Raw genomic sequence first — 461,373 nt, 5'->3', positions numbered from 1 at the left:
GATGCTTCTGTCTTTAGACGCTTGAAGAAACTCACGATCTATTTCGCCTAGCTTGCTTTCCGATGAACCTTTTTTGCTCGCTACCGATAGCGCGCGGACCGGGACGCTGACCTGGACAGGCCGCGGCGATCAGCCGGCATGATGGCATAAAGAATTCGCCTACCATCAGTCGCCTGGATCAATTGCCCTCCCACGTTATCCTAACAGAACGCAACGCCCTAAGTCCAAGCTCCGATTGGACGAACTGCATCAGTTTCGCACCAGAAACGAACTCGGCAAACCACAACGAATGAGACCGAAATCAACCGGAAAGGCAGTAAAATCAACGAAGCTAATCGTTATTTCTGCCGCTCATAACGGTCTGGTTGCAGGTTCGAGTCCTGCCGGGCCCACCAATGTGATCAATAGCTTGCGCCTTTCTAGTTGCCTGCAGCGCGACCGCCGCACCCGAAACCGCACCAGATACGTGCATTTTTCGTTCGAGCGACGGTTCGCGCTTGGCAATCATCGTTTGGCCGCTCTGTCGACCGGCGATTGAGATGAAGTGATCCGCGATCGGTCTGAGCCAAATCTTCAATAACCGGCGCATTGCAGGCCTCGCGCCAGCCAAAACAACGCCCGGCTGTTCCCGTTGAACTACCTGCACGACAGTTGGCTGGACCATCGATACCGGCATACGGAGCTGGATCTCCGGCGCGAGTGGCTTCTTTGTGCTGCGACCCATAAGAGCGTCAAAACACACATAAGAGTGTCACGTTTTCTGGCGTAAAGGCCGGTCAAGATTGCAGCTCCAGCATCCCTTGCCCCTCCTCACGGCCAAAAAGTCGCGCCAGTCCGCCGCTTCAAGGGGCCCCTGAGCAAGAAGCGAGGCTCGCAAGGGCGTTAAGACACAGCCGTACTGGAAGCCGCCTAGTGGGGAAGCGCAGCAGTCACCGCGGCATTTGCCCGATGCTTCCCGGTTCGCCGAGCCGGATCGTCTGCATGAATACGTTCATTTGATGCGCGATAAACTCGCCATCGCTGTCGATGGGGCCCCACGCTCCATCCGAGAGCATCATACCCATCGGAGTCGGCAGTATCCCAACTGGAGTAGGTAATCTCACGATTGTCTGAGCCATAAAGATAATCGGCCGCACTGTTTTACCGGTGAACAGCTGATCCCATTCCCCCTGAGATCGGTCCTTGGACGCGGCCGCGATTATCTTGATCAGTTCAGCAGCAAGACCGCTTTGCGCCTCACGCAAATCCTTGAAGTCCCTACTCCAAAGAGCTTGGTGGTCGATCGCGCTCTTTGCGTTGATAACTACAAGACCGCGGTCGGCTTGACATTTCGGATCCTCAATCTGCCTAACCCCGTCCGCGATCCGCTCGAATATTGTCTGCCCGCTTAGTGTCGAAATCGATTTGATCGCGAGTGCCCATCTCTGCGTCTCTCCGTTCGCGTCCGTAAGAGTAAACATCACGTCTGGGTTGTCACCCTTGGAGTTCTCGGGGTGATCAAGGGAAACCTGCGTGCCAAGGTGAGCCACCAAACAACCGACGTAGAGTTCCGCGATCTTGCGGGCCGTATCATCATCATACTCGCTAGACGCATTCTGACCGAGTGAGGCAACGCGCACCTTGGCTTTTGTGATTAGCTTTAAATGCGGAACGAATTGCTCGAATTCTTGCAACGGTTCGACAGTAAGTACTTTGGCGGCCAAGTCATAAATTCCGGCCGCATTCCGGAGAACCTTCTCTTCGTTTACTCCCGCAGCCAAGGCTGGCTTTTTGAAGATCTCCAACAGGTGAGTAGGAGAAAGAAGCTCATCCTCCACGGCGGATCCGGTGGGCGGTTCGATTCCGTGTTTATGCAGGAGCTCGAGGAACCGATCGCCCACGGCATTGGCATGTGGAAATGGGACAAACATGGATGTGATCTCCGGCAGTCTTATCCTATCGGCCCGGAGAGCCGCAGCAATTCGATACAGCGGACGGCCGATGGCTCTAGTCTCTTGGGATACTCTTTAAGAACGCAAGGGCGGCCTTTCGAGTAGCGGCATCTTTGATGCCAAGCGAATAAAGACATCCGACTCACCGTCGCTGTCGATGGCGCCCCATGCCCGATCTGAGAACATCATGCCCATTGTAATCCTCGGAGTGTACCATGGTGCAAGCGCTTGCTCGATTCGATGGTGTGGAAGGTGACGACTGAGAAAACTTACATAGCCCCGACCGGCGGCCGCCTAATTGTTGGATGGACCTCATTTGTCGGCGGCATTATCTGCACCATCATTCTGGTGTACGGAAGCCTGACCAGTAAACTGGACTTCGTCCCAACGCTCATCGCGGCGTTCATATTCGCGCTCTGCCTCACCCACGGCCGATACGCATTTGCTCAAAACCTAACTCAAAAGCAAGTGCGCAAGATTGACTACTGGTACCTCGGCTCGGCGGCTATCGGCATGTTTATGTTTGCTGTCGGATATTCGGAGCAGCGAGAGACAGCGATCACACGCAGCAGAGATTTCGTTTATCGGCAGGGCGAAGATATTTTCATGACCAATGTCATGAAGGCCGTCTCTCCATACATGAACGCGACGTGCAAAGACGACATCAGGAAGCTCTCCGAAAAGCCATGCGATACCAGCCTGGCTATCGCAGAAGGAATGAAGCCGGGAGCGACCCCCGAGCTGGTCGAACACTATATGAGGCGACTTGCAAATGCGAAGATCGACCTGGCCAAAAACGGAGACAATCCAGCACTCGACAAGTTGAGCACTGAGGTAGGCGTCAATCTCGTTATGCTCAAAGACTACATCGTCGCGAATACGCCCAAGCATCAATTCATACCTCATGACGAAGGGATGCTGGTCATGTTCAGCATGGGGCAAATGGTATTTTGGCCGTTTCTTCTCGCGTTCGCCTTGGCGCTAAGGATCGCCAAGGTGACCATCGATGTGTTCGGGTGGGCGGACAATTAGGCCACTTTTTTCGCGCAAATCACCAAGTCATTGTCTTCGTCTTCGCGCAATGGCGTCCGGCCGCGGCCCACGTCCTGTCAATGTAAGAGCATCTTCGCGATTACATACCGGAAATAGAGCCACCTCCCGAATTATGTCATGGTTTGCGCAACCAGGAGGGAGCTGATGGCGAACGAGGGGAATTGGATACGTACTGATGAGCCGGAGCCAACCGAGCGAGAGAAGCTTTTTGAGGAAACTCGCAAGCGAGCAATGGAGCTCGTCAGGCGCACCGAGCACATGATGCTGTCTGTCGTAAAGACACAGGTCATCGTTGAGGGCTTCATGATCGCGCTGCTCGAAGCTTATGGAAGAGACCCCAATCGATTCTTCTACACCGGAAAGAAGATCGAAGAATTGAGGGATAGGATCGATCCGCCCGAAGTCGGTCGACCTATCTGGGAGCTTTTATCGCTGTGCTCACATGTGCGGAACGAGCTCGTCCATTCCCTTCACGTGGATAAGATCAAAGAGAAAAGCCAAAAAGTCCGCGAAGCATATCTAGCGATGACTCCGGAAGGCGCGTGCAAAGAAAGCATCAAAGAAATGAATGACACGGAAGTGGTGATCGACGCCATTCGCGATTGCGGCGGATATATCGTGGTCGCGACCGACGCCAAAGGAGCCATCGATAAAAAGGCTAAAACGATGCCGGGATAGGTGTCCGATGGACCGTTGGCCGCGCAGTCACGTTCCTTTCCTCCGGGAAGTTCTCGAGCGCCAACAGCGCCAGCTCGACCAAGCGCGGCAGCGGATCGGTCTGCTTCTCCCAGGTGATGATGGTCTGCCGGGATTTGACGCCAAGCGCGATCCGCAGTGTGTCCTGGGTGAAGCCGTTACGCTTGCGCCACTCCGGGAGTTCAGTGCCGCGCATCGGTCGGCTCCACTGTGGTGACGCTCTCTTCGACGGCGACATTGCCGCTCCACCAATTCAGCCTGACTTTCCGGGTGCGGACGACCAGCCGGTGCAGACCGGTCGCGAGCGCGTCGCGGATGTCCAATTTATGGACGTCGGATTTTTGGACATTCCGGGTTGATTCGCTCATGGACGCCTCTGAAACTGCTAGTGAAATGGGTTTTCGGGATCATCAGCATAGAGGCAGATGGTTAAAAACAACTTAAATGCAGCTTCATGGACAATCTCTTTCATCCGCTACTTCCACCTGCGGGCTAGGCGCGCAAGAACGATCTCGCCGGCAACGAGCAGGACGAGTGCGCCGAAGGTGTAGGCGTCGTGGACGTTGTAGAGAATTGCGGCCCAGCCGATGGTCTTCATAGGACAATCCCCACGTGCCTGGCCTACGCCAAGCGAGTTACGTGATGAATCGTCCCTGCTCAGTCAAAACCCACTGGGCGCGGTACTCCGCGCGAGCACCGGGAAGATCTTAGTGACCGGCGGCGTGCCGGGGCGTCATTTGCGGGCCGCTGGTGACCCTTATTCAACATTCTTCGCCATCGCGACACGGGTTGATGTCGGTCTGATGGGTTTAGATTTTACTAGTGGGGTCTGAGTCCATGGCGATTTCAAGGCAGTGCGACCAGCTGCTCACGTGACCCCGGGCGGCATATTGGACGACTCGGCCTCTTCAATAGCTACAAAGGCAAGGCGTACATCGCTCTCGTCACATCGCGCCACCGAGTTTATGGATACACAACCTAGTAGAACGAGACATCGGTCGTCGGGTCATAGTTCGTTTGAGACAGTTGGATGGTGCCCATCGTTTCGCGATCAGTGTAATAATGTCCAGAGAGAGCCAATAGACCCTGCGCGTCGCTCGCAATGTTGCGTAGATTAAATTTCGTTGTGCCATTGTAAGGCGCCCAAGCAGGGTTTCGGGGTTCAGCCCGAAAGACATAGTACAGCTTGTACTGTCCGGCTTCTAAGATCACGGATGCCGTAAGTGTTATGGATTTGACACTTTCTCCGTGCAGGTCGATCTCCGTTCCGAGGAGCGATTGTCGAATAACGGCACGAACCGCCAACGCACCTCCCGTGCTCGGGTTTATCGTACCAGCCCATGCTCCATTGAGATCTTGAAATCTGCTGTTACCCAAGAGGCGCAAAAGTCTCCAGCCGCGTCGATAGCAAATCGGAGAAAGAATGATCACAACCAACAATGCGGTGACAACAGAGGCGATCGGAACAACCTTGTAGAATGGATAGTCTGGGAGAAAGAAATATTGAATGAGATAGTAAATTAGAGTGCTGATCACTATCGTCGTGATAACGAGCGCCTTTACCAGGAGATCGAATTTGATCAGTTGGAGCACGGCGTTGCCACTCAATCTAAGAGAAAAGGCTTCATCGCACTATGTTCTCGAAATGCTCGAGCCTATCTTTTCCTAGGCTCTTGGCATTCAAAAGCGCGACGTATGCCTCATGAAGGGTTTTCCCGACGCCTGCGGAAAACGTGAACCCGTGTGGCGCAACCTCCTGGACTCGTCCAAACAGCACTTGCCAATTCATATCGCTCTCTGACGTCACCGCGGCCACACCGTCAGCCGCGCAAAAAACGATCTGGAAGCCAAATTTTGAAAGTAATTCGGAAATGTTGAGCGCGGCGCGCTGTAGATCCCCACTAATCTGGCGAAGAAGCGCCTCATTGTTGTTGATATAGCAGGCGGCAATCTTCCTACCTGAGTCATCTCCATCGATAACGATGTACATCGGTCTCTATCCCGCATCGGCTGATTGCTCAGCTCTCCCAAAACTTCTTCAATGCCGACGTGAAGGCTTTGAAGTTTGCAGATGGCCAGCATACCGCGTCGTCATCTCGCACTAGCCAGTGCAGGCCGCTTCCGGTGGTGAGGTTTGCCTGGTCCGCTGTGACAACCCAGTTGAAGCACGCTACCCACATGTCGCCGTACTCACCAACACCAATGCTAACGACGCGTACATCGGCTCGGGAAAAGCCAAGTGACTCAGTCGCGTCCACGATCGCATAAAGTGTAGGATTATTAGCAACAAACCCTCCGTCCCGAACCTCAATCCTTTCCCCGCGGCTCGTGGTGACGAACTTCTTCTTGAAGAAGGGATAGGCTGAGCAAGATCCAACGACCGCGTCACTGATCGTGCACCCGAATCCTGGCTCAAAAGTCGACTTACCAAGGAAGGCCTGGTTTGCGTTAGTCTTGAAGATGATTGGGCGCTCTTCCTTCCATCGCGTCCCAACGATGCCCATGCCGGTCCTGAACGCGTCAAACTTTAGTGTTCCAAATACTTCTGCGGCGAGCGCCTCGAGAGCGGCAGTCTTCCGGCACGGTAGCCAGCGCGCCATAATTGTTACGACATGTGCTCTGTACAGACTTTCGACCTCGTCCACCGACCTGCCGATCCCGAGCAACGCGGCGATAATGGCGCCAGTCGAGGTACCATAAATGAGATCGAACTTTTCGCTGAGCGGACAACCTACAAGCGCCTCAATCTCCTTAAGGGCGCCGAGTGTGTAGAACCCCTTTGCTCCCCCGCCGTCTAGGCTGAGGACGCGGAAAATTCTCGGCTCGGGAGTATCCTGGCCCATCAGCGACGCCCCTTTAGGTCGAGTCCCACTTACTGCTCAACTTTCGGATACGCAAGGAAAAATAGCGATTTTGATCTAAAGGATCGAGGCCCTCAAATGGGGGCTTTCTGCTTCCGCGCTTCGATTATGCTCGCCTGTCTCGCTGCTGCGCGACGATGCCATCATAGATGCTCACCGAGCACGCGATATCATCCCATTGGTAGCTGGATGCGAGTGGACCTACGCCGGCCGTCATCTCGATAGCCGTGCACGCAGCCTTGAGCTGCATCTTCTCCTGCGGAGCGTAGATAAGGTTCTAAGACTTGATAAAAGGGGACAAGATACGGAAGACCCACGGCCGCGCCGCTTCCGGCCGGAGGGGAATACGGGTAGGTTGGCACCCATTGGGGTATCAGCCAGCGATCCAGATAACATTTCAAATCAGCTACTCGCGAGATGCCTTATCCTTTGCTACTGGTGGCTGATCGCTTGGGGCCTTGGCTGGATATTCGGATCGACCATCGTCTTATATGCCGTTGGTGTGATCGGCACCGTATTCAGCATTCAAGGAATGGTTCGAGAGTATCGACTTCCAGCGTAACAACAAGTCTTGAGAACGGGAGGGAAACAAAATGCCTGCGGCTGAGGTTGCTGCGATAGTTACCGGAGTTCGCAACGCGTACGACATGACCAAGGCGATGATCGGATTGCGCGATGCCGAGGCTTTCCGCTCGAAGTCGATTGAGCTTCAAGGTGTCGTTCTGGATGTCCTCGAAAAGGCCATCGCGGCACGAGAGGCACAGACTGAGCAGAGTGACCGCATACGTGCCCTCGAGGCCGAGGTTGCTAGCCTAAAGGACTGGAACATCGAGAAGGAAAACTATGAACTAGCCAAGTGCGGCGATTCTTCGGTGGCATACATGCTGAAGCCTGACAAGCGTGGTTCGACGCCGCCGCACTGGCTATGTCCGAATTGCTTCGTGAATGGCCACAAGTCGTTTCTCAATCCAGTTGGGCAACAGGTTGGCAGAGGTTGGATTTTCAGATGCTCAGAATGCAAATCGACGCCAGCTTGCTGGCATTCGCCTAAGTGGGTGGATGCTATCGAAGCAAGCTCGTAGTGCACAAATTCATTGATCGATTGCGCGAGCACGTTGTGCAAAATCCGATCACATTCTGGCGGACTTTATCGAAAGCAGACTGCGGCGCCAGAGCCGGTGCGCGCCTCCTGCTTTTTTGTCTCTGACGAGCCCTCAACGACGAGTGAGACATGGCAAAGAGACCTCGAATAGGACGCTGTGTTCATTGCCTAAAGCACGGGGTGGAGCTCAATTCGGATCACGTTTTCCCACAGTCTTGGTACCCAGATTCTACGCCTGCCGACCTGGAAAAGTGGCAGATTCCATCCTGCATCGCGTGTAATGACCGTTACGGAAGGCTGGAGCGAGACTTAATTGGCCGTTTAGGACTGACGCTTGACGCAAGCAACCCCGCGTCAGCCGGACTTGCAGAGAAGGCACTGCGCGCCATCAACCCTGACGCTGCCAAGAGCGAGGGTGACGCAGCGGCCCGCGACGCTCGGGCAAAGAAGATCCTACGCGAGATGTACAAAGGAGAGGAGCTCAAGGGAAAAAATGTGATACCCGGGTTGGGAGAGCGATGGGATCGCCCTCTTGAAGAACAGCTTGGGATTAGTATCCCGGAAAAAAGCCTTCCGGCGATGACCGAGAAAATCGTCCGCGGCATTACTTTTCGCGAAGATCACGCCTTTATCGAATCCTGCCAGAAGATCGAGTCCTTCATGGTGAAGGACGAAGACGTGAAAGAAATAAGAGCAATACTCGATAGAGCCGGCCAGGAATTCAAAAGAGAGCCGGGTCTTGTTGTTCGAAGGGCGCGATCTACAGGTGGCGATCTGTACGAAATCACCTTCTGGAACCAGTTCAAGCTGTACGCAACTGTATCCGATCCGAGGATATTCTCGCCCCGATCTCGTCATGGCAGTGGTTCGGCCAGGCGAGCGCGGCTCAACACGTTGCTGCAGCGGCGCGCAACAAGACAGGGGCGCCCCAAAGCCCGAGCACGACGACGCGCGCGAAAATTTTCTCGTCGGAGAGAAGCACGCTGATACGTGCTTTCTTCAACAGGTATGCCTTCTGCCGCCTACACGACCACACTGCATCCGTCTTTGGACGATCTTTCCTGAGCATGAAGAGCTCACACATATCGACGAGCTACGATCCATTACTTGTTGGGATCACGGAATAATATTGCTTCACTTTCTGGTGGCTGCTCAAGTTCGGCGGTCGATAGGCCGCGCGCTGATAGAAGTGTTGGACACCCTCGGGTGCAGCGAAGCGAGCGAGCACGCTTGAATGCAGGATCGCCTCGTCCTGGACTTCGCGCAGGCCTTCACCCCATTTGAACCGCCCGCGCAGATATCCCGGCTCGCGTTCATCGTGCTGGGGGCCGCACGGGTCCGGATTCAGCGTCAAGTACCGATCGTTCACCTTGATGCCGAACCCGTCCGGCGTCGTGCCGTCGGGAAGGTTCTTGGCTGCGTGCACCATCCACCCCAACGAGATGTCCGACAGGCGCGCTTCGTTTTCAGGATAGCTGCCACCGATGTCCGAGTGGTTTCCGGCGAACCAGACCTGTTGCAGCCAGTCCGGATATTCGTCGGGACGCTGCGGTCCCTTGTTGTGCGATCCACCCCACGGAACGCGCGCGAAGTCGGCGCGGTTCTCGTCAATCGACATGGCGTGGCGCGCGTACCAGACCGCGTTGTTCAGGTGCAGGTCGTAGAACTTCATCTTCGGCGAAGCCAGATGCAGCGTCTGCCGGAACGAATAGCCCGGCAAACCGACGGCGTATTTCACGTGGGTCGCGACGTATGCGACGCCCGCCGCGGCTGCCGCGACCACGGCGGTCCACAGCAAGGTTGGAACGAAAGGAAACAGGAAGAACGACTGCAGGTAGCTCAATACAGCGATCAGCACGGCAGACGCGCCGACCAGCGCCGCGGAGAGCGCGTAACTGCCGAGGGATGCGACCGTGTCGAAGACCCCGATAAAGAACGGTACAGCGTTGGACGCCCCGCCAACGTCACTTCCGTACTGCTGGCGAAAGCGCCTCGCCAGCGCCTCGCGCTGCGGCAGGTAGTCCGTATCTCTGGGCGAACTAACGTGCTGATAGACCTTCTTTACGGCTTCCCTAGCGATGCGGGTCGTCGTGCCGACGTCGCGTCGGAGCGGCGTGCCATCTGCCATCGTTGTCGGCACCCCGCACTGCCCCAGGACAGCCGCGAGGCACCGGGCGGTGTAGGCGCCGCGGCTGAAGCCGAACAAGAAGATCCGGTCGCCGGGCTCCCACATCCGGATGATGGCGGCGTAGCAGTCGATGATGTTGGTTGTGATGCCGAGCCCCGTCGCCTGGCTGGCCACGTTATGCAGCCAGCGGTAGGCGCGAGTGACGAACAACGCGCCGCCCGGCGGCCGTGAACCGAGACCTGCGTCGTAAAAGGCAAGCTGCTCCCTGGGATCGATCGTTGTGTCGGGGCCGCAGCGGGTCGCCCGGTAGAGCTTGTAGATGTTGGAGCGGTTCTCGTCCGGACGCAGACCCCCGGCCTGACCGGTGCCGTCCGAGAAGATCACAATATTCTTGGGCATGTCGGCCTCGCCGAGTCACAGGGAGTGAAAGGGAACGAAAGGTTCGGCTGCGCGGTCGAAAAAATGGCGGCGCAGTTCGGGTAGCTGCTCGCGGGCTTCGGTGAAGCCACGGTTCTTCATCTCGGAGATGCGGTCGGCGTCGTCCATCGTGTAGCGGCCCGCCGGTGCCGTCTGGTCGATGCGCCAGATCGCGCGATGGCCGTGGCCGTCGCCGGTCACGATCTTCGCCGTGCCCAGCGCACTGTGCGACTGGCCGGCCATGAACAGACGAGCGATCGACGACGCCATCGGCAGCTTGCCTTTCCATCGAGGGGCGGCCTTTACGTCGTTGATGGTGCCAAGACTGAGGATCTTTAGTCTGTCGGCGGCCCAGTTCAGCATACCCACCGCCTCGATCGTGGCGACGCCGATCGGGTTATTCGCCCAGACCCCTCCATCGACGAGCTCGACAGCATCGTCGGTCATATGGGGTTTGAGAAATGTCGGGGCGGCTGCGGTTGCCATCGCCGCATCGAGCGCCCGGACACGGAAATCGGTCTCGAGCCTCGGGTGATGGGCCGTCTTGTAGATGTACACGCGCTCGAGCATCGGATGCCATGCGGGTATGACGAGGCGGGTACGACTCTCACCTAGCCGCCGCTCGCCGAGGATACCGGCAAGCGCATCTTTGAGCGATTGCGAAGAATATTTGGAATCGAAAAGGTGTAAAGCCCCGCGCAGCCGCTGGCGCACAAAATTGCCGATAGCGCCGTGCTGCTGGTCGAAGATCGTGTGTCCCTTCTCCTCGTAGAGCTTCAGGATGTCGCGGGCGGAAAGGCCGAGACCGAGACCCAACGCGATGATGCCGCCGGTCGAGGTTCCGGCGATCATGTCGAAATACGATCCGACCGGCTCGTCCAGGTGATCTTCGAGCTTGGCTAGGAAGGCTGCGGGAAAGACTCCTCGGATTCCGCCGCCGTCGATCGACAGGATCTTGTAGGTGCGTAGCTCATCACTCATGCGCGGATCCAATCTCGTACTCGGACGGCTCGCGGAATCCGAGACGACGCCGGTTTCGCCTTGTCCGCGAAGCGCGTGCGGGATGCATGCCCCCGCCCTTCCATTCATCCGAATCCAGCCAGTCCTCGAAATAGAAGAGCCAGAGCGAGGTCCACGGCACGACAGTCTGATCAAGCCTCATCCATGGCTGCCATTCCCGCGTACCAGGAAGGTAGAGGCAGAGCCGCGTTGGATTGCAATAAACGTGCGGGACATCTCGGCCGCCGGCGAGAACCTGGACGTCTGGATCGTCGACGAAGATTTTCGGCGCACTCTCGGGGGCCATCTCGATCCGGATCTGGTAATCGCGGCTGAGCGACGTTGGCGACGTGGTGTAGGTCCACGTCAACCTGTCGGACCTCAGGCAGCCGCTGCCTGCACTGACGGGATTGCCCCGCAGGTTGATAAACTGCTGCGCCATAGTCAGCGCTTTCGGCCGCCCAAGGCGCATCAATCACTTCCCGTCACCGAAGAAGGTGTTGGCGCGGACGGGCGTCGCGCTCGCGGCGGTGCCGACGACCAAGCCCGCCGACCTGGTGACGGACAAGCGGTTCGACGCGCGTGCGGCATCCACCCGCTCGGTCAGCGAATCCATCGCCTTGTTCGCCGGTGCCGTGCCGAAGATGTCGCCCAGGATTCGCCGGACTTGATCGAGCCCGCGCGCCGCGGCGAGGCGTTCGACATCACCGACAATCTTGTCGTGCCATTCGAAGAAAGCGACCGTCCGCTCGGGGTACTTGTTCCACTTCTCGCAGAAGTTCTCGCCCGCGGTGGTCTGATTCCAGAGATACCAGACAACGCTTCCGGCCACAGTTTCGGTCTGCAGCATCAGCGGCATCCGGCGCAGCACGTCGACGATCAAGTCGAGCTCGTGATCGTACTCGTAGTTGCCGACACAGGTCTCGTAGGCCCGCGACGCCAAGGTCGTGATGATGATCGAGAGTGGTGCCCGGCCTTGGTCGTCGTCGATGAATTGGACATCGCGGTGGCGCTTGGCGATCTGCACGATGCGGCGCAGGATGCCCTTCAGCCGCTTCTCCTCCGGATAGGGCTCTACCTGGCCGTCCGCCCTCGCGCTGTCGTACGCCTTGCCGAACACCGACCGGATGCGCGGCACGAGCGCCGCCCGGCGATCGAACTTGCGGCGGTAGCCCAGCGGATTCGATGCCTTCCACGCTTTCAGCGTCTTGTCGGGCACGAGCTCGCCGCCGAACCGACACTCCGGATTCGGAATCGATGGGGTGATGTCGAGATGGAATTCGTTGGCGTAGTCGAGCCGCCAGCAGCGCGGCATCTCCTTCAAGAGCGGCGCGTAGTTGCCGTTGCTGCGCAGCCGGTCGCCGATCCGCTGCTTGAGCAGCGCCGGTGAGAGCGCGATGTCGGTCTCTGGCACATGCGCGACGAGGTCGACATCGAATTCGTTGACCCCTATCGGCTTGACGGCGGTTCCTATGGCGATGGACCCTTGCAAGCGGATCTCGACGGCAGCAAGAAGCCAGTCGTCGGATCTGGCAAGCCAGTCGCCGACGCCTTCGTATCGCTGCTTGGCAAGATCGCGCTGATAGGCCGAGGGTTCCAGGTGCTGACAGGCCTGCTCGATTAGCTCGAGCAGCTCCGAACGACGCAACTGTGAACGCTCTGCAACGTAGTTCATGGCCGATCTGCTCCTGATCCGGGAAGATCCTTGTTCCCGACAACTTAGCCGAGTCCGGCCAGAAAAACATCGATACAATATTAATGTTTAGTAATGTTTGCATTAAGCACAAAAATGTTTGCAAGGTTGACGGCTCGCCGGAACTGCGATTCTCTGGAGCGGCATGGCTGATTTGGAGATCTATCGGATTATTGGCGCGAGCCTTGCGGCGCGACGTAAGAAGCTGCGCCTGAAGCAGGCGGAGGTGGCCGACATGATCGGACTGACCAGGGCGTCGCTGGCCAACATCGAAAGCGGGCGACAGAAGCTGATGCTTCATCAGGTCTACAGGTTGGCGAAGGCGCTACAGGTCGAGTCGATCACAGAGCTCGTTCCGAGCAGTTTCTCGTTCGAGCAGGCGAGTGGACCGCTGATGATCGAAGGCAGCGACGTGAATGACACGCAACGGGCGCAGATCGAGAACTACGTGAGACGGACGAGCGGGGGCCGGAAATGAACGAACTGGACGAGGCGAGAGCGCAAGCGAGTGCCCTGGTAAAGCGACTTGGATTGAAGGCACCGCCTGTTCCGGTGGACAAGCTTGCGAAGATCTTGGGCGTCCGCATCGACTACTCGCCTTTCGACGACGAATTGTCCGGCATGGCGTTTATCCGGGACGGCAAGCCGGTGATAGGCGTCAACTCGAACCACCATCCGAACCGCCAACGCTTCACCATCGCGCACGAATTGGCGCACGTAGTCCTGCATCGCGCGAAGCTGGAAGCGACGGTGCTGATCGACAAGGGTAAGAATTTCATTCCGCGCGATTCCATTTCGGCGGAAGGCATCGATCCCCTGGAAAAGCAAGCCAATGCGTTCGCTTCCGAACTCCTGATGCCCGAGCGGCTGGTGCGGCAGGTACTGGCAGAATCGTCCCGAGACATCCAGGACGACGACTACCTGATCGGCATTGCCAATCGCTTCCGCGTCAGTCTCGCCGCCCTCCAGTTCACGCTCCGAAGGCTGTAGGCGATCGCGGTCGTGGCATTTATCCTGTACGATCTCGAAACGTCGGGGTTGAACAAGCGCTTCGACCAGATACTTCAGTTCGCCGCCGTCAGGACCGACGCCGACCTCAACGAGACTCACCGGTTCGAAACGAAGTCGCGTCTCCTGCCTCACGTCGTTCCGTCGCCGCAAGCATTACTCGTCACCGGACATACGCTCGCCGAAGCCAACAGCCCGTTCAGGCAGTCGCACTATTCGATGGTGTGCAGGATCGCCAGTATGCTGGCTTCGTGGTGCCCGGCGACCTTTCTCGGCTACAATTCGATCCGGTTCGACGAGGAGTTTCTGCGGCAAGCGTTCTATCAATGCCTGCATCCGATCTTTCTGACCAACACGAACGGCAACGCTCGCGCCGACGTGCTCAACCTAATGCGGGCAGCGACGACACTGCATCCGTCGGTGATGCGCGCGGGCCTGGAGCCGGACGGTCGCCCCACTCATAGGCTCGGCGCGATGGCGGCGGCGAACGGCGTCCCGTCGCGCGCGCTCCACGACGCCGCAGCCGACGTCGACGCCATGCTTGGTCTGTGCCGGCTGGTGCGCGCCGGCGCACCCGACCTCTGGTCGACATTTCTCCGCTTCTCGGCCAAGGCTGCAGTGGTCGACTTCGTCCGGGACGAGGAAGCTTTCGCTTACTTCGACTACTTCGGGCGTCCTCAGGTGATGCATTTCCTGACGAGGGTCGGAATCAACCCGAGCGACGGAAATTCTCACTATTGTCTCGACCTAGCGTCCGACATCGACGCCCTACGGAAGCTCGATGACACCGAACTATCGCAGCGCCTGACGCAGGAGCCACGTCCGATCCGCCGCCTGAAGGTCAACGCGTCTCCGTTGCTTTATCCGATGTGGGACATCGAACCCGATCGGTTCGTCGATTTGACCGAAGACGAACTCGCGCGGCGCGCGTCTTCGGTTCGCGGCGACCATGAATTCATGGCGACTCTGACCCGCGCGGCTACGTCGATCGAGCCGGTCTATCCGTCGTCCGAACACGTCGAGCAACAGATCTATGGTGGGAATTTCATCTCGGATGCCGATTCCGCGTTATGCCGGCAGTTTCATGCCTTGCCGTGGCAAGCGAGGGCGGACGTCGCCCAGCGGTTACAAGATGGTAGATTGAGACGCCTGGCACGTCGTCTCATCTTCTTCGAAAGCCCTCATGTCCTGGACGAACCTGAGCGCCGCCTGATAATCGACGACATAGCTGCCCGCCGTCGTGGCGAGGGCCGATACGCTGCACCGCCTTGGATGACTATCGCTCAAGCTCTGTCCGAGCTCGAGGCCATGAACGGAACGCCGTCGGAGGCCCTCAAAGCCGAATTCCGCTCAATCCAAGCTTACGATTGGCGGTAGAGGGGAAACTCACGCCGTTCTTAGACCGAACGCGAAATACTTACGTGGCGCAACGGGCTGCCCCTCGACTCGACGAGAGTAAGCAGCCTCAAAGTTAATCTTCCGGAGCGGCGCGGCTTGCCTGAGGCCGCTAGCTGCCTCACACATTTCCTAAACCTGCGCAACGACACTCAGCTGTGCGGGCCTGCCAGATCCGATCCAACCATCAATGGTTGCGATGGCTTCCGGTCGCTAACCGGCCTCGTGCTAGTCATCGTCGACGAACCAACTCCTCCGGGTCGACCCTTAGCGCCTTGGCTATCCGCTCAATCACCAAAAGCGACGGATTTCGCTTACCGCTCTCGACCCCGCTCAAATACGTCTGATGGACCTCCGACAAGCCCGCGAGCTCTTCTTGGCTGAGCTTCCTGGCCCGACGCAATTCTTGAATGTTGAGGCCGACTCGATCCTGCAAGCGCATGCAGGACAGCAAGAGAAACTGTGCCGCCTAGCCCATAGACTATGAGTCATAAAATGGATATCCTTCCCTCCCTTCAGGAAATTGGGCGACCTATGCCAGCAAGTCCAGTTGAGTTGCGCCTCCGTCCCTTTGTCAAATGTGGGCGAGAAATTTCGAACGTCGGCTATCTCGACATTTCGACCGGGAGAGTTGTGGCTTCATTGGAGGTCCCTCTCGAGGTCATCGAACGTGCAGTTCTCGCTAACGTGTCCGTGGACATGGTTCTGGCTAGCGACGGCAAAATTGCATCCTCCGTCGCTGGGGAGGCATCCGCTTGCTCGTCGGCGGTCAAGACAGTCTCCATTGACCACCTAATCCAGGAGTTCCTGGCTTGCGACAACCTGCGTCTGGAGGAAGCGACACAAGAGGAGCTGAAAATGCTCCTGAATAGGCTTCAAGATTCAGCTCGTGCGGTGCAACGCGCCATCGCGTCGTTCGAACGTTCGGCAAATGAGGCTTGAGAGCGACCCAGCAAGACTCCGCTATTGTGTCCAAGCCTGAAGATCTTTGGTGATCACCAGACAATGCCGATTTTCACTAGTGAGACCATCAGCCAGAGCGCTGGCCTTTCGCGAGACGAATCGGCGCGCATGCGTCGAATCTATGCCGGGATCGCTGAGCGCCTGGTGCTGACTTGGCGAGCTCCCGGCGACACCGTCGCGGCGGGCCCCCTTCTTCTCCCTCCAATCTAGCACGAAGTTGCTGAGTATGCCGATGAGATGATGCATCATGACAACGCTGATGCGGAACCATCGGCGCGCCGCCGTGTCCGACGACCTTGCCAGGCAAGCTCAAGGTCCGACGGCAATGTGAAGGAGTTCGCGAACACTAACATAGTTGACTTTGGTGCCGCGGGCCAAAGAGCGAAACATGGTCTTGGTCCGATGCTCCAATCTCGTGCCAAGGGTAAACCGTAATGCGAAGCTCAAAGTAAAGATCCTATTGCTGCTGGCTGCACTCATGGTCGTTGGTCTAACAGCCCAAGCTTCTCACCAAATTCACCATTCGCAGACGCAATCAAGACGACGCGCCTTGGACTTGGCTTGGCTTTGGCGACATCGTAGACCGCAATAGCGCTAAATCTTGGATGTGCAGACAACCACTTAGCCACCCTTAGGCGCCAGTACTTTTATCTTGCAGGTTTAATCGGTCGTCTTGTGCGCTTCACCTCACCCGTTCTTGTTTCCTCTCTCTGCCGCGACAATATCCTCCGAGTGCCACGGAATAACACCCTTTCACTCAACAAACGGACGGCAATTCGAGCTCTGAGAGCATACGCGGAGACGTCATTCCTGCCTGTGAAACTGCCTCAATTCTAAGCTCGCGACGACGCAAATTTCCACGAGACTCACGACAAAACGCATCTCAAATCCCGTCCAATCGATCGCATTCTCACCGACCGCGAGGCCCCTCGTCCGAGCACAAAATGCCCCTCCGGACCCTTCCAAAGCGGCGCAAGAAACGCAAAAAGGCCCCGCCTCCGAGGAGGCGGGGCTGATGATCCGACCGGATCAGTCGCCGCTGCGGCGCGACCAGATCAGGGAGAAACCCTCCTCGCCTTCGACCTTGACCAGCGAGGCGTAGATCGGGGCCGGGAAGCTCGGATCGTCGAGCTTGACCGAGAGATATTCGCGATCGCTGTCGCGGACGGTCTTCTTCCAGGCGGCGCCGAACTCGGTGCTACCTGCGAAGATGCGGTAGTCGGGAGCTTTGTCGTTGTTGTCCTTCTCGGATGCGGTGAACTTGGCCTTGATGTTCAGCGTCAGCGTCTTGATCGCGCCCGTGTAGCCGTTGTCCGAAGCGGTGAAGGTGCCGATGGTCGCCATGGTAATCTCCGTCTGTTGCTCGGGCCGCGTCCATCGCAGCCTCGATGGCGATCCCTGGCCCGGGGAGCGATCGGCCCGCAGCCACAAGGCCCGCAGCGCCAGCGGAGGACGGCGAAAGCCCGCTTTTTTGTCTTGCGCGAGGAATGCCGCCGCTTGGCGGCAGGGGAAAAAAGCAGGCGCAGCCGTTGCGGGAAGGCGATCGAGGCTTTGGCCGCCCCCCGGGCTTGATCAGCCCAATCGAGGGTGCGTTGGACGCGAGCCCGTGCCCGAACTGACGGAGATTACCATGCCTGCCAACGGCCAGCGCAGCATCGGAAAGCGGCGGGATCGATCAAAAGACGTCGACGTCTGCGCACCAATGGCGGGGACGATGCACCGGACAAACGAACGCGAACCCGATCGCATTTTCGGGGTGAGGCAACGACGCCGCCTCCAGGATAATCCGCCGGATTGCGCTCTCAACGCGCGAGGTCCGGACACGATCAAAGCCCCGGCCTAATCGCCTTGTCGCGGCAAAAAGAGGCGCGACACGGCCATCCCGGGTGCCGCAAACAGCATGGATCGGACGGATCGTGGCCTCGTTTGAGGAAGCGCCAGCGTGGGCAATCGCCGCTTCACTTCGACTGAACCAGCCGCGCGCCGTCAGGTGCGCGGCTGCAAATTTGGAGCTTGCCGGGGCCGTCCTTGCGACCCCGGCTCACCACTTACTCCGCTGCTTGCGAACGGAGATCATTGCCGTGCGCCTCGTCTGGCGCATCGACCTGATCCTCCGGCTTGGCCGTCCGCAGCAACGACGGCAGCCAGCCGGTCGCCGCCAACAGCTGCTCTGCGGCCTGCGCCATGTCGGCTTTCTTCATCGCCGACAGGCGCTCAGCTGCCTCCCCGCCGACGCCTTCGCGGACCGCCTCCAGAATGCCCGCCTTGGTGACGCGACCGAGATAACTCCGCACCGTCGGGCGCCAGTGGGAGGCCATGTCGAGGGCCACAACCTCGGCCAAACGGCGAGCCGCCGCGAGCGCGCGCGGCCTGCGGTCGAACGGCAATTTGACTGCATTGACCGTCAGGGAGACGCAATGCGCGAACAACGCCATGCGGCTGTCGTGGTCGAGCTCGACCACGAATTCCCACAGTCCGGCGACGTCCTTGGGCATCTGCCTTGCCCAATTGGCATGGCGATCCGACCACGCTTTTCCGAGCGCCGTGTCCTCGATCCCGTCCGCGTGCGTAGCCAGATCGGTCTTCACCGGCTGGATGCCGACCACGTGAGCGGCCGCGCCGAGATAGAAGATTTGCGCGGCGAGCGCATGGGTAACCGCCACGATGGCGACGTCAGGCTGCTCACTCAGATTGAGACGCAGACCCAAGGTTCGGTGCGCAGTAAGGTCGCGAACAAGAGCGTCGGACAGCGGCTGGTCCTCGTCCTCCTCGTCGCTCGCGCCCTCGTCGTCTTCACCATCCCGCGCGGCTTCTTCGCCTTCCCGGTCTCCTTCATCCCGCGCCTCGCCACCGCTGTCCGGCCCGGTTTTAGCCTCGGGTTTCTCGTCTCCGGGCCGGATGAAGCCGCGCTCGACCCGCACCGTGCCATCGTGATTGAGGACCACAAAGGCTCCGCCGCGCGCGACGTCGTCGGGATCGTAGGCCTGCCGTCTTGCCTCCAGCCGGTCGATCTCGGCCTCCAGTCCGCCGAACCGCGCGTCCACGTCGTCAGGCAGTTCTTCGGCCGTCTGATGCTGCTCGGTCAGCCGATCGAACTCGGTCTGAACGGACTGAAGCGCGGCCTGATCTTCCGCCGAGAGCTCGACCGGATGCGGGTAGACGCGGCGCATGCCGTGGGCATGCGGAAAGTCGAGATGAGCTTCGGTCCACCGCCATCCCTCGGCCGCCCGCAGGGTATCCGCCTCGCGATTGAGCCTTGCCGTCACCAGCAAATCGAGCAGCGCCACATCTTCCAGATAGCCGCCACGATCCTCGGTAAAGAGGTCGCGCAGCACCGTGCCTCCCGCCTCCGTATAGGCCTCGAGGCCGACAAAACGCGCGCGGCGATCCGTGGCGGCGACGTGGGTTTCGGTGAGCAGACGGCGGATGGTGCTGGCATCCGGGTCGAAGGGCAGGCGCTCATAGAGGGCTTCCTGCCGGGCATGATCATCCGTGATGGCAAAGGCCATCAGTTGCTCAAGCGTCAGATCGCCATCACGATAGAGCTGCACCACTTTGGGCGAAACCGCCCCCAACCGCAGGCGCTGCCGCACCACATGCGCCGTGACGCCGAAGCGGGCCGCAATCTCCTCAGCGCCGAAGCCGCGCTCGTCCGCCAGCTTCCTGAACGCCTCGAACTGGTCGGCCGGATGCATGTTCTCGCGGGTGACGTTCTCGTCCAGGCTGATTTCGTGGGGATCGTTCGCGGTATCGACGATGCAGCGGATCGGCTCACTCTTCTTGATCTCCTTGCGCTGTACCCGCAGCAGCTGGGCCAGCCGCCTGCCCTCGCCGATGGTCACGCAGAAGAACCCCGTCGCCGCCCCTTCGCCATCGACCTCCGGTTCAACGACCAGATTCTGCAGGATGCCCTTGGCCGCGATGCTCGCCGCCAAGGCCTCGATCGCCGCCTCGCTGTGCGGCGTCTTGCGGGCATTCTTAGGGGATTTCTTGAGCTTGCTGAGCGGAACGCGAACCTCGGTTCCGCTCGGTATTCCAACTGCTTTAGCCGACATGATCGATTTCCTTTTGACTACATGGGTGCAAGGCGCACTCCGCGCCTGCGCCCCTGCCCGTCGGCGAGGCCGGGGGTAGCAAGTGCCAGGGCGATCCGAGCGGAGGGGTATCTCCCGCCCGAACAGGGCCGCTCGAAGAGCGGGTCTGCACAAGCGTGTGTGCCATGTCGTCCGAAGTCAGCAGAGCGAGAAAAGCGCGGAAGACCGGGGAGACCGCTCGGGTCGGCGCCGGCGCCAGCCGGCGCTTTACCCTGGCGCGCGCGAGGGGCGGCGCCCATTAGCGCCTTGCGAAAAGAGAGATCTGTGAGCCCATATAAGAAGGCAGCCGACGAAAGGGCAGTGATAGCGACGCGGGCATGCAATGACCGCGGGCACCGAGGCGACTGCAGTCGCAAGACCGGTTAACAAGGTACCCGAACGCGGGACAGCGATAGCGACGCCGGCATGTAATGACGGCTGGGCCCGCGGGCGAGTGCCTCCGGCGAGCGACACATTATTATCTTCTCTTTGCGCGAGGGATCGAAGCCGGATGGCCGAGACGCTACGCGGCTCGGTTCACGAGAGCCCGGTGCGGCCAATGCCGCACGCGCAGACAAGAACGGCACATGACCAAGTTTGCCGAATATAGACCTCATTGCGCGCTTTTGCTTTCGCCTCATCATTTCAACGAAGCGCTTCTTCAGTTTTCCTACACCTCTCCCGGCGAGATCACAGGCTTCAGGCAATCAACCCGCAGTCGATTGCCGACTGCAAGCGGATAGCGCGGAGCGGACAGTCCGTGGCTGGTACTCCCACGCTCTCCTCGTCATTCAAGCTGTCGGAAATCGCGCCAAACAAAAGCCAACGAGCCAGATGCAATGACGGGAAGATGATCAGCTTGACCAAGTAGTCATCAATCATACCGAGATGACGCAAACACCCCGACCTGGGAGCGGGATGCAGCAACTTTGCTCGGCTTGCAGTTGATCGAACCTATCTTGCGGTGTTTGATGGCAATCGAAGACTCTGCAATCGAACTGGCACGCCCCCTGTCCGTCGCGATGCGCACTTCACCAAGCAACTAACTGTCGTTACTCGCGGCTTTGCTATTTGCCTGAGATCACATCAGCATTTTGAGTCCTGGCGATGCGACGTTCTGCCATCATTCCGACCGGTTCATGGCCGCGCCGCATGACGGCGGCGATTGCAGCAGGATACTGCGGGGAGACAACCGTCGAAGCATTTCTCAAACGAGTCGGCATCGAGTATCCTCAACCACGGGTCAAGCAGGGAAGGCGCCAGCTGTGGTTGAGAGACGATCTGGACGCGGCAATTCTCCCACCGGAGTCGGTTCGAGCCACCGACATCGCCGCGGATTTGTAAGCGTGAAGTTGCCTCGTCACGTCATTCCCAAGGTCTTGGCGTCGGGCGCGACAGCGTTCTATTACAATGTGCCGACCAAGTACCGGAAACTTGGTTGCCCCGTCCCGAATGAGCCGTTGGGCACTGAGTACGGCAGGGCCTGTGGCGAAGGCGGACGCGCTGCGACCTTGAACGGCCTGTTCGACGAATGGATGGATGCCCGCAGAGGACTTCCCATAGCGAGCGAAGCTGCGCCCAGGATCGGGACCATCGACTGGCTTTTTCAGGAGTACAAGCAGAGCCGCGCATACCTCGAGAAGGTAAAGCCGCGCTCACGCCGAAACTATGAATGGAATATGCGCGAGATCAGCGACACGCTGACCAAACGCGGCGATCGCATCGGCGGCCGGCCGATCAAGTCAGTCACCCCTCTGGGAGCGGACAAACTCTACGACGCCTTCGTCAGGGGAGGAAAAGGCAACCGGCTGCGGACCGCTGAAAAGCTAGTCGTGTTGTGCCGAAAGGCCTGGCGAGTTGTTCATCGGTTGCACCCCGCCGAGTTCCCAGCGGACATACCGAACCCTTGGCTGGGCGTCACGATGGCAACCCGGGTCAAGCAGGTCAAACACGCTGTTACGCGAGAGCAGACCTACAAGTTCGCACACGGTTGCGTGGAGCACGGTGAGCCGGAGTGTGGCGCTGCAGCGGTCATCTGTTTCGAGTGGTTGCAGCGCCCGGAGAACGTGATTGCCGGCCACATCAAATGGACCGGTTACCGGACCGGGCAAAAGCCAACGATTCGAATCGAACACCACAAGACCGGAGCCGTCATCGACCATCCCCTGGAAGAGCGACTGCCAACCGGCGAGATTGTCAGATTCTACGAGGAAGCCGAGGGGGTGCTCGCCAAGCTCGTACGTCGCGGCGTACCCATGATTCTGCGGGAAATCGAGGAAGGCGTTTCCAAGCCCTACTCCTTCTCTGGCATGCAAAAGATCGTCCAGCGCATGAGGAAGGAAATCGGCCTGCCGAAGGAGTTCACGCTGGACGCCTGCCGGCACGGGGGTATGACCGAGCTCGAGGAGGCGGAACTGACCGAGGGCCAGGGTCGGGCCCTATCTGCGCACCGCACCCGGGAAAGCTATGCGGGATACGCCAAGCGCACCGAGGTCCGGATGCTATCGGCGACGCGGAAGCGACACGCCCACATGCTAGCGAACCAAGCGGCAACGGACGTTCAGAATGCGAGTGCCAAAGCCGTTCAGAATGACAGATCGGCATCAACAAAAATCGCATGAAAAATCAATGCGTTAAGTTGGCTGGGGCGGGAGGGATCGAACCTCCGAATGGCGGAATCAAAACCTGCTTGATCATTCAACGAAGTCAAGCCGCGTTTGGAAAAATTGGCCGAATTCGCCTCCAATCATATCAATTGCTTAGCGGGCATTTCCAAATAAGGGAGCACCTTTCCTAGCGAGGATCGTACCCGACTGCACAGGACTGCTCGCGTGAGAGCGCGTCACCGTTACTCGCCCAGCTCCCGCATGTGTTGGAACACCGTTCGCTTGCGAATGGCCCGCCTGTGGGCCAGATTGTTTTATTACGTCCATCATATAATGTCTGCTGCCATCCAGTCCGGGAGGAAGGTGCGATGTCGAGCGCAGAATGGAAGAAAACCGCGTGCAACATCTGCTACGTCAATTGTGGGGTTGAGGTCCTCGTCGAGGAGGGGCGCCTTACCAAGGTGCGGGGCGACCGCGACAATCCCAAGTCAAAGGGCTATCTTTGCAACAAAGCGGCACGCATTCCCTACTATGCTCACCATCGCGACCGTTTGACCACACCATTGCGGCGACGCCCTGATGGCGGCTTTGACGCCATCGACTGGGATACTGCGATTGCCGAGATCGCCGCGCGGCTACGGGATGTCGTCGACCGCCACGGCGGCAAGAGCATTGCCCTCTATGGCGGCGGCGGCCAGGGCAATCATGCTGGCGGCGCCTACGCGACCGGGTTCCTGCGCGCACTCGGCTCGCGCCACGTGTTCAACGCGCTGTCGCAGGAGAAGACCGGGGATTTCTGGGTCAACGGTCATCTGTTCGGCAGCCAGACCTGCCACACGGCGGAGGACGTGCATCACTGCGATCTCCTTTTCGTGATCGGCGCCAACCCCTGGATCGCCCACGGCTTCCCCAATGCCCGCGACCACCTAAACCAGATCAGGAAGGATCCGGCCCGCAAGCTGATCGTGATCGACCCGCGGCGTACCGAGACCGCCGAGATGGCCGACCTCCACCTCGCCGTTCGTCCCGGCGCGGATGCATTCCTGTTAGGGGCGATCCTCGCCACTCTGCTGCGCCGCGATGCGCTAGACCTCGAATTCATCGCCTCGCATACGACGGGCTTCGGCGAGGTGAAGGACGCCCTGCTCCGCATTCCTGTCGCAGACTGGGCCGCAGCAGCGGACATCCCGCTTGACCAGATCGAACGCTGTACCGACATGATCGGCGAGGCCAAGGCGATGACGGTCCGCGTCGAACTCGGCATACAGCAGGGCGTCAACTCGACCCTCAATTCCTATCTGGAAAAGCTCCTGATCATGCTTACAGGGAGCTTTGGCAGGCCAGGTACTAACCAGCTTCATAGCTGGTTGATGCCGCTCTGGGGCAACTCACCAAATCAGAAATTCGCCGCAACCGATACCGAAGTGATCGGTGGGCTCTTGCCGCCAAACATATTCCCGCAAGCGGTGCTCAGCGATCATCCCGACCGCCTGCGTGCGGTATGGATCGACAGCTCCAACCCGGCGAACACCGCGGCAAATACCGCAGAAGTGGAAAAAGCGCTTGCCGCGGTCGACCTCTGTGTCGTCGTCGATGTGGCCATGACCGAAACGGCCCAGCTTGCCCATTACGTGCTGCCCGCCTCTTCGCAGTATGAGAAGACCGAGTTCACGCTATTCAATTTCGAATTCCCGAAGAACTTCTTCCATGTCCGTTCTGGCGCAGTACCGCCGCTGCAAGGTACCCTGCCCGAACCGGAAATCTATACGCGGCTCGCTCGCGCGTTAGGGCTACTGCCCGGCGACAACGCGTTGGCGCCACTCCGCGAAGCCGCCTTCCAATCACGGCCCGCGTTTGCGCAAGCACTTCGCGCCTTCATGAGCGCCAATCCGCAAAGCTCCGCGGTCGGCGCTCTTGTGCTTTATCATACCCTAGGGACAACCCTGGCGGACGGCACGGCGGCAGCGGCGCCACTCTGGCAGGCGGCGCAAGCCTGTGCCAAGCGCGCACCCGAAGCGGTGCGGCGCGCGCTCGGACCTCATGGCAACGTGCCAGACGCCGGTCTGGGCGATGCATTATTTGACGCCATCGTCGGAACGCGGAGCGGTGTTGCCATCACCGAGCATGGTTATGAGGACGTGTGGTCGTTGGTCAGCCATCCCGACCGCAAGGTGCATCTCGCCATTGCACCGCTGCTCGAATGGCTCGGCAGGCTCGATCCGGCGGCGGCGCAGATGCCCAAGGATTACCCCTTCGTACTCGCCGCTGGCCAGCGGCGCATGTTCAACGGCAATCAGATCTTCCGCGATCCGGCTTGGCGGCGTGACGATCCCGATGGCGCGCTGCTAATCAATACACGTGACCTCAACGAGCTCGGAGCGAGCGACGGCGAATGGATAGCCGTTCAGTCACCAGCCGGCCGGGTCGTGGTCCGTTGCAAGGTGGATGACAGCCTACGACAGGGCCAGCTCGCACTACCGCACGGCTACGGTCAAAGCTACCCGACCCGCGACGGTGAACGGCTCAGCAACGGTCCCCGCGTCAATGCCCTGACCGACAGCGGCAATTGCGATCCGATCGCGGCGACGCCGTACCACAAGCATGTGGCGGTTCGATTGCAGCGGCTCCCGGAGAGCGAAGCCGCCGTCTTCGAGGAACGCTCGCGGCGTATTCACACCACTTGAGCTTTTGGGCCGAGCGGGAGTTTGTTTTTATCCGGCGCTCCGCATCGGGAACGCGCTTCACTTTCCGGAATCTACGCCCGCAACGAGCGCAATGCGGGCGCCGGCGCGGCGGTCGTATTCACCAAAAACCACCTCACGACCTGGAAACTTCCGACAGAGCTGCTGCGCATGATTTGAAAGAAAGATCAGTAACTATTCCTACAAATGGGAGATGGGACTGCATTGATGGCACGAGAGCTTGTTGATCCTTCGGAATGCCGGGTTTCGACTCGCGAGGACGACGCGCCGGCTCCTGTTCGGAAGAGCGGTTTGGGAGACGTCGGGGGTCGAGTCACTGGAGCGTATTGGTCTGAAAAGCCGACAGAATTCCCCGGAAATTATCGATCTGGATGCTGGCGGCAGTCGTTGATTGACGCGATGAGACGGGCTTTGAGCGTCTCAAACAAAAAGCGCCCCGGTCGCGAACACCCGGCGCTCCTGTTTAGCTGCCAGAACCTTGCGTAGAGCGAGCGCTCCCTGCACGATGGTTTCGATGGATGAGAGTTACTGAGCAACGCTATCTCTGATGGCCCAAGCCGATTCCGAGATGCAACGCCTTCTGCCGCAGCGCGCCGACCGTGCGCTTAGTTTGCTTTGATATCTTGGTAACCGGCGTACGCGCCGTCGAGTGCGCCTTCAATTCCTTGATGTCATCCTTCGTCCACTCACGCCGCTTGGCGCGCTTCTTCGTTGCTTTCTTTGCCATGATAGCTCCTTTGATTTAGGAGCAGCTTCTAACACGGCAATTTCGCAAAGCAATGTCATGTCAGTTGATTTTGCGCAGATGACAATTAGCTTCGAAGCAAATAGCCAAACCGGACGCGGCTCCTATGCGATGACGCCGACATACGCGGACGGTAAGACCGAGACCATAAAAGGTGGGCACGACCTTGGCGGATAAAGGTAGCTATTCGAAGACGTCGAACGCAAATATAGGCCGCGGCCGAGTGAGGACTCTGCTTATCTGCAGATACAGTCAACGATTACAAAAATCTCCACCGAACCGGATCTTGGACAGCCTTTGGTTGTTGTCAGAAGGAAACTGGAGACAATTGAGATGGCCGTCATGAGGCTAAGACTATACAGCAACGATGCAAATGCCGGTCCTTACCGCAACTTACTTCACGTATTTCGCAATTGGATTCTAGACCCGTCCTTCGACGAATGTTATGGAACGTGCCAACGATTTGACCTTCAGGTTATGAGCACGAGAAATTGCAGCAAATAACTGAACTAATTCAACAATTCGCCTGCTGCTTTGTGCCCAATTTGTGTCTAGGAATGTCTGCGAAAACTTGCGGAAACTTCGTAGACCCTGGAAGTGACGCGCCGATCAGATGTACTTCCGGTAGTCCGAGGTTACGACGTCGTCCGTGACGTATTTGAGGACCTCGCCGACTGCGCGTGCCGCCCGGATCGGGATCGGAAGCTTCTGGTTCATCTGCGTCGAGTTCCAATTAATCTTCGTCAGCGAAAAAATCTCGTCCGCCAACTGGGCGACGGTGCTGTCGCTCCGGGGATGGGGACAGACAAGGAGTGGCCGCGGATCGTACATGCCCGGATACGTGCCGTAGTATGGGATGCTGCCGTTCGTATACAGAAGCCCCTTGCCATCAAGCTCAACGAACGTGCCACGCATCACCGGATAGTTGCCGTCGCGCAGCACTTTGATCGAAACCAATTCTTGAACCCAAACTAGGTCACGAAGCTCTGCTCCTACGGCATCGAGCGCTTCGATGATCCCGTCAGCTTCTTCGTCACGGAATTTCGAGGTTTTCAGGACGATGATGCGTGCCGGGTAGTTCATGTGATGCTGCTTGTAGGCAGCAAGCGCTTGGTCGATCAAATCGTGCGCGTCCTCGCGCGTCATGTATGGATGCCTGCCGCGACTCTCGGTCTGGGCACGGCGGCCCTTCAAAATGAAGCCACGTCCGCGCTCGTCGAACATTTGCGCTGCGCTCGTGAACAGCTGCTGCCCGCCGACCTCACGGTAAAAGCTAATACCGATATAGCACGCGGCGTATTCGCCTTCCTTGGGGTAGCGTCGCCAGGGGATGCGGCCCGTTCCCTTGTAGTACAGAGTGGTGAGCAGATTCCATGTGCGATCCGCGCGGTCCTGTATTTTTCGAGCGCTGCTTTCCTTGACCTTACGCGGAATGACGACGCTGTCGTCAAATACATCCTCCCACACAATTTGGATCGGGAAGCTAAAGCGCATGGTTTTAGCTTTCAGCAAGCCGCGGAAGTTCGGCGCATCGGATCCTCCGCTATCGTCCTTCTCGGTTGTCCCTCCAGAGTCGACCTTCGCGTTCCACACGCGCTCGATCAACCCGACTGGGAGCGCAATAATTGCGACATCCGGACGACTGCTGCTTTCCGCAATAACTTCGAGCTGAGCGACAAACTCGTCTACAGCCATCTCGACGGCTTTGTCGTTCAGAGGTTCCTTCCGGATTTTGTCGATGCGCGCCTGGGGTAGCGCCGCCGACACCACGATTTCCAGCTTGCACCGAAAAGGATTTTGGTTGCCGAGGCCGGGAAAGTCAGGATGAAGATTCGGATGCTTTTCCGTCTTACCGGCGAGGCCAGCCGCTGCTGCTTCCATGAATTTCTGTGCGTCTTCGATCGTCTTCGTATTCCCGACGACCGCAATCTTCATGACGTCGCCCAGCGGGTACTGAAGCGGGCCAGCCTCCAGAAGGCCTAGACGCGGATCAGGATGGTGATGCTGATCACCAAACTCCAATTCCGGTTCAGGAAATATCCTTGTGTCAAACCTGGTCACGCAAACCTCATGAGGGACTGAGCGTCGTCATCATCCTCTTCCGCGGCGGTTTTCTTGGGGGTAGCCCACGCATCCTCCGGTACGCGCGTCGGCAGAGCCACGCTGGGCGGTTCCCCAAACTTGAGGCGAGGCTCCGTGCTAACGGAACCGAACAGATCGGCGCCAGCTCTGTCGCTTTCGGTAAGATACCGGTGCCACATGATGACCTGTCCTCGCAGAGACGCGCTCTTATCCATCCGCTTTTTCCCGGCAAGCAACGCTTGCGGATAAGAGTGGGGAATGAAACCGTCGGTCGTGAAAAAATAAGTTGGGCTAATGGTCAAGAACCATTGATCGTACAGATTTTCAAACCGCGGAATGAAAGCGTGGTGGCGGACAAATTCGACGCGCGCCTCTTCGTTCTTGGCGCGAACCACATTCACAACATCTGCGTCCGTCTTCTTTTTTGTCGCGTCATAGAAAAAGGTGCGCGGCGTGTTTGGAGCCTCTGCTTTGAAATAAAGCAACTTCCGCTCCTTGTCCCAGCGAAGGTCGGCGTATGTCTGATGCCTTAGAGTTTGACGCAAGAGATGGGCAAACTTGTTGCGTTCGACTTCATCTTCATGAAACGCAAGCAAGTCGGTTTCGATCCCCTCAACCTGATCGAGGTCGACTAATGAACGACAGCATGACTGCCGGGGATCCGTAAATGACCAGAACGTCCCGCCATTGATTACCCAGTCGAAGCGCGGCGCCTCATCGCCGTCCAGAAGGATCGCAGCCGCTTTAGCTCCGCTATATTGCGTCGTTGCCACAAAAACTTCCGTCGGCAGAATAATCGGCAGTAAATTGACGAGAGCCTCTTCGCCTCCACCGAGCGGCGGCACGTAATAGCCGAAACCAGCTTTGGGGACCGTCAATGCCGCAAGGCGATCAACCGAGTCTTTGGTGAGCGCGTCCCGCTGCTTGTTAAAAGTGAGACGCCGTTCCTCCGGGCCAACACCGACCTCGATCTCCTGCCAGAAAAACGAATCGTCAGATCGCCGGTAGAGAACGATAATCAGGGGAAGATTCGAGCCTCTCCAATATTCAAGGTCTTCGCTGCGAAGTAGGTAAGTAAAGCCCTCGTCGTTTTCAGACGTGTATTTACCGACATCCGTAGCCTTCACCTGCACGGCAATCATTCGCGCCAGCGGCTTCCCGTCGTCCATGACTTCGGCAATGCCGTCGATGCCGGCCTCAAGGCGCGACCGGCCGTCAAACTGGAAGCCGATATTGAGAAATTGGAGGCGCGCCGCGGCTTCGCCGATCTCTCCAATGACCTGGCTGTGCGTGAGCTTTTTCATGCCCCCAATTATAGAACAATCGGGGAACATTTTCTAAGAGAATTCCAGCGAAATCCCCTAGGGATACCGGAAAAGCGCCACACGCAACCTACTAACATATTGATTACCCTCCAATTTGTGAGACAGAGCTTTGGTGGAGCGCGCTAATCCGTCGTAACGGATAGATTGAAGGCCAAAGCCTCCGCTGCCGCCGTTGGCAAGGCGATTCGGTCAACGGACTTTTCGGTGTGCGCTTCATCGGTCCGATAGTCCTCCCCCATAAGAACCTGAAACCAACGCTCCCGGTCCATCACGACGCGGTACTGCTTCTCGTCTTGCGTGCCGCCGATATAGGGAAGAAAAACGCCAATCGACTTTGACATGGTCTCTGCCTTTGAACCGATGCGATCCACGCGACCCGTCCGCTGCTCAAGCGTGCTGGGATTCCAACTCAGGTCGTGATGAATGACGTGCCGGCAGCTGAGGTGTAGATCGACGCCTTCGGCAAGAACGCTCGAAGCCACGAGCACTTCCGGAAAAAACGGCGTATTGAACGCGAGCATCAACCTCTGCCGCGTTTCTTGTCTAACCAGACCGTTGGCGAGCCGTATGTTCGGCATCAGGTTAGCGCCTGATGCATGACCAGATTCTTCATTTTGGTCGCGTTGCAGTTCTCCGCGCATACCCGGCTGCATCCTGATTAATGCTTCCAGATAGTCTTCGCGCTCGCGTTCCGAACATCGGACGGCGATAAATTTCAAAAATCCATCAATCTTTTCGCCAAGTGAGGCGCCTGACATATCGCAGGTGTCGAGCGCTTCTTGGAGAGCCTGTTCTCCCGAACGCGCTTCGATGTCAAAATACCTCGCCACGAATAATGGTGTTCGGACGAAGCGCCGAACGACCTCGTGGATCATCTCCTGTTCGACAGCGCTCAATCCGGCATAAGGAGCAAGCCGTCTTTCCAATTCCTTGTTGAGCGGTTCGCGCATGCCGCCTTCTGTGTCAAACCGTCCCCCGAAATCAGTGACGGCCTTGAAAACAGTCTCATGATCCATCTTGAACCGAACCGCGGCATCGCTCCATAGCCGCTGGTACATCGCATCGGATAGATGCCTGACGAGCGCGCGCCCGGTTTCGCGGTAGTGACAGAAAACAACCACCTTCTCTCGATGCTGCCACAGGTCCAATACGCGCGCGACGACGGGAGCGATCTTGGGATGCTGTGCGTAAGCGGCCTCGTCCGGCAGCGCCTCTTCTAGCTTTCTGATGTACCGGTTCACACGTTCATCGGGGTCTGATCGCCTGACGAACTCTTCCTCGTCCTTTTCAACGGATTTCCGCGTCTCCAGGAACGCTTGGTAACTGGAAGCCAATCCCTCCGCAAAAGTTGCGCGGCCTGCATTTTCTCCCTTGCCGGCGACGACGGCCTGCGCGCGCGCGGCGAGCAAAAAGGGAAGCAGCGCGTCGTTTTCGACCGGAAGTCCGCCGTTCCCGCCTCCTTCAAGCGAGATAGTCCTGCCGGTCTGCCGCGATCGCCGAAGAACTTTGCTATTTGAGAATTTCGAGTCTCGGATATGCCTGACGACCCATTTGCGCAGAGGGATTTCCGCTCCCTTCATCGCTTTGCGCGTCTGCTCGTAAGCTCGCATGAGGACCTGGACACGCTCCGACAAGCTTTCCGGATTCGCTATGGCATACTGCCACCATTCTTCAATCTGAAGAGGGGCTCCCTCTCGATCGACAAGATCGTCCGGTCGCAATGATAACCACCTTTTATCCAGCTCCGCAGCGCGATGCTGGGCGAGATCTAATGCCGAACTTAGTCTCTTCAGCTCGGACTCGAAATCGACCTTGGTCAACTGAGGCAACGTTTTCCAGGCAATGCCCTTAAACCGCCCGATCACGTTCAGAAGTTCGCCGTGCCCTAATTGAAAGGGGGTAGCCGTCAGGAACATCATCCGCTCAAACGCCCCGTCGAGCGCGCCTGTGATCGTACCACCATCCTCTCGCGCATCGTCGGCTACGAATAAAGAGGCCAACCGCGTCGCCGGATTTTTTAGATGATGGGCTTCATCAAGGATGAGCAGCGGCGACCGAAATCTTGCCTTGGCCAAGATTGATGGCCACATACTCTGTAGAGATTGATTTATGACGCGACGAATGCTTTCAAGCCGATCTTCAATCGACGCTGACTCTCTCGCCGGAAGGTCCCAAAGGCATTGCCGCAATTCTTGAACGTCAATATCGCTGGAGTCGATCACCTTCTGGATCGCGTCCGGTATCGGATCGTCCTTCAGCTGATAATCGGGCCGATCGTTATAGTGAGCATTGATAATGCCTCGCCATTCACGATTTGGCGCACCTAGGAGGTTCGCGAATAACTCAGGAGCGTTATAGGAGCTTCTCGTCCTCAGCAACGCAGCGGCGAACCGGGGCAAAGCGCTACGTTTTTCTCCCAAGCGCATGCCGTGCATGGCGCGTTTTATCAATGCAAGACGAATCCACTGATCGATGTTTTGCACATGGAAAGCGCCATGCTTTAAAAAGATTATGTGCGGGCGGCTTCTGGCGTTATTGTCTATCAATCTAAAAAAGTCGAGTGCCGAGGCCGCTGATTCCGCGCGAACCGCCTTGTCCTGCGTACCTTTGATGACCAGTTCTTTGAAAACGGCAAAGTCCCGCGGCCATTTCTCATGTACCGAAGATGGGACCATGATGACCACCGGTCGTTTGCCTTTATCGGCCAGGGCGGTCACCATCGCGACGCCGAGCGCCACGAACGTCTTTCCCATGCCGACTTCGTCCGCGAGCACGATTCCAGGCTGCTCAGGCAACCGACGCAAAATCTCTCTTATGGTTCGCAACTGCCGAAGGGCGTCTTGCTCGCTGATGCGTTCATTGTTCAGATCGAGACGCGATTCAAGGTTCGCAATGTCAATCGGCCACGTCACGACAGCAACTCCTCAAACGAAGTCGCAACATAAGTTGCGAGGCTCGTTGGGGCCTGACCTTGGCTGGCTAAATCGCGCAGAGCGGCGATCAGTGTCTTCACTTCCGCATTGATCTCGCGCGCACGTAACGAACCTGTCGCCTGCCAAGCTATGTTGCGGAGCGTTGACGCGACTTCGGCTATCATGAAGGCGGCGCCTTCCGGATCCTCGGCAGCCAAACGCTTCGCCAAAGCAACAGGCCCTATGGGACCATGCAAGCGCCACCGGAGAGCTTCGATCGAACCAACCGGCTGTTGAAGCCTGTGGCGCATGCCTTCAAGGGCCTGGGCGACGCGTCGCATCCGACGCAACAAAAACTGACTCGTATCGACCTTCCGGTGCGGATCGATCTCCGGACTTTTCGCCGGGTCCGCCTTTTCCTCACGATGCTTGAATATACGGTCCATGATTTCATGCAGAGGGCGGACAGACGTCAAAATCTCAATCAGTTCCGCAAGGGATAGGCTTCCCAGCTCTTCAGGCGGAGGCAACGACGACGCATCCGCCACATTGACGATCCACGGCGCGTAATATTCGGTGCCTTGCGCATCTTGCCATCGCACTTCTAGAGAAGCGGGCGGCCGCTTCGACTCCCATGGGACAGTGATTGTCTGTTGTTTATTGCCGGCTAAGTCTGCGCTGCTCAGGACAGGCGCGCCATCTTTGAGTTTGACAGCGAATACCGAGGGCGCGTTCTTTCCGATTTCCAGCTCTAGCCGAGCGCCTTTTTCATCAAAGCAGAACAGAGCAAGTCCGAACGCAACAGGCAGAACAGGCGTATCGGAGTTATCAGCAGAGTCATCTGGACTGGCAATGAATTGAACACCGTCGAGCTTTTTCAGCTCGATTTCCTTTGGCCAGGACTGCGCGCAGAGTTTACCGAAGCGCGAATTTGCGTCAGGGATCAGGTAAGCGACATTCAACTCTATATTATGCCTCGGATGCAGACCGAGCCCGGCCGCCGTAAAATTGCTGGACCCCAGCATATAAAGCACGCGGCCATCGCGCTCCAGCCACAGGGATTTGGCGTGTAGAGCGCGATCCTCCGGTTTGCCTTCGATCTCCACGCGCTGTTCGACAATCGAGAATGTGTGCTGAAGCAAAGTATGCGAGCTCGTTTTGAGCGCAGCCGGCGCATCGATCTGCAATGTTCCGTCAGCCAGCGTCCTTCCGGGCGCGACGATCGTTAGGTGGCGGTCACCGCGCGACGTCAGAAGGCCAGCGAACGTTTGAGCTGTGGCGGGTGACTGTTGGTTAGTGTCGAAGAAGGGGCTTAACGCCCATGCTCTGTGGGGTTTGGGACCAACCCAATGACTTTCAATCTGCTGCACGACGTTACTGCCGCCGGGGATCAGAGGAACAAGCACGCATTTCGCATCATCAGCCTTGCCGGCAGGTAACGAACCGGCGCGCTGTTCGATGGATGAAAGAAAAGCGCTGAGAGCGGTCTGTGGACCGGTCTTCGTGAGATTCGATCCCGGAGCGAACCCTCGTACGCTTCGCAGAAATGTAACGCACCCCACGAGCAACTCAGGAGCCGCATTCTCTTCCGCTCCGAAATCGAAGACGGCTACGACCTCCTGATTACGGCGATAAGCAGGCTCGGTAAGATTCGCAGATCCTATCAGCACACGAATACGATTTTCCCAAGCAAGGATAGTAAGCTTGGCGTGCAATACGCCGCCCAGCGGGAGGGTCACAGGCAGCATGTGCCAGCGTAGGCTGCGATCCGGCGCTGTATGCCCGCGATCGACCAGTACGCAAGCGAAGCATTGCGAGAGCTTCTCCTCCCGTTCGATCAGATAGGACCTTGGCGTCTCGTTGGAATTGCTCTGAATAGACAAGAACCGAGCAAGGCATTGCTCTTCAAAGAGCTCGGCGTCAAACGTATAGCTTGTGGTGACGCAGCCAAGCGGACGGCCGAAGGACTCCTCGCCACGCCACAGGTCCAGCAATCGCGCCCGCGTCTGTTCGGCGGCCTTCATCAGAAGGCCTCCAGTTCGCCAAGGAAGTTCGAGAAAGTTGGTATTCTGTACTCATGCACGTAATCCGCTTCAAGGTCAGGCTCTTCGCTGAGCGTGTAGCCGGAGCGTAACAATACCTTGCCGCGCGTCGTGCGCTCGAACCATGGACGCTTTCCGTTTGGGAGCTTCTCGCGCTGGACCTGTTCATGATGATCGACCGTGGCCGCGAAAAGATCGCCTAGTGTCCGAACATCCTCAAATCGTTCAATCCTTTGCGCAAGGCCATGCTGGTCCCATTCCAGCAATGTCGGATGCGAACGAATACGGGAAAGGCTAGGGCCCAAGGTCGCTAACGCTGATAGCGCAGACTTCGAGTTGGAGAACTCGGCTACATCTACGGGGGCGCCGTTATTCCCCGTCGCACAGTAACGCAGACCCTCAAAGGCATTGGTAATCGATCGTCCGAAAGCCTCATAGGCGTCGATCGCCGTGAGTAGATGGTTCAATTCGATGGGCGCTCCCTTGCTCAGCTTGCGAATAAAGGGAGCTTCGTCCTTGCGTTCACTCACACCGCCGCGCGCTATTACGGCGTCTTTGAGAAGTGCGATCATTTCAGCCGGACCTGAAAGCGAAGCGATGCGGTCCAGCATCACCTTTCCTTCACGGCGTCCGGGCTTGAGAGGATCGAGCCTTACCGCCAGCTCGCGCCAGAATTCGCCTGATTGATAGGTTGTATGGCCTCTCTCCATACCCTGAGACACCGCGCGGCGAAGCCGGTCCCGAAAAGCACGTCCCTCGCCGCTCGAAGACTCGATAACCCCGTCGAGGCCCTGATCCTTGGCCCATGCCTTGATCAGTTCGTAGCCACCATCGTCGAGGAGACCTTCATTCGTCAAAATGCCGATGCTGCGGGCAAGCCGACGAAAAACACCCGTGAACCCGAATGCGGAAGGCGTTTTAAGATATGCCGATGCGCATATCGGCCGCGTTTTCCGTAACGCTTGCCTGACCTTCAAACCGCCCGGAACGCTCGGTCGGCCTGATAGCGCGTCTCCCGCGCGAACAAGCGCTTCGACGACGAACCACTCCCATACGAGCCAGGGCGGCGTAACCTCGTCCGCGGCAGTCGCATCAAGTTCCCAGCCTTCGCAAACGCAAGCTCCGAGCGCCATGGCTGTCAGAAAACGCGGATGGCCCATTCGGACCGTGACCGCTGGCAACAATCGATCGGCGAGGCGATCATATCCGGGCTGCAAACCCAGCGGATCGATACTGCCTTCCGCCTCTTCTGAAGGGTCGAATTCGGAGCTAAACGGCGCCTTCAGCATGCAGGGTTCACCAAGTCCTTTATTTCTTTGGCGTCCCAGCCGACACGTCTGGTCGCGTGCAGACGGTTTCTAACGCCTTATACCGCTTGCACCCTAACGCGATTCAGTTGCAACGTCTTCAACTATCAACAATACATTGAATTTCGGGCGGCAGTCGTGATCGAACCAGTCTCCGCCGATAGTCTCCACAAAACGGGAATTTTTCCGGAATAGGCCGGAGACTTTCCGCCATTTCGCCCAAGAGATTGGGAGAGCGGGAGCCTGGAGACCAAGTCGAATGAGCGTAAAGCCCGGATTTCCGGGCCTGTGTGGCGCAGGTTGTAAACTGCCGCGAACGGCGGGACTGCCTGGCTGGCGACGCAGTGCTAATCGCACCGGTCTCCAGTCAGATTTCCCTGCAAACAGGGAATTTATCAGGGAATTTCGCGATTTTGCCCCTTCGCGAGTGCATTTAGACGACAAGAACTCCCTGTGCCGCAGGAAGCGCACATTCTGAATTTCCGGCCCTTTTCGCCGTCAATTAGATCAATAGGTTGTAGGGCAATTCAGAATGCAGAACGAGTCGAACGGGAGCCGCCGAGCTGTTCGGCGAGACGCGCCGCACGCGACAATGAAGGACGTGTTCGCGGCGATGCTGCCCTATATCGCAGCTGGCCGAAGGCAAGCTCTGCATTCGATCACCGCGCCATTTCGTCGGCGCCTTCCACGGCGTTCTCGGCGCGCGGGCGTTCCGCAGGCACCTCGCCGAGAATGGCGTAAGATTGGGGGCTAATGTGAAGGTCTTAAGCGACGCTGTCGCCATGGTCGGCGAAATGCAGGCTGCCCAGCCGCGAGCACTCGCCGACGACACGAGGTCAAAAAGCTACGCCGCCGGGCTCGAAATGAGCTGTCCCGACGGCGCCTGTGACTGGGCCCCTGAAATCCCCAGCGCGGTCTGACCTAGCAGCCTTCAGGCTGGCTATCTGTGAACCAGTTCACAGTTCGGCTACGTAGAATCCCGGTCCTTCCACTCACCTAAGGGTTGAGAAAAGCTGGAGTTTTCATCTCGTCTGATGAGCACCACCCCTCCCCCATTGCCAAGGAAGACTCAGCTCAACGCCGTCGCCGGGAAGTCGTAGCGCTCGCCTAGAAGCTGGGTGAGCGTCGTCCGCGGCTCTCCCTACAGATATCAGCCGAAATGGCAGCAGCAGGCCATACGCCCCCCAAAGGCCGGCCTTACTCGGGGTCGGCGATTTCGACGATAATCGCGGTCCACGGACAGCCGTGCACCTACGGGGTTTGCCCTCCACCGACGGTTGAGTTTGGATAGGGCTTTTCCGGGGGAGCGCACGATGCCATCAGGTGCCGGCGACGAATTTTATAACCGAGTAGGCGGTGACAGAATTGGCACCAGGCAGATCGACGAGCTAATCGGCATCGCGCGCGGGCTCGTGGCGGACAACCAAATCAATCAAGCAGAGGTCGAATTCCTGCAGAAGTGGCTCGCCGCCAATCTCCACATAAGCGGTCAGCCGGTCGTGCGCGTGCTTTACAAGCGGATCGATGAAATGCTGAGTGACAACGTCCTTGATGACAACGAAAAGGTTGAGCTGCTCGATACGCTAAACCAATTTTCAAACCGCGAAATCGATGGCTTAGGTGAGATTCTGAAATCGACATCCCTGCCCTTGAACGACCCGGCGCCGCCACTAACCTTCGCCGGTCAACGATATTGCTTTACAGGAACCTTCAATTTTGGCTGCCGGAAGGAATGTGAGCGCGCGGTCGAAGACCTGGGTGCCGAGGTCGGTAGCTTGACGCAAAAGACGAATGTTCTTGTAGTCGGCCTCTATGCCACGGAATCGTGGAAACACTCTTCATTCGGAAACAAGATCATGAAGGCGAGCGAATGGCGTGACAACGGCTTGCCCATCTGCATCGTCTCCGAAGTCCATTGGAAGAGCCAACTTTCAGCCTAGTCGCTCGAGATCGCCTTCTGGTTGCAAAACTAAGCGTCAATCAAAGGCGGCGCTACCATTGCCTACGAAATCGTCGGTAATCGTAGCTTGGCGCAGAAAATCGTGCGCATGGTAGCGGGGCAGCGACTCGCCCCCCGACAGGTCAGTTCTTCACCATCACGGCTAGACTGTAGTGGACGGCATCGATCGCTTCGCCACTGCTAGACTGCTAAGCTTTGTGCAATTTCCTTATCAGCCGGCGAACTGACCCCGTTTTGTACGAAAGCTTATCAGTCCGCTTACAGTTGGCGACCTTTATGCCGGAGCCACGGCCATAATCAATGACAGCAAGCGTGTCCATGCGACCGTTCGCGGTTCCGACAAAATCAACAACCTTCACCTCGCTTCGCCTCCGAGCGTAGGAGCCGGATTGTCGATTCATCCGCCACGCCGGTCTCTGGAAGTCCCATCGCCTTCTGAAACAGGCGCAACGCAGTTTCGGTTTGTGCCGTGAAGTACCAGTCGGGAACTTCAGCAAAATATCCTAGTTCAGACAGCATGCGTTCAAGACCTAGAACACGAGGTGTAAATTCTCCCGCTCGAAGTGGCGGCCCTCTCGTCCGAGTGGTCATGTCGAATGCAACCGTGCAGGTTTGCTCGGAGGCCGTTTCCAGATCATACGTTCCCGTATTCCAGATTACATCAGCTACGCTTGAGACGGGAACAGCGGTTTCAAGAAGCGAGATCATGGCGACCCGTTTAGTGCTAATATGTGCACGTCCGGCTTTATCGAACGCAAGATAGAAATGGCCACCATTGCACTCGACTTGGCAATCCATGCGAGTTCCGCCTTTCTCGCAAGGAAGCATCGGTGCTACAAAGAGCCGCAAGCGAGGCGCTCCCCATAGCTCCATAACTATCGCACGATCGCGTCCCCTCAAAAAAATGTTCCTCACAGATCCATGACTTTTCTCGTAGCTTGCTGCAAAACAAGTCTCGTCGACAGCCGGAGTGTTTCTAAGCTCTCGCTTCTCGGCGGCACCCACGCTGGTCGTCCCCGACGCAATCGCGATAGCAATCGCAAGGCGCATTACAAGCTGCATCTCAGTGCCCTCTGACGCCTTCCAGAAGCACAAAGGGGGCCCAATAGTACGGATGACTATACCCCAGAAAACTCGGCGTTGTGCTTCCACGCCCTTTTGTCTCAACAAGCGGCGCAGCTCCTCGTTGAGAAGTGCCGGCGGCATCTAATCTGTCTTTGATGAACAGAAGCTGAGTCGCCTTGAGGGCCGCCTCGCGAGAAGACGACGGGTTGACCACATTCCCGTAGAAGTTATGAATGAATGCCGCCGCGCCACGGTCGTTCACTGGCCAAAGAGTTCCGAGAGCGGAACGAACACCGTTATCTTCTGCGAGCGCCGCAAAGCTCTCAAGCTGCCGCCCATCTTCCATAACCTCGCCGTACGCGGTGTTGCAAGCGGAGAGGGTCAAGAGCTCGACATCGCCGAAATCGAATTCTCGATTCGGACCGATATGATCTTTTATCTCTCGAATACTCAAGCGATCGCCGCTACCCAGCAGGAGAAACGACTCACTCTCCGTGCGCCCGAAATTGAAGTGCGATGCCACATGCACGATTCCCGTGCTGGGCTGACCAGGCATCCCAAATACTAAGCCGTTGCTGAGCGATTTCCGTGTGAAGCTCTTGTCCACCCAGGTATGTCCCTTGAACAATCCCTTACCCGACGCATCCTTGGTCAAGCCGTCCAGCTCGAATTTGACGGCCGATAAGGCGGGCAGCCCCTGAGATGCAGAGGTCATACCGAATGCCGACATGTCCAGCGACGTTGACGAGATTGCGCGTCCGGCCGGAGCCTGTCCGACAGTCATCGAGATGATTTCGAGACGCTCGGCCAGATATGACTTGCCATCGTAAAGGGCTGCAAACGGAATATAGCGGAGCTTGCGATCCAGCGAGACGAGAAGTGTTTTTACACCACTTTCGGCGATCTCTCTCGCGAACGGTGCAAACAATAGCTCAAAAAACTCTTGCCCGACCGATGTTGGGTCGCTTCTGGGGTTTTGAAGAAGAGTCCGGAACTTTTCGACTTTGCTGTCAAGCGCCGCTTCGGAAAATGGCTTCCCATCTAGCTTGTCCCAAACGTAAGTAAGTTGAGGACCATACGGCAGCGTCAATATGGCATCCATCCGGTCTGGCAAGACGACGTAGTGGATTGCTGCGGCTGCTCCCCTCAACTCATTGCGTAGGCGTCCCTGGATAGATCCAAGAATTTGAAGGCGCTTGCCGGCGTCTTCGTTCCGCACGGCGCTTGCTCTCTGGATCAAATCAGAGATCAGCTTGCCAGACTGCTCTTCATATCCCGCCAGCTGAACCCGAATTTCATTGAATTGCGACGTCTCTTGGTCCGTGAGAGGTCTGCTGTTCTGCGCAATCTGGAGCTCGCGTTGCCGACCGGCTAGCGCGGTGAGAGAGACGGTTGCCTCGCCGAGCCGACGCTGAGTCTCCTGAAGAGGCTCTGATATAGCGAATCCGTCGAACGCTCGCTTCTCGAACGTCGCTTCGCGGCCAAGGAACTCAAACTTTTCGAAATCCTTGAGCATCCCGATTACATATTCCGCTTCGGCGGGACTATTCAGTCGAATGAGAAGATCAATCAGCCAGCGATACTGATCTGAAACAACATCGCTGAAGCAAAGCTGCAATCGCTCAGGAAGTGAGCGAACATGCCGCCGAACCACCTGCAATTCATTTACCGCAGTCTTCGCTAAGTAAAGTGCGACGTCGTCGAAGCCCAGATCGAAGATCCGTCGGCTCGATCTAGAGAGATGACAGGTCCTGGCTAGTGCTGCTGGTAGTGGGCCCTCGAAGATCGCGGAGGCTTTATCGATCTCCAACTCCCAATAGAGGGCCTGGCGCTCCATACCAAGCGCGGCGTTCCTATCACCGCGATATCGCTCGGCGTCGGCTAACCGATGCGCCGATGCGGCAAGACCCTTGCTCGGACCGCCGCGGGCAAGTTGCAGCTCGTAGAGTGCTCGATCTCGGCTGTAAGTATTTGGATCGGGTTGCGGTCGGGGCCGCTCTGGGGCGGCCATCAACAACTCTTTGAATTGGCCGGCAGATGCGCTGCCCCGTGCTGCAAACGCCTCGAGAAATCCCAATAAACTAGTCATTCGAGGACTGTCACGACGGCCGCCAACCGATATCAAGCGGCGAACGACCGCTTCGTAGGCGCTAACCGTATCTGGCTGGACCCAGCCACTACGTCCTGAATGCCTTAGCAATGCACCTGCACTCTCGAAGTCGCCGTAGAATGCAAGCACATCGATATAGGCGGGAACTGCAGGAACGATTCTGCCGGATTCGTCGCGAATTCCTCCTGACTTGAATGCCGCGTCTACCGCAGATTTAAGGTAGTCATAACCTATAGCGACAAAACGAGCGTCGAGCGCTCCAATCGCCAGGAGATGAGCAAAACTCACGCAATCCAGCCGGTAGCTCTGCTTGTTGTCCGAATTGGCATCCTCATCGCACTGCGATCTGTCCAGACGCTTTCTCAATTCAATAGCAACGTCGTTCGCTTCGCGCGAGCGAGCCAACGCATCAATTAGGACAAGGTAACTCGTGGCGGTCCAGGTCGGGTCGGTGGAGTCGGTGCTTAGAGTCGCGACCTTCTCCATGAGCTTTCGAGCCTCATCGCCACTTTCTGCTAGCTGCGGTTGCTGCATGAGAATACGCGCAAGCTGAAAGCTCGACTCAAGCGCTCCTGTCGGAACGTCCTCTTTCGTAGGATTTCCTTGATCTAGCGCGCTGGCCGCCAGGCGATACCATCGAACCGCGCTTTTCAAATCTACCGCGGCGCCGCAATCCACGCAGGCGTGAATCTCCCCGAGCCCATAGGCAAGGTCGGGATGAGCCTTTGCAGAAGCGAGAAGCAAAGCTAGGCCATCCCTAGTCGCGAGAAACGGCGACCCGACCATGATCCGGCTCTGAATGAAGGTGGAAATTCCTTTGACATAATTGAGGGCCGGGATGGTCGACGACGGGTCTGAGGTCTCGGACCCACTTCGTTCCGAAGGCAAACTGGCGAGTAGAGCTGAATACAGCCTTGCGACGCTCGACAGGTCGCCCGGTTTTGCATCTTCATTGATTCGCGCGAGCGACGAGAGACCCGCAGGCTCTCCGCGCCTAGCAAGCTCGGCATAGTAAGCCGTCGCCTTTTGCACGTCCCGCGGAACGCCAAGGCCGTTCTCATGGAGTTGAGCCAATCGAAGAGTGGCAAATTCGTCGCCGGAAGTAGCCGCGTCGCTCAGCAGCGTCAGCCCTGCGTCAACAACTTGACCACCGTCGCTGAGCCCCTCAATCAAGGCTGTCCCAAGTGCGGATTTTCCGTTCCGATTAGCCTCTGCCCTAACGGCTTCAAAAACGGCGTCTGACGAAGTAATCAGTTCCGCGAGGTGTGCGAGATCGACCATTTGCGGAGCTCCCATCACAAAATGGGTCCGCACTAGGCTGTTCGCGCTCCATTCGGGTGTAGGGGCTATTGTTTGGTCGGACGTTGGGGCCGTGAATCCGAGGCTTGTCAAAAGGATGCGCGCAGCCAGAACACGACCGAGCTTACCGGTCAAGCCATCCACATAGATGCGGTAAAGTATTGGCTGTGAAGCCTCGCATTGAAGCTCATCCAGGACTTGCCCCAGGGGCGGATTCGCCACCAGCTCATCGTATATTGCAGCTTGGCCGCGGCCAAACGAGTCGGATTCGCAAACCTTCTCAGTATCGATCCGGAATAGATGCGCCAAAGTGGCCAGCGTGCCTGGCGACTGCCTCGCCTTGATCTTCGCCGAGCATTGCCCAGCGCTATAGGGCTGGGAAACCAATCTGGCAACGTCGGAAGGGGTCGGGGCTTCCCCCGGAGAACCAGCCGGCAGTTGCAGAAACGCGGCCGCCTTGGCCCAGGCGTCCGCGAACTCCTCATTATAGAGGCCGTTGGTCTTGCCTGAATAGCAGCCTTGAGCCTTCAAAAGAAACTGCGCCAGCTCCAAATAGGGCTCGTAGCGCAGCCCGGCCTGCGCTTTTCCAAGCACGGTATCAAGGTTGAGTGCCTGACCGTCTGCGTCCCTGACTTGGGCAACGACCACTGCGCATGCACCGTTACGATTTTTCGCGACGTCTAGCACGAACTGCTTAAGAGCCGACTGCGTCAGGGCAAATAGCTTGCCGGCAATGCGGCCCTGATCAGCTGGATTTAACTTTTCAAAGACCCCCCCATCATGATCGTTGGCCTTGGTCCGATCTATGCCAACGGCCGCTAGCAAGTCGGCGAGTCCGCGACCTCGCCAGCCGGCGGCGACAAGAAGCAAGCCCTCACGGTCAAGCGGCGCCGACAAACATCGAGATTTCTGGACCGCCTCCCGCCAATCCTGCTCCTCCGCCCCGACCGCGCGCGTAGCTTGAGCAAGCCACAAACAGACGATCGCGAGAGCAATACGCGCGACAACTGATAGATCCCGACCACGGCTACGATCGCCGACTGAAATATACAATCTTGAAAAATTGCGCAGCATCAGCACTCCCCTCTGGCTGCACTTGAGTCATGAGCCTAGGATGTAACCAATAAGACGTCAAGTTGCATGACATCTTCTGTACTACTGACGGCTTGACTATTGGATGGCGGCGACAGGTTTACTGGAGCAAGTCGCATGCGTATCTCAGCAATCGCATTTGGTCTCTTACTGCTCTTCACCACCGAAGCCTCGGCTCGTAACTGGGCCCTATTAATTGGCGTGTCTGGCTATCCTGAAATTTCCCAGCTTCAGGGGCCGCGCAATGATGTCACGATCATGTGGCGTTTGCTCAAGACCAAGGGCTTCCAAACAGCCGACATGACTGTCCTCGCTGACGGGCTTCCGCAGTCGGACAATTTTCCCAAGGTGACCGCGCAACCAACGCGCGCGGCGATCGTGGACGCCGTGAAGAACCTGTCCAAACGCGTGCGGGCGAAGGACTTCGTGTATGTTCATGTCTCATCGCATGGCAGCGAACAACCAAAGAGCGCGACCGACCCTACCCCGCAGCCATTCGACCGAAACCAGGTTATGTTGCCGTTCGATGTCCGCCCCAACACGACAGACGCCATGACAGTTCCTAACGGCTTGATCGACGAAGACCTCGGCGGGCTGCTTGATATGGTGCGAGCCAAGGGAGCGAATGTTTTTGTTGTCATCGACATGTGCCATGCCGGCACGGCTACACGTGCCGGCATGGCTACACGGCACGTTGATCCAGCGGATCTAGGTATCCGGTTTCCTTCCGAGCGTCGAGGTCGGATGACTGATTTGCATCAATCCCGACCTAGCATTGTCCACGCCGTGCACGGAGGCGGGCGCCTAACTGCGTTCTTTGCAGTTAACGCCACGCAACTGTCGTATGAGAAGAGCTTTCTCGGCTACGCACCTCCACTCGTGGGTCCGGAGCAAACTCTCGGCGTCTTCACTTTTCTACTTCATCGAGCTCTCAGTCAATTTCGCGGACGGACCTATCGTGACCTCGCAAATGACATCATACGAGAACTCGATTCAGGTGTGGCCGGACACGGATTGCCGCTTCCAGTATTCGACGGCAATGTCGATGATGACCTGTTTTCCGGCGGCAATGCGGCCACGAAGGAGGGATGGCCGGCCCGGTACGAGGGCGGCTCTGTTCATATCAGTGCGGGCCGGTTACACGGATTGGTCGAAGGCAGCACGGTCGCCCTGTTGAAGAACTCAAGGGACAATGGACCGGCCCTCGCAAAAGCAACAGTCACAGCTGCCGGCGCGGCTGATAGCAGAGCTTCTCTCCAGCCTGGCGAAAAGGCCCCGCGAGAGCCAACTTTTTGGGCACGACTGTTGGAGGCTGCCGCATCACTGACCTACCGCGTTTCGGAGCCGCCGCCCGACGACATCCGCAAGCCAGGCGGGGATATCGCGGCGGAAGCGATCCACGCACTCAAGCAACAGCGCCCAGAACTCCAGCGGATTGCTCTGGAATGGTCGCCGGCCGGAACGCCGGAGGCGGACTTCCGACTATGGGTCACAGATCAGCGGATGTGGATCACCGGAACAACCGGAAACCTCAACACCGATTCTTCGCAGCCGGACGTCTCCCCCAGTATCGCACTTTTGGACGAGAACGACGCCCCAAAGCAACTGCTGCGCCAAATCTGGCAGCTTGCTCGCGCGCAGGACCTTGTCCGCGCAGCACAGATCGCGACGGCGCACAGCGAACTCATCGATACATCGCTCGAGCGTTTTAGTATCGCCGAACTCGGTCCGGCGAATGGCCAGGACTGCCCTGACACTGCCTTCTACAACACGATTCTAGATAAGCCGGCTGGTCGTTTGAAGCCGGTTACTGATGAGATCGTATCGGTCAGTCATTGTGATCTGGTTGCCATCAAGTTGCGCTCAAAGAGCACAAAGTTCGTCGATGCTGTCGTACTCTATATCGACGCGCGCGGTGGAATCCTGATGATCAAGCCAGATGGCCAATCCTCCGACTGCGGCATCGTATTGCCGCCTGGGTCGTCCGATTCGACGGTCGCAGCAACCCGAATCGTGGTCTGGAACGGCGGACAGCCCATCACAGTCGGGATCGAACATATCGTCGTCGTGGCGATCGAGCGCCCGACAGGCACCGTACCGACCTGCTACGCCGCGCTAACCCAACCGACCCTCATGGCCGCTCGCGCTAAGCTCCAGGAGGTTGCCGGTCGAGGTCCGCAAACAAGCTTGCGTAGGTTGCTTGACGCCATCTCCGTCGCAGACGACGGCACACGCGCTGCCCTACCTCCACCGACCAAGGAACGAGATGAAGGCTTTACTCGGGCTTTCACACTCGACGTTCGCAGATCAGGCGCGCCGTAGAAACGGGACGTCGAACAGTCGATCACGACGAGTACTTGGTTCAGTCTGTGCTACTGTAGATATGCCGCCAGGAAATCGGCCCATTTTTGTCTCTGAACGAACTCCACCGGGTGATCGGTATTTTTCTTATCGTAACCATTGTGATCTGGGTCCTGACCGTAGTCAGTCTGCGTCGCGGGAAAATAGACAGCGAGACCGCGAGAACCATACAAAGGCAGATCTCGTTTAGACGCATAGTTCACGATCGTCATTTTCCGGAGGCTGGCTCGAAGCTTATCGATCAGTGACTTGATCGCGCTGTCGTTCGTTCGCGCCCGATAACGTTCCAGGAAGAAATCCAAATCGATCGACGTAACGAGCCGCGCTGCCTGACCATACGGTGTGATGCCTGACCGCGCCTTGCCGATGGCGCTTCGCTCGGCTGAGAGGCGTCGTTGCATCTCATCTCCGAGTGCTGATGTGGCGCCCGCGACTTCCTCGGTCTTGGTGAGATCCAGCGCGCTCAGGGTCGTCAGATTGACGTCTCCATACCTCTTCTGGTAGCTCGCAACGACCGCTTTAGCTAGCCCCGCACCATCCAGACTCGGATTCTTCAGCAACGGTGCCAACCAGGCGGCGTACTGCCATCCTTCTCCCGGCTCGAGCTCTTCGCTTCCAACCATGGTATTGACTGAATTGCGAAACGCGTAGGCCGTCTCAACCATCGACATCAGGCATGCGTCAAACCCGAGCAAGTCGAGCTTTTTTTCGCCAAACCTCTGCTCGAGCACTCGTTGGATGTCGCTGTTGAACAGAACACTTCCGGTATCCTCATCCAGCGAAACTGAACGATATCCGTTGAACGGCGGAACGGAACTGACGATGGACTTAAGCTGCGATTTGGCCGCCGTCGTGAGGCTGCGGGACGCAGCCATTGCTCTCAAGTTAAACTCGCGAGCAAGCTGAAATCGCCAGCCCTGACCATGATTCCAGATGATCAGCATATAGTGCGTGGCGGGGTATCGCTTCATAGACCAATCAAGAAAATCGGCAAGCGTCTCAGGCGCCCCCATATCGACGACCTTCCCGCTTTGACGCAAATCGCCCACGGCCTCTCCTGGCCTCGGCTTGGTGTCACGCTTGACCAAGAACCGAAGTACCCCAGACCAGGCCTCATCGGAATCGGTGTAATGCTTCTCTGGCCGACCCATTTCGACCACGAGATTGACGCGATCACTGCCGCCGACTGTCGCCATGCTATAAAAATTGTCGATCGCGTCGACCTCTAGATTGTTCTTTCCGTTCATGTACACCATCACCGTCCAGTCGGCACAAGAAGCAGGAGAGGATACAAACAGGATCGCAACAATAGCTATCCACGCTGACCGGCTAGCTGCGAAATTGAGTCTCAACGATGAGAGCGATGCGCGAAACGACATGACAATTTTGACCCTTATGAATGAATTCCAACGAGACCGCGAACGCAGACACTTCGCGCGGCACCCTCTACCTCATTGAAAAACACGGCTAGGTGGGGCGGACATAGGCAGACAGATAATGGATCCCCACGGAACGCTTTCGCCGAGGATTGATCGGAATTTCCGCTACGTCGATCTTGCTCTTCAGATATCCAGGTCCGCAATTGGTCGCGGAGTCGCCGGTCTGATTTCCTCCCAGGACTTTGAGCGTATCCCCCGCCCGCGAAACGAAGAGCGACACATGTCCGTGGGCTCTATCGCCGATATCGGTGAAAACACAAATATCGCCAGGAGCCGGATTGCTCACACGCGCTCCGTAGGCCAAGTAGCTTTGCGAAGACGCCGGCTCCTTTGGAATTCTCAAGCCTGCACGCCTAAGGCACCAGGACAGCGTCGCCGCGCACCAAGATGTACAATCGCCCGGATATGGCGTCCTGGCATACCCGATGTCATGGAAGAAACGGACGATGAGAGGATTGGCGACCTGCTTCCAACGCATGTTGAACAATTCACCGGTCGAGCCGACTTCGGTGATCTCCGACAGTTGCTGCATGATTGCGTAATAGTGATCCGTTGGCAGGGTTTGGACGATCTGGTTTGCGGCATCAATATCCTTTTGCAAACTCGGGAAAGTCCCCTTCGCGGAGTAGTAATCGACAAAGTTGTAGTTTTTATACTCGAGCCTATCGTCTGCGAGCGCTTTGCCCGTCGCAACGACAGAGGCTCCAAACGCAATGAGAGCTTCGCGCCTTGTGAACATCTCTTCTGCTCCAAAATTCAATGGTCAATGTGGATTTCAAGTATTGCCGCCCACTCGGCTTCTCGATGTTGCCGGGGCCGGCCGACCGATCTGTTGACAAGCGCTCAAAATACGACCTAAGATTGCTCAACTAGATCGAATAGGCAAGGCTGATCGCACCCAATAGTCGTATTTTGCATTGCGGCAAGTATTGCGGTCCGCGCGAACCCGTTGAGCGCACGACGACGCAGTGAAGAACCTGCCCTGTTTGAACTGCCTCTGAATACTCTAAGAGTTTGAAAGCCATCGTAATGCGAGGTTTGCCGCTTGGGGAGCAAGTAGGCGAATGCGGCTTTAGCATGTAAAGAATGCACAGACGTGAAACTCCGTCGAGTACATACGTTGATCGTCGCTTTGCTCTCCTGCGCGTCTGCCTGGACGCAAGAAGCTTCGCAGGATGAAGTGGATCCGCGGGAGTTGCGCAGGTTCTGGATCGGAACGCAGGCCGGCACGAAGGCTCTTCCTGCCGCGCGTTACACGCTTACGCCGCAGGAGCGGCTCAGGTTTGCTGGCGTATTCGGCGCCGACTTGTCGCACTATAGTTTCGACCTTTCTACTTCCGGCAGCTGCGCCACGCCGTCCGGGTACACCGATCCGAAATGTTCTTGTCGCGCGGATTGGGATAAGTTTCTCAGCAATGGCATTGTTTACATCTACAGCAAGGCTAGCGATGGAGACACTGCTGACCTCTCCTTCCCGCGTTTCTGGTCCGAGATGGCTTCGAGGCATGCGGCCAAAAGCATGTTTCGAGGTGCCTACCATTTTCTTCGTCCTGACATAGATGCCAAAACCCAAGCGAAAGCTTTCTTGACGGCCATCGAAGCGACAAACGGCAAGAGGCCCGATCAACTGCCTCCTGCCCTCGATATCGAGTGGTCCAACAAGCGGATCATTCGCGGCACGCCGGCTTACGAAAGCTGTCCCGCGAACCGCCGGACACGTAACGATCGAGGAAATTACTACTGTGACATGTGGTACACAAAGTCTGCCGACCAAATCGTAGCACTCGCCAGAGAGTGGATCGAACTCGTCTCGTCAGCAACCGGGCGTCCAGTAATCCTTTACACTAATCCAATCGCCTGGTGGAATCCCGTCCTAGGCAACACGGGAGACCTCCTGACGAGAACACAGGCCATCTGGACATCGAGGTACACCGGCAGCGGACCAACATATGACCCGCGTTGGACAAAACAAGGCGGGAGTCCCGAATGGAAAATGGCGCCCTTGCCACATGGGGCATCGTATCCATCCGGGAAGTACACGACCGCTCATTTCTGGCAGTTCTCAGAGAACGGAGCTCTCACCACTGACGCGTTTGCCTGTGGCGGGAAGCTAGAGAACCGTTCGATGGACATGAACTGGCTCCCTATTAACAAGGCAGATTACGAGCTACTTTTCGGCGTGGGCAAATGAAGCGGCACCCATGCGTCGAGTCCGCGAGCCGGGAGACCCGTGTGGCTTGTTTCAAGCGCTTGAGAAATTAGTAATCCCACCAAGCTTGAACCTACGACAACTGATTCAGAAGCACGCACAAACCAAGGCCCTCATTCGCTGGACTTCTGAGTACCCAATACATTTCACGTTCACATCGAGCCCTGCGGTCCGCTCTGCCGGACCCTTATATTGGTCGTAGTCCATTTAGCCGCACCGCGAGCTCGCACGCCCCAAAGTCGAATCAATGCAATGCAACCGCGGCAGCTACCCCCGCTGCTATTGCTGTCGGCAGCGCAATGAAGCCGAGCACCTCACTTGGATTTGTTGCTGCAAATCCCGACACGACGCCAGCAGAGTCGAAGCTTATGCTCGCTTTGTTCGCCACAAAGGCGCGTCGATCAAAGTGGACATAGCCAAGTCTTCCCGCCACCGGGGCTGCAACAGTAAAAGGAGGGAGACTGACCTCGGGGCTAACCTTCGCGCCGCCCTTCTCCACATGCGCGCTGACGGTGACTTTGTACAAACCAGAAAGTCTAAAGCAGAACGCGTATGTCCGCTCGCATGTTTCGAGCGAAGTCAATTGTATGTCTTCAGGGTGCGGAAAGCCAACGACGCCGAACAACGCGTTTGAAACGAGCGTTTGTTGAACTGCAAAGATGACTCTGCAATCGGCATCGCCGGGCTTCGTGATGTAGGCCGTACCAGTCTTGTGTGTCAGATTCCTCACATAAGTCGATTGCATATCGGCGCATTTTGGTGCGATCGGAGGCGGCGCAGCGGCTACGCGACCGGCTTTCTCAACAGCAGATTGTGTCGCCGCAACCTGCGAAAGCAGACTTGTAACACCTTGAATGATCGGAATGGTTTTGTCTGTGGTTGTTGTTGAGATGGACTTGATGAGGCCTGTATCCATCTGGATGTTGATGTCGTCTTCCGAGATAGACGAGTGATTATAGACCAGAGAGTAGATGTTATTTGGGTCCGCCTTTGCAGTAACCTTCTGATCTGTTGAAATGGTCAAATCGCTACTCTTCAATTCTGCTTGAATGTTTAGCGTCCCCTGTGCGAGGGCATAAGTGATAAACGCTCCATCTACCTCGGGGCGTGGCGGCCCATTTGGCATCTCCGTCCAAACAGCCGCTCCACAGTTTGACAGGCTAGTGACCAGGAATGCGCTGATGGCCACTCGAATAATGAATCGCATGACGGATCCCCCCAACGCCTTGCTCAAAATTTACTCGTCGTCCCTCTAAAAAACACCGTTAGCCTTGCTTCTGTCGGCAAGTTGCATAAATTGTTTCAGTCGCACCAATGGCGAACAACTATCGATTGCAAGAACGATATATTGCCAACATGATGCCGTCTACAGGCAATCGCGGCTGCAGGCGTTCCGAAGTCGATTTGGCCTGGTTCGATTACTTCAGCGAATTGAGGGCCTGCTTCATCGGACAGCGAGCCTAGAGCTCCACAGTTCGCGAGCAGAGCGGCGCAAGCAGATTGATGTCACCAACTGTACAATCCCGTGGTCTTGGCTTCGCCATGCGCTCCGGCGCTCAGCGGCTCCGCTTCCACTCCACCGTCGCCTCCTAGGCTTGTATTCTTTCAGAGCCCGCCCCCCGGCGGCGCCCCATTCTCGCTCGGGCTCGACGTCCTAGCTGATCGAGATGACCTAGGAATCCTGCACTGCCATGCCCCTCCATGCATGACGGCTAAGCTTTTGCTGTTTTCCTTATCAGTCCGGCAACTGACTGTGACCAAGCTTATCGATCAGCAAACCCGGCTCCGTTGCAGTCAGACTCCGTGACCGACGTTTTTAGGCGGTAGCGCTCTGCAGTGCGCGCACGAGCGTGCACCGCATTGCAGGGACATCTCCGCCGTCATCCGTTCGATGGAGCGGGTGAAGTGTCCACGCAGACGATGCAAAACGCCGTTTGAATCGATTGAGACGCGGCCGAAGTAAGCTTGAGATGTTGGAAGCAAGCTTGAGATGCTGAAGGCGTCCGATAGCTTCGTCCGACCTGCAGGCACGACGCCGCCATACGGTGCATGCTGGCGAAGGAAGTCACGCCAGAATCGCAATACTACCTCAAAGAGGCGGGAAGCCGGCATGAAGTGCGGCCTGCCATCAGCCACACCCATATCCACGAGTAGAGTTACACGCACTTCGTTGAAGGCAAGCTCACCAAAAGAAGCCGTATTAAAAGGCCCTTGCACCCTTCTGTGAATCGGCAGACCCTTTCGCTGAAAATATATAGCCCCTTGGCGTCAATATCCAAGCCTGTGGAGAGCGAAAGTCGCCCATACGAGCGAGCCCCTCGATCAGCGGCCTTTTCCCTTTGAAGGAGCCCTTCTGGGTCGCTTCCTCGGAGGGGAGCTCAGTTTCTGAATTTGCGCATCTTGATCGTTCAGACGCGCGTTCAGCTTCTCGTTTGCGTCTTTCAATTCGACCATTTTTTCCGTCAAATTCTTGTTGTCCGTCGACAATGTCGTGATCTTTTCGGCCATTCCCTTCGCGTCCGTCGAAACCGTCCCTACCAGCGATTGGGTGTTCTGCACCATCGACACGAACTGCTGGCCGATTTGATATAGCGCGAACGCGATGGGCACCCCGGCAACAACAGCAGCTACAAGGCCTATATTGCGAAGATCTTTCGCACTTTTCTCGGCCTTGCGGGCGGAATCGGCAGACTTTGCGATCGCGTCGGGGATTGAGCTGCGAATCGGATTTCCGGCGTTAGCTTTGCGCAAGTATTTGTCGGGATCCAGATATCGCTTGTCGGGCGGGAATCCCTTGAACTTTCGTACATCTCGTTGGGCGGCCAGATCGTCTCCGATCTCAGGTTGATAACCAAACGTTGTCTTGGTGAACTCAATCCATATTAGAGCTTCATTCGTATCGATGGCGTAGGGATCTGACGTAAGATTATGGAGGGGTATCAAAAGCTTTCCGTGAAATCCGGGATCCACCAGGGGACCGGTACCGAGTAGCAGGCCACGATGGACATGCGTGATCCTCAGATTGAACCGGATCGCGATGTAGTTCGGCAACCTGAAGATCGGCTCGACTTGAGCGAACACGATGGAGTTTGCCTCCAGCACTAAAGGCGTACCCCTCTTGACGATCTTTGTTCGTCTCCGTCCGTTTCCGTCCCACCAGATGACTTCTCCACCTATGAAAACTTCATAGGAAGCAGACTTGAGCTGCTTCTCGGCAAACGGCCACATCATTCCCGTAACGCGGGCGTAGTCTGCTATCTCGAAAGAGGAAAGCAACGCGCGAGGTACGTTCGGAAACGGATCCATATTCTCGAACCTGGCAGCACGAGCTTTGGCGTCGTCGTCATCCTTTGGTAGATTCGCTAAATCCATTACTGACTGTTTTCTCGAGAAGAGGCTCCGAAACCAGATGCAAAATCGATACGTCGGCGACGTCGGAGATTTCGCAAAGTACGCCCTACTGAGAGCGATCGCCCGGGAAACCAAGCTTCGAATCGCGGTCATATGGTACTTGTATTCGGATGAAGACCACAATGCAGACGGGAGGCACCTAGGCTATCTCCGCGATGGGGCTCTTGCACAGCTAGATCCAAGCCTCCATGCGGCTCTGGCGCGCCTTATTCACAAGGGAAAAAGGAGCGTGCGCTCCGTTGCCGCCGCAGGCATTTTGCCCCCTGACACCTCTTTCTTCGCAAACTCGGTTTCCGATCGCCGCGGCGACAAGCGCTTGAGCCGAACGCAGCGTGGTTTGTTCAGGGCTGCCTGGCTCAAAAAGGCCCTCGCATTCGCGGAAGGCCATCAGCTGGTCTTTCTAGATCCCGACAACGGACTTGAAACGGCATCGGTCCAACGGCATTCGCCGAAAAGCGGAAAGTACGTCTTTTGGAATGAGGTCGCGGAATTCTGGAGTGCGGGGCATTCGCTGGTGATCTACCACCACCTCAACCGGACGGCGACGGTTGCGCGTCAAGCAGACGTCTTGAATGCAAAATTCCGCGAGCGCTTTCCCGACGCCCCTCTCCTACGATACTTCCTTGCGCGTCGCGGATCGTGCCGGCATTTTTGGATCGTGGCCCAGGAAGAACATGCCTCCGCGCTGGCTCAATCGATCGAACGAATATCTCAAACGAGCCTGAGAGAGTGCTTGGAATTAGGGCGAGTATCCCGATCCAAGTCCGATCTTGGTTCCAAAGAGTCCGGACCGAATCCAACCATCGTCACCGTTGCTCCAATCTGCGACTCGACGCGTGCTAAAAACTCTAGAGCAAGCCGACTTCGCTCGCCCCGCGCAAACGCTGGGTCGACATAATCGAGGTGATTGAGCACGATCGAAGTCGGTTGGTTGGCCGCGATCGCCCTTCGCACGACGTCGACCTCGAAGCGGCCAATACGTCGGATTTTCTTGGTCGCAGTCGTAAGCTCCCTGTAATCCTCTGAAAGTCCCGCCTCGGCCGCGAGATTCTTCCAGCTCATCTCGTCTTCAAGGGGACCGGAATTACCCGCCACCCTGATCGGGTGCGCCCGGAGAACGAGAACGATTTCATCGACGTCGAACGGGCTCAAACCAGCTTCCGAGACGAAGGCGGCGGCCGTCGTATCCCGGCTCGTCGCATTGGGGTAAAATCCCCCGTGAAGAAGCGATAGCCCGAACCCCTGCGATCCTTCGATGACGATGCGCTGTCCCCTCGCCAGAAAGTCACGCATCAGCTGAGCCGTATCAGCGATATAAGGCCCTAATCTCGGTTCATTCTTCGCCAGACGAACGGTGGACGCCCGACCAATGCGGCGCACGAGAGCCGCTCCCGTTCCCGATCCCGTCGAACCGATTCGATCGATGAGCCCGTTCGATCTCTCCGTTTCGCGATCCTCCGCGGAGATCAAGCTCGCGAACGAGCTGACCTTCACGCGGTCCGGTCCTAAGCCGAGTTCGGCGACTTCCCTCTCGAATATGTCGACGTCTACAAGCGCGCCAGGCGGAAGCACCGCGATACTGTCTTTCGAGAAGACCGATGCCGGCAATTGACGGAAAGAACGCGGCTCGCCACGTTCGTCGATGATCGTATGTCCCGAGTTGGTCCCGCCTACGCGGACGACGCAGCGAGCATCTCTCTCGCGAGCGATCGCGAGTGCGACCTTACCTTTTCCTTCCGACCCGTACTGGCCGCCTACTACTACTGAGACAGGCATCTGTCGCTCTTCGATATCTCCAAGAGGACCTGGTTCAGCGACTGCTTCAACTCCGACAAGCTTCCCTCATTCGTCAGATGTATCTGGGCCAGCTTCGCGAGTGGCCCGATGCCGGCTTCGACCGGCTGGCTGTCCGCCGATTCGAACGAAACGGCGGCATCCTCCGCATATCTAGCGCGGCGGACCGCATCCGAGGCCGAGATATGGAGATGGACAAAACGAGAGCCGAAGGTCTCCACGAAATAGGCCCGATCCTCAGGGAAGCGCAGCCCATCGATCACGGTCAGGCTCTGATTCCCTACGCGCTGAAGTACACGCTCGCAGAGCCACCTCTGACCCTTCTCGCGATGGATCCGCTCACCAAACTCCTGACGCGTCGCACGGTCAGGCGTTTCTCCCGCGATTACAATCTCGTCGTCGATGACCAGACTAAATCGCGTGTAAGCGAAGCCCTGTTCCTCCAACATGTGCGCGGCGGTGGTCTTCCCGGAGCAGATCTTTCCGCTTATACCAACCACGAGAGGAGCATCTGCACTGTCTGTCAGCTTTGGCACGATCAAGGCACCTTCAGTCGGGCCGCTGAGCGCTTCGTATTTGCCGGCGAGGAAAAACGAGCCTACCAACGCTGCCGTGATGGCATCGAGCTCGTCATGTGTCACCTCTTCCGAAACATACGGTCCGGAGATGCCGAAGTCGGACAGCCCCCGCTTCAGATATTCGATCCCGGCCCCCTTGCGCGGAATGGCCATGATGTCTTGAGCCGCGCCCGGATAGCTTTCGATAACCGCGATACCTTCACTCCGGATCCTGGCCGCCAGCAGCATTCCACGGCGGGTGAGCCCCTGCATACTCGGCAGCAGCGCAGGGTAGACGTTGACACCGCGCCTCTTCAGCTCGCGCTCGCACTTGCGCATGATGCCGTACTGTTGTCGACCTGGGTCGTCGTCAGTCACCACGGTCCGTCCGAACGGGAGCGAAAGCGGGGAGTCGATAGAAACCAGATCCGGCTTGAGGGCAATGATCCGACTGACCATTTCCTCGTCGGTGTGAACGGTCAGGGTTTCGGCGACAGCACCTTCCAGAACGCACCAGCCAGAGCCGCGCTTCTCCGAACCCGTCAGATCGATACCGACGATCCGGGCGTGCTCAGCTGGAGTGGCAGAGAAGATCGACGCGAAGCTTCGGAAAGCCACGCAGGGCTGGAGCGCTCGGTCGGAAATCGTCGGAGCCGGTTGACCGAAAATATGTTGGGCTATCTCCTCGAAAGCCTGAGGCTGAAGCCAGAAATCGCTCTGCAGATTGAGCCGAGCCATCACTATGTCCAGGATAGCCGCCATCCCGAGGACGTCGCTTCGATTGTACAGGACGAGCTTTTGCAGCGCCGGCAAGCTTCCGCGCAGATAGTCGTGCCAGAGAAGCACGGCCGCAGCGCCGTCGACGTCTTCGAGATCGCTACGGAAGTCGATCTGGAGCTCTCTCTCGATACTCTTCTGCCCACCAGCCAATCCCACCCGACGCGAGAGGTAGCGCAGGTCGACATGAATCCCCGGAAGCACAAGCTCGCCGAAGGTCTTCTGAAGGAATCGAAGGTCGAAAAGCGTGCCGTTGAACGTCACCAGGACAGTAGCTGATGCAAGATCCTGCAGCAGTGGCGTCGGATCTTCACCCTTCACCAAGACCTTGTATGCGCCGTCTATTGCCCAACCGATGATGGTAATCTCATCGTAGAACCAGCTCAGCCCCGTAGTCTCGACGTCCAGAAACAGAACTCGAGCATCCCGGGAGAGGATCGGCGACAAATTGACGTCCGGCAGGGCACTTTTACGGGCAGATTGAACCGCTCGCGTCCGCGAGGTCGGCGGGCTGCCCCCCTCCGCATCGAATAGTGAAAACAAGATGTCGCTCCGCCCTCACGCGCGCCGCAACGCGACTTGGTCGAAGTTATCCCCAAACCTTCTTTGCCGAAAGCCGCTTTCCGGATTCCGCTCTTGGAACCAGTTAAAGCTCCACAGAAGATTGGAATTCCTTCGAAAGTTTTGGATACGATTCTCCCAAATGTCGTCGCGTTCGCGCTTCCTATCCGGGATTTGCGTGCGCCGCGAGCCCGGATCTGCGCAATCCGCAAAAAATTTCGAACCAAGAATCACACCCGAACCGGGATACTTTATAACACATTGAAATAGCATAACTTTCAGTCGATGATCAATTCATTGCCATTCGGAAGCCGGGCCTGCCGAATGGCGATCTCTCTTCGGGCTATGCCTACGAGGGACGAGCGGCCTTGGAAGAAGGAGCCGATTTCAGCCTGTTCTGAAACGTTCGCGCGCCGTCGAACGAGAATTCGACGCCTCCGAGTCCGCGAAGGCAAACAGCGCCTCAGCCGCCATTCGCAATCGCCGCAACGGTCAATAGCCGAAAAACGGGTCGTGTTTCTGGTGGGCTCTGCACGTTTCGAACTTCGTCGACCGGCTCCATGGTGGCTCGGGAAGTTTGTTCTCGTTCGACCTGATCGCCCAAGAACCAATGCTGCAGACAAATCGCTTCTCGAGAACAATCTTGCGGTTTACGGCGCGCTCCGCTGCCGAACTAGCCCTATCGAATGCCGCGACCGCCGCGTCGCTGTCCGCAAACACCCCCCAGAGCGTGGTGTTGGTCAGGCGGAATAGCTTTGACGTGCCGAGGAACACGTACAAGAGGCCTTTAGCCTCCGCACTCGCGACGAATTCCTTCCATTGATCGGCCGCGCTGACCTCAAAATCATAAGTCAGCAGAAAGTCCGTCAAGCGACATCTCCCAGGTAGAGCCCGGATATAAGGTGAGAGGCTCGGGCTTACCAGGACCGAGGGCATCGCCGTACGTCTCGATCCGCTCCGCCACAAGGTGCTCCTGCCATCCTCCGGAACCATGACGACACATTGGCGTGGTCTTGACATGCGCCCGCTTCGCCGATTCTCGGAGTTCGAGTACAGCCACCGATCCCGAGCGAAATGAACGATTTACTCGCTCAAAGATTGAGTCCATACTTCCGATGTTCTTTTTGCTTTTTTTGGAAAATCATTGTGGCCAAGCCGATTTTTATGGCGGCCGCGACGCTCGCGGTCACAGCTCTTCATCTGACGGCGCTTCCCCGCCTGGCAGCCGCGGCCACCGTCAAGTGGTCCGAAATGGACGTCATTTCTCCTCTGACCGACGATGACGGGGAAAGCGCTACGAACATCAGCGGCGTGAACTGCATCGCGTCCGCGGGCAAGCTCGTCTGCCTCGTCATCGACGATGAGGGACGGCTCGCGCAGGCGGCAACGATCGACGGATCGAAGCTGAAGGGTGGCGGGAAGATCAGATTGTTGGAAAAGGACGCGCCGACGAACATCGTCGGCAAGGAGCCGACGGTCGTCGCCTGCTCCAAGAAGAAAGACAAGTTCAAGGATCTCGACGGCGAAGCGGTCGCGCATGGCGGCAAATTTTTCTACGTGGCCGGTTCACATGGCTGCTCGCGCAACAGCAATAAATTCAGAGCATCGTCCTTCATCCTCGCGCGAATTCCGGACGACGCGGTTGCGAAGGCGTCCGATGCCGATCCGAACGCCCCCGAAGACAAAGTTTCGGCGACGACGAGCTACCGCCTGTCCGAGGCGCTGCTGGCTGCCTCAACCGTCAAGGCCTCCTTCGCCAAGGATTTGATGACAGACAATGGCATGAACATCGAGGGTCTGGTCGTACTCGATGGCACTCTCTACGCCGGGCTCCGCGCTCCGATCTTGGCCACCAAATCCTACATGATCGCCATCGACGTCGCTGCATTGTTCGACGCCGCCCGGACCATCGAGGCCAAGGACGTACGTGAAGTGGATTTGGATCTGGGCGGCCGCGGTATACGTGATCTCGCAGTTCTCGCTGACGGCCGATTGCTCGTCTTGAGCGGTCCCGCCCAAGCCCAGACCCTCTCGTTCGCGCTTCATGTTGTCGACCCGAAGAGCGGCTCGGCCAGCCAGCTCGCGGAGCTCGACGGGATTCCTGCCGATTGGAAAGCGGAAGCACTGCAGATCCTGCGGCAAGGGCCGGACGAACTGGATCTTCTGATCATGTTCGACGGCGCCAAGAGCGGCGGTCCCCGGAAATATTCGATCGATCTGAAGTAACCGCCCTTTGTCTCGTGAAACTACGACTTCTTCCTGAATCGAGGGAATCGCGTGCGCACCCTGCCTTGGCCTCTTTCCTTTTTCGCTTTCGCTCTTTTCGTTCTTGGCGCCACGGCATCTGCCTTCGCTCAGGCGCCGGTGAAGCCGCTCGACGGACGACCGAATGCGGTCTCCACCGTCAACAGTATCGGCCGCGCGCCGAGGACCCGGCTCGATTTCGGGCAATCCGGCCGCCCCATCAGCCGGAACACGGCGATTACGATCCTGCTTCCGAGGGATGCCTTGGCAGGAGACGAATTCCTGGCCGGCGAGACCAGGAGCATCGTCATCGATCCCGACGGAGGCTCCTGGTATCGCTTCGTCGAATCGAAACCGGCCTACACTCTGACGATCGAAGGAGACGACCGTCTCCTGGTGAGCGCGCAAGGCTGCGCGAGCAAGGGCGATCGGTACGAATACCTCGGGTCAGCCTACAAATCGGGAGCATCGGTCGCGGATCAGGAAGAAGGCCCAAACAAGGAGGTTCTGTTCGTCGACGACTGCGTCCCCTACCGTCTGGTCGTCGAATGCTCCTCCAGCGCCTCCTATCGCGACTGCATCGATGCCAAGGAGATCATCGGGAGACGCGTTTCGGACTTCCTTGGTCCGCGCGAAGTCCCTGAAGCTGCCGGACGCGGATCTTCAGCGAAGCCTGGCGGCAACGGACGGGCGGCAGGTATTGCAGCCATATCCTCGCCCGCCCGGAAGCGAGCCCGAATTCAGATACATGCCACCGGGTCTCCATCGCGTGCGTCAATATCTGGCGCCGACGGACTGCAATCAGATCGCGAACGCCGCCGACTTCACGGTCGAGAGACGCACGCCGTACTCTCGACTCGTCTTCGGGGGCCCGGATCTGATGCTGCGGTTTCCTTTGATCCTCGCGGCAGATCGACAAGCGTTTCCCAATTCCCAGATCTTCGGGCCGGGCGGGACATTCTTCGCGACCGAGGACGGGGACGGACGTAGCGACACCTACTTCGAGAAGAAATGCAAGAAGGTGCCGAAGACGGACGGCACGCTGGGAGAGATGGGACCGTCCAACTACGGCGACGCTCGGAATTTCGCGATGCCCTGGTCAGACACTTTCTGCGAATGGCGGGGCAACGATTTCACCCAGCCGTTCTGCGCGCCGGAGGGTAAGCCAGCGATGAAGGGGCCTCACTACGGAACGGATATCCGCGCCTGGTCCCAATCGGCGCACGACCGTGTCGACGTGGTTTCCGTATCCGACGGAGTGGTCGTCGAGGTCGACTCGCAGCAGCGCGGCGGCGGGCTGCCTTGCTACCAGGGCTTTGTCGTCAAGATCAGAAGCAAGCACCTCATCTTCGTCTACCGCCACATGAATCCCGACCTTTCGCCGTTCCGGGCCGGCGCACCGGATCGATTGAAGTTGGGAGACAACGTCAAGGCAGGTCAGCCCATAGGCGTGATGGGCGACTTCATGGACGGGCCGGCCGGAACGACCAAGCATCTGCATTTCGAGATCGAAGCGCCGGTACCGAAGGCCGTTCTCTTCGGCCCTCCTTGCACCCGCAAGGACGCGAAGACCGGCGTCTCGATCCGCTTCTGCATGGCCAGAGAGAAGGCCCCGCCTTTCCCTTCTCTGATAGTTGCGTATCTGCGCGAGCGGTACGGCCGACAGACGGATCTCGGCAAGCTCGACAAGGAGACCGGGCTTCCCCTGCTTCCGGTACTCGCCGATCACGAGGTTCTGCCCGCAAAGCGGCTACGACCGGCCGTCGTTTCTTCCATGACCGAGTGAGGGCGACATGATCGAGCAGATCGGCAACGTATGCGACGAGTGGGACTACCAAGCCGGACGATGCGCGTCCCAGGCGCCGGTGTTCCACAAGCAGGGAACGTCGTCGTGCCACTTCACCACGAAAATGGCGATCGATGCTGACGGAGCGCCGAAGGGTTATTTCCCCGGCGAATACAAGCCGTCGAATCTCCACGATTGCTTCGACTGGTTGAACAACCTGAACCCAGCCGACGCTCACGGCACCCAGGAACAGGGCGGAGCGGTGGGGCCCGCACCCGGTTTCGTCATATCCGGGACGGCGCTGATGGACAGGCGATTTCCGGAGAACGATGCGCGCCGCTACGTCGATGCCAGCACGATACCGTACGTCGTTCTGACGGGATCCAACTTTCCGGTACCGGCGGAGCTCGCCCTCTCGAAAGGATGCCTCGCGTTCGTCGCGGACGTGCGCACCGGAATCTACTCCGGCGCCATCTACGCGGACGTCGGCCGTGCGGTCGGCGAAGCGTCCCTGGCGCTGGCGCTCATGGTCGGCATCAACCCGTTCAGCACGAAGTATTTCCCCAAGGTCGGCGGCGGCACGGCGGAAAAGCGGATATTCCATCTCGTGTTTCCGACGGACGTCGTTCCGGCGCCCTGGGACGTCGGAGCGATCCAGACGCGAGCGGCAGCCGCGTTCGTCTCATGGGGCGGCGAGCAAGCCCTACGTCAACTCTTTCCTGCCCTGCCACCCATGACGGGTCCGCGCCCCGTCGTGATCCGGCCGCCCGACCATCGTCTGGCTCTTCCGCCCGATGAGGATGAAGCGCCGCGCCCCTTCAAAGGCGGCGACGTCCCGAAAAGTGAGCTGCCCGGATACGGGGACTAGCATGTCCAGGAGTTTTCCCCTGATCGCGCCAAGACCGTCACACGACCATGAACGTCGCGCACTCGTTTCGTCCGGCTCGGGACGACGGCGCCCGAAGAGGCATCCACGATTGAGCCGCGAACACCGAGCCTTGGGATTGCCTTTCCAAGAGAGCGAAACGCTCGGCCAAACCGGCCGCCGTCGACAGCGTCATATTAAAGGGAGAATCGCCATGACCAGTGATATCCGCGCGAGCCGCATGGAAGAAGCGACGTTCGCCGAAATGGTGTCCGAAGAGCCCACCAGAACGACAAGCACGCCACAGCCGACGTTCGCCGGGCTCGATGCGGGTTCGTATCCGGGCGACAAAGCGATGGACGCGTACCGGGAGATCAGGTCTGTATCTCACGCACGCACCTGCACGATCTGTACCGCACAAGGTTGACGAAGGTTGGATCGCAGCGGCCGGCCATCTCGCCAAAAGCGGTTGGGGCATCGCTCCCATCTACGTGGGTGCCGAACCCGAAGGGAGTTCGAAGGTCCCTCCCCCGAGCAATCCGCTGGCCGACGCGCAGACCGACGCTGCGGAAGCCGTGGCCCTTGCCCAGCGTGCCGGGTTTCAACCTGGCCGAACGATCTTCCTCGACGTCGAGCAGGCCTTTCTCGCTCACAGCCCGTACGAGTCTTACGTTCTGAAGTGGCTGGAGCAGGTACAGGCGAGCGGATACCGGACCGCTCTCTACTGCTTCCCGAAGCAACTGAGCTGGTGCGCCGCCCATGGAATTCCGATCTGGACGGTGCATCTCAACAAAAACACCGGGACGAAAGATCGGCACACGGGCGTCATCACGTGGAGCTATTTGACGTCTCCGCTACCGACCGATCCAATCAACGCCGGCGCGATCAGTACGCAAGGCCGCTTCTATTGCCGGGCGGCTGAACTGAAACTGGAACTGGATTACGATCGCTGGACGGTCGCGGACCCATCGCATCTTTAGGATACGAACTCACCCGAGCATACGTCGAGACAGTTCATCAGAGGAGTCTACCGATGGATAAGGATCATATTCAGCAGCTTGTTTAGCTTGGCAGCACCGCCCAGTCAACGGGCTCTGCAGGCGGACCCCAGCAATTCGGAGACATAGATACGGTTTGAGCGCCGCCTTGATCGCGTCCGGATAGCGCAAGCCGTGCGCGACGCGGTGGCGCACGATGCGCTGGTCGCCGAGCTGATCGACGCCATGCTGAATGCGCGCGCGGCGCTGTGGAAAGAGTACTGCCGGCTGCACAACCTGGTGGTGAAGCTGGTCGCCGGCCACGCGCTGTGCCGGCGGTTCATGCAGATTCCCGGCGTCGGTCCGATCGCGGCGTTGAGCTTCATGACCGCGGTTGACGATCCTTCCCGGTTCAGGCGCTCGCGCGCTGTTCGTAGGGGGAGATGACGGAAGGCTATCTCGATGGCCTTAAGGAGGAGGACGCCGCGCGCGACGCAAGATCTTCTCGAGGAAGACCGCGGACATGCGTTTGGCATCCGCCTGAACCGGGTCGGGCGGGGCGGTTTCTCCTTCGTTGCCGCAGGGGCAGATGCCCAGCGATGGCGAGACCGTCATGGCGGCCGGCCCGCGTCCGAACCCTGGGCGAAGCGCAGCGGCGCACCTGAGCTCGCTCTTTTTTGCAGCGAAGCGGCCGCGAGGAGCCGGCTTGCCGGCGGGGAAAAAAGGAAGCGTGCGAGGGTTTCGGATGGGGGACGGCTGCCATAGGTCGTAGCGCCATAAGCAGGGAATCGTCCCTTTCAGACGAGCGAGACAGGCCTTGCCGCAGAGCGCCATTCACCCGTGCAAACGGCGCATGGGCAACGGCTCGACGTGCGCTTCACATGTCGATTTCCTCGCGATCCGGCTTGGCAAGCGGCTTGGATTCACATTTGAGGCGCGATCATGGAGCCAGCTATCAAGTCGGGTCCGGCGCCATCAGTCGACCGCGCGGAAGGCTGTTGAGCTCGCAAACCGGCCATGAAGACGCACTCAAAAGCGTGATGAATGCGCAACTCGGCGCATCGAATCGTGCTCGGGGTGCCGGCAATTCCGCGGGTACGCGGCTGCCTCTTTGACGGAGAAAATGCTCTTCCGTCTCCCTTCAAAGAGCGCGGAAAACACAAAAATGCCCCGCCTCCGAGGAGGCGGGGCTGATGTTCCGATGCGATCAATCGCCGCTGCGGCGCGACCAGATCAGGGTGAAACCCTCCTCGCCTTCGACCTTGACCAGCGAGGCATAGATCGGGGCGGGGAAGCTCGGATCGTCGAGCTTGACCGAGAGATATTCGCGGTCGCTGTCGCGGACGGTCTTCTTCCAGGCGGCGCCGAATTCGGTCGAGCCTGCGAAGATGCGGTAGTCGGGAGCCTTGTCGTTGTCCTTCTCGGAGGCCGTGAGCTTGGCCTTGATGTTGAGCGTCAGCGTCTTAATCGAGCCGGTGTAGCCGTTGTCCGAGGCGGTGAAGGTGCCGATGGTCGCCATGGGTATCTCCGTCTGTTGCTCGGGCTGCGTCCATCGCAACCTCGATGGCGATCCCTTGCCCGGGGAGCGATCAGCCCCGCAGCCTTCAGGCCCGCAGCGCCAGCGGAGGACGGCGAAAGCCTGCTTTTTTGTCTTGCGCGAGGAATGCCGCCGCCAGGCCGGCAGGGGAAAAAAGCAGGCGTGAGCCGTTGCGGGAAGGCGATCGAGGCTCTTGCCGCCCCTCGGGCCTGATCAGCCCAATCGAGGGTGCGTTGGACGCGAGCCCGTGCCCCAACTGACGGAGATTATCATGGCCCCCAGCGCTCTCCGCAGCATCTGAAAACGTCCGGCTCGATCGGAAAAAAGCCCGCGTCAGCTCATCAATGGCGCGGACGACGAACGGACAAATCACAGCGACCGGGCTGCAATTTCGGAAGGGGAACGACGTTGCCGCCAGCGTTGTCCGCGAGATTTGCACCCTCGATACCGAGGTCCGCTACGACCAAGGCGCCCCGCTTTGATCGCTCTGCCCGGCAAATGGAGGCGCGACACAGCCACACTGGTTGCCCCGACGGCGCGGATCGGACGGATCGATGCCCAGCGTTGAGGAGGCGCCAGCGTGGTATCTGCCGCTCACTTCCCTTGAACCGGCCGCGCACCGTCAGGTGCGCGGCCGCAAATTTGGAGCTTGCCGGGGCCATCGTTCCGGCCCCGGCTCACCCCCTACTCGGCTGCTTGCGAGCAGAACTCATGGCCCTGCATCGCCTCCGATACGTCGCTCTCCCCCTCCTTTTCGGCTGTCCTCAGCAACGGCGGCAGCCAGCCGGTTGCCGCGAGCAGCTGCTCGGCGGCAGCCGCCATCTTGGCCTTCTTCATGCCCGCCAAACGCTCGGCAGCCTCCCCGCTGACGCCTTCACGGACGGCATCAAGGATGGACGCCTTGGTGACCCGGCCGAGATAGCTGCGTCGGCCGCCAATATCCGGTCATGTCGAGAGCCACGGCCTCCGCCAGATGCCCGGCCGCCGCGAGGGCGCGCGGCCTGCGGTCGAACGGCAGTTTGACCGCATTGACGGTCAACGCCGCGCAATGCGCGAACAGGGACATGAGGCTGTCGTGGTCGATTCCGGCCACGAACTCCCACAGCCCGGCGACGCCTTTCGGCATCTGCCTCGCCCAATTGGCATGCTGATCCGACCACGCCTTGCCCGCCGCCGTATCCTCGATTCCAGCGGCATGCACGGCCAAATCCGTCTTCACGGGCTGGATGCCGACCACATTTGCATTGGCCCCCAAATAGAAAATCTGAGCCGCCAACGCATGGGTCACGGCCACGATGGCGACGTCCGGCTGCTCACTCAAATTGAGGCGCAGCCCCAAGGTCCGATGCGCCGTGAGGTCACGAACCAGCGTGTCAGACAGCCGCTGGTCCTCGTCCTCCCCGTCACCGGCGCCCTCGTCGTCCTCACCATCGCGCGGGCCTTCGTCGTCCCCTCCGCCTTCCTCGCCTAAAGCCAGAGCGTCATCGTCCTGGCCAGTTTCGCGGTGGGGTTTCTCGTCCTCGGGTCGGACGAAACCCCGTTCGATCCTGATGGTACCGTCATGATTGAGGATCACGAAAGCGCCGCCCCGCGTGATGTCATCGGGATCGTAGGCCTGCCGCTTGGCTTCCAGCCGATCGATTTCGGCCTCCAGTTCACCGAACCGGGCGTCCACCTCGTCAGACAGTTCCTCGGCCGATTGATGCTGCTCGGTCAACCGGTCGAACTCGGTCTGCGCTGTTGCCAGCGCAGCCTCATCCTCCGCCGAAAGCTCGACCGGATGCGAGTAGACCCGCCGCATGCCGTGAGCGTGCGGGAAGTCGAGATGGGGCGGTCCACTTCCATCCTTCAGCCGCCCGCACGTTATCCGCTTCCCGGCCAAGCCTTGCGGTCACCAAAAGATCGAGCAGTGCGACATCTTCCAGATAGCCGCCGCGATCCTCGGTGAAGAGGTCACGCAGGATCGTGCCGCCCGCCTCCGTGTAGGCCTCGAGCCCAACAAAACGCGCCCGGCGATCGGTTGCCGGGACATGGGTTTCGGTGAGGAGACGGCGGATGGTGCCGGCATCCCGGTCGTAGGACAGACGCTCGTAGACGCTTTCCTGCCGCGCCTGATCGTCGGTGATGGCAAAGGCCATCACCTGCTCAAGCGCCAGATCGCCATCGCGATACAGCTGAATCAGCCTCGGGGAAACCGCGGCCAGCCGGAGCCGTTGCTTCACCACATGCGGCGTCGCGCCGAACCGCGCCGCGATCTCCTCCGCACCGAAGCCGCGCTCCTCCGCGAGCCTCCTGAACGCCTCGAACTGGTCGGCGGGATGCATGTTTTCCCGGGTGACGTTCTCGTCCAGGCTGATTTCGTGGGGATCGTTCGCGGTATCGACGATGCAGCGGATCGGCTCCGTCTTCTTGATTTCCTTCCGCTTGACCCGGAGGAGCTGAGCCAGCCGCCTGCCCTCGCCGATGGTCACGCAAAAGAACCCGGTGGCAGCTCCTTCGCCATCGACCTCCGGCTCGACGACCAGATTCTGCAGGATGCCCTTGGCCGCGATGCTCGCCGCCAAGGCCTCGATCGCCGTCTCGCTGTGCGGCATTTTGCGCGCATTGTTCGGCGACTTCTTGAGCTTGTTGAGCGGAATGAAAATCTCCGTTCCGCTCGCGGAGATGATTTCAACTGATTTGGCCGACATGATCATTCTTCCTTTTGCTTCCATGGGTGCAGGGCGCACTCCGCGCCTGCGCCCCTGCCCGTCGGCGAGATTGGGGTAGCAAGCGGAAAGCCCCTTCGCGGGGAACCAGAACGCAAGAAAATTGACGCCCTTCGCTTGGCGGCAGTTTTCTTGCGTTCTGGGCGGAAGGGGCTTGCAGCGCGCGAGGGCGAAGCCCTTAGGACCTTTGCGGCGGCAGCCGCATAATAAAGCGTCCTGCAGATGAGGCGGACAAACATACGCGCCGGGCTGCTGGAGAAGTGGCCACACATGCAGGCGCAAAACAGGGTTTGGCCGCCAAGACGGTCAAGCGTCTTCCAAACAATTTGCGCCGGTCGCGGCCGGCGCTATTTAGAGAATCTCTACGAGGGAGCCTGGGTCTCTTCGCGGTCTAATCAGCGCAACGTCGTCAAGCTAGCCGCATGATAGGGTTCGTTCAGAAGAGGGTGCCGCCATGGGTAGCTCGGCGTGCCGATCGACGCATGGTCAATTGTCGCCATCCCGGTCTGCGCGGTCACCATCCCTTCCGTCCCCTCGCGGAGATACCTTTCGGCGCGAGCCGAAAGGATTCCTCAGGCCGCCGCGGAGCTGGCCAATTCGCTACCTTCTGTCTTGTTGCTCCAGCGGAAATCCTGCTCGTTGATCCACATACGATGCAGGACGATGGCCAACTTGCGCGCGACGGCAATCCGCGCTCTGTTGAAGCCGCGCCGTTTGGCAACCTTCATTCCCCAGGCCCTGAGGGTCGACCATTTCCTGCTGGAGGACAGCAAGATGGTGGCGGCCTGCACCAGGTGCACGCGCGTCATGGAGTTGCCGAGCCTGGAAATGCCCTTGGCTGCAGCGGCGTCCTCTCAGTGGAAAGTTGTTCAACACCCCGGAGCTTCGACTTAATATTCCAAGTACTGAGAACCCAATTCGCCTCACCAGAGTGAACCGATCTCGGAGAGATCAACCTGGGCCATCGGTTAACTCGCAAAATTCACTAACGGAACGGTCAGCTCGGACTTACCGCACAGACTCTTGTCCGTATTCTGACAGAGACGCAATGTTGTGTCCGGTCCAGTGCAGCGCGCATAGTAAGCGTTGAGACCTTCCAAAGCCCTTCCGGCCTTATTGCATGCCAACGCTGGCTGGCATGGCCATTGCTTCAACCAAATCGATCCAGAAATAGAGCTACAGAAGCAGCAATGCTCACGCTCTCCACCCGCCCTCTCGCCCTGGAAGAACGGTCCACCCGTTCAGCTCACTGGCGCGCGTTGCACCCGTGACGACTCTGTTCGAACCGCTACGATCGCCCCAGACATGTAGACCAGTAATATCTAAGCCTCGAACACATTCTATCGCACGATCACATTTGCCTTAGGTTCACGCATGAAATCCGCGATTATTTTCGACTGGAATGGCACGCTGCTCGATGATGCCAACGCGGTGCTGCAAACCATCAATGCAATTTTGAGCCGCTTCGGTCGCGCAGCTGTGGATATGCACAAGCTTCGAGAGAAGTTCGAACTCCCTCCTTCGGTTCTTTTCCGCAACCTGGACATGTCGAAAGATGAAATCGAAGTCGTACAGAGCAACGACAACGCCATTTTTCATGACACTTATGAGTTCCTGGCGCGCAACGCGGCCTTACGTAAAGGGGCTCGAAATGTTTTGCTCGCCGCTGAGCAGCGAGCCATCCAAACCGTCATTGTCAGCAACCACATTGTTGGACCAATTCGCACACAAGTGCGAAGACTTGGGATTAAGACTCACGTCACCGACATTTTGGCATTTGAGAGCCGCGCAACTCAGTTTAGGAGCATGAGCAAGCAAGAACGGCTGCGCTTGTATATGCAGGCCAATGATCTGTCCCCAGAAAGAACTGTCATCGTGGGCGATATGCCAGTTGAGACGGAGATTGCCCGCAATCTTGGCCTTATCAACGTATCAATCGTGGGAGGATATGTTTCCGAAGCGCGCTTGCGCGCGGCAGGGCCCGACTACATGATTTATGATCATCATGAATTATTACCAATCTTACAGAAGCATTGCCTTTTTGAGGGCAGTTGAGTGATTGCAATAACATAACTGAATATCTTCCGTCGGCTGCCGCTCTCTTTGCACCATATTCGGTGGGTGAGGTCGACGATCGAGCTTCTTTGTCGCTCGGTCGAATCATCGGTTGGTCCGAGAACTCGCGCCAAATAGCGCAATTCGTTGCCATGGGGGCTACATGTTCTTCTTTCGCCTGGCACGTTGCTTGCTGAAGATCATCCGCCTCGAAAAGCAGAAACTTCAAGGGCTTGGAAAAACAACATGAGCACAACGGCTTTGATCGGTGATGTCATTCCGGGCGCCGATGTTCTGAAACGTGCAGCGCGCATCGGTGCCGAAGTCAAAAATATCGAGCTATCGGGCGATCTACCGGACCGCACGATCGCTGCGATCAACAGCTTGCTACTCGAGCACAAGGTGATCTTCTTCCGCAACCAACGACATCTCAATGACGTTGAACAGGAGCGCTTTGCCGCTCGTCTTGGAAAGCTAACGCCGCATCCGATGCTCGGCGCCGCCAGGGGGACGGCCTCGCTCCTCGAACTGGACTCCACTCGCGGCGGCGGTCGCGCCGATGTTTGGCATGCGGATGGGACCTTCGCCGATGCCTATCCCAAGATTTTAGTCCTGCGGGCCGTAGTAATGCCAGCTTTCGGAGGCGACACCGTATGGTCGAACACAGCTTCCGCGTATCTCGATCTGCCGCCGCCGCTACAACGGCTTGCCGAGGAGCTATGGGCCGTTCACAGCAACGTTTTCGATTACGCCGGGATCGCGCGTGTCCGCGAGGTGGACAAGAAACACTTCGACGAGGTATTCACCAGAACGGTTTTTGAGACCGAGCATCCCGTCGTGCGCGTCCACCCCGAAACAGGCGAGCGGACGCTAGTGCTCGGCGCTTTGGTGAAGCACTTTGTTGGGATCTCCAAATACGACGGACAAAAGCTCTTCGATCTGTTCCAGTCTCATATCACCGCGCCCGAAAACACTGTGCGCTGGAACTGGTTAGTGGGCGATATCGCGATATGGGATAACCGCGCAACGCAGCATTACGCCGTCAACGATTACGGGGACGGGCATCGCGTCGTACGTCGGGCGACAATCGAGGGCGACGTGCCTATCAGCGTCGATGGCCGGAGCAGTGTACCGCGCTTGAAGGTGACCGAATAAATGCCCATCGACGCCAGGCGCTCTTGCGTCTGAAGACAGAGAAAGCCGGGGCAATCAGAGTTATTTCGGGGCAGACGCAGGAACACGCTTTCCGACACGATATCTTAGCTCACGGGCCAAACCCGGCAGCGTCTCGGTTGATGCATCGTACTGTTAGCTTTGACTGGCAACTTCGAGAAGCCTTGAGCATCACTGTCATTCGCCGGCGACCGGTACGCGGCCGCCACGTTTCAATTTAGAAAATCCTCGATCCGTGGCCATAAAGCGCGCCAACATGGGAGCGATGAGCTTAGTCGGTTCGACCACTTGACCACCTTGACGCGTAAGGGCTTCTGCATATGCAATGAGATCGCGATGCACGGCCGCCGGCAGCTCCGCGCTCACTTTGACCGGCTTGTCATCTGGAAGCTCTCCTATTTTGAGCTTTGGCATGTTGCCACCCTCTATACGGCGTAAGTATGAGGTCACGATTGACAAGAACACGAACCGGGAAACCAGGTCGTACGGTCAAAGTAGGCTGGATGTTGAGACTGCGTCGAACCACCTGCTGTCCGGTTTCGTTTAGTGAGTCGGAGGCACCGTGTCGTAATGCCTGGATGATGGCGCTGTCGTTGCTGTTGGTGTCCGAGCCGGCCCCCAGTTCAGTCCCGACCGCCAGAAACGTCGATAGTGCCGCAGCCTTGAACAGCTCGCCCCAGTGATTATCGACCTGATCTTCGAGGCCTGCATATCCGGCAGCCTCAGCGCCAGGTTGTCGCTCGAGAACGATGGAACGTCCATTCGGCATGATCAGCCGGGTCCAGACGAGTAGGACGCGTGACTGGCCGAAAGTGACCTGGCTGTCGTAGACCCCGATCAGACGCGCGCCCTGCGGCACTAACAAGAATCGACCGGTGGGTGTGTCGTACACGTTTTCTGTCACCTGCGCGGTGATTTGGCCTGGAAGATCCGATCTAATCCCCGTAATCAGAGCTCCCGGAATCACAGTTCCAGCCTGTACGATGTAGGGTGAAGCCGGCCGGGTAATGCGGTCAGGGCTTACCGTGCGACGATCCACAGAGGCGTTCACGAAGGCAAGCTTGCGGTCCTGGCCGTTCTGCGCAGATCCATCGTCGCCAGTGCTCGTTGCGTTCGGTAGCACGGCGCGGTCGCTTCCAACCGTCGCAGCGGTGGGCGCACGCACTCCTCCTCCATTGGTCGAAGCGAATAGATGACTCATGCGGGCTGCCTCGGACTCTTGATCTCGGCGCTGCTGGTCCGGATCAGCGCCGATCGCCGGCGGCTGGCCTTGGGCGGCAAGGATCGGTCGACCGAGATCCCCGGGGAGCGGCGGACCAAGCTGTGGGACGGGTTGGCGCGGAACGCCAGCATAGTCCTTCGGCAGCGTCGTAATGCCGTCCGCAACATTGTGGTGGTCGGTACTGTAAAGCTCATCGGCCGTTTGATTACGGGAGCGATTGCTCTGTAGCGACCACAACACAGTTCCGCCGATGACGAGCAATGCAACGGCGCTTCCGCCGGCCAAGACCTTCCGCGACAACCGCGTGACGCGCGGATGGTCAGCTCTCAAGCGGAAGCTTTCGGACGGCTCGCCTTGTGTCGCCGGCGGAACTGCTTGCTCGTGATCGTTTCCATTGTTCATGACGACGGCCTCCCGTCGGTCCTGACAATACGGACCTTCTGCTGGTGCTCGCCGCCGAGCCGCAGTTCGGCGGCTGCAAAGAGTCGATCGACAATCAATACGTTGCCGTAAGCGCGATAGTTGACGAGTTCGGTCTTGCCATCTGGACCGATGACAAAGAGCGGAGGCATCTCGCCTTGCACGATGCCTTGCGGGAATTCGACATAGACCTTGCGGCCATCGTCATATGCGGCGAGCGGCCGCCAGGGAGGACTGTCCCCCTCGATGGCATAGCGGGAGATGCGCTGCGCCGGACCCGGAAGAACGGGCTTCAGCGCAGCTGAACGCGACCGTTCGCGTACCGCCTCTGGATAGTACCAGGCAACAGACGGCATGTATGGTCGCTCGCGGGAGCGGAGTTCGATCAGGTAAGTGCGCCGGTCAGTATTGACCACCAGGTTGGTCTCAATCGAAGCTCGGGTCGGCTTGACCAGGATATGGACGCGCCGTGTGTCGCCGCTCCCGCTCTCGGTATCGCCCACGACCCAGCGTACGGTATCTCCGGCCGCGATCGGCCCTGCTCCCGTCAACTGTTCTCCTTCCTCGAGCGCGATATCCGTGATCTGCCCGGGCGCGGCGTAAACCTGATAGAGTGCGCCAGGACTGTAAGCGTAGATTTGCGCCGCGTTGAAATACCCACGTTTGCGCGGTTCGACCCTCGCTGCGCTGTTTGCCGTCTCAACCCGGCTCACGGGTTCGGGCTTTTCCTTCTCGGCCGATTTGCCGCCGAGAGTTGGCTTCCAGAGCGGTGGAACGTGAAGCGGCCGCGAGCTGTCGTCCAGTGCCACTGGAGCTGCCGGCAGCGGCGGGACCTCCGCGTCATAGCTGATCTCCGGCGGTACGTAGGTCGCGCACCCGCCGAGCGCCGACAAACAAAGCAAGAGCGCCGACAGGAGCGCTTGCTTTGAGGTCACAAACTCGGGCCGAGGCACATTGAGCTTGCTGTGCAGGAGGAAACGCTTCGAATGAACGTCAAACGGCGTCTTGGTCACTGACTCAACTCCTTTGACCAGTTGATGGCGCGGACGTAGACGCCAAGGGGATTCTTGCGCAGGCGTTCGGCATCGCGCGGCGTTTCGATCACGATCGTAAGAATCGCGGTCCAACGCTCCGTCGAGCTCAACGATCCGTTGTCGTAGGTGCGCTGAGTCCATGCGACCCGGAAGCTTTCCGACGACGCACGAATGACGCTCGAGACGTCGACAGAAATTTGCGCCTTACCCAGCTTGGCAAAGGGGTCATTGTTGCGCGCATAGTCGTTCAGCGCAGCGGCGCCACGATCCGTCGTAAAATCATAGGCCCGGAGCCAGTTTTGGCGCAGAACGATGCCGTCGGCGGGCAGGCCTCTAACATCCTCGATAAAGCGCGCCAGATGGTAGGCGATCTGAGCGTCGTTGGGTTGATAGTCGATGTTGGCCGGCGCAACCCTTTGTGTCTGGCCGAGTTGATCGACTTCGACCACCCAGGGCGTGATCGAGCCTTGGCTCGATTGCCAAACAAGGCTACCTGCGAGACCGGCTGATAACGTCAAGCAGCCGAACGCCATCAAGCGCCAGTTCTTGGCCTGCACGCGGGCAGATCCAATGCGTTCGTCCCAAACTTGGGCTGCCTTTTGATAAGGCGTGATCGGTTCGGGCATGCGCCCGTAGTGAACTGATGGTCGTTTGAACATCGATGTTTGCCCCTGCGATCAAGTGATCGGTTTCAAGTCGTGCGAGGGAAGGGTTTGAGGTGCTGCTCTGCGTTGGGGTGCAGTGGTGCGTCTCAGCGCTCTCCTTCAGACAAATCGACGGAGGAGCCGCTGCCGCCGTGATCGCCTGAGCGAACCGCGTGGCCGGCGGCCGATGCGCCGTGCCGAATAGTCTCGGCACGCTTCATGCGCCGCGCCCAATCGGGCTGACCTTCGGCCGAGGTGCTCGCGGCCTGTGCGCCGGCTTCCCCACTTCCGCCGAGCGCAGCCGCCGCACGACGCAACGGGCTCATTGCAGCCGAAGTGCCAGCCTCCGCGACGCCGGCAAGGCCGCCGCTGCGGTAGGCGGCTGATACTCGGCTTATGACAGCGCCGCCACCGCGCGCGGCGCCTGCAATCGCCCCACCAGCGAGGCCAGCGCCACCGGCAACAACACCTGCGCCTGCCGCAACAATGCCGCCGGCAGCAAGGCCTGTTCCAATCGCGGCACCCGCGCCGAGCTGAGGTCCGCCCGACACCAGGCCGTTTGCGATACCCGGACCGAAGATACCGAGCCCCAGCAAGGAGAGCGCCGCGAGCACCAGTGTCATCGCGTCTTCAATGGTCGGCTGTGCGCCGCCGAAGCCAGAGGTGAACTGAGAGAACAGGGTCGAGCCGATGCCTACGATGACGGCCAGGACCAGAACCTTGATCCCTGAAGATATGACATTGCCCAAAACCCGCTCCGCCGCAAAGGCGGTCTTGCCAAACAGACCAAATGGAATGAGCACGAAGCCGGCCAGTGTCGTAAGCTTGAACTCAATCAGGGTGACAAAGAGCTGAATCGCCAAAATGAAGAAGGCGAGCAACACTACGACCCAGGCGAACAGGAGGATGATGATCTGGACGAAATTCTCGAAGAAACTGATGTAGCCCATCAGGTTGGAGATCGAATCGAGCAACGGTCGGCCGGCATCGAGTCCGACTTGAGCGATCTTTCCCGGTCTCAGAAAGTCGGATGCGGACAGGCTTGCGCCCGATGCTTTCAGCCCAAGACCCGCAAAACTCTCGAAAACAATGCGCGCCAAGCCATTCCAGTTGCCGATGAGGTAAGCAAAGACGCCGACGAAAAGCGTCTTCTTGACGAGACGTGCGATGATGTCCTCGTCCGTTCCCCAACTCCAGAACAAGGCGGCGAGTGTGATGTCGATCGCGGCAAGAGTCGTCGCGAGATAACCGACGTCACTTCCCAGCAACCCGAATCCGGTATCGATATAACGCGTGAATGTTTCCAGAAACTGGTCAATGATCCCGGTACCAGTCATGGCTTGCTCACCTCAGGTGTCGCAAGGTTGGGATATCCCTGAGGGATCCGGCTTTGATCCTTTAAGACAGCTATCGAACTGGTTGGCTCATCGTGGCCGGAAGCTGCGGCGCTGTCCTTTTTGCCAAAGAAACGGCGCCGATTTTCGTCCCAAACGCGCCTACAATGCCGATAGCCCGCTGCTTCCTCCAGAGTGACGCCGCGGCAGCGTGCGAGATCGGAGGCGGTTGCATCGGTCGTCTGCTCCGCCTTCGATGCCGGCGGAGAATCGTCTCCGCCACGCAGTTGAATCGTGCAGGCAGCGACGGCCACCAGGCCGATTGTCGTAAGCAGCGATAGCGCCTTGAATGCCTTTACGTCGGTCATCAGTGAAACATCTGCACGTTGGAGGATTGATAGCCCTGCCCCGGTGTCAGGAACCGCCGAAGCTGTTCTCGTCCTTGATCTTGAGCCGAGGCGCGCTGAGCAGCTTCTAGGCTCTGCGCCCTGCCCTGCGCCGTCACGACAGCTGTAAGATCGGCGAGCTGCTGTACATTCAGCGCAAGGATCTGATTGCCAGCCTGCGTTGCCTGCAGCGCGCCGCTGGCACCCTGGCTTGATGTTACGAGTGTGGATGTCTGGATACGATTGGTGTCGAGGTTGCCGACGATGCCGGCCTGGACGCGAAGGGCGTCCTGAGTTGCCGAGTAAGTATTTTGCCAGCGCGATAGAGCGTTGGAGATCAGTAGCTGGTTCGACTGGCTGCCGGTCGCTGGCGCGTAGCTCGTCGAGAAGGCGCGGTCGATCTGCTGGACGTCGTAGGTGATGCGCTGGGCCTGTGCCAGCAATTGCTGAGTCCGCTGGATCGAGGCTTGCAGTTGCTGCAGCGACGAATACGGCAAATTTGCAAGGTTCTTTGCCTGATTGATCAGCATCTGCGCCTCGTTCTGCAACGAGGTGATCTGATTATTGATCTGCTGGAGTTCTCGCGCGGCCGTCAGGACATTCTGGACGTAGTTGTTGGGATCAAAGACGATCAGCGCCTTCGCGGGCACCGCAACACCAAATACCAGAGCGAAGGCGGCCGTGGTCGCCAATAGGCCAAGAGCTCTCATAGCGATTTCTCCAGATTGACGAGATTGGGGATCAGATCGTTCGCCCAGGCGACGCCACGTTGCTCGAGCCAGGCAGGCACGAAGCCGTCGGGTCCACGCTCGGCGATGAGCTGCGTAATCGCGACCTGGTCTGTCCTGGAAGAGGCTGCGGTGAATGCGAGCGCAATCTCACCAAGGCCAAGTTCGAACATCCGGTTGCCGCGACGAGACTGGCAATAGTAGTCGCGCTTCGACGTTGCCCGGCTCAGAAGTTCGATCTGGCGGTCATTGAGGCCGAAACGGCGATAGATGGCAGTGATCTGCGGTTCGATCGCCCGTTCGTTCGGCAGCAACAGGCGCGTTGGGCAGCTTTCGATGATGGCCGGCGCGATCGCAGAGCCATCAATGTCCGAAAGCGACTGGGTGGCGAAGATGACGGACGCATTCTTCTTGCGAAGCGTCTTGAGCCACTCCCGGAGCTGGCCGGCGAAATCCTCGTCATCGAGGGCAAGCCACCCCTCGTCGACAATCAGGAGTGTCGGCCGGCCATCGAGACGATCACCAATACGATGGAAGAGGTACGCCAGCACGGCCGGCGCCGCACTCGTTCCGATCAAGCCTTCGGTCTCAAACGCCTGGACCGACGCCTCGCCGAGACGCTCGAATTCGGCATCAAGCAAGCGCCCGGAAGGTCCGCCCAGGCAATATGGTTGCAGGGCGCGCTTCAGGGAGTTCAATTGAAGAAGGACTGACAGGCCCGTCAAGGTCCGTTCCTGCCTCGGCGCCGAAGCGAGAGATGTCAGCGCCGACCACAGATGATCCTTGACCTCCGGGGTGATCTCGATCTTTTCCCGTGCCAGGATTCCACCAATCCATTCCGTGGCCCATCCTCGCTCAGAGGGATCGTCGATCCAGGCCAATGGTTGCAGGGCGACGGAGCTTTCGTCACCGTCGGACAAGGCGCCGCCCAAATCATGCCAGTCGCCCCCCATGGCGAGCGCGGCCGCGCGGATCGAACCGCCGAAATCGAACGCAAAGACCTGAGCACCCGGGTAGCGCCGGAATTGCAGCGCCATCAGGGCGAGCAGGACCGACTTGCCAGCACCCGTCGGTCCCACCACGAGGGTATGGCCGACGTCGCCAACGTGGAGGGAGAACCGGAACGGTGTCGATCCCTCGGTCTTGCCGAACAGGAGCGGCGGACCCTTGAAGTGCAGATCTCTCGCCTCACCCGCCCACACAGCCGACATCGGGATCATGTGGGCGAGGTTGAGGGTCGAAACCGGTGGCTGCCGCACGTTGGCGTAGACGTGGCCAGGCAAACTGCCCAGCCAGGCCTCGACGGCATTCACAGTCTCGATCATGCAGGTGAAATCGCGGCCCTCGACGACCTTCTCGACGAGACGGAGCTTTTCGTCGGCAGCATTGGGATCGCGGTCCCACACCGTGATGGTCGCCGTGACGAAGGCTTGTCCGATCTGGTCCGACCCCAGTTCCTGCAACGCCGCGTCGGCATCAAGAGCCTTGTTGTGGGCGTCGGTATCGAGCAGCGTTGATGCCTCGTTGGTCATGACCTCCTTGAGAATTGCGCCAATCGACTTTCTCTTCGCGAACCACTGGCGGCGAATCTTGGTCAGCAGTTTGGTGGCATCGGTCTTGTCGAGCATGATCGCTCGGGTCGACCAACGATACGAGAATGGCAGGCGATTCAGGTCGTCCAGGATTCCAGGCGTCGTCACGCCCGGGAAGCCGACAATCGTCAGAACCCGCAAATTGGCAGCACCCAGCATCGGCTCGAGGCCGCCGGTCAGCGGCTGGTCGGCCAACAGCGCATCGATGTACATGGGAATTTCGGGCACGCGAACCCGGTGGCGTTTGGTCGAGATCGTCGAGTGCAGGTAAGTCAGCGTGTCCTGGTCATCGAGCCAGGCGCATTCGGGCATGAATCCTTCAACAAGCTGCAACACGCGGTTTGTTTGATCGATGAACCCGCGGAGCACCTCGCGCGCGTCAGCTCCAACGGTGCGGTCGCGGCCCTCATAGAGCAATCGCTCTGCCCTCGCGGCACCCTCCTCCGGCGGCAGATAGAGGAGGGTCAGGAAATAGCTGGACTCATAGTGAGCGCCAGCCTCCTCGAACTGGGCTCTGCGTTCGGCATCGACCAGAGCGGATGCGACATCGGGAAAGGTGCTCGGCGGGTAGCTACCGGCAAAATGGCGCTGCGCCTCGACAAACACAGCCCAGCCAGATCCAAGGCGGCGCAAAGCGTTATTTAGGCGACCGGCGACAGCGACGAGTTCGGCCGGCACCGCGCTATCAAGGTCAGGTCCCCGGAACTTGGCCGTCCGTTGAAACGAACCATCCTTGTTCAGGATGATTCCCTCGTCGACCAGAGCTGCCCAAGGCAGGAAGTCGGCAAGACGGGCATTGGAATGACGATATTCGGCGAGATTCATCATGACCGAAAACTCAGACGTTGAGATGACCGGGAATGCGCAGATGTCGGCGCACCACATCGACGAAGGTGGGATCGCGCTTGGCGGCCCAGACGGCGGCCATGTGGCCGATGAACCAAAGGACGAGACCAGCAATCCAGAGCCGCAGTCCAAGTCCAAGGGCTGCCGCAAGCGTTCCGTTGACGATCGCGACCGATCGCGGCGCACCGCCCATCAGGATGGGCTCGGTGAGTGCGCGATGAACGGGCACGACAAAACCTGCGACGGGCTCATCCATCAGATCACCACGCCGCCGCCGAAGGAGAAGAACGACAGAAAGAAGCTCGAGGCCGCGAATGCGATCGACAGACCGAACACGATCTGGATGAGCCTGCGGAAACCGCCCGATGAATCGCCGAACGCGAGCGTGAGCCCGGTCACGACGATGATGATGACGGCGATGATCTTGGCGACCGGCCCCTCGACCGACTGCAGAATCTGATTGAGTGGCTGCTCCCACGGCATGTTCGAGCCCGCCGCCCATGCCGGCGCCGTCGTCAGAACAACCGTACCGGAAGCAATGAGTGATGCGACTTGCCGAAGAAAACCAGAGTTCGAACACATGTCAGTCTCCTGCTGGTGAAAGGCTGTAGTCGCCGGCGGCGCCAAGCCCTGTGACGAGGGCGAGCTCAGCGAGGCGCCGGTCAGCGCCGCGGCCCGCAAGGACGGCAATGACGTTGATGGTTTCGGCGATTAGGGCGCGCGGAACCGTGATGACGGCTTCCTGGATGAGTTGCTCGAGCCGCCGCAGCGCACCGAGTGCGGTGCCCGCATGAATGGTCCCGATGCCACCTGGATGCCCAGTGCCCCAAGCCTTGAGCAGATCCAGTGCTTCGGCGCCACGGACCTCGCCGACCGGGATACGATCCGGGCGCAGCCGCAGCGAGGAGCGAACGAGATCCGATAGCGTCGCCACGCCATCTTTGGTCCGCAACGCCACAAGATTGGGCGCCGTGCACTGCAGTTCACGGGTATCTTCGATCAATACGACACGGTCGGAGGTCTTTGCCACCTCGGACAACAGCGCATTCGTCAGCGTTGTTTTGCCGGTCGATGTCCCACCGGCGACGAGGATGTTCTTCCGTGCGGCGACAGAGTTCTTCAGGATCTTTGCCTGCTCCGACGTCATGATCTCCCTTGCGACGTAGTCGTCGAGCGTAAATACGGCGACCGCGGGTTTGCGAATCGCGAACGCCGGCGCTGCAACGACGGGAGGCAAGAGCCCCTCGAAGCGCTCGCCGGTCCCAGGCAGTTCTGCCGAAACCCGTGGTGCACCGGCGTGAACCTCGGCGCCCACGTGATGCGCTACTAAGCGGACAATGCGCTCGCCATCGGCCGCAGACAGAGTTTCGCCAGTGTCGACCAAACCATTTGACAGGCGATCGATCCACAGCCGCCCGTCCGGATTGAGCATGACCTCGATGACCGCCTCATCTTCGAGGTAGCCGGCAATCGCGGCGCCAAGCGCGCTTCGCAGCATTCGCGCGCCGCGCGAATTCACCTCCGATTGAAAGGATTGGATTGCCACCGCCGCTCCCCGAATGAGGACGGGTAAAGAGACGTCCTCAGATGGGGATGATTAGAAAAGCCACCGATCGATTTTGAGCAACAAGCGCTTACGGTGATCGTAGGACGGCGTAGAAAAAGAAAGACTTAGAAAAGAAATTTGAGGCCTGCTCGATGGTGTCAGTTCGCTAGTGCTCACCACTCCGCTTCCTCATCCGCGAGCACGATCGACGCCTCATACAAACCGACTGACTCGACTGATTCGGAAACGTCAGCCAGCATGAAGAAAGCCGTTAAACTCATCAAGTAAGCGATAGATCGAAGCCAAGGGAACGCGAACCACGCCAGCGCCGCGATCTGGAGGGCCACGTTGAGGCCGAACGCGACTTGATAGGCCACAACGGACCTGTGGCCGTCTTCCGAGGGCCACTGCTCCAATACCAGTCCCGTCGTATACTGGGCCAGAAATGCCCAACCGAAGTGCAGAACGTTCAAGGCACCATTAGCACGGCCGGCAAGCTCCGGCGGAAAGTAATCCGCGATCGCCGCGAAGCTAACCACAGTTGCCGTTCCGACAATCGCGACAACTGACCAGGGCAAGATCGACGGCAGAGGCGCTCGCAGAATCAATGCTAACTCGGCTGCGATAAACAGCACTGCAATCATCGCAAATATCGTCTCCGCTCCGATTCCCCTTCGCTTGATGTAGTGGACTGTCATACCGAACAACCAGGCACCGCCACTCAACAAGATGGATATTATGAAAAGCCGTCCGACCACAGTTTTGCGATCGAAACCCTCTACGTCCATCAGCCATGGCGATACCCACAATCCCTGCAGAGACCAGGCCGATCCAACGCAAGTCGCCGACAACGGGGCAATACGCCAGAAACGCCTGTCGCGGAAAACGGACCTGAGGGCCACAGGAATTGATGCTGTTGATGGGATGATGACGCGTTCAGGCACCACGATGTAAATGAGCATGGCCGTGACACCGGTCGCGGCCGCCAGGATCTCAAAGAGCCGTCGCCAGCCGATCCAGGCTAGTAGATATTCAGCGGGAGCCGTAGCGGTCACCGCTCCCAGCGATCCCAGCATGATCATGTAGCCGTTCATCAAGGCAACTCGTTCCCTGGGGAACCAAATGATGATCGACTTCAGTCCTGCCGTCAGCGCCGCCGCTACACCAAGCCCGATCATTGCGCGCGCGATCAAAAGTGGCAGGAAGCCAGTCGAATTCGCGAACAGTCCGGCGCCAACTGCTGCAAGCAAGAGCAGAACACTCTGGACACGGCGCGGGCCGAACCGGTCCAACAAGATGCCGACGGGGATCTGAGCCGCCGCGAAAACCAGAAAATAGACTGACGTAAGCAGTCCGAGGTCGGCGGTTCCAAGCCCGGTATCCAAGCTGAGATGACTGGCGATCAAAGCGTTAATCGATCGAAACAGATACGAAAGATAGTATGCAGCAGCAAAAGGGAGAAAAACGCGCGCGACTCGACGACATGCTACTGAGATTTGCATGCTGGCCCTTGTTGCTCCTCAGCTCATTCGAGCCGATAGCGCGTCCAGCTTTTTGTGAGTTTGGCTAAATCGCAGCGGTCGTACGCTGGCGTAGAAAAAGGAAAGGCCGGCGCGGTCGCCTATCCAAGACGCTCAGTCAGGTTTCGTCGGCAGGTTCCTGACGGCGGATATCTTCCGGAATCTCGCGGAGAAAGCTTTGCCCTTTTTGCAAGCGGCGCCCGAGCGCCTCGACAAATCCTTCAAAGCGCTCCCTGCCCTTGATCTGCGCGGCAGCCTGCGCATCGTTGGGCAACGGTGGCGTGATCGTTAGCCAGAAACGAATGAAGAGGGCCAAAGTCTCGGCCGTCAAACCGACGTCGCGCTCTAGCCTCTGCATCTGACGCGACAGCCGATCGAGGCGACGGGTGAATGCCGCCTCCCGCCTGTCCGCACCATCGGGTGACAGAAACGAAGCGACCGCCGCTTCCACGATCGCAGAACGGGAAAGCTTCTTGCGATCGGCAAGCTCTGAGATCTGCTTCAGGAGCTCCGGCGGGAAGTACACGTTCATCCGGTCGCGCATATCCCCTCAGAGCTCCATACCGTCATTCGGGTCCATGGCGAGCTGTCGCGCGACGCCCCGCATCTGCTGGCGCATGAGGCGGGACTGACGGACCGCGTCCTCGTCATCATCAAGAACGACGGTAAATTCCTCGGCTGGCGTCAGCTCGGTTGTTTCCTTGACGATCGCGACGTGATCGGGGAGTTCGGGTTCGCGACGGAGACCGCTGTTCGCCGTGTCTTCCTCTCCTTGCCCCCCGTCGGTTGGAAGCGGCGCCGGCTTCAGCGGTCCAAGGGTTGACCATCCGTCCGTCCGCAATGATCGATCGGACGCCGCCGGATCGGGGGGCGGCAGGACCCGCTCGGTAAACCGCTGATCCTCGTAATAGCGGACCTTTTTCGCCCGGATCGGCGGCGTCCCCGCCGCCATGACGATCTCGTCCATCGGCGGAAGCTGCATGACTTCGCCAGGGGTCAAGAGCGGCCTTGCCGTCTCTTGCCGCGAGACCATCAGGTGTCCTAGCCATGGGTTCAACCGGTGCCCCGCGTAGTTCTTCATCGCCCGCATCTCGGTCGCCGTCCCCAGCGCGTCGGACACCCGTTTGGCCGTCCGCTCGTCATTGGTCGCGAAGCTGACCCGGACGTGACAGTTGTCCAGAATGGCGTTGTTGGGCCCGTAGGCCTTCTCGATCTGATTGAGCGATTGCGCGATCAGGAAACTTTTGATGCCGTAACCCGCCATGAAGGCGAGCGCGGACTCGAAAAAGTCAAGCCGCCCGAGTGCCGGGAACTCATCGAGCATCATCAGCACTCGATGCCGGCGATCACGGGCGTGCAGATCCTCGGTCAGACGGCGGCCGATCTGATTCAGCACCAGGCGGATCAAGGGCTTGGTCCGCGAGATATCGGAAGGCGGCACTACCAGGTAAAGCGTCGTCGGGCGGCTATCGGCGATCAGATCGTCAATCCGCCAGTCGCAGCGGCAAGTCACCCGCGCTACGACGGGATCGCGGTAGAGCCCGAGGAAGGACATGGCAGTGGACAGGACGCCCGAACGCTCATTCTCGGATTTGTTGAGGAGTTCGCGCGCAGTTGAAGCGACCACCGGATGAGCACCCTGCTCGCCGAGGTGCGGCGTGGTCATCATCGCCTTCAGCGTTGCCTCGATCGGCCGCTTCGGGTCTGACAGAAAGGCGGCCACGCCAGCCAAGGTCTTGTCGACCTCGGCATAAAGAACATGAAGGATTGCGCCGACCAAGAGCGAATGACTGGTCTTCTCCCAATGGTTCCGCTTGTCGAGGGAGCCTTCGGGGTCGACCAGGACATCGGCGACGTTCTGCACGTCGCGAACCTCCCATTCCCCGCGCCGGACCTCGAGCAGCGGATTGTAGGCTGCGGACTTTGGATTGGTGGGGTCGAACAACAGGACGCGGCCATGCCGCGAGCGGAAGCCCGCGGTCAGTTGCCAGTTCTCGCCCTTGATGTCGTGAACGATGGCCGAGCCGGGCCAAGCCATCAAGGAGGGGACGACAAGACCGACACCCTTGCCGGATCGGGTTGGTGCAAAACACAACACGTGCTCCGGTCCATCGTGGCGGAGATAGTCGCGCTCGAGCTTGCCTAACACCACGCCATCCGGACCAAGAAGTCCGGCCGCTCGAACCTCCTCCAGATCAGCCCAGCGCGCCGAACCATAGGTCTCGACATTCTTGGCTTCACGTGCCCGCCAAACCGACATGCTGATCGCCACCGCGATCGAAATGAAGGTCCCCGACGCCGCGATAAAGGCTCCCTCGGCAAAGACCTGAGGCGCATAGGCATCGTAGACGAACCACCACCAGAAAAAGACTGGCGGGTAATAGATCTTGAAGCCCAACAGTTCGAACCATGGCCGCCCAAGCTCCGGTTGCCAGGCGAGCCGCCAAGCCGTCCACTCGGTTGCTCCCCAGATGGCCAGCAAAACGATCAAGCCGACGACGATCACCTGTCCCCAGAGGATTTTGGTTCCGGACATTCCGAACGTCCCTTCCGCAACTTGATTGGAGAGATTGCTAGAGACCGAGGTCACGCTTCCGACCAAAGCCCCATTCGATGCCCCCACCGTCCTTCACGACGCCGGTGACGTGTTGGCCAAGCTTCTTTTCGAGTTCGCGCGACCAGGGCACCAGCTGAAAGCCCAACCCATTATCGATCATGGCGAAGCGTCCCGAGGCGAGCGTCAGCCGCTGGCGATACGTGCCCGCCACATGCTCCCCGGAGTCAGCCTTTACTTGTGGTAGGCGGATGTCGGCCGACACTTTTGCGGCAGCCTCGTCCAGTTCGCGCCGGCGCAACGTGTTCAGGAGGTCGCGCTGCAAGATAATGCGTTGACCCTGCCGCCACGCCAGGCCCTCCTGGATCAGATGCTCGGTACGGGCTTCCATGGCGTCGCGGGTCTCACGCCCAAATCCTCCCATGGCGAGCGGCATGGGGTCGCGCTCGACCAGCCGGTAGTCGAGCCAGGTTGCCCCCTTCGCGGTGACCTGCTCACCAAGATCGAGATCTGAACGGGTCGCGAGCACCAGGGTGGGACGCGGGTCGTCGGCTTGACCGAAGCGTCGGACTTCGACGATTCCGCCGATCGGGGGTGCGTGGTCGAAAGCTTCGAGTCCTCGGAAGCGTACGTGATGCGCGCGTCCGTCTATTCCATCGATCAGGGCATAGGCCTCGCCGGTCAGTTCGTCATGCAGTCCACGGTCGACCAGGCGTCCGACAAGCTGGGACGTCGGCTGTTCGCCTTCGATGACGTAGTCGGCAACGCCGCGCGCTTCCCCGCGGTTGGTAAAGGCGCGGTGCATGGTCTTGATGATATCACCACGCATGCCGAGGTGGCGAAGATTGCGCTCGGCCTCGAGCCCGACCATCCACTCCCCCGGCGAGGCGGGTGCAGCAAGACCCATCTTCTCCAGGTGTTGAAGGCGACCGACCATCAGGCGCCGGATCTCGGGATCGGACTTGCCGGAATTCTCCGGGCGAAGATCGATAGTGCCGGTCTCATCGGCCGCCAGCCGGATCTCCCGATCGAGCCGCGTCCATCGTTCCGCTGTGACTTCCCTCTCTAGCGAATTGCGGATCTCGTGCTCCGGTTTTGGACCCAATTCGCAGGCGACCAGTTCCTCGGCGCGAGAGCGCAGGCCTTGGCTGATGTAGTCGCGGGAGATCACGAGATCCGCCCCCTCCACATCTACTCCCCGAACGAGAAGGTGGACGTGAGGGTTGTCGGTGTTCCAATGATCGATAGCAACCCAATCGAGCCGCGTGCCGAGATCGGTCTCCATCTGCCTGACGAGATCGCGAACAAAGGCCTTCAGGTCGGTCATGTCGCCGGCATCCTCTGGCGAGATGATGAAGCGGAAATGATGCCGGTCGTCCGTGCACCGTTCTGCGAAAGCCAGGCCATCAGCACGGTCGCTGCCAGCATCAAACATCTCGGCCCGCTCACCACTCCGGGTCACGCCGTCGCGTTTCAGATACGAGAGGTGGGCGGTCATTGGTGCTGAACGGAAGGCTCGCCCTTTGTGCCGGACCACGCGCGCTTTCAGCACAACGCGCCTCGTCGAGCTGAACAATCTGGCGCGGCTAAAGGCGAACCGACCACGGCCAAACGTCGAGCGTCCATGGGCCGGCGAACGCCTGCCGGCTACGGTGTGACCCGAGGTGTGTCCGGCTTTCTTCGCCGCCCGCAGCACCTGGTTGATGAAGCTCTTGGGCTTCGGCGCGCGTGTACTGCGGATGCGCCCAGGCCGAATTCGCAGGTCGCTATCGCCTGCCGTCATGACCAGGCCTCGAAGAACGCAGCGACACCTACGGTGCCGAAAACTTGTTTGAATGTCCTGGGAAAAGTCTTTGGCGCGGCACGCGCCCCGACCGATCGGCACGCCGGAACCCAAGCCATGTCAATGGCTTGTGGTTCGACCGGCGAGCCCCTTTTATCTCGCCTTCCTAATCGGGCGTTCAAAGTCAACTCATTCCTACGCTTTTCTTCGACTCTTCGCACTTCAGCCATTGCAGACTCCCTGCATCGACAACGCACACACGTCACCACATCGCGCTTGCGATCAGCATTCTCCAGGCGGGGTCCATCCGTTCCTTCGCGTTCAGCACTTTGGCCGTCGCATGCTCTTCATCAGGTTCGTAAACAGGGCTGTCCAAGCAGTCTGGCGCCCTCATCACGTAGATGGCAGCAGGCAAGAGATAGCGGACATTCCCGTTTCGCGGCCCCGCCAGGGGACGCTCACCGCGCGCGCGGATCTCTAGTCGTTACTCCTTCTCTCCATGCTGGCTGCAACACCAGCGCCACTCTTTTGCGTCCCGCTGCAACTACTGCGCAGATCTCAAACGAAGTCGTTGCGTGACCTTGGCGCCAAAGCCGACGTGGAAATCGGTCTCATTGACCCACATTCTGTGCAGGATGCCCGCGAGCTTGCGCGCGACCGCGACGATCGCGCACAGCATGCTGGACCGCTTGGCGATCCGCAGGCCCCAGGCCCGCAACGCGGACCATTTCCTGACCCGCAGCAGAAGGCTTGCGGCCGCCTCGCAGAGCGCCTCGCGAACCGCGACGTCGCCCTGCTTGGTAATTCGGCCTTCATAATCGATCGAGGTTCCAGACTGGTGTCGCCTTGGTGTCAGGCCAAAATGCGCGCCAACCGTTCGAGATCGCGCAAAACGGAGAGGGTCATCAACACCAACCTTGAACGAAAGAGCCGCAACGGGACCGACGCCGGGTACGGTCATTAGCCGGCGACAAATCGCATCATGTTGGACCACCTGCAGGAGCACCTTGTGCAATCGTTCGTAGCCCTCGAAGATTGCTCGGCGTACGTCCAACATAGCCTCAATCATCATGGAAAATACCGGATCGCTGTGCTCGATCAGCTCGTGGACCCGCGCTTCGTATTCCCCGCGGCCGACTGCGCCAACCATCAGACCGTACGCCCTCAGCGTGCCACGAATGTGGTTCTCAAGGTCGATCAGCTTGCGCTTGAGCAGCTTCCTGTTCGCCAGCAGCGAGCGCATTTTCTGCATCTCGATGTTCTTGACATGGACCGCTCGGTACCAGCCCAGCCGCATCATCTGCGCGATGCCGCGCGCATCGTTGCGGTCGGTCTTGTTGCGCATTGTCGATAGCGAAACGCGCATATAGCGCGCTTCCACGACAATCATCGGAAGCCCGGCTGGCTGCAATTCGCGATACAGCCAGATGCCTAGCGATGACGCCTCGACGCCCACTCTATCGAGGCGATCCGCGTAGCCGTCTACAGCGGAGCGGATCGCCTCTGGCTCCGTGCTGACCTTGACTTCGCGAACCGTGAGACCCTGGCCATCGACGATGCAAAGGCTGGTTTCTTCAAGACCGACATCCAATCGAACATACAGTTTCATTGGGGCTCTCCGTAGTGTGAACGACGTTCTAAGTCGTCGCACCAGGCTCCGGATTCGGCCACGATCGCGTTATCCCCGTGCACCGGTATCTCGAAGCCCGATTTGAAGAGCCTTCCTAATCGGTCGGGTGGTCGTGCTGTCGCTCTGATCTCAGCCATTCTCGCTTCCTTTCCTTTCTTCGACAAGGTCCTCTGCGCCACGCTGCAACGCGATGCGCCACCACAACAGCGAGTCCCGGTGCGCCGTGCACTCTTCCGCGCTCATCGACGGCAAAATGTCGCTGCAGCAAGGCAGCGCGGACGCCGTCGCGGCGCATCTTTCCATCGGCATGACGGAGCCACATCACAGGCACTCCGGCGTGGTCCACATTGCACCTCAGGTGCGTGGCCACAGGCAAGATAGCGTGCGTTCCGTCGTCGTTGATCTGCACCAGGTCTCTTCCGCTGTCGCGGAGCTCCGTGTTCAAGATGTTGCGCTCATCGGTTCATCGATCTGCCACCGGTTCGGGCTGGTCAGGCATGGGCACCGAGCAGTCTGCGGTCCTTGGCCGCATTGCGCGCGTCGATATCCGCCTCCGATGCCGACGGATCGCCGCAGTAGAATGTGCCGCCCGTCCACATCGCGTGCATGATCACGGCAAGCTTGCGGGCCACCGCAACGGTCGCCTTGCGGTGGCTCGAGCGTTTGGCGATCGCCATGCCCCAGGTCTTGATCCTGTCCTCGCGCTTGAAGCGGGTCAGCAGCGCGCTGGCCGCCTCATAGAGCGCCCGCCGCACGTCGGCATCGCCCGCCTCGCTGATCCGCCCCTGCACGTCGATCAAGCTGCCGGACTGCCAGCGCCGCGAGGTCAGGCCAAAATACGCCGCAACGTCGCGCGACCTCTTGAAGCGCGAGGGATCATCGACTGCGGTCATAAAACTCAGCGCCGCGACCGGGCCGACGCCAGAAACCGTCATCAGGCGCCGCCACACATCATCACACTGGACGACCTGGAGCAGCACACGGTGCAGCCAGTCGTACCCCTCCAGGATGGCGCGACGCACATCCAACATGGTCCCGATGGTCATTACGAAGATCGGATCGCTGCGCTCGAAAAGCTCGCGGACGCGGGCCTCAAAGGCGCCACGGGCGATCGTTCGAACGAGCAAAGCATAGGCCCGCAGCGCACCACGAATGTGGTTCTCGAGGTCGATTAGTTTGCGCTTGAGCAGCCTTCGGCTGGTGAGCAGCGTACACATCTTCTGCATGTCGATGTTCTTGACATGAACGGCGCGATACCAGCCCAACCGCATCATCCGCCCGATGCCACGCGTCATTCTGGTCGGTCTTGTTACGCATTGTCGACAGCGAAACGCACATGTGACGCGCTTCGACGACAATGATCGGGCGCCCGCTGTCTGCAGTTCGCGATGCAGCCAGGTGCCAAGCGATGACGCCTAGCCCCGCTCTCTCTAGGCGATCCGCGCAACCCTCTACTGCGGAAGGGATCGCAGCTGCCTCGATCATAATGTTGACCTCGCGAACGGCGAGACCCTCGCCATCGACGATGCAAAGAGTGGTCTCCACAAGACCAATGCCCGACCCAACGAAAAGCCGCATCGGAGCTGTCCTATGTGGCAACGACCAGCTAAGTCGTTGCACCGGGCTGTCGGATTCGCCCACACGGCGGCTATCCCTGTGCACCGGTTTCTCGAAGCCCGATTTGAAGGGCCGCTCTGCCATCAAGTTCCGTAGGCAATCGCAATAGTCATTTATTGCGATGACGTTGCCTGACGGTTCACAATTGCGATGCGGTGAGTCTAAAGAGGTGACGCGGTCTTCCCGCGATGAGTTGAATGCCAACCTGCTCTCCGAAGCCATTGCGGTGCTTCGCGAGATGGTCTCACGCGCGCGAGACGCCGCAGACGAGTCGTACGATGACGGCAATTCGGTTGATACTTGGAAGAGCGGGGAATTCCGCGCCGCGATCGAGCGCGCCGAAGCAGTGATCGCGAAGGCGGCAGCTGCCATGGCAGGGCCCCGCACAGAGTAGGAGCTGGCCGAGTCGACGCATTGCCGGCCGAGGCCGCTAGTCTCGTCAAGACGTGAAGTCCTGTGCAGCCCCCGGACGCACATGTCCTGCCTGCCCACTGCTCTCGCTCCTCCGCTGATTGCTTGCTGAAGCAAGCCATTGCTGGTCATCGTAATGCCCTCGAGTCCGATCGAGCTACAAAAACGCCAGTACGCCTGGGGGCCATCTGCGTAACATCGCGCGGCGAAATTGCGATCGTTGCGTAGTGCGAGAGCGCTGTCGGCCTTCGGCGGGCTTCCATCTGGTCAGCTTGCTCAACGAACAGCGTCGCAGCTGCTGATGACCTCCAGCTCGCGGCACACGACGGCGGCGGTTGCACGCTAAGCAAATTTGCAAGCTTTGCCACATATGCTCGCGTCTCGTCTGGCAAAGGGGCTCCCGCGAGATGTTCTTCATAGCGAGTTGGTCCCGCGTTGTACGCAGCAAAAACGCCGCGCGAACCGTAGCGGTCGAGCAGTTCACGGAGATACGCCGCGCCGGCCAGAATGTTGTCACGCGGATCGTACGGATCGCTTCCCAGATCATAGCGTTGGCGTAGTTCCGCCCAAGTCGCCGGCATGATCTGCATCAGTCCCATTGCGCCCTTGGGCGACCTAGCATGCATGTCTCCAGCAGTTTCGATGCTCAATACCGAGCATATCCACCGCGCCGGGATCGCAAAGCGTCGTGAGGCTTCTTCGATGAAGGCCGGAAGCGTGTAGTTGGTTCGACAGATCGCTGGGAGCGCGGCGGACCCGTTTTGGGCTAGAGCGGTAGTGTCCGATGCGGTCAGAGCAAGCAGCAGCGACACGACCACCCAAACAGGCACACCTGACCGAGCCAAGTCTGCTATCGTGCTCGCGCCCGTGAGGCGTAAAGCCGCTTCGCGCGGATCATTTGGACCACCGCTGCGCCCGCCAGGCTTGCGAACGTCGGCTGGGACTGAGGAATGGTCCCGCAACCGATCCAACCGAGGAATGGCGGGATAAACACGTAGAACACGCACGGTCACTCCTCCCAGGTCCAGACCGGGAGCGCACAGCCAATCACCGCCGACGCCGGAAGAAAGCCAAAATATCGGCCGTCCATGGAGTCGTCCGACTGCCAATTCATGAGAAAGAGCTCGCCCTCGCCGACGACGCGGCAGCCCTGCCATTTGGGCAGCGGCCGGCCGCGTCCGTCGCGGTCCTTCGCCTCGCCCACCGCAACATCATCCACCGAAATCGTGAGCCCGCTTCTGCAGACCGTCTGCCCGGGCAGTGCCAAGACCCGCTTTAGCATGGGGATCCCGACCGGCAGATAGCCGTTCAAATCGAGGAGGGTCGCAAGCGGCTCCGGCGGCTGAACGGCGACCAGCTCGGTGACATGGAAGCGCTTCGTCGGTCGTATGCTGTAGAGACCGATTGGCACGCTTGCCGATGCATTCCAAATGTAGAGTGGAAGTGGCGGCAGGACGATCGTCGCGATGAGCGCGGCAGCCACCGCAAACGTCGTGGTCAGCGTCATCAGGCGGCTCGTCATCGCATCACTCTGCGACGATGGAGCCAGGCCTGGTGGCGTGTTTTGGTGTATGGACGCGGGTTTTCGTTGACGGACAGACGGTTATGAACGTGATGCCAATGATCGGGTGCGACGTCAGCCGGATCGATTCCAAGCGCCTCGACGGCATCGATCATCTGCAACACGCGCTCGACCTTCGGCCAGCCAGAGAGCCGCAGCACGATCTCTCCGCCGGGCCTCACATAGGGGACGGTCGAGCAGCGCTGTCCCGGTGCGACCGCGCGCAAGATGTCGATCCGCGAGATGATCGTGCCAAAGTCGTTGGATGTCCAACGGACGAAGGCAAAGATGCTGCCCGGTGCAAATGATAGGACACGCCGGTGACGATCAAGCTTTCGTTCCTTGACAACACGACCGAACCGAATGCGGTTTTCGATACGCTTCTCGAGCCACAAGACTTCCACTTCCGTGAGATCGTTCATGCCGCCGCGCCCTGACGCTCGAATCGGGAACGGTTTGATTTGGGCTGAGCGAGGCGCGTGGGCCTCTTCTGAAGGTGAGCAGGCCTGGCGGCCTGACGTTGCCAGTCAGTTCCCATGAATATTGAGGCCTGGTCCGCCAGGAAGAAGCCCAAGTATTTATGGCTAGCAGCAGTACTGGGTTGTGCCCCCTTGCATGCCACGCTACGGCGACGTTGCCGCGCAACGATTCGCGGCTGGAGCGCGCCGCGCATTCCAGCCGTCGGCGACGAAGTCGAAGGATGGACTTGCACGCAGGGTTCGACGGGTCGCTGGATCCGAGACGATCTAGGAAATCGACCAACATCCGGGCCGATTTCGGATTGGCGCCACGGCGCCATCAATCCGGACAAACCGGTCGCATCGGGAGCATCCCCAATTGCGGCGACGAACTGACGCGGGCTATGCAGCACAAGGCGGCCACCACGATCCTGACGAGCATTCCCGACAATTTCAAGCCGGGTCTCGGGAGCCCGTAGCTCGCCGGGAACAAGGATCTGAAGTGCGCCGCGACACCGGCGGCGGTGCGCTGAGGATTTGCTAACGGACATGGCCTAGCGCCGCTCTTTGCCCGCATAGGGAATTGGAGCACGCCGTTTTGCGGGCAGTACGGTGCCGACACCAGGATCCGAGGTTGACTTCTTCTTGCCGAGTTTGGCCCATGCAGTCAGGTCAGCTACTGAATAGACCACGCGTCCGCCAATCTTGTGATACTCGGGACCGGTTCCGTAGGTTCGGTGTTTCTCCAAGGTGCGGCCGGACAAACTCAAGAAGCGCGCGGCTTCGGACGTGCGTAAGTAACGCGGCGGTTTATCCGTGTTCGGATCGGACATTTGAAAAGCTCCGTGCTCCTTGGGAGCGCGTACGAGGTTCGCCGCGCGTCGACTGCCACGATCGCGGAGTAGAGGTGCTTAGGGGGATGCCGAAGATGATGCGGTGATTTTCGATACCCCATCGAAGGCACTCGCCGCAGAAGCCTTTCAATGGCCGCCGATCTGTCAGAGCGAGGCTCCGCCCCCTCGGATCATGCGATTGCGAGGAACCGTGTCTTCTGAGCGCGGTCGGAATGCGTTTTGTCGAGCAGTGCTCCGGCGATGATTCGATGGACGCCATCGGGCAGCAATGCGCGGCGGGCGCTCGGACATCCGCGACCCGTTGCGGAGGGCGAGCTGCCGCTATGGGAGCGTCTACCGTCTGACCGTTATTCGGCGAAGTGGGCCTCGACGTGCGCTTTCAAAATCGATGGATATCCGATCTGAAGGGTGCTTCGATCATCGCCTTCAGCTGCGATCGCCACATCGTCCCTTGCAAGAACATGGCTTGCTCTCCCGCCGACAACTCCGCCCAAAACCCGTCGATTGCGGCAACAAATGATTTGCCTGACTCTGCTGTGATTTTGTTTACCTCAGCCGGAATGAATTCCCTCGCTCGGAAGCTTCGTGGCAGTCGGTTCCGGGCAGGACTCCTGACGATTTCGTCAAACGGAACGTCACCCATCGGATTGGCCAGCGTATGGGGCTTGGTGAACCAATGGACCGCGCCGTTTTGCTCGCGGCTTCCTAACAAGCAATCGTCAGCGTGCAGAACGAGCGCCGTCCCTGTGTTCGGTATATGGGCGAGCACGTAGCACGCGCTGTCCCGCGGAAATCGCCGAGATAAACTGAGATGAGTGCGGCGCAATTGCGCGCTGAGGCATTCTGCCGTTGCGGCTTGGTTTGTCGCGACGTACCAGTCTACATCGCGGATAATCTGGCGAGCAAGGTCACCGCTTGTCGGGCCAGAGGTTGAACTGTCGAGAAGGAGACATGACACGGCATCGGCGCGCACTCCGACTCCTCGCGGCTATCGCGCGTCCTCTTTCCTTGCTCACTGCGCCAGTTGATCTCCATTCCCCTCTCGCTCGCCAGCATCGCTCTGGCTTATGGCGACAAACCGCTCTCGCACAATATCGACCCGGCCTTCAGGTCCCTTGATATTGCCATCGAGAAAATAATCAAAATCCTCATGACCTAAGAGCGCTTTGAACTTCTCTGCAATGTAGCAACGAATATCATCGTCTGCGTTTTGGATTTCAGCCACGAGTTCCTCTCGACCGTCAACGACGAGAAGGATGTCCTCGATGTCACGGCTGCCTAAGAGATCATCGTTGCCGCGGCCGAGATATGCTTCCAACTTTGTCGCCACGAACAGTTCGGGCGTTTCGATGCCTTTGGCGTACCAGCGATTGCTAAAGCCGAGAATGCTTTGATCATCCGGCATGAAATCGACTTGGAGGTCGCCGAGCCTCATGCGCAAATGACCTCGTCTTCGGGAGATTCCACGACCCCTTTCTGACGCAACTGGTCTTGCAGTTGAGCCCATTGCGCATGTCCAACGAGATCAACGATGAGATCCACGTCATCGGTTGCCCGAACCCCTTCGAGCACGATCTCATCAGTAATGAAAAGGGCTGTTGTGCAACCGCCGACAAACACGAGCCGCTGGCGCAGTTCGTCTCCCAGAGACTGCGCGACCGTTTCCAACATGTGAAGCAATTGGCCTTTGATGGTGGTCATTTCTTGAGAAGCCTTTCCGATAGACGCTCGGCCGCGAGCCCAGCCTCCCTTTGATTTCCAAGCCTGACACCATCAATAAGGGCGAGATACTCATACAGGCGATCGTCTTTTTGGATGGCTTGTGGCACGCTTCTGAACAGCGGGTCTACCGCCTGCCCCATGTCTTTGCCTTTGGCGTACGGCCAAACGTAGATGTACTCGCCAGCGCTGATCAGAAGGTTCTTGAGTGGGGCGGCCGCAAAGGCGGTGGGGATGCCCCGGGTCATCGCACCCGGTTTTGCCGGGAAAACGAACTTTAGTCCGTGCACGACGAAATTATAGAGATTGCGGCGGTTGGGCTTGGCCTGACCGGATTCCCGATCTTTGACTGCAAGTCCCGACGAAACGCTCCGCTTGATCGAGGCATTAACCTCTGTCTTGCTGATACCCAGGGCCGATTCCAACCCGCGTACTGAGTACGGGTCATCGTGATGGGCAACCTCTCCGGGATGCGCATCGTCCTCATTTTTGGCCTGCTCGAGGCTCACGAGCTTCAACAATATAACAAGGTCTTGACTTTTCATGTAAATTCGCCGTCGTCCGCTGTCCTAGGACTGCGGACAGTCAACCACAGAGCGGTCGTTTCGATCAAGAATAGAATGTACCGCCCTGTGGCGCTATGAACGACGGGAGGCCTATTTCAACTAATAGTGGCACCTTTGATCATTAGCGACTTCAAATTGTTGATACTTCAAGCCTGCTCTTGCTGACCAGCCGAGTTCGTATAAGCGCCACGTGCCAGATATTCTATCGATCGCGGCCGAAGACATGCTGGCCACCAAGTGGAAAACTGCGAGTTGAGCAGCGGGACCAAAGGTCGGTTGAAAGCCCGATTCGCTGCTGTCCGTGTGCGCACCGCCGACGAACCTCCTCAGCGAATATGGGAAAAGGGTCAACAGCATCTGCCAGGCGACGAAGCTTGGCTCATCGACCAGCAACGCGCGTCCGGTGACAAAAATACTATCGCGCCAACCTGCCCGCCGCGACAGATCTGCGGACACTAGCCGCCACCATCAAGGCACGATGGATTTGCGAACAGGCCCATCAGCAGCTGAAAGAAGAACTCAAACTTGATCACTTCGAGGGACGATCCTGGCAAGGTCTTCATCGCCACGCGCTGATGACCATGATCGCCTATCTGCACGGAATCCCTCGTTGACGTTCAACGAAGTTGACTTGAAACGGCTGGCGAGTTCATCAAGTCCGAATGGCTTGCGAATGATCAGGTTGTCTGCAACGACCTCTGCACCGGAAGGGTCGACCGCGTGATGTTCGTGGCATCGCTCTAATCAGACAATACTAATCCACAGTCAAAATGGGGGAGCCTTGATCAGCGCTGCTTGCACAGCAATTCGTGGGGTGATGCGGCCGGCGCTGCAGTGCTTCGCAAATCTTCGAGAATACTACAGCAGGCCAAGCGTCTACTCCACCTCGGGATGCGGATGTTCACCACTATCGGCATAACGCAGCGACCACGTCATTCAAGCGGCGGGCGTCGACCATTGCTTGTCTTGATGGAGCAGAGCGAAAATGTGATCCTCCGCGACCGGTCGACCGATGAGATATCCTTGCACTTCATCACAATTGGTTTGACGCAGATAGTCGAGTTGCTCGGTTGTTTCGACGCCTTCGGCGACCACGCCGATCCGCAGGTCCCGCGTCAGTGCGATGATCGATTTTACGATCGCCGCACTATCCGGTCGCCTCAGCATGTCCCGTATGAAAGACTGATCGATCTTGATGCGAGTGTAAGGCAGTTTCAGCAAATAAGTCAGCGACGAATATCCCGTTCCGAAATCGTCAAGTGCCACCGTCACTCCCAATTGCAGGAGTGACGTCAGGATCGATGACGCCGGCGCGTACTTCGAGATCAGCATCGACTCGGTTATTTCGATTTCGAGACGATGAGGAGCAACTTTGGCTTGGGAGAGAGCCTGCACGATTGTCTGCAGGATGCTGGTGTTATGGAATTGGGCCGCCGAGAAATTCACGGCGACCCTGAGGTCCGACGGCCAGTTCGATAGCGTCGCGCAGGCGCGTCGGACCACCCACTCACCGATTCCGTGGATCAGTCCGGTTTCTTCGGCGATTGGGATGAACTCGGTCGGGGAAATTATTCCACGGACGGGATGCCGCCAGCGGAGCAACGCCTCAAAGCCGGTGACCCGGTTCGCGTGAATATCAAAGAACGGTTGGTAGAGGAGGAACAGTTCGTCTCTGTCGATTGCGAGCTCCAGATCCCGCTGCAGCGCCCTGCGCTCGTGCGCTGATTTGTCGTCGTTGATCTCAAAGAAGCAGATCGTTCCCGGCCCCGCTTGCTTGGCACGATAGAGCGCAATGTCGGCATTCCTCAGGAGCACATGAGGTACGTCGCCGTCGCGCGGGGCCACTGCGATGCCGACGCTGGTCGCCCCCGCGATCTCGCATTTTTCGATCGCGAATGGTTCGGCGAAGGCGCCGACAAACCGCTCGGCGACTTCCAAGGCGTCCTCCACCTTGGTCAGATTGGTCATAACAAGCGCAAATTCATCGCCGCCGATGCGCGCAACGGTATCGGTCTGCCGTACGCATCGCTGTAGTCTCACCGCCGCCTGCACGAGAAATTCATCGCCAGCGAGGTGGCCGAATTTGTCGTTCACGTCCTTGAAGCGATCGAGGTCGAGAAGAAGAACCGCGAATTCCTCGCCCGTGCGGGCGAGCCTGTTGAGGGCACCTTCTAGGCTCTCATTGAAGGCAAAACGGTTCGGAAGTTGGGTCAGGGTATCCCGTCGGCCCCTCCTTTCGGCCTCCAGTTGAGCAATGGCGCGTCTGGTAAATTCGAAGGAATGGGCGAAAACGCCGCGCAGGAGCACGAAGCCATAGGCCACGACCAGGATAGCGACGAGCAGATAGGCGAAATCGTCGTTTCTGCCGAGGCAAATTGCCGTACCCACAAAGATCGGAGCCGTGAACGCAACTGCCGCCACCGGAATCGTGGCGAAGGCGAATGCGCCACCTGCAAGCATTCCTGAGCAGAGACATGTAATGACGAGCTGCCCGCCATTGGAGGCGTTCGCGAAGAAAGCCACCGGCACAATTGCCCAGGCGGTTCCGAGAACCAGCGCATTCCGTACCAGCCGGTGCATGGCCTGGCGCGACACGAACTGAGGCTTCGTCATCAGTCGTGATGAACGCGCTTTCAGGCCTATCGATAGCGCGCCGCAGACGACAGTCGCCGCCCAGATCAGGGCAAAGTTTCTGTCGGCCGAATGCCAAAGCGCAATTGCGAGCACGGTCGCATTGCAGGCGTTGGCCAGCATGATGCCCAGCGAATAGCCAAGCACGAGGGAGATCTGCTCGGCACGAATGTATCCTGCAACCGCTTCATCGGTGACCGGCCCGCCAAATGCCGCCAAATCTCCGGCTAGGAGCTTCGAAAGCCAGGAGTTCAGATATGCCCTCATTCCGGGACCCTGCAGGACTGGTTGTAGCGTTGGCGCCAGCTCTGGAAGGTCGCGGCAAATCTTTGACAAAAGATAAACTCTTGATTGTACCAACCGCCTCGCGACACCTCACGGCGCGCCGGATTCATTGTTGAGGCTTGGACCGGTTAAAATTGAAGACGAACTCCGTTCGTTTCGTACAGAACCATTGTTTTATCGGATCGCAAATCAGAGCTTACTCGCATGCGGAAAGCCTCAGCACCGCCGAATAGAACGGCTGGGTGCGAGATCGATCGGGCCCGACGAAGGGATGGCGGCCGCGCGCATTCCGCGGTTGGGGCGCGTGCTCCGACGACTTTCTCTTTGCGTGCCTGGCGGTTCGCTGTCCTGCTGCACGGCACGCCAGCCACTAAAAGGGGCGATCTTTCGGCAAAGGAGCCAACGATTTTCAGCGTGTCAAAATCGCACTGCAGCTCTCTTACCCTGGGGCGCAACCTGCCGGCAGACCGCAATCTGCGCTGATTGCCGCGCTGGTGTTTGGCGGGCCTCACGACTGGCATGCCAATCAATAAAAACAAGTTGCCGCCAGCACGCGAGATCTCAGCCCTGAGTTTCGATGGCCATGCGGCGATCAATCCTCCGGGCTACAGGTCGGATCACGTCGCAGCCACAGGAAGCGGCGCAAGGTATCGTTGATGATATCCTCTCCGCGCTCGGCACAATGCGCGCTGCAATCGAGCAGCCGACGACCGACGCGCCCTTGGCGCGGCTGAGTTGACGCAGATTGGAAAAGGACCGCCATCAGCGCGGGCGCCACCCATGCTCGAAAGCATAGGTGGGATTGATAGCGCAATGTGCGTACGTGCCCGATGCAGTGGCCTGGCACTGTCTATAGGTTGAGAACTGGCAATTGCCTGGATAGCCCCAGCTGCGCCCTTGCAGACAGTAAAGGTCTGGCGGGGGCGGCGCTATGTGCTTCGCGCGGTTTCGTGCGGCTGCGGTCGCTCCCGATGCGAGGCCGACCAGGACGGAAAAGGTGACAACAACTATGAACGGAAGGAACCGCATACGGTCTTTTGACCCCCGCCATGGATTCTTTCCGATAGCACGATCAACCTCAGAACAACCTGTTTGCGTCAACAGACCGCGCAGCGACCAGTGTAGTCTAGCCCGACGGGCAATGAGTCAAAGCGCGATGTCTGCACGAAACGTACGAACCGCACCTGTGATCGCTTACCCGCCGAGCGGACGCCTTCATGGAACTCTGCGCAGGTCTCCCCAGCCGATTGCGTCCTAACGCCACATCGTAGGTGCACTGGCCAATGCCGCCGGCCAATTTTCCTGAGAGCATCGACCGACGTCTCTCCGCGGCTGGCGGCTTCCAGGAGTTTGCAGGCGACATGAGTTCGAGCGCCATTCTCGTGACGCGATACATCTTCGCACACTTCGTCCAGAACCGCTCGCAACAGGGCAGCCAATTCGGAATCGACCATACGAAATGCCCTCAATCCCTCGACAATGATCATGTGTCAGCGTGTATCGGGATAGATATCAGGTTGAGTGAACCTCAGGGCCGGTCTACGCTTTCGTTCACTCCTGTAGGGCTTAGCGCAATAGTATAACGAGTATAGGACGAGCACCGACGCAAGTCACCGGGCTTCCACTTGCACCGCTGATGCCGCCGACGGTTTGCGCGAAAGCGCGGACCAGTCGCCCGGCACCCGCGCGTCAGCTTTTTGACAGCTTGGCCGTCTAACATTCTTCAGCCTGAACTCCATGCGACAAAAATGTCGCCGACAAGAGTACGACTTGCGATGCATAACCGGACTATCAGCACGTCGGGTATCGAATCCCTCTCGCATGCACAGGATGTTGATGAAATCAGGCACTCAGCAAACAGTGACATGCAACCTGATACAGATACCCAGAGGTTTGCGGACGTGCTTGCAGGCATTCAGTCGACACCGAATTCGAACGCTAGTTCGTCTTCGGCGGTAGCACCGTCGTACTCCCTAGTTCGCCGAACTCCTGTGATTGAGATCACAAGGTTTCAATACAAGCAAAAAATGGAGGATTTTCATGGCGCTGAAATCAAGCATATCGCGGCGAACCCACAAGAGTACTCGCCTTTCGTGTCCTCAAAAGCTGCGCGCACAGCAAGTCTGGCTGAGGGCACCGGTACGGCCAGAAGACATACCGACGACGCCCGATATTTTAGCTATGAGTTGGGCAACGAAAGCGTCGGGCTTCTAAGAACAGAATCCGGATTTCGCATGAGTGAGGTGTTCGAAGGCGAAAAGTGGCGGGAACTGTTTCCCGGGCGAACTGACATCACGTCCACCACAGTTCTTCGGGTTACTCATCCGCTCGTCGACAACGCAGGTGATATTCTGCTGGAACATCAGCTTCGGCTCGATGGCGAACGACCATTGATCAATTCCACTCCAGTCAGCCTAGAAGCGCAATCCCGTCTCGCGGCGATGGGTTTTGTTGAGGTGGATCAAGCGAACATGGTTCTTGACCCTGCCCAGCATCCCGAAAAGTGGACTAAGAATGGTGACGGTGAATGGCAGCGCGCAGATAAACCTGCACTGTATCTTTCTAAAGCTCGGGACACCAAGGACAGCGATGCCGAGAGTGTAACAAGCATCTCGACCGATTCGTGCGACAATAACGTTGATGTAGACAAACTCACTGAAGCGCTCGACGAGCTCCTCGCCGAACAATAGGCGGTTTGTCCAATGCTCCCGGCAGCAGCCATTCTGCTTCCAGAGCTGGCTGCCATAGACCCATTGCTGAAGGTAATTGGCTTCTTGCGAACTTTGACGAACGCCGACCCAAATTGTGGGCGCGGCTGCAGAGAAGCCAACGTGTATCACACTTCGTCGGGACTCTTCCTCCGGAGTCGACTTTTTTGCCGAACGCATAGTCCGGCAAGGTGCTGTCTCTTACGAACGTTTCAACTCGTGTGTCTGAGTTCCCGCCGCCGGGCCAGCCAGTCGTTCTTGATTACGAAACGTTCTCGGTCGGGCGCTTAGCCGGCTAACCTCCAGCACCGGTTGTAGGCCGATGACTTCGCATTGGTCGGTCGAGGTACAGCCGTCCTTCGGGCAGATCCATCGATCGAAGAGGTCGTTTCGTGCGCTCGATCCAAACAGAGCTGACATCAAGGACAACGCGGCGATGCCGAGTCCCGCTGAGAAGCCGGCCCAACGAATTCAGTGGTGATTGGCTCCTTGTGCTGCCAGGCGCATATTTCCGATTCCGCGATCACGCCCTCGGCCCCACGCCCCGCTCACGATAGTCGCCGGCCGTATCTGTGGTCCGCCGCGATTTGGTCGATCGCTCACAACAATCGCCACGTATCTGCCTCCCTGCGACATTCAAGCCGCGATGCTTGCGCTGCTCTGAGTGACGCATCAAAGACGAGGACGGCGAGAGCTCCAGCTGCGTGATCCTGTCAACCTCACTCGACGTGACGTTATCAGCCCATCGCCGAACCCTTGCCCCGCGGGTCCGGGCGCGGTCACTCGCAGGGCTCCGCATCGACAAATCCGGCCAGAGCGTGGCCACTCAAACAATGGCAGCGGCCGGGCGAGCGATCACCTGGCCGAAAACACGCAATTCCCTGCGGCCTGTGCCACGTGCGCATTCTGTCGGAATACAAGCGCGCTTCATGTCTGAAACCCGCCTCCGACTGTCTTCGAAAGCCACATTGCGTAAAAACGACGCGGGAGCGCCCCTTGAATAGTGCTGGCCCAAATCCTGCACCGGCTCTCTGCGCCAGGAAGTTTAACGACGGCAACAAGATGGGAGTCGCGTTTGGGCCTCGATCCGTCAATCGAAAATGCGGTTGCCGCACCCGAGGTCGTTTGTCTGCACCACGCTGGGAGAACGCAAGACGTTGCTGCTTGCCACGACCTCGCGCGGCATCGGTCATGCGACCGGGAAACTGCTTTCAGGAGAGGGCCGGCGCATCTTCACTCGCACGCGGCACCCCTTCGGTGGCAGGCGATGTCGGTGGGATTCCGAGACAGACAACCCTGCCCGCGTAAATCCAAGCATTCGTCGGTCGGTGCGGCGGGCCACCGACAAGGTCGCGGAACGGCTTGCTGGCGCACCGCTACACTTATTGAGCCGCGACGCCGGCATTTCGTCATAGACACCGGACCGTACCCGGCAGATGCCGTTGATGGCTTCATTCGAAAGCTGGATGAGGCTGCTCCATGTCAATCTCCTCCTCCCGCAAGACCTCTTTCCCGAGTTCAAGGCGGCCTCGGTAATGATCGTCGACATGGCTTGATCAGCAACCTGGCCGCGTGGAACCGTTTCCCAGCACCGCCATTGCCTCCCGCGTCAAGGCTGACGGTTGCCTGCTCACCCTGAAGCAAGGCGTCAATACATGATCGATGAACTGGATCTGCGAACCTTCACGCCACATCCGCAACGCGACGCTGTGCTCGGCGAAGTGCACGCGCGCCCTTTCACGCGCCTTGTTTCGCCCTTCAGCGTGATCCACTTCGCTTTTCTTGCACAGGGCGAGGCGGCCACGAGCGATCGCTGTCGTTTTATCGATTTTTGCCTCGAGCGCAATCTTACGCCGCCTGAGCAATCGGCGAAACTTCATCAGATTGTCATCGGGCCCGCTACGCTACGCTGGGAGCAGCATTCGGAATTCACAACGTTCACCTGGATCTGGACTAACGCAAATTGTTCTGCCGCAGACCAATTTGACAAAGTTGATGGTACCGTCCGATCGCTGATCCGCGCGTTGCGTCAGACCGGACAGTTGCTGGTCGCGATCAGGCTGGAAGTGGAGCAGGACGCCTCGCCGACCAGGCGGGCCGAACAGATTTTTGACAAGAACAGCCTGGCCATGGTTGCCACAAAGAACGGCGCAGGCGTTGCGGCCTCAGACTTCCGCGTAGACGAAAAAGGTTTCACGAAAATCCTCGTCTGTGACCTCGGGTTGACATCGCACGATCTCGGCGCGCTGGTGCAACGGCTCCTGGAAATCGAGACCTACCGTCCATTGGCGCTCCTTGGCCTGTCGGTGGCCCTTGAGCTTGCACCATCTGTTGATCGGATCGACCGCCGTCTTGTTGAGGCACTCGAGAAAATGCAAAGCGGTGAAGGGCTGCAGTTCAACAACCATCTGCTTGCCGAGCTGACGGCGCTGGCCGCATCCTTCGAAAGAGGCGCGACCGGCAGCCTGTTTCGCTTCGGCGCCAGCAGGGCCTATAACGAGCTGGTCCAATCGCGACTGTCCATCATTGAAGGCAACGATGTCTCGGGCTATCCGACCTGGTCGTCGTTTCTGGCGCGCCGCATGGCGCCGGCGATGCGAACCTGCGCGACCGTGGAGGATCGTCAGGCGACTCTCTCGGTCAAGCTCGCGCGTGCCGCCGATCTGTTGCGAACTCGGGTCGACGTCGAAATCGAACGACAGAATCGCGACCTGTTGCAGGCCATCAACGAGCGCGCGAGACAGCAACTTCGGCTGCAATGCACGGTCGAAGGATTGTCGGTCGGGGCGATAGGATATTATGTGGTCAGCCTGTTTAGCTATCTTGCCAAGGGCGCGCATGATGTCGGACTGCGAGTAGAGCCCTCGTTCCTGACCGCAGCCTTCGTGCCGATCGCGGTCGGCGTCATCTGGCTGGTGAGTTATAATGTCCGAAAGCGACACCTCAAGCACGACGACGCGCCCTCACTTAATTGCGACTAGAGCTCCTCGAGGGACTCGGTGCGTCCGTCCGGCGAAGCTCGCATGGTGGTGGTGCGACACTGCCGCAAGATCGCGGCCGTCTCCTGCGCAGGGTAATGCCCCGCCCGGACCAGCCGGGCGAGGCATCGTGGATCGGGTCAGTCGCCGTTGCGACGGCTGGGACGGGACCAGATCAGGCTGAAGCCCTCGCCTTCCTCGTCGGCGAAGAGGTTGGCGAAGATCGGAGCGGTGAAGCTCGGATCGTCGAGCTTGAGGCTCAGATAGTCGCGACCCTCGTTGGAGCGCTTGGACCAGCCGGCCCCGATCTCGGCCCGGCCCACGTAGATGCGGTGGCTCGGAGCGTTGTCGTTGGAGCGGTTGGTCTCGGCGACGATACGGACGCCCTTGGCTTGCAGGCTCAGGGTGACAATCTCGCCCTGGAAATCGTTGCCCACCTTCTTGAAAGTACCGATGTTAGCCATGTCACTTCTCCTGTTGTATTTCGAGCCCGCGACCACCGCGGCCTCGATGGCGATCTAAAGGCCGAGGACGATCGGCGACGCACCCCTTGCGGGCCGGAGCGCAGCGGAGGACGCCGTTGTGGCGACTTTCTTGGCTCGCGAGGAATGGGCGAAGCCCAGGGGAAGAAAGTCGCATCAACGGCGTTGCGGCTCAGACGATCGAGGCGGAGCCGGTCCTCGGCCAGATCAAGCCATCTAAGAGGCCACGTGCGTCCGCGGGCTGGATCGCAAGCTCAGGAGAAGACTTGGCAAATCTCGGTTGGGCTGCACAAGAGGTTGGAACGACTCGGCGAACAAAGAGAAACAACCTGCCGCAAAGGGCGATGTCGTGATGAGAGAACAATCGAGAACGACTCACCGTGCCAGGCGACGAGGTGGGTCCGGCCGAGATCCGCGCAGCCTGGTCGAAGCGCTCCGAAGGAGGCTCGCGATACCTCTCACTCCAGCCACTTGCCACCGTTCAATATACCGATCCTGCGCAACCTGTTCGATGAGGAAGGTGACGATGGATCATCATTCGCGCGTTGCGGCCATGAGAAAGGTTGAGACTGTTGCCCCACCAGTTCAGCCGGCTCCAACAGGCGGGTCTTCGCAAGCAGGAACAGTCACCTGCGTCCATGTCGCGCCGCCAACGCAAAACGCGTCAGCAGCCCGATCCGCGCAAGCGTGAGCACCAGGTGCGACGGAAAAGGCCAGGCCGCCTCCGACCGCCCTAAGGCCGCCCGGCATAACAAGCCAATGCGTGGTGTGGTAAGAACAAGACCAGGCACGAGCATGGTGACGGCTTCATTCGGATGGATTAGGAAGGCGTCTTCCACCACCGCCACAAGCCGCAACTTCGGAGCCAAAGCTGGACGCGCCGGAGTGCCAGGCGTCCAGCTCCTCTCGATAGTTTGGAAAAGACGGCGCTCACGCGCCGCCGAATTTCCAGACGGGGATGCCGAAACGCCTCGCCTTGTCGGCGAGGTTGTCCTGGATTCCCGTACCCGGAAAATGCATGACGCCGATCGGCAAGAGCTCGAGCATGGCATCATTGCGCTTGAAGGGTGCTGCCTTGGCGTGCTTCGTCCAGTCGGGCTTGAATGCGATCTGGGTCACCTTGCGGCTCGTCGCCCATTTGGAAGCGATCAGTTCGGCCCCCTTGGGTGAGCCGCCATGGAGCAGGACCATGTCGGGATGCTTGGCGTGAACCTTGTCGAGGCGATCCCAGATGAGGCGGTGGTCGTTGAAGTCGAGCCCACCGGTGAGTGCGATCTTCGGTCCTGACGGCAACATGACCTCGGTTTGGGAGCGGCGCTTGGCGGCGATGAAGTCGCGGGAGTCGATCATCGCTGCCGTGAGCGTGCGGTGGCTCACCAGCGAGCCCGACCGAGGACGCCAGGACGAGCCGGTGTGAACCTCAAACTGCTCCATCGCCTGGTCGCGGAAGAGTTCCAGGCAATTTCGGCGCTCGATCAGGGTGATGCCCTCCGCCGTCAGGCGCTCGAGCTCGACCGATCGCACCTCTGACCCATTCTGCTCCCGCTGGCTTTTGTGCTGCGCTTGTTCATTGTCGTCGAGCTGGCGTTCGATACGATCGACGGCCCGGTGGAACAGGTTGACGGTTGACCAGAGGAGTTCGCTGAGATCGGGTTCAAGCCGCGTATTGCTCAGCGTGGCGACCAGCACGTCGAACATATCGACGATGGTACCGGCGATCATCCGGCTCTCGGGAAGAGGTCTTGGATCTGGCTGGTCGTCGAAAGGGCGATAGCCGAAGAGCTGCAATTCGGTGAGGACGTGTTCGCTCGGAGACGGGGCATGCGTCGGTTCGATGTCGTCGTGGTCGGTCATCGCAAGAGATCCTTTTGGCGGAGCGGCCGCGCCCATCGCGGCCTTCGTGGCGATCACTCAGACGGCGGGCGGCACGGGCCAGAACCCGGAGCGGCTTGTCCGCCCAGGCCCGCAGGGCGTGGGCGGAAGCGAAGGGCCGAAGCGGCAGCGGAGGATGGCGAAGACCGGCTATTTTGCTTCGCGATGCAAAGCGCGCTCGCCAAATCGCGATCGTGTCTTCTCATTGCCTGCGCGCGGCGGAAAATGGCCGGACGCAGCCATTGCCGGCCCGGGCCGCTTGCCGTCCGATCGCCCGCTAGAAGGCCGAAGGTCGCGTCCTCTCAGCCAATTGGGTTCGGCTATGACCGATCTTTCGCCATCGGTCGAATTACCGCGACTACCCGGCCTCGATCGTGGACGAGCGCAGGAAGCGGGCGGCATCGTCAGGAACAAGTTGAAGCCGCAATGCTGCCCGGAGAACCTCAAGGCCGAAGACATGCAGATCTTCATTGTAGTCGCCGAGCCGAGGCGACAGCGAGATCGCTTCAACGCCGGCGTCCTCCGCGCGCCGGGTAAGGATGGCTTGTACGGCGTCTCCGGCGGCATCGGCGTCACGGGCGATATAGAGCCGACGCAAGCCAGCCGGCAGCAACATGGCTGAGAGATGATTGGCCGAAAGGGCAGCAGCCATCGGCAAGGTCGGCAGGACGCAGCGCAGCGACAGCATGGTCTCGATGCCCTCGCCGGCAGCGAGCACATCATCCACCAGGCCGAAACGAACAGCGTTACCGAGCAAGTCGCCCATGGCGCGCCGTGGGGTGTCGATGGGAGCCTTGCCGAGCCGGATGCGATCAAAGCCGTCCGGATCGAGCCAGGTGCGATGCACGCCGCATATCCGCCCATCAAGATTCGTGACGCTGGCTATCATCGCTGGCCATGTTTCCATCGGCAAATGCTCGTCCGGTCGATAGTAGCAACGTGGATGGAAGCGCAAGCTGCCGCTATGGTGGATACTGACTATTCCGCGACGCCGCAAATAAGCTTCGACCACCGTACCGTCGATGGAGCTGGACATTGCAAACAGGCGACGGGCGGCTTGCGGCGAACCGGCTCGCGCCGCTGGACCGTCGGCTTTCGGGGCGGCTTGCTGCTCGCAACGAGGTAGCGTTAGAAAGCGTCTCGCCTCCTCGGCCACCTTGCGAAAATCGCGTAAAGCCATACTTTCGCGGATGATGTCGAGCAGGTCCCCATGTTCTCCGGTGGCGGCATCGGTCCACTTTCCGGCGGGCCCCTTCGTCGATTCCTGGAGCCGCACGAACAACGAGCGTCCTGGCGTGTTGCGGACATCGCCAACCACCCAGTATCGTCCCACCCGCTTGCCATTGGACAGATAGTGTCGGCATACGCCCTCGGCCTCGCGTGCGAGGCGGCGTACCAATTCTGAGACATCAAAGACCATCACGCGCCCTCCCGCTCAACGAAAGGGCTCAAGTTGAATTTGCTTAAGAGGATGTCGCGCGACGGCGACAGCTTGATCTTCCAAACGGCGCTTGCCATGTCAGCTTCTCCGAACCAGGCGGCCGGGAGCCTCTCTCTCGGCCTCCAACCCGTTCGCGGACAAGCCTGTCCAGCTCTCGCTCTGGCTTTCGGCGGCAAATGGCGTTCGTTGGCGTGTGCCGCGCTATCGGAAAAAACCAGGTCGCGCCGTCACATGGCGGATCGGATGAAGCTCAAATGGCCGCCGGCGGTGGCAGAGGCGGTTATGTTGACTGCCCCTGAGCCAAGACGTTGGGGCGAACACGAAGCTGAACGCACGGAAGTGAGTTCGTGGCAGCGATTGTATGAATCAGCCGATCGTGTCGACGCGAGAAGCCAGAGATTCCGATGTAGTCGTCGCAATCCCATGCGCGGGTCTCGATTCCGCAAGAATTCTAAACTGACCGGACCTTTCAGTCCGCGATAGACATGACGGCGAGAGAGCAGCGCCCATCACCCCTGAACGTAAAGGGTAGGCGTACCAGGCCGGAGACCAGGATCTCCGGCCTGGCTGACATTACGCCGCCCGGTCGAGCAACTTCTTGGCCTTGGTCTCCATGTCCAGGCGGACATCTTGATGCGGCTTGTCACGCGCGACGGCGGTGATGCCCTGCACGAAGTCGAAGATGCTTTCAGGCGGGCGGCCCTCCTCCGCCAGCACCGCGTCTATCACCTTGCCTGTCTCGGCCTTGGAGAAGCCGCGGCGGCGCAAGAACTCGGTGCGATCCTCGTCACTGCGTGCCACGATTCGCTCGCGAGCGGCCTTGATGCCGTTGACGAAAGGCATGGGTGAGGAGTTGGCGAAGTTGGACAACGCTGGCGCTGCCTCGTGAGCAAATCGCGAGGCTGCGTATTTGGAATGGCGGATTGTGATCTCCTCGAAATCTTCCACGCCCCACAGATTGCGATTCTGGCAAACCGCACGAAGATAGAAGCTCGCCATGCCGAGGGTCTTCGCGCCGACTTCCGAGTTCCAACAATAGAAGCCTCGGAAATAGAGGTCGGGCGAGCCGTCACGAAGACGACCGGCTTCGATCGGATTCAGATCATCGACCAGAAAGATGAAAACGTCCCTGTCTGATGCATACAGGGTCGTCGTGGCCTTGGAAATGTCGACGCAGGGATTGTAGATGCCGCTCGACCAGTCGAGTACACCGGGCACCTTCCACCGTGTATCGCCTGTGCCATTGCCGGCGATGCGCTGTACGGCCTCGACCAGCTCGTGGTCGTAGATCCGGCCATAGTCGGGACCGGTGACGGCGCGAAGCTCGACACGGCTATCCTCGGTCTCGAGCGTTTTGATCTGCTCGAGGCGATTGGCGTTCAAGCCATATTGCAGGTTGATGGCTGCGAGTGACGCAGGGAGCTGCCGCAGGTAAGCGGCCGGAGCGCCCACCTGGCTTGCAAGCTGACCGAAGCTCCAATGCGTCGGCGCAACCGGGGTGTCGGAGCCGGGCAACATCAAGGCCAGCCGCTCAGGGTCGGCACGGCTTGCGTTGACATGGATCAGCGCGCTTTCGACCACGCGCGTCCGGCTGCGGTTCGCGCGATCGTGCACCGTGCGAGCCAGTTCATCGAGCGACAGGTAACGCTCATCCGCCGGGCGGGAAAACCACTCCGAGGACACCCGACCGACGCGCTCGCCGCGACTCACATCCACTCTGTATCCGCCGCTCGCAATGCGGCCGGCATCAACAATCTGCGTATTCATGGCAGCAATCTCCATGACGGGCGCCGGAAGACTCTCCTCCGACCCTCAACCCGTCATGGCCAAGGCCACCCCACTCTGCCTCTCCCTTTTTACGGCCGCCCCGAGGCCCAAGACATTCCGCGCCGCCGCAGCTCCCGTCAGGGATGGAAGCCCGAAGGGTGAAAACCCGGCGCAAGCCGGGGTTTCAGCGTGAGCCGACAGCCCGCTCCCGGAGGGAGACGGCAATGAACCCGGGACCTACGGTCCAGGGATGCTCACGGCGTGACGATGTTAGATTGCGACGGCGGAACATACCGACTACGGAAACGGCGAATGTCCCGTGACCCTCCTGGCCCCCGCACGACTGTATAGGCCACCCTATTGATCTCGATGGTCGTCTGTCGCTGGTCAAACTCGGTAGTGAGCCAGTGCTGACGCAACTGAAGAATCAGGGAAGCAGGGGCCGGTTGATCGCGATGGGCCCAGTTCGGGCCAACAACAGGGCCGAAGTCCAGATGCCCGGAGTCATTCATCGGCCCTGTTACTGCGTGATCCAGTTGCCGGTGATGGCGTGAAGGCTCGGCGGAAGACGAGGGTCCGGCGCCTTCTTGATTCTGAAAGCCGAGTTCGCGGAACGGTCCCACGACAGATGGCCCGACTTGCTGGCCGCGCTGCATCGTATACGTGGGCGACTTCCCGTACCATTGAGTCGTCGCTGCGTACTCTGTCTCGGGGCGGCACCGGTCGAGTCAACTCGAGGAGGGCGCGCTGGCGACGCAGGTTCTCCTCTGAAGCAGTGAAACCCGCGCTGTCGCTGGTATCATCTCGGCTCTCGATGAAGTTATCGAAACTGTCGACGGTGTCGTGTCGACGCCGCAGGTCCTGGGCCCCTTCATGACGCACAGGCTCGACGGGAAATGACGAGGCGGCCTGCTGACCCGGAGCGGTCGGTTCACAGGCGCTATCATGCCGCACAAAGCGACAATCGTCGGGCAACCCAAGCGCCAACCGCTCCGCCGATGCTCCCTGCCTGCCGACGTCCAACCGCGCAAGGCACCACTGCCGATATTCGTTAATATCCGCCCTCGGAGGCAATACCGCCCGAGCTATCTAAATGCCGTTGCGGTCGACGATCCCCGTAAGGCCGTCGGTAGGGCGGCTCTGCCACGGATTTCGCACAAAGCGAGGACCGCCGCGCAACGCAGACTCACGATAAGGACGAGTCAAGCGAGACTCCCGGCGACATTCAATCCCGGCCAGCACCGCACGAAACTCCTGCGACATACTGCCCAGCGAATTGTCGCCCGCATTCGATGATCCGAATCTTCGCGCCGCGACTGTTTGCTGGCGAAATCCGTTGGATCGGCTGATGGAAAGGCTTCCATACCTTGGATTTCTTCATTTTCGGTGATTGTTGGCATAGCGTGCAGACAAAGCTCGCTCGATAGAGTCCATACCTAATCTCCCGTTGAGAACCGCCAAAGCCGGCTTTCGGGGTGCGGTAGACTGCCAGCTTAGCTTACAGGATGCTGACAAGCTCGACGACAAAAGCGGTGCCTGCCGTTAGACGACTCCAGACGTGAGAACTTCAAAGCCGCCAGTCGCGCGCGTCTATCTCCCCGGCCGGGGACTCCGGCCACTTCAGCAGCGCAGATCTTGCACTCGTCCCTCCAGTCGTGAGCAGGGTACGACGATACGAATGTCGTATCGCCACAGGTAAGACAACAACTTCGCGAATTTACCCCAAATCTCCTAAACGATGACCACACAAGAGAGATTAGATGAAGCCGCGCTGCACGTACGCTTAACGCGACGCAAGCGGCGCAGGCGGGCGGCGCGGCGTCGAGCCAAAATCGCTCCGTCAAGCAACTCGATCCAGGAGACGTGAATGAAATTGGTGAAGACCTCTGTACTCGCATGCGGCCTTGCGGCTTTCCTTGCTTACCCAGTCATTGCGCAAAGCCTTGCCGCGGATGCCAAGGCTCGCAAAGGCGAAGGATCAAGCGTACAGAGCGGGATAAGCGATGATGAGGACTCGTCGCCTAAGCTCAGGGCCGCTGGCGCAAAAGCGGGCAGGAAGTCGGCCAAGGGCGCAAAGAATGCAGCCGACGGCAACGCGTCCGACAATGAGGCAGTTGACGACCCTGCGCCGATAAGCAGCAAGCGGCACTGACGCGAAGCCCTGTTGGGGTCAACCTCCGGTCGCGCCCTGCGGCCGGAGGTTCAGCGGACGCGCCGCAACATGGATAGCTAGATTGTGGTGGTCGCCTGCCTCCAGCAAGACGGCGAAAGAAGGAAGGGTCCAGGCGTGAACTTCCGCGGCTGTCCCGGACGGACGGCCAGGCCCTGACCAACCGCGGCGCAACGGCGGCAATCCTCAATAGTGCGAACAGCTAGATGATCTCGAAGTACCGCCGACGTTCAAAGTCAGTCACCCGATGTTGAACGGCCTCCCACTCCCAGCGCCGGGAGCAGGAAAAGGCCTCGACAAACCTTTCTCCGAACACATCATTGGCCGCCGGCGACTGTGCAAACCGATATGTTGCCTCTGCCAGGCTTTGAGGCAGCCTTCCGGAGCGAGGACACATTTCCATGCTTGCGTCACCGACGATCGAAGCCGGCAAGTCCGCATCGGTCTCGACGCCCAGCACACCCGAACCGATAGCACATGAGAGAGCGAGATATGGGTTCATGTCTGCACCAGCCAGCCTGTACTCGAGGCGATGTGAAGACGGCTCTCCCGGAATGGCCCGCACCGCGCAGGAGCGGTTGTCAATTCCCCAGCTTGGGCAGACCGGCGCCCAGTAGCCGGGGACCAATCTCTTGTAGCTATTGAAGTTCGGCGCGGCGAGGACACAGAACTCATTCATGTAATTCAGTTGTCCGCCGACAAATTGCCTCATGATCTTTGAGACGTTGCCAAACGCGTTACTATCGTAAAACGCATTCTGGCCGTCCGAGAACACCGAGATGTGAATATGGCCCGACTGGCCGGGCCAATCCTCACAAACCTTGGCCATGAATGTTGCCATCATGCCTTTCGTCTGCGCCCAGGCTTTTATCATTGCCTTGAAGATGATCGCTCGATCCGCAGCTTCCAGGGCATCACAATGATGAAGTGATGCTTCAATCACGCCCGGCCCTGTCTCGAAGTGCAAGCCGCTGAGAGGTATTCTGGCCTTCTCACAAAGCGCCAATATCTCGCCGAACAGCTCCTGGTGCGCGACAGAGCGCGCAATCGAGTAACCGAAAGGCCCTCGCGTGAACGGAGCCCATTGGCCGAACGGTTTGTCCTCAATTGTGTCGGCGTTCTCATTGAACAGCATGAACTCGAACTCGAACCCGGCCGTGCAGCCGTATCCGTGATCAGCTGCCCTTTTCAGGACTTTGCGCAGGATACCTCGCGGGCAGATGTCCTCATGTGCGCCCATAAACTCGGCAAGGTAGAGATCCTGATCGCCGAGATAAGACACCAAACGGCCGGTGCCAGACAGAACACGCAGATCGGCATCTCCGAATGCCGAGAGAGGCTTTTGCGTGAATCCTGCGGGAATGACCCGGTCCGCACAATCCCACGCCAGCACCGCTTCAGAGAACTTGACGATCTTGTCTCCATCCGAGAGATCTTCACCCAGGACGTGCTTACCTCGAAGGATACCGTCAAAGTCGCTTACGCCAATCATCGCCGCACGAGGCGAGTTCGTGCGCGCCACACGGATGTCGGTCATTCGCCGCCTTCCTGCGCCATCAGATCGAACACCTGATTCATCCGCAGCGCACGCAATTGGCGATAGTCATCCTCAAGCTGTACCAAGTCGTTATTGACGAGGTACACGATGCCTGGTGTGGACACCAGGTCGATCGTCGGGACCAGCTTTTGGCCTATGGGAACGAATGCGATGGCATCCGCGAAGCTCGAGAGATTACGGATTGCATTCAATCCGGAGTAACCGGCAACGACACCGCTCATATCGGAAATCAACGAGACGCACAGTGCATGAGCCTGTCGCTTGTAGGCCCCACGCAACCTCATACACTGTCCAAATTCCTTGGGATTTGCGTATCGCCAGGCCGTCAGCGACATATGATTGTTACCCAACGCCATGGTCCTGGCCTTTGCCGACATGGTTCCTTGCAGTCTCGCTCCGAAGTCGACCAAAACCGGTCCGCGATCATCGACGATGATCTCCGCATGCGCTGGTCCGTTCACGATCTGCAGCGCCTGCAACGCACGCACAAGATAATCGGACAGCTCCAGAACGATGGGCTCCCTGGATCCGAGCAACCACTCGCGTGAGCAGACCGACGATGCGCCCTCGACGGGAACGGTCTCATAAGTCCAGGCCTCGGTGATGAACGCTTCTCCATCGATCGAGACGGCATTTACGGTATATTGCTGACCGTTTATTTTCTCCTGTGCAAGCGCCAGTTCATTGAACGCTCCGACCCGGTTCGTCTTTCCGACGATGGCAGCCAGAGCGCGCTCGACATCCGCATCAGCCGAGCAGAAGAACACGTCCTCCGTGCCTGTGCTATTTAGTGGCTTGATCACGATCTCGTCGAAGTTCTCTTGACGTTTCCAGCTAGCGATCTCAACGGCATTGTCAGACACGACCTGCCTGATCGATCGCACGCCTGCTGCGGCCAACGCTTCGGACATCCGCGATTTATCACGCCGGGCGACTGACAGAGCCGTCCCATTCGAGGGCAGGCCCAGCCGTTCCGAGATGGAATCGGCGAGCTCAACTCCGGTCTCGGACCCCGCTATAACGAACTCCAGCTCCCTGCCGCGGAGCGCCTGAAGATGAAATTCAACGATCTCGTCGTGGGCCATGCATTCGTGGGGACGAATGATTTCATCATACAGGTCAGCGTCGAAATGCGACTGGAAGATGGCTGGGATCTGTGCAGCCGACATCACGTGCACCGTTCCAATTCCGTACCGCTTGAACTCTTCAGGTAGAAATCGGCCAGTCGAATATGCGTCGACGATTACACATTTGCGTTCGTTCATGCGGTCCTCCGATACTGCGAGTAAACGTTGCCGACAGCGACAATCGTGATGAGAACATTTCCAACGAACGTATGTAGCGAAGGCACGATGCGAGAATCGAAGTACTGGAACAGGAACGTGATGACAGGGGCGGTGGACAGCACCATGTTGACGGTGAAAGGCTCGACCCGTCGGATACCCTCCTGGATCAAGAGCAAAGGAACAATGATCGTGGATAGCCCGATCGCCGCGATCGCAGGCCAATGCTGCGAGATCTCAAGCACCATGGAGGAATAGTCGACCAGTCCCAGCAGCAGGAGAATCGTTCCATAGAACCGGTGCGCCAGCACCTGTCGGCCGGAAAATCCGTGGTCGAACAGCAGTTTGACCAGTATATTTGTAAGCGCCAGCGACAGGCCGGCCACGATTGCGAGGACGATGCCCAAGGCCGATCGAGGCCCCCACTGCACGCCCGCATTGCCGCTGACCGAGATCCAGATCATGTAGCCGCCAATCATCGCAATCGTGGCGCTCACGACGATGTCGGATGCTGGAGGGATACCCTTCCGCCTGATCAGCGCATTCAACCACACCGTTGCGGCGGGTCCTATCGCCACCATGAACGCGACGACGATCGCAGGCTCGGCGTATTTCAGGCCGACAAACAATCCTATCCAGCTGATCGCGGTCACGAGATTGAGCGACACAAAAGCGACGAGCGCTGGCTTCGTCACTCGTGCCTTGCCCGTCCCGTGACCAGCCAGCAGATTGAACGACAGACATACCGCAGCAAAGGACACCAACAGAGCGACGAACAGGTCTGCCTGCTGAAAATACGATGCCGCATACACCTCGCCGGCCGCGCTCAGGACGACGTAAAGCGCCACAAAGAGAACTCCCAGAGCGAAGCGGCTTGTCGATCGCCCGCCGTTGGTCCGAGGCTGCTGCGGCGCAGCGCGCACCCCGAACCATGCCCGCGCGTCGGTTCCGGTGAACTCCCCTTTGGATCTGGGCGGACCGCGTTTGGTTTGAAATGTCACTGTCCACCTCTCGTGCTTCTTTGTTCGGCGTACGCGAGACACGCCTCTCCGAACGCCGTGAATAGTCGCTTGCTCAGCAGATCGGTTGAGGCGTGCCATTCGGGGTGCCATTGCACGGCGATCTGCAGCGTCGGCGCGCCCACGACCGAAACCGCTTCGACCAGGCCGTCAGGCGCCCACGCCTCCCGTCTTAGCGCACTGGCCAGCACCTCTATGCCTTGATTGTGAAGGGAGTTGACCTGTGCTTCGACGGTGCGCGCGATCGGAAAGAGCGCACCGTCGGGACATACCCTGATGCTATGTGCGACATCGTACTGGCGATCTCTCGGGCGGTCTGTCTTCTCGGCATGCATCTGGCCACTTCCCAGACTCCACGCGCTAAGGGATGAGCGAAGCGTGCCGCCGAAATAGACGTTGAGCTCCTGCAAACCGCGGCAAATGCCCAGGATCGGCATTCCCTGCGCAATGGCGTTCCTGATCGCTGCCCCGGATAGCCTATCCCGGGGACGATCACGGATTCCATTCTCGATGTCTTGCTGATCAGGCCCTGGACAGGACGCAGGCGCCCTCAGAACGGCAGGATCGACGTTGGATTCGTCTCCTGTCAACACGAGCCCGTCGAGAGTCCGCATGAACGCCCGTGCGGTCTCAACGGGCGCATCTTCGGCGTCGATCGTCGGCAATATGACGCACGCCACGCCCGCATGATGAAGCAGGGCCTTGACGTACTTGCGCCGCAACCAATCGCGATGCACACCATCGACCAACAGACGGTTCGAGGTGATGCCGACCACGGCGCGGGCTTTGTCTGGCCGTTGCAACGTCACGCGGGTTGTCCGCTCGTGCTAGCACCGCGCATAGATTGCTCATACAGACGCCGGTTTCGCTCCTTTAACTGAGTGATGACGCTCGGCTGACCTTGCGGCCCCTTGACGAAGAGCCCTCCCCAGCTTGCGGCAACCTTTGCGTAAGCCGGATCCTGCATCCTGATTTTCTGGGCTTTGTGCAACAGCCAGAACGGGATGCCGGGCGAGAGGTGATGCTCGAGGTGATATTCATCCAGGTTTTGCCCAAGGATAGCCCGCTCCAGGAAATTCCCTTTGCGATTCCTTGTCAGATAGACGTTCTGCGTCTCGGTCTCGCACATCGGTGAGTGCTCGGCGAGTTCAACAAACCAGCCAAGCACCTGGAACGTGGTGAGATAGGGCACGATCCAGAACAGGATCACGATGTGGAGCAGCCCAAGGGCATATGATCCGCCCAGGATGCAGATCCAGAAGAGATAGAAGCCATATTTGTCGATAAGTATGCCTGAGCGGCTCTCGTCCTCGGCATCTCTAATCGAAAACCGGTTGGTCCAGAGATACTTCAGATACGCCACTGTCGCACCGCCAAATATCGGCTTCCAGATCAGGTTGAACGCGTATCGCTCAGGCGGCTGCACGTCGTAAACACCGTTGGCCAGGAAGAACTTCAGGTCAGGATCCTTGTCCGGGTCGCCGAGATATGGATGATGCAAATAGACGTGTGAGATCCGGTAGGCCCAGTGGCGCTGGAACAACGGATAGGCAGCGAACAGAATCCCAAGGACGTAGTTCCAGGTGGTGTTCTTCGCGAGCGTGCGGTGGGCCGCATCATGGGCGATCGTCGTCAATCCACGCTGGTAGGCGCCGATCAGAAGGACCGCGAGCGGATACAACCACCATGAGACCGACACGGTCGCGAGCGTGCACGCCGCGATCACGACGTAGTCTTTCGCGATATAGGCAGCACCCGTTATGTTATCGGGCCTCAACTCGGAGAGCTGCCTATTGATTTCGCGACTGAATGGAACGGCCTCATAGCGTGACGACCTCAGTTTCCAAGCTTCTGGCTGATTCATGAGAATCCCTTCCTGATCACTTTCTAGGTTGTCAGATTGCGGCGAGCGCCTTGTGCAGATCGCGGACAATGTCGTCGACGTCCTCGATGCCGACGCAAAGCCGGATCGAACCGCCAAATATGCCCGCGGCCTCGCGCTTTTCCCGTGGAACGGTTGTGTGTGTCGTGGAGACGGGATGCGTCACCAGTGTGCGCGCATCCCCAACATTGGAAACGTGATACATCAAGTCGACGTTCTGGATGAACTTGCGTCCGGCCAGCTCGTCCTCCACCTCGAACATGACCATTGCGCCGTGCCCGTATGCCGGGTTGAGCGTCTGATCGACGGTTTCCCGATCCGCTCCTTCGAAAAGCCCCGGATAGAAGACACGGCGTACCTTTGGATGCTCCTTGAGAGCGTCTGCGACGACCCTGGCGTTGGCGCAGTGCTGCTTCATGCGAAGCGGTAGCGTCTCAAGCCCCTGGATCAGTTGGAAGCTCGCAAACGGAGCGATCGCAGCCCCCGTATCGCGCAGCCAAGTCATGCGAGCCTTCAGCAGAAACTCGCTCTTTCCAAGATCGTCGACATCTTGCAGCGCGCTGCGCCAGATGATCCCGCCATGCGCCTCGTCAGGACCGTTGAACAACGGAAAGCGAGAGGCCCCGCGGTAGCTGAACTTGCCGTTGTCGACAATCAGTCCGCCCAGTGTGGTGCCATGGCCGCATATGTATTTCGTCGCGGAGTACGTCGTGATCGCAGCACCGAGATCTGACGGCCGGCATACCAGTGGCGTCGTCGTATTATCCACCACCAGGGGAACGCCGTACTTCCGACCGATCTCCGCCAGCTGCTTGACCGGAAGCGGAATCAGACAGGGGTTCGAAATCACCTCTCCGAACAGGCATATCGTGCGATCATCGATGGCACGTTCGAACGTCTCGGGCCTTCGAGGATCCGCCGTCCTGACGCTGATGCCAAGACGCTTCAGCGTGTTATGGAGCAGGTTCCAGGTATTGCCATACAGATATGGCGAGGCGACGACATTATCCCCGACCTGCCCGCTTGCCAGGTTGACGATGGCAAGGAAGGTTGCCGCTTGCCCTGATGCGACTGCGAGCGAATCCCTTCCCGTATCGACCGCCGCATACCTTCTTTCCAGCGCGCGGGTCGTCGGATTGATGATCCTTGTATAGGTGAACCCATCAGCCTTTACGTTGTAGACATCGGCAATGTGGTTCAGATCGCCATCGAGTTCATAAGCCGTGTTCTGATATATCGGCACGGCCACAGCCTTCGTCACCGGGTCGCGACGGTAACCCGCGTGCAGAACGGCAGTCTCGGGGGACCATGGCACCTGCGCGCCCGCTGCCACGCGAGGCGGCACCTTGACGAGGGCCTGGGATGTCTCCTGGGCGGATATTGGTCGCGCTGCCGCCCCCTGACCAGGGCGGAAGTATGTCCGGAAGGCGCAACCCAACTGCTGAATCCAACCGGATTGAATTTCCCCGATGCAGCCGATCCGGAAACTCCGCGTCGCAATGTGCAGCTTGGAGTAGATGTAAAGGTTGTGGCTCGCCAGGTGGCGATACAGCCCGTCAAATGCTGCCTGATCCGCCATCCCCGACGGCGCAACGAACGCAACGCAGACCGGCGACTGCACGTTGGCGGCTAGCAGCGGGGAGACCACTCCCTCGAGTTCCTTGAGGAGATCGTCCCTGACCTTCTCATACCTGCGGCGACGGGCAGGAATGCTCTCTTCCTCCAGGATCTCCAGTGCCCTGGTCGTTGCCTGAACGATATGGGTGGGAGGTGTCGAACGCCATTCACCTGTGCGCTCGAGCGAGAGCCATTGGTCTCTCACGTCGAGCACAAATGACCTCGGCTCTTGAACCGCTTTCTCCAACAGTTCGCGAGAGGCGATGACAAACGCTACGCCCGGAGGCCCCTCTATGCACTTGTTGCTCGACGTGACTAGGACGTCAGGACCACCCTTGCTCAGGTCAATATCGATGCCGCCAAAAGAACTCATCCCGTCGACGATCGTCTTCACGCCACGCCGCTTCGCCTCCTCCACGATTGCATCCAGCGGATTGACGATGCCGGTCGTGGTCTCGCAATGAACGAAACACAGGTGCGTAACGCCGGGATTTCGGTTCAAATGCTCGCCGATCTCCTGAGGATCCAAAGGGTCGGTCGCCCGCTTGGCAAGCGTCTGCGCTTCGACACCCCATAGCCGCAGCATCTTGTATATGCGCTCGCCATAGATGCCGTTTATGCAAACGAGTGGTTTGTGGGCTGAAGACACGAATGTTGACAGAGCGGCTTCCATCGCAAAAGAGCCGCCTCCCTGGATCGGGACCACCGAATAGTCGTCGGCATTTGCCAGCAAATTGAGGATCAGCCGTCGCATGCGGGCGGTCACTTCCTTGAACTCGCAATCGCGCGATGCAAGGTCAAGCTGCATTTGGCTCCTGACATCCAGCGATAACGACAATGGACCAGGCGTCAGCAAAGAACGCTGTCTTGTCACACTATTCCCCCTCAGTTGTATTCATCGATGCATCTGGAGCAAAACCGACCCAGCAAAGAGACGGCGAGCGCCGTTCAAGAGCTTTGAGCCCTGCGCGATAGAGCCCGGGTGCGCTTCGGATCGGCAGTCGAAGAAGCTGCCCAGGGACAACCTGCACATCCAGTCGCGGATGCGAAGTGATGTCTCGCAAGGCTCTTGAGCGACGTCATTCAGATCTCCCAACAGTTCGTATTATGACCGCCCCGCGAGCCCCATTTGGCGCGACGCGCCACTCTGATCCGGCCATACGCATCCCGCAGATTTGAGCGCGAGTGTCGGCTTGTCGCCGCGCGTCGACAGTCCAACCGGACGGCTCACGCGCGCCACTCCGGCAATATTGAAATCGGATCAGCAGTGCGCGTCGGACCGTGGCGGCCGACCCGGATCCCGGCACGGCGCATTTGATGATTGCCGCTTCCTGCGTGAGCCTAAGACTTGAGACATTCGCACACTGTCGCTCGTTGGAAATCTTTGTACGCTGACGACCCTCGCCGTCTATTTTTAGATCGTACAACTTGACGTTAGGTGCGTTTCAACCCTCTCCGGAATTTTCTCGTGTGAATTTTTCCTGACGTACGCGTCCACTTTCGGGAGACAAGACGACCTGTGCGGAGATTCTCGGAAGAGCTCCGTAGTCGCCTGGAGTTCAATGACGCTGTCGGAATTCACCTGAGCTCGATGGCCACGGACAGGTGAGCTAGCCTGCTCCGCCCGCTGTTGCGTGCGCGGCGCTTTGCCACATCGGCAAACAGATACACGGGGTCTGTTTGCGCTGCGTGTCCGTTAGACAGGTCGCGCCCGGTTCTGCAGTTCTTTGACCTTGAGCCCGATCACATAATTCAACCCGTGCCCGGCCGGCGCGGTGGGAGGCCTCCCGCTCAGCTTATGGTTGGGTCATGGCGGTCCAGCCGGTGCTTTTGCAGGCTGTCGGACAAACAATGACGCAGCTGGAAGACAATGGAGGACGCCCGCTGCTTTCTCGCGTCGCTCCTTCCGATCAGATGATCGCTCATGCTCCGATGCTCCGTTGGCATGCGCGAGCGGCAGCCAGCAAGCCAAGGTGACGCTATCGAGCAACTTGCAGCTCTTTGCGTCAGCTTGGGGGGGCCTCGCAGGTGACCTATCATTGACGACGCGGTATTTGCGAGCTCCTAAGACCATTCGATTGTGTTCGCGAAACTCTGGCTGCGGTACCGTCATCTCGTGCAATGTTGCGCGGATTATGCCACCCGCGTGGTGAAAGCTCACCCTTTTTTCGGTCGAGACACTTGCCGCTGGGATCGGGTTTCCAGGACTCTCGATGGAGCGTGCGGAAACCAGACTTTGGAACGGAACGATGAGCGCATGTCCAACAAAGAGTAATCAGCTCGCTCGGGTTCGACGGCAGGCTTTTCTGACAGAACGATGATGGTCCAGAACGCGGGTCGCTGAGGACGTCGCTTGTTGATTAAACCTCCTGAGTGCCGCACGTTTGGATCGCGAGTCGTGCGCGGTCTGTCAGCAACCGGCCGCACGATTTTCCGTCGTGTCTGCCTGGCCGCCTGCGCTCTGTCGAGTACCGCCTGTTTGTGTCTACTCTTGCATCGTGACCCGCTTGGCACATGAATTGCTGAGAACCTCATCGGCTTGGCTGTTTATCTTCACGCCCCCCAAGGCGGCCAAGCTGGCGAAGCAAACTTAGCGCGGGTGGCTCCTCCAAACACCCGCGTCTTCTTTCCGAAGCGCCGTAAACCGGGGGATTTCGGCACCAGACTCTCTGAGAAGATCGACTCATGGCCCGTAAGAGCCATTAAAGAATGCATGCCGGTTTTGGGTGGTCGAAAGAACAAATCGAAGCTCGCCTGGTAGTTGCGGCGAATAAAACCTTGCTTCATGAGCCAGCCCCTCACGATCACTTCACCGAAGTGTGCCGCAAGGCACGGGCTCAAATTCATTTCGGCTCTCCAGGAAGCGCGTCGCTCTGCCAATTCCGAGAAGCGCGTCACGCCCGCCCAGCGGGTGAGCGGCGCATCAGATGGCGTCGGCCAGCTTACTGCTTGCCTGATCAAGCCGAATTTGTTCACAGCCATTTTTGGAATGCGTCGTCTAGCGGCCGGACTACGACAATCCACGCCTTGCGAGAGACCGCCCCTTGTGCTCTGTCCCGTAGCATCAACGACATTATGTTTGTACGAAGGCGGCCTTGCTCCTGACCAGGCCTGGTATCGGCCTTATTTAATCAGCGCTTCGACCTCTGCTCGAAAAGCGTGGCGCGAGGCATCTCGTGAATAGAACATGTGGCCGCCCGGAAACACAACAAGTTTGACGCGCGGTGTGGAGGCAAATGGCGGCAGTTGATCGAGCACGATCTGTGATCCGAAATATGGCGTGGCGAGGTCAAATAGCCCGTGCGCCACCAGCAATTTCATGTTCCGGTCCGTCGCCAAGATCTTGCGCAGCTCCGAAACTGACTCCGGAGGGCTGCGGCCGAAATCCCAGGTCTCCCTGACCTTGCGATTGGCCAGTTCATAGGAGCCTTCCGCCCGCCAGCCAAGCTTGCGCGTAAGGAGATCGACAGTGGCGCTGGTCAGAGGCGCCACCAGAGTATCGCTTGAGGGATCGCCTGAAAGCTGGAAATCGGAATCCGGATATGGATCGAGGCCACGCACAGAGGCATCATACCTGCCGATTAACTTGCCATTCTTGCGGTCGAACTCACGGCGGAATTCGGCGACTTCGAAACGGCCGGCGAGCCGACTGCTGACCGCTTGGTCGATGCCGGTCAGCACCGCGACCTTGTTGGCCAGACGCGTAGTTGCTTCCTTGTCGGCCTGGCCTTTGATGAGATCGACCAGAAACTCGCCGCGCGCATAAGCTTCCACGTCGGCGAGATCGGCTCGGTTTACCGAACCTTCGGCTTCACGCAGGGTCGCGACATAGCTGGGCAGCGTGGCGACGTACTGCAGCACGCTCCTGCCGGCGCTGTAGTCGAACACTGGCGAGACCATGATCAGGCCCCTGACGCCTATGCCCTGCCGCATCTGCAACTGGTCGACGACCTTTGGCCCACGAACGCCGCCATAACTTTCACCCGCGATGTACTTCGGCGACAACAGCCGGTCATGCTTTTCGAGCCAGCGACGGATCACCAGCGCGAGCGCGTTGACGTCGCCCTCAACGGAATAGAGCCACTTGCGCGCGTCATCGCCGGTCGCCGCGAAACGGCTATAGCCGGTGCCTACAGGATCGAGAAACACCAGATCAGTGAAATCGAGCCACGTTTCCGCGTTTGGACTCACCTCGGGAAAGGTCGATGGCGTGACCTCGTCAGCATTGATCGGCAGCCGCCACGGTCCGGCATTGCCAAGCCGCAGCCAAGCCGGTGATGAGCCTGGTCCGCCGTTGAAGAAGAATGTCACCGGGCGCGTGCCGAGATCAGCGCCTTCAAGCTGATAGGAGGTATAGACGATATCGGCCTGCGGCTCACCCTTATCGTCGAACAGGCGGATGGAACCGACGGTCGCGACGAAAGAAAGCGTCCGCCCGGGCAGCTCAAGCGTGTGCCTGGTGCTGGAGTCCGGCGGCAAGCGATGCTGCTCGGCCAGCGACGACATGCCCAGGTTTTGCCCGCCACCACCCTTCTGGCCGGCCGGTATTGTGACCTGGGCGGGCGACGGATTGTTGGCCCAAGCGCTCCCCATCGCCCCAGAGGCAAACAGGATCAGCGCAAGAGAGGTGAGACCCGGAGCGGTCAATTTCATCGCGTTTCCCCTGCCCGGCGCGGCCCTTGGTGCGCGAGGCGTGTCTGTCAAAACGGCCCTAACCACTAGCTCATGCGGCTGAACGACAAAGCTACCGGATCGAGTAGTCGTCACCCTCGCCCGAGGCGCAAAAACTCGTCATTCCACACACTTCCACGAAGTACGCGTCACGGTTTAGCAAAGCGCCTCCAGAGGGCGATGGTCATGCCCGTCGACATTGCGCACAAAGCGAGGCTGTGGCTCTAGATTGACGATGGGCAGAGCAACTGCTTCGAGAATAGTTCGAGAGTAACGCGACATCAGTGAAGCGCATTGTAGATCTGCCTGCTCAAGGGCAATCGCAGTATCCGGCCGTTGGATGCCAATCACCTCGCTGATTTACGAGTGGGATGGCGGCGCCGCGTCACGCCATCAGGGCAATGTTGCGTGGACGGCCACGATCCCAGACAAGTCAGCAGCGACCCCGACTACCTGCATCTCGACCGGATGAGCGGCCCGATGACTGGGCGCGGGAACTCTTCCACCGTGGCAGGCCAATGGGGATCAGCAGCAGCTGAGGAATATCGGTCGAGTTCCATGCCTAGGCAAGCGCGGACGCCGCCGAGCACCGGCCACATTGCTCGGCATCCATAGTGCTCTTGCATTGGCGTTTCAGCGCCCTCGACTACCTCGGCGCGCGTTTTGGACTGCCGCCACAAGCGGCAACCTCCGCCCAACAATCGGCAGTCTCATAAATCCGCACACTCGCGCAATTGGGAATGCGATCAAAGAACCAACGGGCGATGATCTCGGCGGTTGGGTTCTCCAGTCCGTCGACATCGTTGATCAGTCGGTGATCGACGAGCTTCAGCAGCGGCTCCAGCTCAGCATCCATTTCAGCGAAATCCTTCACGAATCCTCTCGCGTCTACCTCTCCGCGCATCACCACTTCCATACGGTAGTTGTGGCCATGTAGGTTCTTGCATTTATGGCCATCGGGGAGATTGGGAAGGCGATGAGCTGATTCAAAACTATAGGTGCGGCCAATGAGCGTGATCACTCCATCATCGTCGTTCATTCCGTAAGTCCCTCGCGCCAACGATTTGCTCCGCAGAAAAGGGCCTGCTAACTCTCGCCGGCCCTTCCTTATCAGATTGACGGAGCAATGCCAGGCCGAGCAAGGCTGAGAGAGCAGAGCCGAGGCCCGGCAGTATCAGCGTGACCGCGTAACCTAATCTTGCCACGGCAAACCCACTCGCCGCGAAGCCCACCAACGCTGACGCCGACATTACCGAAGTCAGAAACGTGACATCTGTGCCCGCCTTGCCCGGCCGGGCGAGCCCGAGAAACCAGTTCGTGAACGTGACATGTTGAACAGCGAGTGCCGCGAACACGATGCCCACGCTCACGACGGCGCTTACGCGAACGCTGACGTAGCGATCAACCATCGCGAGTGTGCCGAAACTTATCGCCATGACTGCGCAGCCCCCGATCAAGCCTCGCTGCGGTGCCATTCGGCCGATGATGGCGCTGGTCAGCGGCGCTACCAGCGTGTACGTCAATACGTTCGAAAGCGCTCCGATCCATCCAATGTCTGCCGCGGCGAAGCCGAGATCAACGAGCCGTAACTGAACCGTCGCGAACGCCACAGCGATCCCGATAACCGCCGGCGCGATCAATGCGGCCGTCGTCCACAGGTCATGGTAGCGAATGATCGCGGAGATCGAGAGGCGCTGCGTCGAGCTGCATCGGTCGCTGCGTTGGAGCGGTTCAGAAATAGCGAACACCCAACCAGCGAAAACGGCTAGCAGCATCGCCAAACCCAACAAAGCTGGACGCCAACCGACCATCTCGATCAATTGGAGGCAGACGGCGCCGCCGATGACATGGCCGATGGCCCGGCCCCAACCCAGCAGCGCTGCGCCGAGCGGCCGTTCGCTGGAATCGAGAGCTTCGGCTATATAGCCCAAAGTCGCGATCCGCTGCGTGGCGGCGATGGTCGCAAGTACCAGGGAGACAAGAAAAAGCGACACAAAATCGGTCTTCGGGTTCAAGAATGCCATTGCTGCCAGCACAATGGTACTGGCGAATTGGGTCAACAGGATCCACGAACGTCTCAGCCCGAGACGATTGAGGCTCCATCGATCCACCACCGGGGCCCAAAGGAAGTTAACGGTGAATGCAAAGAAAGCGGTGCCGTACAGGCCGACTAGTTCGAGGCTGGCACCGTTGCCCCGAAGGATCACAGGAATGGCCGAATAGATGAACGCGATCGCCAGATACTGCTGACTAGCCAACGCAACCATCCCAATGAGTGGCACGTAACGATTTCCCATCTGCCTATTCCTCCCGAAATCGATTTCGCACGTGCCTTAAGAGAACGGTTTGAACAGACAGCGGCTAGCCGTTATCAGTTCGGATCAGGCCATACTCGATGAATGCACACCGCGCCTGCCCTTCATCTTGTTGCGCCCAGTTGCCTTCCCAGTAGACGGCGCTGTCGACGTCACATTGGCAAGCAAGGCTCCCTGACGGACGCCAGTCGCAGCCATCGCCGACCCAGCGCATCGCCAGCTCCTCAGGGAGGTCGACAGCGTCATCGCTGGTTAGAAATCCACGGTCCGAGGAGAAGCTGCACTTGCCCGTGGCGTTGTCCTCTCCAAGGGTCGCGCTTGCCGGCGGTAAGGCCAGCGCAGCAGCGACAACTGTTCCTGCCCGCATCATCACGTCTTCACCACGCGTTCGTGCAATCGGGTAATGGCGTCGAGCGCCGACAGGATCGCTCCCTCCTGCCATGGCAGCTGCGAGGCGTGCTCGCCTGCCAGCGCGATGCGGCCGTCGATCTGGCACAGATTGCGGTAGTGCTGTGCACGGGCGGCCTCGGTCCACTGGCCGGCGCAGCCGAGCGTGAACGGCACGCGATGCCAGGCCACCGCGACGCCGTGCTCGAATTCGTTCCTGTATTGCGGATGGATTGCGGCACCGAACTCGACCGCGCTGGCGACCCGCTCGGCCGGCGTCATCGCCGTGAACTCGAAGGAATTGGCGCCCCCATACATGTAAGCGCCGAGCAGGATGCCGCGGCCGCCACTGTTGAAGCCAGTATTCGGATAGGCGATCTGCTGGATCGGCAGGTCGGTGTAACTGATACCGCCATAGATCGCCTCGTCCTCTTCCCAGAACCGGCGTTTGAACTGCAGCCCGATTTTCACCGAGGCGACGTAGGGCAAGGAATCGATCGCATTCTTCATCGGCCCGCTGACGTCGAGCGGCAACTGGCTCAGGATCGACAGCGGGATCGTGCAGATGCACCAATCGGCGGTCGCCTGCTGCACGACGGATGGACTGGTCGTGTCGACATAGCTCACAGTGACGCCGGAGCCGTTCTGCTGGATCTGCGTCACCTTGGCGTTAGTGCGGATGAGATCGCCGACCTCGCGCGCGAACGCCTTGCCGATCATGTCCATGCCGCCGACCGGCTGGAACATGGTGGTCTGGAAATCGTAGCGCGCATAGCTCTGCAAATAGCGCCACATCCGCGACCGCAAGAGCTCCTGCAGCGAGATCGGGTCGCTCGGCAGCGGATCACCCATCAAGCCACCGCCGGGATCGCGTGCATAACCGCGGAACTCGGCCGAGCCCAGGTTGGCATTGTACTTGTAGTCGCGATCCAGCGCGCCCCAGTCGCGCAGCGCCTGCAGCAGGATCTCCTGATCTTCCTTGCTGACGAACTCGTCGAGCCTGCCCTGCTGGCTGACTTTCGCGAGCAGCTCCGACACTCCGCCCTGGAAGTCCGCCTTGATGCTGCGAAAGCGTTGCGGCTTGCCGTCGAACGCACGCGTCGCGTGCAGATAGGCATTGTGGTTGAGCTGGATGAAGGGTTCCAGCGTCACGTTGAGCCGGCGGCAGTAATCGAGCAGCGCGCGGTGATGATAGGGAATCCGCCACGGGCCGGGATTGAGATAGAGCCCCTGCTCGAACTGGCAGGTCTGCTTGAAGCCGCCGAGCTCGGTAAAACTGTCACCGCCGCGGATCGACCAGTTGCGGCCACCGGCGCGGTTGTTGAATTCGAGGATCTGGACCTTGTAGCCGGCCTTGCGTAGCTCCAGTGCCGCCGTCATGCCGGCAAGCCCCGCGCCGAGAATCAGCACCGAAGCGCCCTTCACGTCACCCGCGAGCTTGAGCGGCCCCTTGTAGGCGGACTCGGATGCGAAGCCGAGGCTCGTCATCGCCTGATACATCGCCGAACTGCCGGCGATGGTCCCGATCAGCGCCAGCAGATCCCGCCGCCTGATCACAGATTCATTCTGCACCGGCGTTCACCCCTCCGGCCCATTCCCACATTGGTCGTGTACCGCGTCGATCGTCGTCGGTAAAAAAATAGCTATCTATCCGCAGTCCTGAGGTAGGCAGGCCGATCCGCGGTCGCTTCAAATGCAGGAGCTGGTCAGTACACCTGAGTTGATGAACCAACGTCCGGTCACCTCTAGCGACGATTAGCGAGCCGTCGATCAGAGCTCGACGCGTCGAAGACGCGGACGTTTCGTTCCTCGAGGCGCTTGACGGACATGTAAAGCCGTTCGACGGAAAACGAAGCGGTTGATCACGCGGCACGAGCATTCTTAAGCATTCGACTGAGTCTGTTGTGCACCAGCAAGAGCGATGCCAACATTTCACGACATCGAAAGGCGGAGAAGCGGACTAGCCCAGATGTGCGGCAGGCCAGACGATGACTGATGTCCTCAGAGGTGTTGCCGCTCTTTCATTGGCGATTTTCGAGCGCAATTTTCGGAGGTTTCTGGTTCTGGTCGCAGAACCAAGCCACTCCGCCGGCGATTGCGGACACAGCGAACCAGTGGAGCGCCGGAACTAACCGCGCTTGGCCATGGAGCGCAAATGCAGTTGTGAACGCCTGCAATCGCCCATTTCGATGTCGCTTGGGCCGGTGGTAGCGAACCCGACATTGTTCGATGTCAGACGCACGGAGCTAATGACGCCGAAGACGCGCGATAATTAGCTCGATCTTGTCCATCATGTGTAACGATAGTCGCGTCGGCCGAACGCGGACCGTCGCAGTTGCCCTCTTGCATCGGACCGCTGAGGATTGCGGCATTGGCATGCCCGCCTTCTTGCACAGCCACGGCTTCGGTCGCGCCGGCGACGCCAGTCACGCAGCTTGTGTGCTTGAAGCCGTTTGCCATAGCCATTTTTCTTGATGACGACCGTCACGATCCAACCGTCTACCTTGCTGGGCTTTGGAACGCGCATCCGCCTGATGTCGTTTGTACCGGTGCCCTGCAGCTCGGGAGCCACCAGACATAATGTCTGCTATCAACGATGAGGGACAGCTGTGGCATTCGTTGAGCCAAATGGCCTCAGCCGGACCTGGCGTGGCTCAGTTCAGCCCCGCTTGTGGCGACAATCCTATTCCCACAAAACTGTCAAGTCTGAGACTAGAGGGATGAATCATGCAGGAGCTCCCCATGCCGAGCGGAGACTCGTCGACCGAGATGCTTTCGCGCATCGGGTCGCGCATAAGCTTGGAGGCTTCCGCGTGCCGAAGCTCATTTGGTTATATGAGTTCACCCCGGCTTGAGCGGCTTTTCGAGTCCTTGCCAGCGATAGATCGCAAATGACAGCGCCCAACTGGCCAGGAAGATGCCGACCACGAGATAGCCGAAATTGGCCAAGCTCCCATTGAGATCGTCCGCTGCGCTCCAGAAGGTGCCTTCAAGCGCCAATTTGTTGGCGAGCAGGCCGAGTGCCTCGATGCCGCCGATCAGCAGCGCCACGACGACTGAGATGGCCGTAATGGTCAGATTGTACCAGATCTTGCGGATCGGATTGAGGAAAGCCCAGCCATAAGCGCCGACCATCAAGACGCTGTCGGTCGTATCGACGAGCATCATGCCGGCGGTGAAGAGAGCCGGAAATATCATTACCGTACTGAAGTCCAGCCCTCCCGAAGCCTGCCCGGCTGCGACGGTGAAAAGGCTGATTTCCGTCGCGGTATCGAATCCGAGGCCGGACAACAGACCGATCGCGAACATCTGCCAGCTCGCCGTCACCATCCGAAACAGCGGGCGCAAGAGCCGGGACAGCAAGCCACGACCGGACAGAAGCAGATCGAACTCATGCTCTCCGATGTGTTCGCCACGCCGCACACGCTGAAAGCTCCGCCAGACATCCCGTAGGATCACAAGGTTGATGGCGGCAATCGTCAGCAAGAAGAAGGCCGATGCACCGGTGCCGATGATGCTGCCAACCGCCCGGAACTCCTGGAAACCGCTTTGCAGCACGAGCGCCGCAGCTGCGATCGCGGCGACCGCCACTGCAACCGACAAGGAATGACCAAGGGCGAAGAAAAGTCCGACCGCGAGGGGGTGTCTGCCATCCTGCATCAGCTTGCGAACGACATTGTCGATGGTCGCGATATGATCGGCATCGACGGCGTGCCGAAGGCCGAGCACATAGGCCAGCAACGCTGTCGCCAGCAGCGTCGGCCGCTCTGACAGCGCCACGATGGCCCAAGTCCAAGCGAAGCAATTGATGGCCAACAAGAATGCATAGAGCGAGATGATTCGACTACGCGAGGCAACCGATGCGTCGTCTATGGCAAGCTTTAGATATGCGAACATGATCTTGCCTCGACAGCGCATCCAAGGATGAGTTCGACCATGAACGTCCCTCGCTTCATAAGTGCCGCGCGCGTCAAAGCCGGCTCGTTCAGGCTGAAGACGAGCCGACGGATACAGCATCCGATGATCATGACCATTCGCAGCACGAAATGGACAATCGCGCTGGTCGCAACGGCAGTGGAGTTAAGTGGCACTTCCTACTTCTCAGGGCTGGTGCCCCCTCGCGATGCAGGTTTTGTGCCGCTCTGCTGGGCTAACGTGCTGGGCCGCTTCGTGCGGCTTCTGTTTCGCCGTCAGCCGGCGTCGCGCGACTCGTTGGCGAAGATCGTGAGACACAGTGGCTCAGGAAAAAGAGGTCGCTTTGCCTCTCAATCCCGGATTGCGGACGAGATCGAGGCGCCAGGACACTGCGGCTCCGCTGCACGAGAACCTGGCGCGGCGCTACCCGCGCACGCAGAAAAAAGGTCGGTTGAGACACTCAGGCGACTGGAAGGCTGACTTCCTCTCTGTCCTTCGTCATGGCGTCATAGACTCTGACCTGGAGCATGGGACGGCGCTTCTTGAGCTCTTGCGCTCCTGCCCAGGCGCCGTCTCTTGTCGCGAATTCAGTTTTCAATTGACCGTCGACTTCGAGCACATAGCCGGAAGCGGGCAATCGACGAGTGGATGCAACCATCTTAATCCTTCAGCATCGACGAATCCGATCGATGCTCCCACTTAACCCGAGTCGCCTTTGCCAGACCAGTAGGCTGGTGAGCGGCATCCGCGACGACGAAGCTACAGGTTTATCACCGCTCATCGCAGCGGATTGCGCGCGCCATCAGGGCGTCGACGACGACTTCCGCTGCTTGCTCTGGGGCCTGCTCCATCGTCCTGAGATGAATTTCCGGCCTTATCGGAGCTTCGTAGGACGCATCGATGCCTGTGAAGTTCTTGATCTCACCGGCTTTTGCCTTTGAGTAGAGACCCTTTGGATCCCGCCTTGCGCATTCCTCGATTGGCGTATCGACAAAGACTTCGATGAACTCGTCCTTGCCGATCAGGCTGCGAACCATGTCTCGTTCGGACCTGTAGGGGGAGATGAACGAGCAGATCACGATCAATCCGCTGTCCAGCATCAACTTGGCGACGTGTCCGACGCGCCGAATGTTCTCCACCCGCTCAGGCTTCGAGAAGCCTAGGTCCGCGTTCAATCCGTTTCGGAGGTCGTCACCATCCAGCAGCATGGCATGCCGCGACATTGCGAACAGCTTCTGATCAACCATGTTGGCGATCGTCGACTTCCCCGCGCCCGACAGACCGGTGAACCAGACGACGCAAGGCTTCTGATCCTTGAGCGCGGCGCGCTCACCCCTGCCCACCGAAAGCGTCTGCCAGGGAACATTGCTGGCCCGCCGCAGCGGAAACGCAATCATGCCGGCACCGACCGTGCGATTGGTGCAACGATCAATGACGATAAATGATCCGGTTTTCCGGTTGACGTCGTAAGGATCGAATGCAGCGGGCAGTGCAGTCGCAACATTGCAGAACGCGATCTCATTGAGAGAAAGCGTCTCGGCCGCCAGGTGCTCACATGTGTTGACATCGATCCGATGCCTGATTGCGGTAATGCCGCCGGCAACCGTCTGCGAGCCAATCCGCAGGATGTAATTTCGTCCGGGCGCGAGCGGCTCGTTGTCCATCCAGATTAGATAAGCGGCGAATTGGTCGGCGACGTTGGGTCGTTCGGCTGGCCGCGACAGAAGATCGCCACGGCCGATATCGATCTCGTCTTCCAGCGTAATGGTGACGGCATCGCCGGCTTCGGCGTCGGCAAGGTCGCCGTCATGGGTCACGATCCGCTTGATTCGGGTGGTCCGTCCGGATGCGGCGACAACGATCTCGTCGCCGGCCGAGATCCTGCCGGCAGCCACCGATCCGGCGTAGCCGCGAAAATCCGGGTCGGGCCGGTTCACCCATTGGACCGGAAAGCGGAAAGCCTGGCTTGCGGTGTCGGACTGGATATCGACGCTCTCCAAATGCTCCATCAGGCATGGACCATGATACCACTTGGTATGAGCCGACCGGTCAACGACGTTGTCGCCGTGGCGGGCAGAGATCGGGATCGGAACAATGGAGCTAAAGCCAAGGCCGGTGGCAAAGGCCAGATAGCTGGCGACGATCCGATCGAAAGCAACCTTGCTGTATGCGACAAGGTCGATCTTGTTCACTGCCAGCACAACATGGCGAATGCCAAGCAGCGAACAGATAAAGGAGTGGCGGCGGGTCTGAACCAACACACCCTTGCGGGCATCGATCAGGATGATTGCGAGCTGCGCATTCGAGGCACCGGTTGCCATGTTGCGGGTGTACTGCTCGTGACCGGGAGTGTCAGCCACCATGAAAGAGCGCCGCGGCGTCGTGAAGAAGCGGTAGGCGACGTCGATCGTGATGCCCTGCTCCCGTTCGGCCTCGAGCCCATCCACGAGCAGCGCGAAGTCGATGTCAGCGCTGCCGTGCCTGATGCTGTCGCGTTTCACTGCCGCAAGCTGGTCTTGGTAGATCATCTTGCTGTCGTGCAGCAACCGGCCGATCAGGGTCGATTTTCCATCGTCCACCGAGCCGCACGTTATGAATCGCAGCTGGTCCCTTGCACTAGGGCGGACAGGTTTCGATATTGCTATGGAAGACATCAGAAGTAACCTTCCCGCTTCTTCTTCTCCATAGAAGCGGCTTCATCGGTATCAATCAGGCGTCCCTGACGCTCCGACACCGACGCGGTCTTCATTTCCGCGACGACGTCTTCGATCGTCGTCGCATCGGATTCAATGGCCCCGCTCAAGGGATAACATCCCAGCGTGCGAAAGCGGATCATGCGCATTTGCGGCGTCTCATCGCAGTTGAGCGGCAATCGCCTGTCGTCGACCATGATCGTCGCGCCGTTTCGGCGCACCGTCGGTCTTTGCTTTGCGAAGTAGAGCGGGACGACCGGGATTTTTTCGAGCATGATATATTCCCATACGTCGAGCTCGGTCCAGTTTGACATCGCAAACACGCGCATGCTTTCGCCCTGGCGTATCCGCGTGTTGAACAGGCTCCAGAGCTCCGGCCGCTGGTTGCGGGGGTCCCATACGTGTCCGGCCGAACGGAAGGACAGCATCCGTTCCTTGGCGCGGCTCTTTTCCTCGTCACGCCTGGCTCCGCCAAGCGCGGCATCAAATCGGTAAAGCTCGAGCGCCTGCTTCAGGGCGTCGGTCTTCATCACCTGGGTATGAAGCGCCGAGCCGGAGTCGATCGGATTGATGCCGCGCGCAATACCCTCCTCATTCACATGGACGATCAGCTCGACGCCGAGCCGCTTGGCCGTCGCGTCCCGGAAGCTGATCATCTCGCGGAACTTCCAGGTCGTGTCGACGTGAAGCAGGGGGAAAGGCAATTTTGCCGGATAGAACGCCTTGATTGCGATGTGCAGCAAAACGCTCGAGTCTTTTCCGATCGAGTAAAGCATTACCGGCCTTTTGAACTCGGCGGCCACCTCACGCATGATTTCGATCGATTCAGCTTCAAGACGGCGCAGATGTTTTGGCAGCATATGTGTTCTTTTCGATGCAGGATCTCGGTTCTGCAGCCCCGGCCCAGAGGAGGAATGTCGGGTGCGAGCTCGCCGGTGCGCGTCGCTATCCAAGCGATCAAATGCCGGTTACGCAGCGGACTGACTGACACTCTCGGGGCATGTCGCATTCCACCGTGGTGCCGCCGGCGCCTGCCTCACACGTTATTGGCGCAGATCAACTCGTTGAGTGGTAGGAAGTCTGGCTAAATCAGCCAGCGTGTTTTGATCGCAAGCATCCATCACCCTAAGCCATATTGACGATCTGCTCAAGCCGCGCGACCTCGCCTCGCAAAATCTCAATAGCTGCGTCGCGAGTCCGAATAGCATCGAGCCCTGCAGCTCGATCAGCTTCTGACGCCAACAGTGCCTGTTGCAGCTGCGCTTTCATTGGATCGGCCAGCAGCAAATTTTCGGCAAAGCTGGGGGCGGTCAGATCTTGCGCCTGCACCACGGACATGTCGCACGTGGCACGAAAGTTTTCTGGAAGCTGCCGAGCAGTGTGGACTTGCTCGGATTGAGATGGCCCGGACGATGCTGCCGCCTTGCCAGCTCGCAAATCCCACCAGGTTCGGAATATCTGTCGATAGAGTTCAGTTAGATGAGGTCCCCTATCGACAACTCCGGCTTGCTGTGCAAGCAGCAGTTCCCCCTCATAGCCGAGTTCTGTCAAAAGCTTGGTGCCGACCAGATCGGTCACAGTTTGCATCTCTTCGACGCTTAGTTGGGATTGCCATGTCTTGATAGAGCTTTGATCGATCGCGTTTCGTTCCAGGATCTTTCGATCTCCGAAGCTGCTGGATCGAAGATAATCTACTTGTCCCATGCTCGCATATGCGGCGGCCGCCGGATCACAGCCGAGCCCCAATAGCAGGCGCCGAATCTCTTGGTCCGGATGCGCCACCAGGAGTTCATATCGCACCAGCTGTGTCTGCGCGCGCGTTCGGTGCGCTGCCAGCCTGGGAAAGCCCAGAACCAAATCGGCGAGTGAAGATATGATGACATCGGGCAGCCGGAGCATGAGATCGGCGAGGCTGGAGACGCTGACCGAATAGGAGCTCTCGGCCCGAAGCGGGATGCCCCACGTGGATTTCAGTGAAGCCGCGACGGCATATGGATTGCGCAGCAAAAGGATGTGTGACGCTTCTGGATAGACACGTTCAAGGAATTCGAGCGCCGTCCAATAGCGTGGCGTTTTGTCTATGATGATCCGCTTGCCCGCTGCTGTCAGGTACTGACCGTATGCTGCATCGGCAAAAGCCCGGATGGCAATCGTCCGATCGATGCGCTCCAGGAATTCGGAGGTTGCGACCTCAATCAACGAGGGTCCTGCCGGGTGGCGTTGATCCACCCTTCCAAAAGCTTCAAGTGCCAACATCAACCAGGGTTCAGGCGGAGCCAGGACGTCTGGATGGCGTTGGAGCAGGTGCGCCAGGAGTGTCGTCCCGGCTCGTGGAAGTCCGAGGAGAAAGCAGACCGCAGGCGAACGGCCAGAAGCACAACTCATAATTCAGGTCCCTTTTGAAGAGCGAGCCGCGTTCGATTGAGCGAAATAAGGCCGGCCGCAGCCTCAGTTGAGGCGTCCGCTCGCATACCAAGCGTTACTGCTACGAGGATTTCGCCTGCCCCTCATGATTTGAGAGCCGTTAAGTTCAATCGGTTGGGCGGGGATCGCAGAAGCGTCTGACAGCTGTGATCGCCCCCGATTGCTCGACAGTTAAGGCGAAGTCAAGGACCAGCGCAACTGCACGAAGATTTGCTGCGCATATGAGAAAGATGGAATGAACTATACGAAAGTTTGCCGGGCAACGACCGCGGGGCATGGGGCGATATCAGATACAGTCGACGCGATTCTGCTTGCCAGCCCATTGAAGACGTAAATGCAACATGCACTTCCCTGGTGCTCGGCGTACACCGGAGAAGTTCGACAAATAGAGCGGACAGGCCGGCGAGCGGGACAAAGAACGAGGGCATCTCAAATGGCAGGTCGGATCGGATCTTTTCAGCGCGCGATATCGGTCCCGGCGCAACTGCCTGCCGCTGCTCGGCCAACACAATGAGCGTTTTGCACGTCTACCAACCTGCCCGTCGCAAGTCCCACATCTGTCCGAACTGTACCAACTATCTGACTTGCTTGTTCTTGCGGCGTTGTCCCGATTTCTAATCCGCGCTAATGGAAGTCTGTAAAGGATGGAACCCTGGTCCACGATGCCGCCGGATTTACCTAGTCCAGCAACCGCGCCTTATCGTATCTCCACTGACGGACAGGAGACATTCCGGCCGTTCATGTGGGAGATCAGATCGATCAGTGCCTGCCTCGAAGAACTCGCCAAATTTCGTGCCGATGTGCTTGGCATCACTGGGCCACAGTGGATGATCCTGATGGCAGTGGACTATCTGGGCAGAGAAAAAGGTGTGTCCGTCAACCTGGTGTCACGCTTGATGCACGTCGATCCTTCCTTCGTCACCACCCACTCAAAAATCTTGGAGAAAAAGGGATTCTTGCGGCGCAAGCCATCCACAGCCGATGCGCGAGTAGTTCAGATGTCGCTGACCGCCAAAACGCGCAGGCATCGCGCAAGGTTGACGCCTCGAGAGGAGGCGCTGGATGTGCGGGCTTTTGACGAATTCGGCCCTGACGGATCAAGCGAGTTCATTACCGGGCTGGCCGCAGTGAGGCACCGCTCGGAGAAGGCCCGCTCTGGCATCCGGAAGACCAAAACGAGCAATCGTCAGAAATGAAGCTGGCTAACCATCCGACTCTCCCGGCCTTCGAATATTTCGTGAGGCGGCGCGGTCGAAGGTGGTTATGGTCCCTTCACACCGCCGAAGGCGTGCAGGTGATGATGGGTTCAGCACGCAATCGCTCCACCGCCGTCTATCAAGCCAACAGAGCGCTTTTTCAGTTGCTGCTGAGCGCGCCTTATCGCTTGGCAGCTCAAGTTCATCAACAAGGTCCGCGGCCACCGCTTACGCCAAAGCTTTAGCCCAGCATGAGCTTCGACAGCGGCGGCGCAGGTGTCAAGACTTGCAGCGATGCGGCTTGCTAGTTGGAGCTCCCCTTCTCGCCGTCACCGAGGACAATCGTGGCCCTTAACAGCGATCCCTCACATTCTTCGAACCCTTAATGGGAACGAGCGACCATCGAAACCTTTCCAGCCTGGAAACATTCGAAGCAGGACCGGTCGTCAGATTGTCTTCGCTCTCGATCGTGAAGAGCAAAGCGGCCTTCGCGGTCGTACTCCTTTAACCTCGAAGAGGACGAAGCACTGGAGTGACAAAGCAAGCGCGTGAAAAGCTCTATCCACAGCAATTGGCAGGCCCTGCAAAACAATTTCAACGGCCGTAAAGGGCGGCCTGCGAGCCGCCCTACTGTGCCGGCTACCAGCCTGCTAAGTAGGCTATCGCTGATGTCCGAGCCCTATTCCGAGATTTAGCGCCTTCTGGCGCAACGCACCGACGCTGCGTTTGGTCATTTTTGCGATTTTTATGACGGGGGTCCGAGCCTTCGAATGGACCTTGAGCTCCTTGATATCTGCCTTGGTCCACTCGCGCCGCTTAACGCGTTTCTTGGTTGCTTTTTTCACAGTGAATGCTCCTTTTGAGAGGAGCGGCTTGTAGCATAGTTTTTTCGGAGCGACGATTGTAAAAAAGAGGCAATCATAGGAACTCGCGCCATCATATGTGTTCAGAAGACAAAGCACCTCAACTATTGTAAACTTAGTAACAGATGCCGTCCTGAGAGGCTTCGCTTGGTTATTCGAAGCTATGCCCGCAGACCAACATGTTGCTGGAAGGACGTGAGCAAGCAGGCACGGTAAGCTTGAACAAACTCCGAATCAGGCATTTCGTGATTTGTATTGAGCGTGCAGGCTCGACGCGCGAGGACCGTGAAACATCGTAGCAATCTCTACCACGGTCGGCCTACTAGGCTTGGCGCGCTGCGCTGTCTAGACTGTCAGAGCTGAAATGGACCCCGGTTTTGGGACCAGAGGCTAAGTTGGAAAAGGGCCGCTCCGTTTGATAGACGGAGGGCATGATGACAAAGAAGACACGACGGAAGATCGACGCGGCGTTGAATGCGAAGATTGCGTTGGAAGCGGTGCGGGAGCAGGCGACGGCGGCCGATCTGGCCCTGCGCTATGAGGTTCACCCGAACCAGATCTATGCCTGGAAGAATCAGCTGCTGGACCAAGCGGCCCGGGCTTTTGACGGGGGTGTCGAGCGCGAGAGCGAGGAAGCGCGCGAACGCGAGATCGAGAAGCTGCACGCCAAGATCGGACAACTGACAGTCGAGCGCGATTTTTAGCGCGGAGGTCCGGAAGATGAGCACGCCGGACCGTCGAGAAATGCTCGATCGCGCCGACCAGGCGCTGTCGATCCGCCGGCAATGCATGTTGCTTGGCATCGCCCGTTCTGGGGTCTACCGGCCGCCACGGCCGGCCAACGACAACGACCTTGCCCTGATGCAGCGGATCGACGAGCTGTTCACCGCCTGGCCATTCCTGGGCTCGCGGCGAATGACCGCGATGCTGAAGGCTGAGGGGCTTCAGGTCAATCGCAAGCGCGTGCAGCGGTTGATGCGCAAGATGGGCATCGCGGCGCTGGGACCGAAGCCGAACACGACAAAGCCGGCGCCGAGCCACAAGATCTATCCCTATCTGCTGCGCAACATGACGATCGACCGGCCGAACCGAGTGTGGGCGGCCGACATCACGTATCTGCCCATCGGCCGCGGCTTTCTTTATCTCGTCGCCATCATCGACTGGGCGAGCCGTGCGGTTCTGGCGTGGCGGTTGTCGAATACGATGGACGTCTCGTTCTGCGTAGCGGCTCTGGAAGAGGCGCTGGCGAAGTACGGCACGCCGGAGATTTTCAACACCGACCAGGGCAGCCAGTTCACCAGCATGGCCTTCACCGGCGCGCTGGCGGCCGCAAAGATCAAGATCTCCATGGATGGCCGCGGTCGTTGGATGGACAACGTCTTCATCGAGCGGCTGTGGCGGTCTCTCAAGCATGAGGACATCTATCTCAAGGGCTATGCCGACGGCCGCGAGGCCAAGGCAGGGATCGCGAGCTGGATCACCTTCTACAACGACCGTCGCCTTCATCAGTCCCTCGGCTATCGCACGCCGATGGCGGTCTGGCGCGAACGGATGCGGGCCGCGAAGGCTGTGGACATGGTGGACAACGCCGACGCGTTGACCACATGCCCTCTGTGGACGCCCCCGGGGATGCAAGAAGAATCTTTCGTCAAGCGCTGCGCTGTAGTCGGGTGCTGACATCTGTCCGGCCTTTAATGCGACCGTCATTTGTCGCGGGCCCGTATGGGAGTTCGCGGATCAGGTCCAAATCACAGCGGCGTGCTTGGATAGCACTTGGGCATGTACTGGTTTTCCCAACCCCGTCTCTCGACTTTTGCGCCATACCTTCCGTTTGACCTTCCTACATCTCGACGGCCTCTGACCGGACGGCTATGCCGCCACAGCCGGAGCTTTATAGACCCCACCGTTGGCCATCAGAGCCCAGACGACGCGGGCCATCTTGTTGGCAAGAGCGGTCGCTACCAGCATAGGTGGCTTGCGGGCAATCATGCGCCCGAGCCACGATGACGGTGAAGTGCCTCGCCGCCGTGCCTGCTGCACGACCGCAGTTGCGCCGATGATAAGTAACCGTCGCAACGTTCGCTCCCCCATTTTCGACGTCGCACCCAGCTTCTGTTTGCCGCCCGTGGAGCGCTGCAACGGGGTCAACCCCAGCCATGCGGCGAAGTCGCGTCCGCACCGGAAGCTTCCGGCGGCAGGCGCAAGGGCAAGCAACGCCGTCGCCGTCATTGGTCCCACGCCTGGGATTGTCATCAAACGGCGGGCATCTTTTTCTTTTCGGGCGCGACGGGTGATCTCGCTGTCGAGTTTCTTGATCTGCATTTCCAGCGTCACCATCGTCTTGATCAATATGTCGAGTACGAACCGTGCCGCTTCGGGCACATTTGTTTTTGGATCCATTGCGCGCTCGACAAGCTCTCCGATATGGGCCGTGCCCTTTGCCATGATCACCCCGTATTCGGCGAGATGACCACGCAAAGCATTGATCGCCTGGGTCCGCTGCCGGATCAGCAGGTCGCGGGTCCGAAACACCACCGCGCTCGCTTGCTGCTCTTCACTCTTGACGGGAACGAAACGCATGGTCGGCCTCTGCGCTGCTTCACAGATCGCCTCTGCATCGGCCATGTCGTTCTTCTGCCGCTTGACGAAGGGCTTCACGTAAGCCGGTGGGATCAGCCGCACTTCATGGCCGAGCTTGCCAATCTCACGAGCCCAGTAATGCGCGCCCGAGCAGGCTTCCATCGCCACGAGGCAAGCCGGCTGCTCGGCAAAGAATGCCAGCAGCTTATTCCGGCGCAGCTGTTTGCGAAAAACGACCTTTCCGGTGGCATCGGCTCCATGGGCCTGAAAGACATACTTCGCTAAATCTAGTCCAATCGTGCTAACTTCGTTCACGGACGCTTCCTCTCTCGTGATGGCTGTTTAACACCCTTCACTTTGGCACATCGATGCCGTCGAGGGGGCGTCCACCCCATCACAGCAGCTGCAGCAGACAGAGTCTCTGGCAGCGTGATAGAAAGGGATCAGGAGCGGTGAGTTTCCAACTAACAAACCGGTTCAAGCGGTCCCGCTCCGCGGGTCCATTTCACCTGCGCCGAGCCGACAGGCCCGCCGATCAGCAGGTCGCCTGACCTTCGCGCAATACCATCCATGGAGCTCGCCGTGCCCGCGTTCATGCGTCGATCAGGTGGTCTCGTCGTCTGCGTACTCAGTCTTCAAGTGAGACACTATGATGCTTTGCGAACACACCGATTGCGGATTTTCGATCGGCGCGAAGCGCATTTACAGGCGCGCGCCCTGTTCAGCTGAAGCCGACACCAGCGCCTAGTCTGTCCCGCAGTGCCGGTCGACTGATGACAAGATCGGTGAGGTCCAGGTCCGGCCGTCTTGCTGCCAATCGTCTTACAAGTTCACGGGTGCCGTCCACGACAAAGACGCCGCAGTCATAACCGTTCTGCTGCTGTCTTATCGGGGCCTGTTGCAGGTTAGCGTCGAGCCGTCCTGCGAGTTCCGCTGCCGGCCTGTCATTGTATCCCTGGGTGGAGTCATAGTGATAGGCGGCCGGTCCGCCCCAATTGCGGCGATCAACCAACAGCAGCGACCAGTGACTGCCGCGCTTATGTCTATCCGTATTGCTGGCATCGCTTACCGGCAGAAACAGGAAGTCGGCAGTATCATGACGAACCCACCCTAATGCTCGTTCGGCTACCTCCTTGGAGGGGGATCGCAACATTTGGGCTATCAGGGGATCCACGAACCGAGTCCGGGCGGCGAGATCCGGATTGTTCTGCAGCAACTCCTGCGCCAGGAGCTCATAGTCCCGGTGGATATGCTCGTCACCCAGCCACTGCGTGGGACCCAGCACGGCTTCGCTACGCTGGCCGGAAGAGGCAACGGTAGCCGAGGGGCCGATCTGAGCACCCGGGACGGGAGACGGGCGAGGATGATGGATGACCTGCGCACCGCGGCGTCCTAGCGGCCCCAATGGGATCGAGCGGGTCTCACCATTGACGGAGACCTGGGTTGGGCCGCTGGACTGGGGCGGCGGGACCCCGATGTTATCCCGGACATTGCGTAAGAAATCCGGCACCGGCTGACGCCAATCCTGCCAATCCGCGTCGACTCGGTGTCCGATGTCCTCAAGCGCCCGACGTACGCCCGGCCGCCCGACGAAGAACGCGGGTTTATCGGCAGGGCTGAGCACCGGCGCTGACTGAGCATCGTCGCGCATCTGCTGCGGCGTGTAGGGCAGGTCAACGAAAGACTGAAGACCGCGGAAGGTATCTCCCGATTGAGCTGGCGCGTCCGATGGTGCGGTGAAGAGCGGCGGCTCGGCGGCGATCCCACCCACCGGCGCTGACTGAGCATCGTCAAGCATCTGCTGCGGCGTGTACGGCAGATCAACGAAAGACTGAAGACCGCGGAAGGTATCTGCCGGCTGAGCTGGCGCGCCCGATGGTCCGGTGAAGAGCGGCGGTTTGGCGGCAGCCCCGCCCGCCGGCGCTGACTGAGCATCGTCAAGCATCTGCTGCGGCGTGTACGGCAGATCAACGAAAGACTGAAGACCGCGGAAGGTATCTCCCGACCGAGCTGGCGCGCCCGATGGTCCGGTGAAGAGCGGCGGTTTGGCGGCAGCCCCGCCCGCCGGCGCTGACTGAGCATCGTCAAGCATCTGCTGCGGCGTGTACGGCAGATCAACGAAAGACTGAAGACCGCGGAAGGTGTCCGCCGACCGAGCTGGCGCGCCCGATGGTCCGGTGAAGAGCGGCGGTTTGGCGGCAGCCACGCCCGCCGGCGCTGACTGAGCATCGTCAAGCATCTGCTGCGGCGTGTACGGCAGATCAACGAAAGACTGAAGACCGCGGAAGGTGTCTGCCGACCGAGCCGGCGCGTCCGATGGTCCGGTGAAGAGCGGCGGTCTGGCGGCAGCCCCACCCACCGGCGCTGACTGAGCATCGTCTCTCACTTCCGGCGACGTGTACGGCAGGTCAACGAAAGAGTCGAGGCCTCGGTAGATCTTCGACGACCCCTCTGGTACCGCTTCCGGCGTCGGCCACTCAAAATCGTGCGGCAGGCGCGGCGACCACGTTGAGCTCGACTCCTCACGCCGCGGCTCCCCACCCGCCTGCTCAGGGGAGACGCCCAGCGCTGCGTTCGCCTCGACGAGCCGTAGGTAGCTCCGAAGACGATCGAAGCCCATGTCAGCGTTTCGACTGGCCTTTTTAAAGTCCGTGTGATCGTCGTTCAACGACTTTTGCTGCTCACTGGTGCCGGTGAGCCGGCTCACTATGCTCCCTCGCCCGTTCCTCTGGAGCCAAGCACCGAATCTTCGTTGGTTGCCGGCCAGATCTTGAACAACTTTTCTCCGGCTCGTATCCTCGGGTTTGAGCAGGTTCAGCTCTGTCTTTTCCAGGCTATCAATGATGTGGGCGTCATCGGGATAAAGATGCAATGTGGGGGACGGGACAGCATGACCGCGGGGTTTCCGAGACGCCCCCGCTCCGGAAACGTGCTCGGCATCGCCGACTTTGCCTAACGCGAACAATAGATGCTCGTCCTTCGGGAACAACTTCTGAGCAAATTCAATGCGCGCAGCGTGGTCCAACCCGGATATCGAGTAGCCCGCAGGTTTAAGGGCGTTAGAAAATCTGCGAAGACTACGATCATGGCGAGCAGCGCTGCCCGACGTCATGCCGCTGGCATTAAGCCGCTCTGAGAGGGGCGCGTCTTCCGCTGAGGGGATCGTTCGCGGCCGCCCGCCAGAAGCTACATAGCTCGGATCATGATACGAACGAAGGATATTCAACCCCTTCTTCATGTCTTCGTCCTTTGGGAAGTAAGTCTTGACGTGACGGACCAAGGACTCGTGGTCCCCCAGAACAATCGTTAGGCGATGAGCGCCAAGATGATTTCCAAGTCGGCGAAGCGCCTGAGTATAGCGCTTAACCGTCTTCGGGTTTGGCTTTTTCTGATCCGCATATTGGGCAATCGCTTTATCGATGATGTCCCGATGTTCTGCAGAGAGATGGGGATGGTAGTTGCGGCCGCCACCAGAGACAGGACACGGATCGGGTGGGCGCGCCTCGGCCAAGCGCTGCTCAAAGCCCGCTTGCCCGGCATGGCCGCCCTGGTGCTCTTCCAAAACGGCGTGCTGCACCTGGGACCAAGCTGTTACATTGGATGGATCGGAATTATACGGGTCCACGCCAGCCTCACGTCCAAGAAATCAATTGAGCTGATCTTATCTGGATAGGCTTTCCAGAAGCTGACGAGGCCGTCGCTTGTGGAACAATGCATCGCCACACCCGCAGAGTGAAAATCCCCCCGCGGCTCTCAATCGTCGCAAGCTTCATGGGTTTCAGGACCTACCTTTCTCGCGGCCAATGAAGCTTCCGGGGCATGGGAGCCGAGGACTCGTCATTGCTCTCGTTGCAAAAGCGGCATACGGCAGCGCCACAGGAGCCTTTCCGCGATTCCTTCCTCCTTCATTCGCTCTCTCATCAGCTATCCAAAGTGAGGGTATTCCTCGTGACATCGAGGAGCGCATTGCCTCACTAAAAGTGTTACCGGACGACTTCCCTGTCGTGCCGTATCTCGACGCCGGTTATCGTCGCATGGGTTTGGCTAAGAGGTTCATCGGTAAGCGGATAACAATTTGGCAGCGCATTGATCGGGGTGAGATAACGGAACTGCAGAGACTGAGCGAGGACAAGAAAGCGAAAGAAGACTGGCATGCGGCTGAGCGATTGTTGGAGAGCGCACTGCCCTTCGAGGTCGTGACACCTCTGAATTACATGCTCAGGCGCTGGCACGATTTCGCCCGCGTCCTCGACGGAGGCAGGATCTGCTTGACCAACAATTGTGCAGAGCGTGCATTGAGAGGCATCGTTTTGGGAAGGTGGAACTGGACCTTCGCCGGCAGCCAGCGCTGCGCCAACCGGGCCGCCATCATGTTGACGGCGATCACGACCTGTCGCCTCAAGAGGTCACCCCCAAGGCTTGGTTCGACCACGTCCTCGCCCATATCGCCAATCTTCCCGCATCGCGTCTGCACGAATTGCCCTGATCAACAAGTTGTCGATGCATATCTTTGCAACCGTGCGTCTCTCAGCTGCGCCGCGGACCACCGGAACGGCCAAGATAGCACTCTCCTCAGAGCGGAGACCGTCGCAATCACGCTGGCCCATCTGCACTATTTGGACCGGCGCCTCGTCGGGCTCGTCATCGGCGAGGGCGCGCCAGGCCGCGCCATCGAGATCGTCATACTGACCACTGTTCAGCGACCACAGAAAGCCGAGCAGGCCAACGAAGCCCAGTGCAAGAGCGAGTGGAACCAGATAGAGTAGGACCTCCATCAGGTTGCCTCGCTCCTTCGCGCCCGTAGCGCATTGAGCATGACCAGCACCGACGAACCTGACATCGCCGCGGCGGCAATCAGCGGCGTCACCAGACCGGCGATCGCAACCGGCACCGCCAGGACATTGTAGACGACAGCGAGCCAAAGGTTCTGCCGCATCAGCCGCAGCGCCTCGCGCGAGGTCATAACTGCCGTCATCACGGGCCGAAGACGCTCACCGAGAAAGACCGCATCAGCGACCGCCTGGCTCATATGAGTGGCCGTAACAGGCGACATCGAGGCATGAGCCGTTGCAAGCGCGGGTGCATCGTTCAAGCCATCGCCGACCATCAGTACCTTGTATCCCTCACCTGTCAGGCTTTCGACCCGGGCGACCTTATCCGTCGGTGAGACGCCGGCGCGCCAATTTTGAATGCCGAGCGTCGCGGCCGTGCGCCGAACTGCTGCCTCGCGATCTCCCGACACGATCTCTACTTCTATCCCAAGGCTCGCGAGGGCTGCGACGACCTCGGGCGCGTCTGGCCGCATGCGTTGGCGGACGGCGAAGACATGCTTGCTGTCGCCGTGGCTAAAGGCGACGATAGAAGCCTCTGGATCACGGCAAAGAGTCTCCTCAACGAGGATGTCAGCGAAACAGAAGGACGGGCGGCCGAGCCGGATCTCCGATCCTTGATAGTACCCCCTAACACCCTGCCCCGGCTCCTCTTCGATATCGGCCAGCGGCTCACTTGCGCCGGCAGCTCGCGCCACGGCAGCGGCGACCGGATGGCGGCTCGATAATGCAAGCCGGCCCGCCAATTGGACGACATCGTCGGGAATGCTGGCGAAATTGGCGACATCGAGCTCCGGCAATGTCAGCGTTCCGGTCTTGTCGAAGACCACCCGGTCCACTTCTGCTATACGCTCAATCGCATCCCCGGCGTTGAGCAGCACCCCGGACCGGAACAGCGCGCCGGAGGCTACCGTCTGTACCGCGGGTATAGCCAAACCCAGCGCGCAAGGGCAGGTGATAATCAAGACGGCGACCGCCGTGACGATCGCATCATGGAAGGTTGCGCCAGAGGCAAGCCAACCGAGCAACGTCAGGAAGGCAGTTGCATGGACGATCGGTGCATAGAGCCGCGAGGCGCGCTCGGCCAGGCGCAGGTAGCGCGAGCGCGCCTGCAGGGCATGATCAAGTAGCCGAGAAATCTCGGCGAGCAGCGTGTCCTCCGAGGTAGCCACCGCGCGGACGCGCAAGGTGCCCGATCGCACCAATGTACCGGCGAACACTGCGCTGCCGGGCGCCACGAGCGCGGGCGAGGTCTCACCCGTAATGAGGCTTTGATCGACCTCAGAGCGGCCCTCGATCACGTCGCCATCGACGGTACAGCATTCGCCGGGTCGCACCAGCACGACGTCCCCCGGTTTGATCGTTGATGCCGGAACTGTTCTGATCTCCGTCGGGCCTATGAACTTCGCGGCGGTCTCCGCCTTGAGCGCGGCAAGATTGCCGGCGAAGGCGCGGGTGCGCCGTCTCATGTTCTGGTCGAGATAGCGGCCTGCGAGCAGGAAGGCGATCAACATGATCGCCGCGTCAAAATATGCATGCTCGGCATGAGCGACAGTCTCGATCAGCGAAGTCGCCAACGCGAGCAAGATGCCGATGCTGATCGGCACGTCCATATTGGCCCGGCGAGCCCGTAGCGCGGTAAAGGCTGAGGAGAGGAACGGCTGCGCCGAATAAGCCGCGGCCGGCAGCACGATCAGCGCGGAGAGCCAGTGAAAGAAGTCGCGCTGCTCGGGCAGCATGTCCGAGACATTGCCGGACCATACCGGGATCGAGAGCATCATCACGTTCATCGCGGCAAAAGCAGCCACGCCCAGCCGCCGCAGCAAGTCCCGCGCCCGCTCCGATTCCAGTGTCTCCGCGTCGTCCCGCTGAAAGGGATATGCCCGATAGCCCAGTTCAGCGAGCCGCTTGATGAACAGCGCTGGATCGAGCGCGCCTGCTTTCCATTCCAGCGCCAGTCGGTTGTCGGTGAGATTCACGCGCGCCGAGATCACGTCCGGAATGCTCGATAGATTGCGCTCGATCTTGCCCATGCAGCCCGCGCAATTGATCCCTTCTACCGCGAGGTCGAGTTGGATGAAGCCCGTTCCTGTCCTCTTCAAATAGTGCGAAAAGTCGACGTCATCCTGCATGCTCATATGCCCTCAGTCCAAGACGATGCGATTTTTCGACAAAAACATGCGGCGGCCGTCAGTGCCGCCTTCGATCACGAGATCCCACTGCCCGATAGCGACCCCCTCGACGTCCCCGCGGTAGGTTCCAGCACTGCCCTCCGCCACATTGATCGCGCGATCGGCCCGGCGGTCCACCGGTCGCTCGAGCCGGGCCACGAAATTCATTCCTACGAGAGGCGCGCCTGCGCGATCGCGTGCCTCGATCGCAAGCACCGCCCGGCCATCGGACTGCCGTTGGACATGTACCTGCACCTGCCAGCTTCGCTCGTTCTGCTCCCGCGCCGCCAGGATTTCACGCTGATAGGCGAGGCTCGCGCTGTAGGCGCTGTCAACCTCCGTTCCCGGCAGCGTCGTGATGGCAAAACGCATCATGATCAAATTGGCGCCAATCACGACCGAAAAGAAAGCGAGCATGGCGATCAGGACAAAGCGTCCGGTGATGGGCCGCGCGACTGGAATTGATGCGGTCATTGGCAAGATCCCGTCAGTAATTCTTAGGGGAACACGAAGTGGTCCGTTGCGGAGGCGACCTCACCGAGGCCAATGTCGGTGACCCGAAATCTCACCGGCACCGACCGTTCCGACGTGTCGTCGGCCGGCGCGGTCACCAATAGCCGCAGTTCTGTCGTAGTATCGCGAGCCAAGACAATCGTCGGTCGTTCCACGGTCACAGAATCTACGCCGACGACGTGCACGGACGTTTGAGGTGGCCCATCGATGTCGATTGCAATGACGCGGTCGAAGGCGAGCTTGTTAAGCACGCGTACCGTGTAGCCGTTGCGAATCGAACCATCGCTCAGCTTGACCGCCATCGGATTACGATCGTGCAGCACGTTGACGTCGAGCAGTGTTCTGGACAACAACCCATAAAGCATCATCGCACAGACGACCGAGATCAAAGACGCATATACGATCGTCCGCGGGCGTACCGGCTTGAAGAGCTCCGACTTGCCTTCCATGCGGCGCCTGATATTGATGTCGTTGTCGTAACCGATCAGGCGACCTGCGCGCCCGATCTTCTTCATGACGGAATCGCAGGCGTCGATGCATAGCCCGCACTGGATGCAGGCGAGCTGGGCGCCGTTGCGAATATCGACGCCGGTCGGACAGACCGCCGCGCATTGATTGCAATCGATGCAGTCTCCGATCTTTTCGCCCCGCGCGCGCAGATCGAATGACTTCTTTAATGAGCAGCGCTGTTCGCCGCGATCGTATTTGTAGGTGACATTGAGTGCCCACTCGTCGGTGAGCGCGGCCTGGATGCGCGGCCAAGGGCACATATACACGCAAACCTGTTCGCGCATGTAGCCGGCCAACAAGTATGTCGTAACGGTCAGGATCCCGATCCAGATATAGGCGATCGCGGGCGCCTGGAATGTCGCCAGATCGCGCACCAATGTATGCGCGTCGACAAAGTAGAGCACCCAGGCACCACCGGTCCACCAAGCGATCATCAACCAGACCACGTGCTTTAGCACGCGCTTTGCCGCCCGCTCCACTGTCATCGGGCGTGCAGCGGCCCTCAGCCGGTCGCGACGGTCGCCCTCGACCCAACGCTCTACCGCATAGAACAGATCGGTCCATGCCGTTTGCGGACAGAGATAGCCGCACCAAATACGTCCGCCCAGAGCGTTCATCAAGAATAGTGCCAGCGCGGCAAGCACGAGCAGCCCGGTGAAGTAATAAAGCTCCTGCGGCCACAGCTCGATGAAGAAAAAGTAGAACCGCCGGTTCGGAAAATCGAGCAACACCGCCTGGTCGGGGGCGCCTAAGCCACGACGCCAACGCACGAACGGCAGCAAATAGTAGATGCCGAGACAGACCACCATCAGCCGCCATTTGATGGTGCGGAAAGTGCCGCAGACGCTCTGCGGATGGACCTTCTTATGAGCTGTATAGAGAGGCCCATCTTCGCCGATCGGCGGGTCATCGCGCGGACCAGTCTTGTTCAGGGCTAGCTTCATGGCCGACCTTACATCTGGCACGGGTGACTGACTTAGCCTCGTCGATGGGTCGGTGGCTTCTCGGCTCATCTCATCTATTGTCCACCACCGAGCGAGTGCACATAGACCGCAAGCGCCCTGATCGTGATGGGATCGAACCGCCCGCTCCAGGCCGGCATGATGCCCGCGCGGCCATAACTGATCGTCTCGATCAGCGTCTCCTCGTCCGAGCCGTACAACCAAATGTGGTCCGTCAGATTCGGCGCGCCGAGCTCCTGGTTGCCTTTGGCGTTCTCGCCATGGCAGGCCGCACAATTGTCGGCAAAGATCCTTGCGCCGGCCGCGGCATCGAAATTGGCGACTGTTGACAGGCCAGACAGCGATCGCACGTAATTCGCTACCGTGGCGATTTCATCTTTCCTGAGGATGCCGTCGCGGCCGAAGGCCAGCATTTGCCCCTCATGGGCCTGGCCATGGCCGGACCGTGCGCCGAACTGGATGGTCTGCTGGATCTGATCGAGCGATCCGCCCCACAACCAGTCATCGTCGTTGAGATTGGGATAACCCTTGGCACCTGCGCCGCCGCTGCCATGGCATGGCGCACAGTTGTCTGCGAACACCGTCTTGCCCCGGGCACGGGCCAGTGCCAGCAGGGCCGGGTCCGTCTCGATCTCTGTCAGAGACACTTTGCCGAGAACCGCCATCTTCTCGCCCCGCAGCTTCTCGAGCCCGGCAAGATCGCTGGCGACGCTCGCGCGGGCCGAATAATGAAATACGCCGGTCGTGTAGCTGGAGAGGAGCGGCCAGGCCGGATAGACGACCCAATAGGCGATCGCCCAAAGAATGGTGGCGTAGAAGGTCGAGATCCACCAGCGCGGCAGCGGCGTGTTGAGCTCTTTTATGCCATCCCATTCGTGCCCCGTCGTGGAGCGGCCGGAGATCCGATCGAAGTCGCGGTCAGTCATGGTCTGTCAATCCCGGAACAGCGGCATGCGCGCCGCAGAGTCAAAACGCCGCTGGTTGCCGGGCCACAGCGCATAAACAACGACGGCCATGAAGATGCCGACGAACAACGGCGTCCAGAGGGTCACGACGAAGCTTGACGCCAGGCTCTCGATGGAAATAACTGCTTTCATCACCGGATCCTTCAGCGCAAATTGGCTTTTTCGTCGTAGAGCTTGAAATCGATCAGCGTACCGAGCATCTGCAAATAGGCGATGAGCGCATCGAGTTCGGTCGGATTGCCAACGCTTCCGTCGAAATTGCGCACAGCTGCCTTCGGATAGCGTTTCTGGAACGAGGCGAGGTCCGCGCTGTCAGGATCGAGCTGGGTCTTCAGGTCAGCGACCGCGTTCTTGATCTGATCTTCGGTATAGGGGACACCGACCGCCCGGTTGGTGCGCAGATGTGCGGCCATGTCGGTCAGGTCGAGCTCGGTGTGCGCCAGCGTCGGGTATCCAGGCATGACCGACCGCGGCACGATGGCCCGCGGATTGGTCAGATGCGTGACGTGCCATTCATCGGAATATTTCGCGCCGACGCGTGCGAGGTCCGGGCCGGTACGCTTCGAGCCCCATTGAAACGGGTGATCATACATGCTCTCGGCGGCCAGCGAGTAATGTCCGTAGCGCTCGACCTCGTCACGCAATGGCCGGATCATCTGCGAGTGACACAGATAGCAGCCTTCGCGTACGTAGATGTTGCGGCCTGCAAGCTCAAGCGGGGTATATGGTCGTACGCCGTCCACGGCCTCGATCGTACTTTTGAGGTAGAAGAGCGGCGTGATCTCGACCAGCCCCCCAATCGCGATCACGACAAGAATGCCTGCGATCAGGATGATCGAGTTCTTCTCAAAGATCTTGTGTCGGTTCCAAAGAGACATGCGATGACCTATTCCGCGACTTGGAGCGCTCCAGTGTCCTGGATTTGATCGGTTTGCTTTGCATTCACGGTCATCCAGAGATTGGCGGCCATGATCAGCGCACCAATCAGGAACATTGCGCCCCCCGCGGCGCGGATGACGTAGAAGGGATGCATAGCCTCGACCGACTCGATGAACGAGTATTCGAGGAAACCTAGCGAGGAATAGGCGCGCCACATCAGGCCTTGCAGGACACCAGACACCCACATCGCCGAGATGTAGAGAACGATCCCGATCGAGGCGATCCAGAAGTGCCAGTTGACGAGCTTGAGGCTGTACAGCTCGCGCTTCCAAAGCCAGGGAATCAGGCAATAGAGCGCACCGAACGATACAAATCCGACCCAGCCCAGCGCGCCGGAATGCACGTGGCCGACCGTCCAGTCGGTGTAATGGCTGAGCGAATTGACGACCTTGATTGCCATGGTCGGGCCCTCAAACGTCGACATGCCATAAAAGGCCACCGAGACCACGAGCATGCGGAGCACCGGGTCTGTGCGCAGCTTGTCCCACGCCCCCGAGAGCGTCATCAGGCCGTTGATCATGCCGCCCCATGAGGGCATCCACAGCATGATCGAGAACGTCATGCCCAAGGTCTGCGTCCAATCCGGCAGCGCGGTGTAATGTAGATGGTGAGGGCCGGCCCAGATGTAGAGGAAGATTAGCGCCCAGAAGTGGATGATCGAGAGGCGGTAGGAATAGACTGGGCGTTCGGCTCTCTTCGGAATGAAGTAGTACATGATCGCCAGAAAGCCGGCGGTCAGGAAGAAACCGACCGCGTTGTGGCCGTACCACCACTGAAACATGGCGTCCTGCACACCGCCCCAGGCGACGTAGGATTTCGAACCGAACACGGAGACCGGTAATGCGGGATTGTTGCCCAGGTGGAGCACCGCAATGGTGAGGATGAAAGCGAGATAGAACCAGTTGGCGACGAAAATGTGCGGCTCTTTCCTTTTCACCAATGTCGCCAGGAACACAATGAGATAAGTGACCCAGACGATGGTGAGCCAGAGATCGGCGTACCATTCGGGCTCGGCGTATTCCTTCGACTGGGTAGCGCCGAGCAAATAGCCGGTGCCCGCGATCAAGATGAAAAAATTATAGCCAACTACCACGAACCACGGCGCAAGATCGCCGGCGAGGCGCGTGCGACAGGTCTTCTGCACGACGTAGAAGGAGGTCGCGATAAGCACGTTCCCGCCGAACGCAAAGATCACGGCCGATGTATGCAGCGGGCGGAGTCGGCCGAAGCTCGTCCAAGGCAGATCAAAATTCAGTGCGGGCCATGCAAGTTGCGAGGCGATAAAAACGCCGACCGAAAAGCCTGCGATGCCCCAGAACATCGCCATCACTGAGGCGAATTTGATCGGAGCGAGATTGTAATTCGGCCTCCCGTTGATCTGCGCCGGCGGCAATAGCGCCGGGCGTTCATAGTAGCGATTGAGGATAACGCTTGCGGCGGCCAGACTGGCGGCGGAAGCGAGCAATGCGTGGAAGCTAAATGCAGAATCGTGCCCCATCGCCCCCGCGAAATAGCAAACATAGGCAGAAACAGCGAATACCGACATTAGGCCTGCTTCACCCATGGTCATGGATTTCGAGGCGAGGGATGGGCTTGTCATGTCTTGGCCTTTTTTGAAAGCGGCGCTTGCCAGGAGATCACATTTTCCGGGGACGGGGCGATCGAGCGCGATCAGTTGCCCAAACGCTGCGGAACGCTGCCGATCTCACGCGCGAGCGCGCGCAGAGTATGTTCGTTAGGACAGCCTTTGAGGGGATTTACAGACTTATGCCGCTCGAGGTCGGCCGCGCAGCGGATCTTGGTCTGACACAGGCCACATACACGCTGCAAATCGCGCAACACGTCTCCATGGCAGGCGGCCAGCGCACTCTCGGAAAAGCCGGCAAGTGCGAGGCGCTTGTTTAAGAGTTCAGGAGAGCCCGGACTTTGCGCCATCTTTCGAAAGTCGGACGTGGATAGATTAAGTTCACGCGCGATCGCGTCGATGTCGTGCGCACCCAAATAGGCTAATTCTGCTGTCCGGGACAGGTTCGCCCGCAACCGGGTGAGCAAATTCTTGAACCCCCAAGGGCGACCGACAAATCCAGATTGGCTAACCATGTGTCATACCCCTCAAAGCAGCCATAGCTGCCGGCGGCAGACTTGTTTTTGACATGCATCAAATAGGACCCGTCCGTGGGAGAAAATCGTCGATCCAGATCGCCCCTGCCGGACGACGATGCGCTGCAACGAGCCCGCAGAGCCGCAGGCCGGCAAATGTCGGGGAAGTCTACAAGGGTGTCGCGGACAAGAGGGCCGCCTGCTCAATTGGCGACAACATCGCGAGCTATTTTTCTCGATCGACGCTCGAAGACGCTTGTGAGAATCGTGCCTGGATTGGCGGATTGTCTCTACGATCAAAATTCGCGGACTTCCCAGGCCGAGCTCAGGCTAACCACCCCACGCCGGGGGCAATGCAGGCGGGGTTCGAAGCTCCATCGCATCAGCGAAGATGGTCCAATCACGTACTCCTTTTTGCTTGCAGAAATCGGTTTCGGCCTGCTGTGCAGCAGCACTCAGCGAGGCTGCATGCACCCGGAACGCAGCCTGACAGGCACGATGCTCGTGGCCGGTATCGTCGCAAACGGTCTTGATGAACCGAACGTTAAATGAAGGCATGATACTCTCTTCCTGTCGTTTGCTTATCTTGCATTCTGCCATCCGTGCCAGGCGAGTGTTTGATTTGTCTCAAGTGGCACCCAAAAAAAGATTGTCGCTCCATCGAGATGCGAGCGCTTCTTCGTCCCGGAGAAGCTGCAAATCACCAAGCGCCCAGGCTTGCCGGATCACATCTGGTTGAGGTGGCTCAGGAACAGCAGCTTCTCGTCTTCTCATGCCTTGGGGCGGCAGAGTTGGAGGCGCTGATCCAGAACATTCTCAAGAGACGGTTGGGGGCAGAATGGACCGCTACGCCTGCGATGGCGATTATCGATCAATTCCAACTTCAATCGCCGGCAATGTGGAAGCTTGTGAAGCCGCGAACGTTGCATGGTGCTAGGTGGCTCACAAGGCATTCCCGACAGCTCTGGCTGATTGCGAGGCAGCGGGCAAAGGCATTTCTGACCAGCGCCGGCGACCGAGGCTACCGGCGGCGAGAACTGGCCCCACGTAAGCAAATGAGGCGAACCGGCCTCATCTCGCTCCTGATGGTCCACCCTGCCGCCGCAACGGCAAAGCCGATGGTCAGGATGGCCCCAGCCAGGGTTTCGATAAGCCCAGGGTTAGAGACTTGTGCGCCATAGCCGATGGCTGCGATCAGCGTGGGCAAGACCAACGATAATGTGAGGCGAGCAATCAACTTACCATCTCCATCGCGATTCTCGCAGCTCAAAGACACGCGTTGTCATGGTGCAATGCCCGTGCGCTGCGCAGCCTCAACATTTGCACATTGCGCGTCCTACATTTTGATTTCCATCAAACCCGCTACACGCTGGCGTGTTGTGTGGATCGCGCGGCCCTGCCGAATGACCCGGTTTAGCACGTGTTACCGGCAACGCACTGGCAGCGGCCTCTCGCCCTCGCCCCGTTCTAGACGCGCATCAGCTTCCTTTTGACCTGCATCAATACTGCGGTGGCCGCTTGCGGATAGAAACGACCTTCCAGTCAAGCTCAGACACATGGCAGATAGAAAGACTTGGCGCCCCATCATCTTTTCGTACCCAAATACCACCGAGTGAGCTCAAGGACTGCTGGCGGACGCACCCGAGCGAGTTGCACCCGGTCACCTGCGCCGCGTGTGACGCTGGCCACTTCATCGACCCGCGAATCGGCGCGATGCACGGGCCGAGCACAGCTGGCCCATCTGAATGCCATCAAGCGAATTCCGCCGTCATACCGTTCCCACATGGACTCGCCAGACTCACAAGAGCGCACTCGACGGCATCAAGACTCCACGCCCCACGCTGACTTCGTAGGACGGGGAAACTTCCGACCGACAAAGGATATCCGACATGACAGAGCACGGCGACAAATGTCCCGCCGCGGGCACGCTTGCAGGAACGGCAGTCCACTCCAGCTGCTCTCCAACAGCAATCAATACCAACCGGCGCTGGCTTCAACTGGCCCGGTTCGACTCGACCGGATCCCGGGGCTGTTTCGCAGCCCTAATATTTCGGTAGGCGATCGGATCACCTCCCAGCACGACCCGATCGGCAGTGCCACGCCCCCAAGCACCTGGACCGCAACTGGCGGGATTGAGACCATGCGCCGCTCGGGTGAGATCAGCCTGAGCCTGTTGGCGCAGAGCGATCTCGCCCGTAGTATTCGAAAGGTTGCCTGATTTTGTCAGTCAGCGGCGATGATGACCGTCCAGGATCTATTGGCGACTTGACGTGGGAGCGCATTGAAACGGCGCCCTTTGACCGGGAGTTGGAGATCGCGGTGATCGAGGGTAATACCATTCACCGGTTGGTCTTTCCCTGCCGCCGGATCTTCGGCGGCTGGATCAAGGCCACGACCGGAGAGCACGTCGCTGTGCAGCCCACGCACTGGCGCATCTGGCCGAGATAGCGGCCGCTGCCTTGCACAATAGGTAGCGCAACGAAACGCGGCTGCATCCGGTCGCCTCACATAGACAAACTATGTACTGTCGATCGAATGAGAGGTTTGCCAGAAAACATGTCCGACCACATCTGGTACCGCTATGGCTCAGCCGCGGCGGCCACCGCGCTGGCGCTCGTGCTTCGCGGGGCGCTGGATCCGTACCTTCAGGACCGCACATTCACGATCATCTACCTTCCAGTCATCATTTTTGCCGCTTTCGCTGGTGGCCGCGGACCGGCCGTCTTCGCTACACTGCTCTGCCTCATCATCAGCGCGGCATGTCTTGGGAAAAACCTCATCTCCGATCCCGCGAACATGATCGATGTAGCCGGATTCGCGGTACTTGGCCCCGTGCTCGGCTTCATGGGCGATCGGCTGCGGCGAGAATCAGAGCAGGCGCGGTACCGGCAAGCCCATCTGCAGTCGATCCTGGACACCGTACCAGAAGCCATGATCGTGATTGACGAGAAGGGACTCATTCGCTCGTTCAGCGCCGCGGCAGTGCGTTTATTCGGTTGGTCTCCGGACGAAGTGGTCGGAGCGAATGTATCCAGGTTGATGCCGCAGCCCTACCGCGCCGAGCATGACCGCTACATTGAACGCTATCTGGCTACCGGAGAGCGGCGCATCATCGGCATCGGCCGTATCGTGGTCGGCGAGCGAAGCGACGGCTCGACCTTTCCGATGGAGCTTGCCGTCGGTGAGGCCAAAGTGCGCGGCGAACGATTCTTTACCGGTTTCATCCGAGACCTCACCGAACGGCGAGCGCAGGAACGCCGATTGCAGGAACTGCAATCTGAGCTCGTGCACGTCTCGCGGTTGACCGCCATGGGTGAGATGGCCTCGTCTATTGCCCACGAGATCAACCAACCGCTCTCCGCAATCACAAACTACATGCGCGGCGCCAAGATGCTGCTGGCGTCAGACAAGCCGGACGCCAACCGTATTGGTGATGCCATCGAACATGCCACCCAGCAAGCTCTGCGTGCCGGCGATATCATCAAGCGCCTGCGAGAATTCGTCGCCAAAGGCGAGACGGAGCACACAATGGAGAATCCGCTCACCCTGCTTGAAGAGGCGGTCGCTCTGGCCTTGCTCGGCGCCAAGGAGCAAGGCGTGCGGGTGACGATCCGCAGCGATCGCGATCTGCCATCGATGATCGTGGACAAGATCCAGATCCAGCAGGTCGCGCTGAACCTGATACGAAACGCGATCGAGGCGATGGCCTCCAGCCCGCGTCGCGAATTGACCGTCGGCGTTGCCAAAGTCGACGGCCTCGCCAGGTTTACCGTTGCCGATACGGGCTCTGGCATCAGCCCCGATATAGCCGACCGCCTGTTCCAGCCCTTCGTCACGACCAAAGAGCATGGCATGGGTGTGGGACTATCAATCTGCCGGACGATCATCGAGTCCCATGGCGGCCACATCGCTGTGGAAGCCAACCCGCGCGGCGGCACGGTTTTTCAGTTTACCCTGCCGTTTGCGGAAGCTAATGAAGAAGCATGACCATGCGGCGCATTCTTGTGATCGACGATGACGCCGCGATGCGGGACTCGCTCGCGTTTCTGCTTGATGTTAGAGGCTTCTGCGTGGCACCCTATCAGACGGCGACCGACTTTCTCGGTGACGCCGCGAGCGGTCCGGTTGACTGCATTGTGTCTGACATCCGCATGCCGGGCATGAGCGGCCTGGAACTGCTCCGCAAACTGAAGGCCGATCGCGTCGACTGTCCCGTCATTCTGATAACTGGTCATGGGGACGTAACGCTGGCAGTCGAAGCGATGAAAGCGGGTGCGGTCGACTTCATCGAGAAGCCCTTCGAGGACGAGGTGCTATTGCGTGCGATCAATAGCGCCTTGGAAGCAAGGCCAACGAAGCCAGCGGACGATGCGGCGAAACTGCAGGCGGAAGCCCGTCTGGCGGACCTCTCATCGCGCGAGCGTGATGTCCTGCAGGGATTACTGGCAGGCAAGATCAACAAGGTGATCGCCCATGATCTTGGCATCAGCCCGAGAACGGTCGAGGTTTACCGGGCGAACATCATGGCAAAGACCAATGTTCGCAGCATGTCCGAGTTGATGCGAATAGCCATCGCCGCCGGACTCTAGCAACATCCCAAGCGACGGATTGTCCTATTCAAGCATCGAGTTGTGCGCTGCAACCGGTGAGCAGATCGCACCGAACAGGTCATGTTTCTGATGCGGAGGAGCCTCAATCGCCTGCGGTTTCTTTGTACGCGTAAATTGTGCAACACAGGCGAGGACCATTCCTGGCCGTGGACTATCGTGAGACCCGCTTCTTGCCAGCTTGATCGTGCTCGAGAACGTTCAGCGGCGGCATATGAAGCGGATCAATTACGGGCCCGGATTGTGCTCCGAGGCCGCGGGTCTTTGACTTCGGAGAACGACAATGCTCGGGAACATACTGGTCCACCTTCCGACGGAGCTCCCGGTGCGGGCTGCAATCAACGGATCGATTTCGTTCGCGCTGAGCACCGGCGCGCATCTTGACGTTGTAGCCATCGGCTACGAGAGAACCATTATTCCGCTTCTTGCAATGGGCGTAACGGCAGTTACTGCTGTTTTCGATGTCGAGCAGGCGCGTGCGTTGGAGCGGGCCGAAGCAGCACTTCATATCTTCGACATACAGGCGCGGACTGCGGGCATTTCCTATACGAGTCGTGCGCTGAGCGCGATTCCAGCAGACGCGCGCCGCATCATCTGCTCAAGCGCGCGAGTCCACGACATGACCATCGTTACACAGCCTCAGAGCGGCTACGATAGTTACGACAATTGTATACCTAGCGAGATTCTTTTCCAGGCTGGTGGGCCAGTTCTGTACCTGCCACCTACTTTCCACGGCGCCTTCTCGATCAGACGAGTAGGGATTTGCTGGGACGGCAGCCGCCGTGCGGCGCGTGCGCTGCACGACGCGAGGCCACTTTTGTGTAAAGCCGATGCCCTCACCATCATTGCGACCACCGCTCCGGACAAGGTCCCGGCAGAGAGTTCCACCGCGCATCTGGGAGAGTACCTTGCAAAATCGGGACTTCCTGCGAAGGTCGTGTCACTTCCGACAACGCGGGCAGCGCGGCGCGCCCTCCTGTCGCTTGCAGCCGACGAAGGCCTCGACCTGTTGGTAATGGGGGGATATGGTCGCTCTCGGCTGCAGGAGAGGCTGCTTGGCGCCTCCATGCGGCATATGCTTCGTGCGATCAACATCCCAGTCCTGATGTCACATTGAGAGCAAAAGGATCGAAGGGGCGCATGTTGCCGGGATGCGGAATGCCGTCTCGATCGGCGTCACCGGCATTCGACAGCCGCCCGAGCTCAACTTCAGGCTGGATCGCGGTCTCCTCCAACTGTAAAATTGCAGAAGTGCGGCAAGACCGGATGTTGAGCCGTCGAGCTGTATGATCCCCCCAATTGCAGTCCACATGCGCATATCAAGTGATGACCGGCCGCCTCGTCCGGGCCATCGAGCGTACATCGATTGGATCACCTCGCCTTGTCAGATTCCCCGGTCGACCGGTCCTGGGTCAGCGTCACCGTGACAAAGGAAACTTTCGGCTGCGGGCCGAAACTTGCGGTGGACGGCAGCACTCGCCTTTGCTGGAACTCTTCACCGGTGGGGCCGTGTGGTCTTCAATTGTTTTCGATGGGCGGACCGCAAGTCAGCAGCAGCTCCCGATCCAAAATTCTCCAATCTGATTTGTTCGCGCAATCAGGAGGTCGCCGGCGCCCGTTTCAAGACGATCTTCGTATAGCTACGTGTAAATACGTAGTGGTTGTTACTTAGGTAAAACATCCGGATTTCGCAATTCGTCCGGAGCGACCAATCTATCTCATCGACATTCGACGCATAGAGTTCGCCATGTACGCCCCGGCTACCAGCTTTACTGAGAACAGCCCCCATCGGAACAGCGACTTGCGTGGGCAATCTGACGTTCGTGGACCGTTTGGTATGATTGCTACACCGATGCGGTTCACTCGCAATAGCGAGATCTACGGCGAGGACGAAGCAGCCGAATACCTTTATCAGGTAGTGTCGGGTGCTGTGCGAACCTACAAGGTTTCCGAAGACGGACGTCGTCAAATCGGCGCTTTTTATCTGCCCGGTGAGATCTTTGGCTTTGAGGCCGAAGAATGCCACATCTCTTCGGCCGAAGCGATCTGCGAGACGCACCTGCTGATGGCGAAGCGTACCGCTGTCATTTTTCGCGGCAGTCACGAGAGGGATCTCGCAAGGCAACTATGGGAGACGATGGCGCTTGAGCTGCGCCGTTTTCAGGAGCATTCGATGCTCCTGATCAGCAGCGCAGAAGAGCGGGTTACCACGTTCCTTCAAGATATATCTCGCCGCACGACGAAGAACGCTGCCATCGAGTTGCCCATGTCGCGGCAGGATGTTGCAGATTACCTTGGCTTGACGATTGAGACCGTGTCGCGCACCTTTACCCAGCTTGAGCAAAACGGTGCGATCGTGCTGCGGAGTTCACGCCGAGTCGAGCTCAAAGACAAACTGTCCATCCGCTCTGCGCAGAGCTTTGGCTAAGGCGATTTGCGCCAGCTTTCGGCAAGACGGCGCACTCCTTCTATACGCCGAGCAGTGCCGGCAAATACAGCGCAGAAAGAGCTCGAAGTGCGGCTCGGGCGACCTGGCACAAATCGCCGCTAGCTTACATTTTCCTCCATGGAGCACCGCAATGGTCATCGATCGCCTGCTTCGAGAGCATCGCAATATTGATCTGCTTCTGATCGCCCTTCAACGCGAATTGGAGATTTTTGAGCAAGGACATCGTCCGGACTATGAGGTGATCCGCGCGATTATCAGCTATTTCGAGGTTTACCCGGAGGTGTATCATCATCCGCAGGAAGACTTGATCTTTTCCAGGCTCAAGACGCGCGCCCCGGATGCGGCTGCAATGGTGGGTGATCTTGCCCATGAGCATCAGGAAGTCATCGACCGCTTGCACCACCTCGCTCGGGCCATTGATGGCGTCCTGGCCGACCGCGAAGTCCTTCGGCAAGACGTCGGCAACATCGTGCGCGACTTTATAGTACGCGAGCGGCACCACATGATGTGGGAAGAACGAGACTTCTTCCCCGCCGCCGTTGCGGCTTTATCGGCTCAGGATTGGAGCGAAGTCGCCTCCGCACTCACCGATCACGGTGATCCGCTATTTAGCGAGACAGCTGAAGCAGCTTCCGACGCGCTAAGAGCGCATATTCTACAATTGGAAAAAGAAGCTGAGGCCGAACGGAGCGCACTTGCGTTTTCGAGCGCGTTGGCGGGCAACCCGCGACATAATGCGGAGAGGGATGGACCACATTGATCGCTGCCGCTTTTCGGCAGGAAAGTGGACATCATTTCATGGGACTCGAAATGAAGACCGTCTCGCCGGCTCTCAGGTTACGAAGACGATCTGCCTCTGAGCCCGACGATCGTTTGTTTCAACTGGCGGCGCAAGCGGCATGGCCGAACCTTAAAACGGTCGGATTCAAACGCAATCGGCCGTGACCGCAACAGGCTCGACCATACCGCATTGGCATCGCGCGAAACGGGGCATTTCTCATCTCTGCTAGCCAATGGAGACGCGCGATAGTGGCCAGGCGGGTGCGGCGAAACAATCTCCCTCCGCAAGCCTTGCCTGGCACGGGCTGAATTCGTGGGCTCGGGGCCGGTTCGGATCGCGGCACGCCATCGCGAGATACCGCAGATCCCGGAACGTTCGGTCTGAACAGCAGAGCTGGCGGATGTCAATTTCGATAAAGATCCGTTTGCTGCTTCGTTTCGTCTCGTTCTCGCTCGATTTGACCATGATGAGCCATGGGAGGTGCATTGCCAAGGACGTTCATTCCTGCCGTGCGACCGCTTCATCACAATTCAAAGCATGATGTATGCGCTGCGGGCATGACCTACCGGCCGGCCCATCAGTAACTGCGATATTTGAGGCAGCGCAAAGCTTACCATGCATCTGTCCGATAATCGGGCGCCCAGAGAGCGAGAGAGGCATCCCCATGCGACCGGACCTAGCACAATCCTACGGGCAGCACCGACTACCGCGCTACACCAGCTATCCGAGCGCCCCTCATTTCTCAGCGTCAGTTCGGGAGGTCGACTATCAAGCTTGGCTCAAATCTCTCGACGGCCGACGGTCCGCCTCGATCTACGTGCACGTGCCATTTTGCCGAAGCATGTGTTGGTACTGCGGCTGCCATACATCTGTCACGAAACGCGACGATCCGATCGCGATCTATGCGGCTGGACTACGCACTGAAGCCTACCTCGTTGCAGAGGTCATTGGCCAACGACAGCCAATCTCTCATATCCACTTCGGCGGTGGCACGCCAACGATCATGACACCTGAAACATTCGCCGATTTGGTCGGTTCGTTGCGTTATTCGTTTGCCGTCCTGCCTGATGCCGAGATCGCCGTGGAGATCGACCCGCGCATGTTGAGCAATCCGATGGCGGAAGCCCTGGGCTATAGCGGGGTCAACCGGGCAAGCCTTGGCGTGCAGAGCTTCGACCCGGTCGTCCAGCAGGCCATCAACCGCCCGCAGAGCTTCGAACAGACCGCAATTTCGGTCGAGCGGTTACGCCACGCCGGCATTTGCCGGATCAATTTCGACCTGCTGTATGGGCTGCCCCGACAGACGGTCGATTCGTGCCTGGATACCGTCGGCAAATGCCTCGAGTTGCATCCGGACCGGTTTTCCGCCTTTGGTTACGCGCACGTTCCGACCTTCAAGAAGCATCAACGCAAGATCGACGAATCCACTCTGCCCGACAGCGTCGAGCGCTACCTCCAATCCGAAATGGTAGCTCACACTTTGGTTGACGCTGGATACGTACGCGTAGGCCACGATCACTTCGCCCTGCCGCATGATAATCTCGCTGTGGCGGCGAAGCAAAGCAGGTTGCGCCGCAATTTCCAGGGATATACTGACGATTGCGCAGGCACCCTTATTGGCCTCGGTGCCACCGCCATCGGCCGCCTGCAACAGGGGTTCGTCGCGAATGCTGTCTCGACAAGGGATTACCTCGCTCGCATCACCGAGGATCGGCTCGCGACGGCGAAGGGCTATTTACTGACCGATGATGATCGCTACCGGGCGGAGATCATCGAACGAATTATGTGCGACATGACAATCGATCTCTCCGAGACGTCTCGCCGTCACGGCAGGGATCCGGATTCGGCCGTTGTCGATCATTCCCGGCTTGACAGCCTTATCGCAGATGGCGCCGTCGTGGTTGACAACGGCCGGCTTTCCGTAGCCGACGGCGCCCGGTTCCTGGTCCGGTGCGTCGCCTCAGCGTTCGACGCTCACCTTGCTCGGTGCGGGGCTACGCACAGCCCGGCGGTCTGATCGTGTGAACGGCGGGCTTACCACTCCAGCGATCCCGCACTTCGGTCACCAGTGAACTGGCTTATGCGGGTTCGGACCGCCCCCGTGATCGTGGAACGTCCGATTTGTCCGCCACTTTCACGGTCGCGCGTCGATCCGCTCATGCATTCCAAACAGAGTTCCAAACCTTCGTCATTGAGTGGAGCCGGTCAGCGACTGCCTGCGCAGTGATCAACAAGAAGCCACTCACGCATTGGCTGCTTGAGTAATTTTTGCGGTCGCGTTTGCTCGTATGGTCGCGCCGATCGAGCGGCAGGAAACCGCGTTAATTGCACTTCGCCTCGGTCGGTACCAAGACGGCCGGGCGTCGCCACCCGCAGTCTTTGCTCGGCTCGGCAAACCCTTGTGAAGGTGCTCATCGCAGGCACACCTTGGTTTAGTCTTCCGATACTCGACTACATCGGTAGCATACCACAGCATGATTGAGCTATGCTGAGCCGTGCTTTAACTCGGGTTCAGATTTACGGCGAATGTCCTCGCCGGCAATCGGACCATCGGCTGTCCTCCCTCCGCCGATGGAAGTTGGCGATGTTCAGCGTCGCTCCTCTCAGACTTAACTTTCGCCCGGCCTGCTAAGCGCGGCCGGGCTTTTTTCCGTCGTGCAAGCTCGGTCGAGATGATCCAGAGCGCAACGCTTTATGAGCGGATCAGCGCCCTGGAGGAGAGCGCCAAGCGCAGGATCAACGACTTGGCCGATCAGATGCCGCGCGCAGTTGCCGGGCGGCGGCGACCATGTTGATCAGCGCCGGGCGAACCTCCTCCCATTTGCGCGTCTTCAGACCACAGTCCGGATTGACCCAGAGCTGCGAATCCTGCAACCGCTGCCGAGCCAAGGCCATCAGCTCCTTCATTTCGCCTACCTCGGGAATGCGCGGAGAATGGATGTCGTACACGCCCGGCCCGATCTGATTGGGATATTTGTAGTTCCTGAACGCATCGAGCAGTTCCATCTTCGAACGCGACGTCTCGATCGAGATGACATCCGCATCCATTGCAGCAATGGCGTCGATGATGTCATTGAACTCAGAATAGCACATATGAGTATGAATCTGGGTTTGATCTGCAACGCCTGATGAGCAAATGCGGAAGCTGTCGACAGCCCATTGAAGGTAGGCCGCCCACTCCGATCGGCGCAACGGCAATCCTTCGCGCAGGGCAGCTTCGTCGATCTGGATCATGCTCGCACCGGCTATCTCGAGATCGCGGACTTCGTCGCGTATCGCCAGTGCGATCTGCCGGCAGACCTCGCCTCTTGGAATATCATCGCGAACAAACGACCAGTTCAAGATCGTTACTGGCCCGGTCAACATCGCCTTCACCGGCTTGCTGGTCAGTGATTGCGCGTAGAGCCACCAATCCACAGTGATCGGTTTTGGCCGCAAAACATCTCCGAATAGGATCGGTGGCCTGACACAACGCGAGCCATAGGATTGCACCCAACCATTTCTGGTGAATGCGAAGCCGGCGAGTTTCTCGCCGAAGTACTGCACCATGTCATTGCGCTCAAACTCGCCGTGCACGAGCACGTCCAGACCAATGTCCTCCTGCCAACGCAGAGCGCGCGCAGTCTCCTCCTTGAGGAATTTGTCGTACTGCTCGTCGCTCATGGCGCCTCGCGAATGTGCCGCGCGGGCATTCCGGACCTCTGGGGTTTGCGGGAAGGATCCGATCGTCGTGGTGGGAAAGGCCGGTAGTCTAAAGCGCTTGCGTTGGATCTCGGCTCGACGGACAAATGGGCTGGCGCGCCGGCACATGGCCTCGTCGATCGCTCGCATCCGCACCGCAAGATTGGCATCACGGATCTTTGGTGAAGTCCGGCGGCCGGTCACCGCCGACTGCGATTCAGCAAGACTTTGAGCAACATTCTGATCACCCGCGAGTGCCCGCGCCAGGATCGCAAGCTCACGCATCTTCTGTACCGAAAAGGCAAGCCAACTCTTGAGATCGGATGCAAGTCCGGTCTCGAGTTCAACATCGACGGGCACATGCAGCAGCGAGCAGGACGGAGCGATCTGAACACGATCCCTGCCTAGCTTCGCAATGGCGGGATCCAGTTGCTGGCGGAGCGCCGACAGGTTCGACCGCCAAACATTTCGTCCGTCGACGACGCCGAGGGACATGACGAGATCACTTCGCCGGGCAGCAATGATCCGGTCCAACAGGTTCGGTGCGCGAACCAAATCCACGTGCAGTCCGGCAACGGGCATGTTCAAAGCTGTGTCCAGATTGTCGCCGAGATCGCCGAAATAGCTCGCGACCATGATCTTGACGTTTGGTACTTCCCTGGCGAGCCGATCATAGACGTGCAGCAAAGATCTTCGCGTCCCCTCCTCCAGATCCAGGACCAGGCAGGGCTCGTCGCATTGAACCCAGTTTGCTCCCCTTTTGCCTAGTTCTTGCAGAACCTCGATGTAGACCGGTATTAGCTCATCCAGGAGTGACAGCGGCTGGAACGCAGGATCCGCACTCTTGCCAAGCTTCAAGAATGTGACCGGCCCGATCAGGACAGGGCGCGTCTGGAACCCCAGGGCCTTGGCTTCCTCATACTCCTCGATAGGCTTGCGAGAAGATAGGCGGAACGTCTGTCCCCGATGAAATTCAGGAACCATGTAGTGGTAGTTGGTGTCGAACCACTTGGTCATCTCCTGTGCGGGCGCGCCAAATCCGCCCGATCCGTGGCTGCAACTGGTATTCTGGCGATCGCATTGTGAACCGCGTGCCATGTCGAAGTACGTCTTGAGCGAAACCGACTCGATTTCCGACGCGTAGACTTCCGGGATGGCACCAACCATGACAGAGGTGTCGAGCACTTGGTCGTACAACGAAAAATCGTTGGACGGAATGACGGTGACACCGAGGGATTTTTGGCGGGCCCAGTTCGCAGCACGCAGGCCAGCTGCGTCCTCGAGCAATTGCTGTTCGCTGATTGCGCCGGCCCAGTAACTTTCAAGCGCGCGTTTGAGCTCGCGTCTTGGACCGATCCGAGGCGTTCCAAGCGTGGCAACCGGAAGGGAGAGAAGAGACATAGCGCTAACCCCGTAGTTGGGGGCAAAGGCCTTGGCGGACGCAAGCAGGATCGCCCGAGCGGCGGCGGCTTGGCGCACCACCGGGACACCCCGCCCGTGGACGTATATGTGGTCGAGGCAGGTCTCCTGGCTTGCGGGTCATCGCTGCTGTCCGGCCTTCCCGAAGCCGCACGGGCTTCAGTGACTTTGTTGGACAGCGGCTCGTCGCTTACAGTTGCGGGGGCAGCGCCGGCATGTTCACCGGCTTCCCTCTTAGCTCCGAATCCAGCGGGACCGGAGAACCTCTACGATTTGGAATATCGGCAAGAGGCCTCTTCCGTCAACCTCTCAGATGACTCTCTCACGTCAATGCTGCCATCATCAGTGATTCAAATGACCATTTAACGTCGAAAGTTGACCACGGTTGGAAGCCTCTCCAATAGAAGCACTCTCCAATAGAAGCACTCTCCAATGTATGTGGCGAAAGAATTGTCGAAGGCGCAAGTCACGGCGCTTCGAGTGGCATTTCGGTCTCTCGGCAGTCAAGAACCGCGCCAGGGACAAAACACCTGCGAAAACTCCATCGGGCATACCGGGCGCGCATATTTATCTGCGAACCAACCAATCCTGGTAGGCGATTTGCGGTCTCTGATGCCGATAATACTCGGGCATGCATATCGATTCACCTCTACGAACACCGGGATGCCCGCAATGACAATGGCTGTTCGGAGCACCGTCGGCGTCCTTGCTGTCACCGCCTTTGCGGTCGGCCCGTTCGGGTGGCCTGGTAAGAGCGTTCATGAATCAATCCGTCAGACAGATGCTCTCGAGAATGTTGAGTAACTCGAGAGGAAGCTAGCGTGACTTGATCGTTTCTCGCTTGCCGGCTGTCGCGACTGGAAACGGCTCATCCAACCATGAATGCGGAGCCGAGGCAGCTGGATTGAGCAGACTGCAACATCGTGCGCGTAGGTAGAAACCTGCGCACCATATCATCCGCCTGCCTGAGAACGCGCTTCCGACGATTCCACACGCCCGGCGGTGACGAGCGATTTCTGCTTATCATCAATTACGGCCGATAGCGATCGCAGGCGTTCGGGTGACAACACCGGACCAGACGGTTCAACAGCTCTCCAAAGCGCTTCCCGATTTCTCATCCGTAAATCGGCAGCGGCCTTCGCTTGGGCCTCGAAGATCGGCACGACAAAAGCTGAACAAGCCCGAGCCGATCGGCTGAATGGAAACATAGAAACGAGCGTCGGTCGGAAAGCCGACAAACACTGCACGAATCTGGCGCGATTTGCCGGCCATTTCCTGGCACGAAGGATGCAAGCTCAAGGGTGCCCAGACTTCTCCCCCTGGGCAGGTCCAGCACGGCAAATTGGGGTTGTAGCTGGCCCACTGAAGTTAGCGGCGCGTGGCTCGAGGGGACAGACAGCGCCTGCTCGCGCGGGACATCGGCAGGTGCCCGCGTCACGTTGCCGCTAACTTCTTCCAATCGAGGATAGCATCGAGGGCTGCCGCTTTGACGTGAGGATGAAAAACCGATGGTCCGGCCGTTATGAAGAGAATGTCTGCAAGAGGCGTGCTTTGTCTCTGTCAATCGCTAGTTTTCCTTGCTGGGCTGGTTGCGACGGGCAACACTGCGCGAGCCGGCGAAAGCGCGCTCGTCGAACGAGTCAAGTCAACCTGGCGAGCGCGAGACGGTGAGACAATCGAGCAGATTGTCTCCAAAGTTTCGAAAGTGGCGCAATTCGTCCCTCGAAACTGGGGAATCGCCGAAGGCATCGACCACACTGAGTATGTTTACCTTTGCTGGACCAGGCATCAGGATAACGGATCAGACGAACATTACGTTATTACATGGAAGGTCGGGACCGACGGAAAGATTGAAGTTGCGTCTCCCTATGCAAAGCCTATCGAATTCGGCTGGCGCGCCCTGGCGCTTTCACTCATCGCCAGTGAAGTCACCGACGGCGAAAAAGACGCAAACCTTCGTTTTCTGCATGATCCGGTCAATTTCAACTTTGTCACGACCGCGCAAGGCAAGCTCGGCGATCTGCTCCGACGCGGCCGCTGTCACATCGTCGAACCTGTAGTCGTGGATTACGTTGAGGCGGCGAATGACAAGCCGACCGAGAAAGCGGACCGGTGGCGCGTTCTGCTGTTGGTGAACTGCAACATACCAGGCCCCCGCCACTTCACCCAAAATGGGGTCATCACCTTCGACAAGCGCGAGGGACACGATTGGGAGCCGCAATCTTTCCTTGCCAAGAGGATTGCGACTCTTCCTCCGGGGTCCTGGTTCCATCACATAGATCAAAATGAACGGTCACCTAGATCAAAATGAACGGGACGCTTGGAAGGGGTGCGAAGGGCCTCGACAACTGATCAGGATGGTAGCGCTACTCTTGAGCGCTGAGGCCTCGGCCGCACAGCAAGATCCATCCGCCGGAAAATTTACGCGTCCCAGTTATGCCAATAGGAGGCGGGCTCTCTCCGGCCCGCAAGCCGCAATGGGGACAGCCAGGCATCAGGATGCCTCTTGCCCCAACAGTAGTCGCGGCGGAACTGGTGCAAAAAGATACATCCGCGCTCTCGCCAGCGCGCCGCGTGTTATCCTTCACGGATCAGGCGAGGAGATGCTGAGGCCAGGCCCGATCCGGCGAGCGCGCAGCGCATCGCGCGACCAACAAGAACCCGGGGGACCGAGTGCAGCGACGAGACCGGTTTAAGAGGACCCCCGGGGAACGGGGCAGTGATAGCGACGCCGGCATCCTCGATGGCGGCGGGACCCCTTCCCGAGTGCCCCCGGCGAGGAGTTCCGCAGCCTTGCTGCGAGGATCGAAGATCGAATTGAGCCTAATCTAAACTTCCTCGCGGGCATTCGTCTGCGTGTCATAGATCTTGATTTGAAGCGTGGGAAAACGCTTCTTTAGTTCTGCTCCACCAGCCCGGGCGCCGTCCCTGGTTGCGAATTCGGCTTTGAGTCGGCCGTCCACTTCAAGCGCGTAAGAAGAGACCAGCAATTCAGGAGTGGCTATCACCATTTCAGTCCCATTGTCAGCGAGGCGGTTGAACATGATGACTAGCGTGAGTCGCCTAAGCCCTGCCAGAGCTAACTGCCGCAATGCCCTGAGTGCCGACACTTGCTGTGGATTGATTCATCGCTCTGAAATGGCATGAAGATCGCCACTCGCAACAATGCGGGGACGCCTCAGCACCGCAAGCCCGCAAAGCCGGCTGTCATTCCGCACGGTCGCGATTCTGCCGAGCTTTGTGCTTTCTTCATTCATCGAAGGCCAGCTAGGCGTTGTGGAAGTCATTTCGCGCGCAGCGTTTCGGGGCGGATAAGGTCGCGGATACGGGCCACCGTGTGAGTGAAGCATGGTGGCCTTGTACCGTAGGACCAAGCGGGGAGGCCGATCTCTTTTGAGCAGTCACTCTTATCGTGCCTTGTCCAGACTTCCGCTTTTCTCACCATGATGAACCGCGCACAGTCCTGTCGAACGATAGCAATCAAAAGAGGCTTAGCAACGCCGCCTCTTCCGCTCGGCGGCGAAGGCGACCACCCGCCCCGCTTCTTCCGAGCCTTTAGAGGTATGGCGTGCCAAGCGCCGTATTCCTGGTCGCGAGTCGAGGGCTGAAATATGCGGGATCTCTTCCTCAGGTCCAGAGCGGGAGACACGTCCGGGAGAAGGGAAGTGAGCTGGAGATGCCAGAAGCACATCGAAAAATGCTCCCAAAGAAATCTCTTGAATCTCACCCAACGTCAGGTCGTAGGCTGAAATATATGCAAGCTTCCACAAAAGCATCGTCCAACGATGCAGACCAGATGACGTATCTGTGCAGTCAAGCAGTCGGCTGTGACGACACCGGATCGCTGCGATTTTGTGAGTCGATGAACCAAGAGCGAAAGGATATTAGGATGAAGTACCGCGTAATGATGGCAGCATTGCTCGCTATCATCGCGTCTCCTGTTTGCGCGGCGAAACTGAGCGGTGCTCCCCAAATCCTCGATGCCAATACAATAGAGATCGAGCAAACGCGAATTCGGCTCTCGGGTATCGAGGCCCCCGAGACTGATCAGATTTGCCTGGATGCTCATGGCCGGAAATGGGCCTGCGGGGTAGCGGCTCGCGACGCCCTTATCGACTACTCGAAAGGACGAATATGGGATTGTCAGACCGCAGGAGTAGACAAGTACGGCAGGTCTCTCGGCAGTTGCTTCATCGATGGCCAGGACGTGAACGCCTGGATGATAAGCTCCGGTTGGGCACTGTCATCCAAGCCATCCGCCCATGTTTACGTCATCAATGAGGTGGCGGCGAGCAATGCCTTTGCCGGCCTGTGGTCGGGGGCATTCATCGCCCCCTGGGACTGGCGCCGCCGCAACAAGAGCACGATCATTGTCGGCGTGAGCTCGGTGCCGAACGAGGCCCAGGAACTCCTGCTCGGATCCGCTCTGCTATCTGACCCACCCTCGCCCGACTGCCTGATAAAGGGCACCGTCGACCGTAACGGCGAGCGCACGTATCACTCTCCTGGGCAACTCAGCTACGGACAAATCGACATGACGAAGAAACCGGCTGAACGCTGGTTCTGCAGCGAAAACGAGGCCGAAGCCATCGGGTGGCATAGATCCGCGCGATAGAGGTCCTCCCCATGCATGCAAACCACTCACAGGGCACTCCCTATCCGACCGAGGTCGCGCCTTCGCGCCGCTCGCTGTTGCTGTTCGCTATTTCGGCATTTGTCGTGCCGTTTGCCGGCAACATTGTCGACGCGAAGCAAGCAACAACGCCGCCGAAGCCGGATAACCAACTCTCGCCCGATGCTGCGCTGAAGCGGCTGATGGAGGGTAACGATCGTTATGTGCAGAGCGTGTCGCGAATGCGCGATCTGGAACGGGAGCGCCGACTTTTAGTCGATGGCCAGAATCCATATGCGGCGGTTCTGAGCTGCGCCGATTCGCGAGTAGCGCCCGAGCTTGCCTTCGACAGCGGACTTGGTGATTTATTCGTATGCCGCCTCGCCGGTAACTTCGTCAACGATGACACGCTAGCTAGCCTGGAGTATGCGGTTGCCGTACTGAACACGCCGTTGATCCTGGTACTCGGTCACGATCGCTGCGGCGCGATAGACGCCACGATCAACTCGCTTGACGAAGGCAAGCCGGCGCCGGGACATATTCGCTCCATCGTCAGCGCGCTCGCGCCTGCCGTAAGAGGGTCGCGCCACAAACCAGGTGACAGCTCTGCCGATGTGATCCGGCAGAATGTGATCGATAACGTCAATAAGCTCAAATCCGCCAGCCCGATCCTGAACCCGGCTGTTGAGCAGAAAACACTAAAGATCGTCGGCGGTCTATATCGTCTCGAAACGGGCAGGGTCGACGTATTGGGCTGACGCTGGTCCCTTCGCGCGATCGCCCAGCCGGTCTGCCCTGCCCCCTCAATCGACTGACACAACATTCGCAAGCCCATCGGGCTGCATCAAGTACACCGGACGTGATCCGCTTCACGATTGTCATAGCTTCGGGATAATGTTTTGCGTGGTCTCCTGATATTGGTCACATTCTTCGTACGTATGTTGGCAACGCGCGGGCCAGCACCAGGAATCTCGATATCGCGGCCGATGTTGATCATTATCGCTGTCTGGAACAGCGTTGCGACGGCCACTCAGATTCAACCGCTGCCATCGCCGCCCGTGGAGAGGCTATCCTTCGCGTAAATGCTTGTGGCCTTATGGTGCGTTCGAAGACGATGCCGACGGCGATTTCACGGAACTGGTCCACGCCGACGCTTCGGCAGCTCTCTGAAGCCGCGATCCGCCAGGGGCCGATGCTGTCCACCCGCTGGCGGCACGCGACAGTCCATTGCTGAGCTATGAACAGTCGATATAGTTGGAACCGAATGACCGCAAGACTGTAGCGGCCGGCTCCGCTGGTTCTATCCCGGCGTCTCTCACCCAACCCGCCTGAGCCTAACGAACCCTCGCTCCATTAATTCTGCATTGTAAGCTGGGCCAGTGAGGGCAATGGTTGTTATGTTGTTTGGACTAGGCATGAAGCCCGTTTCCTGCAGCTTCTCGATTAGGGCTGGGGGAGCCCACTGCTCCGGAAGCGCGAAACCTCTACGCGACGTCTCGAAGATAAATGCTCCGAAATCTGGTAACCTCGCCGGCCCGGCTCCAATATTTTGGTCCTCCGAAGGGTTATGAATGAAACGCACGCCGCTCTCCTAGGTCATACTCGGCTGGTCGGCGTCAGGCAGGAGACCCAAGTGGTTCAGTCTCTCGACCATTGCCCCGGGGGGATTGGGTGCCGTGGGAAAACTTGTGGGGAACGGCGAATGAGACATCGTATGCCGTCTCCTCCGGCACGGCGGACGACGATCGCTCGGGTTCATTGACGATCCGACTCAACAGATCATGATCCTCTTGTGTCCAGGCCTACTCTCCTGGAGACCCCGGGGATCCGCCGCCGTTGATCTCATTGAAATCAATACAGGTCTCCTTGTTGCAATCTCTTGCAGATCCGCCCCGCCGGTACTGCCACCGGTTCGGTCTAGGCGGCTCGACATCGAGAGCGACGGTCTATGCTAAGAGGCTTGGCTTTCGAGAAGCTGACGAGTTTCGGGGAGATTGAACGCACCGGCACACGCGGCGGTCGTGGATCACAGGAAAGGTGACGTCTCGCGTCCAGGCTCGAGCTTAGGTCGATAAGTCCAAGCGAACGACCTACAATCATCGACCTCAGGCCGACCTCGAGAAAGGGTCGGGGCGCCATCCTAAACCTTCCTGCAATCCCTCCCGTGGACGGGAGTTCCACTGCGACATGGGTCGATCCGGTGATCCGTCGGCATGCTGTTGGACGCTCAGTTCAGAAAGCTATACGAGGCTGATCGTCCGGCCTTGGCGATCAAGCAGGGCTGAAGATTACATACAGGAGAATTGCCACGACGATGGCTGTCCAGCCCACCGATGATAGGAAAAGTGCCACTCGCGCCGGCATGTGTCGGTTTCTCATGTATCAGTCAACGAAGAGGCCGCCAGTGTTGGAAACGCAGCTTCGTCGAATTTGTGTTGAGCTCACGTGCACGCACAAAGCGGCGCTAATGTGTAAGGACATCGTGATCACTGATCGGAGAGGAGACGATTTGCACGCGCCAGCGCACCCCTCGGAATATCGTTTTCCGACCCGGATATCGGCCTCACGTCATGATTTTGCGACCTCACCGTACCTCACCCCAAGTCTCTTCGACCAACGCATCAATCATATCGGATACATCATCTTGCCCGACATTAAGCGTCAGCGAGATCCGCAACCTTGCCGTTCCCACAGGCACTGTTGGTGGCCGTATGCCGCGGATATCAAAGCCGCGCGCCTGCAGTGCAGCGGCGAGCCGCATCGCGCGGGCGTTGTCACCCACGATGTAAGGAACGATCTGTGAGTTCGAACGGATCGGGCGGCCGCACATGGCGAACTGCCGATGCGCAAAATCGACAAGATCGGTCAGGCGTTGCTGCCGATCAGGCTCCTCCTGTAGGATCAAGAGCGCTTCCCGAGCAGCGACAGCCATCAGGGGCGATGGCGCGGTCGCGAAAATGAATGGACGGCACCGATTGACCATGAAGTCGCGCAATACGCCGGAAGCGGTAACAAGCGCGCCCTCCGTCCCCAACGCCTTCCCGCAGGTGTGGACCACCAGGATATTTTCGCGACCCTCATAGGGCGCGGTAAGCCCCCGTCCCTGGTCGCCGTAAACACCTGTGGCATGAGCCTCGTCCACGACCAAGAACGCGTCGTAGCGCTCGGCGATTGCGACCAGATCCTTGAGGGGCGCGAAGTCGCCGTCCATACTGTAGAGGCTCTCCACCACGATCCAGACGCGTCCCCTTCCGCCCTTGGCGCGCCAGTCGCCAATCGTATCGTCGACCGACTGCAGGTCATTATGAGCGCTTATCCGGAACTCGGCTCGGCCCGCTCGTACGCCTTCATGAATACTGGCGTGCACGAGCGAATCGAGAATAAGCAGATCGCCCCGCTGCGGCAGTGTTGTCAAAAGAGCGAAGTTTGCGATGTAACCGCCGCCGAAGAACAGCGCTGTCTCCGCGTGGAAGAACCGCGCCGCCTCCGCTTCAAGAGCTTCGTGCTCCTCACAATTGCCGCGCAGGAGCCGTGACCCACCAGCACCGATCGGCGTGCCGGCATCGAGCGCCGTGAGCAGAGCCTTCTTCATACGTGGCGCGCTCGCCAGCGCCAGATAATCGTTCGAAGCAAAATCAGTTCCTGCGCGCGGCTTCAGGCCGCGCAGCCGATCGTCTTCTTTCAAGGCTTCCAGGGCCGCGACATAGCCATTAAGCGGCGTGTTCATTGATCAATTTCCTGCCGCCCCGCAGCAGGGCGCGATCAATCGGTTCTTCGTGGCACAGATCTCGGCTTTTGTCATCGACACGCAAGTGGATTCGCAAGCAGATCGAGGCGCGCAGGCCGAAGAAGCACTGCGGCTCCAGCCCGTCTGTCACGGACTGCCGTCCAGAGAAAACAAGCCTCATGCTTGGCTCAATCACGATTCTGACCGTCGCGACCAAGTGCACCAGGATCGCTCAGCGGCGCCCCAATCGCACGCCCTTGACTTTGTTCCACAACGTGAATGAGCAAGCAGGACAAGCATGGCGACCCGATTCTCAACATGCCCGCTCTTGCCGGTGATGCCGACGCTGCTCACTTGGATGCCAAAGTCACGCGGGGACATCTGCGCCCTCGGTTTGTCCGCACCTAAAGGTCCTCCCCGAAGGGCCGCTGAGAGAGTGCATACGGACATTCTGCCCTCGCGTAGCTATTTGGCAGATTGGGCCTCCTCATGCGCGCGCAAAGTCTGTACAGAACGGACAAACTCGCGCGCGCTCAGCGAGCGTGATCTAATTGCATCATAAGCGCACGCTCCGCCCCCCCCAACGATCGCGACATCACTCCCAATTTCGGCGCATCAAGTGACGACTTCCTTTGCGCGCCTCGCGGCACCCGCGCCGGCGTTGCGGCGCGGCCAATCTCACGATAGTTATTTGACCGATTTGCAACACAAGCTTCGGGTCATCCATGATTCGTCACATCGTCTTGTTCTCAGCCATAGATGCGACTCACATCGATGAGATCATCGAAGGCCTGGCGGTTCTTACCACAATCCCACATGCGCGCCGGCTCGAGATCGCGCGCAATCGCAAGACCGACCGCTTCGATAACGATATCGATGTCGTGGTCTATGCCGAGTTTGACAACGAGACGGAGCTCGCAGCTTACAAGGCGCATGGCCTGTACCAGGAGGCAATCAGGCTGGTACGGCCACTTCGGGAGCTGCGCTTTGCGGCCGACTACGATGTATCCACAGATTTGCGCTTTGCCGCGATTGGAGGAATGATTCAGCTTAGCCGGCGTGCCGCGCCCACGTGCGGGCGTTAACCCGACAGTCGATACCAACAGCCTGCGGAATCCAAGGGAGCGGCTCTCTCATTGGAACGGAGATCATCATCGGAGCGCACACGAGACCAATAATCGTTCGGTGACTAGTCGTTCAATGCACGTCCGAGAATTGGAACGGGTCGAGCCTGTCGCTGCATTGTCAGTCTGGCGGATCGACCGCATCTTACGTTTCTCGATAGACCAGAGCAGCAAGAGAATATCGCCTGGCTGAACGTACGTTTCATACCGTGGTCTGCCTTGCGTGCGATCGAACGGGCTGTCGTCGCCATCATGATGCTTACCCCTATTGTCTCACCGGCTCAAACGCCTGACCTCTGGCGGAGCTTGCTTTCGCCACCGCCCTCCCAGTTGGAGATGAACCCGAGCATACGCGTTTGAACTGGATCGAGTCACGCCAGATCAGCGGATCGATGCGATCTGGCAGCGGACGGCTGTCTCAAGTTCGATAAACTTGCTTGATGATTTCGTTTCGCGCCAATGTTCTGCACCGCACTTAACCGGAACTCGCCGCGCTCTATGGCTTGCACAGCGTCGATGGACGACTCCTCCACATAGGGGAGCCCGACGATTTCGCCGCCACCAGCGTCTGCCGACAGTGGTGATATCCCGTGTGATTATCCGCGAGCGTCTTCTTGATCTCGTATCGCGAAACAGTGGACGGACTTCTGAAGGACGAAGGCTGCCCATCGCGGTTCAAGCCGCCATCAGTCGCGACCTTCGTGGCTCCACTGGCGTCGTAGCCCGCCAAATATCTGCGATCCTCGGCATTCGGGTTAGATAAAGAACACGCGCGCGCCAACCGGCCACGCCCGTTGTTCTCCGATCGGACTTGCTCCAATTTCCCAACCCGCACCTCCCCAAAGGACATCAACCACTCCGAGGACGCCCATAGCATCACGGACAAAGAATATGTTGGGAGCAGAGTTGGTCTGCAATGCGCCGCTTTCACCGTTGGCCTGCCGTCTTAAGATGCGCCAGATATCTGCCAACACCATGGCGTAGATCGAAATTTCTTCTTGCGGCTTTACGTCGTGAACCACCACTCCCTGGGGATGAGCTCCATCAAAAACAGGCACTCAAAGGCCGATTTCAAGCGACACGTGGGGACAACTTGCATTTAAACATCGCGCTTAGCGAAGATAATGATGCGATCAAATACGGCTCGTTGGCGAAAATCAACCAGGAACAGGAACATGGTCAGTCATTTCTACCGACTGCTTTACCGATTCCGCATGCGCGCATATACCGAAGCACTGTTTCGGCGTAGCAGGCACGAGAAGCAGGAAAAACTCTGGCTGCAGTGCAGCCTGATGCGCCTTGGGAGCGAACTACGGCAATCCGAGCACTGGTCCAGTGCAGCGGGTCGGCCATTCCAGGACGCGGCCGAAGCTATCGGTAGCTCCATCTGAGGACGCGGCAACTCGCCCTGCCGAGAACAGCGCGTTACGGCAGCAACAAGCGGCGCTGATGGCCGTGCATCAACGTGCACAACAGCATGAACAGGCGCGACCAGCACCGACAGGAGGAAGTCATCGTGAGATGGTCGTGCTGTTGGATCGAGCGGGCGCGCCGCGGGTATCACGGCCACTTGTCATCAACCTGCACCGCATCACCGCATGCGCTATTCCGCGCTGACCGGTTCTCGCTTGCCAACACCGGTCGCGGGCCCGAGCCGTTCGGTCGGATCGCGCCCCAGCTTCGGCTTCAGCTGCGCTAGTTCAATAAAGTCGTCCGCTTGCCGCCGCAGCTCGTCTGCGATCATCGCCGGCTGGATCGCAATGGTGGAGATGACGATGACACTGACGCCGCGGCGCTGCACCGCTTCAACCAACGAGCGGAAGTCGCCGTCACCAGAGAATAGGACCATCTGATCGATATGCTCCGCGAGTTCCATGGCATCGACTACAAGCTCGATGTTCATGTTGCCCTTCACCTTACGCCGGCCGCTCGACAGTGTAGCCGTTATAGTCCAGCCAATCGATGAGCGGCCGGATCGATGAATACTCCTGATCCTCAGCAATCGTCGTGTAATAGAACGCCCGCAGCAGCGGGCCCCGCCTCCGATACCCCTCGAGCAGGCGCTTGTAGTCGATCTCGAAGCCAAGCGCCTTGGAGGTAGCGTGGAGGTTTGGACCGTCGATAGAGGGCAAGCTTTTCGACTCGGGACATTCCTGCTCCAACCTCCAAAATGGATGCGCGGGGCAGCGCAGGGCATCGACTGTCCGTCTGCAAGGAAAGCTGGAGGGTTGGCAGCCAAGGGCTGCCTTCCAATAACCCGGAACGAGCTTTATGTCGAACTCATGCACCGCGGCGCTCCTGTTTCATCCACTTCATGTCATCGGTTCAAGGATCAAGCGGAGGCGCCCCAGCTCTGGCCGGCCAAAACCGCAGCAAAGCAGATGGTCTCATGACAATGTCATGTCTGGCGGCTCCCCCCGCTTGGAATTCTGACCCAGCAATTATGTTCACTCTCAGCACTTTTCGCTAGGTCACGTGCGGTTATCTCAGATCGCGGTGGCGATTTCCGTTCCGCTTATCCTTACGCTCAACGGCCTTCGTACAAGCCGCAGCGTGGATTGCAATTCTGCACCTGCGCCCAGCGTTTCGACCGATCCGCTAGACAAGCTGGATCTCGCACGTGAGCCCGGTGCAGGCAAGCAACAGAGGCCGGCTGGTCCGCGGCTGAGGTCTATTTCAGTTCGTTCGCCTCGCGCCGTGTCCGCTTGATGACACAGTGACTGGAACCAGACACAGAGCGCGCACGCATTCTACTGACGCAGTTCGTGCCATGCGATCTCGCCCCGTGCAAACACAGCCGGCGGACCATGTTTGATGGCACGTCGATTGCTGGGGAAGTGGTAAGGGATCCGCGGGTTCGAGCGCGCCAAGTCAGGAATTGACGACATGGGCTGGAGTGGCCCGCCGCCAAGTGTGAAAAATCGCCAGTCGAGAAGACATGACAAGATATGCGCTGACGTCAACGCTCGCAGTCATAGTGTAGCTGAGTTGGATGGATCTCGCCGCCGCATATGGTTTGATTTGCCGCTTCGGCTTCAATGACAATGCCGAGGCCACATCTTGGCCGGCTTTCCCGGCCCTCAAGACCGCCTTAGACCCAATCCGTTCGGGATGTAGCTTGGAGAGGAGACTGCCTGCAATTCGATCACGATCGATATCAACGCAATCGACGATCTTCTCCGGCTGGAATCAATCCGGCCCCCGCCATGCGTGCGCAATCCGCATCAATCACGCTGGTGCGCCCCTGATCGTCTCAAGACACCGAGGACAAAAATGAACACGCCGCCAGAGATGATCGCGCCAGAAACCGATGTTTCGGCAGCGACGAGGGATAATCTGTCGCCGCTGCTGGCCGATATCCGCGCGCGTCGGAACGAGTTCGCCCGCGCGCAGAAGCTTCCAGACGACATCATCGACGCTTTCAAGCGCGCTGGCGTCTACAGGGCTATGGCCGCCAAGCGCTTCGGCGGTGAGGAGCGAACGCCGGCCGATTTTTGTCGCCTGATCGAGCGCATTTCCGAAGCGGACGGATCGGCAGGTTGGGTCGCCAGCTTCGGTGAAGGAGCTTGCTATCTCTCCGCTCTTCCAGGCGACACGCTTTGCGAAGTATACGCAAATGGACCTGACGTGGTGTACGCAGGTGCGGTTTTCCCGCTCCAGACCGCCAAGCGAAGCGCCGACGGGTTTGTCGTGAACGGCGTGTGGCCATTCGCCAGCGGCTCACCGCGGAGCGGAGCTGATAGGCGTTGGGATCACTGTGGAGGATGATCCAACAGGTGGTCTTGCACGTGTAGCCGTGATGCCGGCCGAGAAGGTGAAAATCCGTCCCAATTGGGACGTCATCGGCCTGCAAGGCACCGGCAGCCATGACGTCGTTGTCGACGATGTCATTGTGCCGGAGAAGTGGACCCTCATCCGCGGCGGTCCGCCGACACTCGACGGGCCGATCTACCGTTATCCGCCGGTGGCTTTCGCTGCGCAGGCGCATGCGATTGTCGGCATCGGTATTGCGCGCTCCGCGCTAGACGAGGTAGTCGCCATGGCCCGAAGCCGCGCCTCGATTACTGGAGCGCCCGTGATGGCGGAGCGCGGCTACATCCAACTGGAGGTGGCCAGAGCCGAAGCCATGCTGCGCTCCGCCCGCTCTTTCTTCTATGATGCAACCGAGGAGCTATGGAAGGAAGCGTTGAAGGGAGCGGTCCGAGCGAACACGACGACGCTGATGCGGCTCGCCGCGACCAACGCCGCCCGACAGAGCGCTGAGGTCTGCAAGATCGCGAGCGGTCTCGCCGGAACCGGATCGCTCTATACGACGAGCAACCTGGCGCGCGCAATGTGCGACAGTTTCGTGGTTGCCCAGCACGCCGCTTTAAACGAAGGCACGCTTCAGAGCGCCGGCCGCCTCTTGCTCGGAAGTCCAGCACCGCCGGGCTTTCCATGAAGTCGTATTCACGGGAATCCGCACGGCCCGCATCAACGGATCGTCGGACCCGCGTCATGATGCGGGAACGCACAGCATCGATCCCGCGCGATCGTGCCAAATCTAGCCGCCTCTGCACTTGGCCAGTGCTATACAGATCAAAGTGGATCAGAACGCCCATGCGAGCGAGTAGATACCAAATCGAAGACACGTCAACAGGCTACGGGAACAGTCCGCGTGTCTCCTTTGCACCGCGTACCCGCTCCACACCAATGGCCATAGCAGTAGTGCGATTGGAAACCCCGTCCCGCTTGCTTCGCGACAACACCCGATCAAACGCCCGGTCCAATATCTGATACTCCCGACGCATGACCTCTTCCTCCTCCCAGAACAATTGCTGAAGGTCCTGCACCCATTCGAAATAACTAACCACCACACCTCCTGCGTTGCACAGAATGTCCGGGATCACAAACAACTCTCTCTGGCGTTTTTCGAGAACTCGATCGGCTTCTGGCGTGGTCGGACCATTGGCTCCTTCAGCTAGTATTCGGCAACGCAGGTTGCCTGCCAATGTCGTTGATCATCCGTTCAACCGCGGCCGGAACAAGTATGTCGCAATGCAATGCGAGCATCTCCATCGAATCGAAAGCGAGCTCACTGGAATAACCGATCAAGCTGCCGTGCCAGGCGGATGCCTGACCAGCTCGGGAATATCGAGACCCCAGGGCCGGTAGAGCGCGCCGGGTGTGATCACTTACCGCGATCACTTTAACTCCCATATTATGCAGCTCGAGTGCAGCGATCGAGCCGACGTTTCCGAATCCCTGTACAATCGCAGTTGCGCCATCGAGACGGATGTTGCGCTCATCTGCAGCACGACGGGCCAGATGAGCAACACCTCTGCCTGTGGCTTCCCGATGCCCCAGGGTTCCGCCGGCGCTGATAGGCTTTCCCGTCACGATTTCCGTAACCGTTCGTCCCTGATACATGGAGTACGTATCCATGAACCAGGCCATGATCTGCTCGTTGGTTCCCATATCGGGCGCCATCACGTCTGTGTGGGGCCCGACGAACGGGATCATCTCCTGCATATATCGACGAGAAAGCACCTCGAGTTCGCGCCTAGACAAGCTCGCCGGATCGACGTCGATTCCTCCCTTCGCGCCGCCATACGGCAGTCCGACCAATGCGCACTTCCAGCTCATCGAGACGGCCAGCGCCGCGACTTCGCCGAGATCAACGCTTGCTGCGAACCGTGTGCCCCCCTTCGTGGGGCCAAGCGTCAGGTGATGCTGCACGCGATAGCCTTCGAACACGGCGGTGTGCCGTCATCGCGATGAATCGGACAAGACACCGTGACCGCGCGCTTCGGCATCAGAATCCTGGCTCTCGCGTCTTGCGGTATGGATAGATAGTCTGCGATGACCTCGAATTGCCTTACGGCCATGTCAAAGACTGGCCCATGGTATGCCGTCACGTTCGCTTCCCTGGTTCGCGGTTAGATGCTGGATCAGGTGGTGGATTCGGTATTGTCGCTTTGTAATATTTCATCCGGTCTGCGACAGACCCACTCCTGTGAAATAACAATTGTTGGCCCGGGCCCGGATGGCCCGTCTGTTGCCCCACATTGCTTCTCGATGGAAATCCTTGGCCGCAGCATCCGCCGCGCGGGACGGGGGCAGACCGGGCGCCCTACAACGACGGGCAACAATTTGCCGACCGAAAGAAAGTCTGCCAAACGCCGCATCGCTATGTGCACTATCGATAGTCCGTGATATGGACTTTCGGCTCCCCAGCAGTGAAGGAGCGCTTCACCGTATCTCGCGACGAATGATTCCGCACTCGTGGACTTCGCCCATTTGTCCGTTACGTACAAAGTTTGCGCGCAAGCCATGTATCGTCTGTCAATGTGGCCATGCAAGCGACGCACTGGAGCGAATAGGCACGAAGCGGACCTCACTCATCCGATCGACAGCGCCCCGTAAGCCAGCAAAGCGTTCTTACTGAAATTGAGAGATCGGAAAGCGAGCCGAACACCGCCATGCGAGCGATATCGCGCCAGGAACATCCTTGTGATCCGCATCAGAATCAAATCATGGTAGGTCATCACGATCTGACATGACCGACCCAACCACAGTCCAGTCGCGTAGCGCCGACGGCATCACGGCGCCTCTGCGGCACACGACGTTTCGCCGTATCTGGCTTGCGAGCCTCCTGTCCAATATCGGCAGCTTGATTCAAGGTGTCGGTGCAGCCTGGGCGATGACGCAGATGACGTCCTCGGCTGACAAAGTCGCGTTGGTGCAGACCGCGCTATTGCTGCCAGTGATGCTGATTTCGATGCCAGCCGGCGCGATCGCCGATATGTACGATCGCCGCATCGTGGCGCTGGTTTCGCTTGGCATCGCGCTCGCCGGCGCAACCGGCCTGACGGTGGCCGCCTGGCTTGGCTGGGCCACACCGAACGTCTTGCTCGTACTCTGCTTCGTGGTCGGCAGCGGCATGGCACTTATGGGACCGGCGTGGCAATCGTCCGTAAGCGAACAAGTGCCGTTGGAAGCGCAGCTGCCTGCGGCCGTTGCGCTGAATGGCATCAGCTACAATATCGCACGGAGCGTCGGCCCGGCGATCGGCGGCGTGGTGGTAGCTAGCGCCGGTGCAGTGGCCGCATTCGCGCTCAACACGTTGCTCTATCTGCCGCTGATAGCCGCGTTGTTCCTTTGGAAGCGCGTCAGCGCCCCCTCACGCCTGCCGCCTGAAAAATTGAGCCGCGCAATGGTGTCTGGCGTGCGCTACATCAGCAATTCGCCATCGATCAAAGTCGTATTGCTTCGCACCCTTGTAACCGGCGTCGGAGGCGGCGCGATTACTGCGCTGATGCCTCTGGTGGTGCGGGATGTGTTGCATGGCGACGCCCAGACCTACGGCATCATGCTCGGCGCCTTCGGCCTGGGTGCCGTGGTCGGCGCGCTGAACATCGCCGAGATCCGCAAACGAATGAGCGGCGAGGCTGCGATTCGTGCCTGCGCGTTGTCCATGGGCGCGGCGATGGCCGCGGTCGCGCTCAGCCGCCAACCGGTGTTGACCGCGGCGGCACTGGTCCTGGCTGGAGCCGTGTGGATGATGACATGGGCGGTGTTCAACATCGGGGTGCAGCTGTCGGCGCCGCGCTGGGTGACCGGACGCTCGCTTGCAGCCTATCAAGCGGCGAGCTCAGGTGGGATCGCCGTCGGCAGCTGGGGTTGGGGCCATCTGACCGACGCGGCCGGCGTTGAAACCGCGCTGCTGGTGTCGGCCGCCCTGATGCTCGCCTCACCACTCATCGGCCGGTGGCTACCCATGCCCCGTGTGGGCGCGCGCGGCGAAGAGCCCGAGCTGCTCGCCGATCCCGAAATACGGCTCGCCTTGACCGGACGCAGCGGGCCGCTCGTCGTCGAGATCGAATACCGAATTGCACAAGAGAATGCCCGCGCGTTTCACAACGTCATGCAAGATGTGCAATTGTCCCGCCAGCGCAACGGCGCCTATGGCTGGTCGATTGCGCGCGACATCGCCGATCCCGAGCTCTGGACCGAGCGTTATCACTTTCCGACGTGGTTCGATTATTTGCGCTGGCGCAACCGCCCGACCCAGTCGGAACGTGCCCTGGAACGGCGGGCCATTCACTTCCACATCGGTCCCGCGCCGGTACGTGTTCGGCGCATGCTGGAGAGGCCATTCGGCTCGGTACGCTGGAAGGACGACACGCCCGGGCACGCTAGCCCGTCTTGTTCATGATTGCCGGGCGGGGCAGCTGGAAGAGTTGCGGTCGGGGTGAAGGCGCGCGGGAACGCTTCGGCTTTTTCGCCGCTTTTCGACCCGACTTCGTGAACGCGTTGGAGGACGGCAGCGGGGTGACCGGGGCTGATGCCCCGCGCGTCAGGGTGCTTGCGGGACCAGAGCGTTTGCCAAGCCGCGGAACAGGTCGGCGTCGGGGCACGCCGCAGCGAAGGTGAGACGGACGCGGGTGGCGGTCTCGATGACGCGGGCTGCGATCTTGAGAAGCCTGAGCCTGATCGTGTTGAACTCGGCCGTTGCCAGATCGCGCGGCTTTGGGATGGCATCGCGCACGGCGAGAATGAGCCAATAGGCGGCGGTGTGGAAGACGAGGCGGACCTGGTTGGCGAGCGTCGAGCGTTAACTGGTGCGATCGGAGGCGAGCTGGGTCTTGTGCAGCTTGATCAGGTTCTCGGCCTGTCCGCGAGCGCAATAGGGGCTGTCATAGATCCACTCAGCCGAGCCGATATCCAGGCTGGTGACGACGTAGCGGACGTCGAGCCCTTGTTGGGTTGCCTCGACGCGGGCGGACGCGGCGCTCACGATGCCAGGAGCCGGCCGCGTGGCGGGTCTCGGTGTAGCCGCGGACCACGATCTTGTTCTCGATCGCACGTTCGGTTTGAACTGCATCACAGACCTCGTCGAGCTTTCTAGCGGCTTCGTGCCGGCTAGCGCGAAGATGTAATCGACGCCGTCTTGCTCGCAGAAAGTCATCGCCTCGAGGCCGGCGTAATGGCTGTCGCCGCGGAAGGTGATACGCGTATCGGGCCGGCGCCGGCGAATGCGCCGAACCAGGCGGCGCAGGTGTGCCCGCACCTCGCGGCCGCTCGGCGTCTTGCCGGGGCGCAGGATGACCGCAACAGGCCGGCTGTGCTCGGTGTCGTAGACGTGGATCGGCAGGAAGCACGTCATAATGGGCGTTGAACAGCGAGAATTGCTGACGGCCATGCACCACGTCGACCGTGTCGTCGATGTCGAGCGTGATTGCGCTTGGCGCTCGCGCGTAGCTGTCCATCCATAGGTCAACCAGCACAGAGCTCAGCCGGTCACCTCGCGCAGGTGTGGTGCATTCTCCAGGCGCGATAGGATCGGCTGCGAACACAGATCCCGGCCAGTGTCCGGCAGTCGGCCGCTAGCCAGCTTGAACGCCGGATCGCCGCGTAACCGATCGAGATCATTGCCATCCTCGTAGCCACACGCGATGGCGAAGATGCGGGCGCGGATCATATCCGCAAGGCTGTGCACGATGCGTCCCGGATCGCGTCGCTCGGGGAAACCGCAGGACAACTTCGCGGCCAAGCCGAGGCCGCCGGTCCGCCATGGCCAGAAGCATGACGCCGCCATCCGACGTCAGCTTGCCGCCGTCGAGCGAGGCTGTGATCTTCTTGCGGGAAACGGCTGGAAATGACAACGGCAGACTCGTATCGCCGGTCATGGCGAGTGTGGCGGCCCGGATGCGCGGACGGTGGGTGTCAGCAACCAACTCCTACGCCACCTCAGCGGCTTACGCCACGCTCGCCAGCCTCTCAACAATCCGCTGATGAATAAGACGGGCTAGGGAGCCAGTGCCACGTCGTTGCTTCTGCGGGGTGGTCAAGTGCAACGATCCGATTTGGGCATCCTAACTGCTTCACGCGCATGTGCCGCTGGCTCACATCACCCTCAAGGACTCCGACTAGAAATTGGTGGCCCCGCACCCGCCCCATGGAGACGAAGGCGGGGTCTGCCCATTCCGCTGAGAGCGGGAAGCCACGCGATGCCAGAGACTCACGGGAGTTCCGTTATTTGGGCTAGTGCGTTTTACGACGTCGCGTTTAGAGTGCTTCGACAAACACTGTACGCAAGGAACGAATATTTTCAATTCTCGCCCTGCGTGTGTCATCTCGGGCTCAGATTGGATCGTGTCGTACAAAGGTCCTCGCGTTGGGCGGCTCTCGATTGTGCTAATTGTTGCCAACGCAGGCGTTGGCGCCCTGCGGTTTTTGATCGCAACTGTTCTGATGGCCGGTCATACAGTTCGTACGTTCAAGGTGCTTCTTGCACCACTCAGCGCAAGATATTTTCCCTTCGGGGCACATAACCTTGGCTTTTTTGGCTGCATCCGATGATTGTATTGACGTTGCGAGAATGGCCAAACCTAAACTTGCAATTAAGGGGATTAGCCTCATTCGGTTTCCCTCCAATTTTGCCTGTCCGCATGATGAGGAAGAACTACTTAGCTTGCTGGCTGCCGCCAGGCACCAAGTCCGGTAGTCCAGTCAACGCTACATTCGTTAATCCGCGCCGTGAGAGAAAACGCGAGTGCCAGGAGGCCATGTCCGTTGGTTTCCGATCGGACTAGCTCCAATTTCCCAGCCCGCGCCTCCCCATAGGACATCAACCACACCAACGTCGCCCGCAGCGTCACGAACAAAGAATATATTGGGAATAGAATTGGTCTGCAGTGCCCCGCCTTCTCCATTAGCCTGCAGCCTTAAGAGGCACCACACATTCGCGAGCGTGGTCACATCGCGAGCGCCTAATTCTCTGCTGATGTCGACCGCACTGGACGCGCTTCTCAAGGTGTACGGTTGCAGAGATGGCTCGCCCTCGGCTTCGACCTTGATTGCGTACCGGCGCACAAAAGTCGCGCCAAGCCACGAGATCCTGACTTGGGCCGTCGGCGCGATGTTTTCCTTATAGTGTTCCTGCGCGACGAATGCTTCGGTTTTCAACAGGTCGCCAGCCTTCCGTTTCAGCGAGCATTCGATCCTGACATCTGCGACAACCGGCGACGATCGACCGTCATCGGCCCTGCTCCCCTCCGCCGTCGCACTGACCACCCAGATTAGCAAAAAGCGGACGAGATACGAGTAGAGCCCTAAGCGGCGCATTGTTGGCGCCGCCATCAACCTGCACGAAATCACCGCCATATCTTATTCCGCGATGGCCGAATCGCGGTACCTCACAGCACTTGGCGTGGAGCCTAACCGCTGGGACGGATCGCGCTCCACCTTCGACTTCAACTGCGCTAGGTCAATAAATTCGTCGGCCTGCCGCCGGAGTTCGTCGGCGGCTAGGGCCGGCTGGATAGCAATGGTGGAAACCACGGTCACGCGGACGCCACGACGCTGCACAGCCTCGACCAAGCAACGGAAGTCGCCGTCGCCGGAGACCAGGATGATCTGGTCGACGTGCTCAGCAAGCTGCATGGCATCGACCGCGAGCTCGACGTCAATATTGCCCTTCACCTTGCGGCGGCCGCAGGTCTCGAAGATTTCTTTGGTCGGCTTGGTGACGACCACGTAGCCGTTATAGTCGAGCCAATCGAGGAGCGGCCGGACCGCCGAATATTCCTGATCCTCGACAATCGGCGTGTAATAGAACGCCCGCAACAGCGTACCACGCCGCTGAAACTCCCCGAGCAGGCGGTTGTAGTCGATGTCGAAGCCGAGCGCCTTCGCGGTTGCGTGGAGGTTGGGGCCATCGATAAAGAGCGCGATCTTGCCGAAGGGTGACATGCCTCAATTCGTGTTCTTCATCTGTCGTCTCCAATGCTTCGCGGCAGCGTCATTGCTGCCGGCCGCGATTCGCGGCATCTATATCTTGGTTCGTAGACTGCGCGCTCTAACAAACATGGTACGTAACGGACGATCAATCTCTTTCTCGACTAAGTGTCTCGTCTCGGCTTGCGGGCAACGCCGAGGCGCAGTTCACCCACGGACGGCCACCGAGCTCATCGCGGATGACACGCGACTCGGTGCCGTGACGACGTCAAGTTCTTCCCAGAGGTTCGCCTTCGTCATCGGCAGCGCCGAAGAGGAGGTCAAGCGCAAGCAGGCCGAACTCGACAGCTATGTCAGCATCGACGCCTTCCTCGTGCAATCCAATCTCGGCGAGCCTCAGGATGATAGCAGGCCATACCCGCCGGAGACCTTGTTGAAGTACATCGAGACTTAATGACGACCGCAGCCACATCGAATGGCTGCGCAAGCGGCAGCCGGGTCGGAAGCCCACGCCGGCGGCGTCTGCCATCGTCAGTAAGTTCAGAGCCAGGAACATCGATCCTGAAGGGTACACCCTCTACACCTACGCTGCGGTGCAGGTCTGGACGCAGGCCGCAATCAAAGCCGGCAACACGGATCCGAGGAAGGTGATGGACGTGATCAAGGCGGGCTCCTGGGACACGGTTATTGGCAAGCTGGAATGCGACGCCAAGGGTGACATCAAGCAGCTCGACTATGTCGTTTACAGGCGGGACGACAAGGGCGGCTATAGCGAGACCAACCCGAGCCCATTTTGACGCGTCTTAGGCCGACACATCAAAGCTGGTGTGTCTCCCGGAGCGGCGATCAATGCCGATCGATCGATTACTCCAGGGCAGTAAACTACGGCCGGAAGAAATTGAACGTCTGAGCTTGGCCTATGCACGAACACTGCCTTCGCTTTGCTTGGTTGATCGAGACGACCCTATCGCCGAAATCGTCGCAAAGAAGGTTATCGAGATTGGCGCAAGCGGGGTTAGCGATGCAGCAGAGATATCAAAGCTCGCGGTGGAGCAGCTTGGTATCCGTAGATCGCCATCCGCCTAAAGTGAGCACCGCATGCATACGCTGATCGTTGATCTTTACCCGATCGATGCACGGCCGCTCTCGGGGTTCAGCGCCTCCACCGGGTTAGAGGCAATGGAGCTTGTTAGACCTGCCTAACGCAGATCTATGAGGGATCGACAGGATCAATTGGCGGATCGAGAGCCTGCAGACCCACATCCGTGCGATACGTATCACTCATGTTCATCGACCCACGAAGCGCTTCGACCGGAAATTACGCGGCCCCGCCCCATGAAGAACAAGGGCGGGGCCGCTCCCCTCCCCCCGGGGACGCCGCGCTGCGGATCACAATGGCTATTGTCTAACGTCCGTCGACTGCGAATTGACCATTCGGTATACGGCCGATCGCGTCAGCCGGATTGCTACTTTCGGCCCTTTGCATTTTGGGTGACATTGCGCAAGACGAGTTCAGAAAGCTGCACGACTATCTGCCTGAGACGTACTATCTCCTGTCTGCAGCGCACCAACTCACGCTCTTCATCTGGCGTTGCCGACAATTCATAGCGGCTCCCAACCGCATGATTCATTTGACCCTCTATCCGACCAATAACCGCGAACGACAGCTCAAACACACTCTATTGTCTGTGATTGTACCGGTACATCGGTCTTTTTACGTCACTGAACACCGTACGCAGCGATCCAACTGTCTCGCTAGCTCTGGCAATGTGCTATCTGCGCCACAGATCAGGCCGTTTCGTACATAAACTCGGTGGCACGACGGGGCAGGACGTCGAGCTTTGTCCTCTTGGGGCCGGCTCGAATAATCACTTCGGATTTCTATTGCCAGTCTGATTTGCACGTCACGTTGACAACGGGAGCACCGACCCCGGACCTGTCCCAGACTGACGAGGCCATCGCCGTTCCGGCTGAGAAGGTCCGCCGGTCATGTTTCAGGCGCTTCAGATCCGGGCGCCCATTCAATGGCGTCCTTTCCATCCGCATTCATGATCGACAGAAAATTACATGCGCCTTTTTCGTAGGCCGATGATCCGCCCCGGTTCCGGAATTGCTTTTCTTGGCTGCCGCCAAGGCGCAATGCGGAAGGCGTCAGTGTCGAGCCGACGTTGTGGCTGCGCGCTCGTGAGCCTTGACGCTCGGTTGGAGGGTACCGCAGCCCGGCGTCCACGCGATCGCGCACGATGCTGCCACGTTCTCCAGAAGTATGCGGTTCATCGTCGAGCTTTAGGGGACAACCAGACGGTCCCTGAACGTTTGTGGCTATCCCGCATCACCCATACATCAAATAGGAGAATGGAAGAGACGTTGAACATCAAGGGAAACCGTGCAGAATGGTCGAGGCCACAGCTGGTGCGGATAGGTGTCGATATCGGCGTACCCCGGCGATAGAACGGGGTTTGCTTGCCGCACCAAATGCTCATTGCGCGTCTGCGGAGCGTCGCGGGCTTGTCCGAACAAGACCAAGCTAAGCTCGAAAACATGCCTCACACCATCAAACGATTTGCTCCTGGCGAGTGCCTGGCACGCCAGGGGGATCGGCCTCTAAGCTGTGCAGTTGCAATGGGCGGCTTTCTGTCTCACCAAAGAGTGGCATCGGATCGAAATCAGATAACGTCCTTCTATGTACCCGGGGACATCTCCGACCTGCACACCCTTCACTTTCCGGAAATAGATCGCGATCTCTGCAGTATTGACAGGAGCATCATTGCCCTTGTGCCCCACTCCTACCTCAGGGATATCCTCGCAAAGTCCGCTGCGCTCACCGATGCGCGTTGGCGGGAGACGTTGATTCACACCGCGACTCTATCGCGAATGGATCGAAAATCTTGGCTCCCGGAAAGCGCTGCCCCGACTTGCTCATCTTCTTTGCGAGATCGCCGCGCGGCTTGAGCTCGTCGGGCTTCTGGACAATGGTCGCTTCCATGTTCCATTTGCACAGCAAGACATCGCCGATGCGTGCGGCCTTTCGACGGTACACGTGAATCGGACAATCCAGGAGCTTCGGCGCAGGAAGCTCATTGAATGGAACGGACATGCTGTTGATCTTCTTCAGCGAGATCGGCTCGAATTGCTTGCAGAATTCCGTCCCTCCCATCTTATGCGCTGAATTGCTTCGGCCGTTGCTGCCTGCGCAGCTTTGTCTAGACATCTCAGGCGGTGCTCGCCATTCGACCGGCAAGACCAAGCGCCAGTTGCAATTGGCTTTGAAGCGAATGCACTGCTCGTGGACAAAATCCAGGACAATTCGCCCACCCGGCCGGCGCCCCGCCGCGATCCCGCCGAGCGAACAGGTGTCGCCGATCGGATTTCGCGGAACGCCAGCAAGCTTCAGGAAATCTGCATCGTCAATCGCCGAGGAGCTCGCGGGCCACAGAGCGATTTCCCTGTTGCCAGCACAGATCTGGGCCTTGGCTGTGATGCGCGTAATTGAGCTGCGCCCCGCGACGCCGACCGTGTCATTCGGCTGGCTAACAAGACGCTCAATGGTGCGCTGAAGATTGTCGGCCGCCAATCAGAGAACACGTCAGATTCTGTAAAGGCCAACAGGCATGAGATCAAATGGAAAACATGACGCGCAACGCGCCTCGATGGCGGCGTGGTGCACGACTATCAAAAAAGCGAATGCAACGCGTACGTCCGCTCTACTCGGACCACTTAGCTGCTTGTGAAAGCCCATCAGCTTGAATTGCATGCGGGTCAGCTCAAAGAGCTTGAATCGCACGCGGCGTCACGTTGTACCATCTCAGAGCAGCTAACGAGGATGCCCGACGGGACTTACTGTTGCTGCCGTGATGAGATGATGACGCCGATGCGGTCGGGGTGTGTATAGCAAAGAGCAGTGCCACTGTTCCAATCATCATTGTCCATGAGTTTACGCAAAGGAGGAAAAATCGACGCCAGGTCTGTCCACATTGATCCTTTCGCAGTTTGAATTTGCGGTGAAATCCTTGCCGCAAATAACCGTCGGCAGCCCTCCCTCTGTCGACGGAAGCTGGCGCGATGCTTAGCAGCCTCGCTCCCCCAGACTGACTCACGCCCGGCCATCGATCAGGCCGGGCCTTTTTTGTCGTCCATGAAGGGCGTAGCTTGAGTCGTTCTAGCCAGCGTCTGGTGATTGCGGAGAGTTGTGAAGAAATTGCATTGCTGATGGGTCCATCATCACACGGACCGGCTGAGTCTCTCGCGCTCAAACCGCGTACAATTCGCACAATGATATATGAGAGCAGTGACCGATCGACGCATTCCAGCGTGTGCGGCCTTAAAAGCTCCCCACATGGCGTCTCGAAGCTGAACTTGCGAGCGCCTTCTCGATCACGAAAATATATGTTTGGTTCCCACAACAGGAGCACGGGTGGGTCAATTTGCTTTGAGAGCTCTTAGATCCATCAAAAATTGCATTCCGGAAAAGTCGCTTGCTCATGCATTTGCCGCCTCGAAGGGCTTGAATCGCACGCGGCGTCATATTGTACGATCTTGCGGCGATGGTCCTTGGCAAACGAGCGAAGCCAAACCGCATAATCCGGGGCGATCGCATGGATCGGCCGCGCGTTCAGCACTCGCGATGAGACTTGTTTGATGGCACCTTCTTTCTAATGAATACGGCGCGATTGTGCATCGGCGATATTTCTTGCCAGAAGATGGGATAATGACGGCCGATATTGTTGATGTATGCGTAATCGGGAGTGGCGCCAGCGGCTCGACGGTCGCTCACGAGATCGCGCAACGCGGATTGCGCGTACTCCTTCTCGAGGAAGGTCGAGCACTTCCTCCCGGCGCTTCGCTGGCGAGCGTCCAAAATGGCATGGATAGCGCCCTGGTGCAGTCTGCGGCAGGAACGTTGACGCCGTTCGGGCGTCCGTGGACCGTCTGCGCGCTCGGCGGAGGAATGACTCTATATGCCGGAATAGCCTTCCGCTGTCGCGCCATCGATTTTGACGCACGTGCCCATGTGGCCAGGGACGCGCTCGACCCGAGCTGGCCGATCGACTACACCGAACTACGCCCATTCTATGATGAGCTGGAACGGCGCGTCGGAGTGGCCCGCCTGGCTGGAGCGGACCCGCTCGAGCCGCCGAGCGATCCCCCCGTTCTGCCACCGCACAAATACAGTGTGCAGGGCCAGTTGATCGCCGATGCCGGGGCACGCCTGGGCCGGCTGCCGTTCCCCACTCCATTGGCAATCAACTCGATCCCATATCGCGGCCGGCCAGCCTGTCGCTGCGAGGGACCATGCAACGAACATCTGTGCCCGAGTGGCGCAAGGGCCGACGCACGCTCGCCGTTCAGGGGTATCGCCCTGCCGCCAGACGCGCTGACGATTGCGCTCGGCAGCAAGGCCGCCCGCATCGATCTCGGCAACGTCAGTCGAGCCGATTCGGTGGAATGGGTGGACACGCTCAACCGACAACGCGCTCGGGTCCGCGCCCGCTGCGTGGTACTCGCGGGCAACGCGGTGCAGTCTGCCGCCCTGCTCCTACGCTCGGCGCAGCCGGCAGCGCCCAACGGAATCGGCAACGCATCTGGCATGGTAGGCCGTGGTATCTCGTTTAAGATCAGCGGCTACGTGTCCGGTAGGACCACGTTGAATCCGCCGATCACGGCCCAGCCCGGCTGCCCCTTCTCCACTGTCGCGGTGTCCGATCACTACCTGGACGACGAGGCGCCTTCGGGGCTCGGCGGAATGATCTACGAAGCAAGTCCGCCTGAACGCACGGATTCCGGAGAGATAAGGCTACGGCTGCATTTTTTGGCGGCCGATCAGCCCATGCGCAACAATGCGGTCCGGCTGGCCACCAGCCGGGACGGTCTGGGTTTGCCCAAGATCATTCTCGATTACCGGACCCATCCCCTCGACAAGCGCCGACTAGGCTACTTGTCCCGACATGCGTCGAACTTGCTGGCCGAAGCTGGGGTAAAACAGATCGATTATCAAGATTCCAACTATCAGTTCGGCAACGGCCACCTGCATGGCGGCTGTCGGGCGGGAATCGATCCGACACAATCGGTGGTTGACCGCTGGGGCCGCGTGCATGACATCGACAATCTCTATGTCGCGGATGGCGGCTTCTTCCCCTATGCCGGAGGCGTCAACCCGACCTTCACCATTCAGGCGAACGCGCTGCGGATCGCTCGAAGAATAGTCACGCAGCTGACGTAACGAGCGCAACGGAGACGGGTTTTGTCGATCAGCACGCCTACTGCCGCCGTGACCGCGACTGACGGGCAAGGATCGGCACTGCGACGCGCCCTGCGCGTCACCGCTTCGCAGAAGTGGGATCTCAACAGGCGTTTTCCGGTCGTGATGACGCGCGCGTCAGGCGCGCATGCATGGGACATCAATGGAAAGCAATACGTCGATTTCACTTCCTGTAGCGGTGCCGCGCCGCTCGGGGCCGGATACGAGCCGGTCGTGGCGCACGCAGCCGCTGAGATGCGCCGCACCGGCGGGATTCTGCCCGGACCGCTGTCCGTGCACCGGGTTGAATTGGCCGAACGGCTGGCGGAGATCTTCCCCGTCGCGGAACGCTCAATGTTTTTCCGCACCGGATCATGCGCTACCACCGCAGCCGTGCGCCTTGCCCGCGCGTTCACGGGCATCAACCATGTACTGACCAGCGGATATCACGGCTGGCATGACTGGCAGTTGCAGGACCGCCCCGAGATGGGGCTGCCCAATCGGGACCGCGACAGCGTGGACTTCCGCTACAACCTCGACTTGCTCGATGAGCTGGCAAGTGTCCAGCGCGTCGCCGCGGTGATCATCACCCCGGAGGTCAACTTCTTCCCGCCAGAATACCATCAGGAACTGCAGAGGCTGGTGCATCGGCACGGCGCCCTGCTTGTCCTTGACGAGGTGATGACCGGATTCCGCTACGCCCTTGGCGGGTACCACATGGCGGTCGGCCTCACGCCCGATTTGATTACACTGAGCAAAGGACTGGCGAACGGAATGGCGCTGTCGGCAGTCGCGGGCCGGGCGGACGTACTGGCAGCGGCCGAAAAGACATACATGGGAAACACCTACCAGCGCGAAGTAACCCCTTTCGCCGCTGCATTGAGCACCCTGCACGCCCTGCGCGACGGGACCGCGCTGGCCCGGATGCGCGAGGTCGGCGAGCAATTGATCAAGGGGCTCAACGGCGTCTTCACAAGACAGCAAGTCACGGCATGGGCGTTTGCCTGGCCCACCATGTTCGACGTCGTATTTGCTGACGCCGAGCTTGGCCATGCCTTCTTCCAGGAAATGTGGGGTCGGGGCTTCCTGATGCAGTATGGCGGGCGTTTCATGCCATCGGCGGCAGTGTCCGACACCGATGTGCAGGCCGCCGTCGAAGCAGCTGGAGAGGCCCTTCCGGCAGCGCTGTCCCGCATGGAAAACCCGGCTCGCGACCCGGATCCAGTCGCAGCTGCAGTACGGTTCGCCAGAGATCATTTCGTTGCCACCCCGGGAGCGGTTCGGCGCTGGTTCAATGCGCCCGTCCACTGACAAGCACACATGTCGAACAGAGAACTAGGCCATGTCGCAGCCGGATCCATTTTCCACATCGCCGGTGCTGCTCGGCGGTGACAACCGGTCGGGCACCACCCTGCTGAGTATCGTGCTCGACTCGCATCTGGATCTGGTAGCCGGGCCAGAGATCGACTTCCTCGAACCGCCCAACCTCGGGCCGCACATTCTGGGTGCCATCGATCTGCTTGCGGCCGCCGATTCGTGGGTCATGGGCGCAAGCAAGAACACAATCGATCCGTTCTGGTATGACGGGATGCATTTTATGGTGCAGTGCCGCCGCTTCGGTCTCGACTTCGATGACGTGCGCGAACTTGTCGGCAAGGTCATGGTCGTCACGGGCAATGACATTGTCTCGTTCGCCGACCGATGCCATCTCATCAACGAGATCGGTGAGTTGCGCCGGGCGCGCAGCGGAGCGCAACGCTGGGGATTGAAACTGCAGCGGAAGATCACCCGGATCGACGATTTCGCCCGCCTGTGGCCGCGTGCACATTTCGTGCATATCGTGCGGGACGGCCGCGACGTTGCCGCCTCTCATCTGAGGACAGTTCCTGACTGGGGGTACCGAACAATTGCCGAGGCCGCGCAGGGTTGGTTTGAAGTGGTGTCCCGGCCGCACAGAATCGCGCCGCATGGCCGTTACCTCGAGGTGCGTTACGAGGACCTTGTAAGCAGTCCCCGCACTACTCTGGCGGCGATTTTGGATCACCTCGGCTTGCCTTGGGACGAGGCCGTGCTACGTCACGCTGAATACGAACACGCGTTGTTCGAACAACCGCACGACCATCCGGCAGCCGAGGCTGCGGGAAAGCCGCTGCATCAGGGGCGGATCGGTCGCCACGTCCAGGATTTGACGCCAGCTCAGATTTCGGAGTTCGAGGAGATCGCCGGAGGTGAACTGGCCCGACTAGGCTATCTGTCCGCCTCAACGCCGTCTGGCGACGCGTGAGCCGCCGGCGCCGATCTGGTGCGCCTCACCGGCTGCCAAGCAGCTACCTTGCGCTGCTCGTCGGCCAGACCATTTCCTTGCTGGGCTCCAACGTAACCATGCTGGCGCTGCCGCTGACTGCAATTACCCTGCTGGATGCCGGACCGGCGCAGGCGGGGCTCTTGCTGGCCTGCGGTCGGGCACCGTGCCTTTTCGTGAGCCTGTTCGCCGGGGTCATCGTCGACCGTCTCCCGCACCGACAAATCCTTCTGACGGCCAATGTGGTGATGGCGGTAACGCTCGCCACCATTCCGTTGTGCGCCAGCCTTGGACATCTGGGAATGGTTCAGCTGTACGTGACAACCGTGCTGGTTGGGGTAGCTGCGGTGATCGCCGACGTGGCTTATCTGGCGTGCATACCCACAGTCCTGGATCGATCTCAGCTGGTTCGGGCGCTGAGCTCATTGGAGTTCAGCCAAGCGACCGCGATGGCCGCAGGTCCGTTCCTGGCCGGCTGGCTCATCAACGCGTTCTCCGCTCCAACCGCAATCCTGGCCGACTCCGTCTCATTTCTGCTTGCCGCCGCGTTGCTCTCGCTGGTGCCGATGCGTGCCGCCTCATGCTCAGCGGCCCCCTCGAGCACTGTGCTCGTCCAAATGGCAGAAGGGTTGGCGAGTGTGTTCGGCAATCCAGTTTTAAGGGCCGTTACCCTGGCCACCGGCACATTCATCTTTTGGCACAACGCGTATTCTGCGGCTTTTCTCCTGCATCTGAACAGGAATCTCGAGTTCGACAGCCAAATCGTCGGCATGGTGCTCGGTATCGGCGCTCTCGGCGGTGTGGTGGGCGCGGCGGGCTCACCGTGGGCGGGCCGGACAATTGGGCTTGGTCCCGTATTAATGACCGGTTTGGCGGTGAGCGCGGCAGGCATGAGCCTTGCAGGCCTGCTCACCGGGCCCTGGTGGGCAGCAGTGGCATGCGTGGCGCTCTCCCAATTCATTCTGTGGATCGGCCAGGGACTCTACCACGTGCAGCAAGTTCCAATTCGATATGCGTTGGTCCCGCAGCACCTGCAAGGCCGGGTCAATGCGAGCATCCGCAGCGTCGTGTGGGGACTGGGTTCGTTGGGCGCACTCGTCGGCGGTGCGGCCGCTGCTGCAACGAGCCTGCGCACCATGTTGCTGGCGAGCAGTGTGCTTGCCACCGCCTCGATAGTCTGGATCTGGCGCTCGCCGCTGCGCCGCATGCGTAGCTTGCATCTGTAACCATCGTGACGGCCCTTCATGGACATCAAGCAATTTTGCGATACTGATCGGCAGCCGGGTCGGCTGATGGTGTGGCGGGTCAGCGTTCCCGACCCAAGCTGGCGGCCCGACCCGCGCCGTCCGTCCCATGTTCAGGAGGACCATCTTCGCTTTGCGCACGATGGCCGGCCCGGCTGGCTCGGCACCGCCTTCGACTTGCCGGGCGAGTTCAACAGCGCTGCGCTGACCAAATCGATCCTTGGCTGGGTCGACCGGCACGAGGCGCTACGCAGCCGGCTGGTCAAGGATGGATCGGCAATTCGTCGTGCCACGATTGATCCAGGCGCGGCAGCGCTTGAAAAAACCGTGGTTGGTGACCGCGCCGATCCCGATGAAATAGCTCAATTACTGGAAGAGCTGTTTGACGCAGAGACCAAGCCGCTGTCCTGGCCGGCATATGTCTTCGTGACGATCACCCGGCCGACATCGACAAGCCTCCTCCTGGCCTGCGACCACTCCGTGAGCGATGCCTACTCCATCGCTTTGGTGCCATACGAAATCCACGAGTTGTACACAGCCGCAATCCTGGGAGTGGCGCCCGAGCTGGCACCGGTGAGCAGCTATCTGGACCACGCTGAATCCGAACGAGAGCGACTGAGCGATTTGACCGATGATCATCCTGCTATCGCGCACTGGCGCGCGCTGATCGCCGCAAACGGCGGTCAATTGCCGGATTTTCCGCTACCACTCGGTGCGCCGGAGGGGACCCTACAACGCACAGGACGAATGTGGCTGCTCGATGCGGCACAAGCATCTGAGTTCGATCGCGGCTGCAGGTCCCAGGGCGGAAACGCGACGACGGGATTATTCGCCTGTTTGGCGCTCGCCGGAAAGACACTGGCAAACCAACAAGAATTCCTCGCCGTTGCCCCGTTTCACACGCGGTACGATCTGCGCTCGATGCGCTCGGTCGGATGGTATGTCGGGATGAGCCCGGTGAGTTTCCGCCTGGCCGGAACGTTGCCGGAACTCCTGCGCGCCGCGCGGCTCGAGCTCAAGCGAGCCAAGAAAACCGCTCAGGTGCCATTTCCAAAAGCGATGGAGTTGCTCGGCACCGCGCTGCGCGACCGTTTCATGGTCTCTTATATGGACAATCGCACTGTGCCCGGGTCAGACCTGTGGCCGCAGTGGCGGACACGATTTCTGATCAGTCGTAGTTCTGATGCTTGCGAGACATACCTGTGGATCAGTCGCTGGCAGGACGGAATTTCCGTGCACTTCCGTCACCCCGGCGGCGCCCTCGCGCGAACCGCGATGGATAACTATCTCGCTGAAGTGGCGGCGCACGCTCATTTCATCAGTCGCGCTCGTCCGCTGCACATTCCTTTTTGGACTGGGCTGGCGATGGCACAGTCCTTGCCAAGCCCTGGCCGTGAGATTAATTCGTCCCGGAACGACCGAGGAGACCCTGCGGGATGATCCGTTGCTGCAGTTATGCTCGCATGGATAAAAGGAGCTTCAAATGAAGCCTGCTACTACCAAGTTGTCCGCAGATGCTGACCACTCGAACAAGGAAGATGCCAGGGGATGGCGTGAGCATCAACTCACGGCATGAAACACAATGGCGGCGCCAAGTGCGTGACGAAATCCGGCCAACTCAAGGAGCTACGCGAACTCATGCAATTGCTTTGGCATTTGTTCGAACGAGTGCACCAGCTTCCAAGAGGCCCAGAACATACAACAGCCGTTCGGACGCTTAAACGCTTGGAGCGCCGGCTGGTAGTGCTGATTCAAGCATCTGAAACGGCTCGGGCGACTGACCGTAAACTCGCCGGTCGTGCCGGCTCGCTAAGCCGCTGATTGTCAGACACTCACCAAAGCCTCGACGTGGCGGCCATCGGCGGGATCTGCAATAACAGCCTCGAACCAAAGGACGCTCGCAAGCCTGTCCGGACCAGCCATGCTTCTTCGCCGTATTGATCACTCGTTGTGCAGCTCCGGGCGTCATCGACCGTGCAAATCAGTCTTCCACCCACGAATGAGCGACGGATCGAAGTAGCCGCTAGAAGCGCGTATTTTTAAGCAATACATCGCCTTCCACGTCGTGCGGATAGTGCGCCGCCACTTCGAACGACGGTAACAGGTCAAGAATAGCCTGAAGGGACAGCTGCCCTTCGTAGAGCTCGCGGTCGCTGTATTCTGTGTAGATGAAGCGCGTGTTGCTGACGGTCTGCATGCCGCCGGCGATGACGTCGGCTTCGGCTCCCTGGACATCCATCCAGATGAAGTCGATTCTGTTCAGCCCGGCTTCGTTGCACCAATCGTCAAGCCGCCGCGTTTGAACCGGGACGGGGCGATCGAAACGAACCCAATCATACTCAGTCAGATGGTTTTTCGGGCGGCGTATCGAGCCGGAAAGGTCCCATTCCTTCGCATCACCATCTGCATTGCTTGGATGGAATTCGATCATCCCGTTTCGATCACTGATCGCGAATTCGAGCAACTTCACCTTGTCGAGAGATGGGCCCAGCTTCTTCTTGAACCTCGCGATCGCTCTGGGGTCAGGCTCGAAGCAGTAGAGCTGCGCTTGCGGGCACAGGTTGAGAAAGTGTTGTGTGTCGGTCCCGTCGTTGCATCCGATATCCAGGATCACCGGATCCGACTTCTGAAGAAGGGAAACAATGTGCTGATGTATTTCCACAGAAGACACTGGTCTTTCCCCAATAGTTGAAATTTCCTGCTCGAAGCCGCAATCACATGCCAGACGCCCCCGCACAATGCATATCAACGTATATAATTTATATGCCCGTCCCCCTTTATCCAAGACCATCTGGACTGGGATACTAAAGGGGCGTCTGTCGCGGCGGGAGCCGTAGCGATTGTCTTAGGGCCACAGCCGGGCGAACGTAGATCGGGAGACGTGCACAAGAATCGGATAGCTATGCCGGTGTGCGGTCCCTCGCCCTCTAGATTAAAGATCATCTACGTCTAAACATCGTCGTGCCGACGCATTACCCGTCGGCGGCTCTCGATGGAGCGGTCGAGGACAGAGTGACCGCTGCGCAACGAAGACCAATCACCCTCGATCGCAGTTGCAGCCCAGCCAATGTCGCCCTGCCATCTGACAATCGGCGTTCCAGATTCGCACACTCACGATCCTTCGGCCCACAACTTTTAGGCTGTTTGGCCTGAAGGAGCGCGATCACGCCGAGCGTTGCTGAGGGTGCCCCAGGTCACGCTGACCGCCGCTGAATGATGGTCGCAGAACTCACCGCAACGTTCGCCGATCCCTGTACGGGCGCTCGGAGAAAACCGCATTGGTGCGGCCCGAACTCCCAAGGGGCATCGATCACGGCCAATCCGACGGGGCACGCGGCCTCCCAGGTCGCCGGGCCCCCAGAGCCAATTGGTCGCCCCCGACGAATCGGCTCGGTTCCGGAAGGCTACGCCAATTCGGGCCGTCGACCGCTGGTCACGCTACGTTCCGCTACCTCACTTCGCAGGACCCGCGGTGTGCACCCAGAGACCGCAAGATAAGGGTATAGGGGGAGTATGGTGGCGTTGACGAAACGCAATGTCATGTTCGCAACAGCTTGACTGTCTCTAGACATGATGGCGTCTGCTTCCGACCTAACACGCGCAGTCCAGGCGCGCGCTTCAGCAGAACTGCAGGCAAAAGGCGCTCCTCATCGTTGGCCTGGCTCTTGCTATCAACGATACTGTTGCAATGTGGCGAAACGCCAACTCGTTCAAACGCTCAGGAGGCCCGTATGAATTTCCGTCCGCTTCACGACCGCGTCGTGGTCAGGCGCATCGACGCTGAAGAGAAGACCGCCGGCGGCATCATCATTCCGGACACAGCCAAGGAAAAGCCCTCGCAAGGCGAAGTCATCGCCGTTGGCCAGGGCGGCCGCGACGAGACCGGCAAGCTGATTCCGATCGACGTCCAGGTCGGCGACCGTGTTCTGTTCGGCAAGTGGTCGGGCACCGAGGTCAAGATCGACGGCGAAGACCTGCTGATCATGAAGGAAAGCGATATCATGGGCGTCCTCACCGATGTGTTTTCCAAGAAGAAGGCCGCCTGACCCGGCTACGCGCACACCTCACCCCGGCGGGCGTCTGCCAGGCGCGCCGAAGGATGAGAGAATCAACCGAAGGAATTGTTTATGTCAGCCAAAGAAGTCAAGTTCGGAGTCGATGCGCGCGACAAGATGCTGCGTGGTGTGGACATCCTCGCCAACGCGGTACAGGTCACGCTCGGTCCGAAGGGCCGCAACGTGGTACTCGAGAAGTCATTCGGCGCTCCGCGCATCACCAAGGACGGCGTCGCCGTCGCCAAGGAGGTCGAGCTGGAGGAGAAGTTCGAGAACATGGGCGCCCAGATGGTGCGCGAAGTCGCCTCCAAGGCTGCTGACGCGGCTGGCGACGGCACCACCACGGCGACTGTGCTTGCAGCCGCAATCGTGCGCGAAGGCGCCAAGTCGGTCGCCGCCGGCATGAACCCGATGGATCTGAAGCGCGGTATCGACCTCGCGGTCGAAGCCGTCGTGGCCGACCTCAAGAAGAACTCGAAGAAGGTCACCTCGAACGAGGAGATCGCCCAGGTCGGCACCATTTCGGCCAACGGCGATGCCGAGATCGGCAAGTTCCTCGCCGACGCCATGAAGAAGGTCGGCAACGAGGGCGTGATCACGGTCGAGGAAGCCAAGTCGCTCGAGACCGAGCTCGACGTGGTCGAGGGCATGCAGTTCGACCGCGGCTACATCTCGCCCTACTTCGTCACCAACGCCGACAAGATGCGCGTTGAGATGGACGACGCCTACATCCTCATCAACGAGAAGAAGCTCTCCTCGCTGAACGAGCTGCTGCCGCTGCTCGAGGCCGTGGTGCAGACCGGCAAGCCGCTGGTCATCGTCGCCGAAGACGTCGAAGGCGAAGCCCTCGCCACCCTCGTCGTCAACCGCCTGCGTGGCGGCCTGAAGGTCGCGGCCGTCAAGGCTCCGGGCTTCGGCGATCGCCGCAAGGCCATGCTGCAGGACATCGCGATCCTGACCGGCGGCCAGGCCATCTCGGAAGACCTCGGCATCAAGCTCGAGAACGTCACGCTGCAGATGCTCGGTCGCGCCAAGAAGGTGATGATCGACAAGGAGAACACCACGATCGTCAACGGCGCCGGCAACAAGACCGACATCGATGCCCGCATTGCCCAGATCAAGGCGCAGATCGAGGAGACCACCTCGGACTACGACCGTGAGAAGCTGCAGGAGCGTCTCGCCAAGCTCGCAGGCGGCGTCGCGGTGATCCGCGTCGGCGGCGCGACCGAGGTCGAGGTGAAGGAGCGCAAGGATCGCGTTGATGACGCGATGCACGCGACCCGCGCGGCGGTCGAGGAAGGTATCCTGCCGGGCGGCGGCGTCGCCCTGCTCCGTGCCTCTGAGCAACTCAAGGGCCTGCGCACCAAGAACGACGACCAGAAGACCGGCGTCGAGATCGTGCGCAAGGCGCTGTCCTGGCCGGCCCGCCAGATTGCGATCAACGCTGGCGAAGACGGCTCGATCGTGGTCGGCAAAGTCCTTGAGAACGAGCAATACTCGTTCGGCTTCGATGCTCAGACTGGCGAGTACAGCAATCTTGTCTCCAAGGGCATCATCGACCCAACCAAGGTCGTGCGCATAGCGGTCCAGAACGCGTCCTCGGTGGCGGCCTTGCTGATCACTACAGAAGCGATGGTCGCCGAGCTACCGAAGAAGACCGCGGCGGGTCCTGCGATTCCGCCGGGTGCTGGCATGGGCGGGATGGACTTCTGATCTGCCTCTCAAAACGTCGACTGATGCGGAACCCTGGCCGGCACGCCAGGGTTTTCCCATTTCCGGGCCGCCGGAGGCGTATCGGGTGCCAAACTGGCGGCTTCACGCTGGGCCTACATTTAGTTCTGATGCGTGGTCCCAAGCGCCAGGATAGCGTTCCCGACCTTCGGTCTGACACCTCGTCGATCGGACCTGTTTGAAAGTCCGTCAAACGAGGGCGGATACTCGGCGGCGCGGTGATCAAGTACTGGAGAAGCGCAAGACTACCAATTTGACGCATAGATTTCACAGAAGGGCCTAAGCGAGGGATCCCCGCTGAAGCCAGACCGAACTTGCCGAATCGCTGTTCGGTGAAATCAGCGGCCGTACCAAGCTGCGAGCCTGGTGGAGAACTGCCACCTTGCCGCTCCCCTACATACCACAATCTCTCCTTGCCAGTTTCGCTCATCGCTTACATTTCCACGCAACCAGATCGTGAGTCGATAGGGCACATCGCTCTGGACAGAAGCGCAAGATCGTCGGACTTGGAGGCAGTCGGGCCGGCCGGTCAGTGATACCGTGTCCAATGCTCCAACTCGTCTTCGTACCCGAGTTGAGCCCAGGCCGGTTGCCGGCGAGCCACCGCGTTCGTCGGCCGCACTGCCGGGCACTCAGAAAGCCAGTTCTCGAACCGACCAGCTCGTCATTGGTGCGTTCCAGATTGCTGATTGCTTGACGCACCCCTGTTCTGATTCACGGTATCGCTTCGGCTGGTCTCTGATTGGCCGGACATGAGCCAGCCCCGTTGTTCCTACATTGCCTTGGGTCCCGGTCATCGCTTCAAATACGGACATTCCGTGCGGGCCGATGGTCATAACTACGGGATTGCCATCCCGTGACTTCGCCTGAACAACCAACGACCTTGCGACTACTTTGACGTCTGCAAAGCCGGCGTTCTGCAGGTCTCGTCGAATTTTTTCGATTACGTCTGCACCTTGCGCTCCGCCATCTTTCCGAGCTGCTTCGCCCGGGCTATTCTAATCGTTGTTACTCGAAGCTGCATCCATTTGCGAATTGTTGACAGGTCCCGCGTTATGCGCAAGCGCCGACGAAGCGGATAATGCCAGTAAGACTGATGCAACGGTCATCAATTTCATGAGCGGTCTCCTTTGGCTGACCTAACTCGTAATCGGTTCGAACCCCGATCGTTCCTCTCACCCGAGACGTCTCAGTCCGCCCTACTCCAGTTCATCTGCTTCAGCTCAGAGGCTTGGCGCCGCGCAAGGTTCTCACAAGTTACGGGCAAGAGACCGATGCAACATCGGGTTGTCGCGAAGAAATGACTACAACTGAACCGCTAGCGTGGAATGTAGGGGGCTCCCGCCGCCCTGACGGTGAAGACCCTCGATCTCCCTAGCAGAGCGAGACGAGGCGAAGCGCATCAAAAAATGGGTTCACCATCTCTCCAGAATCCGCTCTGTTGGCCTGCTGCATGCCAAAGGGCGGCAAACCGATAGTTCTAAATCTTGCTTGCGTCGGAATCGACCTGCTGGAAGGTACGTGCGGTGAGGCTCACGCTTGACTGGCGCCGCTAAGCGGAAAAGAGGCCCCTATCGACCCCTGCGGCGGCGTCGTCCCAAGCCGACCGCATGCAAAGCCTTACCCGAGCCAGTCAGCTAGCATGTTCAGCCCCGCTACCTCGCAGAATACGCAGCTTAGCAGCAACATTTCGCCGATGGTAGCCCTGCGCCCGGACGTCTTCGCGGATTTGCTCGCTGACCGAGCGTACGATGCGTTTCTTCTTCCAGTTTCTATTGAATTGGAGCGGGATGGAATCGCCCCGGGGAACAACGAGAAGGTCGTTCCGTTCGTTCACGTAGATATCGTACATATTATCCTCACTGCGGGCGAACATAGGCCGAAGTTCAAGCCGTTTGGTGACTTCGACGACACAGTCGTGAGAAAGCACGCAGGCCCTTTGCTCTCGAGAGCCTCAAGGTCATCTCCGCATTCACGGCATCGCGTGTGTTGGGCATGACATCCAATGCTGGCATTTTTCTCGCAGGACTAGGAACAACTCCGTCCCTTCGTTATCCTGCCTTCCATAGCGGACCCCGCGCAACCAGTCACCCAAGGCCTGACCAGCACGGCACTCGCAGCAGAAGGCCGGTGAGCCAGTCAAGGACGCTCAGCCGCCGATGGAGAACCGGCGGGTCGGATGTACCTAACGACGCTGGAGGTTGAACAAAGGAGTGACGCAAGTGCCGCGCCGAACGCAAGGCGAGGCGGTTGGCTGCAGAATGTACGAACTGCCGGCAGAAGAATAGCATCGTGAAGCGCCAATAATCGCCTTCGCAAATGATCAAGGCCACTCCTATCCTTGGATTCTTAGGGGATCATTAAAGGCATTGCGCTGTGAGAGACGACGGCGTCGGATGCCCGAGCGAAGTGAAGAACGGCCTCGGGACACGGCTGATTAGGCTGATGACAGCCCAGATGAAGGGACGCATGAGCAGGGCGCCAAGACCCCAAGGTTGCGAGGTGCAAGTGGCCGTCCTTGTCGAAAGCTGATCAATGGCGTTTCCTCGAGCGTGCGCCAGGTGCTCGGCTATTGGCAATCTCGCCTAGTGCAAGGCTGGCAACTTCTCGATGCGTCCCGTCCCGTTCTGGCCATTAGTTCTTGCCAAGAAGGCTACCAAACCAAGCGGATGCCGTAACCAGATTTGCACCTCAAAGGACCAGCGGCGCAGCTGCCGGCGGCCGGACCGTCCCCAATAGTGGCGATAGCATGCAGACTTCGTACCTGCTGCGCCCGAACGGTTCGGCGTAAGGTCATCGGCACTCCTGAGGTCAACGAAATCGAAGGACCCGCCGGCGGGTCGCGAGCCGGACGCTTACGTTGCCAAAGCCGATGCGTCCTACAGTCGACGCCGATCGCTACGCTGTTTTCGCACATTGTCCGGTTTTTGCGCTTCAGCTGGGTTCAATTCCGGCCTGCAAGCGGTGACTGGTCGCGTTTGAACCAATTGTGACTGCATCGCTCGTCCGGCGAAGGCCATTGACCTGGCCATCTCTCAGGCGTTGCGTGACACTCCCGTGGGGAATTTCCGCGCTGCGCAGGGCGTGTTCTTCTGGATACGCTTCTTAATCTTCAAGGTGACTCTGCCGGCGGGCTATACCAATGTCTATTCGAGCCAGCCACACGGATGATTGGCATAAAGCGCGGTGGCAATCATTGTGGCCGCATGGATATGGACACTCAAGTTTGCGCCGTGTTTGAGGACGCGCGGGAACACACAGCTGGAGTTCGTGCACCCAGTCTATACTCCAGTTTGATCCATGACCTCAGTCAGCTGAATTTCGCAGATGCGGATGATCGCCGAGCATTCCCTCCGACCCTACACAGCATGCTGGCAAGGCATGGACTGTTCGGGCTCACCACACGGGTAGAGCACGGCGGATTAGCTCTTCCCTTGCAGCAGGCCATCGACCTCATCTCAGCGACTGCATCTTTCGATGTCTCCGCTGCCTCTACCCTCGTCATTCATAACTTCCTGGCCTTGCCTTGCATCGAAGCGGCACCGCACGTCCCCGACCAAGAGCAGATCATACGGGGCGCAACACGTGGCGATCTTTGCGCTTTCGCTTTGACAGAGCCTGGAGCCGGCTCTGCCCCGAGGCACATACAATCTTCGGCTTTCATGCATGAAGATAAAGTGCGCATCTCCGGCCGCAAAATCTGGATTGGCCTAGCGGACTGGGCTCGCTGGATCGTTTGCTTTGCGCGAACTTCCGGTTGTGATGCCAAAGGTCGGCTTGTTGGTGTACTGGTTGATAGGCAGGCTCCAGGCCTAAAAGTAACGCATGAGCATCGCACGCTTGGTCTACGTGGGATTATTCAGAATACTCTCGAGTTCCAGGATGTCGAGGTGCCGCGTGCCTATGTGCTCTCGCGCGACCAAGACGGCTGGGGCGCAGCCGCATCTAGTATGAACCGCGGCCGGATCGGTGTGGCTGCCATGGGTCTTGGGGCGCTTGAGCGAGCGATCCAGGTCGCGGCTTCGTATGCAAATCATCGTCGGCTTGGTAAGCTGCGCATGATTGAGAACAGCTATATCGAGCACCTGTTTGGGCAAATGGTACTGCGCCGGGAAGTAGTGAAGGCGATGCTTGCCGCATCGTGCCGACTCGTCTCCGGCCAGGGCTCCCCCAATATCCATCTTGCGTCGGCAACAAAGGTACTATCGTCCGAGTGGTGCGGCCTTGTCGCTGATCAATGCGTCCAACTGTTAGGTGGTCGTGGGTACGACGAGGGGACGCCTTTAGCTAAAATCTATCGTGATGCTCGCATTCTGCGCATCTTCGAAGGCCCAACGGAGACGCTCTTATCACATCTCGGCCGCTGTCTTCTTTCCAGGGCCACACGCGATGAAATATCCGACCTTTTTGTGTCTCTGGGCGCGGCGTCGATTCACGCTGCCGCAATCGAGGAGCTCTGCGGGCTCGATCAAACAGACGGTGCCGTGCTAATCTATGCGGGTTGGCTCACCACACTGGGGCTAGCGCAAGCTGTCATAACTGCTGGTGCCTTCTCTGAGTCAGACTGTGCTACAGCAGCAGCTGACCTTGTCCGCACGGAAATAGCAGCTCTGCGTGCTCGCGCGCCAGCGCGCCTATCCTTTGAAGGCCGCGGTCGGGCCAGTGAGACTTTGGCCAGTTTTCTTGAAGATGCAGCCTGCTCCATCCGTTCACCTGTGCTCACAGACGACTATCTCAAACTGGTGCAGTATGTCTGATGTCCGGCCGGCAAATGGAGCGAGGAGGTAGATCGCAAGACGAGTCATGGCGAACTCGCCGAGGTCCGGCTCGGAAGGCCTCGCCAAGAGTACAGCCGCTGACCGCACGCTCAAGGCTGTCTCACACAGATCAGTCCCCCTCAGCGAAGCCACCAGGCGAGGGCTGGCTACGGCGAGCGATTGTCTACTGAGAAGCATCTACCTCCGAAGGAGTAGCTCGCCTCCTGCCGCGGTATCCGAAGGAGCTTCGAACAGGGCCGATATCAGACGTATGATCACGGGACTAAGTTGCTCCTGGCCTCGGCGTGCACCCCCCGCTGGGGCCTTCTTTCTGCGCTTCGGTTAGCCCGACTTCGCAAGCCTGCCGCCCTGCCGTTTGATCGGAGCCCCGCGACTGGACAAGTCTCCTGGCCCGCGCTCATTTCGGTCGATTATGACAACCGGGACATGGCATGGCACCGCAGCGCGCCGCCAATGATCCAGTGTCAGCCCCCGCTTCCATTTCATCTTCGCCGACGCCTAGGATGAAGCAAGGATCGTTCATCCTCCTCACCCCTTCAGCTTGTCTCGTAGGACCAACCAATGAGCTTCAGATTCGCTCGTTGTTAAAATGGAGAACGTTACAGACGTCAGAAGACTTTGCGTCATTCAAACGGAAGCCATATGCCAATATTCGACTCGTCAAAACACCTGGATGGAAAGCAAAGGCTCGAAAACCGCTGCAGCAGTCCAAGCGAACGTAGTCATCGGTACGCACTACAGTCTGAACGTTTATCCCGCATAGCTCATAGTATTCCAGACGCGCCGCGGTCGCCGCCTCGCTAGTTGAAAACAGCGACAAAGCGAGATCAAAAGGCGTCTGACAGATCCGCATGAGAAATTCCATTGGACCATCCATGGTGCCAAGAAAATTAAACGGCAATATGCAAAGCACTCGTCCGTCATATCGCCGCATAATCTCATTGACCAGCCGCTTTCTTTTGAAGAATTTGCTAGCCTCGCAACAGACGATCGCCGCTTTCTCATTTATTAGTCTTCGTGCGCGAGGTGGATTTATATCGATGCCAAGGTAATCACTATCATTACTCTTGACGCCGATAAGACGATAGCAACTACAACCTACCTCAATGATCAAACGGTAGGGGATCGAGCGCAGGAGCTCGAGGTAGAAGGCTCTCTCAAAGTCATGGTACTGACGCACCCGAGCGGTGAAGTAGTCCGGATGCATAAGGCGTGTGCCTTCATCGTCAAGATAGATCGCTCGATTCAATTGGCGGGAGGAGTTCACTGGCGCCTCATATCAGCTCGCTCGGCTGAGACATAAAGCCTGCGACATCGCCGTCCGATCCCTATGGTCAATTCATCGCTCAGCATTTTCGCGGCCGAAGCCACATCTCCGACAGTCTGCTCGGGGCAGATCAGGTCGACCACTGTACCCGGCACAATCCAGCTCTCGGGCAGATCCGTTACGTCAATGGTGATGAGATCCATCGAAACGAAGCCGACGATCGGCGCACGGGTACCACATATAAAGACATGCCCTCGATTGCCGAGGCTACGCGGGAACCCATCTGCATAACCAATAGACGCCGTAGCGACACGCATCCTCCTCTTCACCTTGTAGGACCGGTGGTATCCGATCGCTTCCCCAGCTTTTACCCTGCGACATTGAATGATTCTTGTTCGCAGGCGGACGACTTGCGATGGCTTGAATTCGGGATCATCGGAGATGGAAAGGCCGAATATTCCCCCACCCGACCTTATGAGATCGAAATGAAACTCACCTCCGGCAAATAGTCCCGCGGAGCTCGACAGCGAAAGAATAGCTTTCGGGAATAGATGGGCGAGATTGCGGAACCGACATAGTTGCTGACGGCTGATTTCGTCTCGCCACTCCGCGCAGGCGAGCTGGCTCATGAACAGCACGACTGGCAACTCCGACAGCGCGCCTTGATCCTCGGCCACTTCTTGCAACTCATCAATGGGAAATCCTAGTCGAGACAAGCCCGTGTCGACATGGATACCTGCCGGCAACAGCCGGTTGCGAAGGCGGCAATGCCGAAGCCAAGCATCCAGCTGCTCCCGGCTGTTCAGGATTGGCAGCAACTGGTGATGTTCGGCAGCCGCCTCCAAGCCGGGGATAGCGCCGTGAAGCAGGTAGATCCTGACAGATGATGGCAGCACAGCGCGCAAGGCAACGCCTTCCTCCACATCGGCAACGAAGAAATGCCGGCAGCCCAGGCCAGCAAGGAACGGCGCTATACGTAGCGCGCCGAGACCGTAGGCGTCCGCCTTGACAACTGCGCCGCAAGCGCTGTTTGGCGCCAGCGCCCGAAATTTCCGGTAGTTAGATTCTATCGCGCTGAGATCAACAACCATTGTCGATCTCGAGGTATTGATATATTTGGCGTCCGACAGATTAGCAGAAAGGTCGGACTCGACACCAATCACATCCGGCATTTGCCTTGCCTCATGTCGCGGTAATGCCACATGAAGACTCCAGGGATCGTACCGCCTCTTCCGCACATGCCGGCCCAAAGCGAAACCCATTACCCGCACCACCGCCAATCACATGCAGACCTGCAACATCTCTTGCTGGACGGCAAAACGGGATACCATCGTCAGAATAGCAGTCACAGAATACGCGTACTGACGCCACCGCCGGAGGCGCGGCGGAAAACCACTTTGCCAGAATTGCGGAGGCACGCGCGAGATCATCTGAATTGACGCGCAATTCGTCGCGGTCCGGCTTCACATCCCATTCCTGCGAGGTAAAGCTGAATAACCAATATCCCTGCTCGATCATGGGAATGAGGAAGGCGTAGTCATCGAACAGCCCTATCATTGGACAGTTCGGCGTTGGGCGAGCGGCCAAGTGTAGCGCGACTACCTTCTTAACCCGCAATCGCGGTTCATCGGTTAGATGCTCGCGCAATGGCGACTCTGGTAACCAGGGGCCGATTGCAAGAATGGCCCGCATCGCCGAGAGTTCGCTCTCATCATAGGCCTGAAGAAGAATCCCCCTCGGTCCCTGCCGTATCCTTGCAATCGATGTACTCTCGCATATCGCAACGCCCTTTATCTTGAGCCTTTGAACCATGTCCTGAACGATGGCATCGACTTGACAGTAAGAGCCCCGATCCAGCATCACGGCCACATCGGACGGACTTATAAACCGTGGCAGAGATGAAAGCCTCTCGGCCAACGCGAAAGATGTTGATGGGGTCGGGCAGCCCACGCTGCTCTGGCGCGCAAATTCATTGGGATTGCGTGTCAACCAAAACACATCACAGTCTCGACCCTTGGGCCAATGTCCGCCGGGATAGATCTCGCGCCAGAATTTTGAACCACGGTCGAAGAGCTTGCTTTCCTTTTCGTTACGACAGATGTTGATCTGGATTCCCGGAGCAAATCCACTGGCACCTGACCCAATGATATCTCGTTCGAGGATGACAATACTTTTCTCCGGGCGATCGCTTGCTGCGATCAAGGCAGCACTGAGGCCCATAACTCCAGCTCCGACGACTGCGAGGTCATAGATCCTGTCGGTCATTGAGTTTGTTTCCAGGAGATGGACAAGGCGCTCAGAACTTCGCTGCCGGTGTTTTGCAAGCAATGGGTTTGATTTGGCCGCAAGAACACTAGATCGCCTGCCTTGACAGCCAGCTCACCATCGTCGGTCATTACCCGACCGTGGCCGCTCGCGATTCGCCAGATCTCGGCGGAAGGATGAGAATGAGGCGTCGACACCACGAACGGATCGAGCCGGAATTCGAGGAGTTCAATCGGACAAGAGATCTTGGGATCAGCTATCCCTTTTACGTCCTGTAGCAGTACGCCGGGGCTATAGACCGTCGTGTCGCCCAAGGTCATCAGCTGTGCATTCTTCATGGTCTATCCCCAATCATGTAGCTAGATCGCAGTATGTTGCTCATTGTTGATCCTCAGCGGGCGCTCCCGCACACTGTGCCATCCCACTTGACGACACCGGTTGAAGGTCCGCAATCGTAGGCCACACGACCAATGATAGAATTGAGAACCGTTGCAGCTCGCCAAGGAACTAGACTGAGATTTGTGTCAGCGATGCCATGTTGAAAGCGCGCGCCGTTTTGTACGTACAAGCGGCATCTTTCGGGGCCATCAAAACGAGCCCGGAACTCCTTGCCGACCACGATCTCCCGAGAGCCACCAGGCGCACTCACAATCGAAAGCCGGTGTGCGACCGGTTCCAGAAAAGGAGGGATTTCGGTGCGGTAGCCTGTGGCCAGGACTATAATGTCAGCGACATGTTCTGCGCGAACGCCGGTGGCCTGCTGGCGTACCCCCAGGCGAAATGGAGATATAGCATGTAGCTCCTCAGCCGTGGTGTCGACGCGTATTTCCACGTGAGCGGGATACGAACCTCGACGAATTTCACGATCGTAAAGTGCGTTGTAGATCGCGCGCAGTGTCGATGGGTTGACGCCATCGCTCGCCAAAGCCTGCCGTTCAAGGGTTTGCTTTCTGACGGCTTCGCTTTGCTCAAGGAACCATCCGCCGTACTGTGGAAAGAACCATTCATTGACGAAGGGACTATCTTCGAGGGCGAATATGCTTGCGCGGCGCGTGATCCAGGCCAGGGCTCCCAGCGCACCGCATGCACCAGTTAGCAGATGAAGAAATATTTCTGCTCCGCTTTGGCCACCACCTACGACGACAACACGCTTGCTGGAGAACTCGCGGCGCCGCAGGAGGAGCGTACTCGCGTGAAACACCTGATTCTCCGGTGCATTTCTGCTCCAGTCAGGAACGGAGGGTACCCGGCCTACGCCGACCACTGTCGTACAGGTCTGATAATTGCGGCGATTAGTAGCGATACTAAACGCTTCGCCACGTAGTTCGACTGAAATAACCTGCTCGCCGAATTGAACGTTCGCTAGCTTTTCTGCTGCCCATTTCAAATAATCTTCAAATTCACTCCGGCCAACCGAAGCGATTCCTCGAACAATGGCTTGATAAAGCCGTCTTTTCTCGTGCAAATAGGCGAGAAAGCTGTATGCACTGGTCGGATCTGCCGTTGTTACCAGGTCCTTTAAGGGGCTGGTTTGCATAAGAGCCCCATCTAGAAGCAAACCTGGATGCCAATTCACCGTCTCAGATCTTTCCAGGATGTGTAAGGAAATTTCCGGAATCGGAGCCGCGAGCGCTGCCAGGCTCAAATTCGCCGGGCCTGCGCCGATGGCGGTTACCTGATGGCCATCGCCCTGCTTTGACATCACATTATCCGCAAGATGAGCCACTTAACGCTCCGGGCTCGTCGAAAACACTTGAATTGCGAGAACGATGCCATTTCCACCGACAAGCATCATCATGATCATCAGCAGATCATCGAAGCTGTGAGCGCTCAGGATCCGCCCGGCGATATATGGAAATCCGAATAGGCCAACGAAGTAGGAAAGCGTGAAGACCTGAGAAGCAACCGCCAATGATGTCCCGTCTGTACTTGCAATGAGGACAACCATACCGTTCAGAGTCGAATAGCTAAGTCCGTATCCAAGGGCGAATATCGCTGTACCGAGGATGTAGATCTCCGCACTGCCTGCATTCATCAAAAGTAAGAATAGCCCCGCTATGGTGCACACGATGAGGAACGCAGCTACCCACTCAAGCCGGACCTTTCCGATGACGAACGCCACCGCGAAGCGCAAGAAAACGGCTGTCAACGTGAAGACTAGAAAGAATGTATCGGCGGATTGACCCCGCGATGAAGCGTAAAGCGTCTGAAACGTGGACAGACCGGAAAACACGCACGCGCCGATGCCGATCATGACGATCGGATAACGCGTTTTCGACTTGAAGGCCTCTCGCACCCCCTCAAACGTAAGTCGAACAGTCGCCATTTTGATCTGAGGAGCCTGTGCCAGTGCCCTGCCGGCTAACTCCAACAGCATCGCGCCAACGAGACACGCAGCCGCGAATAAAGAGTACACTGCGATGTAGGACGCAGAAATCTCCGCGACGGTGCGCGCCAGGGGAACAGCAAGTCCGATCCCCAGCATTTGGGATCCGGAAAGCAAGGTGAGATACTTGACACGAGCCGCAGGCCGCACGCGTTCCAGGATTTGAAGCGGCGCCAGCATGTAGAAGATTGACCACCCAATGCCGAGCGAGAGCCCGCCGAGATAAGCCAGTAACATAAAAGCTGGCGCCGCTGCAAAACAGATCATTGCAATTGCCATCACCGCGGCAGCGAGGGTGATCGTTCGCATCACGCCCAACAAATCGGCGATCCGGCCAGCTACAAGCGAACATAGTATTGTCGCGACCGTACCGGTCGAAATAACTGCCCCGGCTACGGATGCGCTCTGTGGAGCGGACCGCAGAGCATCCACGAGAAGGAAGCTCGACCCATAGGATGCGGCCAAGCTGATACTACCAAGGATGAATGGAATCGAGACCTCGAGCGGCACTTCATCGGGCAATTTCTCGGCGGCGACAATGTTTGCTGCGGCTCTCATGGTGCAACGTTTCCAGGAAGGCACCGATCAATGTCTGCGGCCGTCAACCGGCGCCCATCAATTCTCGGTACGATTCCGCGTCGTTCGGATGAGGGTCGCGCAGCGCAGGCTGCGAGGGGATGTCCGTCATGACCGAGCCAGTGCCACAGAGCTTCTGTTATCCTTGGCATCAGCGGCCAACCCAGTATGCTGAAGCCCATCAACCATGTGTAAGCGACCTGATGGCTTGAATTGAAATCAAGATAATCGAGCCATTCGGTCACCGATCTGGAAGCTTGCGATACGCGCAGATGATCTAGCGAGAGAGCTGCGCACTGTCGGTCGTACAGCCGGTTCAGCGCGATCATCATCGCATCATCTACGTGACAGGCGGTGAAGGCTGGCGTCGCGTTTATGGTGTCCGTACAACGGTTGATGACCACAGAGCTCCTGTCGAGAATCGCATTATAGCGATCAACCAATTGCTTTGGGATCAGATCGGTTTCCGCTTCTTCCGGGCAGATTTCCGACAGACACACTCTGAGGATATCGATACATATATCCGGCACTTGAACAATTTCACCCGCCCAAATCACGTGGCCGCGACTGGTGGAAAACTTCGATCCGTTCAACCGAAGGAAATGATTAAAGAAAATTCGATCAAATTGGCGAAATGGCTCCTGGCCCAATGCGCAACCGGTAACTCCGACGAGCATCGGGATTGTATTGTCGATGCCGGTTGCGCCGATCAGGAAAGTATCGGAACTGTGCGCAAAGGCGCTTGGCGTGCCCGATGCCTCCGTATCTTTATGCCCGCAATAGAGGGAATGAGCGTAGAGCAACGAGGAGTAGCTAAACAGGATCTGACGAGTGTTGAACTGCTGCGAATTCCAGGACAATCCATGCAGGCCAGGAACGGTCAACCGCATTTGCTGCCCTTTGCGAGCGACATACCGCTTCCCTATCTCCACAAAGGGAGGTTCGATAGCCGCATCGTCCCACGCCCGGACGAGCTGGTCGTTTCGAGTAATTGAGAGAAAGGCGGAAATGTTATCTATCCATTCTACGATCCGCCCTCGCCTCGACACCGGATTTTGTGCTTCATCGGGCTCGAAATGATGTCCACACTGTTCGCAGAAGAAGCTCCCTGCAGCTGCCTCGCATACGGGGCAGGTTGCGCCAAACCAGCCCCCAATGCAGAAACGCTCCTCCGTTGGCGTGAGAGCAGAGCCCGAATCGTCGATGGGTAACCGCGCTGCGCGAAACTGCAACGATCCTGCTGCAGATAACGCGTCCATTAGCGCGTTGCTGACATTGGAAAACCGCTGAAGATTTTTGCCATGGGCCGGATCATCGAAATGATCGAAAACGATCCCTAGTGAGGCGAGATCGTGAGCAATCCCGACATGGAAGCCATGAGCCAAGTCCGACGGGTCAATGTTCTCGCGCGCTGCTCGGACCAGAACATGGTTCTCGAAACCGTCGGTCGTCAGACCGGAGCGAACATGATGCCCTGCCCTCTTCAGGTGCCTTTGTACGACATCCATTCTGAGAAATGGCCCGGCAGCGTGGCCAAGATGTGCCCTGCCATTAGCCGTCAAGTTGACGGGCGAGATATATACGTCAGCGGGATGCGTGTTCGCTACGCTTAGCGGCGTGATGATTGGGCTTCTTCTCATATCTGCACAAATGACATCAGGAACAGTTCCTGAAAACACCCGAATAGACATCCAGATAATTCGCCACGACAACGGGAATACGCATGCGGCTTGACAGGTTATGGATCCCATCGGTTTCCGGATTTAGAGCCGGGGGTGTTCAAAGCGTGTCATACACTCTTTGAGTACTTCTAGATCCTCTCCTAGCTGGACGCTTCACGTGTCGGTTCACCTCAGCTCGCAACCTGGCCAATCTCTCCACCTCTGCTTAGTCAATCGAACCGATCGCCCCCCGGGAGCGATCGAGACGACGCCGTGAAGAAGCAAGCGGCGCGCCAATCCAAAATTGTTGATTTTGCCTTTGCCGCGGCCTGCGTTTACGTCGACCACCGACATCTGGTCACGAACCTGACAGGCGGATCGGTCGGGCCGGCAGGAATCCGCCACAGGTGCTCTCCACTTCACTCCCTCACGAGCAACGGCGACTCGTGGGATGAGCAACCGGGGGCCGGCGAGGGCGACTGCGAGCTCACGATCGGCCCCAAGCCGCCGTTCCGGCCCTTGCAAAGTTGCAGATGATACCACCTATGCGGACGGGCGCGCAGCGATCAACGAGGCCCGCACGAAACGGATACACGAGCTCTCATTGGACGAGATCCGATAGCTTGCTGCGAAAAACGCACCTTACCGACGAGCCGATTGCGCTTGAGAGTAGGTAGTTCCGCGCATCGCTGAGAACCGGCCAGCCGGCGAACATGTCGCCAATCAAGGGGTCGAGGCCATTGAAGCCAACGCCAGCAGCTTAACCCCTGTTTCTGGAACGTTTAGACGGCTTCAGCCTTGCGCCTCAAGGGATGAGTGGTCGCGCGAATTCAACCGAGACCGATCAACAGACACCGTTTGTGGCTTCCCGAGCCGCACAATCCGGGCGCAGGGCCATTCAGCTATTGAAGTTCGGGGCAGCGGCCCTCCGTCGTGCGTGAGCGGTCCGCCTTTCTCAAGCAAGCAAGGCGATCTCGCTAACGTACAGCACTTTCTCCGCAGAACTGTCCGGGACCTCTCCGCCAAGCTGCGACACCTTCAGGGCAGTACCGGGACGATCTGCGCGATCAAGAGCCGCAAATTCGACCTTCGATGGCTTCTGTGTTGCACCTCAAACCAATGCGGTTGCCCTTCTCCATCGTTTCTGTCAGGCAAAAGAATTCGCGCCAGGACGTCGAACCGACCTCCGAAGCCCGATATGCTCACGTCATTCTTTGCGTGACGACCATGGATATATCAAGCCCATTCACGTTACTGTAACGGTCGCCGAGGCTTTTGAATAACTCGCCCATCTGGCGTGAGCGAACGGTAAATTCTCCATAATTTGGATCAAAGAGAGTCGTCATTCCATTCGATGTCGAGCTAGCAATTGCATGTGCGCCACCCGCGGCAAAACGCAGGCTGATCAGGTAAACCGATCGATCGTCCGTGATTTCATTCACTATCCGGGCAATTCGGGAGGACGTTCCAAACGTATATCGAGTCTGCTCGTCCGCAGGCTCCAATCCCGCCTCACGCAACATTGTAGTTTTTGCGTGAAGGTTGGGAGAATCTCTCGCCCTGTCACGTTGCAACAACGCCTTGAGATCTTCATATCGCTGCTGCCGCACTGCTGCCGAGGCATGGTTTTGAGCGCCCGGTAACAGTGCGCTCATTCGGGACGAAGGGCTGCTGGCGAGATTGAGGAACCACTCCGCTGCCAAGCCGACGCAGATGCCATCGACATTGGCGCCAGGCAATTCGGTAGTTCTGTATTGGAACAAAGGCTGGCTCGGCTCCGCGGGAGAGGCTGGATTTGAGCCGGAAGACAGAGAAGAGGTGGAGGTGGGGGGGGTCCGACGAGACCGGGGTGTGAATGTTTGCATCCGAGGTATGCGGCCTGCTGCAGCAGAGCCCCATTTTATCTGACAGTTCTTCAGGAGGCTGGCTCTCTCCGTGCGCGAGATCCGTAAGCGCTTGCTCGAAGTGGCTGTTGTCCGCCGACTGACTCAGTTCATCAGCTTGATTGGCGCGGGTGGCTTGGCCACTTACTGGATCAAACATGACGGTTCGCGTGCCTCTTTAGCGTAGGCTTGCCTAGACCGAGTGGGCTGGGCAAGTCCCACTTGCGAATCATATTGCGGCAAGCTGACGATGAGCTGACGAGGAAGAACAAGTTGGACAAGCCGCCGCATGGTGTCTCTTGGATGGCCACCTTTTCTGCTCCCGAATCCCGGTCGAAATGCCGGAGCGTGGTCGCCGACTTAAAGGATGCGGAGTACTCGGGCACAATCCTCGGCCGAATGCAATTGTTGTTGCCGCGCCCGAGTTTGGCCCGGCTCCGCACGCAGGTTTGACGCGGCCAGGATCCGATCCCGATTCTGTCGTTTCCGTACTGGCCCGCACGAGACCTTGCTGGGCCCGTGCGTTATCATTAACCTCCTGCTTCGCAGGGCTAAGAAGCCTGGGGCGTTAGGCAAGCGGAAGAACCGACATCTTCTGTTGCGGTGCGGCCTGCCAGCAGTGCCGAACCACTGCTTTTCATCTTCCACGCAGACAATCTTTAACTTACCGCATCATGCTGTCGCACTCATGCGCGCAAACCACATTGCCGCCTCTGACGGGCCGAGCCCAACGATGCCCACGAAGCCAGGTGGTGGCATTGGGATATCCCGATGAGTTGGCCTCCACAGATGCAGGCAATACCGACTGTTATTTACATATTGCGAATGTGGGGGATGCAGTTGCATGACACATTCCTCTTCATCCCAGAACAGGTCTTTGACGAAGCACATCTCTTCCCAATTGGGACAACGTCGCGGCGTCGAGACAGCGACATGCTCCCAGCCAGGACGGATTAATCCGCTGATTCTCAGTTCACAGCCGCAAGGCCCCTGTACAACGAACATGCCGCAAGGACCTGATCCTGGAAGGCTGGCAAACTGGCCATATTGTACGCGACCGGCCTCCAGCTTCTCTATGATTTGCGCCCGCACGTCTCCTCCTTTGCCTCGTGGGCCGCCTTGAAGTCGACGTAGATGACATTTTTGTCTCGCAACTCACAACTCGGCGTGTGTTCCGTCCACCTTGGGACGCCGCTCCAATACCATTCTTCAGCGAACCACCTGCTGAGAAAGCTGCAGATGTCCATCACTTGTTCTCCTGTCGTTCTTGGACGCTGACGCCCTGCTCAGCACGGTTGCGAATCCTTACGGGGTCCTGATTGCCCGAATGCAAACCGTGCAAGGTCCGCTCGATAATCACCCGGCGCATAGGTTGGAATTTCCGCTCTGCGAGGCTCGGTGGGTATGGGGGACCCGACACCCCCATCACCGCACGAGGCCCACGCGGAGCACCTTGCTCATTGACAGCAGCGTACACCGCCGAACGACGCCCGCTTCAGCACGCGATGTGTCCTTGAGCTTTCGCAGTTGACGCACAATGTTTCGCTGCGTGCGCCGGGTCGAGGTCTCGCGGAGATGCGCTTTTATCCTACGGAGGCGTCGAGGGCCACCACCTCATCGCCGTCGGATCGACCGCCATGCTTGGCATGCACTCCGAAATGGCCTCTAGACATCTACCTTCCATTATCGCTCGCAATACCACAGCACGTTTCGCCTATCCAATGCTTCAAGAGCGATATTGCTGCCTCGCTAACTGTCCTGTAGTCATTCGCAGCTTTCTGCTCGCCACTCTGAAACAGTGCCAATGCGTCATCTATGTGACCGTGATTGATTCGTGCGGGAGCAAAATCGAAACTGGCTCGCTTCACGCCGTGAAGGTTAGCGCATTACGTGTCCCTACACCGATAACATCCAGCCGTCGATGAGGACTCGTAAGCTAATGGTCAGAGAAGCTGATTAGTCTATCTTGAGGGACTGCAACCGCGGCGCCGTTGGCTGCCCCTTTGCCGCGTCCCTACAATGCAACTCCCAACCCTTGTTTGCGGAATGTCGCTAGCGAGCTCTTACCTTCTTTCGATGCCGATGTCGTATTCCAGACACCAAGGTCGCAACTCCGACCAAGGGCAGCGAGAGCGTGTCGCCAAACCGAGCGGGGGACTTCCTGTTCGCATCAAGGCTGCGCCGGCACTTGTCCGCTTGTGGCATGCTGATTGCTGCAGTGAGTCCAGGCCTCACTCATCTGGCTATTTGTTTGGTTCAGAGCGATGCACTGCCCAGCGCCACTCAGCTTTGGCAGCACCTCTTCTGACCGCCACGGCATGAGAACACCATCACCTAGATGCACGTCGCGCCACAAACAAGAATCCGACAACCCGAGCCTTGAAGGAAGACTGCGAACTTATGAACGACACGATTCATCCCGAAACCAGCCGTTCTCCGTGGACCAGTGCGGCACCTGCTCAATGACTCACTGGCGCGCACCAAAGCACCCGACTGTCAGGCCTTACGACGCCGATTGCCATTGTTTGCAGGCGCAACGGCGATGGAATCTATGGCCGCTGGCCGCGCTCCTCCTGGGTGCGCTGCTCTGGGCGGGCATTTACTGGATCGTCGCATGAGCCAAAGAAGCTCGCGGAACTGACAAATCACAAGAAACGCTGCGTCGGGTGGCGCGCACCTCCCGACCTCGACGGTCCGATTGTAGGGCGGCAATATGCCCATCGTCAGTTGGAAACGGAGACTTCTTTCACAGGCCAGCTTTGCGCCCCGGCACGGCTAGCCAGACATGAATTCGTAACTGAGGCAGGAAGACGCACCCGGAATACCATACCGAACCAGATTCGAGGCCACTCAATATGCTTCGAAGCCACAAGGCCTACGTGGACAAAAACACTAAATCCCGCGCTACTTGCTTGGATGTACCGATCGCTGAGTAACATTTGCTCTGGCACTGCCGCTGTCTAGCTGAGGCACGGCTTATCGAGGCGCAGCAAAGCCCTATAGCTCTCGCTCGGACCATGTTTCGTCCTCGCTTCTGCGCGTCTGCCATTCTTGGGCACGCCGAGCCAGCTTATCGTACTCGATCGCAACGTTAAGAAGCCTGTCTCTGGGTTTACCGTAAGCGAGCCCTTCCGCTTTCTTTCGCGTTGCTTCCGCACGGCTTCGCCAGTGGTCGGGCTGGTAGAGTTTGCTTTTTGGATTCATGCCGTGAGCATGCAATTTGGACATCAAAGAAATGCGACGCCGGCGCTCCGTATAATCACGTAAGAAATGGCAGCTACCAGGCCGCACCAATGTACGCGCTGGCATTGCGTGCGCACCTCGCATGATGCCCTGTTGTCCCGTTGCAGCCGTTCAGCGCGCAAAACCGCCCATAGTAGCGGAGGCTCGCACGGAATATGCACACCGTAGACGATACTCGGTCGATTTGACCCAAGAAGGGGCTTGAATCGTACGCAGCGTCAGATTGTACATCCTGGACAGGTCGGGACCGCCTCCGACAAATACAGACGCTTCCTGCAGGCAATGAGAATAGCGAATGTGTCAAACATCTAAACGCACCTGGCGAGAGTCACACAGGATCATACGCTTCTGCACATGCGGGCTTGTTCACACGTTATCCGAGGCCACTTCGGCCAGCGGCGGAAGAAATCGGGCCCTCCGATATTTCCGCAGGAGGCACTCTCATCCCAATCACCGTCTCCACATTAATGTGGAGCGTAGGCCAACTACACAAAAAATGACCTGGAGGCGTCCCATCAGGGTGCGTTGCGCAGAATCAATTGCGTCATCAGCCATTGCTTGAGCGCACCTGGCTTTGATTCATCTCTCTGCCTCGATATGCCCGGCACCGGGCCACACGTCTTGTTCGATCCCGCATCGCGCGGCTATGGCGACAATTATCGGCCGTCAGGTGGGCTGCTCAAACACCTCAAGACGTGCCAAGCCGAAGGTCTCAGGACATCGAGGCATACCAGACCGACTGCACAGTCGCCCGGAAGCTCAAAATGATCGCTTACACGGCCAGCTCAGCTGTCAGTACCTTGCCGTCTAACTGGCGCTCACCCCTACTTTGGAGCGGCTCATTCTGTCTTTTCGCACGGCCGCGCCATGCGAGACTAAATCCGCGAAACGGGAACTTGCAGGCAGTGCACCTGGCACGACACGTCTGTGGCCCGACGGACAGACCATTTTGCGCTTCGCTCAAGACGGCCAATATTGCAGATCCACCGACCTAAAGGAACGACATGACTCAAGACCAAGGGCCCTGTTTGGCTTCGCTCCTCAAATCCTGTCGCGCCATCGATCTAGCTGCCGCAGTGACTGCTGTAATCCCGAGGCAGGTAATCGCGCGAGATCAAGCTCCGACTTCCGAGGATAGACAGGCTTGTATGGAGGACGTGCTTCGCTTTTGTAGCAATCACATACCGAGCCACGTCGCTATCCTTGCTTGCCTCAAATCCAAGCACGCGAGCCTCAGCCAGCAATGCCGTTACGTGATCTCCTCGCGAGATGCGCGCAAGAAAGACGACAACTCGATGTGAGGGATCGGGTGGCCGGTTCGCCCGCCTCACGTTCCGAAATGGCCTACCCTAGCACGCAGGACGTTCACGCGACGTCGGCTGGAGGCACCGAGCCTGGCCGCTCACGGCGGTCTGCTTTCACGCTTATCTGGATAGGCAAATGCAACAATTGCCCTTCGATACCGTTCTGATCGCCAACAGAGGCGAGATAGCCGCCCGCATCATCAAAACGTTACGTAAGCTTGGACTCCGTTCTGCAATCGCCTACCACGAGATAGACGCGAGAACTCCCGCGGTCTTCATGGCCGACCTGGCTATCCAGATCAGCGGTAGCACGCCGATCGCAAGTTATCTCGATACTGGGCAAATTATCGCGGCCGCCGACAAGGCCCGCGCCGGCGCGCTGCATCCGGGTTATGGGCTGCTTTCCGAAAATGCGGCGTTCGCCAGAGCCGTGACAAACGCCGGCATTGCGTTCATCGGTCCTCTTCCTGAAACCATCGAACTGATGGGTGACAAGATCCGCGCACGCAATTTCGTTCAGTGCAATGGCTTTCCGGTCGCCCCCTGCGTCATCGAAGAAGATGATCCGGCGACATTTGCCTCCAGAGCGCAGGCCATGGGAGTTCCTCTGCTCGTGAAGCCATCGGCTGGCGGTGGCGGAAAGGGCATGCAGATTGTACACGACCTTAGTACTTTGGAGGCAGCCATCGAGCAGGCGCGCAGTGAAGCGGGCCGTTACTTTGCAGATGCCCGACTTTATGCCGAGCGATATCTCGAAAACCCGCGACACATCGAAGTACAGGTGCTCGGTGATTGCTTTGGGAACCTCGTCCATCTGTTCGAGCGCGAGTGTTCCGTGCAGCGCCGGTTCCAGAAGATTATCGAGGAAACGCCCTCGTCCGCGCTATCTCATGAATTGCGGGCTCGAGTTTGCGATACGGCGGTTCGCATCGCTCGTTCAGCGAACTACCGGAATGCAGGAACGGTCGAATTCATCTTCAGCGGAGATGATTTCTACTTCCTCGAAATGAATACACGACTTCAGGTCGAGCATCCGGTCACCGAGATGATTACTGGCCTCGATCTGGTGGCAGAACAGATCTATGCGGCAGCGGGCCGCGAACTTGCATTCTCCCAGTCCGATATCGTTTCAAACGGCCATGCAATCGAGCTTCGGCTGTACGCGGAGGCTCCTGAACGCGGATACGTTCCGAGCACCGGAAAAGTACTTCTTCTCGAGTATCCCGATGGCGTACGGATCGACAGCGGTATAATGCAAGGCCAGCACATCACGTCGGCCTTCGATCCGATGCTCGCCAAGATCATCGTGCATTCACCAAGCCGCATAGAATCTACTCTGAAAGCCCATCGTGCGGTTCGCGAATTGATTTTACTTGGGTGCGAGACCAATGCGAACTTGCTCGCCCGGATCCTTTCCGACGAGGCATTCCTCGGCGGTCATTTTCATGCCAGATACCTTGAAGAGAACCCGCATCTCGCAGCGGGTAATTTTGCTGCCGGAATGTCTGCGTTCCTAGCATCCGCTGCTCTCCTGACGAGGCCGGTCCGCGACTCGGCAGATGCCGTGCCAGAGCTTCATTCAGCGCTCGGCAATTGGAGAAACTGAAATGTATCACTCGTTCGAGGTTGACGGCGTAGAACATACATTGTGGCTTTCAGCCAGCCGGCATGGCTACCGCCTTCATTTGCGAGACGAGGTGATTGCCCCCGTCGCATTCACCCAGCGCAGCGACAGCAGCGGCATTCTGACCATTGCCGGGCAGAGCGAACCCGTCAGGTTCGTGATCGACGGGGAGCTCATTCACCTCCATATCCGCGGCAGAACGCGTACCTTGCGCTACATCGATCCGCTACGAACCCACGCTTCTGGGAATAGCGGGACTCATCCCCTAGTAGCCCGAGCGCCAATGCCTGGCATGGTTGTCGCGATCACCGTTTCGCCCGGCGATTCAGTCTCGGCGGGGACGGCGCTAATGATGATTGAAAGCATGAAGCTGGAAACGATCATACGATCACCCCAGGACGGCATCGTCGAGCGGATTCACGTCAAGGAAAACGAGAGCTTCGAGCACGAGGCCGTGCTGGTTACGCTGTCAAAAAAAGGGTTCTGAAATGCAGCGGATCGGTTCTGCGGCGGACGTCGATTCGCAGGAGTTTCGTCGCAACGACCTCCACAACAGACAACTGGCTGCCGAATTGAAGGAGCGCCAACGCTTAGCCCGGTTCGACAGACCTGAGAAAGATTTCGAGCGGCTGCGCCGGCAAAATAAACTGTTTGTTCGCAACCGCCTCGCGGCCTTGCTGGACCCGGAAACTCCTTTCCTGGAGCTTTCCACGCTAGCCGCCAACAAGGCATACAACGGTGAGGTTCCCGGCGCCGCGCAGGTGGTCGGCATCGGCATCGTTGCCGGCCGAGAAGTGATTATTCACGCTGACGATTCCAGCGTGAAGAGCGGCGCATGGTATCCACTCTCGGTCAAGAAGATCGTGCGGGCCTTGGATATAGCCATCGAAAACCGTTTGCCGGTAGTTCATCTATGCGACTGCGCCGGCGGTTTTCTGCCTTTGCAGGCGGAGTTCTTTGCTGATCGATACCATGCGGGTCGAATTCTGCGCAACCAGTCGATACTCTCGAAGATGGGAGTACCGCAGGTCGCCATCGTCATGGGCCACTGCACCGCGGCAGGGGCCTATGTCCCGGCGCTTAGCGAATACAACATTATGGTCGAAGGTACGGGAGCGATTTTTCTTGGCGGCCCTCCGGTCGTGAAGGCTGCCACGGGCGAACAAGTCTCCGCCGAAGAGCTTGGCGGTGTCCTCATGCATACAAGCGTGTCGGGTACCGGTGACTATTTCGCAACCTCCGAGATCCACGCAATTGCAATTGCGCGCGACGTTGTGGCACGCTTCCACCAACCCGCGAAAACCTCCATCGATCGCGTAGCCCCCGAGCCGCCCGCTTATGATGCATCCGAACTCTACGGCATCATTCCAAAGGACACGCGATCGCAGTTCGACATGCGAGAGATTATCGCTCGTCTGGTCGATGGCAGTCGATTTGGAGAGTACCAGCCGCGTTATGCGACATCACTCGTGTGTGGCTTTGCTCGCCTCCATGGATATCAAGTCGGGATCGTTGCCAATAATGGCGTGTTGTTCGGCGACAGTGCGCTAAAAGGTGCTCATTTCATCCAAATATGCGACAAGAACCGGACGCCCCTGCTCTTCTTGCAGAACGTCACAGGCTTTATGGTGGGCCGCGAATATGAGCGCCGTGGGATCACCAAGGACGGCGCCAAGCTGATCATGGCTGTGTCCGGCGCGTCTGTCCCGAAGTTTACTATCATTTGCAATCACTCCCATGGCGCAGGCACTTACGCGATGTCGGGGCGCGCGTTTGATCCCCGATTTGTGTTCAGCTGGCCGAACTCTCAGATTTCTGCGATGGGCGCCGAGCAGGCCGTTGGCGTCCTCACCCACGTCAAGGCAAGGCAATTGGCTCGCACCGGGCGGCACTTCTCTGAGCAGGAACTAGCGGGCATTCGAGAACCGGTTCTTGAAGAATATCGCGAACGATCAAGCGCCTATTATGCGACGTCCGAACTCTGGGACGATGGCATTCTTGATCCTGTCGATACCAGGACTGCCCTTGCAATCGCGTTGAGTGCCTCGCTCTACGCACCGATCGACGCGCCGCAGTACGGCGTGTTCCGACTGTAAAGCAGGACCGAACACCGACGGTTCAGGCCTGACACGGGCCAGACCGGGAGCCTTCCATTGCCGTATGATGGCTTCCGGTTTCACCTCACCTTGATTTGGAGTCGGCGGGAACGATTTGTAGAGGCAGATCAGCACTGTTCTCCCCAAGCACGTGAGAAGCCACTTCGACCGACACGACGGCGGTGATGGCAAGCCGCAATATTTCCAAGTTTGTCAAGGAGCTGCCGCTGGGGCACATGCGCGGCAGTAGACATTGCCATCTTTGCTGGTGCAGCGACTGCACTGTTCTCATCGGCTGGCGATCCCTTGTAAGCGAGGGATCACCCGGTCTGTCATCCAAGGCCAAAGCAAATGCCAGCCCCGAGCGGCAAGAACACAGCGAGCCAGGTCCGGCTGACCCGATGTCTGATGGGGCTCCTCGGACAAGACGCCGGCTCCCATATATGCGCACCAGGGTTCAGGGACGCCTTAACGAACCACCATACATCGCGCGTACAAATCCCAACTCAGGACACTTTCTCGAGTTCGCACAGGTGAACGATGCACGGGTCGCCTAGGAGAGCGCGACCGTCGCCGCCGACAGTCCACTTCACACCCGCCCACTGCTCATTTGTCCAAAGTACTTTGCCCAAACGCTCATCGAACTCGTGCCTACGAAGGCGCACCCAGTCACCGTCTGTAGGCAAGTTCGGTGGTGCCGGGCTCTTGATGGTCTCGCGAAAGAGACTTCGCGCTGCTTGAAATATCTGCCCCAGCCAATTCAAGACCATCACCCAATGAGGTCCAGAAATGGAGCGGCCGGGAGGACAATCAGAGGATGGCAGTGGCGATCGGTGAGAGCTAATTTTGTCCATTGTCTACTGGCTGGCCGCTGAAGTAAGGGAACAAATCGCGCTAACGCCTGGACCGTCGGCTCAAACCCGCGCAATCCAAGATGAGAACACTCGTTCATGGTTCTGACGTCACGCATGAAGAAGCGCCAGTCCCATTTGAGATAGAAACAGCACGCGTGCTAAACACCTGATGCCGATATGCCACCCCTTTACCATCTCAGTTTATCTCCTACACCCGATTGCTGGATGAGTTTGAACTGAGTGTGGCCCGGCCGAGGGAACAACAATGGTTGTCACGGTTTGCTCTCAATCGGTTATAAGAACTCGGAAACCGCTAAGTTAATCGAGTGGGTTGTCAAGTCCTACCGCCGATGACGATCTAAATGATTGCTGCAAATGCCACCTTAGCAAGCCCGCCTCAGATCTGATTGTATTCACCGGTCTCGGGATGCATGCGCAACACTCCGTCCATCATCTCCAACATGCCGCGCATCCGTTGTTCGGAAACTGGGCTTTCGACCACGATCACGAGTTCCGGCTTGTTGGACGAAGCGCGCACCAAGCCCCAGCTTCCGTCTTATCACCGTGACGTGCACGCCGTTGATGGCAACGAGAGATCGCGAATCGCTTGGCCCCAGCTCTTTTCGCTCTTCTTTGCAACGCCTCAAAGTGTTGCACTACCAGGTTGACGACGCCTTATTTAGCAAAATGGCGTCATCCACTGCGATTATCGGCGACGCGCGCTAACGGTCTCGCCTAATATTCGGATCCATTAAGTCTGCGCACGTCCTCACTTGTGACCTATGAAAATCTCGGACCATCCCAAATCGGACTGTTCCTCCGCCCCCGGTTGCACCAAGAGTTTAGGCAATTGCCGCCATTTGTGTCGCTTTCAGCATGCGAAGCTTGAAGGAGATGCTGTCTGATCCATTGAGTTTCAAATGTTCGGTTTCCACCGCGGAACGGCACCTCCCTCTCAGTCGCCCATGAATCCTCCTCAGGAGTGCTCGAGCCTCATCGGTGCGCTCGATGTTATAAATTGCCCTGCTTCGAACTGGCTCCGTCGTAGCTGTAAGCGTTAGCATCCGGTCAGTACCGCGGCGAGTTCACTCGAGCGTCTTGTGGCGGCACTGAAGTCGACCAGGCTTTATGGATTTGGACGATAGCGGTGTTTTGACCTCACGTGGCTAATGAATGGCGTGGATATCGACGTTGGTCGGTTGACCGCGCGCAATACGGATGTTGGGCTTCGCTCAGGACAAAGCCTGAGACTACTGATGTCGACCGAATCCCAGTTGCGCGAGAAGTTGCGGAAGATCGAGGCCCTGTTCGCTGGGGCCGGGACGGCCGGCGAACGGCTCGCTGCTGAGGCCGCGCTGGAACGTGTCCGGGCTCGTCTAGGCGAACTCAGCCGGCAGGATCCGTTGATTGAGATGCAGTTCTCGATGCCTGATCAATGGTCGCGCCATTTGTTTCTTGCACTGTGCCGACGCTATGGCATGAAGCCCTACAGGTACTATCGGCAGCGGCATAACACGGTCATGATCAGGGGGCCGAAGCGGTTTCTCGACCAAGTCCTGTGGCCTGAGTTTTCCGAACTTGACCAAGCTCTGCAAGCCTACCTTCATCAGGTGACGATGCGCGTGATCCGTGAGGAGGTCTTCGCCGATGCAAGCGAGGCGCAGGAGATTTCCGAGGCGCTGCCACCGAACTGATGGCGGATTTCGGCGGCACGGCTGATCGTGAAGACGTAGCTCGGCCATGTCAGGCGACCTGACTGGCCTGCGCGCTGGACGTATGCCAATTCCACGGCAGCAACTCGTCGAGCCTTTGGACGGGATGCTCGGCGATGCGCGCGAGAACGCCGGCGAGCCAAGCTTGCGGATCGACGTCATTCATCTTGGCGGTGTCAAGGCGCGGCCATTGGGCAACTTCGAACTATCCGCGCCCGCTTCAAATCGCGCTGCAGCATCACCGGCGAGCGACAGCACGCCTCAAGAACCATGCGGTCTCTCCGCGAAAGGTGGACTTCTCTTGCTTCTGGGATCATCCATATCTCGAATCACGACACACGTTCCAAGAAAAGTGGGTACCAGCCCGCGCTCTGCGGTCGCCATGTGTGTGCGGATTTCTCCAGTCGATCGCTTCCAAAAGATAGCTCATCTGTGCCGCGCTCAGCGCCACCACGCCATCCACCGTCGCAGGCCAGACAAACCGGCCACGGTCCAACCGCTTCGCGTACAGCGATAGTCCGACGCCGTCATGCCACAGGGCTTTAATTAAAGAACCCGCGCGACCGCGGAACACGAAGACGTCGCCCGCGAACGGATCGCGGCCAAGGCCCTCCTGCACCAGCAACGCCAGGCCATTCATACCTTTCCTCATGTCGGTGTGGCCGCTGGCAATCCAGATCCGCGCACCCGCTGCGACCGGGATCATCGCCGCTCCAGAATGGCGAGCACCCGCGCCAGCGCAGCTGCATCCACACCGGCGTCGACGATGACGCGACGGTCCTTCCCGATCTCGATCACCATGCGTCCGTTCGCCGGCGCAGCAGGAGTTAACGCTATCGGATCCACCACCACCATCGCCGGCACAAAACCGGGCTTCTGCCCGGCAGCGCCATGCGGCTCCGTACGGAACGATCCTCGCCAGTTCAACAACAGCGAGCGCGAGATGCCGTGCCGCCGCGCCGTCGACGAGATCGCCCGCGGGGTCTGCATGCTCTCCAGAACGATCTTGAGCTTCTCGTCCAGCGTCGACGTCGGCCGGTCTCAACAACTCCTAGCCGTTCAACTTGAGTACTGTACTTATTGCTGTCCATAAGGACTGTTACACAGCACTCATCCTAACACCGGAGGGAGACCTGTAAGCCGACACGCGTCACAGATCTTTGACGACGAGCTCTCTGTTCGTGGGCGGCGCCTCTATGTGGCTAACTATCAGTCGCGAACGCGATTGGAAGAGCTTGTAGATCGGCTCCGTTCGGTCTCCGATGAGCGAGGACCGACAGCTTCGCTATTTGTCGTCAATCGCTCCAATCGCCGACAGATCGTTTTGAAAGCCATCCTGATAGGGTCGGCATCGCCATGTGAAGCGGGCACTCTTCTTGTCCTGACGGACTTGGATGAAGTGCCGGTCATCTCTCAAGCGACTCTTATGGCAGTCTTCGGCTTGACACCAGTGCAAGCTCAACTCGCATCGCTGTTGGTAAGAGGAAAATCACTAGAGGCAATCGCCCGTGAGATGAACATCTCCTCAGGCACAGCCCGAAACCATCTCAAGGCCATCTTTGTGCGCACCGCAACCAGGCGACAGAGCGAATTGGTCTTACTGTTGTCTCGGCTTCGATAAAGAGCACGTTCAGGCTAAGCTGAGCACCACGCACTCGTCGATTGGCTTTGTACCAGCCGCTTGGCAGTGGGCAACGATACGTCCAGGCGCTCTCGACCACCATTGATCGCTCGGACCGGCCGAATGGCGCTGTTGACTGAGCCTCGCCCGTCAGTTTGCGGACATGCACAATCCGTAAGAACCGCGAGCATCGATAGAGACGTGCAACGAGCCAACTTGCTACCGTATAGTTGAGACGAAACGCCCGCGCGGGCTGCGATCTTGTTCGTTCGTTTCGTACTTATGTCCGCATGTCTTTTGCGCTGTTCTAAGTTGGATTTAGCAATTGTACCGCAGATTTTTCCTACATGAAAATCATACGCGCCTATTTGGTCGATAAGACCGCAGCCACCGCCATTGAGCATGCATTGATTGCAGCCGGCATTTCACTGGCGATCATTGCCACCGTGAATGGGCTGGGCACCAAGATCAGTAGTAAGTTCACGTCCATCAGCTCTCTCAAATGAGAGCCTGATGGGGCGGGTCGCCGCTATTGCCCGGGCAACTCCGCTAGCCCGCCCATCCTTTTGAACTCACAGGGCTCAGGCGAGGCATAAGCGTCCGAAATGAGCTTGTAACAACTGCACGCCTTTTGCTCGAGGCACTTGCGTTCACCGATCTGTAAGATCCCGCGCATTCTTGCGAATCAGCCCTTGTTGTTCGAACGGATTAGGGTCTCGGTTACCCCAGCGCGGCGCAATCCTAAGACAGACGAAAGGCGGTCATGGGTGACTGGGAGCACGTGAGCCTCAAGAGCATCACTTGCCAGACAGAGCCATCATGCAAGCCGCTTTTCGCGATCGTGCCAAACTCCGCACAATGCTGTGTGGGCGCAATGCAAGGCCAGCGCATGAACGTACGAAAACAGATGTTCTCGGATTTCGCGTCGCTCGTTCAGCACGCGACGCAAATCCTCGACACGGATCCTGTACGCGGTTCCAAGAACAAGTACGACCGACTGATAGATCGAAAGATGCCCGCCCACCAAGAGCGAAGCACCGACCGCACCACGATATCCGATCACCGCCATTTCAAGAATGCTCCCCGCGGCGACAATCCTCAGCGAGACGAGACCCGACTCTATGAAATAGACATATTCAAGGGGCCGTTTCGGCTCCTGCAAAACCATACGTCCTCTGAGGACGATCGGCCCCGCGAACTCCCCTATTGCCGCGAGATCTTGCAAGGAAAGTCTCGCTAGAATCGCGTTTGTAACAAGAGGGCGGGCATTAGTTTAGTGCGTCTGCATGCTCTTAGCCCTACATCGCTGTTGCTGAGGCGGAAGCAATGACCATGCCAGTGCTGCTAGGCAGGCCAAGTGCCTGGCGATGTCTTCAAAATTCTCGTCCCCTTTGTGCGCACCATGTATTGAACCTGACATGACATTTATGCCGTCGTCGGTACTCGATCACTTACCCAACAGGGTCTTCGGAAACAACCGGGGCCACTTAGCCGGTTGCTGAATCGCGGCTGCGGATAATTCCCCTGACTAGCCCGTCTTGAAAATGGTGGGCGCAGCCCTGAGCGGCGCAAGAGTTCTGTGCCAACTGTCAGCTTTGAAACAATGCCGGCCTATGGACGCAACAGCCATTTTAGAAGATGCGGAGCAAGCTGCGATTTTGATTCGGCACGTCCCTTGCTTCATTCACCGGCGAACATCGCGGATCGCTTGCAGAGGATGGTGATGCTGAATGTAGAGTCCTTGCGTATCGCCACGAGCACCGTGTTCGCCAGCCTATGGTGAGGCGGTGCATGAAGCAAAGTGTGAAGCGACTATGGTTGCGTTGGCTTGGCCTCTCCGTCCTCATATCGATGTGGGCCGTACGGGACGTGATGTCGACGATAGCGATGAGTACTGAAAGGCAATCAGATTGTCTCCGCGAAGGCGTTCCAAAAAGGAGAGCAGACAAATGGCGTCAAGTGGTTACGTTTGCTCCTGCAGGAGCGTTCCGGCAAAACCATCCGAATCCCCGTACTGAGGCGCCTGGCGGTTCGATGCTGGTAACTTCTTTGGGATCTCATAGCTTTACGACCTCAGGAGGCGTCAAAATTAGCTTCACGTTGATCATGGCCTTCAACCCGAGCGGCACTGCTTTTGGCCCACAGATCTTTATGGATGCCGACAGTAAAGCTTTGGTCTGCGCGATATCGCCCAAGGATGCGGAAAGCATCTCTGCGTTTCGGCACTCGCTAGCGCAAGCCTTTGTTCGGCAGGCGGCGAATCCCGGAAGGGGAGTCCCGAGCAAGGATGTCGATGATTTGTTTGCGTATAACTGGGCTGCTACTGCAACGAATGGCATTATGGGCGGTTGTCTCCTCGGAAATTATTATGGAAGCAGAAGGATAGTGTAGCACAGCACATGGGCTATCCAGGGCGTCATCACCGAGGCGGGGCCGCCACATCGGGATGTACCTGTTCCAACTCCGAGGGGTAATCCGCCCCGATAAGCTCGTCGCCCAGCCATTCCAGGTCGTCGAGCACCGCCCATCGAATCGTGGACCGCGCCGAATCGAAGAGTGCAGTGTGGGTGTCGCTTGATAATCGCGTGACCGCATCAGTTGCGGCCATCGGCGGACAACCAGCAGGCAGCTCTTCACAGCTTAGGCGTACTCTCGTTCGGCGATCCATCATCTGGTCCGTCCTATCGAACACAGGCGTGGCGCCTTCATCAATGGCCATCTCAGCTGACAATCGCTTTTGCCGCACTAATAGAATCGTGGGATCCGCCACCAGCTACTGAGATCACCGCCGAGGACGCGAGTGTCGGGTTTGGACCAATGTCCATAATCGGACGCATGCACCAAGACGCATCCGCTTGAGGCTATTCATCTTCGAGCGGCATGCACCTTGCTTTGCTTGCGTAGGCGCTCGGTACTGGACAGGAAGGGGGAGCGAACATGGTTGTGACTTGCAAAGATGAACTCCGGATCGCATGATTCGTCAGAGCACACTGTTGTTTTCTGCGACGCCGTTTACGGATTGGCACCAGAGGATCGGGCGCGGCTTCACTGCTGACCCTAGCTCGGCCGCGTCGAGCCTACCACGCACGAGAAGCGCGTTGTATCGGCCGCGACAGATCGGCCAAAAATCCAATCAATCAAGCGATCGGACTTCGGTCTCTACTCCAGTAGGAGAGATGGCTGCGGCCGGTCCGACGGAAAGGTTAGTGGCTGTGGCTGCGCATTGCCGCAAACTGATTACAGTTGGGCCACACGCACGTTTATACCGGTGGCTCTCCACGTCGCTCGTCCGCGACTGCTTGCTAGCCTTTGTGATTGCTACTAGTTGTGTCCCTGTCTTTAAGGCATCGGCGCAGAGCTTCTCCTACAATCCACCGCCGCCACGTGCGAAGCCGCTGAAGACGATCAATGACAACCAGATGCTTGTACAGGCGACCGAGGTCGAGTACGACTACAACAACCAGCGCATCTCGGCCGTCCGCAACGTCCAGATGTTCTACAACGGCACCAGCGTCGAGGCCGACAAGGTCATCTACGACCAGAAGACCAAGCGTCTTCATGCCGAAGGCAACATCCGCATGACCGATGCGGAAGGCAAGATCACCTACGCCAACATCCTGGATCTCAGCGACGACTACCGCGACGGGTTCGTCGATTCGCTGCGCGTCGACACTGAGGACCAGACCCGGATGGCGGCGACCCGCGCCGATCGGTCCAGCGGCAACTACACGGTGTTCGAGAAGGGCGTCTACACGGCGTGCGCGCCGTGTAAGGACGATCTGAAGAAGCCGCCGCTCTGGCAGGTCAAGGGCGCGCGCATCATCCATAACCAGACCGATAAGATGCTGTATTTCGAAAGCGCTCAGCTCGAATTCTTCGGCGTTCCGATGGCCTATCTGCCCTACTTCTCGACGCCCGATCCGACCGTGAAGCGCAAGAGCGGCTTCCTGATGCCGGGCTTCACCAGATACACCGCGTTCGGCTACGGCGTCGAAATCCCTTATTATTGGGCGATCGCGCCCGACATGGACGCGACCTTCAGTCCGCGCATCACCTCGAAGCAGGGCGTGCTGCTGCAGACCGAATTCCGCCAGCGCTTCGCGGACGGCTCTTATCAGATCCAGCTTTACGGCATCGACCAGCTCGATCAGGACGCCTTCAAGGGCCAGCCTGGCGACCGCCAATTCCGCTGGGGCGTCGACACCAAGGGCCAGTTCGCGCTGAACGACAAATGGGTCTGGGGCTGGGACGGCGTCGTGCTGTCCGACCACTTCTTCATGTCCGACTACCGGCTCGCCCAGTACAAGGATCCGTTCGGATCGTTCCTGTCGCTGCCGACGGAAGCGATCTCGCAGCTCTATCTGACCGGCGTCGGCAACCGCAGCTTCTTCGACGCGCGCGCGATCTACTATCTCAGCTACTCGGGCAACCAGAACCAGGTCCCCGTGGTGGCGCCCGTCATCGACTACAACAACGTGATCAACAACAACATCCTGGGCGGCGAGTTCAGCTACAGGACGAACTTCGTCAACCTGACCCGCGAAACCGCGGTGTTCGACCCGATCACGACGACCGCCAACACCAACAGCCTGTGCACGACCGCCTCCGCCGATCCGATGGCGCGGTTGCCGTCGCAGTGCCTGCTGCGCGGCATGCCGGGCACCTACACAAGGCTGACGGCCGAGGCGCAGTGGCGCAAGTCCTACACCGACCCTCTCGGCCAGATCTGGACGCCGTTCGCCAGCGTCCGCGCCGATGCCATCAATGCCGACATTTCGACTCAGCCGGGCGTTTCCAACTTCCTGCCGGTCGGCGACACCCAGACGGTCCGCTTCATGCCGACCGTCGGCCTCGAATATCGCTACCCCTTCATCAACGTACAGCCGTGGGGCACGACCACCGTCGAGCCGATCGCGCAGGTCATCATCCGGCCCAACGAACCCGATGCCGGCAAATTTCCCAACGAGGACGCGCAGAGTTTTGTATTCGAAACGTCGAACCTGTTCGCGGTCGACAAGTTCTCCGGCTACGACCGCGTCGAGGGCGGCAGCCGCGCCAATGTCGGCGTGCAGGCCACCACGCAGTTCGACCGCGGCGGCAGCAGCAAGGGGATGTTCGGACAGTCCTACCAGATGTTCGGGATGAACTCGTTCGCGGTCGCCGACGTCACCAACACCGGCATCGACTCCGGGCTGCAGAACCCGCGCTCGGACTATGTCGCGAGCCTCGCCTATTCGCCCAACCGCACCTACACCTTCAGCGTCCGCTCGCGGATGGATGAAGCGACCTGGAACATCAACCGCTTCGAGGCCACGGCGAGCGCGAATTTCGACCGCTGGTCGGTCGCCGTGACCTACGGCGATTATGCAGCGCAGCCGGAACTTGGCTACCTGACGCGCCGCGAGGGCATCCTCACCAGCGGATCGGTCAAGGTGGCGTCGAACTGGGTGGTTCAGGGTGCGGCGCGCTGGGATCTCGAGGCAAACAAGATCAATCAATACGTGGTCGGCGCCGGCTATGTCGACGATTGCTTCGTGCTCGGATTGAACTATCTGAAATCATACAACTATACAGTAGGCGGCGTGCCCCCGGTCTTGAGTGAGAACTACACGCTAACCATAGCTCTACGAACGATCGGGACAATTCTTATCGGCTTTTGAGACTAGGATAACGGCGCAGGCGGGTTTGGACAACTTGATAGGAGGTCCCAATGAGAGCCTCCTCTTGGTCGATGACGTACGGCATCGCTATCCAAGCAGTACACGTATGTCGATCTATGATCCCCTGAGAGACAAGCCGGTGGCTAACACCTCCGCGTCTCCCAAGATGACCTTCGCACATCGAAGTGCTCACCGGCCGCTCCCTTCCGAAATCGGCGTTTGAGATGACGCATGGCGGGTCAACGAAGACCCGAAGACCCCGATGATACCAATCATGTCACAGCTTGGCGTGGACAGTCTCGGGTACCGCGCCGCGCCTAACCGATTGCAGCGAGATGTAACCTTTCGCCCAAGGGGATAACATGTCCGCCGCGAACCCGCATCGACAACACCTAGTATTGTTGGTCGTTTCAGCCGGTCTGGCGGGACTAGTACGCGCCGCACCAAGCCGATGATGCATCGGCTGCGTGCCAGACACCGCCTCGCGAGCTCCATCTCCAGCCTTATCATGCTCGTCGAGGACGGCGGGCATGTGATTGGTCATGGTGCGATCCCCTCTCCAGATAACGCTTTCTACTGGGTTCGCCGAAAGAAACAGATCAACGGTCGACATGCTTAGAATCAAAGTGAAGCATTACAGTGTCAGAACAAAAAGTGCGTGTTGCGTGCGTTACGTACAGATATCGCTTCATTAGATCATCGCTTCAGCAAAAGTTGACACCGTCATTTGCGCGTGCCCTGAATCAAACAGCAGGATGGTACGAGATCGAAAGCGTTCTGCGAAGGTGAGACGGCCGAACGCGTTGTAAGTTTGCGATTCGCTTGCTCCGGCGACGGACTTTCTCCGATCGGTGTTCAGCAGAGGCGAGCTGCGACCTGGGTCTTGGGCGACTGACGCGAGCACCCCTGTATCGCGTACAACCAGACGACCATCTCGGCTACTGCGCTTACCGCAGGAGTGCCAAATCGCGAATGTGCAGCGCGGCTGCCGCCGTCAAGTCGGCCGTAGACTGCAAGTCATTCTGGCCGCGCTGAACTTACGAGTTACGCAACCAATCAATACGAAGTTGCTTAAGCGCTTCCGCAGATATCCGCTTCGAGTCGTCGAGGCCGGTTTGGCCGATCTCGATGATCTTCTTCGCAACCATCTCAGCTATGGGATCGTTGCGATCCACCAAGCAAAGAGCGCGCAGCGTCTCCTCATAGGCTCGATTGAGACGCGCGACCATCTCCGGACTGGTCGCCGTACCCTTCAAGATCCGAATTATCGGCATCGCTTCCCCTGCCCGCAACCACCTAAAGTCTAGCGTTAAGCGTCCGACCAGGATAGTTCAAAACTAAGCTCAATCTCACAAAATCAAGGCGCGGCGCTCAGAGCCTTTTTCGATCCCGAATTGCACCGGCTCACCCGTGATTGCCTTCGACAAAGCCCTTCGCCACCAACAGCTCGCGGGCATCGCGCACCAGCGCTGAGCTGCCGCAAATCATGACCCGGTCATGCTGTGGGTCCAGCTCCGGCAGCTCGATATCCGAAAACTGCTTGAGGTGATCAGATCAGAGATCCGACTGCAGTTGAAAAAATGCTCGCGTGTCACGGTCGAATGATCTCTTGACGGCATCACAACATGGAGTGCTTGACCCTCACGTAGCGTCAGGTTGTAGCCTTGCCGAAATGGCGGTGCCCACCCCAACCGATATCTCAAACGCCGACGACGTTCGGCCGTGCGCCGATGGGTCGGACAGCTTCAACAAGGCAGCCAGTGCTGCCATGTCTCTTCAACAAAAGCTTCCGTTGAAGCGAAACGCTTCGGATCCGGAAAAATGAACGTGTAAAGTCGATGGAAACGCTTAAATCAATTATCGTTAAAGTTGCCAACGGCGCCACTCTGACGCGTGAGGAAGCTGCGTCAGCATTCGACAGCCTGATGTCGGGTCATGCGACACCGTCGCAGATCGGCGGCTTGTTGATGGGATTGCGAGTCAGGGGCGAAACGGTCGAAGAAATCACCGGTGCGGTCTCCGCGGTGCGCGAGAGAATGCCGCGGGTCGAGGTCGCATGCGATCCCATCGATATCGCTAGTACGAACGATACCGTCGCGTATTCGGCCAACGTGACGACGTGCGCCTCCTTTATCGTCGCCGGAACCGGCGTTCCTGTTGCGAGGCATGCCAACCGCGATACATCTTCAGGCCCTAGCACCGCAGACCTATTGGCGCATCTCGGTGTCAACGTCGACCTAAAGCCTGAGGCCGTTGCGCGCTGCGTGCACGAAGCCGGAATCGGCTTCTCATTTGCGTCGGCTCATTATCCAGCGATGCAGCGCGTTGGCCAGATCCGGACCGCACTTGGGACCCATACCATCCTTAACCTCATCGGGCTCCTGTCCAATCCGACCAGGGTCAAGCGGCAGATCGTTGGGATATTCGCTCGCGAATGGGTTCAGCCTCTGGCTTACGTGTTGAAGAACCTCGGCACCGAATCGGCATGGGTCGTTCATGGCTCTAACGGCCTCGGCGAGGTTACCCTCGCCGGACCGACCTTCGTTGCCGCGCTTGAGACCGGCACAGTGCGCACCTTCGAAGTAACGCCGGAAGATGCCGGGCTTGCTCGCTGCGGCAAGGAGGCGCTGGAGTGCAGCGATGCGAAGGCCAAGGCCGTCGCCCTGCAAAACGTCCTCGATGGCGTTCCGGGTCGATTTCGCGACGCTGCACTTTTGAATGCGGCGGCGGCGCTGATCGTCGCCGGCCGCGTCGAGACGCTGCGGGAGGGCGTCGCACTTGCACGACATGCGCTTGACGGTGGCGGCGCAGCCGCTCGACTGAAACGCCTGATTGCAGTCTCCAACAACACCTGTTGCCGAGATAGAGACCCGCGGCATGCGCTGCGCTCCAAAGGAGATAATTAGATGATGTCATCACAGAAGTTGGAAGCACTCGGATCCATCGCAATGATAGAACACATCATTCGAAAGTTTCGTGAATTGATCGATACAGATTGCTCGATCCCGCCCGAGCTGCGGGGTTCGCTGCACGCGACGCTCGATGTGCATCTGCTAGATGCAAAAAAGCGTGTTCTCTTGCGAGTGAATTTAGCGCGCTAACCAGGGCGCGCTCTGGTCAAAAGCAGATTATGAAGCACCAGTTATCCCCTGGGTTGAGACCGCCGTTTATCCAGCCGGCAGACTTCGTCAGGCTATACGAAATCTGGTAAGCGATGCCGCCATCGTGACGACCGAAACGGCCGGCGGACGACGTGGCCTGACGGCGAATTCTGTGACTCCATCTGCATGGCATTCGTCGTGCTTGCTTGTTGGCATCCGCCTACACTAAGGCCCACGACGCGATATTCGCTAGGGGCAGCTCTGCAATCAATCTTCTCCGCAGCGACGAGGAGGATTTGCTCTGCGTTTTGGCGGTCAGGGGCGGCGACGGGTGTTCATCGCTTCGGCACCGCTTCCTGGACTCGAAGCATGGCTGATGTGCCGTTATTGTCCAAAGCATTTTGCGCGCTCGAATGCGCTTCGTATGACCACAATATCATTGGCACACATAGGATCTTTATCGGACGAATTGCGGCAGCGCGGACAGGCCGCGGCTGTCCATTGTCCAACTTCCAGCGCGCGCTCCGAATCTTGCCGCTTGCCGAATTCTGCGCAGAATGTCGTTAGAATGGAATACGCGTTGAGCGGACGACCGGTGCTGGAGCGATAGTTATCGAACAGTCATCCGCGCAATCGTGGACGGTTTTGTTTCTACCGGGCTCACCGCATTGAAAAGCGCGCGTACCTCGCGACTAACTAAACCCTCCCACCGCACGTTGAACCCGCATAGCCCGACGTAAACTACCGGCTTTGGTAGCTCAGTTCTCCACGGCAGGCGCGTAGCATCAGTGTCGCGGCAACATCATGGATCAAAGGCACACTGCGTCACAATAGCCAGCCAACCTGCGATCTCCGTGCTCGATCCTGATGCGAGCAAGTGGGTCCTACCATGATCTTGCGCGAGTGATGAAGGTCGAGAGTCGAGAGGCATCAGACGACTATGTCCAGTTACCCGTTTGAAACCTCCGCGATCCTCGATGGCATCCGTCGCTGGGTCGAGATCGAGTCCCCGACGGAACGGCCGGATCAGCTCAACAAGCTGGCCGACGTCGTCGCGGCCGGCTATCGCGACCTGCCGGCCACCATCGAGCGCATTGCGGGACGTGAGGGCTGCGGCGATCACCTGGTCACGCGCTCGTCCTGGGGACAGGGCGTGCCGGGCATTCTGGTGTTGAGCCATCTCGACACAGTTCATCCGATGGGATTCATAAGACGACTACCGTTCAAGATCAACGGTGACAGCGCGTTCGGCCCGGGTACCTACGACATGAAGGGCGGCGCCTATCTAGCCTATCATGCATTTCGGCAGATCTGCGCCGACGACGCGCGCCCGCCGCTCGGCATCACCCACCTCTACGTGTCGGATGAGGAGATCGGCAGTCCGACCTCGCGGGCGCTGATCGAGGCCGAAGGCCGCAAGGCCAAATATGTGCTGGTTACCGAACCAGCGCGCGACGGCGGCAAGATCGTCACCGGGCGGAAGGGTGTTGGCCGCTTCGATGTGTTCATCAAGGGCGCGCCGGCGCACGCCGGCGAACGCCCCGAGGACGGCCGTAGCGCGATCCGGGAGCTAGCCAATGTGATCCAGATGCTCGAGGCGATGAACGATCTTTCGCGCGGCATCACCGTCAACGTTGGCGTCGTCCGCGGCGGCACCAAGCCGAACGTAATCGCCGAACAGGCCTATGCGGAAGTCGACCTGCGCGTGCCGACTATGGCTCATGCAGACGAGTTGGTGCCGAGAATTCTCCGAATGACCTCGCGCACCGATGGCGTTCGCCTGAAAGTATCGGGCGGCTTGAACCGTCCTCCCTATGAGAAGAGCAAGGCCGGCGCTTCGCTCTACGAACACGCCAGGCAACTTGCCGCCGAGATCGGTTTCGAGCTGCTCGACGCGTTCAGCGGCGGCGGCTCCGATGCCAATTTCACCGCGCCGCATACCGCAACCCTCGATGGCCTCGGCGTAGACGGCAAGGGCGCGCACACGCATTATGAGCAACTCTATATTTCATCGATCGAACCTCGCGCGCGGCTGCTGTATCGCCTCTATCAGACACTGCGATAATCCACGCATCGGTAGGCGAGCGAACTTAAGCGGAGGGTGTCGCGCAATCGGCTCCTGGTCGCGAGCACTCGATCGCTGGACGTGCGAGCCTTTTCGACAAGGGCCCTGCCAGCCGCAGAACCATTCTCATGGGAGCGCAACTTTCTGACGCAAATCGCGCGCTAGAAGCTCTCCACCCGTCCCGGAGGTCCGTCCCGATATACCCTTTGGCATGTTCACGGCGAGATTGTCAGAAAGGGCTTGAATCGGACGTAACGTTAAGTTGTACGATCTTACGGTTGGCCCGCATCTTCATCCGCCGCCGGGACTGGAAGGATTGACGAATGTCTGAGCTGGTCAGAACAACCCCGGACTGGTTGGTCATGATCTTCATCCCTGACGGCCTTTCGGTCGAAACAGTGACGCAGCGCGTCTTGACCGCAGCCTTACGGCTCGCGGCTAGTTGCAAATGGTTGGGCATTGCAGAACCGCAACACTGTGGCTGCCGCAAGCCGGGCCCGCAGCGAGCAGGTGACGTCCGACGAGATCAATGCAGGGTTCGGTGGAGCGCCACTGCAGGGCGCGGCCTCTTCCCGATATTGAACCCGCCCCCCTCTTCTGGCGGGACACAGCCCCAGAAGCAGTCCGCCGAACCGGCTCTTCGCTCCGCTCATGCCGGCCTGCCGGCGCATTCTCGTCGCGCAGATGTGCGACAGGCCGTGAGCCTCCAGAGGTTTTCAAAGGGCCCCAGCTGCAAGTGTCACTCGGCGTGACCGGAACGGCACCGAAGAGATTGCCTGGTATCCTGGAGCAGCAAGTTGAAAGAGCCTGACGGCGTCAACAAGGTCTTGTTGATCGACCATACTGAAGGCCAATGCCGGGCCATCATCGGTTTCAAGGATGGAGATACCAGAGCTGCCTATATGTGCGGCGAGCCTGTCTGTCAAAGACCGGGCAAGAAACAGTCGTCATGGTGCGCCTACCACTACCGGCAGATGCACACGACCGCCGCCGAGCCGAACAGAATGAGTAATCAGTCGCCAGCGATTCGCCAGGCAATATCTGTTGATCGCAACCGTGACAACAATCAATAGCTGCGTTGTCCTGCCGAAGGGTGTGATTGTCGCTTGTGCAACGGGCACCGAACCATGTGGTGGGCCTCGCGAGCGCGTTGCGAGGCCTGTTCGAACCGTTGCGCGGAGCTGGATCATATGGAGATTTAGTTGGACCTCTGCACACTAATTGAACGCAACGCAGCGTATGCTCCTGATAAAGCCGCCATCCGTTTCGAGGGGCAGACTCTAAGCTACGCGAGCCTCAATCGCCGGATAGGGCGGGCGGCTTGCGCCCTCAAGAGCCAGTTCGGGGTAGAGCGAGGAGACCGGATCGCGATCCTTAGCCTGAACCGACCAGACTATCTCGTGCTGCTGTATGCGTGCGCGCGGCTCGGCGCAATTCTCGTACCTTTAAATTGGCGCCTCGCGCCCGCCGAGCAGCTGTTCATTCTGTCCCACTCAGGAGCAAACGTGTTGCTAGTTGAGCGGTCCTTCGACGCAGTCTTGCCTGTTGTCGCGAGGCAACTGCCTTCTGTTTCTGTTGTCGGGCTAGATTTTGCACCTATCGGCGGAAACAAACTAGACGATCTTCTGGACGCAGACTGTGGTGACGGACGCAATCCGGGTGCGGACCTGTCTTGCCCGCTTTTGATCGTCTACACTTCGGGCACGACAGGACGACCGAAAGGTGCCGTACTGCGTCAGGAAGCGCTGCTCTGGAACGGCGTCATGAGTCAGCACATGCATGACCTCACCTCGGCCGATCACGCCTTGACTGTCCTGCCACTGTTCCACGTCGGTGGACTAAACATCCAGACGACGCCCAGTTTGCATCACGGCGCGACGGTTACTATCCACAGCCGCTTTACACCGGAGACCACTCTCGACGCGTTCGAGCGCGATCGACCCACTCTGGCAGTTTTGGTGCCAGCCATGATGCGAGCCCTGACCGAGAATGCCCGATGGGATAGCACCGACCTCTCCGCGCTCAGGGCAATCTGTACCGGATCTACTATGGTGCCCCACGATCTTGTCGAGCTCTTTGTCGCGCGCGGCGCGCCGGTCCTGCAGGTTTACGGTTCGACGGAGACCTGCCCGATCGCTGTGTATACTAAGCTCGGCGGGGGTCGCGTGCCCGAGGGATCGAGCGGCCTCGCAGGTCTGTGTTGCGAAGCTGCGATCATGGATGATGCTGGGCACACGCTGCCGGCCGGTGGCGCAGGCGAGATCGCAGTACGCGGGCCCAACGTCTTCTGCGGATACTGGGAGGATCAAGAGACAACCCGCAAGGCTCTGGACGGTGGCTGGTATCGCACCGGCGACATTGGTAGTCGCGACGCCGACGGGTATTTTTGGGTGCATGACCGCAAGAACAACCTGATCATTTCCGGTGGAGAGAACATCTATCCGGCCGAAGTTGAACGTGTGCTTGTTGGTCATCCGGATGTTGCAGATTGCGCCGTCATCGGTCGACCGCATCCGCGTTGGGAAGAAGTACCGGTCGCTTATGTAATCAGGCGACCGGGCGCCCGGATCGAAGCAGAAGCGCTGATCGCGCATGTCCGGTCGCAGCTCGCCCGTTTCAAGGTACCGCACGAGATCATTTTCACGCCAGAGCTACCGAAAACTGCGTTGGGCAAGGTCCAGCATTTCATGCTGAAGAAGGCTGACGCGAGATCAAGCTACAAAGCAAATGGCAATTGAGTTCGGCGGATTGCACGCTAGCTTTACTTCTCAGCGACCCCGCAGGTGACATCGTGACGGCGCAAAATGAGCTTTTCCGCCTGGGCATCTACAGGCTCTGCTGCAGCGACTTCGCCATTGTTGACCGTCTCTCGCTCTGATCACATCCCAATGCGCAAAGGTCACTGATGCCGCGGATCATAATCATGAATGCCGGCACGGCGCAAATGTCGGGCTCCGATCTGGTAGCAGCTCAACTTTCGCTCGCCGGCAACTCGGTTTACCGTTCGGCGTGGTTTGCTCAGGAGGGCGATCTGATAGTGTCCCCCCTATCTATCCCGACGGATCTGCTCTCCTACGTTGGCGCGACGCTTAATTTCGACGCCTCCAGTCTTTCATTGCTTGTACCTGGAGGCGGCCGCGAACCGCCGATTCTCAACGATTACGCACTGCTGTCCAACAGCATGGTTGAGCAAATCAACAGGCATATTCGTCAGAAATCATCCTGGAGCATGTATCCCTGCTACTCCAGCGAAGGCGTGGCGCGGCTGGCGTCCGTGCTGGGTATACAGCAGACTGGCGACGAATTCGCTCTACAGCGTGGGCCTGATCTATTGAACCGCAAGAGCCACTTCCGTCAACTGGCGACAAGTGTCACACTTCCGTTGCCCAATGGTTCCATAACGACGAATTCGAACGAACTGTTCCGAGCGGTCAACTCGCTCCGGCACGAAACCGGCAGGGTCATTGTGAAGCTGGACAATGGGGCCGGCGGGGTCGGAAATGTCATTCTGAGCAGCAATGAAGACGGTCCGCTACCCGGGGCGAGAGAGACCCGACAGATTGCCTGGCCGTCGTTCGATCCGGACGTATTTTGGTCTGAGATGACAACTGCGTCATGCAAGACGCTGGTGGTCGAATCGTACCACTTGGCGCGAACTCCGTTCTATCTCGAGTATGAAATCGAGCGTGATGGCTCAATCACTTTCATCAACAGTGGGAATATTCGACTACGCCGAAGCACCGATCGATCTGAACGGGCTCTGATCTGGACAGGACTTGAGCTTCCAAGCGATCTGGGGAATGAGCAATGGTTGACTGCGCAGGCGCATGCCTACCGATTCGTATCCCTTGTCCGCAATCTAGGATATCGCGGACCAATTAATATTGACGCAATTTTCGCGAACGACGGACGGCTGCTATTCAATGAAGCGAACGGCCGCTGGGGTGGCGGCTCGGTGTTGCACAGCATTGCCGTCCGGCTCCTGGGCTTCGACTACTCCGGCTCCTACGTTATTTCATCCGTGAGGAACGTTCGATCGAGTTCGCTCCGGACTGCACATGAACGTTTCGCCAAGGAGGGTTTTCTATTCGATGGCACACGCAAGCAGGGCGTGATCCCGCTTGCCGTTGACGAGGAGGCTGGCACGGTGGAGTGCCTCGTGATTGCGTACGACCGGGCCGCCGCCGGCGATCTGAAACAACGGCTCCTCACACTGGTTTGATTGGAATCACAGTAACCACATCTATCTTGCCACTCCATTCATTCGAACTTGCCCCTGCTTCCGGTAGCGTGCTGGAGAACGGTACCTGGGAGGTGACCCGAAATCCGCGTCCGTCTCGCATGATGCGGATATCCGTTGCCGGCTGCGCTGTTCAGCCGAGAGACTGATACGGGCGAAAGCCGGCGGTCCGATGGAGTCCGTCAGCGCAAGCCGCGATCAGTCCTGAGGCGATCCCGAAGTGCCGGTCGATCGGCGATGAGGCGCTCGAGGTGCAGCGGCTCACGGTCCGGCCGCTCTCCTTGCGCCAATCGTCCGACCAGCGCTCGCGTCGCGTCCACCACGAAGACTCGGCATTCATAACCGTTCTGCTGCTGGGCCATCCGTGCCGCTTGAAAGCGGGAGCCGAGACGTGCTGCGAGCTATTCTGCAACGGCACTGTTGCAAAGCCCGGCAGAGTCATAGTGATAGGCAACCGCTGCTGTCGGCACGCGCCAATCAACCAGCAGCAGCGACCAATGCGATCCGCCGCCCGCAACTCCAGCATCATTCACCGGGACGAACAAGAGGTTGGCGACAACTGTATCATTCTCATTGAATATCTGCAGCAGGATCTGCAGGCGGGCGCTCTCACTCGGAACCAGGCGCAATAGCTGGGCTTGCGCCGGCTGTACGAATCCGGTCTGGCGAACAAGATCTGGATTGTTGCAATACAACTCCTCTTCAACCAGGGCGTAATCGGCGGCGATATGTTCGTCGTGCAACCATTCGGTCAGGCCAAGCCGCTGCCCGCTGTGCCCATCCACCGAGGTTGTGGGAGTCACGCCTTCGGTCCCGGCATCAGTTGGCGTGCGTGATGGCGCAAGCTGGCCTTCATCACGCAATTCTTGAGACAGCAAATCAATCAGGGCCTCGACACCCCGCTCGACATCAGACGAACGCGTCTCGACAGAGGATGGCGTTGCCGGCAGCATGCTTCAATCAAAGTCGGGCGACGTCGGCAGCGACCAGCTCGAGGTGGATCCAGCTGTTGCCGGCCGTGCTACTTGCTCTGCGTCCGGCGCGCGCTCGGGGCTGGCTAACCCGGACCACGCCGGAAGGTCTTCCAACGCCCCCCAGAGCTGATCCTGATCGTAAGCCGTCGGCAGAAGCAATGGCCAGCTGACAGGTCCCTGCGGCGGTCCTTGCTGCGAAGCGGCGTCCACAACGTCCCCCGAGGCAGCTTGCGGCGCCATCCCGTAGCCTTGTCCACTCTGCTCCTGTGAAACAGAAGCATCCGGCTGATTGGCTGGAGGCTGCGCCAACGCTTCGGCTATTGAAACGCTGATCTGGCTCGACTACCGCTCGAACGCGCCGTTTTGCGGAGCATTGTCGATCCTTTGCCTCTTCGCCGGTCTGGCGCCCGCCGCCTCATGCTCATCATCGCCAAAAACGTGCTCGCTGGAGAGGAAATCGCCCAAATCAGGTGCATTGATCAGCCCGTCTGCGGCAATCGCATTCTCGTAGTTCTCGCTCAAGGGGTCTACGTGCTCACCGGGATCTGGAGCCTCGTGAGGGTACGGAGTCCGCGCGAGCGGCGAGAGGATGCTGGCTGCAGGCGGTACCGCCGAGAGATGGTCGTACTCTTCCGTGGCAACATCCACAGGCGAATTGGCGGCTCCTATTGGTGCATTGTCCGGCGCAGCTTATCAGCCGTGCGCCTGAGTTCCACGGCGCGAACACCTGCGGCCGATTTGGCCAGATGTGCCAGTGCGGCACTGGTCTTTGCATGACCGCCGGACCTCTTGTAGGTCTCGACATCCTCATCCAGCGACTCGTCGGATAGTCGGGCGGCAATGCTCTGCTTGTGGTTTTGGCGCAAGTAATTGCTGAAACCGATAAGGAAAGGTGCATAGTTTCTGGCAGTCGGCCGGGATTCTGCGGCTTTGTAGTCTTTGATCAGGTCCGCATCTTCGGGATAAGGGCTGAGCTCAGCACGGGGCTTCCTTGGCGCAATCCCGGCAGCCGACTGAGAGGCCCGCAGATGAGCCAGTGACGCCGTGATCTGCTGCTCGCCCCCATTCGCCTTAAATGACGCGGCATCTTTATCAAGCGACTCCTCTCCGGTCCGGGCGGCAATCGCCGGTTTGTTATTTGCTAACAGCCACTGGCTCAATTTGCGAATATGACGGGCGATCGCCTGGGCGCTTGCCTCTTCGTATCTGGCTGCGACGAGTGCCTTCTCGAGCGCCGAAACAAGCTGCGCGTCTTCGGGATGGAAGAGGTTCGCGACCGTTTTGGCGCGACTTGCATTGGGTGCAATTCCGTCTGCCGCCTGTGAGGCCCGCAGATGTGCCAGTGCCGTGAGAGCGCGCCGTTTGCCGCTCTTGTCAAAAGCTGCTGCATCCTTATCCAGCGACTTATCGTAAAGCCTGGCAGCAATGGCCAGCTTTTCGTTTGCAAAAAGCCATCGGCTGAATCTTCGGAGAATCCGTCCATTGGTTTGGGCGGTGATCTTCTCGAAGTTCGCCTTGATGAGTGCGTTCTCAAGCGCGGAAATGAGCGACGCATCCTCAGCATGCAGAGATGCAGGTTTTCTCCCACCGGTCCGCAAATGATTTAGCGCGGCACGGATCGCCCTCGGAGCCACCGGATTGCCGATAGAGATCCATATCTTCGATGAGCGACTGATCCTTATCCAGCCCATCCTCGTCGAGGCGAGCGGCAATGCTCTGCCTGTTATTTTCGCGCAGGTAGTGACTGAAATCGGTCATAACACTTGCATAGGTCCTGGCAATCTTTGATGTGCCGGCGGCCGCCGCGTCTTCCTTGTACTGCTTGATGCGTGCCGCGTCGTCCGGATAGGCCTTTAGGTCAGGTTGGCCTGCGACCGGCGCAACTCCGCCCGCTGCCTGAGAGGTCCGCAAATGAGCCAGTGCCGTACGCACGTTCGTGGCACCGCCCTTTGCTATGAATTCCTCGATCTCTTCATCCAGCATCTCGTGGTCAAGCCGTTCCGCCATTGCCGGCCTGTCGTTGCCAAAGAGCCAGCGGTCGAAGCCTAAAAGATAATCGACATTGCTCCTGGCTGTGCTCTCGGCGGCCCCGCACCTGAGGAGCGCCTCCCTAAGCTCGAGAATGAGGGGAATATCCTCGGAATAAAGGAGATCGGCGCTGCGCCCGACCTGGCCCGCTTGCGGCGCCAGATAAGCCGAGGGGCTCGGTTGATCCATGACGCTCGAGGGCGCATCCTGCTCGTGACCTTGCGCAGGCAGCATCTCTGGCCAGCCGACCGTTCGGTGCCACACGCTGTCGGGCGCAACGGCGTCTGCCGACCACATTTCACCCGTTACGGCCGCGGCTTCCGAGTCGGGACGAATACCGCCATCAAGCTCGACCGCGTCATCGCCAGCCAGTGTCTTTCGCAAGTCGGTCAGTGCAGCTCGAACCTTCGGGTGATAACCAGGGGTGGCCTCATAGCGCATGAGGTCTTCATCCAGCGAATTGTCGTGAAGCCGGGCAGCGATGGCGGACTTGGCATTGTTACGCAGGTACTTACTGAATCTGCCTAGGGCAGTTCCATACTTGTATGCCGTCGCTGCTTCCTTCTTACGCTCGTTAATGACAGTCGACCTGTACTCCTTGATGAGCTCGGCGTCCTGAGCACAGGGGCTAGCCCGCGACGGGATCAACTCCACTCCGCCCGCCACCTGAGAGGTCCGCAGATGGCCGAGCGCAGTAAGGATACCCCGCTCGCCACTCTCTTTGAAAGCCGCTGCATCGCTGTTCAGCGTACTGTCGTGAAGACGCTCGGCAATTCCCTGCTTGCTGTGTTGAACGAGCCAGCGTCCAAATCTGAGAAGAGAATCGACGTGCCCCTTCGCCGTACGCTCCTTGAATCCGCGCTTGATGAGTGCCGCTCTTAGTGCCTCGACGAGAGGCACATCTTCAAAATAAAGGGGCTCACTGCTACGGCCTGCAAAAGCCCACACTGCCTGACTCGGCTGCTGCACGGAGGGCACCAGCATCGCCCGGGAGCTTCCGCCATGCGATAGCGTCGAATATTCATGCTCATCGGTATCCGTAAGGGGCAGCCCCTCGCTTCGCCATGCGCCGACCAGCCGGGCGGAGGTCTGCTCCGGCACGCCACTACCCGCATCGGCGATCTCTCCCAGCTGTTGTTCGAACGCCGCCGCGTCCGCCGAGGGGGAGACCGACGAGTTGTCTTGCGCGCCCACGCTGCCCGACTGCTGAAGCGCGCGACCATGAGAGGGAAAGTTCATTCGCGGTCACTTTCGACGGTGAAATATCTGGGTCTCGGCTGCCACATGGACAATCGGGCAATCGAGCGAGTGCGATTAGAGCATCAGCTAACCGCTTTTCTTCGCCTGCCCTTTGCACTAAACCCCGGTTTCGCACACACCGTCCCAAATGGTCCCAGCATCCGCCTGTTATGCTAGGCCGGATAGCTGTCGAGAACCTGACGAGCCCGCAGCTTTCTACGAGCGGCGCGACAACACGGTCGAGCACGCGCCGGAACACCCGCAGTTCGAAAACAGTGACGAGGTCGTGCCGCGATGTTGCCCCAGTATTCTTATGAGGCAAGTTGTGCGATCGTGGCTTCTTCCATGGCTCCGCTCAGCATTTTGGCAGCCTGGGCGAGGAGCAGCCTGTCCGCGCGGGTGTTTGCGCCGACTCCCTTAAGCCAGAGCAATTCGGTCGCTGAATTCCACCATCTACCGCCAGGCTCATTGCAGCGGGCGGATCAGCTGACGATCGGCGCCCAACGAACGCGTCTCCGCACTGGCCCTCCAAAACAGATGGACCCAGCAAAAACGTGTTCACTGTTCGAAGCGCCCGGTTCCCACTTTGACCAACGTCTTCGTCACCCCGTTCCGGTGGAATCTGGAACGGCCGACGCCCCCTTTGTGCGCGCGAGCTCGCTGCGGGACCTTGACCGGTCACCACGTCATTCCTTTCCGAATGGCTCTCGCCGACGGTCTTCGGCGGATCCGATTTGACAGCGCGTTCCGCAGCGACAAACCGCTTCGCAGGACAGATCTTCCGCAAGATGGGTGCGATCTGCCGAACTCAGCGTGAGACCTCCGCGCCACTCATCTTACTCGCAGGTACTCGAGCTAACTTGCTTCATGGCCGCTGGTAGAGCTTTCGATGACGCGTCGGTTTGTGCCGCTGCGCTTCGAACAGAAGTAGACCAGCGACCGGCGCTCCCCGGCGGATACAGGCTTCACCTCATGCCGCAGCCTACATGTTGTAACAAGCACCGCACCAAATGGTGGTCGAAACACCTGCTGCTCGTACGCGCTCGGATATACGACGAATTCGCCACCCTCAAAATCTTGCGCGAGCTGCACAATTACGGAGTACTCAAAGTCTGGATCGCTCTCGGCATCCAAATGGATGCCAACAAACGAACCGGGAGGCATACGATGCAACTGGCATCTGCGAATCACATAATCTGACGATGCTCCCAGGATCGTTTTTAATGCGAATCCGCGGTCTTTCCTTTCAAGCAGATCGATGATTTGCCTCGGCGCTGCGCCATCCACATTGCTGGGACTGCGGCCGGGCGGGTCCACCCTCACGCGTTTGACAAAGACGTTGTGCGAGTCGCCGGCATCTCCCAACCGTACCTCTTCTTCGGGAATCTCAGCCTGCAGCTGATTGATCCTCGCCAGTTCATCCTGTGTAAATAACGTCTGGGAGCCGATCACGATCGTGCCCTTCACCAAGAGCTCTACGCGGAATTTCGTCAGAGCCCCTTCTGAAAGTAGGCCCTTTTTGTCATTTGCTGAACGCGCCATTGGGTTCACTCCGGGGTTTGTTCTTCGATGCAGAGCCTGGGTCCTGGTTGCATCGAGCCGAATGCTTGTTCCCAATGCTCGCCATCGAACTCGTCTATTCTGATGCTTTCGATCGTTGTTTTATCCAGGCATCGAACATTGATGCTGAATCCGGCTGGGTTCGACCGCGGCCGATAGAATGGCTTGACCCCGCAAACCCGACAAAACGTGTGTCGGGCGATGTTCTTGTTGAACTGATAAGTGATGAGGAACTCTTCGCCACATTCAATCGTGAGCCTATCGCCAGGTACCAGCAAGTGCATAAATCCAGACATCCGGCAGATCGAGCAATTGCATCGAACTGCAGAGAGCTGCCGCGGCGCCCGGACGCGGAATTTGACAGAACCACAATGACAATGGCCACGGTGTTCGATTTCAGATCGGTCGTTTTGCTCAAGTGAGACAATCCGGAGCAGATCGTGGCACCACTGCAAGTTCAGTCGATAGGCTCGATCGAACTCGTTCAAAAAGAAACCGTTGCGATCAGCCGGAACAAGTTCGCCAATGAGGCGGCTTGTCATTTCTCCATGATACTGCTCGGCTGGATCTGTTCCACCGACGTGGCTCCGGAAGTACTCAAGATCGTCGGGGCTCGCATCAAAGGTTTTGACCGTAGTGGTCCACAGCGCCTGGATCATGTCCGCAGCATGCAACTCAAAGGCGACCATGTAGGCGCAACGCACCACGGGGTCTTTCGCTGACAACCCATCATAGAGAGAATGCAGGTACCGGTTCGTCGTGGCGCTATAGTTGGGACGTATTGCTCTGCCGAGCAGTCGCGATGCATCCCTTCTAAGCAGATTTGAGTGAAAATTTTCGGTCAGCAGAATATCGGGTAGCGCCGCCTTGCCACCCTGGAGAACTCGGCCATAGCCGCCCGTCTCATCCCAACAAATGAAATTAGCGACGACGCTGGTCAGTTCAATATCCCTGGGAAGATCCCGATTATGATGCATTGCATCGAATATGAGATCTTTTTGCGACCCTGCCTGCAGGTAGGGAAACGCCTGTGACATCGCCAGGTATTCAGGCAGCAGGCTACCAACCTGCTCTTCGGACAGCTCCTCAGCAAAGGGATGCGCGCCAAACAGAGCTAGCGCACGCTCAGTCAAATGCGCGCAAAAACTCTGCGGATGCTGATCCGGCGAAAATCGAGAAGCTTGAGAAGACGTCATTTGGACGATAGCCATGAGGGGAGAACGAGCCCTGAAGAAGCGAATTCTCGTCGGGACCAGCTATTGGCCAGTCGAGACAGACGAGCTAGTTGGCGCGATGGCGCTCATGATCGCCGTCGCCTCCGAGGCGAACTCTACCCTTTGCATCCTCGCGGCCCCCTTAGCCGGGCGTCTTGAGCCCAATCCTGTTCACACATGGAGCACGCCCATTGATTGAAGCGGCGATAATTCTGTCGGATTACGATCCAGATCGGTCCAATTCCGCGCATGGTTGGCGCCTCCAGACATCACGCGCAGATTCATGGTGAGTTATTGGCCCGCCCAAAAGCATCGGGATTTTGCGTCACAGGAGGGGGCTCTGTTTGCGCGATCGAGCCTCCCTTGACGTCGGTCGCAAGTCTCCGCGGTTTCTGCTCATTGCTCATTTTTGACTGGCTACGCGCTTGGGACAGCGCTGCTAGAAGGAGGCGTGTCTAACGTGCTCTTAGGAGCTTCCGCCGCGATCTGCGCGAGATGTCGGCAGCTCGCCCCCACGAGCGTCTGAGAAAACAGCGCCGCTGCTCTTACCCGTTCCGCCTGCACTCGTCCGCTCCTGTGGTCTTGCACGTTTCCAGCAATCGCCGTGCCAACCCTGGTCTCGCGCCATAAGTTTCGGAATAGTTTGGTAAAACGTTCATGCCGGCTCGTCAGGACAGGTGTCTTGAGTCTGACACGGTTTGCATGGCTGTCGGAAATCGAGCAGCGAATAAGTGCCAGCCTCTGCCCACGAGGGGCATACGTCCTTGACCGCCAGAATCGCCCGAACAAGCCTCATAGCTGCCGTGAGCCGGCGAACGAATCGCCTCAGGTATTCGTCAATTCTTGTTTGAGGTGAAGTGAGCTTGCGGCAATTGGCGTTGAGATCTGCTGGTGCTCCGCGAACTGGCGCTGAAATATGTGCACTAATCTAATTATCGCCGAAAATACGCCGAAAAGATCAGGCGCCTTCCGCTCGGTCGGTAATGTCACCAATGACAAAGTCACGGCCTGATGCAATTGGGCTCGCGTGAGGTTTTCCGAACCGGCCATTTTTTGACGGGAAGGAAACTCGCTTGTCACAGACACTTATTCAACACGGGACGGTTAAATCGCGCGTCAATGCGATCCTGCGTGCAACCAGCGGCAATTTTCTCGAGCAATTTGACTTCTTCCTGTTTGGCTTTTACGCCAGCGCTATCGGACGAGCCTTCTTCCCATCCGAAAGTGAAACAGCCTCGTTGGTCAACACTTTCGGCGTGTTCTGGTTGGGTGCCTTAATGCGTCCAGTAGGCGCAATCGTCCTCGGCGCCTATATCGATCAGATCGGCCGTCGAAAAGGCCTGATCATCACACTATCGATCATGGCGATCGGCACTGTCATTATCGCTTTCTGTCCCAGTTACGCGACCATTGGCATTGCAGCCCCGATTATCGTTTTGGCTGGACGGCTGCTGCAGGGTTTTTCCGCCGGCGTCGAGGTCGGCGGCGTTACAGTCTACCTGGCGGAGATCGCAACCCCAGGCAATCGCGGCTTCTATACATCCTTTCAATCCTCTAGCCAGCAGGTCGCGATCTTTGTCGCGGCGAGCGTGGGCTACCTGCTGAACGAGTCGATGCCGGCCGAAACCGTCGCCTCCTGGGGGTGGCGCATTCCGTTTTTTCTCGGCTGCCTTATCATCCCGCTTATCTTCCTTCTTCGTCGAACACTGGAGGAAACGCCGGAATTTCTGGTGATGAAGAAGCATCCGAAAGCCCGCGAGATCTTTGCCTCGGCGCTGCTCGGCTGGCGCATAGTCGTTCTCGGAATGATGATGGCGATCCTGAGCACAACGACCTTCTATTTCGTCACCGTTTACACGCCCACTTTCGGCAAGACAGTCTTGAAGCTGTCCGCTCAGGATGCTCTCCTTGTGACGCTCCTGGTCGCCATGACCAATTTCATCTGGAATCCAATTGGCGGCGCCGTCTCCGACCGTATCGGCCGAAAGCCAGTTCTGCTCGCCATTGCCGGCCTTGCATTGATGAGCGCGTATCCGGCTTTGAACTGGCTGGTAAGCGCTCCCACCTTCGGCAAGCTGTTGGCGGTCGCGATGATGTTCTCGTTCTATTTTGGCACCTACAGCGGAACTATGTTGGGCGCGCTCGTTGAGATCGTGCCCGCGCATGTGCGCACAACTTGCTTTTCCCTGGCCTTCGCACTCGCGGCCGCCTTGTTTGGGACCTTTACGCCGTTGGCCTCGACCTGGCTCATTGAGCGGACCAACGACAAGGCTTCACCGGCGTATTGGCTGATGTTTTCAGCCACGCTCGGCATCATCGCGGCACTGACCATCTATCGGGGCACCGCCAAACCGTCGAGAACAGCGGACCGTTCACACCCTGAGCCAAATGACAGCACCTTGGGCGTGCAAACGGCATCGCCCTAGCGTGGTGCTCCCGGATGCGGACCGGTTTCGCCTCGTCGTCACCGCCATCTCGAAGCTGGACTTGTGTTTTGGTCTGACTGACCTTCTATCCAGATCAAGCATCACGGGCTGATACCGCAAGATCGGCTTCGAGCTTGGGTTGATACTTGAAAATAGCGTCTATCAGCGCCTGCGCGGGTTGCTCCGTGGCCTCAACCAAGGCCGCCTTCTCAGCGCGTGCAGAGGGGGCGAACACTCGCTTGACGACGGTCGGTGAGCCCTTGAGACCGCATTTGGAGATGTCCTCAACGCCTGCGTCGTGCGCGCTCCATTTCACGATCGGCGCCCGTGCGGCACGTAATGCATCCGCCATCGCGCCGCGCCGAATCTGGTTTGTCGCCTCCAGCATGGTGACGAGACAGGGCAGCCTCGTGTGCAGGACCTGGATACCACCTTCGGAACGTCGTTCCGCTTCGATTGTGTGTGCGGCGAGATCCAGGGACCTGACCTTGGCGACGTAGGTAAGCTGCAGCACGCCCAGGCGCTTTGCGATGCCGGGCCCAACCTGCGCGGTATCGCCGTCGATGGTCTGCTTGCCCGTGAAGATGAGGTTTACCGGGCCATATTCCTTACCGATCTTTCGGATGGCTGTTGCTAGTGCATACGTCGTGGCAAGGGTGTCGGAGCCCGCAAAGCATCGATCGGTGAGCAGTACGGCGCGATCGGCGCCATAGGTCAGCGCCTTCCTCAAAGAGTCTTCCGCCGACGGCGGGCCCATTGTAAGCACGGTTATTTCGCCGCCAAACCGATCGCGCAGTTCCAGCGCGGCCTCAAGCGCAAAGAGGTCATATGGGTTGATGATGGTCGGCACGCCCTGACGCATGATCGTATTGGTAACGGGGTGCACGCGAATCTGTGCAGAGTCGGGAACCTGTTTGATGCAGACGACATTGTGCACGGAGTTGCTCCAGAAGTTGCGACACTGCGAAGAGAACAGCAAGTCTCGTACCACAACGACTCTCCTTGGACTGTGCTCGCCATTACAAAGGCCTGGACGGAGGCGATCGAGCGACCTGGCCCGGTTTTGTGAGGGACGAATACCGACATGCGTCGAAGCCGCGACAGCGCCGTGCCGCCGCCGGGCACGTTAGGTAAGTGACGCCAAGATCCTTGCGCTCAAAACCGCTTGATCTCGATTCCGTATTTCCTCAACGCGTAACCAATCTGACGCGGCGTTAGCCCCAGCAAGCGCGCTGCTTTTGCCTGCACCCATCCAGATTTTTCCATGGCTGCAATGACTCGCTCGCGATCGGCGATCTTCGCGCCACTTACGAGGACTGTGCCGGGAGGAGCAGCCAGCGAGGCCAACTCGCTGCCGCCTGGCGGAGCCGGCGCGGTCGCTTCAGGTAGCGGAGTGATCGACTTAGCCAGTACCGGCGTGCTCGGGACCGCCGGCATGATCATCTCCTCCGATGTACTTTTCCACAGCATGGCGGAAAGACATTGGCCGTGGCAACAAGCGAAATCATTTCTCACGATCGCTGGCCCGGCGGACAGCGTCGCCGTGCGCTGAATGCAGTTTTCGAGCTCTCGGACATTTCCGGGAAAGCCGCAATTCATCAGCACATCAATCGCGCTCGCATCCAAGGTCAGCGCACGCCCGTTCTCGTTATTGAAGTTCCTGAGAAACTCGCTGGCCAGCAGCGGAATATCACTGCGCCGCTCACGCAGCGGCGGCAGGAGCAAAGGAACGACGCTGATCCGATAGTAAAGGTCTGCGCGAAACTCGCTCTTCGCTACGGCCTCTTCCAGGTTCCTGTTGGTCGCTGCTATGACACGAACATCGACCTTGATGGTCTGGTTGCTGCCGACGCGCTCGAACTCCTGCTCTTGCAGAACTCGCAGCAATTTCGCCTGGAACGGCGCCGAAATCTCGCCGATCTCGTCTAGAAATAGTGTCCCTTTGTCAGCAAGCTCGAAGCGCCCCTTGCGCGAGCTGAACGCGCCGGTGAAGGCACCTTTTTCATGGCCAAACAATTCGGACTCCAGGACCGTCTCAGGCAGCGCCGCGCAATTCAGTTTGACGAAGGGCCGCTTGGCTCGAGATGACGACTCGTGAATGGCTTTGGCTACCAGTTCCTTTCCGGTCCCGGATTCACCGCGCAGTAGAACCGTGCTGTTCGATTTGGCTACGATCGCGATCTTCTCGAGAAGCCCACGGAGCGCCGGGCTGTCGCCAATGATGCCATGAACGTGGACCTTCTTACGATCCCGTGCAGGTTGCCTAAGCTCAAACAATTGCTTTTGTAGCCGGTCCTTCTCCACCATCAGCCGTTCGCGGTCGCAGGCGAACAAGCGGTGCAGCTTCACTGTCTGTCCCACCAGATTGGCGATCATGGCAAGCAGCCGTGTGTCGTGATCGAGCCGGAGACTCGACCTTTCGTCGCGGATACGGTCGACTGTCAGCGTACCCACGACCTTGGGGTCGATGCGAATTGGCACTCCGATGAACGAGACGGGTGTATTATCCGAGGCGCCCAGCACCTCGAGGTCGGCAGCGCTGAATGCCGGCTCGGCTGCCACATCCTCGGCGACAAGAGGCCGGTCCTCCGCGACGATTTGGTTGATCGCCTTCCGGGGCAAGCGCGCCCGGTACCGTTCGTCGCTGCCTTCGCTCCAGCCGTCGCCCACGGTGATGTCTGGCATCCCGTCATCGTCGAACAGTGAGACGATGCCGTGTCGCATCTGCACAAACGATTGCAGAAGATCGAGAACGTGGGCCAAGGTAACTTCAAGCCGGCAAGGAGCGGTCAGTATCTTCGATATTTCGAAGATGCCGGTCAGTGCGCTCTCGCGCAATGGCTCGACGGAGAGCTCGCGTTGCGGCTCCACTTCTGAGGCAGGTCTTTCGCGTGCGGAAGCGATATGCAGCATGAGGCGGTCTCCGTTGTTTTGATCATCCTCCCTGGCGACTTGTTCTGGTTTGCGAGCTTCGTAAGGCATGTCATTCTCGATCTAGGGCCAAGTGTTGACGAGACGCCGTAGAAGCGTAACAGCTTTTCGTGGCACGACGATAAACTTTCAGTGCGTTTCTTTTGCGGAATGGATGCCCGACGTCAGCGTAGAACGCACGTTCCACTGCTGCAGCTCAAGTCAGCTGCCTCGCAAGGCGAGGCCGATCACAGATGTTGCCCACCGTTGATCGGCAGCTCGGCTCCCGTGACGTAGCTCGCAGCATCTGAGCACAGGAAGAAGATGACCTTGGCCACCTCATCGGGCGTTCCCACTCTGCGCAGCGGGATAGTGGGCACAAGACGCGCTTCGGTTTTGGGCGACAACATGTCCGTCCCGATTTCGCCGGGAGCGATCGCATTCACACGAATGCCGTGCGGCGCGTAATCATGTGCCATTTCGCGTGTGAGACTTGCAAGCGCCGCCTTCGACGTCGCATAGGCACTTCCAGCAAACGGATGCACCTTCGATCCGGCGATCGAAGTCACATTGACGATCGATCCTGACCCAGCTCTCAGCTCGTCAAACAAACCCTGCGCCAGCAGGATCGGAGCCACGAGATTGAGATGGAAGACCCTCATCCAAGTCTCGGTGGACGTCGTCAAGGACGTTAGCCGGTCCCCATTAGGTGTTTTCGGCGAAATCCCGGCATTATTCACCAGGGCGTGCAACACTCCGCCGCTCAAACGTTTCTTCACCTCGCTCACCGCGCGCGGCAGCATTCGATGGTCGCTGAGGTCGATCTGGACATGATCCTCGTTCCCTGATTCCCACGGGCAGCGCTCGCCGTCGAACGGCTGGCGCGCGCACGAAATGATACGCCAGCCGGCTTCTGAAAACAGCTTGGCAGTAGCGTGACCAATTCCGCGCGATGCGCCGGTTAGAAGCATCGTCTTCCCTTCTCCTCGATGCACGCCGGCTTTATCGGCATGAAACGGACAAGTCGAGTGCATCGCCGGCAGCGGGCTCGGGATCAGATCGTCATTTGGCAAATCGAGACCCACGCCCACCTCCTCTCCTGTTGCGTGCTCGCGCACTCCAAGCAGGAATTGGGCCACCATAACCGAGGCAACGCCGCTCCGGCTTTGCGGCCTGGTGTCGCAGAACGCTTGGCAGGTTCGCAACGGCGCATTCGCTTTGCGACAACAATGGCATGTTAGCAACAAAAATGTCGGAACCACGCGCTTGCCTGGATGGATACGGGCCTGGAAGCGCGCGCTCTTTCCTGTTTGCGCAACCGCGAATCCGACAGCTGGGCCGCATTTGTCGCGGAGCAACGATCGGTCGGTACGGTCAGGCCTGTTAACCGCGCCGTTCAGCGATCCGAAACTGACGTTATCATCCTGGCACGTCCGATTTCCCTACAGCTGCCCGACCTGTCACGCACTGGCCCGTTTGACAGTCGCACATCGCCGCGAATTCCTTTCGCGTATCGTGAGCCGGTGCGCTGATTGTCTGAACGGCGTCCCCGGTCGCGCCTGCGTCAGTTGGGCGAGCGAGCGGCAGACGGCCTTGAGGGCTGTTGCGCCAATCGATCCTGGCCAACAGATAGTTCAGCTACGCCGGAGAGATCGTTTCCGGTTCACCCGCGACGGATGACTCGATGATTCTTCCTTCTCCCTAGCCTTTTGGTGAACAAATATACTCCCTGCCACGCGTGCCAGACACCTTCACAAGATCGCTCCGGCGACCGCGGAAGACGAAGATGCGCGCTCAGCGGGCCCAGCACCTTCTACGTCCTGCACTTCAGCTGCCAACGGCGGAAAGCTCCTGGCATCAGACTGTCGCAAGCCACACCCGCGCCTTCGAGGTCCTGGAAAGGAGGCACTATTGGCTCATTTTTCAGAGCGAGGCGCTGCTCGACCTCCCAAGGACCAAGCATCAATGCATACCATCCCGTCTAACGTCGGCCGCGGTGATATGGGAGCGCAGCCTTGTCCGACGTCAGGACCAACCAAATTCCCAAGGTTCGCGCGAGGCGAAGACGGAGATTGGCGCGCACCTTTTTAGCGCGGCGGGGCAATTGTTGATCGACGTCGAGCTTCGCACTCCCGAGGGTTAGCGTCCTCCAGGGTAACCTCGCTGCCAGCGGCCACTTCGCCAACGATTTTACGCCCGGAAAACACGTGATAGCACTTTTTGATGCAAAGAGCGGCCATCAAATCAATGAGGCAAGCTACGACGTTCATGCCGTCACGACCTCTTGGGAGGCTTCTTCAATCAAGATTAGTCGGCCCGGATCGTTTAGGTCGAACTCTATGACGCGTGGCGCAAACAGGCGTGCATAGCGTGTGAAAGCGCTTGTCGGAGGAAAACGAATTGCAGTGTCGCACCGCGCAAGGAGATACATTTCGGTAAGGGCGGCAAAGCCGCCCTCGGCTCCGAGCGCCCCGCTGTGCAACGGTCCGGCCTGAGGCGGCTTGAAGCGCTTGGGAATCGTGAAAACATCAGGAAATATCGCCGAAACCTGCTCAAGGACGTGCGCGCTGTCCGTGCACAGGAACGCCCTCACGGGTTTTGTGTGCGGCAACGCCTTGGCCCTTTCAATGGCACTACAGACCTGTCGCAGGGCGCGCTCCGGATCGGTCCAATACGGAGCATGCCCCATAATGTTCTCGCCGTTGCCGTGTCGAACATGAATGCCGATCATACTGTATGGCTCAAAGTGCTCGCGATAAATGGCATCAATCCGGGCCTGACTCTCAGGGCGTGGTTTGATGCTCCGAAAGATTTCTCGTTCTGCTTCTTGATCGCAGCGCCACATCAGGCAGGCGTCACAAACGACAGTGTTCGCATCGCTGTCTTGCTGGCTTTGAAACAATTGATCGAGTTCGTCGCGCTCTCGGAAAATTTGCTCGTCCGGCCGATAGACGCAGTCGATCGATGGCTTATTCCACCAACTCGGGAAGAATGGTCCTGGAAACGAGCGCTGATTGATCTGGTCGTCACAAATCACCCGTACGCCGGCAATGTCCTGAACTGGTTCAAAGAACACTGGAAAGGCATTGATGAACGGTTGGTCGAGATAACAAGACCCCCGCCAATCGATGACCAGGTTCCGCCCGGTCCGCTGTGCAAAACGCCAAGCAGCCGCGAGCGACCACAGGCAGTCGCCAAATCCCGTACGTCGTCGGGAAACTACGAACCTATCATTCTTCGAACCGCTCTGCATGGCCTCCTCCCGGGCTCCTGGTTGGACAAAAGACGCCATTGCAGACATCTCATGTATCATCTCGTCCGACGTCGCGGTCTGAAATTGCGGTGCCGGCGAGCTGCGTCGGTAGAACTTCATATCAGTGCTATCCGTGATGGGCCGAGATCTCGCAACACTTTCCGTCTTTTCTTGAGCGGTGTTGCGGCGACGTGCCGATCTCAGCCGGATGCGAGATGCCCCCTCCGTGCGTCGGACCGCCTGGCCTCCTCACATGCAGGCATAGGCATGGCCATGCTCCCGAGTTACGGCTATGTTTTGCTTTACACTTTATTGCGGTCGCAAGCCGCGCGCGGCGGATGCAGACGAATGCCTCGCCGCTCCCACACGAGCCGCAATTCCTTCACGAGATCTTCACGCTTGGCCTGGCCCAGCATGGTTGCGTCGAGCAGCCAGCCGAGCGACGCCTCGCCCTCGACCCGCATCAACATCTCGAAAAGCTCATGTGAGATGCGCATACTATCGTAGGCGGAATGTCCCGTGCGGATCTCGCAGACCGTCTCCTGACGATCTACCGCTACGTGAGAGCGGACACGATGAAGCGATGCATAGGGTGGCAATGAAACGCCCAGTGCGCTCCAATCCTGCAATGTTGCCGTCCGCTTCTTGACCAGGAACGGCCCGACCACAAGTCCGTCCAAATCGGTCGTCAAGAACGTAACGATCGCGTCTGACACCGAATCAACGATCGGCTCGGCATTGTTGTTAAACGACGTGTTTAGAAGAATCGGTATTCCAGTTCGCTTCTTGAACTCGTTGATTAAATCCCAATAAGCGGGGTTTGTCTCGCGCGACACCGTTTGCAGCCGAGCGGTCCCGTCAACGTGCGTGATCGCACCGAGCACGCTGCGCTGGGCTTCACGCACGCGAACCACAAAGTTCATGAACGGCAGCTCCCTCGTGCCGCCTGGAAGCTCGAAGAACTCGCTCGCATGCTCAACCAGTACAGACGGCGCAAACGGACGATAACTCTCGCGCTTTTTGACCATCTCGTTAATTCGGTTCTTGTTATCTGCTGGCCGCGGATCCGCAAGAATGCTGCGGTTACCAAGCGCACGTGGGCCGAACTCAGAGCGGCCCTGAACCCAGCCGATTACAGCGCCATTTGCCATCCAGTCTGCCGCACTGGATGCTATGTCATCACTTCGTTGAATGTCGAGGTGGCCTGACCATGCGTTGAGCTCACGCTCCACGGCTTGCTCATTGCCGAGATCGGGCCCCCAATAAACGTCCGGCAGTCGCTCGCGCGGCGCCGGCCTGCCCAGCTCATTTGACACGATCAATGCAGCGCCGAGCGCGCAACCGGCGTCGTGCGCCGCGGGTTGAACAAAGATGTCGTCAAATAGCCCCGAATAGAGCAGCTTACCGTTCAGCGTGCAATTATGGGCTACCCCTCCAGCCAGGCACAAGCGTGCTATGCCTGTCGCTTCACGATGGTGCCGCAGGATGTGAAACACGATCCGCTCCAGCGCCTCCTGCAGCGAAGCGCTGACATCTCGATGTTGTTGGGTGAATGGCATTCCTTTTCGCCGAACCTCGATGTGGCGGACCAGGGCCGGAGCGATCCGATCCAGGTGAACGCGATAGCCACCCTTGTCCAACAACTCGTAGAACTGCGCGAAGAGTTCGCGATAGGGAGCGGGATCACCATACGGGGCAAGCCCCATCACTTTGTACTCGTCGAACAACCCGTAGCCGAGATATCGGATCGTCTCGAGATAGAACAGCCCCAGGGAGTTACGTTCCGGGAAGGTTGCAAGTTGCGCAATTTCGATGCCAGACCCCACCGCCAATAAGCCGGAGAGAAAATCGCCACTGCCGTCGATCGCAAAAATGAGACTTTGTTCGAACCCCGACATGGCAAACGCGCTCACGGCATGCGCTTCGTGGTGATTTACGAAGGAAAGCCGCGACGGATCGATCTCGGCGTCGAACTCCCGTGCCAGCAGCTGGCGCCATCAACAGTTTGGCGTCCAACGGAACGGGCTTGGAAACAGAAAGACGCTCGAGCATTGTACTGCAGTAGGCTTCAGTCGCGTAGAACGCGATACGGTCGATCTCGCCGAGCTCAACTCCTGCGGTAGAAAGGCAGTATCGGATGGAGTTGCTCGGCAACTTGTTGGAGTGCTTGACGCGGTTGAGGCGCTCCTCTTCGACGGCAGCAATCACGCGGCCATCCTGCACAAGGACCGCAGCGCCATCGTGAAGAAATGTACTCGGCAGCTCCGGCGAGCTTTCATAGATTCTATCAAGACCACCACTTATTCCTAGGCACAACATCCAGCTCTCCATTTGATCATGGCGGAACGACAACTGCGTTCCACCTATCCAATCTGCGCGGTCACGCTCCGTCGGGTGCGCGGGCCAGACAACACAATACAACTTTGCAAATCCGTCTCGGCGCTTAGCGACAGGCGCTAAGAATGTAGCGGTGCCGCCGTCCGAACCGATCGACCGAACAGACGGCCAGAGACCTTGCTCGATCGCGGCCTCTCAAGTCCATTGCAGCGGCCGCTGCGACAGAAAAGGTCATCCCGAGCTACCGCACGACGCATCTGACTGTGAATTTCTCCATTCTCGCTGAACTCACGTCAACGCAGCAGACGGCGCCGAAATACTGCTATCGACGCAAAAAAGGGCAAGACCGTGTAAACGCAGAGCGCAGCGACATGCAGGGCAGCACTGTCGACACCGCGTTCAAGCATCGCTGGGCGAATAAGGTCGACCGAATGTGCGAGAGGTAACAAGCCGACGAAATGCTGAAATGAACCGGGCAGTTGGCTCGTCGGAAAGACCACGCCACACAAGAACACCATAGGACTAAGGACAAGTGTCTGGTAAAATACGAAGTAATCGTAACTTGGCGCAAGAGATATGACGACCATGGCCAGGCTGGCGAAGACAAGGCCAGTAAGGGCGATTGTTGGCAGCGCATACAGAATGGATAGCCATGATGCATAGCCCAGCGTGACAGCGACGATCCCGATCGCTGTTCCGGCCAGAACGGACTTACTGGCCGCCCACACCAGTTCACCCAAAACGATATCGCCAAGCGTGAGCTCAGTGGAGAGGATTGCTTCCCAGGTACGCTTGGCGTCCATGCGTGCAAAGGCTGCATACATGGTTTCAAAGGTCGCGGACGTCATGGCACTGGTCGCGACCATACCTGCCGCCAGGAACGCGATGTACGACGTCCCCTCAACGCGCCCCACGATCAGCCCAAGGCCAAAGCCGAGGCCAAACAGATTGGTCAAGGGATCTGCGAGGTTGCCGAGAATCGATGCAAGCGCCACTTTCTTCCATGCTAGGAAGTTCCGACGCCATACCGCTATCCAGTTGTACGCGTTAGTGGGCATCACCGCCGCATAACTTTCACCCATCACTCACTTCTCCATCTCGCGCCCGGTCAACCGCAAAAACACGTCTTCGAGATTTGGGGAGCGCTGCAGAACACGAAGTCCCGCTCGCCCCCGCAGTTGCACGCGGACCTGCTCCGGATATGGCGCATAACAGAAGAGCGTCTCTCCACTCACTTCGATGTGCCGCGCATGGGGCCTGATCAGCTCGCGGAGCTGATGTGGATCACCTCCATAGATTTCGACCACGTTGCAGCCAATATGCTCGTCGATTAGCACATCTGGCTTGCCTTCGGCGATCTTGCGTCCACCCTCGAGGACACACAGCCGATCGCACAGGCGTTCGGCCTCTTCCATAAAGTGAGTGGTCAAGAGAATCGTCTTGCCCCGCGCAAGTAGAACTCGCAGACGCTCCCAAATCAGGTGGCGGGCGTGCGGATCCAAACCAGTCGTCGGCTCGTCCATCACGAGCAGATGCGGGTCATTTATTAGCGCGCGTGCCAAGGTCAGTCGCCGCTTCATGCCACCCGACAGTTCTGAGACCCGTGCGTCCGCCTTGGTTTCGAGCCGCGCGAACTCGAGCAGCGACGGTACGACGGCCTCGATCTTGCGGGCGCTCATGCCAAAATAGCGACCAAACACCAGCAGATTCTCGCGTACGGTAAACTCAAGCTCAAGGTTGTCGAACTGCGGTACGACACCGATCCGCATGCGTGCGACACGAGCGCGCGCCGGTACAGGTTCATTGAGTACCATTATCTTGCCTGCGTCCGGCGAGATCATGCCGAGAAGCATACGGGCGATCGTGCTCTTGCCGGCTCCATTTGGCCCGAGTAGACCAAAGCACTCTCCGCGGGCAACCGAGAACGACAGTTCATCGACGATAGTTCTGCCGCCAAATGACTTTCTGACGCCGGCAAGGTCGATTGCTACCGTGGACATGGTCATCTTAGGCCGACTGGCGCCGTTTGGCCGGCGGTTGCTTCCTTATGACCGGCTTAGTCCAAAGCTGGCCGTCACACCACACATGCTCAACGCGCCCCCATTGACAGGCCGCCGCGGCGTCCGGAAAGAATCCACGCCCGTTCAAGTTCGCGCTCGTGTTGCAGAGCAACGGAAGCCCCGTAAGGCGCTCGAATTCGACGAGAAGCTCAGCGACTTTGTGTGGAGAGCTGCGGGAGATTGTCTGCAGTCGCGCCGAACCGTCCAGATGGATGACAGCGGGAATCTTGTCGCACCATTCCGCCCGGGTCTGATGATCGAACAGCATGTACGGGTCCGGCGTACCTGGGTTGAATATCTCTGGCGCGCGATCCTCCAAGCAGATCGGCGCCACCGGTCGGAAGTGCTCACGACACTTAATGTCGTTGAGATGATCCTTCATAGCCGGTGACGTCGGAGCCGCCAGAATACTTCTGCCGCCCAACGCTCGCGGACCCAGCTCGGCGCGCCCGGACAGAAACACTACCGGCTTGTTGTCGGCGAGAATGGCGGCAAGCTCACGCAGACTGCACGGCTCGGCCTCCCATTCCGAGACCCCCTCGGTGGCCAGCAGAGCCGGACCGCTGTAAACAGACCATTCCAACGGTCCAAACCCATTTCGCGCCGCCATCGCCGCGCAAGCAGCACCTATTGCCGAGCCGCTGTCATTCGGGAAAGGCGGTACCCACACCTCATCGAACAGGCCCGTCGCGCGAAGCGCACTATTCCACTTGATGTTGAGACCGCACCCTCCCGCCACACATAGATTTCGTGCGCCCGGAAGAGAGGAGTGCTGCAACAGAACCATCGCGATTTCCCGAACCAGAAGACGTTCCAGGAACATATGGAACGAGGCAAGGATGTCCTCCGCTCGTTTGCCCGTAAGGCGCAATGCGCTTGCCTCGAAAAACTCGTGCGTGGCCGAAAGTAATGCTTCCGGATTGTGGATGTCTGCGCGGTAGCGACGAGCCTGCTCCGAGTCCGCGGCAAAGCGCTTCTCGTAGAGTTCTTGAAAAACTGCGACAACGCCTTCGTCGACAGAGCCAAGCGCGATGTACGCCATCAGCTTGCCGGCGATGCCCAAATCCCAACTGGTGCGGCTCGGCTGCCTGTAAGGCCCGAAGTGAAGGCCGGCGGCAGCATAGGCCTGACCAATCATGGGAAACAGGGATCCCACGAGCCGCGCGCCGCGAGGTTCGACATAGTAAAGGCGGGGAAAGATGGAGCCGTCCCATACCAGACAGAATGCGGGTTTTCCGATACTGGCAAAGGGGCTGGTGCTATAGGCTGAAGCAACGTGGCCCGTGACGTGCGGGTAACTTTTATAGGGAAAGACCTTGTCGCCGAGGATCAGGCCAAAGCCTTCGACGGAATCAAGAAGGCCCTCAGCATGACGCTCGACATATGGCCCCCCTTTCAGCGTGATCGGCACCGCCCCACTAAGGACCTGGAACCGCGACTCGATCTCTCCATCCCAGCCATCGATGACGAACTGATCAATGTCTCGCGGATCAAGACCATGCTCCGCCAACACACGCACGACATCATCGAGGTTGTCGATGGATTGATAGCGTGCGTTGTTACCGCGCTTTTCCTGCTCGGTGCAAAAGACGATCCGCCCGTCCTCGACGAGAGCAATTGCGCCGTCATGTGTTAATTTGATGCCGCAGATGCGCATACGACCCCCTGATCTAATGACCGACAATTGAGTGTTTTAACGACTGCCCCGATTTCCGGAACAGGACGAGCAAGCAGTCTTCGTTGACCGATGTGGTTTGGCAGTGCAGACGCTCCACCTCCAACAGGCTCTCCTTGAAGAGAGAGATCACCGTCTCGGCACCAGCGGCATGACCCCAGTGTCGACAGGTGGCATCACGCGCGGACCCGAACACCAGAGCGCCGTCTGGGGCAAGCATGCTCACCAGGTTGCGGACCGCCGCGTGCATCTCGGAAACGTCATTGAGATAGTAGAGAACCTCGGCGACGACGATCAGATCGAACTTCTCTGTGGTCGAAAACTGCTGAATATTGCAGGTTATCCAATTTATATGTGACCGATGCCCGGTCCGCAGGCGCGCCCGTTCGATCGCCTGCGGCATGACATCGACCACCGTTAGGCGTTGGCAACGCGGTGCAAGCATTTCCGTGAATGCCCCGGCTGCGCATCCGACCTCGAGGGCATGCTCGACACCCCCATTGCAAGAAGACATCCGGAGTATTTGCGCGTACCGTTCCTGCTCGAACGCACTGCTGTCGAGATGCCATGGATCATCCACAGCGAGCTCGCGTTCCAGTAATTGATGGTTCTTGTACACAGTCATGCGCCGATCGACCTACTTATACCCGCTCGATCGTTTCCGACCGCAAATACTCTCCGGCGCCGCCAAGCGCGATGGACGGTGAGGAACCACCGGCTTCGGAATTGTGCCAGAAGCCACCCCTGTAGCCACAGGACCTGCTGCACTGTTCGGCGCCGGCAGGACCGCCCGCTCATCTCCTTCAGTCGGCTCGCTGACGATCGTGCGCGACAGCCAATCGCTGTTGCTCAATGTACAAAGGGCATACGCTTTGAGTGGCAGTAAAAGAAAGATGTTTATCGGTGTGTGGAGCGAGAAGCCGAGAAATCGCAATTCCCCCGCCCGCAGTGCAGCTACACTGCATCGAACCATCGTCATCGCCGCGATGGTCAGGCCCGTCCACCAGGGTACAGATCCGCCGACTGCAAGCTCGGCAAGCGCAGCCAGTGCTGAAAGAGCGAGTAGCAGTGGGCCAAGATTCTGCCCGACAACGTCCAGTGTGAGGTAGCCATCGAGTTCCGGCAGCAGACGCAATGCGAGAAACGTATCGCGAAAGGTGCTGCGCGCCCAGCGCAGCTGCTGACGCAGGTATGGCCCGAGAGTGTCAGGGACAACTGTTGCCGCAATCGCGTCCGGAACATACTCGGTTCGAAATCCCGCCTCGAGCATGAGAATCGTCAGATGGCGATCTTCGCCAAAATCACTCGGCTTGCCGCGAAAGAATTGCGTTTCGTACTGATCAAGCAGCAGGGCAAGAGCAGAGCGACGATACATCGCACATGGACCGCAGCAGCACATGACCGCACCGAAGCGAGCTTGCGCCGCGCGCTCTTCGTTGCACGCCAACCAGTACTCCATGTCGATCAGACTGGTCAGCCATGTATCGTTGCGATTGCTGGCTACCAACTGGCCCATCGCGGCACCAATGTCGGGGTCCCGCATCTTCGCCGCGAGCTTGGTGACCACGTCAGCGGCCAGTATCGTGTCCGAATCGACGTTAAGCACCAAGTCACCGGAGGAGCCGCGTATTGCGGCGATCTGCGCTTTGCGCTTGCCAACATTCCTGGCAAGCAAGATGATGCTGAAGCGCGCATCGTTGGCATAGATCTTATGTACAGGCCCCACAACGTCGCGATTTGCCGAGCCATCGTCGACCACATAGACCCGCAGCTCTCCTTCGTAGTCTTGCCTGGCGAGCGAATCCAAACACTGGGCGAGCGTGTCCGGCTTCTCGTTGAAGCAAGGCACGATAATATCCACACTTGGCAGAGCCAGCGCAGATTGTTCTAGATCGTTCCGGAACGATGGGGTGTTCCCCCGCTGCGCATACAGCGCCTGCGCGCTTTTGTAGATGGTCGAGAGCAGCGCGTAAGACGAAACCGCGACGGCGCTGGTTGCAGCGAGTAGGTCCATAGGGTGCCAGTTGTTGTTCAGTGAAGCTGAGGGAGCGGGCGGATCACGAAGCCGCGGCGTTGTAGTTCTGGAATCAGGTAAGAGAGCGCGCTAACCGTCTGATCTCGCCGAGTTGCATCAGCGCACGTCCCGTCCTCATCAGGAGGATATCCGTCGTGCAGGAGAACAATCGAGCCCGGTCGAACGGCTCCGAGTACCGAAGTCACAATTCTGTCCACCCCGGGCTGGGACCAATCTCTCGGATCGACCGACCAGTGCACAGCCGTAAGGCCAGCCTGCGCCGACGTAGCGAGCACCTCTTCGGTCCATTTACCGTAGGGGGCCCGCATGTGCCTGGGCGCGGCCTGCCGACACGCCGAACGAATCGCCTCGCTGGCCATTAGCACCTCACCGCGCACCTGAGTCGGCCCGCATCTGGACAGATCCGGATGCGTCATCGTGTGGTTCGCCACCTCGTGGCCTTGCGCGATCATCCGCCGAATGAGCTCGGGCTGCTCGGCTGCGTAGGTACCGATCACAAAGAACGTCGCTGGCACCCGATGTTGCGTCAACACATCGAGAACCTCTGGCGTGCAGAATGGATTTGGCCCATCGTCAAAGGTCAAATAGACGGGGAAGCTTCCGCTCACATCAGCGTAGTCGCAAGGAACGGCAGACACGGGGACAAGCTCCTTCACAGCTCGGGCCCGTTCCGATCGATCATTGCGCCGGCGGGCCACTCGCTGATCGCGCTTTGAACCGGGAACACCACCACGATCACCTCTTCGATGCGGATCGGCGACAAATTGGGATAGACATCCGGATGCGTGGAGCGGACGCGAAGGCCGGACATGAGGGTCGCGAGGCCCTGTCTTTGCACCAGTCGGGTAAGATGCTTCTCAAGCGCGGGCCGGACCGTCCCGAAGCCGAACGGGACTCCAAGTTCGTGCAGTTTAGGATACATCACCCGCAGCGCGTGGCTGATTCCCAGTCCCTCGAGATCCGGCCGCACGGCATACAGCCCAAGTTCGGCCACGAGTAGATCGACTGCACCAATCTTGATGAAGCGGCGCAGTAGTCCGACGTGAGCAGCTACACCATGGGCGTCGCGACCAATCACGCGGACCTCAGGCCTAGCGCCGGCCCAACTTCTGTTGCCTTCAAATGGCTGCGCATTGAAAGCACCGGTCGGCCCGTAACTCTTGCGAAAAAATTCGGCGAGCTCGGCATGCTCGGCAAGCCGCAGCTCGTTTTCCCAGCGAACGCTCCAATGAACTTGAGTACGTGCGGAAGGAGCTTCCGTGGCCCGAGATGCGATAATGTTCATGGCAGGCTTTCCTACGCGAGTAATCTCAAGAGCGGGGTCAGTCACACAAACTCACTCACCGGACGCAGATCGATCGAGAAATGCGCTGTCGCGTTTTGTTGGATGCCGGTTCTCCTTTGCGCGCCCGGCGCCGGAGCAGATCGCTTGGGGTCGCGCCTTTGTGTGCGATCAGCTGATCGCTCCATTGAGGCTTGTCATTCCGACCGAATGCTGTGCCGAAGGCGTACGGACGGGGCGATTTGATCGTGCAGATGTTATCTGCACCATGGAGCCCTTCTGCCTCGTCTATGGCGGGCATCGGCGCTTTGCCGCTAGTGACCTGACCATCGATGCGGACCACCTCGTTGAGGGAGCGTCCCAGTGACACCAGATCAACTTGGTTCTCATGCATCTTCGACACGCCCCGAATGCGATTGACAGTCGAGCCAATGGACTGTCGCCAGATCTATTTGGCATCCGCAATCTGCGCCTGCCGCTGTATCGCGACACTAGGGCGATGCTGATCCGGCCCTCAAGTGTACGCGGGTAAACCGCCGATATGGAAAGGGTTGGAATACACATACGAAGGTTTACCGAGCGCGTCGCGTTGCAACGGATACGCGGGTTGCGCTGGTCAAGACCGACGCCACTCGTACGCCTTCGCGTTGAATAACCGCCCAAGAAGCCAACAGCAGCCGCTCGCGTTCAAGGGGTTGTCCAGAGCCCGCGCACGACCGACAGCCATCCTGGTGTTCCGACCATTTTCTAAACTGATGTTTGCTATCCAACATCCCGCAGTTTGGTAAAATCGATTGTTTCGATAGAATGCATCCACACGATGGATAGACTCAAAAGATGCGATTCAAAGGACTCGATCTAAACCTGCTCGTTGCGCTCGATGCTCTGATGACCGAGCGCAACCTCACGGCCGCGGCGCGTACAATTAACCTGAGCCAGCCCGCTATGAGCGCGGCAATCGCGCGGCTGCGCACCTACTTCGGCGACGAACTTTTCACGATGCGCGGTCGAGAGCTCGTCCCGACACCGGGCGCGGAAGCACTCGCGGGTCCCGTTCGCGAGGCCCTCTTGCACATTCAAATTTCAATTATTTCGCGAGATTCGTTCGACCCTGCTCAGTCCAGCCGTCGCTTCAGGGTCATTCTCTCCGATTTCATGACAATCGTCTTTTTTCGACCAATCATGGACCGTATCGCACAGGAAGCCCCGGCTGTGCGCTTTGAATTGCTGCCCTTTTCGGATGAGCCCGACGAGTTGCTCCGCCGGGGCGAGGTCGACTTTCTCATTCTGCCGGAGTTGTTTATGTCGAGCGCTCATCCCAAGGCGACGCTGTTCGACGAGACTCTCGTATGCGTGGGATGCCGCACGAACAAGCAGCTGTCACGACAACTGACATTCGAAAAATACCTTTCGATGGGTCACGTTACGGCCAAATTCGGACGGGAGCTGAGGCCCAACCTGGAAGAATGGTTTTTGCTTGAACACGGCCTAAAAAGACGGATCGAGGTGGTAGTGCAAGGCTTTAGCCTTATCCCACCCATAATAATGGACACCTGCCGTATCGGCACGATGCCTTTGCGACTCGCTAGGCACTTCGAAAAGCGGATGCCCGTGCGGATTGTCGCACCGCCCTTGCCTCTGCCCACATTCACCGAAGCATTGCAATGGCCTGCGTTCCACAACACCGACCCAGCGAGTATTTGGATGAGGCGAATATTGTTGGAAGAGGCGTCCAACATCGCATCGGGGCATATCGAGACATCTACTCGCAGGCGATGTTAAGTTCACATAAGGCGATTCCGGCCGTGTCTCGAGTATTGCGGCACGCCATTAATTCTCCGCCGACGCTTTCCATTTCTCGACGCGCGATGTTGCAGACGCCTGACGTTCGATGAAGAAGCGCTCCGAGGGCTTGGCAGGTCGAGCGCGTAATAATGTTCCGGCTGAGGTTGGGATACCGGCGATACAGGTCGACGGACGCCCAGCGTTGCTGCGGGACATAATCCTTATTGGTGTGCAAATGTTCGGCACGTTCAATTATTCGCTTGAATCCCACGCTGCGTGAGGTTGTAGGCTGCGCGCCTTGGCTCGCGCTGCGTTAAGCGGCGGTCGACCGGGCGCACAGCCGAACTCACGGCTTTGGCGGAACAACTTGGACTGGTGCCAATAGTTAAGACCGGGTCTTGTTACGAGGCGCGCGGGAGCGGCGAGCCTATTAGCTACGGGCTTGTAACGGTTTCCGGCCTCTGATGTCCGCCAACGGCCGAACTGTCCATTGTTGCGATGATTCCGCGACCTTCCTCTCGCGATCGCAAGGTGGGACGAAACCGATTCGGACCAGCCGGTGAGACCGCCCCAGACGTGGCCGCGGCCGGTCGTTTATACACCGCAAGCACGTTTGCGCCGGATAAGAAGATATGCGTTTCAAAGGACTGGATCTTAATCTTCTCGTCGCGCTCGATGCTCTAATGACCGAGCGCAGCCTGACTGCAGCGGCACGTAAGATCAGCCTTAGCCAGCCCGCTATGAGTGCAGCTGTGGCCCGACTGCGCTCCTATTTTGGTGACGAGTTGTTTGTAATGAGAGGACGAGAACTTGTCCTGACCCCGCGCGCGGAGGGACTCGCCGCTCCGGTTCGTGAGGCGCTGATGCACATTCAGCACTCGATTATCACGCGGGAGGCCTTCGACCCTGCCCGATCGAACCGGCGGTTCAGGATCTGCCTGTCAGATTTCATAACCGTCGTATTCTTCCGCCACGTCGTGGAGCGCGTCGCGCGAGAAGCACCCAATGTCAGGTTCGAGCTGGTGACGCTCACCGATGAACACGATGAGCTACTTCGGCGCGGCGAGGTCGATTTTGTCATCCTGCCGGAACTATTCATGTCCGGTACACACCCCAGAGCGGCCTTGTTCGAGGAGCGTCTCGTTTGCGTGGGCTGCCACACGAATAGTCACCTACTGAGGCGGTTGACATTTGATCGGTATATGTCGATGGGCCACGTTGCGGTCAAGCTCGGAGGCGCACGCAAGACCTTCGTCGAGGATTCCTTGTTACTCGATCTCGGCCTCAATCGGCGCATCGATATTCTAGTGCAGAGCTTCAGCATGATCCCACCCCTGCTAGTGGGCACAGGCCGCATAGGGACCATACCCTTAAGGCTCGCCAAGCATTTTCAAAGAACCGCGCCGCTTCGGATTGCCCCGCTTCCCCAGCCATTCCCCACCTTCACCGAGGCAGTCCAATGGCCAGTCCTTAATAACAGCAATCCAGAAAGCATCTGGCTGAGAGAGATATTGCTGCAGGAGGCAGCTCGCATAGCAACTGCGCGTGAAGAGGCATTCAGCATTAGCGCTTCGGAACAAGCGGATGATGCCGGCCCCTTCGCACGATCGGTCTCGCCGTTAGCGTAAGGACGTTAGCAAAGGTGAGCGAACCCGGCCCCCGGACCGTGTCCCAACGCGTGCAATTTCGGATCGTCTCGCTCGAACTCATTGTCTCTCGTCAAAGCCCCTCATAGTTAGCGACCGTCACAAGCCCGAGGCCGTCCTTCTCGCACCGGCGACGGGCTCGACGTAAAGCGGTCGCTCGAGCATTAGCCGGCTTTGAGAGACAGAGAGGTCGCTACGTGCTCGCGCCAAAGCTACGCTGGCGCATTGCAAGCCCGGCTTGCGGCCGCGCCGCTCTCGAGACGGCAGGATCGGCTCGGCGGCTAATCACATCAACGCGGCGAATCGGTCGTGGCGCTCGCAATGAGCGGACGATCCGGGCTCGTCGGAGACCCAGCACCACAGCGAACGCAATGCCGATTGATTGTGCATATGAATGTTGGACTCGCTCCGTCTAAGCAAGGCATCGCACGCGCGTGTTGCTCTGTCGCATCACCCGAGAGCGCACCGCATCTTCGTCTTTCTGCGCCGCCGGTCTGACTTCTTTTGGCCGCACCTCGGCCAAACGTCTTGACGAGATGCGCTATGCCGACGCAATGACGAACAAGGAGCCGTACGTTGGAGCAATACAGTGGAGTATTCGATCCCGAAGAGCTTTCTGTCTTAGGAAGCCTTTTTGACAGGGCAGTCTCCGCGCTGCCGCCATCAATGCGAACTCCGGAAAATCGAACGGCGATCGCCAAACTCATCCTGGAGCGTACAGCGGCCGGCAACACCCAGCTGACATGCTTAACGAATCTGTTGATCACCATTTCCCCCCAGGGTTGATCGCGCGCCGTTCTAAGGATAGTCACCACACCTGCGCTGGAATGGAAGACGATCCAGCTAGAGCTTTGAAATGGCTTGAACCCAACGTGACGTCAGGTTGTAGGCTTTGAAATTGAACAACATGAGCAAAGCTACACCAAGACGGCGTCGATGGCGCATTGGCGAACTTGCGGAAGCGACCGGAGTGACGGTACGCACGCTGCATCATTATGAACACACCGGCCTGTTAGCCGCTTCAGAGCGCACGGACGGCGGCCATCGGATGTACGACCGCGAAAGCGTCCAGCGGGTTCATCAGATCCGGGCGCTACGTGAGCTCGGCTTCTCCCTTCACGAGATCCGTAAAGCTATGGAGCGGACGACTTCACTGACCGACCTATTGCGCAAGCATTTGGAGCGTATAGAGCTTCAAGTTGCTCGAACAACGCTGCTGCGAGATCGATTGCGCAACATGACGACCGACAGTGACGTTCAGGTCAGCGTGGATGAGCTACCTGCCGCCTTGGACGCCATGTCGCGGGTTGAGACACGTAGTCAAACATCCCGATGCACATGCAAGTTGGCTGCAGAGCGCGAGGAGCGATGGCGACGCATTCGGGACGACCTCCGCGATTGTATGGATAGAGGCGAACACCCTTGCGGCGAGCGCGCGAAAGCCGTCGCGATTGCCGCGCGCCTGCTGATCGGCGAAATCGCTGGAGCGGATTCTCGGGTTTCGACGATCCTGAAGGTCCTCGCACGCCTAAGCGCCCCACGCAGTTTGGCTGGTTGGGATCCCTGCCTCATGCAATATCTCGATCTTGCCCTCTCCGGCCTGGAGGATCAGCCATACTGAGATCACTAAGGCGGCTTCGGACGGCTTGACCAGTCCGCTTGGCCGGCTCGATCGTCATGGCGGTTCGGCGTGATCCGCCGGCTTTGATGCCCGGCGGCAGCTTCACCAATCACCGGTCAGATTTTCTGCGAGGGTCTCGGCGATCCGCCGCTTTCTCTGATGCATTGAGCGAAGCTCCCGTTCAAGAAAGACTTGAATCGCACGTAACGTCAAATTGTAGGCTCCGCCATGGTCGTTGCCCGAGCTGACGCATGCTTCGCTTGAAGATCCTTACCTGCGGGCCCGTGCTGGCCGCAGACAGTTGGGCTTTAGATCGAGGTGAGCACTAGGAGTTCTGCAGTGTTGAATAGGTGTTACACTCCAGCTGCAGGTGCGGCCTTCCTTTTCTGTGCCCTCGCCTCGACTGCACGGGCTTCGGACGTTCATATTGCCGTGGCCGGCCCAATGAGCGGAAGCAGCGCGGCGTTCGGCGCGCAGATGCGCAACGGCGCCGCCGCGGCTGTCGAGGCGTTGAACGCTTCGGGCCTGCTTCCCGACACCAAGGTGATACTGAGTGTCGCTGATGACGCCTGCGACCCCAAGCAAGCGGTCGCCGTTGCAAATAAGCTCGCAATGGCTCAGGTGCGTCTGGTCGTCGGCCATTTTTGCTCGTCTTCGTCCATCCCAGCCTCCGACGTCTATGCCGAAGCAGGTATCATCCAATTATCACCTGGTTCGACAAATCCTCAGCTAACGGAACGCGGCATCCAGACCGTATTTCGGATCTGCGGCCGCGACGACCAGCAGGGCACCGTTGCGGCTGAATACATTCACCGACATTACCATAGTGACAAGATCGCAGTGCTCGACGACAAGAGCACCGCCGGCAAAGGTATCGCAGATGCGGTTGAGGCACAGCTTCAGGGATTCGGCGAACACGTCATTCGGCAGAGCTATATAGCCGGTGAAAAGGATTATACGGCGCTGATCTCTAGATTGAAGAAGGACGGGGTACGCCTCGCCTATATCGGCGGTTATCACACCGAGATTGGGCTGATCATCCGTCAGGCATCAGAAGCAGAGGCCGGCCTTACCGTCATGGCCAACGACCCGTTGATGACCTCCGAATTCTGGGGCATCACCAGCAGCGCGGGAAACGGCACGCTATTTACCTTCATGCCCGATGTAGCAACGAATGCCAATGCGGCCGACGCCGTGGCCAAACTCAAGGCTTCCGAGCTGTCGTCCGAAGGCTACACACTTTACGCCTATGCCGCAGTTCAAGCGTGGGCAGAGGCGGTGAAGCGGGCCGGTTCCCTCAATGCTGCGCGGGTCGCAACCGAACTCCGTTCACGACCGATCGAAACAGCCGTTGGTTCGGTCAGGTTCAATACCAAGGGAGACAATGCAGGCCCAGGCTTTGTGGTTTACCGCTGGCTCGACGGGCGTGTTGAAGTGCTCGACCAGAACTGATCGACGCGATCCACAGCCGTTCTCCGCCAACCCAGCCACGACACAGATGATGAAACGACATCAGGACCTTGCTGCCGTTATACTCGCGAGCTCTCTTGTGCTCGCGGCTTTCGGAGCGCTTATCGCCCTCGCTGCAGCGCTCGCAGAATTACCAGACGTCGACGTAGAGGAGGAGCTACGTCCGATGGTAGACAAATAGCATTCCGATTAAAGCCAGTTCTTGCGACGCTTCACTGTCAAACATCCGCAACAGTCTGATCGGGAATGCTGCGCAGTTCCAGCTGTTCCGCTCATGCGACAACAGCCATGACAACCAAACCGCCACGGCAATCTCCCCGTCGGCCGCGCATGCTGACAAATGCAACTGTACTTCGCAACTTCCGGCGACCTCACATTGCGCGAAACGCGATTGCTATCCAATCGCTGTTTCGCCAGCGCGTTCCTTGTCAATTCTGCCACCGCCTCGACCGCTCCCAAGCGACTTACGTCAGACTTAAGGTCTGTGCGAACGCGATCCCACCACCGGCCAGTTTGATGCGAAACCGCTCGTTGTGAAGCAAATTGTCGATAACAACCTCACATTGATTCCGGCAGCCGGCAATTCAGGCATGGCGCCTCGACAATCGGGCAGAGTTACAACATTGAGAATATTATCGACATGACTTCGATCAGCTCTCCTATCGGACTGCGCATCCCTGGACGTTGTTCTACTTTCGGGCACAGCCGCCGATCCATTTGGCATGAAGGATGGAAGGCTGTGCAAAACGGAACGGACAGATGAAACGACCGAGATTCACAGAAGAGCAAATTATCGCGATACTGAACGAGCATGGGGCTGGTGCGAAACCGGCTGATCTAGCTCACAGACACAAGATCTCTGAAGCGACGATCTGCGACTGGAAGGCCAAGTTCAGCGGCATGGACGTTTCGGCCGCCAAGCGGTTGAACGCGCTGGAAGAGGAAAACGCGAAGCTAAAGAAGCTTCTGGTCGATCACATGCTTGGCGTGGATGCACTTCGCGAACTCCTATCAAAGTAGTCGCAACCAATATGCAGGTTCTCACGCCCACGCTGCATGGCGCAAGCCCAGAGCGTTAGCTCCCGCAGAATAACCAGATCGGCCAAGTGATGCACGGCACGTCTTTGAGGCCGAAGGCACAAAGCAACTAGGACTCCCATTCCAGAATCGGAGATGATCGAGTGAAAAGCGGCCTTCCCTCAAGACTGACATGCGCAATCTTTGACCACTTGGACGACGACGGTCGCGATATTGCGCGACAGTATGAAGATCGTCTCAAGCTGGCGGAGGCGTGTGATTCTCTGGGCTTTTACGCTTATCACCTGGCGGAGCACCACTGCACCCCTCATGGCAGAGGGCCCTCGCCGAACCTGTTTCTAGCAAGTATTGCGCAGCGCACCCGCAGGCTTCGCTTTGGTCCGCTTGTTCTGTTGCTCAACCTCTATCATCCATTGCGCGTGTTCGAAGAGATCTGCATGCTTGATCAATTGAGCGGCGGCAGGCTCGAACTCGGTATCGGTCGCGGCTCCCAGCCGATCGAATGGGGCTATTTCGGCATCAGCGCAGGCGCGGCGCCAAGCCGCTATATGGAAGCCAGCGAAATCTTAAATGTTGCGCTGAAGGGCGATACGTTATCCTACCAAGGAAGCCATTTTGAGCTGAACAGTGTACCCTTAACTTTGAGGCCTCATCAGCGACCTTATCCACCGACCTGGATCGCCAGCAATCGGACCGAATCAGCGGAATGGGCCGCGGCAAATGGTGCAAATCTGGCGTGTGTCGGCCCCGCCTCTGCTGTCCGAAGCATTACGGATGCTTTTCGTTGCCGTCGAGCGCGCTGCACAGCCGCGGACGATCGAGAGCCATTCCTGGGGTTGGCTCGTATGATCGTGATTGCGAGATCTGACGGAGACGCTCATGCGGCTGCCGAAACCGCTTATGGACAATGGCTGGATAGCTTTAAGTTCCTTTACGAGCTAAACGCCACTCCGACACCGCCGACCCTGCCGCTGTCGTTCGATGCAGCACTGGAGAGCCAATTGTGCGTCGTCGGAACGCCAGCTTCCGCCCGACAGCAGCTTCTTAACCAGATGGAAGAGGCAGGTACCAACTACCTACTCTGCCAGCTTGCATTCGGGAGCCTTCCGCTCGACATTTCACTGTACACCGCGAGCGCGATCAGAGCCGAAGTCATCGATAGCTTTGGCTGACAATGTCTGTTCAACTTCGCTACTGCGGGATGCCCGGCCCCATGCCGTACGTGCCCATTGGCATACGATCAAGGAGTTCTTTCTTGCTCGACGGGAGATCCCAAACTCATAAGGATATAGGCGCGACGTCAAGCATCACTTTGCCGGCCGCGCAGCCGATGTCGTCGGCAGCGACTTGACATGTTGAATAGCGTTGGCATGACAAAGTGGCTCAACCCGTATGCGGGCTTGTCTTATGCGTCGTCCAGAGCAGGTCAAGGATAGTCGCGCGCGCTATCCGCGGACTGGATGCATCCCATCAAAACTTTCGATTTTACGGATTTCAGCCAAATGCACCATAGTCGCTCACCGATTTCCGGAAAGCACCTTTGACGAAGCTCGTGTGACCATGGACCCCCTTTGCTTTCTGCCAAGTCGCAGGCCGGCTCAAGCCTTTCGCGCCGACATCACCAACGATATCCCTCGACCTTTGAAACCGCGCCACCAGCGGTCCAGCTTCAGCCGGATGGCTCGCCGAACCGTATGGCCCTCATTCGAAGTAGCCGACAGCAGTTTCGTCATCCTGAAGGCGTCCCCGAAGATTAGGTGCTTCTCACGCGCATTGGCCGGGTTGCATGCGTGCGTCGCATAGAAGCCAGGCAGCCGCACTGGCTCTTGCGCCGGCCTCGGCAAGGCTTGTCGGCCTGACCAGGTGGACAGCCCCGTTACTTTCGCGATGTTGCGATTCTCAAGCAATGCGACGTCAGCCATCTGACCTCCTTAAACACAAAAAGGACGCGCTGGTATCAGCGACGCGTACTGACGTCGATTTCGGCGACGCGAAAGGCCATGCGACAACACTAGCCGCCCACTTACGCCCTTTGATCGCGGGGTTCTCATGCCGCCCATCCGCTCCACGCTGTTTGGTGGGTTCCGCCTATGCCAACGGCGTTCCTGCGAGGTCCGCTAGCTTGGAGTACGCCGGCTCGATAGCTCAATCAAAGACGGGCGTTCTACCACGCAGCGCACAGCGCTCTATAGCGAGCATACCTCCTTCAGGTCTTTCTGCGAGACCAGCCTGTCCCTTTCTTTGGTTGCACATGCGCGAGTTGTCTTGTGCAGCGGAAATTCCGTCACGCACCGCATCGGCTGCCTCGCAAACCGGAACGCACACAAAAACTACATGTCAATCTCGTCTAATTAATCTGGAGCAACACTGTGGAACTTGACCCTTCGAATTCACGCATGCAGGACCTTGAGGATCGCATCGACCTACAACTCGATATCGTGGCAACTCTCGTACGCGAAGGAAGCAACGAGCTCGAGGCAATCCAGCTGCTCAACGCACTCACGAACGAAATGATATCAGCGGAACTGGAGCTCGGCCAGCTCGGCGATACGAGCACCGGTGGCCATCCTGGCGGCGGGCGAGCAGCGCGAATGAGACGGGACCATGGCGTTTACCATCCAGAAGAGCTTCAAATCTTGGGGCGCCTTCTCGATCAGGCAGTGGCCGCTTTACCGCCTGCACTGCGCACTCCGGCCAACCAGACGCGGATTGCCAGATTGATTCTGGCACGTGCGGCGGGCTGAGGCCGCTTTGCTCCTCTGCGATTTGACGGCCGCTCAGTGAAAGCTTCATCGCCGGGCTGACCGTGGCTGTGCTCTCCTGCCCACGGATAAGGCCGCTTCGAGACCGTGGCTCACCGCTAGGTGAGTGAGCCGCTTCCACGTGCTGATCATTTCGCTTCGAGGAGCGAGACATTCATCCGATCTCCGCTGGACTGCACCTCAAACGCTTGATCATGGCAATGTTACATGCTCGCAGTTTACTCCAGGGCAGATAGGGGGACGCACGATCCGAGATATTCGTGCGAGGCACCGCACGGTTGACCGCGCCTTCCGATATTCGGATCTTGGCAGCATAACCTAGCTCCCTGATCGTGGCCGCATTGTTCTAAAGTTGCGGGCCACCTGATATTTCGTCGCCAGAACGAGCTCCTGGCAGATCAACGCAATTGTCGCGATAGCTTGTCCCGTTTCTTTGGTGCGCCCCATCCGGAGTCGAATCGTATCGCAAAAGTGGTGGCGTGCGCAGGAACCCGCGGATGCGACCAGGCTGTTGACGCATGTCGGGAAGCACGCGAACGGATTGTCGAGAACGAGCCACACAGCTGGACGCGACATAAAGAGCGCATACGACATCACCCAAAACACTTCTTAGCCTTGACAGTTTGGAAGCTAGCGAATGGCCTGCACCGTAAGACGGCTGTAGTTCGACTGACTCTTGGGAGTGTGGGCCCGGCGAACGGCGAAGGGCGAACGGCGGGCAACAAGATGCGCGGCGCAAAGAGGCAAATGTCAACGCAGGGTCTCTTCAGCCAATTCAGAATCGTCCGACTTACGCTGGCACTTCGACATTCGGTCATCCGGACTTCAACAAACGGCACTATAAAGGTCGCTGTAGGATCGACACACATTTTGGCTGTGGCTCCGACTTCTTGCCGCTCAAGACAGGCCGCAGCTCGTCGGCACGCTTCGGACAAAACTTTTACCTTGTGCCAGAGTCGAGGAGTTTTGAGATGGATCAGGTCATATCCGGCCAGGTGCAAACGCCAGAGGCTATCGTAAGCATCGCATTTGAAAAAGCGTGGCGCTTTGTCGAGAAGGACCCAGTTCTGGCGCATCATCTCAAGACGTTTCTTCACCGCCGCTTGCGAGCATTACTGGAGTGTTCGATCAGGACCGGCGAACGGAATACCCTGCATCTGGCAAACGAAGCGATACGCAATTTACGAGCGGAGCTGGCGTCGCCGAGCAAACAGTAGAGGTTCGTCCTCCAGCTGGCCGGTATCCTTGTTATCGGCAGGAACGGGACGGTATCGTCAACTCCCGAAGGGGCAGGTCGTGGTCGATCTGAGTTTTCCCTGCTCATCTTCTACACCGACGACTGCGTCAGGGAGCCCTGCTTATGCAGCTCTCGTGGTCTCCACACCAGTAGGACAGAAACGGGAGCACACCGGCAACGAAGGCGCGACAAGCACGCGCTGTCCCGACGTGACACAATGCGCACCGTATCTGGCAGCTTGGCATGCGTCTCGGCAATTTCGATGCGGGCTTCATCCGGCGCGGTGACCAACATTCTGCGGCAGATGATCTTGGCGGCGCACCAGCTCGATTGGCTTTCCTGTCGCGGCAAGAGCAGTTACAGCGCGCCAGATACCGCTCCGGATCTTCAGGGATGGCCGAATTTCGATCGATCAATGCTTCTGATGGATCATTTCCGACGTTACCAAAATCTTAAGTCGCCACACGAGTCCTGACTCAAGATATATTCAACTCTCATCCCGATAAGGACGCCTTCATCTGTGCGGCTCATGACGAAACCCGCTGAACGACGCGCAGCCGGAGGTATCGCCAGGAACCTGGTTGTGGCGGTGCTTCAGCAAATGCGCTCGCAGCATTGCGTCGCACCAGTGCCATCACGATCGCATCGCCTTCAGGTAAAGGCGCCACGAGGCGCCCTATCAATGTCGTTGCATTTTCGTCGAGGCGTCGCAAGTTAGGGCGCTTCACAACCTGACGCACCGTGCGTTTTGACTCATTTCTTTCGAAGGAATGTTGTGGCTCAGTTACAGCAATTCGCAATCATGTTGTTAAGACGCACGGCGCCGGGGGGCATCAAAAGGAATGACACTGGAATGAAGAATTTGCTGATTCTGACCGCAAGCATCGCACTCGGCGCTGCAGCTCCCGCATTCGGCGCTGACCTCGCCGGGCAGCCTGTCAACATCAAGGCCCCCCCATTTCCGGTCGTAGCCCCGATCAACGACTGGAGCGGCTACTATATCGGTCTCAATGGCGGCTGGGGATCGAGTCACAATTGCTGGGATTTCAACGGCGTTGCTTCCGAGGGCTGCCATAATTCGACCGGCGGCACCGTCGGCGGCCAGATCGGCTATCGCTGGCAGATCTTCAAAACGGTGTACGGCATCGAAGGCCAGGGAAACTGGGCCGACTTCAGCGGCTCCAATGTCAGCAGTGCCTTCCCAGCGGACACCATTGGCACCAAGACAGATGCATTTGGATTGCTCACGGGCCACGTCGGCTACGCGTTCAATGCCGTGCTGCTTTACGCCAAGGGCGGTGCGGCGGTGACCAGCAACACCTATCACGTCAACTCAGTGGCCACTGGCACCGAGCTTGGCAGGAATAGCGATGTTCGCTGGGGTGGCGCGCTCGGCGCTGGCGCCGAAGTCAGCCTGACCCCGAACTGGTCGGCTGGCCTCGAGTATAATCACTTGTTCATGCAGGGCAGCAACGTAAGCTTCCCCACGGCCGTCGGCTTCGATCGCGTTCACCAGGACATCGATCTTGTCACGGCACGGCTCAACTACAAGTTCGGCCCAGCGTTTGCAAAATAGCGAACCCCACGCGCGCAAGCGTCAAATCGAGAGCCCCGACTAACGGTCGGGGTTCTTTCTCGAAATGCTGCCCTACCGCCTCGCAACCAGCCAGCGGAACCGGCTCGAGCTCGTCTAGGCTTAGATCACTGGCTGGCAGAGCAGACCGCAGGCACACCCGAGGGCACCAAACCAGTCGGCTTGACATGCGTCGTCGAACTCCAGAACCTCACGCAACGTGAGTTTCACGTCGCCTGTCTCAACGAAGCACTGTTCGAATGACATGAGCCTTGCCAGGGCTTGGCGTCAATCGCACTTCCTGGCAGTGAGGATGGGATCTCAAAGAATATTGAGGCGAATGGCGATAGCGGTCGCCTGGATCCGGCTGGTCGCACCCAGCTTTCGCATCGCATTCTTGATATGAAAATTAACCGTATTAACGCTGATTCCTAGGATCATGCCGATTTCCCAGGAAGATTTCCCTTCTGCCACCCACCGCATGCAACTGATCTCCCGTTGCGATAACGCAATTTTTTTCCCACAGCCGCCATTAGAGGGTCGAGCAATCTCGCCAAAGGCGGTGTGAAAGAGCGAAGCCAGGGCATGGAGATGACCGATGCGATTCTGCGGATCAGCATCGTCGGACGGAGATGCAAAGGACACCACAGATACTTGGCCCAACGGGCCAAATAGAGGCACGCTCATGCCATGCTTCAGGCCGGCCTCCCTAGCCTCCTCCAATACGCGTCTCTCGTCCGGTAGAAGCTGATAATGGTCAGCGAGTTGGTCCCACAGAAACGGACGCGAATGCATCGGCGTCCGCCGGACCACCGGATCGATGGTGTGGTACTTGCCTTTGAAGTATCGATCGCACCAGGCCGGCGGCCAATTCACAGCGACAGTCGGCGGTGGATATTCAGCCAACCGAAGCGGCTCGACGAAGTTGAGGGCTCCGTAAGCAACTTCACTGAATCCTTCCTCGGTGGCACGGTTTACAAGAAGATCGAACAACGCTCTCAGCGAATGCGTCTTGTTTGCGCACTCGGTGAAGCTAAAAAGATCCACGATGGGCGCTTCGGCACGCCGGTCCGGCTCGCCATCGCTGCGTTCGCTTGCGTTTGTTTCAGGCGGATCCAAATTCCGTTCCATGAGCTGAACTCGTGAGGCTGGAGCACGCGCTGCGTCAGACGCCATTCCCGAATATGTCGCCTTCCGCCGTCTGCCGCGCGATAATTGTCCTGTCATGCGCCGGGGTCTGGCCGCTATCCTCGTCGGACACCGGACGGCACTCCACGACCGAAGCGTCGTCGAATTCCATCCGATTGATTTCGCTCGCCGATGACCAGCAGGCCAAGCAGGCGATTACCGCATTGTCGTGCGTGTCGATGGTCTGTGCCCTCGATGCTGCCCCAAAGCTGAATCGCTTTTGATAGGGCGGCCACGGCAAACCCGATGACCCTTGATATCCAGCTGGCGACACCAACCAGCTATGAATGACAAGATCGTCTCTACCCAAGGAGCGACTGTGCTGCCCGAAAGACGCGTGGCTTTGCCTCAAGATCGAGCACGATGATATCCTGAACGTTGAGCTTCGCGATTCGGGCGAAATGGAGCACGTTGGCCAACTTGACGGCGCCGGGATCGACCTTCGCAGTTCCGACATCGGCTTTCTGTTTCCTCCCGACGGAAAGGTTATAGTTTCTTCCCCATCCTGCGAATTGCTGTCGCGGATTCTTCGCGGATCCTCCGTCCTTCGACGGCGTCGGAAACGCGATCGGCGACCAACACGGAAGAGCCGAGCCAGCAGGTGACCGCGTGATATAACGGCCCCTCGCCTGATCAGGGGCGTTAGAGAGGTCCAGCGCACCTGAATTGAAGGCACAGATGATCCGCGCGCCAGGCGCGCAACGGGAGACACGCGCCGAAGCGAGACCTGCCGGCTGCAGAGGACGCCTTGCATGCGCATCTCCATAAGGGAGAGGACCTAGCAGCGGATCAGCAAGTGTCGTACCAACTGGGGACCTCTCCGAATCAATCCTCGAAACAAGAAATTCAAGAGAAGAGCCCGGTTCGGCGCACGCGCGCTTGGAGCAATGGCGACATCTGGAGGAAACGCGACAGCGCCACTTACGCAACGCTCCGGCGGCCTGGAAAGAGTGCCGCTCGGCGCGGCGCCCCCCCAAAGCGCCTTTCAAACAGCCAGGCGCTGGCGTACCACTTTCATATCCTGGTCAAGTACCAAGGCTGGCAATTGAAGAAGCCGACCCACAAATGGCAATCGTCTAGCAACCTTAGCCGGTGCCAGGTGCGGCGCGCGGCCTCCGATTAAGCGCTCGCTTGGACTTCTTCCCTCGTGGAAAGACAAATTCGAACTCCATGGAGCTAGGTGCAAGGCAGGCGTAGAACTTTTCGCAGGGTAGATGAAGTATGCTTTCTCTGTTCTTCGCGATTATCTCGCTGCTCTATGCAATGGTTGGTCAGGCGGGTGGAACCGCGTTCCTAGCCCTCATGGCGTTTTCCGGCTTGCCTTCTACAGAGATGCGCCCGACGGCGCTTGGCCTCAACATTGTTGTCGCGAGTTATTCCACGTGGTTCTTAAACCGCAACAAAGTCATCGACTGGATAGCGCTCCGGCCGCTTCTATTGTCATCAATGCCGGCAGCACTTGCCGGCAGCTTGCTGGTGCTCGGGGAGCACGTTTACAGGACGTTGACCGGTCTTGTCCTCCTTTTGGCGAGCGCTGTGATGATTGTTCGGCGTGGGAGCGTTGCCCATCGCGCTTGCGAAACTCCGCTCTGGGGAAGCGTAAGCATTGGGGCGGTCATCGGGTTGGTTTCTGGTCTGACCGGCGTGGGCGGCGGAGTATTCCTGGCGCCCGCGCTCATGACACTGAACTGGACGTCAGCCAGGCAAGTCACCCTGCTGTCGCCTCCGTTCATCCTAGCGAACTCCACAGTGGACTTCGTCGGAGTTCTTTTCACAGGCCAGCTTCCGTGTTCGGATTCGGCCATTTACGCAATCGCCGCACTGGGAGGAGCCGTCGCAGGAACGGTTATCGGCCTGAAATGGCTGAGCCAGGCAGCTATTAGGTTCATCCTCGTGGCGGTTCTGCTCATTGCCGGCGTGCAGTTGGTTCGCACCTAAATGCCGTTGGATCTGCTTTTGCTGCAGCTGTCGTTGCGGTCATCGAGCACCACCGAGGCTCATGACAACAGTCGCAAAGATTCCAAAACGAACGATCCGAGCCTCTGAAGCAGAACAGACGCGTATCGTCTGACTTGGACGTGCCAGGGAGTGCAGAAGCTGACAATACCCGCGCGTTGCGATTCCGGCACAGCCTGCGGCCTGTTTGGGAATTGTTGAACTCGCAGCACTCACAATGGCGTGGCCGAATTAAAGCGCCCCGACGCACCTGCCGGGGTTGGAAGTGCGCCGGGGCAGCCCCAGCATCATCAGTACATCCGTGACGATGCTTGGCGCAATGAGACAAGCGGCGTGGCGGAATTGAGGCTGATCGATCCTTATGACGTGGAATGCAAAAATGTTTTTCACGCCGGTTCGATGGCTATTGAAACTCACGTTGCGTCACGTTGTACGATCTCGCACCCTGCGTTTCATCAACCGAGACTCCTTGTCTGACAATCCCAGCTTGAAGAGCATTCCGCTCGTTGCATCCGGAGGCGCCACGCTAAATACTATCCCTACCCTCGTTCGCCTATACCATTTTATTCTGCACAACCTAGGCAGCCCGGAACGCAAATCGGAACACGACATCGCTTCCGAAGCGTTTCTCGCCCAAGCCGCTGAATGCAAATGGGCTCAAATCCCGTCTGCGCAGGTTTGAAAAGGCGCGACTGACAACGATGCGTGCAGATTGTGGAGCTTCAATAGAAGCGCCGACTATCGCTCCTCGACGAGCCCTTCTACCGTAAGAAAAACAACATCGACGCCGAGACCCGCCGGCGCTTTCTCACCATTACGTGCAAGCTTGCTGGCAAAGGGGCTATTGCGCGAGGGGGAATTGCAAGGCGCGAGCCGAACGGTAGCATGCCAACCTGTCAGTTCGCACAGGGTGTATGAAATCGAAGCCGAAAGAGGCTCAACTGCGCGTCGCTTTTGATTATGACGCTTTGCGCTCCGATTGGGCCGAGCATTCCAGCAGCGGTGCATCGAGGCTCTGGATTTCCGGCATCGCCTTGCCGGCGATCGCCTGAAGGTCACCGACCATGCCAACGGTAGATTCGATGACAGAGAGGATCTGCGTCTCGCGCTTGGCCCATTGTCGGCCCATGAATTTGCGCTCCTTGTCGAGATCTTCTCGCAGGTCGTTGAATTTTTCAACGACAGCTTCTACCCGCTGGCGGAACCTGGTGCCGGTCAGATACCGGTACACCTGCTCCATTTTGGTTCGCTGGCCTTGCTGCACCAGGCGCGAACTGCTCAAATCAATCAGCCCCTGACGGAGCGCGATCGCGACCGCAACAGCACAGCGGGGATGAGCAACCCATATTCCGTCGATCAGATCGAAAAATTCGACGTGCTTCGGCAGCGCCTGTGAAACGATGAGGGCCACATCTGCGCCACACCGCCTTTGGTCGTCGCGCAGTTTCCCGAGCCAGCCGTCGCTCCATGCCTTCGTACGCTTGGATTCCCAAAGGATGAGGCCCGCAGGATGACCGATTGAACCGTTGACCTGCTGGACGACGTCCGCACCCAGCTCTCCCTTGCCGATCGGCTCGATTGTATCAGTGGGAAAACGGCTGCGAAGCAGCTCTTCGAGCTCGAGCTCAAGCACTTCGCCCTGGGATTGCTGCGAGCCTTGCTCAGCCTTGCGCTTCAACTCTTCGATCGTCCGCGCCATGGAGTCGATCGTTTGATCCTTCTCGAGCACTTGAAAGCGGGCGGCTTCGTCCGCTTCCTGCCTGGCTTTGGCCCGGATATCCGCGATTGAGGCTTGCACGCGCTTTTCGATGGTCAGATCGAGTTCACGTTTCTCTTCGTCAAGGGCACATTGCCTGCGGATCAGTTCGGCCTGCGCCTGCTGCGCCTCAGCAAGTTTGGCATTGTTGGCCTCCAGGCTTTGACGAAGCTCGGCCACTTCGGCAGCTTTTGCCAGCAGCTCGGCCGCCGCGGCCTGCCGAGCCTTCTTCGCTTCCATGGCGACGAGTTCGGTGCGCTCGGCCGCCAGGCGCGCGGCCACCTGATCCTCGATCTGTTCGCGTTGTCTCGCCAGTTGCTCCTGCTCATGGCGCAAGGCCTCGGCCTTGCGGGCGACCTCGGCATCCTTGTCCGCCAATTGTCGCTGAAAACGTCGGCGAGTTTCCTCGATCAGGGGAGCAGCAAGAGATTCGGTGAGGTGAATCTCATGATTGCAGTTCGGGCAATGGAGAATAGGCTGATGCGCGGCGCCCGCCGCGGGTGCTTTCAGGTTCATGAGCCCTCCTGGCCGATTGGCCCTGCGCTGCCGGCCCAGCGTGGCGCGGACTACCAATCGGATTTAGCGTGATTTCCTGACTCGATCGAACGCCTGAGGCATCCACATCAGCTTTTCCACCGAAAACACCTTGAAAGGCTGAGGCCGACTGGTTCGCCGCCGGCAACGCCTTGGATCCTGTCTTTGTCGCAAGAGCCCCTGCGTTGGAGAATGCAGACGCAATGTGCGCTCCGATGAATGATTGTTCCTGCGCACAATGATTGGGCGGATCGAGCCCGGGCGGCCGAGCTCATGTGAGCCATTTGTTCTCTTACGGGTGCAAATGATGGCTGGCGCCTGACTTTCTCACCGCTCCCAGTTCGCAGGCTGTCCTGGCAGCTACATCGAAGAAGGGTCTCGAGCTTCAGGATCAGGGCAGTCTTTTTTGACTTAACGCAAAGACAGAGCAGAGGATATCCATCAGCCTGATAGCGTATCAGCGCGGAAAGGTAAGCGTTGCAGACCTCACTCCTGAACAAATATTGCGATGCTCGCCTGCCCTGGTACACCATCTACCCAACGGTACCGGATTTCTCTGCTGCGGTCGGCGCCACGACCTGTGAGGCGTGGTTGCGGCGGCTGCCGCCAGACGAATCCGTATCGCTCTACCTTCACGTTCCGTTCTGCCGGTCGATCTGCTGGTATTGCGGCTTCCCAACAAGCCTCACTCACAGCGAGCGGCCGATTCGCAAATACGTGCTGACGGTACGTGATGAAATTCGTCTGGTCACAGAGCAAACGCCTCACGGTCTTCCAGTGAGCGACCTGCATTTTGGCGGCGGCACGCCGACTACCATCCCACCGGCCGATTTCTTGGCTCTGATGGAGCTTTTGCGCCGCTGCTTCGCGTTCAGCAAATCGACCGCGCTCGCCGTCGAGATCGACCCCCGCGCGTTCACGGCCGAGATGGCGGAAACCTTGGGAGTAGCGGGCGTCAGCCGCGCGAGCATCGGCGTACAAAGCTTCGATCCCGTAGTTCAAAGGGCGGTCAACCGTCTCCAAAGCGAAGCGCAGGTCGCTTTTGTCGTCGAACGCCTTCGCCAGCATGGAATAAGCCGTATCAATTTCGACCTGCTCTTCGGATTGCCGCATCAGACCGTGCAATCCTGCGTGAACTCAGCGCAGACGGCTTTGACCATGCGGCCCGACCGCCTTGCGGTGTTCGGCTATGCCCATGTTCCCTCCTACATGAAACGTCAGCGCCAGATCGACGAGGCGGCGTTGCCCGACAATGTTGCGCGCGCCGAGCAAGCTGCAGCCATGGCAGATACGCTGGTCTCCGCCGGATATCGCCAAATCGGGCTCGACCATTTCGCTCTCCCGGACGACGAACTCGCGCACACGCAGCAAACCGGCCGGCTGCGCCGCAACTCGCTGGGCTATTCGGCCGATACGTGTAACACAGTGATCGGCTTTGGTCCGTCAGCCATCGGCCGTCTGCGCGATGGTTACGTGCAGAACGAGACGGCAACCAGTTCCTATACCCGACGGATTAGTGCTGGCCATCTGGCAACCTCAAAGGGCCACTGCCTCACCGCCGAAGATCGCCTTCGGGCCGCAATCATCGAGCGGCTGATGTGCGACTTGCAGGCCGACGTGCCGGCAATCTGCGCCGCCCACGGATTTGCGCCGATGCCCTTTCTCGATTCAGCTGACCGTCTGGAAATGCTTGCCGAAGACGGGATACTGGACATCGAAGAGGGTTTCGTCCGGGTCAAACCAGAGCACCGTTTTGTCATTCGCGCTGTTGCTGCCGCGTTCGATGCTTACCTCGACCGCGCCCCCTATTAGCAGGCCACGGATATGCGCATCGCGAAGGAGCGCTCGGAGGAGCGCCTCGGTCAGCCGATTGTCCAGTGGATCGGACTGACTAGTGGCTGTGCACAGTGATTTTGACCGGTTGGGTCATGCGTCAGATTAGCTCCGGCAGGATTTTGGGATCAACGAGGAGTTCGATACTGCGAGCTGTCCTTGGCAACCTTTTGATGAGGCCGGTTCTCTCGAGCGATCGCAGCATTTGGTGAACCGAAGGCGGGCTGACGCGGAAATATTCCTGCATGTCGGCTTCCGCCGGAGGCCTTCGGTGAAGCTTCGTATAGAGGTGGATGAAGGCGAGGTATTGCCCCTGCTTGGGCGTGAAGGTTTTTGCCGAAGGACTCACGCCGGCCATCCGATTCAGTTGTTCGTGCGTGCCTCTCAGGGAGGCAGGCATGAATGTACGCTATCGGGTCGAACTCAGCCAAGTCGAGCGCAGCGAGCTCAAGGCGCTACTCAGCGGCGGCAAGCATGCGTCCCGCAAACTCAAGCGCGCCCAGATTTTGCTGGCTTCCGATGCCGGGGCCGGCAACGAGGAGATCGCCAGGAGTGTCGGCGTGAGCGGCTCGACCGTGTACCGGACCAAGCGCCGCTTCGTGGAAGGCAATCTGGAACGGGCGCTGAGCGAGGAGCCGCGACCCGGGGCGGAACGCAAGCTCACGGGCAAGGAAGAAGCCTTGCTGGTGGCGACCGCCTGTGCGGCTCCTCCAAAGGGCCGTGCCCGCTGGATGCTCGATCTGTTGGCGGGTGCGCTCGTCAAGCTCACCGAGCACAAAAACCTGTCGCGCGAGACGGTCCGGCGACGTCTGGCGGAGAATGACCTCAAACCCTGGCGCCGCGACATGTGGTGCATTCCGCAGGTCGATGGCGAATACGTCGCTCGCATGGAAGACGTGCTCGACCTCTACGCCGAGGCGCCCGACCCCGAGCACCGGTGGTGTGCTTCGACGAAAGCCCGGTGCAGCTCATCGGCGAGGTCCGTCAGCCGATCCCGGCCAAACCGGGGCAGCTCGAACGTTACGATTACGAGTATCGTCGCAATGGAACGGTCAATCTCTTCGTCATCCTCGACGTGCATCGTCCCTGGCGCAAGGTCAAAGTCACCGAGCGACGAACCGCGAAAGACTATGCCCAATGCATGCGCGACCTCGTCGACATCCATTATCCCGATGCCGAGATCATCCAGGTCGTCCAAGACAATTTATCGACCCACTCCGCCGGCGCTCTGTATCAGACGTTCTCGCCCGCCGAAGCGCGGCGCATCCTGCGACGGATCGAGTTCCACTACACCCCAAAGCATGCAAGCTGGCTCAACATGGTTGAGATCGAGATCGGCGTCTTGCGGGGACAGTGTCTCGCCCGCAGGATCGACGACCCCAAGCGGCTGCGCCGCGAAATCTCCACCTGGGAACGGCAGAGAAATGCTGCCCGCTCCCGCATCAAATGGATGTTCACAACAGAAAAGGCCCGCGCCAAAATGGGGTGCGCCTACCCAAACGCTTCCAAAGAGTCATAATCACCGTGCAGAAGTACTAGCATGTGATCGGAATGAACACGACATTGTCGGTTTTCGATACAATGTCGGCGCGGATCGGCTCTTGAACGAAGCCGTGGTTACCGCAGTATCGGCCAGTGAATGGAATGGTCAGAAGGAACGTGCTGAGCCCGTCTTATTCGTCAGACGGCGCCTGATAGCATCCCAGCGAAAACGGATCATCCGCATCTGCGGCGTCTCGTCGGACTAAAGCGGAAGTCGCTTGTCGTCGACCATAATGGTTGCGCCATTCCGAAGAACCACGGGCCTCTGCTTTGCAAAGTAGAGTGGGACGACGGGGATCTTTTCGAGCATGATGTACTCCCAGACATCGAGCTCGGTCCAGTTCGAGATCGCGAATACGCGCATGGTTTCGCCTTGGCGGATTCGCGTATTGAACAGATTCCATAGCTCCGGCCGCTGGTCCCGCGGATCCCACACATGTCCGGCCGAACGGAAGGAGAAGATCCGTTCTTTCGCTCGGCTCTTTTCCTCGTCAGGTTGTGCCCCCGCCGAAGGCGGCGTCGAACTGACGGAGGTCGAGTGCCTGTTTCAGAGCATTTGTCTTCATCACCTGTGTATGAAGGATTGAGCCGGACTCGACTGGATTGATCCCGCGCTCGAGGCCTTCCTTGTTGACGTGAACGATCAGGTCCAGAGCCGCGTGGCTGTTTCGTCCCGGAAACTGATCATCTCGTGGAACTTCCACGTCGTTTCGACGTGAAGCAAGGGAAAGGGCAACTTGGCCGGGTAGAACGCCTTCATCGCAATGTGCAGCATGACGCTCGAGTCTTTTCCGATCGAACAGAGCATGACCGGCCTTCTAAACTCGGCGACTACGTCACGCATTATTGCGATCGATTCAGCTTCGAGGCGGCGCAGATGTTTCGGCAACATTTGGATATTCTTCGATGTGGATTTGGCGACAAAGTGACCATTGCGGATTGGCGTTTCCCATGGCATGTCAACAATGCAGCCGCCCACAGCGATCAGCACCGCATCAAGGCGCGGCGCCCACAAAGATCGGCAGCATTCGGGCATATGATACGCAGCGTGTAAGCGACGCTTTCTCCAAGGTGAACTCGCATAACTGGTGCATGGACGCACTTGCCAAGGGCATTTCCGACAAAGGTGGCGCCCAGGCTAGTTCAGGTTGATGCCGCGTTCCGCTGCGGTGAGGTCGCATCGTTCATCAAGGGTTTAACGATCAAGACAATCTCAATCACCCACCCTGCCGAAGGATAATTAGGACCCATCCAGATCGTGAATGTGCTCTATCAAGACGATCAATGTACCAGTTTTGGTGAATAGCGGATAGCAAACGTTAGTTTAGATGGCTCAGGAGTAATCCAGATGACGATCGCCCTTCACTCTGGCTTCGAAAAGACTTCCGTGGTGTACGCCGATCATTACTAGGAGGCGCGATATTGACGCTCGTTTTGGCGAGTAGCATCTGTGGATTGCTGCTGGGACGTTATTTCAAGTCTATGTATCTTCCCAACAATCTTAATTTTGATAACCGCAGCCTATTTTGTCGGGCATAGGGACGGTCTGACAGTGGCAACCCGTGCCGCGCGATAGATTGCCCAAGCCGCAGAGTTCAGCCGCTAATGGATTGTCGCCTCGCGATTACGAATGGTGTCAAAGCCTCGCTTCTTATCCGATTTTCGATGCCCTCAACGCCTGCTCGCGCGTGTTCTTCCCGTCGGGAAGACATGATCCACATCGTGTCCAGGCGCTCCGATGTACACATCCGAGGGCGCTTACGATTACCCACATTTTTGAGTCAGAGTGTCGCTCCCGTTGCGATATCGATGAATCGCGACAATCCGCGCCACATGATCAGATTCCCTGGTGACGGATCGTTGGCACGGGCGAGATAGCCACCGAGCCTGGCGATCTTGATGAGATAATGCGACAATGTCTTTCGTTGTGTGCTGACTGGATTCTTGTCTTTGACGAGCCGGTCAAGCAATTGGATTTCACCTTTGGTCAGCACAAACTCCGGTGAGGCATTTGGCGCTGAACGATTAAGCATCGTCATCCAAAAAATGCGCCAGCTCACAATGCAGAATACCGAGATCAGATTCGTCAATCGCTGGGCGGTCCGCAGTTGCGAGTCCTCTGCCCTACAGCCGGATTTGAGTATCTTGTGGAAGACCTCGATCTTCCATCGCAAGGAATACCATTCGAGTTTCTCGATCGCATCCCCGCGCGATTGCACTGGAAGATCGGTCTAGGCGCTCCTCTTTCATCAGCGTGGATCACGGTCAAAGTCAAAGCTGGATACCGCGACTGCTTGCCTATCGGTGGCAGAATACGGATTTTACGGTACCGGATTTCAAGAACAGCCTGGTCCGGATTGCCCTTGCTATCCTGGACTTCGATCCGGTGGAGACCTTTTGACCACGACCTCGTCCATTATCGTTGCAACGGTATGATCGCCATCGCCTGCCAGGCGATTGACACAGGTCCTTACCAAGAAATGCGTTCCAACCTCTTGGGCGGCGCAAGACAATTCATAAATATCGGCTTCACGATCACCGATATGGATGCACTGCGATGGTTTCTCGAAAAGCTCGGTGGATTGTTTGAGGTTCTCCAGCCACCGAATGCTCTCCTTGGTTTCAATGGGGATCCGTGTCAGGTTGAGCTCGCGCCTGAGCGCAGCGACCCCTCTGAATTTCTTTCTGGTCCAGAACTTCACAGCGCTGAGCCCAGTGGAAGCCCCTCGAGGGTCACCGCAAGGCTCGAATGCATCAATATTCCGCATGTCGTGTACGTTTGGGGTTTCCCGTCCAATCTTCGAGAGTTGCTTTTGGGGATGCGCTTAATCATCCCGATCAGATCCGGGCGCTCCCTTTGATAGGTGAATTCGGTCGTATCATGCAGGACAAGAACAGCCTCCTTCGCAGCCGCGATACGCTCCCGCGTCGCTTTAAAATGACCAGACAGGATATCGGCCTCGCCTACTCGTTCATTGGAGAAGAAACGATAGGCCGCCTTGGTATTCGCCCAGTCTTGGCAAACCATCGGGATGCTCTGTCCGATGTCGCCACCAATCTGCTTCAGCAGCATACGAAATCTCTCGCCAAGTCGAGCGTCCTGGAATTCGCACAGTGCAGCTTCACGGTCAAACCAAGTCACAACGTCAGACGCCAACCGATGCGCCTTCTCATCCCGGGCGCGTGAAGTCAGTCCCATAGAGCACCTCTTCTCGAATCAGGTGCCCATCAAAGAATCACAAGCGATTCTGGCGACTCAAGTTTTTCGGCTCAGCGCACCTCAAAAGATGTGGGTAATGGTAAGCGTCCTCGGAGGCGTACGCTCCGATTAAAGACGAACCAGTTGATCTTGCTCCGAAGTTTTTCCAGTCCTGAGTTCGCTCTGGCTGGTGGATTTACCCGGTGGTGGTAGCGACGGGAGCTGGTGCGAAGCCATCGAAATAGCGCGGCGCCAGATCCCGTCGCGGATTGCAGGTGAAGGCGAAACTCCTATGGTCTTTTCCATCCGAGTTGCGAGTGGGGTCGCGTACACCCTCCACCGGGTGCGTCGGGACCGAAGATAATCGATGACCTCGCCGCGGATGCGGTGCTTACCCCCGCTCGAACGGTTAGGGGTTCGACTTTCTTCGTGGACATTTTAGGATCTGAGCCACATGTGGTCTCAAGCATGTCGCGCGAAGCTCATGATAAGGTGTGTGCGACAAAAAGCCTGATGTCTTGTCCCATTCAAGCCTTGAAATGATTGGCAGTAGCCAGCAAAGAGGGACCCGATGCGGTTGTCGGCCGCGAGCCGTCGTTGTGCGCCGGTGCAATGGCAAGTTTGCGACAACATTGGCGGGTAGCGCCTAATTTCATGCAGCTCCGCTGCTTGTTAGTCGCGCCGCCGCCTGCGTTGTCGGGAGAATACAGGATCTGCGCGCGATCAAGCGTAATGGAGCTCGCGACGTAAATGACACCATGAAAACGACCAACATCGCGCCGGCGCCGCACGCATCAGGCGGTGATATCCGCTTCATGGCGAGCCGCCGCTCAGCGGCTGGCCAATGACAGGCTTGATGCGCCACAGCTTGAGCTTAACGAGCTTAAGATCAACGGCATCGGCGATGACGGACCTCTGTGAGTGACATTTGGTTTTGTCAAAGTCGCTCCAGAAAAGCAGCCCCTTTCAATTTGAGGTGCGGCCGTCAGGTTATGAGCCGCGAAAGCGCGCGCCCATCCGTCTCCCCATGATCGTCCCCTCTGCGTGCACACACGCTCGAATTTGAATGACAAAGCACGCCTGCAATAGCATCAGGCGTAGGATGAGTAGTATGAAAACGAAGGCGATTGCGACAATGGTGCTTGCGGTTCAAACCTTGCTCGGTTCGCCCAGTAGGGCCGTTGAAACCCACGACATTAAGGATCCGAACGGTGTGCCCTTCATCCGGGCGCGGGTATTCGGTCCCGGCGACGGCCCTTTTTATTCCGAAAAAGACCAGCCTAAGTCTCCAGAGCGGAACCTACAGCAATGGGAAACAGATCATTCTTTTGCGGCAATTCGGTACTGGGCAGAGATCATCAAGGTCGTGCCGGGTCAATCGCCGGCCATCATCAACATCGGCGGGATTAGCGAAAACAACGCATTGGCCACAACGCCCACGTCACCCGCTGGCGACGATCAGGTGCCGGCGGCATTCATGGGGCGGGATCCGGGCGAGCTCACCTACGGCGCGCATGGCATGGTAGCGATCGGCGAGATGAGCTTTTCTTCCGAAAAATACATCCCTTCGCAGTTGCCGATGACGCCAAAGGTCGGTCTCGCACCCGTTGTGATTCATGAGTTCGCGCATCTGTTGGGAGTCGGCAGTACCATTGGCGTCCCTACTACCATTAGCGGCCCTGATGCGACCTCACCCTATTTCCTCGAAGCCATAAATGCCTGGACGAAGCATTTGTACGATGACAATGGCAAACAAGCGAAACCTGGACAGGCGATCTATTGTTCCGGCTGCAAGAACCCGCGAGCTGACGACGTTTTCGACCTGCGCCGCGATCAGGGCTATTTCGCCGGGAAGCATGTGGGTGAGGTGCTGGCTGGTGCCATGCCAGGTATTCCAGTGCGCGTGATGAGCCAGGATGGTCAGCTCGACGCCCCCTTCGTCTCGCATAGCGAGCTCAAGAACAGCCTGATGAGCCATCAGCGCTACCGTAACTACACCTCCCTGATGGAGGGGGAGATCGCCGCGTTGCAGGACCTCGGCTACAGCATCGATCGGCGCAATTTCTTCGGTTACTCCATCTACGGCAATGGTCAGACTCTGATAAACGACAACCCGTTCTTTGCTCGCAATGCTGATGGTTCCACCTATCTGCCAAATACGTTCAACACGGCCACGCTCGGACTGGGACTGCACGTCTATGGCCGCGACAACACTGTGGTCCAGCGTGCCGACCTGCTTTCGCAAGGAGCGGGGGGCGCCGGCATTCGCGTCGATGGCGAAACCAATCAGCTGGAAGTCTCGCGTGGGACCCGGGTCTATGCGGACGGCGTCAATGGGCGCGGCGTCATGTTCGCTTACGGCAAGGGCCACACGTTTGCTCAGCGCGGTGATGTGCAGGCTCTCGGGGAGCATGGCATTGCGGCAAGCTTCGACTTTGGCAATAATGTGATGGGCAACAGCAGTGAATACCGCGGATCATATATTCGCACGATTGGCGACAACCCGGCCCCGATGCTGAACGAGATCAACGGTCCGCTCGTCAGCAAGTTTGATCTGACCGGACGCCTGGCTGGGCGTCACGCGGCGATGTACATGTCGAATAATGGTTACGTGGGTGAGGTCAACGTGATGCGTGGCGCAATGCTGTCAGGGAACATCCTGTCCGATTACGCCCAGCTTGACGAAAACGGTTCTCCGCGCCTGACAACATTAACGTTCGGTATGGCGCCCGACGCGAATGGTCACTCAACGGGACAGCCCGACGCAAGCTTTGCAACCCGCTATGAAGGGAACATCGTCGGACGCAGCAACCTTTCGCTGCGATTGTCCGGTGGCGTCGCATTGTTTACCGGCAATCACCAAGTCTACGACGTAGCTGTTGCGCGAGCTGCAACCTTGTCCGGCAACGGCAGTTATGTTCTCAATAGTCATGGCCGCTTCACCAACAGCGGTGCTGTCGCACCCCTTATCGATGGTGTTGACAACAGCATAAAGGTGAATGGCGACTATCTGCAGACCTCGGCCGGTCGCTTGCAGGTCGCGGTGAATGATAGCGGTGCTCTTAGCCGCCTTGTGGTGAACGGCAATGCGACACTCGACGGCACGCTCACAATCGCGCCGCAGCGCGGCTGGTATAGCAGCGGCTTTAGCGTCTCCTCCAACCAGTGGCTGAACGCAACGACGCTCATAGGCTCGTTCACGAACGTAACGACATCGCTGCAATCGCCAACCTTGATGGCAAGCGCGACAGCTCAGGGCGACAACGCCTACGCCTTGACACTCTCCCGGCCAACAGATGCCTATTCGCGTTATGGGGCCGACGCCAACAGCCGTCAGGTGGGCGCGGCGCTGGATCGAGTAGCTGGCAGCGCTGTGTTGGGACTGCACCCGCTCGTCGCGGCACTCGACTTCTCCGCACCGGACGGCACGGCGGTGACATCTGGGCTTCGTCAGCTTTCGCCGTCAGTCTACGCATCGGAGCAAGGCAGACGCGTCAATGACAGCTTCTATGCGCGTTCGGCAGTCTACAACCGTCTCGAACAGGCGTTTGGCGGCGTCCCATTTTCATCGATGGCGGTTATGAGTTACGGTCCTGAGCAGAGGCCTGGCGGCAACTCTGCCTCTGGCACCGGTGCGGTCGCCGCGGCTTCCTCTGACCTGCGATCCGACGACTTGCAGCGTTATGCTGCGTGGGGTTCCGCTTTTGGCGGATGGACGACCCAATCGGGTAATAACAATGCTGCAGCCACCAGATCCACCATTAGCGGCTTCATGACCGGTATCGACTCATCGGTATTTGACGACTGGCGTGTCGGTGTTCTTGCAGGCTATAGTCGTTCCACTTTCAATGTTGACGCACCTGCCTCGTCAGGCCGCAGCGACAATTACACTGTCGGGACCTATGCCGGGACCGAGTGGGCCGTGCCAGAGGGGGCCATCGCCCTTCGCTCAGGTCTCGCCTATACATGGCACGATCTTCAGATGAGCCGAAACGTTAGTTTCCCGGGATTCAATGACAACTTGATCTCAGATTACGATGCAGGCACTTTCCAGATTTTTGGAGAGCTGGGCTACAAGGTCGAGATGGGCAACTGGTCGGCGATCGAGCCATACGCCAATCTCGCCCATGTTCGTGTCGCGACAGATGGTTTTAGCGAGAGGGGACTGAAAGGAGCGGCTCTGAACGTTCACGCTGACAGGATGGAAACGACGCTCTCCACTCTCGGCGTTCACGCAACCTCGCGGTGGCAACTCGGTCAGATAGTCACGACTGCGCGAGCCGATATTGGCTGGCGTCATGCCTTGGGTGACCTCATTCCGCTGTCGACAGCCAGCTTTGCCGTCGGCTCCAGTGCTTTTGCAGCTTCGGGCGTATCCATTGGCAAGGACGTGGCACTCGTCGAAGCCGGTCTGCACCTCCAGCTTTCCCGCGGCAGCACCCTTGGCATCACCTATCAGGGCCAGTTCGGCTCAGGCATCACTCAGAACGGACTGAATGCGATGTTCAACGTGAAGTTCTAACGCATGGTCAATCGACTTTGGCCCGGCGCGCTGCACACTATCGCTGAAGCGCCCTGCAAGCCGGACGTCACGAGGCAATACGCCATTGGTGTATCGGATTACATCATTGTTCGTCGTTAGGGCTCGTTAGACAAAGTGATGGTTTGGGGAGAGCATTTCTGGTTCATCGCAGCGAAGATGAAGCAGAAATCCCGGACGTTGAAGGCGACAGACCGGCAAAGAAGAGGTTCAAGAGCTACCCCATCGGCTTCTTCCACATCGATATCGCCGAGGTGCGGACCGAACAGGGTGAGCTCCACATGTTCGTGGCGATCGACCCAACCTCCAAGTTCGCTTACGTCGAACTGCACGAAAGGGCTACCCCCGCCGTATCAAGGGAGTTTCTGCTGCGCTTGATCGCGGTGGCCAGCCTCGATAACATCCGCCGGGTGATGGTCTTGCGCAGGCTGCACTATTGAGATCGATCTCGACAACAAAAAACCCCTCCCGATCGTCCGACATGGGTTTTGCGATGGAACGCTCAGTGTGGAATCGGTGCTAGCCGCGAAATGCCTCCATCCGGCGGGATCCGTTTCGTCCTCGTCCGGGCCGTCGCGCCGGCCGCCTGGCTTCGACGGCTGCGTCCACCTTGGCGTTGAGGATTTCGGCGATGACCGTTTCGGGCGCCGTCACCAGCAGCTTGCTCTGTTCAGCGCCAGCGAGATCGGCCCATTTGAGGCGTGTCAGGTAGGCTTTCGAGGGATTGAAACTTTCCGTTGGTTCAAACACTTCGATCTTGAACAGGATCGCCCGGTTGACGGCGACGCCATCCTCGACAAACAAATGCAGCCCTTGTGCGGCGGCAAACTCGCCCGCCGTTTGCTCGGTCAGAACAATGTCGCGGTTCGAGCAGCACGACGCGCCCCTTGTATTCTTTTTCAGGCTTGAACTCGGGGCTGGCCGAAGGATCGAACGGTTCGACGAAGGCGACGTGTTCGACCGCGACCAGTCTTTTGCCGATGGTGATGAACTTCATGAAAATCTCCTTGGTGTGCGTTGAAGGAGATTCGAGTTCAGGGAAAGCGGCATCCACGCTGGAGAGGAAGAGTCGGGAATCGGCACGGAAGGATTGGCAATCGTTGGGAATTGCCGCTGCGCGCGTCGGCAGGACGTGGACGCAATATCGTCTACCCGGTCGTCATGCGCGTACAGCCGTATGCGGAAGTAATGCCGCATGTGGAACAGTTCGGAAGGTTTTGCGTGCAGTAAGTTTGAAATTGACTTCGGACCTACAAAAAAGACAAGAGGCCCCGTTCCATCACGCGGAGTGTGCGCAGAAGATATCAAGACCTACCCAATTTTGGCAGTGTCGCTTCGGACGGCTGTACCCGTTGGGTTTCGGGCGGCACCTCTCAACATGGACGTCCTGCGTGTTCGCGCAGGTCCGGGTCAACAGCCTTTCGGAGGACAAATGGAGCCGAACACGGTCCCGCCACAGAACGCGTCATCCGATCTCGCCGACGATGTGCTGGAGGGCGCGGAGGCGATCGCAGAATTCCTGTTCGGCTCGCGCGAACTTCGGCGCAAGGTGTACTATCTGGCCGAGTGCTCAAAGCTGCCGGTCCTCCGGCTGGGCTCCGTGCTGTGCGCGCACAAATCGGTTGTTTTGAGATTCATTTCCGGCCAGGAGGATCGGGTGCTATTGCAGGAAAGGTTGAGGTTCCGACTACCCCGCGGACGCCAGTACTTTGCACGACGGCGGACTCCGCGCGAGTGGCCCCTGGCAAGGCCCTCATTTTGCAAACAAAGTAAGGTGTTTCACTCGCTAGCGACGATCCACGTCGCGAACTTCCGACACCGTCGTTGTTATGACGTGCTCTGGTCGCGGTCCGGCAGGAATGAGTCCCAACCACTTTTCTGATACGGGATCAAAGACGAGGCCAGGCTTGCCTATGTTGCAATCAAGAAAATCATCAGCGAGCATTTCCCCAAGCGTTTTCATCTGTCCGGCCCGGCTGATCGTCTGTCTGTTCGCGTGACCATGAATGGCATCCATGGCGGTGCATGCGCGATAGCCTCCAGCCTGATAATCGATGACGATCCTATCCTCAGCTGTCTCGACCATCTGATGAACCTGTTCGAACAGTTTGGAATCTCTTCCTCGCCATTCTTTCTTGGCCTGGAATGGAAGCCCTTCCTGCGCTCGCCATTTTCATCTCGAACTTCGATCTGGAAAATTCCATCGGCGCCTAGTGGCTGTGCACAGTGATTTTGACCGGTTGGGTCATGCGTCAGATTAGCTCCGGCAGGATTTTGGGATCAACGAGGAGTTCGATACTGCGAGCTGTCCTTGGCAACCTTTTGATGAGGCCGGTTCTCTCGAGCGATCGCAGCATTTGGTGAACCGAAGGCGGGCTGACGCGGAAATATTCCTGCATGTCGGCTTCCGCCGGAGGCCTTCGGTGAAGCTTCGTATAGAGGTGGATGAAGGCGAGGTATTGCCCCTGCTTGGGCGTGAAGGTTTTTGCCGAAGGACTCACGCCGGCCATCCGATTCAGTTGTTCGTGCGTGCCTCTCAGGGAGGCAGGCATGAATGTACGCTATCGGGTCGAACTCAGCCAAGTCGAGCGCAGCGAGCTCAAGGCGCTACTCAGCGGCGGCAAGCATGCGTCCCGCAAACTCAAGCGCGCCCAGATTTTGCTGGCTTCCGATGCCGGGGCCGGCAACGAGGAGATCGCCAGGAGTGTCGGCGTGAGCGGCTCGACCGTGTACCGGACCAAGCGCCGCTTCGTGGAAGGCAATCTGGAACGGGCGCTGAGCGAGGAGCCGCGACCCGGGGCGGAACGCAAGCTCACGGGCAAGGAAGAAGCCTTGCTGGTGGCGACCGCCTGTGCGGCTCCTCCAAAGGGCCGTGCCCGCTGGATGCTCGATCTGTTGGCGGGTGCGCTCGTCAAGCTCACCGAGCACAAAAACCTGTCGCGCGAGACGGTCCGGCGACGTCTGGCGGAGAATGACCTCAAACCCTGGCGCCGCGACATGTGGTGCATTCCGCAGGTCGATGGCGAATACGTCGCTCGCATGGAAGACGTGCTCGACCTCTACGCCGAGGCGCCCGACCCCGAGCACCGGTGGTGTGCTTCGACGAAAGCCCGGTGCAGCTCATCGGCGAGGTCCGTCAGCCGATCCCGGCCAAACCGGGGCAGCTCGAACGTTACGATTACGAGTATCGTCGCAATGGAACGGTCAATCTCTTCGTCATCCTCGACGTGCATCGTCCCTGGCGCAAGGTCAAAGTCACCGAGCGACGAACCGCGAAAGACTATGCCCAATGCATGCGCGACCTCGTCGACATCCATTATCCCGATGCCGAGATCATCCAGGTCGTCCAAGACAATTTATCGACCCACTCCGCCGGCGCTCTGTATCAGACGTTCTCGCCCGCCGAAGCGCGGCGCATCCTGCGACGGATCGAGTTCCACTACACCCCAAAGCATGCAAGCTGGCTCAACATGGTTGAGATCGAGATCGGCGTCTTGCGGGGACAGTGTCTCGCCCGCAGGATCGACGACCCCAAGCGGCTGCGCCGCGAAATCTCCACCTGGGAACGGCAGAGAAATGCTGCCCGCTCCCGCATCAAATGGATGTTCACAACAGAAAAGGCCCGCGCCAAAATGGGGTGCGCCTACCCAAACGCTTCCAAAGAGTCATAATCACCGTGCAGAAGTACTAGTCGCGACCTACGTTGGGCTGGAAGCGCTGACAAGATTGGTGCTACGCAACTCCGCGAGGTCCTGCGTAACGATCTCGCCGGGCAACTACGCTTCATCTGACGAAGCGTATAAATGTCGAAGTGCTTGTCGAGCGGTTCAGGGTAGCCATTGAGACGGAAGGCCAGCTCTTTCCATCCGAAGACGGTTACACGGAAGGGCCCTTGTTCGGCATGCTTGGCGAATTGGCGTTGACGTGATCCGTTATATGGACGGCATTCTCTGCCGTGATTGCAAAGGTGGGTACTAAGGGGGATTAAATTGGCGTCCCGACTTTCCGCGTCAATTCGGAAATGGTCCGTTGGTTGGTGGCCAATCGCGCTTGCCTTTGCACTGAACGGCCGCGTCCAGTTCGCTGCCCTTCCCGTAGATTCGACGCCGTGTAGTGTTTGCCCGGCGCAACGTCCTTCCAGATGCGCGAAAAAACATTAGCGCAGATCTCCTCGAGTTTGTCGGAGCTCAGTGGCGGGCGAAGCCTCGTCGAGCAGCAGGACCTTCGGACGCAAGGCGAGCGCCCTCGCGATCTCGACCAGTCGCTTCTCGCCATGGGGCAGCGCGTCCGCCCGCACGTTCACTGCCGACGACATACGGAATTTTTGCGTCAAGCAACGGGCGGATGATCGAAGATTTACGTTGCCACGCGGCCGATCGAATGCGCTCAGAACCCCTATGTGCTCGCATGGCTTGATTTCGGCTTGATCAAAGCGGGCGAGTCGGTCCGATTGACTGCGCTATAGCTGGCGCGGAACGAAAACGCGGCCTTTCGACGTCAAGGCGCGCTTGCCTTTGGTGCTGCGATCACTGGCGCCCCTCCAACGGAAACAGGTCCTTGTGGTGTGGACTGCCCGAGCCGTTTCTTGGCCCGGCTCGAAGCAGCCTGGGCGGACGGCGGGGCCGAAACGGAGGGCGTAGAAGCGACAGGCATTGAATTCCGCAGCGCCTCGATCCGCGAAGTCAGCATGCTGATCTGATCTAAGATCCCCTTGAGGTCCTCCCGCGCGGCATCGATCCTGCGGTTCAGTTCTGCGATCTCATCGCTAGCCTTCAGCTGTGCCCACTTGATCTCGGATAGGGAAGCTCTGTCATCCAGTGACGACCTCATGATTGAAGCGACTTGGTGAGTTTCCGGCGTCCCGACAAATTCCCAGAGGTCAGCCCAAAGCCAGGCGCCAGCACTGGAGCCCACGAGGACAAGGAGAAGCACCAAGACACAGAAAATACGTCGTGACGGCCCTCGCAAGAGCGGTCGCAAATCCGAAGCGATCGCATCGTCAATCATCACCATCGCTCCTCGTCTAGCATTCTTCTTTCGACCGGTTTGCTTCGCCGATCCGAGCGCTTGCGGTGTTCGCGCGCTCCAGAGGTTCCGACTGCCGATAATGTCATGTTTCGCGGTCCTCCTCGGCCGCCTGCCCATTTTGCTTCCTGCGCGCCTTGAAGGACCTGCCGCTTCACTCAAGACGCGCCGCTTAAGCGACGGCTGAACGTCAATTCCTCATAGGGAGGGCAACCATTGCGCACGATCAACTACCAATCTCAGCAGGTTGATTGAGATCACGGGCGCATGCAAAGCGGGACCACCGAAAGCCGCGCACGGGAAGGACCCGCTATGCAAGACAGACTCGGCCGTCCCAACAGCTCTTACGGAGCCAGCTGCTCGCCCGCCTCCACCAAAGCCGCTCGAAGGCTGTTTTGTCCATTCACCTGGGACCAACAGGATGGGCGTCGTCGTGCGATCTACGAGCGCAGACATTCCAGAGGCGGCTGGTCGCAGATCCAGTCGATTGCCTGGCCCAACGGAATCACAAAACTCCATGAACCCGTGGCTCGTGCCCCACGGGACTTGCTTCCTGGTGCCTGCCACTTCGTCAGTAAAGGGGTCTTCCAGCAAGGTACCCGCCAACGTCAGCCCACTCTGTTCCACGGCGAGCAGGGAGGCTGTGTTCATAAAGTGAGAGCGAGGGTAAAGGCATTCGTCATAAACCTCTCGCCGCACCAGCGCGCGCTGCTCTCTTTCGGCCCTCCGGCCTGATGCGCAAGTGAATTGCAGAGCAGATCATCTACTCCCTCCTCGGGAGCGAAAATGTTGGGATGCCACTCTCGGCCAATCAGGCGACAGTTCTTTCCAATCATGACTGGCTGACACGGACCTGAAGTACGCTATGCGTGATTGGTTTTTTGCGGTGACGTCGCTTCGAACATCTTCCGCCGCCTTGGCATCTGCTTTCACGTTTCGGCCAATCGGCAAACGATGTAGACGGGCTATCGCAGTTTCGCTGGCGGCTTGGCTGTTCGGCAACTCCGCGCGGGCACAAACCGGGCACGAGCTCGATCCCGGAAACGACACTGTAGGTCAAGCCAGCGAAAGCAGACAAGCTTCCGGTCCGGCGATAAAGTTGCAGACCGGGATGATGCGTCGAGCAATCCGGCCTCGGCGCCCGTGGTCTGCGGCACGTGCCGATACGTCTGGCGAAAAGCGCAGCAGCGTTGATAGATTTGCTCAGACGCGAACGCAAAAGCCCATCGATCCCTTCGCCAGGTACGACAATCTGCGTGAAAAAGGGTTGTGGCTCGCCATACCTGGCCCTGCAGATACGATTGATCAGGAGAAAGGCGGCGTTCGGTCCGCGCTGGCAGATGTCGGCATTGGCTATATCGGTTGGACACACAACACGTTTGTAGATAATCAGCTGCCAAATGCAGCGAGAAGCTCAATCGCAAACCAGCTTTACATGGGCCAGAACCCGACCTTCGCTTCGGCGAACTTCTTGATCGTCACTTACGATCTCAGCCGATTTGGCATTCCCGATGGCCAGATTGTCGTCGGAGCCGAGCAGCAATACTGGACGTGGGATCGCCCGGGGCCTGACAGAGTGGGGCTCAACACGCTCGCCTACTACCAGACTTTCCTCGACAGGAAACTCGAACTCAAACTTGGTTACCTGAGAAACCAGAATGAGTTTACCGGCACATTGTTCGGAGGGATTACCGGATCGAACATGTTCGCCTTGATCCAGGCAGGGGTGAGCACCAATGCTGCACCCACGCCGGCGGTCAACCTGAAGTACAATTTTGACGATCGCTTCTACAACAAGATTTCACTCCAGCGCTCAATCAGTCCGGATGGTCCCTACGCCGAGATAAGGGAGAATCCCGCCGGCTTGAACTGGAGCACGGCCAACTCGAGCACGCTTCTCATCGATGAAATCGGCTACAGGAGCAAGGCCGCTCCTGGATCGCCCGACACATGGCTCCGGGCCGGCACTGGTTTCAATACCAGCCGCTACAAGAATTTGGCGGACCCGGATCAACAGCGAGTGAGCGGCAACAATTTCCAGTACATCGCTGCGGACCGGCAATTTTGGCAAACTGATGCCACTGGGTCGCCGTCTCGCGGACTCTATGGCGGATTCTCTGTCATGGCAGCTCCGCCTGACCTCAACAGGATCAGCCAGTATTACGAGCTTCGTCTTTATACGAAAGGGCCGTTTGATAGTCGTCCCAAGGATCTGATTGCTCTTGTCGCCAGCAACACGACCTGGAGCAAATTCGCCGTGGATGCTGCCCTGGCTAAAGGCCAGCTTGCGCATCGCGATACCCTGGCGATCACGGGCACATATACTGCCCATCTCGCCCCGGGCATCTATGCAAGCGCCGGGCTGTCATACATCCACAACCCGACAAGCGTCACACATACGCTTCACACCGAGCACGCCCTCAATCTGCTGGTGTCTACGCTGGTTTTCTTCTGACTATGGCAAGCGCCGTTCTGCTGCCGGAGCTTTCCTGCGAAGAGATGCTCCAAGAAAGTCGGGGTCCGGCCTTCGACCTCAGCCCTTGCGAGCGGCAGCATCTGGATGGTCTCCATCCGGCCGGCCAGGCTGTCGGCAACCCGCGGCAAATTCCAGACATTCGCCGAGCCGGTGAGCAGGAAGCGACCCGGCCGATAGTCCTCGTCGACCGTCTTCTTGATGGCCAGCAGCAGGACAGGGGCGCGCTGGATTTCGTCGATGATAGCCCGGTCGAAGGCCGCGAATGAAGCCGGCCGGATCGGACTGGGCGGCCTCGAGGATCGTTTGATCGTCGAGCGTGATATAGGTCCGCCCGGCTTCTCCCATTTTTCGAACAAGCGTGGTCTTTCCGGCACGGCGCGGGCCTACGATCAGTACCACCGGCGTATCAGAAAGGGCTTCTTCCGCCCGTCGCTCCACAAACCGATCGAACATGCCATCTCCGAATCCGGAAGATTGGAACTATCTGTGCCGGCTGATTGGGAGTCAATGGTCCGCTAGTTGGAAGTTACAGGGCCGCGATCTGGAAGGCCTGGAGGAGAAAGCCTTCCCCCTGGTCGGCGCCGCGGTCGCCGACGCCCCCCTTCTGCGGGGCTGTTGACCCGCAGGCATGTTGCCGGATTATTTTCTCACCGATGCTGATCTAGCAGAGCAGCGTACCCTTATATCCAAACTTCCGTGTTGAATGGATCGCTTGACTCGATCGGGTTCACGCCGCGCTCGCTTGAGAGACTGTCGCTTCGAAAGCTTCCGAGCCAGGCTCGGGCCCGATGTACCGACGAGCGGCGAGGTTGCCGCTTGGCAAACTGACAGAGCCAACATCGCCGTCGACATCAGGCGTGTACTCACGCCTCACCTCTGCGATCTGCATCAATTGGGTGCATGGCCGGTCAAGCGCCGCGTGATGGAACGCCTCGCGCGAGCTGCCCGACGGGCATCTGGAATTGCAGCCAACTGTTTCTTCACCGAGATTCGGGATAGACGCGAACGCGCTGGCGTCCTTCGCTTTCCACCAGCTCGCCCCTGTAAGGCACCCCGCGGATCTCGAAATAGGTCGGCCGCCCGGGACCGGGCATGATGCGCTCGCCTTCCAAAACGCGCACGAGGTAAGGCGGCAGGAACCGCTCCCTATGCTCCCAGCCGCCCCGGATCAGATAGCCAAGATCGACTGCGCCTTCCCCGGGGCGTCTTGCGCTTACGATTGGCGGTGGGCGATGCAGCGGCCGGGATGGCCCGGCTTCGTTCATCCCGCCAACCCGCGGGTGATGGATCAGGCGAATATCCCTGCGACCGCCCGGTCCAAATGTCGCCGAATAGCGCTCCCCATTAATCGCAAATTGACTTGGCCCGAACTGGTTTGGCAGCAGATTGATGTTGCCCAACACATCGATCAACACGTCTGACGCCGCCTGGGAACCGTGGCGCCAATCCACCCCAACGATCGCTCCTATATCCCGCAGCTCCGAAGGGGCCCCCGGTGGGCCCGCGAACGACGAAGCGGCCGCTAATTCAGGTGCTGGCGCAGAGCGCGCATCGTCGCGCAAGTCGTGCGGTGTGGGTGGATCCAGATCAACGAAGGACTCGAGACCGCCGTAGATGTTTGACGATCGAGGCCTCACGGACGAAGGCGATGCAGGTTCTTGCATCTGTTGCCCAAGCCATGCCCAAGCTCCCTGGCTCGGGGTGGCCGGAGTGGCAGGAAGCTCGAATGGCGGATGAGCCTGCGCGGCCCAGTGCGGCGCTGGCATTGGTGAGGCGGGCCCGTGGATCTGCTCACCAAGCCACCCCCAGGCCCCAGCGCTCGGCGTGGCTGGCGTTGCGGGAAGCTCCTGTGGCGAATGGGCCTGCCGAGCAGCTTCCGCAGAAGATTGACCTGGGTCCTCAGGAGGCGGCAATCCCAATGCCCTGTTCGCCTCGAGGATTTGCTGGTAGAGTCCAAGCCTGAGCAGATCAGCGTTGATCTTGCTGTCCTTGGTTTCTTGCTTGTATTCCTCGACGTCTTGAGCGAGCCCAGGGGTAGACAGTCGGTCAGCGATCGGCTGTCTGTCGTGCGTCTGCAGCCACTCACTCAGTCTGAACATGCGGCGAGTTTGCCTATCGATCGTCTTGGGATCGATCCTGCCGGTTGCCTTTTCCGCCGCCGCCCACATGCGGATGAAGCTTGCGTCCTCAGCACGAGGGGCCAGTCGGCGGACATCGGCCGCCAAGGTGTTTCCGGCACCGACTTCACGAAGCTTCTTCAGGGCCGCCTTGATGCGCCTGCCGCGGTCCTTTGCGTAGGCGTCGACGTCCTCGTCGAGCTCCGCTTCCAGCTGGTGGTTTTCCACATCGGGATTTTCCAGCTGCGCATTCTCCAGTTCGCGGCGAATTCGATCGGCAATCGAGGGCCTGCCGGCGTCGCTCAGGCGCGCGCTCAAATGGCGCAAATCGGCTGCCGCGTTCTTGATCGTGCCGTCGCTGAGATTACCCGCCGCCCTGTTTCGGAAATCCTCAATGAGCTCCTCATCGGCCCGAGAGACCCCACGCGTCCGGCCCGGCTGCCTGGCGTGATCAATTCGTAGATTCGTCGAAATGACGTCAGATTGCCCCGCGTCTCGCGACGACTTTCCGCTGCTGCTCCCGCCAAGGGCCTTGCCAAGTCCCGACTTGAAGCGTGACCATAATCCGCGGCTTTTTCCGCTCTTGGCCGACGCGGCAGACTCTGCGTCCGGAAAGCTGTAACGTGTGCTGTTGAACAGATCATCTCGCAAACTAGACTGCGGCACTTGCGACGAAGCGGGAAGCTGAAAGCTGGGAACGTCTACGCTCCGGCGCGTGCCGCCTAGCGCACTCTCCCTAGAAGTGGAGCGCGGCGGCGCCCGCATCGAACCGCCGAAATCGTCCCTCCGCACTGCTCGACCACCTGCTGCGGGAGGCCGATCAGGCGAAGTTGAATTCCTTTGATCAGACGGAACGAGGGTCAAGTCCTGCAGCCGCCCTTCAAAGTCACCCTGCTCGCTTGGGCTACCCGCTCGCTGCCCAGTCCGCCCCTGAAGGGCGGCGTACTCGCGCATCCAGGCTCCTGAATCGAAGAATGGGTCAACCGGATCCATCCTGCTCTCCTCATGTTTGCATGGACCCTGCAACAATCCGCACTTCCTGGATTACGGCCAGCTAGCAGTTCGTTCAGCAAGGGTCAGATTATCTGATTGTTGTAGCCGCAACCTTTCCAAAAGCTGACGAGATCAGGATATTGCTGCGCGCAACACCGCCTTCGTATCGTCACCCGCCTGACGACAGGACGGGGTCGCTCCAGTTTTGCCGAACCTCTTCGCCGGCCGAGAATTGGTCGACGGATATAACAATGATCGCCTGTCGATCGTGCGCCGAATTCAAACATCACGGCCGGGCTCACGCAGCCTCTACCAGTCTCCGACAGATAATACGTGACGAGTATCTTGTCGTCCTTGGCATCAACTTTGGCGCTGAGCTTGTCCTGTTGCAGGCGCTCATTGATGACGCACAACGTCTTTTCCTCGACGCAGACCGGGAGGCATTCTCGCGCGTTGAAGTTCCACTTTGCTCGAGTGCGATTCTGAGGGACCGAATCATCCTAGCCTGTTTCACCAGTCCGGAGCCATTGTTCGAATGCTGTATGTGAGATCCATGTCGTCCGGAAAACGGCGGACTTCGCCGAATGCCCTTCGAAGGGGACGTTCCGCCCTTGAAGACGAGATGCTATCGCCAGTGGCAACGAGTGCGTTCAGGTTCAAACGATCCAAATATTTTTCTCCAGAGGATATGCAGGCCGCCCTCGCAACAGTAACGCCGAGCTCCTCTCGGGATCAGATAGGTTTAAGGTTTATCCAGCCCACAGTTCGCGGATTAGGCCTTGCAAGCCAAGTCGGCAATGAAGATTCGGTAGACTTCGCTCACTTCAATCGGGCTCAGTTTTTGCCTGAGGAACCGTAAGGCTTCCCGTGCAGTATCGAGACCGCCCCACTGGAGCGCGCGCGGACGACCTCACCTGCACGACGGCTTGGCCATCGTAAGCTGCCGACGCGGTGCATGCTTGAACTCCACAACTTGCTTGCCAAGATGGAGCTCGCGGGAAGCACCCGAAGTCAAATAGACCAGCCGAACAGTTAGCTGCCTCGTCAAACCGAGCTTGTTGGCTGCGGCAGCGCCTTCGGAACTGATGATTTCGCCGCTGCGCGCCTTGGTCTCCTCAACAGCTTTTCGACCGATGGAGCTCTCGTCCCATAGCGGATTTCGGCCGGATCTAGATACACTCTCGCCTCGCGCGGAATTTTTGCCGCTCGGCAAGACCGAAGGGCCCAGATCGACGGCAGCGCACTTTCCAAGGTGCAAAAGCACGTCCGCAGCGATGGGCGAGGCTTCACGATCGATCCTTACGTACTGCCGCAGAGCAATGATAAACAGCTCTGCGGCGGGTTGGGAGACTCATAGTTCGAGGCCACGCTGTGCGAGCACACGGTCCATGACCTCGCGTTTGATCTCGCCTGCGAGCTCGTTTCGGACTTGCGCTCCGAGCACCCGCTCGGCATCCGCGTCGCCCAGCAGACCATGCTCGGCCAGTCGCTGACCGAGGCGGCTTTGAAACTCCTCGCCCATGGCTTCGAGCACCCGGTCTTGCATCGCGGCATGTTCGTCCGGAGCGATGCGCTCGAGCACCGTGTCCCAGGGTTGCCAGCGGCTTGCCATGAAGTCGGTGAACTCGCTTGCTTCGCGCTTCCGGACCAGGTCCAGCGCCTCCGTCGCATCATCCTCGCTTACGTCAGCGACCGCCAAGAAGCGCATGTCAGGAGCGACGTGACTGAGCTCCAGCGGCTCGCGCAGCCGATGCTGATAGGCCAGGTAGACTTCGACGTCGTCTGCGTTCGGGTTGCCGCGAGCAAGCGCGTTGACCCTGTCGCGCGCGATCTCGTCCAGCGCCTCCACGCGAAACGCGAGACGGCCGCACTGGATCAGTTCGCCAAGCCGGTTGTCATATAGCCCGGTCTTAACGTCAGCGGTGATGCGCGCCGTCTGCATACCGTTCCAGTGCAACGTAACACGATCCTCGCAGCTGGTGTTAGCCTCGGAAGCCTGTGCAAAGTACTGCTCGCGCAATCCCGCATTGGCGGCCGCCTGCCGCAGATCATCAGCCACTTGCTGCCGAAACGCGTCATTGCCGTAGTTCACAGTGCCTCGTAGCCTCTCCAGGAACCGTGCGTAGTCCTGGGCGCCGGGCTCATCCGCGAAGTGCTGCCATTCGGCCAGCGCGACCGGATCGTCTGCGAGCCAGTGTGCCGCAGCCTCATGCAGGGATTGCTGCGCAAGCTGCGGTAGCGCTTCAGCCGCCGCCAGATGAGCGAAAACGGCGTCCGGCAGCGGGTTATCCCCGAACTCGAAGCTCGCCATATGCGGGTAGTAGAGGCTATTCATCGGTATAAGAGCCTCTAGAAGACCTTCAGGCAGGCTGGTCAGCCGGTTACCGCTGACATTGAGCGATTGGAGTGTGCTCGGAAGTGGGTCAGGCAGGTTGGCCAATTGATTGCTGCTCACATTGAGTTCAATGAGCCGCGACGGGAGGGACTCGGGCAGATCGGTCAACTGATTGCCACCGAGCGCGAGCGAGGTGAGCCCGCTCGGGAGAGCGTCCGGCAGGCTGGTTAGCTGGTTGTCGTTCGCGTTCAGGATCTCGAGTCCGACCGGAAGATTTACCGGCAGGCTGGTCAATCTATTGTCAGCGACTTCCAGCTCAGAGAGGGTCGCCGGAAGACCATCCGGCAAACTGGTCAAGCGATTATGGCTGATGAGAAGACGCTGGAGACCGGGCGTGAACATAGCGGGCAGGCTGCTTAGCTCGTTGTGCCTGGCGCGCAGTTCTAGCAACCTTGGCGGCAGGGCGCTGGGCAGAGTGGTCAGCGAGAGCCACGATAAGTCGAGCGAGCGCGAGCCTGTGTTCTCCGTATTCCTGATTCGTGTGCGCCCCTGCCGCCGATTCTCGGCTTCGCCCTGCCCCTCTTCGACAACCCAATTGTCCAGCATCTGCGCGCGCGCGGAAGCCGCGGTCCGATAGCCCGTCACGGTTTCGACCAAATTCGCCACGGCGCGGTTGAAGCCGCCGAGGTAGCCTTCCTGGTCCGCCCCTTCGGAAAGCCCCGAGGAAGAACCTGCATTCCACTGTGCCTGCCCCGCGTCCATCAATTTCTCCATTCCAGAATCAAGAATACCGCCTGCTTCTCAAGCTTGCGAAGCAGGCGGTTGCACAGCGCGAATGTCACTCGATAACCGCTTTACGTGCGCTGAGTCCCCGTCCGACTAAAGTAAGCACGGGTTCACACAAGCCCTAGCGCGGCAAATCGATCGATACTGCTGCGAGTTTTGCGGCCATTTCGTTGACCAGATAAGTCCGGCAGGACCGTATACGGGCAACGTTCTGCCGTTAGCAGGCTTACCTGTCGATTAGCTGACGAGTATCGCTGCAACCCTCAGGGGCGCTCGTTTGCCACGGGGTAAGCAAAGCAATCCAGCTTACGGGTGAACCGCTCAAGCTTCGCAATGACCAGTTCGGCAGCACTGCCCAGGCATCTGAGAATGTCGGCGTGAACTCGGCCCTTCGGATCGCCTGCCGCCCTTCATTTCTCGCTACTCGACCGAAAAGGCTCTGCTGGTCGTCGTTGCGCTCTATAGCGAAGCCGCTACCGTTTTGCTTATCCGCCACCGTTCCAATCGTTGTAGCGACGATGGTGCCGGCAGCTGCGTTGCCATCGTTGTCACCGTCGACAGGCTCTGTCAGCTTATCGAAAGCTAAATGCCTTAGGCTCTAAAATGCGTAGTCGTGGACTGAGTCTGCTCAGTCCTTAGGGGGAGTAGGATGGATCCTTTTGAGGCAGGACAGATTCAACGCCACGGCGGCATGGCTTCCGCATCTTCCGAACAAGAGGGCCGGCAAAACGAGGCCGCGGCGCAGTGGCAGGGAATAGCGGCGGGCTATGCAGCTGCAGATTCAGATCATGCGGAGGCTAACGACGATCAGGCGCTTGAGAATTGGGCTGCTGAACCTGAGGTGGGCCGCTTGAGGATCGCGAAGAAGCGGTCAGGCGAGTGAATGCTCGGGGTGAGGCCCCCACACTGGATCTCGAATCGCTTTTCCTGACTGGTTTGCCCAGGCTTCCGGATGATATCGTCGTGCTCGATATTCCCTTCAACCGGCTTACGAGTCTGCCCGATAACCTCCCTGCTTCGCTCCGACGTCTAAACGTCAGTGCCAATCAACTGACCAGCCTGCCGGCGCTTCCAACCGAGCTCAGAGGCCTCGACGCGAGCTCCAACCGGCTGACGAGCTTGCCTGAGGTCCTACCGGCTGCGCTGGAGTTTTTCGACCTCAGCCACAATCAATTGTTAGATTTGCCCGAGGTCCTCCCTGCTTCGCTCCGGTTTCTCTACGCCAGCCACAATCAGTTGACGAATCTGCCGGAGGTCCTTCCACGCTCGAGTATCTCGACGTCAGCGGAAACCAACTCACGCGTTTGCCGGAGGTCCTCCCTGCTTCACTGGAGTTTCTCGATGTCAGCCAAAACCAGTTGACGAGTTTGCCCGAGGACCTGCTGACGCAGATTGGCGCTGATGGCGGGATAATTCTGACTGAAAATCCCTTGCCCGAGCAGGTGCTCGCGAATCTGGATACAGTCCTTAGCGCCAACGGCTACGTCGGTCCGACCGTCTACCTTTCGCGCGATGACGAGAGTGAGTCGTCCGGGACGGACGATGAGCGGGCCGATGCTCTCATCGAAAAGGTAGCAGACTGGCTCCGCGGCAATCCACAGGAGGCTGATCGAGAGGTGCTGGCAACTTGGCAGAGCCTGGCTGAAGAGCCGGGCGCCCGGGAATACACGCTCTTTCTTGGCAAACTGTTCGACTCCGTGAACTCTGGTAATGAAGAATTCCGCCAGTCGGTCGCCAATGATCTGAGGCAGGCGGCGAAAGACCCGCAATTGTGCAAGCGCTACTTCCAGCTGGCCCTGGACGCCAACCAGAGCTGCGAGGATCGCAGAACTTTGACTTGGAACGGCATGCAGACCGCACGGCTCATCGCAGACGTCGAGAACGGCGCCTATAACAACAAGGCCCGGCTTCCCGATCTCATTGATCTCGGGCGGGTCATGTTCCGCCTGGACGCGCTGGAAAGAATTGCGCGCGAGAAGGTTCGCTCGCTAGGCTCGGGCAATAACGTCGAAGACATCGACGCCATTGAGATCTTTCTTGCTTATCAAAATAAGCTCCGCGAGCGACTGCGATTACAACACGTTGCGCCGAACATGCGCTTCTTTGAAGTCTCCGGCGTCACCGACGTTGACGTTGATAGCGCAGAGACATCCGTGCGGGACAGGGAGGCGGCCGAATTCGCCGACTATTTGGCGGTGGACTGGCAACCTTGGGACGACGTTGTGCGTCACATCGCCCCCAAACACCATGCCATGGCGCACGACGAGCTCATTGCTGCAATGGGGACGGAGTTCGCCAGCCGGCTGCAGCAACAGCTCACCGACAAAGGTTTGATCGGGGTCGAAGCTGACCTTGTCGAGGATGCCAAGCGAGAGTTGGGTGCCGCAGTTCGTAGGGAAATCGCCCGTGAGATCAAGGGCGCTCTAAGAGACAAGGTGCTCAATGATCACTGCCTCAAACTGTAAATCGGCTTTTGCTGCAGGAAGCTGCTAATTCCTGTTGCAGTTTCCCTCTGGTGCGGGGTCGGTCGCCGAGAGAATTCGCTTGATGCGCAGCGAGTGCAGCGCAACGCCGATCTAAGCACCGGCGTTGCTCGCCTCATCCCATCGGTGTTTCCCTAAAACGACGATGGCCGATCTCGCGATGATGCGGATGTCCTCGGCTGCTATCGAGGGCCGCATGGATAGAGCGAATTGCCGAAATCACAGAGAAGATACGCGCGTTTGTATGGCTCCGGAGCCAGGATGAAAGAACGTCGGACTCCACCGTAGTTGCACTGCGTATCGGCTGATCGAGCCGACCGCTACTGGCTGAGCTACGAGGGCCCTGAACATCACCGGCCGAACGAAGATAGCCGAAAAGCATCAGCCACTTCGTTGTCCGCAGATCTGCGCAAGGAGCTGAACAAGCAAATCAGCCATTACCGAGCTATGACAACGGCGCTGACGTGACGGTCCGTAGCGCTTGCCGACACTGATCCGCCAAAGGGAACAAGATGATCTGCGAGCTGGAGCGGGCGCACGTGGGCGGCCCGCGAACCGATGAGATCGTCGCGCCGGCCCCTTCCATCGGTTTGACTCCGGCACCGGTTGGGTTGCTGTACAAGACTCTCCATGACAATCAGGCTCTCCTCCCGTCATTCATCCGAAGATCGCCGTCGAAGCTGTCCGCCCTGAACGCTGCTCTGTGTTCCACCGTGATGGTTCGTTGGCAGCCAATCTGTGGCGCCTCCGAAGAACACGCTCAGCGACCAGCTTGCAGCTTCGCCATCTGTCAGTTGATGGGAGTGAGGCTCGCGGCCTGAGGGGTTGGCCCCGACGCCGAAGGATCTGTATTCAGCATAGTAGCTTGTCCTCAACGTATTGGTCTTACCAGGCGTCCATTCGCGCCACCCTTCCGCGATCACGGGGGCATCTATCTCCGCCGACAAGAAGACCACCGTGGCGTAAGGGCGCCAAGGGCGGCCGAGTGCGATGTAGCCCGCAACAGGGTCGGCAGTTAGCCTGCAATGATCAAAAACATAGCCACTGTCCTCATCCGGCGCTGCCTTGCTCTGAGCGGTATAGATGACCGCTTGATTGGCGATGCCGTGCAACTCACATTGCCGGAACCAGGCCTTGGCGTTGCCGAATATAAAATCGACATGCCCCTCGATGTAGCACTTCGAGAAGTATTGTCGTGACATTCGGCCGTTCGGTCCCTTGCCGGCAAACAGGGTGTCCTGGGCTCCGAGCAGGCGGACGCTCGTAATGACGTCCCGGTCTCCGGTAACTGACAGCGCTACTCCTTGCGAGGGGGGATTGGCCGGATTGAGGGCGTAGTCGTTCTGGATGGTCAGATTTTCGAGTCGGAAGTCATCGCCAGCGGCATCCAGTGTGGCCGAACGCGCGGTTCCTCCCGCATTGATCGCGCCGTCGCCATACACAATGACCGTATCCTCCGGTTTGCCGCCAGTCCCCACGATATGAATACCGGATTTGGAGGTTTTGACCTTCTCGCGATAGGTCCCCGGCGCGATCCGAATTTCCCCGCCTTGCGCCGGCAACGCGTCGATGGCTTCCTGCACGGAGCGATAGTCCGCGTTTGCGGCATGCGACACCGATATTGCCTCGGCGTATGCTGCCGGGATGCAGAAACATCCAGCCAGAAGCGCGGCGGACGTCAGGAACATTCGCATTTGATCTTCCCCTTGGTGGCGTTTGCGGCGCGTCCGATGCAGTCGATGTAACCCGCCGCCGTGCTATAGCCTCGCGGATGGTCGATACTTTCATCGCCGAACCAGAATCTGCGCGTAACTCTCGCGATGTCAGCCCTTGCCGCGCAACGGGCGCGGGCCATCAGGCTCACCTTCCGCAATCTCGTCAGTTCAAGCCTATCGATGCGGGCTCTCCCCTGCCGGCGCCGGAGTCGGAGCGCCTAGCGGTTAGCGTCTCGGAATGCCCTAGAACAAGTGTCCGATCCGCGCGACAACGTCTCTGCAGCTTGCCCCGGCAGCGGCGGCGACACGTCAGAGTGATCGGCGGTCACCTTTGCATGTTCGAGCTGCCAGATCGCGGAACTGGCAAATCGGACATCCTCGAGTTTCACGTCAAGGACATGCCGCTCGTCTACGCCGCGCATCACCAGTGCGCCATCGTCGCCACGCACATGGCGCAGAACAATCTGCCGATAGACCGGAATCCTCGAACCCTGCGCGCGCGGATCGTATTTCGCATCGAACGCCAGCGGCCAGCGGTTGCCCCTCAGGCACACGTTTTCATAAGTCACGCGCTCGACCAGGCCACCTCGACTGACATCGCTCTTGATGCGCAGACCAGACGTCGTTCCATCCAGCGTCAGATTACGCACCAGTATGTCGCTGGCCCCGGAATTCACCTCGCTGCCGATCGACATGCCGTGCCCCCAGCCGAAATAGTTATCAATGATGGAGATATGGCTGCTTGAGCCATTATCGCCGGCCTTGATAGCGACGTTGTCGTCTCCCGTTCGGATGAAGCTGCGGGTGATGGTCACATCCTGGCTCGCGCCAGGGTCGATACCGTCGGTATTGCGGGCGTCCGCCGGGGCATCGATCGTGAGGCCCCAAAAAGTGGCACCTTCGACCCGGTTCATCGCGATATGAAAATTGGGTGCATTGCGCAAGGTGACACCCGTGAACGTGATGTCTTGCGCATGATCGATCTGGATCAAGCGCGGGGCGTTTTGGTTGCCGCCCTCGACTTGGGCACGGCGGGCCAGTTGCCACCAGGTTTCGGCGCTCCCGACCATGGTTGCACCGCCCTGACCATCGATGATGCCGTCCCCGTAGATACCGCCGCCACGGGTTTTGGAAAAGCTGATGAACGGCCGGCAACCATCGCCCTTGCCTGAGATGCGACCACACTGTCCGCGGCCCTTATCGTAAGCAGCTGGTTGGGGGATGGCGATGAGCTTGGCGCCTCGTCCGATCCATAACGTCACGCCCGATTTCATTTCGAGCGGACCCGACCGGAACTCGCCCCGCCCTAAATATACGGCGGCCCCCGACGGACATTGGTCGATGGCATCTTGCAAGGTGACCGTATCTTGCTTGCCGGACGGCACGGGCCGGTCGCACACCGTCTGTGGTGCAATAGGTTCGGTAACGATGCGACGATCTTGCGCGTTGGCGGCCGGACAGAGAATGATGCAGGCAATGATGGATAACAGACTGCATGCTCGAAAAGGCTGTGTCATCGACCTCGTCTCTTTGCCGCGTGGATCGATGCGGCCTAACTGTCTTGCGCACGCGAACCGATCCGCCGCGGCTCGCCTCACTCGCCGCGCAAGATGACATTTATAAGACGCAGAGGCTGCATAGAGTTTTACGCGCTCGCAGCAGCATTGCTGCAAGGGGCGGTGAACGGCCCGGCAAGGGGGCACGCGATTTCGCCGATCAGCTCATAGCTGAGAGAGGCTTGCGCGCGGGTCACACCTGCGGCTTAGGTAGGAAGACTTACAAAATCAGCCTGCAATCCGCCATCGACGTCTTCAGTCATGAACTGAGAGCTGACCACGTGCCGACAGGGAACATACTCTGCGCTACAAATGCATCTTCATCTAAAGCTCCAGGAGTACTGTGCGCGAAAAGCAATCCAGTTGAGCCATGGCGATCGAAGCAAAGCCGGCTGAAAGCCAAGGTGATACGCTCGATAACGGCTAGACGTGCCGTGGGTCGCCGCAAATTAAATCGGCCGCCAGAGCAAACTCAGGGCTCTGCGGCGATCCCTCGTTTGGTCTAATAGTCGCTTGGCAAGCGGCGGGGCGGTTGATGCATGGCTGGGGATGCCGGCTCATCGTCAAGCAATCGCCGAAGCTCTCCTGGTGGCATCTGCTCTTCGTTGAATATGAACCCATCTGGATCCGCAGAGACCGGCAAATTGCCGACTGACCGATTTATACCAATCGACGCGGGGTCATCATCCAGCAGCCCGCGGAGCTCGCCTGGTGAGAACGGCATGTATTCGAAGTCGATACTGTCGGAACCGGCGACAAGGTTCGGCGACCGGCCGGTGAACTGGTCCGCTCTGCTGGTTGCGGGCGCATCATCGAGCAGTCGACCAAGTTCCGGAGAACGCGGCAGGGAAGGGAAATTGAAGACATCTGGATCGATCGGGACTGCGAATTGATCCGGTACAGACGGCATCGGGTCAACGCGTCGAAATCATGCGAGTCCACGCACAAACCTCACCTCGAAGCCTATCCACGTTAGTTCGTATTCGTACAAGCTTTCGAGAAGCTGACGAAATCGCTGTTCGCATATGGCTTTCGACGTTCCTCGAACCCTCTTTTTAGCATCCGCGAGCTCAGGTGATTGCCATTATCAGCCCCTGCTCGAGGCCCCTGAGGAACATAGTCAAGCAACTCTCATCAACATCCAGGCGGAGCCAAATGAGGCTGGTCAGCTTCCCCGATCACGGGGGCGTGACCTGCCTTGATCTTGGCGAGCGATCACGGCCGATTAAGCACTCTGGCTTAGCTCTCTAACAAAGAGATTGAACACCTCCGCGTGAGCGCCCTATCCGGAAACATGGTGTCCCGTCGGAACCGCGGACGATACGTCCTCTGTCAGCGTGACCAATCAAAAGCGCGTCCGCCGGCCAAAGCACCGCGAACAACAAAAAACGAAGCCGATAGAAAAGCCGCATCTTGACATTCATTCGGCAGTCGTCGGTTCGCAACACAATAGATATTGAAGGCTTTGAGCCTCCGGGTTCACGAACGTCCGTTGCATTTAACGGTCCCAGGATCGACTCGTGAACGTGGCAGCCAGCGGGTCGACAGGATCATTGACGCTCTAAGATTTGCGCGGCCGCGCCTTACGCGCCGCAGTGTCTGCCGCAGATTTCTGCTGGCGTTCATCGGTTGGCGCCGACACTGATAGACAGTCAAGCCTCCGCTCAAGCTCCGCCAATTCTGCCTTACATTCGGCTATGACCGATTGGGCACGAAGCAACTTGACCCTGAGCTCGTCCCGTTGCCTGAATAATTGCTCAGGATCCCAATCATCCTGCATCAGCTCAATCATCTGCCAGAGAAGAGCTCAAGCCGGGCTCATTGGAGGGATTGGATGGTGACCGTTCGAAACGCGACCTGAAGGTAACAAATGTCGCCATGCAGGAGCGCGCGCTGTGGAGCGCACCTGCAGAGACTTCTGACATTAACCGATCCGGAGAGCTTCATCTGAAAACCCGAATGTGTTGCTCGAGAAACATCATGGCCGCATAATCTTCTCGCATCTTTCAAGCAACCCACATGCCAAATCCGCTTGAAAGTTTTCTATTGGGGAATGATGCGCCTCTCGCGGCATTCACTCGCTGCAAACGTTCTGTCGTTGCGGTTGAGACAAGCGGCGTCTGAAGCGAGACAGTCGACGTCGCAAGCACAACGCTCATAACAGCGACTGCTTTCCTTGCCGGCCAAACGCTCTCACCATTTTTGAGCGGGGCGTCATCGATTGAGAATATGCTATCAGCAATGAGAGTGCCGATGACGCGACCGTGATCGCGCGAATTTCGCATCAGCGGGTCAATTGGCTGAAGCGCGTAATCCGGAGCGGCGGCATTCGATGAGAAAGACTGGGGACGCCACGCACCGATCATCCTGGCCTCACCGATTGGCCAAATGGGGGGCTTGCCACCACCTCAGTGGCGAACTCGCCGCAACAGCGACACTCGCGACCCCGATCGCACTCACGCAGCTTGCACAGATCGCGATGATGGCGACGGATCTGGCCTGGATCGGCCACATCGGCACCGAGGCCCTCGCGGCTGCCGCGCTCGCCGGTATGATCTTATCGGTTGGCCTGACCTTCGCAGCCGGCGTGATCTCGGCAGTAGGGCCGCTCGCGGCGCAAGCACGTGGCGCGGCAAACCCAGCCCTAGTACGGAGCTCGCTGCGCATGGGGCTATGGATTGCACTCGTTCTATGGGCGCCGATCATGATTTTGCCGGTGCGAGGCGAACAAATCGTGCTTGCGCTTGGCCACGAGCCAGCTATCGCGCGCTTAGCTCAGCAATATCTGCTTGGGCTCACCTGGGGTATCTTGCCGGCGCTGTGGTTTTTGGCGATCCGCAGTTTCATGGCAGCGGTCGATCGCCCGGCGCCGGCCTTGTGGATCACGCTCGCGGCCATTCCGACCAACGCACTGCTGGCCTATCTGTTGATCACCGGCAAATTCGGCCTGCCGCAGCTTGACTTGTTCGGAGCCGGCCTTGCGACGAGCCTGGTGAACAGTGGGACTTTTCTGGCCGGTATTTGGTTCGTTACATGCTGTCGTCCTTTTCGCGACTACCAGGTGCTCCGATATCTTTGGCGGTTCGATTGGCCATTGATGCGGGAGTTCCTCGTGGTCGGCACGCCGATTTCGGTCGCGATTTTCATGGAATCGGGTCTTTTCTCTGCGACGGCGCTCCTGATGGGTGCGATCAGCACTACAGCGGTTGCCGCCCATCAGATCGCATTCCAAGTTGCAGCCGCCCTGTTCATGATCCCGTTTTGCATCGGAATGGCGGTGAGCGTGCGCATCGGACACGCACTCGGCCGCAACGATGTATCAGGTATCAGACGGGCTGGTTTTGCCGCCATGCTGCTTGGAGTCCTGATCGCGGCGATCGCTACGATTGCGGTGGTCGGCACGCGCTTTGAAGTCGCCGAGCTGTTCGTCGACCAGTCGGCCAGCAATGCGGACGCCACGATCAAGCTGACTGCAGCTCTCATCCTTGTCGGAGCGAGCTTCTTCATTACTGATGCACTTCAGAGCATTGCAGCCGGTGGCCTGCGCGGCTTAGGGGACACCCGCGTGCCGCTGTTTTTCGCAGGCATCGCTTACTGGCTGATCGGTCTTTCCGTCAGCTACGTGCTCGGCTTGAAAACTGGCCTCGGTGCCATTGGTATCTGGATCGGCTTGTCCATCGGCAAAGCCGTTTACGCAGCCCTCCTCGTGATACGTTTGCGTCTTTTAGCGAACAGACCTCCCGTAGCAGCCATGAGCCAGGCTTCAGCTCGAGCGGTGGGCCAACCATGAGCCGAAGCTCCAGCGCGACCAGAAAATGCGCGTGAAGAACAGGCTCTGCAATCTGGGGAGCGCCATGGGGCGGTTCCTCATTCTCTTCGGATACGGGCAGCTCACTCTTACCCTGCCCTGTGGTCAAGTTGGCTTCAGGGATCAGAGCCCGGCAAACCTTGCTCCTGAACGTAGAGGAGCCCGAGCTGGATACGGGGCCCTCGAGGACCTCGATGGAGGAGAGGCTCCGGACCCTATGGCGTCGGCGGCTGAGGCCCAGCCGAGGAGACCCAATCGTCAATGTCAGCTGCAATTTCCGCGGTGCGGGCTCGCCTCAGCAGACTATCCCGCTCCGCGCCTTCTGGCATGCTCGCCGCCATTTCCACAAGATCCCTTGCAAACGCAGCCAGGCGGTCCTGCAGCGATATTGTTTGCCTCACATGATTTCGCTTTTTCTTCACTGAGGCGCTCATCGTTTCAAGCGTCGTCGCTCTGCGGATCTTCGAGCAAGATAACTTCCCACGACACTTTTACCATGCCAACCTAAGTTTAGTTGCGATAACTCTACAACGGTTCGCGTGCAGCAAAGCAGATAGTGGGTTTCTCAGCAGGCGCTTGCGGTCGACGAAAATCCATCCGCGGCGAATGCGATGCGCCGCTGCCTCCGCGGCATTGAGGACACCCGGGCCGCACATCGCGCGATCTAATGTGCTGGCGCTGGTGATTGCAGCAACCCGTCCACGAAAACCAAATACAAGGATCGGTACGCCACTTTTTGTGGCCGGGCGGAAGGCTCCGTCAGCTTCTCGCAAGCTTGCCGGCGTAGCTGTTCTGCCACCATCTGCGGAGTGAGGTGAGCGTGGACAATCCTTTCCCATCCAGTCCGGCAGCTTTGATGCAGGTGCAACGGGCCGCCGCGGAACATCGTGAGGCGGGCGAGGCGTCGCGGGAGGCCTTCGAGCGGCAATTGGCAAACGCCGGCGAGCCTCACGAGGCGACCGAGGCTGTACGCTAGACCCCGCCACCCGAGCCGCCTGCGAATATCCAAAGCGTCATCGAGCGCGCGGTCCCAGGCAGAGCGGACGCGCCGGACTCTAAGCCAACGCACTGCGCGGGGATATACTGGCGCACTTTTCAAACTGCAATGAGATCTGAGGTCCGTGGCAAAACGATTGCTGCACTGGACCACGACGCTCTGGTAGCGCGCGCTGCCAAGTTCATGGCGCGTGACAAAGCAATGGGTCCTGCGTTAACAGCGCTTCATAGGTATCGCAATCCCAATGCACCTGACGGGACGCGCGATGAGTATTCTCATCCGAAGGGGAGTCGTGGCGACAGAATTGACGATCTCACCGTCGGCGCGAGCGACGGTCCACCCGACGATCGGATCGCGCAATCGATCGAGGCGATTGCCATCTGCCGCCGCGAAGTTGACGACCTCCGTCACTTCGGCGGCCGAAATCCGTCCGAAGCGCTGCTCGATTTCGGAGACGTCGACTGCGGAATCCGAACCCTTCATGTCGAGCAGACGAAGCATGTCGAGGAACGATACCGGCGGACAGATCGACAGCGAGTTCGTGTCGAAGCCTAAGATGTCATTCTTCAATATCGCTCCATCGGTCTCTTCGGGCACTTCATCGAAGACCTTGACCGCAGCCGCCATTGGGAGTGCCTGCCCCCTCCCCAAAACTCGGAAGGTCTCAACGAGCAGTTGAAAACGATCCCGCGGATTCTTCATGTCGCGCCCATAGCGCCACAGGAATCGACGAAGAGGAGTAACCTCGCCAGCACTCGCGTCGTCGGTAGCAGCGTCGACCCATTCGGGCCTAGCGCCCCCGTCACCAGTTTCAGGAAACGCTACTTGAACGTCGTACCTTGCACTGCGCCGAGGACGAGCTCCAAGCTGGGCGGTTCGGAACGAAAACTCCATCCGCAAGCGTGGCCATTGTTGCGACCATACGGCGACGATCGCCGTTTCGAGTGCCTCTGCTCCGGCGCTGGCGCTCAGAAACGTCGGCAAGTGCGCATAGTACGGACCGATGATCTCCGAGACCAAGTCCTCGCGGGATCCACGCGGCGGCGGGGAAGTTACCTCGGTCCTCCAATCCGGCGTCAGCGGTTGCGAATAGAAGCTTCGGTTCACATGCCGAGGGTCCTGGAATAACGAAAAGAAAACCGACATGTCGGCTTGTGTGGACTCCGGAGATGCCGCGACCCGGTTGCGTTTGGAGCCATGTTCTATTGCTGGACGAGTGAAGCTCCGCTTTCCAGCACGCCGGAACCCAAGATTGACTGTTTGAGCGGTTCTAGTCCGTGCCACGATCGAGTGGAAATACCGTTCGCAGATGGAAGCATAGTGAATGCATATGGACAGCAACTCCGGGCCGAACGGAAGACCGCGCAAGCAAGGAGTAAGGCGATGACACGGCCGACAACGCCGACGCGGCTGACCACTCGCTCGCAAGTGGTCGAAACAGAGAGCGTCTCAGAAAGCGTCATAGACGGACATCAAAAGGAGCAGTCAGCTTCCAACCAGCAAAACGGTTGAAGGTGACCTGCCTTCTGAGTATTTCGTCGGACGGAGTTATGGTCCCGCCTGAGCAGCATTCTCGAGTCCGAAGCTGCGAATTTTCGAATTGAAATATTTGCGCAGCTGCGCGACAGCGCAGGATCCCCACCGCGCGAACGAAGAGTGGCTTGTCAACAGCTTCATGGCGGATAACCTGACGCTCGTCAGCTTATCGACAGCTGGACTTGCTAGCATGCGAACGTCTCGATCCAGCCGATAGAGCTGCCTAATCGGCTGAGTCCAAACATGTCATGGAGTTCAATGAATACAGAACGGGCCCGGCCTCGCGCAGGCATAGCTTCCGAATCCGAAAGCGCCGAGCCAACGTCTGGGGCCGCCGGGCAGTCCCCCTCATGCCTGACCCTGTGGGCGTCAGCCTTGACTCGGTGGGCCACTGGAGCGGCCGCCGCCGACCTCGTCTCGTCGCAGGACCGCGTCCTGGCGAGCTGGGCAGCGGAAGAGGGGCAGGGCGAAAACGAGAATCGGCAAGAGGGGGTCAACCGGACGAGGGCATGGCGGGACGAGGGTGATGTCAGAGGCGAGCTGAATCTTTCGTCATTGTCCCTGACCGCTTTGCCAGCCTCACTCCCGCCCAGGCTCCGGACCCTCATCGTTATCGGCAACCAGTTGAGCAGCCTGCCGGCCCAGCTTCCGGGCGGACTCCGAGACCTCTACGCCTCTGACAACAGGCTGACCGGTCTGCCTGCCCTCCCGCGGAGACTCCGGCATCTCCACCTCATGGCCAACTATCTGACGAGCCTGCCGGCAGAGTTGCCATCCAGGCTCCGCAGCTTGACGGTGGATGGCAACCAGCTGACCGATCTGCCCGCCCTTCCGGCAACGATCGAGGAGTTCTCCGCCTGCAATAACCAGTTGACCAGTCTGCCCGACCTTCCAGCCAGGCTCCGCCGCCTGGATGTCAGCGAAAATCAGCTGACGAGCCTGCCCGATCTTCCGGCCAGACTGCGATACCTGGACGCAAGCGACAACCAGCTGACAAGCCTGCCCGACATTCCGGCCAGACTTGGATACCTGGACGTCAGCGAAAATCAGCTGACCAATCTGCCAGAGACACTCCCCGTCGGGCTTGAAATGCTCGGCGCCAGTAACAACCAGCTGACCGGCCTGCCCGAGAGCCTGCTGACCCAGCTCGGCAGCGCGTCGAGCATCGACCTGCGGTCTAATCCGATACCGGCCCCGGTGCTGGCCGATTTGGCGTCAGCCACGCGTGGCGCGGATTATGCCGGCCCGCAGGTCTTCCTGTCGATGCCGCTACAACCGATGGAACATCAGCCGCCACTCCTGCACGAGGTTGTCGCGGACTGGCTCGCGGACGAGCCCGGCGCAGCGGACGCGTGGCAAGGCTTCGCCGAAGAGCCGGGTGCGCAGGACTTCGCACTCTTTCTCGAAAGGCTCGCTGGCACCGTGAACTATGGTCATCAGGCGTTCCGCAGCCAGGTGGCCGAGAATCTGCTCCAGGCCGCGATGAGGCCGCAGCTGCGCAAGCAGTATTTCGAGCTGGCCAATGGAGCGACTGCATCCTGCGAGGACCGCATCACTTTGACCTGGAACGGCATGCAGACCGCACGCCTGAACGCCGATGTCAAGGACGGGCTCTATGACAATCGGCTCGACCAACTGCTCCAACACGGCCGTGTCATGTTTCGTTTGGAGGCGCTTGACGACATCGCACGCGAGACGGTCAGCTCGCTCCGTCGTGCCGACCCGCAGGCCAATATCGACGAGATCGAGGTCTATCTTGCCTATCAGACCCAGCTACGGGATCGGCTTGAACTGCGCCACATCGCCCCCGATATGCGCTTCTTGAATCTCGCTGAGGTCACGGCGGACGACGTTGCCAGGGCTGAGACGTCGGTGCGGCAACAGGAAGCGACGGGTTTTGCGGAGTTTCTCGCAACGCGCTGGGAGCCCTGGGATGCGGCGGTGAGGCGGATCGCCCCCGATGATCATGCCGCGGCGCGGGACCGGATTGCCGATGCGCTCGAAGATGAGTTTCCGGCGCGCTTGAACGAGCGACTCGCGGAGCATGGCCTGACGGATGATGTCGATGCCCAGCGGGTGGTCGGAGCCCAGATCCTCAGCGAAATCGCTCACGAGATCAAAGGCGAGCTGATGCATAAGGTTCTCCGGGAGCACGGCCTCGAGCCCTGATCGATGCTGCCCTGCAGTCTCGTTTGGTCGTTACGGGACGAGCGATTGTTCAGGTTGAATGGATGCGTGCAGTTGCCGTCTGCTGACTACATCCAACCACTTCGGCGTGTTGTTCGCTCGCCGGCCGTATCCAGGAAACCCGCAATTCTCAACTTGTAAGCGATGCCAGAGTTAAAGGCTGTGCCAGGTCACGACTGGCATAGCCTGGGTCGAACTTGATCACGCGCAGGATACTTCGGCAGCGCGCCAATGCCGCTTCATGATCCGCTCACGTCGTAGCCGATGTCGCTCCCCGCCACCGGGATGAGACTTCATCTGAATCCCGTCTGTGAGCGCGATCCGAGCGCGCTGGCGGATCGAGAGTGGAGAACGCCTTGCCGAATCTCCGTCCCCATCGGCGCACATAGCTCACACAATGCCCAGCGCCGCAGACCGCAAGAATGATGATACGATGAAGATGCTGCCGGATGCTGACCATCCGGTAGGGCGTCGCGCGGCTCACCTTCAGAATGTCGACGATCCGAAGTCACTTCGGCGCGCTCGGCTCGACACCAGGCCTGAGGGAGGCCGATGACGCAGGCATGACGGAATAGATCAGAGCCAATTTCGCCCCGCCCGAGCGCGAGCAGCTACGCTGCGCTTCGTCAGCTTTTCGAAAGCTTGCTCTGCTAGGATGTTTGCTCAGGTGATCTTGGACATGAGGCCACGTGGACCCGCACAATTGTGACCCATCCAATGTAACAGTTTGGTCGCAGGTGCAGCATGCCACCTCGTAAGAGCAGCAAGAGGGGTCGGCGAGGCAACAGGCGTTTGAGCCGTCCTTGGCGACGGCGCTCCCAGCCAGCACCGGTACCTGACCTCATTAGTCTGAAGAAGAACCGGCGCCGAATTGATGACGCGACGAATAATGCGGCGGCTCGGAATCATTAAAAGGGGCACATTAAAGCAGTACCACCGAACTTCGCCGATCGCGGGCATGTTCTCCGCTTTCGCGGCATCAAGCGTTTGATCCGCTCAATCAGCAATCCTATCGCTCACCTCAACGAATTCCAATAGCCGAAGGATGAAGGCGCCGTTGAGCAATCTTCGCGTTTGCTGCGAGCCCGCCGCTCGCCGTGCGATTCCGCCCAGGGGCCCCCTCAGAGGACGACGAGAGTTTCATTGAAATGATGACGCGTGCCAATCGGCGCAGCGAGGCCGCCCTTGACCCGTATCGCCCTGCTCTTCGTAGATTCTCAGAGGCGCTTCTTTTAGAGGGCCAGACGATATCTGGACTGGACCATGATGCGCGGGTTAAGTCCGCTCGGAGGCTGTTCCCGCACGACAAGACTCTCATCTCCGCGCTGAATTTGTTTCGTGCTGCGGAGCTCTGCGCTAAATTTGGCTCGTGATGCGGAGCGCGCCTTCCGGTCCAGGCGCTTCGAGCGGGTAGCTGAGCATTGCAACCTTGGCGGAGCTGTCGTCCATAGTCATTTGCACGGATTCGGTTGGGTTGGGCGACACGGCACGTGACCACTTATGGCATTCAAGAGCATGTCGCTCTGATGGAGATTCGCTATTTCCGTGGCGTTGGCAATCAACCCTCCGTCCGACCTAGCCGGGGGCGATCGGCTCGCTCCGTCCGAAATCAGATGACGGACGATATCCAGGTACGGCGCATCGGCGCCGACGAAGTGGATAAGCGTTTGGAGCGTCTCGCCGGCATCCTCGTTGACTGCGTCGCCCAGGCGACTCGGTCAGCTTTCTGCCACCGCTAACTCGACGACGTGTGCTGGTGTACTGGTGTAGCGTCGCGGACGCGGTCATTTGCAATGGATGCGTGTTACTAGCTGCGGAAGATAGCGCAGGTCAGCGACCCAGATGGTACCTGCCGCGTCTGAGAACCAATTGCATAGCGCTCGAGTCGTCAAAGTCTTGGTTGAAAGAATTGCACGCCGTCGCGGCATCGGGCACCGGCTAATCTCGGCTGTCTGCGCGTTAGCACGAAAGGAGGGAAAGACGTGTTGACGCTCAGCACTACCACAGGTTCTGCTGCCGAGCGTCTTTACGCCAGCGAGGGATGGCAGCGGGTGGGTATCATACCGGGTGTGTGCTCGCCCCTGACGGAACATATCGCTCGGCGACCTTCTTTTATAAGCATCTCTGATACTGCGTAGCTGGGTTCGCGCTTGCAATTCACAGACAGAATCTGTCCGGTCCCGTCCTGATAAATCATCATCGTCGGGAAGCATCACCGACATTGCAGCCTTTGTTCTATGGTTTGTGAACAACGACGACTTGGGCTCTTGAGATAAGAATCAAACGGATCAGACGGTGGATCATTCAACTGCCGCACGGCCTGTCATGACAATGCCGAGCCGACGATCGACAAAGTAACGTCGATTTTCCGCTCTGGTGCTCATTCAACGTCCATAGCGCAGGGCGCCGCGGAGCTTGAAGCAATCCCTGCCATTGCGCTTGACATACTGACCCAGCCCCTAATGACCTCGTCTTGAGGCCTCAAGATAGTGGGTATGTCGCCGCAATTTCAATATGGGAGGCGAAGGCGATTAGCGAATCGTGAACGAGCTGTACGAAGCCGTCGGATTATTTTGCTGCTCGGGCAGCCGTTGGATGAAGTGTGCGAGCCAGGTGAACACCCGCCATAAACTTTCGTATCGTTACGCGCCCCCCTTGAGGTGCCCAATTTTTACCAAGGTTCAATTGAGTCGCTGATCACGATCCTCTTAGCTGCATGTGCGGCTGGCCACAGCGACATCTCATTCGTCTTCGCCGGCGTCGTCAACTGATAGTCAGTCAGGAGGTCGCGAATTCTATTTTTCGTCGGAATGGCGGCCTTTGCCGAGACGTGGATAGAGATACTGATGGAGCCATTCGAGCTTGCGTGGTGCGAGTTCGAATACCAACGGGCTCTCAGATGCCTTGAAGAGAGGGAGAACAAGGCGGACGACGTCTGGTCCCAGAGCGTGGAGATTCGGCCGTTCTGATCCGTCATGCGGGAGGACCTTTGGGCCAAACACTCTATGACAGCGTACGGCCACGCACGCCACGAGCGGCGATACAGCGATCGAAAGCTCGCTCAAAGAATTAAAGAGTTCAACACGATCCCTTCTCTGTAGTTTCTGAATGCACGCCGCGCCGCGCTCGCAGCTCGATAAGCCCTTTGTTTACAGTTCCTTCTCGCATAGCTTCTCGCGACCACCCAAGCCCCAGTTCCTGGTCAAGCGCGGCAGGCCGCAAAGCCTTGCCTCAGAATATCCACTGGTAGATCGCGGCCGATGAAGACAAGCCGGCTTTGGGGCGCTTCGTTCTTCTTCCATGCGCGCTGACTGCCGCCCTCGATCAGCATGTGGACGCCCTGCACGACAAACCGCCGGTCATCATCAGCCATTGCGATAATGCCCTTCATGCGCAGGATGTCCGTGCCGTAACGCTGAGTGGTGTCCTGAATCCACGAGACGAACCTGGCGGGATCCATTGGCTCGTCGGCGACCAGTGACAGGCTGGCAATCTCGTCGTCGTGCTCGTGGGCATGCTCCTCGATGAGGAATCCCGGCTCGACTTCGAGGATACGATTGAGATTGAAGGCGTCTCGCCCCAGCACCTTGGCGAGCTCGAGGTTGCAACGCTCTGTTCGGTGGATCGTCGCGTAGGGGTTGATCTTGCGGATGCGGCGTTCGACCGTGGCCAGGCCGCTCTCGTTAACGAGATCGACCTTGTTGAGGAGAACGACGTCGGCAAACGCGAGTTGCTCTTGGGCTTCCGGGGCCCGATCGATCTGTTCGAGAAGATGTTTGGCGTCGGTGACCGCGATGATGGCATCAAGCTTGGTCTTGCGGCGGACTTCATCGTCGACAAAGAATGTTTGTGCCACCGGCGCGGGATCTGCGAGCCCCGTGGTCTCCACCACGATGCCGTCGAACGCGCCGCTACGCCGCATCAGCCCTGCGATGATACGAATAAGATCGCCGCGAACGGTGCAGCAGATGCACCCATTGTTCATTTCGAAGATTTTCTCGTCGGCATCGACGATGAGATCGTTGTCGATGCCGACCTCGCCGAATTCGTTGACGATCACGGCAAACCGCTTGCCGTGGGTCTCGGTGAGAATGCGGTTGAGAAGCGTGGTTTTCCCCGAGCCGAGATAGCCGGTGAGGACCGTGACGGGAATCTGCGTCGTAGTTTCAGGCATGGGGCGAGTCCTTGCGTCAGTGACGGGCCCGCGTGAGGACCTGCCATAATATGTAATGTTATAACATTACATTAACGACGACGAAAGCGCAACATCGTTTGGCGCGCAGTGGAATGCCCGGCTCGGTCAACTTCTGTCACCTGCGCGGATCAAGAGGCTGGCTCCTTTTGGGTCTTGATCGACGGTAGAGGCTCCCCGTGGAGCTTTGCCCCTGAGTGAGAGTGGGGCCGGTCCGCGAGCAGCGTCCCCTTGAGGAAACTACCACCCCCACCCCATTAGCCGGTCAATGCGCTCCCGGCCTGGATGCCTCAGAGGACACCAAGCATGTCGTGGGCGAAATCGCCGGCTTGCGATACTCAAGTTGGCTGGCTTGGAACCCGCGCCTTGGTAATGATGACCACGCCACCGCGGCGGCGGATGCTCTCGGCCTCCGTTCCACCTGGAGTCAACGCGCAATTTAACGACTTTGGCTATTATCGGTAGCCCGCTAGCCCAACCGCGATCTGCTCTGCTCTCTGGTAGCGCAGCGTCCGAATTGGAACATCCGCGCGACTCGCCAGAGGCGTCCCGATCTCCGCAGACTGCTCTAGGCGCTTCGCCTTGCCTCAGTCATCAGACTTTCAAGCTCTCTGACCGCCGCCGCTTCGGTGACGCCGTCGACAACGGCAATCTCTCCCGATAGACGCTCGAGTGCAGACGCATAAAGCTGTCGTTCGCTGTAGCTTTGGCTGGAATTGAACTCCGGCCGATAGAGATCGCGCATCGCTTCTGCGATGGCGAGAATATCTCCCGACTTGATCTTGCTCTCGTATTCCTGCGCGAGCCGGGACCAATTACCTCGCGCTCTGCGAGGCGCTTGACTGAGGATACTTCGCGCGCGCTGGATGGCTGCCGGATCGGAAAGCTCGCGCATCCCGACGCTTGCCGCTTTTCTTGTAGGAACTCGTAGCGTCATTTTGCTCTTCGCGAAATAGACGACAAAGAACTCAAGCTGAGCTCCTGCCACCGCCTGTTCCTCGATCGCGACAATCTGGCCGACGCCGTGAGCCGGGTACACGATCAGATCAGTTGCCTTGAATCCGAAGCGCGTCTCGATGCAACGGCTCCCACTCGTTTGATCGACGGAGGCCACCGGTATGGAATGCGCAGAATTCAAACAATTGGACTGCGATTGACTGCTAAAATTCATCTCGCGATTTGCCCCGCGGCTCGAGGAATTGGCGCCATTGCCATTTCCCGCTGTGATCAGCACGTCAGAACGAAAATGCTGGACTTCATTGATTGCAGTCCCTCACCAATAGGCCGCGAGCACGAGCGTCGCCACGAGAAATACGGTCAACTGACATTCCCTTTGATGGCTGTGGTTTCTTGGCAACTTGTTCCCTATCGAGGAATCAACGAAGCTCATTTCGGTCAAAAGAGCGACGCCCGGTGGCGGCTTCAGAAATCTGCTACGGGCAACAACTCTTGCTCCGCAAGACTTTTAGAAAAATGAAGGGCCAGTCTAGCTAGACGCCCGCCTCGAGCGGCGCCTGTTACTTGCAGCCGCGGCAAATCGTAAGTTTGGCCTTTAGCTTGTCATCGTCCCCGGGATCGACCGATTGGTGCGCAGAGACACGCTCTGATTCTTGATCGAGCGCGGGATGCTTTGCCCGGTGCGACCTGACGGGTCGCGTCGCCCGGCTTGACGTGTCGTCGTCGATGCGGACGGTAAAACCATCGTAATCGGGAACAGGTCTAGCCGACGGCGGCGACCTGTCGATCACTCGTGCCTGCGAAACGCTGTCGGGCTTTAACGGCGCGTGCTCGACAGTTGAAGATCGTGGGGCAGCAGACCGTGGCGGATAATCTTTAGCGGCTCGGGGCACCGAACTCTTGGCGGTGGCCGTCGGCGGCCAGACGCTGTTGGTTGCGGCCGTAGATGTCGTTCGCTCATTCGACGGCGGTGGCGCAATCGAAAGCGGAGGAGAAAGCGAGATCTGACATCTCGCGCTGTCTTGTGCCACTAACAAACCAATAACAAACAGTGTTGCGTTCCTCATTACCCGTCCTACAAATCACCTGGAATGAAAACATTGATCACGCGACTCCGATCGCCACGCTTCGGCAAAAACTTCCATGTCTGAACATGGCGATCAAAATTGACGAAAGTGGGGAGCTGTGGGCGGACTACACCCGTGCTTCGGCCCACCCTCGCTACTCACCGGAATGTCTACTTTGGGTCTTGGTCGTGTAAAAACGGCCTTAGGGATGTCAGTCTTGGAAGCCAGGACCCAGGTGTGTCTCAGGCCACGATCGCAGTGATCAACGGCCTGACCCCGACGATGTTGATGACCCGTGTCAGATTATAGGCCAGGACCGAGAGAGCCATCCCGGCGGCTACTTTTGGAAGCGTTTTGGTGAGGAAGTGTGTCGCCCCCATGCGGGCTTTCATCGTGCCGAACGGATGCTCAACTGTCTCCCGTCGCTGCCGCATGGCCTGTGGGTTATTGTCGAGGCGCCTCTGCACCTCTTCCAGAACGTGCTCATGCTCCCAGCGCGTAATCCGCCGCTCCTTGCCGGTCGTGCAGCTGGCTTTGAGTGCGCAGTCACGGCACGCATTGGTCCAATAGCGCCGTAGCTGCTGCCCGGCCTCCTCGTTGGTGTAGTGGTAGATCAGCTTTTCGCCAGCCGGGCAGCGATAGGCATCCTCGTCGCTGAGATAGACAAAGTCCTGTTTGCCAAAGCGACCCCGTGCCTCAAGACCTGATGTCATCGGCTTGGGAAGCGTCACCGCAATTCCAGCTTTGTCGCAGGCAAGGATTTCTTCGCCGCTATAATAGCCCCGATCAGCAACGGCTTCGAGTTTTTCGACGCCGAGGACATCCTTTGCACGAGACGCCATGTTGGCGAGTTGCGCCCGGTCCGAGCCGGTGTTCGTCACCTCATGCGCGATGATCAGGTGATGGTCGGTATCGACCGCGACCTGCACATTGTAGCCGACGACGCCGGACCCGCGCCCGCTGGTTGCCATCGAACGGCTGTCGGAATCGGTCAGGGAGATTTGCTGATCGGGTGACGCAAGCATCTGCTTCTCGTAGACAGCAAGCTTGCCCATTTCCTCCTTCAGCTTCGTTAGCTTCTCGGTGAGCCTTGTTACCTTCGCAGCCAGCGCCTCCGTCGGCTCCTGCCGGTCGGCGGTGTCGAGCTGGCTCAGATAGCGCGCGACGCTCTCCTCGAGTTGAGCGCGTCGCCGCTCCACCTTCGCCCGGGTGAAGTTCCTGTCCCGGTTGTTCACCGCTTTGAACTTGCTGCCATCGATGGCGACGCTCGACTTCGCAAGAAGCCCCATCTCACGGCAGAGCTCGACGAAGCGCGCGCATACCTTGCGCAGCGCCAGGCCATTGTCTTTGCGGAAGTCCGCGATCGTCTTGTGATCAGGTGCGAGCCGACCCAGCAGCCACATGACCTCGACATTGCGTCCGGCCTCGCGTTCGAGCCGCCGGCTCGACTGCACCCGGTTCAGATAGCCGTAAATGTAGAGCTTCAGGAGAACCGAGGGATGGTACGACGGCCGACCGGTGGCCGCCGGCTCTACCCCCTCAAAGCCCATCTCGACCAAATCGAGCGCGCCGACAAACACATCGATCACGCGAACAGGGTTGCTCTCGTCAATGAAATCATCAAGGCATTCCGGCAGCAGCGTCCACTGCCCGCGATCCGCCTCCTCAACGAAGCGACCCATCAAGTTCTCCCGAGAATCACGAGAGAATCATAACAGCGGCACCGCGTTTTCACACAGCCAGGGTCGAAAGCCGCTGATAGCGACCGAACTACTCGCGACGTCAATGTTCTCTACGACGGGCGCTTTCGATCAAAGCCTTCGACCCGCCGGCGAACGGCACGAGCAGATTCCTACGACTTAGCCCAAGTGCGCTTTTTGTTTTTATTTCCGAACATTTTGCGTGCGAACCAGCAAGACCGGTCGACGGGAAACGCTCGTAGACTTTCGCCCCCCACCCTGGTCCAGCGAACGGTCATCCGACTTCAGCCGCATCAACCCACCTAACTCCTCTAACATCTCGAACTCTTGCGATCACGAGGCCCTCGAATGTTCGGTGGTGAAGGTTTGTTACGGAGGACATAGCCGAGCAATCCCAACGCTTTCGCGCCGAGATGCTTCCCACGTCCTCAGCGATCATGCTCGGCGGAGCCAGGCCCGTCGCTATCGGACCCCGTGCATGCGATGGTGCTGCACAGGTCGCGTCTACTTGCGGCGATCGTCATCTCGCCGGCAGCCGCCCTCACGCTGGAGGCCGGGCTTTGCTTTGGCTGCATCCCACGGTAGGCGATTAATATGCGCCGCCGCCGTTATCCGGTGGAGCAAAGAGGACGACGCCGATCCCACCTACGCGGTCGAGAAGCTGATCGCAGCCGGCCGGGCGCGGGCGGCCCTGCACTTCATCGGCTATCACCTGCATGACGGACGGAAGTTCGCCTCCGATCTGCTTACGAGAGCGTTGTTTGAGGCCGTACGGCAGCCGGTCGAGGGCGAGCTGGACATGAACGACAGGACGATGTTCCAGCACTACGCCCAGGAGATTTTCAAGCGGCTGGACGAGGCAGATGACGTGTCCACCAAGACGCTCGCGCAACTCGAATGGCAATACTTGCCGATGTTCGAGCACTCGCCGCGCAAGACGAAGGCGATCATGTCAGAACTCGCGATCAACCCTGATCTCTTCGTCCAATTGATCACGGCGATCTTTCGGCCCAGCCAGGATAGCGGCGTGGTCGATCCGTCGAGAACGAGGAGCAGGCCCGCACTATTGCGAACCAGGCTTATCGGCTGCTGCGGCTGTGGGATGTGATCCCGGCACGGCCGCCGATGGATCGATCGATGGCGCCAAGCTCGAGGCGTGGATTAAGGAGGCGCGCAAGCTCGCCCACGCCAAGGGCCGCGGTCTGGTCGTGGATCAGAAGATCGGCGAGCTGCTCTCAGCCTCCAAGATTGACGCAGACGGCATCTGGCCCGCCGCGCCAGTCCGCGAGGTGATCGAGGCGATCCGCAGCCGCGATCTGGAAACGGGGGTGATGATCGGGAAATCCAACCGCCGTGGCGTGACCTCACGAGCGTACGGTGACGACGGTGATCAGGAACGCCAGTTGGCGAAGCAATACCGGGACTGGTCCGAGGCTACGGCCTTTGACTGGCCGCGCACCTCGGGAATCTTGGAAAACCTTGCCAAGAACTATGACCACCAGGCGAAGGCGCACGACGAGGATGCGGAACGCCTGGACTGGCGATGAACATAGGTGCCGACGCAACGGATTGATTGAGGATAACGTGCAGGAAGTCTCTGCCGAGCCCGACGGCAGAGACTTCATGTAAAGGAAGGCCCCATTGCAAAGAGGCCTTCTATTAACGTAAGTACCGCACACAGCCTTTGCATGCTTTGCGGCTTAAGCCCGCGCCTCTCGCGCTCGGCCAGAGCTTTCGCGAGCCTGTCGCGCTCTTTCTCTACGGCACCGAGCGCTTCGGAGACAGCAAGCTTCTGAATAACCGCGCTGGCCTCAAGCCTGGATTTCAGATCCTGGATTTCGGCATCCTTGGCGGCCGTAGTCTTTTGCAGATCGTGGCTGACGTTGGCTTTAGCCAATTCCACAGCGTTCTGCTTTTCGCGCTCGGCCAATTCCAGCCGCTCGGGCAGCTGTCTTTCAAAATCGCCGTCACCGACTTGCTTCAGTATTTTCCGCGTAACCGGACTCGTCGATCTTGAACGCCTTGTCACATGGGACAGATGATCTCGTACATGTTTCCTGTCGAAGGTTCGAGGCGGCAGATGCTGTCCTTCCGAAATCTCAATCACCAAGTCAAAGCCTGCCGGCCTCCTCGGCGGGCGCAGGAGGAACGCAGCAGCTCTCTATGATTCATGAGAGAACATTGCGGTTTTAGGGGTCAAGTTCCCCGCATCTGCTGCTCGGCAATCCACCGTTTTTGCTTTCGGAGACAGCGGGAAGCACGGGAAAGCGACTCGCAAGGCTCAAGAAGGAAAGCGGGTTACGGATGGACGACGGGTCCGCGCCGGACAGACCGGCCTTGTCGCAGCGGCACCCCAAATGCCGGCGGCCAAACTCGCCATCCATCAGGCTTTCATGGACGATGCTTGAGAAGTCGCTGCACGGCATAGGTCTCGATCACTCGGCCGGCACTCAGGCGCTGCGATGCGCCGACCTGGCGGCGCAGCACTTCGCGTTTTTCGAGAACAAACTCCGTAAGAGGGCCCTCGGCGGCGGCGATTTCTAGCCCTCCTCGAAGCCCTCGTGCTTGGTAAAATAAGCCAGCGCCGCTTCGGGCCTCACTTCGCCGGGGACCGACCATTCATCTTTCTGTGCTGGGTCGAACAGCGGGGTCGCTCGTTGCAGGCTGTACCAATGCACGCGATCCGACCCGTCGTTGACAGGCACCCGGGTGAGTATCTCCAGCGCCTCTTCGAGGCTCTTTCGGGCTGCCGTGAGACGTTCGATGTCGGCGGCGGTCTCGTCAATTCTGCCGGCAGGCGTTGTTTGACCGCTGCGCCTTTTTCCCGAGCGCAACATTTCCAACTGCCGATCAATCAGCTTGATGCTGTCGAGATAACCCAGGGCCGTTTCCAGGATAACGATGACGGGCCCCGGGGATTTCGCGTTCGCCGGCTTCCCATCTGCGCACGGTGCGGCCATCTTCAACCCGCACGATTTTGGCCAAGGCGTCTGCACTTAGTCTAAGCGCACCCCTTGCAGCCTTCAAAGCCTCCGGTGTTCTGACGAGGGTCATAAAATCATCCTAGGTCCAATGGACCTAGCAAATTCAGGGCCATTGGCCCTAAAACACGAGTGCCCCAAGCTGATTTTTTGCCCCGCCAAAGCGGCAAATAAACCGGCAAAACCAGCAGCTAAAACCTTTATATAGCTATTGATATTGTTATATATTTCGACGGCAAAGAAAGCGGCAAAAATGGACGCATCAGCAATGGAACCGCTCCTCCCGGAGGAATCGGCGGGAGCTTGAAGACCTAGCCACGGATTCTGGTGCCGACGCTTCACCAGCGCCCTCACGGACGCTGCCGCACGGCTCGGGGCCGATGTGGGACGCTACCCCTTCATCGTAATGGAGTCTCACCATCTATTTCTTGCCGGTCTCCCGGCGCACACTCAGTCAGACTAGGGCGTCGCGCAGATTGACGCTTTTGTCACAGCCGAGAGGAGTTGATCAGTTGGTCGCCGAATGGGCTTTGAGTGCTTCCGAGCGCGGCGAGGTTCCGACTACAATCCGAGACAACCATCCGAAGTCGCGCACAATGAAGCGAACGGTCATTGCGATGACAACGATTGACACCCCAAGCATGCTGGCGACGGAGATTCTGGTCGAGATATCCCATAATTCTCCGAACTGAACGAAGTCCATGAGGCGAAAAACGGTGCCCTGGAGCAGATAAAGAAGCAGCGTGCTCTGGCCAAGCTCTACCGCGATAAAACGAGCTATTCGATTTGAGGAACTGAGTTTCCAGAGCTGAGCGATTATTTCAAACGCGATCCAAGAGGCCGCTGCAGAGCCAGCGAACATCAGCAACACTTGCTCAGCCGAGGCAGTGTCGTGAATCAGGGCGAGATTGTTGTAGACGTAAGTCTCTTTGCTCCAAGCAAGAAAGCACGCGCAAGCAATTGCGGCGGGAGCGAACATCAGGAGGATTTTGTTGCGTGGAAGAAGGCGTGTCTGACGTTCGGTCGACTGGGAGAGCAAGAATCCGAGGCAGAAGAATGGGTAAGTGTATCTAAGCAAGGGCGCTATGGAAAAGGTGACGGGCATGACTGCGACAGCAAATGCAGACATGCCTACAATCCACATCGATAGGCGACGGAAGATCGTCAGAAGACCCTTTACGACAAGGAAAGAAGCAAATGTTGCCCATATAAACCAGTAAGAACCGATTAAATCGTTCAAAAAATCTCCGCCAACTATACTGCCCGAGGGCAAAACCACAACTTTAACCGCCTCCAAAATGGCCCACCAAAACAGCGTTGGCAGCAACAATTGGGTTGCGCGCTCTTTGACGCTACGAGCGAATGATTTTCCAAGGAGGGCTCTCGAAGACAGATATCCGCTTATCGCCATGAAGAGAGGCATATGAAACATGTAGATCGACTTGAAAAACGCCGAATCCCAATAGCCATTGCCTCGGTAGATGACGTACTGCAGCAAATGTCCAATGATCACCAAGATGATGAGTATGCCTTTGGCAAAGTCAAAGCTTAGATCTCGCTTGTCTGCTCCGGCCGCGTGTGAGCCGTGGCCAGTCGATGGAGTTGCGCGATAAAGCATAAAACCTCTAGCTTGGTTGTGCCACAGCACCGTTCCGGGACTATCCGTTCCTTAAAGATAGTTGTGCGGCCTCTAGGCAGACGACTTTGCATCAAGGGGTTTACTCAGACCGTGTAGTGGTGTCCACGGCCTTGTAGGCCCGCGGCAAGCCAACGAAGTCCTCATGTGTCGCCCAAAACGTCAAGTCCGGCCGGCGCTGCGTCACGCTGCATCGTTTCAGATGATTGCGCTGGCGAGTAGATGCGGCGCTCGCGTCGAACAGGCGAGGTCAATTGTGTCCTGGTCGTCCAAGTGCGGATTATGCTTTCTTTCGTCTGCAGGTTGTCACCCAATTCGATTGAACTAATACGTCAGATCAATATCGACAGATAATCGCGGCATATCGCGGACAAATAGATTGATCGCTGTGCCGCCCTTGAGGGCGAAGTCATTTTCAGCCGCGACGAACGGCAGCGCTTCGATCAGCAGCGCGACCTGTTGTTGAACCTGTAGCCGCCCTCGAGCGAGGCGACGATCGCCCGTCCATTGGTGGCCGGCTTCATCTCTGGCTACGAACCGAACAGATAGAGACCGTCAACGCCAAAGGCTCGCAATTCCGATTCTACGGACTTTAACCGCAAAATGACTTCAGCCGTTCGCATAGCGTTAGCATACCACGACGATATACAGGTCGGCGACCCAACGCCGTCGGGGCTCGCTGTTTTTTGCGAGAAGCTTGCCCCCGGCTGATTTTCGGGACCACAAGCTGCTCTACCTTTTTCGCTTGCGCGAATACCTTTGAAGTTTTCCACAGCCTCTCCGGTCGCGATGCGGCCAATCAGCATCGCGTTCTGAATCGATTCGGCTGGGCGCTTCTCCGCTTTAGAGCCTCTTGGCATAGTCCTCACAACCTGTAGACTACTTGGCGCATATCTCATTTTTAAGGTGATTTCAAATGAGTGAAGCCGCAGACCCAGCGAAGGATGAGCTGGAAAAAATGAAGCTCCTTCTGTCCTCTGAATACGCCAAGTTGAATGCCGAGATTGCAGGCCGCATCAACAGTCAGCAGCAGCTCTACGTAATGGTGACTCCAATCGTCACACTTGTTAGCGGTGCCTATTCGCAAACTACTTCTCACTAAGCCAAGCACTTACGATGATCGCCATCGCTGCTGCCATTTTGATCTTCCTTTGGTTCGACTATGACAGGGATATAGCCAAAGCCGCCATTGGCGTTAGGAGAATAGAAGATCGTGTCAATAAATTTGCAGGTGAAGAGTTGCTGCATGGGAATCAAAAAAGGGACGCGGCGGACTGGTGGGAAAGCACCTAATCGGAAAAATTTTCAAACTGAGACACTACCGAAAATAGCCTCCAGATTAGTCTCTTGGTCAGCCTGCTTGTAGCTGCGGCGAGCGAGAGCGCCGTTGCAAATGCGTGTGCGACAGCAGGCGCTCACACGCGATGTTGGACGAAAGTAGCCACCTACGCCTTATTGCAATCTAAGGTTTGCCAAGAAAGGATGGCAGCATAGACCGACCTTCGTGATTCCTCCCTTATACCAATTTCGAGATTCGGGCGTTCAAACGCATGTTCATCGATAATATTTCAAAGCTCCACAACGCCGGCATTCTTGCAGAGCGGAGCTCGAAATCGCCCAGCTTAGCTTTCAAACGCTTCAACCTTGTTTAGGGTTCAATGGCTCGGGCAAGAGTACGCCATCGCGCTGCTTTGCGGCCATGCAAGCAGAACCTCCGAGTGCGCCACTACGGACCGAATGCGAATTGGAATTTGTTACAAGCGAGGGTCGAGCATTCGTCCTGGAGCCGAAAATCTTCTTACCGGCCTCTTAATATGTCGTCCTCGCGCTGTGCAGCGTCGAGCGCATGAGTGAGGACCCCGATTGATCAGCATGGAGTTATTGTTTGAAGGTGCTGCGGTGTATGGCGAGTCATTGCAGCCCGCTATGCGCTGAGTACGGGCCGATTATTCTGCGGCGGAAGGCCGGCGTCGGGGACCTACGTTGTGAGGCCGGAGCGTTCAGGTCGATGCGGTGGCATACCAGCACCAATCAGGCCGGGCTCTCCGCTCCTCGACGTGCCGCTGGACCTGTCCCGCTGGCGCCTTGAGATTGGCGGTCAGCTGCGAGGATCAGCATAGCGCGTCACGGAAAATGATCGCGGCCCGGTGACTCGTAAGCGCCATCTCTCAATTTTAGGACGGGCGAATGGGTGACCTCCGTGCCGGCCGAATCAGCGCGATCTCGAGCTGATTTCTCTGGCTGACCAACGCGCCGTTCGTAATTGGCGGCCAGCTGCAACAAGCGCACCTTGATGAAGGGGTCAGCTTGCTCGGCAAGTTCCCGCACGGTCCGCGCCCTCTCTCTACAAAACTCGTCGTCCATGACATCCTCCCAGAAATTGCCTCGCTGATAATGCCAGTTGAGAGTGGGAGTGCATATGACCGAGATTACACTGCAAGATCTTTTCCCGCGGTCCCAGGCAGTTGGCAGCAAGCGCTCGCCTCATTCAGCAACAAGCGGGACGGCTCCCTTGTCCTTTCCGCCAGACGACTTTGCACGAGCAGGTCCTGTTCGGCGGAACGACCACCGTGGACCGCTCAGAAAGCGGCGAGGAGACCGCCCCTCAATGCTCCGCTCCTCTCTTCTGATGCCTCCAGGCCCAGCACTGTGACAGGGGCCAAATCTGTCATGACATTAGAAACGGCTCACGCGCAGGGCTTTCTCCGACCGGAAAAGACAGTCATTCCGGGCCCATCAAGAGGAAATGTAGATTTGATCGATGCTGTGCGAGGACGATGGCATTTTTGCCAAGTTAAGTGCCGCGCGCCTCGCCCCCGGTGAGGGGAACAGTTAAGGCAACCCTGCTTCATGCTGTCCGCCGACTGGATCGACCTTTCCTGCGGTGTCGCCGCGAGCTCTGATGGCGACTGCGGGGAGGAATAAGTGAATTTGTTGCATCCGTGACCGCTTGCGCAGCGACTTCGCTGGATGAGGGATCGATGGTCGATCGAAGCAGCTCTCTTTGATCGGCGACGGCCCTTTCGAGCGTAGACAGGAATTGCCGCCCCTCTTGTGTAATTTCCCAGCCGAGAGCATCGCGAAAGACAAACTTCGCCGAAAAGATATTCAGATCCGGCGCGTGTTCGGCCAACCGCTTCATGCGATCGGTCCAGTCGCGGCCGCTGTTCATCAGGATCTCCACGGCGCGTCGGACTTCGGCAACAGAGGCCCGCCCGGTGGGCTGACCGGCCAGCACTTTCAGGACGGTCAGCTGGAAGGACACTTGCCGTGTCTCCGATGGGCTGTGTGGTGCAGTTCCCCCGCAATGGATCAATTGTTAGGGCGCATCGTCAACAACGTGGCGCCGTTAACCTCAACTATATTGGCTAACCCGCCGCGCCGGCGTCCTAAAATCGCTCGCCGGCTCATGCGCGAGCCGTCCTCGCGCGGGCACGGATGTCAGCGCCGCAGGCTCGTATTGTCCACAACGGACGAATTCCCCTCGGTAAGCTCCTTCAGAAGCGACAGCACAAACTTTGAGCCGTGAGCGGCGGCCGGTGCAGTAAGTTGCTGTGAGACGTGCGCGGCGTACACCCCCTGGCCCGCTGGGCGGGAGCGTACGGTTTGGACACTTCATGGCACCGAGGTCATCGTGTCAGGTCCACACTGCACCAAGGCAGGCAAAATCCGGAGCTTGCTGCGGCATCGGCGAGCAATGCCTCGACTGAAGAGCGCCCCGGGGCTTGCGGCAAAGCCTCAGTTGGAAGCGACGGTCGTAAAGGACCGCCCGGCGCACCAGACAGAAGGCAACGCCGGACAGGTGCAAGATCACAGGTTGCAGAAGGCAGCCCGGAGGCGCACGTCAATCAGCCTACCCGAAGATCCTCAGCTGACGTCTTGCCCGAGCGCCCGGCCTTGAGCTCGTAACTGACCCGAGCCCCCTCTTCGAGGGTGGTGTAACCGGCCTTTTCCACGGCACTGATGTGCACGAAGACATCGGCACTTCCGTCCTCCGGCCGAATAAAGCCATAACCTTTGCTGGAATTGAACCACTTCACAATACCCATTGCCACGGCGGCATCTCCATCAGTGAACCTTCGTGATCTAGCGAAGAGTCTCGCAGCCATCAAGGTGGGCGGCAAAAAGACGCTCGTCCGCTGCGGAAGTCACGCCCTCAGCTTTTTCGCCCGATGACCAAAGTGCTGACACGCATACACACCTCTTTTGTGCGGCGCCGACAGCAAGACACTGACGTCGGAGAACCTCGCTTCAGGGGAGCGGGATCCGGATGGGCCTTCAGCCTGCGGCTCAATCATCGCGCGCCACCTTGTCACAGGAAAGTTGCAGAGCCGAGGACGTAGCATGCGCATCCGGAGCCGAGCTGGAGCGAATGTTGCGATCTCCCTTGCAGAACCAGGCGACGGCAAACTCCTTTGCGCAACCCGGCGCAGGATCGGCAATCCGTGCCGCCTCTGTACGAAACGTACACTCGTTCTTGCCGTTACACGCTTCTGCAAGCGCATCCGTGGCGTTGCCGCGCGCTGACATCCAGCGGCAATTGCCTCCATACGTGCCGGAAACAATAGAAATACCCGATTGCGTGATGGCATTCCCGGTCGCGTCCCGCAGTGCATACGCGGCCGCCGCACCAACAAGTGCGGCAAAGCCGACGGTTCCCAATCGCATCAGGAGCCTGCACTGTTCCGCCGAGGCCACCTGATAGGCACCACGAATTCGCCCGCGGGCCGGTACCTCAAAGCCGAAATGCAACACGATCGCGGCGCACGTCGCCAGGGCGAAAGCAAGAGCGAGCGCACCGAGATGGCCAAGCAGTTGGCTCGCCGTTTCCCAACGCACCACCGGAAAACGCCGGAAGATGATAATGTGTATAAGATAGAGGGCAAAGCTGGCCTCGCCCAGAAAGACAAGCCACCTTGCTGACAACAGAAGTCCTGCAGTGCTGCTGGGCTGAGCCGCCGCGACAAGGATGAGGGCAACCGGCGCCGCCAGGGCGATATTGTTGCGTGCAATATCGAACAGGCTCATGGAAGCGCCAAATGGCGGCTTGTGGGCGGTAAACCAGAACACCCAGCCGATCGCGCCGACGCCAACAACCGTCGCGATGTCGAGCAGAGCGCGAGACGGTCTGAAATCCTGCGCCGACCACACTTCATGGATCCTTGCCAAGCAACAGCCGAGAACGAACTCCCACACCCTGCAAAACGGCGAAAAGTAGACGATCCAGAGGATCAGCGTGTTCTTCCAGTTCGGCAGAGCCGCTTCCGTTCCATAGGCATGAAGCGCAAACAGGTTGATGCGGCCCTGCAGCATGAGCACGGCAAGGTCGATGCCAAGCTCGATTGTGAGGGCTCCAATGGCGCACAAAACTACGGCGGGCACAGTTCTGATCCGCGCAAGTAGAGGGCAAACGAGCGGAAAAAACAGATAGAAGAACCATTCGGTGCTCACCGACCAGGAGACGATGCCGACCTCCTCGTACTGCCAGACGGGCGCTACACCGGCGATATTTGCGAAAAACCAGGTTTGAACCATCCCGAGTTGAAACGGGACAAGGTGCGTTGAGAATCCTTCGGCCGGCGCCTTGGTTCCGAGAAGCCACGGCCAGACCATCGGTCCGGTCAGCAATTCGACGAGAAAGAGAAGAACGAATAGAGGATAGATTCGCGCGATGCGCGCCACGAGAAAGTCCGGGATCGCTTTCCGCGGGCTGCTCACAATCGAGCTGCCATAGTTATATTGAATGACAAAACCACTCAGCGTGAAGAAGATCGGCATCCCGAGCAGGCCGAGTGTCCCGACGCTGATATCGAGCCCGAGGCTGGGTCCCTGCAAGAACAGGCTGCCGCCGTGAGATAGTGCGACCGCTGCTGCCGCGACAAACCGGATACCGGTCAGCGCGGGTATCTGCTTAACCATCGATGTCGCTCGTCATTTGCGAGGTGGGTACAAATCCTGGCGATCGATGGCCAAAGGCACGCTGCTGGACACGTGCTAAAGGCAGGGCGAACTGATTGCATCGCGCGAGCATGCCATGCGATCGGTCACACTTCTTCGGAAGGTCAAATCGGTTATCAGAGCGCTCGTGAAGCTTAGTGGGAATCCGGCTAGCGCTGAAACTCTGCCTTCTGGTAGGGCTGCTCGGGTTCGAGCCCCATATTCAAACCTGCTCCGGTCCAATCTACGGTCCAATCCCTGCTATAGTTGAACCGCGCCATTGTCTCACCGAACGCTTTCCTGAGCGGGTCGTTGCAAGCGAACTTGTTCCCTCTGTGAAGGGAGGTTGGGATACGAAATCGCTGTCATTCGTGGCGGGCAACCTTGCAACGGATCCATGCACCAGTTCAAATCCTTTGCCAGAAAACGCGAAGACGACCATTAGCCAGTCACAAGGAGTTTCATGTGTAGCGGTGAGCCGCCCAAAGTGCATCTCGTGACACGCCTTGCGACGAAGTTCATCCCGCCGACCGGCCCAAGGCTGCTCAGCGTGAGATCGCGATACTTGAACACATCGCGAAGGAAGCGCCCAACCATTGCGCCGGCCCCGGGCACCCGATGCGAGCCGCGCGTTCAATCTTTTTGACAGCGACGGTCAAGGAATCTCGCTGCGGATTGCTGCGGAAATTTACTATTCTTGTCCTGCATGACCGGCCGCGATTTCGCTTGGGTCTGGCGTGCCAGAGAAGGAAAGGAACATGTGATGAAAAAGAAGATCGCTGAAATCAAGACCACGATCCGCACCACCACGCCGTACACGGGTACGCTCTAGGTTGGTTCGCGGACGAATGCATCTACCTGATGAGAGCATAGCGGCATCGGAGGGTGGTCGTTTCGACCACCCTCTTTTGTGACAGTTCGGGAGAATAAAATGGTTGATCTGATTCAGCAGCGCGTGCTTTCAGCTATAGCAGCATCCGTCGAACTCAGCCCGATCACGATCTTGAAGGCAGAAGCGGGCATGGCACCGGTGCCGACGATCAAATCGGCACTCGCGAGCTCTCATTCCGACATCTTGATCAGCGATGGCGACTGGCGGACCGGCGGCTATCTTGCCGGGCTGCAAACCCTCATCGACGGCGAACTGGGATGGGCCCAGGAAAATAGGCCAGAACTGGTTGAGGCGGCACAACAATCCCTGAAGCGGCTATTCCCTCTCCTGGTCAGCGACGCCTTCACCGTGCCGAAGGATCTCACCAATACCTCGAGCAAGGAGGAGCGTACCCGCTTCTATCATCATGAATATCAAAACAAGCTCCTGGTCGGATTAGCCGAATTCCTGATCAACTGTGCCAAACAGCGCAACGAGCGTCACATCATCGTCATCGACCGGGCGGCTGCGCTGTCCGGCTCGGCCAAGAACCTGATCAAGCTTCTCGTTAGGTTGGATGACGATGCGCCGCTGTTTCGGTTCGTTCTGATCGACTATGAACAACGCCTCTATTTCCCGGACGCCAGCGAGATTTATTTCGGCAGATATAGCTCGCAGGAGCTGGGGCCAATCTTTGATCCGGATCTCGCCGCGGAGAAGCACCGGCAGATCTATGAGGCAAGTGGCGGCAATCCGTTGATTGCAGAGGCTTTAAGCAAATGCGCAGCCGCCGGATTACCGATCATCGGCTATCTCGACCCGGTCGCAATCGTGGACCTCCATCTGGCCAGCCTCGATACCGGGGAACGCCACATTCTTCTCAAATCGCACATCGAATCCAACTGCACAACGCCTGATCTGATCGCGCAACGAAACTATGCAACCTTCGAGCCGGCGACTGCAGATCACCTGCACGAACAGCTGCACCACGCCTGCCAGGAGCGTTATCAGGCGGGCAAGGCGCCTCTCGTCATGCTTCACGCGCTATCGATACGGGACAAGTACAAGCGCCTGGAGCTGCTTGCAGAACCAAGTCAGATCCTCCAGAGCATTGGCCTGTATGATCTTTGGTTTGGCTACTTCGGGGAACTTTTCGCCGACCCTGCGCTTCGCACCTACGGCTCCGGCGATGCTAGCGTGAATGCCGCCTTCATCAACGCGGCCTTTGTGCTGTACTCACTCGGCTGCGGACGGGTGTCGGTTCCCTATTTGGACGAATTCTACAAAACCTTTCCCAAGAGCCGATACACGCCAACGGTTCTCTATGCCCAATCAATGACGTATGGACGCTATCAGCAGCCGGTCAACCTCACGCTGGCCGAAGAGTACGCGTTACGGAACCTGGAGACCATCGAGCGGGATTTCAGGGGGCACGACAAGTACGATTACATCAAGGTGTTTGCAGAGAACGCCTATGCTTACATCAAGGCCAAACAGCAGAAGTACGACGAAGCTCTCGCCCTTTGCGCCGAAGGCCTTGGCAAGATGCTTAAGGCGTATGGCGACGAGCGCTTCAAGCTTCACCAATCGATTCTGATCTACAACACCAGTCAGGTCTATGAACTCATCGACGAACTTTCTCGGGCTGAGAAGCAATTGCGTGAGGCCATTGCGTATGATCCCTACTATGGAGAGTATCACAACGACCTGGGGAACCTGCTTTCGAAAGTGGCTGGAAGGGAAGCTGAGGCTCTGGAGGCCTATGCGCGTGCCATTGAACTTTGCCCACCCTATTATGAGGCTCATCTGAACAGGGCCGCACTCCGCAACAGAATGGGAGACACCACAGGGGCGCTCGCCGACCTCGACAGGACACTTGTCATCAAGCCAAACGAATGGCGGGCTCACTTCGAGAAGGGCAACATCCTGATGCAGCAGGACAGACCTAAAACTGCTCTGGAGTCCTATCTGGCGGCGGCCGAGATCAATTCCAAAAACCCCGACCTACAGAGCAATATCGGCCTTGCCTATTCCGAGCTTGGCGAGGCGCACGAGAGCATCGCGCACTATGTTCGAGCCCTTGAACTCAACCCTCGGCATGCGCTCACCCATAACAATCTCGCCATCGAGTACTTCAACGAGGGCCGGAAAGATATGTCACTGAACCACGCGACGGTCGCTGTCGAGATCGGGGGAGATCCAGACTACCTCCTCACCCGTGAGCACATCGAGAAAAGCCTGCAAGCTGACCTGGCTTCGCGGCGGGACCGAGCTTCTGCATCTTCCGCGAAGGCGACGTGAGCTTGCCGCTCATGGCACCCCTGCTATCGAGCCCAAGCTGTGTGAGACAGGATCGATAAGGACATGGTAGCTGCACCTCAAAGCTCCAGCGGAGTCTAGCGGCTGCTGTTGCGGCAAGCGCTGCAACTCAGGTTGACCGGCAGAGCGAGCGCCTTGGCCGGCATAGTCGCGAATGGCCGAACGCCGACAGGGAGGTAGATAGGTAAATACGATGCCTTTTGCCAAGCCGTCCTATTGCGAGAGCGTTCGTCGGGGCCCCGCGGGCTTATCGCACCGATGTCGCGTCACAAAACCAGTGCCGTCCACCTGTTCTTCCGCGTCAAGCGATCCGATGATCCAAAATGAGCTAAGTCAACAATGAGCGGGGCGAGCACACGGCAGTTCATCTATCTCTCGCATTTGATCATTCAGATCGGCGGCTGGGCGTTTCGTATCGGCATCCTGATCGGCCTTCTGCAATCCGGCGTGAGCGCCGCGGGTCTCGGCATTGCGGTCACTTTTGCGCCGATCATGCTTGGGAGCCTCTTCCTGTCGCCGTTGGTCGACAGGGGCGATCCGATCTCAGCCATGATGATCGTCAATGCTGTTCGCATATGCGCGCTGCTCGCCATCTTCGGCGCCGACCAACCCGATTCATTTCTGAGCTATGCCGCAATGGCCGTCCTGAGCCTGGTCCAGCCCGTCTATTTGTCTGCAGAAGTTTCTTTCTTCCGCCGTATTACATCGGAAGACGGCATGATCTCGGTGCTACGCAATATCGCCAATATCGACTGGCTCACCTATCTGCTCGGAATGCTTGCAGGTGCCATGTTGTCCGACCAATTGCACTTGCCTGGCGTTTTGGCGTTCAACACATCGGCGATCATGCTGTCCTTGATCGTGCTCCTTGGCATCAAGCAGCAGTTCAGAAGGACGCCAGCAGTGCTTGAGGCGCGGCCTTCCGGAACCATCCTGGACTTGGCACCCCTCTATCCCGCATTCTTGGCTGTCTTTCTGCTCAACCTCGGCGCCGGCATCATCAATGTCTATCCTGCGACACGTGCCACAGCTGACGGGGTTCTCGACAAAAGCGTTCTACTGACGATCGTCATGACCAACGGCGTTTTTGCCTTGCTGGGCGCGCTGGCCGTCAAGCCGATTTACGAGCTGATGGGCGCTTTGCCAACCATCGCCGGGGCCGCTGTGCTGCTTGCGGCATCCCTTGCGCTGATGTCACTCGACGCAGGCCTGCCCGTGGTGATCGCGTCCAGCAGCGCAATGCTTGGTTTCGGCCAGATATTTGCGGCTGCCGCTCACGCGCACATGGTGTCTTCAGTGGCTCCGGACCGCGCCGGTCGCCTCTCCGGGTTATTTCAATGTTGCACCTATAGCGGCGTTGCGGGAAATGGCATTGCTTTGTCGCTGCTAGGTGATTGGCTTGCTCTCGGCACGATCGTTCTGCTATGCGCGGCGAGCGCATTGGTTGCCTTCGCCGTTGCGACCTTCGCGGTGGTCCGATCAAGGGATTCTCAAACTTCATGTCCTGCCGATCGCTAGATCAGGGATTCACACCATGCCATGGGATCAGCTGTTCCTGTTAGAACGCGCTTTTGCGGATCCGGCCTTGCCGGGACGACAGTTCTATTGTTGGCAATGCATGCTATTGGACGGGTTGCTGTCCGCGTTTCCAAGCCGCGCTGCGAGGCTCGACGTTCGTCGGATTTCCTGGGCGAGACCACGAGCCGCGCTCATCGAGAGGCTTGGACAGGATCATCAGTCCGCGCCGGTTCTGATTTTGGAGAAGGAAGGCCCTTTACCGGAGAATGCGAAGTATGCGAACGGGCTCGCCTATGTCGACGAACCGTTTGCAATCCTTGATCTTCTGGCTGCGCGCCATGGATTTCCGGCGCCTTACCCTCGAACAGTCCACATCTTGTAGGCCATGATGGTCATGAACGACTTGACGCCAGCAGGGACCGATCGGGAAGCCTCAATCGAGCGGCTTGCCTGATCTGCCAAGTTGGAGCCCCGAAAGGCGATGGCTGATGATCCTGGCTCAGTATGTCTGACAGCGCCCATCGCTCAAACTGTTTGACAGCCGCGTTATTTCGCGCGTGCCCATTGACAAACATGTAGATTGAGCGATTGACCGGCACAAAGCCAAATGGAGCTACAAGTTCTCCTTTCTCAAGGTTGCTTCTGACCAGAATTTGCGAGGATATTGCGGCTCCCAGCCCACCTTTGGCCGCCTCCATAGCCAAGGAAAATGTATCGAAAACGACCTTGCGCGATCCTTGCAAGCAAATTGCAGCTGCGTTGGCCCACTCGCTCCAGGCGTCCAGCCTGTCTGCCTCGTGCAACTGAGAGATAGACAGAATATCTTCCGGGCTTTTGATCGACTCGAGCGTAGCAGGCGCACAGACAGGGCCAATCATCTCGTTCGCTACGTGGATCTCACAGACGGGGAGCGGTCGCTTCAACAGGCCGGAAACGAACAACACATCCAGCGCGCCGACGGCCAGCGCGTCCAGATCGGCATCGGTCTCGAAACTAAGATCAACGTCCTGACAGAGTTGGCGGAACGCACCAATACGGGGCAACAGGCCGTGCGACAAGAATGTGGTTGAGCTCCCCACCACCACGGAACGTCCTGCATCGCGCCTTCGTAGCTCGTAGCATCCCTTCTCGAGCATGGTGAACGCGCTCGCGCAGCTGCGCTTGAGCTGTTCGCCGTCGGATGTCAACCGCACGCCCGAACTATGGCGCACAAACAGTCTCCTGCCGAACCAATCCTCAAGCAGGCGCATTTGGTAGCTTACCGCGCCTGTCGTCATATTTAACCGCTCGGCCGCCCTTGAGAAGCTTGGAAACTCGCTGACTGCCTCAAAAAGATGGAGGCTTTTCAGGATCGGTAGCTTGCGCATCTTTCTTTCCTGCCTCTCACTGGGACAGCTGTTGTGGAGCCCTGTTGCGGGCCGATTTTCTCAGGCATCGACGACCGCCGTCGTTCACCGCCGGAACTGGCCACGAACGAGACCTCCTAGGTATTGGCCTGTCGCGGCGAACTCAAAACGACCTGGCTCCCTGCCCAGCCGGTCGACCAGCCGTCGATCTAGGCACATACCCCTTCAGATCCGGTGCCCCTGAGGCACGGTTAGATTCCATATTCGGTGCAGGGTTCATCGCTGCGCGATCTCTCAAGCAAAGCCAAAACCGGGCTTGAGATTTAGAACGCCAACTCATGGCCAATCCGGCTCAGCAAAAGGTCGATCCTTCATGAGGAGGCGCCTTACCAGTCATATTGCATGACTGCTCGACATTGCGGGCTTGCGTTCGAGCACCTCCAGCGTTGTGGGAATTCGTCCAGTCCCGTTAAACTCTGCAACTCAGGTCCGTCGATTGGCTGGTTCTGTGTATCGCCCCGCATCTCGGCTCGATGATTCAGGCCAGCGGGCGCGGTACCAGGGATCGTGAATGGTCTGGAGCCTGGTTCGATTGACCCGTCCGCCGGTTTATTCAGAACAAAAGCCGCCTCGATGCGTAGGTGTATTCAAGGGCTAGTCGACGCGCCGTTTCGATGAGGTTGGCCGCCGCGCTGTGCCCCCCATCGATGTTCTCGTAATAGAAGTAAGGCTGGCCCAGGGCGGCGAGCTTCGCTGCAGCCTTGCGGCCGTGCGCGGGATGCACACGATCGTCCTTGGTGGAAGTCAGAATTAAAGGCGCGGGGTATGACTTGCCCGGCACCAGTTTCTGATAGGGCGAGTAGGCTTCGATCCACGCGCGCTGCTCGGGAAAACCGGGATCGCCGTATTCGCCGATCCAGGAGGCGCCCGCGCCCAATTTGGTGTATCGAAGCATGTCAAACAGCGGCACTTGAATGATCGCCGCGTTGAAGAGCTCGGGACGTTGGGTGATTGCGGTGCCAACGAGTAGCCCGCCCTGGCTGCCGCCAATGACGCCGAGCCGGCGCGGACTTGTGATTTTGCGGCGGATCAGGTCCTCCGCAACGGCGATGAAGTCATCCCACGTCGTCTGCTTCGCCGCCCGCTGGGCTGCTTGATGCCATTGCGGGCCAAACTCGCCGCCCCCGCGCAGATTTGCAACGACATAGGCATTGCCCTGTTCGAGCCAGAGCCGCCCCTCAGGGCCTAGATATGAGGGCAGAAGCGAAGCCTGGAACCCGCCATAGCCATAAAGAAGGGTCGGAATGGCGCCATCAAACCTCGCGTTTTTCGGCCGCACCAGAGAATACGGAATTGCCGTGCCATCACGCGAAATCGCTTCGAACTGCTCTACGACATGCTTGGCGGCATCGAAGGCAGTCGGTGTCGTCTTCAATTCCTCGAGTTTTTGAGTTTCGGCATCAAAATACCAGAGCGACGTTGGCCTGAGATAGCTTGAGACGGCGAACATGGCCTGGTCCGCCTCGTCGGAAGCGGCTGTCACGCCGACATTGGTATGTTCCGGCAGTGGGATCGGTGTCGCCGACCACCCTCCCTGATTGTACTTGTACACGAACGCTTTGCTTTGAACGTTATCCAAGATCGTCAAGATCAACAGGTTCTTTGTGAAGGTTAGCCCGCTCAGGGCCTGACGAGGCCCAGGATTGAAGACAAGCGAGGCTTTGGCGCGCAGTGGATCCGCTTTCCATTCGGTCAAGTCATACGAAATCAGCGAGCCGGCAGTGAAGTTGAGATCACCTGATGGCCTCCACTCCTCGTCAAGCTTCACAAGCAGGCGATGACTCACAAGGCCTACGATCTCAGCTTTCTTCGGCAGATTGAGTTTGACGAGCCCATCGGGGCGGAAGAGCACGTACTCATGCTCGAAAAACCCGATCGCTCGGATGACCCCGGTCGCATGAACATGACCTTCATTGTCTCGAAGCACCAGGGGCACCGCCCGAACATCGTTCGGCTCGCCGCGAAAGACCTCGCGCGCCTCGCTGAGCGGCTGACCGCGTTTGAGCTCCTTAACAACAAAGGGGTAGCCGGCCTGCGTCAAAGAGCCCTCGCCCCAGTCGCCTGCAACAAGGAGCGTGTCCCGATCGACCCAGCTAACGCTGTGCTTGCTCTCTGGAAGATAAAAGCCGTTCGCAACGAAGCGCTTTGCCTCGCGGTCGAACTCGCGCATCGATGCGGCATCCTTGCCGCCGTCGGACAGGCTGATCAGGCAGAGGCGCTCGTCAGGCGGAAGGCAGCTGGCGCCTTGAAAGATCCAGTTCTTGTTCTCGGCAACCGCCAAGGCGTCCACGTCAAGGATGGTTTCCCACCGAGGGTCCTGGCGACGATAGCTTTCAAGCGTGGTGCGCCGCCAGATACCGCGCACATGGTCCTCATCTTTCCAAAAATTCTCCAACCCGCGACGTCCCAGGGAGACGTATGGAATTCGATCCTTGGCCTGCAAGATTGAGAGCGCCTGTTCGTAGAAACGGTGATAGCGAGGATCTGATTGGAGCACGCCGAGTGTCTTCTCATTCTCGGCGCGGGCCCATGCCAATGCGCCCTGTCCTTCGATCTCCTCGAGCCAGAGGAATGGATCCTCAGTGACCGCCGCAGCCTTTCGCTCCTCTGAAAGTGAACGCTCCTGTGAAAGCGCAGCGGAGGTGAAGCAGGCAATCGAAAGCAGCGCTGCGGAGAGGACTGACGTGTTCATGGATTTGCTCCGGTTGAGGTCGAGCGGCCACGCGGGCCTGGCGCGTCAAGCAGAAGCTGCGGAAAGTACGCAACGCATGACATGGCTCGGCTCGCGCTATTTCGCCGAGCGTTTACTGCAAGCTGCATGCCGACCAAAGCGCCGCAAGTTTCCGCCGCTTAGGGTGCACCACGATGTCCGCTTGCCGACATTGGTTGCCAAGCAGACAGGGCGATGTCGGCAGGACCGAGTGTCAGACAGCACGTCTGATCTTTTGCGGCCAAGTACCGGAACAGAGGACCGCTCGACGCCCGGCGTCGGAACGCTTACCTCCAAATGCGAGGTACAATCTTCCGAGCTATTTCATCGGGCAGACTTATCGACGCGCGTCAGCATGACATAGAGCAGTACGTTGATCAGCAGCCAGATCGCGATCAAGCTGAGGGCAGTGCGCATGGCGATCTCCGTTTCGTGACTGTCAAGGATCCGCTGAGACGTTCCGTTCATCATGCGGGCCAGCCCGGGCCGAAAGCACCGCGCCAGCCGCCAGTCCTGTATTGTGCCTCTCGCCTGCTACAGAAAAGCAATCCGCCGTGTGCTGTTCGCCCCGTCGGTCCCTCTTCGGCACCGGACTGTTAGGCGACCAGAACTAGGTCAAGCTGTCCGGTTCCGGCAGGACCCAGAGTCTGTCCTGCGTATGCCTCAGTGCAGTCAAAGTCTCGGCATCTGTCCTGTACAGTGGCACTTGAGCTTCGTTGGTCCAGCCAAGGCCAAGATGGTGGAACTGATCAGCCGGAACAGTGACGCGGCTTTTGTCCAGTTCGCTAACGTAGTCCGCCGCCCAGTCGTGGATAGTATAGGATTCAATCTTGTCCATCATCGAGCGCCAGCGGGTGACACGCTCCTCAAGCGGCATGTGAATCGCCCTCGAAATAGCGGCTGCGATTTCTTCAGGGTGGTTCGGATCCACCAGAAGCGCTTCGTTCTCGTTGAAGTCTTCAGCTGCGCCCGCAAACTTGGATAGGACCAGCACGCCAGGGTCCTTCGGGTCTTGTGCCGCAACATATTCTTTCGCCACGAGATTCATGCCGTCGCGCAACGGGGTCACGACGCCGACATGGGCGGCGCGGTAAAACCGCGCGAGTGCCGCCTGGCTGAACGAATCGTTCTTGTAGTGGATCGGGCTCCACCCGTCTGAGCCATGCTCGGCATTGACCCGATTGATCGCGCTCTCCACGTCTTCTTTGTATTTCTGATACTGCTCGACATCGGCGCGTGAGGACGGTGCGATCTGCAACAGCGAGATGCTGTGGGGTTCCATCCTTAGAAGCTGATTGAACCCTTCGACCCGCTTGTCGATACCCTTGGTGTAATCAAGCCGGTCCACGCCGATCGCAAACTTGGATCCCTCGAAGCTTTTCAATATTGACGAGACTGTTTCTTGCTCTGCAGAAGAGAGATCTGCAGCGAGATAGTCTGCGAACTGCTCAGGATCGATCCCGATTGGGAACTTTTTCAGTCGCGTCTGACCGCGCTCCGTGGTGACGACGCCATCCTTGGTTTCCAATCCGAAATGAGTTCGGAGATACGCCGAGTAGTTGTTCAGATCCCGGTTCGTCTGGAATCCGAGCAGATCATACTTCAGCGTCGATTTCATCAGTTCGCGATGATTGGGCACGCGCTCGACCATGTCGGGCTCGGACCACGGCGTGTGAAGGAAGAAACCGGTCGGCCGGTCGATGCCGAGTTCATGCAGTCGGGCTCCGAGCGGGAGCAAATGATAGTCATGCACCCAGAATGCGTCCCGATCCCGTACGTCCTTGACCGCACCCGCAATATAACTGTTGGTCCTTTGATAGCATTCATAATCGTCTTCCGAGACCGACATCCGGTCCGGCAGGGAGTGCAATGCCGGCCACAGCGTCGAATTCGAAAAACCACGATAATAGCCAGCATGGTCAGCGGCCGGCAGATCGAGCCTGGCGACAAATCCCGCACCAGTCTCGACCAGTGGCAGGGGCACCTGGGTCCCGTCGCCGCGGTTTTCCGAGGAGCCGACCCACACCGCGCCGGACCGTTGCACGACCGGCTCGAGGGCGGCGGCAAGGCCGCCGGTCTGGGGTTTACTGGGGTCGAAGGGCGCAACGCGGTTCGAAATGACGACAAGCTTCAAATCAGGTTGCTGGTTGACCACACCCGCCACCTCGTCCGAGGCAATAGAATGGGCGGGACCTGCACCAGTTGGTTCATGTAGCTCCGGCGATATCTCGTCCAGTTGCTGGTCAAAGGCGTGCTGGTTTATGGTTTCATCTTGCTGGGCAGCGCCTGATGTACTGCCGTAAGCCAACGTTGCCGTGTCGAGCGCATCATGAATTCGAACCATCTCAAAACTCCGTTTGACGATGTTTGCGTTTGATTCAGTCGCAGATCAGCCCCGAGAGATATCCCCACGACGCCAGGATTGCAGGGCTAGCTTTCCGGAAGCTGACTGGTCGCGCCAAATGGCCAGACTGCTTTATCTATCCAGGATTGGAGGCGAGGTCGCGGAAGGAGCTGCCGAATGTCGGATTTGGAGGCAAGACGATCTTAGTTTACTCGCTTTAGTCCCATGCCAGCGAAGCATTGCTGAGGTGTCGAGACTCAAGAAGGAAGCCAGGAGCTACGGGCCATATCACCTGGATGACGGCGGCATCTGTGGTATCGCCACCGGCCGGTCCCGCAGCTCTCGATTGCCGGCGCCGCACGACCCGCAGCGTCTCGAAGGTGCGATATAGCCGCCATGAGTCCGCCGATATGGTTCCCGGCAGCGCATCAATGCGTCCAAAATCGAAACCACCTGCAGAGAAGCTTCTTCAAGCGATCGGCTTACCAACCTTGGCGCCCCCAGATGCGGACTTGCGCCAACCGACAACTCGACTGATCCCAACACATGTTCTCTCACTCTTTTCGGCGAAGATTGCATGTGATTTAGTTGGTTAGAGCATTTTCCGACCGGAATGAATCGGGTAGTTTTTCCCAAAACGGCGCGAGTTAGATTCAAGCTGCATGCTGGCGAGGGAGGCCAGCATGTATGGCCAGGGCGCTTTCGGTTGATCTTCGCCAAAGGGTGGTAGCCGCGATTGACGGTGGCATGTCCTGTCGACAGGCTGCTGAGCGCTTTGGTGTCAGCGCGGCCAGCGCGATCCGCTGGCGCGGTCGCCTCAAGGAAGTTGGCGACATCGTTCCTAAACGCCAGGGTGCTGACCGCAAATCGCAGCGCATCGAAGCGCATTCGCAATTGATTCTGGAGGCGGTGACAGCGAAGCCGGATATCACGCTGCCGAGTTGCAAGAACTGTTGAAACGTCATGGAATATCGACTGGCATCGCGTCGCTCTGGCGTTTTTTTCCAGCGCAGAAAGATCACACTTAAAAAAAACAGCGCGCGCCGCCGAGCAACGGCGCGGCGATATAAATGCCGCGCGTGAGGAGTGGTTCGAAGGGCAAATCGATCTTGACCCCGAACGCCTCGTCTTCATCGACGAAACCAGCGCCAACATCAAAATGGCGCGGCTTTACGGGCGCTCGCCACGCGGCGAGCGATGTCGCGCAGCTACCCCACACGGACATCGGAGGACGACGACATTCACCGCTGGATTGCGCTCCGACGGTCTGATCGCGCCGCTTGTTTTGGAATGGATGGCGAGGCTTTCCTGGCCTACATCGAGCAATTGCTCGCCCCATCGCTGCGGCCGGGTGATCCCGTTATCATGGACAACTTGCCCGCTCACAAGGTCCATGGCGTTCGAGAGGCCATCCAGGCGGTCGGAGCTAGCCTGCTCTATCTCCCGCCCTGCAGTCCAGACTTCAACCCCATTGAAATGGCCTTCTCCAAACTGAAAGCGCTGTTGCGGGCCGCCGCAGCGCACTCCATGCCCGATCTCTGGCAAGCAATCGCCAACTCTCTCAAACGCTTCTCACCCGAGGAATGTCAAAATTATCTCGTCGCGGCTGGTTACGACGCAACGTGATCGGAAAATGCTCTAGGTGCGCAGTCGCGGAAGGCGACCCGCGCACGAAAACGCTCTGTGATCCAATTGCACCGATGTAGCGGAGCAGTTGGCGCTATAGAGCATCGCCGTGATGGTTCATTCCGTTTCCTCTCCGAAAAGGAGAGTTCCTACCGCTCCGATCCGACTTGGAAGCGAAGTCGACCAAATAGGCTGTGTTCGAAAGGCAAAGCAGGCACGCGCGCTTGCCAGCATGCTAGCTAATAGCTGCCTGAGTTCAAGATGCCGTGCGAGCCCGAATTATCGCGCGGCGCGCTCGGTTTCGCCTCGGCTTCGCTTCGGTTCGCATCTTTGCGCAAAACGAAAGCCAGGCACCGGATAGACCGGCGCGCAGCTCACTGTCGCGCCGCTGCTCCCGAACACAACCCCCCTCATCCTTTCGGAAGTTGCTATGCGACAACCCCGTCAAACTTTGAGCTTTGTCTCGGAAGATTTCCTCGTATTTTCCACCCGGGAGGATTTCCTGCGCTGAATGGTCATCTCGCGGTGAAATTCATCTCAGGCTGGAGATGGTCATGCAATACGACCGGATAGATGCACGCATTCTCGAGATCGTGCAAAAGAATAACCGTCTGACTTCAGATGTGATCGGCGAGATGGCCGGGCTTTCTCCGACCGCCTGTCAACGACGATTAAAAAGACTCCGCTCGGAAGGCATCATCCAAGCTGATGTATCGGTTGTATCGCCGAGAGCCGTGGGGCGACCTATTCAAGTGCTTGCACTGGTGACCTTAGAGCGGGAAAGCGCCGATATCATCGATAGGTTCAAAAAGGCCATCAAATCATCAACCGACGTCGTCAATGGCTTTTATGTCACGGGTGATGCCGACTTCGTCCTGTACATAACCGCCCGATCCATGGAGGAGTACGAGGATTTCACGCGCCGCTTCTTCTACCAAAATCGCGATATCAAGGGTTTCAAGAGCATGGTCATATTGGATCGCGTCAAGGTCGGATTCGCTGTCCCGGTCGAGCTTCCCCCAGATGATTGATTGCACTCATGCGGATGAGCGAACTCCGCTATTGAGCGGTTGATCTACCGTTTCGCTCTCCTTCTTTCTTAGGACCTCAATCAGGCTTCTTGAGAAACGGCTCTGGCCGCCCTCATACGGCAATGTTGTGGACCCAATCTATTGCCAGCGAAAAGCGGCTCAAAGCAGGAATTCGGCGCAGTTGAGCACGGCGCCGGCGCAAACGCATTCGTCGAAATTCGTCGAAGACGGGCTCCTCAACGCGGGAATTGGGCGCCGATGAGTTACTCGTCGCATCAATTCAAGATGGAGATGTCGCTATAGTCGCAATCACGTTCTCGTTACGGTCAGGCACAGGAAAGCAAATGCCTACTGCCAGGAGAGGGACCATGACCGACCGCGCGCCCGCCGTGCTCGAAGTGCTTGAGTGCTCTCAAGATAGAGCTCTCAAGCAGCCGACGGGCACACGACCCGAGCCTCAGCTTTCCCTTCCAGTGCGTTCTGCGAAGCGGCCCTTTGTGAAGAACGTCATCCTGGCCCGTCTTTGTATGCAACAGCTTGCAGCAATTGGCGAGTGTCTTGAACCGGTCGTCTTGAAAGAACGCATGGTTCTGCAAGAGCCAAGAAGGCCGGTCGAGCACGTCTATTTTATAGAGAGCGGCCTCGTCTCGCTGAGAGTTGTTGCCGGGGGCAGCATGCTCGAAACCGCAGTCATAGGCTACCGGGGCGTGGTCGGCACTTCTTTTTTGTGGGGAGGACATCTTTCAAGCCATCAATCCGTAGTCGTCATCCCTGGAACCGCGCACAGAATTCGCATCGAGGATTTGCGCCGTATCATGAAGGCGCATCCGGAGATCAAAGACCATTTGTTTGACTACATCCAAGCGCTGACATTTCAGTGCGTCCAGACAGGCTTATGCGCGGTCCGGCACCATCGCGAGCAGCGCCTCGCCAGCTGGCTTTGCCTTGCCAGCGAAGCTGTTGACGCTCGTGTGCTGCCAGTCACCCACGATTACCTTTCTTCGGTGCTTGGACTACGCCGCGCAGGGGTCACGGAAACGTTGATCCGTTTTGAGGAGCAAGGGCTGATTCGCAAGATGCGCGGCGTCTTGCAGATCGATGACCCCAAAGCGCTCGAAGAAAAGGCGTGCTGTTGCTACAAGCTCATTTCGGCCGCCTACGCCGCCTCGTCAGTCCGCACTCTCAAAGAAGAACAGGCGAGCTAGCAACTCGTGAAAGGCACTTTGCATTGTCCGATGTGGCATCCTGGAGCCAAACCCGAGCCCTTCAGCTACACCAAACAGACTCTGCGCGCGCAACAAGATTCTCTTACGCTCAACACGCGCTCATCCGTGTGATTGCGAGCGGGCATGGCGGCGAACAGCGAGTTAGATATCGCGCAGGAATTTGCGCAGAACGCGCTGAGTTTGACGCCGGTCATCATCCTTGGAAGCGGAGCCTCAGCAGCCCATGGTGTGCCTGGCATGGGTGCCTTGGCGGCGCATTTGTCCGAGGCCTCGCGTCCAGCCGACTGGACGGTTGGAGAGAATTGTGAATGGTCCTCGTTTCTTGGCGAGCTGAAAGCTGGCCGCGACCTTGAACGCGCACTCCAAGCAGTCCGCCCGACCGATCGCCAAACATTGTTCGTAGCGCGCCTCGCCCGAGACTTTCTACTGCCCTCCGATCTGGCTGTCCTCGCATTGGTACTGGCCAATCGGCACGCTCTGCCGCTCACCCGGCTCTATCGACACCTGTTCGATAGTACACATACCACTCTTCACGTTGTGACGCCCAACTACGACCGGTTGGCAGAATATGCAGCCGACGCGGCTGAGGTCAGCACGTTCACCGGTTTCAACTATGGCTACCTGCAAAGTCGGGCACGAGCTTCGAACACGCGCGTGACGGTCGACGGGCGGCCATCGCGCACAGTGGCGGTTTGGAAGGTCCATGGATCGCTCGATTGGTTCCAGGATGCAGCCAACCAGATTGTCGGCGTGAGAAGCGCACTGGCGATCCCAGCGAATTATGCGCCACTCATGATCACGCCTGGCATTGACAAATACCGATTAACCCATGGCGAGCCCTTCCGCACGATCCTCGGCTGTAGCGATAAAGCGCTGGATAGTGCCCGGTCCTATTTCTGTGTCGGCTACGGCTTCAATGACGAGCACGTCCAAACCAAGCTCATTGAACGCTGCGACCGTGATTCCGTGCCATTGGTCGTCGTGACAAAGGAATTGACTGCGAGCGCAAAGGCTTTCCTGGGCAGCGGACGGTGTCGGCGCTATCTGGCCATCGAAAGCGGCCCCGCCGGCTCACGTGCGTACATGCACCACTTCCCGACCGACTTCGATGTCGATAAGCCCCTGTGGCGTCTCGATTGTTTTCTGGACCACATGATAGGAATCCGCCCATGAGCATCCTGGACTTTACCGATCAAGAGGCGCTCGGGCGCGTTCAATCGGTCGACACTGCAACCGTGATCGTTCGGGTCGACGACATTGAGTCGCTGCGTGCGCTCCAAGTTAATCGGCTGGTGGCACTGCAAAGCAGTCTGGCCGGGCACAAGCTGATCGGAGTCATCCACAAGATTACACGCACGGCGCTCGAGCAAGCGAAAGTGGCTGACCTGGAGCGCGCGGAGGAGGCGCTCCCGGAAGTAAACCTGGTCCGCATTGCTTTGATTGGGACGCTGATCGATCGAGACGGGCTCCGCTCCAACGTATTCCGACGCACCCTTGAAACCGTTCCAGAAATCGATGCATGCTGCTTTGCACTCGAGGGGGAACGGCTCACCCGATTTATGGGCGTCATCTCCGAGGTGACCGCCGGATCCCAGCGTCTGTCGCTTGGTTGCTACACGCTTGATCCTAACGCTGAAGCCTATGTGAACGGCAATAAGTTGTTTCAGCGCCACGCGCTTGTCGTTGGTAGCACCGGTTCCGGCAAATCCTGGACAACTGCCCGTCTTCTTGAACAAGTGGCCGAGCTTACGAGCGCAAACGCCATCGTGTTCGATATGCACGGCGAGTACCGATCTATGGCCGGCAACGGCTTCGAGCATCTTCGTGTCGCCGGACCAGCTGATATCGAGGCCGGCAAAGGCTTATCGGACGGTGTGCTCCATCTCCCTTATTGGCTCATGAGCTACGAAGCACTTATTTCTATGTTCGTTGATCGCACCGACCAGAACGCGCCCAACCAAGCCATGCTCATGTCGCGGGCCATTGTCGATGCGAAGACCGCATTTCTGACGGCGGAGGGGCACAAGGATGTGCTCGCCAACTTCACGATCGACAGCCCCGTCCCATTTGCACTCGATAATGTCCTCGCGGAGCTCAACCGGTTGAATACCGAAATGGTGCCGGGAGCGCGGAGCGAGAAGCAAGGTGACTTTCATGGCAAGCTCAGCCGCTTAATCCAGCGCTTCGAGGGCAAGCGCACCGATCGTCGGCTTGGGTTTCTTTTCCCGTCCGCAGGCGTTGCCGATAGCTATGGCTGGCTGGAGGAAGTCGTAACCCTGCTACTGGGCAGCCGCGCGGCCAAGGACGGCCATGGCGGTGTAAAGGTCGTAGACTTCTCAGAAGTGCCATCGGACATTCTGCCGCTCATCGTCGGGATGGTCGGGCGCATGGTCTTTCACGTGCAGCAGTGGAGCGCACAAGGCGCCCGTCATCCCGTGGCCCTCTTTTGCGACGAGGCGCATCTCTACATCCCCCAGGATGCGAGTTCCGGCGCTGCTGAGAATGCGATCGCGATATTTGAGCGTATCGCCAAGGAAGGCCGCAAATATGGCGTCGGCCTGGTCGTGATCAGCCAGCGGCCGGCCGAGGTGAACCGCACAGTCGTCAGCCAGTGCAACAATCTGATCGCCATGCGGCTAACCAATGGTGACGATCAAACGGTGGTTCGCCGCCTGCTGCCCGACAGCTTGGGCGGGTTTGGCGACCTGCTCCCAGTTCTGGATACCGGCGAGGCTCTTGTGGTGGGTGATGCGATTTTGTTGCCGACGCGGATCCGCATTGCCAAGCCGCTCAACGAACCGCTCAGCGGCACGATCGAATTCTGGGACCGCTGGTCAGATTCGAAGACAGCGGCTGCTCTCGACAAGGCCGTCGAAAGTTGGCGACGCCAGACGCTCATGAACTGACATGCAGGTGCAACCACAATAGCCGCCGCTGGGCGCTTGACGACTCCGATGGCGGCTTCAATCTTACCCCGGAGCAGCCGCTTGGCTTCATAGGCGTATTCGAGGCCAGCTGTGGGCAATCCGTTAAGATTAGCATCGGCGCTGTCTCGCTCGACGATACTCTCGTATATAGAAATAAGGCGGACGCGGGCGAGCATAGCGGCGGCCTTGCTGCCGCGCGCCGGACAGACGGGATCTTTCTCGGCAGATTGAGCTTGATTGGTTCATGGGGAGCTACGGGCATACGGGCACATATTCGTGCTAGAAGGGGCTGACCAGTCGACCCGTGCTGGCGCATGGATAAGCCTTTGTTGTACCCTGAGGGTTCGACAACGGCGCATCTTATCGTCCGGGCGCGTGCCCGAGCCAACTCTCGACGTTCCGATTTTTCGGGCCAATGGAATGCGTTATCAACCCTGCTACAGCCATCGCGTCCCGAGGGTCCTATGAAGCTATCGAGATTAAGGCGGCGCGCATAAGCTAGGTTCGGCTCGTTCTGGATCGGGGCAGCCCAAGCCCATTTGGGCCCCCAACCCCGCAAAGGCCACCCGCCTGGCAGGGTGATCTGCTGGCGCCCGGCACATCAATGGCTAGTCCCCAGCAGGCGAGCCCCCCGCTTGGCGCGGCGATGCGGCTGCTGGCGGCAGAAGCGCGCCGGCTAAATCATCAGACAACGACGATCGTTCAGCTTTCGCTTCCTGGGCGGCGCTCCCCGTCCGCTGCTTCATTGCGGGCTCTGCCATTTTGCTAGAATTGGTAGGAGAACGCCGTTCACCATCGGAGTATTCCTTTGGCGATCAGGTGCGCGGACCGAACCGGCTCCCACAAAATGAGCTCTGATGTAATTGCGTCCTCGCTCTCACGCAGCAACCCAAGTGAGCGGACAATTCAGCAACCTACTCGCGATGCGCGTTGGTGTGCCGCCTCTTTGGCTTTCAGATACGTCTAAACTGCCGTTGGAGGAAAGGACATGATGGCGTCGCCGTTCCGGTCCCCTTCACGTAAGACGGCCGCACGGATCGTCTATGTTGGCAGGAATCGGGTCGGTAATTGGGTTGCCCGCGAGCAACGGGGCGTCTTTGGTGGCTTGTTCGTCAGCCGCGCGCAAGCTCTGAAGTATGCTCGCTTCGAGAACGGGGGCGATTCAGACAGTATTATCGAGGTGACGCGCGAAATTGAACTTGACATTGGTACCGATCGATGAGCGCCGGAGCTCACTCTTGTAAGACGATATTGCTACGGCCATAGGCCGAGTTTGGCCCGATGGAGGCATTGTTGCAGCTCGTGCCAGGGAATATGTCCGCAACATTCAAGCCAGGCACTACGGAAACAGGTGCTTCGCTTCGCACGAACGGTTTGGTCTGGAACACCTTTGCTCCTCCCATCCGTCGCCCGCAGGGAGGTAATGCTCGGCGTCGCCAGCGATTCCGTTGACACCCGTTGAGGCCGGCGCTCGCCTTCGTGTCACCTACCAGCTTCAGCAATTGATCGAGATCATCGACGTATGGCACTTGTGGAGCGATCAACGTTGACCGGTTCGGCCCTCCGGGAGTCTGTATGCAAGAAAACTCAGATCGTCTCATGGCCGGCAGTCGCGATCGAGAACTTGATCTCTCTCGTGCTGATGCCTTGCGCAGAGAAGTCTGCTCCTGCGACAGCCTCTCCTTCCTTATGGAGGCGCATGACGGTCTGTCGGCCGCGATCGCCGAGCGTGCGGGCTTCAAAGGCTTGTGGGCTTCTGGCCTATCCATTGCCTGCTCCTTGGGCTATCGCGACGCCAACGAAGCATCATGGAGTGAGCTTGTCGATGCAGTTGAGCGCATTGTAGACTCGAGCCGCCTGCCTGTGCTGGTCGATGGCGACGGAGGGTTCGGCAACTTCAACAATGCGCGACTGCTCGCTCGCAAGCTTCGAGAGCGGGGCGCTGGCGGTGTCGCACTGGAAGACAGCTGCTTTCCGAAGATCAACTCGTTCGTTGGCGACCGTCATCCCCTCGCCGATATCGATGAGTTCTGTGGTCGGTTGCGCGCTGTCAAGGACACGATCGGGAAGGACCTCGTGGTCGTCGCCCGCATTGAAGCTTTGATCGCGGGACACGGAATGTACGAGGCCATCTCACGCGCTCACGCATATACGGAAGCCGGGGCTGATGCCATCCTCATTCATTCGCGAAGCAGTTCGGCGGACGAAGTTCTCTCGTTCGCACGCACTTGGCAAAACAGGTCTCCGGTCGTGATCGTTCCAACGAAATACTATCGGACTCCGACTAGCGCGTATCGCGGCGCCCGTATCTCAACTGTCATCTGGGCCAATCACTCGATGCGGGCCGCGGTAGCAGCGATGCGCCAGGTGTGCGACCGCCTCTTCTCTGAGGAGAACGCGACAACAATTGAGCCTGATATCGCAACGCTCGAAGAGGTCTTTGACATGTTTGACTACGATGAACTCGCCAGAGCTGAAATGCAATACGTTCATCCCATCACGCTCCAGCAAGCTCGTTCATAGCCAGGTCCGGCAGCTTAGATCACGAATGGGTGGCTGCCCCACTCCAATCTCCGGCAATGCGTCGCATGCCTTTCGCACTCATCAACCGCTAATCTCGCCAATGGCTGCAACAATCAAATGACGGCGGAGGGCCCCAAAAAAGCAGTCATTCTTGCTGCCGGCGTCGGCTCTCGCCTGAGGCCGCTGACGGACCTGCGACCGAAGCCCTTGGTCGAAGTCAATGGCACGCCAATTCTCCACAACGCTCTTGGGGCTCTGGAAGCCGTCGGCGTCGAAGAGGTCACCCTCGTGGTCGGCTACCGCAAGGACGCGATTCAATACACGTGCGGTCATCGCTTTAACACGGTCGCGATCAAGTACGTGGAATCATTGGCGTACGATCATACAGGTAGCGCCTATTCCCTGTGGCTCGCGCGGGATTCGCTTCTGTCGGGCGACAGCTATCTGCTCGAAGGCGACGTCTTTTTTGAGGTGGACGTTCTACGCCGTTTGATTATGGCGAAGGCCCCTGACATTGCTGCGGTCGCTCCCTTCACCAAAATGATGGAAGGCTCCGCTGTCGAGCTGTCGGACGATGAGCTGATTTCCACATTCCGGATGAAGCAAACGTCGGCGAGCCTCGCCGGCGGGCCGCGACTCTTCAAAACACTCAACGTGTTGCGGTTCGCCGCATCGACCCTGCGGAACACGATTGTTCCGGCGCTTGACGAGATCATCGGCTCCGGCGCAACTCGCGCCTACACTGAGGAACTGCTCGCTTTTCTGATTGAACGACGTGGACTGCAGCTTGCGGCAGCGCGATGCAATGGCCTTAAATGGTACGAGATCGACACACCCGCCGATTTGCAGATCGCTGAAACCATTTTCGCGATCCGGCCAATACCGTCGCCGCGGCCAAGATCAGACAATGGCTGGAAGGCCTAGCCGGTCCCACCTGCATCGACCGAACCGCAGTCAGCGTCCTGATCGCATGGACGAAGGTCAGGCGTAATTGAGCGAGCGATCAGGTCAGGCTGAACCGGGACGTTGGTTGCTTCACGACGAGGTCGACCTGCTCCAATCGTAGAGAGCAGGCTGCGGCGAACTGGCGTTGCTACGGGAACGCAAGCATTTGGGAGTGAGACATTGGATGAGAGATCTGGAGCAAACCGATGCTTGGATATCTGGCTGATTATGCGAACGCCATCACCGCTTGCTCATATCTATTTGCCATCATGGGTGTATTCCTGACCCTCAATGGTAAGCCGGAACTCGGCGCCGCAGCAATGCTTTGGACCTGGTTCTTGGATCATTGGGACGGGCATGTTGCCCGCACGACCCGTCATCTGCGTTCCCCAGGAATGGCGGAGTTTGGAAAAAGCTTCGATGGTTTTGGCGATTTTATCCACGGGGTCTGGTTCCCGGCGGTTGTCATCATTCTCGTAGGGGATGGCTCTGCGATTTCACTGGTTGCGAGCCTGGTGCTTGTCATGTCGGGTGCAATCCGGCTGAGCTATTTCGAGAACGTCGGCTTAACAGCCGACGCAAGATTCATCGGAATTCCGGTTTCCTATGGTACGCCGTTGCTGGCCGTGCTGTTGCTGCTTCGACCGCTCATCTGGACCGAAATGTTCGCGACAATTCTGGCTCTCGCCTTCACCGCGCTTGCGTTCCTCTACGTCTCCACCTTTGTGCGGGTTCCTGCTATACAGGGCCGGGCAATTCCTATTGCAACGATCGCAGCGATTGCGCTGTCGTTAGCCCTGATGGCGGTCGCATGATTGATCCATGCGACATCGTGCCCGTCCGGCAAGGGCGGATCGCTCCACGCTGAGTTCTGATCCGGTTGCTTGGGCACTATATTGAGGTTGGTCCGATATCTCCGCTCCCGTCACCGAGGAATTCACTCCGGCGGTCGACAAATTGCTGTGTCCAGATTTCCGCGGTTATCGCATTCCAAAGCCAACGGATCTCGAGCGGCTTGTAGGCCCGCTTTCCGCGTCTCAGCAAGTGCTCCACTTGCGCAGGGTTGACGATTCTCGGTTGCGCTTGCCTGCTTGGAACGAACAGCCGCGAATACAAATGATCCATCACATCGGCCATCTCTGAATCGTACCTAAACTGTTGGATATACTTCTTTCTATTCGTGATGGCGCGCGGGAGAATGAGCTCGGCGGCCTTGCGGAGGATCACCTTCACTTGGGTTGGGCCGACCTTTTGACGGTCCGGGATTCGGAGCGCAAGATCTATCAGGTGTTTGCTCGCATAAGGCATGCAAGATCTCAGGCCAAACTCCGCCGCTAGAACCTGCTGCGCCGCCATCCTGTTGTCCCATGATGTCAATGCCGCGCCCAACATCCGGAAAAGTGGCGAGTCTTCATCGGCGAAGGCCATTTCTTCTGTCGCCAAGCGACTTTGGTTCGGACCGGCTGAGCACGGCGCGGGTAATGGGTGCCTGCCTTTGATTGCATAGTGGACCGCACGGGCTGGCCAAGAAGCTGGGAGCGTGCCCGAAAGCTCAGCGGAGCGCAGTTCTTGCAAAATCCTCTTGGCGCCTGGCACATGATGCCCAAGCCACAACCTGCGATGCGCCGGCATGCCTGCAAACAACGTGTCGCACATGTTTCCTGAAAACATCATATCGACCTTCCCGGCCGCACCTCGCGCCAACCCATAAAGCTGCGGGAACTCGTCGTAACCGCCTGGATCTTCCAAGCACCAGACGGTTTTTGGAAGCAGCTCAATCAGATCCTTCGGTCTCACGATCACCTCGCGATGAGAAATTCCAAGGATCGACGATGTCTGCCGCGCACCGATAATATCAGGATCCGACTCGCCGTGTCCGACGGTAAAGCTACATAATTGCGTTCGAGGAACGCGCTTGTGCAGTAGAGCCGCTATGAGCGCCGAATCGACGCCGCCACTCAGCGACACGCCATATTTTGCGGTTGTGTCATGGACATACGCATTGACAGACCTTTGGACCGCTTCGAGCACATGACTAGGTGTGACTGGCTCGCGCGGAATCTCATAATCGCAAGCGCGGGGCTTTGTTCGGATGATTTTTGGCTCGCTAGCGCCGATCACGACACTGCCAGGTAGGACCTGCCTGAGATCCTTGAAGAAGGTGCGACCCGGCGGGGCCCAACCATTGTACAAGAACGTATTGATCGCCAAAACGTCCGGAGCAGCACTGATCTGCGGCAAAGCGAGAAGCGCCTTATAGTGGCTGGCAAAAGCTGTCCAGTTGTCCCCTTGTGCAAAAACAAGTGGCATCACCCCGAAAGGGTCGCGCGCAAGTACCAGCGCGCGGAGCGAAGCGTCCCAGATGGCAATCGAATAATGCCCGTCCAACCCGTCGAAAAACTGAACGCCCTGTCTTCCGTAGCCTTCCGCAACCTCATGTACAGACATCGGCGTCCCTTCAGCATTGAGCAAATGGCCGCTACAAGCAACAAGCCTATCGCCGAAACGCTCCAAACCGTCATGTGCGCTTGCGCGCATGGCAAAGTGCGCCTGATCATATTGCAAGGAGTGAACGTCATGGCCGCCCTGTGGGAGTAGCCGGCCCATTCGTCTCAACAGTGCCCCATCAACGCGCCCCACAAATCCGCACATACTGCTCATACAAGATCTCGCCTCAATCAAAGGTGGATGGAATGCCCGCCGCGAGGCGAGCGATGTTATGCGCCCTAGGAATTTGGAGCATGGCAACCACTGTCCCGTGTTACGTGTGCTTAGGCCCGCTACGACCTGCCAAGATGACACTCGCTGCCCGACTCAAGATCGCGGATGCTTGAACCGCGCCTCGATCAATGACCCGACAATTGACACGATGCGGCAATCAAAGCGGCAAACGGCAGATCGAGTTGAGGCAACATTGGTAGCCAGAGGGGCTGCGACTATTCTCGGCATGGCCGAGCCGGGGCGGCGTTGCGGGGTCATCAAGTCAACCGATGCTTGCTGAATCCCTGCAAACTCGCGACCAAGTTCGCTTGAGCACACGCTCATGAGGTCCGCATGCGCATCAAAGAGCCTGCTCGCGAGCTTCAGAGACATGCGATGTTCCATGTACGGCTATCGAAGAGGCACAAGGCAGCGCGAAGACCAGGATAGTACAGAGCGAGAGAGTCATGGCCATGGTTTCCGGGGAGCACGCATCAGAGGAGATGTGACGGCAGTAAACCACCTGCCAATCCTGATGGTTGACCTAACCAGCATACGGGCCCATTCCTTAGCCAGCTTGATGTCTCATCATCCGCTAAAGGCGCCTGGCATGCATCGTCGCGAGGCCTGGTTATCCTCATCGACCTTGGTCCACACATTGGCTCATGATGGCCCGCGCGATCCGTTCAGATTCGTCGCTACGATGTCTTTTACGATGCTCGATGGTGCGCACTCCGACGAGACCGCCGAAAGCAACGGCGCTGGAGATCTTTTAGACCGGAACGCATCAAGGCGGGGCCTGATGCTTGCAGCAGAATGTGCATAGGCAATCAGCCTAATGCCCAACCACACGGGCCATTCCGGTCGCGTCTACCCTCCCAAAATATACTCAGACTCTTCGTGACGCGATGGTCAAAGCCCGCGAGGCGGAGCTGTCGTATCTGGTACAATATCGATAATTCTGGCATCGCGGATCGCATGTGGGTGCACCACGACGTCTCGATCGTTGACCAGGATGATGCTGAAGTATGGCTCGACTTCGATATGGCGTACAATGTCGGTCTGAAAATCCAGCATGACTTGATGAGTGAGGCCGGCGGCCACCGTGAAAGGAATGCCTCGCCACGAGCCCGCGACATTTCGGTGCATGTGGCCAAAGAACATGTGACGTATGCGTGACTTGAACGGGGCGATCACGTCCCAGAATTCATCCTCACCCTGCAGCGCGATGCGGTCCAGCCGCTTCAACCCGACCCTGATCGGAGCGTGGTGCATGAACATCAAAACCGGTTCGCGGCCTTCCGCAAGCTGTGTTCTGATCCATTCGAGGCGCACTGTGTCGAATGCTCCGCCGTGCGTTCCCACGGTCCAGGTGTCAAGCAGTAGGCCGACATGATCGCGCAAGCGAAATCTGCTATGAGCATAACCATCAGCAGCTAAATGATCGGGAAACACTTCGGCGAACACGCTGCGACGATCATGGTTGCCGACAGTGACATGCAGTGGGGGTAAGGCGAACTCGCCCAAGACATCTCGAAACAGCTCGTATGATGGCCGATCGGCTAAATCCGTGACGTCGCCGCTGACCACCAGCGCTGCCGCATCGAGATGGTTGGCTTCGATTTCACGGAGGCACGCGCGCAGACGGGCTTCGGGGTCAATTCCTCTCAGCAGCGTTCCTGCCGGGACGAGGTGAGGATCGGTCAGCTGAACAATCTTCATCGGGTCACCTGGAGCGCGGGGTTGAACGGCCCAAAATCCATCGCCAGCGCCGGGTAAGGCGCCCACGCAAGCTCCCGGCGCTTGGCATAGAAGGCACCGTTGTTGTGCAGGATGATGAAGGGTACTTCCTCCGCAAAGATCTCCAGGGCCCGTCGCGCGAGTTCCTTGCGCTCCTCGCTATCGCTCGACTTTGCGAAAGCCGCGCCGACCGACTGATATTGCGGCGAATCCCATATCTTAAGCGCATGTTGGCTGCCGCCCGGGCCGTGCTGACGCCAAACCATGGACGTCGGATCGGGCCATGATGGCAGAAAGGATTCATCCCAGATCGCATGCGAGGGCTTGGCATAGACCTGGCTGAAATTTTCCATCGGATGGAGCACGACATTGAGGCCAACAGCCTTCCACATCTGCACCAAAATCTGAGCCGTCAGCACCTGGTTTGGATACCAGTTGTTGAGCAGCCGATAGACAATCGGATCGCCATTGTAGCCGGCTTCCCGCAGCAATTTGCGCGCCGTTTCAGGATCGTAGCTTGGCGCTGGGAACAAGGAATCGTAGACGTCACCGAACATCGGGTACTGCGCCCCATGAGGCACATCGATCCGTCCGCGCCACAACTGCGTGATGATGAGGTCGCGGTCAATCGCAAAGCTGAGCGCCTTCCGAATACGCCGGTCCGATAGCCGGGGAGCCGTCGTATCGATAGCCAGTACCCGTAGATTGGCAATGGCGCCCCCGACAACGTCGAACCGGGACGTGTCAATAGATTCGAACTGGTCCGGTAGTAGATCCGATATCAGATCATAGTCGCCCGCCAGAAGGCCATTGACCCGCGAAGCGACCTCGGGGACGATCCGGAACTCGATCGATGCGAACGGCGGCAACCCGCCCCAGTATTCATCGTGAGACTTGAGGACCAGACTTATATCCTTTTGGTTTGAGATCACTCGATAGGGTCCGGTCCCGACCGGCCCCTTGAACCAGTTCTCCCAGCTGCCGGCTTTGTGGAATGCGGCTTCGCTGACGATCTGCGCACTCCATGCCGCGAGCTTCTTGTCAATTGCGGGATCCGCGATCTTTGTCGTGACAAGGACGGTGCTTGATCCGGTCGCCTGTACTGAGGCGATGGTCTGCTGGTATTGCGAGGCGATCGTATTGCCGGCCCCGGTAGGTCCGAGCCTACGTTCTTGGCCAAGCGAAAACACGATATCGCCGGCCGTCACAGTCGACCCATCGTGAAACTTGACGCCGGGACGAAGCGTGAATTCGACGGTGGTGCGGTCAAGCCGTCGCCAGCTTTCGGCTATGGCAGGCTTGACCGCCATGTTGTCGTTAAAATCGATGCGCAGCAGGCCGTCGAACGCATTAGAGAGCATCCGTAGAGCCGGCGTGTTGTTGAGCATCACCGGGTCCACGTAGTCCGGCTGCGTCGGCACGGCGACGACGATCCTGGGTCGTGCGGATTGGCCGAAAGCCCGCTCGGGCAGCACAGCGCCAAGCACAATGCCTTTCAGCAACGATCTTCTACTCAGGCCAAGCATGGAACCGGTCCTTTTGATGAAGGGAAGAGCGCAATAGCTATCGGAGCGTGCCGTCGAAGCGGTCGCGCAGCCAGTCGCCGATCAGCGAGACGGATAACGCCATTAATGAGATGACGAGAGAAGGCATCATCAGGATCCAAGGCGCGCGGGCGAGATAGTCGCGACCGTAGCCCACCATCGCACCGAGCGATGTCGACGGCGGCTGCACGCCGAGGCCAAGAAAGCTCAAGCCGCTTTCCAGCAGAATGATTTCTGGAAACGAGATGGTCGTTGACACGATCAGCGTTGCGGCCACGTTGGGCAGGATATGGCGCCAGTAGACATGGAGAGGATGGGCGCCGAGCTGGCGGACGGCGCCAGCATAGCCTTGCGCATTGGCGCTGATCGCAAGGCTTCTGGCGATCCGCGCATAGCGCTCCCAACCATGCAGCGCGAGCAAACAGACAAAAACCGCCAGCGAGTTTCCGACGAAGGCAAGCACCGCCAGCGCCAGGATCAGAAATGGCATCGTGGCCTGGAAATCAATCAGCGCCAAGATCGTCTGCTCGATCCAGCCACGAAGATGAGCAGCAATAAATCCGAGCGAGGTGCCGACCATCGCTCCAAGACTAGTCGCACCAAGCCCGATGGAAACACTCATTTGGATCGACAGCACCAGGCGGGACAACATGTCCCGCCCGAGCTCGTCGGTGCCGAACGGATGAGCAAGCGAGCCGCCCCATCCGATCGGTGGTACCAAGCGGGCTTTCAGATCGATCCCTGCGGGGTCGTAGGGAATGATGAATTGCGCCACAGCAGCCGTAGCCACGAAAACAGCAAGATATGCGAGCGCCATGTGAACAAGCAGGGGTATTCGTGGTCGCTTGGAGCTCGGCTTCGAGGTTAGCGCTTCGGACGTGCTCTGCTGCAGCATCACGCTTGCCCTCCCCGTCGAATTCGCGGATCGAGCAGGCCATAGAGGAGGTCAACGACAAGGTTGGACGTGACCATGGTCACAGCGATGAGGAAGAGCATGCATTGCACGACCGGGAGGTCGCGGCTTACAACGGAGGCCACCAGCAATCTGCCGACGCCCGGCCAAGCAAAAACGCTCTCCACCAACACCGCGCCGGCGATCAGCTGTCCAACCATGAAACCGATGATCGTGACCATCGGAATAGCCGCATTCGGCAAGGCGTGCCGGTAGACGACCAGGCGCCACGGCACGCCCTTGACGCGTGCGGTGCGGATATAGGGCTGACCGAGGACTTCCAGCATGGCGCTACGGGTATAACGCGCCAGAACGGCCGCACCGCCAGCGCCCAGGGTAAGGACCGGGAGGATCGCGTGATGCCAGCTGCGTGCGCCACCCGAGGGCAGCCACCCGAGCTGGACGGAAAACACGAGAACGAGCAGCAAACCGAGCACGAAGGAGGGAATGGTGAACCCTGCCACCGCTGCAAGCATCACGCCGCGATCGAGAAGGCTGTTGCGGTGCAGAGCGGCCAGGATGCCTGCGGGGATACCGATCAGCACATTGATGAGGAACGCGGGGACTGAGAGCGCAAGCGTAATGGGGATGCGCTCGATCACGACTGTGAGCGCGTCACGGCCTTCGCGCATCGAATTCCCAAGATTGCCGGCCGCGACACGCGTCACATAACCGAAAAATTGCAGCCAGATAGGTTGATCGAGCCCGAAGGCGCTGCGGAACGCATCGCGCGCTTTCGGTGGCGCATCGTTGGAGAGAATCTCCAAGGCCGGATCCCCTGAGAGGCGCAGCACAATGAATGCAAAGCCGACCACAACAAGGATCGTGATCATCGCGCGCGCGAACCGCGCCAGAGCGAACCAAGCCATCAATGCGCCCCCAGCGGATGGCTTGCGTTTGCTGCAAGCAGGTGGCAGGCGACCTTGCGGCCGCGACTTCCGCTCCCGAGGAGCAAGGGCCTCAGACTGCGGCAGGCTGACATAGCAAAGGGGCAGCGCGGATGGAACTCGCATCCCCCTGGCCGGTCAGCGGGATTGGGCGGATCACCCGCCAGAATGGTTCGCCGTGTTCTTGGCTTGCGCACGTCCGGAACCGCCGAGACCAAGGCGCGCGTATAGGGATGAAGAGGAGCGTGCAGGATGTCGTCGGCTATTCCCTCCTCGACGATGCGACCAAGATACATCACCGCGACGCGCTGACTGATTTGCCGAACGGCCCGCAGGTCGTGGCTGATGAAGATCATCGCGACGTCGAACTTTTGCTGAATGTCCATAAACAGGTTGATCACCTGCGCCTGAATTGAAACATCGAGTGCCGAGATCGGCTCGTCACAGACCAGCAGGTCCGGCGATGTCGCAAGAGCGCGCGCCAGGACCACACGCTGTCGCTGGCCACCGGAAAGTTCATGCGGCAGGCGGGCGCCATGTTGCTCGGAGAGGCTGACGAGCGCCAGCAGAGCTCCCACCCGAGCCTTCCGTTCCGCAGGACTGTCGATACCGTGAATGCCGAGCGGCTCTCCCACCTGTTCGGCAACGCTCAGCCGCGCATCCAACGCACCTAACGGATCCTGGTAGACGAGCTGCATCCTTGCGCGCAGCCGCCGCCAGGCGGCAGCTTGGCTGGGCGGCATGACTTCGTTGTCGAATGTGACGCAGCCCTCGTCAGGCTTTTCGAGACCGAGCAGTAAGCGCCCAAGCGTCGATTTCCCGCAACCCGACTCGCCGACGAGACCGAGCGTCTCGCCCTTGTTGAGCGAAATCGAAACCCCATCGACCGCAAGGACCCGCGAACGCGGCGCGAACAGGCTGCCTCTCGAGGGGTAGGCCTTTGCAAGGCCCTCGGCCAGCAGAAGTGCCCCCTTCACGCAACGACCTCCAAGGGGCTGGCGTGATCCGCCCGCACGCACGCGACCCGCCTGCCGAGAAGGTCCGCTGTCAGCTCAGGTTCCAAGCGGCCGCAGAGATCGGCGCGATTTGCGCATCGCGGAGCGAAGGTACATCCGTGTCGCGATAGTTCTGCATTTAGCGTGCCCACCGAAACGGCGTTCATCCGCTGCAAGGAACCATCAAGGCTCGGAAGCGCCTCAAGCAGGCTGCGCGTATAGGGATGACGTGGCGTTGCAAATAGGTCACTGACCGGCCCGGATTCGACGATCCTACCGGCATACATGACGTAGGCGCGACTACACACCTCGGCGATCACGCCCAGATCGTGCGAAATCAACACCAGAGCCATTGCGGTTTCGCGCTGGACGTCTCGCAAAAGATCCAGAATCTGCGCCTGGACAGTGACGTCGAGCGCGGTGGTCGGCTCGTCAGCGATCAACAGATCGGGCCGGCCAGCCAGTGCCATAGCGATCATAACACGCTGATTTTGTCCGCCCGACAGTTCATGGGGATAGAATTTGAGCCGTCGCTCGGCGTCGGGAATGCGCACGAGGTCGAATAGCCGCTTGGCCTCCGCTCGCGCAGCACGCTCTCCCATTCCCCGATGCAGTTGCAACACCTCGATGACCTGGCTGCCCACGGTTAGAACCGGATTAAGTGCGCTTTGAGCATCCTGGACGATCATCGCGATCCGCTTGCCGCGGATCTGCGAAAGCCTTTCGGTCGGGGTCTCAAGGAGCTCCTGGTCATCGAATAGGACGCGGCCGGAGATCGCGGCACTTGGCGGGAGCAGTCCGAGAGCACCGAGCCAGGTCACCGACTTTCCCGATCCACTCTCTCCGATGATCCCCACCGCCTCGCCCCGGCGGATCTGAAGATCGATCGACCGGACGGCTCGGGTTTCGCCGAAACTGACCGAGAGCCGATCGATGGTCACCAGTTCGCTCACACCCTGCCCCTGACCGTCGTTCAGCACGAAAAGCCAACGACATTATCTCGCCGGCTCAGTCGCTTTCCGATCTCCAGCGTCGCTCGGGCGCAAATTGTGCTCCCATCCCTGCCTTTCAACTCTGCGAAGGCACGAGGCAGCGCCGACCTCCCGCACATCAGTGACTGCACTGCCGTCAGAAACTGATCACTTACAATCAAGAGAGAAGCACCGCAAAGGCCAGCTGCCGGAGCGATACTTTCATTGATTTCTCCGCTCAAACCAAATGCCATTACCCGCTCCTTTGATATCGGCCGGAGGGCCCGCGCGGCGTGCCAACTCAGCAACTACGCCGACAGGTTAACGCCAGAGCACTCCAAGACCCGCACTGCTACACAGCGATGACAGCCATCGAATAATGCGATGCGACGATATAAAGGTGCGATGCCGAGGCCGTGCTTTCGGAAAAAGCCGAGACTGGAACATAGGACCAGGCCAACGGGGCGCCGTGCCGGCTCAAGGCAACGGAGGCCTGAGCCCGCCCGGCCTGATCGTACCGCTCCGGACTTTGGCAGCAGGAGGTTCGACTGCAGCAGCCAATGTGACCTTGCCCCGAGCGTTTAATCCAGTTTGAAGTTCGTTCTGGCCCACGACAAGGACCAGAGCATGAAGCGCAGCCGCTTTTCGGAAGAGCAGATCATCGGGATCTTGAAGGAGCATGAGGCCGGCGTGTCGGTGGCCGATCTGTGCCGCAAGCACGGCGTCAGCGACGCCAGCATCTACAAATGGAAGGCCAAGTTTGGCGGGATGGACGTCTCGGAGGCCAAGCGGCTGAGGACGCTGGAGGACGAGAACGCGAAGCTGAAGCGGCTGCTGGCCGACGCCATGCTGGACAACGCGGCGCTGAAGGACCTCGTGGGAAAGAAGTGGTGACGCCCGCGGGGAAGCGGAAAGCTGTCGTGCATCTGCGAGAGGCATTCGGGATGAGCGAACGGCGGGCGTGTAAAGCCATCGGCTGCTGTCGCATGACCATGAGATACCAGACGACCCGGGCGGACGATGCCGGCGTTCGCCAACGCATGAGGGCGATCGCCCAGGAGCGCCGCCGCTTTGGCTATCGGCGCCTCCACGTTCTGCTCAAGCGGGAGGGCTATGTGATCAACCAAGAAGCTGTTCCGGCTCTACCGGGAAGAGAAGCTTGCGGTGCGTCGCCGTGGCGGTCGCAAGCGGGCGATCGGGACCCGGGCGCCGATGACGGTGCCGATGGCGCCGAACGACCGCTGGTCGCTCGACTTCGTATCGGATCAGCTCACCGATGGTCGCCGCTTCCGTATCCTCACCGTGGTCGACGACTGCACCCGCGAGTGCCTGGCGCTGGTGGCCGACACCTCGCTCTCAGGCACCCGGGTGGCGCGGGAGCTGGACCGGCTGATGATTGAGCGCGGCAAGCCGAAGATGGTGGTCAGCGACAACGGCAGCGAGCTCACCAGCAACGCCATCCTGACATGGGCCGATCAGAGCCGCGTGGCATGGCACTACATCGCGCCGGGCAAGCCCATGCAGAATGCCTTTATCGAAAGCTTCAACGGCCGGCTGCGCGATGAACTGTTGAACGAGACGCTATTCACGTCGCTGGCCCAGGCCCGCGTCGCGCTCGGATGCTGGCGGGCCGATTACAACGAGGCACGACCACACTCGCAGCTCGGATGGAAGACGCCGTCCGAGTTCGCCTTCACCTGCCACCCGCGCCGGGAGCTGGCGCTGCGCTATGCCGAGGGCTCCGCGCCAGCTCCCGCCGCTGCCACCGCCCAACCGGGCAAATCCAACAGCCGGGGCGAACTCAGGACTGGATAAAACTTGGGGGCAAGGTCAAATGAAAACCCGGCGACTGTTCGATACGCACCAAGTCGCGCGGAGAGTCCCTCGAGCTCAGGCAGGCATCCCGGCGAAATGGATCGAAGTGAAAACGCCCGCGGCCACGTCGTCTCTAACGCGGAGCGGCAAGCGCTAGCTCCGTTGCTCAGCCGTCGAATGCCGCTGCTTATTCTGGGGCTGAACCTCTGCTGCTGGACCGCAGAAGGACCATTAGGACGGCAAATTCGATAATGTCATCGAAAGATTCGATAAGCTAATTGGCAATTTCGCTTAGTTACGAATAGAGGTGGTCCGCTTGCGCGACGATAGGATTTCCTGTCGCCGAGACAACACTTCCGCCCGTCCTTCGCTGCACTGGATGACAAGCGCACGGCGAACGGCAAGCCCATCGAAGCGGAATCGCGGTTTCACCAAGTCTTTACGCGACGAGTTTGCTGTGGCTGACCGCTTGGTAAATCCACGATTTCGCGGCCGGCCCCCGCTGCATCGCGAGTTCTGGGGTCGCAGCCTTCAACCGCCCATCGCCGCTTGTACGGCTTTCTCCTAGCGAGACTATAATGTCCCGAGCCAAGCGCCTCCGCACCCATATGGCCGGGACTGGCCTTGCCCATATCATGGCCACGCATAGCCCATTGTCGGCGATTCTGGCGCAGGAAGCTGGATTTGACGGCCTATGGGCCTCGGGCTTTGAGTTGTCAGCGCTTTATGGCCTGCCGGACATGAGCCTGATCTCCATGACACAGCATCTCGACATGCTTCGGTCGATCGGCGCGCGTGCGACACTACCGATTGTCGCCGATATCGATACGGGTTATGGCAACGCGATCAATGTCATTTTTGCGGTCAGCGAATATGAGCGTGCCGGCGCAAGCGCGGTCGTTATCGAAGACAAGACCTTCCCCAAAGTGACGAGCCTTGCTTCTGATGGCCGTCAGGAGCTTCTTCGCATCGACGAGTTCGAGGGCAAGATCAGGGCCGCGGTCGCGACCAGGCGAGATCCCGATTTTCTCGTGATCGCCCGTACCGAGGCGCTGATCGCAGGGTTGGGCCAGGAAGAAGCTTTAAAGCGCAGCATGGCTTATATGGAGGCTGGCGCCGACATCATTCTCATCCACTCGAAGAAAACGACCCCTTGCGAGATCGAGCGCTTCTCTCATGCATGGACGGGACCTGCTCCACTGGCGATTGTGCCAAACGCCTATCCAGAGCTCGATGCTTCGCGCATCAGGGCGCTCGGCAATATCAAGATGACCATCTATGGCAATTATGGCATACGCGCTGCCACGACCGCCATGCAGCAGACGTTTAGGCGCATCATTGCCGATGGCGGCGTCCAGAACGTGCACAAAGACATCGTCAATGTTGACGAGATCTTTCGTCTCCAGAACATGGAGCAGGTCAAGGATAACGAAAAGCGCTTTCTGAAATGAAACCTGGATACAGGAAATGGGATCCAAGCGCCCTCCTGCAGCGTCACATAATGACACAGGCGTCGACATCAACAACGATTCGGGTCGTTGGTCGATCACGTTCGACCTGGAAAAAATCGATAAGTTCAAGACGACCTACGGAGCCGACACGTTCATCGATATTGCATCTCGTCATGTCGAAGCGGAGTGCAATAGGCTCGGTCTCGTCGGTGATCTTTGGCTATGGCTTGAGGCGGTTCGGGCAAACGGCCGAACGGATGGGTAACGGCAATTGACTTCTAATAGAACGGTGCAGCTCTTCTGGCCACAGTCGCACTGAGCATAGTCCCGGCCAACCGCCGGAGTTCAGAAAGAGCCTCGACCCACCTGACCAGTCCAGGTTTGAGAAAGAGGCAAACGGCTGCCCTTGCGACGCTGTCGACGGCAACAATTTGAAGTCTCCGCCTCTCGCATGATAAATAGCAGCTGCATCCCGCAGAACTCCGATAGGCATATCGGAGTCCTCCCATGGAGGCCTAAGCGCTGGGCGGCCGGCCTATACTATAATGAAGACCCATTATCCCATAGTGTTCCTCCCCGTACGACCTCACCAGTTGCGCTGAGCTCGCAGCAGCAGCGTCACGGTGCTCTGATCCTTCAGCTCATAAACAGCAGCCGGCTTGGCAATACTCGCCTGCGCCGGCAGTGTCACTGTGCTTCCACCCGCATATTTTTGGTCGAGCATCGTGTAGGCAATGTCGGCCGAGAAGGTGAGGTTCTTGACTGGGGTCCAACGCGTGATGAGGCCGAGCGCGCCGTAGTTGAAATCTGGGTTACAGCCAGCAAGGCCGCTCGAAAGCGCAAGGCCTGCGATGAAGGCGCCACAGATATAGCCTTTCGCGATGCTGCTATACCGGACGGCCGCCCACCCCCCATAGACGCCCGTATTCCAATACGCATCCCAATTATGGGTATAACCAGCGCGGAAGCCGTAGGTGGTGGTCAACTCCTGTGTGCTGCCATTTACAAACACAGAATCAGATAAACCCGCCAGACCTATGCTCTGGTAAACGCCCGGCAGACCCGTGCCGCCATACATGGCGTAGGTGGTTGACATATTCTCATTGAAGTCGTAGCGGCTAGCGCCCCTGGTATAGGCGCCAGACAGATTGATTGTGTCACCCGGCCCAGTCGGAATGTTCTTGATCGACAGGGCGAGCTGAGTGGCCCACCCCCACTTGTCGCTCGGATGGCCGGTTGTTTCATCACCGCCATAGTAAGCAGCATGATTGTCATGCGCGGCAAGAGATGCCTGGAACAAACCCCATGTCTGATCAATGCGCAGCATCGAGATGAAGTCGGGAGTTGCCGTGCCGGCGATGTCATTGACGCCGTACGCACCTGCCGCAAGGCCGGCCGCCGTTGCGGCGCTCACGTTCCAGACGCTGGTCGTAGCATGGGCAACTTGATCCTGAGCCGAGAAGGACGCCGTAATGCCTTGGCCGAGGTCGGCCGTATAAGTGAACTGGTTGACGCCGGTAACCCAGCCGGTACCACCTGGCAAATCATCGTAATTGTTGGCTGGATAGTTCGTCCAAGGCACTGAGAACTGCGAGATCGCTTTTCCGATGGTGAACCCGGCAAACTGGATGAATGCGGAGTAGACACCAACGGTGCCGCCAGCGATGGCGCCGGAGTTGGCATTGTTCGGCGCCTGAACACCGCCGATCGACGAGTAAACGGTCGCACCTGTTCCGGCGCCACTGTAGGCCGCATCCGTCCAGGTTAGTCCCGTCTCGAAGAACGTACGGAGGGTGCCATATTCGGTCGCCGTGCGCGTATCGATATTCAGATCTCCGCGGGAACGCGAGGTGTAAGCGTTGCCCAGCCGGGTCCGCGCACCCGCCACCCCGTTATAGGCCGGATCAAAATCACTATTGCTGTTAACGACAAGGTCGGTGCGCAGGTAACCGCCCAGTTTGACGCAGGTGTCCGTTCCGGGGACGTAGTAAAAACCGGCACCATACAGCGAACAGACCTTTACGTACTGGACCCCTTTCGCCTTCAGTGGCAGGTCCGCCGCATGTGCACCGCTGCACGCCAGTAAGCCTGCCGCACAACCGAGAACACGCCATCCAGTTCTGCCTTCAAAGTCACCATTCTTACCGAATGTCATTGCCCCTCTCCATGCCAGCACCTGCGCGGCACGCTCCAGTAGCCTCGGGGAACAACCATTCAGTGACACACATCGTATAATACGATCAAACCCTCCAGTTTGATGATGCTATTAGGTCGTTTATAGCCAGTGGTTTAATGGCCATCGAAATGGCTGCCTTCGCGCATGAAAGCTCGTGCGCTTGTGGCCTACAATGTGCGCCGGATCCGCGTCGAGCGCGGTATTCCGCAAGAGCAATTGGCCTACGATGCAGGTGTTGATCGCTCGTATATGAGCGGACTTGAGCGTCAACAGGCGAACCCGACAATCGATCTCCTCGATCGCCTTGCCGAGACGCTCGGCGTTGCGGTCTCCGAGCTGTTTGTCCGGCCGTCCAAAGGTGCGCCCCCACCAGCTACCTTGCCTAAAGGTCGCAAGCCGAAGCCGGCACGCCGCAAAAGGACCTAGTCCCGCTGACGCACTGAGATCTTGTGCGGTGCTGGACACCTATCAAACCGACCTCACGCGTATTTTGTGCGCGGCTGGCGTCAGATACGCGGCAATCCCGCTGAGAACATCGAATAATGTGATGGATGTTTATTTCTGGCGCCGGAGCAGACAATGGCGGCTCAAGACGATGACGTTCCTTTAAATGCGATCCGCGCCTTTGTGACCGTCGCACGCGAAGGCAGCGTCACGCGGGCCGCCAGCAGCTTGGGAACAACGCAGAGTTCGGTTAGCCGCTATTTATCCGTCCTGCGGGAGTATCTGGGCGCAGACCTCATCGAGCGGCGCGGCCGGCGCAGTGATTTGACCGAGTTTGGAAGGCTATTCGCCAACGCAGTCTCCGAACCGCTCGAGACGGTCGGCTTCACCGCTAAAAGAATGCGCCGACGTGCGGCCGCGGGCAGCAATCGGCTTGTCGTCCGCACGTCACTATCGACCTTTGCTTTCTCTATTCTGATTCCGAATCTGCAGGCATTCTCTTCGGAAATGGGCGGTGTCATTGTGGATGTCGTCAGCTCGCTATCGCCGCCGACATCGTCGGACGACTTCGATATCTTAATTACACGCGACCTTTCCGTGATCGAGCCCGCTGACAGTTGGGAGGTCTACAATGAGGAGCTGGTATGCGTTGGCCCGCCGAATCTGGTCGCAGGCAGAGAGCTCTCAATTGTCCGCTCAACCCCGGTACTGAACATCACTTCTCGCCCCGACATCCTGCCGACATGGCTGAGGGCCATGAACCTGTCCTCAAACGACATAAAGCCAGGTGCGCGCTATGATCACAACTATCTTGCTCTGCCGGCCGTCATGACAGGAAAATGCCTCCTTGTCGCACCGGAAATTGTTGTCAGCGATCTGGTGCGTGGGGGCGTGCTGCAAATAATACCAGGATCGCGCGCGCCGAGTGGTATGCAATATCGCGCCTATGCGGTGGATCGCAGCGAGCATCCCGAGATCGCGCGTTCCTTTTGCCGATGGGTCGCTCGTCTCTGTAAGAAGGCGGCGATTTCGCAGGCTGCCTAACATGGTCCAGGCGACTTCAATCGGTCTGCAGGAATTTGATGCACTCGCCACCGCTTAATTCGAGGGTTCTGAAGCTCGGAAACATCCGGCGCAAAATGGCCGGCCTCATTTACTGCCGACCAAGGCGCCTGCTCTGTCGCGGCAAAGTGAGGGCGTGCAGAGATCCAAGCGCAAAGATATCATTTCAGCGGCGATCGAGCCATGCTGGAGCGCCATTCTAAATAGGCAGACGGTCCAGCTGCCTACACCGAGACAGACTAAATGTCATCACGCCAGCCCTGCGGCAAGTTGCAGCGATGCCTGGTCGTTCAGCCAAGAACTCAGGGATTTTCATCCCTGCCTCTACTCTTGTGGAACAATGCGCGACAGCCCAGGCGCATGAGGCGCCGCCCCGTCTTGACAAGTCGAATTGTCTGGCTGCGCAGATCATGTGTTTTCCAGCCTCGGCGGGGAATACGATGCATTCCAAACAGGCCTTGCGCGATTTCGCGATAGCTATTTCCTTCCAGCGATCCATCCAGTGCACGTAAAGAGAGGATGAACCGACGCTGCCTCAATACCGATAGAGCCAGAGGAGGCGTTCCGAGCGGGCGACGCTCAAGCGCCAGCCAAAATCGATGTGCTGCCTGCAGGCGGATCGCGAAATCGCGGTCCACCGGCAGATCGACGACAACCGCAGACGCGCTCGGCGGAAGCTCCCTTAGCCAAAGCCGGTGCTTTGCGCCTCCAAGTGGCACGATGGCATGCCATCCATCCGGCGCGCGACGAAGCTCGCGACGCGGCAGGCTGGCGATATCAAGCTTGTACCTTTTGGGCATGGGAGAGTTCGTCGCGCGGACAGGCAGCACGGTCGGCAGCGCCTCGGGCGCCCAGAAGATCGCTTGCTCGTCGAACGACTTTTGTGGATCAGCTGCGAAACGCCAGCCCCCACTTCCGGCGGAACTGGGCCGTCGTCGCACTGGTTCGCTCACGGCTAAGCAGCTCCATGTAGTCCTTTTGGTAGTCCGGATTTCGGCGCAGCCACTCCCACGCCAGGTCGGCAGCATCTGCCTTCTTAAGGCCGCCGTATGATTCCTCAGATCTCCACTCTCCCGACATCGCACGATTTCCCTGCATGATCTTCACATCCGACAAATGCAGCCGATGATTGTGACGATTTCTGGCTGCCCGCGTGCCGCGCGCCTGCTGTCGATGCAGTTACACGATGGAACGATCTACTTTTACGATTGCTGGAAGGAACAACCGCTCTTTCGGAGCTCGGCAGTCTTCACTGCCTCGTCCAGCCGCGGCGCAGGAGATCACGATAACCGTGAGCCGCTATCCACTTGGCACGAGCCAGATGGCTTTCGAAGGCACGTTGCGCACGGTCCGGTTGAAGCGTGGGGTCAATCCCTAGCACAATGCGTGCGACTTCACGCCAATCAGCGCTGTCAGCTTCGGCATCAAGAAGCCGCACATAGGTAATTGCATGTTCCTCATCGTATGGCGTGAGCTCGTCCGCGCTGGGCGCCAAATCTGCAATCTTCGGATCAGCCGGCACCGCCTGAAACTCCTACCAATTTGAAAACTATATCGAAATCTCGACCATGGTAGCCATGTTCACGGCATTTTGGTATCCTCCTACTGTCACAGCCTCCGAAATTCCTTCCCGCTCAAGCTCGACGCGGCGACGGGGCAATCCGGTCGCCAATGACACCGTTGGTACCATTTTGCCCACCAGCCATTTACAGTCAGTCTCCTGGATCCGGCCAAGCCGCACCAAACTGATTCTCACTTTCAGCTCCCGGCGAGCGGTTCCTGTCTGATTGCGGTGCCGGGAGAGAAGCCGGGACACCCTGCGACCTCATCATGCTCGCGTTAAATGGTACGATCGCGCCGCGAGCCTGCTCGTCATAGGCCGACGGTAACCGACATCGGCGAACGTCTGCGACATCTGCATCTCACGTCAGCTGTTTCATTGAAGCGCTGGTGCAGCATCTGCATTGGGACGAGGGTACCATATTAGTACGTCTATAACCAGTGGTTTGATAAGCGACGAAATGCCTGCCTTGGCGCATGAACGCTCGTGCGCTTGTAGCCTGGAATGTGCGCCGGATCCGTGTGGAGCGCGGTATTCCGCAAGAGCAGTTGGCTTACGATGCGGGGATTGACCGCTCACACGTCGCCGGCATTGAGCAGCAAAAAGAGAACCCGACGGTTGATCTTCTCGAGCGTATCGCCGCAACCCTAGCTGTTCATTTGTCCGAGTTGTTCGTCCAACCCCTCGAGAACGCTACGCCTCCAAACACCTTGCGCAAAGGTCGCAAGCCGACACGCCCATCCCGCAAGAAACAATAATCTTCGCACATGCCAGCCATATCTATGACGATTGGGGCCCGGGGCGCCTACAGGAGCGATCGGGACAATGTGGCTGAGGCGTACAGTAAGCGCGAAGCCGATACCCTGGCTTCAGAGTTAGAATGAATGTGCGAAGAAGCCTCCGGCTTGGAACTTGGAACGGAGGTTTGGATGGGATTGGACAGCAAAAAGGACGTCCATTTGGGCGGCTCACCGGTAGGCCGGTGAGCCGGCTGGAGGTCCTCGAAGGACCGTCGGGGCGCCGTGTGCGTTCGGAGGCTGAGAGAGCCCGGATCGTCGCCGAGAGTCTACTACCTGGTGCCCAGGTGTCCGGGGTGGCGCGCAAGCACGGAGCGACGCGCTGGCAGATTTACGATTGGCGACGCCGCTTTCGACAGCGAGGCATGTTGGCGTCGTGCGAGGCATCGCAGTCGACATTCGCACCGCTGGTCGTGGAAAGCGCGTTGGAGGAGCGTCAGGTTCCGGCGATCAAGCTTGAGATCGCGATCGGCGATGTCGTGCTGCGGACGGACACAGCCATAGATGGCGAGCAGCTGTCCCGGGTGATCCGCGCAGTGCGAGCGTCACGATGATCGCGGCCGGTGCCGATCTGAAGATTTACATCACGACGCGGCCGATCGACTTCCGCTGTGGCCACGATGGGCTTGCGGCGAAGGTGCAGGAGATGCTTCGTCTCGACCCGTTCAGCGGCGCAGCCTTCGTGTTCCGATCGAAACGAGCGGACCGGATCAAAATTTTGGTCTGGGATCGAACGGGCCTGGTGTTGGTGCAAGGGCTGCAAGTTCATATGGCCAAAGATTGCGGACGGCGTGATGCGGATATCGCCGGCGATGTTCGCGGCGTTGTTCGAAGGCTTGGATTGGAGGTTGGTCCGCCCGGAGGAAGCGCGGCGTCCACAGGCCGCTGGATAACTGCGGCAGAATGACTCGGAGCCGAGTTGCGCATGGCGCCGGCGGCGGAGATGTGTTCGACATAGCGCATGAGCACCGCGACGCTGCGCGACGAGAACGAACGCGTGAAGGCGCTTTTGGCGGAAACGCAGGCGGCGTTGAGCGAGCATCAGGCGGCGCTGGCGACGTCGGAAGAGGCGCGGCGTCGGTTGGAGGTCATTCTCGGCGAACTACGCCGGCAGAAGTTCGGAGCGAAGTCCGAGAAGCTGCGGCCAGATCAATATCATTTGCCGCTCGAAGACGTGGAGATCGCGCAAGGCGTCCTGGACGCGGCGCAGGAGAAGGCGGCGGCGATCATCAGGGGGCGATCGCGCGCCGGATCGGATCAAGACCGTCATCGCAATCGGGGTTGCTTGCCTGCTCATTTGCCGCAGGTGGAGCGGATCGTTGAGCCTGCGAGCACGCTCTGTCCGTGCGGCTGCGGCGCCATGACGAAGATCGGCGAGGACGTCAGCAAACGCCTCGACGTGATCCCGGCGCAATGGCGGGTGTTGGTCACGCGCCGTCCGAAATACGTCTGCCGTCGCTGCTCGGGCGCTGTCGTGCAGGCACACGCGCCGGAGCATGTCGTGCCCGGCGGGCTGCCGACCGAGGCGGCCATTGCGCACGTGATCGTCTCCAAGTTCGGCGACCATACGCCGTTTTACCGTCAGGCCGGGATCTATGCGCGACAAGGGATCCGGCTCGATCGGGCGACGCTGGGCAACTGGTCAGGCCGCGCCTGCTTCCATCTCCAGCCCGTCGGCGATCATATGCGCCGCCATCTGGCCACGGCGGATCGTCTGTTCATGGACGAGACCACGGCGCCGGTGCGCGATCCCGGGCGCGGCGAGACGAAGAAAGGCTACTTCTGGGCGATCGCCTCCGACGATCGCGGCCATAGCGGCCCAAGTCCGCCGATCGTGCTGTTCCGCTATGCATCCGGACGCAGCGGCGCTTTTGCCGAACAGTTCCTGGCGGGCTTTAACGGGCGCTTCCTGCAATGCGACGGATACGACGGCTATGACCGGCTCTCGGAGCTGGCTCGACCACAAGGGCCGTGGACGCTCGTGCATTGCTGGAGCCATCTGCGCCGGCGCTTCGTCAAATTGGCGCGCAACAGCAAGTCGCCGATCGCCGAGGCTGCAGTCCGGCAGATCGCACAGCTTTACGCCATCGAGGCCACGGTCCGCGGCCTATCGCCGGACATCCGGTTGGCCGCGCGCAAGGAGCATTCGCTGCCCATCGTCGCCGCGTTGAAGCCGTGGTTCGAGAAACAGCTGTCGATGATCTCGAGCGGCTCGACGCTCGCCGAGGACATCCGCTACGCGCTCAATCATTGGCCCGGACTGACGCGCTTCCTCGATGACGGGCGTCTCGAGCTCGACACCAATCCGGTCGAAAACGCGATCCGGCCGATCTGCTTGACCAGAAAAAATGCGCTCTTCGCTGGTCATGAGGTCGGGGCCGAAAATTGGGCCTTGCTTGCGTCGATCGTTGCCACCTGCAAGCTCAACGACGTGAACCCCGTCACCTACATCGCCCAAACACTCGAGGCGATCATCGCCGGCCATCCCCAGAGCAGAATCGAAGACCTCATGCCATGGCGATTCCGCAAAACGTCAAGCCAGCATCAATGGGGTCGCGGCTAAGCGCTTACTTTTATCCCGCGTTTCCAGCCTATTCAAGGCGACTGCTTCAGGTGCTTATTGATGAGGAAAACACACAACCGAGAGCCCAATCTTCGGGGATATTGGCGCAGGTACAGGCGCGATTGCCTATGCTCTAGCCGACATGGGGCTTTCAGGCTACGCAATTGAACCCGAGGGGGAGATGGTTGCGGTGGGGCAGGCGCTCCGACCTACTTATCCATCCGTATCTTGGATCAATGCGCCGGGAGAATGCACGGGCTTGGCCGACGATTCGCTTGATTGGGTTTGCTACAGCATGTCGTTCCATATGACGAACGCAAGCGAAGCGCTTCGCGAAAGCATGCGAATCTTGCGGCCTCGAGGATTCTTCACAATGGTGTACATCCTTGCAGATCTCGCGACTGATCCCTTCCAACTCGAGATCGAAAATCGTGTACGCGACATGGCGCCGGCTGTACGACGGGCGGTTACTCCAGTCATCGGTCAGATGGGAAGCTATGAGGCGCTTCCGAACCAATATCCCGGATTTGGGAGTTGCATTTGTCTCGCTACCACGGAAGGGACAGCTATGAGCGAAGAGCGGTATGTCAAGTATTGGTCTGGAAAACGTGATATCCGCTCTCAGGTCTCGCCCGAGCTTTGGAATTCCATACTACAAATGATCGCAGAGACTTTCCGAAAGTGGCAGCCGGCTAGCCTACGGTTTCGCTCTACCGCTTGGCATACTCAACGCGTGTGAAGTAATTGCCATATGCCTGACCAAAGCGCGTTGCACTGATTGGGTGGTGGACGACGACGCAACGTGAACTTCGTAGCTAGCATCCAGCGGGCACGGCCCTTTGGCGTGACCTTGCCCCACAGGGGTAATCCAGTTTGAGTTCGCTCTGGCCCAAGACGAGGACCAGAGCATGAAGCGCAGTCGTTTTACGGAAGAGCAGATCATCGGGATTTTGAAGGAGTACGACGCCGGGGTTTGGTGGCCGATCTGTGCCGCAAGCACGGCGTCAGCGACGCCAGCATCTACAAATGGAAGGCCAAGTTTGGCGGGATGGACGTCTCGGAGGCCAAGCGGCTGAGGACGCTGGAGGACGAGAACGCGAAGCTGAAGCGGCTGCTGGCCGACGCCATGCTGGACAACGCGGCGCTGAAGGACCTCGTGGGAAAGAAGTGGTGACGCCCGCGGGGAAGCGGAAAGCTGTCGTGCATCTGCGAGAGGCATTCGGGATGAGCGAACGGCGGGCGTGTAAAGCCATCGGCTGCTGCCGCATGACCATAAGATACCGGACGACCCGGGCTGACGATGCCAGCCTTCGCCAGCGCATGAGGGCGATCGCCCAGGAACGCCGCCGCTTCGGCTATCGGCGGCTGCATGTTCTGCTCAGGCGGGAGGGGTATCTGATCAACCACAAGAAGCTCTTCCGGCTCTATCGGGAAGAGAAGCTGACAGTGCCCCGCCGCGGCGGCCGCAAGCGGGCGATGGGGACCCGGGCGCCGATGCTGGCTCCGATGATGCCGAACGACCGGTGGTCGCTCGACTTTGTGTCGGACCAACTGACCTGCGGCCGCCGCTTCCGCATCCTGACCGTCGGTGATGATTGTACCCGCGAGTGCCTGGCGCTGGTGGCCGACACCTCGCTCTCCGGCCGTGTGGCGCGGGAACTTCCGCGGATCTCATCGAGGCCAGCGGCGATACTGTGCCGCGCGCAAAGGCCGGACATATGACCGCACCGTCCCAATGTGTGAAATCGACTGAAAAAGCTCTTGCCTCGCGGGCCGTTCCACATATGGGGGCAAGGTCAGCGGCGCGCCTCCAAGCGATCCCACCTTCCAATCGGTCCAGCTCGCCGAAAGCAACGATCGACTGCCGGCAGAACTGTGAGCGATAGTGGATGCGGCGCCGCCTAATGGTGCCGGGCACGGGCAACGCGCGACCTTCAAAGGCGCGACGCTCGCGCGCGATCGTCCCCGACGCTGGAGCATCGTGGCAATGGGCAGTCTGTGGCCGCTTCGTTTGACACGGTCGACCACGATTGGCTGTTGCTGGTGGCAGCGAGCCGCCAATTGAAACACAATCGAACATCATCGGCAATCACCTTCTATCGTCGCGGCCGTGCCGCCAAGGGCGCTGAGATCGACCGGTCAGGTTCTGGGGGATGTCCCGATCAGTGTTGAACTACGTCGGGCCGACGTTGCCGAAATGAATGTTACGCGGCCCTCGTGACGTGGGCAACGGGCTTGATCGTCGTGCGATCGTGGTGAGCTTGAAGGGCTGCACGCAGAACCGACAATTGCTTATGCGCCTTCAATCGTCGGAAGCCCTTGTTGGCCTCGATCATGCCGGCCGCGACCCATCGCAAGGCCATCCCGGCATCACGGCGTTTGACGTTGCGCGTGACGCGGCGAATGGTGCCCGTCATGTTCTCGGCGATGTTGGTACAGGCGAGCGATCGACGAAGCTCCTTCGGCAGCTCAACCGGACGACGGTCAGGATTTCGTCGAGGCCTTCGAGGATGCTGGCCGCAACGCCGGGCCATTGCTGGTCGAGTCGACGCGCGAGATTGCGGATCAATTTTTCAGCCTTGTCGGTGTCATCGAGCTCCCAGGCCTGGCGCAGCACCCGACGGGTGGCCGCATGATGCTCTTCCGACAGGCGTTCCATGATGTTGCGCGCCTTGTGGATCTGGCAGCGCTGGATCGCAGCGGCCGAACCGAAGGTGCGGCGGATCGCCTTCGACAACGCTTTGGCGCCGTCGGCGATGAATAGTCTTGGCACCGTCGGGTCGAGCCCGCGCGAGACCAGGTTGTCCAGCAGGGCCTGAACCGTTGCGGCATTCTCGGTCGCCCCTTCCACCAGCGGCAGCGGATGCTTGTTGCCTACGCCGTCAACCCCGATCGCAGCGACCAGCACGAGATCGTCACCGAGATGCAGCCCATCGATTTGGACCACCAGAAGGTCGAGCGCGGACAGATCGGCAGCCATGAAGTCGGCCAGCCGCGCCGCCGACAGCGCTACGAACCTCCGCGAGGCCGCCGACTTCGAACCCCCCGATCCGGGCGGTGCCGGCACGTCACCCTCGGGCAGCCGGACAGCGCGGCCGAACCGGCGCGTCGACACATTGATCAGCATCAGGTTCATCGCCCAGCGACCGAGCCAGTCCTCCTGCGCCGCCGTTTCCCAGCTCGGGATCGTGACCTCGCGGCCGTCCACGCCCCGGACCCGCGGGCGCTCGACTTCGATCTTGACGCCGTGGAATCCGATCCGTCCCCGCGTTCGGCCCCAACGGTGCGCCCGCCGTGCCGCATCGCGACCGTGACGGGGCCCGCAGGCCGCCGCGACATCCGCCTCCATCATCGTGCCGAGCGCTCCGATCCCTGCCGCAAGGCAGAACCGATCGAAACTCGCTCGCACTTCCGCAAACGCTTCGTTCACAGCCCCGGTCGCCGACCAACCCGCCGGTGTGATATCTCTTGTCATGGCGTTGCTCTCCTTTGTGGAATCAGCACCCCGAGCCTACCGGCTCAAGGTGGGCAACGCCGACCTCTTCAGAAATTCAACAGAACCCGGGACATCCCCCAGGTTCTTGCGAGCCGCAAATACCTTTTGTCTTCATAGCCGCTCGCTCTCTTCCCTGCAGATGGTCCAGTACGGATAGCTGCTTAGTCATGATCACACCAGCGATGTGCGGTCGGTTTGTGACAGGAAAAAATCCATTTGAATAAACTGAAGTCTGCTGTTCAGTTGACATTTCGTCATTGCGTCTCATCGAGACTGCGTCTGAATCAAAAGCGGCAGACGCAAGTTGGATCCCGGAAAGGATAATGATCCGGTTTGAAATGCCAGGCACGATTTGGAATCAAATGGACTGGCAGACCCCTTGCGAAACACGGATTCACCTCCACGTGTTCAGAGTTGTGATCAGACGCCGCAAGCCTTTGTCGAGCAGTTCGAGATCGATGCCATAGGAAAGCCGGACCCCGGCAGGGTCGCCAAAAGCTATGCCAGAAACCGTTGCGACACCAGCGTCCAGCAGCAACACGTTGGCGATGTCATCGGCATCGAATTGGCGGCCGCGAGAGTTGGCACGCCTCTGCCAGTCACTGAGATCGAGATAGAAGTGAAATCCGCCCTGGGCGGTTGGTTGTGGGATCCACTTCAGCGTTGACAGGATCGACAGTCCAAGCGTTCGCGCATCGGCAAGCTGACGCTGTAATTTCTGTTGGAAGGTGGCATCGCCGGACTCCAGGTGATGGAGCAGCGCATGCTGTGCAATAATATTGGGATCGGACGTGGTATGGCTTTGTAGTGCCTTAATCGCCGTGATGACCGCTTCGGGGCCAGCGAGATAGCCAATGCGCCAGCCGATCAAAGCCAGGGACTTGGAAAACGAATTGACGATCAAAGTGCGAGGGCGGGCCCGAGGGTCTACTGAGACGATTGAGTGGTGAGCATGTGGGGGATGAGCAAACACCCTATAGCATTCATCAAAGATGATCCAGAGCCCCCGGTCGATGGCCAGTTGGGCGATATAAGCAAGGGTGTCGCGGTTGTAGATCGTGCCAGTCGGATTGTTCGGCGTGTTGACCACGATCGCCTTAGTCTTTGATGTAATGGCCGCGGCTAGGTCCGTAAGCGCCGGCACGTAGTTGTTGTTTCGGGTTTCGATGAAGACGGGCGTGCCGCCCGCCATAACGATGTGTGCTGGAAAAGTCGTCCAATACGGAGCGGGTATCAGCACTTCGTCTCCTGGGTTGAGAAGAACCATCGCCGTATTGAAGAGCGCCTGTTTGGAGCCGCTCGTTACCGCAATTTCGTCTGGCGACCACTGTTGAGCAGTCTCAGCGGAGATCTTGCACGCGAGCGCTTGATACAACTCCCTTGGGTCTGCTGTGTCGTAGTAGCGGTTGAGATTGCGATTAAGTGCGACGATCGCGCCCTCGCGAACCATGGGCGGTAGGTCGCTCCTGATGTCATTCGCGGTCAAGTCGATGATCTGGTCGGCGCTCGCTGCAGCTGCTTTGGCCGCCGTCCAGGTCGTGGCGGTGCCCAGCGGTTTGAACAATGCTGTCCGTTGCGCCAACATGTGCGCTCTCCGTCACTCCGCGCAACAGTGGCGCGAGTTGTTGCCGAATACCTTAGAAGGAAGACTCGATCATTCATAGAGACCAATCATCTTTAGGCCGCTTTCCGGGAATGAGATCGGCTACCAGGGCTTCTTCGGCGATTGAAAAGGCGCTCACTCAGTGAGGAGATTGCGTCGGTAGGCGGTACTAAAGCACAGATGGGCCGTGCGTGATCGCGCGCATCGTACGTCCGATGTGTCTGGAAAAATCGTTGCTTCGTGTGCAGCGGTAGTGAGGTATCGACGATTCATGATGGTTTTCCTTAATCGTGCGCTATTGTGTAAATGAAGCCCATTATCGGGGTTCACCAGTGGTGGCAGAGAACGCATTTCCGAATCGGAAAGTTGGTCGTGCTCCCAGAATCCGAAGACTTTGGCTGTGCGCGTGATTGGCCCACGTTCTCGTTTGATAGGTGACATGGTCTGTCATCGACAGCAATTACCGGGGTTGGTAGTTGATTGGCGCGTATCTTGCGATCAAGGTCAGTTGGCGGCATTCCTTAAATCAAGAGATGTTCCCTTGTTGGTTGTTTTTGAAACCCAAAAGAGCGCCTGATCGCCAAGTCGATTCATTGGAAGCTGCATTGTTTTGTTTTACAGTGACTCGCGCGTTCATGAGGCCGCGGGACGGGCGCGTTATACGACTCCCGACGGCTGAAGAGTGTTGAGAGTAGAATTGGGAGTATCCTTCTGGTGGAGCTTTCAATAACCCACAAGCTCTCCTCCGACCGTGGTGCCCAGCACGATGTCGGTGACGCGTGACAGCCTGCGCCACATGAGAATATTGCCAGAGCGGATCGCCGGCGCGGGCGAGATAACCGCCGAGCCAGGCGATCTTGATCAGATAGTGCGACAGCGTTTTCCGTCTTGCTTTTGGTTTGTCGTTGAAGAGACCCGATCGGACTCGCCGATTTCGGTCGCCATCAACGCGAGCGTTGGCGGTGCGTCTAGGGCGGAACGGCTGCGTCTAGTCATCGATAAAACCAGCCAACTCAGGAATGCAAAAGGGCGAGATCGGGTTGGTCAGACACTGGGCGGTCCTGAGCTTCGACTCCTCACCTTTGCGACTCGATGTGAGGATCTTGTGGAAGACCTCGTTGTTCCATCTCGAGGCATACCCTTTCGACCTTCGCAATGGCGTCGGCAGGAACCAACGGGCAGGTCGGTGATCAACTTCCAATCGACTCTCTCTTTTTCGGCGTCCCCCGCTCTTCGACATGGATCACCGCCAGGGTCACACGAGATGCCGCTTCTGCTTCCGACCAGCGGCAAGACCCGTATCTTGCTATATGTGATCTCAAGAATAGTCTCGTCTGGATCGCCATTGTACAGCCCAATGTTTACCCTCTTGATGTCAATGGCTTTTGATTTCTCGCGTTGATAGCTGAACTCGGTGTGTCGTGCGGCACAAAAACGAGACCTTCAGTGGCGGCGGCATCAAGGTTGGAATGGCCGACCAGAATGTCCGCTTTGCTGACGCGCTCATTCGCCTATTGCTGGCAGTCATCTCATGGCGCTTCCAATTTGCGTGAGCAGTCTGCGAAATCGGCCGCCGAGCCGCGCGTCCCTTAACTCGCTTCCACTACTCTCTCGATCACTCCAACGTTTACTTTTCAAGGATCGAACACAGCCTTTTGCCGATTGATCCTTTCATGTTATCCCCACACAGCGCCGCATCGCGAAGCAGGTGCTCGGAAAGGAGATCTCAAGTCATTCTTTCGATTCAAGTTGTGTCAATAAGCGGATCAGTCCAAGTGGTCAAAGTTACGGGTAATTGAAAGCCGTTAAAGCGCGCCTTGCGGGACGAGGCGTATTGTTGAGAGCTGCCTTTAATGGACAGTGATAGGCGCAGTGCCCACGTTGAACGGCTTGAGGAGGTGGACACGAGCCGGCGGCGGCGCTGGTCCGAGAATGGGCCCCGGTTTTGAGACCAGAGGTTAAGTTGGAACAGCGCCGCTCCGCTGGTAAGCGAGGCATTTCGACGACGAAAATGAGACGCGAGATCAACGCGGCAATGAAGGCTAAGATTGCACTGGAAGCCGTGCGGGAGCAGGTGACCCGTGGCCGATCTGGCCCAGCGCTTTGAGGTTCACCCGATCCAGATTTATGCCTGAAAGAATCAACTTCTGGAATGGGTGGCGCGGGCCTTTGACGCGGATGTCGGGCTCGAGAGCGAGAAAACGCGCGGCGCCCTCGCGGGTACGTTAATATATTGTGGCGTCGTACCGAAAGCGTCAAATCGGTACACGACCCTTGATTGGCTCGGCCTTCGCCGAGATCAGGACGTCGATGCCTCGCCGCTCAAGAGAGCCATAAGCCTTGGCATAGGTATAGCCGGCATCCGCCGTGACCGTTTTGGTATCGATTCCAGTCATGGCTTCGACTTCGTCCACTTGAGGCTCGACCACCTCGCCCTCATTCGTTCGTCCGATCGTGAACGCCATATCCAGAATGATCCCGACTTTATCATCGACTGCAGTGTGCTGCTTGTAGGCGGCTCCAGCCGTCGGTTCCGGGCATTCGTAGCCATCGTTGCATCGGGATCGGTCGTGCAGACGTTCTTATACTTGCCGCTTTGCCGGCCCCAAAGCCGGTTCACTCCCTTACTGCACCACATCGACGAGGATCCTCTGCTTCGGGCGGTTTCGACGGCAAAAGCGGCAGGTCAGCGCGGCAGTCCAATGTGTGCGTGACGCCTTGGAGCTGTACAGGTTTGTCGAGCCACCCAGCTTCTGCTTATGGTAGCGAGTTCGCATTCGCAGGAGCCCTCGCATTGCTCAAGGTGACTCTGCAGGGGTGTGTCTTTAACGCTGGCTGCGGTCTACGAACAGGCCACCGAGACTCCAATTCTATTCGCGGGCCCCACGATCTCCGACCATTTCTGCCAGCAAAGACGATCGGCCCTCGTTCCTGCCGTGGGAGGATCGACGACTGCACTATTGTCGTTCGTTGGTGCTCTCGATCCATGTACGCCGTAAGCGCTTAGCCGCCACCGTATGGACGTAGGCTTGACGCTTTGCGGAATCGCCACGGCATGAGGTCTTCGATTCTGCTATGGGGATGGCCGTCGATAATGGCCTCGAGTGTTTCGGCGATGTAGGCGGCCGGGTTGATGTCGTTGAGCTTGCAGGTGGCGACGAGCGAGGCTAGCAAGGCCCAATTTTCAGCCCCGACCTCATGCCCGGCGAAGAGAGCATTTTTTCTGGTCAGGCAGACTGGCCGGATGGCGTTCTCGACCGGGTTCGTGTCGAGCTCGAGGCGCCCGTCTTCGAGGAAGCGGGTCAGCCCCTGCCAGTGATTGAGCGCGTAGCGGATGTCCTCGGCGAGCGTCGAACCGCTGGAGATCATCGACAGCTGTTTCTCGAACCAAGGCTTTAACGCGGCGACCATGGGCAGCGAATGCTCCCTGCGCGCGGCCAGCCGGATGTCCGGCGATGAGCCGCGCACCATGGCTTCGATGGCGTAAAGCTGTGCGATGTGCCGAACGGCGGCCTCGGCGATCGGCGATTTGCTGTTACGGGCCAATTTGACGAAGCGCCGGCGCAAATGGCTCCAGCAATGCACGAGCGTCCACGGCCCTTGCGGTCGAGCGACTTCGGTTAGCCGGTCATAACCGTCATAGGCATCGCATTGCAGGAAGCGTCCGCAAAAGCCATCCAGGAACTGCTCCGCAAAGGCACCGCTGCGACCGGTGGCATATCGGAACAGCACGACCGGCGGACTTGGGCCGCTGTGGCCGCGATCGTCGGAGACGATCGCCCAGAAGTAGCCCTTCTTCGTTTGGCCTCGCCCGGGATCAAGCACCGGCGCCGTGGTTTCGTCCATGAACAGACGATCCGCCATGGCCAGGCGGCGGCGCATGTGGTCCGCGATGGGCTGAAGATGGAAGCAGGCGCGGCCGGACCAGTTGCCCAGCGTCGCCCGATCAAGCCGGATACTCTGGCGCGCACAGATCTCGGCCTGACGGTAAAATGGCGTATGGTCGCCAAATTTGGAGACGATCACGTGCGCGATGGCCGCTTCGGTCGGCAGCCCGCCGGGCACGACGTGCTCCGGTGCGTGCGCCTGCACGACGGGGCCCGCGCAGCGGCGACAGATGTATTTCGGGCGGCGCGTGACCAACACCCGCCATTGCGCCGGGATCACGTCGAGGCGTTTGCTGACGTCCTCGCCGATCTTCGCCATGACGCCGCAACCGCACGGACAGAGCGTGCTCGCAGGCTCGATGATCCGTTCCACCCGCGGCAAATGGGCAGGCAAGCAGCCGCGATTGCGATGAGGACCTTGATCCGGCACGTTCCGCGATCGGCCATTGATCACAGCCTCGGCTCTCTCTTGCGCCGCGTCCAGGGTGCCTTGCGCGATCTCCACGTCTTCCAGCGGTAAGTGATACTGATCTGGCCGCAGCTTCTCGGACTTCGCGCCGAACTTCTCGCGTCGCAATTCGCCGAGAATGATCTCCAGCCGACGCCGCGCTTCCTCCGACGCCGCCAGCGCCCCCTGATGCTCGCTCAAGGCCGCCTGCGTTTGCGCCAAAAGCGCCTTCAGTTGTTCATTTTCGTCGCGCAGCGTCGCGGTGTTCATGCGCTATTTCGAGCACATCGTCGCCGCGCGTGCCACGTTCAAAATAGCTTCCGAGTCATTCTGCCGCAGTTATCCAGCGACCTGTGGACGCCGCGCTTCTTCCGGGCGGACCAACCTCCAATCCAGGCCCTCGAACAACGCCGCGAACATCGCCGGCGATATCCGCATCACGCCGTCCGCAATCGTTGGCCATACGAACTTGCAACCTCGATCCCACACCAGAATCTTGATCCGGTCCGCCCGTTTCGACCGGAACACGAAGGCCGCGCCGCTGAACGGGTCGAGACCGAGCCTCCTGCACCTTCGCAGCAAGCCCATCGTGGCCACAGCGGAAGTCGACAGGCCGCGTCGCGATGTAAATCTTCAGCTCGGCGCCGGGTGCAATCATCGTGACGCCCGCACCGCGCGGATCACCCGAGACAGCTGCTCCCCATCTATCGACGCGTCCGTCCGCACCACGACGTCGCCGATCGCAATCTCGAGCTTGACCGCCGGAACGTGACGCTCCTCTAACGGCCCTTCCACAACCAGCGGCGCGAACGGTGGCCGCGGAGCTTCCGCAGACGGCATTTCGCCTCGCTGTCGAAAGCGTCGTCGCCAATCGTAAACCTGCCAGCGCGTTGCCCCGTGCTTGCGCGCTACCTCCGACACCTGAGCGCCGGGCAGCAGACTCTCGGCGGCGATCCGCGCCCTTTCAGCCTCCGAACGCACACGACGCCCCGACGGTCCTTCAAGCACTTCAAGCCGGCTGACCGCCCCAACCGACGAGCCGTCCAAATGGACGTCCTTTTTGCCGTCCAATCCCATCCAAAACCTCCGTCCGAGCCGGAGGCCTTCTTCGCACATTTAATCTAACCCTGAAGCCAGGGTACTGCCTTCGCGCTTACGGATAAAACTCTGCGACTTCGGAAAAGCTTCCGAAGGGAGCTGATTTAGCAACTTGCACTTTCTCCTCCTTCACTACGATCTGAGGCTGATTTGACACGTTATTTTCTCCTCGTTGATGCATCTCGGTGTGACATGCCCGTGGTTAGCCATTTGCGCCGTGGCGCAAGAGTGGATTTCAAAACTCGTGCCAACTTGGGTGATCGAAATCGCAACAAAAGGTGCGTGATCGCCTTTAGCTATTCGAGCCGCAAGCTAAGTGAGTGATTGGCAAACAAGTTTGTGTCGCGGATCCGACAATCCGACATCGGCAATCGAGCAATAGCCTCTATGCACACGATCCGCCCCAGAACGAATTGCCGCATCAAATCCACGACAGCAGCACGACGTTTTCACCACAGCCAAGATCGATGTCAGACACGACCGTAACCACAAGCGCGTCTTTGACCGCGTGCGTTGGGGACGACCTGTTAACGCGTCCCCAGTCTGCGTTCGCGTTCGGTCTCCGCTCGAGGCGTCCAGATTTGCGGCAGATAGCCGGCCGCCTCCAGATTGGCGACGGCCGGTATCAATCTTATCGGCCTGCGTGAGCCTGCGCGATCGCTTTCACTTGCAGCGGATTGGATTGGGCGGCGGCGATCAAGGTGAGGCGTTCTGATCCTGACGTCGCTCCATATTGGATAATCACCCATGCCACGGAGGCCGCCTGAACGCACGACGTCGCTATACTGTTGGCAGTCACTTCGAGCACCACCTCACCACTGGCCAGCAGGGTCTGGCCCAATCGCCGCAGCGCCGCCTAATGGTGCCGAACACGGCCAGCACGCGACCTTCGAAAGTGTATCGCGTGCGCGTGATCGTCACTGACGCTGGAAGATCGTGGCGACGGGCAGTCTGTGGCCGCTTCCTTCGACTCGGTCGAGCACGAGTGGCTGTTGCGGATGATGGCGCACAGGATCGCCGATCTTCTCAACTTGCGGCTCATAGAGCTGTGGCTGCGGCCTGGCGTAAACGGCGTCCCGGCGGTTCGTCTTCACGCGATCGCCGGGCTCCCTTTGGGATCAGGGATGGCGCCACCACCGTGCATTGGTGGCGGAGCAACCGGATCAGGCGACAAAGACCATAGCCGGTCGGGCAAAGATGTACATGGCCAAACCGGCTCGCGATTCACCCCATGACGCAGCGCATGTTGGTAGCTGAAGCAGCGACGTAACCGAAGAAACGAACCTCTCCCTCCCGGCCTTCGTCCGCAAACCGCGTTTCTCAGCTTGGCAACATCGATTCCGACAAATGCATCCCTATAATCCGCTACGACTCGTCCTTCTCAAAGTCTCCCTCCGGTGAGGTCTCACCGGATGCTTACTTCTGAAATGAGGATCGGCTCGGTTCGCCCGAGCAACCCTCGGACGCGCAGTATAGGGAGATCCGGCTCATCGGCGGAGGCGGACATGCGGTCTTACGGTCGACCAGACGTTTCGCTGAAACCCTCCGGCGGGCACGCCGGAGGGCCTCTTGGAGGTCAGACTTCCTCTTGACGAGTTGACCGAGACTCAGAAGTTTCGCTGAGCGATCAGCTGCACCGCAATGCTGTTTTGATCTTTCAGCTCGTACAGAGCAGCAGGCTTTCCGATGCCTGCCTGCGCCGGCAGAAGCACTGTGCTCCCACTCGCGTAATTTTGGTGGAGCATGCTATAGTCAACTTCGGCGATAAAGGTCAGATTCTTGATCGGAGTCCATGCGGTCTTTGTACCGACAGTCGCGTAGCTGAAATCGGGGTTGCAGCCTCCGACCCCGCTCGAGAGCGCGAGGTTGGCAACAAATGCACCGCAGATGTAGCCCTTGGCAGTGCTGTTATAACGTACGGCGCCATAACCACCAAAGACGCTGGTCGACCAGTATGGATTCCAATTGTGGTTGAAGGCGCCGTTGATGCCGTAGGTCGTTGTCAACTCTTGGCCTGAGCCAGCAACGAAAAGGGAATCAGAGATCCCAGCGATTCCAACGCTCTGGTAAGCGCCCGCTAAGCCCGTACCGCTGTACCTCGCGAAGGCGCTGACCATGTTGGCGTTGAAGACGTAACGGCTGGCACCATTCGCGTAGACGCCCGACATGTTGATGGAATCACCGGGCCCGGTCGGAAGATTCTTGATGGATAGACCCAGTTGACCGGCCCAGCCCCACTTGTCATTCGGGTGGCCCGTGAGCTCGCTCGCGCCATAGTAGGCCGCATGGTTGTCGTGCGCGGCGAACGACGCTTGGAATAGGCCCCAAGCCTGGTCGACGCGAAGCGATGCGACGAGATCAGGCGCCACCGTACCTGCGATATCGTTGGCACCGTACGAGCCGGCGGCTATACCTGCAGCCGATGCCGCGCTTACGTTCCAGATGGCAGTTGTATCGTGCTGAACTTGGTCCTGAGCCGAGACCGAAAGGGTGACGCCTTGACCAAAGTCAGCGGTGTAGGAGAATTGGTTCACCGGCTGCCAGGCGCTGGCACCCGGCAGTTCGTTGTAGTTTCCGGGATAGTCGCCCCATGGCGTGGAGAACTGCGAGATTGCCTGGCCCATCGTGAAGCCAGCGAACTGAATGAAGGCGAACCAGACGCCGACCGTACCTCCGGCGATGGCGCCAGGGTTCGCGTTATTAGGGGCCGTCGTGCCGCCGATCGACGAGTACACGGTCGAGCCGTTCCCCTGCCCGCTATAGACACCATCCGTCCAATTAAACACTAGTTGGGCATACGTACGAACAGTGCCGTATTCGGTCGCCGTGCGCGTGTCGATGTCCAAGGATTGACGGGCACGCCAGGTGTAGCCATTGCTGAACCGGTTTTGTGCACCGCCAGCACCATAGTCCGGAGTAAGACCCATATTGACGTTGTTTATTTCCATCCATCCGCGCAGATAGCCACCCAGCTTGAGGCAGGTATCAGAACCCGGAATGTAGTAGAACCCGGGCCCGTAAAGGGAACATACCTTTACGTATTCAATAGCTTTTGCCTTCACCGGCAAATCAGCCGCCTGTGCTGCGCTGCCCAGGACGGTCAGACCCGCGGCTGAGGCAAGCAATAGCGCCACCTTCATACAATCCTCCAATTGTTGCACCCCAAAAGTGACAATCAGCCCTCAAGGAACTGGCCACCTCCGCCCCCGAATGGCCGAAGGCGTTGCTCAAACGTCAGCGGATTAATAGAGCCAGTGACGTCGCGGTGCGGACGACCCCGCCCTCGCAAAAGTTAGCGTGCCAGAGTGCCGTCATGCCTGCCTCGCAATCTCTAGACGGAACGTACCGATGATTGAATCTCCCCTGCAACCGTGCTGCAATTGTCTCACAATTGTACGTTTCGTACCTTCTGTGACAAAGATCACCTTGAGAGACGAACCCGGGTCCTTGGCGTGCTGGAAAGTCACTACAGCAATTCAAAGCTAGGACGACAAAAAACTCGCTCAAAGATTGCTGTCGCCCGTCGGTTACATGATCGTATTGGCATTCCGAAGGCTTCCACGGCGAGGCCAAAACCTTGGCACGGGCTTACGCGCGCTGTGCGGCGCGGTCTCGCCAACATGAAAATCCAAGCCTACCTGACGGGCGGCCGCGATAAATCTCACGCGGCTCGCAGCCACTCTTCTTGCACTTATTCTCCCTTGGATTGGGTTCTTCCGCACATTTGGTGCAGGTGCAGGATTCACGGACAGTGCGATAAGGGCATAAGGTCGGAATCGCAGTCGACGATTGTTGTCGCGCTATAGGGATGATACCTGAAGCACCTTTCGAAGAAAGATCGCAAGGTGCTTGAGGCCTGTTGCCGCTCGCCGGTGACAATGCAGCGCGATTTGAAGCGGGCTCGGATCGTTCTGTTGGCGGCGGACGGGCGCAGCACCCGGTCGATCGCCAAGGAGGTTGGGGTCCAGCCGCGCATTGTCAGCCTTTGTGTCAATCGGCGTTCAAATGTTGCAAGCCGCATGACACCGGCGCCGCGTCGTTGCCAAGGCGGAGTGGACAAAAGGCGAGGCCAATCCGCGCTTCATCGTCACCTCGCTCAAGCGCAGCGGGCGCGCGGCAGCTCTATGAGGACATCTACTGCGCCCGCGGCGACATGGAGAACCGCATCAAGGAGTGCCAGCTCGACCCCTATGCCGACCGCACCTCCGCGGCGACCATGCGCGCCAACCAACTGCTGTGGTTCGCCTCGATGGGCCTATATGCTGATCTGTGTCCCCTGCGGCGCATCGGCCTTGCCGAAACCACCCTTGCTGACGCCACCTGCGTCACCATCGTAAGCGGCAAGCTGAGGCCGTCAGGCGGCGTGGTTCCATGGCATAAGTACGTCGATTTGGCTGCTCGGCCAGCCATTGGCGATACGCTGAAGCGTGAGGGTGAGCCAGGCGAACGGATCGACGTTGTTCATCCTGGCCGTCTGCAGCAGCGTTGCGATGGTCGCCCAGGTTCGTCCGCCGCCGTCGCTGCCCGCGAAGAGGCTATTCTTTCTCGTAATTGTTTGCGGCCTGATGGCGCGTTCGACGATGTTGGAGTCGAGCTCGATGCGACCATCGGTCAGGAAGCGTTCGAAGATGGCACGGCGCGAGACGGCATAGCGGATCGCCTCGGCCAGTTTTGATTTGCCGGAGATCCGCCGCAAGGTCTGCTGCCAGAGATCGAAGAGATCTGCGACGACCGCTGCGGAGGCTTGCTGGCGCGCGGCAACGCGTGCGTTGGGGCTTTGACCGCGCACGCCCTTCTCGACCTGCCAGAGCTTTGCCATCCGCTCGACCGTCGTCGTTGCGACTCTCGAGCTCCCTGCAACATGCAGCTCGTAGAACTTGCGCCGGCTGTGTGACCAGCAGCCAGCCAATGTGATGCCATCATTGCCGCGATCGGGTCGCGCCAACTTGTTATAGGCGGCATAGCCATCCACCTGCAGGATGCCGCGATAACCATTGAGGTGGCGGACCGCGCATTCGCCGGAGCGGCTGTCTTCGAAGCGATAAGCCACCATCGCGGGACCGCTGCGGCCAAAAGTTCGGTCATCTCTGGCATAGGCCCATAAGTAGGCCGTCTTCGCCGATCCGGAGCCGGGAGCGAGCGTCGGCAAGGTGGTTTCGTCGGCAAAGACCCGTTCGGCCTTCTTGACCTCGCTGAAGATGTAGTCGGCCACGATCTCCAGCTCGAAGCCGAGCTTGCCCATCCATTGCGCCATCAACTGGCGGTCGAGCTCGACCTTGTCGCGGGCGTAGATGGCCTCCTGCCGATAGAGCGGCTGGCCATCGGCATATTTGGAGACGGCGATCTGGGCCAGAAGCGCTTCCGTCGGAATGCCTCCTTCAACGATATGGGCCGGAGCCGGCGCCTGGATTACGCCGTCCGCGTTCTTGAAGGCATACTTGGGACGGCGCGTGACGATCACACGGAACTTCGCTGGCACCACATCCAGGCGCTCAGACACGTCCTCGCCGATCAGCACCTTCTGCTTGCCGGCATGCTCAGCAAGGTCTTCCGGCTCAATGACGGTTTCGATCCGTTCCAGATGGGGCGCAAAGCCCTTGCGCCGACGCGGTGCACGCTTGCCATCCGCTTGCTCACGGCCCTTGCTGACCTGGGCCTTGATTGCAGCGATGCCGGTCTCGATCTCCTCGAAGACAAAGGCCTGCTGTTCATCGTCACCGTTCGCAGAGCCGAGCTTTTCCGATCGTCGGCCGAACCGGGCGCGGTCGAAGGCCTTTAGGATCTGCGTCAGCCGCTCGATGCGCGCATCGGCGTCGGCGTTGCGCGCCCTGAGATCGGTGACTTCGCTCTCCAGAGCATCGGCGCGGGCCGCCTTCTCAGCCATGGCAAGCACCATGGCTTTCAACATCTCTACGTCATTCGGGAGGTTGAGATCGGGCGGCGTCATTGGCCCGACCAGAGCACATTTTGCTCCGTTTCTCTTGCCCTTTCAGCTCACTGATTCACTTCGCCGCAGCTCTTTTACCCAACAATCTCCGGCGGCTTGACCGCCACGGTCCGGACCCGCTTCCAGTCCATCCCATCCACCAGTGCCATCAACTGCGCGGGGTTGAGCTGCACCCGATGATGCCCGATCCGCGGCCAGCAGAACTTCGCCTTTTCAAGACGCTTTAAATAGAGGCACACGCCGGACCCATCCCACCATACGATCTTTATTCTATCGGCTCTTTTGGCCCGGAAGACATAAAGCGCACCGTCGAACGGATCTGAGCCCGCATCGCGCACAAGCGCAACAAGGCCATCGATACCCTTGCGGAAGTCGACTGGATGGCTGGCGAGGAACACCTTCACGCCCGAGGGAATCATGCCGAACGCACCGCTCGGATCACCCGCTGCAAGTGCGCCTCGTCGACGTCCAGGCCGGCACGCACGACGACCTCGCCAATGGCAATCTCAATCACTGTGCCTGCCGCAGACGCCACCACGCCCTCGCAACTCGAGTGCCGCAAGCGATAATGCCGCTCGGCCCGAGCATCACGGCGCCAGGCGAACAGCTGCGACGGGTGAATGCCGATCCGGCGGGCGATCGCCGAGACGCTCGCGCCAGGCTCCAGCGCCTCCGTCACAACTTGCGCTTTGAACTCGTCCGACCAGCTTCGGCGAAGCTGCCGCGGCGCTCCCTCAAGACGGTCGGCGACCGCTTCGATCATATGGAAGGTTCTAGTTCCAGAACTAGGCGCAGACATAGAAGCTCACATCGGCTCACAAACTCAGCAGCCGATAGCCGATCGCTTACCACTCCGCCAGACGGGGTTTCCTTGCCGCTTACTCACCATCCGCCTCAAGCTTCTGAAGATCGGTGCACTGGTGCGCATCAGCGTCCGCCGCATCAAGATCGCCGTGGCAGAAACTGAGGAATTTGGTTATGAGACGCCGGGCCATTCGCAGTTCTCGGGCACGACACGCGTCTTGACTAGTAGCACTCTGCCGCCTTGACCATATTGGCGCGGCTTATTCACGCTTTACTTGAACGTTGTTCATTGTTCACGTCAGCCGCGAACATCGCCAACTACCAACGTGACGCGCCAGCATCAGACATGTTGTTTCTGTCAGGGGCTCATTCCTGAGACAAAGAGCTCCGCACCAACCATTCGGGCCTCCTATCCGCCGCGTTTCCTTCGGAAGCCCGCATTTGAGCTCCGCCCGTGCAACAAGCCATCACCCAGACAGATAGTGGTCAGAGTATCCACTACAAAATTTCGAACAAATCGCGTCCTAGCTTGGTGAACGGCTCTCCGCAAGTATCGGTAACGCGAAACGACTCGCTGATCACATAGCCGAACTCCTCGTCAATCCAGTTGCCGAGCATCAAGTGGAACGTCATGTTCGGCTTAAGTAAAGTCGTATCTCCTTCCTTTAGACTGGCCGTTGGTTCGGTCCAGTCGATTCCAATTGCATAACCACAGCGCGATTCCTTCGTGAAACCGTGCTTCTTCAGCGTGGTGTTGAAGGCGACGGCAACGTCGCTGCAGGTCGCGCCGGTCTTGGCAGCCGTTAACGCGGCTTCCAAACCGGCCACCTCTCCCTCGTGCAATCGGCGCAAGCGATCTGATGGTTTGCCGATCGACATCGTGCGCATCAGAGGAGACGTATAGCCGTGACGCACGCCACTGAATTCGAGATTGATCTGCGAACCTGGTTGAAAGAACTCCTCAGTCCAACGAATGTGGCACGTGGATATCCTCGGCGTCGCGCAGAGGTAAAAGCTTGCGGTATCTGTACCCGCTTTGCCATTGGCGCCGCGTATCAGAGTTGCTATGATTTCAGCGGCCGCATCGGCTTCTCGTCCGCCCGGCCGGATAACCTCTCTTGCCCGTAACATGCCCGCATCTGTAATGGCGGCCGCTTCGCGCATCAAAGCAATTTCGAGATCGGACTTGACGCTACGGATCCAGGTTACAGCATTGGTACAGTCGAGAACATTCGCTTTCGGTAAGCGCGACTCGAATTTGCTAGCGTTCAAACTCGTAAGAAACTTCGCCTCCAGCCCGATGCTCCTTTGGTCCAGACCTTTGTCCAAAATAAAATCTATGATCGCATCATATCCGTCTTTCTCGGGATTTCGCGATTAAAGCTTCTGGATAACCGATCACGCGGCTACGATCGATGAACATCTGATGAAGTGCTGCGGGTTGGTCCATACGACGCGTGATGAAAGTCGGTTCTTCATCTCCTATCGAAACTACTAATCCTTGGGCCACATACCCAGACTTCGCGGTGTATCCCGAGAGATATGTAATGTTGGCTGAGGTTGTAACCACCAGAGCATCAATTTCGCGCCGCTCCATCTCCGCCTTAACAGCGGCCAGCCTCCGCAAATATTCGCTGCGGGGGAATACTTGGGTCGCCCTAGACAGTGTCATTCGCTGAACTCCATCACTAGGTATTGGCTTTTTCTTTGGGGTCAGACCCGCGGCGGATCGCAAACCCTTTTGTGACATTGCCGAAAGACACAGGCGTACACTTTGCTGGAAGGGTGGGAAGCTCGCCTGTCGGTTCAATGGGTCATCGGTGAATTGGATCACGTCAAGCCTCGGAAACAATCTACGAGATTGCTCTACGTACGGTCGTATATAGACCCCGCGGTCCAAAGAAGAAGCTCGTTTGATCATTATCGGTGCATGTCGAATCCAGAGTAGATGTCGTCTGTGCACACGCGTTCGATTGACACGTTAGGGAAAAAGGCCTCTGGTTTGTTTTGCTCTTTGGACTACATTAACTCCAATTGCTGTAGCCGCCAAACGGTTGGAGATACGATCTCGTTTTGCCCGAGCCATCGTTTGCTGAAATGAACGTTCGAGAATCCTGTAAAGGCGATCGAATACCTCTGCCTGCTCCCAAAACAACCGCTGGAGATCCTGCACCCACTCGAAGTAACTGACGATCACTCCTCCTGAGTTACACAAAATATCGGGCAGCACGAAAATTTCGTCGCCGCGCTGATGCAAGATCGAGTCGGCTTCGGGCGTCGTTGGACCGTTCGCTCCCTCGGCCAGAATACGGCACTTGAGTTGCGCGGCATTTAGGCCCGTAATGACTTGCTCGACTGCGGCCGGTACAAGGACATCGCACCTTTGAACCAACAATTCTGTCGGCTCCATTTGGCTTTGAATGGAAAATCCAGCGAGTTGACCACTAACGGCAAGGTGGCCGTGCAATTTGGCGACGTCGAGGCCGGCCGGGTCGTAGTATGCGGCCGTGTGATCGCTGACGCCTACGATTTTGAGGCCTCGTTCAGCCAGGGCATAGGCTGCCACCGACCCAACATTGCCGAAGCCCTGTACAATAGCAGTGGCGCTGCCCGCCTTAACGCCGATATGCTCGAGCGCACGCCCCACGAGATAAGCAACACCGCGCCCTGTTGCCTCGCGCCGACCGAGCGTTCCTCCTGCCGATATTGGTTTGCCAGTGACGATTTCATTGACAGTCTGCCCCTGATACATGGAGTAAGTGTCCATGAACCATGCCATAACCTGCTCATTTGTACCGAGATCTGGAGCCATCACGTCGGTGTGTGGGCCAACGAACGGAATCATCTCCTGCATGTAGCGCCGGGATAGCGCTTCGAGCTCACGCGGCGACAGCGCGTATGGATCAACGGTAATGCCCCCTTTTGCTCCGCCATAGGGAAGCCCGGCCAAGGCGCATTTCCAGCTCATCCAAATAGCGAGGGCGGCGACCTCACCAATATCCAACGAAGACGAGAACCTTGTTCCGCCTTTAGTGGGCCCGAGCGTCAGGTGATGTTGCACGCGATAACCCTGAAACACCTCTGTGCGGCCATCGTCCCTGTGAATCGGGCATGACACGGCGATTGCCCGCTTCGGATAAAGCAGTCGGCTTCTATCCACCTGTGGAATTTCCAAGTGCTCAGCAACGTGCTCGAATTGCTGCTTCGCCATTTCGAACACGGGACCGGCATAGATCGATCTATTCGTACACATTCATTCAACTCGATTTGGGGGCGGAAGCGATCAAAAGCCTCAGATTGGGTGCAAGCAAGAAGACGCCACGGCGTCCGGACGCTTTCAGTAAGTCGCCGCGCGCAGGACCAAACGTGACGCTAACCCGCCACTTTGCAACAGCGGCGAACCCAACAATTGGAGAGAGCAGAGCACAGATCCCTCGTACGCGACATGAATTCCAGGACGAACCGCACCGTTAGGTGCTTTGTTAGCGCGTTAGGTTCCAGATGATTTCAACGACTCAGCAGATCGAGAATGAACTTAACGACGAGTACCGTCGTGGGGATGATGAGGTCATCGGAAGCACCGAACGTCGGCGTATGAACAGGTGAGTCGTTGCCTGGAGCGCGGCTACCGAACCAAAAATAGATCGACGGCACGCTCGCAGAATAAAAGCCGAAGTCGTCGCTGCCCGTTACCTCCTTGCGGTCATTGAAGCCCTCAGGGCCGATCGAGTCATGAACGAGTTGCTGAAAGCGATTGACCATTTCGGCATCGTTGACGACCGGTGGTTCACCTGCTCGAATGACACACTCGGCTAGGCCACGATGCATCGCGGCGGCACCTTCCGCCACCTCGCGCACACGCTGACACAACCGTTCCCTACGCTCTGCGCTGCGGGTCCTGATCGTCCCCTCCATAACGACTAACGGACAGATTATATTGGTGGCCTCGCCGCCATGAATGGTACCGATCGTGACAACCGCGCTGTCATCTGCCGGCATTTCGCGCGAAACCACCTTCTGGACCTCATTGACAAAGGCTGCCGCTATAGCTATCGCGTCGACCCCCTTATGGGGAGCCGCGCCGTGCGCCATTTTTCCGCTGACGATTACTTTGAACTGATCAGCAGATTTGGTGACGGCGCCTGCACGGGCACCGAACTTCCCAGCAGGAATCTCGGGAGCGACGTGGAATCCGACGGCCTGGTCGATTCCGTACAGCAAGTTGTCATCTCTCACGCTGCGTCCGCCGAGCGGCTCAGCCTCCTCGGCGGGTTGGAAGAAGACGCGCACCTTACCGGAGAAACTGTGACGCAAGCGGTGCAAGGCGAGCGCGGCGCCGAGGGCGATCGAGCCGTGCATGTCATGACCGCAGGCATGCATCACGCCCTGCACTTCCGATTGATAGGACAAATCGGCGCGTGCCTCCTGAATAGGCAGAGCATCGATATCGCCGCGCACCGCAATCGAGCGCTTCGGTCCCGAGGCAGCACCTTCGATATCGAGATAGAGGCCTGTTTTGTGGAAGGGTTTAGCTCCGTTGGCGCCGAAATTCTGCAGTATGCGGAGGATCCGCCCTTGTGTTTTCCATTCAGCGTTCGATAGCTCGGGTTCGCGATGCATGGCATGGCGCAACTCCAACACCGCATCGCACTCGGCATCCGATAAAACGCTGTTGGTTCGGGCTCTCATTCGGCTCGCCTCGTCCGACCTCAGACCAGTCATTCACGGTCTAACTTAAGTTGTCGCAGCGCAGAAAATCGACCATTCTTGCCTAGCTCACGCATGTCTCGGCACATTTCAACCATTTAACGTGGAAATTCCACACCGCAAGACTGCGCTTTCGATTTTCGCCTTCATGATCCTGATCGCTGGAATGTGGGTGCAGAAGCATGGACATCTTTGATGGTGTCGATTCTTCGGCCACAGCGGATTTGGGCGACGGGTACGATTATCATCCGGCAAATCCTCTGTGAGGTCGTAGACGGCCTTGTCCGCAATGCGCCGTATTGACGGGATTATGAACGGAAGAGCTGTCCTTTCGAACACGACGACTGCCTGTGTCATAGCGCACGCGATGCAGTGAGTGACCAATCAAGAACATCGGAGTAAGTATAGCGCGACAATCTGGATGGGGCACTTCCATCCTGATTGCCGCGCGGCAGGAGTACGGCAGAAGGTCTTGTTCGTTCTTGAGAAGTGCGAGCTCAGATGCTGCGGGATTGAACCTGCACAGCGAGGCAAAGCTAAACAATTTCTAATAGTGCGAGGCGCGGCTGACCGCCCTCGATCACCTATTGACCGTTATCCCCTAACGATGGCCGTCCAATTAATGACCATCGATCTTAGGGAGGCGGCAGTGAAGACAAGTGCCCGCCGGAGCGATCCGGCAAGGCAGCGCGTCCATCTAGTTGTTCGTGTCGAGTTCGCACTAATAGCCGCGCCCCAAATCCACGACGTTTCTCATGGTCTGCCCCTTGAGGAGCCGCTCAAGGTTGTCCGCAAAAATCGAGAACAATCGCTCGGTATAGTTCGTTGGACTTCCCGCGACGTGAGGCGTTGCAATCACGTTGGGCATATCCCACAGCGGACTGTCCTGGGGAAGCGGTTCTTGCTCGAAAACGTCCAGCATCGCGCCGGCGATTACGCCCGTTTGGAGAGCCCTGATCAACTCGGCCTCAACAACTACGTTGCCCCTGGCAATGTTAATCAAGAACGCGTTACGCTTCATGCGTGCGAGTTCGGCCGCGCCGATGAGCCCAACTGTCTCCGCGGTAGATGGTACCGCTAAGACAACGAAGTCGCACACTGGAAGCATTTCTTCGAGCGCATCGGAAGCATACAATCGGTCGACACCTTCCACAGGAACGGAAATGTCTCGCTTGGAGCCGACTACCCTCATCCCGGCGCTCTTGCCTCGCCGAGCGGTGGTCGCTCCGATCGAACCTAGCCCGACTACTCCGAGTGTCTTCTCCGCTAGAGGCGCCACGTAGCGCGGGTTCCATTTGCGTTCGGCTTGTTCGCGCAAAAACCTACGAAAGTCCCAATGCAACATCGTCAAGCCTGCCATCACGAAATCTGTGATGATGTCGCCGTGAATACCGCGCGCATTGGTGACAGCGATGTGACCTGCTCGATCGCGAACCGGTAATATGGAATCCACCCCGGCGTTAGTACATTGAAACCACCGCAGTCTCTTCGCCTGATCAAACAATTCTACAGGGAAACGGGTCGAGAGAAGCACATCCGCTTCACCTATGTATCGCTTCAGGCGCTCGGCGTCCGGTGCCATGATCGTACGAACCTTCGGGAAACGCTCTCCTATAAGTCGCGCATACGTTTCCGCGGCACTGTGATTGAGCACAATTGTAAGAGCTTGACTTTCATCGACCATAATTTATCTCCACTCTATTCTACGAGTTTAGGTTGACATTACAAACGTTTGCCTGGCCCGGCGTTAACTAACCTACGTACGCGACACGCCAGGCATTTTTTCAGATGAACGCCGCGATCTACACGTACACCCACCAAGTAAGCTAGCCAGTCAGGATATTCGCGTCGTTCGCAACCCAAGAGGCGATACACGCATCACCGATGTTGGGCGTTGATTCGGTCGACACGTTCAGAACCTTCGACGTCAGCTGTAACCCCCCATCACTGCGGAATTCAACGATCCGCGCATCGCCAATGAATGTGATGTCGACAACGCGCCCCTGAACGCCACCAGGGTTCGCTGCGGGCGCCTTCACAAGCCGCAAATGCTCGGGGCGCACGCAAATCGTTGCGTCCATATCCGCTCCAGGCAGTTCCCTAGCGGGCAATCGCTCCCCAGCTGAGCCACGAGCAACGCCGGATACGAGCTTGACAGGGATGAGATTAACCTCGCCAACGAAGCCCGCGACAAACAAGTCGGCTGGTCTGCAATAAATGTCTTCCGGTGCAGAGATCTGCCGAATGCGCCCCTCGTGCATCACCGCTACACGATCGGACATGGCAAGGGCCTCATCTTGATCGTGAGTAACGTAGATCATCGTCTTGCCGACTTCTTTGTGCAGGGTCTTGATTTCGTTCCTGAGATGCTGGCGCAACTTCCTGTCCAGCGCACCAAGCGGTTCATCGAGAAGCAGAACGGGGGGCTCAAAGACGAGTGCCCGGGCTATCGCCACCCTCTGCTGCTGTCCGCCAGACATTTGATGCGGATACCGTGAAGCAAAGGGGGCCAGGTGCACCTGATCCAGCACTCGGCGCACGCGCGTTTCGATCTCCGCCTTTGCCGCACGTCGCATACGAAGCGGATAAGCGACATTCTCGGCGACCGTCATGTGCGGAAAGAGTGCATAGTTCTGAAAAATCACGCCAAGCTCACGACGGTGTGGCGGAAGCCGGGTAATATCCTTCTCATCTAACAGAACCTGCCCGCTGTCTGGGGTCTCAAAACCAGCGATCATCATCAGAGTCGTTGTTTTTCCCGATCCACTCGGACCCAGTAACGAGACGAACTCTCCAGGCGATATGGACAGGCTGACATCATCGACGGCCATCGCGCGGCCGTACCGCTTCCGCAGGTTTTGCAGCACAATGCCCCCGATCTCCACATCCGCGCGGCTCGACCCGGCTCTCATCAACATTTCGACTCCCCAAACAGTTGGTGTTTGTCTTTCGCTGTTACTTGAATCATTGTTCCCGGCTCAGGTGCTTGCTTTGCGTCTGAGCAGAACACTGACAAGAATGACAGTCGCGGCCAAAGCAACCTGCAGTGTTGCAACCGCTGAAATAGTTGGATCGGCTCCCTGCGTGATGCTTTGCCACATACGCATAGGCAAGGTGTTGATCACTCCGATGCCAAGAAAGAGCACGTACACGACATCATCAAACGAGTGCAGAAAAGCAAAGAACGCGGCAACGATGAAGGCCGGCATAACCAGTGGAATGATAATCGTACGAAATGTGGCGACAGGCCCCGCGCCGAGGCTACGGGACGCCCGCTCATAGGCCGGATTCATATCACGAAGATTAGCCGCTATAATCACCACTACGTATGGGATGGAGTACACTGCCTCGCCAAGCGCAAGCCCAAACTCGGTACCTTGAAGTCCCACTCGCACCAGCACGAAGTAAGTTGCAACCGCCACCACTATCGTCGGCAAGATGATCGGCGAAAGTACAAGCGCAACTACTGCTCCGCGGCCCGGTATTCGCCCGCGGGCGAGACCGAAAGCAAGTCCAGTTCCGAGTACGACCGCCATAAAGGTAGCCAGTAGGGCCACACGGACGCTGGTAAACGTAGCATTTACCCAGTCGGGATCAGAGACAAAAGCGTGGTAGTTATTGAGAGAATAACCAGGCGCAGAAAGCTCGATCAAAGCCGATGAATTGAACGACAGATAAACGACCACCAGAATTGGAAGCAGGAGAAGTACTCCCAACAGGCTCGCAATGATTGACACTGAATAGCCGCCGAGGGAGGGCAGGAAGCGGTCGAGGGCGTTGGCCGCTGAACCGACACGCATCAGCCACTGCTTCCCCATTCGGCTGTCAGCAGGTGCGTTCCGTACGCCCTGCTCATCGGACAATCCCAACAGTTGATGAACGGGAAAGAAGCGCGAACCGATCCATAGAATTCCCATCACCGCCGCAAGAAGCACGATAGCCAGGGCAGATGCGGAGCGCCAGTTAAGCAGATCAACCACTTCAGTATAGATTTGCATCGTGATGGTGAAGTCAGATAAGCTTCCGAGCAGCGCCGGCGTGATGTAAAAACCGAGGCAGTTGATAAAAACGAGCAGCACCGCGGCAAGAACGCCCGGCAGGCTGAGGGGAAGGAAAACTGTGAGGAAAGCAGCAAGAGGGCTCGCCCCATTTGCCCTTGCGGCACGCAGAAGCCTCTGATCGATGCCCGACATGACGGTGTACATGGGCAGAATCATAAGTGGCATCAGTATCTGCGCCATGCCTATGATCACACTGACTCGGTTAAAGAGCATAGGTATCGGCTGCGCGATCAAACCGAACCTCAACAGGACATCATTGATGATGCCGCCTCGCCCCAGTAGGATGATCCATGCGAAAGTGCGAACCAACACGCTGGTGAAGTACGGCAAGACGACCGCGATTAGAAGGAACGTGCGCAGCGTGGGTCCACTCATGGTCAACGAGTAGGCGATAGGATAACTAAAGACCAAAGTTGACAGAGTCACAGCTACACTAATCTCAAGCGTAGTTCGCAGAACGGTCAAGTAGGTTGGATCGCGGCCGATCCGTAGGAAATCCGCCAACGTCCAGTTTGGAGCTCCAAGCGAAAGCATCAAGAGTCCGACGAGCGGCAGAATGAAGAGCGCAGCAAGGAAAATGCCTCCGGGCAGCAGAAACCAAGCCCAGGGCGTGGGTCCCGCCGAACGTGGTGCAGTTGGGAACTCCAACGCCACTTCGCCTCTCGGCATCATTGCTGTGCTCGCCATGCCGGGTACCTTCCCTCGAAGTGTGCAAGATTTGACTTTGACGTGTTCCGTTCTCATCGCAACATTCTCAGCAAGCGCGGTTGGATTTGCTACCGATCCGCCTGGGTCTCTCAAGCCCATCCTCTTGCCGTAATTTCAGCTTTTCCTCGAAGTTATGGCTGTACGGAGACACGATCACTTGGCGCCGACGAGATGATCTTTCGACAAGAAACTCCCATCTGCCTGCTGCTCGATAAGGGCTCACAGCCAAAATGAGCGCGCAGGCTCGTCGGCTTTTGCCTAAAAAGTGCCTCCCTCCAGCGCCTCTCGCATGCACAGACATGCGCAATCGACGTCGACTGTAATAATATTTTCAATTCAGTTTTCGCCGTTAAATCGTCACACCACGCAGGAATACAGCGCGAACCAAGTATTTCCGGTCGAATTTCGACGCCATCGCCTCAGGCGCCACTCGAAAACCGGCTCAGAGGATTGCCGCGTTACGGTGCGCAGGCGATCTGAATGTCCCGCTCAGCGGCAGCTGTCCACATGTCGTATGGTCTAAAGGTATTCGCTCTCTCATCAGGAGGGCCAACGAAGAGCCTCCGTGTATCGGAGAAGAGACCGCCGTGAACTGTATTCACGGCGGTCCTTTCGTCCGTTCGATTGAAGCGAGTTTTATCCGCAACAGGATCGAAGACGCATCTTACCGCGCCGATTTGCTCGGGAGTTCGTCCATCACCTGCTTAGTGGCTTGAAAAGCGAGATCAACAATCTCATCGATCTCGGCCTCGGACACGACAAGAGGCGGAGCAAAGCCAATGATTTCTCCGTGGGGCAACGCTCGAGCGATTAGTCCCCGATCCCGGGCAGCCTTAGAGATTCGAGCCGCAATCTTGAGATTGGGATCAAACCGTCGTTTCGTGTGCCGGTCGGCAACAAACTCGACCGCGCCGAGCAGACCGACACCTCGAACCTCACCGACGATATCCAGCTGCGCAAATCTCTCCTTGAGCCGCTTCTGCAAATGCGCGCCAATTACCCTCGCACGATCGCTTAGCTGCTCTTTCTCAACAATATCAAGCACAGCGTTGGCAGCAGCGGCGCCGATCGGATGACCGGAGTAGGTGTAACCGTGGTTGAATACACCGACTCGATCCGCTGCATCTTCCATAACCGCGTAGACCTTCTCGCCGACAATGGCTCCTGAGAGAGGAACGTACCCAGAGGTCAACCCTTTGGCGACTGTTACCAGGTCGGGCTCCATCCCATAGAGCGTGCTCCCAAAGTCAGCGCCGGTTCGTCCGAAGCCACAAATTACCTCGTCTGCAATCAGAAGAACGTCATAGCGCCTAAGGACTTCCTGTATTTCGCGCCAGTAGCCGACTGGAGGCGGCGTAATGCCGCCAGTGCCAAGCACCGGCTCTGCGATAAAGGCTCCGACCGTTTCTGGTCCCTCTCGAACGATTAGCTGCTCGAGCTCCGCTGCACGCCGGCGCGAGAACTCCTCTTCTGTTTCACCGGGCTCTGCGCCCCAGTAATAGTGCGGAACACCTGTATGCAAGACGCCGGGAAAAGGAAGACCCATGTGATCATGGTAGAATGACATTCCCGTCATCGAACCGGAAATGACTGAGGCGCCATGATAACCTCGGTGGCGAGAGATGATCTTCTTCTTTTTGGGCTGGCCTCGAAGATTGTTGTAGTACCACACAATCTTCGCTTGCGTTTCGTTCGCATCCGATCCCGACATACCGTAAAATACTTTACTCGGCTTACCAGGCGCCATACGGACGAGACGGTCCGATAACGTGGCAAGTTCCTCGGTCGTATGCGCCGCATATGAATGATAGTATGCTAGTTTATAGGCCTGACGCGCGATCGCGTCAGCCACTTCGGTCCGGCCATATCCAATATTTACACAGTAAAGGCCAGCAAAGCCGTCAATATAGCTGCGCCCCTGGGCATCCTCGATGCGGATGCCTTTGCCTCCCGTGACGATGGTGGGGTCACCAAGTTTACCAGTTGCGAAGTCCTTTAGCTGAGTGAAAGGGTGCAGGACACTCGAGCGATCCAGTTCAGCAATTGTCTTTATGTCAGTCATTCCCATTCTCCTAAGCTGCGAGATCGCCGAAGCAGACGCACTTCAGTTCCATGTACTCAGTTAGACCGTGGCGGGAGCCTTCGCGTCCGAGCCCGGATTGCTTCCATCCGCCGAACGGAATCGGCGGCCCAGTAAAGGCGGGTGTATTGATCCCGACCATGCCGCATTCGATACGCTCTGAAAGACGGAGCGCTCGACGCAAGCTGTCCGTATAGACGTATGCTGCCAACCCCATTTCGCTCGCATTAGCTCGGGCCACGACCTCCTCTTCAGAGTCGAATGGCAATACAGCCGCCACTGGTCCAAAAGTCTCCTCGTGTCCAACCAACATCTCTTCGGTCACATTACTAAGGAGTGTTGGGGTAACGAAGTGAGGCCCCAGACTTTCGTCCGCATTGATGAAGGTCACTCGGGCGCCCTTCTCACGGGCATCATCGATCTGGATCCTGCACTTAGTGGCGACAGATAACTTTGTCATCGGCCCAATATCCGTCGCAGGCATCAGACCATGGCCTACCTTGAGCTTGGCCATCTCCCGAGCGAACGCCTCGATAAACGCATCATAGATACCCCTTTGTACGTAGATGCGGTTCGCCGCCAGACAGTCCTGACCCGACGTAGCAAACTTTGCGTCCACAGCCCCTTTGACGGCCCTATCAACATCAACGTCATCGAAAACGAGAAAGGGCGCATGCCCCCCAAGCTCGAGCGACACTTTCTTCACTGTTTGGGCAGCTCCTTCAAGGAGCAAGCGACCGACCTGGGTAGAACCAGTAAACGACAGAGCGCGGATTCGCACATCGCGCAACAGAGGCGGCGACAGTTCAATGGCGTCACCCACGAGCACCTGAAGCACGCCGGACGGAACGCCAGCCTCTTCCGCCAATCTGGCCACAGCGAGAGCAGAAAGCGGCGTCTCCGGAGCGGGCTTCACAATCATCGGGCAGCCCGCCGCAAGGGCAGCCGCGGCTTTTCGCGCGATCATGGCGACGGGAAAATTCCATGGAGTTATCGCCACCGCGACACCGATCGGCTGCATTCGCACCTGCAGCAGACTGCTAACCCTATGTCCGGGAATCGTCTCGCCGTATGCGCGCTCACCTTCTGCAGCGAACCAGTCGAGGAAAGCAGCGCCGTACTCAATTTCGTACCGCGACTCCGCGAGAGGCTTTCCCTGTTCACATGTCACCAAGATGGCGAGTTCGTCTGAGTGCTGGCGCATCAATGACGCCCACGTCCTCAGGACCATCGCGCGCCCAGAGGGGAGCAATCCTCGCCAAGCCGGGAAGGACCGTTCCGCCGACTCGATCGCCGTCTCCACGTCTGCGGGAGTGCACCGCGCAACAGTCGCGATTTCGTCTCCTGTAGCTGGATCGACCACTACGTCTCTTTGTTCGCTCGCAATCCAGCGGCCGTCGATTAGCGCGGCTCCCGAAACGAAATCGCGTCGGCCCAGCCGCTGCAAGTAGCGCGCAGCAATGCCGGCCAACTCTGGACTCTCGCTTCGAGCAGTTTGAAAGAGCATCTGGGGGTACCGAGCGGTCATTTGTTGAATTTCGCTGCGGATTGAGGATACTAGTGTAATCGACAGATTTGCGTCGCATTTTGTTGTAGTCCGTTGGTTTCCTGCAATGCCGCGTCAATTTGCGATCAAATTCACCAGGAGTTTCGAATGCAATACGACCGAACAGACGCTCGCATCCTCGAGATCGTTCAAAAGAACAATCGGCTGACTTCTGAGGTGATAGGTGAAATGGCGGGACTTTCCGCCACCGCCTGTCAACGACGACTGAAGCGGCTTCGTTCGGAAGGAATCATCGAGGCAGATGTATCGATTGTTTCGGCGAGGGCGGTGGGGCGGCCTATTCAAATGCTGGTGCTAGTGACGATGGAACGCGAGCGCTCGGACATCATCGATAAGTTCAAAAAGGCGATCAAATCGTCAGCCGAGGTAGTCAATGGATTCTACGTCACTGGCGAAGCCGACTTTATCCTTTATGTTACGGCGCACACCATGGAGGAATATGAACTGTTCACCAGACGCTTCTTCTATGAAAACCCCGATATCAAGGGATTCAAGACGATGGTCGTCATGGATCGCGTAAAGGCAGGATTTGCGATTCCAGTGGAGATTCCAGACGGTGAATGATGAGATGGAGCTGTGGAACAGCGCATCGACGCCGTTTTTCCTCGCCCACTCAAATAGAATGCGAAAAACGCGTACTCGCGCCCGACTACTCTTCTTGTTATCGCGAATTGGTTTTCCACGCTGGGAGCTGTTGATCAGAAATGCTTCAATCTCTCTATTAACCGCACAAATGTGTTTCGCTAATGATCCGCTGACAACGTAGACGTTGAGTCGGCTGACCGATATCTTCATGCCCGCATTCCGGTCGAGCAATGCTGTCCCAGTTCAGACTCCGGCTGAGCGGAACTTGCCGGCGAAGTCAGTCGAAATGAAGAAGCTCATCCTCACGTCCTGTATGAATAGCGTCCGGCTGATTTGCTCACAAATTCGATCCATCGCCTCGGCCAATTCACGCTCGTCCGCAGCGAAGGCCGCCGATACAGAATTGCGCTCGCGAGGTACGAGGCGGTTGTTGTACATGCCTGAGCAGGCAAAGACTTTCACGATGCTCTCCACTCAGGACGAGCGCGGCTGAAAGTGCTCGCCAAAGTGCATTTCTGAGATCGCCACCGACCTGCTCACAATGAGCACCGTGGCGGCAAGGCAGGAGCTAAATGACAGAGCCGCCTAAGTCCGAGACGATCGGCGTCGATAGCATCACCGCGCCGCTTCGCCATGCCACGTTCCGGCGTATCTGGTTGGCAAGTGTATTGTCTAATCTCGGCATATTGATTCAAGGTGTCGGCGCGGCTTGGGCTATGACGGAGATGTCGTCGACAGCCGGGAAGGTTGCGCTGGTGCAGACCGCATTGATGCTGCCAGCGATGTTGATCGCGATGCCAGCCGGTGCGATCGCTGACATGTACGATCGCCGTGTCGTAGCGCTAGTCGCTCTTTCGATCGCGCTTTGCGGGGCGACCGCTCTAACGGTGCTCGATTGGTTCGGCCTTACTACTCCGGATCTGCTGCTGATGTTTTGCTTTGTTGTCGGCAGCGGTATGGCGTTGATGAGCCCGGCATGGCAATCGTCGGTCAGCGAACAAGTGCCCACCGAGAGACTTCCGGCGGCGATCGCGCTTAATGGCATCAGCTACAACATCGCGCGCAGCTTCGGGCCCGCCATCGGCGGAATTGTGGTTGCAATGGCAGGTGCGCTCGCCGCGTTTGCGCTCAATGCGCTTCTCTATTTGCCGTTAATAGCCGCGCTGTTCCTCTGGAATCGTGTCGCTGAGCCGTCGCGACTACCGCGCGAACAGCTGAGCCGCGCCATCGTCTCGGGCGCGCGCTACATCATAAATTCGCCCTCGATCAAGATCGTACTGATCCGCAGTATGGTGGTGGGCGTCATCGGTGGCTCGATTTCCGCATTGATGCCGCTCGTTGCTCGCGACCTGCTGCGCGGCGGACCGCAAACCTATGGCCTTATGCTAGGCGCCCTTGGGTTTGGCTCGGTAACCGGAGCGCTGTGCATCGGTCATATTCGGAATAAAATGAGTAGCGAGGCCGCGGTGCGTGCATGCGGCGTGTCCTTGGGCAGTGCCATTGCTGCGATCGCCCTGAGCCACCATGCGGCTTTGACTGCGGCCGCTCTGATCTTGGCCGGCGCCGTGTGGACGATCATGTGGACGCTGTTCAACATTGGGGTGCAGCTCTCCGCACCTCGTTGGGTCGCTGGCAGAGCGCTTGCGGCGTGGCAAACTGCGTTCTCCGGCGGAATTGCGATCGGGAGTTGGGGTTGGGGCCGCCTCACCGATGCCGCGGGCGTCGACGTCGCCCTTCTGGTCTCGGCTGCATTGATGATGTCGTCCCCGCTTCTTGGTCTTTGGTTAAGGATGCCGCCGATCACCACGGGAGACAATGACGCCGAGCCGCTGGCCGACCCTGAGGTGCGGCTCGCGATCACGCACCGCAGCGGGCCATTGGTGGTGGAGATCGAATATCGTGTTGCGACGGAAAATGCGCGCGAATTCCACAACGTTATGCAGGACGTCCAACTATACCGGCAGCGGAACGGGGCTTACGGCTGGTCAATTGCACGCGACATCGCAGATCCTGAGCTTTGGACCGAGCGTTATCACTGCCCGACGTGGCTAGATTACCTGCGCCAACGTAGCCGCTGGACTCAGTTGGACCAGGCGCTAGATCGCAAGGCATCGGCCTTCCACATCGGCCCCGGCCCGGTGCGGGTACGCCGAATGCTGGAGCGCCCGTTCGGGTCGGTGCGCTGGAAGGAAGATGTGCCGGACCGCGCCGGCAGTCATAATCCTGGATGATTGCAGGTATTGCGGAAAGAAACGTAACCGACCACTGACTAGTGCCGCCTCGCCTCACGACCAGCCGAATCTTCGACTTGGGATAGAAGAGATCGTGATCCTTGTTCTCGATCAGCCGACTTGTAGTTGCGGCATACCGTGGAAGCATGGCGTTGAATTGCCGCCGCGGGTATCAACTGATCATCAGCTTGTGCCTGGTGGGATTTCAGAGCACCACAACCAAAGTGGCTCGATTTTCGCTCCTTCATTCGGTGAAGCCCTTATTGGGGCTATCCGGATTATCTGGATCCGCGGCCAGATTCACGTTTTTCCGAACTGACTTGCGAGAACCGACCGATCCCGACGGGCCAGGCGAGAAGCCCGGGCCGCCGGCACCGGCCGAGCCGCCGCACCGGAATGCCGCCAGGAAGACGGCCTCCGGCATCCGAGGCGGTGAGCCTCGGATGCGGACGGCGAACCCCAAGCTTCGCCGCTTTGATGGCCCGGTAGACCTCCGCCCAATCCCCAGCTTCAGCAGGCAGCACGAGATCCTTCCGTAGGCCGTCGCGCCACCCTTCATCGAAGACCGGGATAGGTCCTTAAGCTTTGCGCGCGTCGAAATCCGGTGGCAGTCGCCGAGGAACGCCCGGTCCTCAACTGAGCACCGGTATGGCAAGGAGACGGTCTGCATGTATCCAAACCGACTCGTGTACCGGAAAGAGTCAACGCGCCCGGATTACGTGACCGGGAAGACCTAAAGGATTCGATTACCCCGCGCACGGCGGCCGGCGGGATACATTATTTCTGATAATCCGAATCGAACACCTGAATCTACATGATAATCCGGGTAGCCGTTAATTTCCTCGAGCCTGCGATCTCGTGCCAGACATTACAACCGAGACACCCCGGCCGCTATGGCGGGCGTCCATCGTCGGGCACATCGCATAGTCTTGCTAGTACAGCGCAAAGTTTGGTCGTCCTGCCTTGGTCAGCCGCACCAGTTGAAGGACGCAGCACTCAACTTGGTAGTATTGACAAAGTGCATCATGCCTGCCCCGGAGCATCTTTTGTATCATTGAAGTCGAAGCTGGCCATCTTGGCGCCCTCGATCTGAACTGGCCCCGGTTGTCTGAACAAAATTCCGCGTCGATAAGTGGAGCCTCTACCGGGGTTAGGCCGCCGCGCGGAGCGGAGGAAGATCGAAGTAGACTTGATCCGGGGTGCGGTCGTCAAGACTCGAATGAGGTCGTCGTCCGTTGTAAAAGTCGAGATACCGACCAATCGAGCTTCGCGCCTCGCCGACAGTTTCGTAGGATCGCAGATAGACCTCCTCGTATTTGACGCTGCGCCATAGCCGCTCGACGAAGACGTTGTAAGACGTTGTCCCGCCAGGCGCCTTTACCGTCCATGCTGATGGCGACGCCGTTGCCGGCGAGCACGCCGGTGAAGGCCGAGCCGGTGAACTGCGAGCCTTGGTCGGTATAGAAGATCTCTGGCTTGCCGTGACGAGCCAGAGCATCGTCCAGTGTCTCGACGCAGAAGGCCGCCTCCATCGTGATCGACAGCCGCCAGGACAGAACCCGGCGGGTTGCCCAGTCCAGCACGACGGCGAGATAGACAAAGCCGCGCGCCATCGGGATCTAGCTGATGTCCATGGCCCGACCTGCTTCGGTCGCGTGATCTCCATGCCGCGCAGCAGATACGGATAGATCTTGTGACCGGGCTCGGGCTTGGTCGTGCGCGGCCCGGCGATACAGCGCCTCTATCCCCATCCGCCGCATCAGCGTCTTCACATGCCGGCGGCCGATCTTGCATCCCTGGGAAGCCAACAGCCCGCGCAGCGACCCGGCGAAGGGAAACTCCAGGTGCAGCCGATCGAGACGCTGCATGATCGCGAGATCGGCTGAAGTGACTGGACGCGGCAGATAGTACACGCTACCGCGGCTGACCTTCAAAATCTCTGCCTGCTTGGTGATCGGCAGATCGTGCTCACGGTCGATCATCGCTTGGCGCTCAGCAATCCCGCCTTGGTGAGCGCGCCTTCTAAAAAACTATGCGCGGCGCTGCGCTCCCCCTGTGGGATAGAAACGGACCGGCGCTAGATTGCTGACCAGAAGGGAGCGGCCGATACGATTTTGGTGGCACGTGACCCCGTTAAAAAACCTGGTCCATGGGTTGTCGCGCGTTTAGGAATCTGACGAATAACGCAGCCTAGCCCTTCCGCCGCCGTCAGCAGGAGGATTAGAGATGAACCCCAAAAGATCGAAGTCGAGGAACGGAGGTAAGATGCAGATGGTGCATGCGGACGCGGCTGCCATCGACGTCGGAGCGACTATGCACATGGCTGCCGTGAGGGCAGATCGCGCACCGGAGCCAGTCCGCAGCTTCGGTACCTTCACGGCTGATCTGCATCGGCTAGTCGACTGGTTTACCGAATGCGGCGTCGAGACTGTCGTCATGGAATCGACCAGCGTCTACTGGATTCCGATCTTCGAGCTTCTCGATGCCCGGGGATTTAACGTGTTTCTTGTCAACGCGCGCGATGCCAAGCACGTGCCGGGGCGCAAGACCGATGTCAGCGATGCGCAATGGCTGCAGCGGCTTGCTGCGGGCCAGCTTTCGGCCGAAAGGGCAGATTGCCGAGCTGCGAGCCTACGTGCGTCAGCGCGAGCGTCTGCTAGAGTACGCGGCCTCACACATCCAGCATATGCAGAAGGCCTTGACGGAGATGAATCTTCAGCTGCACCACGTCGTCACCGACGTCACCGGCGCGACCGGCCTGCGTATCATACGGGCGATCCTTGCCGGCGAGCGCGATCCTGAGGCACTCGCGTGCTTGCGCCATTACAGTTGCCACTCCAGCGCCGAGACGATCGCGAAGGCGTTCACCGGAAGCTACCGCGCCGAGCATCTGTTTGCGCTCGAGCAGGCACTTGCGCTTTACGACGCCTACCACGAGAAGGCATCTGCCTGCGACGCCCGAATTGAAGCCGTGTTGAAGGAACTGAGCTTCCATCGCGGTCATGGCTACGGATCAGCGCCGCGGGTCTCGCGGCGTCGGAATCGAACCGATCAGGCGAACGCTCCAGCTTTCGACGTCCGCGAGGCGCTGTTCGCGCTGCTCGGAAAGGACCTCACCGCGGTCGACGGCCTCGGTCCTTACCTCTCGCTGAAGCTGATCGCTGAATGCGGCGACGACCTCTCCTCGTGGCCAAGTGCAAAGCATTTTACCTCCTGGCTGGGAGTGGCGCCGAGCAACAAGGTCTCCGGCGGCAAAATGCTCTCGTCCCGAACGCGCCGATCCGGCGGCCGAGCGGCGGCACTTCTGCGCCTTGCTGCCGTGACCGTGGGTCGTACAGACGCCGCGCTCGGCGCCTTTTATAGACGGCTCTCAGCGCGCATCGGCAAGGCCAAGGCCGTGACCGCCACGGCCCGGAAGATCGCAGTTCTGTTCTACAATGCTCTGCGATACGGAATGGACTATGTCGATCCCGGGGCCTCGTCCTACGAGACGCGTTACCGGACGCGAGTGGTCAACAATTTGCATCGGCGTGCCAAGGCATTCGGCTTTGTTCTCCAGCCCTTGGAGCCGAAAATAGATGCTGCCGTTTCTTAGGAATCGTTCTCCAGCGTCAACTCGCCGATCTTGGCGTGCAGCGACTTCACATCGACCGCTGGCGTGGCCGGCGTCCCGCCTCCCGGTCCGAAAATCTCGGAAGCGCTTGCCTCAAGCTGCGATTTCCATGTCGTTATCTGGTTGGGATGGACGTCGAAATGCTCCGCCAGCTGGGCGATGGTGCGGTCGCCCTTGACGGCAGCCAGAGCCACCTTCGCCTTGACCGGTGAGTGGTTCCGGCGGGGTCGTCTGCTCATGGTTTCTCCTGTTCACGGCGATTATCGCCGTTGTCAGGCAGAAATTCCACTTATCGTCCTGTGCGGATTCCGGGACCGGCTTTATCTCGCGTAGCCAACTCCGACGCGCCGGAACACAGGCGGGAGCTAACGACCTTCGTGCCCAGCTAAAACTCGATTTTTATTGCTGAATGGAACGCCGCAGCCTCCTCTGAGGAATTGGGTGGTCTAAATGTGCTCGGGGCACCAGCACATCACCTATCTCTCGCTTATGCAAACGCAGAATTATGCGCGAGCGCTACGACCAAACCATCCAAGTCGCTCGTTAGCTTAATCTGGCATGAAAGCCGCGAATTTTCACGGCGGTCCTCGACTACGTCCAACATGGCATCTTCAGCGTCGCTGGCCGGCTCGACTTTCGACTGCCATGCACTGTCAACGTAAACATGACACGTCCCGCAAGACATGCAGCCTCCGCATAATCCAGTTAGATCTAAGCCAGCGTCCCGAATTGCAGTCATTAGCGTGTCGGCGGTCACCTCATTGAGTTCGAACAACCTGCCGTCCTGATCGTAGATGCGCAATTTCATTCTACATAGATCCTAGAATATCACGTGCAACGGAGCGAAAGTGCGGCGCGTGAAACCGGAGAATGACGGGGCCTGCTTTGCTGGATCCAAACGCAAATTCGGAAGGCGCTGCATCAGCAACTTCATGCATTCTCGTAATTTAAGTCTTGCGAGGTGCATACCAGGGCAAATTCGCGGACCAGTGTTGAATGTTAAGTGATCCGTCGGAGACTTTCTGTTCAAATCGATCTTATGCGGGCAAGCATAATGCTTGGGATCGCGATTTGCCGCTGAGTGCAAAAGGCAGATCACATCACCCTCTTTGACCACTGTACCCGCGAGCGACACACCTCGATTGGCTTTTCTGAACCGAAACTGGACAGATCCCACTACTCGCAAGGTCTCCTCGACAAACGCATTGAGAACGCGATCTTGATCTTTCGTCACTGCTTCACGCAAAGCGGGATCAGACAGAAATACATACACCGCGTTGGCAATTGCACTTGTACTCGTATCTCCCGCGCCGATCTCAATGTCCCTGACAATAGACATAACCTCCGTCACGCCAATTTCACCGCCCAAGTCTTCCGGCGCTCGAGACCAGATCTGGCTAATGAAGTCGTTTCCACGTTTGTCCCTCCGCTCAAGCACAGGGTCCAGGAAAACCCTGTTCAGTTCATCGGACGCTAGCTTCGCCTTGTGCGCCAATTCAACGTTGTCCCTGGCGAATATCCAAGCCATCATGTCCTTATGCCACGCCGCGATATCAGCCATAAACGCGTCGTCCCTCCAGGGCAATCCAAAGAGTGACGCCATAATGCGGGGCGGTATTGGTTCAATCAATTCATGAAATAGCTCTGCGCTTCCTTGCGAGGCAATACGGTCGATGGCATCATTGATGACCGGGAGAACATGCTCGTCACGATACCGCGGCATGACTGCGGGGCTGAGAAGCTTTAGATAGAGCCGGCGCATGCGCGTATGCTCCTCATCGATCGACGATGGAAGCGTGGGCTTCCCCCCCCTGATCTCAGTCCACGAAGGAGGCTCGCCGACGGTCACGGGCCTGTATGTGCTGTCGTCCGATTCAATCTCCTTGCAAAGATCGTAGCTCAAGACAAGCCAGCACTTCACGCCGGGATCCCACACGACGGGCCCCCGCTCCCGCAAGATTTCAAATACCGGAAAAGGATCTTTGTCGACGAGCGAGAGCATGGACCACTCTGCGGATGACGGTGCGACTGACGCGGTCCCATCGTCGTTCCGACGAGTATCTTGCGTTGCGGTTTCGTGGATCATGCTATTTCCTCCAACCCAAGCCCATCAATTGAAGCGAACAATAAGACGAGCAAGTCGCCTAATATCAGCAAAAACCCACCCTGCTTCGCCAAGATTCGGCAAACAAGTCGCATTTGCTGCGCGTTTTCAACGCTGGCCGGCGCACCCCGCCCCCCCGCGTTTGAACGCATGAGACCTTTCCTGCTTTGCTCGGCCCAGGCTCACCAGCGAGATTAACTCCTTTGCATTCGTTTCGTTATTAAACAAAAATTCGGTGTTCGCACGATTCTACTCTGGCCTCCTCTCGAGGTCAGCTCCTGCTCATTCTCGGCGACAATGCGCTTCGTGCTCATCGACCCCGCGGCGATCCCTGCTGCCGAGGACAGCCCATTGCGCGAATGCGATAATAATGACCTGCTCCGCCGACGCCATCGAGCGGTTTATCACCGTTGTTCTCAGAACACCGTCACCTCCTCGTGCTCTAATCACTGCGGCACGAAGCGAAACGAATGATGAAACCGCGTATGGCAGCATCTGCGCACCGCCGAACACGTAGGACCACGGCAGACCCTGTTCAGCTTAGACTTACTAACCGAGCGATTTTCAAAGCATTTTTCCTGGATTCATAATTGCGAGTGGATCGAGCATTCTCTTTACGGATCGCATCAACGTGATGGCCGTCTGATCCTTTCTCTCGATTAGCTCGCCGCGTTTCATCAGGCCAATTCCGTGCTCGGCGGATATCGAACCGCCCATCTGCCCCACGATATCAAACAGGACTGCGTTGACGTCACGCCAGCGGGCGAGAAATTCGCTCGCGTTAGCACCGACTGGCTGACTGATGTTATAATGAATGTTACCGTCGCCGAGGTGACCAAAGGATACGGGCCGCGCGCCTGGAATTAGCTCCGTCACGGCTGCATCTGCTTGCGCGATGAAGGCTGGCACGGCGGCAATCGGCACGGAGACATCTTGTTTGATCGACCCTCCCCCTATCTTCTGAGCCGGCGACATCTCATGACGCAGTTTCCAAAAAGCCGCGCGATGCGCCAGACTTTCTGCGATCACCGCGCGCCAGCAATGATTTCCTCCTCCAATGCTTGCGCTAGGATCGATTCCAATCGCGTTCGGGCATCATCGTCGGGAGAAGACAGCTCCAGCAGAACGTACCAGGCATGCTTGTCTGCGAGGGGATCGCGCACGTCAACGCCATAACGTATCGAGAAATCGACCGCGATCTTGGACAGAAGCTCGAAGCTAGTCAGCGTATTGGCTGCCTCAGCTTGAGCCATAGCAAGTAGATGCAGGGCTTGGGTCGGTGAGTTCAATCCGACGAACGCAGTTTCAATCGTCCGCGGCATCGGAAACAATTTCAGGGTCGCCGCGGTGATGATGCCGAGGGCGCCCTCGGCGCCGATAAATAGGTTGCGAAGATCGTAGCCTGTATTGTCTTTCTTCAACTTCGATAAAAGGTTGAGCACGCGTCCGTCGGCGAGCACGACCTCGAGCCCGAGCGTCATTTCGCGTGCGACACCGTAGGCCAAGGCGGCGGTGCCACCGGCATTAGTCGAGAGATTTCCGCCAATAGTGCAGCTTCCTTCCGCCCCCAGAGACAGCGGAAACAAACGACCAGCCTCCGCGGCTGTCTCTTGCGCAACCTGCAATACCACGCCGGCTTCGCAGGTCATGGTTTTGGAAGCGGCGTCGAGCTCGCGGATTTTGTCCATGCGCCTCAATGATACCACGACCTCACCATTCAGTGGAATCTGGCCACCGACGAGGCCGGTATTTCCACCCTGCGGCACCAACGCCATCTTATGCTCGGCTGCGAGGCTGCAGATCGCGGAGACTGCAGATGTCGAGCAAGGGCGGAGCACCAAGGGCGATTGACCGCGGTACAAGTCGCGCCGCTCGATAAGATAGGGCTCGATGTCGACGGCATCAGTTATGGCGTATTTGGTGCCAACAATCATGCGGAACCGATCGATCAACTCTGGTGAAAGAGCTGGAATGATGGATTGTCCGAGGCTCATGTTCTGATCTTTCGCTTCGCTCATTTATTGCTGCAAGGATTAGTGCCTCCGCTGGAGAACATCTTCCTCTAACTGGGGCTGGATCTCTGCGCAGCTTGCACGATATCTCGCACCTGGGAGTTCACGAACACAACCAAGGCGTGACATGATCAAGCAGCGCAGCTGCCATAATGATCCGTACAGTCATGGCACCCCACGTATCCGCAAACCTTCATGGATTGTAAATCGCCCCTAGCCTCGGGAATCAGCCCGTCTGCTTAGTGGCCCTCAATAGCCCCGTCCGATATCCACGACATTGTTCAACGCCTGACCGTTCAGAAAACGCTCGATATTGTCGCTAAGGATTTCGAATGCCCTCTCCAGATAATTTGTTGGGTTTCCCGCCACATGAGGCGTTACAATCACATTTGGCATATCCCAAAGTGGACTATCCGGCGGTAACGGCTCTTGCTCGAACACGTCGAGCATCGCACCGGCGATTGCGCCCGCGTGAAGGGCCTTGATCAGTTCGGCCTCCACCACGATGTTGCCGCGGGCGATATTGATGAGAAAGGCATCTCGCCGCATGCGCGCGATCTCCCGCGCTCCAATGAGTCCCACCGTTTCCGCGGTCGAGGGTAAGGCGAGGACCACGAAGTCACATAGCGGCAACAAGTCGTTGAAAGCGTCGGAAGCGAACAGCTCATCGACACCTTCAATCGGGACGGAAGTATCCCGCTTCGACTCGCCGTGCGCGATGCCATCCCAAAGCCGCGTGATCTGGCAACGGCCGAGTTCAACACGATCAGGCTCAGGCTTCTCAAGATCGCAGCCCGCGTCATCGAGACCGCCACCCGCGTCCGTCTTGCCTTCGCTGCGGCGTGCCCCGACGCCGACCTGTTCCGCGGCTTGGCAAACGCTCTGGTCCCGCAAGCACCCTGACGCGCGGGGCATGAGCCCCTCGGTCACCCCCCCCGACGTCCTCCAACGCGTTCACGAAGTCGGGTCGAAAAGCGGCGAAAAAGCCGAAGCGTTCGCGCGCGCTTTCATCCCGACCGGAAATGTTCCAGCTGCCCCGCCCGGCAATCATGAATAAGACGGGCTAGTTTGCTCCCTCAGATTTGAGGGGGGAGGACCACTAGAGCATTTTCCGATCTGGCGGAATCGGGAGGGATTCCCTTTCGGGGCAAATCGTGATTCACCATGAGCGCTGGTGATGGAGGCCAGCCCCATGGCTAGACCCCTGTCGCCGGACCTTCGCCTTCGCATTATTCGGGCCGTGGAAGATGAGGGCATGAGCTGTCGGGGCGCCGCCGGCCGGTTTGGCGTAGCGCCGTCGACAGCGATCGAACTGGTCAGCGAGTGGCGAAGCACCGGCGTCTGTGAGGCGGGAGCGCAGGGCGGAGACCGGCGTTCAGCTCGGATCGAGGGCCATGCTGCGGAGATACTCTCCCTGGTCAAGGCTACGCCTGACATGACGCTGGCCGAGATCGCCGACCATCTCCTCAAAACCCACGGCGAGCGTTTCGTGCCGAGCGTGCTCTGGCGGTTCTTCGATCGCCGCAACATCACATTCAAAAAAACATCGCAAGCCAGCGAGCAAGATCGGCCTGACGTGGCCGCAGAACGTGTGGCGTGGAAGGCATCGCAGCCTGAGATCGACATCCACCGGCTGGTGTTCATCGACGAGACGGGGGCCTCGACCAAGATGGCGCGGCTCTCTGGCCGCTCGCCATACGGCCAACGCTGTGTCGCAGCACTCCCACATGGTCACTGGACGACGACCACCTTCGTCGGCGCGCTCAGGGCGACTGGCATGACAGCGCCGATGGTCCTCGACGGTCCGATGGATGGTCCGGCGTTCGAGGCTTACGTGACGCAAGTCCTCGTGCCGACCCTCAGGCCCGGCGACATCGTGGTGATGGACAATCTCGCAGCACACAAGCGGACCGAGGTCGGCATCGCAATCGACGCGGGCGCCCGGCTTCTCTATCTGCCGCCCTATTCGCCCGACCTCAATCCGATCGAGATGGCCTTCGCCAAGCTCAAGGCCGCCCTTCGAAAGGCGGCCGCCAGATCAATCGAGGCTTTGGTCGACGCCATCGCCGTCGCCTTGGCCGCCTTCACCGCCCAAGAGTGTCAGAACTTCTTCGCCGCAGCCGGTTATGATCGCGTCTGATCAGAATCTGCTCTAGCTGATTCTATTGAGCGGTCAGACCCGACGGGCCGAGTTCAGTATAGTAGCCGCTGATATCTTCAGAAGCGGCTCGTAATGCGCATACTCATGCACTTCCTTGTAGTGTCCGTTTTCGACGGCATTGTAGTAGCTGATATAGGCCCAGAACCGCGTATTCGTATGATTCGGCCCGGTACGGTGCACAAGGTTCGCATCCCAAAGCATTACGTCGCCTGGCTCCATCTCGACATAGACAAAATCGAAACGCTTTCGAGCCGCTTCAAACTGCTCTTGGATGATATGGATCTGCCCCTCTTTGGCCCACTTCACAGGATCGTCAATCCGATCATTATTGTGGTTCAGCCGTCCGAGCTTGTGCGAACCTTTCAAGACCTGCATGCAGCCGTTCTCGCTGGTCCCCTTGTCGAGCGCGACCAAGATGGTCGCGATCTGGGGAGCGAGCAGGCCGTCGGCGTAAAAATAGGAGAAGTCCTGGTGAAATTCCCAGGCACCGCCCTCTTTCGGCTCCTTCATGATAAATTCATGGCCGCAGCGGTAGATTGGCTTGCCAATTGCGTCCTGGGCAAGATCAACCAGCCTCTCGTCCCGACCCAGGAAGCCGTACTGATCTTCCTCCGCCTTGGTCAGCGGATGGACAAGAGCTGTCTTGCCGTCTCTATCCTTCTTAGCGAACACCGTCCCAGCCTTGATCGCCGCCTCGATCGGTGCCCGTACTCGAGCGTTGTAGGCAGCGATCTCTTTGGTGCTCAGCAGTTGTTTGCGCACGATATAGCCATCTCGGGCATAAGCTGAGGCCTCCGCGCTGGTCATTGTCAACATTGTCTTCTCCATCCTATGGTTAGTATCGACGCTGGCCGGCCGGGCAAGCTGGTGACCGCACGATCGTGCGCGCTCACCGCGCCATTCGGCTGCGCGACAGCTCTCTGGCAACTTCAAATGCGGCTGACATTTTCGACGTCAGCCTCTCCTTATGCTGCGTCGGAGCTTCGCCCAATTATCATCGCGGCTTGACCTTACTGCTTCCGCGTCCGATCGAACATACGACTATCGCGAGAATGTCTTGGCCTTCAGCATTCTATCTCCCGAGAGAAATCCGTGAGAATTTCCCTACCAGTGTTTGTTACGAGCACCGTGGCGCTGAAGCCGACACCGAGATCAGGCTCTGGAAAGAGTACCGGCACAAAATGGAATACCATGCCAGGCTCCAATACGCGTTCGTCCCCTTCCTTAAGGTCCATAACCCATCCCTCTCCCCAGCCAGGACAGATGCCCACTCCCACTGAATACGCGGTTCGGTGGAGGAACGCGTGGGCGAGGCCCGCACGAGCCACCGTGCCGCGGCAAGCTGCGTCGACTTCGCCGCTCGTGACGCCCGGCTTCATGGCTGAGATTGCTGCGTCGAGCGCCGCGAGCGAAGTGTCAGCAGCGCGGCGGGCAGCATCGCTCAACTTGCCCATGGACCAAGTCCGCATCAGAGGAGCGCTGTATCGCTTGATGTTGCCCGCCCCCTCTACGTACACCAGATCGCCCTTCTCTATTTTTCGGCCGGACCAGCTAGCATGCGGCAGCGCGACACGTGGTCCCGACGTAACGTAAGGATGACCGGCCATATATTCACTGCCGGCCGAAATGACCGCCTGGTGAAATGCGGCAGCAACCTCGTTCTCTGTTCGACCCGGCTGCACGATCTTACGCGCAGCATCGAAGCCGGCCCTTGTCGCGACGGCTGCACGCCGTATGTAGGAGATTTCCTGGGGAGATTTGACCCGACGACACTTCTCTAACACCGCCGATGCGTTCACGAGGCGGGTACCAGGCAGGGCAGCGCGAAGCGTCTCGTAAGCACTCACCGTGAAGAAGAATGAGTTGCCATCGATACCAATAGTCTTCCCTGTGGCACCGACGTCCGCAAGGGTTTTCGCAAGCACATTTGCGGGCACATCGGTGTCATGCCAAGTTGCGATCTTCCGATAATAGGACAGTCGCTCAACGTTCGTTTGCTCATATCGACGTATGACCACGATTGGTTCGCCGATATGCGTCACTACAAGCGCCTGGAAGACGTAGTAACCACGTGTGACGAGACCGGAAAGGTAATAAATATTCTCCGGAGAACTGAGCACAAGGAAATCGAGACCACGCTCACTCATCGCCTTCCGACAGTTCGCAAGGCGGGCATCAAACTCTTTGGGCGTGAACGGCAGCTGATCAATCGCGTCGACGGACAGAAGATTTGTATCTGTAGTCATGGTTGGCGGCTCTTTGTGGTGGGAGGCTCGGCGGTTAGCCTCTAGTGGAAACTTGTGTGCGCGCTGTCAAAACCCGATAACATTGCAATGGCCTTAGGCGACTGCGGCCGTCGCTATCATCGATGGTCCAGAAGGCAAAGTATGGCGGAACGCGAGACGAATTACTGCGTTGATGATCCTTTCATAGTTGATTTTCTCCACCCTTTTTGTTTGTTGCGGCGAATTACACAGACTCACCGCTCGCCCTACTTACCTTCTGGTTTTAAGTGCCCGAATGTCGGGCTGCCTCCGGCCGACCTGCCCCAGCCGCGCTAGACAACATTGCCGAGCGTGAGTTCATTATGACCATGCCCATCGCGATGACGCCGAACGAGCGCTGGACGTTCGACTTCGTCTCGGATCGGCTCACCGATGGCTTCCGCATCCTCACCGTGGTCGATGATTGCACCCGCGAGTGCCTGGCGCTGGTGGCCGACACCTCGCTCTCCGGCACTCGGGTGGCGCGGGAGCTAGCCCGTCTTATTCATCAGCGGATTGTTGAGAGGCGGGCGAGCGTAGCGTAAGCCGCTGAGGTGGCGTAGGATTCGGTTGCTAACACCCACCCTCCGCACATCCGGGCCGCCACACTCGCCATGACCGACGATACGAGTCTGCCGTTCTCATTTCCAGCCGTTTCCCGCAAGAAGATCACAGCCTCGTTCGACGGCGGCAAGCTGACGTCGGATGGCGGCGTCATGCTTCTGGCCATGGCGGACCGGCGCCTCGGCTTGGCCGCGAAGTTGTCCTGCGTATTCCCGGAGCGGCGCGATCCGGGACGCATCGTGCACAGCCTTGCGGATATGATCCGCGCCCGCATCTTCGCCATCGCGTGTGGCTACGAGGATGGCAATGATCTCGATCGTTTACGCGGCGATCCGGCGTTCAAGCTGGCTTGCGGCCGACTGCCGGACACTGGCCGGGATCCGCAGCCGACCCTATCGCGCCTGGAGAATGCACCACACCTGCGCGAGGTGATCCGGCTGAGCTCTGTGCTGGTTGACCTATGGATGGACAGCTACGCGCGAGCGCCGAGCGCAATCACGCTCGACATCGACGACACGGTCGACGTGGTGCATGGCCGTCAGCAACTCTCGCTGTTCAACGCCCATTATGACGAACACTGCTTCCTGCCGATCCACGTCTACGACACCGAGCACAGCCGGCCTGTTGCCGTCATCCTGCGCCCCGGCAAGACGCCGAGCGGCCGCGAGGTGCGGGCACACCTGCGCCGCCTGGTTCGGCGCATTCGCCGGCGCTGGCCCGATACGCGTATCACCTTCCGCGGCGACAGCCATTACGCCTGCCCCGAGGCGATGACTTTTTGCGAGCAAAACGGCGTCGATTACATCTTCGCGCTAGCCGGCACGAAGCCGCTCGCCAGAAAGCTCGACGAGGTCTGTGATGCAGTTCGAACCGAACGTGCGATCGAGAACAAGATCGTGGTTCGCGGCTACACCGAGACCCGCCACGCGGCCGGCTCCTGGCATCGTGAGCGCCGCGTCGTCGCCCGCATCGAGGCAACCCAACAAGGGCTCGACGTCCGCTACGTCGTCACCAGCCTCGATATCGGCTCGGCTGAGTGGATCTATGACAGCCTCTATTGCGCTCGCGGACAGGCCGAGAACCTGATCAAGCTGCACAAGACCCAGCTCGCCTCCGATCGCACCAGTTGCCGCTCGGCGCTCGCCAACCAGGTCCGCCTCGTCTTCCACACCGCCGGCTATTGGCTCATCCTCGCCGTGCGCGATGCCATCCCAAAGCCGCGTGATCTGGCAACGGCCGAGTTCAACACGATCAGGCTCAGGCTTCTCAAGATCGCAGCCCGCGTCATCGAGACCGCCACCCGCGTCCGTCTTGCCTTCGCTGGCGGCGAAAAAGCCGAAGCGTTCGCGCGCGCCTTCACTCCGACCGGAAATGTTCCAGCTGCCCCGCCCGGCAATCATGAATAAGACGGGCTAGACCGGCTGGTGATGGAGCGCGACAAGCCGAAGATGGTTGTTAGCGACAATGGCAGCGAACTCACCAGCAACACCATCCTGACGTGGGTTGATCAGAGTCGCGTCGCATGGCACTACATCGCGCCGGGCAAGCCCATGCAAAACGCCTTCATCGAGAGCTTCAACGGCCGGCTGCGGGATGAACTGTTGAACGAGACGCTGTTCACGCCGCTGGCTCAAGCCCGCGTCGTGCTCGGATGCTGGCGGTCTGATTACAACGAGGCACGACCACACTCGCAGCTCGGATGGAAGACGCCGTCCGAATTCGCCTTCACCCGCCACTCGCGATGGGATCTGGCGCTGCACTATGTCGAGGGCTCCGCGCCAGCTCCCGTCGCTACGAAACTAGTCGGGGGCGAACTCAGGACTGGATGAAAGTTGGGGGCAAGATCACCAAGCAAGCCACGGCACCCGCCCTCGCGCAGTGCCATCGCGGCGGCCGTGCCCGCCTCGCCGGCCCCTACGATCACCATTGCAGGTTCGTTGCTCAAGTTACTCTGTTAAGTTCGCGAGAAGATCGCCTGTCCTCGCCGTAACAGGAATGGGTCGCTAAATGAGGAATTGACCAAAAGCGCTTTCTGCCATCGGTGATCGCCCGATACTATCGCGATCGGTGACCGTGGACGTCGGCGATGCCAGATCGCTCGCGGGTGGCAGCACGACCGATACCCCGACCATCGTTGCGAGCAAGATGAACGTGGCCTGCGTACGCAGATCTCTTGTTCGGATTATGAGCGTTCCGAGTTGCTCGACAAACATGGAGCGGAGTTGCACCGATGGAAGGGGCCTAACTGGCCCCTCCCCGGCACAGAGCGATCAGGTCAGTCTCCATTCCTTGAAACGGCTGGTCGTGGCCTCAAAGTTATCTGCCCAATAGCTATCGAGGAGCATCACATTTTTGGGGCTGTTCAAATCCGGCTGCCATTTGCGTGCCTCTGGCGACAACATCATCGCAGCTTTTTTTGAGATCGGAGTGGTGAAGACGAGATTCTCAAACTGCGCTTGAATCTCAGGCCGCAGATAAAAAGCAATTAGTTTCATCGCGTTTTCTCGGTTCGGCGCTCCCTTTAGGATGGTGAGAGCGTTGCGACCAAGGATATTCTGCTCAAAGGAGTATTCTAATGGCACTCCGCCGCCCGGATCAATCGACGCTTTAACGCGAGTGGAGTTGACGATGCCGAAATCGGCCTCGCCTACCTGCAATAAGCTGGAATCTTGGACCGGCGTCGGAGACCATACGATATGAGACTTGATCCGATCGAGCGACTTGAAGGCGCGGTCCAAGTCTAGCGGGTAGATGTCTTTCGGCGCCACGCCATCGGCAATCAGCGCTACTTCGAGCGTATTCTGAGCGTAATTGCGCATCGATCGCCGTCCTGGGTATTTTTTTACGTCGAAGAACCCGGCAAAATCCACCGGATGCTTGCCGGGGCCGAACTTTTTCGGGTCCCACGCAATTCCTTGGTTGTAGATATCAAATACTAGATAGTCGCTTTTTGGCTGAACCGCCAAGTCCCCAAGGTCGAGCCCGGAAAAGTCAAGCTTCTCCCACAGGCCCTGCTTGGAACCAGAAGCCGCTTCGGCACCTGAGATGAAGTCAATATCTATCTCGACATTGTTGGTAAGCTGCATCGCCTTGACTTTGTCGAGCCCCGGGTAAGGAACGATGTTGACGTTTATCCCAGTCTCTTTTGTAAAGGGCTCGAACACTGCCTTAACGGTGGCTTCTTGATATTGCCCACCATATTGAACGATCGTGACCGTATCCGATTTGGCTGCGGCTCGTTTGCTCCCAAGCACCACTGGCGCCGCAATGGCGGCCGCGGCGCCGGCAAGGAAGGAACGACGCGAAGTAGTGGATACATGCTTTTCCATCAACTCTCTCCCTCTTCCCAATTTCGTTTCAGCTACTCACTACTTCAGCTACACACTACTGAGAAACACGTTCGTTCAGGGATCAACCACACCAACAAGCTGGCGCGCATTCGGCCAGACGATCACATTGTGCCGGCACTTGGAACGCCCGCGCACCTCCGAACGTCTGCCCCATTACGAGCCTTCGTCACTCAGATTTTGACAAAGACCGTGTTCCCCTCGACCTTAACTTCATAGCTGCGCAGGTCGACGCACGCGGGCAGCACCCGTGCCTCGCCTGTCCGATAATCGAAAGCTCCGAAATGCTTAGGGCATTCGATGATGTAGCCATCGATAATGCCATCTGCGAGATGGACCTTCTCGTGAGAGCAGTGGCCGTCCATCGCAAAGCATTCGCCTTCCGGCGAGCGAGCAATTACAAATGTGCGCCCTCCGTGATCGAAGCGAAACGTCTCTTCCGGCTTCAGTGCATCGAGGGTGCAGGCCGCCACCCACTCTCCGGCGCCAGTCAATGAATCTTCCTCTGAGTTCGGCGACATGGCGACCGCGCTGACGGCGAGGCGATCCACGGCTACTCCTGTCGCTACGCTCGGGCAGGAAACCAGCTGCGCAGGCACGCGGCGTTGGGACCTAGAAGCGTATTTGTCCCCCGAGCATCAATGCGATAGGCCGCGCGCGAGCTTCTTAGCCTTCATGCGGTTGTACATCGCCTCGTCGGTTTCGGGCGAACCGTCATGCATCGTCCCGAACCAATCGTCAAACGGGAACAAGCGGTCACCACCATAGTTCACCTCGAAGTACTTGTGATGCAGGTAATGATAGTAGTGGTCCGTGTCGATGGACTTGTCGTCGCCGATTACGATTTTGTGGAAGCCACAATGGCCCTTCGCCGGCCCCAACGCCTCCCGCATGAAGTAGCACATCGCGTGCAGCGGATGCGAAGGGATCACGAAATAGATTAGCACGCCGGCGAACAACATCAGGTTTTCGATCGGGTGCATCGACACGCCGGACCAGGGACCCGGATTGACGTTCTTGTGATGAACTTTGTGGATTAGATGGTAGAGCGGTCCCAGATGGATCAGACGATGGACCCAATAAAAGTAGAACGAATTCCACATCGGCCCTAGTAACAGCAGTCCGATAAAATAGACCGGATGCTGCTTGAAATCGACATAGGGGATGTAGCCCCTAGCGAACATCCACCAGGTGAATACCTCACATGCAGTCCAAATGGGCACCGCGATGCACATCGTCCTGAATACATTCTCAGCAGTCTGGCTTCCGAACATAAACGTCGGACCGTCCGTGTCGGGCCATTTGGCGTTGTACTTGAAGTCAAACTGCTGCCTCCGGCGCACGTAGAGCACGAGATGCAAACCGCCATAGACCATTAGTGCCAGCGCCACATTTCGAAGAAGGATCAGCAAGATCCAGCCCGCGGCAAAATCTCGCATCGTCTCGAGCGAAGGCGTCAGATAGGTCCACGCGAGGAGCGAGATTGCGAGGAAAAAGGCCTGCCAAGGCACCAGATAGCCCGGGCAGCCGAATAGCCACCGCAAGAATTGCGTCGGCTGGACCGGCCAGACGAAAACAGGAGCACGCTTGGGCCGCTTGTTGGGCGTCCAGTTTCCCCGTTTGTCACGGGCGCCATAGAGCGTTTCGTCCACTCGACTCTCCACTGCGTGTTATAGCAGCCTGATAGGCGCGCAAGCATCGCCACGCTACATCAATAGTATCAGTATACTGAGGCTTTCATTTCTAATTCAGGAAAATAACGGGGCATCGGCGATTAAATCCTGCGTTCGAAGCCTCTTCCTCGACGGTTTCGAACTCATAGCCTCTTGCCAGCACTCGCCAAACTGAGCAGCCACACCGAGCTCGCCGAAGATCCATAATGTCGCCCCACGCTCGGCGAACAAGTCGCATGTACGTGGGTCGGCGAACACCCGTGCGTTTGAATGCAGAGGGACTTTTCTAGGTAGTCTTTGCGCGGCTTAAGCTCACCAGCGGAATAACCCGTTCGTGTTCGTCCTTTGGTGACTAAGCAAAAGTTCAGCGTTCGCACGATTCCGCTCTAGCCTCCTCTCAAGTCAGCTCCTGCTAACCGAGCCGGCTTCAAAGCACGTTGCTGGATTCATATGCCGATGCAAACGTTGAGGCGTCCGACCCGGACATCATCATGAGGCGCTACGCGACCTCGGAAAGGACCATGACCCCAGCGAAGACATCTACCAGTCAGGGCGATCCAATGGCTGGCCGGCAAAGTACGTATCGGCCGCGCTCGCGCCGTCTCCGCAACCCTGAACCAGCTCCGACGGCGCGAGCACTACCACCGTGCGATGGGCGAATTCAGAAATGTAAAGCTTGACAACAAACCGCAATTAAAGGGCCGAATGACATGACTTTTCTAGGTAGTCTTTGCGCGGCTTAAGCTCACCAGCGGAATAACCCGTTCGTGTTCGTCCTTTGGTGACTAAGCAAAAGTTCAGCGTTCGCACGTTTCCGCTCTGGCCTCCTCTCAAGTCAGCTCCTGCTAACCGAGCCGGCTTCAAAGCACGTTGCTGGATTCATATGCCGAGCGGATCGAGCATTCTTTTGATGACGCTCATCAACGTGATGGCCGCCTGATCCTTCCTCTCGATTAGTTCGCGCGTTTCACCAGGCCGATACCGTGCTCGGCGGAGATCGAGCCGACTATCCGTCCCGAACAGGACGGAGTTGACGTCACGCCAGCGAGCAAGAAATGCGCTCGCGTTCGCACCGACTGGCCGACTGATGTTGTAATGGATAGGCCGGACCAACTAGCTTGCGGCAACGCGGTACCCGGCCCGAAGTGACGTAGGGATGACCCGCATATACTCACTTCCAGCCGAAATGACAGCTTGGTGAAACGCGGCCGCAACGTCGTTCTCTGTTCGCCCGGTTGCGCGACCTTACGCGCAGCGTCAAAGCCGGCCCTTGTTGCCACGGCTGCACGCCGTGGAGATTTCTCGGGCAGACCTGACTCGACGACCCTTCTCTAACACCTCCGAAGCGATTGAGCATGGGACAGACAGGTCGGCACCGAAGGATGGTCTGCTCCGGCTAGGAATGATTGGCTTCCATGCCCCACATGACCTCAAATCGTAGCTGATCGATTATGCGAAGATGCGCTCAGATGACGCCACAAACAACCGGCTTCAAGTCGGAACCTCAGATGGCTGCTGCCGCCGGCCAGCAACCGGCTCGAGATCACCTTCGCCCTTCAAAGATCTATTTCGGTTCCTAAACCAGCAGAGATTTCATTTTGACGGAGGGATCCGCAAGTGCCTCTGCTTTGGGAGTAAGCTGCCTGCCGATCATGATCTCCGCAAATCGTATGTCCTTCGCAATTGCGCCCGGGCTACCAAATCCGCACGCGGCGATCAGACGTCCGTCGTTGGCAATGTAGAAGAAGAGCTCGCCCTTCGTCCCCAGGTTCCTGGCTACTCGAACATCCTCATCACGACAGAGACCAGCAATTTGGAGCACCTCGTCGTATTGATCCGACCAGAACCACGGCACGTCCTGGTAAGGTCGGCTCGCGCCGAGCATGTTCGCTGCGGCGGCCGCCCCCTGTCGCTGCGCGTTGCGCCATGCCTCCAACCTAACTGTCTTGCCATAGAGCTGGTGTGGAAACGAACAGCAATCGCCGGCTGCGAAGATGTGCGAATCCGAGGTAACGAGCATCTCGTCCACCAAGATGCCATCCTGGACAACCACCCCCGCTGCCTGCGCGAGCTCGACGTTGGGCACGACCCCCACTCCAACGACCACCAGATCAGCGAGGTGCGCGCTTCCGTCGGCCAGCACAATCTTGGAACGCCCTTCCATCGTATCAATGCGCACGACCCTTGCATTGGTCTCAAGGCGCACCCCCAAGCTCTCGTGCTTGGCCTTGATGAGTTCGGCCATATGTGCCGGGACGGACCGCGTTAACAGCCGACTGCCGGCCTCAACCACAGTCACCGAGGCGCCTCTCGACACCGCGCTTGCCGCGACTTCGAGCCCAATGAAGCCGCCCCCGATGACCACCACCTTGCATCCCCGCGCAATGCTTCGGCGAATAGTCAATGCGTCCGCATACGTTCGCAATGTTGTCACTCTGTTTCCCGCTGCGATCGGAACGCTTAATTGTCGGGCGCGGGCCCCAGTGGCCAGCAGCAGTCGCTCGTAGGTAAGTTGCGCGCCGTCCGAGAGTGTGACCGTGTGCACCGCGCGATCTATCGACACGACGTTGCGCTCTTGGCGATAATCGATTTCCAAGTCCAACAGTTGCTCGGGCCTAACAAGCAACTTAGGTCTCGCATCTGTCTCGTCGGTCAGAATCGACTTAGACAGCGGCGGCCGCTCGTAGGGCAACATGTTTTCGTTGCCGATCAGGATGACCAAGCCACGCCAGCCACCCTCGCGCAGTGCCATCGCGGCCGCCGTGCCAGCCTCGCCGGCTCCTACGATCACCATTGCAGGTTCGTTGCTCAAGTTACCCCGTTCGCGTCGAGAGAAGAGTTAGGTTCGAGAGAAGATCGTCCGTTCCCGCCTCATATAGGCCGCATATAGGATGGGTCGCAATGAAGAGTTTAGCAAAAGAACTTTTCTGGCATCGACGGTCACTCGATGTCATCGCGATCGGTGATCGTAGCGTTGGCGCCATGCAGAACGGCCAGATCGGTCGCGGACTCAAGTCATCGACGGCCCGCGGTAAGCGATCGATCACAGATCTAGAACCAAGCACGATAGGCTTGAGCAGGACGACGCGCCCTGGATCAATGCATGACCTTCCGATGCTATCGAATCTCGTTGGCTGGCTCATGGCCGGTTTCATTCGAGAAAACTCGCTTCCATTCCTGGCGGTACCGTCCCAGCGCTCGGATGACTGCAATGCAATCAGGCTGCGCTTCGGTGCCAAGCTGAGTTTCCAGTACCACCCTCAGCGCTTGATAAAAACGGTGCCCCCCTCCACCTTGACCTCGTAGCTGCGCAGGTCGATGCAAGCGGGCAGCGCCCGCGCCTCGCCTGTCCGGTAGTCGAAGGTTCCCAAGTGCTTGGAGCATTCAATGATGTGACCATCGACGATGCCATCCGCGAGATGGACTTTCTCATGAGAGCAGTGACCGTCGATCGCGAAGTACGCGCCTTCCGGCGAGCGAACGATCACAAACGTGCGCCCTCCGTGGTCGAAGCGCATCGCCTCCTCAGGCTCCAGTGCATCGACGGCGCAGACCGCCACCCACTCTTCCGCATTCAATCTAGCTTCCATTCTCTGCTTCCGTCGGTCGATGGCACCCGCGGTCATAGCAGCGCTCGATCTGCGGCATTCTGCCCTCGGACAAACATCCCGCAGCCTCCCGCTTTTCTCTCATCCATGCCCGCGCACATACTTCTTGGCCTTCATTCGTCGATACATCGCCTCCTCGCCCTCAGGGGAACCATCGTGCGCCGTTCCGAACAACCAGTCCAATGAGGTCAACTCCCCACTGTAGTTTACTTCATGGTACTTGTGATGGAGGTAATGGAAGTAGATCTCGTTCTTCATAAACCTCTCGTCACCTGTAACGATCCCATGGAAACCAGCATGACCAAACGCCGGATGCAGCCCAAAGAACATCAGAATAAAGATTGCGTGCATCGGATTCGATGGCACCACGAAAACAATCAGAACAGCAGAGAAATACAAGATGTGCTCGAACGTATGCATCGACAAGCCGGACCAAGGACCGGGATTGACGCTATTGTGATGCACTTTGTGAATGATACGGTAGAGTGGCCCCATGTGGATCACGCGATGAATCACGTAGAAGTGCAACTCTCGCCACAGCGGCACAAGCAACATCCATGTCACGAAGTAGATCGGATGCTCTCCGAATTCGACATAGTGGATATAGCCATTGGCGAACATCCACCAGGTGAAGACCTCATAAGCAGTCCAAACCGGCACGCCGCTACACATCGTCCAGAACATATTCTCGGCGGTTTGGCTTCCAAATAGAAAGTTCGGATTATCTGTGTCTGGCCACCTTGCGTTGTATTTGAAGGCAGTCTGCTGGCTCCGCCGGATGTAAAGCAGGGAATGTAAGCCGCCATAGACCAAAAACGCCATCGTAGCGTTGCGCACGAGGATGAGTGAAATCCAGCCAGGGCTGAACTGCCGCATCGTTTCCAGCGAGGGCGTAAGATAGACACACACGATTAGCGAAAGTCCGACAAAGATCGCGTGCCTAGGCCAGATATACCCCGGATGTCCGAACACGTAGCGCAGGAATTCCTTCGGTTGGAGAGGCCAGACGAATACTGGGGCGCGCTTTGGTAGCTTAGTGGGTGTCCAGTATCCCCGTTTGTCTCGGGTACCGTATAGGGTATCGTCCACGTTTCTTTCCTCACGTGTTGCGGCGGGGTTGAAGCAGCACCCATGATAAGGATAATTCGAGATGAAAAGCTGCATTAATTGAGCTCTTGCGCTCAAGATCTGCGGGTTTAATGAGTTGAACGCACCCCGTCTGTTCGGACCGATGCAATCTTGGCTTAGGCGCGTGCTGATCCTCAAACAGGGAGTTCTCGTCGCGTAGGTCACGACCTAAACGTGGCAGCCGCGTGGCAATCAATGTCGCCGCTGGTGCACACTCCTTTGGCAATCGCCGGCTGTCAACGAAGCTGACTGGCTTGTCAAAGCTCGATCCGATCTAGTTTGCTTTTGCGTCGACCTCAATGACCATCGCGGTGACAATGTGGATGTCCTCCCCACCAACTTGTCGGATCCATCCTTAAATTAGGCCGGATGGTAACCAGCATCGGAACACCCCGCGGTTCGCAAGAATAGCGTTCGCATCTCGTTGACCTTTTCCATGAAGTACCTGACTGCGGGCAGGCGTTGCTATGATTCAGCTGGCTGTCCTCTGGGCATGGCGCGCACATTAGCGGCGACCGTGCACACGCTCGAACTGGTCGCTATGTCGGCGATTCTCCGTGCGTTTTGCTCTTATTGGACACGACATCGCCGAATGTTGACGGAAGGCGACCTTGAGGCGCTGCATATCTGCAAACTACCACGCATTTGAGGGGCTTTTCGACGCGCGAGTTGCTTACAATTCCGACTGCCCACTTCCCGCTTCGATGTTGTTTAGTCAGCACGCTGCGTATCGATAGTAGTCAACATGCTCGCGGTAGCAGTGAATAGAGTCGTATGCTGCAACTGAAAGGGTTTGAAACAGCTTCATGGCCGCGGCCACCGTACGCTCACAATTCTCGAGAGCCTCACGGTCGAGATCCTCGCCCTTGAGAGTGATCTGCAGTGCATTGCCGTCATTGCCGGCGCGACTGCAAGAGGTTGGTCGCTTTGTAGCCGCTAATGATTATGACGCCACCACTCGCTCGATGCGCGACCTCGCCGCCGCGGTCGGCGCCGATCCCGCAGCCTTCACCCGACTCGCCAAATCCTTGGGCTATTTCGGATGGGCGGAATTGCGAACCGCTCTGACCGAGTGGCGGAGACCGCCTCGAAAGTCAGTGCTCTCTGGCCGCACCAAACAACAGCGCCTCGGCTCAAGTTCCGATGTAACGCTCGTCGTCAAGAAGCTCGTAAGCGAAGCTGCAGCCCTGGCGCGTATACCGGTTTCGCCGATAGTAGACGCGGCCAGCATTTTACATAATGCTCGTCGTATCTGGATCGTGGGATTTCGCAGCTGTCGTGCCGTCGCCGAACTTCTCAACTATGAGCTTCGGCTGTTCCGTCCTGACGAGGTGCAGCTGGTCGGCGGCTCAGGGCCTGGGGATCTCGACCTCATCTCCTTTGGTTCCGGCGAAGCGGTCGTGGTAATTAGCTTTGCACCCTATTCGCACGCCAGCGTGTTGTCGGCTCGCGCAGCGCATCGTCAAGGGGCAAAGCTCGTTGCGATCGTGGATTCCCTCACAGCCCCTATGGCGGAGGGCGCAGACCATGTGTTGCTGTTCGAGGCGGTGGGCTCCCCTGGTTTTTTTCCGAATCTAACCGGAGCGATCGCGATCGCACAATCGCTCGCTGCTGTCAGTTTCTTGCTCGGCGGCACGGCAGCCAGGAAACGACTTCAGGAAGCGGAGGTGCTGCTTGCAGCGACCTCTCAATACTTTGCCAAGAAAGGTTGACTCATGCCCCCTCGTAAAAGCCGCGTGCTCCATCGTAGCCTGCGTGACACACCACCGATTGCCATAGGCGGCGAAGGCGTCTGGCTGATCGCCGAAGATGGGCGTCGCGTGTTAGATGCCTCAGGCGGCGCGGCTGTTTCATGCCTAGGCCACCAGCATCCACGCGTGCTGGAGGCGATAAAGAGGCAAGCGTCGCAGCTTGCATATGCACACACCAGCTTCTTCTCTTCGGAAGCAGCTGAAGCGCTCGCCGATCACCTCGTAGGCCACGAGCCAGGCGGGCTTGCATACGCCTATTTAGTCAGCGGAGGATCGGAAGCGATCGAAGCCGGCATCAAGCTTGTGCGGCAGTATTTCGTCGAGCGCGGCGAGCGCGAGCGCAGCCACTTCATCGCGCGCCGACAGAGCTATCACGGAAACACGCTAGGCGCGCTCGCCGCTGGCGGCAATGCGTGGCGGCGCGAACCTTATTCGCCGCTTCTGTCGTCCAATTTTAGCCACGTGACGCCGGCCTTCGCCTATCACGAAAAGCGCGGCAATGAGACCGAGGCAGATTTTGTTACGCGTCTGGCAAGCGAGCTCGAGGCTGAATTCTTGCGGCTCGGCCCGCATTCGGTGGCGGCCTTCATTGCCGAGCCGGTGGTCGGCGCCACCGCTGGATGCGTGCCAGCACCGGCGGGCTATTTCCGCAGGGTACGCGAGATATGCGACCGCTATGGCGCCCTACTGATCCTTGACGAGGTCATGTGCGGGATGGGTCGCACCGGTACGCTACATGCCTGGGAACAGGAGGGCATAGCACCCGATATCCAGGCGATCGCGAAGGGATTGGGCGGCGGCTATCAACCGATTGGCGCCATGCTCGCACGAGGCGAGATCGTCGAAACCATTCGCAGAGGTTCCGGCGCTTTCCAGCATGGCCATACTTATCTTGCCCATCCGATGTCCTGCGCCGCCGCGCTAGAAGTGCAGAACATCATCCGCGAAGAGAACCTGCTCGATCAGGTCAAGGCACGCGGTCAGCTGCTCGAGCAGCTACTGATCGAACGGTTTGGCAATCACCGCTATGTCGGCGATATCAGGGGGCGCGGCATGTTCCGCGCAATTGAGCTAGTGGCGGACCGAGCCACCAAGCGGCCGTTCGACCCCTCGCTCAAATTGCATCAGAAGATTAAAGCGGCGGCGTCCGCAAATGGCCTTGGTTGCTATCCCGCCGGGGGCACCATGGATGGGCGTAGCGGCGATCATGTAATGCTGGCCCCTCCCTTTATCGCTACGCCCGACGATATCCACATGATCGTTGACCGGTTAGGTACCGCCGTCGACAGTGCGTTGAAATCAATAGACCCTTGAGAGCAACAAAGCACTAGCCGGAGACGCTATCGAGTTAGGCTCTTGAGGCTTGCGCTTTCAGTCGCGCGGCATTGACCACGGCGCTGGCTGCAGTGAAACAGACGGGCACGCTCATCGGCGGCGTCCCGGCCGGCTTTGTCGGTTTCTCTGCAAAGGACTCAGGCCTCCAGGTTGATCGTTGTAGCGGCGTTCACAGTGGTGTGTTCGGTGAGCTGAACAACGAATACGATAGGCTGCTGACTCATGAGCTGGGAGCCAAGTCAGGACGCTCCTAGCCGGCTTGTCGAAAGATGCCGTGACACGGCGGAAGTGATGAGCGCGGAGAATAGGCGCGTCGTCAGGTTGGGCTATCTATAAAGCGCGGGATCGGTGTCCCTGAACTTTACGGCTCTCTGTGTGTCTCAATATCGTCATACTTCTACGAGCGACGACGAGGTCGATCCTGGCACGAACGCGTAGCCGCGATCGGCAACCGAGATTAGTGCGGTGGTCGGCGCGCGATCAAGTGAGCGATAGTCTACCAGGCGTTGATCTTGGTACTCAGTCATTCACGCCGATCCGCGATCCGGAGCTTATTGTACGGTCAACCCCATGCTGCTGGTCGTGGATAACAGAATTATCGATCGCGCGCAGTGAAAGAGGTGATGCTGTCGTGGTTTTGAGAACTTTCAGCCAGGTATCCGATGAGAGTTGAGACACGCCAGACTAAATCAGCGCGGTGAAATCCGGCTAGAAATGGACTCAGAAGGCGGAATTCGAGCGTGAATGTCTGAGGTATGGCATCAATCAGTAGTGGAGTTCAACTATCGTACATGTAGCTGCGGAAATCTGATTGATGAGCAACTCTTGTGCGAGATAAACCCGTGGAGACAGTTCGGCTAACCTGATCCGGAATTGTCGAAATAACCTGGTCAAAGCTTCGATCATTGATTACGCGTTCGTGAGTGCGGTAGATGCGCTCCCTTAGCAAAGATAAGGCGAAAGGAAATAGCTCCAATGCTCTCTCCAACTTGGCGCGACCGTGCTGGCACCATCTTCGACTGCGAGAAACAGTCGGCTCAGTCGACACGCGGCATGGTTGTTACCAACCACCCGCTTGGTTCTGCCGCGGCGCTCGAAATGTTGGCAGCGGGCGGCAACGCGGTAGACGCCGCGGTCGCAGCCCAGTTTGCCCTGACAGTCGTCGAGCCGATGATGGTGGGATTGATCGGAGGAACAACGTGCAATATCCGATTAGCGGACGGCTCCCAGCGCATCATCGATGGGATGAGCACGGTGCCCCTGGCTGGCCATCCGACAATGTACAAGCCGGTTCCCAGCACGACGAGCGAAGACTTCGAGGTCGAGCGAGCGGAAAACAGAGTTGGGCCCAAAGCGGTGGCAACCCCCGGTTCCTTACTCGCCTGGACGCATGCATTGCGAACTTATGGGACGATGTCGCTGGCGGACGTCATACAGCCTGCAATCCGGCATGCCACGCACGGATTCATCGTTACACCCTATCTCTCCGAATGCATCGTGGGGGCGGCGGCTGATTTGGTCTTGGACCCGCTTGCCGGCGAACGGCTTGTACCCGATGGCAACCCGCTTAAGGCGGGAGAGCGGCTGATACAGGCTGATTACGGTGAAGCACTCACTTTGATCGCCAAGCAGGGTGAAGGCGCGCTTCATGGTGGCCCGCTCGGCGACCAACTCATTGAATGTGTGGAGCGTAACGGCGGTTTTCTCTCGCGCAAGGACCTCACCAGCTATCGTATAGTTGAGCGTCAACCGATCCGTGCCTGCTATCGTGGCTGGGAGATTGTGGGCCCACCCCCGCCAGCTGCCTCCGGCTTACACATTGCGCAGATGCTGAACATTCTTGAAGGCTTTGACCTCGCGAAGATGGGATACGGCACAGCTGCAACGCTACATCTGCTCGCCGAGGCGATGAAGATTGCCTTCGCCGATCGAGCTCAGGCGAGCGGGGACCCCGATTTCGTGAAGGTGCCTGTCGAGCGCATCACGTCGAAGGCATACGCCGAACAACGACGCAACCAACTTGACATGAATCGAGCCAAGAAGTGGTCAACTGGACTGCTCGCGAAGGAGGGGGCTGACACTACCCATCTTACCGTCGCCGACAGCAAGGGCAATGTCGTCACGACCACACAAACCATCAACAGCACGTTCGGCGCACGCTTCATCGTGCCGGGCTCGGGCATGTTCCCCAACGACTACATGTCCAACTTCGATCCGCGGCCCGGCAGAGCACTATCCATCGAACCGGGGAAGCGGGTCACCACATCGATGTCGCCGATGATGGCGCTGAAGGACGGCAAAATGCGTTATGCGCTGGGCCTACCGGGCGGTCGCAAGATCTTTCCGGCTGCTCTGCAGGCGCTGATCAATCTAATCGACCACGGAATGAGCCTACAGGAAGCTTTCGAAGCACCTCGAATCTGGACCGAAGGCGGGGCGCTTGAAGTAGAGCCCGGCATTCCTGAGGTCGTGCATCAAGGCTTGGCATCTCGCGGTCACAAGCTGGTACCCATGGCCGCCGTCGCCGGTGGTACAAACGGCATTGCGTTCAATGACGATGGAAGCATGGTTGGCGCAGCCTGCTGGCGTGCTGATGGCACGCCAGCGGGCCTTTCCGGCGGATATGCCCGTACAGGTGTACGTTTTGTGCTGCCGCCGTAACCTCATTCCAGCACAGTCCTAATCGCTGCTTTCAAGTAGGGCAAGAGCCGAGGGTAGGCATCCTTCAACTTGGAGGGCGAACCATAGGAACGCCGAACCATGGAAGCAGGCTGACACTCATGTCGTTACGATATCACCGTGGCTGCAGTTGCATCTTTAGAAGTGTGTCGCTCCGCAACGTGCATAAGAAGTCCGAGCGCTGGACAGACGATGTAACGTACGCATCCGACCAGCACCCCGGGCAGGCGCGCCGGTCTGCGGGTCTGCGGTGGCGCTCAGGCGGCAGCCGCTTTGGACTGTCGGGTCGCCTTCCAATTCCACGGGAGTAGATCGACGACTCTGTTGACGGGGTGATCTGGAAGCCTGGCCAACACATCCGCGAGCCAAGCTTGCGGATCAACGTCGTTCATCTTGCAGGTTTCGATCAAAGTATAGATGGCGGCGGCGCGATGTCCGCCAGCGTCTGAACCGGCGAAGGTCCAATTTCGTCTTCCGACGGCCACACCGCGTAACGCGCGTTCGGCAGCGTTGTTCGAGAGGCAGATGCGGCCGTCGTCCAGGAAGCGCGTGAACGCCGCCCAGCGATTGAGCAGGTAGTTAATCGCCTTTGCGGTATCATTGCCTGAGGAGAGCAAGGTCCGCTGCTGGCGCATCCAGATCTCGAGATCAGCAACGATTGGTGCAGACTTCTCTCGACGTACCGCAAGCCGCTGTTCTGGCGTTTTGCCGTTGATGGTGCGCTCGATCTCGAACAGGATATCGATGCGTCGCACGGCCTCGCTGGCAATCGGCGCCTCTCCAGATTTCGCCAGGTCGAAGAACTTTCTGCGACCGTGGCTCCAACAGGCCGCTTCAAGGATCGGAGCCGGCTTCCTTTGGGCTTTGTAGAGCTGGTTATATCCATCGAAGGCATCGGCCTGCATCAGGCCCACATAGCCGGCGAGATGGCTTTGCGGATGCTCTCCAGCCCGGTTGCGTGAGTAGTAGAACAGGGCCACCGGCGGATCCGTGCCGCCAAACGGCCGGTCATCGCGAACATAGGTCCAGATCCGGCCGGTAACCGTCTTAAGCTTGGCCAGTACCGGCACCGTCGTATCGTCGGCGTGGATGCGCTGCGCGCTCATGACGTGGATCCGGATGGCCTCAATAATGGGATCGAGTGCGACCACGCAGGCGCCGACCCGATCCGCCAGGGTCGAGACGTCGATCTCGATCCCTTCGCGGGCATAGGTCTTGCTCTGCCGGTTCAACGGCTGATGCAGCAGGAACTTGTTGACCAGCACCATCGCCAGCAGGCTCGGCCCGGCAAAGCCTCGCGGGATCGGATGGAACGGCGCCGGAGCCTCTGTGATCGCCTCACAATCTCGGCAGGAGAACTTTTCGCGGACATGCTCGATAATCTTCCAGCGCCGCGGCTCGCATTCCAGGGTCTTCGATACCACCTCGCCGAGCTTGTGCAGTCGCTCACTGCCGCACTTGCCGCATACGCAAGGCGCGGGCTCAACGACGCGTTCGATGGGCAGATTGTCCGGCAACAGGCGTCGCGGCGGCCGTGGGTTTTGCGTGCGCTGCTGTTTGGCGGCTTCCGGCGCTGCCAGCTCGGCGTTGGTTTCCTGCTCAGCCTGGGTCTCTTCAAGATCCTCGATGGCGAGTTCGAGCTGCTCGACCAGCAGCTTGCCGCGCTCAGAAGATTGCCCGAACTGTTCACGCCGTGCCTTGGCCAGCATCAGCTTCAGCCGCTCGATCTCCAGCCGGCCGACGGTCACCTCGCTCTTGGCCAGCGTCAACTGCTCGCGCTGCGCAAGAATCATCGCGTGTGCTGCGGCAAGGTCGGTGGGTAGCTGATCGGAGGGCGTCGTCAGCCCCCGACCCATCAGCGGTCTCGTTCTGTAGACCGTGGTTCGAAGTCGCACCGCCAACGCATCTTCATACGAGCCTGCCGTAGGATTTTGGCAAGTAGGGCGATACGATCATTGCTCCAGAACGACTAGATCCGAGCGAGCCCAGCAAAGCCGCACCCGGGCTCCAAGGCCGAGCCTCGATTCGGCTCGCTCCGACATCATCTTGACCGTCATGGTGAGGCCGTTCTCGGTTCGGACGCTTACGCGGGTCATGCCGCCGATAAAGGAGACGCTTAAAACTTCGCCGTTGAGGACGTCGGCGTCCGCCGCGAGGGTATCCTCGATGCTGGCGATGCGTATTCTCTCTGGCCGGACCATTACCAGGAGATCCGCTCCTTCGGCCACCGCGCCGCCGGGAATGGCAATGGACGTGTTCCCGGCGATTGCCATTCGTCCCCCGCCACTAACTTGCCCGCTGATCAGATTGGACTCCCCGATGAACTCGGCCACGAAACGGCTACGCGGTTGGAAGTAGAGTTCGTCCGGCGTTCCAAGTTGAGCTATCTGGCCCGAACTCATCAAGCAGATGCGATCAGACATGTTGAGCGCCTCTTCCTGATCGTGGGTGACATAGATAAGAGTTGTGCCCAGATCCTTATGGAGACGCTTAATTTCGGTTTGCATCTGTTCGCGCAGGTTCTTGTCCAGCGCCCCGAGCGGCTCATCCATCATTATGATAGCAGGCGAATAGACTATGCACCGTGCGATACCGACACGTTGCTGCTGACCGCCGGAGAGCTGACGGGGCTTACGATTCTCGAAGCCGCGCAGGCCCACGCGCTCAAGCGCCTCCAATACTTTCGCGCGAATCGTATTGGCCGGTTCACGGCGTGCACGCAGAGGATAGGCCACGTTTTCGAATACACTCATATGCGGCATGAGTGCGTAGTTTTGGAAAACCATCCCGATCCCTCGGTCGCGCGGCGGCATCGTGGTGATGTCGCGCCCGTCCAGCAAGATGGCACCGGTCGTCGGTCCGGTCGCGCCGGCGATCAGATTGAGCAGCGTGGTCTTGCCGGAGCCCGAGGGGCCAAGCAACGTCAGGAACTCGCCCCTCTCCACGGTTAGATCGGTCGGATGCAGCGCCGTTACTGGACCGTACGTCTTCGATATGCCTTTCAGTGCAATCGCGTGGGCGGCCTTGGTACCGAGCTCGTTGATCTCCCGCATCCAGTTCACTCCTTCACCGGAACGGTCAATATGGCGCCCACCAGTCTGTTCATCTTTCCGAATCTCTTCAACGGTTTCGCCCTTCTCCAGCCGAAGTGTCATACGATCTCGCTTCCTCATTATATTCATATTGAGCGTCCCACCGTATCGGTCAAATATCGACCGGCGTTCCTTTTTTCATTGCGATCGCCACGATGCTGACCAGCAGAGAAATGGCCGTTAGCAAGGTGGATACGGCAGCGATTACCGGCGATAACTCAAACTCAAGAGCATTATAGATCTTCACCGGCAAAGTGACCGTTTGGGGGCCCGCGAGGAACCAAGAAATAATCACCTCGTCGAAGGAGAGCAGGAAGGCAAAGAGCGTGGCGCTGACCAACGACGGAACGAGTTGCGGCACCACCACTGTCAGAAACATGCGTATGGGTCCGGCTCCCATCAGTTCCGCGCCGAACTCGAGATTGTGGTCCAGCTTGTTGACGCCTGCAATCACCATAACGATGACGTAAGGCAGGACGATCATGAGATGGCCGAGCACGATGGAAAGCGTCGTCGAACTGATGCCCAGATAGGAAAAGTAGAGAAACAGGCCAAGCGCCATCACGACAGTGGGAACGATGAGTGGGCTCATGATGATCCCGGTCACGAGTTTCTTACCGGCGAAGTCGTGGCGCGCCATCCAATAGCCCGCCGGAACACCGGCTAGCATTGCCAGCGTCGTAGCCGACACCGCCACCTTGAGGCTCTCGAAAAGCGGATTAATCCAACCCGGCGAGTGGAGGAATATCCTGAAAAGGTCGAAGGAGTAATGCGCCGGCGGGAAGGTCAGTTCATTCGTCGGACCAAAGGCGATCGGAACTGTCACTATGATTGGCGCCAAGAGAAACATATAGACGCTCGCGGCCAGGCCGGTTCCTATGGCACGGTAACGACGCAAATGCCGATCGTGAATGATGCCGGTCATTTTTTTACCTCTAGATCCGGATCCGCCGCCAAATCGCCAGAGGCGCGGCAAAAATGAGGGCCATACCGAACAGCACGATGCTAATCGCCGAGGCCTTTGACCAGTCCAAGACCTGCCGGTTGTAGAAATCGACTAGATTGGACAGCATAGTCTCCTTCGGCCCACCGAGCAGCGCCGGGATAACGAAGCCGCCGAGTGATAGCACGAAGGCGCTCACTAGGCCGGCGAGTGCGCCGGGCAGGCTCATCGGCACAGTAACCGTCCAGAAGATGCGGCCGGGCTTAGCACCCATGATGGCGGCCGCGCGATATATGGATTGGTCGATCGCGAGCAGGCTCGCGAGAACTGGAAGGACAACGAGCGGAACGAGATAGTTAGTCATGCCGACAAGTGTACCTACCAAGTTGAGCAGCAACGGTAGTTCTACTTTCTGAGATAAAATCCAACTAAGGAATGAATTGATGATTCCTTCACGCCCTAAAAGGACCGTGAATGCGAAGCACTTGACCAAGACGCTGGTCCAGAACGGCAGCAGAACAAGGATCATCAGGAATGCTCGTCGTCGCGCCGGCTGGCGAGCCAAGTGTAGCGCGACGACGAAGCCCAGCAGCAGGCTCAGCACGGACGACAAGCCTGCGATATATAGCGTCGCGCCCAAGGTTTGCCGGAATAAATTGCTACTCAGGACTGAGATGAAAGCCGCTAACGACCAAGCTGGTCCCTGGACACTGGTGAAGAGGATGTACAAAAGCGGCGGCAGCACGATCGCTCCCCCGACCATTGTTGCTGGCAAGATGAAAATGGCCTGGGTGCGGAGATTGCTTATTCGGATCATGGGCGTTCCGAGTCGTTCGACAAAGATGGAGCGAAGTCGCGCGATGGGAGGGGCCCAATGGGCCACTCCCGGCACAAGAGCGGTCAGGTCAGTCTCCATTCCTTGAAACGGCTGGTCACGGACTCGTAGTTATCAGCCCAATAGGTATTGCTGAGCATCAGGTTTTTGGGGTTATTCAAATCCGGCTGCCATTTGCGCGCCTCGGGCGACAACATCGTCGCGCCTTTCTTTGACACCGGAGTGGTCAACACTAGATTCTCAAGCCGCGCCTGCGTCTCCGGGCGCAGGTAAAAGGCGATAAGTTTCATTGCGTTTTCCCGGTTCGGCGCTCCCTTGAGAATCGCAAGGCAAGAGCCACCCAGGATATTCTGTTCAAACGAGTAAGCTAGGGGCACTCCACCGCCCGGATCATTCGATGGTTTGATCCGAGTGGAGTTCACGATGCTAAAATCAGCCTCGCCGACCTGTAACAAGGCGGAGTCTTGGACTGGCGTGGGCGACCATACGATATGAGACTTGATCCGGTCGAGCGACTTGAAGGCGCGATCCAAATCCAGCGGATAGATGTCTTTCGGTGCCACGCCGTCGCCGAGCAACGCCACCTCCAGCGTAGTCTGAGCATAGTTGCGCATCGCGCGACGTCCCGGGAACTTGTTCACGTCCAAGAACCCCGCGAAATCTACCGGATGCTTGCCGGGGCCGAACTTCTTCGGATCCCATCCTATGCCCTGATTATAGATATCAAACACGACATAATCGGTTGTTGGTTTGACGGTTAGGTCCTCGAGGTCCAACATGGAGAGATCCAGCTTCTCCCATAAGCCCTGCTTTGATCCGGAAGCCGCTTCAGAGCCTGTGATGAAATCAATGTCGATTCCGACATTGTTTGTGAGCTGCATGGCCTTAACTTTATCGAGGCCCGGATACGGGACAATCGTAACATTAATCCCTGTTTCCTTCGTGAAGGGATCGAATACCGCGTCGACTGTATTGTCCTGATATTTTCCGCCATATTGAGCGATCGTGACCGACTCGGATTTGGCCGCCGCTCTTTTGGCTCCAAGCACCAGTGGTGCCGCAATGACGGCGGCAGCGCCTGCAAGCAAGGAACGACGCGAAGTAGTGAACGTACTCTTTTCCATGAACTCTCTCCCTCTTCCCGAATCGGTTTCAACTAGTCACTGCTACATCCATCCGATTCACGCACATCGAAAGGTCCGTGAACTCATCCGGACGGATCACATCGCGCCAGCACTTAGACGTCCGCGTAAACGTCCGGATTTGACGTCCTTGATACGACCGTTCTCTCTTGGTGACTATGACAAGAGAGAAGGAAGACCATCATACGGTTCAGTACCACGGCATCGTATTAAGGCTTGTTCGTTAATCAGCGACGTGCCGCCTCCCGATTGGACGTGAGATCTCGTGCTTTCAGAAGCACCGACAGATCGAACTCCACGTCCTCAAGATCTCGTCTCGTTATTCTTTCGCCAGGCAAAAGTCGCCGTGCCGATATGTGTTCGCGTGCTCCGTTTATACTTTCCACGCAAATGCACATATCGTCGCGGAGATGGAACACCGAAATGGCGGATGTCATCCCAGATCGCACAATCCGCTCGGTCGCACCAACTGCAATGCCTGCAATCTGAAGTTTTAAGTCATATTGGTCCGACCAAAACCAAGGCAACGCCTCGTAGGCCTTGTCTTTGCCCGCTATGACGGCACCCGCAACTCGCGCCTGATCGATCGCGTTCTGCACACACTCAACTCTTATTCCGTTCGGATTGAATGGGCTACGGAAGCTTGTGCAGTCACCTGCAGCGAATATGTCCAGCCGGCTCGTCCGCGACCTCGAATCGACAACGATACCGCTTCCTATATGCAATCCCAGTGATCGGGCCAGTTCCGTATTGGGGACAGAGCCGATCCCGACGATGACAATGTCTGCATCGATAGAAGTGCCGTCGTCGAGCAAGACCTTGCGAACGAGGCCGGCTTCGGCAACGAAGGACTTCACGGTGCGGGACGTCAACAGCGTAACGCCTCGACCAACGTGTACTGAAGACACGAACTCAGCGATCTCCGGAGAGACCACGCGGGCAAGAACCCGATTCTCGGTCTCAATAACAGTCACTTCCTTCTTCTGCTGTACGAGAGCCGAAGCAACTTCGAGCCCTATAAAGCCGCCGCCTATCACGACGATCTTCTGCGCGCCAACTGCCGCGTCGCTAAGCGACCGAGCATCCGCGATTGAGCGCAGATAATGGACATTGTCGGCCTGGGCACCCGGGCAGGAGAGTTTTCGCGCACGAGCACCGACCGCGAGAACGAGGCTATCGAAAACGATACGCCTGCCGTCCGAGAGCGATGCCATTTTGGACTCTAACCCGATGTCAACAACCTTCGCACCAAGTTCAAGTTCGATCTTGTTTGCGGAGTAATAGGCTGCTCCCCTGAGAGGCATCACGCCCTCCGAGCGACTCTTAATATAGGTCTTAGAGAGCGGCGGTCGGTGGTAAGGCAATTCATACTCTTCGCTGACCATGATTATATTCTCACCATACCCGCTTTCACGGGCATGTGATGCAACTTCGCATGCGGCATACGACCCACCTACGATGAGCAGAGTTTGCGGCATAGCTTCACAGGTCCGAGGGATACGCGCAAAGACAATGCTCCCATTTAATGGCGATGTCGCTTTTGCAGGAGCACATGATCAATGTCTCGCGCTTAAACATATTCGGAGCTAGCCGCGATCGTTACAGTCAGACCGTCCAGGCGGTCTGTTAACGTGATCTGGCATGAGAGCCTCGAGGTCTCGCGACGGCCCTCGACTACGTCTAACATCGCGTCTTCCATTTCACTGGCCGGCTCGATTTTCGTACGCCAAGCATTGTCGACGTACACATGGCACGTTCCGCAAGACAGACACCCCCCGCATTGTCCGGATCCATCCAGCCCAGCGTCTCGGATCGCGGCCATGAGCGTTTGGCCAGACAATTCATTGAGTTCGATTGTCCGACCGTCCTGCTCGTGAATCAGCACTTTCATTGCCTTGGCAATCTCCTAGAACACAACGTGCAATGGAAAGAACGCGCGGGGAGTAAGGCCACGAAACCGCGGCGCTTCCTTCGTCGAATCAAAACGCAGATCCGGAAGACGGTGAATCAGCGCCTTCAGACACTCTCTCATCTTAAGCCTCGCCAGGTGCATGCCCGGACAAATGCGAGGTCCAACATTGAATGCAAGGTGATCGGTGGGCGGCTTTCTTTGCAGATCTACCACATGTGGACAAGAATAATGTCCTGGATCTCGATTGGCGGCCGCGTGTACGAGGCAGATCGAATCGTCCTTCTTGATCATTGCGCCGCCGAGCGATACGTCCTGATGGGCGACCCTAAATCGCCATTGAAGAGCCCCAAAGAGGCGCAGCTCTTCTTCAACAAACGCATTCAGCGCTCCCTCCTGATCCCTTGTCACGCGCTCGCGAACAGCAGGATCGGATAGAAACATGTGGATTGAATTCGTGATAGCGTTGGTGGTCGTATCACCCGCTCCAAGCTCAAGATCCCTAACAACCGAAACTACGTCATCTTCATTGACCTCACCCCAATCTTCGGGTGCGCGGGACCAGACCTGACTGATAAAGTCGCTTCCCCGCTCTTCCCTTCTCCTACGGACAAGAGGCCGAAAAAGATTATTGAGCTCGACCGATGCCTGCCTTGCTTTTCGCGCTATCCCCTCGTCATTCTTGTTGTTCAACCAAGCAACCAGTTCGTCATGCCACCGAAGAAGATTAGCGATTAGATTATCATTTCTCCACGGAAGTCCGAAGAGAGACGCCATAATTCGCGGCGGCACGGGTTTGGTCAGTTGACTGACAAGCTCAGCACTTCCCTTTTCAGCAAAACGATCGATCGCGTCATTGATGACGGGGACAACATGCTCATCACGAAACCGGGGCATCACAGCAGGGCTTAGAAGCTTCAAATAGAGTCGGCGCATACGGGTGTGCGCCTCACCGGTCAACACGGATACAGACGTCCTGCCGCCCTTTATCTCGTACCATAACGGCGACGCGAGCTTTTCGTACGGAATGCGATAAGTGGCCTCATCGCTCTCGACGATTTTGCATATTTCGTAGCTCAAGACCAACCAGCAATTCATGCCGGGATCCCAAACGACCGCTCCTCTCCTTCTTAAAATGTCATAACTTGGGAAAGGATCGAGGTCCGCGAGCGAAAGCATCGACCAGTCTACTGAGGACGGCGGCATCGGCGCTGTGTTCATTTCTCTTTCCTGATGGGAGGCTAAGTCCCGTAACTAGAATGTGAAAGGTGACAACGCTTAATGTAGGCAAATACCCGCCGAGTTATGCAGAAACCCGGCAAATAAAGTGGCTTTGGTGATGTTTTTCGGGCCTTTCAGCCGCAGGTTTCGCAAATAGATACCGACACCTCGAGAGTCCTTTACGGTAGTCTCGTAGCTGCTATTTGCCGCCCTTTTTTGGAGGTAGCGGCAATGCGCAGTCGCTGTCCCGCGGTCCGCTGCGTAACTTGCGACTGCCCGTTACAGGAAGCTCGGCTGCGTACTGCAAACGAACGACAGTGGTCTGCCTGCTATCGCCAGTGAATTGGTCGGGTTCTGTGGGCGGTCGCTAGGCAAGTCCAGCCAGCCTGATTAGAAGTCCTTCTTATCATCGTGCATGGGCGGAGACGTGCCGCAGTTTGTACGGGTGATTGCCTCCACGGCGCCGGCTGTCAGGCGGACTTGCTGGTGCGATTGATGGCGGCGAGATACGTGACGTATATGTTCGATATGCGATGCCAAGGAAACGGGATCGAACATCAACTGACCATGATCAGGCATCCCTGGACCAATGGCCAGGTCGAGCGCATGAACGGCACGATCAAGGAAGCAACCGTCCAAGCTACCATTACGATCGAGACGATCAACTCGAAGCACACCTTGCCGACTTCATCAACCCTACGCTCGGCGGTTGAAGACCCTGAAGGACGTCACGCCCTACGAATACATCTACAGATGCTGGACTTCCCAGCCAGAACGATTCAAACTTAATCCGCTCCAGAAAATGCCGGGACTAAACAACTAGCCCTCAAATCAACTGCCAACCCCCGCGAGGCGGCCGACGGAGGGAGCCGAAATCGCTCATCAAACATTCAACTTAGACGAGCTTCCGTTCGGCTCAGGCTGGCCACCACACATCTTGATGACCAACACAAGCCACCGAGGTTAAATTTCCGCCTGATTGCCAAGACGATCAACTTGCAGGTGATCAGGGTTGTCCGTCGATGATCGGCTGCCGAATCGACGAGTCTTCTGTCAGGCTCCACTTGCGCAGAACCTGATCGTAGGTGCCCTCAGTCATAATTGCGGCTAAGGCGCTCTTGAGCGCGCCTCCGAACTGGGGATCATCCTTAGGAAATGCGATCCCGTACATCGTCTTTACCAACGGCCTCCCAAAGCATATCGGTTTCCCTCGAGCGTATTCTGATATGCAATCGTAGCGTCACCCAACAAAGCCGCGTCGATCTGCCTGCTTGACCATAAGACGGTTTTGAGGCGTATTTTCTCCGGGCACCAACATAATGGCAGGTTTGCCGAATTTGGGGCAATTCTCCTCATTCCACTTCGAGACCGCATCCATCTCAACCAAACTGCTTCGTGAGGCACCAACCCTCTTACCACACACCGCGTCCATGTTCGAGAAGCGATCGACGTTGGAATTCAGAGCGAAGAGGACCTGGTTGACATAAACGTAGTCAAGTAAGTTCGCATTTGCGCGACGTTCCGGCGTATTAGTCATTGCGGAAACGATGACGTCCGCGCGCTTCGTCTTTATCGGCGCAAAGCTGATCAGCTGATCAAAGCTTGACTCGATTCCAATTCACTTCCGCTCCTATCTTTCCAGCCATTGCGTTGAAAATGTCGATGTCGAGACCAACCAACGCGCCAGATGGATCTTTGAACTCGAAAGGTGGACACGTAGTTATGGTTGTCGCATTGATAATCCTTTTTGGCCCTTCGGCGGAAGCAGCATCGGCCGTAAGGCTGAACGCAGCACTGACGGCAGCCAGCGAAAGACGACGGACAAGTGCCGAAACCATATCAATCACCGTTCGCACATTGTTTGGTTATCACCATTGTTTGACGCTTAGTACGGCGGAATGAGATGAGGATTCGGACTTCTGTTGGATGCTCCCGCATTGCGCGGGACGAGGGCTTTCGATCATTTGTTCTTGCTCCAAGAAGTCCTGCGGTTGCCACCGCACGCGAAGCTGAGTTCATCTCACCACAGTTACTCTCGTTCCGGTTAGAGTGAGGTCGCGGCGCGAGCTTCTTCTTAGAAGGGCAATGCATCAGCGGGACCGAAGTGGCGGAAGGACCACCCAACAATCTGCGCGAGCCCCCGCCTCGCACCTCTACGGCGGCAAAGAGATGAGGACGCCCGCCGGGAGACAACACTGGCGGACGCTGGGCCGCTGCGCTTGAGCACGCGCTCCGACATATTCACAGATCCGTTGGATGCCTATTGCTCGCATTAACCTCCCTCTGGCGGACTCATGGACTGTGAGCAATA

The 461,373-nt window shown here is 58.5% G+C and carries 344 protein-coding genes, 38 pseudogenes and 1 riboswitch (1 of these 383 only partly in view); of the genes and pseudogenes, 138 read left to right on the top strand and 244 right to left on the bottom strand.

Features of this window, described 5'->3' with window-relative positions; all coding sequences use genetic code 11:
• The 3 genes from tenA to ACVIGB_RS44185 form a co-directional block, all read right to left on the bottom strand.
• Positions 1-35 carry the 5' portion of a thiaminase II gene (tenA, locus tag ACVIGB_RS44195; RefSeq protein WP_456724577.1) on the bottom strand. The gene continues 634 nt to the left of window position 1, outside the view, so 35 of the gene's 669 nt are visible here — the first part of the coding sequence; it begins with the start codon at positions 33-35; the stop codon falls past the left edge of the window.
• A gap of 296 nt (positions 36-331) precedes the next feature.
• The gene (locus tag ACVIGB_RS44190; protein WP_456724578.1) at positions 332-676 is read right to left on the bottom strand and encodes a hypothetical protein; all 345 of its coding nucleotides are present in this window, start codon (positions 674-676) and stop codon (positions 332-334) included.
• Between the two features lie 253 nt (positions 677-929).
• Complete coding sequence (locus tag ACVIGB_RS44185; RefSeq protein ID WP_456724579.1) at positions 930-1,910, bottom strand: hypothetical protein; 981 nt, start codon at positions 1,908-1,910, stop codon at positions 930-932.
• 249 nt (positions 1,911-2,159) lie between these two features.
• Here ACVIGB_RS44185 and ACVIGB_RS44180 point away from each other — a divergent pair, with 249 nt between their 5' ends.
• Together ACVIGB_RS44180 and ACVIGB_RS44175 are read left to right on the top strand one after the other, a co-directional pair.
• Positions 2,160-2,963 carry a hypothetical protein gene (locus tag ACVIGB_RS44180; protein ID WP_456724580.1) on the top strand — a complete coding sequence of 268 codons (804 nt, stop codon included), beginning with the start codon at positions 2,160-2,162 and terminating at the stop codon, positions 2,961-2,963.
• 165 nt (positions 2,964-3,128) lie between these two features.
• Positions 3,129-3,662, top strand: coding sequence for a hypothetical protein (locus tag ACVIGB_RS44175; protein ID WP_456724581.1), 534 nt, complete (start codon positions 3,129-3,131; stop codon positions 3,660-3,662).
• Here the strand turns inward: ACVIGB_RS44175 and ACVIGB_RS44170 are convergent.
• The 6 genes from ACVIGB_RS44170 to ACVIGB_RS44145 all read right to left on the bottom strand — a co-directional run bounded on the left by ACVIGB_RS44170 (position 3,643) and on the right by ACVIGB_RS44145 (position 6,523).
• Positions 3,643-3,876, bottom strand: a complete 234-nt coding sequence (locus ACVIGB_RS44170; RefSeq protein WP_456724582.1) for a hypothetical protein — start codon at positions 3,874-3,876, stop codon at positions 3,643-3,645. The two genes, ACVIGB_RS44175 and ACVIGB_RS44170, sit on opposite strands and share 20 nt — an antisense overlap.
• Positions 3,863-4,048: a hypothetical protein gene (locus tag ACVIGB_RS44165; RefSeq protein ID WP_456724583.1), complete on the bottom strand. Its 186-nt coding sequence runs from the start codon at positions 4,046-4,048 to the stop codon at positions 3,863-3,865. Before ACVIGB_RS44165 ends, ACVIGB_RS44170 begins: the two co-directional genes overlap by 14 nt.
• Before the next feature lie 107 nt (positions 4,049-4,155).
• The gene (locus ACVIGB_RS44160) at positions 4,156-4,278 is read right to left on the bottom strand and encodes a hypothetical protein (RefSeq protein WP_456724584.1); all 123 of its coding nucleotides are present in this window, start codon (positions 4,276-4,278) and stop codon (positions 4,156-4,158) included.
• Between the two features lie 380 nt (positions 4,279-4,658).
• The gene (locus tag ACVIGB_RS44155; RefSeq protein WP_456724585.1) at positions 4,659-5,273 is read right to left on the bottom strand and encodes a Cap15 family cyclic dinucleotide receptor domain-containing protein; all 615 of its coding nucleotides are present in this window, start codon (positions 5,271-5,273) and stop codon (positions 4,659-4,661) included.
• A 31-nt stretch (positions 5,274-5,304) separates the two neighbouring features.
• Positions 5,305-5,670: a mCpol domain-containing protein gene (locus tag ACVIGB_RS44150; protein WP_456724586.1), complete on the bottom strand. Its 366-nt coding sequence runs from the start codon at positions 5,668-5,670 to the stop codon at positions 5,305-5,307.
• A 28-nt stretch (positions 5,671-5,698) separates the two neighbouring features.
• Positions 5,699-6,523 (bottom strand): patatin-like phospholipase family protein, encoded by an 825-nt coding sequence (locus ACVIGB_RS44145; protein WP_456724587.1) that lies wholly within the window; start codon positions 6,521-6,523, stop codon positions 5,699-5,701.
• 611 nt (positions 6,524-7,134) lie between these two features.
• Here ACVIGB_RS44145 and ACVIGB_RS44140 point away from each other — a divergent pair.
• Both ACVIGB_RS44140 and ACVIGB_RS44135 read left to right on the top strand, forming a co-directional pair.
• Entirely contained in the window at positions 7,135-7,623 is a 489-nt protein-coding gene (locus ACVIGB_RS44140; RefSeq protein ID WP_456724588.1) for a hypothetical protein, read from the top strand.
• 200 nt (positions 7,624-7,823) lie between these two features.
• Positions 7,824-8,630 carry a hypothetical protein gene (locus ACVIGB_RS44135; RefSeq protein ID WP_456749328.1) on the top strand — a complete coding sequence of 269 codons (807 nt, stop codon included), beginning with the start codon at positions 7,824-7,826 and terminating at the stop codon, positions 8,628-8,630.
• Between the two features lie 106 nt (positions 8,631-8,736).
• Here ACVIGB_RS44135 and ACVIGB_RS44130 read toward each other — a convergent pair whose 3' ends face one another.
• From ACVIGB_RS44130 to ACVIGB_RS44115, 4 genes are read right to left on the bottom strand one after another with little or no spacing between them, the layout of a single operon-like run.
• Positions 8,737-10,155: a phospholipase effector Tle1 domain-containing protein gene (locus tag ACVIGB_RS44130; RefSeq protein WP_456724590.1), complete on the bottom strand. Its 1,419-nt coding sequence runs from the start codon at positions 10,153-10,155 to the stop codon at positions 8,737-8,739.
• A gap of 30 nt (positions 10,156-10,185) precedes the next feature.
• Positions 10,186-11,181: a CBASS cGAMP-activated phospholipase gene (locus ACVIGB_RS44125; protein WP_456724591.1), complete on the bottom strand. Its 996-nt coding sequence runs from the start codon at positions 11,179-11,181 to the stop codon at positions 10,186-10,188.
• A complete protein-coding gene (locus ACVIGB_RS44120) occupies positions 11,162-11,629 on the bottom strand; it encodes a hypothetical protein (RefSeq protein WP_456724592.1) in 468 nt (155 codons plus the stop codon). The genes ACVIGB_RS44125 and ACVIGB_RS44120 overlap by 20 nt, the downstream gene beginning before the upstream one ends.
• A 33-nt stretch (positions 11,630-11,662) precedes the next feature.
• A complete protein-coding gene (locus tag ACVIGB_RS44115; protein WP_456724593.1) occupies positions 11,663-12,862 on the bottom strand; it encodes a nucleotidyltransferase domain-containing protein in 1,200 nt (399 codons plus the stop codon).
• Positions 12,863-13,034: 172 nt separating this feature from the next.
• Between ACVIGB_RS44115 and ACVIGB_RS44110 the strand changes: the two genes are divergently transcribed.
• From ACVIGB_RS44110 to ACVIGB_RS44100, 3 genes are read left to right on the top strand one after another with little or no spacing between them, the layout of a single operon-like run.
• On the top strand, positions 13,035-13,358 hold the full coding sequence (locus tag ACVIGB_RS44110; RefSeq protein ID WP_456749327.1) for a helix-turn-helix domain-containing protein: 324 nt from the start codon (positions 13,035-13,037) through the stop codon (positions 13,356-13,358).
• Positions 13,355-13,870 carry an ImmA/IrrE family metallo-endopeptidase gene (locus ACVIGB_RS44105; protein ID WP_456724595.1) on the top strand — a complete coding sequence of 172 codons (516 nt, stop codon included), beginning with the start codon at positions 13,355-13,357 and terminating at the stop codon, positions 13,868-13,870. The genes ACVIGB_RS44110 and ACVIGB_RS44105 overlap by 4 nt, the downstream gene beginning before the upstream one ends.
• Before the next feature lie 12 nt (positions 13,871-13,882).
• The gene (locus tag ACVIGB_RS44100; protein ID WP_456724596.1) at positions 13,883-15,265 is read left to right on the top strand and encodes an exonuclease domain-containing protein; all 1,383 of its coding nucleotides are present in this window, start codon (positions 13,883-13,885) and stop codon (positions 15,263-15,265) included.
• Positions 15,266-15,515: 250 nt separating this feature from the next.
• On the opposite strand, the gene ACVIGB_RS44095 is transcribed toward ACVIGB_RS44100, so the two are convergent.
• Positions 15,516-15,725, bottom strand: coding sequence for a helix-turn-helix domain-containing protein (locus ACVIGB_RS44095; protein ID WP_069278491.1), 210 nt, complete (start codon positions 15,723-15,725; stop codon positions 15,516-15,518).
• Between the two features lie 53 nt (positions 15,726-15,778).
• On the opposite strand from ACVIGB_RS44095, the gene ACVIGB_RS44090 reads away from it, so the two are divergent.
• Positions 15,779-16,225, top strand: a complete 447-nt coding sequence (locus ACVIGB_RS44090; RefSeq protein ID WP_456724597.1) for a hypothetical protein — start codon at positions 15,779-15,781, stop codon at positions 16,223-16,225.
• 1,050 nt (positions 16,226-17,275) lie between these two features.
• Here the strand turns inward: ACVIGB_RS44090 and ACVIGB_RS44085 are convergent.
• The 4 genes from ACVIGB_RS44085 to ACVIGB_RS44070 form a co-directional block, all read right to left on the bottom strand.
• The gene (locus tag ACVIGB_RS44085; RefSeq protein ID WP_456724598.1) at positions 17,276-17,590 is read right to left on the bottom strand and encodes a DUF736 domain-containing protein; all 315 of its coding nucleotides are present in this window, start codon (positions 17,588-17,590) and stop codon (positions 17,276-17,278) included.
• A 704-nt stretch (positions 17,591-18,294) separates the two neighbouring features.
• Positions 18,295-20,301: a chromosome partitioning protein ParB gene (locus ACVIGB_RS44080; protein WP_456724599.1), complete on the bottom strand. Its 2,007-nt coding sequence runs from the start codon at positions 20,299-20,301 to the stop codon at positions 18,295-18,297.
• Between the two features lie 717 nt (positions 20,302-21,018).
• On the bottom strand, positions 21,019-21,186 hold the full coding sequence (locus tag ACVIGB_RS44075; protein ID WP_456724600.1) for a hypothetical protein: 168 nt from the start codon (positions 21,184-21,186) through the stop codon (positions 21,019-21,021).
• A 200-nt stretch (positions 21,187-21,386) separates the two neighbouring features.
• Positions 21,387-21,542, bottom strand: a complete 156-nt coding sequence (locus ACVIGB_RS44070) for a hypothetical protein (RefSeq protein WP_456724601.1) — start codon at positions 21,540-21,542, stop codon at positions 21,387-21,389.
• Between the two features lie 123 nt (positions 21,543-21,665).
• On the opposite strand from ACVIGB_RS44070, the gene ACVIGB_RS44065 reads away from it, so the two are divergent.
• Together ACVIGB_RS44065 and ACVIGB_RS44060 are read left to right on the top strand one after the other, a co-directional pair.
• Entirely contained in the window at positions 21,666-22,940 is a 1,275-nt protein-coding gene (locus ACVIGB_RS44065) for a hypothetical protein (RefSeq protein WP_456724602.1), read from the top strand.
• A gap of 284 nt (positions 22,941-23,224) precedes the next feature.
• Positions 23,225-25,609 carry a molybdopterin-dependent oxidoreductase gene (locus ACVIGB_RS44060; RefSeq protein WP_456724603.1) on the top strand — a complete coding sequence of 795 codons (2,385 nt, stop codon included), beginning with the start codon at positions 23,225-23,227 and terminating at the stop codon, positions 25,607-25,609.
• Positions 25,610-26,165: 556 nt separating this feature from the next.
• On the opposite strand, the gene ACVIGB_RS44055 is transcribed toward ACVIGB_RS44060, so the two are convergent.
• The 6 genes from ACVIGB_RS44055 to ACVIGB_RS44030 all read right to left on the bottom strand — a co-directional run bounded on the left by ACVIGB_RS44055 (position 26,166) and on the right by ACVIGB_RS44030 (position 36,022).
• Positions 26,166-26,354, bottom strand: a complete 189-nt coding sequence (locus ACVIGB_RS44055) for a hypothetical protein (RefSeq protein WP_456724604.1) — start codon at positions 26,352-26,354, stop codon at positions 26,166-26,168.
• A 627-nt stretch (positions 26,355-26,981) separates the two neighbouring features.
• Positions 26,982-28,433 (bottom strand): argonaute/piwi family protein, encoded by a 1,452-nt coding sequence (locus tag ACVIGB_RS44050; protein ID WP_456724605.1) that lies wholly within the window; start codon positions 28,431-28,433, stop codon positions 26,982-26,984.
• Positions 28,430-29,758: a DUF4365 domain-containing protein gene (locus ACVIGB_RS44045; RefSeq protein ID WP_456724606.1), complete on the bottom strand. Its 1,329-nt coding sequence runs from the start codon at positions 29,756-29,758 to the stop codon at positions 28,430-28,432. The genes ACVIGB_RS44050 and ACVIGB_RS44045 overlap by 4 nt, the downstream gene beginning before the upstream one ends.
• A 143-nt stretch (positions 29,759-29,901) precedes the next feature.
• Positions 29,902-32,691 (bottom strand): helicase-related protein, encoded by a 2,790-nt coding sequence (locus tag ACVIGB_RS44040; protein WP_456724607.1) that lies wholly within the window; start codon positions 32,689-32,691, stop codon positions 29,902-29,904.
• A complete protein-coding gene (locus tag ACVIGB_RS44035; RefSeq protein WP_456749326.1) occupies positions 32,688-34,715 on the bottom strand; it encodes a hypothetical protein in 2,028 nt (675 codons plus the stop codon). The genes ACVIGB_RS44040 and ACVIGB_RS44035 overlap by 4 nt, the downstream gene beginning before the upstream one ends.
• On the bottom strand, positions 34,715-36,022 hold the full coding sequence (locus ACVIGB_RS44030; RefSeq protein WP_456724610.1) for a hypothetical protein: 1,308 nt from the start codon (positions 36,020-36,022) through the stop codon (positions 34,715-34,717). The genes ACVIGB_RS44035 and ACVIGB_RS44030 overlap by 1 nt, the downstream gene beginning before the upstream one ends.
• A gap of 1,331 nt (positions 36,023-37,353) precedes the next feature.
• Between ACVIGB_RS44030 and ACVIGB_RS44025 the strand changes: the two genes are divergently transcribed.
• Positions 37,354-37,980, top strand: a complete 627-nt coding sequence (locus tag ACVIGB_RS44025) for a BRCT domain-containing protein (protein ID WP_456724611.1) — start codon at positions 37,354-37,356, stop codon at positions 37,978-37,980.
• A 365-nt stretch (positions 37,981-38,345) separates the two neighbouring features.
• Here the strand turns inward: ACVIGB_RS44025 and ACVIGB_RS44020 are convergent, their stop codons facing one another.
• Both ACVIGB_RS44020 and ACVIGB_RS44015 read right to left on the bottom strand, forming a co-directional pair.
• A complete protein-coding gene (locus ACVIGB_RS44020) occupies positions 38,346-38,798 on the bottom strand; it encodes a peptidoglycan-binding domain-containing protein (protein ID WP_456724612.1) in 453 nt (150 codons plus the stop codon).
• 265 nt (positions 38,799-39,063) lie between these two features.
• Positions 39,064-43,548: a CHAT domain-containing protein gene (locus ACVIGB_RS44015; RefSeq protein WP_456724613.1), complete on the bottom strand. Its 4,485-nt coding sequence runs from the start codon at positions 43,546-43,548 to the stop codon at positions 39,064-39,066.
• A gap of 135 nt (positions 43,549-43,683) precedes the next feature.
• Between ACVIGB_RS44015 and ACVIGB_RS44010 the strand changes: the two genes are divergently transcribed.
• Positions 43,684-45,888 (top strand): caspase family protein, encoded by a 2,205-nt coding sequence (locus tag ACVIGB_RS44010; RefSeq protein WP_456724614.1) that lies wholly within the window; start codon positions 43,684-43,686, stop codon positions 45,886-45,888.
• A gap of 50 nt (positions 45,889-45,938) precedes the next feature.
• Here ACVIGB_RS44010 and ACVIGB_RS44005 read toward each other — a convergent pair whose 3' ends face one another.
• Both ACVIGB_RS44005 and ACVIGB_RS44000 read right to left on the bottom strand, forming a co-directional pair.
• A complete protein-coding gene (locus ACVIGB_RS44005) occupies positions 45,939-47,174 on the bottom strand; it encodes a clostripain-related cysteine peptidase (RefSeq protein WP_456724615.1) in 1,236 nt (411 codons plus the stop codon).
• A gap of 220 nt (positions 47,175-47,394) precedes the next feature.
• Positions 47,395-48,105 (bottom strand): CHAP domain-containing protein, encoded by a 711-nt coding sequence (locus tag ACVIGB_RS44000; RefSeq protein WP_456724616.1) that lies wholly within the window; start codon positions 48,103-48,105, stop codon positions 47,395-47,397.
• A gap of 381 nt (positions 48,106-48,486) precedes the next feature.
• On the opposite strand from ACVIGB_RS44000, the gene ACVIGB_RS43995 reads away from it, so the two are divergent.
• A complete protein-coding gene (locus ACVIGB_RS43995; RefSeq protein ID WP_456724617.1) occupies positions 48,487-49,557 on the top strand; it encodes a GH25 family lysozyme in 1,071 nt (356 codons plus the stop codon).
• Positions 49,558-49,819: 262 nt separating this feature from the next.
• Here ACVIGB_RS43995 and ACVIGB_RS43990 read toward each other — a convergent pair whose 3' ends face one another.
• From ACVIGB_RS43990 to ACVIGB_RS43970, 5 genes are all read right to left on the bottom strand, one after another.
• Positions 49,820-50,782 carry a hypothetical protein gene (locus ACVIGB_RS43990; protein ID WP_456724618.1) on the bottom strand — a complete coding sequence of 321 codons (963 nt, stop codon included), beginning with the start codon at positions 50,780-50,782 and terminating at the stop codon, positions 49,820-49,822.
• Between the two features lie 1,115 nt (positions 50,783-51,897).
• Complete coding sequence (locus tag ACVIGB_RS43985; protein WP_456724619.1) at positions 51,898-52,947, bottom strand: dCTP deaminase domain-containing protein; 1,050 nt, start codon at positions 52,945-52,947, stop codon at positions 51,898-51,900.
• A gap of 750 nt (positions 52,948-53,697) precedes the next feature.
• Entirely contained in the window at positions 53,698-54,762 is a 1,065-nt protein-coding gene (locus tag ACVIGB_RS43980) for an adenylosuccinate synthetase (RefSeq protein ID WP_456724620.1), read from the bottom strand.
• Positions 54,747-56,657, bottom strand: a complete 1,911-nt coding sequence (locus ACVIGB_RS43975; RefSeq protein WP_456724621.1) for a ribonuclease H-like domain-containing protein — start codon at positions 56,655-56,657, stop codon at positions 54,747-54,749. Before ACVIGB_RS43975 ends, ACVIGB_RS43980 begins: the two co-directional genes overlap by 16 nt.
• A 510-nt stretch (positions 56,658-57,167) precedes the next feature.
• Positions 57,168-57,545: a hypothetical protein gene (locus tag ACVIGB_RS43970; protein WP_456724622.1), complete on the bottom strand. Its 378-nt coding sequence runs from the start codon at positions 57,543-57,545 to the stop codon at positions 57,168-57,170.
• A gap of 276 nt (positions 57,546-57,821) precedes the next feature.
• On the opposite strand from ACVIGB_RS43970, the gene ACVIGB_RS43965 reads away from it, so the two are divergent.
• Entirely contained in the window at positions 57,822-58,901 is a 1,080-nt protein-coding gene (locus ACVIGB_RS43965; RefSeq protein WP_456724623.1) for a DUF3616 domain-containing protein, read from the top strand.
• A gap of 128 nt (positions 58,902-59,029) precedes the next feature.
• Here ACVIGB_RS43965 and ACVIGB_RS43960 read toward each other — a convergent pair whose 3' ends face one another.
• On the bottom strand, positions 59,030-59,230 hold the full coding sequence (locus tag ACVIGB_RS43960; protein WP_456724624.1) for a hypothetical protein: 201 nt from the start codon (positions 59,228-59,230) through the stop codon (positions 59,030-59,032).
• Between the two features lie 311 nt (positions 59,231-59,541).
• Here ACVIGB_RS43960 and ACVIGB_RS43955 point away from each other — a divergent pair, with 311 nt between their 5' ends.
• The 5 genes and pseudogenes from ACVIGB_RS43955 to ACVIGB_RS43935 form a co-directional block, all read left to right on the top strand.
• Positions 59,542-60,705, top strand: a complete 1,164-nt coding sequence (locus tag ACVIGB_RS43955) for a M23 family metallopeptidase (protein WP_456724625.1) — start codon at positions 59,542-59,544, stop codon at positions 60,703-60,705.
• A gap of 7 nt (positions 60,706-60,712) precedes the next feature.
• Positions 60,713-61,573: a hypothetical protein gene (locus ACVIGB_RS43950; RefSeq protein ID WP_456724626.1), complete on the top strand. Its 861-nt coding sequence runs from the start codon at positions 60,713-60,715 to the stop codon at positions 61,571-61,573.
• A gap of 211 nt (positions 61,574-61,784) precedes the next feature.
• Positions 61,785-61,997, top strand: coding sequence for a hypothetical protein (locus ACVIGB_RS43945; protein WP_456725323.1), 213 nt, complete (start codon positions 61,785-61,787; stop codon positions 61,995-61,997).
• A complete protein-coding gene (locus tag ACVIGB_RS43940; RefSeq protein ID WP_456724627.1) occupies positions 61,897-62,550 on the top strand; it encodes a glycoside hydrolase domain-containing protein in 654 nt (217 codons plus the stop codon). The genes ACVIGB_RS43945 and ACVIGB_RS43940 overlap by 101 nt, the downstream gene beginning before the upstream one ends.
• Before the next feature lie 177 nt (positions 62,551-62,727).
• A pseudogene (locus ACVIGB_RS43935) lies at positions 62,728-62,979 on the top strand (transposase); the annotation flags it as partial.
• 775 nt (positions 62,980-63,754) lie between these two features.
• Here the strand turns inward: ACVIGB_RS43935 and ACVIGB_RS43930 are convergent.
• From ACVIGB_RS43930 to ACVIGB_RS43920, 3 genes and pseudogenes are all read right to left on the bottom strand, one after another.
• The gene (locus tag ACVIGB_RS43930) at positions 63,755-64,066 is read right to left on the bottom strand and encodes a DUF736 domain-containing protein (protein WP_456724628.1); all 312 of its coding nucleotides are present in this window, start codon (positions 64,064-64,066) and stop codon (positions 63,755-63,757) included.
• Positions 64,067-64,768: 702 nt separating this feature from the next.
• Positions 64,769-66,774 (bottom strand): annotated as a pseudogene (locus tag ACVIGB_RS43925) (chromosome partitioning protein ParB).
• A gap of 590 nt (positions 66,775-67,364) precedes the next feature.
• Positions 67,365-67,622 (bottom strand): annotated as a pseudogene (locus ACVIGB_RS43920) (IS110 family transposase); the annotation flags it as partial.
• A gap of 544 nt (positions 67,623-68,166) precedes the next feature.
• On the opposite strand from ACVIGB_RS43920, the gene ACVIGB_RS43915 reads away from it, so the two are divergent.
• The gene (locus tag ACVIGB_RS43915; protein ID WP_456724629.1) at positions 68,167-68,847 is read left to right on the top strand and encodes an HAD family hydrolase; all 681 of its coding nucleotides are present in this window, start codon (positions 68,167-68,169) and stop codon (positions 68,845-68,847) included.
• A gap of 246 nt (positions 68,848-69,093) precedes the next feature.
• Positions 69,094-70,002: a TauD/TfdA dioxygenase family protein gene (locus ACVIGB_RS43910; RefSeq protein WP_456724630.1), complete on the top strand. Its 909-nt coding sequence runs from the start codon at positions 69,094-69,096 to the stop codon at positions 70,000-70,002.
• A gap of 195 nt (positions 70,003-70,197) precedes the next feature.
• Here the strand turns inward: ACVIGB_RS43910 and ACVIGB_RS43905 are convergent, their stop codons facing one another.
• The 17 genes and pseudogenes from ACVIGB_RS43905 to ACVIGB_RS43825 all read right to left on the bottom strand — a co-directional run bounded on the left by ACVIGB_RS43905 (position 70,198) and on the right by ACVIGB_RS43825 (position 88,837).
• Positions 70,198-70,434, bottom strand: coding sequence for a DUF2274 domain-containing protein (locus tag ACVIGB_RS43905; protein ID WP_050421574.1), 237 nt, complete (start codon positions 70,432-70,434; stop codon positions 70,198-70,200).
• Positions 70,400-71,644 carry a TrbI/VirB10 family protein gene (locus tag ACVIGB_RS43900; protein ID WP_456724631.1) on the bottom strand — a complete coding sequence of 415 codons (1,245 nt, stop codon included), beginning with the start codon at positions 71,642-71,644 and terminating at the stop codon, positions 70,400-70,402. Before ACVIGB_RS43900 ends, ACVIGB_RS43905 begins: the two co-directional genes overlap by 35 nt.
• On the bottom strand, positions 71,641-72,675 hold the full coding sequence (gene trbG / locus ACVIGB_RS43895; protein ID WP_456724632.1) for a P-type conjugative transfer protein TrbG: 1,035 nt from the start codon (positions 72,673-72,675) through the stop codon (positions 71,641-71,643). The genes ACVIGB_RS43900 and trbG overlap by 4 nt, the downstream gene beginning before the upstream one ends.
• Positions 72,672-73,355, bottom strand: coding sequence for a conjugal transfer protein TrbF (gene trbF / locus ACVIGB_RS43890; RefSeq protein WP_050421571.1), 684 nt, complete (start codon positions 73,353-73,355; stop codon positions 72,672-72,674). Before trbF ends, trbG begins: the two co-directional genes overlap by 4 nt.
• A gap of 92 nt (positions 73,356-73,447) precedes the next feature.
• Entirely contained in the window at positions 73,448-74,677 is a 1,230-nt protein-coding gene (gene trbL, locus ACVIGB_RS43885) for a P-type conjugative transfer protein TrbL (protein ID WP_456724633.1), read from the bottom strand.
• Positions 74,674-75,042, bottom strand: coding sequence for a putative entry exclusion protein TrbK-alt (gene trbK-alt, locus ACVIGB_RS43880; protein WP_456724634.1), 369 nt, complete (start codon positions 75,040-75,042; stop codon positions 74,674-74,676). Before trbK-alt ends, trbL begins: the two co-directional genes overlap by 4 nt.
• Positions 75,042-75,770, bottom strand: coding sequence for a P-type conjugative transfer protein TrbJ (trbJ, locus tag ACVIGB_RS43875; protein ID WP_456724635.1), 729 nt, complete (start codon positions 75,768-75,770; stop codon positions 75,042-75,044). Before trbJ ends, trbK-alt begins: the two co-directional genes overlap by 1 nt.
• Positions 75,767-78,208 (bottom strand): conjugal transfer protein TrbE, encoded by a 2,442-nt coding sequence (gene trbE / locus ACVIGB_RS43870; protein ID WP_456724636.1) that lies wholly within the window; start codon positions 78,206-78,208, stop codon positions 75,767-75,769. Before trbE ends, trbJ begins: the two co-directional genes overlap by 4 nt.
• Positions 78,209-78,218: 10 nt before the next feature.
• A complete protein-coding gene (locus ACVIGB_RS43865; protein ID WP_456724637.1) occupies positions 78,219-78,482 on the bottom strand; it encodes a VirB3 family type IV secretion system protein in 264 nt (87 codons plus the stop codon).
• The gene (locus ACVIGB_RS43860; protein WP_456724638.1) at positions 78,482-78,808 is read right to left on the bottom strand and encodes a TrbC/VirB2 family protein; all 327 of its coding nucleotides are present in this window, start codon (positions 78,806-78,808) and stop codon (positions 78,482-78,484) included. Before ACVIGB_RS43860 ends, ACVIGB_RS43865 begins: the two co-directional genes overlap by 1 nt.
• A gap of 1 nt (position 78,809) precedes the next feature.
• Positions 78,810-79,724 (bottom strand): P-type conjugative transfer ATPase TrbB, encoded by a 915-nt coding sequence (gene trbB, locus ACVIGB_RS43855; RefSeq protein ID WP_456724639.1) that lies wholly within the window; start codon positions 79,722-79,724, stop codon positions 78,810-78,812.
• A 221-nt stretch (positions 79,725-79,945) separates the two neighbouring features.
• Positions 79,946-81,274, bottom strand: a complete 1,329-nt coding sequence (locus ACVIGB_RS43850) for an MFS transporter (protein ID WP_456724640.1) — start codon at positions 81,272-81,274, stop codon at positions 79,946-79,948.
• 136 nt (positions 81,275-81,410) lie between these two features.
• Positions 81,411-81,836: a ribbon-helix-helix domain-containing protein gene (locus ACVIGB_RS43845; protein WP_456724641.1), complete on the bottom strand. Its 426-nt coding sequence runs from the start codon at positions 81,834-81,836 to the stop codon at positions 81,411-81,413.
• A gap of 6 nt (positions 81,837-81,842) precedes the next feature.
• Positions 81,843-83,828, bottom strand: coding sequence for a conjugal transfer protein TraG (locus tag ACVIGB_RS43840; RefSeq protein ID WP_456724642.1), 1,986 nt, complete (start codon positions 83,826-83,828; stop codon positions 81,843-81,845).
• Between the two features lie 37 nt (positions 83,829-83,865).
• Positions 83,866-85,629, bottom strand: a complete 1,764-nt coding sequence (locus ACVIGB_RS43835; protein WP_456724643.1) for a relaxase/mobilization nuclease domain-containing protein — start codon at positions 85,627-85,629, stop codon at positions 83,866-83,868.
• A 544-nt stretch (positions 85,630-86,173) separates the two neighbouring features.
• Entirely contained in the window at positions 86,174-87,238 is a 1,065-nt protein-coding gene (locus ACVIGB_RS43830; protein ID WP_456724644.1) for an IS110 family RNA-guided transposase, read from the bottom strand.
• Between the two features lie 512 nt (positions 87,239-87,750).
• A pseudogene (locus ACVIGB_RS43825) lies at positions 87,751-88,837 on the bottom strand (IS110 family RNA-guided transposase).
• Between the two features lie 160 nt (positions 88,838-88,997).
• Between ACVIGB_RS43825 and ACVIGB_RS43820 the strand changes: the two are divergent.
• Entirely contained in the window at positions 88,998-89,270 is a 273-nt protein-coding gene (locus tag ACVIGB_RS43820) for a hypothetical protein (protein WP_456724645.1), read from the top strand.
• Positions 89,271-89,415: 145 nt separating this feature from the next.
• Here ACVIGB_RS43820 and ACVIGB_RS43815 read toward each other — a convergent pair whose 3' ends face one another.
• The 3 genes from ACVIGB_RS43815 to ACVIGB_RS43805 all read right to left on the bottom strand — a co-directional run bounded on the left by ACVIGB_RS43815 (position 89,416) and on the right by ACVIGB_RS43805 (position 91,270).
• Complete coding sequence (locus tag ACVIGB_RS43815) at positions 89,416-90,105, bottom strand: lytic transglycosylase domain-containing protein (protein WP_456749325.1); 690 nt, start codon at positions 90,103-90,105, stop codon at positions 89,416-89,418.
• Positions 90,106-90,296: 191 nt separating this feature from the next.
• The gene (locus tag ACVIGB_RS43810) at positions 90,297-90,809 is read right to left on the bottom strand and encodes a S26 family signal peptidase (protein ID WP_456724646.1); all 513 of its coding nucleotides are present in this window, start codon (positions 90,807-90,809) and stop codon (positions 90,297-90,299) included.
• Positions 90,806-91,270 carry a DUF2840 domain-containing protein gene (locus ACVIGB_RS43805; protein WP_456724647.1) on the bottom strand — a complete coding sequence of 155 codons (465 nt, stop codon included), beginning with the start codon at positions 91,268-91,270 and terminating at the stop codon, positions 90,806-90,808. The genes ACVIGB_RS43810 and ACVIGB_RS43805 overlap by 4 nt, the downstream gene beginning before the upstream one ends.
• Positions 91,271-91,428: 158 nt before the next feature.
• Between ACVIGB_RS43805 and ACVIGB_RS43800 the strand changes: the two genes are divergently transcribed.
• Positions 91,429-91,785 carry a transposase gene (locus tag ACVIGB_RS43800; RefSeq protein WP_456749324.1) on the top strand — a complete coding sequence of 119 codons (357 nt, stop codon included), beginning with the start codon at positions 91,429-91,431 and terminating at the stop codon, positions 91,783-91,785.
• A gap of 75 nt (positions 91,786-91,860) precedes the next feature.
• Here ACVIGB_RS43800 and ACVIGB_RS43795 read toward each other — a convergent pair whose 3' ends face one another.
• The 5 genes from ACVIGB_RS43795 to ACVIGB_RS43775 form a co-directional block, all read right to left on the bottom strand.
• A complete protein-coding gene (locus ACVIGB_RS43795; protein WP_083992262.1) occupies positions 91,861-92,139 on the bottom strand; it encodes a helix-turn-helix transcriptional regulator in 279 nt (92 codons plus the stop codon).
• A 400-nt stretch (positions 92,140-92,539) separates the two neighbouring features.
• Positions 92,540-93,133 (bottom strand): hypothetical protein, encoded by a 594-nt coding sequence (locus ACVIGB_RS43790; protein ID WP_456724649.1) that lies wholly within the window; start codon positions 93,131-93,133, stop codon positions 92,540-92,542.
• A 39-nt stretch (positions 93,134-93,172) separates the two neighbouring features.
• Complete coding sequence (locus ACVIGB_RS43785) at positions 93,173-93,595, bottom strand: hypothetical protein (RefSeq protein WP_456724650.1); 423 nt, start codon at positions 93,593-93,595, stop codon at positions 93,173-93,175.
• The gene (locus ACVIGB_RS43780) at positions 93,592-93,861 is read right to left on the bottom strand and encodes a hypothetical protein (protein ID WP_456724651.1); all 270 of its coding nucleotides are present in this window, start codon (positions 93,859-93,861) and stop codon (positions 93,592-93,594) included. The genes ACVIGB_RS43785 and ACVIGB_RS43780 overlap by 4 nt, the downstream gene beginning before the upstream one ends.
• Positions 93,858-94,424, bottom strand: coding sequence for a hypothetical protein (locus ACVIGB_RS43775; protein WP_456724652.1), 567 nt, complete (start codon positions 94,422-94,424; stop codon positions 93,858-93,860). Before ACVIGB_RS43775 ends, ACVIGB_RS43780 begins: the two co-directional genes overlap by 4 nt.
• Positions 94,425-94,626: 202 nt before the next feature.
• Here ACVIGB_RS43775 and ACVIGB_RS43770 point away from each other — a divergent pair.
• A pseudogene (locus ACVIGB_RS43770) lies at positions 94,627-95,059 on the top strand (transposase); the annotation flags it as partial.
• A 322-nt stretch (positions 95,060-95,381) separates the two neighbouring features.
• On the opposite strand, the gene ACVIGB_RS43765 reads toward ACVIGB_RS43770, so the two are convergent.
• Together ACVIGB_RS43765 and ACVIGB_RS43760 are read right to left on the bottom strand one after the other, a co-directional pair.
• Complete coding sequence (locus ACVIGB_RS43765) at positions 95,382-97,343, bottom strand: putative bifunctional diguanylate cyclase/phosphodiesterase (protein ID WP_456724653.1); 1,962 nt, start codon at positions 97,341-97,343, stop codon at positions 95,382-95,384.
• Between the two features lie 780 nt (positions 97,344-98,123).
• Positions 98,124-98,390, bottom strand: a complete 267-nt coding sequence (locus tag ACVIGB_RS43760) for a DUF3551 domain-containing protein (RefSeq protein WP_128970849.1) — start codon at positions 98,388-98,390, stop codon at positions 98,124-98,126.
• A 962-nt stretch (positions 98,391-99,352) separates the two neighbouring features.
• Between ACVIGB_RS43760 and ACVIGB_RS43755 the strand changes: the two genes are divergently transcribed.
• Both ACVIGB_RS43755 and ACVIGB_RS43750 read left to right on the top strand, forming a co-directional pair.
• Positions 99,353-100,051, top strand: coding sequence for an effector protein NopP (locus ACVIGB_RS43755; RefSeq protein WP_456724654.1), 699 nt, complete (start codon positions 99,353-99,355; stop codon positions 100,049-100,051).
• Between the two features lie 1,673 nt (positions 100,052-101,724).
• Positions 101,725-103,050, top strand: a complete 1,326-nt coding sequence (locus ACVIGB_RS43750) for a DUF3422 family protein (protein WP_456724655.1) — start codon at positions 101,725-101,727, stop codon at positions 103,048-103,050.
• Positions 103,051-103,187: 137 nt separating this feature from the next.
• Here ACVIGB_RS43750 and ACVIGB_RS43745 read toward each other — a convergent pair whose 3' ends face one another.
• From ACVIGB_RS43745 to ACVIGB_RS43730, 4 genes are all read right to left on the bottom strand, one after another.
• Complete coding sequence (locus ACVIGB_RS43745; protein ID WP_050401225.1) at positions 103,188-103,511, bottom strand: DUF736 domain-containing protein; 324 nt, start codon at positions 103,509-103,511, stop codon at positions 103,188-103,190.
• 948 nt (positions 103,512-104,459) lie between these two features.
• Complete coding sequence (locus tag ACVIGB_RS43740) at positions 104,460-105,383, bottom strand: DUF2493 domain-containing protein (RefSeq protein ID WP_456724656.1); 924 nt, start codon at positions 105,381-105,383, stop codon at positions 104,460-104,462.
• A 376-nt stretch (positions 105,384-105,759) separates the two neighbouring features.
• Positions 105,760-106,821, bottom strand: coding sequence for a DUF7146 domain-containing protein (locus ACVIGB_RS43735; RefSeq protein WP_456724657.1), 1,062 nt, complete (start codon positions 106,819-106,821; stop codon positions 105,760-105,762).
• A gap of 594 nt (positions 106,822-107,415) precedes the next feature.
• Entirely contained in the window at positions 107,416-108,609 is a 1,194-nt protein-coding gene (locus ACVIGB_RS43730) for a DUF932 domain-containing protein (protein ID WP_456725283.1), read from the bottom strand.
• Between the two features lie 1,867 nt (positions 108,610-110,476).
• Here ACVIGB_RS43730 and ACVIGB_RS43725 point away from each other — a divergent pair.
• Positions 110,477-110,761 carry a hypothetical protein gene (locus ACVIGB_RS43725; RefSeq protein ID WP_456724658.1) on the top strand — a complete coding sequence of 95 codons (285 nt, stop codon included), beginning with the start codon at positions 110,477-110,479 and terminating at the stop codon, positions 110,759-110,761.
• A gap of 220 nt (positions 110,762-110,981) precedes the next feature.
• On the opposite strand, the gene ACVIGB_RS43720 is transcribed toward ACVIGB_RS43725, so the two are convergent.
• The 14 genes from ACVIGB_RS43720 to ACVIGB_RS43655 form a co-directional block, all read right to left on the bottom strand.
• A complete protein-coding gene (locus ACVIGB_RS43720) occupies positions 110,982-112,316 on the bottom strand; it encodes a glutamine synthetase family protein (RefSeq protein WP_456724659.1) in 1,335 nt (444 codons plus the stop codon).
• Entirely contained in the window at positions 112,313-113,602 is a 1,290-nt protein-coding gene (locus ACVIGB_RS43715; protein WP_456724660.1) for an ATP-grasp domain-containing protein, read from the bottom strand. Before ACVIGB_RS43715 ends, ACVIGB_RS43720 begins: the two co-directional genes overlap by 4 nt.
• Positions 113,599-114,621, bottom strand: a complete 1,023-nt coding sequence (locus ACVIGB_RS43710; protein WP_456749323.1) for an EamA family transporter — start codon at positions 114,619-114,621, stop codon at positions 113,599-113,601. Before ACVIGB_RS43710 ends, ACVIGB_RS43715 begins: the two co-directional genes overlap by 4 nt.
• On the bottom strand, positions 114,618-115,448 hold the full coding sequence (locus ACVIGB_RS43705) for a gamma-glutamyl-gamma-aminobutyrate hydrolase family protein (protein ID WP_456724662.1): 831 nt from the start codon (positions 115,446-115,448) through the stop codon (positions 114,618-114,620). Before ACVIGB_RS43705 ends, ACVIGB_RS43710 begins: the two co-directional genes overlap by 4 nt.
• Positions 115,445-116,503, bottom strand: coding sequence for a dhydrorhizobitoxine desaturase (gene rtxC / locus ACVIGB_RS43700; protein ID WP_456725284.1), 1,059 nt, complete (start codon positions 116,501-116,503; stop codon positions 115,445-115,447). Before rtxC ends, ACVIGB_RS43705 begins: the two co-directional genes overlap by 4 nt.
• Positions 116,504-116,534: 31 nt before the next feature.
• Positions 116,535-118,946, bottom strand: coding sequence for a 2-aminoethylphosphonate--pyruvate transaminase (locus tag ACVIGB_RS43695; protein WP_456724663.1), 2,412 nt, complete (start codon positions 118,944-118,946; stop codon positions 116,535-116,537).
• A 983-nt stretch (positions 118,947-119,929) separates the two neighbouring features.
• Entirely contained in the window at positions 119,930-120,064 is a 135-nt protein-coding gene (locus ACVIGB_RS43690; RefSeq protein WP_456724664.1) for a hypothetical protein, read from the bottom strand.
• A 627-nt stretch (positions 120,065-120,691) separates the two neighbouring features.
• The gene (locus tag ACVIGB_RS43685) at positions 120,692-121,120 is read right to left on the bottom strand and encodes a hypothetical protein (protein WP_456724665.1); all 429 of its coding nucleotides are present in this window, start codon (positions 121,118-121,120) and stop codon (positions 120,692-120,694) included.
• A gap of 141 nt (positions 121,121-121,261) precedes the next feature.
• Positions 121,262-122,791 (bottom strand): S10 family peptidase, encoded by a 1,530-nt coding sequence (locus ACVIGB_RS43680; RefSeq protein ID WP_456725285.1) that lies wholly within the window; start codon positions 122,789-122,791, stop codon positions 121,262-121,264.
• 664 nt (positions 122,792-123,455) lie between these two features.
• A complete protein-coding gene (gene queD, locus ACVIGB_RS43675; RefSeq protein ID WP_456724666.1) occupies positions 123,456-123,848 on the bottom strand; it encodes a 6-carboxytetrahydropterin synthase QueD in 393 nt (130 codons plus the stop codon).
• Positions 123,835-125,106: an MFS transporter gene (locus ACVIGB_RS43670; protein WP_456724667.1), complete on the bottom strand. Its 1,272-nt coding sequence runs from the start codon at positions 125,104-125,106 to the stop codon at positions 123,835-123,837. Before ACVIGB_RS43670 ends, queD begins: the two co-directional genes overlap by 14 nt.
• A gap of 64 nt (positions 125,107-125,170) precedes the next feature.
• Positions 125,171-125,494, bottom strand: coding sequence for a hypothetical protein (locus ACVIGB_RS43665; protein WP_456724668.1), 324 nt, complete (start codon positions 125,492-125,494; stop codon positions 125,171-125,173).
• Positions 125,494-127,083 (bottom strand): FAD-dependent oxidoreductase, encoded by a 1,590-nt coding sequence (locus ACVIGB_RS43660; RefSeq protein ID WP_456724669.1) that lies wholly within the window; start codon positions 127,081-127,083, stop codon positions 125,494-125,496. Before ACVIGB_RS43660 ends, ACVIGB_RS43665 begins: the two co-directional genes overlap by 1 nt.
• 1,269 nt (positions 127,084-128,352) lie before the next feature.
• Complete coding sequence (locus ACVIGB_RS43655; protein WP_456749406.1) at positions 128,353-129,408, bottom strand: HoxN/HupN/NixA family nickel/cobalt transporter; 1,056 nt, start codon at positions 129,406-129,408, stop codon at positions 128,353-128,355.
• Between the two features lie 123 nt (positions 129,409-129,531).
• Between ACVIGB_RS43655 and ACVIGB_RS43650 the strand changes: the two genes are divergently transcribed.
• Positions 129,532-129,906 carry a hypothetical protein gene (locus ACVIGB_RS43650; RefSeq protein WP_456749322.1) on the top strand — a complete coding sequence of 125 codons (375 nt, stop codon included), beginning with the start codon at positions 129,532-129,534 and terminating at the stop codon, positions 129,904-129,906.
• On the opposite strand, the gene ACVIGB_RS43645 is transcribed toward ACVIGB_RS43650, so the two are convergent.
• The 4 genes from ACVIGB_RS43645 to noeE all read right to left on the bottom strand — a co-directional run bounded on the left by ACVIGB_RS43645 (position 129,887) and on the right by noeE (position 134,504).
• The gene (locus ACVIGB_RS43645; RefSeq protein WP_076829230.1) at positions 129,887-130,084 is read right to left on the bottom strand and encodes a hypothetical protein; all 198 of its coding nucleotides are present in this window, start codon (positions 130,082-130,084) and stop codon (positions 129,887-129,889) included. The genes ACVIGB_RS43650 and ACVIGB_RS43645 overlap by 20 nt on opposite strands.
• A 112-nt stretch (positions 130,085-130,196) precedes the next feature.
• On the bottom strand, positions 130,197-132,080 hold the full coding sequence (gene cysN / locus ACVIGB_RS43640; protein ID WP_456724671.1) for a sulfate adenylyltransferase subunit CysN: 1,884 nt from the start codon (positions 132,078-132,080) through the stop codon (positions 130,197-130,199).
• Positions 132,080-132,979 (bottom strand): sulfate adenylyltransferase subunit CysD, encoded by a 900-nt coding sequence (cysD, locus tag ACVIGB_RS43635; protein WP_456724672.1) that lies wholly within the window; start codon positions 132,977-132,979, stop codon positions 132,080-132,082. Before cysD (ACVIGB_RS43635) ends, cysN begins: the two co-directional genes overlap by 1 nt.
• Positions 132,980-133,244: 265 nt before the next feature.
• On the bottom strand, positions 133,245-134,504 hold the full coding sequence (gene noeE, locus ACVIGB_RS43630) for a nodulation protein NoeE (protein ID WP_456724673.1): 1,260 nt from the start codon (positions 134,502-134,504) through the stop codon (positions 133,245-133,247).
• Positions 134,505-135,187: 683 nt separating this feature from the next.
• Here noeE and ACVIGB_RS43625 point away from each other — a divergent pair.
• A complete protein-coding gene (locus tag ACVIGB_RS43625; protein WP_456724674.1) occupies positions 135,188-135,739 on the top strand; it encodes a MarR family winged helix-turn-helix transcriptional regulator in 552 nt (183 codons plus the stop codon).
• A 659-nt stretch (positions 135,740-136,398) separates the two neighbouring features.
• Here ACVIGB_RS43625 and ACVIGB_RS43620 read toward each other — a convergent pair.
• Positions 136,399-136,584, bottom strand: a complete 186-nt coding sequence (locus tag ACVIGB_RS43620; RefSeq protein WP_076829490.1) for a hypothetical protein — start codon at positions 136,582-136,584, stop codon at positions 136,399-136,401.
• Between the two features lie 452 nt (positions 136,585-137,036).
• Between ACVIGB_RS43620 and ACVIGB_RS43615 the strand changes: the two genes are divergently transcribed.
• Positions 137,037-138,279 (top strand): IS3 family transposase gene (locus tag ACVIGB_RS43615; protein WP_456724675.1). Its coding sequence is split into 2 segments (ribosomal slippage): positions 137,037-137,302 and positions 137,301-138,279, totalling 1,245 coding nucleotides; the frame shifts between segments, so codons are not numbered across the junction.
• Between the two features lie 192 nt (positions 138,280-138,471).
• Here the strand turns inward: ACVIGB_RS43615 and ACVIGB_RS43610 are convergent.
• A complete protein-coding gene (locus tag ACVIGB_RS43610) occupies positions 138,472-139,497 on the bottom strand; it encodes an IS110 family RNA-guided transposase (protein WP_456724676.1) in 1,026 nt (341 codons plus the stop codon).
• Between the two features lie 406 nt (positions 139,498-139,903).
• The gene (locus tag ACVIGB_RS43605) at positions 139,904-142,807 is read right to left on the bottom strand and encodes a Ulp1 family isopeptidase (RefSeq protein WP_456749321.1); all 2,904 of its coding nucleotides are present in this window, start codon (positions 142,805-142,807) and stop codon (positions 139,904-139,906) included.
• 565 nt (positions 142,808-143,372) lie between these two features.
• Between ACVIGB_RS43605 and ACVIGB_RS43600 the strand changes: the two are divergent.
• Positions 143,373-143,668: pseudogene (locus ACVIGB_RS43600) on the top strand (IS66 family transposase); the annotation flags it as partial.
• Between the two features lie 130 nt (positions 143,669-143,798).
• Here the strand turns inward: ACVIGB_RS43600 and ccoS are convergent.
• The 10 genes and pseudogenes from ccoS to ACVIGB_RS43550 form a co-directional block, all read right to left on the bottom strand.
• Positions 143,799-143,957, bottom strand: a pseudogene (gene ccoS / locus ACVIGB_RS43595) (cbb3-type cytochrome oxidase assembly protein CcoS); the annotation flags it as partial.
• On the bottom strand, positions 143,957-146,143 hold the full coding sequence (locus ACVIGB_RS43590; RefSeq protein ID WP_456749405.1) for a heavy metal translocating P-type ATPase: 2,187 nt from the start codon (positions 146,141-146,143) through the stop codon (positions 143,957-143,959). The gene ACVIGB_RS43590 and the pseudogene ccoS, both read right to left, overlap by 1 nt.
• A 12-nt stretch (positions 146,144-146,155) precedes the next feature.
• Positions 146,156-146,656 carry a FixH family protein gene (locus tag ACVIGB_RS43585; protein ID WP_456749320.1) on the bottom strand — a complete coding sequence of 167 codons (501 nt, stop codon included), beginning with the start codon at positions 146,654-146,656 and terminating at the stop codon, positions 146,156-146,158.
• 23 nt (positions 146,657-146,679) lie between these two features.
• Positions 146,680-148,149 carry a cytochrome c oxidase accessory protein CcoG gene (gene ccoG / locus ACVIGB_RS43580; protein WP_456749319.1) on the bottom strand — a complete coding sequence of 490 codons (1,470 nt, stop codon included), beginning with the start codon at positions 148,147-148,149 and terminating at the stop codon, positions 146,680-146,682.
• A gap of 74 nt (positions 148,150-148,223) precedes the next feature.
• The gene (gene ccoP, locus ACVIGB_RS43575) at positions 148,224-149,093 is read right to left on the bottom strand and encodes a cytochrome-c oxidase, cbb3-type subunit III (protein WP_456724677.1); all 870 of its coding nucleotides are present in this window, start codon (positions 149,091-149,093) and stop codon (positions 148,224-148,226) included.
• Between the two features lie 6 nt (positions 149,094-149,099).
• Positions 149,100-149,264, bottom strand: coding sequence for a cbb3-type cytochrome c oxidase subunit 3 (locus ACVIGB_RS43570; RefSeq protein ID WP_456724678.1), 165 nt, complete (start codon positions 149,262-149,264; stop codon positions 149,100-149,102).
• Positions 149,265-149,275: 11 nt separating this feature from the next.
• Complete coding sequence (ccoO, locus tag ACVIGB_RS43565; protein ID WP_456724679.1) at positions 149,276-150,010, bottom strand: cytochrome-c oxidase, cbb3-type subunit II; 735 nt, start codon at positions 150,008-150,010, stop codon at positions 149,276-149,278.
• An 8-nt stretch (positions 150,011-150,018) separates the two neighbouring features.
• Positions 150,019-151,671 carry a cytochrome-c oxidase, cbb3-type subunit I gene (ccoN, locus tag ACVIGB_RS43560; protein ID WP_456724680.1) on the bottom strand — a complete coding sequence of 551 codons (1,653 nt, stop codon included), beginning with the start codon at positions 151,669-151,671 and terminating at the stop codon, positions 150,019-150,021.
• Between the two features lie 71 nt (positions 151,672-151,742).
• Positions 151,743-152,171 carry a hypothetical protein gene (locus ACVIGB_RS43555; protein ID WP_456724681.1) on the bottom strand — a complete coding sequence of 143 codons (429 nt, stop codon included), beginning with the start codon at positions 152,169-152,171 and terminating at the stop codon, positions 151,743-151,745.
• Between the two features lie 330 nt (positions 152,172-152,501).
• Positions 152,502-152,729, bottom strand: coding sequence for a hypothetical protein (locus ACVIGB_RS43550; RefSeq protein WP_229158196.1), 228 nt, complete (start codon positions 152,727-152,729; stop codon positions 152,502-152,504).
• Between the two features lie 1,707 nt (positions 152,730-154,436).
• Between ACVIGB_RS43550 and ACVIGB_RS43545 the strand changes: the two genes are divergently transcribed.
• The 7 genes from ACVIGB_RS43545 to hemN (ACVIGB_RS43515) all read left to right on the top strand — a co-directional run bounded on the left by ACVIGB_RS43545 (position 154,437) and on the right by hemN (ACVIGB_RS43515) (position 162,025).
• Entirely contained in the window at positions 154,437-154,619 is a 183-nt protein-coding gene (locus ACVIGB_RS43545) for a hypothetical protein (RefSeq protein ID WP_456724682.1), read from the top strand.
• Positions 154,620-154,727: 108 nt separating this feature from the next.
• Positions 154,728-156,158: a PAS domain S-box protein gene (locus ACVIGB_RS43540; RefSeq protein WP_456724683.1), complete on the top strand. Its 1,431-nt coding sequence runs from the start codon at positions 154,728-154,730 to the stop codon at positions 156,156-156,158.
• A complete protein-coding gene (gene fixJ, locus ACVIGB_RS43535) occupies positions 156,155-156,760 on the top strand; it encodes a response regulator FixJ (protein ID WP_456724684.1) in 606 nt (201 codons plus the stop codon). The genes ACVIGB_RS43540 and fixJ overlap by 4 nt, the downstream gene beginning before the upstream one ends.
• 343 nt (positions 156,761-157,103) lie before the next feature.
• Positions 157,104-157,895, top strand: coding sequence for a universal stress protein (locus ACVIGB_RS43530; RefSeq protein ID WP_456724685.1), 792 nt, complete (start codon positions 157,104-157,106; stop codon positions 157,893-157,895).
• Positions 157,896-158,615: 720 nt separating this feature from the next.
• On the top strand, positions 158,616-159,206 hold the full coding sequence (locus ACVIGB_RS43525) for a helix-turn-helix domain-containing protein (protein WP_456724686.1): 591 nt from the start codon (positions 158,616-158,618) through the stop codon (positions 159,204-159,206).
• Between the two features lie 151 nt (positions 159,207-159,357).
• Positions 159,358-159,987, top strand: a complete 630-nt coding sequence (locus tag ACVIGB_RS43520) for a hemerythrin domain-containing protein (protein ID WP_456749318.1) — start codon at positions 159,358-159,360, stop codon at positions 159,985-159,987.
• A 685-nt stretch (positions 159,988-160,672) separates the two neighbouring features.
• Positions 160,673-162,025, top strand: a complete 1,353-nt coding sequence (gene hemN / locus ACVIGB_RS43515; RefSeq protein WP_456724689.1) for an oxygen-independent coproporphyrinogen III oxidase — start codon at positions 160,673-160,675, stop codon at positions 162,023-162,025.
• A 719-nt stretch (positions 162,026-162,744) separates the two neighbouring features.
• On the opposite strand, the gene metE is transcribed toward hemN (ACVIGB_RS43515), so the two are convergent.
• Positions 162,745-165,090 (bottom strand): 5-methyltetrahydropteroyltriglutamate--homocysteine S-methyltransferase, encoded by a 2,346-nt coding sequence (metE, locus tag ACVIGB_RS43510; RefSeq protein WP_456724690.1) that lies wholly within the window; start codon positions 165,088-165,090, stop codon positions 162,745-162,747.
• 99 nt (positions 165,091-165,189) lie between these two features.
• Positions 165,190-165,391, bottom strand: a riboswitch (cobalamin riboswitch).
• Between the two features lie 1,422 nt (positions 165,392-166,813).
• Here metE and ACVIGB_RS43505 point away from each other — a divergent pair.
• Positions 166,814-167,419, top strand: a complete 606-nt coding sequence (locus ACVIGB_RS43505; RefSeq protein ID WP_456724691.1) for a nodulate formation efficiency C protein — start codon at positions 166,814-166,816, stop codon at positions 167,417-167,419.
• Between the two features lie 517 nt (positions 167,420-167,936).
• On the opposite strand, the gene ACVIGB_RS43500 is transcribed toward ACVIGB_RS43505, so the two are convergent.
• Positions 167,937-168,152 (bottom strand): hypothetical protein, encoded by a 216-nt coding sequence (locus ACVIGB_RS43500; RefSeq protein WP_456724692.1) that lies wholly within the window; start codon positions 168,150-168,152, stop codon positions 167,937-167,939.
• A gap of 845 nt (positions 168,153-168,997) precedes the next feature.
• Between ACVIGB_RS43500 and ACVIGB_RS43495 the strand changes: the two genes are divergently transcribed.
• Complete coding sequence (locus ACVIGB_RS43495; protein WP_456724693.1) at positions 168,998-169,723, top strand: thermonuclease family protein; 726 nt, start codon at positions 168,998-169,000, stop codon at positions 169,721-169,723.
• Positions 169,724-169,734: 11 nt separating this feature from the next.
• The gene (locus ACVIGB_RS43490) at positions 169,735-170,478 is read left to right on the top strand and encodes a carbonic anhydrase (protein ID WP_456724694.1); all 744 of its coding nucleotides are present in this window, start codon (positions 169,735-169,737) and stop codon (positions 170,476-170,478) included.
• Between the two features lie 1,826 nt (positions 170,479-172,304).
• Here ACVIGB_RS43490 and ACVIGB_RS43485 read toward each other — a convergent pair.
• Both ACVIGB_RS43485 and ACVIGB_RS43480 read right to left on the bottom strand, forming a co-directional pair.
• Positions 172,305-173,447, bottom strand: coding sequence for an 8-amino-7-oxononanoate synthase (locus ACVIGB_RS43485; protein WP_456724695.1), 1,143 nt, complete (start codon positions 173,445-173,447; stop codon positions 172,305-172,307).
• Complete coding sequence (locus ACVIGB_RS43480; protein WP_456724696.1) at positions 173,431-173,598, bottom strand: hypothetical protein; 168 nt, start codon at positions 173,596-173,598, stop codon at positions 173,431-173,433. The genes ACVIGB_RS43485 and ACVIGB_RS43480 overlap by 17 nt, the downstream gene beginning before the upstream one ends.
• A 574-nt stretch (positions 173,599-174,172) precedes the next feature.
• Between ACVIGB_RS43480 and ACVIGB_RS43475 the strand changes: the two genes are divergently transcribed.
• Positions 174,173-174,532 (top strand): Dabb family protein, encoded by a 360-nt coding sequence (locus ACVIGB_RS43475; protein ID WP_456724697.1) that lies wholly within the window; start codon positions 174,173-174,175, stop codon positions 174,530-174,532.
• Positions 174,533-175,326: 794 nt separating this feature from the next.
• Here ACVIGB_RS43475 and ACVIGB_RS43470 read toward each other — a convergent pair.
• Together ACVIGB_RS43470 and ACVIGB_RS43465 are read right to left on the bottom strand one after the other, a co-directional pair.
• Positions 175,327-175,596, bottom strand: coding sequence for a hypothetical protein (locus tag ACVIGB_RS43470; protein ID WP_456724698.1), 270 nt, complete (start codon positions 175,594-175,596; stop codon positions 175,327-175,329).
• A gap of 578 nt (positions 175,597-176,174) precedes the next feature.
• A pseudogene (locus ACVIGB_RS43465) lies at positions 176,175-176,722 on the bottom strand (NYN domain-containing protein).
• A 1,122-nt stretch (positions 176,723-177,844) separates the two neighbouring features.
• Between ACVIGB_RS43465 and ACVIGB_RS43460 the strand changes: the two are divergent.
• Together ACVIGB_RS43460 and ACVIGB_RS43455 are read left to right on the top strand one after the other, a co-directional pair.
• Positions 177,845-178,339 (top strand): hypothetical protein, encoded by a 495-nt coding sequence (locus ACVIGB_RS43460; protein ID WP_456749317.1) that lies wholly within the window; start codon positions 177,845-177,847, stop codon positions 178,337-178,339.
• A 31-nt stretch (positions 178,340-178,370) separates the two neighbouring features.
• On the top strand, positions 178,371-179,012 hold the full coding sequence (locus tag ACVIGB_RS43455) for an acyl-CoA dehydrogenase family protein (RefSeq protein ID WP_456749316.1): 642 nt from the start codon (positions 178,371-178,373) through the stop codon (positions 179,010-179,012).
• A 199-nt stretch (positions 179,013-179,211) separates the two neighbouring features.
• On the opposite strand, the gene ACVIGB_RS43450 is transcribed toward ACVIGB_RS43455, so the two are convergent.
• Both ACVIGB_RS43450 and ACVIGB_RS43445 read right to left on the bottom strand, forming a co-directional pair.
• Positions 179,212-179,562 carry a hypothetical protein gene (locus tag ACVIGB_RS43450; RefSeq protein ID WP_456724700.1) on the bottom strand — a complete coding sequence of 117 codons (351 nt, stop codon included), beginning with the start codon at positions 179,560-179,562 and terminating at the stop codon, positions 179,212-179,214.
• Positions 179,528-180,307, bottom strand: a complete 780-nt coding sequence (locus tag ACVIGB_RS43445; protein WP_456724701.1) for a Glu/Leu/Phe/Val family dehydrogenase — start codon at positions 180,305-180,307, stop codon at positions 179,528-179,530. The genes ACVIGB_RS43450 and ACVIGB_RS43445 overlap by 35 nt, the downstream gene beginning before the upstream one ends.
• A gap of 802 nt (positions 180,308-181,109) precedes the next feature.
• Between ACVIGB_RS43445 and ACVIGB_RS43440 the strand changes: the two genes are divergently transcribed.
• Positions 181,110-182,768, top strand: coding sequence for an MFS transporter (locus ACVIGB_RS43440; RefSeq protein WP_456724702.1), 1,659 nt, complete (start codon positions 181,110-181,112; stop codon positions 182,766-182,768).
• 141 nt (positions 182,769-182,909) lie between these two features.
• On the opposite strand, the pseudogene ACVIGB_RS43435 reads toward ACVIGB_RS43440, so the two are convergent.
• The 4 genes and pseudogenes from ACVIGB_RS43435 to ACVIGB_RS43420 form a co-directional block, all read right to left on the bottom strand.
• A pseudogene (locus ACVIGB_RS43435) lies at positions 182,910-183,822 on the bottom strand (IS1380 family transposase).
• A 23-nt stretch (positions 183,823-183,845) separates the two neighbouring features.
• Complete coding sequence (locus ACVIGB_RS43430) at positions 183,846-184,106, bottom strand: transposase (RefSeq protein WP_456724703.1); 261 nt, start codon at positions 184,104-184,106, stop codon at positions 183,846-183,848.
• 974 nt (positions 184,107-185,080) lie between these two features.
• A complete protein-coding gene (locus ACVIGB_RS43425) occupies positions 185,081-185,719 on the bottom strand; it encodes a hypothetical protein (protein WP_456724704.1) in 639 nt (212 codons plus the stop codon).
• Between the two features lie 3 nt (positions 185,720-185,722).
• On the bottom strand, positions 185,723-186,307 hold the full coding sequence (locus tag ACVIGB_RS43420) for a LabA-like NYN domain-containing protein (protein WP_456724705.1): 585 nt from the start codon (positions 186,305-186,307) through the stop codon (positions 185,723-185,725).
• A gap of 244 nt (positions 186,308-186,551) precedes the next feature.
• On the opposite strand from ACVIGB_RS43420, the gene ACVIGB_RS43415 reads away from it, so the two are divergent.
• The 3 genes and pseudogenes from ACVIGB_RS43415 to ACVIGB_RS43405 all read left to right on the top strand — a co-directional run bounded on the left by ACVIGB_RS43415 (position 186,552) and on the right by ACVIGB_RS43405 (position 187,378).
• Positions 186,552-186,746, top strand: a complete 195-nt coding sequence (locus tag ACVIGB_RS43415) for a hypothetical protein (protein ID WP_456724706.1) — start codon at positions 186,552-186,554, stop codon at positions 186,744-186,746.
• Between the two features lie 46 nt (positions 186,747-186,792).
• A pseudogene (locus ACVIGB_RS43410) lies at positions 186,793-187,089 on the top strand (branched-chain amino acid ABC transporter substrate-binding protein); the annotation flags it as partial.
• 52 nt (positions 187,090-187,141) lie between these two features.
• Complete coding sequence (locus ACVIGB_RS43405; RefSeq protein WP_456724707.1) at positions 187,142-187,378, top strand: hypothetical protein; 237 nt, start codon at positions 187,142-187,144, stop codon at positions 187,376-187,378.
• A gap of 1,735 nt (positions 187,379-189,113) precedes the next feature.
• Here ACVIGB_RS43405 and ACVIGB_RS43400 read toward each other — a convergent pair.
• Complete coding sequence (locus ACVIGB_RS43400; RefSeq protein WP_456724709.1) at positions 189,114-189,866, bottom strand: hypothetical protein; 753 nt, start codon at positions 189,864-189,866, stop codon at positions 189,114-189,116.
• 1,134 nt (positions 189,867-191,000) lie between these two features.
• On the opposite strand from ACVIGB_RS43400, the gene ACVIGB_RS43395 reads away from it, so the two are divergent.
• Genes ACVIGB_RS43395 through ACVIGB_RS43375 form a run of 5 tightly spaced genes read left to right on the top strand, consistent with a single transcriptional unit; the run spans position 191,001 to position 197,516 of the window.
• Positions 191,001-192,512 (top strand): FAD-dependent oxidoreductase, encoded by a 1,512-nt coding sequence (locus tag ACVIGB_RS43395; RefSeq protein WP_456724710.1) that lies wholly within the window; start codon positions 191,001-191,003, stop codon positions 192,510-192,512.
• Between the two features lie 21 nt (positions 192,513-192,533).
• Positions 192,534-193,841, top strand: a complete 1,308-nt coding sequence (locus ACVIGB_RS43390; RefSeq protein WP_456724711.1) for an aminotransferase class III-fold pyridoxal phosphate-dependent enzyme — start codon at positions 192,534-192,536, stop codon at positions 193,839-193,841.
• 31 nt (positions 193,842-193,872) lie between these two features.
• The gene (locus ACVIGB_RS43385) at positions 193,873-194,814 is read left to right on the top strand and encodes a sulfotransferase family protein (protein WP_456724712.1); all 942 of its coding nucleotides are present in this window, start codon (positions 193,873-193,875) and stop codon (positions 194,812-194,814) included.
• On the top strand, positions 194,811-196,058 hold the full coding sequence (locus tag ACVIGB_RS43380; RefSeq protein ID WP_456724713.1) for an MFS transporter: 1,248 nt from the start codon (positions 194,811-194,813) through the stop codon (positions 196,056-196,058). The genes ACVIGB_RS43385 and ACVIGB_RS43380 overlap by 4 nt, the downstream gene beginning before the upstream one ends.
• Positions 196,059-196,076: 18 nt before the next feature.
• Positions 196,077-197,516, top strand: a complete 1,440-nt coding sequence (locus tag ACVIGB_RS43375) for a condensation domain-containing protein (RefSeq protein ID WP_456724714.1) — start codon at positions 196,077-196,079, stop codon at positions 197,514-197,516.
• A 583-nt stretch (positions 197,517-198,099) separates the two neighbouring features.
• On the opposite strand, the gene ACVIGB_RS43370 is transcribed toward ACVIGB_RS43375, so the two are convergent.
• Positions 198,100-198,747 carry an FkbM family methyltransferase gene (locus tag ACVIGB_RS43370; RefSeq protein ID WP_456724715.1) on the bottom strand — a complete coding sequence of 216 codons (648 nt, stop codon included), beginning with the start codon at positions 198,745-198,747 and terminating at the stop codon, positions 198,100-198,102.
• A gap of 1,060 nt (positions 198,748-199,807) precedes the next feature.
• On the opposite strand from ACVIGB_RS43370, the gene groES reads away from it, so the two are divergent.
• Together groES and groL are read left to right on the top strand one after the other, a co-directional pair.
• A complete protein-coding gene (gene groES, locus ACVIGB_RS43365) occupies positions 199,808-200,122 on the top strand; it encodes a co-chaperone GroES (protein ID WP_456724716.1) in 315 nt (104 codons plus the stop codon).
• 81 nt (positions 200,123-200,203) lie between these two features.
• Positions 200,204-201,844, top strand: a complete 1,641-nt coding sequence (groL, locus tag ACVIGB_RS43360; protein WP_456724717.1) for a chaperonin GroEL — start codon at positions 200,204-200,206, stop codon at positions 201,842-201,844.
• Positions 201,845-203,495: 1,651 nt separating this feature from the next.
• Here groL and ACVIGB_RS43355 read toward each other — a convergent pair.
• Positions 203,496-203,714 carry a hypothetical protein gene (locus ACVIGB_RS43355; protein WP_456724718.1) on the bottom strand — a complete coding sequence of 73 codons (219 nt, stop codon included), beginning with the start codon at positions 203,712-203,714 and terminating at the stop codon, positions 203,496-203,498.
• 1,315 nt (positions 203,715-205,029) lie between these two features.
• Here ACVIGB_RS43355 and ACVIGB_RS43350 point away from each other — a divergent pair.
• Positions 205,030-206,619, top strand: a complete 1,590-nt coding sequence (locus ACVIGB_RS43350) for an acyl-CoA dehydrogenase family protein (protein WP_456749315.1) — start codon at positions 205,030-205,032, stop codon at positions 206,617-206,619.
• Positions 206,620-207,208: 589 nt separating this feature from the next.
• Here ACVIGB_RS43350 and ACVIGB_RS43345 read toward each other — a convergent pair.
• The 9 genes from ACVIGB_RS43345 to ACVIGB_RS43305 all read right to left on the bottom strand — a co-directional run bounded on the left by ACVIGB_RS43345 (position 207,209) and on the right by ACVIGB_RS43305 (position 217,683).
• Positions 207,209-207,907, bottom strand: coding sequence for a hypothetical protein (locus ACVIGB_RS43345; protein WP_456724719.1), 699 nt, complete (start codon positions 207,905-207,907; stop codon positions 207,209-207,211).
• The gene (gene alr / locus ACVIGB_RS43340) at positions 207,904-209,079 is read right to left on the bottom strand and encodes an alanine racemase (RefSeq protein WP_456724720.1); all 1,176 of its coding nucleotides are present in this window, start codon (positions 209,077-209,079) and stop codon (positions 207,904-207,906) included. Before alr ends, ACVIGB_RS43345 begins: the two co-directional genes overlap by 4 nt.
• 10 nt (positions 209,080-209,089) lie before the next feature.
• Positions 209,090-210,172, bottom strand: coding sequence for an NAD(P)/FAD-dependent oxidoreductase (locus ACVIGB_RS43335; protein WP_456724721.1), 1,083 nt, complete (start codon positions 210,170-210,172; stop codon positions 209,090-209,092).
• Positions 210,169-210,510, bottom strand: coding sequence for a cupin domain-containing protein (locus ACVIGB_RS43330; protein WP_456724722.1), 342 nt, complete (start codon positions 210,508-210,510; stop codon positions 210,169-210,171). The genes ACVIGB_RS43335 and ACVIGB_RS43330 overlap by 4 nt, the downstream gene beginning before the upstream one ends.
• Before the next feature lie 53 nt (positions 210,511-210,563).
• Complete coding sequence (locus tag ACVIGB_RS43325) at positions 210,564-211,874, bottom strand: lysine N(6)-hydroxylase/L-ornithine N(5)-oxygenase family protein (RefSeq protein ID WP_456724723.1); 1,311 nt, start codon at positions 211,872-211,874, stop codon at positions 210,564-210,566.
• A gap of 24 nt (positions 211,875-211,898) precedes the next feature.
• Positions 211,899-213,116 carry an MFS transporter gene (locus ACVIGB_RS43320; RefSeq protein WP_456724724.1) on the bottom strand — a complete coding sequence of 406 codons (1,218 nt, stop codon included), beginning with the start codon at positions 213,114-213,116 and terminating at the stop codon, positions 211,899-211,901.
• On the bottom strand, positions 213,113-214,825 hold the full coding sequence (locus ACVIGB_RS43315) for a class I tRNA ligase family protein (RefSeq protein WP_456724725.1): 1,713 nt from the start codon (positions 214,823-214,825) through the stop codon (positions 213,113-213,115). The genes ACVIGB_RS43320 and ACVIGB_RS43315 overlap by 4 nt, the downstream gene beginning before the upstream one ends.
• A 1,172-nt stretch (positions 214,826-215,997) precedes the next feature.
• A complete protein-coding gene (locus ACVIGB_RS43310; protein ID WP_456724726.1) occupies positions 215,998-216,558 on the bottom strand; it encodes a YopT-type cysteine protease domain-containing protein in 561 nt (186 codons plus the stop codon).
• 792 nt (positions 216,559-217,350) lie between these two features.
• On the bottom strand, positions 217,351-217,683 hold the full coding sequence (locus tag ACVIGB_RS43305; RefSeq protein ID WP_456725287.1) for a DUF7694 domain-containing protein: 333 nt from the start codon (positions 217,681-217,683) through the stop codon (positions 217,351-217,353).
• A 3,678-nt stretch (positions 217,684-221,361) separates the two neighbouring features.
• Here ACVIGB_RS43305 and ACVIGB_RS43300 point away from each other — a divergent pair.
• The 3 genes from ACVIGB_RS43300 to ACVIGB_RS43290 are packed head-to-tail and all read left to right on the top strand — an operon-like array spanning position 221,362 to position 224,945.
• Positions 221,362-222,831: an acetyl-CoA carboxylase biotin carboxylase subunit gene (locus tag ACVIGB_RS43300; RefSeq protein WP_456724727.1), complete on the top strand. Its 1,470-nt coding sequence runs from the start codon at positions 221,362-221,364 to the stop codon at positions 222,829-222,831.
• 1 nt (position 222,832) lies between these two features.
• On the top strand, positions 222,833-223,336 hold the full coding sequence (locus ACVIGB_RS43295) for a biotin/lipoyl-containing protein (RefSeq protein WP_456724728.1): 504 nt from the start codon (positions 222,833-222,835) through the stop codon (positions 223,334-223,336).
• Between the two features lies 1 nt (position 223,337).
• Positions 223,338-224,945 (top strand): acyl-CoA carboxylase subunit beta, encoded by a 1,608-nt coding sequence (locus ACVIGB_RS43290; protein ID WP_456724729.1) that lies wholly within the window; start codon positions 223,338-223,340, stop codon positions 224,943-224,945.
• 1,251 nt (positions 224,946-226,196) lie between these two features.
• Here ACVIGB_RS43290 and ACVIGB_RS43285 read toward each other — a convergent pair.
• A pseudogene (locus ACVIGB_RS43285) lies at positions 226,197-226,474 on the bottom strand (phosphomannomutase/phosphoglucomutase); the annotation flags it as partial.
• 581 nt (positions 226,475-227,055) lie between these two features.
• On the opposite strand from ACVIGB_RS43285, the gene ACVIGB_RS43280 reads away from it, so the two are divergent.
• The gene (locus ACVIGB_RS43280) at positions 227,056-227,493 is read left to right on the top strand and encodes a hypothetical protein (RefSeq protein WP_456724730.1); all 438 of its coding nucleotides are present in this window, start codon (positions 227,056-227,058) and stop codon (positions 227,491-227,493) included.
• A 49-nt stretch (positions 227,494-227,542) separates the two neighbouring features.
• On the opposite strand, the pseudogene ACVIGB_RS43275 reads toward ACVIGB_RS43280, so the two are convergent.
• From ACVIGB_RS43275 to ACVIGB_RS43260, 4 genes and pseudogenes are all read right to left on the bottom strand, one after another.
• Positions 227,543-227,686, bottom strand: a pseudogene (locus ACVIGB_RS43275) (transposase domain-containing protein); the annotation flags it as partial.
• Positions 227,687-227,714: 28 nt separating this feature from the next.
• Positions 227,715-227,828 (bottom strand): annotated as a pseudogene (locus tag ACVIGB_RS43270) (IS630 family transposase); the annotation flags it as partial.
• Positions 227,825-228,217, bottom strand: a complete 393-nt coding sequence (gene tnpB, locus ACVIGB_RS43265; protein WP_456724731.1) for an IS66 family insertion sequence element accessory protein TnpB — start codon at positions 228,215-228,217, stop codon at positions 227,825-227,827. The pseudogene ACVIGB_RS43270 and the gene tnpB (ACVIGB_RS43265), both read right to left, overlap by 4 nt.
• A complete protein-coding gene (locus ACVIGB_RS43260) occupies positions 228,214-228,501 on the bottom strand; it encodes a hypothetical protein (protein WP_456724732.1) in 288 nt (95 codons plus the stop codon). Before ACVIGB_RS43260 ends, tnpB (ACVIGB_RS43265) begins: the two co-directional genes overlap by 4 nt.
• Before the next feature lie 436 nt (positions 228,502-228,937).
• Here ACVIGB_RS43260 and ACVIGB_RS43255 point away from each other — a divergent pair, with 436 nt between their 5' ends.
• Complete coding sequence (locus ACVIGB_RS43255) at positions 228,938-229,132, top strand: LuxR C-terminal-related transcriptional regulator (RefSeq protein WP_456725288.1); 195 nt, start codon at positions 228,938-228,940, stop codon at positions 229,130-229,132.
• A 347-nt stretch (positions 229,133-229,479) separates the two neighbouring features.
• Positions 229,480-229,638, top strand: a complete 159-nt coding sequence (locus ACVIGB_RS43250; RefSeq protein WP_456724733.1) for a Flp family type IVb pilin — start codon at positions 229,480-229,482, stop codon at positions 229,636-229,638.
• Positions 229,639-229,949: 311 nt separating this feature from the next.
• Here ACVIGB_RS43250 and ACVIGB_RS43245 read toward each other — a convergent pair whose 3' ends face one another.
• Positions 229,950-230,357 carry a hypothetical protein gene (locus tag ACVIGB_RS43245; protein ID WP_456724734.1) on the bottom strand — a complete coding sequence of 136 codons (408 nt, stop codon included), beginning with the start codon at positions 230,355-230,357 and terminating at the stop codon, positions 229,950-229,952.
• Between the two features lie 566 nt (positions 230,358-230,923).
• Between ACVIGB_RS43245 and ACVIGB_RS43240 the strand changes: the two genes are divergently transcribed.
• The gene (locus ACVIGB_RS43240) at positions 230,924-231,523 is read left to right on the top strand and encodes a hypothetical protein (protein WP_456724735.1); all 600 of its coding nucleotides are present in this window, start codon (positions 230,924-230,926) and stop codon (positions 231,521-231,523) included.
• A gap of 785 nt (positions 231,524-232,308) precedes the next feature.
• A complete protein-coding gene (locus ACVIGB_RS43235) occupies positions 232,309-234,792 on the top strand; it encodes an LPS-assembly protein LptD (protein WP_456724736.1) in 2,484 nt (827 codons plus the stop codon).
• 1,037 nt (positions 234,793-235,829) lie between these two features.
• Here ACVIGB_RS43235 and ACVIGB_RS43230 read toward each other — a convergent pair.
• On the bottom strand, positions 235,830-236,021 hold the full coding sequence (locus ACVIGB_RS43230; protein WP_456724737.1) for a hypothetical protein: 192 nt from the start codon (positions 236,019-236,021) through the stop codon (positions 235,830-235,832).
• A gap of 609 nt (positions 236,022-236,630) precedes the next feature.
• Here ACVIGB_RS43230 and trpD point away from each other — a divergent pair.
• From trpD to ACVIGB_RS43195, 7 genes are all read left to right on the top strand, one after another.
• Entirely contained in the window at positions 236,631-237,698 is a 1,068-nt protein-coding gene (gene trpD / locus ACVIGB_RS43225; protein ID WP_456724738.1) for an anthranilate phosphoribosyltransferase, read from the top strand.
• Complete coding sequence (locus tag ACVIGB_RS43220; protein WP_456724739.1) at positions 237,699-237,893, top strand: hypothetical protein; 195 nt, start codon at positions 237,699-237,701, stop codon at positions 237,891-237,893. It begins immediately after the preceding gene.
• A 186-nt stretch (positions 237,894-238,079) separates the two neighbouring features.
• On the top strand, positions 238,080-238,460 hold the full coding sequence (locus tag ACVIGB_RS43215; protein WP_456724740.1) for a flavin reductase: 381 nt from the start codon (positions 238,080-238,082) through the stop codon (positions 238,458-238,460).
• A 373-nt stretch (positions 238,461-238,833) separates the two neighbouring features.
• Positions 238,834-239,958 carry a M20 family metallopeptidase gene (locus tag ACVIGB_RS43210; RefSeq protein ID WP_456724741.1) on the top strand — a complete coding sequence of 375 codons (1,125 nt, stop codon included), beginning with the start codon at positions 238,834-238,836 and terminating at the stop codon, positions 239,956-239,958.
• A gap of 797 nt (positions 239,959-240,755) precedes the next feature.
• Positions 240,756-241,031, top strand: a complete 276-nt coding sequence (locus tag ACVIGB_RS43205) for a hypothetical protein (protein WP_456724742.1) — start codon at positions 240,756-240,758, stop codon at positions 241,029-241,031.
• A gap of 129 nt (positions 241,032-241,160) precedes the next feature.
• Complete coding sequence (locus tag ACVIGB_RS43200; protein ID WP_456724743.1) at positions 241,161-242,696, top strand: class I adenylate-forming enzyme family protein; 1,536 nt, start codon at positions 241,161-241,163, stop codon at positions 242,694-242,696.
• Between the two features lie 185 nt (positions 242,697-242,881).
• Complete coding sequence (locus tag ACVIGB_RS43195) at positions 242,882-244,180, top strand: preATP grasp domain-containing protein (protein WP_456724744.1); 1,299 nt, start codon at positions 242,882-242,884, stop codon at positions 244,178-244,180.
• A gap of 200 nt (positions 244,181-244,380) precedes the next feature.
• On the opposite strand, the gene ACVIGB_RS43190 is transcribed toward ACVIGB_RS43195, so the two are convergent.
• The 7 genes from ACVIGB_RS43190 to ACVIGB_RS43160 form a co-directional block, all read right to left on the bottom strand.
• The gene (locus tag ACVIGB_RS43190; protein WP_456724745.1) at positions 244,381-244,560 is read right to left on the bottom strand and encodes a hypothetical protein; all 180 of its coding nucleotides are present in this window, start codon (positions 244,558-244,560) and stop codon (positions 244,381-244,383) included.
• Between the two features lie 39 nt (positions 244,561-244,599).
• Positions 244,600-245,151: a hypothetical protein gene (locus ACVIGB_RS43185; protein ID WP_456724746.1), complete on the bottom strand. Its 552-nt coding sequence runs from the start codon at positions 245,149-245,151 to the stop codon at positions 244,600-244,602.
• Between the two features lie 363 nt (positions 245,152-245,514).
• Positions 245,515-245,694, bottom strand: a complete 180-nt coding sequence (locus ACVIGB_RS43180) for a hypothetical protein (protein WP_456724747.1) — start codon at positions 245,692-245,694, stop codon at positions 245,515-245,517.
• A 143-nt stretch (positions 245,695-245,837) separates the two neighbouring features.
• Complete coding sequence (locus ACVIGB_RS43175) at positions 245,838-246,770, bottom strand: hypothetical protein (protein WP_456749314.1); 933 nt, start codon at positions 246,768-246,770, stop codon at positions 245,838-245,840.
• On the bottom strand, positions 246,730-248,439 hold the full coding sequence (locus ACVIGB_RS43170; RefSeq protein ID WP_456749313.1) for a hypothetical protein: 1,710 nt from the start codon (positions 248,437-248,439) through the stop codon (positions 246,730-246,732). Before ACVIGB_RS43170 ends, ACVIGB_RS43175 begins: the two co-directional genes overlap by 41 nt.
• An 855-nt stretch (positions 248,440-249,294) precedes the next feature.
• A complete protein-coding gene (locus tag ACVIGB_RS43165; RefSeq protein WP_456724749.1) occupies positions 249,295-249,981 on the bottom strand; it encodes a 2OG-Fe(II) oxygenase in 687 nt (228 codons plus the stop codon).
• 5 nt (positions 249,982-249,986) lie between these two features.
• A complete protein-coding gene (locus ACVIGB_RS43160) occupies positions 249,987-251,210 on the bottom strand; it encodes a GFA family protein (RefSeq protein WP_456724750.1) in 1,224 nt (407 codons plus the stop codon).
• Positions 251,211-252,286: 1,076 nt separating this feature from the next.
• On the opposite strand from ACVIGB_RS43160, the gene tcuC reads away from it, so the two are divergent.
• Positions 252,287-253,639 carry a tricarballylate/proton symporter TcuC gene (gene tcuC, locus ACVIGB_RS43155; protein WP_456724751.1) on the top strand — a complete coding sequence of 451 codons (1,353 nt, stop codon included), beginning with the start codon at positions 252,287-252,289 and terminating at the stop codon, positions 253,637-253,639.
• Positions 253,640-253,733: 94 nt separating this feature from the next.
• On the opposite strand, the gene ACVIGB_RS43150 is transcribed toward tcuC, so the two are convergent.
• The 13 genes and pseudogenes from ACVIGB_RS43150 to ACVIGB_RS43090 all read right to left on the bottom strand — a co-directional run bounded on the left by ACVIGB_RS43150 (position 253,734) and on the right by ACVIGB_RS43090 (position 269,585).
• Positions 253,734-254,576, bottom strand: a complete 843-nt coding sequence (locus ACVIGB_RS43150; RefSeq protein ID WP_050421324.1) for an electron transfer flavoprotein subunit beta/FixA family protein — start codon at positions 254,574-254,576, stop codon at positions 253,734-253,736.
• Positions 254,577-254,794: 218 nt separating this feature from the next.
• Positions 254,795-256,552 carry a nif-specific transcriptional activator NifA gene (nifA, locus tag ACVIGB_RS43145; RefSeq protein WP_456725289.1) on the bottom strand — a complete coding sequence of 586 codons (1,758 nt, stop codon included), beginning with the start codon at positions 256,550-256,552 and terminating at the stop codon, positions 254,795-254,797.
• Between the two features lie 245 nt (positions 256,553-256,797).
• Positions 256,798-257,634, bottom strand: a complete 837-nt coding sequence (locus tag ACVIGB_RS43140) for an SDR family NAD(P)-dependent oxidoreductase (RefSeq protein ID WP_456724752.1) — start codon at positions 257,632-257,634, stop codon at positions 256,798-256,800.
• 1,181 nt (positions 257,635-258,815) lie between these two features.
• Positions 258,816-259,922 (bottom strand): nodulation protein NodZ, encoded by a 1,107-nt coding sequence (locus ACVIGB_RS43135; protein WP_456724753.1) that lies wholly within the window; start codon positions 259,920-259,922, stop codon positions 258,816-258,818.
• Between the two features lie 182 nt (positions 259,923-260,104).
• Positions 260,105-262,121: pseudogene (locus tag ACVIGB_RS43130) on the bottom strand (carbamoyltransferase family protein).
• A gap of 311 nt (positions 262,122-262,432) precedes the next feature.
• Positions 262,433-263,221: an ABC transporter permease gene (locus ACVIGB_RS43125; RefSeq protein WP_456724754.1), complete on the bottom strand. Its 789-nt coding sequence runs from the start codon at positions 263,219-263,221 to the stop codon at positions 262,433-262,435.
• Positions 263,222-263,224: 3 nt separating this feature from the next.
• Positions 263,225-264,145 (bottom strand): nodulation factor ABC transporter ATP-binding protein NodI, encoded by a 921-nt coding sequence (gene nodI, locus ACVIGB_RS43120; RefSeq protein ID WP_456724755.1) that lies wholly within the window; start codon positions 264,143-264,145, stop codon positions 263,225-263,227.
• 1 nt (position 264,146) lies between these two features.
• Complete coding sequence (gene nodU, locus ACVIGB_RS43115) at positions 264,147-265,856, bottom strand: nodulation protein NodU (protein ID WP_456724756.1); 1,710 nt, start codon at positions 265,854-265,856, stop codon at positions 264,147-264,149.
• Between the two features lie 13 nt (positions 265,857-265,869).
• On the bottom strand, positions 265,870-266,499 hold the full coding sequence (gene nodS, locus ACVIGB_RS43110) for a nodulation methyltransferase NodS (protein ID WP_050421319.1): 630 nt from the start codon (positions 266,497-266,499) through the stop codon (positions 265,870-265,872).
• Positions 266,500-266,511: 12 nt separating this feature from the next.
• Complete coding sequence (gene nodC, locus ACVIGB_RS43105) at positions 266,512-267,888, bottom strand: chitooligosaccharide synthase NodC (protein ID WP_456724757.1); 1,377 nt, start codon at positions 267,886-267,888, stop codon at positions 266,512-266,514.
• A 17-nt stretch (positions 267,889-267,905) separates the two neighbouring features.
• Complete coding sequence (gene nodB, locus ACVIGB_RS43100) at positions 267,906-268,565, bottom strand: chitooligosaccharide deacetylase NodB (protein WP_456724758.1); 660 nt, start codon at positions 268,563-268,565, stop codon at positions 267,906-267,908.
• A complete protein-coding gene (locus tag ACVIGB_RS43095) occupies positions 268,562-269,194 on the bottom strand; it encodes a NodA family N-acyltransferase (protein ID WP_456724759.1) in 633 nt (210 codons plus the stop codon). The genes nodB and ACVIGB_RS43095 overlap by 4 nt, the downstream gene beginning before the upstream one ends.
• Before the next feature lie 55 nt (positions 269,195-269,249).
• The gene (locus ACVIGB_RS43090) at positions 269,250-269,585 is read right to left on the bottom strand and encodes a hypothetical protein (protein WP_456724760.1); all 336 of its coding nucleotides are present in this window, start codon (positions 269,583-269,585) and stop codon (positions 269,250-269,252) included.
• Positions 269,586-270,028: 443 nt separating this feature from the next.
• Here ACVIGB_RS43090 and nodD1 point away from each other — a divergent pair, with 443 nt between their 5' ends.
• The 6 genes and pseudogenes from nodD1 (at position 270,029) to ACVIGB_RS43060 (ending at position 277,923) form a co-directional block, all read left to right on the top strand.
• Positions 270,029-270,973, top strand: a complete 945-nt coding sequence (nodD1, locus tag ACVIGB_RS43085) for a transcriptional regulator NodD1 (RefSeq protein WP_456724761.1) — start codon at positions 270,029-270,031, stop codon at positions 270,971-270,973.
• Positions 270,974-271,608: 635 nt separating this feature from the next.
• Positions 271,609-272,604: a LysR family transcriptional regulator gene (locus ACVIGB_RS43080; protein WP_456724762.1), complete on the top strand. Its 996-nt coding sequence runs from the start codon at positions 271,609-271,611 to the stop codon at positions 272,602-272,604.
• Positions 272,605-273,529: 925 nt separating this feature from the next.
• Complete coding sequence (locus tag ACVIGB_RS43075) at positions 273,530-274,243, top strand: MerR family transcriptional regulator (RefSeq protein WP_456725291.1); 714 nt, start codon at positions 273,530-273,532, stop codon at positions 274,241-274,243.
• A gap of 444 nt (positions 274,244-274,687) precedes the next feature.
• Positions 274,688-275,695 (top strand): branched-chain amino acid ABC transporter substrate-binding protein, encoded by a 1,008-nt coding sequence (locus ACVIGB_RS43070; RefSeq protein WP_456724763.1) that lies wholly within the window; start codon positions 274,688-274,690, stop codon positions 275,693-275,695.
• 777 nt (positions 275,696-276,472) lie between these two features.
• Positions 276,473-276,730: pseudogene (locus ACVIGB_RS43065) on the top strand (transposase); the annotation flags it as partial.
• Between the two features lie 164 nt (positions 276,731-276,894).
• On the top strand, positions 276,895-277,923 hold the full coding sequence (locus ACVIGB_RS43060; RefSeq protein ID WP_456724764.1) for an LLM class flavin-dependent oxidoreductase: 1,029 nt from the start codon (positions 276,895-276,897) through the stop codon (positions 277,921-277,923).
• A gap of 426 nt (positions 277,924-278,349) precedes the next feature.
• On the opposite strand, the gene ACVIGB_RS43055 is transcribed toward ACVIGB_RS43060, so the two are convergent.
• Entirely contained in the window at positions 278,350-278,673 is a 324-nt protein-coding gene (locus tag ACVIGB_RS43055) for a hypothetical protein (RefSeq protein WP_456724765.1), read from the bottom strand.
• Between the two features lie 474 nt (positions 278,674-279,147).
• Here ACVIGB_RS43055 and ACVIGB_RS43050 point away from each other — a divergent pair, with 474 nt between their 5' ends.
• The 4 genes from ACVIGB_RS43050 to ACVIGB_RS43035 all read left to right on the top strand — a co-directional run bounded on the left by ACVIGB_RS43050 (position 279,148) and on the right by ACVIGB_RS43035 (position 282,326).
• A complete protein-coding gene (locus ACVIGB_RS43050) occupies positions 279,148-279,495 on the top strand; it encodes a NolY (RefSeq protein ID WP_456724766.1) in 348 nt (115 codons plus the stop codon).
• Positions 279,496-280,484: 989 nt separating this feature from the next.
• Positions 280,485-280,730, top strand: a complete 246-nt coding sequence (locus ACVIGB_RS43045; protein ID WP_456724767.1) for a hypothetical protein — start codon at positions 280,485-280,487, stop codon at positions 280,728-280,730.
• 263 nt (positions 280,731-280,993) lie between these two features.
• Positions 280,994-281,206: a hypothetical protein gene (locus ACVIGB_RS43040; protein WP_456724768.1), complete on the top strand. Its 213-nt coding sequence runs from the start codon at positions 280,994-280,996 to the stop codon at positions 281,204-281,206.
• Positions 281,207-281,603: 397 nt separating this feature from the next.
• Positions 281,604-282,326 (top strand): outer membrane protein, encoded by a 723-nt coding sequence (locus ACVIGB_RS43035; RefSeq protein WP_456724769.1) that lies wholly within the window; start codon positions 281,604-281,606, stop codon positions 282,324-282,326.
• Positions 282,327-282,644: 318 nt separating this feature from the next.
• Here the strand turns inward: ACVIGB_RS43035 and ACVIGB_RS43030 are convergent, their stop codons facing one another.
• Both ACVIGB_RS43030 and ACVIGB_RS43025 read right to left on the bottom strand, forming a co-directional pair.
• Entirely contained in the window at positions 282,645-283,370 is a 726-nt protein-coding gene (locus ACVIGB_RS43030; protein WP_456725292.1) for a LuxR family transcriptional regulator, read from the bottom strand.
• A 118-nt stretch (positions 283,371-283,488) separates the two neighbouring features.
• Complete coding sequence (locus ACVIGB_RS43025; RefSeq protein ID WP_456724770.1) at positions 283,489-283,623, bottom strand: hypothetical protein; 135 nt, start codon at positions 283,621-283,623, stop codon at positions 283,489-283,491.
• 1,109 nt (positions 283,624-284,732) lie between these two features.
• Here ACVIGB_RS43025 and ACVIGB_RS43020 point away from each other — a divergent pair.
• The gene (locus tag ACVIGB_RS43020; RefSeq protein ID WP_456724771.1) at positions 284,733-285,449 is read left to right on the top strand and encodes a sulfite exporter TauE/SafE family protein; all 717 of its coding nucleotides are present in this window, start codon (positions 284,733-284,735) and stop codon (positions 285,447-285,449) included.
• Between the two features lie 976 nt (positions 285,450-286,425).
• Here ACVIGB_RS43020 and ACVIGB_RS43015 read toward each other — a convergent pair.
• Positions 286,426-287,739: a DUF2130 domain-containing protein gene (locus ACVIGB_RS43015; RefSeq protein ID WP_456724772.1), complete on the bottom strand. Its 1,314-nt coding sequence runs from the start codon at positions 287,737-287,739 to the stop codon at positions 286,426-286,428.
• Positions 287,740-288,234: 495 nt separating this feature from the next.
• Between ACVIGB_RS43015 and hemN (ACVIGB_RS43010) the strand changes: the two genes are divergently transcribed.
• Complete coding sequence (gene hemN / locus ACVIGB_RS43010) at positions 288,235-289,569, top strand: oxygen-independent coproporphyrinogen III oxidase (RefSeq protein ID WP_456724773.1); 1,335 nt, start codon at positions 288,235-288,237, stop codon at positions 289,567-289,569.
• Between the two features lie 121 nt (positions 289,570-289,690).
• On the opposite strand, the gene ACVIGB_RS43005 is transcribed toward hemN (ACVIGB_RS43010), so the two are convergent.
• On the bottom strand, positions 289,691-289,990 hold the full coding sequence (locus ACVIGB_RS43005) for a LexA family protein (RefSeq protein ID WP_456724774.1): 300 nt from the start codon (positions 289,988-289,990) through the stop codon (positions 289,691-289,693).
• On the opposite strand from ACVIGB_RS43005, the gene ACVIGB_RS43000 reads away from it, so the two are divergent.
• Positions 289,989-291,109 (top strand): IS630 family transposase gene (locus ACVIGB_RS43000; protein ID WP_456724775.1). Its coding sequence is split into 2 segments (ribosomal slippage): positions 289,989-290,523 and positions 290,523-291,109, totalling 1,122 coding nucleotides; the frame shifts between segments, so codons are not numbered across the junction. The genes ACVIGB_RS43005 and ACVIGB_RS43000 overlap by 2 nt on opposite strands.
• Before the next feature lie 228 nt (positions 291,110-291,337).
• Here the strand turns inward: ACVIGB_RS43000 and cysD (ACVIGB_RS42995) are convergent.
• The 4 genes and pseudogenes from cysD (ACVIGB_RS42995) to ACVIGB_RS42980 form a co-directional block, all read right to left on the bottom strand.
• Positions 291,338-292,024 (bottom strand): annotated as a pseudogene (gene cysD, locus ACVIGB_RS42995) (sulfate adenylyltransferase subunit CysD); the annotation flags it as partial.
• 889 nt (positions 292,025-292,913) lie between these two features.
• Positions 292,914-293,351: an IS4 family transposase gene (locus ACVIGB_RS42990; protein WP_456724776.1), complete on the bottom strand. Its 438-nt coding sequence runs from the start codon at positions 293,349-293,351 to the stop codon at positions 292,914-292,916.
• A gap of 479 nt (positions 293,352-293,830) precedes the next feature.
• Positions 293,831-294,331 (bottom strand): IS4/Tn5 family transposase DNA-binding protein, encoded by a 501-nt coding sequence (locus ACVIGB_RS42985; RefSeq protein WP_456724778.1) that lies wholly within the window; start codon positions 294,329-294,331, stop codon positions 293,831-293,833.
• Positions 294,332-294,527: 196 nt separating this feature from the next.
• Positions 294,528-294,657, bottom strand: a pseudogene (locus ACVIGB_RS42980) (IS3 family transposase); the annotation flags it as partial.
• A 785-nt stretch (positions 294,658-295,442) separates the two neighbouring features.
• On the opposite strand from ACVIGB_RS42980, the gene ACVIGB_RS42975 reads away from it, so the two are divergent.
• Together ACVIGB_RS42975 and ACVIGB_RS42970 are read left to right on the top strand one after the other, a co-directional pair.
• On the top strand, positions 295,443-298,853 hold the full coding sequence (locus tag ACVIGB_RS42975) for an autotransporter outer membrane beta-barrel domain-containing protein (RefSeq protein WP_456724779.1): 3,411 nt from the start codon (positions 295,443-295,445) through the stop codon (positions 298,851-298,853).
• A 182-nt stretch (positions 298,854-299,035) separates the two neighbouring features.
• Positions 299,036-299,254: pseudogene (locus ACVIGB_RS42970) on the top strand (IS481 family transposase); the annotation flags it as partial.
• A gap of 136 nt (positions 299,255-299,390) precedes the next feature.
• On the opposite strand, the gene ACVIGB_RS42965 reads toward ACVIGB_RS42970, so the two are convergent.
• The 4 genes from ACVIGB_RS42965 to ACVIGB_RS42950 form a co-directional block, all read right to left on the bottom strand.
• Positions 299,391-299,621, bottom strand: coding sequence for a hypothetical protein (locus ACVIGB_RS42965; RefSeq protein ID WP_456724780.1), 231 nt, complete (start codon positions 299,619-299,621; stop codon positions 299,391-299,393).
• Complete coding sequence (locus ACVIGB_RS42960; RefSeq protein WP_456724781.1) at positions 299,614-299,868, bottom strand: hypothetical protein; 255 nt, start codon at positions 299,866-299,868, stop codon at positions 299,614-299,616. The genes ACVIGB_RS42965 and ACVIGB_RS42960 overlap by 8 nt, the downstream gene beginning before the upstream one ends.
• Before the next feature lie 789 nt (positions 299,869-300,657).
• The gene (locus tag ACVIGB_RS42955; protein ID WP_456724782.1) at positions 300,658-300,957 is read right to left on the bottom strand and encodes a hypothetical protein; all 300 of its coding nucleotides are present in this window, start codon (positions 300,955-300,957) and stop codon (positions 300,658-300,660) included.
• Positions 300,958-301,123: 166 nt separating this feature from the next.
• Positions 301,124-301,423: a LexA family protein gene (locus tag ACVIGB_RS42950; protein WP_456724774.1), complete on the bottom strand. Its 300-nt coding sequence runs from the start codon at positions 301,421-301,423 to the stop codon at positions 301,124-301,126.
• Between ACVIGB_RS42950 and ACVIGB_RS42945 the strand changes: the two genes are divergently transcribed.
• Positions 301,422-302,542, top strand: a protein-coding gene (locus tag ACVIGB_RS42945) for an IS630 family transposase (protein WP_456724775.1) whose coding sequence is annotated in 2 segments (ribosomal slippage) — positions 301,422-301,956 and positions 301,956-302,542 — 1,122 coding nt in all. Because the reading frame shifts where the segments join, the coding sequence is not laid out codon by codon here. The two genes, ACVIGB_RS42950 and ACVIGB_RS42945, sit on opposite strands and share 2 nt — an antisense overlap.
• Positions 302,543-303,027: 485 nt before the next feature.
• On the opposite strand, the gene ACVIGB_RS42940 is transcribed toward ACVIGB_RS42945, so the two are convergent.
• Positions 303,028-303,204 carry an ATP-binding cassette domain-containing protein gene (locus ACVIGB_RS42940; RefSeq protein ID WP_456724783.1) on the bottom strand — a complete coding sequence of 59 codons (177 nt, stop codon included), beginning with the start codon at positions 303,202-303,204 and terminating at the stop codon, positions 303,028-303,030.
• A 1,557-nt stretch (positions 303,205-304,761) separates the two neighbouring features.
• On the opposite strand from ACVIGB_RS42940, the gene ACVIGB_RS42935 reads away from it, so the two are divergent.
• A complete protein-coding gene (locus ACVIGB_RS42935; RefSeq protein ID WP_456724784.1) occupies positions 304,762-306,351 on the top strand; it encodes a carbohydrate porin in 1,590 nt (529 codons plus the stop codon).
• 8 nt (positions 306,352-306,359) lie between these two features.
• On the opposite strand, the pseudogene ACVIGB_RS42930 reads toward ACVIGB_RS42935, so the two are convergent.
• From ACVIGB_RS42930 to nopM, 4 genes and pseudogenes are all read right to left on the bottom strand, one after another.
• Positions 306,360-306,825, bottom strand: a pseudogene (locus ACVIGB_RS42930) (ATP-binding protein); the annotation flags it as partial.
• A gap of 527 nt (positions 306,826-307,352) precedes the next feature.
• Positions 307,353-309,140, bottom strand: coding sequence for a hypothetical protein (locus ACVIGB_RS42925; RefSeq protein ID WP_456724785.1), 1,788 nt, complete (start codon positions 309,138-309,140; stop codon positions 307,353-307,355).
• 1,252 nt (positions 309,141-310,392) lie between these two features.
• Positions 310,393-310,746 carry a DUF6088 family protein gene (locus ACVIGB_RS42920; RefSeq protein ID WP_456724786.1) on the bottom strand — a complete coding sequence of 118 codons (354 nt, stop codon included), beginning with the start codon at positions 310,744-310,746 and terminating at the stop codon, positions 310,393-310,395.
• A gap of 87 nt (positions 310,747-310,833) precedes the next feature.
• Positions 310,834-312,579, bottom strand: a complete 1,746-nt coding sequence (nopM, locus tag ACVIGB_RS42915; RefSeq protein WP_456724787.1) for a T3SS effector NEL-type E3 ubiquitin ligase NopM — start codon at positions 312,577-312,579, stop codon at positions 310,834-310,836.
• 673 nt (positions 312,580-313,252) lie between these two features.
• Between nopM and ACVIGB_RS42910 the strand changes: the two genes are divergently transcribed.
• Together ACVIGB_RS42910 and ACVIGB_RS42905 are read left to right on the top strand one after the other, a co-directional pair.
• Positions 313,253-313,486: a hypothetical protein gene (locus ACVIGB_RS42910; protein WP_456724788.1), complete on the top strand. Its 234-nt coding sequence runs from the start codon at positions 313,253-313,255 to the stop codon at positions 313,484-313,486.
• A 421-nt stretch (positions 313,487-313,907) separates the two neighbouring features.
• On the top strand, positions 313,908-315,068 hold the full coding sequence (locus ACVIGB_RS42905; protein WP_456724789.1) for an NEL-type E3 ubiquitin ligase domain-containing protein: 1,161 nt from the start codon (positions 313,908-313,910) through the stop codon (positions 315,066-315,068).
• 671 nt (positions 315,069-315,739) lie between these two features.
• Here the strand turns inward: ACVIGB_RS42905 and ACVIGB_RS42900 are convergent.
• Entirely contained in the window at positions 315,740-316,780 is a 1,041-nt protein-coding gene (locus ACVIGB_RS42900) for a pectinesterase family protein (protein WP_456724790.1), read from the bottom strand.
• Positions 316,781-317,019: 239 nt separating this feature from the next.
• Positions 317,020-318,318 (bottom strand): glycoside hydrolase family 28 protein, encoded by a 1,299-nt coding sequence (locus tag ACVIGB_RS42895; RefSeq protein WP_456724791.1) that lies wholly within the window; start codon positions 318,316-318,318, stop codon positions 317,020-317,022.
• Between the two features lie 2,371 nt (positions 318,319-320,689).
• Here ACVIGB_RS42895 and ACVIGB_RS42890 point away from each other — a divergent pair.
• On the top strand, positions 320,690-322,147 hold the full coding sequence (locus ACVIGB_RS42890; RefSeq protein WP_456725293.1) for an MATE family efflux transporter: 1,458 nt from the start codon (positions 320,690-320,692) through the stop codon (positions 322,145-322,147).
• A gap of 1,228 nt (positions 322,148-323,375) precedes the next feature.
• Here the strand turns inward: ACVIGB_RS42890 and ACVIGB_RS42885 are convergent.
• Positions 323,376-324,182, bottom strand: a complete 807-nt coding sequence (locus ACVIGB_RS42885) for a hypothetical protein (protein ID WP_456724793.1) — start codon at positions 324,180-324,182, stop codon at positions 323,376-323,378.
• 1,251 nt (positions 324,183-325,433) lie between these two features.
• Here ACVIGB_RS42885 and ACVIGB_RS42880 point away from each other — a divergent pair.
• On the top strand, positions 325,434-326,867 hold the full coding sequence (locus ACVIGB_RS42880; RefSeq protein ID WP_456724794.1) for an NEL-type E3 ubiquitin ligase domain-containing protein: 1,434 nt from the start codon (positions 325,434-325,436) through the stop codon (positions 326,865-326,867).
• Between the two features lie 3,220 nt (positions 326,868-330,087).
• Here the strand turns inward: ACVIGB_RS42880 and ACVIGB_RS42875 are convergent.
• The 3 genes from ACVIGB_RS42875 to ACVIGB_RS42865 form a co-directional block, all read right to left on the bottom strand.
• Positions 330,088-331,059 (bottom strand): CobW family GTP-binding protein, encoded by a 972-nt coding sequence (locus tag ACVIGB_RS42875; RefSeq protein ID WP_456724796.1) that lies wholly within the window; start codon positions 331,057-331,059, stop codon positions 330,088-330,090.
• 586 nt (positions 331,060-331,645) lie between these two features.
• Positions 331,646-332,311, bottom strand: a complete 666-nt coding sequence (locus ACVIGB_RS42870) for a CarD family transcriptional regulator (protein ID WP_456724797.1) — start codon at positions 332,309-332,311, stop codon at positions 331,646-331,648.
• 1,032 nt (positions 332,312-333,343) lie between these two features.
• A complete protein-coding gene (locus ACVIGB_RS42865; protein WP_456725294.1) occupies positions 333,344-334,783 on the bottom strand; it encodes an IS1182 family transposase in 1,440 nt (479 codons plus the stop codon).
• Between the two features lie 583 nt (positions 334,784-335,366).
• Between ACVIGB_RS42865 and ACVIGB_RS42860 the strand changes: the two genes are divergently transcribed.
• Both ACVIGB_RS42860 and ACVIGB_RS42855 read left to right on the top strand, forming a co-directional pair.
• On the top strand, positions 335,367-335,909 hold the full coding sequence (locus tag ACVIGB_RS42860) for a hypothetical protein (protein ID WP_456724798.1): 543 nt from the start codon (positions 335,367-335,369) through the stop codon (positions 335,907-335,909).
• Positions 335,899-336,348, top strand: a complete 450-nt coding sequence (locus ACVIGB_RS42855; protein WP_456724799.1) for a hypothetical protein — start codon at positions 335,899-335,901, stop codon at positions 336,346-336,348. Before ACVIGB_RS42860 ends, ACVIGB_RS42855 begins: the two co-directional genes overlap by 11 nt.
• Positions 336,349-336,422: 74 nt before the next feature.
• Here the strand turns inward: ACVIGB_RS42855 and ACVIGB_RS42850 are convergent, their stop codons facing one another.
• Positions 336,423-336,911: a hypothetical protein gene (locus ACVIGB_RS42850; protein WP_456724800.1), complete on the bottom strand. Its 489-nt coding sequence runs from the start codon at positions 336,909-336,911 to the stop codon at positions 336,423-336,425.
• Between the two features lie 290 nt (positions 336,912-337,201).
• On the opposite strand from ACVIGB_RS42850, the gene ACVIGB_RS42845 reads away from it, so the two are divergent.
• Positions 337,202-337,345: a hypothetical protein gene (locus ACVIGB_RS42845; RefSeq protein WP_456724801.1), complete on the top strand. Its 144-nt coding sequence runs from the start codon at positions 337,202-337,204 to the stop codon at positions 337,343-337,345.
• Here ACVIGB_RS42845 and ACVIGB_RS42840 read toward each other — a convergent pair.
• The 4 genes and pseudogenes from ACVIGB_RS42840 to ACVIGB_RS42825 all read right to left on the bottom strand — a co-directional run.
• Positions 337,342-337,767, bottom strand: a complete 426-nt coding sequence (locus ACVIGB_RS42840; protein ID WP_456724802.1) for a hypothetical protein — start codon at positions 337,765-337,767, stop codon at positions 337,342-337,344. The genes ACVIGB_RS42845 and ACVIGB_RS42840 overlap by 4 nt on opposite strands.
• An 84-nt stretch (positions 337,768-337,851) precedes the next feature.
• Positions 337,852-338,124 (bottom strand): hypothetical protein, encoded by a 273-nt coding sequence (locus tag ACVIGB_RS42835; protein ID WP_456749312.1) that lies wholly within the window; start codon positions 338,122-338,124, stop codon positions 337,852-337,854.
• Between the two features lie 166 nt (positions 338,125-338,290).
• The gene (gene nolL / locus ACVIGB_RS42830; protein ID WP_456749311.1) at positions 338,291-339,400 is read right to left on the bottom strand and encodes a nodulation factor fucose acetyltransferase NolL; all 1,110 of its coding nucleotides are present in this window, start codon (positions 339,398-339,400) and stop codon (positions 338,291-338,293) included.
• A 345-nt stretch (positions 339,401-339,745) separates the two neighbouring features.
• Positions 339,746-339,868 (bottom strand): annotated as a pseudogene (locus ACVIGB_RS42825) (nucleotidyl transferase AbiEii/AbiGii toxin family protein); the annotation flags it as partial.
• A 466-nt stretch (positions 339,869-340,334) separates the two neighbouring features.
• Between ACVIGB_RS42825 and ACVIGB_RS42820 the strand changes: the two are divergent.
• Entirely contained in the window at positions 340,335-340,520 is a 186-nt protein-coding gene (locus ACVIGB_RS42820) for a hypothetical protein (protein WP_456724803.1), read from the top strand.
• Between the two features lie 14 nt (positions 340,521-340,534).
• Positions 340,535-340,711: a hypothetical protein gene (locus ACVIGB_RS42815; protein ID WP_456724804.1), complete on the top strand. Its 177-nt coding sequence runs from the start codon at positions 340,535-340,537 to the stop codon at positions 340,709-340,711.
• A gap of 831 nt (positions 340,712-341,542) precedes the next feature.
• On the opposite strand, the gene ACVIGB_RS42810 is transcribed toward ACVIGB_RS42815, so the two are convergent.
• The 4 genes from ACVIGB_RS42810 to ACVIGB_RS42795 form a co-directional block, all read right to left on the bottom strand.
• Positions 341,543-341,782, bottom strand: a complete 240-nt coding sequence (locus tag ACVIGB_RS42810; protein ID WP_456724805.1) for a hypothetical protein — start codon at positions 341,780-341,782, stop codon at positions 341,543-341,545.
• Between the two features lie 484 nt (positions 341,783-342,266).
• The gene (locus ACVIGB_RS42805) at positions 342,267-342,683 is read right to left on the bottom strand and encodes a hypothetical protein (RefSeq protein WP_456724806.1); all 417 of its coding nucleotides are present in this window, start codon (positions 342,681-342,683) and stop codon (positions 342,267-342,269) included.
• Between the two features lie 583 nt (positions 342,684-343,266).
• Positions 343,267-343,473, bottom strand: a complete 207-nt coding sequence (locus tag ACVIGB_RS42800) for a cold-shock protein (RefSeq protein WP_050424578.1) — start codon at positions 343,471-343,473, stop codon at positions 343,267-343,269.
• A 235-nt stretch (positions 343,474-343,708) separates the two neighbouring features.
• Complete coding sequence (locus ACVIGB_RS42795; protein ID WP_456724807.1) at positions 343,709-345,337, bottom strand: acyltransferase family protein; 1,629 nt, start codon at positions 345,335-345,337, stop codon at positions 343,709-343,711.
• 715 nt (positions 345,338-346,052) lie between these two features.
• Here ACVIGB_RS42795 and ACVIGB_RS42790 point away from each other — a divergent pair.
• The 4 genes from ACVIGB_RS42790 (at position 346,053) to ACVIGB_RS42775 (ending at position 350,445) form a co-directional block, all read left to right on the top strand.
• On the top strand, positions 346,053-346,187 hold the full coding sequence (locus tag ACVIGB_RS42790; RefSeq protein WP_456724808.1) for a hypothetical protein: 135 nt from the start codon (positions 346,053-346,055) through the stop codon (positions 346,185-346,187).
• 99 nt (positions 346,188-346,286) lie between these two features.
• A complete protein-coding gene (locus ACVIGB_RS42785) occupies positions 346,287-348,527 on the top strand; it encodes a tetratricopeptide repeat protein (RefSeq protein ID WP_456724809.1) in 2,241 nt (746 codons plus the stop codon).
• 357 nt (positions 348,528-348,884) lie between these two features.
• Positions 348,885-350,063 (top strand): MFS transporter, encoded by a 1,179-nt coding sequence (locus tag ACVIGB_RS42780; RefSeq protein WP_456724810.1) that lies wholly within the window; start codon positions 348,885-348,887, stop codon positions 350,061-350,063.
• A 16-nt stretch (positions 350,064-350,079) separates the two neighbouring features.
• Positions 350,080-350,445: a DUF3088 domain-containing protein gene (locus tag ACVIGB_RS42775; protein ID WP_456724811.1), complete on the top strand. Its 366-nt coding sequence runs from the start codon at positions 350,080-350,082 to the stop codon at positions 350,443-350,445.
• A gap of 10 nt (positions 350,446-350,455) precedes the next feature.
• Here the strand turns inward: ACVIGB_RS42775 and ACVIGB_RS42770 are convergent, their stop codons facing one another.
• From ACVIGB_RS42770 to ACVIGB_RS42760, 3 genes are all read right to left on the bottom strand, one after another.
• Positions 350,456-351,430 carry a LysR family transcriptional regulator gene (locus tag ACVIGB_RS42770; RefSeq protein ID WP_456724812.1) on the bottom strand — a complete coding sequence of 325 codons (975 nt, stop codon included), beginning with the start codon at positions 351,428-351,430 and terminating at the stop codon, positions 350,456-350,458.
• 592 nt (positions 351,431-352,022) lie between these two features.
• The gene (locus tag ACVIGB_RS42765; RefSeq protein WP_456724813.1) at positions 352,023-354,161 is read right to left on the bottom strand and encodes a prolyl oligopeptidase family serine peptidase; all 2,139 of its coding nucleotides are present in this window, start codon (positions 354,159-354,161) and stop codon (positions 352,023-352,025) included.
• A 628-nt stretch (positions 354,162-354,789) separates the two neighbouring features.
• Positions 354,790-356,523: an alpha,alpha-trehalose-phosphate synthase (UDP-forming) gene (locus ACVIGB_RS42760; RefSeq protein ID WP_456724814.1), complete on the bottom strand. Its 1,734-nt coding sequence runs from the start codon at positions 356,521-356,523 to the stop codon at positions 354,790-354,792.
• A gap of 687 nt (positions 356,524-357,210) precedes the next feature.
• Between ACVIGB_RS42760 and ACVIGB_RS42755 the strand changes: the two are divergent.
• From ACVIGB_RS42755 to ACVIGB_RS42715, 9 genes and pseudogenes are all read left to right on the top strand, one after another.
• Positions 357,211-358,149, top strand: a pseudogene (locus tag ACVIGB_RS42755) (IS630 family transposase).
• Between the two features lie 554 nt (positions 358,150-358,703).
• Positions 358,704-359,180 (top strand): Lrp/AsnC family transcriptional regulator, encoded by a 477-nt coding sequence (locus tag ACVIGB_RS42750; RefSeq protein ID WP_456724815.1) that lies wholly within the window; start codon positions 358,704-358,706, stop codon positions 359,178-359,180.
• 368 nt (positions 359,181-359,548) lie between these two features.
• Positions 359,549-360,385, top strand: a complete 837-nt coding sequence (locus ACVIGB_RS42745) for a Crp/Fnr family transcriptional regulator (RefSeq protein ID WP_456724816.1) — start codon at positions 359,549-359,551, stop codon at positions 360,383-360,385.
• Positions 360,386-360,529: 144 nt separating this feature from the next.
• Positions 360,530-361,579 carry an SIR2 family protein gene (locus ACVIGB_RS42740; protein ID WP_456749310.1) on the top strand — a complete coding sequence of 350 codons (1,050 nt, stop codon included), beginning with the start codon at positions 360,530-360,532 and terminating at the stop codon, positions 361,577-361,579.
• Positions 361,576-363,312, top strand: a complete 1,737-nt coding sequence (locus tag ACVIGB_RS42735; protein ID WP_456724819.1) for an ATP-binding protein — start codon at positions 361,576-361,578, stop codon at positions 363,310-363,312. The genes ACVIGB_RS42740 and ACVIGB_RS42735 overlap by 4 nt, the downstream gene beginning before the upstream one ends.
• Before the next feature lie 1,009 nt (positions 363,313-364,321).
• Positions 364,322-364,555, top strand: a complete 234-nt coding sequence (locus ACVIGB_RS42730) for a hypothetical protein (protein WP_456724820.1) — start codon at positions 364,322-364,324, stop codon at positions 364,553-364,555.
• Between the two features lie 377 nt (positions 364,556-364,932).
• Positions 364,933-365,856, top strand: coding sequence for a phosphoenolpyruvate mutase (gene aepX / locus ACVIGB_RS42725; protein WP_456724821.1), 924 nt, complete (start codon positions 364,933-364,935; stop codon positions 365,854-365,856).
• A gap of 117 nt (positions 365,857-365,973) precedes the next feature.
• Positions 365,974-366,780 (top strand): phosphocholine cytidylyltransferase family protein, encoded by an 807-nt coding sequence (locus ACVIGB_RS42720; protein ID WP_456724822.1) that lies wholly within the window; start codon positions 365,974-365,976, stop codon positions 366,778-366,780.
• Positions 366,781-367,007: 227 nt separating this feature from the next.
• A complete protein-coding gene (locus ACVIGB_RS42715; RefSeq protein WP_456724823.1) occupies positions 367,008-367,616 on the top strand; it encodes a CDP-alcohol phosphatidyltransferase family protein in 609 nt (202 codons plus the stop codon).
• Between the two features lie 76 nt (positions 367,617-367,692).
• Here ACVIGB_RS42715 and ACVIGB_RS42710 read toward each other — a convergent pair whose 3' ends face one another.
• The 7 genes from ACVIGB_RS42710 to ACVIGB_RS42680 form a co-directional block, all read right to left on the bottom strand.
• On the bottom strand, positions 367,693-369,366 hold the full coding sequence (locus ACVIGB_RS42710; RefSeq protein WP_456724824.1) for an asparagine synthetase B family protein: 1,674 nt from the start codon (positions 369,364-369,366) through the stop codon (positions 367,693-367,695).
• 1,047 nt (positions 369,367-370,413) lie between these two features.
• Positions 370,414-371,223 carry a metallophosphoesterase gene (locus ACVIGB_RS42705; protein WP_456724825.1) on the bottom strand — a complete coding sequence of 270 codons (810 nt, stop codon included), beginning with the start codon at positions 371,221-371,223 and terminating at the stop codon, positions 370,414-370,416.
• Positions 371,220-372,767 (bottom strand): ABC transporter substrate-binding protein, encoded by a 1,548-nt coding sequence (locus tag ACVIGB_RS42700; protein WP_456724826.1) that lies wholly within the window; start codon positions 372,765-372,767, stop codon positions 371,220-371,222. The genes ACVIGB_RS42705 and ACVIGB_RS42700 overlap by 4 nt, the downstream gene beginning before the upstream one ends.
• Positions 372,768-372,804: 37 nt before the next feature.
• On the bottom strand, positions 372,805-373,680 hold the full coding sequence (locus tag ACVIGB_RS42695; protein WP_456725295.1) for an ABC transporter permease: 876 nt from the start codon (positions 373,678-373,680) through the stop codon (positions 372,805-372,807).
• Entirely contained in the window at positions 373,680-374,606 is a 927-nt protein-coding gene (locus ACVIGB_RS42690) for an ABC transporter permease (protein WP_456724827.1), read from the bottom strand. Before ACVIGB_RS42690 ends, ACVIGB_RS42695 begins: the two co-directional genes overlap by 1 nt.
• Complete coding sequence (locus ACVIGB_RS42685; protein ID WP_456724828.1) at positions 374,606-375,601, bottom strand: ABC transporter ATP-binding protein; 996 nt, start codon at positions 375,599-375,601, stop codon at positions 374,606-374,608. Before ACVIGB_RS42685 ends, ACVIGB_RS42690 begins: the two co-directional genes overlap by 1 nt.
• A complete protein-coding gene (locus ACVIGB_RS42680; RefSeq protein ID WP_456724829.1) occupies positions 375,598-376,572 on the bottom strand; it encodes an ABC transporter ATP-binding protein in 975 nt (324 codons plus the stop codon). The genes ACVIGB_RS42685 and ACVIGB_RS42680 overlap by 4 nt, the downstream gene beginning before the upstream one ends.
• Positions 376,573-377,217: 645 nt before the next feature.
• Here ACVIGB_RS42680 and ACVIGB_RS42675 point away from each other — a divergent pair.
• The 3 genes and pseudogenes from ACVIGB_RS42675 to ACVIGB_RS42665 all read left to right on the top strand — a co-directional run bounded on the left by ACVIGB_RS42675 (position 377,218) and on the right by ACVIGB_RS42665 (position 380,121).
• Positions 377,218-378,405, top strand: a pseudogene (locus tag ACVIGB_RS42675) (IS3 family transposase).
• 578 nt (positions 378,406-378,983) lie between these two features.
• Positions 378,984-379,856 (top strand): isocitrate lyase/phosphoenolpyruvate mutase family protein, encoded by an 873-nt coding sequence (locus tag ACVIGB_RS42670; protein ID WP_456724830.1) that lies wholly within the window; start codon positions 378,984-378,986, stop codon positions 379,854-379,856.
• Between the two features lie 16 nt (positions 379,857-379,872).
• Complete coding sequence (locus ACVIGB_RS42665; RefSeq protein ID WP_456724831.1) at positions 379,873-380,121, top strand: hypothetical protein; 249 nt, start codon at positions 379,873-379,875, stop codon at positions 380,119-380,121.
• 321 nt (positions 380,122-380,442) lie between these two features.
• Here the strand turns inward: ACVIGB_RS42665 and ACVIGB_RS42660 are convergent, their stop codons facing one another.
• Positions 380,443-382,011 (bottom strand): porin, encoded by a 1,569-nt coding sequence (locus ACVIGB_RS42660; protein ID WP_456724832.1) that lies wholly within the window; start codon positions 382,009-382,011, stop codon positions 380,443-380,445.
• A gap of 165 nt (positions 382,012-382,176) precedes the next feature.
• On the opposite strand from ACVIGB_RS42660, the gene ACVIGB_RS42655 reads away from it, so the two are divergent.
• Positions 382,177-382,458 carry a helix-turn-helix domain-containing protein gene (locus ACVIGB_RS42655; protein ID WP_310885190.1) on the top strand — a complete coding sequence of 94 codons (282 nt, stop codon included), beginning with the start codon at positions 382,177-382,179 and terminating at the stop codon, positions 382,456-382,458.
• A 153-nt stretch (positions 382,459-382,611) separates the two neighbouring features.
• Entirely contained in the window at positions 382,612-383,520 is a 909-nt protein-coding gene (locus ACVIGB_RS42650; protein ID WP_456724833.1) for a LysR family transcriptional regulator, read from the top strand.
• Between the two features lie 320 nt (positions 383,521-383,840).
• On the opposite strand, the gene ACVIGB_RS42645 is transcribed toward ACVIGB_RS42650, so the two are convergent.
• The 3 genes from ACVIGB_RS42645 to ACVIGB_RS42635 form a co-directional block, all read right to left on the bottom strand.
• Entirely contained in the window at positions 383,841-384,491 is a 651-nt protein-coding gene (locus ACVIGB_RS42645) for a DUF2285 domain-containing protein (protein ID WP_456724834.1), read from the bottom strand.
• Positions 384,427-384,618, bottom strand: coding sequence for a transcriptional regulator domain-containing protein (locus tag ACVIGB_RS42640; RefSeq protein ID WP_456749404.1), 192 nt, complete (start codon positions 384,616-384,618; stop codon positions 384,427-384,429). Before ACVIGB_RS42640 ends, ACVIGB_RS42645 begins: the two co-directional genes overlap by 65 nt.
• A gap of 169 nt (positions 384,619-384,787) precedes the next feature.
• Complete coding sequence (locus tag ACVIGB_RS42635; RefSeq protein ID WP_456724836.1) at positions 384,788-385,060, bottom strand: DNA -binding domain-containing protein; 273 nt, start codon at positions 385,058-385,060, stop codon at positions 384,788-384,790.
• Between the two features lie 515 nt (positions 385,061-385,575).
• On the opposite strand from ACVIGB_RS42635, the gene ACVIGB_RS42630 reads away from it, so the two are divergent.
• The 6 genes and pseudogenes from ACVIGB_RS42630 to ACVIGB_RS42605 form a co-directional block, all read left to right on the top strand.
• Positions 385,576-385,857: a helix-turn-helix domain-containing protein gene (locus ACVIGB_RS42630; protein WP_456724837.1), complete on the top strand. Its 282-nt coding sequence runs from the start codon at positions 385,576-385,578 to the stop codon at positions 385,855-385,857.
• Positions 385,858-385,979: 122 nt separating this feature from the next.
• Complete coding sequence (tnpA, locus tag ACVIGB_RS42625) at positions 385,980-386,450, top strand: IS66-like element accessory protein TnpA (RefSeq protein ID WP_456724838.1); 471 nt, start codon at positions 385,980-385,982, stop codon at positions 386,448-386,450.
• Positions 386,447-386,803 carry an IS66 family insertion sequence element accessory protein TnpB gene (gene tnpB, locus ACVIGB_RS42620; RefSeq protein WP_456724839.1) on the top strand — a complete coding sequence of 119 codons (357 nt, stop codon included), beginning with the start codon at positions 386,447-386,449 and terminating at the stop codon, positions 386,801-386,803. The genes tnpA (ACVIGB_RS42625) and tnpB (ACVIGB_RS42620) overlap by 4 nt, the downstream gene beginning before the upstream one ends.
• A 54-nt stretch (positions 386,804-386,857) precedes the next feature.
• Entirely contained in the window at positions 386,858-388,459 is a 1,602-nt protein-coding gene (gene tnpC, locus ACVIGB_RS42615; protein ID WP_456724840.1) for an IS66 family transposase, read from the top strand.
• Between the two features lie 88 nt (positions 388,460-388,547).
• Positions 388,548-389,198, top strand: coding sequence for a class I SAM-dependent methyltransferase (locus tag ACVIGB_RS42610; RefSeq protein ID WP_456749403.1), 651 nt, complete (start codon positions 388,548-388,550; stop codon positions 389,196-389,198).
• Between the two features lie 169 nt (positions 389,199-389,367).
• Positions 389,368-390,130 (top strand): annotated as a pseudogene (locus ACVIGB_RS42605) (IS3 family transposase); the annotation flags it as partial.
• 533 nt (positions 390,131-390,663) lie between these two features.
• On the opposite strand, the pseudogene ACVIGB_RS42600 reads toward ACVIGB_RS42605, so the two are convergent.
• From ACVIGB_RS42600 to ACVIGB_RS42555, 10 genes and pseudogenes are all read right to left on the bottom strand, one after another.
• A pseudogene (locus tag ACVIGB_RS42600) lies at positions 390,664-391,934 on the bottom strand (IS256 family transposase).
• A gap of 415 nt (positions 391,935-392,349) precedes the next feature.
• Positions 392,350-393,540, bottom strand: a complete 1,191-nt coding sequence (locus ACVIGB_RS42595; RefSeq protein ID WP_456724841.1) for a pyridoxal phosphate-dependent aminotransferase — start codon at positions 393,538-393,540, stop codon at positions 392,350-392,352.
• A gap of 2,276 nt (positions 393,541-395,816) precedes the next feature.
• Positions 395,817-396,160 (bottom strand): annotated as a pseudogene (locus tag ACVIGB_RS42590) (transposase); the annotation flags it as partial.
• A gap of 401 nt (positions 396,161-396,561) precedes the next feature.
• A complete protein-coding gene (gene tnpC / locus ACVIGB_RS42585) occupies positions 396,562-398,163 on the bottom strand; it encodes an IS66 family transposase (protein WP_456724842.1) in 1,602 nt (533 codons plus the stop codon).
• A 69-nt stretch (positions 398,164-398,232) separates the two neighbouring features.
• A complete protein-coding gene (tnpB, locus tag ACVIGB_RS42580) occupies positions 398,233-398,481 on the bottom strand; it encodes an IS66 family insertion sequence element accessory protein TnpB (protein ID WP_456725297.1) in 249 nt (82 codons plus the stop codon).
• A 66-nt stretch (positions 398,482-398,547) separates the two neighbouring features.
• Positions 398,548-398,970, bottom strand: coding sequence for an IS66-like element accessory protein TnpA (gene tnpA, locus ACVIGB_RS42575; RefSeq protein WP_456724843.1), 423 nt, complete (start codon positions 398,968-398,970; stop codon positions 398,548-398,550).
• A 652-nt stretch (positions 398,971-399,622) separates the two neighbouring features.
• On the bottom strand, positions 399,623-399,832 hold the full coding sequence (locus ACVIGB_RS42570) for a hypothetical protein (RefSeq protein WP_456724844.1): 210 nt from the start codon (positions 399,830-399,832) through the stop codon (positions 399,623-399,625).
• A 76-nt stretch (positions 399,833-399,908) separates the two neighbouring features.
• On the bottom strand, positions 399,909-400,085 hold the full coding sequence (locus ACVIGB_RS42565; protein WP_456724845.1) for a hypothetical protein: 177 nt from the start codon (positions 400,083-400,085) through the stop codon (positions 399,909-399,911).
• Positions 400,059-400,330, bottom strand: a pseudogene (locus tag ACVIGB_RS42560) (IS110 family transposase); the annotation flags it as partial. The gene ACVIGB_RS42565 and the pseudogene ACVIGB_RS42560, both read right to left, overlap by 27 nt.
• Positions 400,331-400,598: 268 nt before the next feature.
• Entirely contained in the window at positions 400,599-402,131 is a 1,533-nt protein-coding gene (locus ACVIGB_RS42555; protein WP_456724846.1) for a porin, read from the bottom strand.
• A 410-nt stretch (positions 402,132-402,541) separates the two neighbouring features.
• Here ACVIGB_RS42555 and ACVIGB_RS42550 point away from each other — a divergent pair.
• From ACVIGB_RS42550 to ACVIGB_RS42540, 3 pseudogenes are all read left to right on the top strand, one after another.
• A pseudogene (locus tag ACVIGB_RS42550) lies at positions 402,542-402,759 on the top strand (transposase); the annotation flags it as partial.
• A gap of 47 nt (positions 402,760-402,806) precedes the next feature.
• Positions 402,807-402,989, top strand: a pseudogene (locus tag ACVIGB_RS42545) (helix-turn-helix domain-containing protein); the annotation flags it as partial.
• 28 nt (positions 402,990-403,017) lie between these two features.
• A pseudogene (locus ACVIGB_RS42540) lies at positions 403,018-403,324 on the top strand (transposase); the annotation flags it as partial.
• Between the two features lie 21 nt (positions 403,325-403,345).
• Here the strand turns inward: ACVIGB_RS42540 and tnpC (ACVIGB_RS42535) are convergent.
• The 11 genes and pseudogenes from tnpC (ACVIGB_RS42535) to ACVIGB_RS42485 all read right to left on the bottom strand — a co-directional run bounded on the left by tnpC (ACVIGB_RS42535) (position 403,346) and on the right by ACVIGB_RS42485 (position 418,769).
• Positions 403,346-404,938 carry an IS66 family transposase gene (tnpC, locus tag ACVIGB_RS42535; protein WP_456721485.1) on the bottom strand — a complete coding sequence of 531 codons (1,593 nt, stop codon included), beginning with the start codon at positions 404,936-404,938 and terminating at the stop codon, positions 403,346-403,348.
• Between the two features lie 74 nt (positions 404,939-405,012).
• Positions 405,013-405,357: an IS66 family insertion sequence element accessory protein TnpB gene (gene tnpB, locus ACVIGB_RS42530; protein WP_071916490.1), complete on the bottom strand. Its 345-nt coding sequence runs from the start codon at positions 405,355-405,357 to the stop codon at positions 405,013-405,015.
• Positions 405,354-405,701, bottom strand: a complete 348-nt coding sequence (locus ACVIGB_RS42525) for a transposase (RefSeq protein ID WP_456721483.1) — start codon at positions 405,699-405,701, stop codon at positions 405,354-405,356. Before ACVIGB_RS42525 ends, tnpB (ACVIGB_RS42530) begins: the two co-directional genes overlap by 4 nt.
• A gap of 539 nt (positions 405,702-406,240) precedes the next feature.
• Positions 406,241-407,414: pseudogene (locus tag ACVIGB_RS42520) on the bottom strand (M24 family metallopeptidase).
• A gap of 309 nt (positions 407,415-407,723) precedes the next feature.
• On the bottom strand, positions 407,724-408,953 hold the full coding sequence (locus ACVIGB_RS42515; RefSeq protein WP_456724847.1) for a Glu/Leu/Phe/Val family dehydrogenase: 1,230 nt from the start codon (positions 408,951-408,953) through the stop codon (positions 407,724-407,726).
• Between the two features lie 296 nt (positions 408,954-409,249).
• Positions 409,250-410,431, bottom strand: a complete 1,182-nt coding sequence (locus ACVIGB_RS42510) for a M20 metallopeptidase family protein (RefSeq protein ID WP_456724848.1) — start codon at positions 410,429-410,431, stop codon at positions 409,250-409,252.
• Between the two features lie 739 nt (positions 410,432-411,170).
• Complete coding sequence (locus ACVIGB_RS42505; RefSeq protein WP_456724849.1) at positions 411,171-412,133, bottom strand: D-2-hydroxyacid dehydrogenase; 963 nt, start codon at positions 412,131-412,133, stop codon at positions 411,171-411,173.
• 142 nt (positions 412,134-412,275) lie between these two features.
• Positions 412,276-413,367: an ABC transporter ATP-binding protein gene (locus ACVIGB_RS42500; protein WP_456724850.1), complete on the bottom strand. Its 1,092-nt coding sequence runs from the start codon at positions 413,365-413,367 to the stop codon at positions 412,276-412,278.
• Positions 413,368-413,427: 60 nt separating this feature from the next.
• Positions 413,428-415,197 carry an ABC transporter permease subunit gene (locus tag ACVIGB_RS42495; RefSeq protein WP_456724851.1) on the bottom strand — a complete coding sequence of 590 codons (1,770 nt, stop codon included), beginning with the start codon at positions 415,195-415,197 and terminating at the stop codon, positions 413,428-413,430.
• 685 nt (positions 415,198-415,882) lie between these two features.
• The gene (locus ACVIGB_RS42490; protein ID WP_456724852.1) at positions 415,883-417,280 is read right to left on the bottom strand and encodes an aminotransferase; all 1,398 of its coding nucleotides are present in this window, start codon (positions 417,278-417,280) and stop codon (positions 415,883-415,885) included.
• Positions 417,281-417,290: 10 nt separating this feature from the next.
• Positions 417,291-418,769 (bottom strand): NAD-dependent succinate-semialdehyde dehydrogenase, encoded by a 1,479-nt coding sequence (locus ACVIGB_RS42485; protein ID WP_456724853.1) that lies wholly within the window; start codon positions 418,767-418,769, stop codon positions 417,291-417,293.
• A gap of 183 nt (positions 418,770-418,952) precedes the next feature.
• Here ACVIGB_RS42485 and ACVIGB_RS42480 point away from each other — a divergent pair, with 183 nt between their 5' ends.
• Positions 418,953-419,429, top strand: a complete 477-nt coding sequence (locus ACVIGB_RS42480; protein WP_456724854.1) for an Lrp/AsnC family transcriptional regulator — start codon at positions 418,953-418,955, stop codon at positions 419,427-419,429.
• A 264-nt stretch (positions 419,430-419,693) separates the two neighbouring features.
• Here ACVIGB_RS42480 and ACVIGB_RS42475 read toward each other — a convergent pair whose 3' ends face one another.
• Positions 419,694-419,912, bottom strand: coding sequence for a hypothetical protein (locus ACVIGB_RS42475; protein WP_456724855.1), 219 nt, complete (start codon positions 419,910-419,912; stop codon positions 419,694-419,696).
• Between the two features lie 110 nt (positions 419,913-420,022).
• Here ACVIGB_RS42475 and ACVIGB_RS42470 point away from each other — a divergent pair, with 110 nt between their 5' ends.
• Entirely contained in the window at positions 420,023-421,681 is a 1,659-nt protein-coding gene (locus tag ACVIGB_RS42470; RefSeq protein ID WP_456724856.1) for an MFS transporter, read from the top strand.
• Between the two features lie 1,150 nt (positions 421,682-422,831).
• Here the strand turns inward: ACVIGB_RS42470 and ACVIGB_RS42465 are convergent.
• Positions 422,832-423,711 (bottom strand): annotated as a pseudogene (locus tag ACVIGB_RS42465) (IS3 family transposase); the annotation flags it as partial.
• Positions 423,712-423,907: 196 nt separating this feature from the next.
• Here ACVIGB_RS42465 and ACVIGB_RS42460 point away from each other — a divergent pair.
• Positions 423,908-424,270, top strand: a pseudogene (locus tag ACVIGB_RS42460) (IS110 family transposase); the annotation flags it as partial.
• On the top strand, positions 424,164-425,276 hold the full coding sequence (locus ACVIGB_RS42455; protein ID WP_456749309.1) for an IS110 family RNA-guided transposase: 1,113 nt from the start codon (positions 424,164-424,166) through the stop codon (positions 425,274-425,276). The pseudogene ACVIGB_RS42460 and the gene ACVIGB_RS42455, both read left to right, overlap by 107 nt.
• A gap of 2 nt (positions 425,277-425,278) precedes the next feature.
• On the opposite strand, the pseudogene ACVIGB_RS42450 reads toward ACVIGB_RS42455, so the two are convergent.
• From ACVIGB_RS42450 to ACVIGB_RS42430, 5 genes and pseudogenes are all read right to left on the bottom strand, one after another.
• Positions 425,279-425,533, bottom strand: a pseudogene (locus ACVIGB_RS42450) (transposase); the annotation flags it as partial.
• Between the two features lie 248 nt (positions 425,534-425,781).
• Positions 425,782-426,102, bottom strand: a complete 321-nt coding sequence (locus ACVIGB_RS42445; RefSeq protein WP_456724858.1) for a 2Fe-2S iron-sulfur cluster-binding protein — start codon at positions 426,100-426,102, stop codon at positions 425,782-425,784.
• A gap of 12 nt (positions 426,103-426,114) precedes the next feature.
• Positions 426,115-427,380 (bottom strand): cytochrome P450, encoded by a 1,266-nt coding sequence (locus tag ACVIGB_RS42440; RefSeq protein WP_456724859.1) that lies wholly within the window; start codon positions 427,378-427,380, stop codon positions 426,115-426,117.
• 582 nt (positions 427,381-427,962) lie between these two features.
• Positions 427,963-429,392: pseudogene (locus ACVIGB_RS42435) on the bottom strand (FAD-binding oxidoreductase).
• Between the two features lie 267 nt (positions 429,393-429,659).
• Positions 429,660-430,073 (bottom strand): NAD(P)-dependent oxidoreductase, encoded by a 414-nt coding sequence (locus tag ACVIGB_RS42430; RefSeq protein ID WP_456749402.1) that lies wholly within the window; start codon positions 430,071-430,073, stop codon positions 429,660-429,662.
• Positions 430,074-430,109: 36 nt separating this feature from the next.
• Between ACVIGB_RS42430 and ACVIGB_RS42425 the strand changes: the two are divergent.
• A pseudogene (locus tag ACVIGB_RS42425) lies at positions 430,110-430,313 on the top strand (transposase); the annotation flags it as partial.
• 289 nt (positions 430,314-430,602) lie between these two features.
• The gene (locus ACVIGB_RS42420; protein WP_456724860.1) at positions 430,603-431,550 is read left to right on the top strand and encodes an IS630 family transposase; all 948 of its coding nucleotides are present in this window, start codon (positions 430,603-430,605) and stop codon (positions 431,548-431,550) included.
• 33 nt (positions 431,551-431,583) lie between these two features.
• Here the strand turns inward: ACVIGB_RS42420 and ACVIGB_RS42415 are convergent, their stop codons facing one another.
• Positions 431,584-432,387 carry a phytanoyl-CoA dioxygenase family protein gene (locus ACVIGB_RS42415; protein WP_456724861.1) on the bottom strand — a complete coding sequence of 268 codons (804 nt, stop codon included), beginning with the start codon at positions 432,385-432,387 and terminating at the stop codon, positions 431,584-431,586.
• Positions 432,388-432,635: 248 nt separating this feature from the next.
• Entirely contained in the window at positions 432,636-433,817 is a 1,182-nt protein-coding gene (locus tag ACVIGB_RS42410) for a M24 family metallopeptidase (protein WP_456724862.1), read from the bottom strand.
• Between the two features lie 365 nt (positions 433,818-434,182).
• On the opposite strand from ACVIGB_RS42410, the pseudogene ACVIGB_RS42405 reads away from it, so the two are divergent.
• From ACVIGB_RS42405 to ACVIGB_RS42395, 3 genes and pseudogenes are all read left to right on the top strand, one after another.
• Positions 434,183-434,350, top strand: a pseudogene (locus ACVIGB_RS42405) (DDE-type integrase/transposase/recombinase); the annotation flags it as partial.
• Between the two features lie 99 nt (positions 434,351-434,449).
• Complete coding sequence (locus ACVIGB_RS42400) at positions 434,450-435,805, top strand: IS1380 family transposase (protein ID WP_456724863.1); 1,356 nt, start codon at positions 434,450-434,452, stop codon at positions 435,803-435,805.
• 6 nt (positions 435,806-435,811) lie between these two features.
• Positions 435,812-436,228 (top strand): annotated as a pseudogene (locus ACVIGB_RS42395) (integrase core domain-containing protein); the annotation flags it as partial.
• Positions 436,229-436,669: 441 nt separating this feature from the next.
• On the opposite strand, the gene ACVIGB_RS42390 reads toward ACVIGB_RS42395, so the two are convergent.
• The 6 genes from ACVIGB_RS42390 to ACVIGB_RS42365 form a co-directional block, all read right to left on the bottom strand.
• Positions 436,670-437,728 carry an ABC transporter substrate-binding protein gene (locus tag ACVIGB_RS42390; RefSeq protein WP_456724864.1) on the bottom strand — a complete coding sequence of 353 codons (1,059 nt, stop codon included), beginning with the start codon at positions 437,726-437,728 and terminating at the stop codon, positions 436,670-436,672.
• 191 nt (positions 437,729-437,919) lie between these two features.
• Positions 437,920-438,267, bottom strand: a complete 348-nt coding sequence (locus tag ACVIGB_RS42385) for a Rieske 2Fe-2S domain-containing protein (RefSeq protein ID WP_456725299.1) — start codon at positions 438,265-438,267, stop codon at positions 437,920-437,922.
• A 117-nt stretch (positions 438,268-438,384) separates the two neighbouring features.
• The gene (locus tag ACVIGB_RS42380) at positions 438,385-439,398 is read right to left on the bottom strand and encodes a sterol desaturase family protein (RefSeq protein WP_456724865.1); all 1,014 of its coding nucleotides are present in this window, start codon (positions 439,396-439,398) and stop codon (positions 438,385-438,387) included.
• Between the two features lie 1,597 nt (positions 439,399-440,995).
• Entirely contained in the window at positions 440,996-442,213 is a 1,218-nt protein-coding gene (locus ACVIGB_RS42375) for an NAD(P)/FAD-dependent oxidoreductase (RefSeq protein ID WP_456725300.1), read from the bottom strand.
• A 466-nt stretch (positions 442,214-442,679) separates the two neighbouring features.
• Positions 442,680-443,009, bottom strand: coding sequence for a non-heme iron oxygenase ferredoxin subunit (locus ACVIGB_RS42370; protein ID WP_456725301.1), 330 nt, complete (start codon positions 443,007-443,009; stop codon positions 442,680-442,682).
• A 99-nt stretch (positions 443,010-443,108) separates the two neighbouring features.
• The gene (locus tag ACVIGB_RS42365; RefSeq protein WP_456749308.1) at positions 443,109-444,191 is read right to left on the bottom strand and encodes a sterol desaturase family protein; all 1,083 of its coding nucleotides are present in this window, start codon (positions 444,189-444,191) and stop codon (positions 443,109-443,111) included.
• 836 nt (positions 444,192-445,027) lie between these two features.
• Between ACVIGB_RS42365 and ACVIGB_RS42360 the strand changes: the two genes are divergently transcribed.
• Together ACVIGB_RS42360 and ACVIGB_RS42355 are read left to right on the top strand one after the other, a co-directional pair.
• Positions 445,028-445,867, top strand: coding sequence for a MurR/RpiR family transcriptional regulator (locus ACVIGB_RS42360; RefSeq protein WP_456725302.1), 840 nt, complete (start codon positions 445,028-445,030; stop codon positions 445,865-445,867).
• A 3-nt stretch (positions 445,868-445,870) separates the two neighbouring features.
• Entirely contained in the window at positions 445,871-447,220 is a 1,350-nt protein-coding gene (locus ACVIGB_RS42355; RefSeq protein WP_456724867.1) for an aspartate aminotransferase family protein, read from the top strand.
• A gap of 410 nt (positions 447,221-447,630) precedes the next feature.
• On the opposite strand, the gene ACVIGB_RS42350 is transcribed toward ACVIGB_RS42355, so the two are convergent.
• Positions 447,631-447,768: a hypothetical protein gene (locus ACVIGB_RS42350; RefSeq protein WP_456724868.1), complete on the bottom strand. Its 138-nt coding sequence runs from the start codon at positions 447,766-447,768 to the stop codon at positions 447,631-447,633.
• Between the two features lie 448 nt (positions 447,769-448,216).
• Here ACVIGB_RS42350 and ggt point away from each other — a divergent pair, with 448 nt between their 5' ends.
• Entirely contained in the window at positions 448,217-449,902 is a 1,686-nt protein-coding gene (gene ggt / locus ACVIGB_RS42345; protein WP_456724869.1) for a gamma-glutamyltransferase, read from the top strand.
• Positions 449,903-450,177: 275 nt separating this feature from the next.
• Here the strand turns inward: ggt and tnpC (ACVIGB_RS42340) are convergent, their stop codons facing one another.
• The 8 genes from tnpC (ACVIGB_RS42340) to ACVIGB_RS42305 form a co-directional block, all read right to left on the bottom strand.
• Positions 450,178-451,776 (bottom strand): IS66 family transposase, encoded by a 1,599-nt coding sequence (gene tnpC, locus ACVIGB_RS42340; RefSeq protein ID WP_456724870.1) that lies wholly within the window; start codon positions 451,774-451,776, stop codon positions 450,178-450,180.
• Between the two features lie 96 nt (positions 451,777-451,872).
• Complete coding sequence (locus ACVIGB_RS42335) at positions 451,873-453,075, bottom strand: ABC transporter ATP-binding protein (RefSeq protein WP_456724871.1); 1,203 nt, start codon at positions 453,073-453,075, stop codon at positions 451,873-451,875.
• A gap of 49 nt (positions 453,076-453,124) precedes the next feature.
• Positions 453,125-453,937 (bottom strand): ABC transporter permease, encoded by an 813-nt coding sequence (locus ACVIGB_RS42330; RefSeq protein ID WP_456724872.1) that lies wholly within the window; start codon positions 453,935-453,937, stop codon positions 453,125-453,127.
• A gap of 10 nt (positions 453,938-453,947) precedes the next feature.
• Positions 453,948-454,772: an ABC transporter permease gene (locus tag ACVIGB_RS42325; protein WP_456724873.1), complete on the bottom strand. Its 825-nt coding sequence runs from the start codon at positions 454,770-454,772 to the stop codon at positions 453,948-453,950.
• An 83-nt stretch (positions 454,773-454,855) separates the two neighbouring features.
• On the bottom strand, positions 454,856-455,914 hold the full coding sequence (locus ACVIGB_RS42320; protein WP_456724874.1) for an ABC transporter substrate-binding protein: 1,059 nt from the start codon (positions 455,912-455,914) through the stop codon (positions 454,856-454,858).
• A gap of 245 nt (positions 455,915-456,159) precedes the next feature.
• A complete protein-coding gene (locus ACVIGB_RS42315; RefSeq protein WP_456724875.1) occupies positions 456,160-457,410 on the bottom strand; it encodes an NAD(P)/FAD-dependent oxidoreductase in 1,251 nt (416 codons plus the stop codon).
• 92 nt (positions 457,411-457,502) lie between these two features.
• The gene (locus ACVIGB_RS42310; RefSeq protein ID WP_456724876.1) at positions 457,503-457,823 is read right to left on the bottom strand and encodes a 2Fe-2S iron-sulfur cluster-binding protein; all 321 of its coding nucleotides are present in this window, start codon (positions 457,821-457,823) and stop codon (positions 457,503-457,505) included.
• Positions 457,824-457,838: 15 nt separating this feature from the next.
• The gene (locus tag ACVIGB_RS42305; RefSeq protein ID WP_456724877.1) at positions 457,839-459,062 is read right to left on the bottom strand and encodes a cytochrome P450; all 1,224 of its coding nucleotides are present in this window, start codon (positions 459,060-459,062) and stop codon (positions 457,839-457,841) included.
• A 516-nt stretch (positions 459,063-459,578) separates the two neighbouring features.
• On the opposite strand from ACVIGB_RS42305, the pseudogene ACVIGB_RS42300 reads away from it, so the two are divergent.
• Positions 459,579-459,885, top strand: a pseudogene (locus ACVIGB_RS42300) (integrase core domain-containing protein); the annotation flags it as partial.
• Positions 459,886-460,302: 417 nt separating this feature from the next.
• On the opposite strand, the gene ACVIGB_RS42295 reads toward ACVIGB_RS42300, so the two are convergent.
• Both ACVIGB_RS42295 and ACVIGB_RS42290 read right to left on the bottom strand, forming a co-directional pair.
• Positions 460,303-460,599 carry a hypothetical protein gene (locus ACVIGB_RS42295; RefSeq protein ID WP_456724878.1) on the bottom strand — a complete coding sequence of 99 codons (297 nt, stop codon included), beginning with the start codon at positions 460,597-460,599 and terminating at the stop codon, positions 460,303-460,305.
• 58 nt (positions 460,600-460,657) lie between these two features.
• On the bottom strand, positions 460,658-460,900 hold the full coding sequence (locus ACVIGB_RS42290; RefSeq protein WP_456724879.1) for a transporter substrate-binding domain-containing protein: 243 nt from the start codon (positions 460,898-460,900) through the stop codon (positions 460,658-460,660).
• Positions 460,901-461,373 lie beyond the last annotated feature (473 nt).

The sequence above is a fragment of the Bradyrhizobium sp. USDA 4341 genome, from assembly GCF_054063755.1.
The sequence above is the reverse complement of the archived record's forward strand: the minus strand, read 5'-3'. Positions and strand labels throughout refer to the sequence as shown.

Coding starts and splice junctions, on each gene's coding strand:
- ACVIGB_RS44190 (WP_456724578.1), bottom strand. CDS start 676: ATGCCGGTATCGATGGTCCAGCCAACTGTCGTGCAGGTAGTTCAACGG.
- ACVIGB_RS44185 (WP_456724579.1), bottom strand. CDS start 1,910: ATGTTTGTCCCATTTCCACATGCCAATGCCGTGGGCGATCGGTTCCTC.
- ACVIGB_RS44175 (WP_456724581.1), top strand. CDS start 3,129: ATGGCGAACGAGGGGAATTGGATACGTACTGATGAGCCGGAGCCAACC.
- ACVIGB_RS44170 (WP_456724582.1), bottom strand. CDS start 3,876: ATGCGCGGCACTGAACTCCCGGAGTGGCGCAAGCGTAACGGCTTCACC.
- ACVIGB_RS44165 (WP_456724583.1), bottom strand. CDS start 4,048: ATGAGCGAATCAACCCGGAATGTCCAAAAATCCGACGTCCATAAATTG.
- ACVIGB_RS44160 (WP_456724584.1), bottom strand. CDS start 4,278: ATGAAGACCATCGGCTGGGCCGCAATTCTCTACAACGTCCACGACGCC.
- ACVIGB_RS44150 (WP_456724586.1), bottom strand. CDS start 5,670: ATGTACATCGTTATCGATGGAGATGACTCAGGTAGGAAGATTGCCGCC.
- ACVIGB_RS44145 (WP_456724587.1), bottom strand. CDS start 6,523: ATGGGCCAGGATACTCCCGAGCCGAGAATTTTCCGCGTCCTCAGCCTA.
- ACVIGB_RS44140 (WP_456724588.1), top strand. CDS start 7,135: ATGCCTGCGGCTGAGGTTGCTGCGATAGTTACCGGAGTTCGCAACGCG.
- ACVIGB_RS44120 (WP_456724592.1), bottom strand. CDS start 11,629: ATGGCGCAGCAGTTTATCAACCTGCGGGGCAATCCCGTCAGTGCAGGC.
- ACVIGB_RS44115 (WP_456724593.1), bottom strand. CDS start 12,862: ATGAACTACGTTGCAGAGCGTTCACAGTTGCGTCGTTCGGAGCTGCTC.
- ACVIGB_RS44105 (WP_456724595.1), top strand. CDS start 13,355: ATGAACGAACTGGACGAGGCGAGAGCGCAAGCGAGTGCCCTGGTAAAG.
- ACVIGB_RS44095 (WP_069278491.1), bottom strand. CDS start 15,725: ATGCGCTTGCAGGATCGAGTCGGCCTCAACATTCAAGAATTGCGTCGG.
- ACVIGB_RS44090 (WP_456724597.1), top strand. CDS start 15,779: ATGGATATCCTTCCCTCCCTTCAGGAAATTGGGCGACCTATGCCAGCA.
- ACVIGB_RS44085 (WP_456724598.1), bottom strand. CDS start 17,590: ATGGCGACCATCGGCACCTTCACCGCTTCGGACAACGGCTACACGGGC.
- ACVIGB_RS44080 (WP_456724599.1), bottom strand. CDS start 20,301: ATGTCGGCTAAAGCAGTTGGAATACCGAGCGGAACCGAGGTTCGCGTT.
- ACVIGB_RS44070 (WP_456724601.1), bottom strand. CDS start 21,542: ATGCCGACTCGTTTGAGAAATGCTTCGACGGTTGTCTCCCCGCAGTAT.
- ACVIGB_RS44055 (WP_456724604.1), bottom strand. CDS start 26,354: ATGGCAAAGAAAGCAACGAAGAAGCGCGCCAAGCGGCGTGAGTGGACG.
- ACVIGB_RS44045 (WP_456724606.1), bottom strand. CDS start 29,758: ATGAAAAAGCTCACGCACAGCCAGGTCATTGGAGAGATCGGCGAAGCC.
- ACVIGB_RS44035 (WP_456749326.1), bottom strand. CDS start 34,715: ATGAAGGCCGCCGAACAGACGCGGGCGCGATTGCTGGACCTGTGGCGT.
- ACVIGB_RS44030 (WP_456724610.1), bottom strand. CDS start 36,022: ATGCTGAAGGCGCCGTTTAGCTCCGAATTCGACCCTTCAGAAGAGGCG.
- ACVIGB_RS44025 (WP_456724611.1), top strand. CDS start 37,354: ATGCCATCAGGTGCCGGCGACGAATTTTATAACCGAGTAGGCGGTGAC.
- ACVIGB_RS44020 (WP_456724612.1), bottom strand. CDS start 38,798: ATGGATTGCCAAGTCGAGTGCAATGGTGGCCATTTCTATCTTGCGTTC.
- ACVIGB_RS44015 (WP_456724613.1), bottom strand. CDS start 43,548: ATGCTGCGCAATTTTTCAAGATTGTATATTTCAGTCGGCGATCGTAGC.
- ACVIGB_RS44010 (WP_456724614.1), top strand. CDS start 43,684: ATGCGTATCTCAGCAATCGCATTTGGTCTCTTACTGCTCTTCACCACC.
- ACVIGB_RS44005 (WP_456724615.1), bottom strand. CDS start 47,174: ATGAACGGAAAGAACAATCTAGAGGTCGACGCGATCGACAATTTTTAT.
- ACVIGB_RS44000 (WP_456724616.1), bottom strand. CDS start 48,105: ATGTTCACAAGGCGCGAAGCTCTCATTGCGTTTGGAGCCTCTGTCGTT.
- ACVIGB_RS43990 (WP_456724618.1), bottom strand. CDS start 50,782: ATGCGATTCATTATTCGAGTGGCCATCAGCGCATTCCTGGTCACTAGC.
- ACVIGB_RS43985 (WP_456724619.1), bottom strand. CDS start 52,947: ATGGATTTAGCGAATCTACCAAAGGATGACGACGACGCCAAAGCTCGT.
- ACVIGB_RS43980 (WP_456724620.1), bottom strand. CDS start 54,762: ATGCCTGTCTCAGTAGTAGTAGGCGGCCAGTACGGGTCGGAAGGAAAA.
- ACVIGB_RS43960 (WP_456724624.1), bottom strand. CDS start 59,230: ATGACGATGCTCCTGGTCTCGCCGGCCAGGAATTCGTCTCCTGCCAAG.
- ACVIGB_RS43950 (WP_456724626.1), top strand. CDS start 60,713: ATGATCGAGCAGATCGGCAACGTATGCGACGAGTGGGACTACCAAGCC.
- ACVIGB_RS43945 (WP_456725323.1), top strand. CDS start 61,785: ATGACCAGTGATATCCGCGCGAGCCGCATGGAAGAAGCGACGTTCGCC.
- ACVIGB_RS43940 (WP_456724627.1), top strand. CDS start 61,897: ATGCGGGTTCGTATCCGGGCGACAAAGCGATGGACGCGTACCGGGAGA.
- ACVIGB_RS43930 (WP_456724628.1), bottom strand. CDS start 64,066: ATGGCGACCATCGGCACCTTCACCGCCTCGGACAACGGCTACACCGGC.
- ACVIGB_RS43915 (WP_456724629.1), top strand. CDS start 68,167: ATGAAATCCGCGATTATTTTCGACTGGAATGGCACGCTGCTCGATGAT.
- ACVIGB_RS43910 (WP_456724630.1), top strand. CDS start 69,094: ATGAGCACAACGGCTTTGATCGGTGATGTCATTCCGGGCGCCGATGTT.
- ACVIGB_RS43905 (WP_050421574.1), bottom strand. CDS start 70,434: ATGCCAAAGCTCAAAATAGGAGAGCTTCCAGATGACAAGCCGGTCAAA.
- ACVIGB_RS43900 (WP_456724631.1), bottom strand. CDS start 71,644: ATGAACAATGGAAACGATCACGAGCAAGCAGTTCCGCCGGCGACACAA.
- trbF (WP_050421571.1), bottom strand. CDS start 73,355: ATGTTCAAACGACCATCAGTTCACTACGGGCGCATGCCCGAACCGATC.
- trbL (WP_456724633.1), bottom strand. CDS start 74,677: ATGACTGGTACCGGGATCATTGACCAGTTTCTGGAAACATTCACGCGT.
- trbK-alt (WP_456724634.1), bottom strand. CDS start 75,042: ATGACCGACGTAAAGGCATTCAAGGCGCTATCGCTGCTTACGACAATC.
- trbJ (WP_456724635.1), bottom strand. CDS start 75,770: ATGAGAGCTCTTGGCCTATTGGCGACCACGGCCGCCTTCGCTCTGGTA.
- trbE (WP_456724636.1), bottom strand. CDS start 78,208: ATGATGAATCTCGCCGAATATCGTCATTCCAATGCCCGTCTTGCCGAC.
- ACVIGB_RS43865 (WP_456724637.1), bottom strand. CDS start 78,482: ATGGATGAGCCCGTCGCAGGTTTTGTCGTGCCCGTTCATCGCGCACTC.
- ACVIGB_RS43860 (WP_456724638.1), bottom strand. CDS start 78,808: ATGTGTTCGAACTCTGGTTTTCTTCGGCAAGTCGCATCACTCATTGCT.
- trbB (WP_456724639.1), bottom strand. CDS start 79,724: ATGCTGCGAAGCGCGCTTGGCGCCGCGATTGCCGGCTACCTCGAAGAT.
- ACVIGB_RS43850 (WP_456724640.1), bottom strand. CDS start 81,274: ATGCAAATCTCAGTAGCATGTCGTCGAGTCGCGCGCGTTTTTCTCCCT.
- ACVIGB_RS43845 (WP_456724641.1), bottom strand. CDS start 81,836: ATGCGCGACCGGATGAACGTGTACTTCCCGCCGGAGCTCCTGAAGCAG.
- ACVIGB_RS43840 (WP_456724642.1), bottom strand. CDS start 83,828: ATGTCCGGAACCAAAATCCTCTGGGGACAGGTGATCGTCGTCGGCTTG.
- ACVIGB_RS43835 (WP_456724643.1), bottom strand. CDS start 85,629: ATGACGGCAGGCGATAGCGACCTGCGAATTCGGCCTGGGCGCATCCGC.
- ACVIGB_RS43830 (WP_456724644.1), bottom strand. CDS start 87,238: ATGAAACTGTATGTTCGATTGGATGTCGGTCTTGAAGAAACCAGCCTT.
- ACVIGB_RS43820 (WP_456724645.1), top strand. CDS start 88,998: ATGACGTTGCCTGACGGTTCACAATTGCGATGCGGTGAGTCTAAAGAG.
- ACVIGB_RS43810 (WP_456724646.1), bottom strand. CDS start 90,809: ATGACGAGCCGCCTGATGACGCTGACCACGACGTTTGCGGTGGCTGCC.
- ACVIGB_RS43805 (WP_456724647.1), bottom strand. CDS start 91,270: ATGAACGATCTCACGGAAGTGGAAGTCTTGTGGCTCGAGAAGCGTATC.
- ACVIGB_RS43800 (WP_456749324.1), top strand. CDS start 91,429: ATGGCTAGCAGCAGTACTGGGTTGTGCCCCCTTGCATGCCACGCTACG.
- ACVIGB_RS43795 (WP_083992262.1), bottom strand. CDS start 92,139: ATGTCCGATCCGAACACGGATAAACCGCCGCGTTACTTACGCACGTCC.
- ACVIGB_RS43785 (WP_456724650.1), bottom strand. CDS start 93,595: ATGAGGCTCGGCGACCTCCAAGTCGATTTCATGCCGGATGATCAAAGC.
- ACVIGB_RS43780 (WP_456724651.1), bottom strand. CDS start 93,861: ATGACCACCATCAAAGGCCAATTGCTTCACATGTTGGAAACGGTCGCG.
- ACVIGB_RS43775 (WP_456724652.1), bottom strand. CDS start 94,424: ATGAAAAGTCAAGACCTTGTTATATTGTTGAAGCTCGTGAGCCTCGAG.
- ACVIGB_RS43765 (WP_456724653.1), bottom strand. CDS start 97,343: ATGAGGGCATATCTGAACTCCTGGCTTTCGAAGCTCCTAGCCGGAGAT.
- ACVIGB_RS43760 (WP_128970849.1), bottom strand. CDS start 98,390: ATGCGGTTCCTTCCGTTCATAGTTGTTGTCACCTTTTCCGTCCTGGTC.
- ACVIGB_RS43750 (WP_456724655.1), top strand. CDS start 101,725: ATGATCGATGAACTGGATCTGCGAACCTTCACGCCACATCCGCAACGC.
- ACVIGB_RS43745 (WP_050401225.1), bottom strand. CDS start 103,511: ATGGCTAACATCGGTACTTTCAAGAAGGTGGGCAACGATTTCCAGGGC.
- ACVIGB_RS43740 (WP_456724656.1), bottom strand. CDS start 105,383: ATGACCGACCACGACGACATCGAACCGACGCATGCCCCGTCTCCGAGC.
- ACVIGB_RS43735 (WP_456724657.1), bottom strand. CDS start 106,821: ATGGTCTTTGATGTCTCAGAATTGGTACGCCGCCTCGCACGCGAGGCC.
- ACVIGB_RS43730 (WP_456725283.1), bottom strand. CDS start 108,609: ATGAATACGCAGATTGTTGATGCCGGCCGCATTGCGAGCGGCGGATAC.
- ACVIGB_RS43725 (WP_456724658.1), top strand. CDS start 110,477: ATGAAATTGGTGAAGACCTCTGTACTCGCATGCGGCCTTGCGGCTTTC.
- ACVIGB_RS43720 (WP_456724659.1), bottom strand. CDS start 112,316: ATGACCGACATCCGTGTGGCGCGCACGAACTCGCCTCGTGCGGCGATG.
- ACVIGB_RS43715 (WP_456724660.1), bottom strand. CDS start 113,602: ATGAACGAACGCAAATGTGTAATCGTCGACGCATATTCGACTGGCCGA.
- rtxC (WP_456725284.1), bottom strand. CDS start 116,503: ATGAATCAGCCAGAAGCTTGGAAACTGAGGTCGTCACGCTATGAGGCC.
- ACVIGB_RS43695 (WP_456724663.1), bottom strand. CDS start 118,946: ATGCAGCTTGACCTTGCATCGCGCGATTGCGAGTTCAAGGAAGTGACC.
- ACVIGB_RS43690 (WP_456724664.1), bottom strand. CDS start 120,064: ATGAGCGATCATCTGATCGGAAGGAGCGACGCGAGAAAGCAGCGGGCG.
- ACVIGB_RS43685 (WP_456724665.1), bottom strand. CDS start 121,120: ATGGCTGTGAACAAATTCGGCTTGATCAGGCAAGCAGTAAGCTGGCCG.
- ACVIGB_RS43680 (WP_456725285.1), bottom strand. CDS start 122,791: ATGAAATTGACCGCTCCGGGTCTCACCTCTCTTGCGCTGATCCTGTTT.
- queD (WP_456724666.1), bottom strand. CDS start 123,848: ATGAACGACGATGATGGAGTGATCACGCTCATTGGCCGCACCTATAGT.
- ACVIGB_RS43670 (WP_456724667.1), bottom strand. CDS start 125,106: ATGGGAAATCGTTACGTGCCACTCATTGGGATGGTTGCGTTGGCTAGT.
- ACVIGB_RS43665 (WP_456724668.1), bottom strand. CDS start 125,494: ATGATGCGGGCAGGAACAGTTGTCGCTGCTGCGCTGGCCTTACCGCCG.
- ACVIGB_RS43655 (WP_456749406.1), bottom strand. CDS start 129,408: ATGTTCGCATATCTAAAGCTTGCCATAGACGACGCATCGGTTGCCTCG.
- ACVIGB_RS43650 (WP_456749322.1), top strand. CDS start 129,532: ATGATCATGACCATTCGCAGCACGAAATGGACAATCGCGCTGGTCGCA.
- ACVIGB_RS43645 (WP_076829230.1), bottom strand. CDS start 130,084: ATGGTTGCATCCACTCGTCGATTGCCCGCTTCCGGCTATGTGCTCGAA.
- cysN (WP_456724671.1), bottom strand. CDS start 132,080: ATGTCTTCCATAGCAATATCGAAACCTGTCCGCCCTAGTGCAAGGGAC.
- cysD (WP_456724672.1), bottom strand. CDS start 132,979: ATGCTGCCAAAACATCTGCGCCGTCTTGAAGCTGAATCGATCGAAATC.
- noeE (WP_456724673.1), bottom strand. CDS start 134,504: ATGAGTTGTGCTTCTGGCCGTTCGCCTGCGGTCTGCTTTCTCCTCGGA.
- ACVIGB_RS43625 (WP_456724674.1), top strand. CDS start 135,188: ATGGAACCCTGGTCCACGATGCCGCCGGATTTACCTAGTCCAGCAACC.
- ACVIGB_RS43590 (WP_456749405.1), bottom strand. CDS start 146,143: ATGCAGGATGACGTCGACTTTTCGCACTATTTGAAGAGGACAGGAACG.
- ACVIGB_RS43585 (WP_456749320.1), bottom strand. CDS start 146,656: ATGACCGCATCAATTCCAGTCGCGCGGCCCATCACCGGACGCTTTGTC.
- ccoG (WP_456749319.1), bottom strand. CDS start 148,149: ATGAAGCTAGCCCTGAACAAGACTGGTCCGCGCGATGACCCGCCGATC.
- ccoP (WP_456724677.1), bottom strand. CDS start 149,093: ATGACTGACCGCGACTTCGATCGGATCTCCGGCCGCTCCACGACGGGG.
- ACVIGB_RS43570 (WP_456724678.1), bottom strand. CDS start 149,264: ATGAAAGCAGTTATTTCCATCGAGAGCCTGGCGTCAAGCTTCGTCGTG.
- ccoO (WP_456724679.1), bottom strand. CDS start 150,010: ATGTCTCTTTGGAACCGACACAAGATCTTTGAGAAGAACTCGATCATC.
- ccoN (WP_456724680.1), bottom strand. CDS start 151,671: ATGACAAGCCCATCCCTCGCCTCGAAATCCATGACCATGGGTGAAGCA.
- ACVIGB_RS43555 (WP_456724681.1), bottom strand. CDS start 152,171: ATGGTTAGCCAATCTGGATTTGTCGGTCGCCCTTGGGGGTTCAAGAAT.
- ACVIGB_RS43550 (WP_229158196.1), bottom strand. CDS start 152,729: ATGCCTTCATTTAACGTTCGGTTCATCAAGACCGTTTGCGACGATACC.
- ACVIGB_RS43540 (WP_456724683.1), top strand. CDS start 154,728: ATGTCCGACCACATCTGGTACCGCTATGGCTCAGCCGCGGCGGCCACC.
- fixJ (WP_456724684.1), top strand. CDS start 156,155: ATGACCATGCGGCGCATTCTTGTGATCGACGATGACGCCGCGATGCGG.
- ACVIGB_RS43525 (WP_456724686.1), top strand. CDS start 158,616: ATGATTGCTACACCGATGCGGTTCACTCGCAATAGCGAGATCTACGGC.
- ACVIGB_RS43520 (WP_456749318.1), top strand. CDS start 159,358: ATGGTCATCGATCGCCTGCTTCGAGAGCATCGCAATATTGATCTGCTT.
- hemN (WP_456724689.1), top strand. CDS start 160,673: ATGCGACCGGACCTAGCACAATCCTACGGGCAGCACCGACTACCGCGC.
- metE (WP_456724690.1), bottom strand. CDS start 165,090: ATGTCTCTTCTCTCCCTTCCGGTTGCCACGCTTGGAACGCCTCGGATC.
- ACVIGB_RS43500 (WP_456724692.1), bottom strand. CDS start 168,152: ATGTTCAACCGCCTCGCTGACAATGGGACTGAAATGGTGATAGCCACT.
- ACVIGB_RS43495 (WP_456724693.1), top strand. CDS start 168,998: ATGAAGTACCGCGTAATGATGGCAGCATTGCTCGCTATCATCGCGTCT.
- ACVIGB_RS43490 (WP_456724694.1), top strand. CDS start 169,735: ATGCATGCAAACCACTCACAGGGCACTCCCTATCCGACCGAGGTCGCG.
- ACVIGB_RS43485 (WP_456724695.1), bottom strand. CDS start 173,447: ATGAACACGCCGCTTAATGGCTATGTCGCGGCCCTGGAAGCCTTGAAA.
- ACVIGB_RS43475 (WP_456724697.1), top strand. CDS start 174,173: ATGATTCGTCACATCGTCTTGTTCTCAGCCATAGATGCGACTCACATC.
- ACVIGB_RS43460 (WP_456749317.1), top strand. CDS start 177,845: ATGAACACGCCGCCAGAGATGATCGCGCCAGAAACCGATGTTTCGGCA.
- ACVIGB_RS43455 (WP_456749316.1), top strand. CDS start 178,371: ATGCCGGCCGAGAAGGTGAAAATCCGTCCCAATTGGGACGTCATCGGC.
- ACVIGB_RS43440 (WP_456724702.1), top strand. CDS start 181,110: ATGACCGACCCAACCACAGTCCAGTCGCGTAGCGCCGACGGCATCACG.
- ACVIGB_RS43425 (WP_456724704.1), bottom strand. CDS start 185,719: ATGGCGGTGATTTCGTGCAGGTTGATGGCGGCGCCAACAATGCGCCGC.
- ACVIGB_RS43420 (WP_456724705.1), bottom strand. CDS start 186,307: ATGTCACCCTTCGGCAAGATCGCGCTCTTTATCGATGGCCCCAACCTC.
- ACVIGB_RS43405 (WP_456724707.1), top strand. CDS start 187,142: ATGCCGATCGATCGATTACTCCAGGGCAGTAAACTACGGCCGGAAGAA.
- ACVIGB_RS43395 (WP_456724710.1), top strand. CDS start 191,001: ATGACGGCCGATATTGTTGATGTATGCGTAATCGGGAGTGGCGCCAGC.
- ACVIGB_RS43385 (WP_456724712.1), top strand. CDS start 193,873: ATGTCGCAGCCGGATCCATTTTCCACATCGCCGGTGCTGCTCGGCGGT.
- ACVIGB_RS43375 (WP_456724714.1), top strand. CDS start 196,077: ATGGACATCAAGCAATTTTGCGATACTGATCGGCAGCCGGGTCGGCTG.
- groES (WP_456724716.1), top strand. CDS start 199,808: ATGAATTTCCGTCCGCTTCACGACCGCGTCGTGGTCAGGCGCATCGAC.
- groL (WP_456724717.1), top strand. CDS start 200,204: ATGTCAGCCAAAGAAGTCAAGTTCGGAGTCGATGCGCGCGACAAGATG.
- ACVIGB_RS43355 (WP_456724718.1), bottom strand. CDS start 203,714: ATGTACGATATCTACGTGAACGAACGGAACGACCTTCTCGTTGTTCCC.
- ACVIGB_RS43350 (WP_456749315.1), top strand. CDS start 205,030: ATGATTGGCATAAAGCGCGGTGGCAATCATTGTGGCCGCATGGATATG.
- alr (WP_456724720.1), bottom strand. CDS start 209,079: ATGCCGGATGTGATTGGTGTCGAGTCCGACCTTTCTGCTAATCTGTCG.
- ACVIGB_RS43335 (WP_456724721.1), bottom strand. CDS start 210,172: ATGACCGACAGGATCTATGACCTCGCAGTCGTCGGAGCTGGAGTTATG.
- ACVIGB_RS43330 (WP_456724722.1), bottom strand. CDS start 210,510: ATGAAGAATGCACAGCTGATGACCTTGGGCGACACGACGGTCTATAGC.
- ACVIGB_RS43325 (WP_456724723.1), bottom strand. CDS start 211,874: ATGTCAAAGCAGGGCGATGGCCATCAGGTAACCGCCATCGGCGCAGGC.
- ACVIGB_RS43320 (WP_456724724.1), bottom strand. CDS start 213,116: ATGAGAGCCGCAGCAAACATTGTCGCCGCCGAGAAATTGCCCGATGAA.
- ACVIGB_RS43315 (WP_456724725.1), bottom strand. CDS start 214,825: ATGTCTATTCGGGTGTTTTCAGGAACTGTTCCTGATGTCATTTGTGCA.
- ACVIGB_RS43305 (WP_456725287.1), bottom strand. CDS start 217,683: ATGTTCGTTGTACAGGGGCCTTGCGGCTGTGAACTGAGAATCAGCGGA.
- ACVIGB_RS43300 (WP_456724727.1), top strand. CDS start 221,362: ATGCAACAATTGCCCTTCGATACCGTTCTGATCGCCAACAGAGGCGAG.
- ACVIGB_RS43295 (WP_456724728.1), top strand. CDS start 222,833: ATGTATCACTCGTTCGAGGTTGACGGCGTAGAACATACATTGTGGCTT.
- ACVIGB_RS43290 (WP_456724729.1), top strand. CDS start 223,338: ATGCAGCGGATCGGTTCTGCGGCGGACGTCGATTCGCAGGAGTTTCGT.
- ACVIGB_RS43280 (WP_456724730.1), top strand. CDS start 227,056: ATGTCGACCGAATCCCAGTTGCGCGAGAAGTTGCGGAAGATCGAGGCC.
- tnpB (WP_456724731.1), bottom strand. CDS start 228,217: ATGATCCCGGTCGCAGCGGGTGCGCGGATCTGGATTGCCAGCGGCCAC.
- ACVIGB_RS43260 (WP_456724732.1), bottom strand. CDS start 228,501: ATGCAGACCCCGCGGGCGATCTCGTCGACGGCGCGGCGGCACGGCATC.
- ACVIGB_RS43255 (WP_456725288.1), top strand. CDS start 228,938: ATGGCAGTCTTCGGCTTGACACCAGTGCAAGCTCAACTCGCATCGCTG.
- ACVIGB_RS43250 (WP_456724733.1), top strand. CDS start 229,480: ATGAAAATCATACGCGCCTATTTGGTCGATAAGACCGCAGCCACCGCC.
- ACVIGB_RS43240 (WP_456724735.1), top strand. CDS start 230,924: ATGAAGCAAAGTGTGAAGCGACTATGGTTGCGTTGGCTTGGCCTCTCC.
- ACVIGB_RS43235 (WP_456724736.1), top strand. CDS start 232,309: ATGGCTGCGGCCGGTCCGACGGAAAGGTTAGTGGCTGTGGCTGCGCAT.
- ACVIGB_RS43230 (WP_456724737.1), bottom strand. CDS start 236,021: ATGGTCGCGCGTCTCAATCGAGCCTATGAGGAGACGCTGCGCGCTCTT.
- trpD (WP_456724738.1), top strand. CDS start 236,631: ATGGAAACGCTTAAATCAATTATCGTTAAAGTTGCCAACGGCGCCACT.
- ACVIGB_RS43220 (WP_456724739.1), top strand. CDS start 237,699: ATGATGTCATCACAGAAGTTGGAAGCACTCGGATCCATCGCAATGATA.
- ACVIGB_RS43215 (WP_456724740.1), top strand. CDS start 238,080: ATGGCATTCGTCGTGCTTGCTTGTTGGCATCCGCCTACACTAAGGCCC.
- ACVIGB_RS43210 (WP_456724741.1), top strand. CDS start 238,834: ATGTCCAGTTACCCGTTTGAAACCTCCGCGATCCTCGATGGCATCCGT.
- ACVIGB_RS43195 (WP_456724744.1), top strand. CDS start 242,882: ATGAATGCCGGCACGGCGCAAATGTCGGGCTCCGATCTGGTAGCAGCT.
- ACVIGB_RS43190 (WP_456724745.1), bottom strand. CDS start 244,560: ATGGCCCAGCAGCAGAACGGTTATGAATGCCGAGTCTTCGTGGTGGAC.
- ACVIGB_RS43185 (WP_456724746.1), bottom strand. CDS start 245,151: ATGCTGCCGGCAACGCCATCCTCTGTCGAGACGCGTTCGTCTGATGTC.
- ACVIGB_RS43170 (WP_456749313.1), bottom strand. CDS start 248,439: ATGAACTTTCCCTCTCATGGTCGCGCGCTTCAGCAGTCGGGCAGCGTG.
- ACVIGB_RS43165 (WP_456724749.1), bottom strand. CDS start 249,981: ATGGCGCGTTCAGCAAATGACAAAAAGGGCCTACTTTCAGAAGGGGCT.
- ACVIGB_RS43160 (WP_456724750.1), bottom strand. CDS start 251,210: ATGGCTATCGTCCAAATGACGTCTTCTCAAGCTTCTCGATTTTCGCCG.
- nifA (WP_456725289.1), bottom strand. CDS start 256,552: ATGCTGCATATCGCTTCCGCACGCGAAAGACCTGCCTCAGAAGTGGAG.
- ACVIGB_RS43135 (WP_456724753.1), bottom strand. CDS start 259,922: ATGAAGTTCTACCGACGCAGCTCGCCGGCACCGCAATTTCAGACCGCG.
- ACVIGB_RS43125 (WP_456724754.1), bottom strand. CDS start 263,221: ATGGGTGAAAGTTATGCGGCGGTGATGCCCACTAACGCGTACAACTGG.
- nodI (WP_456724755.1), bottom strand. CDS start 264,145: ATGACCATGTCCACGGTAGCAATCGACCTTGCCGGCGTCAGAAAGTCA.
- nodU (WP_456724756.1), bottom strand. CDS start 265,856: ATGCGCATCTGCGGCATCAAATTAACACATGACGGCGCAATTGCTCTC.
- nodS (WP_050421319.1), bottom strand. CDS start 266,499: ATGACTGTGTACAAGAACCATCAATTACTGGAACGCGAGCTCGCTGTG.
- nodC (WP_456724757.1), bottom strand. CDS start 267,888: ATGGACCTACTCGCTGCAACCAGCGCCGTCGCGGTTTCGTCTTACGCG.
- ACVIGB_RS43095 (WP_456724759.1), bottom strand. CDS start 269,194: ATGAACATTATCGCATCTCGGGCCACGGAAGCTCCTTCCGCACGTACT.
- ACVIGB_RS43090 (WP_456724760.1), bottom strand. CDS start 269,585: ATGCATGAGAACCAAGTTGATCTGGTGTCACTGGGACGCTCCCTCAAC.
- nodD1 (WP_456724761.1), top strand. CDS start 270,029: ATGCGATTCAAAGGACTCGATCTAAACCTGCTCGTTGCGCTCGATGCT.
- ACVIGB_RS43080 (WP_456724762.1), top strand. CDS start 271,609: ATGCGTTTCAAAGGACTGGATCTTAATCTTCTCGTCGCGCTCGATGCT.
- ACVIGB_RS43075 (WP_456725291.1), top strand. CDS start 273,530: ATGAGCAAAGCTACACCAAGACGGCGTCGATGGCGCATTGGCGAACTT.
- ACVIGB_RS43070 (WP_456724763.1), top strand. CDS start 274,688: ATGAGCGGAAGCAGCGCGGCGTTCGGCGCGCAGATGCGCAACGGCGCC.
- ACVIGB_RS43055 (WP_456724765.1), bottom strand. CDS start 278,673: ATGGCTGACGTCGCATTGCTTGAGAATCGCAACATCGCGAAAGTAACG.
- ACVIGB_RS43050 (WP_456724766.1), top strand. CDS start 279,148: ATGCAGGACCTTGAGGATCGCATCGACCTACAACTCGATATCGTGGCA.
- ACVIGB_RS43045 (WP_456724767.1), top strand. CDS start 280,485: ATGGATCAGGTCATATCCGGCCAGGTGCAAACGCCAGAGGCTATCGTA.
- ACVIGB_RS43040 (WP_456724768.1), top strand. CDS start 280,994: ATGCGTCTCGGCAATTTCGATGCGGGCTTCATCCGGCGCGGTGACCAA.
- ACVIGB_RS43035 (WP_456724769.1), top strand. CDS start 281,604: ATGAAGAATTTGCTGATTCTGACCGCAAGCATCGCACTCGGCGCTGCA.
- ACVIGB_RS43025 (WP_456724770.1), bottom strand. CDS start 283,623: ATGGAATTCGACGACGCTTCGGTCGTGGAGTGCCGTCCGGTGTCCGAC.
- ACVIGB_RS43020 (WP_456724771.1), top strand. CDS start 284,733: ATGCTTTCTCTGTTCTTCGCGATTATCTCGCTGCTCTATGCAATGGTT.
- ACVIGB_RS43015 (WP_456724772.1), bottom strand. CDS start 287,739: ATGAACCTGAAAGCACCCGCGGCGGGCGCCGCGCATCAGCCTATTCTC.
- ACVIGB_RS43005 (WP_456724774.1), bottom strand. CDS start 289,990: ATGCCTGCCTCCCTGAGAGGCACGCACGAACAACTGAATCGGATGGCC.
- ACVIGB_RS42985 (WP_456724778.1), bottom strand. CDS start 294,331: ATGGGACTGACTTCACGCGCCCGGGATGAGAAGGCGCATCGGTTGGCG.
- ACVIGB_RS42975 (WP_456724779.1), top strand. CDS start 295,443: ATGAAAACGAAGGCGATTGCGACAATGGTGCTTGCGGTTCAAACCTTG.
- ACVIGB_RS42960 (WP_456724781.1), bottom strand. CDS start 299,868: ATGAAGTTCATCACCATCGGCAAAAGACTGGTCGCGGTCGAACACGTC.
- ACVIGB_RS42955 (WP_456724782.1), bottom strand. CDS start 300,957: ATGGTCGAGACAGCTGAGGATAGGATCGTCATCGATTATCAGGCTGGA.
- ACVIGB_RS42950 (WP_456724774.1), bottom strand. CDS start 301,423: ATGCCTGCCTCCCTGAGAGGCACGCACGAACAACTGAATCGGATGGCC.
- ACVIGB_RS42935 (WP_456724784.1), top strand. CDS start 304,762: ATGCGTGATTGGTTTTTTGCGGTGACGTCGCTTCGAACATCTTCCGCC.
- nopM (WP_456724787.1), bottom strand. CDS start 312,579: ATGGACGCGGGGCAGGCACAGTGGAATGCAGGTTCTTCCTCGGGGCTT.
- ACVIGB_RS42910 (WP_456724788.1), top strand. CDS start 313,253: ATGGATCCTTTTGAGGCAGGACAGATTCAACGCCACGGCGGCATGGCT.
- ACVIGB_RS42900 (WP_456724790.1), bottom strand. CDS start 316,780: ATGCGAATGTTCCTGACGTCCGCCGCGCTTCTGGCTGGATGTTTCTGC.
- ACVIGB_RS42895 (WP_456724791.1), bottom strand. CDS start 318,318: ATGACACAGCCTTTTCGAGCATGCAGTCTGTTATCCATCATTGCCTGC.
- ACVIGB_RS42890 (WP_456725293.1), top strand. CDS start 320,690: ATGAGAAAGACTGGGGACGCCACGCACCGATCATCCTGGCCTCACCGA.
- ACVIGB_RS42880 (WP_456724794.1), top strand. CDS start 325,434: ATGGCCAACTATCTGACGAGCCTGCCGGCAGAGTTGCCATCCAGGCTC.
- ACVIGB_RS42875 (WP_456724796.1), bottom strand. CDS start 331,059: ATGCCTGAAACTACGACGCAGATTCCCGTCACGGTCCTCACCGGCTAT.
- ACVIGB_RS42865 (WP_456725294.1), bottom strand. CDS start 334,783: ATGGGTCGCTTCGTTGAGGAGGCGGATCGCGGGCAGTGGACGCTGCTG.
- ACVIGB_RS42845 (WP_456724801.1), top strand. CDS start 337,202: ATGCTTGAGAAGTCGCTGCACGGCATAGGTCTCGATCACTCGGCCGGC.
- nolL (WP_456749311.1), bottom strand. CDS start 339,400: ATGCTTTATCGCGCAACTCCATCGACTGGCCACGGCTCACACGCGGCC.
- ACVIGB_RS42820 (WP_456724803.1), top strand. CDS start 340,335: ATGAGTGAAGCCGCAGACCCAGCGAAGGATGAGCTGGAAAAAATGAAG.
- ACVIGB_RS42815 (WP_456724804.1), top strand. CDS start 340,535: ATGATCGCCATCGCTGCTGCCATTTTGATCTTCCTTTGGTTCGACTAT.
- ACVIGB_RS42810 (WP_456724805.1), bottom strand. CDS start 341,782: ATGGACGACGAGTTTTGTAGAGAGAGGGCGCGGACCGTGCGGGAACTT.
- ACVIGB_RS42795 (WP_456724807.1), bottom strand. CDS start 345,337: ATGGTTAAGCAGATACCCGCGCTGACCGGTATCCGGTTTGTCGCGGCA.
- ACVIGB_RS42785 (WP_456724809.1), top strand. CDS start 346,287: ATGGTTGATCTGATTCAGCAGCGCGTGCTTTCAGCTATAGCAGCATCC.
- ACVIGB_RS42780 (WP_456724810.1), top strand. CDS start 348,885: ATGAGCGGGGCGAGCACACGGCAGTTCATCTATCTCTCGCATTTGATC.
- ACVIGB_RS42775 (WP_456724811.1), top strand. CDS start 350,080: ATGCCATGGGATCAGCTGTTCCTGTTAGAACGCGCTTTTGCGGATCCG.
- ACVIGB_RS42770 (WP_456724812.1), bottom strand. CDS start 351,430: ATGCGCAAGCTACCGATCCTGAAAAGCCTCCATCTTTTTGAGGCAGTC.
- ACVIGB_RS42765 (WP_456724813.1), bottom strand. CDS start 354,161: ATGAACACGTCAGTCCTCTCCGCAGCGCTGCTTTCGATTGCCTGCTTC.
- ACVIGB_RS42760 (WP_456724814.1), bottom strand. CDS start 356,523: ATGGTTCGAATTCATGATGCGCTCGACACGGCAACGTTGGCTTACGGC.
- ACVIGB_RS42750 (WP_456724815.1), top strand. CDS start 358,704: ATGCAATACGACCGGATAGATGCACGCATTCTCGAGATCGTGCAAAAG.
- ACVIGB_RS42745 (WP_456724816.1), top strand. CDS start 359,549: ATGACCGACCGCGCGCCCGCCGTGCTCGAAGTGCTTGAGTGCTCTCAA.
- ACVIGB_RS42740 (WP_456749310.1), top strand. CDS start 360,530: ATGGCGGCGAACAGCGAGTTAGATATCGCGCAGGAATTTGCGCAGAAC.
- ACVIGB_RS42735 (WP_456724819.1), top strand. CDS start 361,576: ATGAGCATCCTGGACTTTACCGATCAAGAGGCGCTCGGGCGCGTTCAA.
- ACVIGB_RS42730 (WP_456724820.1), top strand. CDS start 364,322: ATGATGGCGTCGCCGTTCCGGTCCCCTTCACGTAAGACGGCCGCACGG.
- aepX (WP_456724821.1), top strand. CDS start 364,933: ATGGCCGGCAGTCGCGATCGAGAACTTGATCTCTCTCGTGCTGATGCC.
- ACVIGB_RS42720 (WP_456724822.1), top strand. CDS start 365,974: ATGACGGCGGAGGGCCCCAAAAAAGCAGTCATTCTTGCTGCCGGCGTC.
- ACVIGB_RS42715 (WP_456724823.1), top strand. CDS start 367,008: ATGCTTGGATATCTGGCTGATTATGCGAACGCCATCACCGCTTGCTCA.
- ACVIGB_RS42705 (WP_456724825.1), bottom strand. CDS start 371,223: ATGAAGATTGTTCAGCTGACCGATCCTCACCTCGTCCCGGCAGGAACG.
- ACVIGB_RS42700 (WP_456724826.1), bottom strand. CDS start 372,767: ATGCTTGGCCTGAGTAGAAGATCGTTGCTGAAAGGCATTGTGCTTGGC.
- ACVIGB_RS42695 (WP_456725295.1), bottom strand. CDS start 373,680: ATGCTGCAGCAGAGCACGTCCGAAGCGCTAACCTCGAAGCCGAGCTCC.
- ACVIGB_RS42690 (WP_456724827.1), bottom strand. CDS start 374,606: ATGGCTTGGTTCGCTCTGGCGCGGTTCGCGCGCGCGATGATCACGATC.
- ACVIGB_RS42670 (WP_456724830.1), top strand. CDS start 378,984: ATGTCCCGAGCCAAGCGCCTCCGCACCCATATGGCCGGGACTGGCCTT.
- ACVIGB_RS42665 (WP_456724831.1), top strand. CDS start 379,873: ATGGGATCCAAGCGCCCTCCTGCAGCGTCACATAATGACACAGGCGTC.
- ACVIGB_RS42660 (WP_456724832.1), bottom strand. CDS start 382,011: ATGACATTCGGTAAGAATGGTGACTTTGAAGGCAGAACTGGATGGCGT.
- ACVIGB_RS42655 (WP_310885190.1), top strand. CDS start 382,177: ATGAAAGCTCGTGCGCTTGTGGCCTACAATGTGCGCCGGATCCGCGTC.
- ACVIGB_RS42650 (WP_456724833.1), top strand. CDS start 382,612: ATGGCGGCTCAAGACGATGACGTTCCTTTAAATGCGATCCGCGCCTTT.
- ACVIGB_RS42640 (WP_456749404.1), bottom strand. CDS start 384,618: ATGTCGGGAGAGTGGAGATCTGAGGAATCATACGGCGGCCTTAAGAAG.
- ACVIGB_RS42630 (WP_456724837.1), top strand. CDS start 385,576: ATGAACGCTCGTGCGCTTGTAGCCTGGAATGTGCGCCGGATCCGTGTG.
- tnpA (WP_456724838.1), top strand. CDS start 385,980: ATGAATGTGCGAAGAAGCCTCCGGCTTGGAACTTGGAACGGAGGTTTG.
- tnpB (WP_456724839.1), top strand. CDS start 386,447: ATGATCGCGGCCGGTGCCGATCTGAAGATTTACATCACGACGCGGCCG.
- tnpC (WP_456724840.1), top strand. CDS start 386,858: ATGAGCACCGCGACGCTGCGCGACGAGAACGAACGCGTGAAGGCGCTT.
- ACVIGB_RS42595 (WP_456724841.1), bottom strand. CDS start 393,540: ATGTTGGCGCAACGGACAGCATTGTTCAAACCGCTGGGCACCGCCACG.
- tnpC (WP_456724842.1), bottom strand. CDS start 398,163: ATGAACACCGCGACGCTGCGCGACGAAAATGAACAACTGAAGGCGCTT.
- tnpB (WP_456725297.1), bottom strand. CDS start 398,481: ATGGGCTTGCTGCGAAGGTGCAGGAGGCTCGGTCTCGACCCGTTCAGC.
- tnpA (WP_456724843.1), bottom strand. CDS start 398,970: ATGGGATTGGACGGCAAAAAGGACGTCCATTTGGACGGCTCGTCGGTT.
- ACVIGB_RS42555 (WP_456724846.1), bottom strand. CDS start 402,131: ATGAAGGTGGCGCTATTGCTTGCCTCAGCCGCGGGTCTGACCGTCCTG.
- tnpC (WP_456721485.1), bottom strand. CDS start 404,938: ATGACGCCGCCCGATCTCAACCTCCCGAATGACGTAGAGATGTTGAAA.
- tnpB (WP_071916490.1), bottom strand. CDS start 405,357: ATGATTCCCTCGGGCGTGAAGGTGTTCCTCGCCAGCCATCCAGTCGAC.
- ACVIGB_RS42525 (WP_456721483.1), bottom strand. CDS start 405,701: ATGATCGAAGCGGTCGCCGACCGTCTTGAGGGAGCGCCGCGGCAGCTT.
- ACVIGB_RS42515 (WP_456724847.1), bottom strand. CDS start 408,953: ATGGCGAAGCAGCAATTCGAGCACGTTGCTGAGCACTTGGAAATTCCA.
- ACVIGB_RS42510 (WP_456724848.1), bottom strand. CDS start 410,431: ATGAGAGCCCGAACCAACAGCGTTTTATCGGATGCCGAGTGCGATGCG.
- ACVIGB_RS42505 (WP_456724849.1), bottom strand. CDS start 412,133: ATGGTCGATGAAAGTCAAGCTCTTACAATTGTGCTCAATCACAGTGCC.
- ACVIGB_RS42500 (WP_456724850.1), bottom strand. CDS start 413,367: ATGTTGATGAGAGCCGGGTCGAGCCGCGCGGATGTGGAGATCGGGGGC.
- ACVIGB_RS42495 (WP_456724851.1), bottom strand. CDS start 415,197: ATGGCGAGCACAGCAATGATGCCGAGAGGCGAAGTGGCGTTGGAGTTC.
- ACVIGB_RS42490 (WP_456724852.1), bottom strand. CDS start 417,280: ATGACTGACATAAAGACAATTGCTGAACTGGATCGCTCGAGTGTCCTG.
- ACVIGB_RS42480 (WP_456724854.1), top strand. CDS start 418,953: ATGCAATACGACCGAACAGACGCTCGCATCCTCGAGATCGTTCAAAAG.
- ACVIGB_RS42470 (WP_456724856.1), top strand. CDS start 420,023: ATGACAGAGCCGCCTAAGTCCGAGACGATCGGCGTCGATAGCATCACC.
- ACVIGB_RS42455 (WP_456749309.1), top strand. CDS start 424,164: ATGCCCGGGGATTTAACGTGTTTCTTGTCAACGCGCGCGATGCCAAGC.
- ACVIGB_RS42445 (WP_456724858.1), bottom strand. CDS start 426,102: ATGAAATTGCGCATCTACGATCAGGACGGCAGGTTGTTCGAACTCAAT.
- ACVIGB_RS42440 (WP_456724859.1), bottom strand. CDS start 427,380: ATGATCCACGAAACCGCAACGCAAGATACTCGTCGGAACGACGATGGG.
- ACVIGB_RS42420 (WP_456724860.1), top strand. CDS start 430,603: ATGGCTAGACCCCTGTCGCCGGACCTTCGCCTTCGCATTATTCGGGCC.
- ACVIGB_RS42415 (WP_456724861.1), bottom strand. CDS start 432,387: ATGTTGACAATGACCAGCGCGGAGGCCTCAGCTTATGCCCGAGATGGC.
- ACVIGB_RS42410 (WP_456724862.1), bottom strand. CDS start 433,817: ATGACTACAGATACAAATCTTCTGTCCGTCGACGCGATTGATCAGCTG.
- ACVIGB_RS42400 (WP_456724863.1), top strand. CDS start 434,450: ATGACCGACGATACGAGTCTGCCGTTCTCATTTCCAGCCGTTTCCCGC.
- ACVIGB_RS42390 (WP_456724864.1), bottom strand. CDS start 437,728: ATGGAAAAGCATGTATCCACTACTTCGCGTCGTTCCTTCCTTGCCGGC.
- ACVIGB_RS42385 (WP_456725299.1), bottom strand. CDS start 438,267: ATGTCGCCGAACTCAGAGGAAGATTCATTGACTGGCGCCGGAGAGTGG.
- ACVIGB_RS42375 (WP_456725300.1), bottom strand. CDS start 442,213: ATGGTGATCGTAGGAGCCGGCGAGGCTGGCACGGCGGCCGCGATGGCA.
- ACVIGB_RS42370 (WP_456725301.1), bottom strand. CDS start 443,009: ATGGAAGCTAGATTGAATGCGGAAGAGTGGGTGGCGGTCTGCGCCGTC.
- ACVIGB_RS42365 (WP_456749308.1), bottom strand. CDS start 444,191: ATGCAGCTTTTCATCTCGAATTATCCTTATCATGGGTGCTGCTTCAAC.
- ACVIGB_RS42355 (WP_456724867.1), top strand. CDS start 445,871: ATGCCCCCTCGTAAAAGCCGCGTGCTCCATCGTAGCCTGCGTGACACA.
- ACVIGB_RS42350 (WP_456724868.1), bottom strand. CDS start 447,768: ATGACTGAGTACCAAGATCAACGCCTGGTAGACTATCGCTCACTTGAT.
- ggt (WP_456724869.1), top strand. CDS start 448,217: ATGCTCTCTCCAACTTGGCGCGACCGTGCTGGCACCATCTTCGACTGC.
- tnpC (WP_456724870.1), bottom strand. CDS start 451,776: ATGGGTCGGGGGCTGACGACGCCCTCCGATCAGCTACCCACCGACCTT.
- ACVIGB_RS42335 (WP_456724871.1), bottom strand. CDS start 453,075: ATGACACTTCGGCTGGAGAAGGGCGAAACCGTTGAAGAGATTCGGAAA.
- ACVIGB_RS42330 (WP_456724872.1), bottom strand. CDS start 453,937: ATGACCGGCATCATTCACGATCGGCATTTGCGTCGTTACCGTGCCATA.
- ACVIGB_RS42325 (WP_456724873.1), bottom strand. CDS start 454,772: ATGATCCGAATAAGCAATCTCCGCACCCAGGCCATTTTCATCTTGCCA.
- ACVIGB_RS42320 (WP_456724874.1), bottom strand. CDS start 455,914: ATGGAAAAGAGTACGTTCACTACTTCGCGTCGTTCCTTGCTTGCAGGC.
- ACVIGB_RS42315 (WP_456724875.1), bottom strand. CDS start 457,410: ATGCCGCAAACTCTGCTCATCGTAGGTGGGTCGTATGCCGCATGCGAA.
- ACVIGB_RS42310 (WP_456724876.1), bottom strand. CDS start 457,823: ATGAAAGTGCTGATTCACGAGCAGGACGGTCGGACAATCGAACTCAAT.
- ACVIGB_RS42305 (WP_456724877.1), bottom strand. CDS start 459,062: ATGAACACAGCGCCGATGCCGCCGTCCTCAGTAGACTGGTCGATGCTT.
- ACVIGB_RS42295 (WP_456724878.1), bottom strand. CDS start 460,599: ATGACTAATACGCCGGAACGTCGCGCAAATGCGAACTTACTTGACTAC.
- ACVIGB_RS42290 (WP_456724879.1), bottom strand. CDS start 460,900: ATGGTTTCGGCACTTGTCCGTCGTCTTTCGCTGGCTGCCGTCAGTGCT.